The 461373-nt window shown below is 51.5% G+C and carries 467 protein-coding genes, 3 tRNA genes and 5 pseudogenes (2 of these 475 running past the window's edge); 181 read left to right on the top strand and 294 right to left on the bottom strand.

Features of this window, described 5'->3' with window-relative positions:
* The 11 genes from METH11B_RS0109665 to METH11B_RS0109605 all read right to left on the bottom strand — a co-directional run.
* Positions 1-379, bottom strand: partial view of an efflux RND transporter permease subunit gene (locus METH11B_RS0109665; protein WP_026601873.1) — the start only. The gene continues 2690 nt to the left of window position 1, outside the view; only the first 379 of its 3069 coding nucleotides appear in the window; its start codon is at positions 377-379; the stop codon falls past the left edge of the window.
* A 21-nt stretch (positions 380-400) separates the two neighbouring features.
* Positions 401-1576, bottom strand: coding sequence for an efflux RND transporter periplasmic adaptor subunit (locus METH11B_RS0109660; RefSeq protein ID WP_026601872.1), 1176 nt, complete (start codon positions 1574-1576; stop codon positions 401-403).
* A 16-nt stretch (positions 1577-1592) separates the two neighbouring features.
* The gene (locus METH11B_RS0109655) at positions 1593-2948 is read right to left on the bottom strand and encodes a TolC family protein (RefSeq protein WP_026601871.1); all 1356 of its coding nucleotides are present in this window, start codon (positions 2946-2948) and stop codon (positions 1593-1595) included.
* A 440-nt stretch (positions 2949-3388) separates the two neighbouring features.
* Complete coding sequence (locus tag METH11B_RS0109645; RefSeq protein WP_231499607.1) at positions 3389-4090, bottom strand: hypothetical protein; 702 nt, start codon at positions 4088-4090, stop codon at positions 3389-3391.
* 138 nt (positions 4091-4228) lie between these two features.
* Positions 4229-4459 (bottom strand): hypothetical protein, encoded by a 231-nt coding sequence (locus tag METH11B_RS26620; protein WP_026601869.1) that lies wholly within the window; start codon positions 4457-4459, stop codon positions 4229-4231.
* Positions 4460-4631: 172 nt separating this feature from the next.
* Positions 4632-5417, bottom strand: coding sequence for a carbonic anhydrase (locus tag METH11B_RS0109630; protein WP_197026944.1), 786 nt, complete (start codon positions 5415-5417; stop codon positions 4632-4634).
* A 61-nt stretch (positions 5418-5478) separates the two neighbouring features.
* Positions 5479-6042 carry a hypothetical protein gene (locus METH11B_RS0109625; protein ID WP_026601867.1) on the bottom strand — a complete coding sequence of 188 codons (564 nt, stop codon included), beginning with the start codon at positions 6040-6042 and terminating at the stop codon, positions 5479-5481.
* Between the two features lie 138 nt (positions 6043-6180).
* Positions 6181-6909 (bottom strand): hypothetical protein, encoded by a 729-nt coding sequence (locus METH11B_RS0109620; protein ID WP_026601866.1) that lies wholly within the window; start codon positions 6907-6909, stop codon positions 6181-6183.
* Positions 6910-7007: 98 nt separating this feature from the next.
* Positions 7008-8372, bottom strand: coding sequence for a hypothetical protein (locus tag METH11B_RS0109615; RefSeq protein ID WP_036275760.1), 1365 nt, complete (start codon positions 8370-8372; stop codon positions 7008-7010).
* Between the two features lie 56 nt (positions 8373-8428).
* Complete coding sequence (locus tag METH11B_RS0109610) at positions 8429-9142, bottom strand: DUF2490 domain-containing protein (RefSeq protein WP_026601864.1); 714 nt, start codon at positions 9140-9142, stop codon at positions 8429-8431.
* 150 nt (positions 9143-9292) lie between these two features.
* Entirely contained in the window at positions 9293-10939 is a 1647-nt protein-coding gene (locus METH11B_RS0109605) for a SulP family inorganic anion transporter (RefSeq protein ID WP_026601863.1), read from the bottom strand.
* Between the two features lie 326 nt (positions 10940-11265).
* On the opposite strand from METH11B_RS0109605, the gene METH11B_RS0109600 reads away from it, so the two are divergent.
* Both METH11B_RS0109600 and METH11B_RS0109595 read left to right on the top strand, forming a co-directional pair.
* A complete protein-coding gene (locus METH11B_RS0109600) occupies positions 11266-13839 on the top strand; it encodes a YbcC family protein (RefSeq protein ID WP_026601862.1) in 2574 nt (857 codons plus the stop codon).
* Positions 13836-15716 (top strand): proton-conducting transporter transmembrane domain-containing protein, encoded by a 1881-nt coding sequence (locus METH11B_RS0109595; protein ID WP_026601861.1) that lies wholly within the window; start codon positions 13836-13838, stop codon positions 15714-15716. The genes METH11B_RS0109600 and METH11B_RS0109595 overlap by 4 nt, the downstream gene beginning before the upstream one ends.
* Positions 15717-15892: 176 nt before the next feature.
* On the opposite strand, the gene METH11B_RS0109590 is transcribed toward METH11B_RS0109595, so the two are convergent.
* From METH11B_RS0109590 to METH11B_RS0109570, 5 genes are all read right to left on the bottom strand, one after another.
* A complete protein-coding gene (locus METH11B_RS0109590) occupies positions 15893-17620 on the bottom strand; it encodes a bifunctional protein-serine/threonine kinase/phosphatase (RefSeq protein ID WP_026601860.1) in 1728 nt (575 codons plus the stop codon).
* Between the two features lie 30 nt (positions 17621-17650).
* Positions 17651-17950 carry a hypothetical protein gene (locus METH11B_RS0109585; protein ID WP_026601859.1) on the bottom strand — a complete coding sequence of 100 codons (300 nt, stop codon included), beginning with the start codon at positions 17948-17950 and terminating at the stop codon, positions 17651-17653.
* 77 nt (positions 17951-18027) lie between these two features.
* On the bottom strand, positions 18028-19503 hold the full coding sequence (locus tag METH11B_RS0109580; RefSeq protein WP_026601858.1) for a NarK family nitrate/nitrite MFS transporter: 1476 nt from the start codon (positions 19501-19503) through the stop codon (positions 18028-18030).
* 501 nt (positions 19504-20004) lie between these two features.
* Positions 20005-20358, bottom strand: coding sequence for an IS110 family transposase (locus tag METH11B_RS0109575; RefSeq protein ID WP_026601857.1), 354 nt, complete (start codon positions 20356-20358; stop codon positions 20005-20007).
* Positions 20359-20673: 315 nt separating this feature from the next.
* On the bottom strand, positions 20674-21015 hold the full coding sequence (locus METH11B_RS0109570) for a zinc ribbon domain-containing protein YjdM (RefSeq protein ID WP_026601856.1): 342 nt from the start codon (positions 21013-21015) through the stop codon (positions 20674-20676).
* A 901-nt stretch (positions 21016-21916) separates the two neighbouring features.
* Here METH11B_RS0109570 and METH11B_RS0109560 point away from each other — a divergent pair.
* The 5 genes from METH11B_RS0109560 (at position 21917) to METH11B_RS0109540 (ending at position 22794) form a co-directional block, all read left to right on the top strand.
* Positions 21917-22108, top strand: a complete 192-nt coding sequence (locus METH11B_RS0109560) for a hypothetical protein (protein WP_020482892.1) — start codon at positions 21917-21919, stop codon at positions 22106-22108.
* 161 nt (positions 22109-22269) lie between these two features.
* A complete protein-coding gene (csrA, locus tag METH11B_RS0109555) occupies positions 22270-22461 on the top strand; it encodes a carbon storage regulator CsrA (protein WP_020482891.1) in 192 nt (63 codons plus the stop codon).
* Positions 22462-22471: 10 nt separating this feature from the next.
* A tRNA-Ser gene (locus METH11B_RS0109550) sits at positions 22472-22562 on the top strand.
* 56 nt (positions 22563-22618) lie between these two features.
* Positions 22619-22695: transfer RNA gene (locus tag METH11B_RS0109545), tRNA-Arg, on the top strand.
* Positions 22696-22718: 23 nt separating this feature from the next.
* Positions 22719-22794, top strand: a tRNA-Asn gene (locus METH11B_RS0109540).
* Positions 22795-22990: 196 nt separating this feature from the next.
* Here METH11B_RS0109540 and METH11B_RS0109535 read toward each other — a convergent pair.
* Genes METH11B_RS0109535 through METH11B_RS29765 form a run of 5 tightly spaced genes read right to left on the bottom strand, consistent with a single transcriptional unit; the run spans position 22991 to position 25583 of the window.
* Positions 22991-23221 carry a helix-turn-helix transcriptional regulator gene (locus METH11B_RS0109535; RefSeq protein ID WP_026601855.1) on the bottom strand — a complete coding sequence of 77 codons (231 nt, stop codon included), beginning with the start codon at positions 23219-23221 and terminating at the stop codon, positions 22991-22993.
* 13 nt (positions 23222-23234) lie between these two features.
* Entirely contained in the window at positions 23235-23702 is a 468-nt protein-coding gene (locus METH11B_RS0109530; RefSeq protein ID WP_026601854.1) for a FlhC family transcriptional regulator, read from the bottom strand.
* A 12-nt stretch (positions 23703-23714) separates the two neighbouring features.
* Positions 23715-24308: an STAS-like domain-containing protein gene (locus METH11B_RS0109525; RefSeq protein ID WP_026601853.1), complete on the bottom strand. Its 594-nt coding sequence runs from the start codon at positions 24306-24308 to the stop codon at positions 23715-23717.
* A 32-nt stretch (positions 24309-24340) separates the two neighbouring features.
* A complete protein-coding gene (locus tag METH11B_RS27800; protein WP_026601852.1) occupies positions 24341-24949 on the bottom strand; it encodes a FlhC family transcriptional regulator in 609 nt (202 codons plus the stop codon).
* Complete coding sequence (locus METH11B_RS29765; RefSeq protein WP_231499606.1) at positions 24939-25583, bottom strand: flagellar transcriptional regulator FlhD; 645 nt, start codon at positions 25581-25583, stop codon at positions 24939-24941. Before METH11B_RS29765 ends, METH11B_RS27800 begins: the two co-directional genes overlap by 11 nt.
* Before the next feature lie 86 nt (positions 25584-25669).
* Here METH11B_RS29765 and METH11B_RS0109510 point away from each other — a divergent pair, with 86 nt between their 5' ends.
* Positions 25670-26653, top strand: coding sequence for a hypothetical protein (locus METH11B_RS0109510; RefSeq protein WP_026601850.1), 984 nt, complete (start codon positions 25670-25672; stop codon positions 26651-26653).
* Positions 26654-26775: 122 nt separating this feature from the next.
* On the opposite strand, the gene METH11B_RS0109505 is transcribed toward METH11B_RS0109510, so the two are convergent.
* The 4 genes from METH11B_RS0109505 to METH11B_RS0109490 all read right to left on the bottom strand — a co-directional run bounded on the left by METH11B_RS0109505 (position 26776) and on the right by METH11B_RS0109490 (position 31754).
* On the bottom strand, positions 26776-28431 hold the full coding sequence (locus METH11B_RS0109505) for an ATP-binding protein (RefSeq protein WP_026601849.1): 1656 nt from the start codon (positions 28429-28431) through the stop codon (positions 26776-26778).
* A 134-nt stretch (positions 28432-28565) separates the two neighbouring features.
* Positions 28566-30329 carry a DUF4942 domain-containing protein gene (locus tag METH11B_RS0109500; RefSeq protein WP_026601848.1) on the bottom strand — a complete coding sequence of 588 codons (1764 nt, stop codon included), beginning with the start codon at positions 30327-30329 and terminating at the stop codon, positions 28566-28568.
* Between the two features lie 114 nt (positions 30330-30443).
* On the bottom strand, positions 30444-30944 hold the full coding sequence (locus METH11B_RS0109495) for a hypothetical protein (RefSeq protein ID WP_026601847.1): 501 nt from the start codon (positions 30942-30944) through the stop codon (positions 30444-30446).
* Positions 30945-31091: 147 nt separating this feature from the next.
* Entirely contained in the window at positions 31092-31754 is a 663-nt protein-coding gene (locus tag METH11B_RS0109490; protein ID WP_026601846.1) for a hypothetical protein, read from the bottom strand.
* Between the two features lie 164 nt (positions 31755-31918).
* Here METH11B_RS0109490 and METH11B_RS0109485 point away from each other — a divergent pair, with 164 nt between their 5' ends.
* Entirely contained in the window at positions 31919-32296 is a 378-nt protein-coding gene (locus METH11B_RS0109485; RefSeq protein ID WP_026601845.1) for a hypothetical protein, read from the top strand.
* Here METH11B_RS0109485 and METH11B_RS0109480 read toward each other — a convergent pair.
* The 10 genes from METH11B_RS0109480 to ssb form a co-directional block, all read right to left on the bottom strand.
* On the bottom strand, positions 32274-32810 hold the full coding sequence (locus METH11B_RS0109480; RefSeq protein ID WP_026601844.1) for a hypothetical protein: 537 nt from the start codon (positions 32808-32810) through the stop codon (positions 32274-32276). The genes METH11B_RS0109485 and METH11B_RS0109480 overlap by 23 nt on opposite strands.
* 350 nt (positions 32811-33160) lie before the next feature.
* On the bottom strand, positions 33161-34975 hold the full coding sequence (locus tag METH11B_RS0109475; RefSeq protein WP_026601843.1) for a VWA domain-containing protein: 1815 nt from the start codon (positions 34973-34975) through the stop codon (positions 33161-33163).
* Positions 34976-35059: 84 nt separating this feature from the next.
* Positions 35060-36250 (bottom strand): DUF3150 domain-containing protein, encoded by a 1191-nt coding sequence (locus METH11B_RS0109470; RefSeq protein WP_026601842.1) that lies wholly within the window; start codon positions 36248-36250, stop codon positions 35060-35062.
* Positions 36251-36333: 83 nt separating this feature from the next.
* On the bottom strand, positions 36334-37101 hold the full coding sequence (locus tag METH11B_RS0109465; RefSeq protein ID WP_026601841.1) for a hypothetical protein: 768 nt from the start codon (positions 37099-37101) through the stop codon (positions 36334-36336).
* Between the two features lie 2 nt (positions 37102-37103).
* Positions 37104-38045 (bottom strand): AAA family ATPase, encoded by a 942-nt coding sequence (locus METH11B_RS0109460; RefSeq protein ID WP_026601840.1) that lies wholly within the window; start codon positions 38043-38045, stop codon positions 37104-37106.
* 153 nt (positions 38046-38198) lie between these two features.
* On the bottom strand, positions 38199-38420 hold the full coding sequence (locus tag METH11B_RS0109455; protein ID WP_026601839.1) for a hypothetical protein: 222 nt from the start codon (positions 38418-38420) through the stop codon (positions 38199-38201).
* 222 nt (positions 38421-38642) lie between these two features.
* Positions 38643-39644 (bottom strand): YqaJ viral recombinase family nuclease, encoded by a 1002-nt coding sequence (locus tag METH11B_RS0109450; RefSeq protein WP_026601838.1) that lies wholly within the window; start codon positions 39642-39644, stop codon positions 38643-38645.
* Positions 39644-39976 carry a hypothetical protein gene (locus METH11B_RS0109445; protein WP_026601837.1) on the bottom strand — a complete coding sequence of 111 codons (333 nt, stop codon included), beginning with the start codon at positions 39974-39976 and terminating at the stop codon, positions 39644-39646. Before METH11B_RS0109445 ends, METH11B_RS0109450 begins: the two co-directional genes overlap by 1 nt.
* A gap of 118 nt (positions 39977-40094) precedes the next feature.
* Positions 40095-41159 (bottom strand): phage recombination protein Bet, encoded by a 1065-nt coding sequence (gene bet, locus METH11B_RS0109440; RefSeq protein WP_026601836.1) that lies wholly within the window; start codon positions 41157-41159, stop codon positions 40095-40097.
* Between the two features lie 146 nt (positions 41160-41305).
* Positions 41306-41746 carry a single-stranded DNA-binding protein gene (gene ssb, locus METH11B_RS0109435; RefSeq protein ID WP_026601835.1) on the bottom strand — a complete coding sequence of 147 codons (441 nt, stop codon included), beginning with the start codon at positions 41744-41746 and terminating at the stop codon, positions 41306-41308.
* Positions 41747-42200: 454 nt separating this feature from the next.
* Between ssb and METH11B_RS26605 the strand changes: the two genes are divergently transcribed.
* From METH11B_RS26605 to METH11B_RS0109410, 5 genes are all read left to right on the top strand, one after another.
* Positions 42201-42857, top strand: coding sequence for a hypothetical protein (locus METH11B_RS26605; RefSeq protein ID WP_033158005.1), 657 nt, complete (start codon positions 42201-42203; stop codon positions 42855-42857).
* A 100-nt stretch (positions 42858-42957) separates the two neighbouring features.
* The gene (locus METH11B_RS0109425) at positions 42958-43977 is read left to right on the top strand and encodes a CBASS cGAMP-activated phospholipase (RefSeq protein WP_026601833.1); all 1020 of its coding nucleotides are present in this window, start codon (positions 42958-42960) and stop codon (positions 43975-43977) included.
* Positions 43978-43980: 3 nt separating this feature from the next.
* Positions 43981-45171 carry a CBASS cGAMP synthase gene (locus tag METH11B_RS27795; protein WP_026601832.1) on the top strand — a complete coding sequence of 397 codons (1191 nt, stop codon included), beginning with the start codon at positions 43981-43983 and terminating at the stop codon, positions 45169-45171.
* 3 nt (positions 45172-45174) lie between these two features.
* A complete protein-coding gene (locus METH11B_RS0109415) occupies positions 45175-46875 on the top strand; it encodes a ThiF family adenylyltransferase (RefSeq protein ID WP_064035916.1) in 1701 nt (566 codons plus the stop codon).
* The gene (locus METH11B_RS0109410; protein WP_026601830.1) at positions 46875-47339 is read left to right on the top strand and encodes a Mov34/MPN/PAD-1 family protein; all 465 of its coding nucleotides are present in this window, start codon (positions 46875-46877) and stop codon (positions 47337-47339) included. The genes METH11B_RS0109415 and METH11B_RS0109410 overlap by 1 nt, the downstream gene beginning before the upstream one ends.
* On the opposite strand, the gene METH11B_RS0109405 is transcribed toward METH11B_RS0109410, so the two are convergent.
* From METH11B_RS0109405 to hsdR, 4 genes are read right to left on the bottom strand one after another with little or no spacing between them, the layout of a single operon-like run.
* Positions 47328-48476, bottom strand: coding sequence for a restriction endonuclease subunit S (locus METH11B_RS0109405; protein WP_033157946.1), 1149 nt, complete (start codon positions 48474-48476; stop codon positions 47328-47330). The two genes, METH11B_RS0109410 and METH11B_RS0109405, sit on opposite strands and share 12 nt — an antisense overlap.
* A complete protein-coding gene (locus METH11B_RS0109400) occupies positions 48473-49645 on the bottom strand; it encodes a PDDEXK nuclease domain-containing protein (RefSeq protein WP_026601828.1) in 1173 nt (390 codons plus the stop codon). Before METH11B_RS0109400 ends, METH11B_RS0109405 begins: the two co-directional genes overlap by 4 nt.
* Positions 49642-51420, bottom strand: coding sequence for a class I SAM-dependent DNA methyltransferase (locus METH11B_RS0109395; RefSeq protein ID WP_026601827.1), 1779 nt, complete (start codon positions 51418-51420; stop codon positions 49642-49644). Before METH11B_RS0109395 ends, METH11B_RS0109400 begins: the two co-directional genes overlap by 4 nt.
* Before the next feature lie 15 nt (positions 51421-51435).
* Complete coding sequence (gene hsdR, locus METH11B_RS0109390; RefSeq protein WP_026601826.1) at positions 51436-53850, bottom strand: EcoAI/FtnUII family type I restriction enzme subunit R; 2415 nt, start codon at positions 53848-53850, stop codon at positions 51436-51438.
* Positions 53851-54064: 214 nt separating this feature from the next.
* Between hsdR and METH11B_RS0109385 the strand changes: the two genes are divergently transcribed.
* On the top strand, positions 54065-54337 hold the full coding sequence (locus METH11B_RS0109385) for an HU family DNA-binding protein (protein WP_026601825.1): 273 nt from the start codon (positions 54065-54067) through the stop codon (positions 54335-54337).
* A 16-nt stretch (positions 54338-54353) separates the two neighbouring features.
* On the opposite strand, the gene traN is transcribed toward METH11B_RS0109385, so the two are convergent.
* The 20 genes and pseudogenes from traN to METH11B_RS0109280 form a co-directional block, all read right to left on the bottom strand.
* A complete protein-coding gene (gene traN, locus METH11B_RS0109380; protein WP_026601824.1) occupies positions 54354-57137 on the bottom strand; it encodes a conjugal transfer mating pair stabilization protein TraN in 2784 nt (927 codons plus the stop codon).
* Entirely contained in the window at positions 57137-58168 is a 1032-nt protein-coding gene (locus tag METH11B_RS0109375) for a TraU family protein (RefSeq protein ID WP_026601823.1), read from the bottom strand. Before METH11B_RS0109375 ends, traN begins: the two co-directional genes overlap by 1 nt.
* Positions 58165-59367: a TrbC family F-type conjugative pilus assembly protein gene (locus tag METH11B_RS0109370; protein ID WP_026601822.1), complete on the bottom strand. Its 1203-nt coding sequence runs from the start codon at positions 59365-59367 to the stop codon at positions 58165-58167. Before METH11B_RS0109370 ends, METH11B_RS0109375 begins: the two co-directional genes overlap by 4 nt.
* On the bottom strand, positions 59354-59884 hold the full coding sequence (gene lepB / locus METH11B_RS0109365) for a signal peptidase I (RefSeq protein ID WP_033158002.1): 531 nt from the start codon (positions 59882-59884) through the stop codon (positions 59354-59356). Before lepB ends, METH11B_RS0109370 begins: the two co-directional genes overlap by 14 nt.
* A gap of 4 nt (positions 59885-59888) precedes the next feature.
* Positions 59889-60206 (bottom strand): hypothetical protein, encoded by a 318-nt coding sequence (locus METH11B_RS0109360; protein WP_026601820.1) that lies wholly within the window; start codon positions 60204-60206, stop codon positions 59889-59891.
* A complete protein-coding gene (gene traC / locus METH11B_RS0109355; protein WP_026601819.1) occupies positions 60196-62610 on the bottom strand; it encodes a type IV secretion system protein TraC in 2415 nt (804 codons plus the stop codon). Before traC ends, METH11B_RS0109360 begins: the two co-directional genes overlap by 11 nt.
* Complete coding sequence (locus METH11B_RS0109350) at positions 62607-62870, bottom strand: RRXRR domain-containing protein (protein WP_225893047.1); 264 nt, start codon at positions 62868-62870, stop codon at positions 62607-62609. The genes traC and METH11B_RS0109350 overlap by 4 nt, the downstream gene beginning before the upstream one ends.
* Before the next feature lie 7 nt (positions 62871-62877).
* A complete protein-coding gene (traA, locus tag METH11B_RS0109345) occupies positions 62878-63177 on the bottom strand; it encodes a TraA family conjugative transfer protein (RefSeq protein WP_026601817.1) in 300 nt (99 codons plus the stop codon).
* A 123-nt stretch (positions 63178-63300) separates the two neighbouring features.
* Positions 63301-63825 (bottom strand): TraV family lipoprotein, encoded by a 525-nt coding sequence (locus tag METH11B_RS0109340; protein WP_026601816.1) that lies wholly within the window; start codon positions 63823-63825, stop codon positions 63301-63303.
* On the bottom strand, positions 63822-64628 hold the full coding sequence (locus METH11B_RS0109335) for a DsbC family protein (RefSeq protein ID WP_026601815.1): 807 nt from the start codon (positions 64626-64628) through the stop codon (positions 63822-63824). The genes METH11B_RS0109340 and METH11B_RS0109335 overlap by 4 nt, the downstream gene beginning before the upstream one ends.
* Before the next feature lie 29 nt (positions 64629-64657).
* Positions 64658-66037 carry a TraB/VirB10 family protein gene (locus METH11B_RS0109330; RefSeq protein ID WP_026601814.1) on the bottom strand — a complete coding sequence of 460 codons (1380 nt, stop codon included), beginning with the start codon at positions 66035-66037 and terminating at the stop codon, positions 64658-64660.
* Positions 66037-66999, bottom strand: coding sequence for a TraK domain-containing protein (locus METH11B_RS0109325; RefSeq protein ID WP_026601813.1), 963 nt, complete (start codon positions 66997-66999; stop codon positions 66037-66039). The genes METH11B_RS0109330 and METH11B_RS0109325 overlap by 1 nt, the downstream gene beginning before the upstream one ends.
* Entirely contained in the window at positions 66996-67607 is a 612-nt protein-coding gene (locus METH11B_RS0109320) for a TraE/TraK family type IV conjugative transfer system protein (RefSeq protein WP_026601812.1), read from the bottom strand. Before METH11B_RS0109320 ends, METH11B_RS0109325 begins: the two co-directional genes overlap by 4 nt.
* The gene (gene traL, locus METH11B_RS0109315; RefSeq protein ID WP_033157999.1) at positions 67604-67885 is read right to left on the bottom strand and encodes a type IV conjugative transfer system protein TraL; all 282 of its coding nucleotides are present in this window, start codon (positions 67883-67885) and stop codon (positions 67604-67606) included. The genes METH11B_RS0109320 and traL overlap by 4 nt, the downstream gene beginning before the upstream one ends.
* Before the next feature lie 216 nt (positions 67886-68101).
* A pseudogene (locus tag METH11B_RS26595) lies at positions 68102-68299 on the bottom strand (DUF1348 family protein); the annotation flags it as partial.
* 32 nt (positions 68300-68331) lie between these two features.
* Positions 68332-69488, bottom strand: a protein-coding gene (locus METH11B_RS0109305) for an IS3 family transposase (protein ID WP_373276517.1) whose coding sequence is annotated in 2 segments (ribosomal slippage) — positions 68332-69218 and positions 69218-69488 — 1158 coding nt in all. Because the reading frame shifts where the segments join, the coding sequence is not laid out codon by codon here.
* 151 nt (positions 69489-69639) lie between these two features.
* A complete protein-coding gene (locus tag METH11B_RS0109295) occupies positions 69640-69993 on the bottom strand; it encodes a hypothetical protein (protein ID WP_026601808.1) in 354 nt (117 codons plus the stop codon).
* Positions 69994-70151: 158 nt separating this feature from the next.
* Positions 70152-73268, bottom strand: a complete 3117-nt coding sequence (locus METH11B_RS0109290; protein WP_026601807.1) for an efflux RND transporter permease subunit — start codon at positions 73266-73268, stop codon at positions 70152-70154.
* A gap of 2 nt (positions 73269-73270) precedes the next feature.
* Positions 73271-74728, bottom strand: coding sequence for an efflux RND transporter periplasmic adaptor subunit (locus METH11B_RS0109285; protein ID WP_026601806.1), 1458 nt, complete (start codon positions 74726-74728; stop codon positions 73271-73273).
* Positions 74721-76028: a TolC family protein gene (locus METH11B_RS0109280; protein ID WP_026601805.1), complete on the bottom strand. Its 1308-nt coding sequence runs from the start codon at positions 76026-76028 to the stop codon at positions 74721-74723. The genes METH11B_RS0109285 and METH11B_RS0109280 overlap by 8 nt, the downstream gene beginning before the upstream one ends.
* A gap of 956 nt (positions 76029-76984) precedes the next feature.
* Between METH11B_RS0109280 and METH11B_RS0109265 the strand changes: the two genes are divergently transcribed.
* The 19 genes and pseudogenes from METH11B_RS0109265 to METH11B_RS0109180 all read left to right on the top strand — a co-directional run bounded on the left by METH11B_RS0109265 (position 76985) and on the right by METH11B_RS0109180 (position 95764).
* A complete protein-coding gene (locus tag METH11B_RS0109265) occupies positions 76985-77440 on the top strand; it encodes a hypothetical protein (RefSeq protein ID WP_026601803.1) in 456 nt (151 codons plus the stop codon).
* Positions 77441-77530: 90 nt separating this feature from the next.
* Positions 77531-78892: a TolC family protein gene (locus tag METH11B_RS0109260; protein ID WP_026601802.1), complete on the top strand. Its 1362-nt coding sequence runs from the start codon at positions 77531-77533 to the stop codon at positions 78890-78892.
* Entirely contained in the window at positions 78889-80418 is a 1530-nt protein-coding gene (locus METH11B_RS0109255; protein ID WP_026601801.1) for an efflux RND transporter periplasmic adaptor subunit, read from the top strand. The genes METH11B_RS0109260 and METH11B_RS0109255 overlap by 4 nt, the downstream gene beginning before the upstream one ends.
* Before the next feature lie 18 nt (positions 80419-80436).
* A complete protein-coding gene (locus METH11B_RS0109250) occupies positions 80437-83619 on the top strand; it encodes a CusA/CzcA family heavy metal efflux RND transporter (RefSeq protein WP_026601800.1) in 3183 nt (1060 codons plus the stop codon).
* Positions 83620-83622: 3 nt separating this feature from the next.
* The gene (locus METH11B_RS0109245) at positions 83623-85944 is read left to right on the top strand and encodes a heavy metal translocating P-type ATPase (RefSeq protein ID WP_026601799.1); all 2322 of its coding nucleotides are present in this window, start codon (positions 83623-83625) and stop codon (positions 85942-85944) included.
* 82 nt (positions 85945-86026) lie between these two features.
* The gene (locus METH11B_RS0109240) at positions 86027-86350 is read left to right on the top strand and encodes a hypothetical protein (RefSeq protein ID WP_026601798.1); all 324 of its coding nucleotides are present in this window, start codon (positions 86027-86029) and stop codon (positions 86348-86350) included.
* Positions 86351-86546: 196 nt separating this feature from the next.
* Positions 86547-86951, top strand: coding sequence for a MerR family transcriptional regulator (locus tag METH11B_RS0109235; protein WP_026601797.1), 405 nt, complete (start codon positions 86547-86549; stop codon positions 86949-86951).
* 156 nt (positions 86952-87107) lie between these two features.
* Positions 87108-87820: pseudogene (locus METH11B_RS30160) on the top strand (mercuric transporter MerT family protein).
* A 14-nt stretch (positions 87821-87834) separates the two neighbouring features.
* Complete coding sequence (merA, locus tag METH11B_RS0109220) at positions 87835-89505, top strand: mercury(II) reductase (RefSeq protein ID WP_026601794.1); 1671 nt, start codon at positions 87835-87837, stop codon at positions 89503-89505.
* Positions 89506-89507: 2 nt separating this feature from the next.
* Positions 89508-89873: a MerR family transcriptional regulator gene (locus METH11B_RS27790; RefSeq protein WP_026601793.1), complete on the top strand. Its 366-nt coding sequence runs from the start codon at positions 89508-89510 to the stop codon at positions 89871-89873.
* A 23-nt stretch (positions 89874-89896) separates the two neighbouring features.
* On the top strand, positions 89897-90322 hold the full coding sequence (locus METH11B_RS0109210) for a MerC domain-containing protein (RefSeq protein WP_026601792.1): 426 nt from the start codon (positions 89897-89899) through the stop codon (positions 90320-90322).
* A gap of 6 nt (positions 90323-90328) precedes the next feature.
* A complete protein-coding gene (locus METH11B_RS29135; protein WP_155931106.1) occupies positions 90329-90706 on the top strand; it encodes a hypothetical protein in 378 nt (125 codons plus the stop codon).
* 24 nt (positions 90707-90730) lie between these two features.
* Positions 90731-91039, top strand: a complete 309-nt coding sequence (locus METH11B_RS28485; protein WP_081733778.1) for a hypothetical protein — start codon at positions 90731-90733, stop codon at positions 91037-91039.
* 41 nt (positions 91040-91080) lie between these two features.
* Entirely contained in the window at positions 91081-92088 is a 1008-nt protein-coding gene (locus METH11B_RS0109205) for a CobW family GTP-binding protein (RefSeq protein WP_036277233.1), read from the top strand.
* A 157-nt stretch (positions 92089-92245) separates the two neighbouring features.
* Positions 92246-93370 (top strand): sulfite exporter TauE/SafE family protein, encoded by a 1125-nt coding sequence (locus METH11B_RS26580; protein ID WP_026601790.1) that lies wholly within the window; start codon positions 92246-92248, stop codon positions 93368-93370.
* Between the two features lie 110 nt (positions 93371-93480).
* Positions 93481-93837, top strand: coding sequence for a nitrate/nitrite transporter NrtS (nrtS, locus tag METH11B_RS27785; protein ID WP_026601789.1), 357 nt, complete (start codon positions 93481-93483; stop codon positions 93835-93837).
* Positions 93838-93849: 12 nt separating this feature from the next.
* On the top strand, positions 93850-94785 hold the full coding sequence (locus METH11B_RS0109190) for a sulfite exporter TauE/SafE family protein (protein ID WP_081733777.1): 936 nt from the start codon (positions 93850-93852) through the stop codon (positions 94783-94785).
* Positions 94786-95120: 335 nt separating this feature from the next.
* Positions 95121-95465: a type II toxin-antitoxin system RelE/ParE family toxin gene (locus METH11B_RS0109185; RefSeq protein ID WP_026601787.1), complete on the top strand. Its 345-nt coding sequence runs from the start codon at positions 95121-95123 to the stop codon at positions 95463-95465.
* Positions 95462-95764, top strand: a complete 303-nt coding sequence (locus METH11B_RS0109180; protein WP_026601786.1) for an XRE family transcriptional regulator — start codon at positions 95462-95464, stop codon at positions 95762-95764. The genes METH11B_RS0109185 and METH11B_RS0109180 overlap by 4 nt, the downstream gene beginning before the upstream one ends.
* Before the next feature lie 92 nt (positions 95765-95856).
* Here the strand turns inward: METH11B_RS0109180 and METH11B_RS0109175 are convergent, their stop codons facing one another.
* The 4 genes from METH11B_RS0109175 to METH11B_RS0109160 all read right to left on the bottom strand — a co-directional run bounded on the left by METH11B_RS0109175 (position 95857) and on the right by METH11B_RS0109160 (position 101161).
* Positions 95857-96195: a hypothetical protein gene (locus tag METH11B_RS0109175; protein WP_026601785.1), complete on the bottom strand. Its 339-nt coding sequence runs from the start codon at positions 96193-96195 to the stop codon at positions 95857-95859.
* Positions 96196-96430: 235 nt separating this feature from the next.
* Entirely contained in the window at positions 96431-97804 is a 1374-nt protein-coding gene (locus METH11B_RS0109170; RefSeq protein WP_051426998.1) for an HD-GYP domain-containing protein, read from the bottom strand.
* A gap of 4 nt (positions 97805-97808) precedes the next feature.
* Entirely contained in the window at positions 97809-100514 is a 2706-nt protein-coding gene (locus tag METH11B_RS0109165; RefSeq protein WP_026601783.1) for a cation-translocating P-type ATPase, read from the bottom strand.
* Positions 100515-100591: 77 nt separating this feature from the next.
* Complete coding sequence (locus METH11B_RS0109160) at positions 100592-101161, bottom strand: hypothetical protein (RefSeq protein ID WP_026601782.1); 570 nt, start codon at positions 101159-101161, stop codon at positions 100592-100594.
* A 167-nt stretch (positions 101162-101328) separates the two neighbouring features.
* Between METH11B_RS0109160 and METH11B_RS26570 the strand changes: the two genes are divergently transcribed.
* Together METH11B_RS26570 and flgB are read left to right on the top strand one after the other, a co-directional pair.
* On the top strand, positions 101329-101697 hold the full coding sequence (locus METH11B_RS26570; protein WP_155931105.1) for a DDE-type integrase/transposase/recombinase: 369 nt from the start codon (positions 101329-101331) through the stop codon (positions 101695-101697).
* 191 nt (positions 101698-101888) lie between these two features.
* On the top strand, positions 101889-102284 hold the full coding sequence (flgB, locus tag METH11B_RS0109150; protein ID WP_026601780.1) for a flagellar basal body rod protein FlgB: 396 nt from the start codon (positions 101889-101891) through the stop codon (positions 102282-102284).
* Positions 102285-102607: 323 nt separating this feature from the next.
* On the opposite strand, the gene METH11B_RS0109145 is transcribed toward flgB, so the two are convergent.
* The 8 genes from METH11B_RS0109145 to METH11B_RS0109115 all read right to left on the bottom strand — a co-directional run bounded on the left by METH11B_RS0109145 (position 102608) and on the right by METH11B_RS0109115 (position 111498).
* A complete protein-coding gene (locus METH11B_RS0109145; RefSeq protein WP_026601779.1) occupies positions 102608-102928 on the bottom strand; it encodes a hypothetical protein in 321 nt (106 codons plus the stop codon).
* A gap of 115 nt (positions 102929-103043) precedes the next feature.
* Positions 103044-103361 (bottom strand): hypothetical protein, encoded by a 318-nt coding sequence (locus METH11B_RS0109140; protein WP_026601778.1) that lies wholly within the window; start codon positions 103359-103361, stop codon positions 103044-103046.
* Positions 103362-103385: 24 nt separating this feature from the next.
* The gene (locus tag METH11B_RS0109135) at positions 103386-103742 is read right to left on the bottom strand and encodes a hypothetical protein (RefSeq protein ID WP_026601777.1); all 357 of its coding nucleotides are present in this window, start codon (positions 103740-103742) and stop codon (positions 103386-103388) included.
* 172 nt (positions 103743-103914) lie between these two features.
* Complete coding sequence (locus tag METH11B_RS28480; RefSeq protein ID WP_231886515.1) at positions 103915-104367, bottom strand: cation transporter; 453 nt, start codon at positions 104365-104367, stop codon at positions 103915-103917.
* On the bottom strand, positions 104309-105259 hold the full coding sequence (locus METH11B_RS0109130) for an IS1595-like element ISMmet2 family transposase (protein WP_036277216.1): 951 nt from the start codon (positions 105257-105259) through the stop codon (positions 104309-104311). Before METH11B_RS0109130 ends, METH11B_RS28480 begins: the two co-directional genes overlap by 59 nt.
* Positions 105260-105639: 380 nt before the next feature.
* A complete protein-coding gene (locus METH11B_RS0109125; protein WP_026601775.1) occupies positions 105640-108783 on the bottom strand; it encodes an efflux RND transporter permease subunit in 3144 nt (1047 codons plus the stop codon).
* Positions 108784-108800: 17 nt separating this feature from the next.
* Positions 108801-110219, bottom strand: coding sequence for an efflux RND transporter periplasmic adaptor subunit (locus METH11B_RS0109120; protein WP_026601774.1), 1419 nt, complete (start codon positions 110217-110219; stop codon positions 108801-108803).
* A complete protein-coding gene (locus tag METH11B_RS0109115; RefSeq protein WP_026601773.1) occupies positions 110212-111498 on the bottom strand; it encodes a TolC family protein in 1287 nt (428 codons plus the stop codon). The genes METH11B_RS0109120 and METH11B_RS0109115 overlap by 8 nt, the downstream gene beginning before the upstream one ends.
* Before the next feature lie 1061 nt (positions 111499-112559).
* Between METH11B_RS0109115 and METH11B_RS0109105 the strand changes: the two genes are divergently transcribed.
* From METH11B_RS0109105 to METH11B_RS0109040, 14 genes are all read left to right on the top strand, one after another.
* A complete protein-coding gene (locus METH11B_RS0109105; protein WP_026601771.1) occupies positions 112560-113009 on the top strand; it encodes a DUF411 domain-containing protein in 450 nt (149 codons plus the stop codon).
* A gap of 276 nt (positions 113010-113285) precedes the next feature.
* Positions 113286-113519 (top strand): DUF2933 domain-containing protein, encoded by a 234-nt coding sequence (locus METH11B_RS26565; RefSeq protein ID WP_036277214.1) that lies wholly within the window; start codon positions 113286-113288, stop codon positions 113517-113519.
* Positions 113516-114151, top strand: a complete 636-nt coding sequence (locus METH11B_RS0109095; protein ID WP_026601769.1) for a methyltransferase family protein — start codon at positions 113516-113518, stop codon at positions 114149-114151. Before METH11B_RS26565 ends, METH11B_RS0109095 begins: the two co-directional genes overlap by 4 nt.
* Positions 114152-114207: 56 nt before the next feature.
* Positions 114208-114546 carry a hypothetical protein gene (locus tag METH11B_RS0109090; RefSeq protein ID WP_026601768.1) on the top strand — a complete coding sequence of 113 codons (339 nt, stop codon included), beginning with the start codon at positions 114208-114210 and terminating at the stop codon, positions 114544-114546.
* Positions 114547-114591: 45 nt separating this feature from the next.
* Positions 114592-115197: a carboxymuconolactone decarboxylase family protein gene (locus tag METH11B_RS0109085; protein ID WP_026601767.1), complete on the top strand. Its 606-nt coding sequence runs from the start codon at positions 114592-114594 to the stop codon at positions 115195-115197.
* Between the two features lie 173 nt (positions 115198-115370).
* A complete protein-coding gene (locus METH11B_RS0109080; RefSeq protein WP_026601766.1) occupies positions 115371-115559 on the top strand; it encodes a hypothetical protein in 189 nt (62 codons plus the stop codon).
* Positions 115556-116776 (top strand): TolC family protein, encoded by a 1221-nt coding sequence (locus METH11B_RS0109075; protein ID WP_026601765.1) that lies wholly within the window; start codon positions 115556-115558, stop codon positions 116774-116776. Before METH11B_RS0109080 ends, METH11B_RS0109075 begins: the two co-directional genes overlap by 4 nt.
* Positions 116773-117951 (top strand): efflux RND transporter periplasmic adaptor subunit, encoded by a 1179-nt coding sequence (locus METH11B_RS0109070; RefSeq protein ID WP_026601764.1) that lies wholly within the window; start codon positions 116773-116775, stop codon positions 117949-117951. The genes METH11B_RS0109075 and METH11B_RS0109070 overlap by 4 nt, the downstream gene beginning before the upstream one ends.
* A gap of 47 nt (positions 117952-117998) precedes the next feature.
* Complete coding sequence (locus METH11B_RS0109065; protein ID WP_026601763.1) at positions 117999-121133, top strand: efflux RND transporter permease subunit; 3135 nt, start codon at positions 117999-118001, stop codon at positions 121131-121133.
* A gap of 25 nt (positions 121134-121158) precedes the next feature.
* Complete coding sequence (locus METH11B_RS29130) at positions 121159-121302, top strand: hypothetical protein (protein ID WP_331280408.1); 144 nt, start codon at positions 121159-121161, stop codon at positions 121300-121302.
* A gap of 116 nt (positions 121303-121418) precedes the next feature.
* Positions 121419-122732, top strand: a complete 1314-nt coding sequence (locus METH11B_RS0109060) for a hypothetical protein (protein WP_231499603.1) — start codon at positions 121419-121421, stop codon at positions 122730-122732.
* Positions 122733-122788: 56 nt separating this feature from the next.
* Complete coding sequence (locus METH11B_RS0109055) at positions 122789-123556, top strand: hypothetical protein (RefSeq protein ID WP_026601761.1); 768 nt, start codon at positions 122789-122791, stop codon at positions 123554-123556.
* Between the two features lie 124 nt (positions 123557-123680).
* Positions 123681-123977: a c-type cytochrome gene (locus tag METH11B_RS0109050; RefSeq protein WP_026601760.1), complete on the top strand. Its 297-nt coding sequence runs from the start codon at positions 123681-123683 to the stop codon at positions 123975-123977.
* A gap of 613 nt (positions 123978-124590) precedes the next feature.
* On the top strand, positions 124591-125835 hold the full coding sequence (locus tag METH11B_RS0109040; protein ID WP_026601758.1) for a hypothetical protein: 1245 nt from the start codon (positions 124591-124593) through the stop codon (positions 125833-125835).
* Between the two features lie 44 nt (positions 125836-125879).
* Here METH11B_RS0109040 and METH11B_RS0109035 read toward each other — a convergent pair whose 3' ends face one another.
* Both METH11B_RS0109035 and METH11B_RS0109030 read right to left on the bottom strand, forming a co-directional pair.
* Entirely contained in the window at positions 125880-127271 is a 1392-nt protein-coding gene (locus tag METH11B_RS0109035) for a heavy metal sensor histidine kinase (protein ID WP_026601757.1), read from the bottom strand.
* Complete coding sequence (locus METH11B_RS0109030) at positions 127268-127945, bottom strand: heavy metal response regulator transcription factor (protein WP_026601756.1); 678 nt, start codon at positions 127943-127945, stop codon at positions 127268-127270. The genes METH11B_RS0109035 and METH11B_RS0109030 overlap by 4 nt, the downstream gene beginning before the upstream one ends.
* A 155-nt stretch (positions 127946-128100) precedes the next feature.
* On the opposite strand from METH11B_RS0109030, the gene METH11B_RS0109025 reads away from it, so the two are divergent.
* The 6 genes from METH11B_RS0109025 (at position 128101) to METH11B_RS30045 (ending at position 138284) form a co-directional block, all read left to right on the top strand.
* Positions 128101-128745: a c-type cytochrome gene (locus METH11B_RS0109025; RefSeq protein ID WP_026601755.1), complete on the top strand. Its 645-nt coding sequence runs from the start codon at positions 128101-128103 to the stop codon at positions 128743-128745.
* A 331-nt stretch (positions 128746-129076) separates the two neighbouring features.
* Positions 129077-129361, top strand: coding sequence for a hypothetical protein (locus METH11B_RS0109015; protein WP_026601754.1), 285 nt, complete (start codon positions 129077-129079; stop codon positions 129359-129361).
* Positions 129362-129608: 247 nt separating this feature from the next.
* Entirely contained in the window at positions 129609-131354 is a 1746-nt protein-coding gene (locus METH11B_RS0109010; RefSeq protein ID WP_026601753.1) for a copper resistance system multicopper oxidase, read from the top strand.
* Positions 131335-131784 (top strand): DUF2934 domain-containing protein, encoded by a 450-nt coding sequence (locus tag METH11B_RS0109005; protein ID WP_026601752.1) that lies wholly within the window; start codon positions 131335-131337, stop codon positions 131782-131784. The genes METH11B_RS0109010 and METH11B_RS0109005 overlap by 20 nt, the downstream gene beginning before the upstream one ends.
* 160 nt (positions 131785-131944) lie before the next feature.
* Positions 131945-133078, top strand: coding sequence for a copper resistance protein B (locus tag METH11B_RS29760; protein WP_231499602.1), 1134 nt, complete (start codon positions 131945-131947; stop codon positions 133076-133078).
* 244 nt (positions 133079-133322) lie between these two features.
* Positions 133323-138284 carry a heavy metal translocating P-type ATPase gene (locus METH11B_RS30045; RefSeq protein ID WP_026601750.1) on the top strand — a complete coding sequence of 1654 codons (4962 nt, stop codon included), beginning with the start codon at positions 133323-133325 and terminating at the stop codon, positions 138282-138284.
* Between the two features lie 357 nt (positions 138285-138641).
* Here METH11B_RS30045 and METH11B_RS26550 read toward each other — a convergent pair whose 3' ends face one another.
* The 5 genes from METH11B_RS26550 to METH11B_RS29445 all read right to left on the bottom strand — a co-directional run bounded on the left by METH11B_RS26550 (position 138642) and on the right by METH11B_RS29445 (position 142734).
* Positions 138642-139823 (bottom strand): sigma-54 interaction domain-containing protein, encoded by a 1182-nt coding sequence (locus tag METH11B_RS26550; protein WP_051427048.1) that lies wholly within the window; start codon positions 139821-139823, stop codon positions 138642-138644.
* Positions 139824-140026: 203 nt separating this feature from the next.
* Positions 140027-141298 carry an O-acetylhomoserine aminocarboxypropyltransferase/cysteine synthase family protein gene (locus METH11B_RS0108985; protein WP_026601748.1) on the bottom strand — a complete coding sequence of 424 codons (1272 nt, stop codon included), beginning with the start codon at positions 141296-141298 and terminating at the stop codon, positions 140027-140029.
* Positions 141299-141429: 131 nt separating this feature from the next.
* Positions 141430-141687, bottom strand: a complete 258-nt coding sequence (locus tag METH11B_RS29755; protein WP_026601747.1) for a hypothetical protein — start codon at positions 141685-141687, stop codon at positions 141430-141432.
* Positions 141688-141697: 10 nt separating this feature from the next.
* Positions 141698-142240 carry an OsmC family protein gene (locus METH11B_RS0108975; protein WP_026601746.1) on the bottom strand — a complete coding sequence of 181 codons (543 nt, stop codon included), beginning with the start codon at positions 142238-142240 and terminating at the stop codon, positions 141698-141700.
* Between the two features lie 272 nt (positions 142241-142512).
* The gene (locus METH11B_RS29445) at positions 142513-142734 is read right to left on the bottom strand and encodes a hypothetical protein (protein ID WP_197026942.1); all 222 of its coding nucleotides are present in this window, start codon (positions 142732-142734) and stop codon (positions 142513-142515) included.
* 82 nt (positions 142735-142816) lie between these two features.
* Here METH11B_RS29445 and METH11B_RS29440 point away from each other — a divergent pair, with 82 nt between their 5' ends.
* On the top strand, positions 142817-143032 hold the full coding sequence (locus METH11B_RS29440; RefSeq protein ID WP_026601744.1) for a hypothetical protein: 216 nt from the start codon (positions 142817-142819) through the stop codon (positions 143030-143032).
* A gap of 298 nt (positions 143033-143330) precedes the next feature.
* On the opposite strand, the gene METH11B_RS29750 is transcribed toward METH11B_RS29440, so the two are convergent.
* From METH11B_RS29750 to METH11B_RS30155, 4 genes and pseudogenes are all read right to left on the bottom strand, one after another.
* Positions 143331-144182 (bottom strand): OmpP1/FadL family transporter, encoded by an 852-nt coding sequence (locus METH11B_RS29750; protein ID WP_231499601.1) that lies wholly within the window; start codon positions 144180-144182, stop codon positions 143331-143333.
* Complete coding sequence (locus METH11B_RS29745) at positions 144128-144697, bottom strand: outer membrane protein transport protein (protein WP_231499600.1); 570 nt, start codon at positions 144695-144697, stop codon at positions 144128-144130. The genes METH11B_RS29750 and METH11B_RS29745 overlap by 55 nt, the downstream gene beginning before the upstream one ends.
* Positions 144698-144973: 276 nt before the next feature.
* Positions 144974-145408 (bottom strand): annotated as a pseudogene (locus METH11B_RS0108950) (IS1595 family transposase); the annotation flags it as partial.
* Positions 145409-146013: 605 nt separating this feature from the next.
* The gene (locus METH11B_RS30155) at positions 146014-146148 is read right to left on the bottom strand and encodes a transposase (RefSeq protein WP_081733775.1); all 135 of its coding nucleotides are present in this window, start codon (positions 146146-146148) and stop codon (positions 146014-146016) included.
* 237 nt (positions 146149-146385) lie between these two features.
* Here METH11B_RS30155 and ltrA point away from each other — a divergent pair.
* Both ltrA and METH11B_RS30150 read left to right on the top strand, forming a co-directional pair.
* Positions 146386-147264, top strand: a pseudogene (gene ltrA, locus METH11B_RS26535) (group II intron reverse transcriptase/maturase); the annotation flags it as partial.
* A gap of 5 nt (positions 147265-147269) precedes the next feature.
* Positions 147270-147572: a group II intron maturase-specific domain-containing protein gene (locus METH11B_RS30150; protein WP_197492418.1), complete on the top strand. Its 303-nt coding sequence runs from the start codon at positions 147270-147272 to the stop codon at positions 147570-147572.
* 786 nt (positions 147573-148358) lie between these two features.
* Here METH11B_RS30150 and METH11B_RS0108930 read toward each other — a convergent pair.
* The 6 genes from METH11B_RS0108930 to mobH form a co-directional block, all read right to left on the bottom strand.
* Complete coding sequence (locus tag METH11B_RS0108930) at positions 148359-150551, bottom strand: TonB-dependent receptor (RefSeq protein ID WP_026601739.1); 2193 nt, start codon at positions 150549-150551, stop codon at positions 148359-148361.
* 38 nt (positions 150552-150589) lie between these two features.
* Complete coding sequence (locus tag METH11B_RS27770) at positions 150590-151948, bottom strand: HupE/UreJ family protein (protein ID WP_231499599.1); 1359 nt, start codon at positions 151946-151948, stop codon at positions 150590-150592.
* Between the two features lie 344 nt (positions 151949-152292).
* Positions 152293-153123 (bottom strand): sulfite exporter TauE/SafE family protein, encoded by an 831-nt coding sequence (locus METH11B_RS26525; RefSeq protein ID WP_036277183.1) that lies wholly within the window; start codon positions 153121-153123, stop codon positions 152293-152295.
* Between the two features lie 213 nt (positions 153124-153336).
* Positions 153337-153969 carry a DUF4400 domain-containing protein gene (locus tag METH11B_RS0108910; protein WP_026601735.1) on the bottom strand — a complete coding sequence of 211 codons (633 nt, stop codon included), beginning with the start codon at positions 153967-153969 and terminating at the stop codon, positions 153337-153339.
* A 2-nt stretch (positions 153970-153971) separates the two neighbouring features.
* Positions 153972-155798 (bottom strand): conjugative transfer system coupling protein TraD, encoded by a 1827-nt coding sequence (gene traD, locus METH11B_RS0108905; protein WP_026601734.1) that lies wholly within the window; start codon positions 155796-155798, stop codon positions 153972-153974.
* Positions 155795-158218, bottom strand: a complete 2424-nt coding sequence (gene mobH, locus METH11B_RS27765) for a MobH family relaxase (RefSeq protein WP_026601733.1) — start codon at positions 158216-158218, stop codon at positions 155795-155797. Before mobH ends, traD begins: the two co-directional genes overlap by 4 nt.
* A 132-nt stretch (positions 158219-158350) precedes the next feature.
* Here mobH and METH11B_RS0108895 point away from each other — a divergent pair, with 132 nt between their 5' ends.
* From METH11B_RS0108895 to METH11B_RS0108870, 5 genes are all read left to right on the top strand, one after another.
* Positions 158351-158815, top strand: coding sequence for a hypothetical protein (locus METH11B_RS0108895; RefSeq protein WP_026601732.1), 465 nt, complete (start codon positions 158351-158353; stop codon positions 158813-158815).
* Positions 158816-158825: 10 nt separating this feature from the next.
* Complete coding sequence (gene trfA, locus METH11B_RS0108890) at positions 158826-159695, top strand: plasmid replication initiator TrfA (protein ID WP_026601731.1); 870 nt, start codon at positions 158826-158828, stop codon at positions 159693-159695.
* A 530-nt stretch (positions 159696-160225) separates the two neighbouring features.
* Complete coding sequence (locus tag METH11B_RS0108885) at positions 160226-160645, top strand: MerR family transcriptional regulator (protein ID WP_026601730.1); 420 nt, start codon at positions 160226-160228, stop codon at positions 160643-160645.
* An 87-nt stretch (positions 160646-160732) separates the two neighbouring features.
* On the top strand, positions 160733-161440 hold the full coding sequence (locus METH11B_RS30145) for a MerT/CopZ fusion-like heavy metal transport selenoprotein (protein ID WP_331725249.1): 708 nt from the start codon (positions 160733-160735) through the stop codon (positions 161438-161440).
* A 17-nt stretch (positions 161441-161457) separates the two neighbouring features.
* The gene (locus tag METH11B_RS0108870) at positions 161458-161889 is read left to right on the top strand and encodes a putative iron-sulfur cluster-binding metallochaperone (RefSeq protein WP_165385928.1); all 432 of its coding nucleotides are present in this window, start codon (positions 161458-161460) and stop codon (positions 161887-161889) included.
* A 112-nt stretch (positions 161890-162001) separates the two neighbouring features.
* Here the strand turns inward: METH11B_RS0108870 and mobI are convergent, their stop codons facing one another.
* A complete protein-coding gene (gene mobI, locus METH11B_RS0108865; protein WP_026601726.1) occupies positions 162002-162484 on the bottom strand; it encodes a conjugative transfer protein MobI(A/C) in 483 nt (160 codons plus the stop codon).
* A gap of 489 nt (positions 162485-162973) precedes the next feature.
* On the opposite strand from mobI, the gene METH11B_RS0108860 reads away from it, so the two are divergent.
* The 3 genes from METH11B_RS0108860 to METH11B_RS0108850 all read left to right on the top strand — a co-directional run bounded on the left by METH11B_RS0108860 (position 162974) and on the right by METH11B_RS0108850 (position 168692).
* Positions 162974-163984 (top strand): conjugal transfer protein TraF, encoded by a 1011-nt coding sequence (locus METH11B_RS0108860; RefSeq protein WP_033157929.1) that lies wholly within the window; start codon positions 162974-162976, stop codon positions 163982-163984.
* Positions 163981-165432, top strand: coding sequence for a conjugal transfer protein TraH (locus tag METH11B_RS0108855; RefSeq protein WP_026601724.1), 1452 nt, complete (start codon positions 163981-163983; stop codon positions 165430-165432). The genes METH11B_RS0108860 and METH11B_RS0108855 overlap by 4 nt, the downstream gene beginning before the upstream one ends.
* A 62-nt stretch (positions 165433-165494) precedes the next feature.
* Entirely contained in the window at positions 165495-168692 is a 3198-nt protein-coding gene (locus tag METH11B_RS0108850; protein ID WP_026601723.1) for a conjugal transfer protein TraG N-terminal domain-containing protein, read from the top strand.
* A gap of 10 nt (positions 168693-168702) precedes the next feature.
* Here METH11B_RS0108850 and METH11B_RS26515 read toward each other — a convergent pair whose 3' ends face one another.
* The 6 genes from METH11B_RS26515 to METH11B_RS0108820 form a co-directional block, all read right to left on the bottom strand.
* On the bottom strand, positions 168703-169302 hold the full coding sequence (locus tag METH11B_RS26515) for a hypothetical protein (RefSeq protein ID WP_033157928.1): 600 nt from the start codon (positions 169300-169302) through the stop codon (positions 168703-168705).
* 120 nt (positions 169303-169422) lie between these two features.
* Positions 169423-169911 carry a DUF3368 domain-containing protein gene (locus METH11B_RS0108840; protein ID WP_026601721.1) on the bottom strand — a complete coding sequence of 163 codons (489 nt, stop codon included), beginning with the start codon at positions 169909-169911 and terminating at the stop codon, positions 169423-169425.
* A gap of 6 nt (positions 169912-169917) precedes the next feature.
* On the bottom strand, positions 169918-170262 hold the full coding sequence (locus tag METH11B_RS0108835) for a UPF0175 family protein (RefSeq protein ID WP_026601720.1): 345 nt from the start codon (positions 170260-170262) through the stop codon (positions 169918-169920).
* A gap of 132 nt (positions 170263-170394) precedes the next feature.
* Complete coding sequence (locus METH11B_RS0108830) at positions 170395-170943, bottom strand: FlhC family transcriptional regulator (protein ID WP_026601719.1); 549 nt, start codon at positions 170941-170943, stop codon at positions 170395-170397.
* Positions 170940-171251, bottom strand: coding sequence for a flagellar transcriptional regulator FlhD (locus METH11B_RS0108825; RefSeq protein WP_026601718.1), 312 nt, complete (start codon positions 171249-171251; stop codon positions 170940-170942). Before METH11B_RS0108825 ends, METH11B_RS0108830 begins: the two co-directional genes overlap by 4 nt.
* An 18-nt stretch (positions 171252-171269) precedes the next feature.
* Entirely contained in the window at positions 171270-171926 is a 657-nt protein-coding gene (locus METH11B_RS0108820; RefSeq protein WP_026601717.1) for a transglycosylase SLT domain-containing protein, read from the bottom strand.
* A gap of 269 nt (positions 171927-172195) precedes the next feature.
* Here METH11B_RS0108820 and METH11B_RS0108815 point away from each other — a divergent pair, with 269 nt between their 5' ends.
* Positions 172196-173611 (top strand): Fic family protein, encoded by a 1416-nt coding sequence (locus METH11B_RS0108815; protein WP_026601716.1) that lies wholly within the window; start codon positions 172196-172198, stop codon positions 173609-173611.
* Positions 173612-173654: 43 nt separating this feature from the next.
* Here the strand turns inward: METH11B_RS0108815 and METH11B_RS0108810 are convergent, their stop codons facing one another.
* The 3 genes from METH11B_RS0108810 to METH11B_RS0108800 all read right to left on the bottom strand — a co-directional run bounded on the left by METH11B_RS0108810 (position 173655) and on the right by METH11B_RS0108800 (position 176444).
* Entirely contained in the window at positions 173655-174848 is a 1194-nt protein-coding gene (locus METH11B_RS0108810; RefSeq protein ID WP_026601715.1) for a tyrosine-type recombinase/integrase, read from the bottom strand.
* A gap of 380 nt (positions 174849-175228) precedes the next feature.
* Positions 175229-175360, bottom strand: coding sequence for a hypothetical protein (locus METH11B_RS29965; RefSeq protein WP_269319471.1), 132 nt, complete (start codon positions 175358-175360; stop codon positions 175229-175231).
* 874 nt (positions 175361-176234) lie between these two features.
* A complete protein-coding gene (locus METH11B_RS0108800) occupies positions 176235-176444 on the bottom strand; it encodes a hypothetical protein (RefSeq protein ID WP_026601714.1) in 210 nt (69 codons plus the stop codon).
* A 357-nt stretch (positions 176445-176801) separates the two neighbouring features.
* Here METH11B_RS0108800 and METH11B_RS0108795 point away from each other — a divergent pair, with 357 nt between their 5' ends.
* Positions 176802-177188, top strand: a complete 387-nt coding sequence (locus tag METH11B_RS0108795; RefSeq protein ID WP_026601713.1) for a response regulator — start codon at positions 176802-176804, stop codon at positions 177186-177188.
* Positions 177189-177296: 108 nt separating this feature from the next.
* Here the strand turns inward: METH11B_RS0108795 and METH11B_RS0108790 are convergent, their stop codons facing one another.
* Positions 177297-177593 (bottom strand): hypothetical protein, encoded by a 297-nt coding sequence (locus tag METH11B_RS0108790; RefSeq protein WP_026601712.1) that lies wholly within the window; start codon positions 177591-177593, stop codon positions 177297-177299.
* 604 nt (positions 177594-178197) lie between these two features.
* Here METH11B_RS0108790 and METH11B_RS0108785 point away from each other — a divergent pair.
* The 5 genes from METH11B_RS0108785 (at position 178198) to METH11B_RS0108760 (ending at position 186868) form a co-directional block, all read left to right on the top strand.
* Positions 178198-180828: a chemotaxis protein CheB gene (locus METH11B_RS0108785; RefSeq protein WP_026601711.1), complete on the top strand. Its 2631-nt coding sequence runs from the start codon at positions 178198-178200 to the stop codon at positions 180826-180828.
* Entirely contained in the window at positions 180812-183043 is a 2232-nt protein-coding gene (locus METH11B_RS0108780; RefSeq protein ID WP_026601710.1) for a sensor domain-containing protein, read from the top strand. Before METH11B_RS0108785 ends, METH11B_RS0108780 begins: the two co-directional genes overlap by 17 nt.
* A 310-nt stretch (positions 183044-183353) precedes the next feature.
* Positions 183354-183974 carry a BON domain-containing protein gene (locus METH11B_RS0108770; RefSeq protein ID WP_026601708.1) on the top strand — a complete coding sequence of 207 codons (621 nt, stop codon included), beginning with the start codon at positions 183354-183356 and terminating at the stop codon, positions 183972-183974.
* A complete protein-coding gene (locus METH11B_RS0108765) occupies positions 183971-185095 on the top strand; it encodes a DUF1207 domain-containing protein (RefSeq protein WP_026601707.1) in 1125 nt (374 codons plus the stop codon). The genes METH11B_RS0108770 and METH11B_RS0108765 overlap by 4 nt, the downstream gene beginning before the upstream one ends.
* A gap of 216 nt (positions 185096-185311) precedes the next feature.
* Entirely contained in the window at positions 185312-186868 is a 1557-nt protein-coding gene (locus METH11B_RS0108760) for an HD domain-containing phosphohydrolase (RefSeq protein ID WP_026601706.1), read from the top strand.
* A gap of 26 nt (positions 186869-186894) precedes the next feature.
* Here the strand turns inward: METH11B_RS0108760 and METH11B_RS0108755 are convergent, their stop codons facing one another.
* From METH11B_RS0108755 to METH11B_RS0108745, 3 genes are all read right to left on the bottom strand, one after another.
* The gene (locus METH11B_RS0108755; protein WP_026601705.1) at positions 186895-187338 is read right to left on the bottom strand and encodes a DUF2383 domain-containing protein; all 444 of its coding nucleotides are present in this window, start codon (positions 187336-187338) and stop codon (positions 186895-186897) included.
* A 138-nt stretch (positions 187339-187476) separates the two neighbouring features.
* Positions 187477-188304: a Crp/Fnr family transcriptional regulator gene (locus tag METH11B_RS0108750; RefSeq protein WP_026601704.1), complete on the bottom strand. Its 828-nt coding sequence runs from the start codon at positions 188302-188304 to the stop codon at positions 187477-187479.
* A gap of 167 nt (positions 188305-188471) precedes the next feature.
* Positions 188472-188660, bottom strand: a complete 189-nt coding sequence (locus tag METH11B_RS0108745; protein ID WP_155931104.1) for a hypothetical protein — start codon at positions 188658-188660, stop codon at positions 188472-188474.
* A gap of 498 nt (positions 188661-189158) precedes the next feature.
* Between METH11B_RS0108745 and METH11B_RS29735 the strand changes: the two genes are divergently transcribed.
* A complete protein-coding gene (locus METH11B_RS29735) occupies positions 189159-189362 on the top strand; it encodes a hypothetical protein (protein ID WP_026601702.1) in 204 nt (67 codons plus the stop codon).
* Positions 189363-189718: 356 nt separating this feature from the next.
* Here METH11B_RS29735 and METH11B_RS0108730 read toward each other — a convergent pair whose 3' ends face one another.
* The 40 genes from METH11B_RS0108730 to METH11B_RS0108530 form a co-directional block, all read right to left on the bottom strand.
* Complete coding sequence (locus tag METH11B_RS0108730; RefSeq protein WP_026601701.1) at positions 189719-190801, bottom strand: protoglobin domain-containing protein; 1083 nt, start codon at positions 190799-190801, stop codon at positions 189719-189721.
* Positions 190802-190905: 104 nt separating this feature from the next.
* Entirely contained in the window at positions 190906-192258 is a 1353-nt protein-coding gene (gene gorA, locus METH11B_RS0108725) for a glutathione-disulfide reductase (RefSeq protein WP_026601700.1), read from the bottom strand.
* A 116-nt stretch (positions 192259-192374) separates the two neighbouring features.
* The gene (locus METH11B_RS0108720) at positions 192375-192884 is read right to left on the bottom strand and encodes a hypothetical protein (protein ID WP_026601699.1); all 510 of its coding nucleotides are present in this window, start codon (positions 192882-192884) and stop codon (positions 192375-192377) included.
* Positions 192884-193723 carry a glycine-rich domain-containing protein gene (locus tag METH11B_RS0108715; RefSeq protein WP_026601698.1) on the bottom strand — a complete coding sequence of 280 codons (840 nt, stop codon included), beginning with the start codon at positions 193721-193723 and terminating at the stop codon, positions 192884-192886. The genes METH11B_RS0108720 and METH11B_RS0108715 overlap by 1 nt, the downstream gene beginning before the upstream one ends.
* A 9-nt stretch (positions 193724-193732) precedes the next feature.
* The gene (locus tag METH11B_RS0108710) at positions 193733-194347 is read right to left on the bottom strand and encodes a YmfQ family protein (RefSeq protein ID WP_026601697.1); all 615 of its coding nucleotides are present in this window, start codon (positions 194345-194347) and stop codon (positions 193733-193735) included.
* Positions 194344-195423, bottom strand: a complete 1080-nt coding sequence (locus METH11B_RS0108705; protein ID WP_026601696.1) for a baseplate J/gp47 family protein — start codon at positions 195421-195423, stop codon at positions 194344-194346. The genes METH11B_RS0108710 and METH11B_RS0108705 overlap by 4 nt, the downstream gene beginning before the upstream one ends.
* The gene (locus METH11B_RS27760) at positions 195420-195899 is read right to left on the bottom strand and encodes a phage GP46 family protein (protein WP_026601695.1); all 480 of its coding nucleotides are present in this window, start codon (positions 195897-195899) and stop codon (positions 195420-195422) included. Before METH11B_RS27760 ends, METH11B_RS0108705 begins: the two co-directional genes overlap by 4 nt.
* Positions 195892-196221, bottom strand: a complete 330-nt coding sequence (locus tag METH11B_RS0108695; RefSeq protein ID WP_026601694.1) for a hypothetical protein — start codon at positions 196219-196221, stop codon at positions 195892-195894. Before METH11B_RS0108695 ends, METH11B_RS27760 begins: the two co-directional genes overlap by 8 nt.
* Complete coding sequence (locus METH11B_RS27755; protein WP_026601693.1) at positions 196218-196709, bottom strand: phage baseplate assembly protein domain-containing protein; 492 nt, start codon at positions 196707-196709, stop codon at positions 196218-196220. The genes METH11B_RS0108695 and METH11B_RS27755 overlap by 4 nt, the downstream gene beginning before the upstream one ends.
* Positions 196709-197749 carry a phage baseplate assembly protein gene (locus METH11B_RS0108685; RefSeq protein WP_026601692.1) on the bottom strand — a complete coding sequence of 347 codons (1041 nt, stop codon included), beginning with the start codon at positions 197747-197749 and terminating at the stop codon, positions 196709-196711. Before METH11B_RS0108685 ends, METH11B_RS27755 begins: the two co-directional genes overlap by 1 nt.
* On the bottom strand, positions 197742-199103 hold the full coding sequence (locus tag METH11B_RS0108680) for a DNA circularization protein (protein WP_026601691.1): 1362 nt from the start codon (positions 199101-199103) through the stop codon (positions 197742-197744). Before METH11B_RS0108680 ends, METH11B_RS0108685 begins: the two co-directional genes overlap by 8 nt.
* Positions 199100-200668 carry a phage tail tape measure protein gene (locus METH11B_RS26495; RefSeq protein WP_026601690.1) on the bottom strand — a complete coding sequence of 523 codons (1569 nt, stop codon included), beginning with the start codon at positions 200666-200668 and terminating at the stop codon, positions 199100-199102. Before METH11B_RS26495 ends, METH11B_RS0108680 begins: the two co-directional genes overlap by 4 nt.
* A gap of 121 nt (positions 200669-200789) precedes the next feature.
* Entirely contained in the window at positions 200790-201179 is a 390-nt protein-coding gene (locus METH11B_RS0108665; protein WP_026601689.1) for a hypothetical protein, read from the bottom strand.
* The gene (locus METH11B_RS0108660) at positions 201179-201544 is read right to left on the bottom strand and encodes a phage tail tube protein (protein ID WP_026601688.1); all 366 of its coding nucleotides are present in this window, start codon (positions 201542-201544) and stop codon (positions 201179-201181) included. Before METH11B_RS0108660 ends, METH11B_RS0108665 begins: the two co-directional genes overlap by 1 nt.
* Positions 201544-203016, bottom strand: a complete 1473-nt coding sequence (locus tag METH11B_RS0108655; RefSeq protein WP_026601687.1) for a phage tail sheath subtilisin-like domain-containing protein — start codon at positions 203014-203016, stop codon at positions 201544-201546. The genes METH11B_RS0108660 and METH11B_RS0108655 overlap by 1 nt, the downstream gene beginning before the upstream one ends.
* Positions 203016-203219, bottom strand: a complete 204-nt coding sequence (locus tag METH11B_RS0108650) for a DUF2635 domain-containing protein (protein WP_026601686.1) — start codon at positions 203217-203219, stop codon at positions 203016-203018. Before METH11B_RS0108650 ends, METH11B_RS0108655 begins: the two co-directional genes overlap by 1 nt.
* Positions 203220-203221: 2 nt before the next feature.
* Complete coding sequence (locus METH11B_RS0108645) at positions 203222-203779, bottom strand: phage protein Gp37 (RefSeq protein WP_026601685.1); 558 nt, start codon at positions 203777-203779, stop codon at positions 203222-203224.
* Positions 203780-203972: 193 nt separating this feature from the next.
* Positions 203973-204383, bottom strand: a complete 411-nt coding sequence (locus METH11B_RS0108640; RefSeq protein WP_026601684.1) for a gp436 family protein — start codon at positions 204381-204383, stop codon at positions 203973-203975.
* A gap of 2 nt (positions 204384-204385) precedes the next feature.
* Positions 204386-205972 (bottom strand): hypothetical protein, encoded by a 1587-nt coding sequence (locus METH11B_RS0108635; protein ID WP_026601683.1) that lies wholly within the window; start codon positions 205970-205972, stop codon positions 204386-204388.
* Position 205973: 1 nt separating this feature from the next.
* Positions 205974-206402, bottom strand: a complete 429-nt coding sequence (locus METH11B_RS0108630) for a hypothetical protein (protein WP_026601682.1) — start codon at positions 206400-206402, stop codon at positions 205974-205976.
* Positions 206403-206448: 46 nt separating this feature from the next.
* Positions 206449-207348, bottom strand: a complete 900-nt coding sequence (locus METH11B_RS0108625) for a Mu-like prophage major head subunit gpT family protein (protein ID WP_026601681.1) — start codon at positions 207346-207348, stop codon at positions 206449-206451.
* Between the two features lie 10 nt (positions 207349-207358).
* Complete coding sequence (locus METH11B_RS0108620; protein ID WP_026601680.1) at positions 207359-207754, bottom strand: hypothetical protein; 396 nt, start codon at positions 207752-207754, stop codon at positions 207359-207361.
* A complete protein-coding gene (locus METH11B_RS0108615; protein ID WP_026601679.1) occupies positions 207754-208872 on the bottom strand; it encodes a phage protease in 1119 nt (372 codons plus the stop codon). Before METH11B_RS0108615 ends, METH11B_RS0108620 begins: the two co-directional genes overlap by 1 nt.
* 64 nt (positions 208873-208936) lie before the next feature.
* Entirely contained in the window at positions 208937-209314 is a 378-nt protein-coding gene (locus METH11B_RS0108610; RefSeq protein WP_026601678.1) for a hypothetical protein, read from the bottom strand.
* Positions 209315-209419: 105 nt separating this feature from the next.
* Positions 209420-209992 (bottom strand): Mor transcription activator family protein, encoded by a 573-nt coding sequence (locus tag METH11B_RS0108605; RefSeq protein ID WP_026601677.1) that lies wholly within the window; start codon positions 209990-209992, stop codon positions 209420-209422.
* Positions 209989-210459, bottom strand: coding sequence for a regulatory protein GemA (locus tag METH11B_RS0108600; RefSeq protein ID WP_026601676.1), 471 nt, complete (start codon positions 210457-210459; stop codon positions 209989-209991). The genes METH11B_RS0108605 and METH11B_RS0108600 overlap by 4 nt, the downstream gene beginning before the upstream one ends.
* Complete coding sequence (locus METH11B_RS29960) at positions 210459-210593, bottom strand: hypothetical protein (RefSeq protein ID WP_269319470.1); 135 nt, start codon at positions 210591-210593, stop codon at positions 210459-210461. The genes METH11B_RS0108600 and METH11B_RS29960 overlap by 1 nt, the downstream gene beginning before the upstream one ends.
* A 2-nt stretch (positions 210594-210595) precedes the next feature.
* Positions 210596-211204, bottom strand: a complete 609-nt coding sequence (locus METH11B_RS0108590) for a DUF3164 family protein (protein WP_026601675.1) — start codon at positions 211202-211204, stop codon at positions 210596-210598.
* Positions 211201-211497, bottom strand: a complete 297-nt coding sequence (locus METH11B_RS0108585; RefSeq protein WP_026601674.1) for a hypothetical protein — start codon at positions 211495-211497, stop codon at positions 211201-211203. Before METH11B_RS0108585 ends, METH11B_RS0108590 begins: the two co-directional genes overlap by 4 nt.
* Positions 211498-211647 (bottom strand): hypothetical protein, encoded by a 150-nt coding sequence (locus tag METH11B_RS29115; RefSeq protein WP_155931103.1) that lies wholly within the window; start codon positions 211645-211647, stop codon positions 211498-211500.
* A complete protein-coding gene (locus tag METH11B_RS0108575; protein ID WP_026601673.1) occupies positions 211644-211889 on the bottom strand; it encodes a hypothetical protein in 246 nt (81 codons plus the stop codon). Before METH11B_RS0108575 ends, METH11B_RS29115 begins: the two co-directional genes overlap by 4 nt.
* Positions 211889-212101: a hypothetical protein gene (locus METH11B_RS0108570; RefSeq protein ID WP_026601672.1), complete on the bottom strand. Its 213-nt coding sequence runs from the start codon at positions 212099-212101 to the stop codon at positions 211889-211891. Before METH11B_RS0108570 ends, METH11B_RS0108575 begins: the two co-directional genes overlap by 1 nt.
* A 13-nt stretch (positions 212102-212114) precedes the next feature.
* Positions 212115-213305 carry an AAA family ATPase gene (locus tag METH11B_RS0108565; RefSeq protein WP_026601671.1) on the bottom strand — a complete coding sequence of 397 codons (1191 nt, stop codon included), beginning with the start codon at positions 213303-213305 and terminating at the stop codon, positions 212115-212117.
* Positions 213293-213541, bottom strand: coding sequence for a hypothetical protein (locus METH11B_RS0108560; RefSeq protein ID WP_026601670.1), 249 nt, complete (start codon positions 213539-213541; stop codon positions 213293-213295). Before METH11B_RS0108560 ends, METH11B_RS0108565 begins: the two co-directional genes overlap by 13 nt.
* A complete protein-coding gene (locus METH11B_RS0108555; RefSeq protein ID WP_026601669.1) occupies positions 213538-213747 on the bottom strand; it encodes a hypothetical protein in 210 nt (69 codons plus the stop codon). Before METH11B_RS0108555 ends, METH11B_RS0108560 begins: the two co-directional genes overlap by 4 nt.
* Positions 213748-213760: 13 nt before the next feature.
* Positions 213761-214066: a hypothetical protein gene (locus METH11B_RS0108550; RefSeq protein ID WP_026601668.1), complete on the bottom strand. Its 306-nt coding sequence runs from the start codon at positions 214064-214066 to the stop codon at positions 213761-213763.
* Position 214067: 1 nt separating this feature from the next.
* Positions 214068-215831: a DDE-type integrase/transposase/recombinase gene (locus METH11B_RS0108545; RefSeq protein ID WP_026601667.1), complete on the bottom strand. Its 1764-nt coding sequence runs from the start codon at positions 215829-215831 to the stop codon at positions 214068-214070.
* A gap of 3 nt (positions 215832-215834) precedes the next feature.
* The gene (locus METH11B_RS29110) at positions 215835-216758 is read right to left on the bottom strand and encodes a hypothetical protein (RefSeq protein WP_155931102.1); all 924 of its coding nucleotides are present in this window, start codon (positions 216756-216758) and stop codon (positions 215835-215837) included.
* A 2-nt stretch (positions 216759-216760) separates the two neighbouring features.
* Positions 216761-217069 (bottom strand): hypothetical protein, encoded by a 309-nt coding sequence (locus tag METH11B_RS0108535; protein ID WP_026601665.1) that lies wholly within the window; start codon positions 217067-217069, stop codon positions 216761-216763.
* The gene (locus METH11B_RS0108530; RefSeq protein WP_026601664.1) at positions 217069-217545 is read right to left on the bottom strand and encodes a hypothetical protein; all 477 of its coding nucleotides are present in this window, start codon (positions 217543-217545) and stop codon (positions 217069-217071) included. Before METH11B_RS0108530 ends, METH11B_RS0108535 begins: the two co-directional genes overlap by 1 nt.
* Before the next feature lie 111 nt (positions 217546-217656).
* On the opposite strand from METH11B_RS0108530, the gene METH11B_RS0108525 reads away from it, so the two are divergent.
* Positions 217657-217917, top strand: coding sequence for a hypothetical protein (locus METH11B_RS0108525; protein ID WP_026601663.1), 261 nt, complete (start codon positions 217657-217659; stop codon positions 217915-217917).
* A gap of 87 nt (positions 217918-218004) precedes the next feature.
* Here the strand turns inward: METH11B_RS0108525 and METH11B_RS0108520 are convergent, their stop codons facing one another.
* Entirely contained in the window at positions 218005-218211 is a 207-nt protein-coding gene (locus METH11B_RS0108520; RefSeq protein ID WP_026601662.1) for a hypothetical protein, read from the bottom strand.
* A gap of 57 nt (positions 218212-218268) precedes the next feature.
* On the opposite strand from METH11B_RS0108520, the gene METH11B_RS27745 reads away from it, so the two are divergent.
* The 4 genes from METH11B_RS27745 to METH11B_RS0108505 all read left to right on the top strand — a co-directional run bounded on the left by METH11B_RS27745 (position 218269) and on the right by METH11B_RS0108505 (position 220219).
* The gene (locus METH11B_RS27745; protein WP_081733773.1) at positions 218269-218973 is read left to right on the top strand and encodes a LexA family transcriptional regulator; all 705 of its coding nucleotides are present in this window, start codon (positions 218269-218271) and stop codon (positions 218971-218973) included.
* A gap of 6 nt (positions 218974-218979) precedes the next feature.
* Complete coding sequence (locus METH11B_RS28460; protein WP_081733772.1) at positions 218980-219231, top strand: phage head morphogenesis protein; 252 nt, start codon at positions 218980-218982, stop codon at positions 219229-219231.
* 134 nt (positions 219232-219365) lie between these two features.
* Complete coding sequence (locus METH11B_RS29430) at positions 219366-219857, top strand: hypothetical protein (protein WP_026601660.1); 492 nt, start codon at positions 219366-219368, stop codon at positions 219855-219857.
* 41 nt (positions 219858-219898) lie between these two features.
* Positions 219899-220219, top strand: coding sequence for a hypothetical protein (locus METH11B_RS0108505; protein ID WP_026601659.1), 321 nt, complete (start codon positions 219899-219901; stop codon positions 220217-220219).
* A gap of 113 nt (positions 220220-220332) precedes the next feature.
* Here the strand turns inward: METH11B_RS0108505 and METH11B_RS0108500 are convergent, their stop codons facing one another.
* From METH11B_RS0108500 to METH11B_RS0108475, 6 genes are read right to left on the bottom strand one after another with little or no spacing between them, the layout of a single operon-like run.
* Positions 220333-220545, bottom strand: a complete 213-nt coding sequence (locus METH11B_RS0108500; protein ID WP_026601658.1) for a hypothetical protein — start codon at positions 220543-220545, stop codon at positions 220333-220335.
* A gap of 2 nt (positions 220546-220547) precedes the next feature.
* Positions 220548-221168 carry a DUF7338 family protein gene (locus tag METH11B_RS27740; RefSeq protein ID WP_155931101.1) on the bottom strand — a complete coding sequence of 207 codons (621 nt, stop codon included), beginning with the start codon at positions 221166-221168 and terminating at the stop codon, positions 220548-220550.
* Complete coding sequence (locus METH11B_RS0108490) at positions 221128-221328, bottom strand: hypothetical protein (RefSeq protein WP_026601656.1); 201 nt, start codon at positions 221326-221328, stop codon at positions 221128-221130. Before METH11B_RS0108490 ends, METH11B_RS27740 begins: the two co-directional genes overlap by 41 nt.
* Entirely contained in the window at positions 221325-221507 is a 183-nt protein-coding gene (locus METH11B_RS0108485; protein WP_026601655.1) for a hypothetical protein, read from the bottom strand. The genes METH11B_RS0108490 and METH11B_RS0108485 overlap by 4 nt, the downstream gene beginning before the upstream one ends.
* Positions 221500-221841, bottom strand: a complete 342-nt coding sequence (locus METH11B_RS0108480) for a hypothetical protein (protein WP_026601654.1) — start codon at positions 221839-221841, stop codon at positions 221500-221502. Before METH11B_RS0108480 ends, METH11B_RS0108485 begins: the two co-directional genes overlap by 8 nt.
* Positions 221834-222442, bottom strand: a complete 609-nt coding sequence (locus METH11B_RS0108475) for a hypothetical protein (RefSeq protein ID WP_026601653.1) — start codon at positions 222440-222442, stop codon at positions 221834-221836. Before METH11B_RS0108475 ends, METH11B_RS0108480 begins: the two co-directional genes overlap by 8 nt.
* Positions 222443-222595: 153 nt before the next feature.
* Here METH11B_RS0108475 and METH11B_RS0108470 point away from each other — a divergent pair, with 153 nt between their 5' ends.
* From METH11B_RS0108470 to METH11B_RS0108405, 12 genes are all read left to right on the top strand, one after another.
* Entirely contained in the window at positions 222596-222844 is a 249-nt protein-coding gene (locus METH11B_RS0108470) for a hypothetical protein (RefSeq protein ID WP_026601652.1), read from the top strand.
* Positions 222845-223010: 166 nt separating this feature from the next.
* Positions 223011-223619: a hypothetical protein gene (locus tag METH11B_RS0108460; RefSeq protein ID WP_026601651.1), complete on the top strand. Its 609-nt coding sequence runs from the start codon at positions 223011-223013 to the stop codon at positions 223617-223619.
* A gap of 65 nt (positions 223620-223684) precedes the next feature.
* Complete coding sequence (locus METH11B_RS0108455; RefSeq protein ID WP_026601650.1) at positions 223685-223948, top strand: TraR/DksA C4-type zinc finger protein; 264 nt, start codon at positions 223685-223687, stop codon at positions 223946-223948.
* A complete protein-coding gene (locus METH11B_RS0108450) occupies positions 223945-224349 on the top strand; it encodes a hypothetical protein (protein WP_026601649.1) in 405 nt (134 codons plus the stop codon). Before METH11B_RS0108455 ends, METH11B_RS0108450 begins: the two co-directional genes overlap by 4 nt.
* Positions 224342-224629 carry a VpaChn25_0724 family phage protein gene (locus tag METH11B_RS0108445; RefSeq protein ID WP_026601648.1) on the top strand — a complete coding sequence of 96 codons (288 nt, stop codon included), beginning with the start codon at positions 224342-224344 and terminating at the stop codon, positions 224627-224629. Before METH11B_RS0108450 ends, METH11B_RS0108445 begins: the two co-directional genes overlap by 8 nt.
* Positions 224630-224850: 221 nt before the next feature.
* A complete protein-coding gene (locus METH11B_RS29105) occupies positions 224851-225393 on the top strand; it encodes a DUF3486 family protein (protein ID WP_026601647.1) in 543 nt (180 codons plus the stop codon).
* On the top strand, positions 225394-226941 hold the full coding sequence (locus tag METH11B_RS0108430; RefSeq protein WP_026601646.1) for a terminase large subunit domain-containing protein: 1548 nt from the start codon (positions 225394-225396) through the stop codon (positions 226939-226941). It begins immediately after the preceding gene.
* Positions 226941-228599, top strand: a complete 1659-nt coding sequence (locus tag METH11B_RS0108425) for a DUF935 domain-containing protein (protein ID WP_026601645.1) — start codon at positions 226941-226943, stop codon at positions 228597-228599. The genes METH11B_RS0108430 and METH11B_RS0108425 overlap by 1 nt, the downstream gene beginning before the upstream one ends.
* Positions 228596-228889: a hypothetical protein gene (locus METH11B_RS0108420; RefSeq protein ID WP_026601644.1), complete on the top strand. Its 294-nt coding sequence runs from the start codon at positions 228596-228598 to the stop codon at positions 228887-228889. Before METH11B_RS0108425 ends, METH11B_RS0108420 begins: the two co-directional genes overlap by 4 nt.
* Position 228890: 1 nt before the next feature.
* Positions 228891-230330: a phage head morphogenesis protein gene (locus METH11B_RS27735; protein WP_026601643.1), complete on the top strand. Its 1440-nt coding sequence runs from the start codon at positions 228891-228893 to the stop codon at positions 230328-230330.
* Positions 230327-230491, top strand: a complete 165-nt coding sequence (locus METH11B_RS29100; RefSeq protein WP_155931100.1) for a hypothetical protein — start codon at positions 230327-230329, stop codon at positions 230489-230491. Before METH11B_RS27735 ends, METH11B_RS29100 begins: the two co-directional genes overlap by 4 nt.
* 5 nt (positions 230492-230496) lie before the next feature.
* Positions 230497-230943: a phage virion morphogenesis protein gene (locus tag METH11B_RS0108405; RefSeq protein ID WP_026601642.1), complete on the top strand. Its 447-nt coding sequence runs from the start codon at positions 230497-230499 to the stop codon at positions 230941-230943.
* A 106-nt stretch (positions 230944-231049) separates the two neighbouring features.
* Here the strand turns inward: METH11B_RS0108405 and METH11B_RS0108400 are convergent, their stop codons facing one another.
* The 8 genes from METH11B_RS0108400 to METH11B_RS0108370 all read right to left on the bottom strand — a co-directional run bounded on the left by METH11B_RS0108400 (position 231050) and on the right by METH11B_RS0108370 (position 235102).
* A complete protein-coding gene (locus METH11B_RS0108400; protein ID WP_026601641.1) occupies positions 231050-231586 on the bottom strand; it encodes a peroxiredoxin in 537 nt (178 codons plus the stop codon).
* 92 nt (positions 231587-231678) lie between these two features.
* Entirely contained in the window at positions 231679-232122 is a 444-nt protein-coding gene (locus tag METH11B_RS0108395; protein WP_026601640.1) for a DUF2383 domain-containing protein, read from the bottom strand.
* A 45-nt stretch (positions 232123-232167) separates the two neighbouring features.
* Positions 232168-232665: a hypothetical protein gene (locus tag METH11B_RS0108390; protein WP_026601639.1), complete on the bottom strand. Its 498-nt coding sequence runs from the start codon at positions 232663-232665 to the stop codon at positions 232168-232170.
* A gap of 302 nt (positions 232666-232967) precedes the next feature.
* Positions 232968-233789 carry an alpha/beta fold hydrolase gene (locus METH11B_RS0108385; RefSeq protein WP_020485168.1) on the bottom strand — a complete coding sequence of 274 codons (822 nt, stop codon included), beginning with the start codon at positions 233787-233789 and terminating at the stop codon, positions 232968-232970.
* 50 nt (positions 233790-233839) lie between these two features.
* Positions 233840-234016, bottom strand: coding sequence for a hypothetical protein (locus METH11B_RS29095; RefSeq protein ID WP_155931099.1), 177 nt, complete (start codon positions 234014-234016; stop codon positions 233840-233842).
* 19 nt (positions 234017-234035) lie between these two features.
* Entirely contained in the window at positions 234036-234386 is a 351-nt protein-coding gene (locus METH11B_RS0108380; protein WP_026601638.1) for a four-helix bundle copper-binding protein, read from the bottom strand.
* A gap of 208 nt (positions 234387-234594) precedes the next feature.
* Positions 234595-234867, bottom strand: coding sequence for a CsbD family protein (locus METH11B_RS30040; protein ID WP_026601637.1), 273 nt, complete (start codon positions 234865-234867; stop codon positions 234595-234597).
* Positions 234868-234916: 49 nt separating this feature from the next.
* Positions 234917-235102, bottom strand: coding sequence for a CsbD family protein (locus METH11B_RS0108370; protein ID WP_026601636.1), 186 nt, complete (start codon positions 235100-235102; stop codon positions 234917-234919).
* Positions 235103-235472: 370 nt separating this feature from the next.
* Between METH11B_RS0108370 and METH11B_RS0108365 the strand changes: the two genes are divergently transcribed.
* Positions 235473-236498 (top strand): SbmA/BacA-like family transporter, encoded by a 1026-nt coding sequence (locus METH11B_RS0108365; RefSeq protein WP_231499597.1) that lies wholly within the window; start codon positions 235473-235475, stop codon positions 236496-236498.
* Positions 236499-236681: 183 nt separating this feature from the next.
* Here the strand turns inward: METH11B_RS0108365 and METH11B_RS0108360 are convergent, their stop codons facing one another.
* Together METH11B_RS0108360 and METH11B_RS0108355 are read right to left on the bottom strand one after the other, a co-directional pair.
* Positions 236682-237203, bottom strand: coding sequence for a hypothetical protein (locus tag METH11B_RS0108360; RefSeq protein ID WP_026601634.1), 522 nt, complete (start codon positions 237201-237203; stop codon positions 236682-236684).
* 17 nt (positions 237204-237220) lie between these two features.
* The gene (locus tag METH11B_RS0108355; protein ID WP_026601633.1) at positions 237221-237628 is read right to left on the bottom strand and encodes a BON domain-containing protein; all 408 of its coding nucleotides are present in this window, start codon (positions 237626-237628) and stop codon (positions 237221-237223) included.
* Positions 237629-238027: 399 nt separating this feature from the next.
* Between METH11B_RS0108355 and METH11B_RS0108350 the strand changes: the two genes are divergently transcribed.
* Complete coding sequence (locus tag METH11B_RS0108350) at positions 238028-240142, top strand: catalase (protein WP_026601632.1); 2115 nt, start codon at positions 238028-238030, stop codon at positions 240140-240142.
* Here METH11B_RS0108350 and METH11B_RS29090 read toward each other — a convergent pair.
* The gene (locus METH11B_RS29090; protein WP_026601631.1) at positions 240126-240335 is read right to left on the bottom strand and encodes a hypothetical protein; all 210 of its coding nucleotides are present in this window, start codon (positions 240333-240335) and stop codon (positions 240126-240128) included. The two genes, METH11B_RS0108350 and METH11B_RS29090, sit on opposite strands and share 17 nt — an antisense overlap.
* Between METH11B_RS29090 and METH11B_RS0108340 the strand changes: the two genes are divergently transcribed.
* Positions 240334-242154: an AsmA family protein gene (locus METH11B_RS0108340; protein WP_026601630.1), complete on the top strand. Its 1821-nt coding sequence runs from the start codon at positions 240334-240336 to the stop codon at positions 242152-242154. The genes METH11B_RS29090 and METH11B_RS0108340 overlap by 2 nt on opposite strands.
* A 195-nt stretch (positions 242155-242349) precedes the next feature.
* Here the strand turns inward: METH11B_RS0108340 and METH11B_RS0108335 are convergent, their stop codons facing one another.
* The 3 genes from METH11B_RS0108335 to METH11B_RS0108325 all read right to left on the bottom strand — a co-directional run bounded on the left by METH11B_RS0108335 (position 242350) and on the right by METH11B_RS0108325 (position 244092).
* Entirely contained in the window at positions 242350-242946 is a 597-nt protein-coding gene (locus METH11B_RS0108335) for a DUF502 domain-containing protein (RefSeq protein WP_026601629.1), read from the bottom strand.
* A gap of 317 nt (positions 242947-243263) precedes the next feature.
* A complete protein-coding gene (locus tag METH11B_RS0108330; RefSeq protein ID WP_026601628.1) occupies positions 243264-243680 on the bottom strand; it encodes a DUF2892 domain-containing protein in 417 nt (138 codons plus the stop codon).
* 37 nt (positions 243681-243717) lie between these two features.
* On the bottom strand, positions 243718-244092 hold the full coding sequence (locus tag METH11B_RS0108325) for a hypothetical protein (protein WP_026601627.1): 375 nt from the start codon (positions 244090-244092) through the stop codon (positions 243718-243720).
* A 554-nt stretch (positions 244093-244646) separates the two neighbouring features.
* Between METH11B_RS0108325 and METH11B_RS0108320 the strand changes: the two genes are divergently transcribed.
* On the top strand, positions 244647-245696 hold the full coding sequence (locus METH11B_RS0108320; protein WP_026601626.1) for an AI-2E family transporter: 1050 nt from the start codon (positions 244647-244649) through the stop codon (positions 245694-245696).
* Positions 245697-245918: 222 nt separating this feature from the next.
* Here METH11B_RS0108320 and METH11B_RS0108315 read toward each other — a convergent pair whose 3' ends face one another.
* The 4 genes from METH11B_RS0108315 to METH11B_RS0108300 all read right to left on the bottom strand — a co-directional run bounded on the left by METH11B_RS0108315 (position 245919) and on the right by METH11B_RS0108300 (position 247682).
* Positions 245919-246362 (bottom strand): DUF2383 domain-containing protein, encoded by a 444-nt coding sequence (locus tag METH11B_RS0108315; protein ID WP_026601625.1) that lies wholly within the window; start codon positions 246360-246362, stop codon positions 245919-245921.
* Between the two features lie 54 nt (positions 246363-246416).
* Positions 246417-246932: a hypothetical protein gene (locus tag METH11B_RS0108310; protein WP_026601624.1), complete on the bottom strand. Its 516-nt coding sequence runs from the start codon at positions 246930-246932 to the stop codon at positions 246417-246419.
* A gap of 16 nt (positions 246933-246948) precedes the next feature.
* Positions 246949-247356: a BON domain-containing protein gene (locus METH11B_RS0108305; protein ID WP_036275720.1), complete on the bottom strand. Its 408-nt coding sequence runs from the start codon at positions 247354-247356 to the stop codon at positions 246949-246951.
* Positions 247357-247421: 65 nt separating this feature from the next.
* Entirely contained in the window at positions 247422-247682 is a 261-nt protein-coding gene (locus METH11B_RS0108300) for a hypothetical protein (RefSeq protein WP_026601622.1), read from the bottom strand.
* 1231 nt (positions 247683-248913) lie between these two features.
* Here METH11B_RS0108300 and METH11B_RS0108290 point away from each other — a divergent pair.
* On the top strand, positions 248914-249243 hold the full coding sequence (locus METH11B_RS0108290) for a DUF2383 domain-containing protein (RefSeq protein WP_026601621.1): 330 nt from the start codon (positions 248914-248916) through the stop codon (positions 249241-249243).
* 6 nt (positions 249244-249249) lie between these two features.
* Here the strand turns inward: METH11B_RS0108290 and METH11B_RS0108285 are convergent, their stop codons facing one another.
* Complete coding sequence (locus METH11B_RS0108285; RefSeq protein WP_026600850.1) at positions 249250-250479, bottom strand: IS256 family transposase; 1230 nt, start codon at positions 250477-250479, stop codon at positions 249250-249252.
* 713 nt (positions 250480-251192) lie between these two features.
* On the opposite strand from METH11B_RS0108285, the gene METH11B_RS0108280 reads away from it, so the two are divergent.
* Positions 251193-251432: a DUF2171 domain-containing protein gene (locus METH11B_RS0108280; protein WP_026601620.1), complete on the top strand. Its 240-nt coding sequence runs from the start codon at positions 251193-251195 to the stop codon at positions 251430-251432.
* A 418-nt stretch (positions 251433-251850) separates the two neighbouring features.
* Here METH11B_RS0108280 and METH11B_RS0108275 read toward each other — a convergent pair whose 3' ends face one another.
* The 3 genes from METH11B_RS0108275 to METH11B_RS0108265 form a co-directional block, all read right to left on the bottom strand.
* Positions 251851-252150, bottom strand: a complete 300-nt coding sequence (locus tag METH11B_RS0108275; protein WP_026601619.1) for a ferritin family protein — start codon at positions 252148-252150, stop codon at positions 251851-251853.
* A gap of 81 nt (positions 252151-252231) precedes the next feature.
* Positions 252232-253566: a PQQ-dependent sugar dehydrogenase gene (locus METH11B_RS0108270; protein ID WP_026601618.1), complete on the bottom strand. Its 1335-nt coding sequence runs from the start codon at positions 253564-253566 to the stop codon at positions 252232-252234.
* 2 nt (positions 253567-253568) lie between these two features.
* Positions 253569-254129 (bottom strand): PRC-barrel domain-containing protein, encoded by a 561-nt coding sequence (locus tag METH11B_RS0108265; RefSeq protein WP_026601617.1) that lies wholly within the window; start codon positions 254127-254129, stop codon positions 253569-253571.
* A 505-nt stretch (positions 254130-254634) separates the two neighbouring features.
* Between METH11B_RS0108265 and METH11B_RS0108260 the strand changes: the two genes are divergently transcribed.
* Positions 254635-255582: a hypothetical protein gene (locus METH11B_RS0108260; RefSeq protein ID WP_026601616.1), complete on the top strand. Its 948-nt coding sequence runs from the start codon at positions 254635-254637 to the stop codon at positions 255580-255582.
* Between the two features lie 223 nt (positions 255583-255805).
* Here METH11B_RS0108260 and METH11B_RS0108255 read toward each other — a convergent pair whose 3' ends face one another.
* Entirely contained in the window at positions 255806-256036 is a 231-nt protein-coding gene (locus METH11B_RS0108255; RefSeq protein ID WP_026601615.1) for a DUF883 family protein, read from the bottom strand.
* A gap of 147 nt (positions 256037-256183) precedes the next feature.
* Here METH11B_RS0108255 and METH11B_RS26465 point away from each other — a divergent pair, with 147 nt between their 5' ends.
* On the top strand, positions 256184-256639 hold the full coding sequence (locus tag METH11B_RS26465; protein WP_026601614.1) for a chemotaxis protein CheB: 456 nt from the start codon (positions 256184-256186) through the stop codon (positions 256637-256639).
* Between the two features lie 294 nt (positions 256640-256933).
* Here the strand turns inward: METH11B_RS26465 and mgtA are convergent, their stop codons facing one another.
* The 7 genes from mgtA to METH11B_RS0108200 form a co-directional block, all read right to left on the bottom strand.
* Entirely contained in the window at positions 256934-259525 is a 2592-nt protein-coding gene (gene mgtA / locus METH11B_RS0108240) for a magnesium-translocating P-type ATPase (RefSeq protein WP_026601613.1), read from the bottom strand.
* A 267-nt stretch (positions 259526-259792) separates the two neighbouring features.
* Positions 259793-260431: a histidine phosphatase family protein gene (locus METH11B_RS0108235; protein WP_026601612.1), complete on the bottom strand. Its 639-nt coding sequence runs from the start codon at positions 260429-260431 to the stop codon at positions 259793-259795.
* A gap of 7 nt (positions 260432-260438) precedes the next feature.
* Positions 260439-262832, bottom strand: a complete 2394-nt coding sequence (locus METH11B_RS0108230) for a phosphoketolase family protein (protein ID WP_036275715.1) — start codon at positions 262830-262832, stop codon at positions 260439-260441.
* 321 nt (positions 262833-263153) lie between these two features.
* Positions 263154-264278, bottom strand: coding sequence for an ABC transporter permease (locus tag METH11B_RS0108220; RefSeq protein ID WP_026601609.1), 1125 nt, complete (start codon positions 264276-264278; stop codon positions 263154-263156).
* A gap of 333 nt (positions 264279-264611) precedes the next feature.
* Complete coding sequence (gene rbbA / locus METH11B_RS0108210) at positions 264612-267359, bottom strand: ribosome-associated ATPase/putative transporter RbbA (protein WP_026601608.1); 2748 nt, start codon at positions 267357-267359, stop codon at positions 264612-264614.
* Complete coding sequence (locus METH11B_RS0108205; protein WP_026601607.1) at positions 267356-268477, bottom strand: HlyD family secretion protein; 1122 nt, start codon at positions 268475-268477, stop codon at positions 267356-267358. The genes rbbA and METH11B_RS0108205 overlap by 4 nt, the downstream gene beginning before the upstream one ends.
* The gene (locus tag METH11B_RS0108200; RefSeq protein WP_026601606.1) at positions 268477-269907 is read right to left on the bottom strand and encodes an efflux transporter outer membrane subunit; all 1431 of its coding nucleotides are present in this window, start codon (positions 269905-269907) and stop codon (positions 268477-268479) included. Before METH11B_RS0108200 ends, METH11B_RS0108205 begins: the two co-directional genes overlap by 1 nt.
* Before the next feature lie 311 nt (positions 269908-270218).
* On the opposite strand from METH11B_RS0108200, the gene METH11B_RS0108195 reads away from it, so the two are divergent.
* On the top strand, positions 270219-270587 hold the full coding sequence (locus tag METH11B_RS0108195) for a DUF4870 family protein (protein ID WP_020485193.1): 369 nt from the start codon (positions 270219-270221) through the stop codon (positions 270585-270587).
* Positions 270588-270647: 60 nt separating this feature from the next.
* Here the strand turns inward: METH11B_RS0108195 and METH11B_RS0108190 are convergent, their stop codons facing one another.
* A complete protein-coding gene (locus METH11B_RS0108190) occupies positions 270648-271358 on the bottom strand; it encodes a Crp/Fnr family transcriptional regulator (RefSeq protein ID WP_026601605.1) in 711 nt (236 codons plus the stop codon).
* A gap of 425 nt (positions 271359-271783) precedes the next feature.
* Between METH11B_RS0108190 and METH11B_RS0108185 the strand changes: the two genes are divergently transcribed.
* Together METH11B_RS0108185 and METH11B_RS0108180 are read left to right on the top strand one after the other, a co-directional pair.
* Positions 271784-272134, top strand: coding sequence for a hypothetical protein (locus METH11B_RS0108185; RefSeq protein WP_020485195.1), 351 nt, complete (start codon positions 271784-271786; stop codon positions 272132-272134).
* A 248-nt stretch (positions 272135-272382) separates the two neighbouring features.
* Positions 272383-274587 (top strand): putative bifunctional diguanylate cyclase/phosphodiesterase, encoded by a 2205-nt coding sequence (locus tag METH11B_RS0108180; RefSeq protein ID WP_026601604.1) that lies wholly within the window; start codon positions 272383-272385, stop codon positions 274585-274587.
* A gap of 90 nt (positions 274588-274677) precedes the next feature.
* Here METH11B_RS0108180 and METH11B_RS0108175 read toward each other — a convergent pair whose 3' ends face one another.
* On the bottom strand, positions 274678-275406 hold the full coding sequence (locus METH11B_RS0108175; RefSeq protein ID WP_026601603.1) for a Crp/Fnr family transcriptional regulator: 729 nt from the start codon (positions 275404-275406) through the stop codon (positions 274678-274680).
* Between the two features lie 390 nt (positions 275407-275796).
* Between METH11B_RS0108175 and shc the strand changes: the two genes are divergently transcribed.
* Positions 275797-277758, top strand: coding sequence for a squalene--hopene cyclase (gene shc, locus METH11B_RS0108170; RefSeq protein WP_026601602.1), 1962 nt, complete (start codon positions 275797-275799; stop codon positions 277756-277758).
* A gap of 7 nt (positions 277759-277765) precedes the next feature.
* On the top strand, positions 277766-278128 hold the full coding sequence (locus tag METH11B_RS0108165; RefSeq protein ID WP_026601601.1) for a hypothetical protein: 363 nt from the start codon (positions 277766-277768) through the stop codon (positions 278126-278128).
* A 173-nt stretch (positions 278129-278301) separates the two neighbouring features.
* On the opposite strand, the gene METH11B_RS0108160 is transcribed toward METH11B_RS0108165, so the two are convergent.
* Entirely contained in the window at positions 278302-278790 is a 489-nt protein-coding gene (locus METH11B_RS0108160; protein ID WP_026601600.1) for a septal ring lytic transglycosylase RlpA family protein, read from the bottom strand.
* A 239-nt stretch (positions 278791-279029) separates the two neighbouring features.
* Here METH11B_RS0108160 and METH11B_RS0108155 point away from each other — a divergent pair, with 239 nt between their 5' ends.
* Entirely contained in the window at positions 279030-279341 is a 312-nt protein-coding gene (locus tag METH11B_RS0108155) for a hypothetical protein (RefSeq protein WP_026601599.1), read from the top strand.
* A gap of 32 nt (positions 279342-279373) precedes the next feature.
* On the opposite strand, the gene METH11B_RS0108150 is transcribed toward METH11B_RS0108155, so the two are convergent.
* Complete coding sequence (locus tag METH11B_RS0108150; RefSeq protein ID WP_026601598.1) at positions 279374-279922, bottom strand: PAS domain-containing protein; 549 nt, start codon at positions 279920-279922, stop codon at positions 279374-279376.
* Between the two features lie 382 nt (positions 279923-280304).
* Between METH11B_RS0108150 and METH11B_RS0108145 the strand changes: the two genes are divergently transcribed.
* The 5 genes from METH11B_RS0108145 (at position 280305) to METH11B_RS0108120 (ending at position 284728) form a co-directional block, all read left to right on the top strand.
* Complete coding sequence (locus METH11B_RS0108145) at positions 280305-280691, top strand: DUF4398 domain-containing protein (protein WP_020485203.1); 387 nt, start codon at positions 280305-280307, stop codon at positions 280689-280691.
* 18 nt (positions 280692-280709) lie between these two features.
* Positions 280710-281594, top strand: a complete 885-nt coding sequence (locus METH11B_RS0108140; RefSeq protein ID WP_026601597.1) for an OmpA family protein — start codon at positions 280710-280712, stop codon at positions 281592-281594.
* Positions 281595-281781: 187 nt separating this feature from the next.
* Entirely contained in the window at positions 281782-282195 is a 414-nt protein-coding gene (locus METH11B_RS0108130; RefSeq protein ID WP_026601595.1) for a hypothetical protein, read from the top strand.
* 336 nt (positions 282196-282531) lie between these two features.
* Positions 282532-283104 carry a cytochrome b gene (locus tag METH11B_RS0108125; protein WP_020485206.1) on the top strand — a complete coding sequence of 191 codons (573 nt, stop codon included), beginning with the start codon at positions 282532-282534 and terminating at the stop codon, positions 283102-283104.
* A gap of 277 nt (positions 283105-283381) precedes the next feature.
* Positions 283382-284728 (top strand): diguanylate cyclase domain-containing protein, encoded by a 1347-nt coding sequence (locus METH11B_RS0108120; RefSeq protein ID WP_026601594.1) that lies wholly within the window; start codon positions 283382-283384, stop codon positions 284726-284728.
* A gap of 107 nt (positions 284729-284835) precedes the next feature.
* Here the strand turns inward: METH11B_RS0108120 and METH11B_RS0108115 are convergent, their stop codons facing one another.
* Positions 284836-285606, bottom strand: coding sequence for a Crp/Fnr family transcriptional regulator (locus METH11B_RS0108115; RefSeq protein WP_020485208.1), 771 nt, complete (start codon positions 285604-285606; stop codon positions 284836-284838).
* Positions 285607-286074: 468 nt separating this feature from the next.
* Here METH11B_RS0108115 and METH11B_RS28445 point away from each other — a divergent pair, with 468 nt between their 5' ends.
* The 5 genes from METH11B_RS28445 to smbP all read left to right on the top strand — a co-directional run bounded on the left by METH11B_RS28445 (position 286075) and on the right by smbP (position 295948).
* On the top strand, positions 286075-286206 hold the full coding sequence (locus METH11B_RS28445; protein WP_020482748.1) for a DUF3096 domain-containing protein: 132 nt from the start codon (positions 286075-286077) through the stop codon (positions 286204-286206).
* A 69-nt stretch (positions 286207-286275) separates the two neighbouring features.
* The gene (locus METH11B_RS28440; protein WP_020482747.1) at positions 286276-286434 is read left to right on the top strand and encodes a DUF3309 family protein; all 159 of its coding nucleotides are present in this window, start codon (positions 286276-286278) and stop codon (positions 286432-286434) included.
* A 138-nt stretch (positions 286435-286572) separates the two neighbouring features.
* Positions 286573-295275, top strand: coding sequence for a GH36-type glycosyl hydrolase domain-containing protein (locus tag METH11B_RS0108095; protein WP_026601593.1), 8703 nt, complete (start codon positions 286573-286575; stop codon positions 295273-295275).
* Positions 295276-295415: 140 nt separating this feature from the next.
* Positions 295416-295607, top strand: coding sequence for a hypothetical protein (locus METH11B_RS0108090; protein ID WP_026601592.1), 192 nt, complete (start codon positions 295416-295418; stop codon positions 295605-295607).
* Between the two features lie 35 nt (positions 295608-295642).
* Entirely contained in the window at positions 295643-295948 is a 306-nt protein-coding gene (smbP, locus tag METH11B_RS0108085) for a small metal-binding protein SmbP (RefSeq protein WP_036277120.1), read from the top strand.
* 140 nt (positions 295949-296088) lie between these two features.
* On the opposite strand, the gene METH11B_RS0108080 is transcribed toward smbP, so the two are convergent.
* A complete protein-coding gene (locus METH11B_RS0108080; RefSeq protein ID WP_026601590.1) occupies positions 296089-296658 on the bottom strand; it encodes a hypothetical protein in 570 nt (189 codons plus the stop codon).
* A 769-nt stretch (positions 296659-297427) separates the two neighbouring features.
* Here METH11B_RS0108080 and METH11B_RS0108075 point away from each other — a divergent pair.
* The 3 genes from METH11B_RS0108075 to METH11B_RS0108065 all read left to right on the top strand — a co-directional run bounded on the left by METH11B_RS0108075 (position 297428) and on the right by METH11B_RS0108065 (position 298171).
* Positions 297428-297604: a CsbD family protein gene (locus METH11B_RS0108075; RefSeq protein WP_026146928.1), complete on the top strand. Its 177-nt coding sequence runs from the start codon at positions 297428-297430 to the stop codon at positions 297602-297604.
* A gap of 56 nt (positions 297605-297660) precedes the next feature.
* On the top strand, positions 297661-297810 hold the full coding sequence (locus METH11B_RS29085; RefSeq protein ID WP_020482741.1) for a lmo0937 family membrane protein: 150 nt from the start codon (positions 297661-297663) through the stop codon (positions 297808-297810).
* 139 nt (positions 297811-297949) lie between these two features.
* The gene (locus tag METH11B_RS0108065; protein WP_020482740.1) at positions 297950-298171 is read left to right on the top strand and encodes a hypothetical protein; all 222 of its coding nucleotides are present in this window, start codon (positions 297950-297952) and stop codon (positions 298169-298171) included.
* A gap of 35 nt (positions 298172-298206) precedes the next feature.
* Here the strand turns inward: METH11B_RS0108065 and METH11B_RS26455 are convergent, their stop codons facing one another.
* The 4 genes from METH11B_RS26455 to METH11B_RS0108045 are packed head-to-tail and all read right to left on the bottom strand — an operon-like array spanning position 298207 to position 299669.
* A complete protein-coding gene (locus METH11B_RS26455) occupies positions 298207-298650 on the bottom strand; it encodes a hypothetical protein (RefSeq protein WP_026601589.1) in 444 nt (147 codons plus the stop codon).
* A complete protein-coding gene (locus METH11B_RS0108055) occupies positions 298650-299096 on the bottom strand; it encodes a phage holin family protein (RefSeq protein ID WP_026601588.1) in 447 nt (148 codons plus the stop codon). The genes METH11B_RS26455 and METH11B_RS0108055 overlap by 1 nt, the downstream gene beginning before the upstream one ends.
* Before the next feature lie 13 nt (positions 299097-299109).
* Positions 299110-299340: a DUF883 family protein gene (locus tag METH11B_RS0108050; RefSeq protein WP_026601587.1), complete on the bottom strand. Its 231-nt coding sequence runs from the start codon at positions 299338-299340 to the stop codon at positions 299110-299112.
* A 14-nt stretch (positions 299341-299354) separates the two neighbouring features.
* Entirely contained in the window at positions 299355-299669 is a 315-nt protein-coding gene (locus METH11B_RS0108045; protein WP_026601586.1) for a BON domain-containing protein, read from the bottom strand.
* Between the two features lie 452 nt (positions 299670-300121).
* Between METH11B_RS0108045 and METH11B_RS0108040 the strand changes: the two genes are divergently transcribed.
* Both METH11B_RS0108040 and METH11B_RS27730 read left to right on the top strand, forming a co-directional pair.
* The gene (locus METH11B_RS0108040; protein ID WP_026601585.1) at positions 300122-301177 is read left to right on the top strand and encodes an OmpA family protein; all 1056 of its coding nucleotides are present in this window, start codon (positions 300122-300124) and stop codon (positions 301175-301177) included.
* A gap of 992 nt (positions 301178-302169) precedes the next feature.
* Positions 302170-302727: a DUF2799 domain-containing protein gene (locus METH11B_RS27730; RefSeq protein WP_197026938.1), complete on the top strand. Its 558-nt coding sequence runs from the start codon at positions 302170-302172 to the stop codon at positions 302725-302727.
* A gap of 316 nt (positions 302728-303043) precedes the next feature.
* Here the strand turns inward: METH11B_RS27730 and METH11B_RS29955 are convergent, their stop codons facing one another.
* The 4 genes from METH11B_RS29955 to METH11B_RS0108005 all read right to left on the bottom strand — a co-directional run bounded on the left by METH11B_RS29955 (position 303044) and on the right by METH11B_RS0108005 (position 306707).
* Positions 303044-303172: a hypothetical protein gene (locus METH11B_RS29955; RefSeq protein ID WP_269319469.1), complete on the bottom strand. Its 129-nt coding sequence runs from the start codon at positions 303170-303172 to the stop codon at positions 303044-303046.
* A gap of 204 nt (positions 303173-303376) precedes the next feature.
* Entirely contained in the window at positions 303377-304492 is a 1116-nt protein-coding gene (locus METH11B_RS0108015; RefSeq protein ID WP_020482730.1) for an inorganic phosphate transporter, read from the bottom strand.
* A gap of 10 nt (positions 304493-304502) precedes the next feature.
* The gene (locus tag METH11B_RS0108010) at positions 304503-305132 is read right to left on the bottom strand and encodes a DUF47 domain-containing protein (protein WP_026601582.1); all 630 of its coding nucleotides are present in this window, start codon (positions 305130-305132) and stop codon (positions 304503-304505) included.
* Between the two features lie 129 nt (positions 305133-305261).
* Positions 305262-306707: a flavin monoamine oxidase family protein gene (locus tag METH11B_RS0108005; RefSeq protein ID WP_231499596.1), complete on the bottom strand. Its 1446-nt coding sequence runs from the start codon at positions 306705-306707 to the stop codon at positions 305262-305264.
* Positions 306708-306904: 197 nt separating this feature from the next.
* Between METH11B_RS0108005 and METH11B_RS0108000 the strand changes: the two genes are divergently transcribed.
* Both METH11B_RS0108000 and eutC read left to right on the top strand, forming a co-directional pair.
* Entirely contained in the window at positions 306905-308287 is a 1383-nt protein-coding gene (locus METH11B_RS0108000) for an ethanolamine ammonia-lyase subunit EutB (protein ID WP_026601580.1), read from the top strand.
* 2 nt (positions 308288-308289) lie between these two features.
* Positions 308290-309063, top strand: a complete 774-nt coding sequence (gene eutC / locus METH11B_RS0107995) for an ethanolamine ammonia-lyase subunit EutC (protein WP_026601579.1) — start codon at positions 308290-308292, stop codon at positions 309061-309063.
* Positions 309064-309089: 26 nt separating this feature from the next.
* Here eutC and METH11B_RS0107990 read toward each other — a convergent pair whose 3' ends face one another.
* Positions 309090-309857: a phosphate signaling complex PhoU family protein gene (locus METH11B_RS0107990; RefSeq protein WP_026601578.1), complete on the bottom strand. Its 768-nt coding sequence runs from the start codon at positions 309855-309857 to the stop codon at positions 309090-309092.
* A gap of 242 nt (positions 309858-310099) precedes the next feature.
* Here METH11B_RS0107990 and METH11B_RS0107985 point away from each other — a divergent pair, with 242 nt between their 5' ends.
* From METH11B_RS0107985 to METH11B_RS0107965, 4 genes are all read left to right on the top strand, one after another.
* Entirely contained in the window at positions 310100-311905 is a 1806-nt protein-coding gene (locus METH11B_RS0107985; RefSeq protein WP_026601577.1) for a putative bifunctional diguanylate cyclase/phosphodiesterase, read from the top strand.
* Between the two features lie 268 nt (positions 311906-312173).
* Entirely contained in the window at positions 312174-312380 is a 207-nt protein-coding gene (locus METH11B_RS0107980; protein ID WP_020482723.1) for a hypothetical protein, read from the top strand.
* A 557-nt stretch (positions 312381-312937) separates the two neighbouring features.
* Complete coding sequence (locus METH11B_RS0107970; protein ID WP_026601576.1) at positions 312938-313780, top strand: endonuclease/exonuclease/phosphatase family protein; 843 nt, start codon at positions 312938-312940, stop codon at positions 313778-313780.
* 186 nt (positions 313781-313966) lie between these two features.
* Positions 313967-314506, top strand: coding sequence for a hypothetical protein (locus METH11B_RS0107965; RefSeq protein WP_026601575.1), 540 nt, complete (start codon positions 313967-313969; stop codon positions 314504-314506).
* Positions 314507-314579: 73 nt separating this feature from the next.
* On the opposite strand, the gene METH11B_RS0107960 is transcribed toward METH11B_RS0107965, so the two are convergent.
* Entirely contained in the window at positions 314580-315182 is a 603-nt protein-coding gene (locus tag METH11B_RS0107960; protein WP_026601574.1) for an HAD family hydrolase, read from the bottom strand.
* A gap of 500 nt (positions 315183-315682) precedes the next feature.
* Here METH11B_RS0107960 and METH11B_RS0107955 point away from each other — a divergent pair, with 500 nt between their 5' ends.
* Both METH11B_RS0107955 and METH11B_RS0107950 read left to right on the top strand, forming a co-directional pair.
* Positions 315683-315895 (top strand): DUF6447 family protein, encoded by a 213-nt coding sequence (locus METH11B_RS0107955; protein ID WP_026601573.1) that lies wholly within the window; start codon positions 315683-315685, stop codon positions 315893-315895.
* Between the two features lie 164 nt (positions 315896-316059).
* Entirely contained in the window at positions 316060-317100 is a 1041-nt protein-coding gene (locus METH11B_RS0107950) for a hypothetical protein (RefSeq protein ID WP_026601572.1), read from the top strand.
* Positions 317101-317196: 96 nt separating this feature from the next.
* Here METH11B_RS0107950 and METH11B_RS0107945 read toward each other — a convergent pair whose 3' ends face one another.
* Positions 317197-317577, bottom strand: coding sequence for a hypothetical protein (locus METH11B_RS0107945; protein ID WP_026601571.1), 381 nt, complete (start codon positions 317575-317577; stop codon positions 317197-317199).
* 237 nt (positions 317578-317814) lie between these two features.
* Between METH11B_RS0107945 and METH11B_RS0107940 the strand changes: the two genes are divergently transcribed.
* The 9 genes from METH11B_RS0107940 (at position 317815) to METH11B_RS0107900 (ending at position 330155) form a co-directional block, all read left to right on the top strand.
* Positions 317815-319602 carry an alkaline phosphatase D family protein gene (locus METH11B_RS0107940; protein WP_026601570.1) on the top strand — a complete coding sequence of 596 codons (1788 nt, stop codon included), beginning with the start codon at positions 317815-317817 and terminating at the stop codon, positions 319600-319602.
* Between the two features lie 215 nt (positions 319603-319817).
* A complete protein-coding gene (locus METH11B_RS0107935) occupies positions 319818-321059 on the top strand; it encodes an esterase-like activity of phytase family protein (protein ID WP_026601569.1) in 1242 nt (413 codons plus the stop codon).
* 781 nt (positions 321060-321840) lie between these two features.
* Positions 321841-324054 (top strand): hypothetical protein, encoded by a 2214-nt coding sequence (locus tag METH11B_RS27725; protein WP_026601568.1) that lies wholly within the window; start codon positions 321841-321843, stop codon positions 324052-324054.
* Between the two features lie 88 nt (positions 324055-324142).
* Positions 324143-324778 (top strand): hypothetical protein, encoded by a 636-nt coding sequence (locus tag METH11B_RS0107925; protein WP_026601567.1) that lies wholly within the window; start codon positions 324143-324145, stop codon positions 324776-324778.
* Positions 324779-324955: 177 nt separating this feature from the next.
* Positions 324956-325729: a serine/threonine-protein kinase gene (locus METH11B_RS0107920; RefSeq protein ID WP_197026937.1), complete on the top strand. Its 774-nt coding sequence runs from the start codon at positions 324956-324958 to the stop codon at positions 325727-325729.
* Between the two features lie 216 nt (positions 325730-325945).
* Positions 325946-326959, top strand: coding sequence for a hypothetical protein (locus METH11B_RS0107915; RefSeq protein ID WP_026601565.1), 1014 nt, complete (start codon positions 325946-325948; stop codon positions 326957-326959).
* 56 nt (positions 326960-327015) lie between these two features.
* On the top strand, positions 327016-327930 hold the full coding sequence (locus METH11B_RS0107910; RefSeq protein WP_155931097.1) for a hypothetical protein: 915 nt from the start codon (positions 327016-327018) through the stop codon (positions 327928-327930).
* Positions 327931-328076: 146 nt separating this feature from the next.
* On the top strand, positions 328077-329306 hold the full coding sequence (locus tag METH11B_RS0107905; RefSeq protein WP_026600850.1) for an IS256 family transposase: 1230 nt from the start codon (positions 328077-328079) through the stop codon (positions 329304-329306).
* Between the two features lie 198 nt (positions 329307-329504).
* Positions 329505-330155, top strand: a complete 651-nt coding sequence (locus tag METH11B_RS0107900; protein WP_026601563.1) for a hypothetical protein — start codon at positions 329505-329507, stop codon at positions 330153-330155.
* 68 nt (positions 330156-330223) lie between these two features.
* Here the strand turns inward: METH11B_RS0107900 and METH11B_RS0107895 are convergent, their stop codons facing one another.
* From METH11B_RS0107895 to METH11B_RS0107830, 14 genes and pseudogenes are all read right to left on the bottom strand, one after another.
* Positions 330224-330685, bottom strand: a complete 462-nt coding sequence (locus METH11B_RS0107895; protein ID WP_026601562.1) for a hydrogenase maturation protease — start codon at positions 330683-330685, stop codon at positions 330224-330226.
* Positions 330682-332193: a Ni/Fe hydrogenase subunit alpha gene (locus tag METH11B_RS0107890; RefSeq protein ID WP_026601561.1), complete on the bottom strand. Its 1512-nt coding sequence runs from the start codon at positions 332191-332193 to the stop codon at positions 330682-330684. The genes METH11B_RS0107895 and METH11B_RS0107890 overlap by 4 nt, the downstream gene beginning before the upstream one ends.
* Positions 332194-332205: 12 nt before the next feature.
* Entirely contained in the window at positions 332206-332745 is a 540-nt protein-coding gene (locus METH11B_RS0107885) for an NADP oxidoreductase (RefSeq protein ID WP_026601560.1), read from the bottom strand.
* A 142-nt stretch (positions 332746-332887) separates the two neighbouring features.
* Positions 332888-333574: pseudogene (locus tag METH11B_RS0107880) on the bottom strand (2Fe-2S iron-sulfur cluster-binding protein); the annotation flags it as partial.
* A 1-nt stretch (position 333575) separates the two neighbouring features.
* The gene (locus METH11B_RS0107875) at positions 333576-335357 is read right to left on the bottom strand and encodes an NAD(P)H-dependent oxidoreductase subunit E (RefSeq protein WP_036275700.1); all 1782 of its coding nucleotides are present in this window, start codon (positions 335355-335357) and stop codon (positions 333576-333578) included.
* Between the two features lie 333 nt (positions 335358-335690).
* The gene (locus tag METH11B_RS0107870; protein WP_026601557.1) at positions 335691-335954 is read right to left on the bottom strand and encodes a hypothetical protein; all 264 of its coding nucleotides are present in this window, start codon (positions 335952-335954) and stop codon (positions 335691-335693) included.
* 154 nt (positions 335955-336108) lie between these two features.
* Positions 336109-336315: a hypothetical protein gene (locus METH11B_RS0107865; protein WP_026601556.1), complete on the bottom strand. Its 207-nt coding sequence runs from the start codon at positions 336313-336315 to the stop codon at positions 336109-336111.
* A gap of 53 nt (positions 336316-336368) precedes the next feature.
* A complete protein-coding gene (gene arsB / locus METH11B_RS0107860; protein WP_026601555.1) occupies positions 336369-337427 on the bottom strand; it encodes an ACR3 family arsenite efflux transporter in 1059 nt (352 codons plus the stop codon).
* 26 nt (positions 337428-337453) lie between these two features.
* A complete protein-coding gene (locus tag METH11B_RS0107855; protein ID WP_026601554.1) occupies positions 337454-337900 on the bottom strand; it encodes an ArsI/CadI family heavy metal resistance metalloenzyme in 447 nt (148 codons plus the stop codon).
* A gap of 63 nt (positions 337901-337963) precedes the next feature.
* Positions 337964-339127, bottom strand: coding sequence for an ArsA-related P-loop ATPase (locus METH11B_RS29950; RefSeq protein WP_026601553.1), 1164 nt, complete (start codon positions 339125-339127; stop codon positions 337964-337966).
* 40 nt (positions 339128-339167) lie between these two features.
* The gene (locus METH11B_RS30140) at positions 339168-339728 is read right to left on the bottom strand and encodes a TRC40/GET3/ArsA family transport-energizing ATPase (protein ID WP_442919024.1); all 561 of its coding nucleotides are present in this window, start codon (positions 339726-339728) and stop codon (positions 339168-339170) included.
* Between the two features lie 17 nt (positions 339729-339745).
* Complete coding sequence (arsD, locus tag METH11B_RS0107840) at positions 339746-340108, bottom strand: arsenite efflux transporter metallochaperone ArsD (RefSeq protein ID WP_026601551.1); 363 nt, start codon at positions 340106-340108, stop codon at positions 339746-339748.
* 18 nt (positions 340109-340126) lie between these two features.
* Positions 340127-340606, bottom strand: a complete 480-nt coding sequence (locus METH11B_RS0107835) for an arsenate reductase ArsC (protein ID WP_026601550.1) — start codon at positions 340604-340606, stop codon at positions 340127-340129.
* A complete protein-coding gene (locus METH11B_RS0107830) occupies positions 340603-340962 on the bottom strand; it encodes an ArsR/SmtB family transcription factor (RefSeq protein WP_026601549.1) in 360 nt (119 codons plus the stop codon). Before METH11B_RS0107830 ends, METH11B_RS0107835 begins: the two co-directional genes overlap by 4 nt.
* Positions 340963-341156: 194 nt before the next feature.
* On the opposite strand from METH11B_RS0107830, the gene METH11B_RS0107825 reads away from it, so the two are divergent.
* Complete coding sequence (locus tag METH11B_RS0107825) at positions 341157-342770, top strand: alkaline phosphatase (RefSeq protein ID WP_026601548.1); 1614 nt, start codon at positions 341157-341159, stop codon at positions 342768-342770.
* An 80-nt stretch (positions 342771-342850) separates the two neighbouring features.
* Entirely contained in the window at positions 342851-343600 is a 750-nt protein-coding gene (locus METH11B_RS0107820; protein WP_026601547.1) for a hypothetical protein, read from the top strand.
* Positions 343601-343883: 283 nt separating this feature from the next.
* Here the strand turns inward: METH11B_RS0107820 and METH11B_RS0107815 are convergent, their stop codons facing one another.
* From METH11B_RS0107815 to METH11B_RS0107785, 6 genes are all read right to left on the bottom strand, one after another.
* Positions 343884-345659, bottom strand: a complete 1776-nt coding sequence (locus METH11B_RS0107815) for a bifunctional metallophosphatase/5'-nucleotidase (RefSeq protein WP_026601546.1) — start codon at positions 345657-345659, stop codon at positions 343884-343886.
* Positions 345660-345670: 11 nt separating this feature from the next.
* Complete coding sequence (locus METH11B_RS0107810) at positions 345671-346225, bottom strand: hypothetical protein (protein ID WP_026601545.1); 555 nt, start codon at positions 346223-346225, stop codon at positions 345671-345673.
* A gap of 753 nt (positions 346226-346978) precedes the next feature.
* A complete protein-coding gene (locus tag METH11B_RS0107800) occupies positions 346979-347518 on the bottom strand; it encodes a hypothetical protein (protein ID WP_026601543.1) in 540 nt (179 codons plus the stop codon).
* 590 nt (positions 347519-348108) lie between these two features.
* Positions 348109-348690 carry a hypothetical protein gene (locus METH11B_RS0107795; RefSeq protein ID WP_026601542.1) on the bottom strand — a complete coding sequence of 194 codons (582 nt, stop codon included), beginning with the start codon at positions 348688-348690 and terminating at the stop codon, positions 348109-348111.
* 63 nt (positions 348691-348753) lie between these two features.
* Positions 348754-351282, bottom strand: a complete 2529-nt coding sequence (locus METH11B_RS0107790) for an ExeM/NucH family extracellular endonuclease (RefSeq protein WP_026601541.1) — start codon at positions 351280-351282, stop codon at positions 348754-348756.
* A gap of 271 nt (positions 351283-351553) precedes the next feature.
* Complete coding sequence (locus METH11B_RS0107785) at positions 351554-352348, bottom strand: UDP-2,3-diacylglucosamine diphosphatase (protein WP_020482678.1); 795 nt, start codon at positions 352346-352348, stop codon at positions 351554-351556.
* Positions 352349-352639: 291 nt separating this feature from the next.
* Between METH11B_RS0107785 and phoU the strand changes: the two genes are divergently transcribed.
* Genes phoU through METH11B_RS0107770 form a run of 3 tightly spaced genes read left to right on the top strand, consistent with a single transcriptional unit; the run spans position 352640 to position 355729 of the window.
* Positions 352640-353377 carry a phosphate signaling complex protein PhoU gene (gene phoU, locus METH11B_RS0107780; RefSeq protein ID WP_020482677.1) on the top strand — a complete coding sequence of 246 codons (738 nt, stop codon included), beginning with the start codon at positions 352640-352642 and terminating at the stop codon, positions 353375-353377.
* A gap of 40 nt (positions 353378-353417) precedes the next feature.
* Positions 353418-355352, top strand: a complete 1935-nt coding sequence (locus METH11B_RS0107775; protein ID WP_026601540.1) for a pyruvate kinase — start codon at positions 353418-353420, stop codon at positions 355350-355352.
* Between the two features lie 20 nt (positions 355353-355372).
* Positions 355373-355729 carry a hypothetical protein gene (locus tag METH11B_RS0107770; protein WP_020482675.1) on the top strand — a complete coding sequence of 119 codons (357 nt, stop codon included), beginning with the start codon at positions 355373-355375 and terminating at the stop codon, positions 355727-355729.
* Positions 355730-355818: 89 nt separating this feature from the next.
* On the opposite strand, the gene METH11B_RS0107765 is transcribed toward METH11B_RS0107770, so the two are convergent.
* Complete coding sequence (locus METH11B_RS0107765) at positions 355819-356592, bottom strand: ParA family protein (protein WP_020482674.1); 774 nt, start codon at positions 356590-356592, stop codon at positions 355819-355821.
* A gap of 58 nt (positions 356593-356650) precedes the next feature.
* Positions 356651-357139 (bottom strand): zinc ribbon-containing protein, encoded by a 489-nt coding sequence (locus METH11B_RS0107760; RefSeq protein ID WP_020482673.1) that lies wholly within the window; start codon positions 357137-357139, stop codon positions 356651-356653.
* A gap of 91 nt (positions 357140-357230) precedes the next feature.
* Here METH11B_RS0107760 and leuS point away from each other — a divergent pair, with 91 nt between their 5' ends.
* The 3 genes from leuS to holA are packed head-to-tail and all read left to right on the top strand — an operon-like array spanning position 357231 to position 361361.
* Positions 357231-359819 (top strand): leucine--tRNA ligase, encoded by a 2589-nt coding sequence (gene leuS, locus METH11B_RS0107755; protein ID WP_026601539.1) that lies wholly within the window; start codon positions 357231-357233, stop codon positions 359817-359819.
* A 22-nt stretch (positions 359820-359841) separates the two neighbouring features.
* The gene (locus METH11B_RS0107750) at positions 359842-360345 is read left to right on the top strand and encodes an LPS-assembly lipoprotein LptE (protein WP_231499595.1); all 504 of its coding nucleotides are present in this window, start codon (positions 359842-359844) and stop codon (positions 360343-360345) included.
* A 2-nt stretch (positions 360346-360347) separates the two neighbouring features.
* The gene (gene holA, locus METH11B_RS0107745; protein ID WP_026601537.1) at positions 360348-361361 is read left to right on the top strand and encodes a DNA polymerase III subunit delta; all 1014 of its coding nucleotides are present in this window, start codon (positions 360348-360350) and stop codon (positions 361359-361361) included.
* Positions 361362-361433: 72 nt separating this feature from the next.
* On the opposite strand, the gene pepA is transcribed toward holA, so the two are convergent.
* On the bottom strand, positions 361434-362246 hold the full coding sequence (gene pepA, locus METH11B_RS0107740; protein WP_026601536.1) for a flocculation-associated PEP-CTERM protein PepA: 813 nt from the start codon (positions 362244-362246) through the stop codon (positions 361434-361436).
* Positions 362247-362547: 301 nt separating this feature from the next.
* Here pepA and cysK point away from each other — a divergent pair, with 301 nt between their 5' ends.
* From cysK to METH11B_RS0107715, 5 genes are all read left to right on the top strand, one after another.
* Positions 362548-363498 (top strand): cysteine synthase A, encoded by a 951-nt coding sequence (cysK, locus tag METH11B_RS0107735; protein WP_036275696.1) that lies wholly within the window; start codon positions 362548-362550, stop codon positions 363496-363498.
* Positions 363499-363648: 150 nt separating this feature from the next.
* Positions 363649-364065, top strand: coding sequence for a YeeE/YedE family protein (locus tag METH11B_RS0107730; RefSeq protein WP_026601534.1), 417 nt, complete (start codon positions 363649-363651; stop codon positions 364063-364065).
* 14 nt (positions 364066-364079) lie between these two features.
* Positions 364080-364496, top strand: a complete 417-nt coding sequence (locus tag METH11B_RS0107725; RefSeq protein WP_026601533.1) for a DUF6691 family protein — start codon at positions 364080-364082, stop codon at positions 364494-364496.
* A 188-nt stretch (positions 364497-364684) separates the two neighbouring features.
* Positions 364685-365305 (top strand): peptidoglycan recognition protein family protein, encoded by a 621-nt coding sequence (locus METH11B_RS0107720; RefSeq protein WP_026601532.1) that lies wholly within the window; start codon positions 364685-364687, stop codon positions 365303-365305.
* 59 nt (positions 365306-365364) lie between these two features.
* On the top strand, positions 365365-365700 hold the full coding sequence (locus tag METH11B_RS0107715) for a hypothetical protein (protein ID WP_155931096.1): 336 nt from the start codon (positions 365365-365367) through the stop codon (positions 365698-365700).
* Between the two features lie 33 nt (positions 365701-365733).
* Here the strand turns inward: METH11B_RS0107715 and METH11B_RS0107710 are convergent, their stop codons facing one another.
* From METH11B_RS0107710 to METH11B_RS0107670, 8 genes are all read right to left on the bottom strand, one after another.
* Positions 365734-367092: a DASH family cryptochrome gene (locus tag METH11B_RS0107710; protein ID WP_026601530.1), complete on the bottom strand. Its 1359-nt coding sequence runs from the start codon at positions 367090-367092 to the stop codon at positions 365734-365736.
* A gap of 61 nt (positions 367093-367153) precedes the next feature.
* Positions 367154-367699, bottom strand: a complete 546-nt coding sequence (locus METH11B_RS0107705; RefSeq protein ID WP_231499594.1) for a glutathione peroxidase — start codon at positions 367697-367699, stop codon at positions 367154-367156.
* Between the two features lie 71 nt (positions 367700-367770).
* Positions 367771-368388 carry an urease accessory protein UreG gene (ureG, locus tag METH11B_RS0107700; protein ID WP_020482661.1) on the bottom strand — a complete coding sequence of 206 codons (618 nt, stop codon included), beginning with the start codon at positions 368386-368388 and terminating at the stop codon, positions 367771-367773.
* A 65-nt stretch (positions 368389-368453) separates the two neighbouring features.
* Positions 368454-369128, bottom strand: a complete 675-nt coding sequence (locus METH11B_RS0107695; RefSeq protein ID WP_026601528.1) for an urease accessory protein UreF — start codon at positions 369126-369128, stop codon at positions 368454-368456.
* On the bottom strand, positions 369118-369549 hold the full coding sequence (gene ureE / locus METH11B_RS0107690; protein WP_026601527.1) for an urease accessory protein UreE: 432 nt from the start codon (positions 369547-369549) through the stop codon (positions 369118-369120). Before ureE ends, METH11B_RS0107695 begins: the two co-directional genes overlap by 11 nt.
* Before the next feature lie 499 nt (positions 369550-370048).
* Entirely contained in the window at positions 370049-370579 is a 531-nt protein-coding gene (locus METH11B_RS0107680; RefSeq protein ID WP_026601525.1) for an REP-associated tyrosine transposase, read from the bottom strand.
* A gap of 75 nt (positions 370580-370654) precedes the next feature.
* On the bottom strand, positions 370655-371314 hold the full coding sequence (locus METH11B_RS27720) for a lysozyme inhibitor LprI family protein (protein ID WP_026601524.1): 660 nt from the start codon (positions 371312-371314) through the stop codon (positions 370655-370657).
* Positions 371315-371384: 70 nt separating this feature from the next.
* Positions 371385-372344 (bottom strand): IS110 family transposase, encoded by a 960-nt coding sequence (locus tag METH11B_RS0107670; RefSeq protein ID WP_026601506.1) that lies wholly within the window; start codon positions 372342-372344, stop codon positions 371385-371387.
* Between the two features lie 1054 nt (positions 372345-373398).
* Between METH11B_RS0107670 and METH11B_RS0107665 the strand changes: the two genes are divergently transcribed.
* Together METH11B_RS0107665 and METH11B_RS0107660 are read left to right on the top strand one after the other, a co-directional pair.
* On the top strand, positions 373399-373755 hold the full coding sequence (locus METH11B_RS0107665) for a hypothetical protein (protein WP_020482657.1): 357 nt from the start codon (positions 373399-373401) through the stop codon (positions 373753-373755).
* An 85-nt stretch (positions 373756-373840) separates the two neighbouring features.
* Positions 373841-374410, top strand: coding sequence for a hypothetical protein (locus tag METH11B_RS0107660; RefSeq protein ID WP_026601522.1), 570 nt, complete (start codon positions 373841-373843; stop codon positions 374408-374410).
* A 93-nt stretch (positions 374411-374503) separates the two neighbouring features.
* On the opposite strand, the gene ureC is transcribed toward METH11B_RS0107660, so the two are convergent.
* From ureC to METH11B_RS0107590, 13 genes are all read right to left on the bottom strand, one after another.
* On the bottom strand, positions 374504-376237 hold the full coding sequence (gene ureC / locus METH11B_RS0107655; protein WP_026601521.1) for an urease subunit alpha: 1734 nt from the start codon (positions 376235-376237) through the stop codon (positions 374504-374506).
* Entirely contained in the window at positions 376234-376551 is a 318-nt protein-coding gene (locus METH11B_RS0107650; protein WP_026601520.1) for an urease subunit beta, read from the bottom strand. The genes ureC and METH11B_RS0107650 overlap by 4 nt, the downstream gene beginning before the upstream one ends.
* A 9-nt stretch (positions 376552-376560) precedes the next feature.
* The gene (ureA, locus tag METH11B_RS0107645; RefSeq protein ID WP_026601519.1) at positions 376561-376863 is read right to left on the bottom strand and encodes an urease subunit gamma; all 303 of its coding nucleotides are present in this window, start codon (positions 376861-376863) and stop codon (positions 376561-376563) included.
* 402 nt (positions 376864-377265) lie between these two features.
* Complete coding sequence (locus METH11B_RS0107635; protein WP_026601517.1) at positions 377266-378675, bottom strand: P-loop NTPase fold protein; 1410 nt, start codon at positions 378673-378675, stop codon at positions 377266-377268.
* A 417-nt stretch (positions 378676-379092) separates the two neighbouring features.
* Positions 379093-379944, bottom strand: a complete 852-nt coding sequence (locus METH11B_RS0107625) for an urease accessory protein UreD (RefSeq protein WP_026601516.1) — start codon at positions 379942-379944, stop codon at positions 379093-379095.
* 12 nt (positions 379945-379956) lie between these two features.
* The gene (locus METH11B_RS0107620; protein WP_026601515.1) at positions 379957-380265 is read right to left on the bottom strand and encodes a hypothetical protein; all 309 of its coding nucleotides are present in this window, start codon (positions 380263-380265) and stop codon (positions 379957-379959) included.
* Between the two features lie 113 nt (positions 380266-380378).
* Positions 380379-381152, bottom strand: a complete 774-nt coding sequence (locus tag METH11B_RS0107615; protein WP_036277085.1) for an ABC transporter ATP-binding protein — start codon at positions 381150-381152, stop codon at positions 380379-380381.
* Positions 381152-381961 carry an urea ABC transporter ATP-binding protein UrtD gene (urtD, locus tag METH11B_RS0107610; RefSeq protein WP_026601513.1) on the bottom strand — a complete coding sequence of 270 codons (810 nt, stop codon included), beginning with the start codon at positions 381959-381961 and terminating at the stop codon, positions 381152-381154. The genes METH11B_RS0107615 and urtD overlap by 1 nt, the downstream gene beginning before the upstream one ends.
* The gene (urtC, locus tag METH11B_RS0107605; RefSeq protein ID WP_051426995.1) at positions 381958-383070 is read right to left on the bottom strand and encodes an urea ABC transporter permease subunit UrtC; all 1113 of its coding nucleotides are present in this window, start codon (positions 383068-383070) and stop codon (positions 381958-381960) included. The genes urtD and urtC overlap by 4 nt, the downstream gene beginning before the upstream one ends.
* A gap of 376 nt (positions 383071-383446) precedes the next feature.
* Entirely contained in the window at positions 383447-383833 is a 387-nt protein-coding gene (locus tag METH11B_RS28425; protein ID WP_081733769.1) for a lysozyme inhibitor LprI family protein, read from the bottom strand.
* A gap of 412 nt (positions 383834-384245) precedes the next feature.
* Positions 384246-385997: an urea ABC transporter permease subunit UrtB gene (gene urtB, locus METH11B_RS0107600; RefSeq protein WP_026601511.1), complete on the bottom strand. Its 1752-nt coding sequence runs from the start codon at positions 385995-385997 to the stop codon at positions 384246-384248.
* 67 nt (positions 385998-386064) lie between these two features.
* Positions 386065-387363: an urea ABC transporter substrate-binding protein gene (gene urtA / locus METH11B_RS0107595; RefSeq protein WP_026601510.1), complete on the bottom strand. Its 1299-nt coding sequence runs from the start codon at positions 387361-387363 to the stop codon at positions 386065-386067.
* 26 nt (positions 387364-387389) lie between these two features.
* The gene (locus tag METH11B_RS0107590; RefSeq protein ID WP_026601509.1) at positions 387390-388646 is read right to left on the bottom strand and encodes a hypothetical protein; all 1257 of its coding nucleotides are present in this window, start codon (positions 388644-388646) and stop codon (positions 387390-387392) included.
* A gap of 177 nt (positions 388647-388823) precedes the next feature.
* Here METH11B_RS0107590 and METH11B_RS0107585 point away from each other — a divergent pair, with 177 nt between their 5' ends.
* Positions 388824-389567 (top strand): hypothetical protein, encoded by a 744-nt coding sequence (locus METH11B_RS0107585; RefSeq protein ID WP_026601508.1) that lies wholly within the window; start codon positions 388824-388826, stop codon positions 389565-389567.
* A 690-nt stretch (positions 389568-390257) separates the two neighbouring features.
* A complete protein-coding gene (locus METH11B_RS0107575) occupies positions 390258-390755 on the top strand; it encodes a hypothetical protein (RefSeq protein ID WP_026601507.1) in 498 nt (165 codons plus the stop codon).
* A gap of 18 nt (positions 390756-390773) precedes the next feature.
* Here METH11B_RS0107575 and METH11B_RS0107570 read toward each other — a convergent pair whose 3' ends face one another.
* The gene (locus METH11B_RS0107570) at positions 390774-391733 is read right to left on the bottom strand and encodes an IS110 family transposase (protein WP_026601506.1); all 960 of its coding nucleotides are present in this window, start codon (positions 391731-391733) and stop codon (positions 390774-390776) included.
* A 335-nt stretch (positions 391734-392068) separates the two neighbouring features.
* Between METH11B_RS0107570 and METH11B_RS0107565 the strand changes: the two genes are divergently transcribed.
* The 3 genes from METH11B_RS0107565 (at position 392069) to METH11B_RS0107550 (ending at position 397232) form a co-directional block, all read left to right on the top strand.
* A complete protein-coding gene (locus tag METH11B_RS0107565) occupies positions 392069-392611 on the top strand; it encodes an REP-associated tyrosine transposase (protein WP_026601505.1) in 543 nt (180 codons plus the stop codon).
* A 317-nt stretch (positions 392612-392928) separates the two neighbouring features.
* On the top strand, positions 392929-396306 hold the full coding sequence (locus METH11B_RS0107555; RefSeq protein ID WP_026601504.1) for a hybrid sensor histidine kinase/response regulator: 3378 nt from the start codon (positions 392929-392931) through the stop codon (positions 396304-396306).
* Positions 396303-397232 (top strand): response regulator transcription factor, encoded by a 930-nt coding sequence (locus tag METH11B_RS0107550; RefSeq protein WP_020482636.1) that lies wholly within the window; start codon positions 396303-396305, stop codon positions 397230-397232. The genes METH11B_RS0107555 and METH11B_RS0107550 overlap by 4 nt, the downstream gene beginning before the upstream one ends.
* 74 nt (positions 397233-397306) lie before the next feature.
* Here the strand turns inward: METH11B_RS0107550 and fabG are convergent, their stop codons facing one another.
* From fabG to METH11B_RS0107520, 6 genes are all read right to left on the bottom strand, one after another.
* Positions 397307-398035, bottom strand: coding sequence for a 3-oxoacyl-ACP reductase FabG (fabG, locus tag METH11B_RS0107545; RefSeq protein ID WP_020482635.1), 729 nt, complete (start codon positions 398033-398035; stop codon positions 397307-397309).
* Complete coding sequence (gene fabD, locus METH11B_RS0107540; protein ID WP_020482634.1) at positions 398028-398984, bottom strand: ACP S-malonyltransferase; 957 nt, start codon at positions 398982-398984, stop codon at positions 398028-398030. The genes fabG and fabD overlap by 8 nt, the downstream gene beginning before the upstream one ends.
* A gap of 2 nt (positions 398985-398986) precedes the next feature.
* On the bottom strand, positions 398987-399955 hold the full coding sequence (locus METH11B_RS0107535; protein WP_026601503.1) for a beta-ketoacyl-ACP synthase III: 969 nt from the start codon (positions 399953-399955) through the stop codon (positions 398987-398989).
* Positions 399952-400980, bottom strand: coding sequence for a phosphate acyltransferase PlsX (plsX, locus tag METH11B_RS0107530; RefSeq protein WP_081733767.1), 1029 nt, complete (start codon positions 400978-400980; stop codon positions 399952-399954). Before plsX ends, METH11B_RS0107535 begins: the two co-directional genes overlap by 4 nt.
* Positions 400981-401190: 210 nt before the next feature.
* Positions 401191-401373, bottom strand: a complete 183-nt coding sequence (rpmF, locus tag METH11B_RS0107525) for a 50S ribosomal protein L32 (RefSeq protein WP_020482631.1) — start codon at positions 401371-401373, stop codon at positions 401191-401193.
* 1 nt (position 401374) lies between these two features.
* A complete protein-coding gene (locus METH11B_RS0107520) occupies positions 401375-401893 on the bottom strand; it encodes a YceD family protein (RefSeq protein ID WP_020482630.1) in 519 nt (172 codons plus the stop codon).
* Positions 401894-401961: 68 nt separating this feature from the next.
* Between METH11B_RS0107520 and METH11B_RS0107515 the strand changes: the two genes are divergently transcribed.
* Positions 401962-402540 carry a Maf family protein gene (locus tag METH11B_RS0107515; RefSeq protein WP_026601501.1) on the top strand — a complete coding sequence of 193 codons (579 nt, stop codon included), beginning with the start codon at positions 401962-401964 and terminating at the stop codon, positions 402538-402540.
* Positions 402541-402599: 59 nt separating this feature from the next.
* Here METH11B_RS0107515 and METH11B_RS0107510 read toward each other — a convergent pair whose 3' ends face one another.
* Genes METH11B_RS0107510 through dusA form a run of 7 tightly spaced genes read right to left on the bottom strand, consistent with a single transcriptional unit; the run spans position 402600 to position 409433 of the window.
* On the bottom strand, positions 402600-403463 hold the full coding sequence (locus tag METH11B_RS0107510; protein WP_026601500.1) for an HDOD domain-containing protein: 864 nt from the start codon (positions 403461-403463) through the stop codon (positions 402600-402602).
* Positions 403464-404039, bottom strand: a complete 576-nt coding sequence (locus METH11B_RS0107505) for a lytic transglycosylase domain-containing protein (protein ID WP_026601499.1) — start codon at positions 404037-404039, stop codon at positions 403464-403466.
* A gap of 24 nt (positions 404040-404063) precedes the next feature.
* Complete coding sequence (gene purT / locus METH11B_RS0107500) at positions 404064-405260, bottom strand: formate-dependent phosphoribosylglycinamide formyltransferase (protein WP_026601498.1); 1197 nt, start codon at positions 405258-405260, stop codon at positions 404064-404066.
* Positions 405257-406849 carry a MutS-related protein gene (locus tag METH11B_RS0107495; protein ID WP_026601497.1) on the bottom strand — a complete coding sequence of 531 codons (1593 nt, stop codon included), beginning with the start codon at positions 406847-406849 and terminating at the stop codon, positions 405257-405259. The genes purT and METH11B_RS0107495 overlap by 4 nt, the downstream gene beginning before the upstream one ends.
* A gap of 32 nt (positions 406850-406881) precedes the next feature.
* Positions 406882-407865, bottom strand: coding sequence for a ferrochelatase (gene hemH, locus METH11B_RS0107490; RefSeq protein WP_026601496.1), 984 nt, complete (start codon positions 407863-407865; stop codon positions 406882-406884).
* Between the two features lie 5 nt (positions 407866-407870).
* Positions 407871-408413 (bottom strand): GTP cyclohydrolase I FolE, encoded by a 543-nt coding sequence (folE, locus tag METH11B_RS0107485; RefSeq protein ID WP_026601495.1) that lies wholly within the window; start codon positions 408411-408413, stop codon positions 407871-407873.
* 39 nt (positions 408414-408452) lie between these two features.
* Positions 408453-409433, bottom strand: a complete 981-nt coding sequence (gene dusA, locus METH11B_RS0107480; protein ID WP_026601494.1) for a tRNA dihydrouridine(20/20a) synthase DusA — start codon at positions 409431-409433, stop codon at positions 408453-408455.
* A gap of 85 nt (positions 409434-409518) precedes the next feature.
* Here dusA and METH11B_RS0107475 point away from each other — a divergent pair, with 85 nt between their 5' ends.
* Positions 409519-410523, top strand: a complete 1005-nt coding sequence (locus METH11B_RS0107475; RefSeq protein WP_026601493.1) for a site-specific integrase — start codon at positions 409519-409521, stop codon at positions 410521-410523.
* On the opposite strand, the gene METH11B_RS0107470 is transcribed toward METH11B_RS0107475, so the two are convergent.
* From METH11B_RS0107470 to METH11B_RS0107300, 34 genes are all read right to left on the bottom strand, one after another.
* Positions 410492-410836: a hypothetical protein gene (locus tag METH11B_RS0107470; RefSeq protein ID WP_026601492.1), complete on the bottom strand. Its 345-nt coding sequence runs from the start codon at positions 410834-410836 to the stop codon at positions 410492-410494. The two genes, METH11B_RS0107475 and METH11B_RS0107470, sit on opposite strands and share 32 nt — an antisense overlap.
* Positions 410836-411027 carry a hypothetical protein gene (locus METH11B_RS0107465; protein WP_026601491.1) on the bottom strand — a complete coding sequence of 64 codons (192 nt, stop codon included), beginning with the start codon at positions 411025-411027 and terminating at the stop codon, positions 410836-410838. Before METH11B_RS0107465 ends, METH11B_RS0107470 begins: the two co-directional genes overlap by 1 nt.
* 9 nt (positions 411028-411036) lie before the next feature.
* Complete coding sequence (locus tag METH11B_RS0107460) at positions 411037-411414, bottom strand: hypothetical protein (RefSeq protein WP_026601490.1); 378 nt, start codon at positions 411412-411414, stop codon at positions 411037-411039.
* Positions 411415-411416: 2 nt separating this feature from the next.
* On the bottom strand, positions 411417-412952 hold the full coding sequence (locus tag METH11B_RS27715; protein ID WP_026601489.1) for a hypothetical protein: 1536 nt from the start codon (positions 412950-412952) through the stop codon (positions 411417-411419).
* A gap of 9 nt (positions 412953-412961) precedes the next feature.
* Positions 412962-419339: a hypothetical protein gene (locus METH11B_RS27710; protein WP_026601488.1), complete on the bottom strand. Its 6378-nt coding sequence runs from the start codon at positions 419337-419339 to the stop codon at positions 412962-412964.
* Positions 419340-419426: 87 nt separating this feature from the next.
* Positions 419427-419654 (bottom strand): hypothetical protein, encoded by a 228-nt coding sequence (locus METH11B_RS0107445; RefSeq protein ID WP_026601487.1) that lies wholly within the window; start codon positions 419652-419654, stop codon positions 419427-419429.
* Between the two features lie 2 nt (positions 419655-419656).
* Positions 419657-420133, bottom strand: a complete 477-nt coding sequence (locus tag METH11B_RS0107440; RefSeq protein ID WP_026601486.1) for a Gp49 family protein — start codon at positions 420131-420133, stop codon at positions 419657-419659.
* 178 nt (positions 420134-420311) lie between these two features.
* Complete coding sequence (locus METH11B_RS27705; RefSeq protein WP_026601484.1) at positions 420312-422441, bottom strand: transglycosylase SLT domain-containing protein; 2130 nt, start codon at positions 422439-422441, stop codon at positions 420312-420314.
* Between the two features lie 3 nt (positions 422442-422444).
* Positions 422445-422957, bottom strand: a complete 513-nt coding sequence (locus METH11B_RS26405) for a virion core protein, T7 gp14 family (protein WP_026601483.1) — start codon at positions 422955-422957, stop codon at positions 422445-422447.
* Positions 422954-423406, bottom strand: coding sequence for a hypothetical protein (locus tag METH11B_RS26400; protein ID WP_026601482.1), 453 nt, complete (start codon positions 423404-423406; stop codon positions 422954-422956). The genes METH11B_RS26405 and METH11B_RS26400 overlap by 4 nt, the downstream gene beginning before the upstream one ends.
* Positions 423403-423873, bottom strand: coding sequence for a hypothetical protein (locus METH11B_RS0107415; RefSeq protein WP_155931095.1), 471 nt, complete (start codon positions 423871-423873; stop codon positions 423403-423405). The genes METH11B_RS26400 and METH11B_RS0107415 overlap by 4 nt, the downstream gene beginning before the upstream one ends.
* Positions 423874-423879: 6 nt before the next feature.
* Positions 423880-424371, bottom strand: a complete 492-nt coding sequence (locus tag METH11B_RS0107410; protein WP_026601480.1) for a DUF7338 family protein — start codon at positions 424369-424371, stop codon at positions 423880-423882.
* Positions 424368-424613, bottom strand: coding sequence for a hypothetical protein (locus METH11B_RS0107405; RefSeq protein ID WP_026601479.1), 246 nt, complete (start codon positions 424611-424613; stop codon positions 424368-424370). Before METH11B_RS0107405 ends, METH11B_RS0107410 begins: the two co-directional genes overlap by 4 nt.
* A gap of 151 nt (positions 424614-424764) precedes the next feature.
* A complete protein-coding gene (locus METH11B_RS0107400; protein WP_026601478.1) occupies positions 424765-426816 on the bottom strand; it encodes a hypothetical protein in 2052 nt (683 codons plus the stop codon).
* Positions 426817-427416: a hypothetical protein gene (locus METH11B_RS0107395; protein ID WP_026601477.1), complete on the bottom strand. Its 600-nt coding sequence runs from the start codon at positions 427414-427416 to the stop codon at positions 426817-426819.
* 45 nt (positions 427417-427461) lie between these two features.
* Positions 427462-429090: a hypothetical protein gene (locus tag METH11B_RS0107390; RefSeq protein WP_026601476.1), complete on the bottom strand. Its 1629-nt coding sequence runs from the start codon at positions 429088-429090 to the stop codon at positions 427462-427464.
* A complete protein-coding gene (locus METH11B_RS0107385) occupies positions 429074-429460 on the bottom strand; it encodes a hypothetical protein (protein WP_026601475.1) in 387 nt (128 codons plus the stop codon). Before METH11B_RS0107385 ends, METH11B_RS0107390 begins: the two co-directional genes overlap by 17 nt.
* The gene (locus tag METH11B_RS0107380) at positions 429444-429695 is read right to left on the bottom strand and encodes a hypothetical protein (protein WP_026601474.1); all 252 of its coding nucleotides are present in this window, start codon (positions 429693-429695) and stop codon (positions 429444-429446) included. Before METH11B_RS0107380 ends, METH11B_RS0107385 begins: the two co-directional genes overlap by 17 nt.
* A 3-nt stretch (positions 429696-429698) precedes the next feature.
* Positions 429699-430151: a Bbp16 family capsid cement protein gene (locus METH11B_RS0107375; protein ID WP_026601473.1), complete on the bottom strand. Its 453-nt coding sequence runs from the start codon at positions 430149-430151 to the stop codon at positions 429699-429701.
* Between the two features lie 9 nt (positions 430152-430160).
* Positions 430161-431180: a major capsid protein gene (locus tag METH11B_RS0107370; protein WP_026601472.1), complete on the bottom strand. Its 1020-nt coding sequence runs from the start codon at positions 431178-431180 to the stop codon at positions 430161-430163.
* A gap of 9 nt (positions 431181-431189) precedes the next feature.
* A complete protein-coding gene (locus METH11B_RS26395; RefSeq protein ID WP_026601471.1) occupies positions 431190-431843 on the bottom strand; it encodes a hypothetical protein in 654 nt (217 codons plus the stop codon).
* On the bottom strand, positions 431809-432138 hold the full coding sequence (locus tag METH11B_RS0107360) for a Bbp19 family protein (protein WP_026601470.1): 330 nt from the start codon (positions 432136-432138) through the stop codon (positions 431809-431811). Before METH11B_RS0107360 ends, METH11B_RS26395 begins: the two co-directional genes overlap by 35 nt.
* A complete protein-coding gene (locus tag METH11B_RS0107355; protein ID WP_026601469.1) occupies positions 432135-433787 on the bottom strand; it encodes a portal protein in 1653 nt (550 codons plus the stop codon). Before METH11B_RS0107355 ends, METH11B_RS0107360 begins: the two co-directional genes overlap by 4 nt.
* Positions 433787-434059, bottom strand: a complete 273-nt coding sequence (locus METH11B_RS0107350; RefSeq protein ID WP_026601468.1) for a hypothetical protein — start codon at positions 434057-434059, stop codon at positions 433787-433789. Before METH11B_RS0107350 ends, METH11B_RS0107355 begins: the two co-directional genes overlap by 1 nt.
* An 8-nt stretch (positions 434060-434067) precedes the next feature.
* On the bottom strand, positions 434068-435531 hold the full coding sequence (locus METH11B_RS0107345) for a hypothetical protein (RefSeq protein WP_026601467.1): 1464 nt from the start codon (positions 435529-435531) through the stop codon (positions 434068-434070).
* The gene (locus METH11B_RS0107340; protein WP_081733766.1) at positions 435515-436072 is read right to left on the bottom strand and encodes a terminase small subunit; all 558 of its coding nucleotides are present in this window, start codon (positions 436070-436072) and stop codon (positions 435515-435517) included. The genes METH11B_RS0107345 and METH11B_RS0107340 overlap by 17 nt, the downstream gene beginning before the upstream one ends.
* A 250-nt stretch (positions 436073-436322) precedes the next feature.
* A complete protein-coding gene (locus METH11B_RS0107335; RefSeq protein ID WP_026601465.1) occupies positions 436323-436523 on the bottom strand; it encodes a hypothetical protein in 201 nt (66 codons plus the stop codon).
* Entirely contained in the window at positions 436520-437053 is a 534-nt protein-coding gene (locus METH11B_RS0107330) for a hypothetical protein (RefSeq protein ID WP_026601464.1), read from the bottom strand. Before METH11B_RS0107330 ends, METH11B_RS0107335 begins: the two co-directional genes overlap by 4 nt.
* Positions 437040-437225: a hypothetical protein gene (locus METH11B_RS0107325; protein ID WP_155931094.1), complete on the bottom strand. Its 186-nt coding sequence runs from the start codon at positions 437223-437225 to the stop codon at positions 437040-437042. The genes METH11B_RS0107330 and METH11B_RS0107325 overlap by 14 nt, the downstream gene beginning before the upstream one ends.
* The gene (locus METH11B_RS0107320) at positions 437218-437649 is read right to left on the bottom strand and encodes a hypothetical protein (RefSeq protein ID WP_026601462.1); all 432 of its coding nucleotides are present in this window, start codon (positions 437647-437649) and stop codon (positions 437218-437220) included. The genes METH11B_RS0107325 and METH11B_RS0107320 overlap by 8 nt, the downstream gene beginning before the upstream one ends.
* A 417-nt stretch (positions 437650-438066) precedes the next feature.
* Complete coding sequence (locus METH11B_RS27700) at positions 438067-440496, bottom strand: VapE domain-containing protein (protein WP_026601461.1); 2430 nt, start codon at positions 440494-440496, stop codon at positions 438067-438069.
* 2 nt (positions 440497-440498) lie between these two features.
* Entirely contained in the window at positions 440499-441038 is a 540-nt protein-coding gene (locus METH11B_RS0107310) for a deoxynucleotide monophosphate kinase family protein (protein ID WP_026601460.1), read from the bottom strand.
* A complete protein-coding gene (locus METH11B_RS29080; RefSeq protein ID WP_155931093.1) occupies positions 441035-441202 on the bottom strand; it encodes a hypothetical protein in 168 nt (55 codons plus the stop codon). The genes METH11B_RS0107310 and METH11B_RS29080 overlap by 4 nt, the downstream gene beginning before the upstream one ends.
* 160 nt (positions 441203-441362) lie before the next feature.
* Positions 441363-441593 (bottom strand): helix-turn-helix domain-containing protein, encoded by a 231-nt coding sequence (locus METH11B_RS0107300; RefSeq protein WP_026601459.1) that lies wholly within the window; start codon positions 441591-441593, stop codon positions 441363-441365.
* Here METH11B_RS0107300 and METH11B_RS27695 point away from each other — a divergent pair.
* A complete protein-coding gene (locus tag METH11B_RS27695) occupies positions 441592-442374 on the top strand; it encodes an XRE family transcriptional regulator (protein ID WP_026601458.1) in 783 nt (260 codons plus the stop codon). The two genes, METH11B_RS0107300 and METH11B_RS27695, sit on opposite strands and share 2 nt — an antisense overlap.
* A 2-nt stretch (positions 442375-442376) precedes the next feature.
* The gene (locus tag METH11B_RS0107290) at positions 442377-442757 is read left to right on the top strand and encodes a hypothetical protein (protein WP_026601457.1); all 381 of its coding nucleotides are present in this window, start codon (positions 442377-442379) and stop codon (positions 442755-442757) included.
* A gap of 159 nt (positions 442758-442916) precedes the next feature.
* Here METH11B_RS0107290 and METH11B_RS0107285 read toward each other — a convergent pair whose 3' ends face one another.
* A complete protein-coding gene (locus METH11B_RS0107285; RefSeq protein ID WP_026601456.1) occupies positions 442917-443165 on the bottom strand; it encodes a hypothetical protein in 249 nt (82 codons plus the stop codon).
* A gap of 837 nt (positions 443166-444002) precedes the next feature.
* Here METH11B_RS0107285 and METH11B_RS0107275 point away from each other — a divergent pair.
* The 15 genes from METH11B_RS0107275 to METH11B_RS29070 all read left to right on the top strand — a co-directional run bounded on the left by METH11B_RS0107275 (position 444003) and on the right by METH11B_RS29070 (position 450908).
* On the top strand, positions 444003-444188 hold the full coding sequence (locus METH11B_RS0107275; RefSeq protein WP_026601454.1) for a DUF7706 family protein: 186 nt from the start codon (positions 444003-444005) through the stop codon (positions 444186-444188).
* Positions 444189-444199: 11 nt separating this feature from the next.
* A complete protein-coding gene (locus METH11B_RS0107270) occupies positions 444200-444646 on the top strand; it encodes a hypothetical protein (protein WP_026601453.1) in 447 nt (148 codons plus the stop codon).
* Between the two features lie 169 nt (positions 444647-444815).
* Positions 444816-444959 carry a hypothetical protein gene (locus METH11B_RS29415; protein WP_197026936.1) on the top strand — a complete coding sequence of 48 codons (144 nt, stop codon included), beginning with the start codon at positions 444816-444818 and terminating at the stop codon, positions 444957-444959.
* A gap of 33 nt (positions 444960-444992) precedes the next feature.
* On the top strand, positions 444993-445172 hold the full coding sequence (locus METH11B_RS29410; RefSeq protein ID WP_197026935.1) for a hypothetical protein: 180 nt from the start codon (positions 444993-444995) through the stop codon (positions 445170-445172).
* Positions 445172-445990, top strand: a complete 819-nt coding sequence (locus METH11B_RS0107255; protein WP_026601451.1) for a DUF2303 family protein — start codon at positions 445172-445174, stop codon at positions 445988-445990. Before METH11B_RS29410 ends, METH11B_RS0107255 begins: the two co-directional genes overlap by 1 nt.
* A gap of 48 nt (positions 445991-446038) precedes the next feature.
* Entirely contained in the window at positions 446039-446611 is a 573-nt protein-coding gene (locus METH11B_RS0107250; protein ID WP_026601450.1) for a hypothetical protein, read from the top strand.
* 3 nt (positions 446612-446614) lie between these two features.
* Positions 446615-447205 (top strand): helix-turn-helix domain-containing protein, encoded by a 591-nt coding sequence (locus tag METH11B_RS0107245; protein WP_026601449.1) that lies wholly within the window; start codon positions 446615-446617, stop codon positions 447203-447205.
* 8 nt (positions 447206-447213) lie between these two features.
* Entirely contained in the window at positions 447214-447771 is a 558-nt protein-coding gene (locus METH11B_RS0107240) for a 3'-5' exonuclease (RefSeq protein WP_026601448.1), read from the top strand.
* Between the two features lie 141 nt (positions 447772-447912).
* Complete coding sequence (locus tag METH11B_RS29075; protein WP_155931092.1) at positions 447913-448098, top strand: hypothetical protein; 186 nt, start codon at positions 447913-447915, stop codon at positions 448096-448098.
* Positions 448085-448324, top strand: coding sequence for a pyocin activator PrtN family protein (locus METH11B_RS0107230; RefSeq protein ID WP_026601447.1), 240 nt, complete (start codon positions 448085-448087; stop codon positions 448322-448324). The genes METH11B_RS29075 and METH11B_RS0107230 overlap by 14 nt, the downstream gene beginning before the upstream one ends.
* On the top strand, positions 448321-448872 hold the full coding sequence (locus METH11B_RS27690; RefSeq protein WP_026601446.1) for a DUF4406 domain-containing protein: 552 nt from the start codon (positions 448321-448323) through the stop codon (positions 448870-448872). Before METH11B_RS0107230 ends, METH11B_RS27690 begins: the two co-directional genes overlap by 4 nt.
* 242 nt (positions 448873-449114) lie before the next feature.
* A complete protein-coding gene (locus tag METH11B_RS0107220; RefSeq protein ID WP_026601445.1) occupies positions 449115-449837 on the top strand; it encodes a hypothetical protein in 723 nt (240 codons plus the stop codon).
* Between the two features lie 14 nt (positions 449838-449851).
* A complete protein-coding gene (locus METH11B_RS0107215; protein ID WP_155931091.1) occupies positions 449852-450064 on the top strand; it encodes a hypothetical protein in 213 nt (70 codons plus the stop codon).
* A complete protein-coding gene (locus METH11B_RS0107210; protein WP_026601443.1) occupies positions 450061-450471 on the top strand; it encodes a hypothetical protein in 411 nt (136 codons plus the stop codon). The genes METH11B_RS0107215 and METH11B_RS0107210 overlap by 4 nt, the downstream gene beginning before the upstream one ends.
* An 86-nt stretch (positions 450472-450557) precedes the next feature.
* Entirely contained in the window at positions 450558-450908 is a 351-nt protein-coding gene (locus tag METH11B_RS29070) for a hypothetical protein (RefSeq protein ID WP_155931090.1), read from the top strand.
* A 554-nt stretch (positions 450909-451462) separates the two neighbouring features.
* Here the strand turns inward: METH11B_RS29070 and METH11B_RS29405 are convergent.
* The 3 genes from METH11B_RS29405 to METH11B_RS29065 form a co-directional block, all read right to left on the bottom strand.
* Entirely contained in the window at positions 451463-451636 is a 174-nt protein-coding gene (locus METH11B_RS29405; protein WP_020482620.1) for a hypothetical protein, read from the bottom strand.
* A gap of 137 nt (positions 451637-451773) precedes the next feature.
* Entirely contained in the window at positions 451774-452082 is a 309-nt protein-coding gene (locus METH11B_RS0107195) for a hypothetical protein (RefSeq protein WP_026601442.1), read from the bottom strand.
* A gap of 225 nt (positions 452083-452307) precedes the next feature.
* Positions 452308-452496, bottom strand: a complete 189-nt coding sequence (locus METH11B_RS29065) for a hypothetical protein (protein WP_155931089.1) — start codon at positions 452494-452496, stop codon at positions 452308-452310.
* Positions 452497-453212: 716 nt separating this feature from the next.
* Between METH11B_RS29065 and METH11B_RS0107190 the strand changes: the two genes are divergently transcribed.
* Genes METH11B_RS0107190 through METH11B_RS0107175 form a run of 4 tightly spaced genes read left to right on the top strand, consistent with a single transcriptional unit; the run spans position 453213 to position 459293 of the window.
* Positions 453213-454364 carry a hypothetical protein gene (locus METH11B_RS0107190; protein ID WP_155931088.1) on the top strand — a complete coding sequence of 384 codons (1152 nt, stop codon included), beginning with the start codon at positions 453213-453215 and terminating at the stop codon, positions 454362-454364.
* Positions 454361-454819 (top strand): hypothetical protein, encoded by a 459-nt coding sequence (locus METH11B_RS0107185; protein ID WP_026601440.1) that lies wholly within the window; start codon positions 454361-454363, stop codon positions 454817-454819. Before METH11B_RS0107190 ends, METH11B_RS0107185 begins: the two co-directional genes overlap by 4 nt.
* Positions 454816-457464, top strand: coding sequence for a hybrid sensor histidine kinase/response regulator (locus METH11B_RS26360; protein WP_026601439.1), 2649 nt, complete (start codon positions 454816-454818; stop codon positions 457462-457464). Before METH11B_RS0107185 ends, METH11B_RS26360 begins: the two co-directional genes overlap by 4 nt.
* A gap of 44 nt (positions 457465-457508) precedes the next feature.
* On the top strand, positions 457509-459293 hold the full coding sequence (locus METH11B_RS0107175; RefSeq protein ID WP_020482614.1) for a sigma-54-dependent Fis family transcriptional regulator: 1785 nt from the start codon (positions 457509-457511) through the stop codon (positions 459291-459293).
* Between the two features lie 6 nt (positions 459294-459299).
* Here the strand turns inward: METH11B_RS0107175 and lolA are convergent, their stop codons facing one another.
* Positions 459300-459926, bottom strand: a complete 627-nt coding sequence (lolA, locus tag METH11B_RS0107170; RefSeq protein ID WP_026601438.1) for an outer membrane lipoprotein chaperone LolA — start codon at positions 459924-459926, stop codon at positions 459300-459302.
* Between the two features lie 2 nt (positions 459927-459928).
* Positions 459929-461373, bottom strand: the 3' portion of a protein-coding gene (mrcB, locus tag METH11B_RS0107165; protein ID WP_026601437.1) for a penicillin-binding protein 1B. Its footprint extends 883 nt past the window's final position; 1445 of the gene's 2328 nt are visible here — the last part of the coding sequence; the start codon falls outside the window, past its right edge — the gene reads right to left on this strand; its stop codon occupies positions 459929-459931.

Genomic DNA, 461373 nt, shown 5'->3' with positions numbered 1-461373 from the left:
ATTGTGGTTTGGTATCGTCGGGAAGGTCGGCATATTGCAGACGTTCCAGCACTTGTTGCCGGGAGAAATAATCCTCGGCTGTGTCATCGAAGGTCAGCGTTACCACCGATAAGCCGAAAATGGATACCGAACGCATATTCAATAGATGCGGCAGGCCGTTCATTTCCCGCTCGATGGGCAGGGAGATTTGCTTTTCCACTTCTTCCGGTGCCTGGCCGGGAAATTGGGTGACTACCTGTACAAAAACGTTTTGTACATCGGGGAAGGCCTGCACCGGTAGATTTTCAAAGGCGATGATGCCGGATACGGCGATGGACAGTGTGGCACCGATGACCATCAGCCGTTGTTGTAAACAAAACGCGATAAGACGCTCGATCATGTCAGTGTCCTGGGTAAGGCGCTAGGGCTGGTGGGTGCTTTCGGTTTCGACTTCTTCTTCGGCGCGCAACATCAACGCCCCTGCGGTCACCAGCATTTCGTTGGCGTCCAGTCCTTGGGTGACCACCGCCTGGTCTTTCAAACGCAAACCTATATCGACGCGGCGTTGTCGGTAACGATTGTCGTCTAACGCAATAAACACATAATCGGCGTCGCCTTCGGTAAACACGGCGGTTAGTGGAATCACGAAAGCCAAATCATCGGCTGCGCTTTCTACCGTGATGGTGGCGTACATACCCGGCATCAGCCGACCCTCCGGATTATCGAGTTTGCAGCGCACTTGCACTGTGCGCGTGGTTTCATCGAGTACTTGGCCGATGTATTCCACTGTCGCTGGAAATATTTCGCCGGGGTAGGCGGGTACGGTTACGGCTACCTTCTGGCCCAATTTGATTTTGCCGATATTGATTTCAAATACCTCCATTAACACCGTAAGATGTTGCAGATCGGTGACTACGTACAAGGGCTTGTCAAAATCCGACCTGACTTCCAAGCCCGGATTGACATTGCGTTCCACCACCACCCCGGCGAGCGGCGCGCGCAGTGCAAAGCGGCCATCGGCTTGCCGGGCCGACAAGTGCAGATTTTTTAGGCGGTCTGACGCGCGTTGCAGGTCGCTGCGGGCGCTGCTTAAGTCGCTTTGCGCTTGTTCCAATTCTTTGCGGGAAATCGCTTTGCCGGCGAATAACTCTTGCTGGCGCGTCAAGCTGTGCTCGGCCAAGGTGGCAGCGGCTTGGGCCTTGGCAAAGTCGGCTTCGGCGTCGGCAACATCGGGGCTGTCCAGTTCCAACAAGGTTGATCCGGCTTGAACCGCTGTGCCCAGTGCGATGGGCTTGCTAATCACTCGCCCGGCCACTGGCGAACTAATGCGCGAGGTCAAACTCTCGTCGTATACGATTTTACCGGCCAGGGGTTCCAGTAAAGGATGTTGAGCCAGGCTTAGTTTGGCGGTTTTGACGTAGGCTTTTTTCGGTGAGTCCGGTGCCAGGACGACTTCACCGACCGGAATGGCCGGCTTTGGCGGTTTAGGCGCATGGTCGGCGCCATCGGAACAAGCCGTCAGTATGCCGACGGCCAGCAATACGCAATAAACCGGTGGTATTTTGATGAGCGATTGCATGGGGTTTTTGATGTCCATTATGCGTTCAAACCTGCTATTGAATTTGCATTTGAGTGCGTTCGGAGGCCTGGTCGCTGGCGGCGCTGTCATTTCCCAGGTCCTCGCCCACGGCTTTGGCCAAATCGTAATATGCATTGGCGCGGTTGATCAGGGCCTGGCTGTAATCGCGCATCACATTTTTGTAGCTGCGTTGTGCTTCGATAAAGTCCAGCACGCTGGTGGCTCCCTTGCTGTAGGCGAGTTCAGCGCTGTTGCGCACCGCCCGCGCATCGTCCAGCAAGCCGCTTTGAAAACGTTGTACGATTTTGTCCGCGCTTTGCCAGGTCGCTAAGGCAGTGGTGATCTCGTTACGAATGCGCAACTCGGTTTGTTCCACCGCCAGTTGGTTCTGGTTTAAAGACACCGCCGCTTTGTCAGATTGGCCTTGATATTGATCGAACAGCGGTACCGGCACGCTCACGCCGACAAAAAACGAATTCAGCGCATTGTTGCTGGGATCACGCGCATAGCCGGCATTGACCGTTACATCCGGGTATTTCAGGCGTCGGGCCAATTCCAGTTCTTTTTCGGCTTGGGCGGCTCTTTGTTTATCGGCCAGTAAATCCGGGCGTTGCTTTAAAGCAGTCTGCATTAAGGCATCAATCGAGCCGTTTTGCCCAAGGTCTTTGACCTCAGGCCATTGCTCTTTGGCCTCAAATGCCAGGCCGTCTTTCGGCCAGCGTAAGATCACCGCCAAACCGGCTCGCGCCTGTTCCACCGCGGTTTGCGCTGTATCCAGATCGGATTGGGCGCGCATGGCTTCCATTTTTACCCGCAGAAAATCGGATTCGGCGATATCGCCGCTGTTCATTCTGAGTTGATTGGCCTTGGTGATGGTTTGGTAATGATCGACAATTTCCTGTGCCAACCAGCGATTCTTTTGCGCTAACAGCAAGTCGTAATAGGCGTCTCTGACCATATTGGAAAAGATGCGCACCGCATCCCGAAAATCGCTTTCCGCCGCCTGGGTGGCAAAACCGCTGCTTTCGATGCGCAGGCCGCGCTTTCCCGCCACCTCGATTAACTGACTGAAGGAGAAATATTCGGCCGGACCGCACGAAACGCTGGGATCGTGATTGCAGCCGCTGGCGTTCGAGCCCATGTTGGGCCGGTTGCTGATTTCCGAAATTTGTACCCCCAAGGTCGGATTGGGTATCGCTGCGGCAATCACCGCATCGGCGCGGGATTGGTCGATATTGTATTGGGCGGCGATCAGATCGAGATTGCGTTGGTAAAACAGAACCAGGGCTTCGTCTATCGATAAAGGTATGCTCTGAGCGTTACTCTGCATCGCCGTCAAACAGCCTAGCAAGCCTAATGCCGCTTTTTGGATTAAACGCTGGTATTTCATGGTTAGTCACCGTGGTCGAACCATTGAACGTGGTTGGTAACCAATGTCAGCAATTAGTTTGCCAAGGTGTCTGCATACCAAGTAAACGTCGGAAATTTGGCTGATTTCAACCTTGTTTCTAGTTAGGGATGGTCAAGCCAGTGGTTATTTACAACAAATACGGTTTATTTAAACCAGTGGTTTTCGGGGATTGGCCGGAAAAACCCAGCCGTTGAGGCAAGCATTCCGGGTGGCGGGAGCAAGTCGTGTTGAACGTTTGCTGGATTTTATGGCGGAACCGTTGCAGTGTCGCCAGGCGCACTCGGCAGCGGGCATTTGGGGTAGGCTAAGCGGATTAAGCGCTCGCCGGGTAGTCGGAATTTTTAGCTTTAAAAAATGCCGCCAATCCTTGGCAGCGAATCGAGAGATAATTAACTCTTGCCGTAAATTCGAATTCCGATTTAAGGTAAGGTGCAAATGCCGTTTCCGCCGTCTCTAACGTAGTAGTCGGTGGACAGTGTGCCATTGGCGGCCGAAATTACGTTTAAACCCGCACCCAGAAAGATAGGCACTGATCTTCGGGTGGTTCCGTTCAATTGGGTTAAAGGCGTGCCGTTGATTGATACATTCAGCAAATAGCTACCGTTATCGAACAGGTTGACAAAAAACTGAGTATTGCCGGTGGCGGGATTCAAGGCGCAGCCAGGGGTCGTAAGAGTATAGGATTTACCGCTGGCGGCGTATTCTAGGGTGCTGTCGGCGCTGAACGTGTTACCTGACGTATCCGGTAAATTGCAGAAGCCCGGTTGTACGGTAAAAGTGTAAGTGTCGGCTGTTCTGGCGGACAGCGCGACCACTACAGTGTTATTGCCGTCGTAAAGCCAGACGTTGGCGGAGGATTGCGCGGCACTAACCTTAGCTATAGCTCCTCCATTGAGAGTGATCGTGGCCTTATCTTTCGGTTTTGGGTTGAATAAGCCGGTTTGCACGGTTGCGGCCTGCAAACCGGTTGCTGGGTTTACGGCGCACTGAACCATGGATGATGCAAAGGTTTTTCCGCTTGGGCCGATTTGGACGTTTGTTGCCGCTTCAACCGATGGTAATGAAGACAACACCGAGATAATAGCCAATAGATTTATTGACAAGCTTTTTATCGTTTTCATATTCCATACGCCTATAGATTAATTAGAGAGGTCTAATTTATCGGTCGGTCATGAACTCAATGTTAATTCCACATTAAAATCACGTTAAATCTCTCTTTCAAAAGGGGCCAATGTTCGCGGATTGGTAGTCAAAATAGATCAAACAATTTCAAAGGAAAAAATGACGGCAATGACTGTCATCGACACCAGCCCAATTATAAAAAGCACTTCCGCCCAGCGTTCCAAGCCTATTGTTGACCGCTCCAGTCGAATCGATAAAAACGATAGTAGTGCGCTGATGGTGAATAGCAAACTGTCTATCGCCAGCGCCTTGTCGATAACATAGCCAACCATATCTGAAGGCTGACCTTTCACGATGCTGATGACCATAATACAAACACCTACCATCGTGGCCGAATTCGGCAAAATGTGTAGGGATAGGTCGTTGTTGTTAGTTCTCATGGGGTATTTATACGGTATTAAAGCCGTGTGCGTGGTTTTTGCAGCAATGAATATGGCTAGATCACGCACTACGATCTGTTGGAGTTGGGGCATGCCAGTTTTAATGAACGTCCAATACCCGACCGTTTAGTTTTTGTTCGGCGCGAGCATTGTCGTGATAGAACTTGCTGCTGAAATCTCTTATCTGTTGTTCCGATACTTCCAAGATGTCCTGGAGGACAAACCATTGCACGCCTTCGCTGCAGGGCGGGGTGGTTAACGAGCCGGCATAGGTATAGAAATGTTGAGTATGTTCCGGCAGTAAGCGCGCGGGGCGGATCATCAGCGGCGGATTGGCAGTATTCCCGATCTGCTTGGGCGATTGTTCAAGAATTTCCTGGAATGCCGGGTTGTGTGCGCCGGCTTTGACCAGTACGCCCAGCACTGCCATCCTGCCGTCGGCAGTACCGTTGACAAAATGAATCTCCAGAGGGTAGGTCATACCATTCAGCAAGTGCTCGCTGGGTGCATGAAAATGAAATTGCAGCAAATCGTATTCGTTATTGCCGAAGTTTAACTTGCCTTTGCTGGTGTTGGCTCTGATGGTATGACCGTTGTTGGTCAGGCTAAGGGGTATTTCCGCATAATCGGGCCGCAGTTCGTCGATTTTTTCGATTTTCAGGGTGTTGGCTGCTTCTATATTCACCGGCGATTGCTTTTGGCCGATGCCGCATTCCGCGTAAGGATAGGGTGGTTTGTACAGTTGGTCTTTTAATTCGCCCCAACTTTCTTGTTCTTCGTATGTCCAGTGTGGGTCGGCATGGCCGTCAGCTGCGCATGCTTCCAGGGGTTTTAATACCTGACTGAGAACGGTCAAACAGGCGAGCAATTTGAAGTGGTGGTTCATGGTGCGATTAGAAACCATCGATTGTCAGATGAATAAAGGCCGGTGGAGCATCAAAAGCTTCTTAGCAAGTGTATCGGGGGTCTTTGCATTTTTCTAATAAACTCCGGCTCTTTCTGAATAATACATGACAGGAGATACAGGTATTGGTGATGGTATCCAATGTTGCCGGAATCGCTTGCAGTTGATAGTTGTCAGCATGCTCTCGCATTTGCGCCGCGCTCATGCGCAATTTATCGGCCAATGCGAGAAAAGTGGTTTGTTCGTCCGGCTTTAAGTTTAGCGTGGGCAGCGTTTCCACAATGGATGTTTTGCTAGCAGCCAGCTCGTTGGCGATTCTGGCGATTTCCGCGGTTTTTAACTCGCGTTGTTCTTTAAGGTTAATTTCGCCACTGAGTTGACTGTAGACCAGTTCGTTGATTTGCTGCATCACGCGTTGCAGGCGATTGTTTTGGATGGCATGCATGGCGGGTTCGCCGGTTTCCGGCGGTTCGGGGAGCTTGTCACTTTTTGCCAATGCCGGGCGGGTGTCTGATGATTGTTGCGCCGCAGCAGGGTCTAGTCTAGGCTCAGTGGAACAGGCTATGGCATTAAAAAATATGATGAAAACAATAATGAAGCGGTTCATGTCGGCTCCGTGTTTGGCGTTTTGATTATAGCAATTGCCTGAGGAGGATCAGGAAAAGGCATCTGCTTGTTCGAATTTAACCGCTTCGGTTTGTCGGTAATAAAATATGTATGCGCGTCTGTTGCTCAGATTCGCAGGCTAATTTTTTCGATAAAACCACATTTGTTGGATACTCAATAATATCTGTACGCCCATCGACAAGCCCATCAGCGCGCCGCTTAGCACGACGACGTAAGCAAACTGGGCAATGTTTTTCGTGACAAACCAAGACAGCACATCCAACAACATCGCCACGAACGGTATCACGACCGCCACCCGTTTAACGTATATATTCATATCGCAAAGCAAAAATATTTTGCCGATAAAAAATAGGATAAAGGCGATGCCGAAAAGATGGATGTGCGAGACTCGGACTAAAGCGGGTAGTGTCGCTCCGCCGGCATGCGCGACGCCTGCGACGCCAGCATAATTGCTTAAGTCCGGTAACGACGGATTGATGCTGGGCGTATGGCAATGCACACAGTCCCGATTCAGAATGGGGACAATGTCTTGTTCATAAGCGGGTTTTTCGGCGCCATCGTGTATCCATTTCAGAATGACGTCCTTGTCGTTTTTGTATTTCAGATTCGGCTCCATAATGCCGGAAATTGCCGAACCCAAACGCGTTTGGTTGCTGGAACCGTGGTACATGATGACGATGTCTTCTATCGAGAGGCCCGGTTTGCCGTCTCGGCCTTGATGGGTATAGTACATATTGATCAAAGCCATGATGTAGGCTAGACCTATGGTCAACAAAAATACGGTATTAAGAATGCGTTCACTGGTGGAAATATCCGCAAAACGTCGGTAACGGTTGGGTGATTGCATAGTATTCGGGTATTGAGTCGAGGAAAAAAGACCGGCACCGAAGTGCCGGTCAGGCAGGAGCCGACTATGCCTGTGAGGCTCATAGTCAAGGTAGATCGTTAAAACGCTAGCCAGGTGTTGAAATATAGCGTGTTGTTATCGCTGGCGTTGCGGCCGGTATTGTCGTAATTTTTATCGGCGCCGTTCAGTCGCGTATAGGCGATATATTGGGCGGCGAACTTCAAATTCAAGTAGGAATCATCCGTCGCGGCTTTTTTACCAAACGGTACGTAATCCAATTCAAATGTGAAATATTCGGAATTAGGTTTGTTGGTTGGCGACGCACTGTAAACGACGCTATCCCGATTACCGTAGATATGATTAAAACCGGCGGTTATGCCATAGGTCTGGTCATAGGTGTAGGTACCGTTCAACCCAAAAAAGCCTAACTGCTGATTGATGCGCTCAGAACCGTCGCCACCATTGTACGTCGCGAATAATTGTTGTTGTTCGCGCGTATAGTTGGCTTTGACTTCGTATATGTGCAGCGGGTTGGCAAGGTATTGATAATTGAAATCAACGCCGAGATCGGTGTAACGGTCGGTGACCGGCGCATTGGGATCGGGTTGAATATCGGTGCGGAAACCAAAATGGCCCAGCGAGACATAATGTCCTTTCGCTTCGTGTTGTAGACCGATTCGCCAATAAGGAGCTCCACCGTTAATTTTAACCGTGCCGTCGGGACTCCATTGCCCCATGCCTTTTTGTACATATTTGGCAAAGCTACTGTAAGCGCCGGCCTCCAAGAAGAACGTGTTGTTAATCATGGTATATAGCGTTGCGCCGCCCACTTGGCCGGCCACCCCGTCAATAATCGGGCCGGCATAGCTAGGGCCAAACGGCGATGACGCGTACGGGAAGCCCCAGGCGGGTGTGCTATTCCAAAGGTCTTGAACGGTTGGGCCGTTATTGAATGAAACGCCGTAAACGAAATTTTGATCCAGCCAATCCACGTCGTTAGCTATGCGAATATCTGTGTTGTCCAGCGCAAAGCGGCTGGCCACGCCGTCGTAGGTGAATTGAACGAAAGCCCCCATTTTGCCGAATACTTTACCGCCATAGAATAACGAGGCTTGATCAAAGGCGACGTTGTTATTGCTGTTGAACCCGCGATTGGCTAGCACGTGATCATTCGGGATGTCGTCGTTATTTTTCTTGGTATTGCTGATTGAGGCCATAGCCATGCCGCCAAATCGGCTCAAAGCCGATTCGTTACCGCCCCAGGTATAACCGTTCAGTTTGAACGATCGGCCATACGCGTTCAGATTGGGACCAAACGCTTGGGTGTGGCAGGATGTGCATGGCATGCCGGTTTGCCGGGCGAAACTTGGTAAGGCCTGTGCCGTTTGGGAAGCGAACAGGTTTGTGAGTAGTACTAGTGCCGTGGCCCATAGGCTAGGCGAAATTGTGTTGTTAATTTTCATATGCCCCTATCAGGTTGATTTTTTTATTCGTGCATACAATTTTGGCGAGGCGTCGATTAGAAATTTACAAACACCGACGCCATGCCCAAATGCCGCATCGTCGCCGCACTGTGATTGGCGTTATCGAGATATTGGTTCATGTAACCCAATTCGGTTCTAACATTTTTGTTGAAGCTCCAACCGAAGCCGGCAAACGCGCGGTTTTGATCGAACCCTGATTTGCCGCCAAAAGTGGTGGAATTGACCCGGTAAAAGGCTTCATCCCAGGCAATCAAACTCAAGCGCGGTTCGAAGTCGAATGGGTGCATGAATTTGATCATTTGCCGGGGCCGTTCGCGTAATTGGCTGCCGTTTAGAAAGTTGGTTTCCCACATTGTGCGGAAGGTAAAAGTGCCTATCTCCGTGGGCAACACATAACGGAATGCCGGCCAAATATCCTGTTGCGAGACATAAGCTTTACCGATGTTTTGGGTGGGCAGCCAAGTGTAACCTGCCCAGAGGGTGGCTCGGTCGCTCAAGGAATAACCGGCAGCTGTGCGAACCATGCCTTGATACCAATGGCCCCAATCACCATCGAAGCGTGATTGGCCTTCTAGCCAGATGCGCCCGTTTTTCAGACTAGGATCGATAAAGCCCATACTGCCTTCGGCCACGGCTTGTAACCAGGCGCCGGAGTCCTCAAGCAATTCAGCGGCGTTTACAGTGTTCGATATAGCCAGTAGCGAGCATACGTAGCAGGAATAAAAGAATGTTCGCGATAGCGTGTGCATGACGATTCTCCAAAATTTAAGCAAAAGCGGCCGCATCTCCCGGTGTCGTCGGGAGAGGAATGGGCTTTTGGCGATATTGTTAAAGTGTAGCGCTGAAGACGGCTAAGGCGTCACGCGACCGTTGTTGCAGCCGCGTGACGCTAAACCGGGTCAGAGCGCAATTTTGCGACGTGCCGAGAGATGATGGTCGGAATAACTTTCGTGATCGTCCAGGCCGACAATTTGGCAGCGGCCTCCGGCTTGGTTGTAATCTTCAGCAAAGTGGTGGATGAATTCCATTACCGTATGGTCGATCAAATTGGCTTCGGTCAAATCAAAAAATACGGTTTTGCGTTGTGGAAAATCGGCCAGCAAGCTTTTCAGCGTAATAAAGTTGGAAAACACGGCCGCGCCGGATACCTCGATGTGGTGGGTATCAACATCGGTTTGACGCACATGAAAAGCCATCGAAAAAGCGTTACGCAGCTTTAAACCTCGGCTGACGTGAATCGCCAGTTCAACCGCGATACCTATCGCCACGCCGACCAGCAAATCGGTTGCCAATACACCCAGGATGGTGATGACGAATACTGCGAAATGGTCCAGACCTACCGCCAGCGTCTTTGCAAATTCTTTTGGCGAGGCCAGGCGAAACCCGGTAAATACCAAGAGTGCCGCCAGCGCAGCTAAGGGAATTTCATGTATCAACTTAGGAAACAGCGCCACGAAGATTAATAAAAACAAGCCGTGAAAGAAGTTGGACCAGCCGGTTTTGGCGCCGTTGTTGATATTCGCCGAGCTACGAACAATTTCTGCGATCATCGGCAAGCCACCAATCAAGCCAGCGACTAAGTTACCAATTCCAACGGCAGTCAAGTCGCGGTTGAGGTTGGAGTTGCGCTTGTAGGGATCGAGCTTATCGACAGCTGAGGCGCTCAACAGACTTTCTAAGCTGCCGACCAGCCAGATGGTAATCACCGATGTCCAGAATTCTGGCGTGGCGATTTTGGAAAAATCCGGAAAATAAAATCCGGAGAGGAAGTTTTCCGGGACCGCAACCAAAAAGGCGGGGCCTATTGTAAATACGTGATGTGCAAGAATCGGTTCATCCTGCAAAAACATGTATTCGTGGATATGGTCCAGATCGAAATACTGACCCAAGCCAAGACCTACCAATACCACTAATAAGGGGGCCGGAATCATCTTCAGTGTAGGATTTTTGATCATCGTCCAACTGATCAGCAACGCTAAACCCAATAGGCCAATCAAGGTCACTTCGGGATTGAATTCCATGATGGAGTGCGGAATCTCGGCGATGGTGCCCAATAGTGATTTGGCGGCAGGTTTCACACCAAGCAACGTGTGAATTTGCTTGGCCATGATAATGATGCCGATGGCTGCCAGCATGCCGTGGACGACCGATGAGGGAAAAAAGGCGCTGAGTTTGCCTGCTTTGAAAACCCCGAGAAGGATTTGCAGTACGCTGGCTATCACAATGGCCGCGAGTGTGTAACGGTAACCCGCCATTGCATCACCTTCGCCTAAAGCCTGCACCGCGTCGACGATTACCACGATCAATCCAGCGGCTGGGCCGTTAATCGTCACATAAGAGCCGTTGATTCTGGATACCAGTACGCCGCCAATAATAGCGGTGATGATGCCGGACATGGGTGGAAAGCCCGACGCCATGGCGATACCCAGACACAAAGGCAGGGCAATCAAAAACACTAAGAACCCGGATAGCAGATCGCTACGCCAGTTTTCGATTAAACCGGGAAGCCCGGTTTTTGGCAAGGTGGCCGAAGAAGATGTGTTCATGGTTTTTCTCAAGAAGCCAAGGAAAACCAAAGTACAGCGAGAAACATGCCAATTTTGCACGAACTGCGTCAGTACAGATATATCAAGGGTTGTGGCCGTGGTCGCCCGGAAAATTGTTGTCGATTTGATTTGCTGGTCTGGTTGATTCGTCGGCTTCAACCAGTTGGATGGTTTATTTGCACCGATGGTGCTTGACTTGGGATTTAAATAATAAGCTGGAAACGGCGGTATGTAAGGGTTTAGGGATTTGGCACGCACTATGCAAAGTGAAGCATAAGAGGCTGTTTGCCTCAACTTCTGTTTGACTAGCGAGGTTTAAGTTACAGATGTCTGCTTCTGACCATCAAAATGTTCACAACGCTGCTTTCGATCTGGATGCGGCAATCGAGCACATCGCTCATTGGCTGCCCAGCCAGGGACCAATCAAGGATTTTATTCACCACAACACCTTGCATGCCGTGCAGGACTATCCGTTTCACGAAGGGGTCGCGGTGGCGGCTCAGGTGTATGGTGCGAAAAGCTATTTGCCCTTGGCCGATTACCTGAAACGCTATAACGAAGGCCGCATCAGCGATCAAGCGCTGGACTGGGCGATCGCGCAGGCCAATTGCAGTGTTTATCAAGAAGAGTCTTTGCGGGCTTCTTTATTTCAGCCCGACGGTCACAGTCATTATCCACCGCAGTCCTTGGCTAACCACGGCATTCGCAGCGCCTGGTTGAATCGATTGGAAATCGATTTAAACGGTATGGTGCATCCGGTGATGTTCAGATTGCTAAGTAATTTTCTCGATCAAGGCATTAGTCGTTGGGCGATGCCGAAACCGGACGAGCGCTTTTGGGATTGCGTCTTGCGCTTGGTGCAAAACAGCCTGTTACCTCTTTATCCGTTTCATCAGCCTGTGGTGCGGCAAATGCTGGATGCCGGCCCTGATCAGGTGATTTTGAACTGTCTGGCTAAAATCGTCGGCGATGAATCATTGTACGGGCAATATCTCCTGGAAGTATTGCTGGCGCATCCCGGTTGGTCCGGGATGGTGCGAATTATCGAAACCCAACCCAATGTGCTTTTGGCGCCTCGAGCTATTTCGCTAAAAGAATTGTTGGCGGTGGAACTGGCTTGCGAGTTGGCGTTTATCGATAAAAAACATGGGCACCGTTTTTTACAGATCGCACAACTGCCTAATTTACATGAAATTCCCTTATTGGAACGTGATGCAACCAAGCCGCAAGTGCCTTTGAAAATGCGCGTGTGGCACGAGGCGATGGAGTGGTCGCTGCATTCCGAGTTGTTGCTTGCTCTGCGTGAACAAGCCCCTATTGACCCGGCAGCGGAGCATCAGCCTAAAGTGCAGGCATTGTTTTGCATCGACGATAGAGAATGTTCATTGAGGCGTTACTTGGAAGAAATGGATCCGGGAATCGAAACCTTCGGTGCGCCGGGATTTTTCGGTATCGATTTTCTGTATCAAGGTCTGGACGATGTGTATCCGGTGGCGCAATGTCCGGTGGTGATCAAGCCCAAACATTTGATTCTGGAATCCACGGATAAGCCAAACCTGAACAAATCGGAGAAGGGCGAATCCTTGTCGACCATGCATTTTGGTGCGCATTCCATGGTGCGCGGGTGGTTGTACACGCAAACCCTGGGTTTGGCTTACGCCTTACGATTGGGCTGGAGTGTGTTGCGCCCCGGCGGACAGTTGCCGGGTATCCAAAGCTTAAGTGAAGTGGAAGCCCATGGTCATTTGCATTTGCTGCGCGAGAGCGATGAACTCAATGAAGACGGCTACCTGCTGGGTTTTTCGTTGACGGAAATGGCCGATCGGGTGGGTGGCTTGCTGCGCAACATTGGGCTGACAAAGCAGTTTGCGCCGTTGGTCGTAGTAGTGGCGCATGGCTCCAGCAGCGTCAACAACCCGCATTTCGCCGCCTATGATTGCGGTGCTTGCTCCGGCAAGCCCGGCGCACCCAATGCGCGGGCCTTTGCCTGGATGGCCAACTATCCGCAGGTGCGCGACATCCTGCGTGAACGAGGTATAGACATTCCAGACAGTACACATTTTGTCCCTGCTTTGCACAATACCAGCCGCGACGAGATCACTTACTTCGACCAACAGCAACTGGATAAGGCCGCGCGTCATGAGCTTCACAGTTTCCAACACAGCATGCAGCATGCTTTGCAGCGTAATGCGCGAGAACGCTGCCGTTGGTTCGAGTTGGGGCCAAAATCTCATAAAAACGAAGAAGCGCATCGCCATGTGGTGGCGCGAGCTTCGTCGATTTTCGAGCCGCGCCCTGAACTCAATCATTCCAATAATTTGTATTGTGTAGTAGGGCGGCGCGATTTGACCCGGCATCTATTCATGGATAGACGGGCGTTTTTGCAATCATACGACCCCAATAGCGATAGTGACGGCTCGATATTGGTCAAGGTGTTGTCGGCGGTGATTCCGGTTTGTGGCGGAATCAATCTGGAGTACCTATTTTCTCGCATCGATAATTCGGTCTACGGCGCCGGCACCAAGCTGCCGCATAACGTGATCGGTCTGTTGGGCGTAGCCAACGGGGTGGAAGGCGATTTGCGCACCGGCTTGCCGTCGCAAATGATCGAGGTGCACGAGCCGGCCCGCTTGCTGATGGTGGTGGAACAGACTACCGAGATAGCGGATCAGGCGATCGCCATGCTGGGGGGCTTGCGGGAATGGCTGGATAACGAGTGGATACGCCTGGTGGCTTGCGATCCGGTTAGCCGCGTCTTGTATTTGTACAGTAACGATGGCTGGAAGGTGGCCGAACCAGCGGCGGGCAGACCGTTGCCGGTTGCTAGTCGCTCAGAAAAAATCATTGTGGGACAAACCCGGACCATTCCGGTCCACGAATTGGAAAGGAGGCATGGATGAGTATTTTATTATTGGCATGCGTGTTATTGCCGTTAATCGGTTTTTTGCTGATTTTTTTCAGCCCGGACAACGAGCATAGAATCGCCGCGATCAGCCTATGGATGACCCGGCTCAAAGGTATCGCGGTATTGGGCCTGCTGGCTGCGTGGGCGGGCCATGGCTTCGCTAACTTTGAATATCAATGGCTGGTGTTGTATCAACACGACGATTACCAGTTCCCCTTGCTGTTTTTTCTGGATAGGGTCGGTGCGGCGTATCTATTTGTGGTGTGGGCGGTGTTTTCGGCTATTGTGAAATATTGCCGGGTTTATTTGCACCGGGAAGCGGGCTACAAACGCTTCTTTCAGGCCATTTTTGGGTTTGCTTTCGGCTTGAATCTGATCGTACTGTCCGGCAGTATCGATATGCTGTTTGCCGGCTGGGAAATCGTCGGCATATCCTCATTCCTGCTGATCGCCTTTTATCGGCATCGGCCGCAACCGGTACGTAACGCCTTGCGCGCTTACACGATTTATCGCTTTTGCGATGTAGGACTACTGGTCGGTACCTGGATGAGCCATTTGCTGTTTCACGAGAGCCAACATTTTAGCCAGTTGTTGACCATGTTCGATCCCAACAATATTCCGCCGGCCGGGTATGCCTCCTTGTCGATTTTATCCTGGCTGATTATTTTGGCTGCCTCCGGCAAATCGGCGCAGTTTCCGTTCAGTTTTTGGTTGCCGCGTGCGATGGAAGGGCCAACACCGTCCAGTGCGATTTTCTATGGAGCCTTGTCGATTCATTTAGGGGTGTTTCTGTTATTGCGGACCATGCCGATCTGGAGTTATCACTATCTACCGCGTTTGATTGTTCTGAGTATCGGCGTGTTGACGGTGTTTGTCGCGACGCTGGCGGAAAAGACCCAATCCAATATCAAAGGTCAAGTGGCTTACGCCTCCATCGCACAAGTAGGGATTATGTTCGTCGAGCTGGCATTAGGCCTGGAAGACTTGGTGTTGCTGCACTTTATGGGCAACGCGTTTTTGCGCTGCTATCAATTGCTGGTGTCGCCATCCATCGTCGCTCATTTACTGCGGGTTGAAGGGAATGTCGATAGCGATTTTTATATTAAAAACAATGATCAACTGACTTTTTTGCCGGCGTCGATTCGCGATTCCTTGCCTGACGTTTTGCAAAACACCTTGTATGTATTTGCCCTGCAGGAAGGGCATTTGGAACTATTGGTGAAGAAGATTTTATGGGAGCCGCTCAAAAACCTGGGTCGGCAACTGAACGCGGTGAGCCTGTGGATCAAGATTTTGGCGGGCCTTGCCCTGTTGGCGATCATCGCTATCGCCGCATCCGGCGTCAGCAGCGTCGCCAGAATTTACCTGTCTATGCCGATTTCGCTGGCGATGGCCGTGGTATCGTTGAGCGCGTTCAGCAACAAACACAGCCCCTTCCAGGTTTGGCATAGCGTGGCCTTGAGCAGCATTTTGGCCGGTGTGGCGGTGTGGTTGATGGTGCCTTCGGCTTGGGCCGATGTGGCTTTGTTCTTCAGCGGCATTATTCCATCCTGGATCTTGGGCATCTGGGCGCTGAGCGTGTTGCTGAGGCATTATCATTTTGCCGATGAGCCTTTCGTATTCCGGGCCTTCGCAGAAACCCGCCCTGGTTGGTCGCTGATGCTATTTTTGAGCTTCCTGGGCTTGGTTGGCTTTCCGATTACGCCGGCATTCTTGGGCGAGGATTTGCTGTTGTCACATGCCAGTAGCCAACACCCCTGGTTTGCCGCGCCGATTACCGTGTCCTTTGTGATTAATGGCATTGCCATCGCCAGAGTCTATTTAAGGCTTTGCATGGGGCGGCCCGTTGAGCTGAGAGAGGCGGTTTTTTAAAACAAACGAACACAAATAAGCCGTACAAGACGGTTTGCCAAAGTAAAACTAGGTGGTCAAGCGGTAGAGGCCAAATATCGAAAGTGGCTCTATGAACATCGCTAAAATGGGTTATGCAATCGGTTGGCCGGTGTAAACCCCTGGCTACAGATTCAGCGATGGCTGCGTTTATGAGCTTATTGCCTGCTCAGTAAGAACAGTAAAACGACGCTGCTCAGAAAGAACAGCGCTGTCGTACTTTTCCAGAACAACAGCGGATTGCGCTCTATAAGTGGGATTTTATCTTCCGCTTTCAGAAATTGCGGGTTGGGAGTGGATAGGTCGTGCAGGAATTCGGACAATTCGTCATACCGAAACCGTGGCGAAATCGTCGTGGCCTTTTTCAAGGCACCGTCTATCCAGATCGGCACCATCTCGTTGCGGCGGATGCTGGGAATGTAAACCAGGCGCTCGAGATTGTTGCGGTTGGGTTTTTCCGGCATGTTGGCGAATGGCAAATTGCCGTTGAGCATTTCGTAACAGATGACGCCTAAGGAGAATAAATCCGACTTCACCGTGCCGGATTGACCTAAGTGATACTCCGGTGCGGTGTAGTTCAGCGTACCGAGAATATTCTCGGCTTGATTCCGGTCGAGTGGGGTGATCTCGGCGATGCCGGCGATCTTGACCGAACCGAAGTCTATGATCTTAACGCTGCCTTGCTCGGTGATCATGATGTTTTCCGGTTTCAAATCCTGATGCAGCATTTCCATACGATGAAAAGCGCGCAGCCCTTTGGCGATTTGTTCGATTAGGGTGCGAACCCGCTTGATCTCCGGCTTGGGGTTCTGACTGATCCATTGTCTTAGGGTTTGCCCTTCGATAAATTCGGTTACATAGTAAAGACAGCTTTTAGTGCGGTCGGATTCGAGTACCGTTAAGACGTTGGGATGGTTGATTCGTTTGCCAGCCCATTCTTCGTGCAAAAAATGCTCGATATAATGGGTGTCGTCGTTATACAGCACCGACGGCGTCTTCAAAATGACCCACCGGTTATGCAGCGTATCGAAGGCTTGGTAAATTTGGGTGCGCTTGCTGGCATGCAATTCCGCTTCGATCCGGTAGCCATCCAGCAGCATGCCGGGTGCCAGTGGCGGTGGGAAAGGCAAGTGCCCATGATGTCGCAATATTTCGTCTTCGCGTAGTTGCGGCAAGTCGTCGATTCGAACCAGTTGGCAGGTCACATTGTCGTTGCTCCCGTTAGCCAGGGCGGTTTTGACCAAGACTTCGGCAAGGGTTTGCAGATCGGAATCCTGCGAGAGCAGCGTTTTTAGGTGGTGCTCGCTTATAAAATCGTGGAGCCCGTCCGAAGTCATCAAGAATAAGTCGTTTTTTTCGACGGTCAGCGATTTGTAATCCACTTCCAAATGCGGTTCGATACCCATCGCTCGATTCAGATAGCTTTTGTCGTTGGACACCCAAAGCCTGTGGTCGCGCGTCAGTTGCTCCAGCCCATGTTGCCGCCATAAATAAATTCGAGAATCGCCGACGTGCAGAATATGGGCGGTGTTGGATTTAAGCACCAACACACTGAGCGTGCTGACCATGCCTTTTACCGAGGCATAGCGTATTTGTCCCTGACTGTGCAGCCAGGAGTTGGTAGCTGACAGGATTTTTTGTCCGGCTTTGGCTACTGACCAGGAATCCGGCGTGCTGTAGTAATCCTCCAGAAACGCGGTGATACAGCAATGGCTGGCTTCCTTGCCGGCTTCACTGCCGCTCATGCCGTCCGCAATACCCGCTACGATGCCTTTTAGGGTCAGTTGCGGTTCCGCAGGGACGACAGCGCCCCAACAATCTTCATTTTCGGGTTTCACACCTTTGTCGCTGTGCGAACCGAGTTTGACTGATAAGGTTTTGGCCATAGGCTGCGGATAATTGAAGTTGTGCGTGGCTTAGCAGGCGCGGTAATGGCGCAATTCCGTCAGGCGCTGTTCCAGTTTAGTCATCAGCAAAGCTTGGTGATGACGCAGTAACACCGAGTCGCTGGGGCGCGGGGGCAGGGTGGCTTCGATTTCGTGGTGGACCAGGGAAATGACATGCCGTCTCAGAACGGCATCTTCCGGCAAAAAAGGGCTGTTTTGGGACTGGGCGGGTTGTTGAGCAGCGTAGTGTTCTCCGCTGGATGTTTGGCAGGCGCAACGCCAGCAAACGATTAAAGTCAGGGTTAAGACGGCCAATAATGCTTCGATCATGGGTATTTCTCCAAATCACTAAATGTTAAAAATTGCTATAACAATCTTCGGCAGATGACGAAGGGATGCTTTGCTGGTTAGACTAATTCGATCATGGCCACGCTGCCGTCTTCCATGATTTCTGCCATGTGGCCGGCGGGTTCTTCGATAAATTGCACTGCCAATGCGACCACGACGGCGGTGCCGGCGATGGTGAGAAAAAAGGCTTCCGGTGTGACGAAAGACAATACCGTCAGAAAGGTGACTCCGCCCACATTGCCGTAAGCACCGACCATGCCGGCGATTTGCCCGGTCATGCGGCGTTTGATCAAAGGCACCATTGCGTAGACCGCGCCGCATCCCGCCTGGACGAAAAATGAACACAAAAAGGTCACGGTAAACGCCATGGCAATCGGCCATTCCGAATTGATTTGCGACATGGCGGCATAGCCCAGTGCGCAACCGATTACACAAACGCTCAACGACAATTTGCGACCGTACTTATCGCTCAGCCAGCCGCCGCCAGGCCGGGCGACTAGGTTCATGAACGCGAAGCTCGATGCCAATAAGCCCGCTTGCACTGGGGTGATGCCCGTCTGTTTGAATGTCTCGTGGAAAAACAGCGGCAGCATGGAGACGACAGCGAGTTCGGAGCCGAAGGTCACCAGGTATGCCAGATCCAGAATGGCAACCTGTTTAAACTTGTATTGGTGTATCGCTTCAATGGGTTGGGTGAGGTGTTCCTGATTAACATGCACGATTTTGTACAAGTTGTAGAGAAACAATAGCCAAATCCCGATGTAAAGACCGATTGTGGCGTCACCGGATAACAGCTTCATGCCCGTTGGCGACAGTTTCCAGGTCAGCAAACTTAGCGCTGCATACAAAGGAATGGTCATCAGAATGTAGAAGAACAGATCCCAGATGCTGGTCACTTCCATCGCGCCGGCTTTCTTGGGTTTGAAATACGTCGAACCTTGGGGCGTATCGCTGACGCTGAAAAAATAAATCACCGAATAGAGCAAAGCCATGATGCCGGTGCAGGCAATTGCATAACGCCAACCGTTTTCGCCGCCGAATGCCAAGGCTAATGACGGTAAGGCGATGGCCGCAGCGGCTGAGCCGAAATTGCCCCAGCCGCCGTAGATGCCTTCGGCAACACCGAGTTGTCTGGCCGGGAACCATTCGCCGACCATACGGATTCCGATGACAAAGCCGGCGCCGACGAAACCCATCAAAAATCTCGCCAGGGCTAATTGCTGAAAGTCGTCGGCAGCTGCAAACATGAAGCAGGGAATACTGCTGATCGCCAACAAGCTTGAGTAGGTGCGTTTGGGGCCAAATTTATCCACCAAAATACCAATCGCAATCCGTGACGGGATCGTCAACGCCACGTTCAGTATCAAGATGGTTTTAATTTCCGGTTGACTGAGTTTAAGGCTCTCGGCAATCGCCAACATTAGCGGCGCATGGTTGAACCACACCACAAAGCTAATGAAAAACGCCAGCCAGCTCATGTGCAAAATCTGCATTTTGCCGGTAAAGCTAAAAAGATTGAGTTTGCTCGAGGACATAACTTACCTTTGAAAAGTAGGGAACAAAATGAATTCCGCTGGCCGGGTCTGGCGTTGGAAATTCGTATCAATCAGCTCGCATGCACAAGCTATTGCTCCCCTTGAAATGGGCTTATTTACTCATGAAGTGTGGGTGTCCTGAAACGAGCGAAGGCAGGCACAACAGACGAGTAAATCGCTTAGCTGAACGTGAGTCAGCCTATTTCCAACGTCGTTGTTGAAGGGAGCAGAAGGTGCAGCGTTGCACGAGCTACATGATAGCACCGATTATGCCGAAGTATTCAATCCTGCTGTTTGGCGGGCATGCAGAATGAGCCGGCGAAGCGGTTTCGGAGCCTCCTAATATTTGATGGGTTTGGCTCCGAATATCAAATTGTCGAAGCGGGTTCAGGCCGCTTCGCCGGGTGTCTGTGAGTCGCGGGCGGCTAGGGTTAAATCATCTAGTAACCCGGCCCTATTTACCACTGGTATTCCGTTCGGGCTGAGATTCTATGGTTTTCGTCAAGCTGCATTGTTGAGGCAAGCAATTTTCTGAGCGTCAGCGGTGATAAATCGCCGGATCATTTGGGCGTCCACTCGATCCGTCTTGCCCCGTCTGCCCAAACCCAGGGCATAATGGCGCATATCCCGTGGGTTCAGCACATAGACGACCATGCCCATCAATACCGCTTGCTCTGCCATGAGTTGATGATAATCGCTGGTGGCTTCCAGGCCAATATAACTCCCGGTCGGTAACGTCTTCAGCCAGGCATCGATGGCCTCTGCCGTATTGGCAAGCGTCAACAAACCCTGCTCTGAATCTATCACCAGTTCATCTTTTGCTACATCGATACCGATCAACATTTCGCTTGTCATACGTCCTCCACCTGTTGAAAAATAAGAGAGTCGGGGTGGTGCGTCTGCCGAGTAAGCTTGTGCACAAATCGGCGGTCTAACCGCTAGATTCTTCATCGACTCTGGAAGACGCGATGGGATGATTTCTCAGTGAGGTCTGTCTTAGCAGATGCTTGTCGATGTCCCTCCATCCCGACAACCAAAGTCTCCCCGATTCTCTTAACCTTTACCATACAAGCTCGTCGAAGCCCAGGCTGGTGTGCCCTTCGATAAACTCAACGGTATTTAAGAGCCGGGTTATTAGAACCACATGCACCTTGCGATTAGTGGGTGGGATCAGACTTTTTTTACAAATTCCGATTTCAATTTCATCGCGCCGATGCCGTCGATTTTGCAGTCGATATCGTGGTCGCCGTCCACTAGGCGGATGTTTTTAACTCGGGTGCCGACTTTGACAACGAGTGAAGAGCCTTTCACTTTCAGGTCTTTAATCACGGTGACGGTATCGCCGTCTTGCAGCTGGTTGCCGTTGGCGTCCTTGACTACTTTCGCCTCATCGTCGCTGTCACCGGCGGCATCGTTCGACCATTCGTGGGCGCAGTCCGGACAAATATTCATGGTGCCGTCGTGATAGGTGTATTCAGAGCCGCATTTTGGGCAGTTAGGTAAATCGTTCATGGTTGTTCCGTTGTATTGATAAGCTGCATGACAGCAGGTTTAATGAAAAAATCCAGATTAGCCGCATCCCCTAAAATCACAAACTCCATCATACTGGCCGGGATAAGAGCATCGACAGGCACTGAGTACTGTTTTCGAGCTATTCCGATAGTCTGGAGATCGGTAATCCAACGATCACCGTTTTACAGTTAGGTTTGGCTATCAACCTTTTCCGGCACCTAGCTGAAAGGTTGATTTAGAAAGTAAGCGGCTATAACGAATTCGCTGCTCGGTCTAGCGGCTGCCATTTTCTGGAATGACGAATCCGGGGAATTTAAGCTGAAGCGACGAGTATATGGACGTTCAGTCCGGTATTTGAACCCGCTTGCTTTGTGTAATCGAATATGTGCTTTGCTTAATACCGGGATTCGACGACAAATCATAACCCGGCTTTATGAATTATTGGTATCTCGCGCGGATTTAGTGTTTGGAAGCCAGATGCAGTCTACGTTGCTTTCTTGCCGGAACAATAACTCATCAAAACGCGAGCGGCCGACCGGCCAGGAGATGACGGCGCGAGAATGATAACGGTAAAAACTCATCTGCTTGACCGATTGCCGAAAGCCTTGACATGTCAGTGTTTTAAGGTTGCGACAAATCGTCGCACTTTTTCTGGACAAAGCGATTTAAGTACACTAGAATGCGCCCACCTTGACTTAGGTCAATACGAGCCGAAAAGCTTCGTATCTATTGGGGGAGGGAATGCGACCGTGTAACGGTACAACAATAATAAAAGCGCAAGCTATTAACCTGTTATCGCAGATATCAGGCGTCCAAAAAACATAAAAATAACACCGGACGAAGCCCACTTAATAGTGGGCTTTTTTATGCGCAAATTACCATAAACCTGTTTGTTATTCAGATGGCCGAAAAATCAGATTCGCTTCCACAAGATATTATGGAGGCAGAGCGTTTCATTGATGAACTAATGAACGACACCAAGCACCCGGTTCACAATCATGCTCATCCTTTGCACAAAGAATCGGTTAAAGCATTAGATGAGCTGATGCAGAGTCTGGATACAATGCGCCATGAGTGGTTGTCTAAGGGATAGTTAAGAAAAACGCACGAATTTGTCTATTCAGATGTGGTAGCTGTACGTGTGGTTTTCTTTAAGGCTAGTAAATATATCTTTATTTTTTCTCAAAAACGGATATAATCGTCGGTTCGAGTATGTTGCAGTAACAAAGCGCATTAATAGTGTAGGGAGATAGTATGCTTATCTTGACTCGTAGAGTAGGAGAGACCTTGATGATTGGTGACGATGTGACTGTTACAGTTCTCGGGGTAAAAGGAAATCAAGTTAGAATTGGCGTAAATGCACCAAAAGATATATCTGTTCATAGGGAAGAAATCTACGAGAGAATTAAGAAAGAGCAGTCCGAAGCAGGGAGTACGGAGGGCTGAGTAAGTTATAGGAGAGATGGCCGAGAGGCCGAAGGCGCTCCCCTGCTAAGGGAGTATGTGCCAAAAGCGCATCGAGGGTTCGAATCCCTCTCTCTCCGCCACTAAATAAAGCCTTGACATAGGTTTCTAAAAGAAAGATAATAAGCGGCTCAGATAAGCGCCCGTAGCTCAGCTGGATAGAGTACTCGGCTACGAACCGAGCGGTCGGGAGTTCGAATCTCTCCGGGCGCGCCATATCGAGAACAGCAAAATATTAATCCCCTGTAGCTCAGTCGGTAGAGCGGGTGACTGTTAATCACTAGGTCGGCGGTTCGAGCCCGTCCGGGGGAGCCAAATAAATCAAGGGCTTAGGTAGAAATACCTAAGCCCTTTTTTTATGCGTGGTCACTTTTATGGTCACTTTGTTTTTCTCTTAAAACCGAAAATTTTTCGGTTCACCATCTGAAAAACGTACGTTACATAAGCAAATATTTTCGCCAAAGTCATAGTAACGCTTGGAATTAAGATCTGGAAGCTTTGCAATCGTTAACTAAAGCGAACTGTCACTCTCTTTGTTTGCCCTACTTTCATAGAAAGCGTTTACTTTGCTTGCTAGCCACATTTGAGGATTCTTAATTACCGGTGGAGGTACTTCGCCTGCCTTCCTCATTCGCCAAAATTGAGTGCGAGTCACACCTAATTTCTCCAACATATCACTGATCTTTAAGAACTCTTTTTCTTTGGCAATTTCTGTCGTCTTTTGTTCGCTTTCAGTATTCACAGGATCAACCTAATTACAAAGAGTTGTTACACACACCGCAACGTTCAGATAGATCTTCCCTCGCATTCAATAAAACCCAGGCTCGACAATTCGTGCATGTCGAAATCTGAACTTTTTTATCTTTGATGTCCTGGGCTACCACCCAAGCAGCCGAAAAGTCGAGTTGTCCGGAAGGATAGGAACGCTTGTAGGCGTCAAAAGCGGTTATCAGTGTTTGGATTTGACTGTCGGCCGATTTGTTTGAAGCAGCCCGATAGCACACGGCAAACAGCGTTACGTCCTTGTATTTCCGCCGGCTTCCAGTCAAGCCACGGGTGGAAAATTTGATGGATCCACGGCTGGGCGAACGGCCATGTAATTGACGGTATGTCTGTCTCAATAGCTTGATCGGAATTCCAGTTGCTTGATGAACGATTTTGACCTTTGCGTGACGATTGAGCAGTTCAATTGCCAGGGATTGCTGTTGAAATTTCTTGAGCATTAGCTGTCCCCCTTAGCCAATATTGCCACTTAATCCGAGCATGGCTTCCAACATCGGTGGCGATTCTCTGTTGATGTTTTGAATAAACTGACGCGAAAATCGGGGGGTAAAACATAACCAGTTAGAGCGGGCAATGAAATCAATGTCTTCTAAAGATAAACGTCCAACTGCCAAGCGCATGGTTTCATCCGTAATGCCAAGTACCAGCTCGGTCAGTACCGGGTTCTCCCGTGCAATTTCTCTGGCTTTGATGAGCCAGGCCTGATTCATGGCATAAATCTCTTCATCGCAACCCAGTTGATCGATCGCCGTTAGTTTGTCAAAGTAGACCTCCAGATTTTTGAATGCTGACTGCATCATGTTATCGATGTGCCCCGCCATATTGACTATTTTCAGTTTCGATTTCAGATAATCGGATCCGAATTCAGCGACCAGTGGCAAAAACAATTCCTGAATGAACCCCTGCGTGATGGTTTTGACGTCCTTAAAATCAATTGTCAGCAATTGCTGATTGGCAAAGCACTCGCGAGCCAGTCTTGCGAGATTTTTGCCATGGATTGGCTGAGGTATTTGGGAATTGGTGGCTGTGACGACAACGATATGCATGCGACTTCTCCTTAGTAGCTGATGGATCGTCTCTAACGAGCGCTTAGTTTGTTCAATGTGAGCATTTTTGATTTTGCGGAAACCCAGCGTCGCCGACCTGAGCGATCGGTCCACACCTCGCAGATAGGGCATTGGCTAAATGCGGCATCCGGGTGAATCATGCCCAGGTAACGGGCGTGGCAACGCCCGCAAAGAATGAATACCAAATCACCTGTTGAGCGCATGGTAATTAAATACCAAGCCCGGTTTATATCTAACGGATAATGTTCGCTGGAGCGTGGTTGGATAAATTGCCGATCGGCTAAAATTTTGGAAGCGACGTTGCTGTAGATCTCATAGGCTGCAACCAGTAAGGTCGCACTCAGGTTCGGGGTAGAAAGCCGGTGCCGAATGTCTTCAATCATGCTTAAAAATAGCGAGGCATGAATGTTGTTGAACGCCGAGCGGATGGCCCATTGATGATCGTGTGGCAGCATGCCTTGTTTGGGCGATTGTCCTTGTACCGCCTTAAAAAAAACTATGCTTTGTTTTCGGGTTAAATGGCAGAGCTGGCTGACAATTGGCGGACGGGCGCCGAGTTGGATCAGTCTTTCCGCCAAGAGTAAGTCTGCGCCAATGTTTGGCCTGTTTTTAAAGGGCATTGGTTTTATCCGCGGTTCCAGTGATATTGGGTTGGAGCAGATCCACATAGGCAACCATGGGTAAGTTGCTTGGGGCATAGACAGGCAATAACTGAATTACTGCACGACTGCTTTCGGCGTGTTCACGAAGTTTTTCCTGTGTCATGCTGGCGAGAATGTCTATGCCAGCCCGGTCTAATCCAAAGCGCCAGGCCGTTTCCGCCGGATTACTGCGTGCGCATTCCCTGGCTAACATGAGATATTCGAAATTTAACCGGGCAAGATCTTCATCCAGTGTTGACATAAACGCCTCTGTGTTGATTAACGACTGTTGTCGATATGCTAGGAGGGCAACGCGCAAATGTCCCGGTCGCAAAGTGACCTGTTTTGGGTCACTTTGCTCTGGAAGCCTTGTTAGATAGCGGTTTGCGTCGTTGAATATCATTGGTCTATTGAGCTGTCGATGCCTTTTTCGGCATGTGATGAACGGCCAATTTGATATCGTTAGGCTATTTGTGCGGCTTGAAGAATTGAATGATCCTGAAATTCTTCTAACCTCGTTCTGTTTACCAAAGGCTTTGTCCCTGACAAGCGGCATCTTACTTGGCGTTTGATCTGAATAACTACATTCCAAAATCATTTTTACTTCACTCATATCGCATTGGCTATGGAGGACATTGTTATGAATCGGCTATTCGCTAACCAGTCCGTTACTGTCGGTTACCTGGTTTGGGGTGGTTTATGCGTGAGGTAATTCAATGCTTGATCGATTGGTTGGATAGCGAGCCAAGCGATGAAAAAGGCCACCGCATATTGCGCGCGTTAGCCCAGGAATCGTTAATGAAAGCGGATTTCGAAGAGTCGAAGCGACGTTTCACGGCCGATGCAATCGTCGCTGCTGTTGGTGAGTCCTTAGAAAGTGCCGAACCTAAAAAATGGATCGACTGGCCGGGTTCGTTAAAAAAATATTGCGAAATCCGCGAACCGCAAATCATGGAATTTGCCCGTAAGCGTGGGCTTCCTCATTATCCAAAGCCGGAGCGTAAAAGCACAAAGGGAGGGCCGGGACGACACACGACGTTCTATATCAAAGCTGAACCGGTTCCGGAGATATTGGAAGAAGACCAAGCAATCGAGGACGTTCGGGCTGGGAGCAACGCAGCCGATTTGCAAGCCAGCTATCAAATGACTGAATTGGGTGAAGTCAAACCCAGTTGGGTCGCGCGTTGGTTATTCCGGCATGGACAGATCGAATTAAGACAATGGCATGTCTGGGTTATATTGGGATGGCTAGCAATCATAGCTGGGTTCGCGGTGTTAATTGCCTATGCCGGATGGCTATCGTTATCCGTGCCCAGGCCGGTGACAACGCAAGATTTGACATTACTGGTAAGTATTTTCGCGATTCCCTATGGTTCCTGGGTCACGATCATCAAGCCTTGGATATTATTGTTGGATGATCGAATCGTAGTAGCCCATGAACTGTTCACAAATTTTCATGAACAGTCTGCGCAGTTCGAACTGCTACGAGATGGGGATTTAAGAGTGGTGCGGTTAGTTCGGTATTCGGCGGCATGTCCCATTTGTGGGGCCACGATTTATCTCGAAAAAGGCGAACCGGATTACCGGCGCAGATTGGTGGGGCGATGTTATGAAAGCCCAAGAGAGCATGTCTTTAGTTTTGATCGAATCACGCGTTGCGGGCGGTTACTGGTAGATAGATAGCATTTCGAAGGTGCATCTCAGCCCTTTTAGGGTGGACATAGAACTGTAGCTTGTTCTCATTTTCGGTAATGAAAATGAGCGCATTATCCGACTGGATAATGCGTTCATGTATTGAAAGAGACTTAACTACCCATGCCTGCTTCGAGTGTTTGCGTTTGACCGGATTGAACTGGATACGCCATCACCGATGCCGGTTTGCCTTGCTGATCCAACTCAACCACGAAGGCTTTGCCGTACAGCGCAGGACAGCCGCAAAAATCTGGTAACAAGCGTTGCATGGCATTGGCCGGATCGCTGGCGGTATTGGCAACCACAAAGGCGATGAAGGCATCCGAATCGCTTTCGAAGGTCGATTCCTGAAATTCATCGTATTCGCTTCTGAAGCTGGCCATTTGTTGCAACACCTGAGCCGAGCAATCGCCTTTGGGTACGATGATGTCATCGGCGTTTTCCTGGCCTTGGTAGCAGGCCTGATCCCTGATTTCAACAACATCCCGCCCAAGCCAGATTCGGTAACCCTCGCAAAAACGCACAACTACCCAACACCAATCACCTTGGAATTGAGCCTGATGGCTTTCATTGACCGTTTCAATTACCAGTTCTTCATCATTGAGATGCCGAACCAGTGTATGAATCCAATGCCCGTTATCCAGTGTGCCGTGGTACAGCAAATAATCTCGACTCCAGGCAAACAAATAACGCCCTGCGCCGTCCTGTTTGATGTCATCATCAATCGAGACAACGCCTCGATCCATAATTTCTTCAAGGGTCATGGCTTTTTCCGGTCGCTGTTCGAAGTTTCCAAAAACTTCGGTATCGCAAACCGGATAAGCAATGATTTCGCGTAAAGCCTCAGGCGGCACTACTGGCACATCATTGAGTAACTTCAACAGCTCCCAATGCCGCAGCATTTCATAAAAACCAACGAACGCTTCGGCAGAGAGAGTGGCTTTCATCTGGATAAACCGCTGTTCGATGGTTTGCGCCAAAACGGCTTTAACCCGTTTGATGACATCAGCTTCATCCACCAATTTGTCACGATCCGGCAAGCGGGCGTGAAAACGGCAAGAGTCCAGATGAATGATATGACGATGCGATGTGTAGCTGTGCGAGGTATAAATGGGCAAACCTTGCAGATAGACATCGAACTCATATTGCGCTCCATTGGGTTGGTCCATGCCATGCAGATAAATCGTGCCAATCTCGGTGTTAACAAAGCTCAATCCGCCATCCAGGGCGCATGAACGCTCAAGCAATTGTTCGTTGAACAGCACTGGAATGGGGAAACCGAGCACCAAGCGTTTTAGCGTGCTGGCAATTTGACCCATTTCCATATCCACATCCTGCAAGGTAATGCTAGTGATGCCGTTCCAGTCCTGGACTGGTGTGATCGGCACCGGTTTAAATGCCAAAATGTGGTCGGTTTCGATGTCGATCGAACCACTTTTGCTGATGACGCTGATGTGCCGACAGGCAAACAGTGCCGATAAGAAGCCGATTCCAAACGGGTGTTCGTGGGCAACCACGTCTGCATCCCAACCGGATTCGGCGACTGTCAGTAGTATTGCAATCGAGTCGATGCCGCAGCCATCATCCAAAACCTGTAGCGTTTTGGTTTCAGGACAGAAGTTAATCACCACCATGGCCGCATTGGCCCGGCGCGCATTTTGAATTAACTCGCCCAGCACAGTAGTTTTGTTGGTGAAGCTGAAGCGCAGACTTTTGACCAAATTGGCTTGATTAACTTTCATCGCGACTTCGCTGGTTTGTGTGTTCATGTGTTATCTCCAGGTATAAAAAAGCCCCGAGGACACGACACAGTCCAACCCCGACGGGGAGAACGGATCATCTCCCCGAGGCGGGTGATACTGGCTAGGCCAGTGGTTAAGTTAAAGGCCGGTCTAACGCCGAATTACGATGCCAAAGCCAGGTCTGTAGTCGATGGTAGGGAGCCCGTCCATTCCAACAAGCTGGATTGTTCGTTTTCCAATACCGCATCGGGATCGATGCCTCGGCTGGTCAATACGCTGCTCATCGCCTGGGTTAACAGACAATGACCTTTTTCCCGTTCCGACTCGCCGCCGTGCTTGATCGCCCAAAAGGGATCGAAATGGACATGCCGGCTACTGCGTGGACACTGCTTGTTCACTTCGGTGTGAAACGCCCGATCTAAGTTCTCTGCCTGGTCGAACTGCTGCCAGAAACCATGACCGGCTTGCGTATCCACGGGCGGTAACCAGCGGCGCTGGCGGCCAACCCAACGGTTCATCCGGTCGATCAGGGTTTTACTTTTCGGAAAAAAGTGAATGGTGCCGACGCCCGGATAATAGCGAACGTCAAAATAACTGCCGCCTATCCGTTCTCCAACCCGAAGCGCGTGAAAATGCTGTCGAAACACCGACACCAAACTCACTTCCGCTTCGGTCTTACCATCGAGCAAGGCAAACACCTTGTCGAAATCCGCTAACAGCCGTTCTGACTCCCAGTTCAGACTACTATGGTACGACTCAACTTTGTGCCCTGGTAGAACGAACCGAGTGGTTTTGATCCGCATGCCCAGCGTGCGGTGTTTGTCATTGGATTTCCAGCCCATGTAAAACACCGCGTTATCGCTGTAATAGCGGGTGATCAGATCGAACACATCGCACACCATGCTCAGTTGAATTTCACCTTGCTGATCGATGATGCCTTGCAGAAATCCATAGATATTCGGCACGGTAAATTCCAAGGACTTCACCGTTTCGAAATCTGACTCCAAGCGTTTCTGCGCTGCCGATGACAAGCGTGATGTGACCTGTGTCGAGCGTAAGATGCTGGCCCAGGCCCGATTCTTCAGATCGTGATAGCGTTTAAACAGTGTCAGTTTCACCGCATCCGAAGACGACTCGTCTTCACTGCTGATACCGCCACCGCTCAGTTCGCCGAGCGTTTTGCCCAGCATGGTTCGATAACGGCTGGCTCGGGCTTCACTGACCACGGCCTGTCGCGCTGCTTCGACCGCGGCATTGAACATCAACACCGCGTTATCGATGAAGGCATTCGGCAAGGCCAGCTCATGGGGCAGTTGAAATTCGCCCGCTAAATCGTCGGCCTCCCGCCTATCCTGGCGCAAATCGTCCAGAATACTGCCGAGGATGTCCTGTTCGAACGTCGAAGTTTTTTTCAACCAGATCAGGGCCACGTCGACCGGCGTTTTGCGTTCGGCATCCTCGCCGGCGAACATTTCTTGCAGAAACTCGACCTCGCCGTGCTGCTCGATCAACCGTAATAACAGCTGGCGTTCTTTCGAAAACGGATTGCGCACGGTTTCGGCATTGAGAATGGCGACGATTTCACCGTCAAACAATATCTCCCAAGCCTTCAACACGTGTTTGGCGCCTTCGGCAAACGGCGGATTCATGATGATGTGAGAATAGACACTGCCGCTTTGAAACTGCAGAAAATCCATCCCTACCACCGCATAACCTTCATCGCGCAGAACCGCGTGTTTGCGGATATCGATTTCAATGCAATCGATCGGCAAACGTTTACCGTACTGGTATGGCCCTGGACGAAGCAAATGTCCTTCGCCTGCTGAAGGCTCTAATACCCGAGCGAATTGCTGGTTCTTGAACATCTCCCAAGCTTTACGACTCAGTGCTTCTGGCGTGGGGTAATATTGATAAGGGTCTGTCATGGTGTACTCCAAAGAATCCCCTGACGACCGATTTATCCCTGGCGGGATAGAATCATCCCGCAGGGGTAAAATAAAAAATCTCGGTTTAACCGAGTGTCGAAATCAAACGGCGCGTCAGATCAACGCAAACCGCTTACCTTGAATGAAGTCCTGATACTGCCGGGCTTCATTTTTTGCCTTGAACCGGGCATGCACGCTGCCGTCGATCCAGATTTCCCAGGGCAAGCGTTTAAGCTCACCTCTAACCAGTTCCACCTCGCCAACCCGAAAATCATCATGTTGGTAAAGCACCTGGCGTGGGCTGTCGATTCGAACGATGCACTGATCCAGCAAGGCCGGACCACCAATGTCGCCGGGTTCGATCAATAGCAGCACTTTGATCGTACCGGTCGAGCGGCCAATCCAGCCGATGACATCGTGTTCATCGAGCCAGGACTGACCGGTAGCTGGATCGCCGTAATACAGCCGGATTTTGCGCCGGCTATGGCGAAGCTGTTCCAACAACTCGACCACCGGTTCCGGTGTGTCGGCGTGATAACAGGTGCCGGATGGCAAACGCTGATACTGGATGCAATGACCTGTGCTGAAGGTGTGTTCAAAGATGTGTGAGTTCATGATGTTGTCCTCAAAAAAACGGAAACATCACGATTCCCCTGCGGGAATAGGACATTCCCGTGTGGGTGGATAAAAATAAGCACCGAATCGAATGACTTGGCTAACTCAGGCATTTACGAATTACGCGTCTGAACGACGCACTATTTTTTAGGATTTGTTTTCCAGTGCAGGTTTTCCCAAGGCTTGCAATGCCACAGGAATCAACTGATCCAAATCGTCCCAATCGATACTGCCGCCGTTGGCTTCGCCTTGTTGATAGGCTTCAACCAAACCTCGGCAAACCCTCATGGCCGCTTGCTCTTTCTTCAATTGCCGTACCGAATAATCCGGTTCCGGAAACTGTGCAACGGCAACGCATTCCCAGACCAAGCTTTCACCCTCCACTTCATGGTATTCATCGGACAATAACGGCATAGCAGCGGTGTCGTCCCAAATGCTGGCATCATTGAATGCCTGCTCGGCAATCTGTTGTGCCGCTTCGGGACTATCCGCGGTAATACCCACCGACACCCGGTGCACATAGTCGATTTCGTAGGAAACTACGAAGAACCGATTAACCCCAGCCGCCGTGACATTGGCTGAGGCGGGTTCTTCGACTGGCAATTCGGTTTCCGCCGACTCACCCTCGATCAATGCGCTTTCATAAGGCTCGATCTCCTTGTTGCAGTCCGGGCAGCGATCGTTACAGCCGCAATCCCATACATCCTCCCATTCGGTTTGGCAGTAAGGGCAGCGGTATTGATTCAGATAGCGAACCGCGCTGTTTTCGGCAGGGGTTGTGCCACTGCTGGATTGGTTGATTTTTTTCATGGTCATGTCCTCCAAAAAATGCAGGAACGACCACCCGGCAGGATGAGGTTCCCGCAGGTAAAAATCGCTGAATAAAGCCGAAAATCGGCTCGCACAGCGGGGTTGAATTCGCGCAAAAAACGGTATATGGTGGCTAAAACTCTTTAAAAAGCAGAGAACGAGCCATGTTTGACGATATTTTGTGCATTTTTGATTTCCTCAGTCCTAAGCAGACCAAGGAGCCGTATCCAAGTCGAAAACCGATGGCGATTCCGTTGGACTCCAACGATCAATCCACATCAATCTGCAAAAAATTATTTGCTGATTTGGATGCCGCCGAAGCAGAAGTCTTGAACGATATTGACGATCCAGAAATCGCTTGGACGCTATTAAGTCGTATTCGTCAACTCAGGCGAGATAGCCAACAAGATCTTTCGGCTTTGTTGCCATCAGACTTATTGCCGACTCAATTTGATCACCCCATCAACAGAAACCCCGTTCGTATCGTCAAAACACAAACGGGTGCTCAGTGGTCGGTTTTCAATGGTGGGCAAGCTCATTAGCCTGAATCACCAGGCCATTGCCAGACTTGAGAGCAGTCCGTAATTGGCGTACAGGATGGGATGATTTTGATAAATCATGATCCATCACCGAAGTAGCTTTTTTCGAGCGTTTTGTCGGTTTACCGGCTTTCGACTCATCTAAAGCTGCCATTGGCCTGACTTTTTCCAATTCCAGCTGCAACTTGGCAAGTTGAATATCGGCCTTGATCAGTTCCATGGTTTTGGTTTTTACCTGCAACTCCTCATCCAATCGATCAACTTGCCGATTGGAGCCTGCGTTGCGACTATGAATTTCCTGTCGCACCGAATCCGATAGGGCCAACCAATCCACCTCATGACGGATGCTGGACATGATCACCGGTAATCGGTTTCGCGATTGGCGCTTGCTTTGATAGCTGCGAAATGTTTGAGACGCATGTTTCAAAGCATTAAACATTTGCAACGCCGTTGCCCAAAGGACTCGCAAGGCGAGAATAAACATCGCCAAAATAATGATGCCGAAGATAAAGTTCATTGAAGTTCTCCTTTATAAAATTTAAGAAAGCACTTCGAATGAACAGCACCCGGCCGGGCGATGGTCGCCCGAAGCGGGTTTTAGATTTGCAGGGGTGAATACCTCTGCGATTTACATCGGGCTTAACGCACCCGACACGATCACGGTTTAACGTGCTCGCCGCTTAAAGACGGAACGCCGACCAAAGTCGGATTCAGCATTCTGGAAAGAACGCATGAAATGTCTGTTTGTTGAATGAGCTCTAGGAAGTGAGTGCATTCGACAAACCTGGAGACAATCAGCTACCCATAGCCACAATCGCTTAGGTTATGACCTAAGGATTGGGCTACGGATAATTGACTGGCGGTGATTTAGGCCGCCAACAACACCGCTTTCGAGAGATCGAACAATTGCGCTCTCAACTCCTGAAGCTCGTTGATGGTAATGGCAATCGGGAATAGATGACTGACATCCAGCCCCAAACCAATGCCGACCGTTTCAATACCGCTATCCCGGCAACGCTGCAAAATATCCAGCGTGCTCAAGGTATCGTTGGGTTGACCATCGGTCATTACCATCAATACCTTGCGCGGTTCCCGGCAACGCAGCAGCGACGCCGCACCAAACCAAATCGCTTCGGTCATCGGCGTACTACCCGTAGCGGCTAGCGAAAAGGCGCCGGTTCGGGCGTTCACGCGTTGGCCATGCTCCAGTAATCGGAATACCGAATCGTTTTGATGGCCTGGAAACGCAGTCACGCCAGGGTTAACCCCCGGAATGCCTTCAAAGGCCAACGCCAGTGCCAAGGTCGCTTCCAACGCAATTGGCATTCGTGATCCAACGGACTGACCTTGGCTATCGGTGACCTGATAACCCATGCTTTCGGATTTATCGAGTAACAGATGAATGGCCGTATTGGGTGACGCTTTGATCTCTTTGCGCTGAAACAGTTTGGTTTCACCCAGTGGCAAGCGGTGTAAACGCTTGCCATCCATCCGACGTCCACGACATGCGTGTTGCGAGCGGTTGATGGTTTGCGATTGCACCAAGCCTTGTAGAGCAGCACGGATTTTCCCCGATTCGCTTTGCACCTTACGCAGCAAAAACGCACCCGCCCGATCGTCCATAGGCGGCTCGATGCCACTGGGCATCAGCAGTTCCGATGCGTTTTCCGCTGCCAACGACAACGCGGATTTCAGCGATTCGAAAAGGTCTTGCTCGATGTCACTGTCACCAGCGGACAACAGGGTTTGTAAGATGCCCATCGGGTCGGCAATTTCCGTGACCTCTTCAGCATCCCCTTGTGGGTTGGATGAATTGTTATCGGAGTGCGTTGTCGGCTCATCGTCAGGATTTTCCGGATTTGAATCATCGCTACCCGCCGATGCTGATGACGGATCGTCGTCAGTGTCGGCGGGCAATCGTTCATTGGGCTCCATTTCATCCTGGGAATCCGAGCCATTCGAATCGTCCGAATCGGCTGATTCAGTATCCTGATCCGTATCATCCGGTTCAGGGGTGTTTCCATCATCTGCCGATTGCTGATTGCGCTGCCGTTGTTGCTCGAATTCCTGCTCAATCATGGTCAGGATGCGATCAGTCAATTGCAGGCAATCGGATTCAGACTGCAAACCCATCGGCACTTCGGACAACAAGCCTTTCAGCCGGGTCACCGCACCTTTCGGAAACTTTGCCTTCAGCGCCATTTCGGTTTGCTCGACCAAAGGCAGTAAGGCCGTTTGACCCAACACCCTGGCACGCAAACTTTTCAAGACAAAACTATAGAGGATATTGGCCGGATGATCATCAATGCTGTTGGCCACAAAGTCGCCTTTGGCAATCATCTTTTCAATCACCGTGCGTATCGTCAGCCTGGTACCCGGAAAGTCCTTGGCCAGTTCGTGCTCGATACGGACATCTTCAATCGCATTGCATAAGCGCCGCCGTAATACCGAACTGCCATAGCGCAGCGTAAAATCCGAATAACGAATATGCGCGGCTTCATGAGCCAATAGCCCCCAGGCGTAATCCTGATAATCCGCATCGTCGCCCTCATAGGCCGGCAGCCAAATGGTTTGGCCATCGGTTTCGGCTTGATCTCCGCCGACACAGACTTTAATGCCAAAGCGATTGCCAATGGCCGCCGCGACGATGGGAAATGCGTGGTGTAAGGTTCTATTTTTCATGGTTTGCTCCAAAAGTTGGAGCAAACCACGACCCCAGAGGGACATGAATTTGCCCCAGTGGGTGAATAGTTAAATGGCGTCAGATCAGAACCAGTAGTCCTGGTCAGAATCGTCCGCCTCCTCATCGTCTCCCGCAGTCACCGTTTCAGGTTCTGCTGAATGCTCAGAAGGGTTGGATTCATCGGTATCGTTACCGGTTTTTAGAGCGGTCTGACTTTTATCCAGCAAGACCTCAAGCGCCCAGTTATCCGCTGTCGATTCCGCTTCGAGTTCATCATCAAAGATGCCATCAAACAGATCGGTAAAATCGGGAGTGTCTGAAACGCTTTCAGCGATGACTGGTGTTGGTGCTGTTGGCGCGACGAGTACTGCTGGTGGCTCGGGCTCCGCGTATTCGATGACTTCTTCAGTCTCTTCAACAACGGGCGGTTGAGTCGTCAAAAGTCCTTCGCCGTGCCGCCGGGTTTTATCCGGATCGGACAACAGCATCGCCGTGGCTAGAATCTCCTGCAAAATGCTGCCTTCAATAGCGCCTTTGTTGGGAATTCTCGCCAATAAATCGTCAATGGTGCTGACGACCGGCGCGACCCGATGATCCAGAAAACCTAGCCCATCGAGCTTGTCGCGCATGCGGCGAATCGGCCGTAACGCATTACGCGTCACTTGCTCCTTACCTAGCAACGACTGCTCGATGAGTTGATTGGCTTCCACGGAGATTTCGTAGAACATCTGCTCACTGAGTGAACCGATTTTGCTTTCCAGACGTGCAACATCCGCCGGCGGCAAGCTATCGGGTAAACCGACACTCACCACCAGAAAATCAAACGATAGTCGCGTCGAGACAAACTCCACTGAATCCACCGCTTGTTCGATGATGCCGGCAAATTCCGGATGGCGAACCACCCAGTCAGTGACCGCCGCATCGTAACCGGCAATAAACTCGGTTTTAGCTGCTGCAAAATCCAGCGCAATGCGCTCGAGTTCAGCAGTAATGCTGGCTGCGGACTCAACCGGCACGGCAAAACCACCCAGAAAGCGGGTGCCGACGCGCAAACATATGCGTTCAGCTTCTTTCTTCAGGCGGTTGAATACCGTCAGCTTATCGGGATCGAGCAAACGTTTGGAGCCTAGGCTGGCTAAATCCTCCGGCGGCAATTTGCTACCATCGGCCAGCACCAGGTCTTCTTTTTTCAGTTTCTTGCGTGCGCCGTAGATATTGGCTTCGACTTTCACCAATACCACGCGATCTAATATCACTTGCGTTTCATGAGACATGGGAACCTCCTAAAAAATTAGAGGCACACCCATCCCGTTGGGGCCGATGCGCCCCTTTCGGGTTAAATAAAAAACAATATGGGTTAAAACCAGCAGTCGTCCGTGTCGGACATGGCCGCTGCCAGATTTAATCGGGGTTTGAGTAGACCTAAGATTTCAGCAGTTTCACGAATACTGTCGAGGTCGGTGCCGAAAAATGCCAGCACGTCCTGTTCAGCTTTCAGATCGGCCGAGAGATCTCGGGCGGTTTCGGTGGCAATATCAATGTCCGCGCCTTTAAAGCCTTTTGCTTTCAGTGCCAGTAAAAACAGCCAGGGCAAAACACCATGCACTGATTTGATCTGACCACTTAGTTCAAAGGTTTCAGCATTGAGGGTGGTATCAATCAATTGTTGCCAACCATCCCAGTCTTGTTCAGGCTTAGATTGCTGATCCGATACCGATTGAATAACGCCGATCAGTCGCTCGATCTCGATACCCAATTCCACACGGATAGACTGCTTTGCATGGCAATCAATGGTCCAATAAAGTGCCTCGACTGGCGGTGCTGGCACAGACTCGGGATTTGCATCAGGTTCAGGCAATTGTGATGACGTTGCCGGAGTCTTACCCGGAACCACCACATTGCCGTTAACATCAATATCCACCTCGGCGACCAACACATAGCCTTTGGCCTGTTTTTGTCGTTCGATGTCGGGTTGCTTCAGGCCGTAACGGTTACTTACGCCCGGCAATCGATCTGCCGTTTTGCCCCAACGAGTAGTTATACTGCCATCCGAGTTACTCCTGACCGCCCAGTCTTTAGAACTGCCGTCACTGTTATGATGACGATAGAGATTCCAGGCGGCCATGACTAGACCTGCCAGTCATCGCCAAACACATCCTTGGCGATGCGATGAATCGCTTCGCGTTCGGCGGGCTCGGCTCGGAAGGTCAAGGCCCGATCCAGCGAATAGGCCAAGGCATTGGGCGCACTTTTGAAGGTGGCCACCAATGACGCCCAACGCACTAAACCGCGGGTCGACAGGGTCACGGATAACATACCGCTACCATCGACACCACCGATAAACACCTTGCGAATCTGATTGGCGACCTTGATCATGCTTTCGCGCACCGTTTCCGGCATGCTCGGCACCACATCGGCCAACAGTTTCATTTCGTCTTCAGGCTCCGGGTAACCGACTTCCATTAAACGAAAGCGATCCAGAAACGCCAGGTTTTGACGTAACACGCCCTGATACAAGCCCGACTGATCGCCGCTACCTGCACTATTGCCGGTGGCGACCAAACGGAATTTGGGATGTGGGGCAATCACATCGCCGGTCTGCGGAATCGTCAACGGCTTGCCTTCGACGATTTCATTCAGGCCGATCAACTCTGCGGGATCAATGGCATCGATTTCGTTGATCAACAACACATGGCCCAAGCGTACCGCCAAGGTCAAGGGGCCATCGATCCACTTCATCGCACCGCCGTCGACCAGCATGTATTGGCCGAGCAGATCGTTGAGTTCCAGTCGACCATGGCCGGTGACCGAATGCACACCCCAATTGAGACGCGCAGCGACTTGTTCCAACAACGAGGTTTTACCGGAACCGGTAGGACCAGTCAGATATAAGCCGTCACCATTAGCAGAACCTAAAAACGCCAATACGTCGCGCAAATGATCCTTGCGAAACACATAGGGTTTTTGCGCCGGGACATAAGCGTTTTGTCCTGGGATAAAGCCTTCCACTTTCATGGAGACCGGTGCAGGTATGCCGAAGGTGTCGGCAATCGAATAGGATTGATACATGGTGAACTCCTTATGTTTGGGTTAAACCCGCAACACGAGGCGCACCATTCCCCTGACGGGTAGTGTGTCCCCGTCGGGTTGAGATAAATTCCTGGCTAGCCAGGGGGTTAGTACGTTGAACGATAAAAGGTTAAAGTGGTGTCAAAACTACCTTTAGCGAGGCATCGATACTGACATTCGCATCAGGTTCGCCAATTCCGCGCGGGCGAGGATTTCCTCGTCCATAAAGCGCAAAATACGACGAATGTCGGCTTTGAAATCCGGATCTCGGGTTTGACCGAGCATCTGCCGAACCACACGCTGTTTATCTCTAATCTCGTCCACACTGGCCGTTTCCAACCAGCAAAATAGGCATTTCCAAAAGTCTTTATTCATAGCGAACCTCCTTTGTTGATAAAAGGGGCCACCATGACCCGCTAGGGTGATGAACCCCGACGGGACTGCAAACCAGGCTTGACGCACCTGATACATAAACGTTATTCACCTTCATGCCGCCTGATAGCGGAACGCCGGTTCACACCGGATTCAGCGTGTTTCGAATGAAACAGCCAAACTGTTTTCCAGCTAAATTTTCTTCACTGACGTCAAAACCCGAGATCAGAACCAGAAATCAGCACCGACCATCTCTTTCAACGCGTCAGCATCAAAAGGCACTTCCGCCAGCCTGCCGGAGTCATCCCGACAGGTTATGCGGATGCGGCTGGACGGTTGTTTTCGATAAGTGTCAAGCATTGCTTCGGTGACATCCGGCAGTAAGGCCTTCATCACCGCTTTGTAATCCACACTGCCTTGGATCTGAAAGCGACTGACACGTAAGCCAGAATGCTCGGCTGCCATGAAATCCCCCATCAACAACACCAAGGTTTGCTCGATGTCGAATTGAGTGGCTTCCAACGCTTTGAGCTGAGCTTTCAGGTCATCGATCTTTACCGCATGGTCGCGATAATTCGCCGCCAATTGCTGCCATTGCAGTTCGGCATGGCCTTTGGGTAGATAAAGATCGCGGTCAGGATTTTTTTCGGGTTCCTGTCGCTGTTTGACGTTCGACCAGAATTCCATGGCGGTATCGACGAGCCGGTTTAAAAAGACTTCATCCCGCTCGATCTCAAACTCCACATCCTGACCTTGGTGATAGAAGAACAAAAAGCCGCGCTGTGCATCCGCCACCAGCATTTGCTGTTGCACTTGGCACCAGTAAAGTTGATAGGCTTCAGATTGCTCACGGTTTAGCACCACATCCAGAAAAGTCGTTTCATGCGGGCATTTGATTTCAACCGGTTCGTTGTTTTCCGACAAACCATCGAAGGACGCCCGCATTAGCGAATACCAATCTGATTCGCCGCAGAGGGGCAGCAGCATGACATCGTGTTTATCTTCAAAGCGCTGTAAGGCTTCTGGTTCTTGCTCGATACCTACTCGGATCAACGGATTGTTGTCCAGGCTTTGTTCCAGCACGAGACCAGTCTTTTCGGCCCACAATCGCCAAGGCGTCTTGTGCGGCGAACGATTCATAATGATCGCCGCCTCACTGGCACTAAGCCCTTGTGAACGCCATAACCGCCATTCCGGCGATCGCTGAGAGACATTGATGACTTTCATCACCGATACTCCTGCAATTGGATATGGCAGCCTAGGCGCAGTGTCGACACGCCGCGTTTGATGAGTTGGTTCTCACAACGCCGGGCCCAGTGATAGTCTGCAAACAGCAGCAACACGAGATCGGGGGTCGGCATGACCAAACCGCCATAGCTTTCGACCAGACTTTGCAGTTCTGGCTTGGTAGGCGCTTGGATTTCATGGACAGGATTGCCCGGACTCCAGTTACGCTCCAAGTAACCACGGCCATGCCGGCGAATCACCGTGGGTGAATCGTAGCGATGCCAGTCGGTATGACACGGTATGCGGTTGGATGATTGATCAATGGCATTCATGACATCTCCTCATAAACAAAAAGGGCGTCATGAATTTCACCCCAAGGGCGATTCAGGACGCCCAGGTAGGGTTGAAAATAGTCACCGGCAATTTACCGGCGGTTGATAGCTAAAACGGCTATGACTGACGCGTCGATCCCAAGGTCTCGCGAGCCTTGTTCAACGCCTCCGAAGCCGGATCATGAGCGGGTGGCATACCAGAAGCGTCTTGGGGCTGATGATTAACATCACCCTGAGCCGATGTGGTCTTGGCAACCGCTGATGCTTTATCCAGTTCAGCAATGGCATAGGTCAGATCCAGTCCCACAAACTTGTTATTGGCATAGTCGTAGGCAGCTTTCCAGGCGCCGGCAAGTGCTGTGCGCCTAACCAGTTCACTGACGGCTTTTTGCACCTTGGGCGGTATCATGGATAAATCAATCACCCGCGGTGGTTCGACGCTGCCGACAATCGCATCATCGATAACGTCCGCTTCGTCGATACGACTGGCAGTGCCGTTAATCACGCTGCTGTCATTCATGTCGTCGATGCTTTTGCCATCCATTTCCTCGGCGGCGTATCCGCACTCCTCCGGAAAGGCTGCACGTAGCGAAGCGGCTTTACCGCACTTGGCCAACTGACCTTTCGGCCGTTTGATCCACATAGCCGTAGGCACTTGTGAGTTTTTACCGCCGGCGGTGCTATAGGCTTCTTGCCAATACACTTCCTCGGTGAATGCACAGCGCTTGCCGCCAACAATCCGGTACACCGTGACCGCGACCCATTCCGGGAAGGTTACGGTGACACTGGATTCTTGCCATTGCTCGTTGTCGTCTTTGTAGCGGCCGGTGAAGGTCTTGGTGATGTCAGGTCCCCAAACCGGTCTATCCATGCCGGCCCAAACACCGGTACGCGACGCAGTAGTCTGGATTTCCATGATGGACGGCCAGACAGTTTCGACATTACGACCCAAGGCGGCACTCCACATCGGCACCACATGAACTGGTTTTTTGAATATATCCAGTTTGCGGGCCTTGCAGTAATCCAGCGCCATCATGATGGCTTCCGGGGTTTTAGCGGTTGGGAACGTCACGTCGGTGAGGACTTTCCAGGACTGCTCCGAAATGCCATAGACCTGATTGACATCGATGGGCATTGGCAAATTGCGGGTTTTTACAGGATTATTGCGAGGTTGATTGCTCATGGCGTGTCTCCTTAAAAAAATAGAGGACGCAATGCCCCATCTGGGGAGTGACGTCCCCATGGGGTGAAACACCTAAACAGCGGATGCTGCCAGGCGGGTTAATTAAAGATCAATCTGAATAGCGAATAACAAGGGCAAAAAGCTACTCAGAAAAACGGAATGTCATCGAAATCCTCATCCAAACCTGCGTCATTAGCCGCAGTAGGCGGTGTAGAGGGTTGACTGGAGTGACGAGGAGCCCCGTTTTCATCAGCACGGTCCAGCATCTGTAACTCACGGACAACCACTTCCGTGCGGTAGCGTTTTTCGCCATTTTTATCCCATTGCTGGGTGCGAAGACTACCTTCCACATAGATCTTGCTGCCTTTGCGCAGATACTGCTCGGCCGTATCGGCCAGTTTTTTGAAAAACACCAACCGGTGCCACTCGGTGTGTTCTTGTTTGGCTTTAGCTTGGTCTTTCCAGACTTCGCTAGTCGCCAAACGTATTGCCACCACCTTGCCGCCGTTATTGGGTAAATACCGAATATCCGGATCGGCGCCGAGTCGGCCCAGCAATATGACTTTGTTTACACCACGACTTGCCATGATGAAATCCTCCAATTGGCCGCGCCCGACAAGTGAGAAATAAACCCACCTGCGCGGTGATGGGTTGGATCCCGGAGGCATACTCCCCAGCAGGGGAATAGGCGTTCCCAAGACAGGGTAGGGTCGAAAACTGATCAAACAACAGAAATCACATCAGGCTTGACGCACCTGACTCGCCGATGAAAACCACCTACGCCGCCTGAAGACGGAACGCCGGTCGAAACCGGATCAAGTTGTCTGGAAAGACAACATGAACTGTCGGATAGCGTTGATGGGCAGGATCGATTTGCGCGAAATTCCGGTCAAACTCCGGCCAACAACGGTTGCCAACATTGAAGCAGAAATTTTTTGGAGTGATCTTGCAGCTAATGTCGAATTCACCATTAGCTGCAAAAGGGATGAAAAAATCTTCGATTACTATCGGAGTCCATCCCACACTCATCAAGGAATGCAAATGGCTGAAACCTCCGCACCAGTAAAACCAGCTCGACTTGAAATAAGCCGCCCGGTATTCGAACGCACCTTCAAGATCAACAGCGAACAGGCGATTCGGGTCATACGCAAGAGTTATGACCGTCTGATCAAGTCGCTGTACGCGATCGATGTGATTTTGCGCATCGTCGGACAGGAACAAGCCATTGATGAAATCGAGGCTATCGTCAGCACGATGATTGCCGATTGCGCCACGCAACTTCAGCAGGAAAAAACTCGCCTGGAAAAACTCAAAGCCGACAACGGCATAACCGAAACGCCGACCTACACTCATCCAACCGAATTCGTAGCCAAGATCGCATCGCCGCAAATTGCTCAGTTCGTTGAACTGATTCGCTTACTGGATCAACTGATGATCGTCATGGATACCTTGTGGCTTTGCCAGGTCATCGACAATAAGCACTGCGTGGAAGCCCGCTACCATTGGCAGCAACGCTTGCAGCGTTTGGCCAACCGCATCGTCACGATAGAACGGCAGGCGCATCGGGCGGCATATGCGCAAGGGCATGGTGAAGAGGTGCGGTTGGCACGGGAAGAGTCCGGATTACAAGCAGAACCCGAAGACATGGCTGATCTTGAAAATGGTGGCGACGTTATAACTATGGAGAAAACTCAATAGTTAGAGAATATCTGGGCAAAAAAAACGCCAGGACCAAACTTGAAAACTTAGTCGCCTATCCCCATCTTTGCCAATTGAATTATTTTCATTGGAGGATGATGTGGGCGAGTCAACAGTAGATCGGTTTCAGATACTTGCGTTATCCGGTGGAGGGTACCGGGGTCTCTATACTGCAAAGGTAATAGCAAATATTGAGGAAGATATAAAAGCGCCAATAGCGACAAAGTTTGACTTAATTGCTGGTACTTCTGTAGGCGGAATTCTGGCACTCGCACTCGCACTGGAAATACCTGCTAAAGACATTGTGGATTTATTCGTCAAGCACGGAGATAAAATTTTTAAGCCACAACGCTGGTCGTTTTTTGGTATGTTTAAAGCACTGTATTCTAATAATTCTTTAAAAAACCTGCTTTCCGATGAAAAATTATTTGGTGAGCGCATGTTAGGCTCATTAAAACATCCTGTAATAATTCCTGCAATCAACTACACGACCGGTAAGCCAGTTATATTTAAAACTCCGCATCATAAAAACTTCAAAACTGACCACCAACATAAGATCACTGATATTGCATTAGCTACTAGTGCTGCTCCCGCGTATTTCCCACGACATGTATTTGATAATAACCAATATGTGGACGGTGGGTTATTTGCAAACGCACCCGGAATATTAGCGTTGCATGAGGCGGAGAATTTTTTTGAATACAATTTAGACAATATACACCTTTTATCCGTAGGGACAATGTCGTCCAAGTTCACTGTTGATCCACGAAAAAATCGTGATGGCGGCACAATTGATTGGGGTGGGTTGAATCCAGCCAACACTCCGAAAAAATTGTTTGGGTTGTCAATATCAGTTCAAGAGTCTTTAACCGACTACATGTTGAAGCATCGCCTTAAACCCGAACATTACATGCATATTGATGAAGATTTAACAGATCAACGTGCGAATGCTGTTTCCTTAGACAAGGTTGATATTGCTGCTCAAGAAGTATTACAAGGTTCGGCAGTCGAAAGTGCAAAGATCTGTCTTGGCAACTCTAAATTTAATAGCTTTATGGAGCATACGCCCAAGACACCCGTATTTTATTACGGTGAACATTCCAATTCTGAAAAAGGATAATTCATGCTGAAATTAAATAAGCTGTTTTTCTATGCCGATGAGAAAGATGTATTCAATGAGGTTATTCGACCATCTCAAGAACAACGTGATTACTTGGTTTCTTGTAAAAATGATATTCGTGACCATCTCCGCCCCAGAATTAAAGAGGCAACCAGAAAGATATTGAATATGGATAAGTCTGTAGAACCTCGCTTTCGTACGCAAGGTTCATGGTCTTATAAAACATGTATCCAGCCCGCATATTCTCCTCACCAGGAAATGGATTGGGATTATGGTGTTTATCTTCCTGTGGCGGTGTGGGAGCAAAATGGACCTCCGCATGCCATGGCAAAGCTTTATTTCGATCTTGTAGAGCGATTGCTTTACGATCTCTGTAAGTCTAAAGGTTGGGAGTTACAGACAGGGAAATCGACTTGTATTCGTATCCAAGTAGCAAACTGGGCCCATATTGATATTCCGCTATACGCGGCTCCCGAACACAAATTTAATGAAATTGTGGAGAAATCTTTAGCACTACTGTCTATAGATAACAGAGGGCGAAGCATGGTTCATGACTCAGCTTTTCTATCCGAAAGTGCAGAATTTGGAGAAATTCCGGAGCAAGTTTGGGAGGACTTGGATGACATCATGATGGCGACGCGTTCTGGGGAATGGAAAGCCTCGGACCCAGAAGCTGTTTCAAGGTGGTTCAATGACAGGGTAGAAGAGCATGGAGAACAATTACGAAGGGTTTGCTGCTATCTTAAAGCTTGGAGGGATTATCATTGGAAGGATGGAGGTGGACCTACATCAGTTTCAATTATGATTGCAATAGCTCAAGCCTTTAAACCTAATAGAGGTCGCGACGACCTTGTTTTAGAATCTTCCGCAGAACATCTTTCGAATGTGATTCTTGGCGAAATTCGTGAGTTTGGTATTGATGAAGGTGCAGAAGACTTTAATAATCGATTATCAAATGTTGAAAAAACACTAGCAGCACAGCGAGCAAAACAATTTGTTCAAGCTATTCGAATGGCTCGTTCCTATGAATGGCACATGAAACATCAAGCTATTACTGAACTCCAAAATAAATTAGGTGAACGTATTCCTTATAAGCATGATTGGGTCGAAGTCGATAATGGTGCCGACGAAGTCAGAACAACTCCCCCGCAACGAGTATCTCAGCCTGTTGTTCGCAGAACAAAAGCTGGTTAAGAGATGGCGAATGACCAGCTTGGTGCTGCATTTAGACTACTAACTTCTAAGGGATTTGTTTCCACTGGACATCGACATGGACGTCGAACTTTTAGAGGTATTCTTAATTGTTCATCGCTGCCAATATCTATAAGTTTAGAAATAAGTGATTGGGATTTTTTGGTTTATCCAGTAATTAAGATTCTTGAGTATCCAAGTCACTTGCCGGCTCTTTTGCCGCATTTGAGTTCAGAGGGAAATTTATGCTATTTCGCGCCGGGTTCTATCGTTTTAGATCGCTATAACCCAGCAACTGCAATTGATCAATGTTTGGTCCAAGCCACAGATGTATTAAATAAAATACTAGAAGATTCTGATTACCGTATCCATGATATTCAGAACGAATTTTTGTCTCATTGGCTTTTAGATCAGGGCCGTATTCCTTGGTTGGTCTTAAAAGGTACAATCGATACAACGAAAGTATCCACTAATTACTTCATTCTTGGGGATGATGATAATCGCAAGGCGATCATATCTGATGATGCCAATGAAGTTGAAATTATTGCGGGCTCACTTGGGTTTTCTAAGCCTAAAATTAGCAAATGCAAATGTTGGATATTGCACACTGAGAAATTTCCAACTATTCCTGACAATACACTGCCAAAGACAGTCAAAGAACTTTTTGAATGGTTAAAAAGTTGGGACAACATTTTATACGTTAGATTTCAAAATATCCTAGAAAAAGAACAAGAATATTTACAATATAGTTTTGTTACTTTTGCAATAAGCAGTCCAGTTGGATGGGTTGGTTTTGGATTTGATTTAGACACAATAACTCTTCTTGCTGCAAAAAAAACCGCTGGAAAACGTGGTCCTAAATTATACAAACAGTTTCTGCACGGAAGAGGTAGCGGTGGAAATATCTTTAGAGTTCATATTACCGACATAAGCGCTGATTTTGTTCACAATAGGAATCTATCATTTTCTGATTTGAAAGATAAACGTATTGTATTAATTGGTTGTGGTGCGATAGGTGGTTTTCTTGCTCAATCCCTAGTTCGCTTAGGCGCAGGAACTGGTTGTCGTGGAGAGTTGATACTGATCGATCCCGATACGCTCGCGCCAGATAATTTAGGACGTCATGTTTTGGGTTATTCGTCTTTGTTTAAGTTAAAAGCTGTAGCACTTCGTGATGAACTATTGAAGCAGTTTCCGCTATCTCGAATTTTTGCAGAACCTATAAATATAACGAAGTATTCTAAACTTTTTGCCTCGGATTTATTGATAGATGCTACAGGCGAGGAAGCCATTAGTGAAATGTTAAATGCCAGTCAGATAGCTAAGCGACCTAAAGCTCCTCCAATCCTGCATATCTGGATCGTTGGAAATGGTGAAGCAACACAGTCACTTTGGGTTGATTCAGAAAAGTATGGATGTTTCCATTGTTTGAGATTACCCAATACTCAGAACTATAGAGAAGAGCGCTATAAAATACTGAAAGCAGAACCTGAGCGCGGCTTTATCGGGTGCCAAGCTTTTACGCCTTATGCGGTATCTGCCTCAATAAGTGCAGCCGCATTAGCTACAGATAGTATTATTGATTGGATTAAAGGTGATCCGAGTCCACGGTTTAGGACTAGAGCCGTTGAAAATGCAAATATCCGCCAAGTGAAAAATCAAAATATCTCTCCACTGGATGGTTGTGTCGCATGTCGAAATGTTTAATGTGGAAACATCCTTTTAATCCAGATTCCAAAATTCTGATTGAGGAAAATGTTCTTAATATTTTTGACCGTTATCGACAGAATTCACCGGAAAAGCCGGAGTCTGGTGGTATCCTTTTAGGGTACAGACGAAATTATCATATACATATTGTCGATGCGACAGCGCCCCAATTACATGATAGAAGGTCATTGTTTCAATTTTTTCGTAAAGATCAATTGCATCAGGAATATGCCACTAAGCGCTGGTTAAATAGTGGGGAAACAGTGGATTATTTGGGTGAATGGCACACTCATCCGGAACAATATCCCTCACCCTCGATATTAGATAAAACTGAATGGCGAAAAATAATACAGTCGCAAGTAAACCCGATGATCTTTCTAATAGTGGGCACTCATCGAGATATTTGGCTTGGGGTTGGCAAAGGAGATAATTTGCTCCAAGCCTCTAATATTTTAGATTTTTAAAAATTCATTAGAAAACAGCCTCTCCAGCGTGGCCGGGATTAGCGCCTGATTGGCTTCGCGGATTTTGGTGTGTCGTTGTTTCAGCTCGTTTTGACGGGACAGGATTTCAACGATCTGTAGCTGTTCGTGTAATTCCGGCATGGGCAATTCGATGTTTAATAACTGCTCTGGGCGGGTACGTTCTCGGCGGGCGCCAACGCCTCGGGTTGCGGCTTGTAGCAATGACCAGAACCACGGCGTTCTGATCAGTTCTCCCAGATAGGCAGGGCTTGCCAGATCGGGTTTGCAACGGAAAGTTCTGTACTCCGGCGAGACAAACATGTCGGCCAATCCGGATGGACAGACTGCCAACGCGCCTTCCCAACCTTTGACCTGGCTTAGCACGATGGCATCGGCATACAAGCGATTGAAGGCTCGATAAGACGTTTCCGTTCCCGTCAATGCTGGCTTGGCGAACAGTCCGCCGCCGAATCCGCGCACACCGACTTGAGGATATTGGCCCTCGGGTTTGACGAGTTCGGAGTCTTCGAATAATTCGATGATGTCGCCCAGGCGAACCACGCGATCTGCCGCGAATTTATGATGCAGGCTGATTAATAGCGCCTCGGCAACCGCGTCGATGGCATCCAGATGTTGATCGATTCGCCTCACTTTGTCCGCCAATTGATCCAGGCGGGCAACGATGGTTTGCTGCTTTTCTAACGAGGGTAAGTGGATTTGCTGAGTTAAAAATCGATCTTCTTTAATTCGAACCCGGTTGGTTGTACCTTCGCTAGCAGCTTTGCATAGCTCAACAAAGGGTGTTGACCGAACTAGCCAACCCATGAATGAAGAGTCGAGCTTTTCGGCAAATTCGAATGATGGAAAATCGTTACTAACGATTGCGCCATCCAATTCCGGGGGAACAATGCCGATCGCACCATTTCGGGCATCAATCTTCGAGAGAATAAGTTGATTGGCTCGAACCACTTGGCGAGATGTTCCTACATCACCGCCTCTTACTCTACCTCTGCTGATAACGCCTTTACCCCAAAGCCTAATCGTTACTTCATGATATTCAGTATCGAAATCAAGTATTGCGGTCTCATTGCTTCGCCTAAGCAACTCACCTAAAGAAACCATGGGCCATCGACTCATGCGTCACCTTCATTTTTGGAGCCGACTAACCGCCGCGCCTCCAATTCAATCCGTGATCGCTCCAATTCCTCCGCCAACAGCTTTTCATCCGGCAGCACGGTTTGATACTCGGCGGCCAGGACCTTGTTCGGCAGGTTATCCAAGGCGTAATGGGCTTCCGCGGCGCCTTTGGCGGCGCAGAGTATCAGGCCCACCGGCGGGTTTTCGCCGGGCTTCATCCAGTGTTCGCGGGCGTAATTCAGGTACAGGTGCATCTGGCCGGCGTCGGCATAGCTGAATTTGCCGACCTTGAGATCGATCACCACCAGACATTTCAAGCGGCGATGGAAAAACAGCAAGTCGATGCGAAACCAGGTATCGTCAAGCCGCAAGCGGCGCTGACGACCGACAAAGGCAAAGTCGTCGCCCAGTTCCAGCAGAAAGTCGGCTAAATGCTGGATCAGCGCGTATTCGAGATCGGATTCCGAGTATTGGTCTTTCAGGTTAAGAAATTCCAGCACAAACGGATCCTTGATGGCTTGTTCCGGCGTGATGGCGTCATCCGGTTCGGCGTGTTCCGCTCGTTCCAACATCGCCACTTTGTTTGTGGATAATGCGGTTCGCTCGTAAAACTGGCTGTTGATCTGCCGATCCAGTTGCCGTACCGTCCAGCCGCAACGCAGAGCTTCGGTTTCATAGAAGCCGCGTGCTTCCGGTTTTTTGACCGAAAGCAAGCGCACGTAAGCCGACCAGGGCAGCGGGAAGGCTTCGGCCAAGGTTGCGAGAGTTGGTGATTGTCCAGACGCTGTCTGGATAATTGGCGTTGAGGAAGATTCTGCAGACAGTGTCTGCGGATTTCGGGAAGAAATGCCAGACACTGTCTGGCATATTAGCTCCAATGGCCAGGCCAGATAGAACGCTCGCATTTGCTGGAGGTTTTGGCGGCTAAATCCCCGGCCAAAACGATTGCTTAAATCCAATGCCAACCGCTGAATCAACGCCTCGCCATACGCGGCGCGATCTTCGCCGCCTTGTTCGAATTCAACGATGCGGCGGCCAATTTCCCAGTAACTGGCGGTCATTAAGGCATTGACGCTACGGGCGGCGGCGCGGCGGGCGTTTTCCAGTAGTTGGACAATATCGGTATGAATGTCGCCGTAAGCGCTGGGCAAATGACTGGATTCGCTCATTGTTCCACCTCATGTACCAATGTCTCGATCTCGCCCAATAAACGCATCACTTCGGTTTCGTGACTACGCATGCTGGCAATCAGGTCTTTGGGATCGGCATGTTCCAGGCCGGCCTTGGCGTGGGGATTCTTTTGATCGAGGTTATAAATCGGCCAGTACAGCGCATCGCTTTCGCTTTGCGCGGCTTTGGCGGCGGCTTCGTGGGCTTGTTGTTTGGCTTTCAGGTCGCGCAGCTGGGTTTGCAACGCGGCTTTGTCACCGTTGTCGGCGGCGGATACAGCTTGTTCCAGTTCGCGAATCTGTTTGCCCAAGGCCAGTGCGGCGGCGCGTTCGCTTTCCGCACGTTGCCAATGCGGCTCGGCTGCGGCCAGCGCTTGGGCGAGTTTGCCGGCAAAGTCGACTTTCCAGGCTTGCGGAGTTTCCTCGCGGCTGTGCCACCAGTTTAAGGCCGGTTCCAATTCCTCGAATTGCAACGGTGCGGTTTTGCTGTATTTCTTGCGGCCCTCTGGTAGCGGTTGTTCGTAATACCAGATGGTTTCGGTGGGGCCGCCACGCTCGAAAAACAGCAGATTGGCCGGAATATCGGTATAGGGCGCGAATACGCCTTGCGGCAGGCGCACGATGGTATGCAGGTTGAATTCTTTCAGCAGCTCTTCCTTGATGGTGGCGCAAACGCCGTCGCCAAACAAGGTGCCGTTGGGCACGACTACGGCGGCGCGACCGCCACGTTCCGCGCCGAAGCCCGCATAACGCAATTTGCGCATGATGAACTGCAAGAACAGCAAAGCGGTTTCGGCGGTCTGCATGTTGGCCGGGAAATTGGCTTTGATACCGGCTTCTTCCTCGCCGCCGAACGGTGGATTGGTCAGAATCACATCGACGCGTTCGCTGTGGCCGATTTCGGTGACGCGGCGTTCCAAGGTGTTACCGTAAGCAATCTGTGGGGCTTCCAAACCATGCAATAGCAAGTTCATCTGCACCAGCATATACGGCAGCGGTTTGGCTTCCTGGCCGAACAGGCTTTCGCGCTGGAGTTTTCGGCGATCTTCGGGGGTGACGACTTGTTTCAGTAAATGGTCATACGATTCCACCAGAAATCCGCCGGTACCGCTCGCCGGGTCGAGTACAGTTTCGCCGAGCTTGGGGTCGGTGACTTGCACCATGAAACGAACTACCGGGCGCGGGGTATAGAATTCGCCGGAATCGCCAGCCGCATCGCGCATTTCCCGCAGCATGGATTCGTACAGATGCGACAGGGTGTGAATCTCTTCGCTGCTGTTGAAATGAATGCCGTTGATCTTGTTGATGATGTCACGCAACAAAAAGCCGCTGACCATGCGGTTTTGCACGCCTTTGAACACGTTGGCGATGACTTCGCGCTGACTGCCTTTTTCACCTTCGCCAGCCAAGCCGCGCAGATAGGCAAACAAGCCTTTGCCGCGTTGACCGTCAGGACGGATGGTTTCGTCCTGGTTGATGAAAGATAATAACTCTTCGCCGGTGACGCCGTCTTCCCGTGCCGCCCAATCCCGCCAGCGATAAGGCGATTCGACGATGCCTTGATAACGTTTGCCGTCCAGCTCGGCTTCCTGTTCATGGAGGATTTCCAGGTCGTCGAGGAATTTCAGAAACATCACCCAGGTGAGCAGCGGCAAGCGGTCGACGTCGCCGTTCAAGCCTTTGTCTTTGCGCAGGATGTCGCGCGCCGATTTGATCAATGCGGACAGTTGTTGTGCGGTGGTTAATACGGGTTTGGTTTTTTTAGGTTTGGCCATGCAAAGGTTTAACAATTATTGGTAGAGGGCGGACTGTAATTGCGATACAGCTGCTTTCAGGCCCTGAATGCCGCCGAAATGGCGGTTGGCGATTTCCGTGGGGGTGCCGTATTGTTCGAACGGCTGGACTTTCATCAATTCGGATAAGGCATTGAATTGGCTAATGCCGCGCTCGATGTATTTATCCAGCATCAGCGCGAGGATTTCGCGGGCCGTTTCGCTGTGCTGGCTGAACAGATTCTGAGCCGATTTGCGGGCTTGCTCGGCACGTTGCCGGCGGGTCAACAACGGCGCATTCCAAGCCAGATTGCAAAGCAGATCGAAGGGATCGGCATCCGGCAAGTCGGACGATGCGGCGAGTTCTTCGAAACTGATGCCGCGTTCGGTGAGTTCGCGTAGCAAGTCGCTACGGGTATCCGGGTTGGCCCAGTCGCGCTGGAATTCCTGGCTGCCGGGATACATCGAACGCACCGCGCGACCGGAATATTCGGTGTAGCGCACGACCTGCAATTTTTTGCCGTCGGTATCCAGATCGTAGACCAGGTGGCCGATGACTTCGACCGTGCCGCCATCGACATAGAATTTACGCGGCTCCTGCGGCGGATCGGTGGTGATTTCGCCGTCGCCGTCGGGAGGATTGTCATCGTCCGGCTGGTATTCGCCGGGAATTTCCTGGACTTCGTTATCAATGATCTCGACCGTGGTATCGACAATTTCGCCTTCTTCATCGATGGTGACTTCTTCGATACGTGCCGGATCGCCGTCAAAGTCGGGATCAGCGAAATGTCGTGTCGCCGTGCCGGTGAAATCGATGATGTTGAAATATTCCTTGCCGTAATCGACCTTCAGACGCGTGCCACGGCCGACGATTTGCTTGAATTCCGAGCGCGAACCGACGACACGAGCTAAAACCACGTTTTTCACCATTTCGGCATCGACGCCGGTGGTGAGGAGTTGCGAGGTGGTCAGGATGGCAGGTGTCGGTTTATCGACATCCTGAAAATGGGCCAGATGGGTCAGGCCGATAGCGCCTTCATCGGCGGTAACTCGGCAGACGTAATCGGGATATTGCTTGACCAGGTCGCTATTCAGATTGAGCAGTTCCTGGCGCATTTCCGAGGCGTGTTCCTGATCAACGCAAAACACCAAGGTTTTGGCGAAGCGATCAGTACCTTTCAAAAAATCGCTGAGATGCTTGGCCATGGCGCGAGTTCTTGCGCGTAAGGCAATCACGCGTTCGAAATCCTTGGTCTGATATTCATCATCCGGTACCGGGCGGCCGTAACGATCCAGTTCGTCTTTCGAGGGGCGCCAGCCAGCGGCGTCGACGGTGGTAATCACGCGATGCACACGATATGGCGCCAGAAAGCCGTCTTCAATGCCTTGACGCAGACTGTAGGTGTAGACCGGATTGCCAAAATATTCGTAGCTATCGCGCGAGTCTTCTCTCAATGGGGTAGCAGTCATGCCGACTTGTACCGCCGGTTGGAAATAATCTAGCACCGCCCGCCAACTGCTGTCGTTGCGACTGGAGCCGCGATGGCACTCGTCGATGATGATCAAATCGAAAAAGTCCGGACGGTACTGACGAAACACATCGCTGGCGGGATTGGTCAATGCCTGGTAGATGCCGAAATACATTTCCCGGCCCTGACTGACATCGTTACCGGAAATTTTGAAACGGGCATCGCCAAACGGGGCAAACATCTTGGCCATAGGGTCGTCGACCAGGATGTTGCGGTCGGCGAGAAACAGAATTTTGGGTCGTCGATATTCGCCGGTTCTGTTCCAGCGGCTATTCCACAACTTCCAACACAGTTGAAACGCCACGCAGGTTTTACCGGTGCCGGTGGCCATGGTAGTCAGGATGCGTTTTTGTCCGAGTAAAATCGCTTCGATGATGCGGTTGATGGCAATGACCTGGTAGTAACGAGGCGTTTTGCCGGATACCAGGTTAAAGGGTTCCAATAAATGGTTGCTGGCCGATTCGGATAATGACGCTGAAGCGCTCAAGCGTTGCCAGAGCTCAGCGGGACTTGGATATTGATCGATAAGCTTCTCGGTACCTGTCGTGTAATCGATTTCAATAATTTGCCGACCATTGGTGGCATAAGCGAATTTAAGCCCAAGAATTTCTGCATATTCGCGCGCTTGTTGTACGCCGGTTTCGGTGGGAAAGGCGATGCTTTTGACTTCGACGACGGCGAGCGGAAAATCGCGGCGGTAATACAACAGATAATCGGCACGTTTCTGTTGGCCGCGACGAACTTTGCCACCGGTGACAAAAATCCGGCCATTGGTGAAGGTACGTTGTTCGCCGATTGAATGGGGTGAGATTGACCAGCCAGCTTGAACCAGTTTTGGGGTAACGAATTCGCGACTGGTATCGGCCTCGGTCATGATCGTATCGCGTTTGTTGTCCCTGTCCATCCAGTTCTTTCCTGATCAAATGCCTAACGGTTATTATGCAGTATCAATAAATGATGGAATGTTAGCAGCTAAGGGGCTTAACGCATAAGTATTAACTATTTTGGTGCATAGCTATTCAGCAATTTTTGGCCACAATCATTTTAAGTAATATCATTCAATCTCGTAGATCAAACGTCCATACAAGCAGTTTTTATCAACAAGGGAAATAACATATATGAACAAATCCGACCTCATTGACGCCATCGCCAGCCACGCCAACCTGACCAAAGCAGATGCCGGCCGAGCACTGGATGGACTTACTCAATCTATCCAGTCCACACTCAAATCGGGTGATTCTGTGGCGCTGGTCGGCTTCGGTACCTTTGAAGTGAAAGAGCGCGCCGAACGCACTGGTCGGAATCCACAAACCGGCGAAGCAATTACCATTGCCGCTGCTAAATTACCATCTTTCAAAGCCGGCAAAGGCTTGAAAGACGCCGTCCAGTAGTTACTGGCCGCAGAGTTTATTGCGGCCCCATGCCCCAGCCTTCCAGCTCAGACTGCCGTTTGACCGTAGGGACATCTAGATCGGTCATCCGGCCTTGGGTGCGGGTCAACGTGTCCTGGCGAGTGGTCGTGGTGGCGCCGTATTTTTGTGGATTGAGTCTGCTGCCGGTGCCGGTGAGTTGATCGAGATTGAGCATGTCGGCGGCATTGGCGGCTGTCGGCAAATGCCCCGTCTGAGCAAGTATGCCCAGCCATTCGTCCAGATTGACTTGAGTCCAATCGACTCTATCCAGATCGGACACTTTAATCCCCGTACAGACAGGGCTTTCCGGTGTGCCAAAATCCATCCCCAATTGCGGTTTGATTTGTTCGTTGAGGATGCGGGCTAGGGGCGAGTTGTAGCAGCAATAACTTTCCTTTCTTACCAGACAAAGCCCTGCCACCTTGCTTTCGCAAACAGTACCCAAGTCGGTGCAGACTTTAAGCTGCTTTTTCGCCGCCAGTTCGTACTCGGACTGTTCGCACGAGTAAACAATCTGGATGATCATGATAATGATCATCACCACGGTGTAGGCTGTCATCAGGGTGCTGAGCATTTCGCCTGCCACTGCCGCGCCGCCGCCCAGTTCGACACCGCCGGATTCTGCGGCCGGCGTTAAATTGCCCGCCGAATCGAAAGCCGCTTGCCCGCCGGCACTGAACAAGGCATTACCCGCGGCTTCACCAAAGGTATTACCTATCCATTCCGCCACCGATTTCATCAGTTCACCTTTCAGCGAGTCCAGCAAACCTTGTGAGGCAACGTCTGAGGTACTGAGCATATCGGTACCGACCAAATCATTTACACCTGAGGCAAAGTCCGCCTGAAAGCTATTCCAGGCATCGCCGGCCAAGGTAAACGGTGTACGCATGGTTTCCCAGGCGCCACGGACGATGGAAGTGCTGTCCATGGTCATGACGGCATTATCCAATTGACTGGTGGCCAACAGTAAATCGATATAGCGTCCCAATCCCATGGTCCCCTCAGGCGTTTCGCAGCAATCCACCAAGCTGAGCGCGCCGCCGACCATCTTGCAACTGGCAGGTTTGCCCTGGAACACCTGGCAAGTGGTGGGATCTTTCTGTTGAAGATCGGTGTTGGCGTAGTTGCAATGTAAATCCATCGCCATTTGCTGCGCGCTATTCAGCAAGGCCACCGCCTTGGTGAAATCCTGACTCTGAGTGCGATTCACCGTGATGCAGTCTTCACCCATACAGCGCACCGGCCCCGCGCATTGCTGCTGGGTGTTGCTTTGGATGCCGGGAATGCCGACCGTCTGGCCGCAGTCGTAGGTATCAATGCTGTCCCAGCAGGTGCCGGATGCCAGAACATCCAGACATTGGCTTTTGATGAATGAGCAGCCTTGCGTTTCTAAAGTCGAACAACTCTTCGTAGGCGTATCATTGGCCGGTGGCTCCAAGCAATGCGTTCCGGCCGTATCGGTCCAGCATTGACCGTATTGATTGAGATCGCATTGCCCGGCGGCGTCGATGCGCATGCAGGTATTGCGAATCCCTGTAGAATTCGCCACAGGGGCCTGGGCTAAATCGGAACCACAGACCATGACTTGCGAAGTCGGATCCACATAACAACCCGAGGCATTGGCGGGATCATTGCTGCAACTCAACTGGCTGCCCGCCTGGCAAATGCCGTCAGTGATCGCATTGGCCAGGTTTTGGCAATTCGGCCCGCTCCAGCTCCATTGATCCTGGGTGATCAGTTTCGACAAATCATATCGGAGCCGAATCCTGGAATAACCTTCACCATTACCACCGACCATGGTTTCCTGTTTAAAGACTTTGTTACCCGTGCTGTTGAAGGCATAGGTGACATCACGATTGGGATGATCGACCCAGCTATTACTCAGTTCGCAAGAACCGCCCCAGCCGGTCGAACCGGTATAAATCAGATTGCCGCCATAGTACACGCGGGCATGGTCATCGAACTCGACGTCCTCCAGCGTGGCACTGATGATGGCTTCCGGATGAAGGACGTTGTAAGTCACTTCCCAGTTGAACACACCGCAACCAGCCGACCAGTAGTTATCGCCGACACGGCCGACATATAAATCCATGCAGCCAGATCCACAACTGGACATGCCTCCGTTCCCGGATACAAAACTGAGTAGGGTCTCTACGTTGACTTGATGCGTCGCCGTACAACTTTGCGGCACCGTCGGTTGGCGCAGACACAGTTGGTAATCAGGAATCCGAACCGAATGACTGGTCTCGGTTTGCGTGGTCACAGTGGTACAGTCCGAAAACGACTGCGCCCAGGGCGTGAAATTGGCAAACACCTGATCGCCGGCATTCCAGACTGCATCATTGTGTAAATCCGGATGCGACTGGTGAGCGTTGTCGATCAGGGTGCGATAGGCTTCGCCGGTGAAGCTGGCTTCCCCATTTAACGTGGTTTGCGCATTCAAGCCTGCGGCGATGGTACCGGGATTGTTGCCATAGAGATTGGCAAAGTCGCTGGCCGATGTACTGGTGCTGTTTGTGTCTGGAAACAGCGTGCCGATCGAAATCGCACTTTCCTGGGAAGTGCCGGGATTTAGCGTTAAGGAGCCGCTGCCGGTATCGAGCGGAAATTGAAAGTCGCCAACAATCTGTTGCCCTGTCTGCTGACCCTCGCTGGCCGAGGCTTGCATGGCATCGGCCCACGACACCCCAAATGGTGTCCAGGCCATCGTCACGCATAAAACTGCGGACAGTACTTGCGTAAATCGGCGCTGCGGTTCAAATAATGCCCAGATATGCATCACAACCCCACGCAACAGTCCTGCCAGCGCCACAGCAGGTAGAGGTGATCCTCGCCTGGCCCTGGATAAGTGCGTCCCGCACCCCATTTGAAGGTGGTCTCGCCGATGACATGATTGGACTCGGTTTCCGCCACCGGATAAAACATGCTCAGCCGGTATTGCGACTTAGGGATGAAGGGATAAATCGTCCCGCCGCACAGGGCATCGTTTCCGGAGGTTTTCCAGGCCAGGCCTCGGCGATGCAAAGCTGCTGTCGCCCGCGTGACCAACAGGCTGGTGATACGCGGATCGGTGCCGTAACTGGTGGGTGAGATACCAGAGAGAGGATACATATGCCCCCAAGCCCCGGCGCACCAGAACAAGGCATCCAGGGGATTACCTGTCGCAGCCGCCGCGGCATCGGCGACACAGGCCGATATCGCCACCGGATTTGCGAACAACGCTGTTTCCGGACTGGTGAAGAACGCCAGCAAATCGCTGTTCCAGGTTGGGTCGAGCTCCGAGACATAGAGCAAATCAAAGTCGCGATAGCCGTCGCTATTGCATCGTCCATCCCAGAACAGATCCAGCATGATCGTCAGCGGAAAGGCGAAGTAGTGGTAATTGAAAAACGACATCTCGCTGGCGTCGAAATCTGCCTTGCCGGTGGTGGAGATCAGTCGCACATTCGATGCGCTGATTTTATGTCCGCCCAGTGCCGGCGAACACCAAGGATTGCGGACGATCTCAATCAGCCGCGCCGGATTCCATAAACCCACCGTCATGCCCAATTGCGGTATGCCCATGGGGTCGGTGCAGAAGCAAAACTTTTCATCGGTAGCGATGCTGGGGACATTGCCGCCACCCAGCGACGCCCCGGCCGCCCGAATCGGAAACAAACAACTCCAGCAAATATCGGTGACCAGCTTGCCAGACCAAAGCTCGGCATCGGCACACAGCGGATCGGTAGCGTTGGTTGTGGTGTCGGCATGAAGATTCGTCGCCAAGGTCATCAACAGCCACAAAGCCCAAGGGAAAATCAGGCAATTCATGACCGTTCTCCCGCCGAAGCCGGCAGTTTGCGTTCGCGAACCACTAGCCGATTGCCTGTCTGCTCGACCAGACTCGGTACGTGTTGTAATTGAAATCGGCTACGTACGTCTGGCGTCAACAAGTACACCGATGAATTCAGCGATGTTTCCAATGCTTTCAAGCCGTCCCAGCCATCCTGACGCGACACCGACGTGGCCAGATACATCACGCGGGCTTTTTTGTCCTGGCATGACAACTGGCGAATCCAATGGACTTGGGCGGTTTCAGTAGCGTCAAACACAATCAGGCATAAGCCGAACGGCATTTTGTCCAATGGATTTACAGTTTGTCCGGCCCGGACAATGAGTTGACCGTTCGGCGCCGTCAGATTGCGCGGAGCGGTGATCGTCATATCGATTACTCGCTCACGATCTTCCAACGCGACTGGCAACACTTCGAATTTTTGTTGTCCCCAGAAACGAGCAATGGCCTGTTGCTGCTTCTGCCGCCAGTCGATCGCAGCCATCCGTCGTTTGATTTCTTCGAGCAGATCGATTTCGGCAATGTCGTAGACTTCGCCCAATCGGCCTAAATCACCGGCAGCACCGGCTTTGAATTTATCATTCAGCCAGGTCAAACTGCTGACGCCTCTGACTTGTAGTAAAGCCTTGTCATCCGCTTCGACGACGATGGCCGGCACCGACGACACCGCCCATTTCTGAAAGCGAGTCGGATCGATGACGATGTTGGGCACGGGATCGATGTCTTTTAGCAGTCGTTTCAGATCGGCAAACAGAGCAGGTAGTTTTTGACCGGGTTTGGGGCCTCGAAACATCAACAACGCATCGTCCTGTCCCGATGCCTCTTCGAATATGCCTTTCAATGCGGTATCGCCGAGCGAAAACGAAACGAACACCACTTTGAGCGGTTTGCCTGGATGAGGTGTTACCGTTTTGTCGAGTCGGTTTGAGGATGCTGAAATTGATTGCATAGCATTCGAGTTTCGCATCATCTCCAGGGCTTGCCGGTTTGCTTCCGACTGATAAGGATTGCCTTCCAGCCAAGCAGGCTTAGCTTGTCCATCCAAGGCATTAAGAATCCGCTGCGATTGGGATAACCATTCCTCTTCGGCTTTCACCGAGGCCACCAGTAATGCATTTGCCAAGCAAAAGAGCACGACCTGACGCAGGCGATTGGACAGTAATTCAAAATAGCGCATAAGCCCGCCCAATCACTTGGTGGTCATAGACATAGCCCCAATACCGCGAGTCAAAGCTCTTATCCGTTTTGCCGGTCAACCAATAAGCTGCGGGTGGGATGGTTTCGTCACGTTTGAAGCTGGACGCGGGTTTCTTGAGTTTTTCCGCTAACGGCAAACCTTCGATGATCAAGGAACCGTTGACCGTGGTCTGCCGACTGTCGACCTGAATATGATCGCCGGTAACACCGGCGGCAATTTTGACGATGATTTGACCGTCCTTGAAATACGGCGACATGCGCTCGGCACGAAACGCCATCAAATCGCCGCGCCAAATATCTTTGTTGTAGGTGTCGATCAGATAAATCCATTTGTCGGGTAAACACCGATCAACCTGATCATCGCCGCCAATCAGGAAGCGATGGCCAACGTAACGTTCGACGGCCAAGACGAAGAGCAATATCGGCAAGGCCTTGAGCAGGAATTTGCGCAACGGTGGTTTACTGTAGGAGTCTGTGGTGGTGATGTACTTGCTCATGACATCACTTACCGTCATGACGGACATAGACATCGTCCGGTGCGGCAACCACGGCCGTCGAATCGATCACCAGGTAACCCGCATCACTGAGTTTCTTGGCTTGGGCTTGCCAGTCATCGACGATCTTGGCCATTTGTTCTTGCGTGGCATTCGGCGGAATTGATTGAATCAATTTGGCCCGATCCAGTACGAACACTGGTGTGACCAGATTCAACCGAGCAATCGGTTGCTGTAATTGCTGATAAGCTGCCAACCAACCGCCCACACTGCCTAAACTGGCCGTGATCAAGACAACACTCAGCCATTGCGATTTAGCGTCCATGGCTTACCTCCCGAGGTTTAGATTTACGATTGTCGAGCAGTTGCTGAATGGCATCGCCGAGAGATAGTCCTTGTCTACGCAGCTGCTTGAGTGCCTGCACATCTTCCGGTTTGGTCGAGAAAAGAATGCGTTTGAATGGATCGACAATAAGTCGGCCGATACCGGAGCCCATCTCGGTGATAAAGAAAATCTCGGAATAGGCACCGGGTAAGGTATGCACGGTTTTCAGGAGTTCATAGCCGCCGTCCGACAACGGCAAACGACGATCCTGTTTCATGCCTTCGATGACTTCGGCTTTTTGTCCGAGCAAATACATATTGGCCGAGTTCTCGACGATGGCTCGGCCGGCTGCATTACGGTATAAGTCATTGACCGATTGAGTGATCGTGACTGCCGCGCCGCCATACTTTCGAAAGCGCCGGTAGCCATGTTCCATGAACTTGGCGACATCGCCTTCGGTGAGCAAATCCCAGGCTTCGTCGATGATCACGATCTTGGGTCGATTGCGTTCACCGAGATACATCTCCTGCTGGATTTGGTAGATCAGTTGCAACAGAACCACTTGTTGCAGATGCTTGCGGCCTTTCAGTTCTTCCAGTTCCAGCACGGTAAAGTCGCTGGCGAATTTGGCGTTGTTGCGGCCGTTGAAGTAGCGGCCGTATTCGCCTTTGGTGGTGAACGGAAACAACTGTTCGCCGACATCCTTCAAACGCTGGTCGATTTCGGCACACAACTGTTTGGCAATGTCGTCGACCGACATGGTTTGGGCTTTCTCAGTCCAGAGTTGTTTCAATATCCGCTTGAGGCCAGCAGTTTGAAAATCGGTCAATTTCTCGGTCGGTGCCGCCATCTGACTGACCAATCCGGCTAACATATCAGCTTCTTCCTCGAAGTTCTGCACGATCTCGAACGGATTCATGCAGATCCCGGAACCGTGGGTGAATTTGACGAAATCGCCTTCCAGCACCTCGCACAGATTTTCATACGAGCGGCCAACGTCGATCGCCCAGATTTGCGCGCCTTCGGTCAGATAGCTGACGATGATTTCGTTGGTCAGGAAGGATTTGCCTTTACCCGATTCGGCGGCGATACACAGGTTGTAGTTACCGGTGGTATCGAACAGCGACACCGCCATGTGTTCGCCGTTACGGGAGACGAAATTCAATGTGGGAGTGCCTGTCCCAGCCCAATCGCCGAATAAGGGCAATAAGGGAATGGCATGGCGGGTGGCGAGGGTGCGATAGCGTTTCAAATCGGCAATCGCCGTGCGCTCAGGACCGAACGGCAAACAGTTGAGGAAAAACGGCAGGCAGAAATATTTGTCTTCCAGCAGCTGAAATCCTAGTTCCCGAAAATACACCCGAGCATTCGAGACAGCTGCCGTCTCATCAGATTCATCGCAGAACAGCAGCACGCCGAAATAACTGCGAATCGGCCGGTCGCCGTCGCCATAGGCTTCGAACAGCACATCGAAATTGTGTTTGCGTTGCACCAACACCGGTAAAAATCGGGCAATCGGCGTGTTGACCTGATTGGTGATGAATTGCCTAACACCTTCTTGTTTTGATCGGGTGGATTCGGCATCGGGGTAATGTAGGGTCAGGCTGATCAGGGCATTCTGGCGAATGCCGCGGGTACCGGACAGAATGTCACCGAGATAACTTTTGGCGCTACCAAAGTAAAAGTGATCCGGGGTACGTTTGGCCGATAGGGTTTTTACGCGTTTGTTGCCCAGCCAAATACCTTTTTCGTCGGTTTGTAAGGCATTGTCGTAATCCAGCAATTGGTCGCGGATCAGTTGCGTCGGATCGCATTCCGGTACTACGCGATCTTTCCAGCCGGCATCCGAGTGCCAGTTGAGGATGGTATTCAGCACTCGCACATATTGATCAGCGTCCAGGACAGCAGGATAAAGACCGATGGTCGACAAAGATTGCTGAGTGGCGAGTTGTAATTCCGTTGCCCGGCGAATTTCCGCTTCACTGGGTCTGGGATTAGCGATGGGTAATTTCACCGTGACGATGACATGACTGCGTCGCAGCCGAGCGCCCGAAATGGATTCCGGAGGTTTCGTGGTGCCTTGACGTAGGAAGTCGATGCTGGCCCCGGTCATCGTTTTATAGGTCTGTTTTTGCTGCTTTAGGCGCCGGGTTTGCATCACCGCCAGCGATTCTTCAATATCCGGTGAAGTCCAAAGGCTGACTTGCAATAAGGTATCGGTCGGCCAGTCTTGATTGAGAAGAACGTTGACCCTAGCCGAAACACTGGGATCGGCCCCGGTCAATGGCCGGCAGATAAAGCCAAAACCGATGCTGGAATCGGCCAGCAAAAACAGATGGTGGTCGTGGTCATAAGCGAGGGTTGAAAAAAGCGTATCGGCGGTATGGATTCTGGACTGTTTCATGCCGATTCCTCCTCGGCGTATAACAAACGCATGGTTTCGGCCTGGTTTTGTAGCAGCAATCTAATGGTGTAGGGATGCCGACTGACGCGGACCGCGCGTTTCTTGCGCAGCAGTTCCCGCGCTCGCGCCGGATGGCACGGATTGATTGGTTTACCATCGGCGGCCTGAACGCGAACCGTGCGATCAGTCTTGTGTTCTGGGTTACGGCGGTTGCCCGCCGTCATCTCGGTAACGGGGTGTGGTCCGGTAATGTTGCTCATGACAACCTTATAGTGTCGCGGTGACAATATTGGTGATGATGGTCGGTGCCGCAAATAGACCCACGCCGCTGGCAATACCCAGCACGAAGCCCATGATGCTTCCGCGTACCACCCCTGCGACTAAACCGACAATCACGAAGACGATGGCGATAATCCGACCCAGCAAACCTTCGACCCAGCCAGTCAGCAAGGTCCAGACGTTGTTGAACTCGGTACCGCCGGCACCGGCCATGGCGTCGGGCGCCAACAACACAAAAAACAAGGAAGCCAGGGCAACTAGAACCCCGGTTCGATAGGATACTTTCATACAAGACGACCTCATAGTTGAATGACGACGGTTGCCCGTCCGATCTCGGAAGCTTGCTCCGGCTCAACATCAGCGGTCGCCCGCTAAGACTCGCCGATCCCGAAGGTCACGGCGGTGAAGAATTTAGTTTTTGGCGGCTGGGCTGTTCAGCGTGGATGGCAAACCACGCGATTCCAAATCATCGTTATCCAATGCCTGATGTTTTTCAGGAGGCCTTTGCTCGACTTGCAGAGGAATGAGCGATGGACTCAAGGTCGGCGCCGACTTGCCGATCATCCATCGTCTTGGTTCCAGTTCGGTGTAGACATAGTTCGATACCATCAGATCGCCTTCGGCATCTTCCCAAGGAGCGATCCAGATGCGCATGACTTGCGAAGGGGTACGAATCGGCGTGGGGTCTTCGATTTTGGGCACCGGTTGTTGCATGGGAACGCTGGGCGCTGGTGGGGTTTGTGACTCCGAATGACCAGCCTGCTGGCCGGCGTCCTCTTGCAATCCGGGATTGGTCACTTGATAGGCCTGTGTGGTCGATAAACACTGCGGTTCATCCGGCATACCTTTACAGCCGTACTGGGTTGCGCAGCCAGTGACAAGTACCCACATCAAACTGGAGATGATGAATAATGAAATTTGGCGATAACGTGTCATGGCTTTTTCTCCATTTTCGTAGGTTCAGGAGCGGTTGCGGCCGATACGGCATTTGGTTTGTTGGCCAACCAATCGGCCAAGATATCGGGTGCGCCACTATGCGTGCGACCATCTGGAGCAATCAGGAATGGCACCCCTTGCAAGCCAAATAGCTTGGCGGTAACGATGGCTTTCTGTAACGGCTCTTTGTTGCATTGCTTGGGCTGCTCGGTCGGTAACCCGGCGTAATCCTGTTTCAACAGCCGTTCGCGCACCGCGTCTTTGGCTTTGGCATCTGGTGAACCCAACTGACACGCCAGTTGCACGACGATGTTTTGCGATTCGGCACCCAGGATCGGCACCATCACCAGCTTGAAGGTGTATTTGTCTTTAAGGGCTTGCAGATCTTTCATGACTTTGCCGCAATACGGACAACGTGGATCGATGAACACCAAGACCGATTCCTTGCCATGTCCGACCGTGACCGGGCCCAGATCGTCGACATTCAGCTTCATCCGCGACAGATCGATGCGATTGGCGATTTTGTCGATGTCAGGCAAATCCTTGATTTCCTGCTGGGTCCAGACATCCATCAGCTTGCCGCCGTAAAGCGCAAAGCGACCGTTACTGGAAATGAACACGGTTTGTGCGCCGGTCTTGACCATTTTCAATCCGCTGATTGGCAAATCCTGCATGCCGTCGATTTTGATCGACAGTAAGCTGGCGGCAATGCCGGAGGCTGCTACCTTTGGCGGATTGTCGGCAAAGGTGGCTGAAGCAAATATCAGCAATGATAGGAGTAAGCTGGTATGGCGTAGATTCATATTATTGTTCCGGATCATGGGTTGAATAATCAGCTTGGAGTTTTGAGTTTCAATGCCGTGCCTTTCTGCACGATGAAATTGACTTGGCGGGTGGCGTCGACTTCGATGACCGGGTAAATCTCTTCCGCCATGTCCATGTAAAAATGCGACAGTCGTTCCATCGCGTAACCAGCGCCTTTCAAGGCACCGCCTTCCATTGATTGCGAGGAAAAGGCACTTTGGAACGGTGTGCTTCCTGCCAGGCTGCCCAGTCCTCCGGTCATCAGCACCGGAATCTGGTTACGGCCGAAGGCATCGGAAAAGCCTCTTAAAAATCCGGCCATCATTGATTGCGCGAGTAGGGCGCCTTGTTTGGAAACGACGCGACCGCGCACACCGTTCTTCCCGTCTTCGCCGGTCGCATAGGCGTTCATGGGTACCTCGATCACGCCACCGTCCTGGCGCACGCAGGAAAAGGTCTCGCCACGAAAATAGGCGCGTTCGGCACTCAAGTCGCCAAAGCCGGCGGCGAGCAGAAAACATTCGCGGACATCGGCGTGGAAGCGGTTGGGCAGAATGGCTTCCTTCTTGATGCGGAACAGCACCGGCATCGGTTCTTTCTTGGCTTTTTTGCCGGTCGGTGCATCCAGGCCGTTTAATAAAACGCCAGTCAGGACGCTGCCGGCAGGGATAAAGACATCACTGCGTGCTGTGGCATTTGCCGAACCGTTTTCGCCAGCGGCTTTAGCATCCGTTGTAGGTGTGGACGCTTTTTCTTCCTTGATGACCCGAATCTGCATCGCTACAGGCGTTTGTGCATTGGCACCGGTTCGTCCGCCCGAGATACCGGCATTGCCAGTCGTCGGTGACGGAATCGCAGCCTGTTCAAAGACGCTGTTCAGATCTTCTTGAGCGGTATTGGGTCTAGTCGAGTTGTAACGGCGGCCAGCATAATTAGGTGACGGCGTATTGTTGCCAGTTGCGGCGTTGTTGGTATCAGCATCATCAGTAGGTGGTATCGTTGTTGTGGATTTGTTTTTCAACGACTCGACTTCACCGCTGACGGCTTTGAGTTTGGCTTCATAGGCTTCCCGTTCGGCGCTAGTCCATTGCTTGAAACGCAGTTCATCGGATTGCTGCTCGCGCTTTTGTTGTTCTTCAATCGCAGCTAACCGCCGCCCTTGCTCTTCGTTCTTTTGCAGCAGATCGCGAAGCTGGGAGGAAATGCCGTCGATGCCTAGTGAACGAGGATCGCTGTCGGTCAGGATGTGCTGAATCGTCGCTTGTTTACTGGTCGGCTTGGCGATTTCCGGTGAAACAGAGGCCAAAGCAATGATGGTTGCCAATAGCACGGTGCCGATACTGCCTACCGCGACATTGCGCTTGGCGGTAGGACTCAAACGTGACCACCAGTTGTCCATGCTGGCCATCAGGGTTGACTCCCATTGAGCAATGACGGTCTGAGCGTCGATGATGTTTCCGGTGTATGTCTGACCGCAACATAGAGCTCGGTGGATTCGTTCTGTCCCAGTACGACTTTGGGCCAGCTGGCAACAGCTAACACCTCGTCTTTGGTGGTTGCACAAGATCGCTCGTCAAACTCCAGGGGCTCCATGCCGGTATTACGCGCCAGACCGACCAGAATCAGCATGTCGTGTCCTTCCAGTACCTGGCCAGTTTTAATCTGAACGAGGTCTTGCAAGCACTGAATATGTTCGCCCTTGCTTGGATCGCGCAGGGAAAAGCCTGGCGGTGTCTTTTGCAGGCCCAGGTCGCGGAATAGCTTTTTAATTTGGGCGATGTAGGCTTGTTCCTGATCGCTGGTTTTGCCTGAAGAGGTACTGGGCGATTGCAGTTTGCTCAACAGCTTGTAACTGTCTTTATCCAGGCTGAGATGGATTTCCCGTGCCGGAATACGTTTGGGGATCAAGGTCAGCGACAAGGCGATGTCCTGGTTGTCGCCAGGAGTGATGTATAAGGTCACCGGCGTTTCGTCGGCCGTGGCGACGTAGACGATTTTGCCTTTGGTGCTAGTGGTCGCTTGGCTGGTCGTTGTGACTACGGGATGTTCGAAGGGGGTGACCAGGCGATTCAAATGGCCGACGGCAATCGGCATCAGTTCGTTGATGCCGGGTTTGACTTGAATGTGTTGCGGACCAACGGAGGTTGTCGATGCAATTGCTGCCTGTTGCTTGGCCGTTTGCAATACGCTGGCATCGACCGGCGGAAGCTCGATGCCCAAATCCGTTTGCTGTCCAGCTGACTCGCCTGCTGGCGGCAAAGGATCTGCTACCGTGGTAACCAGCGGTAAAACGGTCACGGGTAATTCATCCGCAGATAAGGCAGTGCTAACGGTCAGCAGTAACAAAAATGACGGTAATGATCGTTTCATGGTTGAGCCTCGCGGGTTTGGCCTTGCATTGCTTTCAGTCGATCTAAGGTTCTGGGCGAATCAGGGTAGACATCGATGAACTCCAGTCGAGGCCGGTAGTTCTTGACGGCGATGATGAATTCGTAGGTACGGGGTTTGATGTCGGGTTTGGAACTGGGGCCTTGGCTTTTGAGCTCGCCGCTGACGAAGACTTTGTTGGTCTCGGCTTCATAATCGACATGACGTGGCGTGAAGCTGATTGCCACCCGATCCATCTTGATGGCCTTGATTTGATCGGTCATCGCATCCAGGACGCTACGATAAATATCCGGTGCCAGCAAAGGCTCGATGGCCACTTTTAGAAAATCGGCGTTGGCTGGTGTGGTGTTGCCGAGCAATTCCGCCATGTACAAGCCCCAGGACTCTTTGAACTCACTAGAGGCGCTACTACGCGTTACTTCAACTTCCTGGGTCAACGTAGGGGGCACCAAAATGATGCTGCGCTCGGTACGCCAGGCGGCAAGTGAGGTAATCACACAAACGACGAGCAATCCAATGACGACGACTCGGCTAAACCGGTTCTCGGTCTCGTGTCCATCCCAGGTTTGCAGAAAATCCGACCATCTCATGGCAGGAACCGGCGAATGTAGGGATTGGGGATGGTTCGGGAGCGATTGGGCAACAGACCCAGCCAATACAGCGCATGCAAGGTATAACCATCAGGCCGGTTGTCCCGAAAGCGCCGGTAAAGTTTGACTGCGATGAAGCCAAGCGCCATGCCCGGAATGAACTGATCAATCAACATGCCAGTGAGCATGCTGACCATGAAGGGTACGATCTCGTCCGCGCTCCACAGCAAAATGTGGATCGGATCGTCGATCGATTGGGGGATGGCAACGGGTTCCATAATGACCTCCGGTTGGATGGTCATTATTGTGAAGCGGATTTTAAGGAGGTCGTTTGCAGCTGATGACGAATTTGCGATCAGCTGTAAAAATTGACGGCAGGTTGAGAGTTCTATACTTTAAAGACCTTTAGCTTGATATTGGATGTAATCCTCTCCGGGGCTAATATTGTCAAGACGTTTCCCGAAGATGGCTCAACCGCACCGTCAATCGACCATCTACAACCCCAAATCGCTCAAACTGGCATGATCGTCGGGACGGCGGCCCAACGGCCAGTGAAACAAACGCGGCTCTTCCTTGATCGGCAAATCGTTGATGCTGGCAAAGCGCCGTTGCATGAAACCCTGAGCGTTGAACTCCCAGTTTTCGTTGCCGTATCTGTGGAACCACTGGCCGGAATCGTCGCGCCATTCGTAAGTGATGTGTCAACACTAAACCGGACACATAGTTAAGCGGCTTGATGCCGCAATTCGTAATTAATCGGTGACAGGTAGCCGTTAGCGGAATGTAACCGCTCCCGGTTGTAAAACACTTCGATATATTCGAACACCGCTTGTTTAGCCTGATCGTGGGTCTGGAAAGTCTGTTGGTGAATCAGTTCAGTTTTTAGGGTGTGAAAGAAACTCTCCGAAACCGCGTTATCCCAGCAATTCCCTTTTCGGCTCATGCTTTGTCGAATGCCGTGTTGTTTCAGCAAAGCCCGATGGCTTTCTGAGGCATATTGGCTACCCCGGTCGGTATGCCATAGCAAGCCTTTGTCGGGCTTACGTTTCCAAATGGCCATCAAGCGCGCATCGTTGACCAACTGGGTTTTCATATGTTCGGCCATTGACCAATCCACGATCTGGCGGGAAAACAAGTCGATCACCACCGCCAAATACAACCAGCCTTCCTGAGTATGGATATAGGTAATATCACCCGTATAGACTCTGTTTGCTCGATCAACGGCGAACTGACGAATCAAATGATTAGGTGCAATCAGCAGGTCGTGCTCGGAATCGGTGGTGACTTTAAATCGGCGCTTGGTTTTACACGTTAATCCGGCTTCTCTCATTAAGTGACCAATTCGCCGTCGCCCCACGGATTGACCTTGATGGGACAGGGCAATTTTGATCCGTCGGGTGCCATAACTGCGTCGGCTTTTTTCGAAGGCTTGCTGCACCAGGTTACTCAGTTGTTCATCTTCTCGCTGCCGTGGCGAGGGGCGGCGATGCTGCCAGGCGTAATAGGCGCTGGGCGACACTTGCAAAAACCGACACATTGCCGCGACGCTGAATTCCGCCGTATGCTTTTGAATCCAAGCGTGCTTTACCGTTGCTCTTTGGCAAAGTACGCGGCGGCCTTTTTTAACAAATCGCGCTCCTCGGTCAGTCGGGCCACCTCTTTCTTGAGACGCTTGAGTTCGTCATAAAGATGATCATCGGTTCTGACCGGGTTATCGGGGGATTGGCGGCGACTGTATTTGCCAATCCACGTATGCAGGGTATTCACGTTAATCCCTAGATCAAGGGCAACCTGGGCAACGGATTTGTCTGATTCATTCGCCAGCTTAACGGCTGAGGCTCGGAATTCAGCAGTATAGGTATTGGGTTTTTCTCGGCTCATTTGGACCACACTCAGTTTTAGGCATTGTAAAAGTGTGTCCAGCAAAGTGTAACCACATCAAAAAGCAAATGATTTGGTCCCGAAATATGCATCGATTTGAAGGCAAGAAATAAAATTTTCATGCCTCAAATCCTTTAATTTTCAAGACTGTTTATTTGTCTCCTGCCATTTGATGATGCATTTTAGCCATCGCTGTATTGGCATCAACTGCTTTTTGGTAGGAATTGATTAGCGATTGGCAATGTTCGAAAAACATCTCGGATTGCTTGCCGTACAGGTAGCTGTGCTGCTTGTACTGTTGCAGAAGCTTTTTGTGTTCTTCCACTTTGACTTCGGCATCCTTTGCATTTTGCTCAAAATGAGTCGCCAAAGACTCATGGTCATCCTTAGTTTTCGCACTTTGGATAGCTGCACTCATATCCATGGGATGGGGATTTTGTTGGCAACCTGATAAAACTCCCAACGTTAAAGAAGTGACGACCAACAATTTAGTTATGGTTTTCATGGGATTTCTCCAGTTCGGTGAAATTCTTCAGACAGCACTAAAAATACCGTCATGTTTGGTTAAAAGGTTGTTATTTAATGCATTATTTTGACTGTACTTATTGTCATAAAACTCCTGGTTAAGTGAATGTGACATGAGAAAATTTACTGTGCTGAACTTCATCGCGATTTCAATGAATGGCCTTTCAACAGCGCATAAATCGCTGGAATTACAATCAACGTCAGCAGCATCGAAGAGATCATGCCCCCCACCATCGGGGCAGCAATGCGGCGCATGACTTCTGATCCGGTACCGTTGCTCCACATGATGGGTAACAGACCGGCCATGATGGCGGCTACAGTCATCATCTTTGGTCGTAGCCGTTCTGCCGCACCGCTGACCACACTGGTGTAGAGTTCATTCCGGGTAAAATCCTGACCGTGTTGCCGGCATTCTTCGATTTTGGCCTGGTAGGCGTGATCCAGGTAGATCAGCATGATGACGCCGGTTTCCGCAGCCACTCCAGCCAGTGCGATAAAGCCCACACCAACCGCCACACTAACGTTATAGTTCAACGCCCACAGCAACCAGACGCCGCCCACCAGCGCAAACGGCACCGACAACATAACGATCAGGGTTTCCGTCATTCGCCCAAAATTCAGATACAGCAGTATAAAAATGATCAGCATGGTCAACGGTACGACAATCTTCAACCGCTCAATCGCCCGCTCCATATACTCGAATTGCCCGCTCCAGGTAATGTAGTAACCGGTAGGGAGTGCTACCGCTTTCTCAACAGCCAGTTTGGCATCATGAACATAACCGGCAATATCGCGATCCCGCAAATCGACGAAGATATAAGCCGAGAGCAGCGAGTTTTCGGTACGAATACCCGGCGGCCCTTTGGATAAGCTCAGATGTGCCACCGACGATAAAGGAATCATGGCACCGTCAGCAGTCGTTACCAGTAAGTGATTGCCTATGGCACTAGGACTGTTCCTGAGTTCGCGCGGATAACGCACGATCACGCCGAAGCGCTCGCGGCCTTCGACCATAGTCGTCACCATCTCGCCGCCGATGGCGGTTGAAATTAGATTTTGAATATCGCCAACCATCAACCCATAGCGAGCCAAGGCTTCATAGTCGGGATCGATATTCAAGTAATAACCACCGGTAATGCGCTCGGCATACGCGCTGGTCGTGCCAGGTACGTTCTTGATAACTTGTTCGATTTGCTGGGCCAACCGTTCCATTTCAGCCAGGTCGTTACCGAATAACTTGACGCCAACTGGAGTGCGAATACCGGTGGCCAGCATGTCGATGCGATTTTTGATCGGCATGGTCCAGGCATTGCTAACACCGGGAATTTGCAGGGCCTGATCCATTTCCGCAATCAATTTGTCGATGGTCATACTGGGACGCCATTGTGATTCCGGCTTGAGATTGACCACAGTCTCGGACATTTCCAAAGGAGCCGGGTCGGTTGCCGTGGCGGCACGCCCGGCTTTGCCGAATACCGATTCGACTTCAGGGAAGGTTTTGATGATGCGGTCCTGAGTTTGCAGTAATTCGGCCGTTTTGGTCACCGACAAGCCAGGCAAGGTCTGCGGCATAAATAACAACGTGCCTTCGTTTAAGGTCGGCATGAATTCGCCACCCAATTGCATGGCAGGGTAAATACTCGCAGCCATGACCAGCAACGCCAGCAATACCGTGGTTTTCTTAAAACGCATCACCCAGGTAATCACCGGGCGATACAGCCACAGCAATACCCGGTTGACAGGGTTATCTTGCTCGGGTCGGATATGACCACGCACAAACAACAATATCAGCACCGGCACCAGCGTCACCGACAGCAAGGCCGCGCCGGCCATGGCAAAGGTTTTGGTGTATGCCAATGGCTGAAATAGTCGTCCCTCTTGGGCTTCCAGCGTGAACACCGGTAAGAAGGATACGGTGATGATCAGCAAACTGAAAAATAATGGCGGCCCGACTTCTCGGCAGGCATTCAACACAATCGTGTGCCTGGGCAATTTTCCGGCATCGTGCTCCAGGTGCTTATGCACGTTTTCAATCATCACGATGGCGGCATCGACCATTGCGCCAATCGCAATGGCGATGCCCCCCAAGCTCATAATATTGGAGTTCATCTTCAATAAATACATGACGATAAAAGCGATCAGGACACCAACTGGCAGCATGACGATGGCCACCAGCGCACTACGCAGATGCAACAGAAATGCCGCACAAATAACGGCGACCACCACACTCTCTTCCAATAGCGTATGGCGTAAATTCTCGATCGCTCGTTGGATCAAATCAGCACGGTCATACACCGCTTTTATGCTGACACCCGCTGGCAGACCTGCGGTAATTTCCTTTAACCGCAGTTTCAAGTTATCAATCACTTCCAGCGCATTTTGACCGTAGCGAGCGATGGCGATGCCGGACACCACTTCGCCCTCGCCATTCAGTTCGGTAATACCGCGACGTTCATCGGGTACCAATTCAACTCTGGCCACGTCGCGCACTAAAACGGGCGTACCATTGGCGACTTTTAATACCAAGCGTTCCAGATCGTGGATGCCATGCAAATAACCACGACCGCGCACCATATATTCAGTTTCGGTCATTTCAATCGCCCGCCCACCCACGTCGCGGTTGCCATTGGCAATTGCTTCAGTCACTGTTTTAAGCGGGATACCATAAGCCTGGAGTTTATGCGGATCGACCGTCACTTGATATTGCTGGACGAACCCACCGACGCTGGCGACTTCGGCAATTCCCTGTGCCTTGGTCAACTGATAGCGCACAAACCAGTCTTGCAGGGTACGCAGTTCTGCCAGGGAGTAATCCTTGCCCAACAACGCATATTGATACACCCAGCCCACGCCGGTGGCATCTGGCCCTAACTGCGGCGTAACACCACGTGGCAACCGTCCGGCCGCAAAATTTAAATATTCGAGCACCCTGGAGCGGGCCCAATAAATATCAGTACCATCCTCAAAGATCACGTACACAAAGGATGCACCGAAAAATGAGAAACCACGAACCACCTTGGATCGCGGCACACTCAGCATCGCGGTGGTCAGTGGATAAGTGACTTGATCCTCGACCACCTGAGGTGCTTGGCCAGGGAATTCCGTGTAGACAATGACTTGGGCATCGGACAGATCAGGTAGGGCATCAAGCGGAATCTTGATCAGAGCATAAATGCCGCCACAGATTAAAAATAACGTCGTGATCAGAACCAGAAACACGTTCTTCAACGACCATGCAATCATACGTTCCAACATGGCTAGTTCTCCACTGCATGTTGATTGTGATCATGTCTCGGCATAGCCTGAGTGTCCGGCTGAGTAGCTTCGGATTCTGGCATCTGATCCACGCTGCGCATACTATCCAGCGCCGCTTTCAAATTGCTTTCGGCATCGATCAAGAAATTAGCGCGGGTGACTACGTTGTCGCCATCCTGCAAACCCTCAAGTACTTCGCTGAATCCCCCCGTCTGATGGCCAATTTTCACCGGACGCGGTTCAAACCGGCCTTCATCCTCTTGCACCAGAACCACTTGCCGTGTACCGCTATCGAGGATGGCCGAATCGGGTACACTTAACTCGCGGTGCTGTTGCTGGGAAGTCAATAATTCAACGCTACCATATAGACCAGGCCTCAGAAAACCTTGCGCGTTGTCCATGTCCACTCTAACTTTGACGGTGCGCGTGTCGGTATTCAGCGTGGGATAGACAAAACCCACTTGCCCTTGAAAAGATTTATCGGGGTAAGCTTTGAAAGCGACGACGACCGCTTGACCCATTTTGACCCACTCTAAATCGGGCTCGAACACATCGACAATCAGCCACACCCGACTCAAGTCGGCAATCTGGAACAATATTTCGCCCGGCATAAAACGCATCCCGTCTACTGCTGGCTTCTCCATCACGACGCCATTGACAGGCGATTGCAACGACAGGGTTTCGATCACGCGATCCTGCTCTTGCAAACGTTGCAATTGTGCCTGGCCTATATCCCAATAATTCAGCCGCTTTAAGGCATTACGGGTGAGTTGCTGCGCGGTGGCTAGCGCCTGTGGACTGGCCTGTTGCAATGACGCCTCGCCTTGTTTGGCGATCAGATATTCCTGTTGAGCCGTGAGTAGATCAGGACTGTAGACTTCCAATAATGGCTGACCGCGTTTGACAGCTTGTCCCGTGCTATTAACTAGCAACCGTTGTATCCAGCCCTCGAATTTGGCATTGATGACATGTAACCGACGCTCATCAACTTGAATACTGCCCGGCGCACGGATAGAACGCACTAAATCCCGATATTGAACTTTCTCGGTTTTGACGCCGAGCTTTTGGATTTTTTCGGGGCTGATCGTCAAGAGTTTAGAACTCGTTACCTTGCCTTCGTAAACCGGCAGATAATCCATGCCCATTTCGTCCTTTTTCGGTACCGGCGATGTGTCTGCGGTCCCCATGGGGTGGCGGTAATACAGAATGCGCCCTTTGTTCGGTTGGGATGTCGGCGAAAGTTCATCGGCATACACGGGTAGATAATCCATGCCCATTTCATCCTTTGCTGGTGTCGAAGACGTCACTTTTGGATTCATCGGATGCCGATAAAACCGTGGTTTATGCTCTGCGACCGACACAGTCTTTTCCATGGATTGCGGCTTATTCGCCAGCCAAAAGCCGCCGGCGATTCCGATGATCATGGTCAATATACTGACCAGAATGGCTTGCTTAGTCATGAGTCAGTTCCTCGCCAATTAAATTCGATAATTCCGCCAGCAATTGCTGGGTTTCGACCAATGATTTCCAATATTGGCTTTGATACTGAAACAAGCTCAGCTGGGTGCGGAGCAAGTTACTGAAGTCAGCTTTGCCGACGGGATACCCGGCCATCAAAGAGCTGACAGTCTGCTGCGCTTGAGGAATGATTTCATGCTCGAATAACGCTAACCGCTGTTTTGCATGCAGGTATTGGGCGGTATTGGCAGCAATTTCACCATGGACTTTGTTGTGCTCGTCCTGCAAGGCGTACTGCTCCTGCAATAATTCACTATTGCGTTGATCGACCGCCTTGGCCTGTTTTTGCTCGGCATAGATTGGCAAATTGATACTGAGTTTGACACTGGCAAAATCGCTACGCGATTCGCTGGACGGCGTGTTTTGCCTGACTGCATAACCCGCACCCAGTGTCAGATCGGGATAGAAATCCTTTTCGGCGATTTCAATGCGGGTCTTGGCGGCACCGAGCATTTTGCGATGCTGCTCAAACAGCGGGCTATGTTCCATGGCTTGTGTTTGCAAATCCGCAACCACCAAGACCGGGGTTTTGATCTCGGCTTGGTCAGGCAGTTTTATCAAGGTATCGGAGTTGCGGCTAAGCAATGTGTTGAGCTGAATACCGGTACTGTGGCGCATGCTGATCAGCTCGATTTTTTCATCCTTGAGTTTCGAGAGTTCCAATTGGGCCAGCAGCACATCCTGCTGTTGCCCCTGACCCGCTTTGTAGCGGGATTGGGCGGTATCGATCAGTTGCTGAAAAAATTGTTCGCTTTCGGCAATGACATTGATTGCTCGATCGTAATAGAACAAGCGCCACCAGGCCTGTTTGACATCACGAACCAGACGCAAACGGGCGACATCTACCGAATCGGCAGCGGCCAGGGCTTCCTGTTCCGCCGCTTGTTCCTTCAAGGCCAACTTACCCGGAAAGGGAATTGTCTGACTGACGCCGACATCCATCATGGTCATGTCTTCCTTGTGAAGACTGAAGCTACTGGTTGGGACATTCAGTGTATCGAAATTAAGCGTTGGGTCTGGAAGCGCACCTTCCTGCGAAGGAATAGCCGCCAGTGCCTCAGCGCGCGCTTTAATTTCAGCAAGACCGGGATTGCCCGCCTGAGCTAGTTGAACGGCCTGTTCAATGGATAAAATCGTTTCATCGGCATGGACTATGCTGATGAAAATCATCAGATAGCAACCGAGCGCCCAATAGGGCCAAGACACCCGATCAAGGGGCGAGGGGTATAACAAGGGGTACATCATTTTCTCCAAACAAGGAAACACAGGCTCACGCCAAAGCATGAAGCTCTATCACGCCAACAAGGCGAGGGTTACCTGGGAGAAATGACTAATTCAGGAGTGTGCAAAAACGATAAAACAACGGAATCGGCTTGCCAATAGGCGGCCTTATCCGATTGAATATCAGTTGAGGTGGGCGGTAGCTAAACAAACAGCCGATTAACCATACCAGACATGCAATAAACAACGGGATTTCCGGTTTATCGATTTTGATATTGAAAGTCGGATTGGGTTGAGAGTCTGGGCAGGATTTAAGAACGCAGTCCTGAGCTTGCGAGGAAAAGTGTTTTGTTTGCTCAGAGTGATGCATGGACTCTGAACAGCCGACCGGCATCGCATCAACAGCAGGAAGCTGAACCGGCATAGGCATGGCGCACGTCGACGCCACCAGCATGAATAGCCAGCTGACCATCATTACCAAAATCAAAATAGACCGATAATGACTATGGCGATGAGCACGAAGCGTTGACAACAAAAACTTTATCCAAAAAAACTAAGGTCATTACGCTAGCATGCCTATTGGCTTTTTTCAATATCTGATTGGTCACCATCTGATAGGGTTTCTAACGTTCTTCCAACGCATCGCCAAATTCTCAGGCACCCGCCAAAACATACTGGGCAAACAAGACAGTGCCGCCGATTGTCACACTAAGAAAAAGTCATCCAAGACATAAACGAGTCAGAATTTTTCGATGAATGAAACGGCTTGTAGCCAATGCCGCTTGCGAGTCTGCCATTGTATTGACTGTAATTTTCAACGAATTCGAATTCATCATTGTTTACATCGCCTCTGAAAATTCTGCCTCAGCGTGAAATATACATACGTTCTTCAACAGCCTGTTAGGTCTCAAAACCACGAAATACTAAAAAACAGTTAAGTCATTGTCATTTAGATTCATTTGGTGTAGCTTTAAAAAATGAATGCTTTGCGACACTCTAAAATTTGGCTCTCTATTGTGCTGATACTCGCGGTGCTTGGTCATTTTGGCCTGGGCCATCGAGATGTGTCGGCCTTTGTGCTATGTTTTGGTGCTGATGGTCATGTCGCTGTAGAGAAGAATGGAAAAGACCAATCCGTAAGTTTAACTGTTGTCACTCGTTTCAACGACGAGACCAATGCTCTTACGAGCAATGACGATGATCCCTGCTCGTCACCTTGCACTGACATTCCTATCGATGGTGATGATCACATCCCCCTACAATTGACGAATTTATTAAAAATAGCGATTGATATTGGACTTTTACCGGTATTTTTCCTGATCTCACTGCTAGTCCTTTATGCCAAAGTCGTTATTCGGCAGCCGGCATTTTTCGACCCGCCGTTTACCGATTCCCGACTACTCGCCCTTCGCAGTACCGTTTTACTGATTTAGCCACTTCTCCTAGCTGCAACTCACCAGCCGAAGGCGCAGGTTCACCTGTGTCCGTGTTGACGTTCCCTCTATGCTACGGAGAAATTTTCCATGTTCTCAAATTATGTGCGGCCACTTGGCGTTGCACTGTGTTTATTGATTACTGCCGGCTCGGTCGATGCGAGTCCGGCAGACGACACGCTATTGCCGGCACAATCAGGCGATCTGGGTGCAAACGGTTCCAGTCGGCAAGCCATTGAGGAACCGACCGGTTCCCTGGTTTTGTCTCAAGCGCTTGCCCTAGCGCTAACCCAGAACCCCGAGCTATCCGCTTTTTCCTGGGAGAGCCGAGCACAGGAAGCCGCCACCCTCCAAGCGGGTTTGTTTCCCAATCCCACCTTCAATGCCAATGCGGCAAACTTTGGAAATCAGGTCATCAAGGGTTTCGACGGCGATGTCGTCACCTTGGAGCTGAGTCAATTGATCGAATTGGGCGGTAAGCGCGCCGCTCGCATGGAAGCCGCCTCGCTAACCAAGCAATTAGCCGATTGGGATTACGAAACCAAACGAGCCGATGTACTCACTCAAGTTACGCAGGCATTTATTGACGTGTTGGCCGCCCAACAGCGCTTGACGCTAACACAGCAAATTCATGAATTGGCTAATCAGACAACGGTCACGACCTCTGCGCGAGTGCAGGCAGGCAAGGTATCGCCCGTTGAAGAAACCAAGGCTAAAGTTGCTCGCGCTTCTGTGCAAATTGAGCTGATGCGAGCTCAGAAAGAACTGGAAGCCGCCCGCAAGCGTTTAGCCGCCGGCTGGGGCAGCACGACACCGCGCTTTGAGATGGTGAGCGGTAATTTGGAAAGCATACAAGCGCCGGCTTCCCTAGACTCATTGGCGCAACGCCTCTCTAAAAATCCGGATTTAGCCCGTTGGGCCACCGAAATCACCCAACGTCAGGCATTGATTACGATGGAAAAGTCCAAAGCCATCCCAGATGTCACCGCGACCGTGGGTGCCAGTAAATATCTGATGCCCAATGATTACGCCTTAGTCGTTGGTTTTTCGGTGCCATTGCCGGTTTTCGACCGCAATCAAGGCCGTGTTCAAGAAGCCGAGCATCGATTGACCAAAGCGGAAGACGAATTGCGTAGCACTGAGGTCCGCATCGCCACGGCATTGAACACCGCCTATCAAGCCCTGGATACCGCTCATTCCGAAATCATCACCTTGCAGCAAGATATTTTACCGGGCGCCCAAAGTGCTTATGACGCCGCTCGCGAAGGCTACCGCTTGGGTAAATTCAGTTTTATGGACGTACTGGATGCACAGCGCACCCTGTTCGGCGCTAAAAATCAGTATTTACTGGCTTTGGCCGAATATCACAAGTCCGTGGCCAACGTGGAACGTTTGGTCGGCAGCAATATGAACGAGACAGTGGCGGACAGCCAACCCGAGGTATCACCATGAACACGATTAACAAAAAACAATGGACCGCTATCGTCGCGATTATTGTGGTCGGCCTCTTGCTTGGCTTATTTATTCTGAGCATCGACAAATCGATGCCCGAAGGCGAGGAACACGGCGAAGAAAACCATGCAGCGGCTAAAGTCGATAGCGCCGAACATGCCGATGACGCCAAACAAGCCCAAGGCCCGCACGGCGGCGCTGTTTACAGCGACGGTGACTTTAAGCTGGAAATCCTGCTCAGCGAGGAAGGTGGTGAACCGCACTTTCGCGTTTATCCGTTCAATCAGGATAAACCGCTTCAGCCCGTTGCCGATCAACTCTCCGTGCAACTAAAGCGCCCGAGCGGCGAGCAACAGCGCATCGAGTTTGCGCCTGAAAAAGCGTATTGGCAGAGTATCCAGGCTATCGATGAGCCCCATGTCTTTGAAGCGAACGTGACGGCAAGGCATGATGGTCAGACGTTTCAGTTTGCTTTCAGTAAAGAAGAAGGCAAAGTAACCTTGAGCGATCAGCAAATCGCCGAAACCGGTATCTCGATTCAGACCGCAGGTGCAGCGCACATCACAAGCTCTGTCACCCTACCGGGTGAAATTCGCTTCAATGAAGATAAGACGTCTCATGTGGTGCCGCGTTTGGCCGGTGTGGTGGAGAGCATTTCCGCCAACCTGGGCCAGCAAGTCAAACAAGGTCAGGTCATCGCCGTGATTGCCAGTACGGTGTTGTCCGAGCAGCGTAGTGAATTGTTGTCGGCACAAAGGCGATTGGAGTTAGCCCGCTCTACCTTTGCGAGGGAAAAGCACTTATGGGAGGACAAAATCTCGGCGGAGCAAGACTACCAACAAGCCCGGCAAGCAATGCAGGAAATGGAAATCGCCGTTCATAATGCCCAACAGAAATTGATAGCACTCGGCGCAAGTCCTGCCGTGTCGGCCAGCGGCGGCTCACTCAATCGTTACGAAATTCGCGCCCCGTTCGACGGCATGGTGGTCGAGAAACACATCGCCATGGGAGAAGCGGTCAAGGAAGATGCCAGCATTTTCACCATCACTGACTTATCCTCCGTCTGGGCCGAAATTATCGTCTCGGCGAAGGATCTCAATGTCGTGCAAGTCGGCAAACAGGTCAACATCAAGGCCACGGCGTTCGATTCTTCGGCAACCGGTACGTTGTCTTATGTGGGCGCATTGATGGGCAAACAAACCCGTACCGCTACGGCTCGCGTGACGCTGGACAATCCGCAGATGGCCTGGCGACCTGGATTGTTTATCACGGTCGAACTGCCTACCAAGGAAAGTGAAGTGCCGGTCGCGGTCGCCGCCGATGCCATCCAGATGATCAAAAACAAGCCGACGATTTTTATTCGCGTACCCGGCGGCTTTATTGCTCAACCCATCACCACCGGCCTATCAGATGGCAAAGTCACCGAGATCGTGACAGGACTCATGCCTGGTACCGAATACGCTGCCAATGGCAGCTTCGTCCTTAAATCCGAGCAAGGCAAAAGCAGTGCCGAGCATTCGCATTGATCTCCAGGAGTTCGCATCATGTTTGAACGACTCATTCGTTTAGCGATCGAGCATCGCTGGCTGGTTATCCTGGCCGTACTGGGTATGGCAGGACTCGGTGTTTTCAATTACTCGATTCTGCCCATCGACGCCGTGCCGGACATCACCAATGTTCAGGTACAAATTAATACGACGGCACCGGGTTATTCGCCTTTGGAAACCGAACAGCGGATCACTTACCCCATCGAAACCGTCATGGCGGGTTTGCCGCATCTGGAACAAACCCGGTCGCTTTCGCGTTACGGCTTATCGCAGGTCACGGTGATTTTCCAGGACGGCACCGATGTCTATTTCGCCCGGCAATTGGTGAACCAACGTATTCAGGAAGCCAAGGATAAACTGCCCGCCGGTATCACGCCGGCGATGGGTCCCATTTCCACCGGTCTTGGCGAAATCTATTTATGGATAGTCGAAGCCCAAGAAGGGGCCAAAAAACCTGACGGTTCGCCTTACACCGCGACCGATCTGCGTGAAATCCAGGACTGGATTATCAAACCGCAGTTGCGCAACGTGCCGGGGGTCACCGAAATCAATTCCATTGGCGGCTACGCCAAACAATATCAGGTGGCACCGATTCCGGAAAAACTGGCGTCCTATGGTCTGACCTTGCAAGACATCGTTACCGCGCTGGATCGTAACAACAATAATGTCGGTGCCGGTTACATCGAAAAGCGTGGCGAACAATATCTGATTCGTGCGCCGGGCCAAGTGCATTCGATGGAAGATATTCGCAACATTATTCTCGGTAATGTCCAGGGTGTGCCCATTCGCATTCGCGATGTCGGCGAAGTCGAAATCGGCCGAGAACTGCGCACCGGCGCTGCAACCGAAAATGGCCGAGAGATGGTATTGGGTACGGTCTTTATGCTGATCGGTCAGAATAGCCGTGCCGTCTCGCAAGCGGTCGACAAAAAGATGACGGAAATCAACCGCACGCTGCCCGAAGGGGTGCAGGCCGTGACGGTCTATGACCGAACGGTATTGGTCGATAAAGCCATCAATACGGTCAAGAAGAACTTAACCGAAGGGGCAATTCTGGTCATCGTGATTCTGTTTCTGTTCCTCGGTAATATTCGTGCGGCCATCATTACGGCAATGGTCATACCGTTATCAATGTTGTTCACCTTCACCGGCATGGTGACGTATCAAGTCAGTGCCAACTTGATGAGTCTGGGGGCGCTCGATTTTGGTGTGATCATCGACGGTGCGGTGGTGATTGTGGAGAACTGTGTACGAAGGCTGGCCCATGCTCAGGAACAGCAGGGGCGTTCGCTAACACGTAGTGAACGTTTTCATGAAGTGTTCACGGCGTCGAAAGAAGCGCGGCGAGCGCTGTTATTTGGCCAGTTGATCATCATGGTCGTGTACTTGCCCATCTTTGCGCTGACGGGGGTGGAAGGCAAAATGTTTCATCCGATGGCGTTCACGGTGGTCATTGCCTTGGTGGGAGCCATGATACTGTCCGTGACCTTTATTCCGGCGGCTGTGGCGCTGTTTATCGGCGATAAAGTCGCCGAAAAGGAAAATGTGGTGATGCTGAGTGCCAAGCGTATCTATGCGCCGGTACTGGATAGCGTCATGAGCAACAAGCCGGTGATACTCACGCTGGCGGTGGTCGCGGTGATTCTGTCGGGCTTGTTGGCGACTCGGATGGGCAGCGAGTTTGTGCCGAGCTTGAATGAAGGCGATTTCGCCATTCAGGCGATGCGTATTCCGGGTACCAGTTTGTCGCAATCGGTCGCCATGCAGCAGCAGATTGAGCAGGCTCTGAAGCAGCAGTTTCCCGAAATCGAGCGAATATTTGCACGAACCGGTACCGCCGAAATCGCATCTGACCCGATGCCGCCGAATATCTCGGATGGTTACATCATGCTCAAACCTCGCGAGCAATGGCCTGAACCCGGTAAATCACGCGATGACTTGCTGGCGGCGATACAAGCGGCGGCCAACAAACTACCCGGCAACCTCTACGAGTTTTCCCAGCCTATCCAGTTGCGCTTCAATGAACTGATTTCAGGGGTGCGTAGCGACGTTGCCGTTAAAGTGTTTGGCGATGATATGGATGTATTGAATGACACGGCGACTGAAATTTCGGCGGTCATGGAGGCAATTCCCGGTGCATCCGAAGTGAAAGTCGAGCAAACTACCGGCTTGCCGATGCTGACGCTCAATATCGACCGGGATAAAACTTCGCGCTACGGCTTAAACGTGGGCGATGTGCAGGATGCGGTGGCTACCGCGATTGGTGGCACCGAAGCCGGCACCTTGTTTGAGGGTGACCGGCGTTTCGACATCATCGTGCGACTGCCGGAGAACCTGCGCAGTAATCTGGATGCCATCAACCGCTTGCCAATCTCATTGCCGCACGGGCAAAACCGAGATGGACGAACCAGTTATATCCCACTGGCCGAAGTAGCCAGCCTGGAAATGGCTCCCGGCCCTAATCAAATCAGCCGCGAGAACGGCAAACGCCGAATCGTCATCAGTGCCAACGTGCGAGGCCGCGACATCGGCTCTTTTGTTGCCGAGGCCGAACAAAAGCTGCAACAGAAAGTCAAAATTCCATCCGGTTATTGGACAAGTTGGGGCGGACAGTTCGAACAGTTGCAATCGGCGGCCCATCGCTTGCAAATTGTGGTGCCTGTGGCGTTAATCCTGGTTTTCACACTCCTGTTCATGATGTTTGGCAATGCCAAGGACGGTTTGCTGGTGTTCAGCGGCATCCCCTTTGCGTTGACCGGCGGCTTGGTCGCACTTTGGTTGCGCGATATTCCGATGTCGATTTCGGCGGCAGTCGGATTCATCGCCTTGTCGGGTGTGGCGGTACTGAACGGGCTGGTAATGATTGCCTTTATCCGTGGTTTGCGCGACGAAGGCATGTCGCTGGATAAGGCGATTGTGGAGGGTGCTCTGACACGTCTTAGGCCAGTGTTGATGACCGCATTGGTGGCCTCGTTCGGTTTCGTGCCAATGGCCATTGCCACCGGTACCGGCGCAGAGGTACAGCGCCCGCTGGCGACTGTAGTGATTGGCGGCATTCTCTCGTCAACGATGCTGACATTGTTGGTATTACCGATTCTTTACTGGTTCGCGCATCGCCAAGACCAACCAGTAAGTCCCATGATACCGGGAATACCGCAGATTGATTCTAACGAGGGTTGAACGATGAGTACCTGCAAGCCATCAGAAAAAACCTGTTGTTGTCCTGGCGAGAAACCGGATAACCACCAGCCAACGCCATCAAACTTATCGAGTGGCATCACGTTCAAAATCGAGGGACTGGATTGCGCCGAAGAGGTCTCTACCTTGAAAAGCGCGATAGGCCCGCTCGTGGGCGGCAGTGACAAACTGGCCTTTGATGTTTTAAACGGGCGCATGACGCTGTTGTCTGATGCCGAGCCCGTGACTGAAAAGACCATCATCAAAGCAGTAGCGGCAACGGGCATGCAGGCGGCTCGTTGGCAGTCCGGTCAGACCGATGCCGATGCCAAACAACTGCACCGTTCGAAGACCGTTTTTACCGTGCTTAGCGGTGTATTTATCGTGGCCGGCATGCTAATTCATATCGCCATAGCCGGCGGCTTTGTGGATATTCAAACCATTTTCAGCTCGGCCAAAAACGGCACCCTGCAATGGGACGTGGTCACTGACTATCTACAAAGCTTACTGAATGCCCATGCTCAGCAGGCTATGCCTTTGCCTGAAAAAATCGCCTTTGGTTTAGCGGTGGCTTGCGGTGCGCGGCATGTGATTGTTAAGGCGTTTTATGCCTTGAAACGCTTCCGAGCGGATATGAATTTGCTGATGACGATTGCGGTTATCGGTGCGATGTTCATTGATGAATGGTTTGAGGCGGCAACGGTCAGTTTTCTGTTTGCGCTGTCTCTGGCGATTGAGAGTTGGAGTATTGGCCGTGCCCGGCATGCCGTTGAAGCCTTGCTGGATTTAGCGCCCTCGACGGTGACGATCAAGGATGAAACCGGCCAGGAATGCGTGGTACCAGCGGCAGAAGTCAGTATAGGAACCCGTTTCATATTAGCACCTGGCGCTAAAATCCCCCTGGATGGCAACGTAATTGCCGGTTTCAGTTCAGTCAATCAGGCGCCGATTACCGGTGAAAGCATGCCGGTTGCCAAGCAAGTGGGTGACGAGGTGTTTGCCGGCAGTATTAATGTTGAAGGGACATTGGAAATCCGATCCACCAAGTTGGTTTCGGATACCACCTTGGCACAGATTACCCGGTTGGTCGGCGAAGCTCATGGTAAGCGAGCCGAGGTCGAACAATGGGTGGAGAAATTTGCGCGTATTTATACCCCGACTGTGATGCTGGTGGCGTTGGCCATGTGTATCATTCCACCGGTATTTTTCGAAGGGGGCTGGAACGAATGGTTTTACCACGCCTTGGTGTTGCTGGTCATTGCCTGCCCCTGTGCATTGGTCATTTCGACACCGGTCAGTATTGTCGCCGCGTTGGCCTGTGCAGCCCGACAAGGCATTCTGATCAAAGGGGGCATTTATATTGAAACACCCGCACATCTTAATGCGATTGCCTTTGATAAAACCGGCACGCTGACCTCGGGCGACCCAATCGTCACGGGGGTTTATCCTTTTAATGGTCATAGCCAAGAAGAACTTCTAAGCCGCGCTGCCGCACTGGAAGCACGAAGCAATCATCCGTTGGCCAAAGCCATTTTACGCTATACGGAACAACGCGGTATCAACGTGGCCAGCGCAGACAATGTGACGGTTCTACCGGGTAAAGGTGTCACCGGACTATTTAATGGCACGGATTTCTGGTTGGGATCGCGTCGCTATTTATTGGAACGTAGTCAGGAAATCCCGGAAATCAGTGAAAAAGCAATTGCCCTTGAACAAACAGGGCAAACCGTGATTGCCATCGGCAATGATCGGCATATTTGCGGTCTCATTGCCGTTGCCGACCAGCCTCGCGCCGACATCAGATCGATTTTGCAAGCGCTGAGACAAAATGGAATCCAACACCTGGCAATGTTGACCGGTGACAATCGGGTGACGGCCAATAACATCGCGGCCCAAATTGGCATCGATGAGGTACACGCCGTATTATTGCCGGCCGATAAAGTGGAGATCGTCAGTCAAATGGTCGAGAAATACGGACAGGTAGCGATGATCGGTGATGGTGTCAACGACGCACCGGCACTGGGACGGGCCAACCTGGGAATTGCCATGGGGGTGTTAGGGTCAGATGCGGCTATCGAAATAGCCGATATTGCCCTGATGGGCGATGATCTTTCCAAGCTACCTTGGCTGATCGGGCATTCCAAAAGAACACTGGCGATTATTCGACAGAATATTGCTTTTGCGCTGACGATCAAAGCAGCATTCGCCGTTTTAGCCTTTGCAGGTGTGGCGACCTTATGGGAAGCCATAGCAGCCGACATGGGCGCTTCCCTATTGGTTGTAGCCAACGGATTGAGATTACTTCATCCCAAAAATACGGCCTTTTAAGTGGCCTGAACTTATTAAAGGTCGCTTTAACATTGTCAAAGCGCCTAGACATTACCATTTCAAGATACCTTTGGAGATAACCATGACATTAAAATCACTGATTCTTTTAGTTTTAGCTGAATCCTTATTATCTGCTTGTAGCTTCATGGAGCCTCATGCCATGGATACTGACCTGACTATACAGCATGAGGCATTAGCCAAACATTTCCAAGACGAGGCCAATGAATTACAGACCAAGATTGAGGAACATAAAGAATATCTCAGCCAATTTGAGTCGCAACGTTACGTTTATGGTAGACATGCGAACGATCTTAAAGCGCATAGCCAAGAAGTGATTGATCTTTACCAGCAGGCCGTCACTGCAAACCGGGATATGGCAGAGATGGTTCGAGGAACGGAGCATTAATCTGGCGATCCGCTTTTGTGGAACTTATAAATCTGAGAAACTTGTAACGGCGTGAACCTAACTATTGGCAAACTTGCCAAACAAACCGAAGTCAGCCGCTTGCTGGATGCAGATCAGGTAGGTGCGTTTTGTCTTGCGCCATCAATCGCGTCACATCAATTGGTCGTTTTCTGAAACAACACATACAGGCGCAAAGATGAAACTGACGATCGGCAATCTGGCCAAACAAACCGAAGTCACTGTTGAAACTATCCGTTATTACCAGCGTATAGGTTTGCTGGATGAACCTGGTAAACCCCTTAGCGGCTACCGGCATTATCCACCCCATACCATCGCCAGAATCCGGTTCATCAAACGCGCGCAACAAGCGGGTTTTACCTTAAAAGAAATTGCCCAACTGTTATCGCTTGATGATGATCATTGCGCCGATGTGCGAAAAATTGCCGAACAGAAATGCCAGCAAATCGATGCGCAAATAAAGGATTTAACGGCCCTTCATAATGTATTGGATAGCCTGGTTAAAGGTTGTCAGAACGATTCCTCCGCAGAACATTGTTCCCTCATCAATGCCCTTTCAAATAACTCGGACTCAAAATCCTGAGTATTCAAAAATAATGCAACAACTGCTTGACTCTGTTCTATAGAACGGGATTTAAATTTTTATCCGAAGTTTATTAAAACATCACATTCTCTGCATTCATCATGCTCTTGTTGAATGCAGAGGATCAGGCGCTTAGTTTTTATTTCGGAAAATCTTATGACGACAGAACATGAAATACCACCCACAGAAAACCCATCCTGGCTAGGAATCGGTGCCGTACTAGCCGCTATCGGCGCATCGGTCTGCTGTGTCGGCCCCTTGCTGCTTATATCCTTAGGGATTGGCGGCGCGTGGATGAGCGCCTTCACTTCAATGGAAACGGTTAGACCTTATTTTATTATTCTAACCCTGATTTTTATTGGCCTGGGGTATCGCAAACTCTATTTGATACCGGATAGCTGTGAAGAAGGCGAGGCCTGTGCATTACCCGAAGTTAAACACAAACAGCGGATGATCTTCTGGATTGGCTCGGCGTTGATCTTACTGCTGTTGACCTTTCCCTGGTATGCCCCGATTTTTATGAATTAAGGAAAATGATGATGACTATTAAAACCGTATGTTTAATATTGAGCTTGTTAGCCACACCTTTATTAATGCAGACAGCCTCTGCTGAAGCAACTGCTGTTTCTGTGCAAAATAAAAACAGCAGTCAATCGGTCACCTTGGATATGCAGAACATGACCTGCGCGATGTGCAAAGTCACCATTAAAAAGGCTTTGCAGGGTGTCGAGGGTGTACAAAAGGTCAGTGTCGATGGGGATTCTAAAATAGCCGATGTCACGTTTGATCCGCAAAAAACCAGCATAGAAGCCTTGATTAAAGCGACTACAAATGCCGGTTACCCCGCGACTGTTCACCAGCCAAAGTAATTCAAGGAATCGTTATGTGGACTACAAAACTAAAAATTGACGGCATGACCTGCCCAAGCTGTGCTGATGGTATCGAGAAAAAACTGAATGCGCTTGAGGGTGTTGAAATCAAAGTTTCTTACCCGGAAGGCAGTGCCATACTGACGGTTACGGGTGAAACTCCTCTTGAATCACTCATTGAGCAAATTGCGCAAAAAGGTTATCAGGTTAAAGAAATTGACGACAAGACGGCCGAGGCCGATAAACAAACAGCGGCTGCACACCATGGCAAGCCGCTGCATGTGGCGATCATCGGCAGTGGCTCGGGCGCTTTCGCCTGCGCCCTGAAAGCAGTGGAAAAGGGCGCCAAAGTGACGATGATTGAACGCAACCCGATCATTGGCGGCACCTGCGTCAATATCGGCTGTGTGCCTTCCAAAATCATGATCCGCGCAGCGCATATTACCCACTTACAAAAAAATCATGCGTTTCCCGGCATTAAAAAACAACAACCGGTGATAAACCGCAAGCAACTGGTTGCCCAGCAGCAAGCTAGAGTCGATGAACTCAGAGCAGCCAAATATGAAAATATTTTGGCAACTCATCCGGAGATTAATCTGATCAAAGGACAGGCGCGGTTTAAAAACGCCAACATACTCATTGTCGACCAGGAACACGGCGAATTCACCGAAATTACCGCAGACCGCTTTCTGATCGCCACCGGGTCGTCTCCGGGCATACCACCCATTCCTGGTTTGGCAGGCACACCTTACTGGACATCGACCGAAGCATTGATTGCAGAACAACTACCGGAACATTTAATCGTCATTGGTTCAGGGATAGTCGCTCTGGAACTGGCGCAAGCCTTTTTACGGCTGGGGTCGAAAGTAACGGTGCTGGCCCGCCATACGCTCATGTATCGGGAAGACCCCGCCATAGGATCGGTATTGCAAGCCGTCATGGAAGACGAAGGCATGACCATCCTGACCCATACCCAGGCAGAAGCCGTGAGCTATAAAAAGAGTCTGTTCGGTTCAGGAGAATTTACCCTGAAAACCCGGTCAGGCCAAATTATTATCGGAGACCAATTACTGATTGCCACCGGTAGGCCGCCTAATACCGAAGGCTTAAGTCTGGAAAAAGCGGGGGTTAAGGTCAATAAGGATGGCACTATCAGTATTGACGATCACATGCGCACTAATGTCGAACATATCTATGCCGCCGGCGACTGCGCCGACCAGCCGCAGTTCGTTTATGTCGCAGCAGCCGCTGGAACCCGCGCCGCCATCAATATGACCGGCGGCGATGCTGCTATCAATCTATCGGCGATGCCGGCGGTGATGTTTACCGAACCGCAAATGGCCACCGTCGGTTTGACTGAACGCGACGCACAGCTGAACAATATCGAAACCGACAGCCGCCTGTTGCCGCTGGAGAATGTGCCGCGTGCCCTGGCTAACTTTGAAACCCGAGGTTTTGTCAAACTGGTTATCGAAGCCGACAGCCACCGCCTGATCGGCGCGCAAATCCTGGCGCCGGAAGCGGGCGAGATGATCCAGGCGGCGGTGCTGGCCATCCATAACCGGATGACGATAGAAGACCTGGCCGGACAGTTGTTTCCGTATTTGACGATGGTCGAAGGCATCAAACTGTGCGCGCAAACTTTTAGCAAAGACGTGAAAGAGCTCTCTTGCTGTGCGGGCTAAAAATGAATGTCTGTCTTAAGGATGACAAACTGATCAGACTCTCAACTCTGGCTGAACAAACCGGTATCAGTACCCATTGCATTAGAACCTATATAGATCGAGGTTTGATTCAGGTAAACGACAGAACAGCGGGCGGAATGTTCTTGTTTTACGAGCCCGTGATTGAACGGTTACTGTTTATTCGAACGGCTCGTGATGTGGGTGTTCCGTTAGAGCAGATTGACCGTTTATTGTCAGGCCGTGATAACAGGGATGTTGACGCTACGGAAACAAGTCTGGCTGAGTTAACTCAATATATTGAAACATGTCGGGATCGATTAAATTGTTTTGAACAAAGCCTGAAGCAGCATTTAGGTATCGTGCTTTAAGTGAATTACTGAGGAGCATTAAAATGCGAGAAAAATTAAGTCAATTTGGCGGTTTATTCGGTGCCGCGATTGCTGCGGCGTGTTGTCTCGGCATCTCTGTTGTGCTCAGCACAGTAGGTGCTGTTGGGCTTGGTTTTCTGATAAACGATGCCTATTTGTTACCGATATTTGTAGGGTTCACCGGTTTAAATTTATGGGCGCTTTATCGTTCCGCCAGGAAACATGAAGCGCTATCGGAGGAAGCGATGCTCGCGTTCTGGACCGGTGGTATCGGCGCATTGCTCAGTATCATCGGCTTGGGGTTTACCGTTACTGGGATATTGCCGGTCGCCGTGATACTGGTCTATAGTGGGCTTACTCTTTTTGTCGTCGCCAATATCTGGGATTTTATGATCGGACGCAACAGTCCTGCCTGCGTGGATGACGAATGCAAGACAGAAGACCGGTAACAAACGATGGAGACGCCCATTTGCCCGGCTTGTGGATGCTCGTTAGTTAGATTAGGCATCACTAAGAAAAATGCTGTTCACCATAACTATGCAGGGAAGCAATACTGGTTCTGTTGCAAAGGTTGTTTGGAGTTATTCATAACCCACCCTGAATCATGTCTGGCCGAAACAGCCGGTTTGACGGTATGTCCTGTTTGTTTAGCTGAGAAACCGTTTAATGCCACAGTGACAGTGGATTTTAATGGCAACTCGGTTGGGTTTTGTCGCTGCCCTCATTGCTTGAATGAATTCAATAAAAATCCACACTATTTCATTGCGCGTTTAGCCTGGCAAACAAACTATGCCGGTGTTTTCGGTGAAACCATTGGCTGTTGTGGTAAATAAATCGAAACGAAGCAAGGTGGAACAATGAAAACAAGTTTAAATAACACGGCTCACTTATCCAAGTGTGATAACAAGTCTTGTGATACCTCTTTAACGCAGCCATATTCCGACCAATCCCTGTCGCCGAGAAGGCGTTTAACCGGTTGGTTTTTTGCGTCTTTAGCATTGCTCGCCTGTCCTTGTCATATTGCTTTTTGGATCATGCTGTTTTCCGGGACAGCCTTAGGCAGTTTCTTGTCAGCAGATACGGTAACCGCCGTCATGGGATTTTCGGTGATATGCCTAATTTCGTTAACCGCAGCACTGTTGGCATTTAATAAAATTAAACTGTAGAGACGCGCACATCGTGTCTCTACAGTTTGATGCCTAGATGGATGAAGCCTAAAGTGCCCAGAAAACTGACCAATATCCCAACCAATATCGTGATGGGTTTCCTCGGTGCCGGTAAAACCACGGCCATTCTTAACTTGCTTAATCAAAAACCGGCTGACGAAAAATGGGCGGTATTGGTCAATGAGTTTGGACAAGTTGGAATCGACGGCTCTATCTTCGCAGCTCACGGAGCAATAATCAGGGAAGTGCCGGGGGGCTGTCTGTGTTGTGCGGTGGGACTGCCTTTTCAGGTTGCCGTTAATCGCTTGTTAACGGAAGTCAAGCCGGACCGTTTGCTTATTGAACCAACGGGGTTAGGCCACCCAAAGCGGGTCTTGGATAGGCTCGTCGGCGGGCATTTTCAAACCGTGCTGGATGTGCGGGCCAGTATCTGCCTGGTTGATCCGAGAAAGTTAGGCGATAGTCGCTACACATCGCATGAAAACTTTGTTGATCAAATCGCCTTAGCTGATGTGCTAGTCGCTAATAAAATGGATTTAGCCGACAAGGCAGTGACTCAGCTGTTCGAGCGTTGGGCCGATGGCAGCCGACCACGTAAAGCGGTTGTTGCTCAAACTGTTCAAGGTCAACTGGATGTTGCCTGGCTGGATTTGACCAGAAACCCGGAAAGGCAAGCCTCTTTTCCTAATGCCCATCAAGATCAATTCACTCAAACAGCTGAAGTCACGCTAACGAATAAGTATCAACTTAAGTCTAATTCAACGGATGGTTACCAGAGTTTTGGCGCTGTATTCCCGGAACACAGTTGCTTTGATTATATACGCACATCACGGTTACTAAGCAACCTTGAGGCAGAAAGAATAAAAGCGGTTTTTGCGACCGATAAAGGCTGGTTTATTTTTAATGCGGTTGATGGGGTAATGACTATCGTGCCGTGTAAACCTTCAGCGAATAGCCGAATAGAGATTATCACCACACAAAACAACCGGCAGGATATTTTCTTAGCGTTAAGCCACTGTATTGTAAATAGCTGTTCTGACTTGGATTAACAACCTCTTTTTCCAATCAGGAAGCCAGACAGGAGCAGATTCCTGCTGACTGGTTTGAAATCATTATCGAAAACTTCATGTCTGTTAACTTTCTGATTGACTCTGTTCCTAAGTACGGCATTTATTATTTCAATCGTACTTTGAGAAGGAAAATACCATGATACAAGTGAAATTCGGAGTCGAACTCGTTGATCTTTGGCGAGACCACGGTCGCGATTGGGCTTCCCTCTATGGCAAAACACCATTGGCGTTGATGGCGGCCGGTTTTGGCAATGCAGCCATCAGCCACCTGTCGGTGTTGCACTTCCTGAGCCCGATCTTTAATTTCACAGCGGTTAATTGTCTCGTATTTGCCCATAGCAAGCTTTATCAGTCATCCGTTCAGACCGATGAATCCGGCGAGACTGGCCCAGAGCCTAAAAGCGAGCGTCTGTATAAGACACTGTTCTGTGTTACCGCGACGCTCACGCTGGCGATGGTCGGCTTGCCGAGTATTTACTATCTGCTTTTGGGAAGCGTTGCGGGCCTGCTTTCCGGACTGTTCGGCATCGGCGGCGGCATTATTATCGTCCCTTTCCTGGTCTGGCTTTTTTCGGCTCAGGGGATTGCGCCGGACCTGGTCATGCTGATGGCCGTGGCGACTTCGCTAGCCACCATCATCGTCACTTCAGCCGCCTCCCTTCAGTCTCACCACCTTCTCGGTGCGGTCGACTGGCCGGTCGTGAAGCAACTGGTGCCAGGTGTCTTGGTCGGTTCTCTGTTGGGGTCAGTTGTCGCGGACAGCCTGCCGACCGATCTTTTTAAAACGCTGTTCGCCTTTTTTCCGCTATGGGTAGCTTTTCAGATAATCAAACCCTACTCGCCAGCGCTCGTTCCTGATAAGTCGCCTGGCGAACGAAACCTTGTCGGTGCAGGCGGCATCATCGGTGTACTTTGCACTCTCCTGGGCGCCGACATCGGGGTCATCATCGTCCCTTTCCTGGTCAAGCGCCAGTTTTCCTTGCGCCAAGCCGGGATTATTTCCAGCGCCTGTGGATTATCCATCGCTATCGTCGGTTCTTTCGGCTACATCGCCCTGGGCTGGAGCAACGCCAGTCTTCCTAGCTGGAGCCTGGGTTATCTTTATGTACCGGCGTTTCTTTGCATCGTGACCAGTAGCCGGGTATTCGCCCCAATGGGGGCGCAACTCGCACATAAGCTGCCGACCGAGAACCTGAAAAAGATATTTGCGCTGTTCTTGTTCACAGTCGGGATACGGCTGCTTTGGCAGACAGTCGTTTAATCATCCGCAATTACTCTATAAACACACAAATCTTAACAATCAGATTTTAATTATTAAACACCCAATCTTTATGTGTTTATTACACATTACCTGGGTAAGGATGACACCGTATGATAAGTGGTTGGTTTAAAATTGCCTTGCAAAAAAATATTTTGACGCGCGCGATTAAGATTGCGCTAGTCGTGGGTTCAATTCTGATGTTGATCAATCACGGCGATGTGATGTTGAGCGATGGATTATCGATAAAGGAATACATCAAAATCACCTTGACCTACTTAGTGCCCTATTGTGTTTCGACCTATTCAAGTACTGAAGCGATTTGTGCTGCTGAGAATATGCCCAGTATTAATCAATTAATCTGGGAACTTCTTAAAAAGAAAGGATGCGAACTGGTTCATTGTTCAAAAACTGTTTTTAATTCGCTCATTATCCGACTGCAACAAATTAAAAATAATCAAAACATTTAATGAGTTGCATTGATGAGAAGCAATCAAAAACAGCAGTTCTCTCGTTATTCCGCCCCTGTGATGGAGCTGGACAACCCTTCATCGGCAAAAAGCTTTGCGTATTTCACGCCTTGGCTTTTTGTATTTACCCTGATCTGGATTGCCGGTTACGCGACTATATTCCCAGACCCAATCGGGCTTGCAGCCAGCAATTGGCCGCTGATCATCGTCGGTGTGTTTGGTGCATTCATCGGTAATGCTACCGCGATTGGGGGCGGCATTGTTTTTATTCCCGTGCTGATGTTCGCTTACCAAGTCGATCCGGTCAGCGCCTTAAAACTCGCGTTCGTCACCCAGGCCGTCGGCATGACCAGCGGCGCATCCGGTTGGCTGCGGCGCGGCGAAGTACCGTTGCGGCTTTTGAAATGGACCGTGCCTGCGCTTATTATTGGGACAATGATATCCACATTCTTGATTCACCCGCAGCCGATGCTGGTCAAAGGGCTGTTTGGCCCCATTGCGTTCATAGCGGGCTTGCTGACGCTGATCACGTTGGATCGAAAAGGCGGACTAACAGAACTTCCCGCGCATGCCCGTATCCCAATCGTCCTGGTTTCTTTTATCGGCGGCATGATTACCGGCTGGGTTGCGATTGGCGAGGGCGAAATCATTGCCGCCTTTTGTATGCTCGCCTATGGCCTTAACGCTAACCGGGCAATTGGGCTGGGCGTAGTATTGTTGTCGTTAAATTCCCTGCTACTGGCTTTTATTCATGCCTTCTATTATGGTGGCGTACCCTGGGAGTTGGCGGCATTCACGATGCTCGGCGTACTCTGGGGTGGACGGCTGGGGCCCTTTCTTGCGCAATGGATTTCCCCGCGTGACACAAAAAAGGGTTTCGCCTTTATCGCGTTGCTCGATGGTTTGGTGATTACTCTTCAGGCGAGCTATGTGATGTTTTTTCGCTAAACTGTGCAGACTCTCTATCGGACTGTTTACCCTGAGATAACACGATTCTTTTACGCTGTTGTTGAACGACCGAGCTAAGTTTCAATAAATAATCTAATCTTAGTAAGTTTGGCTTCTTTTTGTGACCTCTTTTCTAATGCCTTTAGCCGAGAAATATTTCATTATTGCCGTCATAAAATCTGAGATTTTTCATTTATTGCGTCAATAATTGGCCTGCCGTGTGACACAAATATTGAAAAATCCGACAACTATCAATCAGTCGTGATTTACAAACAGTTGTCCTATCGGATAAAGAGAGACTTGTTTATGCGTACCAATATTGATACGCTACGCGAATGAATCCAATCCTTTCTGTTAGATTTTTTGCCACTGAAGCCGGTAGCGAACCGGTTAGAGAATGGTTGAAAGCGTTATCGGCTCAGGATAGAAAAACGATTGGCGAAGATATTAAAACGGTGCAGTTCGGTTGGCCTCTTGGCATGCCTTTAGTCGATTACCTTGAAGGCGATATTTGGGACGTCAGAATTAAGCTGGATAATCGGATTGCCCGCGTTCTGTTTGTCATCGTCAACCAAACGATGATTTTGCTGCATGGTTTTATCAAGAAAAATCAAAAAACACCGAAGCCAGAGCTTGATCTGGCAAAACAACGATTGAAAGCATTACGGGGGAAAAAATGACCAGTCAACACGAAGAGAATCCTCATATCGGCAGCAGCTTTGACGATTTTCTCAGCGATGAAGCAATTCTCGAAGACGTAACCGCCGTGGCAACCAAACGGATTATTGCCTGGCAAATTTCAGAAGGCATGTCTTCGCTTAAGCTGAGTAAAACGGCAATGGCCAAAAAAATGCATACCAGCAGAGCATCGCTGAATAGGTTGCTGGATGAAGAGGATACCAGTTTAACCCTTACAACCTTAGTGAGCGCCGCCGCCGCTCTCGGGAAAAAGGTAAAAATAGAGCTGGAACCCTCTTGAGTTGGGAGGTTTACCGAATAAGATGGGCCGCGTTACCTTAGCCCATCTTGCCTAGATTAATGTGCGTCGATTTTGACGAAAAGACTTACTGTTTACATCTGACGATGCATTGCCGCCATACTTAAATTGGCTTCAGCCGCCTTTTCATAGGCATTAATCAACACTCGACAATGGCTTACCAAGGTGTCGAGTTGCTTGCCGTAAACATAGCTTTTTGACTGGTATTGGCTAAGCAGTTTTTTGTGCTCTTCAACTTTAAGTTGCAGTTCTTTCGCGGCTTCTTCGTAATGTTTAGCCAATGCCTCATGATCTGCCTTTGTCGTTGCGCTTTGTACGGCTTGAGTCATATCCATCGGATGAGGGTTCATCTCGCTGCATGCCACTAAGATGCCAGCACCTAACAATAGGGTAATCAATAGTTTTGTTTTCATAGATTTTCTCCAGATTTAGTTGTTATTAATCGTTAATTTCGTCCTGTTTTTATAGTTCATGGAGTGATGAAAAATTAGAAATAACATCAATCCGCTCTATAAATCTTTATTTTTCAAGCACAAATAGTGCCATTATTAAAATCAATAAGTTAAATTCGTTTTTAAGTACTCCCGTGTCTGATTGCGCAACACTGGTGCAAATAGGCGTGTTGACGCACCGCATTGGGTCAACCTCCTAAGCTGATGTGCGAGAAAATTCATCTCTTGCCTTTCGAACCTTAAAAGCTGTATTCAAGAAGTGTTCGCCAACGAGGCGTTGTAGCATTGCCTCCAGTTGAGATTCGTCTAAATCATTCACCTCTTGATGAAGACGCGGAGCAATCTTGGCAAAAATCGTTACCAGCCGAGGGTCAAAGTGGCTACCGCCTTCTTTTACGAGCTTGGAAATAGCATCGACTACGGGCCACGCTTCCTTGTACGGACGTTGCGAGGTCAGCGCATCAAACACGTCCCCTATAGCAAATATTCGCGCGTTTAGTGGAATGGTGTTCCCTGTAAGGCCTTGCAAATACCCGCTGCCGTCATATTTTTCATGATGAAACTCCACGACATCCCGCGCACCGGTTAACCAGTGCGATTTGTTTAGAATTTCCACGCCTAATACCACATGCGTTTTCATGACCTCGAATTCATCCGCTGTTAGTTTTCCCGGTTTCAGTAAAATCGGATCGCGGATGCCGATCTTGCCAACATCGTGCAAAAAAGCCCCTGCAATTAGATCGCGCATATTTTCTTCAGGCAATCCAATCGCTTCGCCAAGCCGTAGCGCGTAATAAGTCACTCGATAGTTATGATGGTTGGTTTCCGAATCGCGTTCTGCGATGGCACAGCCCAGTACATTCATCAGTTCAAGATTGCCTTGTAAGAGTTCGCCGGAAAGCCTGATGACGCCTCGATTGAGTGTCAGGACAATCGGATACATCAAGAGGCTGGTAAAGAAAATGCCTAGCGTCACGAAGGCCAGCATACGGATTAGGTTTTGCTTCAACATGGCAAACGTTTCCGGATCAACCTGATAAACACCCTCGAAATAACCCATGGGCGAATCCTGTTCGCCACGTAGTGGAACCAGTGTCACCAGCCACAACTGCCCATGAATAAAATGCAGGTCATGAGTAAACTCGTCGGCCTGTGGAAATTGATGGCGATATTGATCGATGAATTGCTCGACCAATTCCTGTCCTTGGCGAACGGCTTCGAGTTTTAATTGTTTGTTGCGGTCGTACAATTCGACAATCAGAAAATGCTGGCTAACCAGCTGTTCGGCTAGCTGCGTCAGGTGTTCGGTCGATTGGGCATCGAGTTGTTCCAGATTATGGGCCGATGCTCCGCTGAATATCGCTGATTCCTTCAGCGCAAGGGCATGAACCAATTGCTCGGCCCTCTTGATCTCCAGCCATAAAGTGGAACCGCCTACCGTTACACTCAGGAACAACCAGCCTAAAAACAATCGGGTCAGAATTTTTCGGTGGATAAACCGATTGGTGGACATCGCTTGTGGCGATTTCATCTTTTTAGGCTGATGGCAACGTGATTGCTTGGTTTTCATTGTTCTAAGCAAACTTTTTAGCACGATTAAGCAGGATTTTTCTGAACTCTAAGATTGCCAAGGGTATAAATCCAACCCCGATCCAGACGACACACTGATGCAACGACACCGATTTGATCTGAAACAGGGTTTGCAGCATCGAAATATGGTGTATCGCCAACTGTAAGCTGAAACACACGGCGACAATCAGAAACAAGCGCAGATTGGAAAACAAGCCGATTTGCCAGATGACACGTTGCTCGCTTCGCGCACCGAAGGCACGCAGCAAACCGGTAATCACCAGAGCGGTAAAGGCGGCATCGCGAGCTTGATCTAGCGTATTGCCAACCACATGCAGTTCATAGGCAAACACGCCGAGCGTGACGCTCGCGGCTAACAAACCGGTGAATAAAGTCAGATAAAACAAATGCCGGTTGAGTAACTGGGACTGAGCCTGTCGAGGCGGGCGATTCAATACCCCTGGATCAATCGGATCGGTGGAAAGGGCCAAGGCCGCAAAACCATCGGTGACCAGGTTGATCCACAAAAGATGTAACGGTAAAAGCGGTAATGGCCAACCCAGCAGCACCGCACCCAACATCACCAACAACTCGCCGGTGCTACTGCCCAACAGGTAAGCCAAGGTTTTGGCGATGTTGTCATAAATGCCGCGTCCTTCTTCAACGGCGGCGACAATGGAAGCAAAATTATCATCGGCGACAATCATGTCGGCGGCTTCTTTGGTCACTTCAGTACCGGTAATGCCCATGGCGATTCCGATGGATGCTTCTTTGATAGCCGGCGCATCGTTCACGCCGTCTCCCGTCATCGCGACAACCGCCCCAGTCGCTTTCCATGCCCGAACGATACGCAGTTTATGCTCGGCGGTTACCCGTGCATACACCGAAACATGCGGCACGCGTTCCTTTAACTCAGCATCGTCCAAGTGGTCTATCTCGGCACCAATCAGAACTTCATCGCCCTTATCCATAATCCCTAATTCGCAGCCAATGGCCCGCGCGGTATCCGGATGATCGCCAGTGATCATCACCGTTTTGATCCCTGCCCGTTTGCATTTGCTGACGGCCTCTCTGGCTTCACCACGCGGTGGGTCCTGTAAGCCAACGAGTCCTAGCAAAATAAGCTGCTGTTCGATCTCGACATCACTACCGAATACGCCCGCACCGAAATGGATGCCTTCTAGTGGACGCTCTGCCACGGCCAGCACTCGCAACGCATCGTTGGCCAGTAAGCGATTGGCCTGAAAAAAATGAGTGCGGTCGATTTCAGTCAATGCCCTGACACCTTGGTCGGTGCGAATCAACGTGCAACGGCTAAGAACGACTTCGGGAGCACCTTTGACAAAGGCCCAGGGGAAATTGGTCTGACGACGGATAACGCTCATGCGCTTGCGGTCAGAATCAAAAGGGATCACCGCCAAACGCGGCATGTCCGTTTCAATGGCAGACCTCGTAATATTCGCTTTCTCGGCGGCCACCAATAACGCCCCCTCGGTAGGATCGCCTACTACAGTAGATCGGCCATCGATTAGCGTGAGTTCGGCATCGTTGCATGCCGCCGATGCTCGCAGCAAGGCGAATAATTCGGGGCTTTCCGAAGGGAAACTTTCCATGTTGCCAGAGAAAAATGTGCCTTCCGTGGCGTAACCTTCACCGGTAACACGATAGAGGTTTTGCGAGGTCACCAACTTGCGGGCCGTCATTTCACCCATCGTCAGCGTGCCGGTCTTGTCGGTACAAATCACCTGCGCACGGCCCAATGTTTCGACCGAAGCCAAGCGTCGCACCAAGGCATGCCGTTGAACCATTCGCTGTACGCCTAATGCCAGCGCAATCGTTACCACCGCTGGCAGCCCTTCGGGAATCGCCGCGACCGCAAGACTCACCGAACTTAGGAAAAGCTCAAAGGGGGCGATGCCTCGCCATACTCCCAGACCGAAAATCAAGCCGACAATGCCGAAACACGCTATCAATAACAGGCGCCCAACCCGCTCCAGTTGGCGTTGTAAAGGGGTTTCTCCGCTTTCGGCCGATTCGAGCAGTTTCGCGATGCGACCCAGTTCGGTTTCCATGCCGGTGTTGACCACCACTGCGCGAGCGGAACCACCAGTCACACTGGTCCCGAGAAAAACCATATTGCTCCGCTCAGCCAGCGGTGTGTCCAATACCAGACTAACGGTAAACTTAGCCACGGCTTGCGATTCCCCCGTGAGCGGGGCTTCATTGACACGAAACACGGAAGCTTGAATAAGGCGGGCATCCGCCGCAACCAAATCGCCCGCTTCGAGTAACAGTAGATCGCCAGGAACGACCTCAGATGTGGTGACCACCAGGCTATGGCCATCCCGAATCACTCGGCAATGCGGCGCTGTTAAACGAGCGAGTGCGGCTGCCGCTTTCTCGGCTCGATACTCCTGGAGAAAGCCAATGACCGCATTCAAGATCACGATAGCGATGATGGCAATACCGTCGATGACTTCACCGAGTGCAACGGAAACGGCCGCTGCGCCAATCAGCACCCAAATAACGAGACTTTTAAACTGGCTGATAAAAATCAACAAAGCCGAAAATCGCTTGCCCTTATGCAGTTTATTTTGCCCATATCGAGCAAGTCGCTTTTTCGCCTCTTCGGTGGAAAGTCCCTGTTCCATATCGGTCGCAAGCAGGCCTGCGGTTTCGATTGCAGATAGCTTGTGCCATGTATGCATCATGACCCACCTCCCTTTAAACATATCGGTGATGGCAGAGATAACGACCGGTGGCAGCGTGGGATTATCAAAACGAGTCCCTATTCCGGAATACTGCCCAATAACGAATCCACTGCGGTAGAAACCGCTAGATCGACCCTTTTATCGTTTATTAGCCCGCCCAAAATGCCACCATCCCCGACCAAACAAATAACGCTGTCCCGCCATAGCAGCAAGCCCTTCTCCTTGTCGTATAGAAAGCCTGCCACTTCCACCTTATCGTTGCTGCCAACCACATTGAGATCGATAAGGGCCAAGACCATGATCCAGCGTGCATCCGGCGGACCAAGGCGTTTTATCAAGGCAGGATCGGCGGCCCGTAGACTATCGCCCGTCAGGGCAGCACTCTCGCCCGAATTACTCAAGACCACGGGGTATCCTTTCCGCTTCAGGATCGTTGCCGCCTTTTGGCGCAAAGGTTCTTCGAGAGGAACCGCGACCTGCTGATCGATTCGCGCATCAACAGCTGGCAATAACGTAATTTGACCTATGGATTCAGGCTTAACGTCCGAAGTCCGGTAAAATGCGGGCTGGGTAACGGCACATCCTTCCAACAAGAAAAACACACCAACCAAGGTGATTGTGATCGATTTATGCCAATGGATCATCATGATTCTCTCCCCTCTTTGCTTGTGTCATACGGATGTTGCAATTTTATTCATTATTTTGTGGCTCTTACCAAACTTACAAAGGACATCACAGTGCTGTCGAAGTTTATACTTTATCGTAGTTTTTATTTGTTTGATTGAATGGCGACCCTACCGATAAGATCAAGCGTTTGAATGAACTGAACCTGCAGGGTATCCCCATTGGCCGTAAGCGTGTCAAAACCTTGATGATGAAAATGGGCATTGAAGCGGTGTACTGCGAGCCTAAAACCAGCCAGAAATCGCCGGGACACGAGGTTTATCCTTACCTGCTACGAAGCATAAAGATCAATCGCGCCAATCAGGTTTGGGCTTTGGATACGACCTACATTCTTATGGCGAAAGGCTTCGCCTATCTGACTGCCGTGCTCGATTGGGCCAGCCGTAAGGTCTTGGCCGCTAAAGTCGCCATCACCCTGGAAGCTCGTCATGCGGTGGATGTCTTGGGGCAGGCGTTCCAGCTTCTCTCGGTTACACCTAATGTGAGGCATCGACTTTGAACTTCGATTACCTTTTTCCATGAGGCAATGCACCGCCTGCCATTTTATTGACTTAATTTTCGATCTTTGGTCTTTTCTTATACAGAGGATGACATTGCCGTTATCTATATACATGAATATTAAATGAAAAATTTGTATGGCATAATTAGTGCTTAATTAATTTTACATTATGTGTTTTGTAGGAGAAATTTATGGCAATTAGTTTTGATGCAGCCTTGATGGAAAATCCGCAAATCTTGAGACTGCGAGAAAAACGTAGCGAAATCTTGGCATCCAATCTGGCTAACGCCGATACTCCAGATTACAAAGCTCGAGATTTGGACTTTAAATCAGTGTTTCAACAAACACTTGCAGCTAAAGGTTCTGATTTGCAGCGCACCCAACAGGGACATTTAACAGCCCCAAATAATATGCTTGGTGCACAGCTGCTGTATAGAAATCCCCAGCAAGCTTCATTAGATGGTAACACTGTAGAAGAGCATATTGAGCAAGCAAAATATGCAGAGAACGCACTGCAATATCAGTTCACGCTGATGTCTATCTCCGATGATTTTAAAGGCCTAATGACGGCCATTAAAGGACAGTAGGTTCAATTTCCAGCAAGAAGAAGCTTGCACATTTAGTTGAGCGATGAAATTGCTTAATGATTGTTTATTAGTGTAGTTACAAATTTGATCTTTCCCTAATTTCACGGACACATTACTACGAGACCATTTTGGCTTCAAAAGCATCGGTTCGAATTTTCCGGTTCTGTCACATTAACCATCGAGTAGCGGATTCGGTTATTTACTATTGCACTGGTAGGATTTGCACGGAAAAGGCGATGCTTTCCGGCCGGTGTAATGGGGTGCGGCGCAGGCGTTTAATGCGGGGATGATCACCAGCAGAAGGGTAACGGCAGAAACGAGCTTTACGATGCCAATGGAGCGGATGCAGTTAAGGATGACTTTAAACATGGTTCTAAACACTGATTAATGATGGCACCCCCCCGGCGTAGCCGGGGGGGGTGGGTGAACAAACCTTTGAGAAACGGCCAGCCACCATACCAAAATACCGCGGAAGAAAGGCCGAATAGAACATAGATGTCGCCCGGAAAACGAATGGCTTCTCGCAGCCCCACCAGGGTTTGGAGCATCTTCCGGAAATCCGCCGCCATGTGGGCATGATGGGCGTGGCCGGCGTGCGCTGGCTTCGATTCGGGAGCCTTGGGTAGGTCGGTATTGGATTTCATAATGGGAATTCTCCCATTCTTTACTATGCCACGGGTTTCGTGAGCCAGGGCGAGCAAGGTACCAGTACGTACAATTGCATAGGGGATGGAAACATTCCCTGACTTGTGTGAAGCGTTACATCTGACGATGCAGATTTGCCATATTCAAATTTTCTTCCGCCGCTTTTTCGTAGGCATTGATCAATGATTGGCAATGCTCTTTAAACCCTTCGGCTTGCCGGCCGTAAAGATAGCTTTTGGCCTGGTATTGGCTCAAAAGCAGCTTGTGTTCCTGGACCTTGGCCTGCATCTCCTTAGCGGTTTCTTCATAGTGTTTTACCAACGCCTCATGCTGTACGGCCAAGTCCAAATCCATCGAATGAGGATTGATTTCGCTACAGGCGGCTAATAAGCCGATCGTTAAAAGCAAAGTGATTAGTAATTTTGTTTTCATAGGTGATTTCCAGAGAAACGGATTTTAGTTTAGTAATCCAGAAGCAATTTGACGGTGCAGTCGAGCCATTCCCAAGTTTTCTTGCTCGGCTTGGGCATATATTTTGATCAATTGTAAACAATGCGCTTCGAATTGGGCATATTGCTCATCTGCTTTTGAAAGAATTGCTCGATATTCCCCTAATTGTTTTTTGTGATCATCGGACTTCGCTTTCATTTCATGGGCTATTTGTTCGTAATGAACTGCCAGTGCTTCGTGGTCTGTCTTTGTTTTCGCGTTATGAATGGCTACGATCATGTCCATGGGATGAGAAGCCAGTTGGACGCAGCCGCTCAACAATCCCAGCATTGCTGAAATCAGTAAAGTTTTCGTCATGTTCATAGTAAATTTCCTTAAATAAAGTTCTGTTTTCGGGGATGGAGGCACATTAAAATTGGTCGGTAGTTAGGTTTTTCGTTTTACTGCGCCTCATACACTTAATTTAAAGCTCTGACATCGACATCGCGCGATGTTTCGCCATCTATAGAAATAATCGATATACGTTTTCCCTTGGTTATAGAGAAAATGATTCATGTAATTCTCTAAGCGCGGAGCGAATAACGCGGAAAGAAGAATTTAGCAAAAGAAAAACAAGACAGGATGCGACGAAAATATCCGCCCATCCCGATTCAAAGTACCAAACTGCTCCCGCTGTGATAAATACCGATAGATTTGACGCAATGTCGTTTCTTGAACATTCCCATACCGAGCTCATGTTGATGTCTTCATTTCTGTGCTTCCACAGCAGAAATAGACATAGCGAATTTGCCGCCAGGCCCGCCAAACTGAAAATACCCATGATTTCGTAAGATGGCAGTACCGGTTCAATCAACCGCTGAATGATTTGCGCCAAGACCACACATGCCCCGATCAATATCAAACTCCCTTTAAATAAGGCTCTGTTAGCGTTAACAGTTGATTTGCCCAACGGCGGCGAGCATCCAGGTTTGAGGTGTAGCGAGCTCACCCCATTGCTCCAATCCTCGACGCCAGCCGAGATAATTTTCCAGATATTTGGTGGCGACCCCATGAAATTGCCGCATCCAATTTTTCAGCCGACTGTCGTAGGCGTTGACGTTTTGAATGTGGTAAACCCCAGCCAACACCCGTACCCCCGCCGACAGATTCAAAGCGCGATGAGCGATACCGGCTTGGCGTGCAGCCCCTTTGAGACTGGCGCCACCATCGGTACAGAGTATGGAATCTGGGCGGATGACTTGGCTCAGAATCGGCGCTTCTTCGCGTTGACAAGCCAGGGTCAGTTTGAAATCGGTCGTGGCCCCATGACGATCGCGTAACACCAATACCGGTACTTGATCCTCGCCGGTGCCGCGCTGGTGAATGTCATGACCTCGGTGATGCGCTGGCCTGGGCAAGTGACGTGAGCCTTTGAATGACAGAGGGAAATAGGTTTCGTCCGCTTCCACAATACCTGTCAAGCCGGTCGCCTTCAACTCAACGACATCGGTGAGAAAACGGTGTCGCCAGCGAAAGCTCGTGGTTTTGTCGATCCCGCAACGATAGGCTGCATTTCGCACCGTCAGCCCTTCAATCATGGCTTGGCTATAAGTCAACCAACAGTCCTTATGTCGAAGTCGAGCCAAGGGTGTTCCCGTTAAGGCATTGCAACACTTGCCGCAGTCGCGACAACGGTAGCGTTGCAAACCGGCTTGCCGGCCCCAGCGAGCCAGTCGGTGACTTTGGCATTGCGGACAGCCTTGAGGCGCCGCTTGTTCTAGTCTGGCGGCAACCGTGTCTCCCGAGACCATCTTGTTCAGCCGGCTCAATACTCTTTGTTGCTGATGACTCGTCAGTTCATCGAGTCCTTTTAGCCAGTCCCGATAGCTTTTTGTGTTCATACCGCTACCTCCTTGTCGGCTGAGACCAAGCCAAAAAAGCGATCGTTCAATTTCAACTATTAACGCTAACAGAGCTTTAAATAAGGCCACTTTCGCCTTAGTAGCCGCTTCTTTAGAAACGGCGTACAGGCTTAAGCCATACGTCAGCGCATCGCCGAGATTGTCCAGGCTGTCCGATAGCAGCGCCGTTGATTTTCCGTAAACCGCCCCGCCGACAATGACGACAAACATAACAGCATTAATAACGAGAACAGCTTTAAGCGTGCCACGTTGTCGTTCGTGTAATTTCTCAATTGCGCAGTTATTTTCACAACATGAAGCCATATCAAAATTCTCCGTGAGCCTAACCAATTGATGAAAGCATCAGTAACCTCTCAAGACTATGAGGTTCGAAACCGTTCTTGAAACTGCAACACCAGGCTGTAAATCACCGGGAACACCAAAAGGCTTAATATCAACACGGTGAGCATGCCGCCCAGCGCGGGGGCGGCAATGCGTTGGGTCACGTCCGCGCCGGTGCCGGTCGCCGTCATGATGGGTATCAAGCCGATGATGTTGGCCAGCGAGGTAATCGCGACCGGCCGAACGCGCAATGCCGTCGCGGCTTCGCAAGCCACTCTGATTTCCTCGCCGGTCAATGGCGCCTGCTTTTGCGCCCGCAGTTTTTCGATTTCAATATCGATAAAACTTAGCACCATCACCCCGGTTTCCGCCGCCGTGCCGGCCAGCGCAATAAAACCGACATAGACGGTAATCGACAGGTTGTACCCCAACCAGTATATGAACCAAATTCCACCAATCAGGCTAAATGGAATCGCCAACATCACGATAGTCGGCTCGGTGATATTGCGAAAGGCGGTATACAACAGGATAAAAATCAGCAGTAGTGTGATGGGCACTACGATGCGCAAGCGTTCCGCCGCTCGCTCCATGTATTCGAATTGACCGGACCAAGTGACGGTATAACCAGCAGGTATCGTGACAGTCTCGGCTAAGGTCTTTTTTGCCTGCTCCACATAACCGCCAATGTCGGAGATTTTAAGGTCCACATAAATCCAGGCATTGGGCCGTGCATCCTCGGTTTTGATGACATCCGTACCGCGTTTAAAATTGATGTCTGCCACCGATGTCAAAGGAATCTGGCTTCCGGTCGGGGTGGAAATCAACACTCGTCGCAAGGCTTCCGGGTTATCCCGCAGATCGCGCGGGTAACGCAGATTGACCGGATAGCGCTCCAGCCCTTCCACGGTTTCGGTGATGTTCATGCCGCCGATCGCGCTTTGAATCACATCCTGCACATCGCCGACCGTTAAGCCGTAACGCGCGGCGGCTTCGCGGTTGATGTCGAAGTCCAGGAAATAGCCGCCGACCGCCCGATCACCGTAGGCCGACAGCGTGTCCGGCAAGGTTTTCATGGCCTGTTCGATTTGCAGCGACAGGGATTGCAGCACGTTCAGATCGGGACCGGATACCTTGATGCCCACCGGGGTCTTGATGCCGGTGGAGAGCATGTCTATCCGGGTTTTGATGGGCATGGTCCAGGCGTTGGCCAAACCAGGGAAATGGATGGCCCTGTCCATTTCATCCATCAGTTGCCGGGTGGTTTTGGTCGGATCAGGCCACTGTTCTCTTGGCTTTAACTTAATGGTAGTTTCCACCATCATCAACGGTGCGGCATCGGTGGCGGTTTCGGCCCGGCCGATCTTGCCGAACACATGATGCACCTCGGGAAAGGTCTTGATGATCTTGTCGGTCTGTTGTAACACCTCCTTGGCCTTGGTGACGGATATGCCCGGAAAGGTGGTGGGCATGTATAAAATGTCGCCTTCATCCAGGGGCGGCATAAACTCGCTACCCAGTTTGGATAAGGGATAAAGCGTAGAGGCCATCAACAGCAACGCCACTATGAGCGTGGCACCTCGCCAGCGCATCGCTACTTTTAAAACCGGCGAATGCATGGCATGCAAAATCCGATTAATCGGGTTTTTTTGCTCGGGAATGATCTTGCCGCGCACAAAATAGCCCATCAGCACCGGCACCAAAGTGATGGTCAATATCGCGGCGGCGGCCATTGCATAGGTTTTGGTGTACGCCAATGGGCTGAACAGGCGGCCTTCCTGTGCTTCCATGGTGATGATGGGCAGGAAGGAAACCGTAATCACCAACAGCGAGGAAAACAGCCCCGAACCGACTTCGCGGGAGGCATTGCCGATGGCTTCCCAGCGTTCCTGTGAAGTCAACTTGGCTTGTTTTTTCTCGGCCGCTTCGGCCAGGTGTTTATGGGCGTTTTCCACCATCACCACGCCACCATCGACCATATCGCCGATGGCCAGCGCGATACCGCCCAACGACATGATGTTGGCATTCATGCCTTGCCATTTCATCGCAATGAAGGCCATCAGGATACCCAAGGGCAAGGTAATCACGATAACCAAGGACGAACGCAGGTGCAGTAAAAACAAGGCGACCAAGGCGCAAACGATGATCAGCTCTTGGGTCAACGCCTCTTTCAAGGTGTCCACCGCCCGTTCGATCAGGCTGCCTCGGTCATAGACCGGGACGATTTCAACCCCTTCCGGCAGGCCTTTTTTCAGTTCTTCCAGTTTCGCCCGTACATCTTCAATGGTTGCCAGGGCGTTTTCACCGAAACGCATGATCACCACGCCGCCGGCTACTTCGCCTTCGCCGTTGAGTTCGGTGACGCCTCGGCGCAGCTCGGGGCCAATTTGAATATGAGCCACATCCTGTAACCGTATCGGCGTACCGTTGGCATCGACGCCCACCGGTATGGTATTCAGATCGGCGATGGATTTGATGTAACCCAGCCCCCTGACCATGTATTCGGTTTCACCCACTTCCAGCAGACGCCCACCAACATCGTTGTTGGAGCGCTTGATGGCCATCATCACCGTGGATAAGGCAATGTCATAGGCTTGCAGCGCGTTGGGGTCGACTTCCACCTGGTATTGTTTAACGTAGCCACCAACCGAAGCGACCTCAGACACACCAGGCACGGTCTGCAAGGGATAACGCAGATACCAGTCTTGAATCGAACGCAGTTGCGCCAGGTCGTGCTTGCCGGTCTTGTCCACCAAGGCATATTCGTAAATCCAGCCGACACCGGTGGCATCGGGACCGAGCGCCGGCGTGACGCCTTGCGGCAAACGATTTTTCACATAGTTGAGATATTCCAGCACCCGCGACCGCGCCCAATAGATGTCGGTGCCGTCTTCGAAAATCACATAAACAAACGACAAGCCGAAGAAGGAATAACCGCGCACCACCTTGGCATGCGGCACGGCCAGCATGGCGGTGGTCAAGGGATAGGTGACCTGATTTTCGACCACCTGCGGCGATTGGTCGGCATAGTCGGTGAAGATAATCACCTGCACGTCGGACAGGTCCGGTATCGCGTCCAATGGCATATTCTTAAACGACCAAATCCCGCCGATGGCCAGGATAATTGCCCCCAGCAATACCATGAAGCGATCTTTTAAAACGCTATTGATGATGAAATCAGTCATGTCGGTGCGCTCCCTGCTCAACGGACAACGGACAACGACTTGGTTGCCGGCTGTTGCGGTGCCGAAGGTTCCGTCATCTTAGAGGTGGCTTCGTTCAGCTTGGATTCGGAGTCGATCAGGAATTGCGCCAAGGTGACCACTTCCTCACCCGCAGCTAAGCCATCAATAATGGCAATGTCGTCATTGGACGACAAACCCGTCGTCACCTGACGCGGCTCGAATTTACCGGGACCGCGCACCACCAACACCTGGGTTTGCGCGCCGGAACGGATAACGGCTTCGGAAGGTATCACCACCGCATCCAGTTGTTTGCCGGCATGGATAGTGACTTCGGCAAACATATCGGGTTTTAACAATAAGTCGGCATTATCAAATACCAGACGCACTTTAATGGTCCGGGTCTTGGCTTCGGCATAGGGATAGATAAACGCCAGGCGGCCTCTGAACGTCCGGCCCGGCACACCGGCCAAGCGCATGTGAACCGGGTCGCCTTCCTTCACCCAGGGCAGTTCGTACTCATAAATTTCGGCATAGACCCAGACCGTGGATAGATCGGCGATCATGTACAGCTCTGTTTCCGGCGTCACGTATTGGCCTTCGCGAGCACCGATATTGATGACGATGCCGTCCGCCGGGGTATGAATATGCAGGCTCTTTTTGATGGATTGGCTATCCGTCAGGTCGTGTAGTTGATGGGCCGGCACATCCAACAGATTCAAGCGTTCGCGGGAGCTTTTGACCAGTTCTTCCGCGCCACGGCGAATGTCTTCGATCGGGCTTTTTTCCAACACTTTAAGATTGTTTAACGCCAGCACATATTCCTGTTGGCTGGCCACCAGTTGTGGGGAGTAAATACTCAGCAGCTCTTCATTCTTCCTGACCCTTTGCCCAGTCTTATCGGCACGCAAGGTTTCGATCCAGCCTTCGGTTTTGGGATGCAGGCGGACAATATGCTCTTCATCATAGGCTACCCGGCCAACGGCTCGGACCACATGCGATAGCAAGGTTTGTTTGGCAAACGAGGTTCGCACGCCGATGTTTTGGACCGTGGCGGCATCGATTCTAACGGTACCGGCCGAGTCGTCGGCTTTATGCTCATCTTCCGCATACATGGGCAGATAATCCATGCCCATATTGTCTTTGGCCGGCACCGGCGAGGTGACCGAGGGATTCATGGGATTACGGTAAAACAGGATTTTGGGTTGCTTAGGCACATTATCGTCGGCATAAACCGGCTCATAAGCCATGCCCATTTCATCCTTGGTTGGCACAGGGGAAGTCGCCGATGGATTCATGGGGCTTCGATAAAACAAAGGCTTCCTGCCCTCTGCCGGTTGAACAACCGATTCCTGTTTAGGTTGCTGAGCCAGCCAATAACCGCCCGCCAAGCCTATCCCCAAGGTCACTGTGGCGGTTAATAACAATTGCTTATTCATAAATGTCGTCCTCGCCCACATTCGCGCAGAGTTGCGCCAGTGCTTGTTGGGCTTCCGTAAAGGCTTTCCAGTATTGGGTTTCGTATTCGAACAAGGTGATCTGGCTACGCACCAGATTCAGAAAATCGACCTTGTTGACCTGATAGCCGGCCAGCATGGAGGCCACGGTTTGCCGGGCCTGCGGGATGATGCCGGTATCGAACAATACGAATTGCTGTTTGGCCCGCTGGTAATCGCTGTGGCTTTGGGTAATTTCAGCACGAACCGTGTTCCATCGATCTTGCAGCGCATAGCGTTGTTGCATCAGCTCGCTGGTGCGCTGGTCTATCATCTTGTTCTGCTTGCTGCCGGCAAAAATCGGTACGTTCATGCCGACGCCCAGACTCAGCAGATCGGAACGCCGGGTACCGTCCGGCATGTTATCGCGAGCGCCATACGCCGCTTCGACATTGAAATCGGGCAATACGTCTTTTTGAGCCAGTTCCAGCTTGGATTGCGCGGCGTTAATGCCACGCCGCTCGCTTTCCAGCAGTGGCCTAGAGCTTTCCGCTTGCTGATACAGGCGGTCATCCTGCCTGATTTCCGGCAGCTGTATTGAAATTGTGGCAGGTAATTGCACGGAGTTGTTGGCGGGTTGATCCAGCAAGGCGTTGAGCTTGGCAACGGTGCCGCGCCGCATCCCGGTCAGCGTGATTTTTTGATCGAGCAATTTGGATAACTCCAGCTGGGCCAGCAATACGTCCTGCTGCAAGCCTTCGCCGACTTCGTATTTGCTTCTGGCGATGTCGACGAACTGCTGCAATAAGGTGTGATTGTTGTTCACAATCTCCAGGGTTCGATCCAGATAAAAAACCTGCCACCACAGGGTTTTGACATCGCTCAACAGGCGCAGGCGCAGTTCATCGGCAGTCAGTGTGGCGGCTTCCGCTTCATACATCGCCGCCTGCTCGCGTAGCGCCAGTTTGCCGGGAAAGGGAATGGCCTGGGAAAGCCCGAAACCAATCTGTGTCATGTCTTCCGGCCGGGTGCTGAAACTATTGGTCGGCAGGCTCATGGCATTGAAACTGATTTGCGGATCGGGCAGGCTGCCCTCTTGTGATGGAATGGCGGCCATCGCCTTGGCGCGAGCCAGCATTTGCGCCAGGTCGGGATTGTCCTGAGCGACTTTTTGAGTGGCCGCCTCAACCGTTAATAGCGACTGCTCCGCAGCGGCGGCAATGCTACAGACGAAAAACAGCGTCGCCATCAGCAGACGCTTTAAACAAAAAAAGGATGTCATGATCGTCCTCATAAGGTCGTAACAATGACGACCAACCAACGGCCTAAAGCCAGCCAATGTTGGTCGTCTTAATGGCGGTGGTTGTTATTTACAGTAAAACACCGCCGTTGAACGGCTTAGAGGGTAATAATCGGCGGTTTTATATCGGGGGGAACCAGCAACGAAACAGAGGTAGGTATTTCCTCAGAGCTATAGTGACTAGCGCCCCATGAATAGGAAAAAATCCAAAAGACGTGGTGATTGCACAATCAACGCAAACATGAAAGCTACAACTAGCCAAGTGAGGTTTGGCCGTGGCGGATTGGCAATGATCGGCATGTTTGGATGCCAAGCCCCCTCCATCGTCCATATCATCGGCGGCGACAACCATTTGCGCAACCGATAACTGGCTGGCAAGTACAGAATAATGAGCAAACGCCACCACTACAGGCATGATAGCCATGAGCACTAATAGAATGGTGGCGAAGCGGTGTTGCATCATATTGCCCGAATCTAACTAATCTTCATTATTGTAGATGAAATTTTGTAGAGTGCGCCAGTGTAACGACTCTACTGCTGGATAGTCCAGCAATTTCATTTAACCGAACCGTCTCGATTTATTCAGGAATTTTACGACTGACCGACCTTTCTTATTCCATTGCTACCGGAAATGAAACTTTATATTTGGTGGTGCCCGATAGTTGGTAAAAGGATGTAGTTTTACAGCTCTCACTGCCTTCCAGCAAGCAAATCACCCCCAATCGAATATATCTTATTTTCAGAATTTCGCGAGCATTGCGATGCTATTTGTAAGTTTGGCGACAACCACTAAATAATGAAAAAATTGCAAAAACCGTATAGGGATAAGATAGAAGTCAAGGTGGGCATACCCACAGTGGTCAGGAGGAGCACGGATCCGAAAAGGTAAGCAATTCCGACCCGAACAGCCTCACGGCACGACACCGCATTCCCACATGCACTGAGCATATCACCGAAGATTACGGAAATGTAATGTCTAGGCCATCCTCTCGTAAGGAACAACCGTTTAGATTGCCCACATTTAAATTGCCCTGGAAACAGTCATGAAATCAGATCTGAAACCACATCTTCACTCCTTACTGTTAGTCTTCCTCGTCAGCACCGGCACCGCTTGGGCGCAAGCTGCGACGCAGGTAGAAGTGTTCAAGAGCCCCTCTTGCGGTTGCTGCGGAAAATGGATTGAGCACCTACAACAGAACGGTTTTCTGGTAAGCACCCGCGAGATTAACGACATCCCCGCAGCGCGGAAAAAACTGGGCATGCCCGATCGCCTGGGTTCCTGCCACACCGCCCGGGTCGGCGACTACGTCATCGAAGGCCATGTTCCCGCCGCCGACATCCAGCGCCTGCTCAAGGAAAAACCCCAAGCTCTCGGCTTGGCCGTTCCCTCCATGCCGCCCGGTTCTCCGGGCATGGAAACCGCCAAGCCCGTTCCGTATGAAACCTTGCTTGTCCAGGCGGACGGCAGCACCCGCGTTTTTGCCAGACACTAAACCTAAGAGAAAATTCATGAAAAGTGTGATTGCTCATCCTTGTCCCTCGCCGTCGCGGGCTTTTCCGCGTACAGCGTCGCCACTACAGACCTTACGCTCCCATTTTGTATGATATAAAACTTTGGTGAATTCATCGTGAATTTCCTCATCTATTGAACTTTTGGCGGTTCTCATTTTGGGAGACCCACGATGATTCCCGGAATTGTCAAACTCTTGGAGCCCCCCAGAAAAGCCGAGTGTTTGCCTTTGATTAATCAGATAAAAAAGGAGAGCATCATGACCGATGAGCACGAGACGCACCACATCGCTAAGGGCAGGTGGGTGTTTTACGGGTTTCTTTTAATTGCCGTATTCCTGCTGTTCACAGAGCATCGCGCCCATGTGCTGGGCATCCTGCCTTACCTGTTCCTGCTGGCCTGTCCACTGATGCATCTGTTCATGCATCACGGCCACGGCGACCATGGCCATCATGTCCACAACCAAGACACAATCGAAGGAGACAGGAAATGATCGCCCCATCTCCGGCTTATGGACTCTGGTCGCTGGTCATCATCAATTCGCTGGTATTCATCATTTTCGCCTTCAGCTTCGCCAAGCCGCAAAGCAAGCGCGACTGGCGCTCTTTCGGTGCCTTCTCCGCCTTCATCGTGGCACTGTTCACCGAGATGTACGGCTTTCCACTTACCATTTACCTGCTTTCCGGCTGGCTCACCAAACGCATTCCCGGCATCGATCCGCTTTCGCATGATGCCGGCCATCTGCTGGAAGACCTGTTCGGCTGGCGCGGCAACCCGCACTTCGGACCCTTTCACTTGATCAGCAGCGTTCTGATCGTTGCCGGGTTCTTTCTGTTATCCAGCGCATGGCGGGTGCTGTACCGAGCGCAACGCCAGCATACATTGGCCACCACCGGACCCTACGCAAAAATCCGGCATCCGCAGTACGCCGGGTTCGTGATGATCATGTTCGGATTCCTGCTGCAATGGCCGACCATCGTGACAGTGGCGATGTTTCCGATTTTGCTCTACATGTACGTCCGACTGGCCCGAACCGAAGAGAGAGAAGCCTATGCTGAATTTGGGGAGAAATATTCAAAATATGCAGATCGTGTACCGGCATTCTTTCCACGATTCACAATCTAAATGGCGGATGATGAGCGATGTCATTTTAACTATTTGAATTATTTTGGAGAAAACTCATGAAAACTAAATTACTGATTATCCTGCTTTTGGCTATTGGTTTGTTGTCCGCATGTGCAAATTTTAGCCCGCATCCGATGGATATGAATCAAGCCGTGCACAACGCAAAAACCAAAGCCGATCATGAGGCACTGGCGCAACACTATGAGGAAGCGGCGAAAGTCATGCAGCTTAAAGTTGAGCAGCACAAGAAACTGCTTAGCCAGTATCAGTCAAAAAGCTATCTCTACGGTAAACAGGCGCAAAGTTTTAAAGACCATTGCCAGTGGCTGATTAACGTCTATGAAAAAGCCGTTGAAGAAAACTTGAGTATGGCAAAGCTGCATCGTCAGATGTAACGCTTTATACAAGCCACTGCCCGTACCGTCTTAGGATGAGTCCGGATGTTAACTATCTGCTTGGATTATGATATGAGAGTCACAGAAAAGCCCATTGTTAGTTATCCCTGCTACCTTCGTCCATTCTTTTGGAATCAAAAAAGGAAATATGGACAAGTCCTTAAGCCTGCTTTGATTTGGGCCAGAGTCCCCCGGTTATTTGCAGCAATAGCTATACTCTATGGGGTGCTGGATAGAAAAAGCAGCCCTATAGATCCAGTTCTGCGATCATTGATTACGGTAAGGGTATCGCAAATAAACGGCTGCCGTTTTTGTATTGATATTAACTCCGCCGTGTTGGCAAAAAGAACGGGCTCCATGAACAAGGTGGAGGCTCTTGCTCGATGGCAAGAAAGCGGGTTGTTCGATAACAAGGAAAGGCTTGTTCTGGACTATGTCGAGGCTGTGACGTATACCGATCGGCGGGTTGATGACGATTTGTCTCGGCGCCTGTATGAATACTTTAACGAGGGTGAAATAGTCGAACTCACCGGGCTCATTGCCTTCCAGAATTTATCCAGCAAATTTAACAGCGCCCTGGATTTTCCTGCACAAGGATTTTGCCGTCTGCCGGAAACTGCAGGCCACAATAATGAAAAATCAAACGTTTAATACAAGTTGGCATTGCCGATTTTCTGTTAATGGGACTGCATGGGCAGATATTTTGCTCCATGCAAAGTCTGCATCCCCAAATCCCTGTGGGTTATGGTGGAAGGTAGAGCACTAACAGTAAGCGGCTCTAGCCAACGCAGGGAGCCGTTGCCGAGGAGCACCTCTATGAACGCATGGTACAACTATCGATTATCGAAGCCGCAAGCCGTATTGAAAACGATTTGGAGCAGGGCTTTCTGCCAAATGAAGCAAAAAATCGGCTCGCCCGGTATGAGCAAAATAAACGACGCAAGGGCAAGTACTTCGACCTTGGTCATTTTTGTAAACCAGTTCAAATGAACGGCTCAGGAGAAATATCATGAAATCCGCCTTGCTATGGGCTAGCCTGTTGTGGCCTGCTTCGATGCTCGCCGCTGACAATAACGTTGAGCCCGTTTTGCCATTGGCGCAACTGATCCAGGAGGCGTTGGATCAAAACCCTGAAATCAAGGCGGCTGAACAACGCTGGGTATCTGCTCAGGCCAGAATTCCCCAGGTCCAGACCCTCCCCGATCCTAAACTTCTCTGGAGTCACAGGGAATTGGAAAAACGGGAAACGATGGCTGGAGTCAGTCAGGCGATTCCGTTTCCTGGCAAACTCGGGCTCAAAGGTGAAATCGCGTCCAGTGAAGCCGAAATGCTGGAACAAAGCTATCTGGCGACCCGGCTTGGACTGGTCGCCGCCCTCAAAGAGGCCTATTACGATCTCCATTTTATTGTCAAATCGATAGCTATTGTAGAGAAAAACAAGCGCCTGCTGGTTCAGTTCGAGGAAACCGCCAAGGCATACTATGAGGTAGGAAAGGGCGCGCAACAGGATGTCTATCGGGCACAGACGGAAATTTCGCGGCTGATCGCGCGGCTGGCCAGTTTAGAACAACGCAAGCAATCGCTGTCGGCAGACATTAACCGGCTCTTGAATCGCCATCCCTATAGTCCGTTGGGAATCCCGGAAGAAATCGCGATAATGCCGTTGCAACACAGCCAGGAACAGTTGGAAGTATTGGTCGGCACCACGGCGCCGCTACTTACCACCCAAATAAAGGGCGTGGAACGCGGCGATAAAACAATCGATCTGGCAAAGCGGGAATATTTACCCAATTTTGAACTCAGCGCCAGCGGCATCCGTGAAGAACCGACTGGGCTCAACGGTTATCAGGTCATGCTAAATGTGGAAGTGCCGCTCTATTTTGCCACCAAACAACGGCAAGGGGTGAAAGAGGCTGTGGCCGGACGGGAGGCCAGCAAGGACGATTTGCAGAAGATCAGGCAGGAACTGTTGTTCCGGGTCAAGGACAATATCGCACAGGCACAACGCGCCGAGGAACTTATTCGCATTCTTCAAGGCGCCATTATTCCCCAGGCACATTTCACGCTTGCCGCGGCTCAGGCCAGTTATGGTGTCGGCAAAGTGGATTTCCTCAGTTTGCTGTCCAGTTTACTGACGCTGCTGGACAATGAAATCGAACTACATGGCGAAATTGTCGAACATGAAAAAGCCCTCGCCCGGCTTGAAGGCATCATTGGAGAACGGCCATGATTCATAAACACAGCAGCCTCATCAAGCAACTGTTCAACAAAAGCGGTGCAATAGCTATTTATCTCTTGCTGCTGGCTGCTGCGCCGCCGGCATACGCAGGAGATCCTCCGAATCATGCCGGTGCGAATCATTTGGCCGAGGCCAAAGAGCCTGATAGCCAAAATATCATGAACATCGACGTCGAACGCCTGCAATCGATTGGCGTCAAGTTCGAGGAAGCAAAATACCGGCCCATGGAACAAAACATCCGTACCGTGGGCCGCGTGGAAATCAACGAGCGTTTTATCGCCCAGGTGAATATCAAAATAGCAGGCTGGATCGAGCAACTCTATGTGAACACCACGGGTGAACATGTCAAAAAAGGCCAGATACTATTTACCCTGTATAGCCCGGAACTGGTGGCAACTCAGCAGGAATATTTGCTTGCCTTGCAAAGTGCAAAAGCTTTAGGAAACAGCGAGTTTTCCGAAATTGCCAGAGGCGCGAATTCGTTGCTTGATGTGGCGCGCCGGCGTTTACGCTTGTGGGATATTGAAGACTATCACCTCCGTGATCTGGAACGCACCGGTGAAGTGCTGAAAGCCCTGCCGATCCATGCGCCGCTCACCGGCACGGTTATTACTAAGACGGCTTTAGCCGGCATGCGCGTTAATCCCGGCGATCAGCTTTATACCATTGCCGATCTGACCAAGGTGTGGGTACTGGCCGATATCTACGAATATGAACTGCCGCTGATAAAACCGGGCCAAACTGCATCGGTCAGTCTATCCTATGCACCAAAAAATCAGTATCAAAGCCGGATCGATTTCATTTATCCGACGGTAGACCCGCAAACCCGTACCGCCAAGGTTCGCTTCGTACTGGATAACCCAGCAGAAATTTTCAAACCGGGAATGTATGCCAATGTGGAGCTTGCCGTGCCGCTGGGAACACGGTTGGTAGTGTCCAAAAATGCGGTGCTGGAATCCGGGGAGCGGCAGATCATCTTTATTCATCTGGGCGGCGGCAAACTTGAATGGCGCAATGTAAAAATAGGCCAGCGCAGCGGTGACTGGATCGAAATTCTAGAGGGACTGCACGAGGGCGAACATATCGTCACCTCGGCGAACTTCCTGCTCGATTCCGAAAGTCAGCTCAAGAATGCAGTAGGCGGCATGAAAGGGATGAAGCATTGAGATCGTCTTGTCTCAACAGATATTTCAAATAGTATACGGGATCGGTCATGGTCGAAAATCTAATCGAATTTTGCGCGAAGAACCGCTTCATCGTCTTTCTTCTGGTCTTCGGTCTGGCCGCTGGCGGCTTGTGGGCTATGAAGAACACCCCCATCGATGCCCTGCCGGATTTGTCAGACACCCAAGTCATCATCTATACCCAGTGGCCTGGCCGCTCGCCGGACCTGATGGAGGACCAGATCACCTATCCCATCATCACCGCCCTGCTGTCCGCACCCAATGTGACGGTGGTGCGGGGGTTCTCGGACTTCGGTTATTCCTACGTCTATGTGCTATTCAAGGACGGCACCGACATCTATTGGGCGCGGTCCCGCGTTTTGGAATATATGAACCAGTTGTCCGGCAAGCTGCCGGAAGGTGTGACGCCGCAGCTCGGGCCGGACGCCACGGCGGTCGGTTGGGTGTTTCAGTATGCGCTGGTGGATACGACCGGACAGCAGGATTTGGCTTCGCTCCGCTCGTTCCAGGACTGGTATCTGCGCTACTGGCTCCGCGCCGTGGACGGCGTTGCCGAAGTCGCCAGTGTCGGCGGCTTCGTGCGCCAGTATCAGATCAATCTCGATCCCACTAAAGTGCTGGCCTACCGGCTTAATCTGAACGAGATCATCGACAAGGTGCGCATGAGCAACCTCGATGTGGGGGGGCGAGTCGTCGAATTCTCCGGCCTAGAATATATGATCCGGGGGCGCGGCTATATCAAGTCCACCGCCGATATTGATCAAATCGCGGTGGGCGCCAGCCCGAGTGGCACGCCGATTCTGCTGCGCGATGTCTCGACGGTTAGTTTGGGGCCGGACATGCGGCGCGGTATCGCGGAACTGGACGGCCAAGGCGAGGCGGTGGGAGGCGTCGTCATCATGCGCTACGGCCAGGATACCCTGGAGGTGATTGATCGCGTCAAGGCCAAACTCAAGGAGATCGAGCCGTCCCTGCCCGCCGGCGTCAAGATCGTGACCGCCTACGACCGCAGCGACCTGATCAAGGAGGCTGTTGCCACCGCCAACGAAAACCTGATCGAGGAGTTGATCACGGTCAGTGTCTTGATCATCGTCTTCCTGCTGCATTTCCGCTCCGCCCTGATACCCATCATCACTCTGCCCATCGCCATCCTCATCGCCTTCATCCCGATGTATTTCCTTGGGGTCGGCATGAACATCATGTCCATCGGCGGCATCATCGTCGCCGTCGGCGACATGGTGGACGCCTCCATCGTCATGGTCGACAATGCTCACCGTCGGTTGGAGGATTGGGAACGCGGTGGCCGCGTGGGCGACCGCAACCGGATCCTCATCGATTCCGCCAAGGAAGTAGGGCCGCCGATCTTCGCCTCGCTGCTGGTGATTGCCGTCGCCTTTATGCCGGTCTTCACCCTGGAGGGGCAGGAAGGGCGCTTGTTCAAGCCGCTGGCATTGACCAAGAACCTGTCTATCGCCATGAGCGCAGTCATCGCGGTGACGCTGATCCCGGCCTTGTTGTCCCTCTTCATCCGGGGCCGAATCATTCCGGAACGGCGCAACCCGGTCAGTCGCCTGTTGCAGTGGGCTTACGCGCCCATTCTGAGGCTAGCGCTGCGGTACCGGACACTGCTGGTAGCACTGGCCATCTTGCTCATCGCCAGCATCGCTCTGCCGTATCAGCGCATGGGCTCGGAATTCATGCCGCCGCTGTATGAAGGCACCATTTTGTACATGCCGACCACGCTGCCGGGCATCTCGGTCACGGAAGCCGGGAAACTCCTGCAACAGATGGACCAAAAGCTTAAGGCGTTTCCTGAAGTCGGGCATGTGTTCGGTAAATCCGGCCGCGCCGAAACCTCCACCGATCCGGCGCCATTCAGCATGATGGAAGTGGTGGTGGAGTTGAAGCCTAAGGAGCAGTGGCGGGAGGGCCTGAGTTATGAAGACCTGATCGCGGAGATGGACCGTGCCTTGCAGTTTCCAGGCGTGACCAATACCTGGTCCATGCCGATCAAGGCGCGCATCGACATGCTCACCACCGGTGTGCGTACTCCCGTGGGCATCAAGATATTCGGGCCGGACCTCAAAAAAATCGAGGAGATCGGTAAAGCCATCGAGATGATCGCCAAAGAAGTTCCCGGTACCCGCAGCGTTTACGCGGAACGGGTTTCGGGCGGCTATTTTCTGGACTTCGTCATCAAGCGCGACGAAATCGCCCGCTATGGCTTCACCGTCATGGACGTCAGCAAGATGATCGAATCCGCTATTGGCGGGGAAAGCATCACCACCACCATCGAAGGGCGCGAGCGCTACCCGGTCAATGTGCGTTACCTGCGCGAACTGCGCGACGACCTGGATAAATTGGGACGGGTGTTGGTGAGCGCCCCCAATGGTGCACAGGTGCCCATCGCCCAGCTCGCGGAGCTGCGCATGGTCAGCGGCCCGGCGATGATCCGGGACGAGGACGGCATGCTGGCCGGTTACGTCTATGTGGACATGGCCGGACGAGATGTGGGCGGTTATGTGGAGGATTTGAAGCGCATCGTGAAGGAAAAAATCGAGTTGCCGACAGGTTACACCTTGACCTGGTCGGGACAATACGAATTCATGGAGCGGGTGCAGCAGCGTCTCAAGATTTTCGTGCCGCTGACGCTTGCGATCATTTTCATCCTGTATTACTTTACTTTCCGTTCCGTTGCCGAAACACTGATGGTGATGCTGGGCGTGCCGCTGGCCCTGGTCGGCGGCGTGTGGGCACTTTACGGCCTGGGATACAATATGAGCATCGCCGTTTGGGTAGGTTTAATCGCGCTCGCGGGCGTCGCCGCCGAAACCAGCGCGGTGATGCTGTCCTATCTGGATGAGGCCGTCCGTAGACGCCAGGAAGCCGGACAGTTGCGTTCGCTCGCGGATTTGCTGGAGGCCGTTCAAACCGGCGCCATGGAGCGTATCCGGCCAGTCATGATGACGGGCCTGGCCAATATCGTCGGGTTGTTTCCGGTCATGATCGCCACAGGCACCGGCGCCGACGTGATGAAGCGTATAGCCGCCCCCATGATCGGCGGGATCGGTTCGGCCATGTTGTTGACGCTGCTGGTCATTCCGGCGCTCTATGTTATTTGGCGTTGGCACAAAGACATCAAGCGTCTTTCGAAAAGCGAGTAGGAATTCATAATGATGGCTATTGTTAGTGGCGATGTTGAGCGTTATTCTCATTGCCACCGAGATTTTTACCAATGCGCTCGAACATCTTGGCGCTCGGCTTCATATCTCCGAAGGCGCTACTGGATCATTATTGGCGACAGTGGGAACAGCTCTGCCCGAACCATGCTAGTGCGTTAATCTCATTGTAGCGGCTATTCAATTATGGATACGAAAGTCTACTCAGTGAAACAAACGTGTGGGAAAAAGTTGCATCTAACTTGCTCAGTCAAATAGAGGTGAATGAATATGGCAACATTTCGCATAGGTATGACGGTTTTCCTCGGATTATTGGTTTCAGCTAACGCACATGCAGTGCCCAGCATGGGGCGGCAGACGGGTATGCAGTGCGCCTCCTGCCATACGGTCTTCCCGGAACTGACGCCGTTCGGGCGTCAGTTCAAGTTGCGCGGCTTCAGCCAAAAAGCGCCCAATGTCAAGTTCCCGGCCTCGCTTCCTATTTCAGCCCTATTGCAGGTTTCCTGGAATTCAACCCGGAAAACCAAGGGGACGGATCCGGAGAATTTTCCGCGTAATAATGAGGTCATCCCGCAGGCGGTAGGTTTGTATTATGGAGGGAAAATAACCGAGAAATCGGGGGCATTGATCCAAGGCTTTTATGACGGCATAGAGGACAAAGTCATGATGGAGATGTTCGACGTCCGCTATGCCGACAGTTTTTCAATCGCCGATAACCAGGAACTGGTTTACGGCCTTACGTTAAACAATAATCCGACGGTGTCCGATATCTATAACAGCACGCCGCAATGGAGTTTTCCCCATACCGAAACTGCGGCCCTGTCGCCGGCCGCGCGAACTCAGATTGATACCACTCTGGCCAGTCAGGTAGGAGGCTTGGGTGTCTATACCTTGTGGAATAACCTGGTGTACGGGGAAGCTGCCTTTTATCGTAGCGCCAGACGAGGCTTGCTGCGTCCGCTGGGTGCGGGTGTCCCAACTGAGAACGTAGTAAATGACTTTGTACCCTATTGGCGTGTCGCCTTACAGCACGAATGGGGATCTCACAGCCTGGCGGCGGGGACTTACGGCATGGTGGCTGATGTTTTTCCGGACCCCAATAATACGGGAGGGTCTACAGACCGTTTTACGGACGTTGCCCTTGATGCCCAATATCAATACATCGGCGGCGCGCATATTGTTAGCACTGCGGCGACCTGGATCCGGGAAGCGCAAGACTGGAATGCAAGTTTTGACCAAGGCTTCACGTCTAATAAATCGGATGTTCTGCAAACTTTCAGGATGGATGCCCATTATTACTATCAACGCCGTTTTGGCGGCGGCATCCAGTTTTTTTCCACCTGGGGCAATAGCAATGAACTCAAATACAACACCGGGGAGCCGGTTACAGGCAGCACTAACGGCAAGCCAAACAGCGATGGGTTGATTGCGGAACTGAATTACCTGCCGTGGTCCAATGTGAAACTGGCTGCACGGTATACAGCCTATGGAAAATTCAATGGCGCCAGACACAACTATGATGGTTTCGGCAGAAATGCCTCCGACAACGACAGCATCTTTTTGCTGGCCTGGCTGTTGTTCTGAAGCGGAAGCTTCTCTCTGAAACGGATGGAGGTGCTTTGCACGCGCTTGTGAAACCAATGTCTTCCTGCACCTTGAAGACATTGCCGGCGTCCTTGCGCCTATTGTTCAGTGTTTTTTTACTGACGATTGGGGCAGGATATTTGGCGGCGTTGTTCTACTTGTATCTCGAGGACGTGGACCCGCATAAAAAGATGGGAATGGGGTTGGTTGAAGGGATTACTATGAAATATCACGGTGTGCGTGGTAACACCCGTCTTGAGTCTGCCCTGCGGGGGATAATGGCGAATAAGATCACGTCTTCCGAAACGGAGGAGGTGTTGCGCTGGGTAAGCGCGGGGGCGTCAGAGGCAGGATACCGGGAAAAGGTGAAACCGCTGCTGGATAAAAACTGCGTTATCTGCCACAACGCTAAGTCAAGTCCTGCCGTTCCGCCGTTAACCACCTTCGAAGAAGTCCGCGAAGTGACACGCGTTGACATGGGGCCGGGCCTGGACCAGCTTGCACGCGTGTCTCATGTTCATCTGTTCGGCATCAGCATCATATTCCTTCTGACCGGAATGATTTTCTCACTGAGCGAAATCACCTCAGCCTTGAAACTGCCCATCATTGTCGTGCCTTACGTCGCGATTTGGATGGATATCGGCTCCTGGTGGATCACAAAGTACCAGCCCTTTTTTGCCTATACCGTCATTATCGGTGGATGTTTTATGGGGATGGCGCTGGCCGCGCAGATTCTTATTCCGCTCTGGGAAATGTGGTTTAAAAAACCTGGCGCCACTCCTATCGATACACCAACTAAGCACGCAAGTGATCGAGAGTCGTGAAATGAGATCAACGAGTATAGGAGATTATTATGTTCTGTTTTCGACAGCAATACCGGGAAACGCATTACCGAATTGAAATAAAAGTTCCAACCAAACCCCAATCTTTGAATGTTAGGAGAAAGCCATGAAATTCATCTTCATCAGCAGCGCCGCCTTGGCGCTTTTATTATTCGCGGGCCAGGCTCCCGCAGTCGATGGACAGGAAGTCTATAGCAACAACTGTGCTGTCTGTCATGCCGCCATGCCTCCGAAGCTTGGCGACAAGGCGGCATGGGGGCCATTGATTAAGAAGGGGGGCGATGCACTGGCCGCTTCCGTTATCAATGGCAAGGGAGCAATGCCCCCGCGGGCCGGGCAACCCGAATTGAGCGATGCGGATATCGGCGCTGCCGTGGACTATATGATGACGCAAGCTAAGTGATGTTTAATAAACCAAGTCAATGGCATTGGCGCAGGGACATCAAGTTTCTTGCAGTAAAGTTGGCTGTATGAGCGGTTCGGAAGCTAGGACGCGGAAAGCCGATGACGGTAGGGCCGATTATTCGAAGCGGCGCTTGCTACGGCCGGTTTATTCACCGGAAAATCCTGATCCGGCTGTGTCTGGGGTGGCGGTTCCTCAGCGTGACGGGCTGCGGCGGAGTCTTGTGGCTGGAGGTCAATCGCATCAAGCAGTTCGTCCACGACACCGCACCCAGGGAATCCGCTGCCTTCGGTGGGGAGTCCGCCCACCACCTGAAACGGCTGGACTCCGCGGCTCGCCAACTTCTGACGGAGTTGGCCCAGCGACTGTTTCCGCAGCATTGGGGGAACCGTAGACGGCATCACTATCATTGCCATCGTAATTTTGAACGCAGTCAAGCGGGCAACGTTTTTCTGCCCACCACATTGAGAATCCCTTTTGTTGTTGCGAACGGTGTCCCAAAGGGCATAAGGCAAAGAAGCTTGCCCACCTGGCTCCCTTTATGGCGAGCATGGCGCACTTAGACTTATAATTTCAGCCAGTCGTCAATGCGTAACTTCTATAAAAATAAAAGATGAACAACCTCTTACAAATAATTACACAATACAAAGCCGATACGCAAAGTGTCTACAATACTTGGTTTATTGACAATGACCAACGGCTCAAAGCCTTTCGCACCATTCGCAGAGGGGTTTTACAAGTGGTGGAAGATATTAAAAATAAAAATTTTCCAAACGATTTTAAGAGTAGCTCCCTGGAATTTGTTTTGAATTGTATTGCCGAACAAAAGCAAGTATTTATAGGAGTATCGCACCCTTTTTATTGGAAACCCAAATTACGGATACCCGACATTTACGAAAATCAAAGTAATAAAATTGCCTTTGGTCAATTCCTGGAAAACTGTATCAATGCTAAATCAGAAGAACAAATCGTTAAAGAAATAGTACGATTGGATGCTCTAAAAATAAAAGGTTTGGGTCCAGCCGTAGCAAGTATTTTATACTTTTTGCACCCCACTTTGTTTCCGCCTTTCAATACTGCCATCATCAATGGGTTTAACGCTTTATTTAACGACAAAAAGAAATTAGGTTCTTGGACAGAATACCTAAAAATCAGAGAAGTATTGATTGAAACCAACAACAAACATAAAGCTCAACTTTCCAACGATTTGGGAGCGATAGCGGGTTTGTGTTTTGAAATTGGTACACAAAAAATGCTTATCGGCAATGATGAATATTTAAGTGAAGACGAACGAAATAAGTTAGAGAAAAACATTGAAAAACGCCAAAAAGAAATTCAATACGAAAAAGACGAGGAAAACCTGCATTCCGAAATGCAGTTTCATCTGTTGAAAATCGGTCAAAGTTTGGGTTACGATGCTTTTGTTGCTTCAAATGACCGTTCAAGGTCTTATGCAGGTAGTAGTTTTTCGTTTATGAGTCCAGATAAATTTCCAGCTATCAATTGTGATAAAGAAACCGCCGGTACTATCAAATTGATAGATGTATTATGGTTTGAGAAAGGGACAAATAATGTGATTTGTGCCTTTGAAGTTGAAAAAAGCACCAGTATTTATTCGGGAATTTTACGATTGACCGACCTTTCATATTCCATCGCTATCGGCAATGAAACTTTTTATTTGGTTGTCCCTGATTGTAGAGAAAAGGATGTAATTTTGCAACTCTCACGTCCTTCAATCAAGCAAATAAAAATCCCAATCAAATACATATTATTTTCAGAACTTCGGCAGAACTGCAATGCTCTTTGTAAGTTTGGTGACAGCCACCAAATAATGAAAAAAATTGCAAAAACTGTATGAGTTCTGGATAAAAAAGTAGCCCTATAGATCCGTATTATTATCGTTCAAACCGGAAGCCGAATCTCAAACGTCGTGATGCCGCCCTCCGAATGCGCCAAAGCCTCGCCGCCATGGGCGTGCGCGATAGAACGCGTGATCGCCAAACCGAGTCCCGCGCCCTCACCAAAACGCTGTCGTGATGCATGTACCCGGTAGAAGCGATCGAAAAGCCGCGGCAAATGCGCAGGTGTGATGGTTTCTCCGGTGTTTTGCACCGACAAAACGACGATCGAGACGTCGGAATCGTCAACGCGAATTTTTATCCTTTCCCCTTTTGGCGTATGGCGTAGCGCATTCGAGAGGAGATTGTTGACCGCTCTGCGCAGCATCAACCTGTCGCCGAAAATAGCTCCCTTTCCGGAATAGGTCAGACTGACGCCCTTTTCCTCAGCCAACGCCTCGTAAAATTCGACTAGGCTGCTCACCTCCACCACTAAATCGAACTTTTCGCGATGCGGGACAATGAGGTTGTTGTCCGATTTGGCCAGGAACAGCATGTCGGCAATCATCCGCGACAGACGCTCGAACTCTTCCGCGTTGGAAGCCAGCACGTCCCGGTATTCGTCGAGTGTCCGGGTCTTAGACAGAGTGACCTGGGTTTGTGTCAGCATATTGCTGACCGGCGTGCGCAACTCGTGGGCGATATCCGAGGAAAAGTCGGATAGCCGGCGGAAGGATCCTTCGAGCCGTGCCAGCATCTCGTTCAGGGTTTTCGCGACCTCGGCCAGTTCGACGGGAATGGAGGCTAAAGGCAGCCTCTGGTCGAGGTGGTTCGCGGTGATGCCCGCAGCACTACGGCTGATGTCCCTAAGGGGTGCCAATCCCTGGCGTGCTGCTACCCAGCCGAGAAAGCCGGTCAGTAACGCCGCCAGGCCCATGACCGTCCACAACGCCGTCCGAAACGATTGCATGAAATGCTCGTGGTGTAACAGGTCGGTGGACACGGCCACGACCACCGGAGCCGCGCCTTCGATACGGGTCGGCACTTCGGCTGAAATCCCGCGATAGCGATGGTTCTCGGGGTCGGTCCAAAACATCGGGTGAAGGTGTTTATCTCCGGCTCCGGCAAGCAGTTCTTCCGGTAACTTCGCACCTTCAGTCGAATACAGGGTCTCACCATTCGGCTTCAAAACGACTACGGCCAAACCGGGGTGTCCCACCATGGAATCTTGAAGTTGTCCTGGTAGCGCCTCCAGTTCCGAGTCGGAGCGAACTTTCTTCAAGGTGTGCTGGAGAAGTTCCAGTTTGCCGTCGAGCAATTCCATGTCCAATTCTTCGAAATGCCGCTCAACGAGCGAGCCGATCAGCAGCCCCAACAGCAGCAGCACCGTCGTCGAGACTGACGCGAACAGCAAGGTTAACCGGAAGGTGATGGATTTGCGTCCGATCAGCCTCATTCGGTCGCCTCCAGCACGTAACCCATGCCTCGGACGGTGTGGATCAGCGTCGGCTCGAAACCGTCATCGATTTTTGCCCTCAGACGCCTGATAGCGACCTCGATCACGTTGGTATCGCTATCGAAGTTCATATCCCAGACTTGGGAGGCGATCAGGGACCGGGGAAGCACCTCGCCCTGGCGCCGCAAAAGGAGTTCCAACAGGGCGAATTCCTTGGATGCTAAATTGATCTTTTTGCCCGATCGGGCCACCCGGCGTCGTATCAGGTCGAGTTCGAGGTCGGCAGCTCGCAGAATCTCGGACTCCTTGGTCTTCACTCCGCGCCGGAGCAGGGTTCGAACACGGGCCAACAGTTCGGAAAAGGCGAAAGGTTTCACTAAGTAGTCATCGGCCCCGAGTTCCAGTCCATTGACCCGATCGTCGACATCGTCGCGGGCCGTGAGAAAGAGCACCGGCATATCCTTGCCCGAGCGACGGATGCCTTGCAGCACCTGCCAACCGTCAATGCCGGGCAGCATCACATCCAAAATTGCCAGGTCGTAGGCTTCTGTCAGCGCCAAATGCAGACCGTCCAGCCCATCTCGCGCTAAATCGACGACGAAGCCGGCCTCGCTCAGGCCCTGTCTCAGGTAATCCCCGGTTTTGGACTCGTCTTCCACGATCAGGATCTTCATGCGTACTCCACAGCGTGATTTGTTTCGTATTGATGCCATTCTACACTGGCAGCGAGACCTGCTCTCGAAGATTACGCAAATGTAATCAGCGGGTCAGGTTCCCGTTAACTGGGGTATCGTAGAATACAACTACAGACAATCTGCGAGAACTTTCCATGAAAAAAATTCTGCTGGGCGCATTGGGCGTCCTTGGCCTCGGCGCCGTAACAGTGCTTGGCCTGCTTCAGGCCGGAGCAATCGATATGGCGGCCGATAAGCCTCACCGCCCCGCCGTCCACCGCCTCATTGAGTGGGCGCGGGAACAGTCCATCGCACGCAGGGCCGCCGACATCATTCCGCCGGTCGACTTGTCCGACGCTGGCCGGATTCGCCGGGGCGCCGGCAACTACGACGCCATGTGCGCGAACTGCCACCTCTCACCCGGCAGCGAAGATTCCGAAATACGAAAAGGTCTCTATCCGACCCCGCCGAATCTCTCCAAACCTGCAAATGCCGACGATTCCGACCGGACGGATGCCCGCCGGTTCTGGATCATCAAGCACGGTGTCAAGGCCTCCGGCATGCCGGCCTGGTCGAAAGGCGGCATGGAGGATGAGGCGATATGGGATCTGACAGCTTTCCTCAAGAACATGCCGAGCCTTTCCCAGGAAGAGTATCGCCGGCAAGTCGAGTCCAGCGATGGGCATACCCATGGCGGTATTGAGGAGCAAGAAGCCGAAATGGAAAACAAGTCCGGTGCCGCACACCCTCACGCCACGAAACCGCATGCCCACGAGCACGCTCACAAGCACGGTACATAAGCACTAACCAGCCCCGGAAGATGACGGAAATGTAATGCCTCGGTCAGCCTCCCGTAAGGAACAACCGTTTAAACTGGCCACATTCAAATCAACCAGGAAACAGTCATGAAATCAGATCTGAAACCCTATCTCCGTTCTTTCGCTAGTTCCCAAGCTCAAGCTTGGGAATTCGGTTTGGAAGCTCCAGCTTCCCGTTTCGCGAAACTAGAGTTTCGCCTTCGAGGTTCCTAATCTGGAGATTGGGAACCAGCGTACACCCTGCTCGTCCAGGCGGACGGTAGTACCCGCGTTTTGCCAAACCACTAAATCTACTAAATCCAGGAGAAAATCCATGAAAAGTTTGATTACACCCGCCCTTGTCGCCCTCGCCGCCACGGTCTTTTCCGCGCAAAACATCGCCGCCACAGACCATGATGCTCATGGCGGCCATGACGCGATGCCCGCGCCGACTGCTGCCGAAGCCCCGATGGTCAAGGAACCCGTGAAGACAATCGACAAGCCGGCCGGAAATGTCACGGCGCCCCAAGGGGTGCCGCCCAACTCGAAAATTAACACGAATCGTTCCGGGCCATCCTCATCTGCCGGTCATGCACACGAACATACTGACGCTAAATAAGAAATCCACGTCAAGAAAATATTCCTGAGAAACCTATGAAATATATGAAATTTGCATTAATCACACTTTTGTTAGTCGCTGTTTCTGCCTGCGCAACAGATTCCAATAGATATAAAGATGACAGTCATTCGCATCCTAGCAGTAGCGGCGGACATAGTCATTAAAGTAATAACAGCCTGAGATCCCTATGACTTCAACTTCATGTAATCTGGGGCGAAAACAATTTCTTGTCTGAGTAAGCATCATAATGAAATTTATTTCCAAACCTTCACTACTATTGCCTGATCTTTCCCGTCGGCGCTTCATTGAAGGGCTGGCCGCTGGCGGTATTCTATTAGGGCTATCGCCGTGGACCAAAATGGCTCAGGCCAAGGAGACAACGCCGCTCACCGAGATACTGACCGGCACGGAATTTAACCTTACGATAGCGGAAACACCGGTTAACTTTACCGGTGCGCAACGTGTGGCAACCACCGTTAATGGTTCGATTCCTGCACCGACATTGCGTTGGCGAGAGGGGGACACGGTGACGCTGCGTGTCACCAACCGCCTCGCCGAGGAAACGTCGATTCATTGGCACGGCATCCTCCCGCCTTATCAAATGGATGGGGTACCGGGTATGAGCTTTAAAGGCATAGCACCTGGGGAAACCTTCATCTATCGCTTCAAGGTACAACAATCCGGCACCTACTGGTACCACTCCCACTCCGGTATGCAGGAGCAGACCGGCTTATACGGCGCCATCATCGTTGACCCGGCCGGCGCCGACCCGATTCGCGCCGATCGCGACTACGTGGTACAGCTGTCCGACTGGACCGACGAAGACCCAATGCGGGTCTTCGATAAGCTTAAGAACCAAGGCGACTACTACAACTTCAACCAGCCGACGGTCGTCGATTTTTCTCGCGATGTCGCTAATGAAGGGATGGTATCGGCTATCCAGAAGCGGCACATGTGGAACATGATGCGCATGAATTACACCGATCTGTCGGATATTTCCGCCTATACCTACACCTACCTGATGAACGGCACGACGCCGGCCGGCAACTGGACCGGACTGTTCCGTCCTGGCGAGAAGGTGCGGCTGCGCTTCATCAATTCCGGCTCTATGACGTTTTTCGATGTGCGTATACCGGGCCTCAAAATGACGGTGGTTCAGGCCGACGCACAGAACGTCGAACCTGTCACGGTGGATGAATTCCGCATCGGACCTGCGGAAACCTATGATGTCATTGTGACACCCGAAGAAGAAGCCTATACCCTCTTTGCCCAGTCGATGGACCGTACCGGCTATGCCCGCGGCACGCTGGCAACGCGTGCCGGCATGACAGCGGCGGTGCCTTCTCCGGATAAACCCCAACCACTTACCATGGAGGACATGATGGGCGACATGGGCGGTGGCGACATGGCGGGAATGAATCACGGCGGTATGGCGATGGATCACAGCGCTCACGCCATGGGCGGCGGACAGGTGCGCGTACGCCACGCCCGTACCGAATATGGTCCCAGCGTGGACATGCGGGTGGATACCCCGCGCACCAATCTGGATGATCCCGGTATCGGCCTGCGCGACAATGGCCGCCGGGTGCTGACTTATGCCGATCTGCACACCATCGGTGGGCCGCTGGATACAAGAAAACCGGTTCGGGAAATCGAGCTCCATATCACCGGCAACATGGAGCGTTATAGTTGGTCGCTTGATGGCCTCGAGTTCGGCGAATCCACCCCGATTCATTTCCGTTACGGAGAACGGCTGCGCGTGATTTTTGTCAATGATACGATGATGACCCATCCCATGCATTTGCATGGCATGTGGAGCGAACTGGAAAGCCCGGACGGACGCTTCCAGGTGCGCAAGCACACCATCATTGTGCAGCCCGCGCAGCGCGTGACTTTCCTCGCCACCCCCGATGGCTTGGGCCGTTGGGCGTGGCATTGCCACCTGTTCTTGCACATGCATGCGGGCATGATGCGTGAAGTGGTTGTGGCCTGAGCAGGGTGCAATCAAAAATGAAATCTTACACCTTTACAATTCAAATCAGATTGTGGAAAAGGTTACTCGCCACCAATGGATTTCAGAAGCCGCTTATTACAAAGCTGAAGCCAGATATTTCGCGCCCGGTAGAGCGCTGGATGATTGGCTGGCAGCCGAAAATGACTATGTGAAGATGCAAGTTGCACTTTATCTTTCGATGGCTGAAGAAGATGGTGGTTTGACTATCTCGGGTCTACAACAGCTGGCAAAATCGGTTGGTGTTGAAAACCCTGAAAGTATCAATCTGAAAATCGAGCTTGTTCAGGCCATCCAGAATGCCACTCATCATCGCCCATGCTTTCGCACGGACCACGACAGGACTTGTCATGAAGTAGACTGTAAATGGAGAGCTGAATGCCACAGATTGATTGCGGTGTGGCACCGCTAACCGGAAAATATTGCTATGTTTCAGGATTTTATTTTTAGGTCTATTCATAGCGCATTATGTAAGCATTTATTGCCAAAGGCTGAGAGCTAGCCATGGGTTGATGTTTTGAAGTAGTTATGCAGAACAAGCGTTCAAATTCAAAAACAGGAATAATCGAATAATGAAGCAGGAAACGATGGTGAACCGTCGAGTAAATTTGATCGCCGCCTTGATGGTTCTCAACCTATCCTCTGTTTGGGCACAAGGCACAACGACAGAGGAAAACGCGCAAACGAACCAAGTTCACGCCGACCACGCCTATCATTCCGCACAGACGGAGCAGAAGCGTCGTGAAGTAAAGCCCGGGACAAAGTCAATGCCGGCTCCGGCAAATGTATCCGATGAGATGAGGGCTATGCCGGGCATGGATCACAGCAAGATGAATCACAATGCCATACCGGGCATGGAACAAGGTGATAAGTCCGATACGGTGAAAGGTTCAGGACATGACATGAACCACGGAGGCGCAACTTCCGGAAAGGCCAACGACATGAGCAACATGATTCATGGCAGCGACGAATCCATGTCCATGCAGGGTGACTCGGCCCCACCCGATGCTCGCGATCCGCACGCCTATTCAGATGGTTACAACTTCGGCCCGATTCCACGACCCAAAATGGGGGACGAAGATAATTTTGGCTCATTGCTGGTCGATCGGCTCGAAAGTGTGACTACACGCAACAACACTTCTGTGGCTTACGACTGGCAGGCCTGGTATGGTCAGACTTATGATCGTGCACTCATCCGAGCTGAAGGCGAGATTGAGAGTGGTACATTTAAAAACGCGCGCAACGAGTTGCTTTGGGCGCACGCCATTACCGCTTATTTGGACACGCAGCTGGGTGTCCGTTACGACAGCGGCAAGGGCACGGATAGCGGCTGGCTCGCCTTCGGTATCCAGGGGCTACTGCCTTACTGGCTGTATGTGGAAGCGACGGGTTATGTTAACGAGCAAGGGCGTACCGCATTCCGTCTCGAAACAGAATACGATTTATTGCTGACACAAAAGCTCATCCTGCAGCCACGCATCGAGATGAATATTTATAGCCGGAGAGACGACACCCGCGACGTGAGTAGCGGCTTGTCCAACATTGAAGCAGGCCTGCGCCTGCGTTACGAGATTCGACGAGAATTTGCTCCCTACGTGGGCGTTGACTGGGCTAGTCAATTTGGCTCTGCGGCAGATAATATACGTGCTGCAGGTGATGCTGCGGAGGATGTACGGTTCGTTGCCGGGGCGCGTATCTGGTTCTAAGCCTTCGGGCGCTTCTTTGTACATTTCGGGAGTCCCGTCGGGCATGCTGTTTATGCCCTATAGGCATCAACTTAAGGATGGAGTGCGGGCTTTCCCTGCAAAAGTTATGCGATGCATTGTTAACGGGCAAGCAAAGCTTGCACTCCTGCTTATACGACAAACTGTAATGTTAAGTCGTATAGGGTGAGCAATGCTTTTTTGCCCACCCTACACGGCTGTTAATGTTAATGTGAGAAACACCATTATGAACGCATGGCATAACCAATCGATTACCGAAGCCGCAAGCCTTCTCGAGACCGATATAGAGCAGGGTCTTTCTGGCAATGAAGCGAAAAAACGGCTCACCCGGTATGGGCAAAATAAACTACGCAAGGGCAAGCGCGTCTCGGCCTTGGTCATTTTTGTAAGTCAGTTTAAAAGTCTGGTTATCTGGGTGTTGATCGGTGCGGCGGCGGTTTCCGCTGCATTAGGCGAAACTATAGACGGCATCGCCATTATTGCCATCGTTATTTTGAATGCGATAATCGGTTTCCTTCAGGAATATCGCGCTGAGAAGGCGGCGGCCGCATTAAGTCGTCTGACAGCGCCCCATTGCCGCGTGGTGCGCGGCGGTCATAGCCTGGTGGTTACTGCTATAGAAATTGTTCCTGGCGATATCCTGTTGCTGGAAGGCGGGGATCTGGTCGCTGCGGACGCTCGCCTGATCCAAGCATCGGTTCTTCAAATCAACGAAGCGCCGCTGACCGGCGAATCGCAAGCGGTAGGAAAATCCACAGACAAACTGCCTCAGGAAACGTCTCTGGCGGAGCGGAACAATATGGTCTTCCTCGGCACCAGCGTAACGGGGGGAACCGGTCGCGCTCTGGTGGTTAATACCGGCATGGAGACGGAACTCGGCCATATCGCCAAGCTTCTGGAGGCAGCCGAAAGCGGAGAAACTCCGTTGCAACGCCAACTTGAACGGGCAGGACGCCTGCTGTTGATGGCCTGTTTCGGTATTGTCACGCTGATTTTTGGCTTGGGATTATTACGCGGGATTGCCCCGTTTGAGCTTTTCTTGAGCTCGGTGAGTCTCGCGGTAGCCGCCATTCCGGAGGGGCTGCCGGCGGTGGTGACTATTGCGCTCGCGTTGGGTGTGCAGCGCATGGTACAGCGTCACGCCCTGGTGCGGCGTTTGGCCTCGGTTGAAACGCTAGGCCGTGCCCAGGTTATCTGCACGGACAAGACCGGCACGCTAACGATGGGTGAAATGACCGCCCGCAAGTTGATCACCTCAACAAGCTTGTATCGCGTCACCGGCGAAGGCTACGCCACTGAAGGCGCATTCTTTTCCGGAAACGTGGAAAGCCTGCCGTCTGAAAGTCATGAACTCCTGGCTTTGCTGCGTACCTCGGTCGCCTGTAACGATGCCGAACTGGCCCTAGTCGATAACCGGCCTGTAGTCATCGGCGATCCTACTGAAGGGGCGCTACTGGTGGTCGCCGCAAAAGGCGGTATTACCCGCGAGGTCTTCGAGACTGAAATGCCGCGCCTGGCTACGGTGCCTTTCGATTCCGACCGCAAACGGATGACGGTCATCCGTCGTCGGGAAAACTATACCTGGGCATTCGTCAAAGGTGCGCCCGAAGTTATTCTTAGTCGTTGCACCCTGATCCGAACCGATCAGGGAGTCAGAGAATTGACCGAGAATGACCGTAGTCGAATGATACAGGCTAATGCCTTACTGGCGCAGGATGCACTGCGTGTGCTTGCCGTGGCCGAGCGCCCGCTGGACGGCTTCAGTTTCGAAGCAGGCAGGGGTGTAAACGACGCCGAGATCGAGCAAAAGCTTACTTTTTTGGGACTCGTAGGCTTACAGGACCCACCCCGAGGCGAAGCAAAGGAAGCGGTGGCCAAATGCAAGCGGGCAGGCATCAAATCCGTGATGATTACAGGCGATCATCCGGACACTGCACGGGCAATAGGTCTTGAATTGGGCATTCTGGCCAAGGGCGACCAAGTTCTCGTAGGCGCTGAACTTGACCGCCTGGATGACGAAGCGCTGAAGGAGCGTGTCTCGCAAGTTTCCGTTTATGCGAGGGTTACCGCCGAACACAAACTCCGCATTGTCCGCGCATGGAAAGCGCTGGGCGCAGTTGTAGCGATGACCGGGGACGGGGTTAATGATGCGCCTGCGATCAAAGAGGCGTCCATCGGTATCGCTATGGGGCTAACCGGTACCGAAGTGACCAAAGAGGCCGCGGATATGATTGTGACGGATGACAACTTTGCTTCCATTGTTGCTGCCGTGGAGGAAGGGCGGGGTATCTATGACAATATCGCTAAAACCTTGGCTTATCTGTTGGGCAGCAGTACCGGCGAATTGATCGTAATGCTGATAGCCGTCCTATTGGGTTGGCCGCTGCCGTTATTGCCGCTGCATCTTTTATGGATCAACCTGGTAACAGACGGCTTTGCAGCGCTGGCCCTCTCGACCGATCCGATTGATCCCGACGTGTTGAGCCGTTCGCCGCGACATTCCCAGTCAGCGCTGCTCAATCGGGATTTACTCAAACTAACCCTATTCACCGGCTTACTGGCCGCCAGTGTCACGCTCGGCGTGTTTGCTTATGAACTCTATATCATCGGCAGCGGTCTTGATCATGCCCGCGACGCCGCCTTTACCGCTTTGGTGATCACCGGATTGCTGCGCTCTTTCGGCGCACGGAGTGAACAGCGTACCCTTTGGCAGATAGGCTTGTTTTCCAATATCCGCTTATTTTTGGTTGTCGCAGTGAGTTTTTCTTTGCAGTTGGCGATACATCATGTCCCCATGCTGCAAACGCTATTCCGGATAGAACCGGTTTCTCTACATCAGTGCGTGTCGTGGATCGGGGTTGGATTCATACCGTTGATTGTCCTTGAATTGAGAAAAGTCATCCGTGGCCGCCTAGCAACAAAGGATAAGATAATGGAAAAATACGCTAATGAAAAAACTTATACCTGCTCCATGCACCCCGAAATTCGCCTGGTAAATCCCGGTAACTGTCCTAAATGCGGAATGGCCCTGGAGCTGATGAATCCTATAGAAAATAAGATTTCCGAAATTCATGGTGAATATGTGTGTCCGATGCATCCGGAAATCATCCGCAGTGAGCCCGGTTTCTGTCCTAAGTGCGGTATGGCTCTGGAAGCCCGCGACGTTTCAGGGGAGGAAGAGGAAAACCAAGAACTCACCGTTATGAGTCGAAGGTTTTGGGTATCGACAGCGCTATCGATACCTGTGTTCATTTTGGCAATGGTTCACGACCTGATACCGGGCTTGATTGCTGGCGACTTTTTCACCCACTGGCTGCAATGGCTTGAATTTGCTTTAGCCACGCCGGTGGTTTTGTGGGGCGGCTGGCCGTTTTTCCAGCGCGGCTGGAAATCTGTCATTAATCGCAATTTAAACATGTTTACGCTGATCGCATTGGGTATCGGCGTTGCTTGGGGGTACAGCGTGGCAGCAACGGTTGCGCCGGGGATTTTCCCGTCAACCCTACGCAACTCAAATGGCATGGTAGCCGTCTATTTCGAGGCCGCGGCCGTTATTACTACCTTGGTGTTGCTTGGACAAGTATTGGAGTTGCGGGCTCGAAGCCGCACCAATCAGGCTATCAAAATGTTGCTGGAGCTGGTACCGAAAACTGCTCGCCGGGTTTATAACAACGGCAAGGAAGAAGATATTCCTCTTGAACAGGTAAAACCGGGCGATGTGTTACGTGTCCGACCCGGCGAAAAAATCCCTGTTGACGGTGTCGTACAGCAAGGTGTCAGCAGTGTCGATGAATCGATGGTGACCGGAGAGCCTATTCCGGTGGAAAAAAATGCCGGCGATCGACTGATAGGTGCCACCATCAACAGCACCGGTAGTCTGCTGATGCTTGCTGAGAAGGTCGGCGGCGAAACGCTGCTGGCCCGGATTGTGAAGATGGTCAGTGAAGCTCAGCGCAGCCGGGCGCCGATCCAGAAACTGGCGGATGTGGTTGCCGCCTGGTTTGTCCCGGCCGTTGTCATCATAGCCATTATTACAATGCTGGTCTGGTGGCAGTGCGGGCCGGAACCGCGTTTGGCTCATGCCATTGTTAATGCGGTAGCCGTACTTATTATCGCCTGCCCCTGCGCTCTCGGTCTTGCCACGCCTATGTCGATTATGGTCGGTACCGGCAAGGGCGCTCAGCTCGGGGTATTGATTAAAAATGCCGAAGCGCTGGAAATCATGGAAAAAATAAATACCTTGGTGATCGACAAAACAGGCACTCTGACCGAGGGTAAGCCCCGTCTCTTGTCCGTAGTCGCCGGCAAGAATTTTTCCGAAGAGGAAGTGTTATATTTCGGTGCAAGCCTGGAAAAAGCCAGCGAACATCCGCTTGCTGCCGCCATTGTTAAAGGTGCTGAAGAAAAGGGCGTCAAGCTGACTGCTGGAGAACAATTTGAATCTGTCACCGGTCAAGGTGTTCGTGGCAGGATTTCAGACTGCCAAGTTGCACTCGGTAATGCCCAATTAATGGAAGCCCAGAATATCGATACAACGCCTTTACAAAAACAGGCTGACGAGCTCCGTCTGGAAGGGCAGACCGTAATGTTTGTCGCCGTGGACGGGAAACTTGCTGGGTTTATCAGTGTTGCCGACCCCATCAAATCGTCAACACCGGAAGCATTGAAAGCTCTGCACGAAGCAGGGATAAAAGTCGTGATGCTGACCGGCGATAATAAAACCACAGCCAATGCCGTGGCAAAAAAACTCGGCATAGATCGGGTTGAAGCGGAAATATTGCCTGAACAGAAAGCCGTTTTCGTTAAACAATTGCAGGCTGAAGGCCATATCGTGGCAATGGCGGGCGACGGTATCAACGATGCGCCGGCACTGGCGCAGGCGGATGTAGGCATTGCGATGGGTACGGGCGCCGATGTCGCGATGGAAAGTGCGGGGGTCACACTGGTCAAAGGCGATCTTCGTGGAATCGCCAGGGCACGGCTGTTAAGTCAAGCTACCATGAGTAATATACGTCAGAACCTGTTTTTTGCCTTCATCTACAACGCCCTCGGTGTTCCCGTTGCAGCTGGTGTGCTTTATCCGTTATTTGATATTTTGCTTTCACCGATGATTGCGGCGGCAGCGATGAGTGTTAGTTCTGTTTCAGTCATCATGAACGCTCTGCGACTGCGAAGATTGTCGTTTTAATACATCAGGTAGACTAATCGCACAACATTTTAAACTCCATTATTCATCACGTTATCGATCACACAATAATTCGGTAAATTCTTCTGCTAAGTAGTGGGACTTTAAGAACGCCCTGATACATATCCAAACTCGTCATGAGGACGAATTTTTCGGTTACCAACCTCTTAATGACTGACTGCTCTTGGTCAATGGACTAAACCGCTTCACTCTATGGAGTCTGTGTAGTAAAGCACTAGTTGATTGACAGCATGCCCTGTCCAAGAAACGAGATAATCCGCCTTGTTTCAAGATAGGAGCAGTGTCATGACTTCTTCCATACATACAATCACCCCGTTACGTTATCAATATCCCAGCAAATCAAAAGGCCCAGCATTCTTGCGATGATTCGGCTAAAAAAATCTCTTTGTATTCTTCATCCTTTGGAAAAAAATCACGCACAATAATGGGAGATCCACCCACACTCTGCGGCAATACAGGATGAGATTTTTCAGTTCCCGGCTCCCCTGCTGTCAGGATATGGTGCTGAATCAATCTAGCCCGAACCACATGTCGGCTCAGCCCAAGCAATCTTGCTGTTGCCAATTGGTTTCGGTCGGTATGCATATAAGCTACTTGTAACAAAGCTTGTTCGGCACGAGCATACAAATCAGGATATCCTTGCTCACATAAAACTTGAAATGCACTGACTAATCTCTCAAAATCTCCAGTATCAGAGCCTGCCGATTTAGGAAACCTTCGCAATTGAGAGAGATTTAAATCCGCTGGCTTAATGGTAAGGTCACGGGTTACCAATAAGGCATGATGGATAACATTTTCCAATTCACGAATGTTACCGGGCCAAGTATGCGTTAACAAAATTTGTTTTGCAGTTGGGGCAATAGTAGCTTTCGGACAACCCAGCCGCTGACCATAAACTTTTAAAAAATGCTCGGCTAGGGGCAAGATATCCCCGATACGTTGCCGCAATGGCAATAAATTCAATGCAGCCACATTCAGACGATAGTACAAATCCTCGCGAAACCGACCGGCCATGACAGCTTCCTCTAACTTGACGTTGGTTGCTGCAATCAATCGCACGTCTATGGGTATTGCCTTGCGAGAGCCAACCCGGACCACCTCTCGTTCCTGCAAAACCCGCAATAATTTTACCTGCATCGACTGCGGCAGATCACCAATCTCATCCAGAAAAAGCGTGCCACCCGAAGCAGCCTCAAACCAGCCCTGTTTGGTCGTCATCGCACCGGTAAAAGCCCCTTTTTCATGACCGAACAGCTCACTCTCAATCAATGTTTCCGATAAGGCACAGCAATTAACCGCTAGAAAGGGCCCGTTGCACTTTGTGCTCAGTTCATGTATGTGACGAGCGACCAGTTCTTTCCCAGTACCAGTTTCGCCAATGATAAGAGCATTCAACTCACTTGGCGCAATACGTTTGATTCTGTCAAGTAACTCTTTGGATTTTGGATCTTCGAAAACGAGAGCTGATGCTCGAATTGAGAGAGCCATCTCGGAGGGATTAGGAAAAGCAAGTAAATGCATAAGTAAAAACATATCCTTTGAAGTTACGTTAACCGACAAGATAACATGCTTTAAAAAACTTATAAAACGATTAGTATCAATATGATTATGCTTAAATGTAATAATCTGGGTTGTCGGGTTTCGCAAAAATTAACGGCTCTCAGGACAGGTATATCCTGGCTTGTTACGCCGGGATCTGCCAAGCACAGGACAATCCTCCAGCGTCAAACCGCTTCGAGCGCCTGTTCCAAATCCGCGACAATGTCGTCGCCGTGTTCTATCCCGATCGATAAACGCACCATGTCCTCGGTGACGCCCGCTTTGAGCAGCTCTTGAGGTGACAATTGCCGATGCGTGGTCGATGCCGGGTGGCAAGCCAGCGATTTGGCATCGCCGATATTCACGAGGCGGGTGAACAGTTTTAGCGCATCCTGAAAATGCTCGCCCGCCTTGCGGCCGCCTTTCAAGCCAAAAGTCAGAATACCGGAGGCGCGTCCACCCATGTATTTATCGACCAGCGGTTTATCCGGATGATCTTCGAGCCCAGCGTAGTTGACCCATTCCACTTTGTAGTGATTTTGTAGGTATCGCGCCACCTTGACGGCGTTTTCAGAGATCCTGTCCATGCGCAGCGCCAAGGTTTCTATGCCTTGCAGGATCAAAAACGCATTGAAGGGCGAAAGGGCCGCGCCGGTATTGCGTAACGGCACAACACGGGCTCGGCCAATGTAAGCGGCAGGTCCCAGGGCTTCGGTGTAAACGACGCCATGATAGGACACGTCGGGCTCGTTCAGGCGAGGGAAACGCGCTTTATGCTCGGCCCAAGGAAATTTGCCGCTATCGACGATCACGCCGCCGATGCTGTTGCCATGACCGCCCAGATATTTGGTCAGCGAGTGCACGACAATATCGGCGCCGTGCTCGATCGGACGGCAAAGATAAGGCGATGGCACCGTGTTGTCGACAATCAGCGGCACGCCGTGGCGGTGGGCAATGTCGGCCAGCCGTTCAAAATCGGTCACGTTACCGAGCGGGTTGCCGACCGATTCGCAGAAAATCGCCTTGGTTTTGCCGTCAATCAGAGCATCGAAAGCTTCGGGATCGCGATAATCGGCAAAACGCACGTTGATGCCGTATTGCGGCAGGGTGTGGGCAAAGAGATTGTAAGTGCCGCCGTACAGAGTGGCGGCGGAGACGATGTTGTCGCCGGCTTCGGCGATGGTCATGATCGCGTAGGTAATCGCCGCCATGCCGGAGGCCAGCGCCAGCCCAGCGATCCCGCCTTCCAAGGCGGCCACGCGCTTTTCGAGCACGTCCGAAGTCGGATTCATGATGCGGGTATAGATATTTCCGGCCACTTTCAAATCGAAGAGATCGGCGCCATGCTGGGTATCGTCAAATGCGTAAGAAGTGGTCTGATAAATGGGCACGGCCACGGCTTTGGTGGTCGGATCGGGGCTGTAGCCACCGTGTACGGCGATCGTTTCTAGTTTCATGGGCTTTAGGGTGGTTGACGAGGTTGATAGAGTCTGTAAAGGGTCTGGTTTTAGGTTTATATTACGGGCTTGGGGGGGGCAAACGATGTCATCGTCAGTCTCGGCGAGGCCTCTGCTCATCCGGCCTTGGCTTACAACTCGACTTTTCCGGCATCACCCACGGGGCTGAAATGGAACGCCGGTTTGGCGTGTGTTTTTTCAGGCGCTTTTGCAACCGGCAACAACGGGAATAGCAATTCGGCGACACAATAGGCTTCTTCTAGGTGTGGGGTATAGTCGATATCCCAACTGGTGCGCTGCTCGATTATACTGTCCAGCAGATCGCCGCTGACATTGGGTACCCAGTAGGCGAATTTGATGGGGCTATTGCTATGATGTGATTGGCTCATGTGGATTTCCTCACGCGGCGTCGCTTGCCAGGACGCTCAGCGGCGCGCCATTGAGTATGACCGTGCCGGCCACCTCGACCGGCCGGGTCAAGGTATCGAGCACGGGACAGTGCGCTTCCACGGACGCAACCAGCTGGCTGATCGTTTCCGGGTCCGCAGGGCTCTTCAATATGGTTTCAAAACTGATTTTCTGGAAACCGGAGTGCACCTCTTTCAAGCCGAACAAGCCATGCAGATCCAGATAGCCCTTGGCGGTCACCTCGACGGCCGTCAAAGGGATGCCCAACACGGCGGCGTAAGCCGCATAGACGATTTCCTGACAGGTGCCGAGCGCGGCTAGTATCAGCTCGACGGGGTTTGCACCCGCGTCTCCACCACCCAGTTCAGGGGGCTCGTCAATGATCAGCGGCGGAAAATCTCGCACTTCGGCGGCGCAGCGCACGCCATCGAGCAGGCGGGTCTGCGCCTTGAAAACCAGGCGGGCGCCCGCCGGATTTTTTTGCAAGGCGGCAATGGTGTTCTCTAATGTTGCTTTCAAATCATTCTGTGACATGTGAATCTCCGAAATATTGAGCCGGGATTGTCGATCGAGAAGGCTGGCTTCGCGCCTAGCCCTAGATTGCCCGAAACAACCACGACTTTTAATGTACTCATGCTGATTGCCTTTGTACGGTTGAAAAATCCCAATGCCTACAAAGCATGGGTACTGCACTTAGGTTTGAGCACATATTATGCCAACTTGTATCCTATTGTTTTTTAAGTGACTAATGAGAGCATTATCGATTTGAATGCCGATTTTGCAGCAGCGAATCGCAACGACTGCCGCTACAGCGGCAATCGTTGCGGGACTAACAACCGGCAAAACCCGAATATGAAACCGCCAAATGGCTTAATCGCCGCTTGGGTTCTAAACAGGACGATCACTTTGTCCGCTCGCATACCCTGGATGGGTTTATCGAGGAAATTCGCTAGGTGGTAATCCATCATGCGCTCGTCGCCCCGCGACACGCCCGACATCACAATCTCCAACGAGACCATTCGTGACATTACCGGGCCGCACCCGGAACTGATCGGCATCGCCTAGCAAATTGAAAAGACCATGAACACACGAGGGTTGAGAGGAATTAACATGGACCCCGAATTCGGCGCGCCGCCCATTCAGGCCAATGAGCCTTTGCTCTACCCGATTTATGGCGTCTGCAAACAACTGGATGTGCCGGTATTTTTAATGTCCGGCCCGACCACACCGAACCTGGAATTTGATAATCCGGTCGCCGCCGGTAAGGTTGCCTGGACTTTTTCAGGTTTGCCATCGTCTGCTACCACGGTTTTTATCCGTATGTGAACGAAATGATCGGCGTCGCGTTTCGCTAAGAAAACGTTTACGTCGTCCCGGACATGTATATTTTTCTACTGGGCGGAAACTTGTATGTGGAAGCGACCAACAGTGTTATGAAGGAGCAATTGTTGTTTGGCAGCTCGTACTCGTTCCCGCAATGGGGTGATCGATTGGGGATTTTCTAAAACTAGGTTTACATGAAGACGTACTGGACCAGGTGCTATATCAAAACGGTTGCTACGGATTTGACCTGAAGATTAGTTTTGCCGAATAATCCCGGAATGAATTATTCGGCGCCAATCACTTAAAATTTGAAATTGGCTCCCGCACCCAGCGCCCATTCGCTAACGTTAACCGCATACTCCCCCAAAGCCAGCGTACTGCGGCTTGCCGAACCTTCAAAAGCATAGGCCGCAAACGCATCCAGTCTAAACTTGGGTGAAAAAGCGTATCCCAAGCCTGCCGTCGCTGTATGTTGCCAAACAACCGGGGCTAAGGTAGTTTGTACGACTTTAACCAAATCGTTGTTATTAAGAACACCGGGGACACGGGTATCAAGAGGAAGCGACCCCACCCCTTTAAAGCCTCCTACCGTACCGTTTGGCTCGTCACGGAGCACCTCCGTAGCATAACTGTAGCCTGTCCTAAATTGCCAATTCCCCAAATTATATTGGCCCCCAAACATGGCCAGGAATTGATCGTCATAGACATCCTTATATAACGAAGATTGTGACCAGTTTTTCCATGCTACGTCCGCCTCTAACAACAAATTAGGGGTCGGATTGGCTGCTATACCCCAAGTTGCTTCCAATGGTTGTTCTACCTTTACGCTTTGGTATTCCTGAGCGCCGCCCACTGTGGTCGACAATACGTTACGATAGTTATATTCCAAAGGAGTCTTTACTGAGGCGCCTATCTTTACATCCTGAGTGAGTTGATAAGTTGCCCCGAAAGCGCCACGAACTGAAATATTATGTACGCTGGACGTTGTCCCCCCAAAATCACCTGATAAACCGCCAAGTCCCGTAGTATTTCCCACAGTCCCGAACTGGCCCAAACCGAATCCTACCGTTAATGCAGCGCCTAATGACAATTTGGGTGTCAACTCATAAGCAGTCCCCACATTGGCGCTAAATGAAAGCAATTCCACATCCAAAGGCAATGTAGCCGCGCCACCAGCTCCCCCCCCCCCAGCCCGAGTCCGGCCCCTCCATTGATTGGCTGCGTACGATAATCGGCGCCCAGACCGGAATCAACCGCAACACCGGCACCAATCACAAAACCAGGCGACACTTCCCCACTGAGAGCAATATCAGGCGCAATGTAATTCTGGGCCAGACTACGGGAATGGTTGGTAAATCCGTTGTTACTTTGATAATTGTCCACTTCAGGTTCGAGAATGGCCGCTCCTAAACCAAAATTGAAACCTTTAAATTGTGTCAAGGTGGCAGGATTACCAAACAACGCGGCGGAAACTTCTTGAGGTTTAGTATAAGCGGCACCAGCCATGCCACCGGCAATTGGTTTTAAAGACAGATTCAGATCAGTTCCGGTATTCAGAGCCAATACGCTAGGCGACACCGTACTCGCTAGCGCCAATAACGACATCTTCCGTAATCTCCATGAATTTATACGCCGGTAATTTTTGAGAGAAAACAATTCTCTATTCATTTGAAACTCCAATTAAAATATTTTCAGATATTGGCTACGTCCGTTAAGTTTGCCCTAATAGGTTTCGGAGAAAGACAAATACGTTGCGCCTGAACTCTTACAAGGCAAAGTTCATGCCACTCGTAAGTAATTGTTTATTCAGTATAAATTCTTTGTATTTTTATTGTTGATGCCGCGCTAGCGGCAATGTATTGGAAAAATCGCCGCTATTGAAGCAAGGAAGCAGAAGAATTGTTGCTCTTGGAGCAATGTGATGTATGGCTTACAAAATAATGGCTATGAACAAGCTGCAGGTTGAAGAAAGACCGGCTCATGTGCGACGCATAGCGTGAGTAATCGATTAGGGATTTGGTTTTCCCAAAATCGCCGATTCAACCTATAGCAAAATTCGTCGAGATATTCCTGTACATAGTTGCCTGACACACCATGGTAAGTACCCAGTAGATAGCTTTTAAGATTGCTGATGACCACATGAACCCAAGGTAACCATTCACTCGCCATTTCAGGTGGGGTTACTTTGGCAATATGGTGATGTTCCTCGGCCAGCACATTGAGTGCAGCCAGCGCATCGGTATGCAAGGTTTGGCCTGGGGCAAGCGTTTGTTGGGCGAATGCTCTCACACTATCGTGCGTCACCTGCTCAACCACCTTCATGGCCACAAAACCGGGCTTGCCGTCATTGTGTTCGCAAGCCACTAAAATAGCGGTTTTACCCGCGCTGCGAAACCTTGGAAACGAAGCGGTAGCGAGTGAAGGTTGAGTAGTCCCTGGAAGCCGTAGCGCCGGGCGGTTTTTCGACTAGAAAAAACTGCAAGGCATCGCGAAACGGCGACGAGTCATGCGAGAGCCAAGGCTTTGACCCCTTGCTGGGTCAAAGCCGAGGTGACGCGGACGGCCAGGGCCGCCGCAGGCAATCACGTGGCGGGTGCAGGCGCGATTGCTAGCCAAGGATGGCTAGCAATCTTTCCCGCCGGAAGCCGACACTCACCGACGGCGCCTCGCCCGCGTTTACCGGCACGCTTACCACCGATAAAGGCATCATCGAATTCGATAATGCCGCTTAGTTTGTACAGATTATTCTGATCACCCATGGCCGTGCGTAACTTCCTCGACATGCGTTGAGCCGTCAACCAGGAAACACCAATGAGTTTGGTCAGCCGCAAAGCGGAGATACTACCCCTTGTCCGACGATACCCAATAAAGACTCCAAAACCACTTCACAAGCGGCAGTTTGGTGTTATGAAACAGGTGCCGGCTGTCACCGAAGTGTGATGATGACAAACTGCACATTCGTAGACATGCCGTGTCTGAAGCAATCAACCTTTCTGATGGCCACAGCGTGGACAGCAAAATCCTTCAGGCCACCTGAGTTTGATGATGGCTTGAAGACAACTTTTTTCATCGGCAAAGTGCTGTTGCCAGTCCCAAAAACTCGTGATCGTTGCTTGCATGACCGCTCTTCAGGTTATCCCCCTATAATTCGGATTTGTTAACCTGTGGTAAGTTCATAGCCATTTACAAAATTGATGATAATGATTGCCAACTTTTGACTATCAGCGGCGTTGTTGCACAAATCAACCACATCGCCCTTTGGCTAGAATTGCCGCTGCTTAGCCGTGTGTCCGAAAAAATGTTGACTACCAGTTGGAAAAGGCAACGATTAATGTGTCAGGTATGAAGTAAGCAGATGTAAGGGTGCTGCCGGCATTGATGGGCAATCCATTAAGGATTTTGAGGCTGATTTAAAGAACAATCTGTACAAAATATGGAATTGGTTGTCGTCAGGCAGCTACTTTCCGCCACCGGTACGTCGTGTCGAAATACCCAAGTCAAACGGTAAGCTGATGCCATTGGGTATACCGACTATCTCGGATCGAATTGCACAAATGGTTATCAAGAATCGGCTGGAACTCCTTGTGGAACCACACTTTCATGATGATTTCTATGGCTATCGCCACGGAAAGTCGGCGCTCGATGCTATTGCGCAAACACGGCAACGCTGTTGGCGGGATGATTGGGTGCTGGATATGGACATCAAGGGATTCTTCGACGCCTTGGATCATGGCTTAGTCATGAAAGCTGTAGCCAAGTACACCGACTGCCAATGGACGTTGCTGTACATCGAACGCTGGTTAAAGGCCGACGTGATACTGCCCAATGGAGAGAGGATCAGCCGTGCGAAAGGTACGCCCCAAGGTGGCGTCATCAGTCCGTCGCTGGCTAATATCTTTTTGCATCTGGTCTTTGACCAATGGATGAAGAAGCACTTTCCTTGTATCCATTTTGAACGCTATGCCGATGACATTGTGGTGCACTGTCGAAGTGAAACCCAGTTGAAAATGGTAGAGCGGCAAATCAGGCAAAGGTTTATCCGGTGTGGTCTGGAACTTTGCCAGGAGAAAACCAAGATTGTGTATTGCAAGGACTCAAGCCGAGACGGGCAAGATCCGAATCAGAGCTTTGACTTTCTGGGATATACATTCAGACCCAGAAGGGCTCGCGATAGAAGCGGCTGGTTCTTTGACACTTTGTCAGCTTCTCAACGGCCGTCAGCCGTAAAGCGTTGAAAGCCATGAGAGCAAAGCTCAAAGGACACCCGTTGATCAAAGCGGGCTACAGTCAAAGGATTGCTGATTTGGCAAAAGCGATTAATCCGATCGTTCAGGGATGGATCCCCTATTACGGAAAGTTCAGAAAATCAGCGATGTCGGCCATCTATAGCTATATCAACGATAAACTGTTGAGCTGGGCAAGGCGGAAATTCAAATCGCTACAGCGCCGGAAATGGCGTGCCAGCCGATGGCTGCGGGAGCTATATCGACAATGTCCGACATTATTTGCTCACTGGCGAGTTTGGTGTTGGGTGGCTGGATAACAAGAGCCGTATGAATCGAGAGGTTCACGTACGGTTCCGTGAGCAACTGAAGGGGCGGTTCCCTTCGGTTGACTCGACCGCCGACCGAAGGATTTTTTCGCAGTTAGAAGCATGAGCAACTCAACTACGAAAAATTCAAAACCCAAGAAGCAGCGAAACTGAGCGTGGTCGATTATTTGGTTTTTTACAATGGCCGCCGATCTCACTTAACTTAACATTGGGCTACCAATCCCCGACGCTACGAGGCTCGGAAAGCAAAGCGGTAGCGAGCGAAGGCCGAGTAGCCCCTGGAATTCGTAGCGCCGGGCGGTTTTTCGAACAGAAAAACTGCAAGGCCTCGCGAAACGGTGTCGAGTCATCCGAGAGCGAGAAGCGAAGACTTCGAGCGACGGGGACGGCCAGGGCCGCCGTAGGCAATACACGTGACGGTGGAGGCGCGATTGCTCACCAGCCTTAAACTGAAGCAAAAAACACCGTGATGCCACCAAAATCGTCAAAAAATACCCTGTACCACAAACGCCTTACCAAAGGGTTCTCGATCATCTTGATATCCCCAAATCCACCAACAGGCTCTTCGGGAACACCATGCCAAGCTCAATCCATTTGCTCTTAAGGGCGCCATTGAGCAACAATTGAAACTCATCTTTTCACAAGTCCAGGTTACCTCTAATGTGAGGCAACGACTTTGCCCCTTCGGTTATCTTTTCCTATGAGGCAATACGTCTACTGCTGGATAGTTCAGCTATTTCATTTAACCGGACCGTCGAGATTGTTTCTATAAAGACTTCAAAATTTTGCCGACAATGTCATACGGAAATTGACCGGCTCAACCGGGTGAAAGTGGATGTCATTCACACCTGCCAGGTCTTCACCAGGCAGGCGTGAAGTGTAGTAATAGTCAATCGCACTGTCTGTACGATTGAGCAAATTGAACATTTCCGCTTGTAAAGTCCAGGTTTTATTGAATTCGTAGCCCAGCATAGCCGAGAGCATGATGGTCGGTTTTGACCGCACACTATTATCCTCAATCAGGGAGCGAGGCCCGAAGTAACGCAGTCTTGGTCCGCCAAAGAAACCGTAGAAATCATGGACCGTAGCACCGGTCGCGATGACGGTTTCAATGGAACCCGGAATGTAGTTGCCTGCTGGATCATTACCCCTAAAGCGCGATTTTGAATAACTAAAATCGGCATCAAGTGTTAACCAATCGGTCGGTGAATAGTAGTTGGCAAATTCCAAACCGTAACGGCGACTGGGCCGACTAGGTTCAGTGGTTCCTGCGTCACCCGAGAACAGCAATTCAGAATCAATATCCAGCCACCAGATGGCTAATGTACTCTGCAAGCCTTTTATCCAAGTAGTTCGAGTACCGATTTCTGAGCCGTAGGTTCGTGCAAGCGGTACGGCGGATTTCACATTTTCGCGTGTACTGGGATCGATGCGGGTATTAACACCGCGTCCATCATTACTGTGGTAACCCAAGCCACCGTTCAAGTAAAACTCGGTATCAGCCCATGGTCCAAAAACCATGCCCAATTTAGGACTCACTAACCCATCGTAACGTTCGCCTTGATTGGCGGCGATATTACTGTTGGTAACATCGAAGCGGAAGCCATCGAAGCGCACCCCAAGCGTAGTCCGAAACCAATCATTCCAACGTGTTTTATTTTCGGCATAGGGACTGGCACTGGTAACCCATACGGAATCTTGACGTACCGTCGATAGGCGTTGCCGCGCTTTGGTCAAATACAAGCCATTATCGATGTTATCGTTGCGCACTTGTAAACCAAAAGTGCTTTCCGACTCGGCACCTGCAAGCTTGTGATAAATGGTATGACTGGCCTTGAACCCAGTCTGCCAGCGTTGATCCGGCTGGTTGAATTGATCGCCATTAACCGGATCATTCAGGAAATACGTGAAGTTCGAGAATAAATTAAGCGTCGAATAAAGCCCGTAAGCCATGAACTTTGTTGCACTGGTATTGGTATTGCGGTGCCATTCGGCTGTCAGGCTGTAACGTTCACTCGCTCCACCATCGGTGGGATCGAGAGCATCAAAACGGCCGATAAGCCCTGAAGTGACAGCACGCTTTGCGATTTGGTCAGTGGCATTCCAATCTGCTTTATAGGCCATGGCGGTGACATTCCAGCCGGTTTCGCCATGCTCTTCGCTATAACGAAGTACACCATTATATTTCTGATAATCGTTACTGACTGTCCACGGTCCACCGTTGTTGACGATTTCACCCGCGTACAGCAGATTTCCATCACCCAATTTATGGGAACCGGTAGCCAATCCACGATAGTAGTCAAACATGCCGCCGGTAAATTTCACCAACGTATCGGGCATATCATCGAAGTATTGAATATTCGCGGCACCTGCACTAGAAAAGTCCCCATTTTCTGCATAGTAGTTCCCTTTCTGATAATTAACCGTTTTGATTAATTCGGGGATCAGAAAGTTGGTATCCGTCCAACCTTGACCGTGTCCATGCGTGGTTAAATTAACCGGAACGCCATCGATTTGGGTTAAGAAGTCGGTACCGTGATCAAGGTTGAAACCGCGTAAGTAATACTGATTGGCTTTACCTTCGCCACTGTGTTGCGACGCAATCAGGCCAGGTACGGTTTCTAATATCTCGCCAGGACGACTGATTGGGCGGTATTTAAGCTGTTCTTGTCCGACATGACCTTGCGAGGCACTTTCGGCGATACCGACTAAGTCTCTTGATCGCCCAAAATCCTCAACCTCGACAGTTTCCAATTCTTCCACTTTTTCTTGCTTGGCAGCGGATTTAGCTTTTTTTGATGTGTTGCTCTTGGCCGCTTTGTCTTCGGTTTCAATTTGATCGGCTTGCTCCAGCACTTCGGTTACATCCGTATTCGGTGCCGCTTGAAGTCCGGTGCAACTTAAGCCCAAGACGATTTCAAGGCCGATGATCAAAGGTTTCTTTTTTATTATTGTGCTGTAAAGGCTCATAGGTTTTCTCTTAAACGATGTCGGATTGATTTTTATTGTTATGTCAGAATGGGATAGGCCTTAACGGGCCATGTTTTTCTCATTGCCAATGGCAAGCTTTTTTGACTTGCAAAAAGCAAATGAAATCGGGAGATAACACCAATAGCGGCGCCGCTTGAACGACGTGATTTGTCGATAAGCGTTAAATTAGAAAAGAAATTGTTCTGAAAACAAACGGTCGTGACCGTGCTTTGCATGGTCTCGCGCAGATTACGAAAGGCGCAATCGTGCCTAGTGTGTTTGATCGTTTGGGTAGTGAAATTGCCGGTATCAGATTTGGCAAAGATCGATTGAAGATAAGAGTCTTCAACGGATGAAATCGGGGTCTTGCGAAGATTGGAAGAAGCTTGATGTGCTAAAACATTGGGGAGCGCAACCGGTGGCGAGGTAAGACCAACGCCGTTGCTTAGCAACCGTTTACCAGGTGTATGGTTAATATCGGGGTAATAGTGTTTGAAATCCAAAGCACTATGATTTATGTAATCGGGATTAAATAGCCACTTGTCCAACCAGTTATCTAGCCTTTGCAAAGCGGGTTGTTTGAAAATCAAACCATCGCAATTGCTGTCTACCGTAACACTTCGACTATCATTTTTAACGGGTGTTCTCACGAAATCAACGAAGCCAAGGCTAACAAGCTTGCTACTTGAGGGATCGTTAACCCCAGCACCATACCTAGAAAAATCTTCAGAACACCGTTTATCCTCAGCGAAAACAAAGCAATACTGCGCATACCCAGCTTGATCCGCTTCTATCCAAAAAGGTGTTATTTTGGTGAATTCCGCATCCTGAGCAAACACTGTGTCTATAGCGTTGTTGCCAACAATCGATTCAGTCGTTTTGGCCAGAGCTGCATTGGAAAATATAATCGTCAGCAAACAGCTAATGCAAAATACAACTAACTTTGCAACTAAGATACCGGCACCGTGCAGCAGCAGCGTTGCCAGCATAAAACCCAAGGTATAAGAAATCAGACTGGCAGATGTGGAAATTTCCTGACCATGGGCAAAGCCATGGAAGAAAGCAAAAAACGCCACAATCATGACATTGATCTTGGCGCTAAAACGGATTTTACGGGTAATTAATACACCGAAAACCGCGCAAGATAACAGGATGATGCCTTCCACGCTGGGAATGGCCAAGCCTGCTGCGCCGGCAAGCCCCCCTAAACTCATGACCCCAACAAATGCAAGCGGCAACATCCAAACAGCCTGTCCACGCAATTGGGCCGCCCAGATGCCGACGGCCAACATAGTGACAAGATGATCCCAGCCAGATAGCGGATGACTAAAGCCGTGACTCCAACCGATGCTGTCTAAATCGATAAATTGGAAGCCTGCAAAAATGACTACCAACAAAAACGGCAATCCAAAAGAGAGCAATAGACGCCGATTGTGTCTTGAATCTGATTGCTGATTGGATCGGTTAGGCTGCATCAAAGGGTTACAATAAAAATAATAAGGTATAGAACTTGTTTAAAAAGATTGAACGCTTGGCTGTTATTCCATCGTTGGAAGTTCGGTAAACCTGACTAGGCAACTTATCCGAAGGTTATGAGGCGATTATAAAGCCAATGTCAGTTGAGAGCACACTAAAAACACGGCAGTTAACATAGTTTAATTATAGAGGCCCGGCAAAATCACGCCATTTTCAACCAGAAAGAACCTCGGTCGTCAATAAAACAACCGTATCAAAACCTGATTTAGAGAATTGAACCAAGTACATATTCAACCGCATATCCGCCGGCTACCAGTACCAACACAATCGAAATTCCCAGTTCAAGCGAACGGTGCGAGAAATGTTTCTGTGCTTGCGCGCCCATATACATACCCACTACACCGCCCAGCCCGAACAGAATACCCAACGTCCAGTCAGGTCTTGTATTGATACCAGGCGGTGCAGGCAGAAATTGATAGAGCGCCACACCTACAACGGATGTCACAAACGTACCCAAGAGTGCTGCCCCCGCAACTTCATATACCGGAAGGCTAAACACTGCTATGAGCACTGGCGCCATGATGGAGCCGCCACCAATACCATAGGCTCCACCAATGACACCGATAATCAGTGCAACTAAGAAAATAGGTATCGTATTCCCGCTATTGCCAGAAATAGATACCCCTATTTCGCCCCTGGCAAAGGCGCTTTTATTCCCGAGCAAACGGATTGCCAACCCAAGCAGAATGACGCCGACAAACAGTTTAAAAGTGCGTGCGTCCAGTAGCCAATGCACACGTAACCACCAACCCACCAACAGGCCTGGCAAAGTGCCTGTGGCAATAGTCCAGGCGAGCGGCCAGTCCATACGTTTAATACGGGCGTAATGCCATATGCCGCCAGGAATGGCCACTAAATTGAATACAAGATTGGTCGCCGATACCGAAGGACTAACATACCCAAGCACACTCATCTGGAATGGGAGCAACAAGAATGAGCCAGATACCCCGACCATCGAGGTGAAGAATGATATGCCGAAGGCTACCAATGGCGGTAACCAAAACGGAACAGTGATGTCTGCAACTTCTAAGAACATGGATTCTATCATGCCATTTACTTAGCCAAATGTCTGTAAATGGCCAATGTGTAGCAAGATTGGCTTCTTTATGTGACATCCTCCATTAGCCGAGAAATTTTTCATTATTGCCATCATAAAATCTAAGATTTTTTCACTTTTGGTGCCACCCGACATTAGTAATTATCGGAGCGGGCCGATGATGAGGACTCAGGTAAATCACAAAATCGAGCATCAAACCCGTTTCTGAGTATTGGCCAATAAGATGTTCATCGCCCAGGCCACGATAATAATGCCAACCGGCAACGATTGCGGTGGCACGGGAAATGGCAGCGTCAGTCCCATCAGTAAAAGGTATAACGCCCCCAACATCACATAGATACTATAACGATGCGCCATCGGACTGGGGTAATCAAAATTGGTTTGGCTAACCTTGCGCCGAATCAAGCCATCAATGGCAAACGGCAGAATTGCCACTGCCAAAAAGGGTATCCAGGCGCAAGCCATAACAAATCGCTTGATCATCTGATACACCGTATCCCAGAGCACATCGAGTCTGCTTTGAATGAACGGAAACAAATCATTGCGGCCGACGTCTTCAAAGCCTTTGGACATTTGTCGTTCGCGCTCGGTCGGAATGAAGTAACGGTATACACTTTCCCTCATGCCGGTTTGGACAAACATTTGGTCAAACCAGACCTGTGCGGTGTGCCGGATCTCCGCTTCCTTTTCAATGCCGAAATAAGCAATCAACATCTGATCTTCAGTTGCCTGGATTTCCCGTGTCCAGCGATCCGAGACAAAGCTCGCGACTAAAATTACTTCCAACAACCAGATCATCAGACTGAATAGCAAATTGCGTTGCATGGTCAGGTCAGTTGGGTATCAAGTGCTGATTGCAGCACAGGCAAACGGCCTTTTACGATGCGACCGCCGGATAACTTGGCGATGTAATGCAAATCAGGCAGTTGACCGAGGAGCTGTGGCGCAAACAAATCGCCTTCCTCCTCCATTAGTCGCTCGCCGACATTCCCTGAAAACACGGTGGGATTGGTTGCGCTGGTTGCGACACCCTGGGTGCGCATAATGTATTTGAGTCGGGTTTTGGGCAGATTGTCGGTGATGTATTGTTGAGTCTCGCTGTCCATGATGCGCAGTGCGATCAGGTTGTTGACGTTGCCTAATACCTGGCGGGCTTTGTCCTGAGATCCGGTGCGGGCTGCAAAGTCGGCAAAGGTCTGGGTGGCGATGAATAAGCGAATTTTGGCGCCACGGCCTTTGTTTAATACTTGAATGAATGGGTCGTTGATAACTTCAGCGGCCTCGTCGACAAAGACATTCACGGGTCTGTCTGAGACACCGTAGTTGTAACGATCACCGGCAACGGCTGCCAGATCGGCCAATAGAATGGAGCCAATGGCGCTGCCAACCATGCCATCCGATAGTGAGTCCAAGCCGATATAGGCAACCTGGGCTTTTTGAATAATATGGCCTGTATTGGTGATGGGCCGCACGTCATCAATGTCCTGCGGGTTAGGCGACAATAACGGACCCAACGATCCCGATGTCAGCATGTTCATGATCGGAATCAGCGAAGCGACCATTTTGCTGAAATGCGCTCGGTCGTGTTCGAACAAGGACAACAATCCCTCCAAATCCAAATTCGGCACCTGATACTGTACGACTTCTCGGTAAAACCGTACCAAACCAGCCGCTTTGGAGTCGATATCCTTGGCATTTTTCAGGTAAGGTCGCGCCTCTTGCCGCCAATGCTCCAAACTATTGTCGAAATAACGTTCCAAGGCTTGAATTACCAAGGTCGAAGGACCGCCTTCCAGGTAGCGGCGTAGTTTTACCAACGTTGGCCGTTCTTCGATCACCATCAAGCCTTGAATGACGTTATCCAGGGATTTCTGACCAAATGCCTTGAAGGGATCGTTACTGCTTTCGCTGGGCGAAATAGCACTGATACGACTTGCTATTTCGGATGGCCGATTGAAATTATGCAACGGGTCCAGCCGCACGCTGTCTTCCGGAAAAGCTGGGTGGAAATACACGAAGCGATCGGGGCGATTGGCTATTTCGCAAGCCCGTTTGGCACACGCCATCAGATCCTTATCGCCTTTCGGATCGATGATGATCACCGCTTCGCCGCGCAACACGGCTTGCGTAACCAACACGTCAAACGCTCGGGTTTTACCGGCGCCGGTGGTGCCAACTAGTAGCGTATGGCCGGCGGTATGCTGAAGCGGCTGCCGGATATCGTTTTCAGAAATTTCCAAGCCATGAATCCAGGCAGAGCCCATACGTTTATGATCGTTCGGAATCAGTGTCGAGACATCCCGTTTCAAAATCTCATAAGCCAATTGTGCATGCTTTTGCACCCAATCGAATCCCCAGCCAAACCATAACTCGTCCGGATGGTGTTTGATTAAGTGCTTGAGTTTCTCGGCATCCAGGTATTGAAAGCGGAATTGTCCTAGGCGGCGCTTGCGATACCAAAGGCTCACCGCCGTAGGCAGTCGATAACAGGCTATTACGCTACAGGCGATCATTAACCAATCAAACGGTTCTCGGGGCAACCCCGACCAACGACTGGTCCAATACGCTAATCCCGCCCCTCCGATCCAGCCGGAGATGGCATACACCTCAAAAATCGGTCGCCAGGGAAATTGATGGTCGTAATCGGATTTCATGGGCGTAGCCGCACCTGAATGCCTTCAGTCGCACTGACCGAGCGACAATCCGGGTGATTGGCAATGTCTAGCATGAATCGGGTCCGTTTGATGGTTGGATGTTGCGCCAGAAACCGTTCCAGTTCGGTATTGGAAATCTTATGCCAGTTGCCTTCCGTGGATGATTCTTCGGGCGGAATGTTTTGCTGCTGCACATGCGTTATCAGCAAATCGATCGTTCCGGGTTTCTCCGGTGTCGTTGTTTTTGGCGCGGCTGACTTGTCGGCATTTGGTTTAACCATAATATCTGAAGCGTTATCGTTTCTCGATTGTTGGTTGCCGGAAACTTTTGGGGTGAGCTGAGCGACTTTAGGTTCCGGTTTCGTGCGTTTTTGGCGCTTGAGCAGCCCCTGATTACTGACGGAGTTAGCACTGTCGTTTGGGGGTGATGCTGACGGCTCTAGCGGTCTGACTTCACCTTGGGCGGTCAATAACGTCTTCATAGCCAAACTGGGTTCCAATGCCAGTAGGATGCCGCGAACCGATTGGATGGTTTGTACCTTGCGCATGGGCGACAGCACATCGGTGACCAGCCAGCCGGTTTCTTCCATCGTTTTGATGAATTGACTCGGATCAAGCCCTAGTTTTTCAGCTGCGCCCGGAAACGGAAGCAAGTATTTCTCCTGAACTTCCAGAATATCGATTCCCCATTGCCATTGGTCCTGATTGAGGTGAAAGGCGATGTTTAATAACCATTGTCCCGCGGGGCCATGATCGTCCAGCCATGATTTGGTTTTGTCAACGGGACTATCAAGCGTTGGGATTTCAACCGTGGGTGGATCGGTTTCGGAGGCTGGATGATTAAATTCATTTACAGTTGGAATGGGTGTAGTTGGGTTTGGCGACACCTTGGCTTGAATCGGACGGGTAAGGTTGTTGTCCAGATCAGACTGATTCGAGTCTTCATCCAGGGCAGATGGCGCACAATTACTTTCATGCGGGAATTCCGGAGAAGGGATTGCGGAAATGGATTCGGTTTGGCCCCAGTGCGTGGGGACATTTATGTTATCCGCCTCAGTTGTCTGAATTGACGCCTCGATTGCCGCCAAAGGATTCTCTGCACGATGGGGCGGCTTCAGAACCGCGACATTCTTGCTTTTTGCCGGCTTGCTGGTTTTCGGTATCGGATTGGCAACGGGCTCAGTTGTTACAGCAGTCGCATCCTGTTCTCTGATTTCGTGAGCGTCTACCACGGTTGGTGGTTCGCCGCTAAAAACGAGTTCCGCGGATTTCAGGCGTAACAGATATAGCGGATTGTCCAAACCTTCAGGCTGCATCTGCCAATAGCGGTATTGCCGACCATCTGGCCAGGACTTAGGGATTGCCAAGCCGCGTTCGATCAGGATGTCCGCCAAGGTGTCTTCGTCACGCGGAATGCCGGGAACTTTGTCTTTGGCCAGCAATGTGACGATGTCTTGCGCACCGGCCCGCCAGACGATATGCAGACCTTGCTCGAAACGCCATAGCCGAGCGCCTTTTTCGTTGACGGACCACTGTCCGGACTTGACCAAGCGGCGCATGGCGTCGAACAAGTACTTTTCCACCGGCATGCCCAAGGCAGAGTCGATGTTTTGGTAGTGCGCTTTTAAATCCCGTTCCACACTTCTGCAGTCGGCGGTTATCACCAGTGCGTAAACTTTGGAGCCGCGGTCTAAACCGTTAATGGTTTCCAGCATGGCCTGCATGATGTCGGGGCCGGACTCCAGAATGAATGTGCGCGCTTCTCGGGTGAGGACGCGCTCGATTACCAAGGCCGAAAACTGTTCATGGCGTTTATGGCGGTTATCCCTCCAACGTAGAAAGTATCGGTCGATCTGATGTCGCACAGCCCAGTCGGTGATGTTTTCATCGCAAGGGTTCCAGGTATGTTGCCCCTGTGCGTCGACTACGGCGATATCGGCGACCGGTTTGCCGATGTCATGCAACAGCCCCGCAAAACAGACCGCCAGACGCCAGCGTAATTCTTGTGCTTTTCGTTCCTTGGGTGATGCTGACGTGGCAAACAAACTGCCTTGGGAAGCCAAGGTCGCCCAATGGGCGACTTCCAATCCGTGCCGAAACAAGCCACCGGCGCCGCGATGGTGATGAGATTCCGAAGCCGGCAATAAATGGCTGTAGGCGGCATAACGGCGTAAGACCGGCGCGGCTATGGTTTGATAAAGACTTTCCGGCATGGCCAGCGCCTGTTCGATGGCCCCAATCAACTCCGTTTGACTAGACAGGATGCGTTCCACAGGCGCAGCCGGCAAACCCTTCATGAACGGCGGATAACGCGGCACGTCCTCATCAGTCGTTGTCACAACCGGACCTATAGGCGCGGACTCGACTCCAAACAGACGTTGGCGGATGCGGGTAATGAGCGTTAAGGGCGTATTTTCCATATCGCCGCATCTTGCCGGGAATTTTTCAGTCGTCGCTTGCAGCTGGCGACGAATTCGACGTCAGCTGCAAGCAGGCCTGGCAAAAGAGTGTTTAGTGTAACGAGCTCCCTTTAATTACCCCCTGGAGCTCTCATGAAATCCAAATCGCTCGCAATCCATTGTCTTGTGTCCTTAGTGTGCGGCACGGCATGTACTTCGCTGAATCGTCCCGATGCTGCCGTAAGCGAGACCGTCATCGAATCGATTGTGCCGATTCAACCTGAACAACCCTGGCGCCTAGATAATGCTTGGCAGACAGGTGGATTGGGCGGTTCAGTGCTACGAGCTGCAGCAATGGAACACGTCGTCAGGCAAGTTGATCAGCCGTTTGGCGTTTACGTGGCAAATGACGACGTAGCGGGTCATGTCCTTAATATCAGCACGTTCCACTTCCCAGATAGCCCGGATGACGATGCACGGGTCATCGAACGCGCCTGGCGAAAATATTGCCATCATCAACTCGATATGACGCCGGAGGAGCAGGCGCTAGTCAAAACCATGCCAATTCCACACAACGTGCTGAGCCATGGCTGCAATCCCGGCAGCCTGAAGAAGTGAGGCGGCCGTCATGGACAGAAACAGCACCAACCATTCGCTCGAGAATCTCACCGAACGCTTTCAGTCTCTGACGGAGCGGAAAAAAGCCAAATTGCGGGTGGTCGAACCCATGACGTCTTTGCCCAACTGGCCGGCGGCAATTCGCGGTACGCCGAATGCCTGTTTGCGGAGCGCATTGTTCGCCGGCATCCAGGGTAAGGAACGTATTGCTTACAAAAAACGCACCCTGCTGGCTGCGGTTGATGGCATTGAGGTTCGCTACCTCGGCATACAGCTCAATCAATCGGACCTCGATGTCTGGATGCAGATCGTGCACTTGTCCAGGCAACAATTGCCGGGATTTAGCGTGACCTTCAGCGCACATGCCCTATTGACGGCATTGGGTCGCGGTAGCGGCAAAAGCCAACATGAATGGCTGAAAGAATCGATGGCCCGCTTGGGAGGCGCCTTTGTCGAAATCACCTTTCACGGCCGGGATGCCTTTGGTGAAAAAGGTTTCTTGCGCTATTACCGTGATGAACTGACACAGCGCTATGTGGTGGAATTGACCGAATCCATGCTGCGCCTGTTCGAGGAGGGGTACACCTACATTGAGTTCGAACAGCGGCAAAAATTGCGCAAACAACCTTTGGCATTATGGTTACACGGTTTCCTGTCGTCCCATGCCGCTCCGTTTCCGATGAAAATTGCCACCATTCACCGGCTGAGCGGCAGTGGCGCGAAAACCCTGCGAGATTTCAAATATCGGTTGGGTAAAGCGTTGGAGGCCTTGGTGCGCATTGGCACTTTGGCAAACTTTGAATTCGCTGATGACATGGTGAAGATCAAACGCCAACCTACGCCCAGTCAACAGCGCTTTCTGGACGACCAACAGCACTAAAAAGCACGGCATTAGACCGACGCTATTTTCGGTCGGTCGAAGCCTCTCGATACGGCATTAGGCCGACGCGGATACGGCATTAGACCGACGGAGGCACGGCATTCGGCCGACAAGGTAACGGCATTAGACCGACGGGCACGGCATTAGACCGACAAAAAGCACGGCATTAGGCCGACGTTTGACACGGCATTAGACCGACGCTTCGAGCAAGTTATGAAACCGCTGCAGACCTTGCTATTCGATGGCTGTAGCGATTCTTTTGCAATGAAAATCTAGGGTGCTAATCTATTTATAATCTTTATTTAATCTAAATAAGGGGATGTTACGTTGTGGATAATTTCGCCTCCGAAAATAACACTTGTTCATCGTGTCGGGGTTCTGTGAACATGTCGCCATCTCTTCCGGCTTTCGTACATTGGCCCCAATAGCCATATAAAATTCAATGTGCGGCAGTCAGGTTTCTGATTATGATTCCAGCCATTTGAGGAACGTTGCCGTTTTGCATTGAAAAGAAAACTTTAAGGCTCAAAATGCCCAATTTAACGATCGGCAAACTTGCTAAACAAACCGAAGTCACTATCGAGACCATCCGTCACTATCAACGCATTGGTTTACTGACAGAGCCAGCGAAACCCGAAGGCGGTTATCGCGTATATTCAACAGATGCGATTGCCCGAATACGTTTTATCAAACGCGCTCAACAGGCTGGATTTACCTTGAAGGAAATTGCCACCTTGTTATCCCTTGATGGAGCGCACTGTGCCGATGTAAGACAACTGGCCGAGCAGAAATGCCAGCAGATCGATCAACAAATCCGGGATTTAACCGCTCTCCGTCAGGTATTGGAAAGCCTGGTCAACGACTGTCAGCAAACCGCGCCAGCCGCTCATTGCGCTATTCTCGATGCGTTTAGCGATGATGATGCATCACCAACCTCTAATTTTAAGTAAGACACCACCGTCCACTTGACTCTGTTCTAAACAACAGGGTTTAGACTCCTTGCCAACATTTAGCATGGTTTGGCTTAGGAGATTGGCATGAATACAGACCCTGAAACGCCCTTAAAAACTCCGTCATGGTTAGGTATCGGCGCCTTGTTGGCCGCTGTAGGGGCTTCGGCCTGTTGTGTCGGGCCATTTTTGCTGTTGTCGTTAGGTATTGGCGGCGCATGGATTAGCACGCTAACGGCTATGGAACCGGTCCGGCCATTTTTTATCATCCTGACCCTGGCCTTTATGGCTTTAGGGTATCGAAAACTCTATCTAACGCCTCACCACTGTGAAGAAGGTGAAAACTGTGCCACATCCGACATTCAACGCCGACAACGCCTACTGTTTTGGTTGAGTTCCGCATTCATTTTGATATTGCTGGCCTTTCCCTGGTTAGCGCCTTTTTTCATGGCTTGAGAGGATTCATATATGACCATTAAATCCAGTTTGTTTATTTTAAGCTTGTCATCAAGTGTGTTGTGGATGCCGGCAGCTCATGCTGAAACGACTGTTGCACTGCCAAACCAGCAGCAAACGGTGACGCTGAACACAGAAAATATGACCTGTGCCATGTGTACAGTCACCATCAAGAAGGCCTTGCAGAAAGTCGAAGGCGTACAAGAAGTGACTGTCGATTATGATGCCAAAACGGCCGTGGTTACTTTCGACAGTCGCAAAACCAATAGCGCCGCCTTGATCAAAGCCACGACGGATGCCGGTTATCCGGGTTCCCTGGTTACACCTATTACCCGATAAGGCCGAGGATAGCGTTTATGTCTGATTGCTGCTGCCCAAGTACATCCACCAAAACCAAACAGATTTGTCCTGAATGCGGTTCCTCGTGCAAAAGCGTCGGCATGCCGACGCTGTACCATCAGGTACGGTTTCCCGAGAATCAGTCAATCGTCATTGACAGCTATTATTTTTGTCCGGCAAAAACCTGTCCGATTGCTTACTTTGCCAACGCAGGAAACATCATTCCCAAACAACACTTACGAAGCTATCAAGCGATTCAGAACGACGCGCTGTGTTACTGCTTTGACATAGACACTGAGCAGTATTTATCAGCGTTAAAAGATCGACGGGCAGAAGCGATCAAAGCTTTCGTCATGCAACGTACCAAAGCCGGCGAATGCGCCTGCGAAATCAGAAATCCATCAGGTCAGTGCTGTTTGGCCAACTTGAAGCGTTTGGTAAATCAATGACAGGAACCAGACATATTGAAACTGGATTTTAGACTCGGCGATTAAGCGCTTTTATCTGAACAGAAACCTTAAATTCGTTTAAAGCGCGCAATAAACATGGCATTTAACGGCCTCAATTGGCGGTCGGGTTTGTATTGGATTCGAGACTTTTTCGATAACGCTGCATCGCATCGCGGATCTTTCCTAGTTGATCGAGCTGTTGCCGAATATGGGCAAACTCGGTTTCCAGTTCTTCGACTAATTCGGCCTCCCAGGCGGGTTCGCCTTTTAGCATGTTACCAAGCGGATAACGATAGCCACGGCCTTTCTTAACGTACTGCGCAATGGGCCTGGTCTGACCGTTTTGCCGCAACGTGGCCATGCGATACCACTCAATGCTGAAAGCTCGTTGGTTTTCCCGGCAGCGAATGCGGACGCCGATTCGGCCCGATTCGCTTTTGCTGTGTTTCTGGCGCTGGCTTTTCATTTGGCGCCAATAATCATCGACCAATACTTTGGCTTGCGCCTGGAGATGATCGCACCGGGTTTCGATCCAATGCAGCAGGTCTTGTTCTGTGAGATTGAATTGAGTGTTGACAGGTTGTTCGCTTGACATGAATTTTCCTATTACTTAACTGTAGGGATAGGCATGGACAATGCCTAACGGGATTTTCTATTCATTGCGAGCCTTGGAAAGCGCCTTACTGCATAGCCATTTGCAAATTGAATCCCTACCACAGTAGGCATATCACTGTCATTTTATCGAGGGTTCATTTAGGCATTGCCTTCGCAAAACGGCGTGACTCATGCCTACCTAGGAAATAACATCGGATTACAGGCCGGTTAACGACCGTTACGTTTCCCTACTACAGTAGGGAAATCGAAAGTCGAATTCCTGTTGGGATTTGCGGGCTATCATCCGTTCGCAATAACGTCGGCATTTTATGCAACCGATATGGGACGCCGATTGCAGTTGACGACGAATTCGCGATCTCCTGCTGTTACGGTCGCGTTCTGCGATAGCTTTTCGAGCCATCTTGCAGCTGATGGCGTTTTCGACGTCAGCTGCAAAAGTCGCTGGGAAGATCTGACGGACAATGGCGCGATGAACCGAAATGTCATTTCTTTGCCGATCATCATGAGCTTGTGTCTCAGTTCCTCACTGGCGATGGGTAAAGACAACGCGCCCGAGGTTTCCTATTTCGCCGACAAACAGCGCGGCTGGTTTTGGTATGAGGTGTTGCCGGAGCCGGTTAAAAAACCTCAACCCGAAACTCAAGCTGATCAGGAAGAACCCAGGCATGACAGCAAACCACCCAGCGTCGTTCAGACTCCAATTGAACCCAAAACACAAACCAATCCCTCTGCTGAACCCCAACCACTGTCCTCGGCATGGTTGAAGCAAAACTTGGAGCATTACCTGAACCAGGCCATTGATGATCCCACCCAAGAGAATGTTGCGGCGTTTTATTACCTGCAGCGGGTGATGATGGATAAAGCCGAGCGCTTTACCAACGCCGCGCGTTATGTGGTGATGTCTGATCCGCAACTCGATGAAACCGTGCGTCGTCCGGTGGCAACTTATGCGGCCAATGAAGCCAATCATCAGGCCGGCGTGGTGGCCGAACGCGCCTTGAAGTCGATTGCCGCCCAAGCAGGCATTTTGTTTTTCTTCCGGTCCGATTGTCCTTATTGCCATGTGCAGGCGCCGATTTTAGCGATGCTGGAAAACGCTTATGGATTCAAAATTTATCCCGTGTCGCTGGATGGTTTACCGATGCCGAATGGCATTTTCAGTCAGTTCAAACGCGATCAAGGTCAGGCTGCAATGTTGGGCGTTGAACAGACACCAGCGCTGTTTCTGATGAAACCGCCCAAGCAGATTGTGCCGTTGGCGCAAGGCGCCTTGTCGCTGGAAGAAATCACCGGTCGTATTCTGTTGGCGGCCAAGGAAGCGGGATGGATCGATGCTTCGCAATACCAAACCACCCAGGGCATTCGTAATACGCCGATGTTGTTACCGGCCGCCGGTAGCATCAGCCCTGCGGCCACTCAAGATCCACTGTCATTGATCCAGGCACTGCAACGCAGTGCGCAAATGGGGAGCACGCCATGACGTCGTTTACGTTTCGATTACGCTATCGTCAGATCTTAGTGTTGATTTTGTTGGTTGAGAGTGCCGTTCCAGCCTATGCCGACCTGCAACAGGAAATGGACAGCATGTTTGGCACCATGACCAATTTCACGGCACCGACCGCCCATTTGGGACAGCGCCGTGGCGTGATTACCGGCGGTAGCTTGGTGGCGCGCAATGGTATCACCAACACCAACCTGGTGTCGTTCGTGCCACCGTCGTTCAGTGCCGGTTGTGGCGGCATCGATTTGTTCGCCGGCAGTTTCAGTTTCATCAACTTCAACCAGTTCGTGCAATTGATGCGCAACGTGGCCGGTAATGCGGCGGGTTATGCGTTTCAGTTGGCCGTGGGTGCCATGTGTCCCTGGTGTGCGTCGGTGATGACTGACCTGCAAAAGAAAATCCAGGAAATGAACCAGATGTTCAGCAACTCCTGCCGGTTGGCACAAGGCTTAGTCAACGATACGGTCAAAGCCTTCGATCTGCAGAGTAAAACCAATCTGTCCAATGCCTCGTTTACCCAGGGTATTTCGGATGTGTTTTCCAGCTGGACCAATACCAGTACTCTGGGTGATCCGGTTCAGCAGATCAAGCAGAACGACCCGACGGATATGACCAAGATCATTCAGGGCAATCTGGTCTGGCGGGCGTTGGTCAATCAAAATGCCGGCGGTTGGTTCCGCTTCGGCGGCAACAATTTGCTGGAAGCGGCGATGAGTATTTCCGGTACCGTGATCGTCGATGCGCCTCAAGCCGCGCCCGACGGCAAAGGCGAAAACAATGCAGTCAGCGCGCCGCCGCCGGTGCTGCGGATCAAGGATCTGATGTACGGCAATGACGCCGGCAATAGTTATCAAACCGTCAGGATGTACACCTGTTCGGATGGACACGATGCCGATCAGTGTCTGAAACCCATCGTCCAAAACGTCAATCTGGTCGGCTTGAAGCAGCGGGTGATGGACATCCTGCTGGGTTCAGCCAATAGCGGTAACGGCCTCATCTACAAATTCTCGACCAACTCCGGTCAAATCACTGACAGCGAAAAAGCCTTCATGCAAACCGTGCCGGATGCCATCGGCGGCATGATCCATAACCTGGCTAGGGAGGACGCCGGCATTGCCAAACTGTGGGCCGAAGAAGCGGCACCGGTGATTGCCTTGGAATTGGCGCAACTGATCGTTAACGATCTACTGAATGCCGTGCAAACCGCTGCGCACATGAATGACCATGCCTACGCCAAATTGCTGATGGATGCTCTGAAAGATGCACGCGAGCAAATCCAGGCTGAATACGTCACCATCGCCGGCCGCTACGGCAATCCACAAACCCTGATGGCGTTCTACCAGCAATTGATGACCACCGTGAAGCCCAAACACTACGGCACCGTGGCGCAATTGCCGGCTTCCGGGATGGCTTGGCCAAGTCCTTAGTATCTCGTTTTCCCGTCTCCCATGATGGTTTTCTCCGTCGTTGATTAAAAGGTAGGTTGCCCATGTTTGAAATCTTCTCCGTGGGCGATTCCGCCTATTTGCAAGCCGTCCTGAATGCGATCGCTATGATTTCCGGTACCGGCGATTACCGCACCGCCGCAGCCGTGGGTGGTTTGATCGGCATCATCATCGTCATGCTCCGGGCTTTGTTGCAATGGGATGGCCGCGGCATTCGTTATCAGGATTTATTGTTGGCCTATGTGTTGTGGTTGATGTTGTATGCGCCGTCGGTGCGGGTGTCGATCGAGGATGCCTATACCGGCAGCGTGGTAGTGGTCGACAACGTACCGTTGGGACCAGCGGTGGTGGGTAGTGTGATGTCGAACATGGGTTATCGGACCACACGTTTGTTCGAACAGGGCTTTGGCACGCCGTCGATGACCGGCAATGGTTTTGCCGACAGTTTGCAGACTTTGACGGCGGTACGGAAGAATCTATTATCACGGGTGAATCTAGGCGCCGCCAATGTGCCCAATGCCGGCAGCGACATGGAAACCTCGTTTGCCAATTACGTGCGGGAATGTACCTTGACCGGTGTCGATCTAAACCTGAAATCGGTGGACGCCATCTTACGCGATGCGGATCCCCTGAATGCCATTCGCTTCGATTCCGACATCTACATGACCCAAATCTATGTCGGCGGCCAACCGCAAACCAAAACCTGTACCGATGCCTGGACGGATTTGAGCGTGGTGGCCACCGGTAATTTCACGACGGCGCTGGAAGGGTTGTTGCAACCGACCTTAGGCCTACCAGCGGCAACAGACACGGTACCAAAAATCCAGGAGGCCTTCGATGCGCTGGCCGGTGCCGGTGTGGTCGATGCCGCCGATTACATGCTGATGTCGGCGATCATGCCGATGTTCGAAAAAGGCGTCATCGGTCGGCATGAAGACGGCTTGCACTGGAACAAGGCGGCGATGGTCGAGCAAGCCATTCAGCAACGCAATACTCAATGGGCAGCGGAGCAAACCTTGTTTGCCAAGATCGTCCGGCCCATGATGGCCTTCATCGAGGGATTGAGCTATGCCATCGCGCCGATCATGGCCTTCGTGGTGATGCTGGGCAATGTCGGGATTCGGATGAATATCGGTTATTTCTCGATGCTGCTGTGGATCCAGTTGTGGATGCCAATACTAGCGGTGATCAATCTGTTCATCCAGATGTCGGCCGCCGGCAAAATGGCGGCACTTACTACGGCCACCTACAATCTACCGTCGATGATGGGGATTTACCAACTGGACATGGAGTTACAGCAATGGTTGTCGATTGGCGGTATGTTGGCGGCGTCGACGCCGGCGATCACCTTGATGCTGATCTATCGTGGAGCGGTAACCGCCACGCATTTTCTGGGACGGATGGATGGCGGCGACACCATTAACGAAAGAATTGCCACGCCCGATGTGATCAGTCCGGCGCCGGTCTTGAATGCCCAGGCGCAACATCAATACAGTCCGTTGTCTGCGGTTACCCAAACCGGTGTCGACAAAGTGCTGCCGACCTTCACGGCCGGAAAAGACATGAGTGCGGCGGTTTCATCAGCTTACAGCGCTTCGGAACAGGCGAGCAGTAGCTTCATGCACAGTGTGTCGTCAACGGCGATGAAATCGGCCAGCATCAGCAGCGATGCCTTTGACAGCCGTTCGTTGGGCAATCAGATTGCCAGCAGTTCCAGTTATACCGATGCTTATAACCGTCAGTTCGGTGAAGCCTTCGCCAAGAAACACGCCGATACCGGAATTTCCGCTGATCAGTTCTCAGCGTTGGTGGCCGGCAGTGCCAATGCCGGGGCCAAGCTGGGAAGCGACCAACTCAGCGGCGCAATATCTGGCCGCTTGCAGAACGATTTCAAAGTCAGTCAGGACAAGTCCGATGCGATTGCCGCGGACATCAGCCAAACGGTCAACGACAGCCAAGGCTACCAAGCCGGCTTAGCCAAAAGCCTGGCGATGGATGCACAAACCGGCACCCGAAACGTCGCCTCAATGGGACTGCAAAGTCAATCGTTGTCCTCATTGCAACACAGCGCAACCGATGCCGTATCGGCCAGCGAATCCTATCAACAAACGCTATCAGCCCAACAACGCTTCGGAACGCAAGCCAGCTTCGGCGCGGCGGAAACGGGTTACAAAATTGCGCATGATCCCGGCTTGATGGAACGCCTGGATCGTACACTAGACCAATATGGCTTGCGCGGCGATACGCAGCGGCTAGCCTCGCAGTGGAAAGCCGCCGGTTGGATCAGCGATGCCGATCAAGCCTATGCCGCTGCTGGCATGTCGTTATTGACCGGTTTTTCGTCACCCAGTTACCGCACTCTGGATAATCAACAATCGCACCAGGCGCAAATCTCGGGTTATCAACTCTTGGGCGACACTTTTAATGCGCCGCAGCCCGATCAAAGCTGGAATGCCAGCCAGAACGAATCGCTGAAGGCCAATGCTCCGGAAACTGGCAAGGTTCAGACTATTGTCGAACAGGCTCAGATTAAAGACCCACGCGCTGAAACCGAATCGCTAAATCAGCATGCTCAGGCACAGATTCGTTCAGCGACGGGGAAAATTGCCGGCGGCGAAGCCCGTATCGAAGCGCAGCATGATCGTAATTTGGCTGAGCGTGAACAATATTCAAGCGAAGGCTTTGGGCAATTGGCAAACGTCAAAGCGGAGCATTTCAGGCAATCCATTGCGGCTGCGGCTAATGACACGCCTTCGGCCGCAGAGGCAACATACGATTACCTGGGAGGGAGTATTTATAATACCGCCAAGAATATCGAAGCCGTGGGTTCTTCTGGTGCTGAAAGCATTAAAGAATTTACTTCAAATACTACGGAAGCTTACTCGAACGGAGCAAGCTTTTGGGATTCGGTAAAATACGGAGCCTCTAAATCTTACTCCGGTTTTATTCAAACTACCCAGGCTTGGGCAGACCAAAGAATTAATGAAATCGGTGACAAATTAACGCCAAGTCAAAAATCATATTACCGAGCAGCAATGTTTGAAGCATTCGCTGGAATATCAGTTGGTGGAGGATATAGCGGAAATTTGGCCGCAGCAAAACAACAATTGATCAAAGAGGAAGGAGACATTGATGGCAACAATATTTCAAAGTTATTGATGAGTGCAGCCGGCCAAAATCGCATGGATCTCATAGATCAGATTAGTAGCTTTAATCGAGCTAGAGGACTAATTAATTATTAAGAACCATGAATTATTTGTTGCGAAGAATTTGTCCAAAACCAACAATAAGCCCTCGCAGAATCATGGCAAATGAGAGCATGATAATTGGTACGGTAAGTTCATTGTTAATGCTCCCCAGTACCCAGGCTACAAGCACTAAGGTAGCCCAATAGTAATTACTTTCATGGGAAAGACGATTTGCCAATTGTTCAATACACTGAAAAACTAATTCTGCTAATGCTAGAACAGTAAAAGTAACAAAACCAAAAAGGGCAAATGTAGAAAGTGTTTCAGGCAGCATGTCTTTTGAACTGCCCATGAATGTTAATCCAAATAATCCAGCTGCCAAGCTAAAAAAATTAAAGTGCTTTGTAGTTAATGTGCGGGTATGAAAACGCTGCAAAAACTTCTGTAATTCACTCGGAAACCGCGCAAACATTGCACCACAAAATGGACAAATCGATTTTGTTGGTTGCCCGTAATAGGTAATGACGCGCGGCACCATGATTCGATGGCATTCGGGACAATCGACAGTTGCATGATGGCCCTTAAACATTGAGTGATTTGATCGAGTTTGAACCGATTGGCTGGGCCGTTTGAACCGATCTGAGAGTGATGACTGTGAAGACATTGTATTCTCCATGCTTAAGCGGTTGGGCAATCCTACCGCGAATGAACTAACGTTCCAAGTCGGTTTTTAAATCAAAGCCATTTTTTAGGGCAAAGAAAAATGGCCTGCATAACGACTGGATCACTCGCCGACACTCGCCAAAATTTTGTTGATCACAGTAGCCGAAATCCGAAAATCCGATCGGTGCAAAATTTCAAAAGCGGCTCGAGCAGACGAAATCAAACCTTGTTTTTTGGCCTGTCCGATGACGGCGGCAGTACCGACGACCTGGAGTTGATATTCTTTGGCCACAGCCCGGCCGGCACGTTCGTCCATGATCAGCAAATAATTTTGGGGTGACGATAGCGCGATGTTGATGCAATCCGTTTCACCAGCGTCCAGATCAATGTCTAAACAAGGTGTGATGGATTCATGCCATACCGTTAGCCAACCCGAATCGAATGCGTGAGCTAGGGCTTGTTCACCCGGTGCCGATTTGCCTGGTAACACTTCTTGTTTAACCGATTCGGGCACGAAAACCTGGCCAAATAACTGGGGCAGCCAGATTAAACCCTCCACCAACGCCAGTCCGATCAATGGACTGGCATCGACAATGACTTTTTTGGTCATCCGCGATCAGGCTTGGTTGAGCCACTGGTCCAGAGTGTCCAAATCATCCTTGACTTCATCAGTCGTTTGATCGATGACGGAAATACCCAGGCGCGAGACGTGCGCAATAAAGTTTGCCAACGGCATATCGGCCAGTTTAGCGGAGCGGGCAAGGGACAGGTTACCGTCCTTGAAAAGTGCCGTTGCCAAGGCTTTACGCACGCCCGGCATTCCAATGATTTTGGCGGCTTTGAGGCCGACCATCACCGCGTCCGGTTCGTTTCGATTCATAACCAGGACCATATCCTCGTGAGCCATGCGCAACGCTTCGCTGGGGTTGTTCTTTAGACCGCTGACATTGACCGTTTTCATAGTCTGATTACATAGGAAGATTGGGTAGGTGGATTATAATCCTCTAAATGAAAATTGCTGCATAAAATTGTCTCCCTGGACAATGAATCGACACCCATACGGCCACAACAACTTTACTCCGAGGATCAACTACTAGGTGTTGATTATGGTTTTAGAGATTTGGTTTAACACGCACATCTGACAGACCTGCTGGTATTTGCAACCATGAATGATCAGATAGGGCGTATGGCAGGTCGTACAGTAAGGTAATTCAGCGAGTCCGTCTCTCAGGGCTTCGACGATAATCCAGGCTTCATCGAAATTTGCTGGCCGTATGCGGCCAAACGGTCGGCGTTCTTGGATATGGCTTGGATATAATGCGCAAAAAGTATCCCAGGCAAATACCATGGCATTCAGGTCGATTTCCGCCCTGATAGCGCCTGAGCAAGCGCTTCGATAGATTGAAGCAAATAGGGCCATGTAAAGAAACGACTCGCGTGACTGCGGCATTGCCGTAATACTGGGGACCAGTCCCGCCACTGGGCTTTCGCGGTGCAGCGAAAAGTAAAGGTTACACAAGTCTTTAGGACGCAGGGTTTTGATGGCCCGGCTGGCCAATTTTGTACGCAACTTTCGTTTCAGTAATTGATAGGCCCAATACTGATCTTTGAGTCGAGCAGCAAAAGCGCAATGGTTGCTCATGACTCTGGTGAATGGGAGGATAATAGCGTCAGGAGCTCGACAGCCCTTGCGGCGAGTGCATCGGGGGCTACGGTTTTTTGGACGTCTAGGAATTTGCTCCATTTGTGGGGATTGAAACGAGGAACAAAGGTTAGGCAATCACTTCGAGCCAGAATCTTTAATTGTTCGAGCGGCATCTTTCTGAGCAACGACACCGCTTCGGTCGTGAGACCTAAGCAGAACATGGCTTTCTGTTCACTTTCGGAAAAAATTAAGGATTGAGCGACGATGAGGTAGTCGAGATTGAGTTTGTATAGATTCTCATCCATTCTGGAATCCTCTATTGGCTAAAGAATCGCTCTGATTTGATTCGCCAAGGCGATCACTTTTTGTCCGTACTGAATGGCTGCAGGCTCGTTTTTCCAGCTGTAATATCGGCCGATACCATGAGCGAGATTGTCTGGCACCGATTGGATGGCCTCTGAGAGTAGGCTAGCGCCGATTTCGAGATTGGTGCTCGGGATCAAGAGTTGTTCGGGTTTCGCAACTCGGTGGCCATGCCATCGCAGATTCACTTGCATGATGCCGACGTCGATATTACGCTTGCCCTGATCCAACATTTCATTAAGTAAAGTTTCAGCCTCCTGCTGACTGTTAGGAATAAAGGCGTTGCCCGCGTTATTGATGGCCCAAGGCCAGGGCATGACACGATTCTGTTCACCGTTTTTTCGCGATTCCGTGAGCGCAACGGCATACAGAATATAGGGGTCAATACGATGCCTTCGGGCTATTTGCCACCATAGCGTGTGTTGTAATTTGGTGTTAGATGTTGCGGTGTGTTGGCTGTTGCCATTCGTTTGAATAGAATCAGCAGCCAATGATTCCATTGGTTGGCTGATGATGCAAAGGCCACCGATCATGCCAATCCAAAGATGCTTAATAGCGGGTTGGGTTGAAACGCCAGAGGATTTAAACTCTTGATTTTTTATGTGAATAATGAACATTATCAGCTCGCCGTTTTGGTCTTGAGGCGAGTTTACGATGTTGCCAAAAATTCTATAAGTTCGAAAAACCTCTCTTTTAGCTGTTTTTCGCCGACCCTCTGAGTTTGGCCTTGCTTGATCTTATGATCGGAAGGAATGTGATGACTTGGGTGAGCAGATGGTGGCTGAGGTTTATGTGTACCACCAAGAATATTTTTATGGCGCGATTTTTGGTTTAGTGACATATTAAGTGGCGCAATAAAGTAAATCGCGACACCAAAAAACAAATCATGCCAAAAACAGTCCCAACAGAAGAGCTGGATCGAGTCGAGAAGTTGATTGCCCAATATCCTGAAGGTATAGGTGTGAAAGACATTGCGCAACAGCTAGACTTTGAAATCAAGGGGCGTACTTTGCAACGCCGTTTGGCCACATTGGTAGCAGAGCGCCGCATTTTTAGTAAAGGCGAAGGGCGTGCTCTGAAATATAAGATTGCAAAGCCTGGTCAGGGTGTCGACTCGGTTAGTGTCGTTGATGGTTCGATCCGGCAATTCGTTGACGAAGTCTATATTCCCATTTCGCCGGAAGGCGAAGAGATTAAGTCCTTTATTCGTCAACCTAGGACTCAACGATCTCCCGTCAGCTATCAACCCGATTTCCTTGGGCAGTACTATCCAAACAACACCTATTATTTACCGGCCGGGTTGCGTGAACAATTGCATGCCTTGGGTCGGTCGCCGGCTGAACAAACCCCGGCAGGCACATTTGCTCGTGACATTCTGAATCGCTTGCTTATTGATTTATCATGGGCTTCATCCCGATTAGAAGGCAATACCTATAGCCGTCTGGATACCGAACGTCTGATCGAATTCGGACAGGCCGCTGAAGGTAAGGATGTCATGGAAACCCAGATGATCCTCAATCACAAGTCGGCCATTGAATATTTGGTACGCGATACTGAGCATGCCGGCGTTACAGCAGAAACCATTGTTGCCTTACATGCTTTTTTATCGGATGGTTTGTTGGCGGACCCGATGAGTTGTGGGCGTCTACGCAATCGGGCGGTCGATATCGGGGGCAGCGTTTATTTGCCGATTGCGATGCCGCAACGGATTGAGGAGTTGTTCGGGATTGTCATGACTATGGCGGCTGAAATCAACGATCCGTTTGAACAATCATTTTTCCTAATGGTGCATTTGCCCTACTTGCAACCCTTCGAAGACGTCAATAAACGGGTTTCGCGGTTGGCGGCCAATATCCCGCTGATTCAGCACAACCTCTGTCCACTGTCCTTTATCGATGTGCCTCAACAGGCTTACGTGGACGCGGCCCTCGGAGTCTATGAGCTGAATCGAATTGAATTGTTGAGAGATGTCTACATCTGGGCTTACGAGCGATCTTGCCAGCAATACGTTGCCGTGCAGCAGCAGCTCGTACCGCCGGATATCGTTCGATTACGTTATAGAAACGAACTGGCTGAAGTGATACGAGCCATTGTCCGGGAGGGGCTGGCGACCGATGAAGCATCGATCATGTCAGGTATTCCGGATTCAGTGTCTTCAGAAGACAAGCAGCGCTTCATTGTTTTAATACAAAACGAACTTAAAACTCTGCATGCGGGAAATGCAATTCGTTTTGGATTGCGTCCTCTGGAGTTTTCAGTATGGCGGGAAAAAGGAATAAAGGTCAGTGATCGAACTGAATAAAAAAATAATTATGGTTAAATTGTATTAGATCCAATAAAAATCATCAGAAGGTATTTTTATCTGCAGTCAACTCGATTAGGTGGGTTTCCCATTTTAATAAGGCGTTTCGTTTTTCCTGTAAGTAATCATATCTATCATAATGTTTTGAACTTACATCATTTAAAGCATGATTTTGTATCCTATCCCTGATGCTTTTCTCTATGCCAATTTCTCCCATACGAGTTTTTACTGTTCTCCTTAAATCTCTCGGTGTAAAAGTATCTATACTGCTTATTCGAGTTATGGCGTGAGCCAAAGATGTTTTATGAATCGTTTTTTCTTCATTATATCTACTTGGAAATAGATATTCAGAATTTCCAGAATACGGCCATAGTTCATTAAGTAATTTTTTTGCTAATGGAGTGATTGGCAATACCAGCCAGCGTTCGTTTTTTACGCGCTCTGGCGGGGCACTCCAAATCATGGAATCAAAATCAAACTCATGTTTCATTGCACCACAGAGCTCCCAAGAACGGCAGCCATATAGGAGTAATAATTTTGTAGCTAGATGGAATTGCTCATGAACGCATGTTTCGTTCCAAAGCACTTTGATTTCGGCAAATGATAACGCTCTTTCTCCAGCTACTTCGGCACTTGTGTCTTTTGGAATTGCATCGACAGGGTTGGTTTGTATTTGAAAGGTAAAATCATTTGATAGGTTTTTGGGATCGTTATCGTGATAAACCCCTAATTCAAATGCCCTTCTTAAGTAAGATCGAATTCGATTAGCCTGAACATTCGAACCTCGCGAAATAATTGTGTAAAGTATTTTCCTTATATGGGCTGGTGTTACGTCTTTGGCTTGTAAGTCTAAAATATCTTTACAGTTGTAATGGAGATCGGCCTCGACCTTTTCGAAGGTTCGTTTACCAGAATCAACCATGTGCTTGATGTAGTAGTCAAACAAATCAGCTACGCTGCCATGCCTTAGCTCGATGCGGGCTTGAGGGTCAATTCCTCGATCAATATCCCGCCTCAGTTCACGACATCTATCCCTAGCCTCAGATAAGGTAACCGATGGATATCGTCCTAGACTCGTAAACTTTTGTTTACCATCTGAACCTGCATACTGAATAAAAAAGGTCACACTTCCCGCTGGAGTGACTTTGACACCAAAGCCTTTATCAGGCCCTTTTTCATAGAGTCTATATGCCGATGGTTTTGCCTTAAGCCCTTTGATTGATTTGTCAGTAAACATGATTTCGTGGTCACTTTATGGTCACTTGAATTCCGCAACATAAGGTTGCAGGTTGAAACAACCATGAACGGATGATGGTATAAAGTTCAATATAATCGGGCATTTAGGACTATTCTGCAACATACAGAAATACGTGGTAACATACTTTTTAGCGACTGTTAATCACTAGGTCGGCGGTTCGAGCCCGTCCGGGGGAGCCAAATAAATTAAGGCCTCACATGAAAATGTGGGGCTTTTTTTTTGTCCGAACGGGTGGACTATGGGAGTCTCCAGGTCGGTATTGGGTTTCGTAAGGTTTCAATGGGTTGGCTAATGCGGTCGCCACTGACGATAATTTCAGAAGTCACCGGTTCGGCATAAATGACAATTCGGAACCGTTATTATTTTCCCGTCAATAACCCGCCGCTGCTGTTATGTGTATCTTGTTTAGATTTCTTAATAGCCTTCTTTTCTTTCTGAGTGTGCGCTGGTTTTTTCTTGTCTTCTTTATTGCTTTTTGGGGACTTACTCATGGCAATTTTTCCGAGTGATGACTGATACGGATTCAGCCTAGAGATTTTTTGTGTCAAAGTCGGTGCGCTGGCACGCTTAGGGTGTAAATCGCGAAGGCTTTTCTGCTGTTATTTATGGTCGGGCATCCAACAAACAAATCAGTGAAAGCTTTTTGTCACATTGATGTCATAGGGCATTTGTAAGCTAACGCTTTAAACAAATGAAAATATGAGTCAGCAAAAATGAACGAATTTTTCTACAAGAAGCCGACAGAGCTTTTGGAGATTGAGCGGGTGATAAACGATTTGACGGAAGACCGAACCCATCCGCTAAATAACAGCAGACATCCCTATCACCGAGATTGTGTTCAGGCATTTAATGATTTAATGGCATATGCTGACAGTATTCGCCAACACACCGGATTTCTTACCAGGACATTCTGAGAATACCCGCCGAACATTGACTATGTCATCGCGTTGAAGCCGGCGTCGACTGATTGCGATTGTCCATTTACGGACGAACATTCTGGCCCCCCTGTGATCGCAAAAAACTTCGATATTAGGCGGCTCTGCTGGCAAACAAGACGACGTTGCGGGTGTCCGACTGAGGCCATTCTTTAAAGTCGATGGGCAACTCTAACAAGGGCCCCGTCACGCAAGACTTTATCGATCCATCTATCGCAACGTACAGCCGTTTATTGTGCTTAGATGATTTGAATCGGTGATCTAAGTATGCGGGAGTGGTGTCCATTACTGCCGTGTAGGGGAATTGAGAGAGCTTAACTTTATAGGACGTTTCTTAAAATTGTCTTAAGAAAGATTCTAGTTATTAGACGGTTATGTCATCTATCAAGAAATAGCTTTTATAAAATGCGGTAGCCGGGGATGGAGCCACTCAAATGGCTCTGTCGAATTTGCTGACAAAACTGACTTGGAAGTTTTGCTGGGTGATGCCGGATGCAATGTGTTTGCTATGGCGAATGTATGAATCGTAAATCCCTTGACCATCATGGGATTGCATATTGAGGTAGCCGTCGTAACCCTTCGGCGCCAAGAAGGTGTGATTAATCTGTTGTGTTAGGGTCATATGTTTTTTTAGGGGCATGGTCGTTTCCTGATGATTTTAAACGCTGACATTACATCTTTATAGTCCGGTAATCTGTGATCTAGTGTCCGTAATGGTGATTGTCGGGTTCTATTCGTATTCACAAATCGTTAATGGTTGGGGGTTTCAGCTGTTTGCCAATGCACGCCAGAATTGTCACATTACCGTCACATATTAGACGTATGCTTGACATGATCGCAGCGGCGTTGGTTCAGACATACGTCCCTCTGCGACTATTAGTGGCAAAACATAGTTTTGTAAACACCTATCAATTCGCCCCTCCTTATCCAATAACTTGTTTGTATTGTTCTAGCCAGAAACTCTGGGCTACCTGCAATAACTTCACGATGAAAGATCATGCCAACTTTAAATATTCTTGTCGTTGACGACGAGGAATCCATCAGGGACATGCTACTGATGGTGCTGGAAAATGCCGGAATGAATGTAACCACTGTTGCAACGGCCGAAGAGGCGCAGCAATCATTAGCACAGATGTCTGTAGATTTGCTGGTTCTGGATTGGATGTTGCCAGGAATAAGTGGTATTGAAATGACGCGGCGCTTAAAAAACGATCCGAAATTCACTGCGCTACCCGTTATTCTTCTGACGGCACGGGCGGAAAGAAATGATCGGATTCGCGCGTTTGAAGTCGGCGTCAATGATAATATTACGAAACCGTTTTCGCCCCGAGATTTGATCGTCCGAATTAACTCGGCCATTAATATCAGTAAGAACCTAAACTGATAGCCGCCGGCTTCAATCAATGGTTTTTGAATTTTGGCCCCTTACACCAATTGCGTGCCTCACTTACTGACTTAAACACTCTGGATCTATACGGCCCAAACGCATCAGTTACAGCAGATGTGTCATTACCCAATAAAATACAGTTAATTCCAGTGCAATTGGCAACACGAAGAACAAAGGATGATGTTTGATTGTGTAAAGCGACTCGATAACCTTGCTACGCTCATACTCTAGCGGATGCTCTACTTTCGATTCGGGGTAACAAATCGCTGATTGAGCTGGCGCGGGAGCACTACTGATAAAAAAATTGTCATCGTCAAAGATAGAATCAAACAAATCGTCCAGCTTTTTTTGGTTTTCAAAAAGGCCGTTTAAGGCATTTCTATCAAGAGTAATAGCGTTCATAACTCTTCCTCCACACGTATTCTTTGGAAAACAGAGTACTGAATTGCCTGTCGATAATCTGTGAAAAATCTCATGTTACCGGCAGATCGTTGGCGGGCAAACCGCAATAAAAAACTCATCAATCCGCCCCGGATAAGATCATGTAATCACCGAGTCGACATAAAGCTTGGTGGCAGGGGGGCTACGGGGCAGTTGTAATTCGGTTGCCTATCAATTGACCACGTCCAACTTCTGCTGATCATCTTATGTCAAACAATGCCTTATGACACTGCATAGTTGCGCGGAGTCGAAATCGACATAAGCACCGGATCCGACATCAAATGCTCTCAAATCACGGATAGATCAAGTCATGAGAAATTTTCCATGTGTATCGTTAATGCTCCAGACTAAGAACCGATGTGCGACAGCGCACCGACTTAGACTTATGGAAGCGCTATTTTCAAACCTTTAGAAGATCACTTAGCGGCCAGCACGTATAAGTAATCAATTTATTTTGGATTAAACGCTTGTGAATGTACTCTCTGCAAACCTTAAGAATTATGCACGTTAAGGAATGGCAAAATGTAATTCTCTGCCGTTAATCTAACTCAAAGTGAGCTGAAAAATGGTTAAAACCAACCCGGCCAGTTTAGGCTCCAATGCGTTGACGGTTGTTAGTGCCGCCAAGCAAGCACCTAAAATTCAGAATACCGGCAAGTCAGATATTGATTCGGATAGTACGCCACCGATTATTGCCATAGGCACGTCCGCGGGCGGCTTGGAGGCCTTGGAACAGTTCTTTACCCATGTTCCGCGTGCTTGCGGCGTGGCGTTTGTGGTGATTCAACATCTCGACCCTAATCATCAGGGCATGTTGCCGGAATTGCTGCAGCGCGTAACCCCGTTGACTGTGACGCAAGCCGGCGAGCGCATGAAGATTGCGCCGAACTGGGTGTATGTGATTCCCCCCAACAAAGATTTGTCCATTCTGCACGGCAAGCTGCATTTGCTGGAACCTCTGGCACCAAGAGGCTTGCGATTGCCGATAGATTCGTTTTTCCGGGCCTTGGCCGACGATCAACACGAACGGGCCATCGGCGTGGTTTTGTCCGGCATGGGTTCGGATGGCACCTTGGGTTTGCGCGCCATCAAGGAAAACGCCGGTTTGGCGGTGGTGCAAACGCCGGAATCTGCGCAATTCGATTCGATGCCGCGCAGTGCGATTAAGGCCGGCGTGGCGGACATCGTCGCCACACCGCCGGAGCTGTGGAGAAAAATACTGGCCTATATGCAGCATAGCCCGCGGGGTCTGCATGCCGTGCCGGACGTTGTCCTGGATTTAAAAAACCAAAGTGCGCTGGAGCAAATCGTGATCCTGTTGCGCGAGCGCACCGGCAACGATTTTTTGCTGTATAAAAAAAACACCATTTATCGGCGTATCGAGCGGCGCATGGGGCTGCACCAAATCGACTCGATAGCTAAATATGTGCGCTATTTACGCGAAAACCCGCAAGAACTGGATTTGCTGTTCAAAGAGTTGCTGATCGGCGTGACCAGTTTTTTTCGCGATCCGGCGGTATGGGAGTCTTTGAAGACCGATGCCATTCCCACCCTGCTCGCGCAGTATCCGGCCGGTAAAGCCTTGCGGGCATGGGTGGCGGCCTGCTCAACCGGCGAGGAAGCCTATTCCCTGGCCATTATATTTAAGGAAGCATTGGCGGCACGCCAAGCGCCGCAGCCGTTTAAACTGCAAATATTCGCCACCGATCTGGATCAGGACGCAATAGATAAAGCCCGGCAGGGACTTTATCCGGCCAACATAGCCGAAGATATTTCCGCGGAACGGCTGAGCAAATTCTTTAGCGTCGAAGGTGGCGGTTATCGAATCAACAAGGAAATTCGCGAGATGGTGATCTTTGCGCCGCACAACGTGATCATGGACCCGCCGTTTACCAAGCTGGATCTGCTGTGCTGTCGTAATTTATTGATTTACTTAAGCCAGGAATTGCAGAAAAAACTGATTTTGCTGTTCCATTACACGCTGGCCAATCAGGGGGTTCTGTTGCTCGGCAACGCCGAAACCACGGGCAACACCGGGCATTTATTCAGTGTCATCGACAACAAATCTCGACTTTATCGGCGGATCGGCACGCCTTTTCCTTTGGATGTGGATTTTCCCACCAAGTTTTTTCCTATAGCACCCATGACCAACGACACCGACAAAACCCCATCCATCGCCAATCTGCAAACCTTGGCGGATCAGTTGTTGCTTCAACATTTTTCGCCGGCGGCGGTATTGGTTAATGCCGGCGGCGATATTCTTTATATCAGCGGTCGCACCGGTAAATACCTGGAACCGGCAGCCGGCAAGGCCAATTGGAACATCCATGCGATGGCCCGCGAAGGCTTAAGACACGAACTGATTAACGCGTTAAAAAAAGCCCGTAACCAAGTGGAAGCAGTGCATGTTGCCGGGCTCAGTGTCGGTACTAACGGCGGCAGCCAAATAGTGAATCTAACGGTGCAGGCCATCACTAAACCCGAGGCCTTAAACGGCATGTTGATTGTGGTGTTTACCGATGTCGCGGCGCCGGCGGCCGGCAGCGCCATCCGTAAATCGCCCAGCGCCACCCAGAAAGCGTTGCAAAATGAACTGCAACAAGCCCGCGAGGATTTACAAAGTTTGCGCGAAGAAATGCAGACTTCGCAAGAAGAACTGAAGTCTGCTAACGAAGAGCTGCAATCGACCAATGAGGAATTGCAATCCACCAACGAGGAGTTGACCACTTCCAAGGAAGAAATGCAGTCGTTAAACGAGGAACTGCAAACCGTGAATGCCGAGTTGCAGGTCAAAGTCGACGACCTGTCTCGGGCCAGCAACGATATGAACAATCTGCTGAATAGCATGGAAATTGCGACGGTGTTCTTGGATAACACCCTGAATATCCGCCGTTTTACCAGCCACATCAGCCATTTATTTAAGGTGATCGCTGCCGATGTCGGCCGGCCGCTGTCCGACATTGTCACCGATCTGGACTATCCGGAACTGCAACAAGATGCCCAAGAGGTGCTGCGTAGCCTGGTGTTTGTGGAAAAACAAGTCAGAGCCCGCGACGATAGGTGGTTTAAGGTGCGCATCATGCCTTACCGCACTCAAGATAATTTAATCGACGGTGTGGTGATTACTTTCATCGACATCTCCGAAACCAAAAAGCTGGAAGCCGAATTAAGGAACAGCGATGAAAAAACGCCATGACGGCAGTAACAGTAACGGAGAATTACGCCAGCGAGCGGAGCGGCAATTGGTGGAGACCGCGCCGGTAAATGTCAATGAACCGCAGCTTAAGCTGGTGCATGAGCTGCAAGTACATCAGATCGAGCTACAGATGCAAAACGAGGCTTTACAAGAAGCCCGTACCCGCACGGAACAAGCCTTGCTACGTTATGCCGAACTGTTCGATTTCGCCCCGCTGGCTTATTTTACGCTGAGTAAGGAGGGCAGCGTCCAGCAGACCAATTTCAACGGCGAGCGGCTGCTGGGTGTCGAGCGCTATAAAATAACCGGGCGACACTTTGCCAATATTGTGGCTAGCGAATATCGAGCCGTTTTCAATGGATTTCTGGAAAAGGTGTTTGCCAATCCCGGTGCGCAGCATTGCGAAATCGTTTTGGAACCTGGCGGGCATACGACTTGGGTAACTATAGAAGCCATTGCCGACAGCGACCGACAAACTTGTCTGGCGGCTATCGTTGATATCAGCGAGCGCAAAAATAACGAGCAAGAATTACAACTGGCGGCCACCGTCTATCTGGCTATCGAAGAGGCGATTATGGTGGCCGATACCAATCATAAAATTATTGCCGTCAATCCGGCATTTACCAAGCTTACCGGGTACTCCCCCGCCGAGGCCATCGGCCAAACCACCTCTCTGCTGAAATCCAGCCGCCAGGATGACGCCTTTTTTATCGAGATGTGGAAACAGCTGAATAGCACCGGCCAATGGCACGGCGAGATTTGGAACCAGCGTAAAAATGGCGAGGAATATCTGGGGCGTTTGTCCATTAGCACCGTGTATGCCGACAATGGCCAGGAAATTCGCCGCGTGGCGATGGCGTCGGACATCACCGAACAGCGCCGCGCCGAAGAGCTGATTCATCAACAAGCTAACATCGATCCGCTGACCGGTTTGGCGAATCGACGCATGTTTCTGGACCGTTTGCGGCGGGCGATTAACAAATCGCACCGCGAGCATCAAAAGCTGGCCTTGATGTTCATGGATCTGGATCATTTCAAAGACATCAACGATACCTTGGGCCACGATGTCGGGGATAGATTGCTGAAGGAAACCACGCAACGCCTGATGAGTTGTATTCGCGACACCGACACCTTGGCGCGACCCGGCGGCGATGAATTTACGCTGATCATGAGCGAACTGCATGAGATGAACAGCATCGACCGGGTTGCGCAGGCCATGTTGCGCACCATGACGGCACCGTTTCAACTCAATAACGAACGTTGCTATGTGTCGGTCAGTATCGGCATTGCCTTATACCCGGATGATGCGGAGACGATGGAAGAGTTGCTGAAGAAGGCCGATCAGGCCATGTATGCCGCCAAAGACTTGGGCCGCAGCCGTTTTTGCTATTTCACGCCGGCCATGCAGGAGGCTGCCGAGATTAGATTACGGCTAACCAACGACCTTAGACATGCCTTGACCGATAGTCAAATCTGGGTAGCCTATCAACCGATTGTGGATTTGGCGACGGGCGAAATCAAAAAAGCCGAGGCGCTGGTGCGTTGGCAACATCCCACGCGGGGGCTGGTTAGTCCCGCCGAGTTTATTCCGATAGCGGAAGACAGCGGTCTGATCACCGAAATAGGTTCCTGGGTGTTCCATCAAGTAGCCAACCAAGTGGCCAAGTGGCGCGTTAATTACCACTCCATGTTTCAGATCAGTATCAATAAATCTCCGGCACAGTTTCACAATAATAGCGACAAAATGGCCGATTGGTTTGAACACTTAAACCGATTGGGTTTGCCTGGCGGCTGTATTGCCGTGGAAATTACCGAAGGACTATTGTTGGATAATTCCAGTATCGTCGCCGATAAATTGACAGCGTTTAAAGATGCCGGCGTGCAGACGTCTTTGGACGATTTCGGCACCGGCTATTCCTCGTTGTCGTATTTAAAAAAATATCACATTGATTTTTTGAAGATAGACCAAGCGTTTGTCTCAAATTTGCTAGCCGACTCCACCGATATGGCGCTCTGTGAAGCGATTATCGCGATGGCGCACGTACTGGGTATGAAAGTGATTGCGGAAGGAGTGGAAACGGCAGAGCAACGCGATTTACTGATTAAGGCCGGTTGCGATTACGGGCAAGGCTATTTATTCTCGAAAGCGGTGACCGCCGAGGAGTTTGAGAAGTTATTTCCGGTTGAAAAGACTGAATCTGCTGCACGTGATTAGTTGGCGGCTTATTGTGTAGGCTAGTCGTTAACCCGGCGCGCAGCTGCTTTTTGCCGTCAATCCCGCAAAACCGTTAAGACCTCGCCCGGCAGCCAATCCGGGCGGGCACGACCTATAAATATCCGCAATTAAGGCCACTTCAGCGCCCATATCCAGCCAATGTTCGCCAGCGTACAGACTGTTCCCGGCTTTGCCCCTAGAATCGAAATTCGCTTTCAAACCGCCGGATCAGCTAACTACTTACGAATGTTCCTTATCGCATGCTGAGTCGGCACGTTTTCCGTAAACACCCATCCCCAAGGAATAAGCCATGAACCCTCACTCCGAATACCTCTATAAACTCTTCACCAGCAAACTATTTGCCCTGGCTTGCTTGTCAGTCGCTTTAGGGCTGGCTGCTTGCCAGCCGGAAGGTCAGGCGGAAAAAGCCGGACAAAAAGTGGATAAAGCCGTGGAAAATGCTGGACAAAAAATCGAACAAAGCTCCGAAAAGGCCGGGCAAAAAATCGACGCCGCGAAAGAATCGGTAGTACAGAAAGCAGAACAAGCCGGCGCATCGATCGATAAAGCTGCCGAATCCTCCAACGATGCTCTGGAAAAAGCCGGTAAACAAATCGATCAAGCCATCAATAACTCCGAAAAACGCATTGATGCGGCCAAGGAAGCGGTAGTGGATAGTACTAAAGCAACCGGCGAATATTTTGACGACTCGGTGATTACCGCCAAAGTTAAGACAGCCTTGCTAAACGACGACTTTTTGAAACTGGTACCAATTGACGTGACGACAGTAAACGGCGTAGTCACCTTGCGCGGCACGGTGGATTCCGAACAACTGGTCGGTAAAGCGATTGGCTTGGTCAGCAGCCAGGAACATGTGAAGTCGGTACAAAACGAATTGTTGGTTAAAACCAGCGTGCCGAGTAAACAATGAGGCATTATTCACTAAGCAGCTTAGCGGGCCTTTTGTTGCTGTCCGCACCCATGGCGCAGGCTACGCCGGCCGATGATGCTTATATCGCCGGCTATGCCGCTGCCGCGATGAAACATAATTTAAAGCTCGATATGCCGGCGTTGACGGTAAAAGATGGTGTCATTACCTTGCCCGCTGCCGGGATGTCAGGCGCGGAGCGCGCCCAGGCCAGTAAAGTCTTGGCGGAGATTCCCGGCGTTAATGCCGTGAAAATAGCCGAAACCACTGAGGTAAATGCCAAAGAGGCCGCCGCGCTTGATGCAAATCCAACAACGCTGACTACAGCCGAGACCTTGGTGTTACCGACCGGACTGCTGCCGACCGGGCATTTGTTCAAAGCCTTATTGGCCGATCCGCGCTGGGCGCATTTTTCCGCGGCTTATCGTAATTACCAAAGTAATAACTTTGACGGTCGAAATATCGCGTCGGTCAGCTTTGGCGAAACCATTCCGTTTTATCGGGCCAATATCGGCAATTCCACGGCGCAATGGGAAGCCGGTTTGCAGGCCGGCGTGTTCAGCGACTTCAACCTGGATGCCTCGTCAGCCGACCTGGTGAATACCGATTTTATTGCCTCGATTTACTCCAGTGTGCGCACCGGGCAGTTTTCCGCATTCGGCCGTTTGTATCATCAGAGTTCGCATTTGGGAGACGAGTTTTTGCTGCGCAAGGTCAACACCACATTCGAGCGGGTTAATTTAAGTTACGAAGGTGTGGACTTAAAGCTGTCGTATGAGCTGCCCTATGGCGTGCGCATCTACGGCGGCGGTGGCGGTTTGTTTCATAGAGAACCTTCCGCATTACGAAAATGGTCCGCGCAATACGGTATCGAGTTCAGAAGCCCATGGCGTCTGGATTTTGCATCGATGCGCCCGATCATTGCCGCCGACATCAAGAATTACGACCAAAACAACTGGAGCACCGATATTTCGGCGAGAGCCGGTGTGGAATTCGACAATTCCAAAGTCCTGGGACGCAAGCTACAGCTGATGGTCGAATACTTCAACGGCTATTCGCCCAGCGGCCAGTTTTATAAAGACAAAGTGGAATACGTCGGTTTGGGTGCGCATTACCATTTTTAGTTTGTCAGTCCGGGCAGGCGCATCGCGATGCGCGGTGTTAGACGGAATAGAAGGGACAGAAAGGATAGAAGGGGTCGGCAGCGCTAAAGCCCTTTTTCCGTCATCCCCGCCTGTACGGGGATGACGGTTTTTCGAAGTGCGCAAAAATATGTAGCTGACACGATTACCCCATAATCCATAACCGGATCAATCCTGCAAACAACCTTGGCGTCACCGATGCAAACAGCTGAAGACTATGCCGCGACACTGCTGGCAGCCGATAAAGCCTTACGATTTTCGGAAGCGCGCTTTCGCCGGCTGTTCGAAACCGCGCAGGACGGCATCTTGCTGCTGAACGCGGAAACCGGCACTATCGAAGAAGTGAATCCTTTCCTGATGCAATTGCTCGGCTACTCGCACGAGGAGTTTCTGGGGAAAAAGCTGTGGGACATTGGCGTGTTCAGGGATAGCGCACTGAACCGGGCCGAGTTTAGCGAATTGCAGACCAAAGGTCATATTCGCTACGACAACCTGCCATTGCAGACGAAAGATGGCCGCAGTATTCCGGTCGAGTTTGTCAGCAATATTTACGAATGCGATGGGATTGACGTGATCCAGTGCAATATTCGCGACAATACCAAACGCCATCTGGCCGAGATTGAGTTACGGGCGACGTCGCGAGCCCTGAAAATGCTTAGCGAAAGCAACGTAGCCTTAATCAGAGCCACCACCGAAACCGACCTGCTAAACGAATATTGCCGGATTGCGGTGGAAACCGGCGGCTATCGGATGGCCTGGGTGGGGTTTGCCGATGGCGGACCGGACAAACGCGTGGATGCCATAGTTTGTCACGGCCACGATGACGGCTATTTGACCCTCGCTAATATTAGCTGGTCGGACAGCACGGCCCACGGTAACGGCCCAACCGGTCGGGCGATTCGCTCGGAAAAAGTGCAGTTCGTCGAAAACATCGCTACCGATCCCAGCTATACGCCCTGGCGCGAACAGGCTTTGCAGCGCGGTTATCACTCGACGATTTGTCTACCGTTCAGACTATCCAGCCAGGCGGTTGCCTGTTTGAATCTGTATGGCGACAAGGTTGATGAATGGTCGCCTGCCGAACGGCAGTTATTGCAGGAAATCTCGGGCGATGTCGGCTTCGGTATCGCCGCACTACGCACTGCGATTGCCAAATTTGATTATCAAGAGCAGCTACGGGAAAGCCTGGAGAAAACCATACAGGTGATTGCCGATACCGGCGAAGAGCGCGATTCCTACACCGGCGGTCATCAACGGCGCGTCGCCAATATTTGCACAAAAATCGCCACCGAATTTGGCCTGGACGCCGAGAGGATACACGGCCTGCATCTGGCGGCGACGATACACGATCTGGGTAAAATCGGCGTGCCGGCGGAAATCCTGGCTAAGCCCCGGCGCTTGACCGCCATGGAATTTGGCTTGATTAAAGAGCATCCGGTTATCGGTTTCAATATTCTGAAAGATGTGAGCTTTCCTTGGCCCATTGCCGAAATTATCCGTCAACACCACGAACGGATCGATGGCTCCGGCTATCCGCTTGGACTGCATGGCGACGATTTGCTACTGGAATCCAAGATACTGGCGGTCGCGGATATAGTCGAAGCGATGGCCTCGCATCGGCCTTATCGCCCAGCATTGGGCATTGAAGCGGCGCTAACGGAAATTATCAGCCAACGCGGGATTAGTTTGGACGCGCAAGTAGTTGATGTTTGTCTGCGGATTTTTCAGGTGCATGGATACATAATCGAAGACTAGGCATTCATGCATCTGAAACGGTTTATCTAGGCCATTACTGCAACCAACAGGCTGTCCAAGGTGCGCATATGTCTTTGCTGAGCAGGCAGAAGTTTTGTTTCGATCAAAGCGCGAATGTCCGATGGCAGTTCATGATCCTGCAATACTTTTTCATATTCCTCGAAGCCGGTTAATTCGCCCTCGCGCAAGGCCTTTAGCGCAGCTTGTTTACCTAACAATATCGCGCCGGCCATGAATATTTTTGCCCAAGCCCCCCATGCTCCGGAATCTTGAACGGCTACACCGCCCAATTGTTGAATTTTGCCCTGCAAACTGAAAATGGCTGCCTTATGTTCCTCAAAAGAAGACATTAAAACGTCCATTTCTCCCAGCGCAGTCTGTTTCCGAAACTTATTCAGTGCCTGTTGATACGCGGCTACGGCGGATAATTCATTTTGTAGCAAGCTATTGATTAATGGTATGTGAGACATAATGAAACTCCCAGATAAGTGGTTTCGGGGGATTGACAAAGAGTCGATCAGTTGATTGCGCCGCTTAATATTTAATAACAAGGCTCCATGAAAGTCGGTACGCTGCCGCACATCGTTGATCGGAATGCGTGAAAATATCTAGCTAATGGACTTATTCAGATTGAGAGTATCCAAAGTACTTTTGGACGATTTGTCCGAAACGCTGAGTACCGATTCGCTAAGATTGTCGGGGGCCTCCGCAGAAATAGGTATCAGCCTGTCAAATTCGGTTTTTATCACTTGGTAGCATTCGCAAACTTGTGCTTCCAAACCAGCGCGATTCAACACGTTGAGATGGCCTCTGCTGTAACTGATCAGGCCTTTTTGTTGTAGTTTGCCGGCGGCATCGGTGATGCTTTCCCGGCGCACGCCAAGCATATTGGCGATGTGATCATGGGTTACCAGCATCTCGTTCGAGGAATATCGGTCAAGATTCAGAAGCAACCAGCGGCACAGTTGTTGGTAAATGGAATGGTGGCGATTGCAAGCCGCGGTTTGGGCTATTTGAGTCATCAATGCCTGTATGTAACGCAGCAGCATCTGGAATAACGATCTGTCCGTGCTGCTCCCGTTCCCGGATTCGAATTCTTTTATAAACAATTGTCGCCGTAGCCTATATCCGTAGCCGGTCCTGCTGACCAAGGCTTGATGCGGCATGGTGCGCCCGTCCGTAAACAGGCCGAGGCCGATAAAGCCTTCGTTGCCGACGATGGCAAGTTCGCTTGAAGTGCCGTCTTCAACAATGTAAACGTTGGACACCACGCTCGTCGTTGGGAAATAGGCGTAACGCAATTCGCTGCCCGGCTCGTATATGACTTCGCCGCAAGACATTTGAATAAGTTCCAGATCAGGCTGCAGGCGTTCGTAAGTCTCCGCCGGCAATGCACCCAATAGTAAGTTCTGGCTAGGGCTATTTAGTTTGGTCATAAGCAGTCTCCATCTGTGTTGTTGACTTAATGGCCTTGATCTTCTAGGTCAAAATCCTACTGTTAAAGATTTTCTAATTTTTCCTGAGACGGTATCTCAGGTTTAATAGATCAGAAAACGGGTAACACTGACCGAGTGGGCGAGCTTACCCAGTTTGTCTAAATCCATTAAAAGTATTGCGGCTTGTGGCCTTTTTTAATTTTTTCTCGGAAATTACCGAGTTTGCTTTCCAGTTTGCCCGGCCTCTTGCGTGAGCATCTTTCCAGTTCCATATCACCCAACCCTACCACATAGTCGGTGGCATTGATGTCAGATCCAGCTGTTTGAGTTAGGTATTCCTGATGTTCTTTATTCATAACGGCTCCCTGATAATTTGTAATAGTCATCAAAGCTCAGAGCGGCCAATGTCGGCGCTCGATAAAACTTTATAAATAAAATGGAAATTGTTCTGTTCGTTAGCACACACAGCGCTAACACTAGTCGCTGTGAGGGCTTATTGCGTTTTAGCGGTGTTAACGGGATAGCCGGGTTTCTCTGAGGCCTATTGCTATCGCAAAAAAACCGCAGCATGAGTATGTGTGCCAGCGAACCGACTTAGTCACTGTGTAGAGCGTAGACTCAAGCTGTATCGAAGAATAAATTACCTAGGTCGGCAAGCCGGCGTTGTGCTTTGCGCAGCCTAATTGGTATTCCGAAACAATTCTATCCATGAATCAAATGGAATCGTAATTATTCAGTCAAAACAGCCTAAATCAATCGTAGGCTGGATAAGCCGTGCGCATCCGGCAATCTTGGTGGATGCGCACGGCTTATCCACCCTACAGATCACTATCCATTAACCAGAGTGAATCATCATGAAAACCAATAAAACGACAAGCAATACGTCTGACAATATCAGTCAATTTTCTAACGTTATCCGGATAGCCGGCGTGCTGGCTATCGGCCTGGGCGCGATCATGCAGCCGGCGAACGCGGAAAATTCACAAGTCAATCCGGCTAAAAAATCGCCGGACGGGAAGGGAAATCTGCCCACGTTTGCCCAAGCCGATGTGAATTAAAAGCGAATTACAGAATTTTCCTTACTTATTGCAAACCTTCGACAAAGTGGATGCCGGTAATGACGGCAAGTTGGAACAACACGAATACCAAAACCTGAAAATGGAAACTAAACGGGAAGGCGAGGTTAAATAAGTCGATAGACCACGGGTTACGCGCACATTAGTGTCTCTGTGGTTCGGGGCAGATAAGTTCCCGGCGTTCCTTCGAAAAACCCGCATACTGGCGGGTGAGGGTCCATGATTTTGATTGTTGTCCTGGGTTCCCGCATTCGCGGGAGCGACGAGCTAAGGTTTTTCGACCCCTACCAGGTAAAGAGCTGTTTTAAACTCGCGTAATGCCTGCTTACAAAACCCGCTTAGGTAAGTTGAGTGCCTTCTGCGGCTTTGAATTTTTTCTTGGCTTCGTACATTCTAGAATCAGCCTGATTAACCAATAAATTGGGTTCCGCAAACTCGTGCGGACCGGTCTGAACAATACCCACACTCAAACTCACATCCTCCAACTCTTGTTTAATAACGGTGTTGAGTCGCGTGATATAAATGTCTTGGGCATGGGTTTCTTGGCAGTTTGGCAGAATCAAACAAAACTCATCTCCCCCGTAACGAAAGCAGCGATCTTCCATCCGCGATACTTTTTTTATAGCCGCGGCAACGATACGCAGGATTTCATCGCCGCGGCCGTGACCTAGAGTGTCGTTAATCGCTTTGAAGTCGTTAATGTCTATGTAGGCAATCGATACTGGTTCGGAACGACGCTGAGCCGCACGCAGGGTTTGCGTCAGCGTTTCCGTTAAGTAGCGCACACTCAGCAAGCCCGTCAGCGAATCGATGCGCGTCATCTGCTCTAGTTGTTGTGTACGCTCCCGAACTTTCTCCTCCAGCGCGCAGGCGTAACGTTCGGACTTTTGCTTAGAAATTTCGATTTCGGAAACCAGGCTGCGGATATATGTTTCAAACACCAGCGTGATGTCAAACAAAAACAATTTATCCAGGGCCGCCGCCATAGTCTGGCGCTCGGTGTCGTCGGTTAATGCCTCAAAAATTATTTCGATTAATAAGCTTTTTAGTGTGTTGATTGCCGAAAGATACAGCTTAGGTTCTACTCCGATCCGCTTATGCACTAAACCGATGCGCAGGCGATTATTGACATAGTCGAGATCGTAAACACCGCTGAATAGATCGAGCACATAGCGACGTTGGGCATTTTCCAGACGGTGCAGGGTGTCGGCATCGCCGATCAACAGCGCGATTTCCGGAACGCTGGTTTGCATTTCGTAGAAGCGGGCAACCAGAGAATCGATGCGCGGTGTAATGACATCACTAAAGCTGCTTAAAAGTTTAAAGTCTGCATCGGTCAGAGACAGCAAGGTTTTGCGATTGGCAATATCAAATTCGGTAATTTGCAATTGTTCCAGCAGGGTCTGTTCTGTTTGCTTCACTTACCCTCCAGTTCATTCAACTAGTTAATCTAAAGGCTTTACATTATAGCCTGTCGAATAACGGACCGCGCTGTATCGCATCTGGTCTTCACTAACTGTATTACTTAGGGGGCTTTGTGAGTCATGGTAACAAACTCTTCGGCAGCTGTCGGATGGATGCCGAGAGTCGAATCAAAGATGGCTTTGGTCGCTCCGGCACGCATCGCCACAGCCATGCCCTGAATAATTTCCGGTGCATCAGCGCCTATCATATGCAGACCGATCACTCGGTCCGTCTCGCGCTCCACGATCATTTTCATCAAGGTGTTTTCGTCCTTACCCGATAGCGTGTTTTTGATGGGTTTGAATTCGGTTTTATAAATATCGATATCCGGAAATTTTTGCCGCGCCTGCGCTTCGGTTAAACCGACGCTGGCGATATTGGGTTGGCAAAATACGGCGGTGGGGATGTTGTCGTAATTTACCGGTCGCGGTTGCTTGGTAAATAAATTACTTACCAATGCCTCGCCTTCGGCTATCGCTACCGGCGTCAGGTTCACTCGGTCGGTGACATCGCCTAGCGCATAGATGGACGGCAGATTGGTTTGATAGTGGCTATCGACGATGATCGCGCCTTTGTCGTCCAGGGCCACGCCAAGCTGCTCTAGTCCAAAACCTTGCGAGTTGGGTGTTCTGCCGGTGGCGTACATCACCAAGTCGGTCGTCATGGTATTGCCGTCCAGCAAGCTGACGCTAAAGGCATTACCTTCCGGCGCAATGGCTTGGACATCGCAATTAAATAGAATCTTAATGCCTTGCTTGCGCATCGCGACGGCCAGAAAGTCACGAATATCCTCGTCAAAGCCTTCCAGCAGTTTTTCGCTGCGTTGACAAATAGTCGTATCGACACCCAGGCCGTTAAGAATGCTGGCAAATTCCACCGCGATGTAGCCGCCACCGACAATGACGATGCGCTCCGGCAATTTATCTAGTGAGAATAGTTCGTTAGAGGTAACGATGTACTGCTTACCGGCTATATCAGGCACAAACGGCCAGCCGCCGGTGGCCAGCAGAATGCGTTTTGCCGTGCATTGGCTGCCGGCGACCGCGACAGTGTGGGCATCGAGCAATTGCGCTTTGCCGGTAAAGATGGTCACGCGGTTTTGTTGCAAGTGCTGTTGATAGACCGCTTGCAAGCGTTCGATTTCCCGATTTTTGTTGGCGATTAGGCTGGGCCAATCGAAGGAGGCGTTGTCCAGCGTCCAGCCGAACCCGACCGCAGCGGCAAAGTCGTCTTTAAATTGCGCGGCGTAGACCAACAGTTTTTTCGGTACGCAGCCTAAGTTGACGCAGGTGCCGCCAAAATGGCGAACTTCCGCTATTGCAACCCGTGCGCCCTGATTGGCTGCGGCATTGGCGGCGCGCACGCCGCCGGAGCCGGCACCTATCACGAATAGATCATAGTCATACGCAGTCATAGGAATCGGCTCATTTTTGTTTCTGCAGATGAAGCCGCGCGCGATATTTGGAAGGCGTTTTGCGCGATATTTAGACAACAGCGGCGCTTGCTAATATAACAACTTAATTGCGCATGTTAAAAGACGACAGCCAAAATAGCTTCCAACGTCGCCGCTGAATTTAGCTCCGAAACTCGTTGGTCAAATCGATTTAGCGTCTCAGTGATAAACGACTCAACCGCCAATGCAACCTGAATGATTTGATCGGCAGAATGATCTCGACGCGCCCAAACGCCATTACTATCGGCGCACATAAATTTATAGGGTCCGCCTGCGACTCCGAGAGCCACGGCCTTTGAATAACGAGCTGTCAAAAACGCCTGATCATCTTTAGTGGTTGGGTAGGTATGCATAGCGCCAAGAGCGTCACATTGCTTACCACCAGTAATAGTGGACTGAGCTGAAAATCGTAACTCTCTTGTTTTCTCTAAACGCGCCTGAGATAACCCGGGCGATTGCTGCATAAACAGTCCACCCACAAACTGATCGCCAATATTTGCCGTATTAGACTCGACAAATCCTTCAATAACGTCGTCCGATACCACGACGTTAACTACCAACCCATTATTAATTTCAGCAAGCCTCATTACGCCACCCACTCAGCCATAAATAATCCTGGCGAACCATTGCCGCCGCTACTGCCTGCGCCAATCCCCGCCCCACCGCCTGCGCCATAGCCACTAGCGGCTCCGCCCGAACCCGATCCGGATTGACCACCGATACCGGCAATCCCGAACAGAGTAGCGCCGCCATTAGGCGCAACGCCAATTGATACCGATGACACGGCAAAGCCTAGTCCCGGAGTAACTTGGCAAATGCTTTTATTCGGCAACGCAAGTGCAGCAGCATTTGCAACGCCTTGAATTTGCCCGCCATTGATAGTGGCGCTTGTTGTTCCTAGCCCGCCGAGCCCTCCTCCGGCTGAATACGTGACGGCATTGATTGTTATCTGAGTGGCAAGCCCCGAGCCTCCATCGCTGCCGGGGCCGCCACCCGCGCCAGCAGCGCCAATCACCACCGCGTAATTGGTGCTAGGCGCCAATCCAGAGATTAAAAACTCAATAGCCGCTCCCGCCCCACCAGACATAGCCAGCGTATAGGCAGCGTTTGAACCGCCACCGCCACCGCCGCCGCCAACCAAAGTGATTTTAAGAACAGAGTCGGTGGTAATGTCGGCTGGGGTTGGAAAATCTCCGCTACTAGTCAGTTTGAATAATCGTGGTTGTTTAAGTTTTCTTATCGCTTGCAGCAATTGCGTCATATCACCGCCGCTCGGTGTCAATCCGGCCGCAGTTATCACATTAATAATCTCACGCTGAGGCTGTTCAATAGCGGGGCCAGGCGGAATGGAACCGGGAGTCACGCCGGGTACTCCCGTCACGTACGGGGCGCCACCCGTCGCGCCCACTGGTTGGTTATAAATCATAAAATGTCCTCACGGAGTGTAAATAAAATGCAAATTGCGATGCGCTTCGTTCAGGCGCTTAAACCGGCATTCCAGGTCGGTTGCCTCCACCCACTTGGTGATGGGGTCGATGCCGCACTCGGATTCGCCGCAGCGGAAATAGGTCACGCGCGGGCCTAAAACCGTCACGCTCCAATGGTGGCGGATAGCGTGGCCATAGCTCCACAGCTGATCAATGCCGCACTGGCTAATACCGCACACAAACGGCTGATACTCAGTAATCGTGATGCTATAGCCCATGGCCGTCGCCAGTGCCAAATAAAACGCGCGGGATTGCCCGCCTGTGAACGTGAGCTTGGATACCAATGCTAAACGCCGTTCTTGTAACGTGGTATTGATGCCGGCCGCGCACGGATCGGGCAGATCCGCATAGGCCTCCCAATCGGCCAATAGCTCGTTGGTATAACGCGGGTCCAGCTCATTGCGTAATTGATCCGCCCGGGCATCTAAACGGGCATACTCTTCGGCCACCGCCGCCAAAATCTCATAGACACCGCTACCAGGGAGGCGTAAGTCGTCCCACAGCTTGCCGTGCGGCAAATGCGCCAGGATAGACTCCAGATAATCGGCAGCTAATGCGGTCATAGCGTCGTAAACGTGACAGTGCCCAGCGTGACGATGTGGCCTGTCGCTGGGGTTACGTTAGCAGTTGGGCTAGTAAGGCTATGATCCGTCTCGCCCACCGCGACGGATATGGCCTCGCGAATATGGCTCAACTTCAGCACGCCGGTACCGGTACCGTCTTCGGGTGCCGCCTCATCTAATATGAGCGCCGCCAGCTGCGCTTCGACCGCCGCCCGCACTGCCGCGTTATTGGGGCGCAATGCGATAGTCGGGTTCAACGGCGTCGCAATCGGCGGCACCACATATAAACCGGACATGCCAGCGGGGCGCAATGGATCGATATAGTTAAACAATGCCGTTGCATCGGCGGTCAGCGGGATACCGTTGCTGTAGGTATCGTCCATCATAAAATACACCACCACCGTGCCGTCGCCCATGCCCAACGGCACCGGCCAGGCGCGAGTCACGCCAGGAAATTCCAAGGCCCAGGTTTCATAATCCGATTTACTGCCGCCTTGCACCGGGTTGCGTACGCGGCGAAAGTACCTGGCCTGCAAATCGCCTTCCTCCTCAATGTCGGCGCCGCCAGTCAGACCGTCTCCCGTCAATGTCGGCGAGGCGTTAACCCCAGCAATCGGGCTAATCAGCGATAGCACTTCACTCGCCGCCAAATTACCCGCCGCGCCTGTGATAACTGCTTGCACAGCTGCCAACGCTGAGCCGCCGACAATAGTCACCTCGGCCAGCGTAGCGTATTCAACGCCATACCGGCTTTGCAACAACGTGCCAGCCGCTATAACAGCCCCGTTGCTGCCGCCGAATGTCACCTGTCCGCCGGCGGCCGTCGCGGCAATATTAGTAATGTCGTAAACAGCGGCATACTGTTTTAACGACAGCCCAGCCGCAGTATAGGGATGATATTGGGTAGCTAAATAATCCAAATGCCCATGCAACCCATGGGACACGCCGGATAACGCTTGCTTCAGACCTTCGATAATCGCGTTGTACTGGGTGGGATCGACGCCGCCGACGATGTCCATGTCCACCGAAACGCGCGTCAAAATCTCGGGCAATGTAGGGCGGGTAAAATTGCTCATCCGGTCACCGAATCAAATTGAGTTTGCCAGACGCTGCCATCCGGCTGGGTAATGTCGATAGAACAGCCCAACGCGGCCGGCGCCAACCACCAGGCATCGACTGTTATCGCAATGGCGCGGCCGGTAGCGATCAGCCATTGCAAAGCTTGCTCTATATAGAGGATAGCGAGGCGGCGGGTTTCCTCTGTCTCCTTCGCCCGGGCGAGCACCCAAAGCAGCGAACCATGCGGCCTGGCTTGGCTCCCGGGCGCGGACCCATCTGAGGGGTAATCGTCGCCCCAGTAGCCGCCTTGATATTCGGCGGCCTCAGCATCGACGTGGACCGGACGCGGATCGGCATCAGTCAGACGCCGGTCGGTAAACAGACTGGCAATCACCGCCGCGCGCAGTGTGTTGTCGATCGCAGGATTGCCGCCGGTCATATCCAGATAAAACCGGCCGATACTGTCTTGGGTGGCGTAAAAATCATTACTCACGATCAGTACCTATAGCCGCATAGGCTTCATCCAACTTTTGATCAGTTTTGAGGCGATTTGCGCGGATATTATTGATTAACGCCTTTGCTGCTTGCACGGCATCGGCTTTGGAGCCAAACAGATCCTGCTCGTCAACCTCGCGCTCAAACCATAACGTATCGACCAGATACTTGATCGTCTCCTTCGTTCCTTCTCGATTTGTAAATGCAAAACGCCGAATGCCTTCCAGCTTGCCTTTTATAACCGGATCATTTTCGACAGTTTCCATATGCAATGGATTAACAACTATCCAAACAATTTGATCTATTTCAAACTTATTCATAGCGCCTTGACCTTATCCGACCCTTCCACAATCGGCCACAGGCCGGCGCTGGATCCGGAGCCAACGTTAACTTTATCGCCAACGCGCGCCACCTTGGCGCCGCCTTCACCACCCAAATGAATATCATCAGATTCCACGACTACTTTGGGCGATTTGACGTGGATATGATCGCGCTTCAGCGTGATGGTCTGCCCCAAATCGTCATAGATCGCCACTTCACCCGCCGCCAAACCCACCAGCCGATACTGCCTATCGGCCACGCAGATCGCCACTTCATGACCGGCCCGGCCGCCGGCGCTGAGGGTGATGGCTTCCGCGCCTGGGTGAGCGTGTGACGTCCAGCCATAGGGCTCAAAATGCTCCACGCTGTCCAACGCCACCGCGCCGATGGTTTTGATTTGCAACAGCTGCAACAGACTTGCACTATCCACCAGCGATACCACGCCGCGCGTGATCATCAATTGCAGCCTACGCATAGCGCCGTCCATCACCAGCCTCCATTATTGCTTTCCGGAGCCGGTTCCGGCTGCGGCGATAAATCGAAAGCCGACGGCGGTGCGACTTCCAGCGTAGTGATGCTGCCGCCTTTTTCGTCGATGCTGAACGTGACCTGGCTGATCAACAACCGGTCATTAATATTGAGTTTGGGGTCTTGTACATCGACCAATACATTCGGCTCCCATAGGCCTTCGGCATGCCGCCAGCCTTGCACGGTGTAGCCGATGCTGCGGCCTTCGCCGGCCCGGCGATTCATCTCGGCCGCGCTGCGGGTTTTACAATCGGCGGTATGTGCCGGACCGTCGGCAACGATGCAGATCGGCCGGTACCGCAAATTTAAATCTTTAATCAGCGCCTCGGCATGTGCCGCGCGGTCGCCATGGAATAGGTCGGTACCGGCGGTTTGTCCCAGCACCCGATAATCGGAAAAGCGCTCGGAGCTGCTGAACCGGCCGGAAGCGGCCTTGATATTGTCGCCGTAAATCAGCGCAGTCGGCGCTACGGTAGTACCGGTGCGGATAAACGCAATGGAACCATCGGCTTTGCTGACCAGGCGTACGCCCCTGATTCGGCTCAGCTCGTTTAAAAAATCGAAAATCGATTGACCGGCTTCCAGCGCCACCTTGGCAAACGGCCCGCCGATATCGGTTTCGGCGCTCACGGCAATACCGAACGGTTGCGCCAGATCAGCAGCGATTTGCAATAGCGTGCGGCCGCTGAATTGTTGGCCTTTGGTGCTGCAATCGACCAGATCGGCGGCAGCACTTAATCCGGAGACGATTAAATCATGGCTTTCGGCGTCGTACGACGGCATCACCTCGAACACAAATCCACTGATCACCAATTCGCCATCGATCAACAGCTGGCACGGCGAGTCATCGCGAATCGGCCGAATGCTATCCTGGCCTTCCCAGCGGTCGGTCAGCTCCAAATCAAACGTGTTAGCGGCTTGCTTGATACTGCGCACCACGCGAATGCTTTCCCAGCCGGACCAGGCTTGGCCTTCGACGACCAGTTCCAGATTAAGCACTGAGCACCTCCAATACGCTACCGCCGGCAATCATGGCCGGATGCGCAATATTGGGGTTCCGCGCCAATATCTCGGTCTCGCGGGTGGCTGTACCGAAATGCTGGTAGCTGATCGTCAGCGCCGACAGCGTGGCGTTGTAACTGACGGTGGTCAAACCGGCGTTGGCATTGCCGCGCGCCGTTAAATCTTTATGCACTGCCGCCCGCAATTTTTGCAGCTCACTATATACAGGATAATCGGCGGACTTGGCTTGCGCCGCCAGGCGGTTGGCGATGTAATCGCGCACCGCGTAGGCGTCGTTTTTGGTCGGATAGGCCAGCGCCGCGCTCAGCCTGGCTTGCTCGATGACGCTAATTTGATTAATCGCGGCCAGCGTGGCGGCTTGATTGATCGCTGCCTGTTGCTTGCCGGCGGTACCGGCGGGCACGGCCGGCCAGGCGACAGTCGGCTCCAGCGATTTGACCAGGCGCAAGGCCGTCATCGGCCGGGCCGAATAGGCCGGTACCGGCGTGGCGGAAGATTGCGCGGCAACGGCACGGCTTGGCGCCGGTACCGGCGAGCCGCCGTAGAAATTGCTTGTTGTGCCCAGATCGTTCAGCGCGCCGGCGCGCAACAATCGCGAATAACCCACTCTGATGGCTCGCGACAGTAAGCCGGTCGAACCGCTGGCCACACTCACCATAGCCGAGACCAAACCGGCCGGCGACGACAATTGCCCCATCACCGCCGACAAAGGATTGCGGTTTAACAACATCGCTTCGCCGGATGACAAGGCAGAATCCAACAGCCCGCCCGGCATGGGCAAGCCGCCTATCATGCCGGCCAGGCCGTTATCCAGCACACCGACCAGGCTTTGCATATGCCCTTGCAAATAAGACGACGGGGCAAAATTGACCAGACTGCTAAAGCTGTCCATCACAGACAACTCCGCGACTTGGGCTTGTTTGATCGTAGCGACCGGCGCGCTGGCCACCGCCGCCGGCAATACATCGGCGCCGGCCTCGACGAATGAAAACGTGATGACGGCCATGCCGCCTTCGCGGGTGGATTCCTCCAGATCGCAATCCAACAGCGTTACATCCAGCCGACCCAGCCACGGATGTACCAGGCGCTTGGCGCCGGGTTTCTCCGCTTCCTCAATCAGATCATCGCGCAGGTCCATGTAATCGTTGCCGATCACAAACGCTTGCACGTTGATCATCCTCGCCTTGCGGCCCATGTCTTCCGGAAAGGGCTTATCCCGGCCGGGATATTCGTGCAGCACATAGCGACGGCCGAATTTGCCGCCGGCGGAATCCACGAAAAACGGGATGCCGTTGAGCGATGCCGGTTGCATGTTATCGCGCCAGGTCATTGGAAATGCGCTCCAGCGCGAGTGTTTTTGACGTCAATCTGGCCGCTGTTGGCTTGTAGCGACTTGACCTTGACGGGTGCGCCTTGGATTTCCACGACCAATTTGCCGTCGGCTGGCTTGCCGGCAGGCGTGGCGGCTTGCGGATCGCGGCCCAGATTTTGGATACCGATGGGGGCGGCAGGCTTAGAACCCCTGGACGGATATTGCACTGCGGGGGCCGAATTGACCGAATAACCGCCACGGCCGCGCGGCAATGGCGCTGCCGGCTTAGTGTCGCCGCCCGCCATATCTACAGCAACATCCGCTACCAAAGGCCCCGGCTTAACCGAAGTTCCGCGGTTACTGCGCGGCGCCATGACGGCATCAATTGTTTGTCCTGCTAGGGTTTTAAATTCTCGGTAATCATTCATCAACGACTTGAGCTCATCTGCAATGAAATGAATCGGCGCAGTCAGCGAGTCATCAGCAAACTTTTGCAATACTGAATACAGCTCGGTCATAGCGGCCGCGCTATCGTTTGCTGCGCGCTGCGAGTCTTTCAGCGCCGTCGTGCCGTCGTCGGTCAATTGGATGAAATGCTCCAGGCTTTTGGTATCGCCCGTTAGATTGTATTCCTTGATTAAATTACCGAATGCCCGGGTGGATTCCGAATCGCCCAGCAGATCTTGAATAATCGTTGCCCGCCCTTTGGTTTTTTTAACAATATCGGCCATCAGCTGATTTAGCGGCCGCAGCACCTGATGGCCTTTTTTCAACTCGGCCACATCGAATACCTTAATGCCGGCCTTGTTTAGTTTTTCGATTTTTTTGGTGTCTGAAAACACCCGCAACAGGGCTTCGATTGACGTGGTTGCCTGCTCGCTAGAGCCGGTCGCGCCGCGAACCACCTGAGCCACCGCGCCAATTTCCCGCGATGCGATTTGTCCGGAGCGGCCCACGGCGGCATAGGCGGAATATAAACGCGGCCCCATCCGGGCAAACTCTGCCAATGTAAACGCGCCTTCTTTACCTTGCTTCGCCAGCGTACCTATGGCTTCCGCGACAGCCGCCGGCGATTTAATCCCGGCTTTTTCAAATTCCGCAAACATGCCGCCCACCGCCGACGCATCAGCACCGGTCGCTTGCAGGGCAATACCGATATTGCGGATCTGCGCTTTGGAAAACTCGAAATCACCGGTCATCTCCAGCACTTGCTCAATCGCGGTGATGATTTGCGAGGGATCGATACGAATATCCGGCGCTGTGGCGGCGGCATAGATGTCGTCTTTGAGGGCTTTGATAGTCGCGTCGGATTGGTCAGCGGCAATCCCCAGCCGGGTCATGCGCCGTTCCATTTCGCCAACCTGTTTTACCAAGCCGACTGCTACCGCACCCGTAGCCAGGCCGGCCATGCGGCTGCCCATCCGGTCGAAATTACCCCCTACGCGATTGGCGCTATCACCCAGCGCTTTCATGTCGCGCCGGCCTTTCTGGCTGAATTTGTTAATGGCATCGGCATAACGCTGCGACTGGGCAAGAATATTGCCGTGCATGTCGATGCGTAAACCGGTTTTGATTTCTTTCATGCCGTTAACCGTGTGCTAGTTTTCAAATGCCAAAAACGCTTGCACGATTTGCAACTCGGTCAGTTGCAATACCTCGCTACGCGTCCAGTGTGTTTGCCGACTCAAGCGAGCCAACAGCGGGTTAAATGCCTGCTGCCGGCTCTTCAGATCGCCCCCGCAACATCGCCGCCTCCACGGCTTTCCGCGCTGCGGCGTCTAGTGTTTCCGCCTGGGCTTGCAATAGCTCCAGGTCAACCGCCGACAAGGTGCGCAACAGCGGCGCGGGCAATGGCCCCATCATGCCGCCGATTTTCTGAATCTGCCGGCGCAAAATACCGTTGGACATCAGTACCGGCGAGGTGGCGATGGTCGCCCCGCCGTCCGCGTCGCGAATTACCCGCTCAGCTTCCAGCGCTGCATCCTCCAAATCGCCGGCAGTCAAGGTGCGTAAGATTACAGCGGTATGCACCACGCGCTTATCGCCTTCGCCCATTGCCAGGCCGTCCACCAGCTCGAATTGCACCGTGGCCATCAGATCTCCTCAACCGATTCGGCGGACATCTTTAAATCGTAGGTGCCGGCGCCGGCATCCAATGGCGCCGGGTCCAGAGTAAACGCGTTGACCATCATGTATTTTTGCCCGATATCGGTCTCAAATAGCACCGTAGCGCCCTCGATATTCAGCGCCGGGCCGGATATGGCCGGCGTCGCCATCACTTTGCAATTCATCTCCGGCACGGCGGTTTCTGAATTGAAATACACCCGGCCATTGTCAGCCGGTTTAGGATTGCGCTTGATGCCGCCAGGGTCCAAGGTCGCCCCCTTTTCCGTCGCGATTTCGCCTAAGGCGCCCAGGCTGATTTTGGCGCGGCCTACTACTTCGTTACTTGCTGCCATTATCTAGACTCCGTATGCATCGCCACGATGCGCATGTTGCGGATTAATACCGGGCTGTCGTAAATATCCAGCCGGTCTTTGTTGTCGGCGTTGACCTCGGCCAGGATGGTGTCTTTGTACGACTCGTAATCCTGCACCCAGCCCTTATCCATAAAGCCCTTATACAAACCCAGCATTTCCATAATCGCTTTTTTGGGTTGCATGATCGGTTGACCGGGCGGCACGTCGTAGTTATCGCCGGCCAGTTTCCAGTTGGGATAACGCTGGGTAAAAAAGTGGCGTTGCTCCAGGCGGATGCGCTCCAGGGTTTCCGGGGTATTGATGTATAACCATGCATCGTCGCCAACGCCGCCGCTGTTGAGCTGGTACATGCTAATTTCGGATTCCAGCAGCACTTCGCCGGCGGAGCTAACCGTCGTAGTCGCGATGCCGTCGAACAACAGCGTATTACGCTGGGTATCATCCCACCGGTCGGCCTTGGCCGGCGGCAATACGCCGGGTAACACCTTGCCGCGCAACTGCCGGCTGGGATCGATAGACAGCCCCATGCCGGCCACCGCCATATACACGGATGACCAGATCCACGGAGCAGTTGGGCTAAGGCCCGCGCCCTGGCAAGTGACGTGGGGATTATTGCGACCGTTGCCGAATGAGCTGCTGGCCGCGTGACTGCCGGCATAGGCTGTAAACGCCCGACCACCAATCGCGCGCATCGGTCCAAACCGAGAACCCAGCTCTGTTTCCAGTAATGTCATGTTGGCGGCGTCGGTGTAGGGCACTGACAGCCAGTTAAACCATTCCTCGCCCAATGCGTCCAGCGCCGGCGTGATGACCGGGTTACCGCTGCCGGCAGTGGTTTGGGTAATCGTAAACGCCAGGCCGGCCGGCTTTTTGTCGCCGTCGTAAAAATTGACCCTCACATCAATCGCGCTACCGGTCTCGCCTTTCCAGCGGCAGGTTAAATCCACCTCGTAGGCGTTCACGCCATTGACCGATGCCACCATGGGCTGATCGGTGCGGGCATTGATCGCGGCAATCAAGGCCGTGGCAATCGCCGTAGCCGTGTCGCCGCTAGCGATGGCGATTTGTACCCGATAGCCACCGATGTACACATTCAACGTACCCGCTTCGGTGGCCGGGCCGGTGATGCTGATTTTCTTGATGCACTTGACGCCGGCGGCGTTGTCGTCCAGCGCTACGGCCCACATCTCCAGCCAGGGCGCAGCCTTTTTCGCCGCCTTGATCATTTCGGCAATCATTGAACCACGGCCAAACTGTTGCTCCACCGCCGCGACGTTGCCGGATATAGGCGTTAATACACCCGCCGCCACAGTTCCGGCAGTCAGTCTCTGACCGACGATCACCGCTTTGGCGTCGAATACAGCGCGGCCCGCCAGACGGCCATCAAATTCGATATAGACGCCCGGTACGCGCAAATTGGCGCCGGGTACTTCGTTAAATGCTATTGCCATTAGTCGGCTCCTTTATCCGCTTTCTTAGCCGCCGGCTTGGCGGGTTCCGCCAGCTCAATCGAGCCGTCTTTTAAATGCCCGCGCCAGTAGCGGTTGTCCGGCACCTCGTCGCCGTCGTCCGGCAAGTGGGTGAAATTGCGTTCCGGGCGGCGGATTTTGAAGGTTTCGCCGGTTTCCGGGTTGAGAGTGGGTTTTACAAACATAGCTACCCCTGCGGCAGGTTAAATTGATTGGTAAAGTCGAACGTGCCGTCGCCGTTAATATCGCTTTCGGCATGGAAGGTAATGAAGTCGCCCAATGTTGCATCGCTAAATTCACCGAGCAGCGGCATTTTCGGCAGTGTGAACGTGGCGGCGTAGACTGTGCCGCCCAGTTGGGTCAACACGTTGCTGAATAGATTGGCAATGTCTTTGCCTTGCAGCGTGCCGATGCCGGGCACGCGATGCAGATGCAGCTTGGGGACCAGCGCGTGAATGATGTCGTACGCGCCGATGATGGCCGGCGTACCACGGCGACGGGTGATTTCTTGCGGCTCTTTGGTGACCGCATACACGTCAAACCGCGCATCGATCGTACACAGACTGTTATCGTTGATCGGGCCGCCATTGAAAGCTACATATACCGCCGGGGCTTTTTGCAGCAGCTGCTTTAGCAGATCGACAGACCACGCACCCGGCAACGATCCGCTATCGCGCAACTTGCCCGGCAGCGTGGTCGCCACTACGGAAAGGATGTTATCTTCAACGTCAGAAATAATGCTCATGGCCGCAGTGTAGCGACACGAGCTAGGGCGGGGGATTAAAGGGGTTTAATGCTGGAAAGTGCTGACAAAGGGGCGGCGTCCTTGCCTCCGGGCTGATAGCTTATGCCCAGTAAAACATCCTCAGCGGCTCACGGGTTGTAGGGTGGCCATCCTGGCCGCGCTGTCTGTCCAACAGACGCGCATCATTTCTAGCTTAATAACTGTCGCGGGCGAACACCGAGCTGGCCGACTGAATGTTAATGGTGGATTGGTTAGTCTCTTCGGTATTGCCGCCCGTATCCGGACCAATACTGATCTTACCTTCAGCCACTTTCATTAAGTAAGCGATACCGTCTTTATAGCGTGTTCGGACTTGCTCGGTGACGAGATCATCGTATAAATAATACCGGGCTATATCGCAGGCAATGCGGACCAGATTGGCGGGAATAATCGTCAGCGGCACATAGGCGGCCAAATAACCATCGATCTCTGCGTCGGCGTCGGCGATCGCAGCGTTGAGTACAGTCGTGTTGATAGTTGTTGCTGCGGCATCGGCTTTATTGGTCAGCTGGATCAACTCCGGCTGACCAAAACGGTCGATTAGGTTTTGTTGGGTGCAGTACATGACTAGCCAACGATTTGTAAGCCAGCATAGTGCACCGTTTGCTCAGAGCCCGAGTTGCCAGGGGCTCCAATCGAGGTAAATGGTGCGGACGACTGCAACAGCGACCCGCCGATATTACGGATAGTATTATTTGGGGTTGGGTCACAGTAAAAAGGAAAACTAGACCATACCAACTCTTGCCCTTCCAGCAAGCCTGGCGCGTTTCGCCAACCCAGCTGATTATCCGGAGGAAGATCTGACGGGGCGGACCCGCCACCAGTCCCTGCACCGACACCGGCAAAACTGCCACCGGTGACGCGGATTTGCCTTTCCATTGATGAAATATTAAGAGCCTTGTGGACAGTGACATGCTCAAAATACCTCAACACCGACACGCCGGGGACCAAAAGAGTTGATGCTTGCAACGTGGATGTCAAACCGGCATGGTCGCTCACTGCGGCAGATGATGTCGGGTATATCGACACTAATGGCTCGATCTTGCCCAGCGTATCGACTACATCCGTGACATTGATTTGGCTATTAGCCCCGAACGCATTGCGCTGCCAACCCCGGTGCGTAGTCGATGCACCGGCGGCCACATTAGTACCGCCCGCAACAGCGGTGCCAGTCGTTGCCTCGAACGTGGAATTTTCAGCTAGATTCATCAGCGACAAGTGCGACACGTTGGTGGGAGGTGCGAATATCAGCTTGCCGCTAGCCTTTACCGCATCTCGAGTCGCTATCGCGCACAGCGCCTGCCCCCTTGCATTGCGATGTAATCCATTCCCGCCAGCGGCATCGGCATGTCGGTTAAACAGTGAGTATACTTTGCCATTTGCGTGACCGGTTAGCGCCACCGCCTCTGCATCTGATGCATAGCCCAACGGCCACGGGTACCCAGATGCTTGAGCAGTATTGCGGTACAGGTCTGAGGTATTCACGGCAATAATGTCCGTATTTTTTATGCCTTCTGATAGCACTAGGTCACGCACTTTGTACCAGTTTGCGCTTTTGTTAGGCGTGTTGATATATGTAGATGGAGACGGCGAATGCAGGATCGGCGTGATACCCGCATCAATCGCTTTGGACTGTATGCGCAACCAGGTGCGCCAAATTGCTTGCCAATATCCTGCAACATCATTGGCATTGAGATCGTTTATCCATGGATCAAATAGGCAAAATACCGGCGCACCATCCGCTAACACTAACGTGCGACGGAATAACACATCGCATGCTGTATCAATGACGTTGATCAGCGTTTGCCCACTAGCGCCATAGATGCCGTTCGTAAATTTGCTGGTAGACAACGGCGTGATTTGAGCCGCCGGAATGTCACAGAGCAAGTAATCAAATGTACATAATGTCAGCGCGTTGAAATACAACAGATGACTAACCGCAGTGACGCCTGCATTAGTAGAGCCACCGACTGTCACATTGCCGGATGTCGCGCTGTAAAATGCATCAATGGTCGGCGAATCCTGCGCTACAAAGCTGTGGCCTATTGCAATCAGTATCGGGCGGCGTGATGGCGATACTTCAGCGGCACGATCGCTGGACGCACTACCAAGCGACCACTTGCCATTACTTATCACTGGATTGAGAGGCAACATATTATTCACCTATGGGGCTAGTTTTTGGCTTTTTTTTTGCCTGAGCCTTTAGCCTCTGCACTGGCTCGTCAGAACCAGCTTGATCGCTACCAGCCTCTGCAACGGGCTCGTCAGAACCAGCTTGATCGCTATCAGCCTCTGCAACGGGCTCGTCAGAACCAGCTTGATCGCTATCAGCCTCTGCAACGGGCTCGTCAGAACCAGCTTGATCGCTACCAGCCTCAGCATCTGGCTCGTCAGAACCAGCTTGATCGCTCACTGTCTCCGCAACGGGCTCGTCAGAGTCAAACTGCACTGTCAAAAACCCGGCAGCCTCAAACGCCTCCAGCTGGGCACTGGTAAACGTGTCGTCTTGATAATGCACTGTAATATTCGGGTGCCTGACGCCAGCAACCTCAACCCCATGTATGCTCGATGTAATATGAATCATGTTTTGTCTCTCAAAAGGCGGGCGTCCTTGCCCAGTGGGCTATTTATTATGGCAACCAAGGCACAACCAATACGTCGACCGCATCTTTGTTGATGTTGGTTTGACTGGCGGTACCGGCTGTTGACGGGATCGTGTCGGCTTTGACGACTGTCAATGCGGCCGCGCGGTTGCTGGGACCACAGACCAACAGATTGGGACGGATGCCCAGCGGCCGGCCTTCATCGGATTGCACGCTCATCATTGCAGCCATGGCGGTGTTAAATGCTGCGGCGTCCAAGGTTGCTTTTGAACCATACGCTTGCTGCCAAAAGCCAAAGCCGGCATTTACACGGGCATCGACGCCGAAGCGGATTTCCTTACGCATAAACATGACTTCGTCCAGCTGGCCATCCATGCTGATCAGGTTATAGTCCTGGCGTTTCTGATAGATAAACGGCTTTAGGGCCCGGCGCGTATCCAGCAAGCACCACATATTGCCGGCGCCACCGCCGTAGTTGGAGACAGTACCTGAGCCGACCGGATGCGTGGTATCAAAAAAGTTTTTGCCGTCATAGCAGACCGTCGTATTGCCGGCGGCGATCAAACTAAAAATCAATTCGTCCGGGTGGACACGGGCCGCGTAACCCATTTCCTGAAACATTGGTGCGTAAATACCGTACTGATCGTCTTTGATGGCGTTGGCCGGCACGACCACCGTCCCCTCAAAGTCTTTGTTTTCGATCACATAGCCGCTGGCGGACATGTTTTTCAATTGGCGATCGCCGATCCACTCGCGCAATTTTGGAAACTGGCCTAGCCAGGGGTAAATTTCCTGGCTGGTCGTGCTAGGCACTTCCGTAGCCAGCTGCGGGTAATAGACCTCAGTTTGTGGATCGCGCAGACCACCTTTAAAGGCGGCGTTATAACCGGAAAACAGCGCGTTGATATTGGCTTGGTTGATTAACATCTAGGTCTCCTTAAATTTCCACCCAGACGCCGTTGCTGTCGACATCACGAATGATGCCCACCTGGCTGCGACCGGTCGCGGTTTTGAAAATGGTTTGGTCATCGTTGGCATAGGCCGCCGCGCCGATATCGGAGAGGACGATGGACTCCCCATTGACGAACTGAAACAAGCCGCGCCTTACTGGCACACGGACAGCACCGGCCGCCCCGGCAGAGTTGTCGATTCCCTCCTCGGCAATTCCCACCACTTTTAGACCTATGGCAGCAGTGACTTTGACAAGTACATTGCTGGCGTTGATCGCCACAATGCCGCCTTTATAGAATTTAGTTGCCGCCGCAGCCGGGAACGAATAACGCTCGTTTTCCCGCTGTATCGTTGCAGCGCGATCAGTAGTTAATGCAGCCATTATTGGATCTCCTGTAATGATTCAAGATAAGCGGCTTCGCTTAGGCCCATGTTTTTACAGACCTGCTTTTGCTCAGCGCTCAGCACGGCCACCTCGGTTTTAGGCACATCTGTTTTTTCGGTTTGCATGCCCGACAGAGCCGCAATACCGGTCGCGCTGTCCAGATAAGCCGATAGCGCCGCCAAATCTTTTTTACCCAGTGACGTTGCCCAGGCCTTTTCGGCATCGCCGAGGATCTTGCCTGCCAACTCACCTTGTTCGATCAACTTAGCCACTTGCAACTCAACAGAGTCGCTGGACAACGCCGCCAACTTGCCGCGTAACTCGGTCACTACGGCAATCGGAACGTATAAAGTCGGATCTGGCTCGGCTGAGGCATCCGCCAACTGGGCAGATAGCGCGGCCACTTCCGCTTTGGTGGAATCCAACAGATCGAGCAGACTGGTAGCGGCTGGCTGCGCGGCCAGTAGTGATTTGGCTTTGTCCAGCTCCGCGATAATGTCATTGGTCGCTGCAAGCGTGGGCAAGTTGAACAGGTAGCGCAGGCGCTCCAATAGTTCGTCTAGTTCCATGGGGTTCTCCGTGGGAGTGTTTGATAAATCGGCAGCCAGCATGGATGCAGCGGCAACAGTCACAGCTTGCATGCCATCGATAGCGGGGTTGTTGGTCAAGGCGACATTAATGATGTCCAGCACTTCCCCGGTTTTGGGGTCGTAAGTAAATACCGGCGACACATAGCGAATCTCGTCACGGGCAATATGCGCAGAAGCGACAGCGGTTAATTTGGGGCTAACGGCAAACAAGCCCGGATACGCTGCCGGCGGCTCGCGCCATTCCAATGACTGCGGACTAATCCAGCCAGCCGCGATGACTGGCTGACCGTTTTTCGCGGTCAAAATGGATTGATGCTCGTAATCGATGCAGATGTCGCTTTTACGCTTGGACACGGCAGCAATGACTCGCCCGGCAATGTCGGCGTCAATCTTCCAAGGTCCTTTGCCGCGCAAAGCCCCGCGCGAGGCGTCGAACGTGCCCGCCGGAAATAACTGCATAGCGCCATCATCGGATGGCGACAGCGAAAACAAACAGGCGGCGATATGGGGGAGTAATTTGCTCATGGGCCGCAGTGTAGCGACCCAGGTTACGGCGGGGGATTAAAGGGGTTTAATACAAGCGAATTTACTAACTGGTTGCGATGCGCTTTTGATAGCGCATTTCTTTAATTACGAACGCGACGAATCTTCTCCAATCTTGATACTGCTGGCAATCAATATTCCGAATTAAACAAAATCTCTGGCCGTTGATTTTCCATTCTATCCAGATTTCCAAATCCATAGCCACGTCGTTCGACATGCTGTAGCTAATAATTTTAGAAGGCGGGCGGGCGGCTAACCAAGCAGCAAATGATTTTCTATCGCGAGATCTGTTAAATCGATAATGACGCTCAATGTATTTTTTCCGATAGGCCGCTTGATATAGTTCTAATTCTTCTGGGCTCATTTTAGACACTGGATAAATACCGTTGCCATCGGGCTTAATCGAAAAGTCGTAATCTTGCATTCTAATTCCTATTCTGAAAACGTTTATAAACGATTTATGGCCTTTATAGCGCGATTTTAAAGCCCATGCGCCGACAACGACAGCGCCTAAAGCGCTTTTCGGGCCTTAAATCGCTTCAGCTTCGTCCGAGCCAAACAAATCATCATTGCCCGGTTGCTGGCGTTTTTGCCACAGCGATTCGGTCATGCGTACCGAAATGCCCGGATAAGTGGCGCATAGGTGGATGGCCACTTCACTTGCAACCTGGATGGCAAGCTCCAGCGGCAGGCCGGCGCGTTCCAGATCGGCGGGCAGGTAGTCCTCAAGTACCACCAGCGTTAACGGCTTGTCGGCCTCTTCGTCCGGCAGCGGGAACAGGTCGTGCTGGCGTTGACGGATGTTATTGGCCCGCATCAATTTCGTAATGCTGTAGATCTGTGGCACGCTGAGCCGGTACCGCATACTCAGCTCGGCGTGGTTGTGCCCAGTGAACGCGTTCCAGATCTCTTCGTAGCGGGTTTTCTGCGCGGCTTTGTCTGTCGTGGGCACGTACATGTACTGCTTGCGGAAGTTAAGAAACAAGCAGTCGAACAAGGCCCGCGAACAGGCCAAAGCGGTTTTCTCCGGATGACCGGCGGCCAACACCCGGCGAAAGGTGTAGGCCTCCAGATCACTTAGAATGTCCGCCGCAGTAATCATTTTGCCGGCCTGGATAGCCACTTTTTCAACGACTCGATCAGCTTGCTGGCCTGATCGCTAGACAACCATTGCAACGCCTCTACGCCGGTTTGGCGTTTGACATAAGCACACAGCGCCGATTCATCCGGATTGCGCACCTTGCCAGCCGTATGCAGCTCCAGCCACAAGGCGCGGATCTTCCGGCTTTGGCCGTCGTCTGCTAGGGCGCGGCTTTGCTTGCCATTACCGTTACCGCTTTTATGCTTAGGTTTAAAGCCCTTGGTGCGCATGTCCTCGAGGGCGGTAAACAACTGTGTATTGCTCATGGTGGTCGCTGAATAGCGGCCATCCTTCAGCGTGGCGCCATGGGTGGGCAGGAAAATGCCGTAATAAAACTCGTCATCAAAGCCCAGCTCGGCCTTGCCGACGGCCAGCAAGGTGTAAAAGTGTTTGCGGTCAAATTGTTGGGTACGGTTGCTGTGTTGCATCATTCCTCCGTCAACTTTTTGATTATCGCTTCGGCTTCATCTTCATCCAGATCGCGCTCGGCGCAGAACCTTAAGAACAAGAGCCATTGCTCGTTGATGAAATCCGCTATCAGGCTTTTTTCAAATTCGTCCATGGCTATAACCCCGCAATGTCCATCGAGATCTGTTTATACTTGTCACCCTCGCCAACCCGCTCGTACAAGCGCAAATACTGGCTGGTCGACGTGGCTTGGATGCTGTCGCGTAATGCGTCCATGGCTTTTAGCCACTTGGGGTGCTCAATCTTCACCCGCATCAAGCTAAAGATTCTGCCGGTATTGATCTTGCCCTCGCGGTCGGTCTGGAAAGCATGTTCAACCAACACCTTGATCTCACTATTGCTGTCCTGCGTCCATTCGTGGATGCATTCATCGACCAGCGTTTTAGCCACTTGCAAGCGCTCGTCAAATGCCAGGTTGTCGCTGACGGCCAGCACCACTTTGTACTTGCCGTCGTAGCTGACCAGGCTGATGTTGCCCTTTTTGCCGCCCCATTTAACGCCGTATTGCTCGGCGGAGATTTGGCAAAACGCGGTGATGTCGGCCAGCACTTGATGCTTCCAGGCCTGCATTTCTTTTTGCAAAGCCGTGGCGTTGGTGACGATGGCTTTTACCGTATCGTCGCGCAACAAATCGATTGGCGGAATGCGGTCCTGCGGCACCTGGCGGCCGTAGCTGTCCTGACGGTAAACGGTGGTGGTGGTCATATATGCCTCTCAATGATTTTGGTTTTTGGGGTTTCGAATCCGCGTTGGTCTTGCATCCAATCGGGGACGATAGTGACGATTAAGCGTTTGCCCGGCTTATGACATTGCCGCGCCACCAGCTTTTTTAACTCGGTGCGGCTGCGCTGGTCAGCCGGGGCGAACGCGCCGGTAATTAATGCCCGGCAGCGGGCGTTAAACTGGGTTGATTCGTCATCCAGCCCGCCAGCACGGGCCTGCGAGCCGCCGGCACTGACCAGGGCTTTAACATCTCGGCCTTGTGCCCAGGCCAGCACCTAAGCACGTTGATAACGCCGGCGCCGGCCGCCAACCTGCCGGGCGATGGGGAAGTCGGGCAGATACGGCGCAGCCTTGCTAAGCATGTGGCGATTAACATCTAACAGCTCTGCCACTTGAGCCTGGCTTAATTGGTCGCTGTCAGTCATGACCAGTTACTCCCAATCGCCAGCAACAGCGCAATAAACATCAGCACAAACACCCACACCACGGCCAACCGGTAGCGGCGCACCTGCTTGCTAAGCGCCTCAATCACAGCGCAGGCCGGCACATGCCGCGCGGCCTCGCCTTCCAATTCATAGCCCATTGACAGCAGGGCACAACTAAAAAAGCCGATGCCGTAACCGATGCCAGCCATCACCAGGCCGATGATCAACAATGCCGCATCCATTACAGGCCTCCGGTTTTCATAATGCCGCACACGGCTGCACCGAGTATCAGCAGGGTGATGCCAAACGAAAAATACGATGCGCCCAACTCCGCCGATACATCGTGCTTTTTGCTGCGCTGTTCGTCGGCCCAGCGCTGGAACGCTTCAATCCTGGCGTTTTTTTCCGCCTGGATTTGCAGCAACTTAGGGACCGGGTCATAAATCCTAGGCATTACACGTCTCATCTCACACCTCCCGAATCAAATCGGCTGTCAATTTATCGAAGCCCAGCAACGCCGCTTGATTGATCGCAGCGGTGACCAGGTTGTTAACCATCAGCGGATACATCAGGCTGACGGTTTCGCGGGTTTTGGTCGTGGACTTGCTGAAGATCAGCCGGCCCCGGATCGCATCCAGTGCGGTCGGATCGGCGATCGCAGCCAGATCCGCGCCGACCCGTTCGAATTTAAAGCGCAAGTAGCCCTCCAAATGCGCATCTAGCGGCGGCAACTCCACCAGCTCGCAGCGCTGCACTACTTCCCGCACGTCGGGCGATGACTCGCTGAGTTTGGTTTTCAGCTCGGTCTGGCCGATCAGGATGATCGAGACCAAGGGCTTCATGCCGTCCTTCAGCTCCAGGAAGCGCTTCAGGTGCTTGAGGGTTTGTTTGTGCAAGCCGTGGGCCTCTTCGATAATCAGCACATGGCTGTTACCACCCCGGCGGCTGTCTTTCAGCAGCTTATGCAGCTGGGCGGCTTTGGACTCCAGCGTGCGCTTGGGGTTTTCCAGCGGTGCCAGGGCGCGGATCATCGCGTCGGCAATGCTGGCGGATTTAAGCGGTTTGCCTTTCTGGTCGCTGTCTTCCATGCCCAGCACGTAAGGCGCCATCACCACAATCGGCGCGTTCTCGCGGTGGATACGTTCTTCCAGATCCTCGCGCAACGTAGACTTACCGGCGCCGGACTCGCCGACGATAGCCAGGAAGCCGCCGAACTTGGCCGTGCTCCACAAATGCTCACGCACGGCGCGGGCGTCGGGCGTCATGAATAAATCCGTCGGCTCCAGCACGTCGTCGGTGAAGGGATCGCGAAACAGGCCGAAAGCTTTTTTGGCCTGTGGCGATAGGGTTTGTTTTCGTAGTAACATGTCAGCGACCTCCTCGGTCAGTGTGGGCGCGGCGTTATCCGCGTTTTCATTTGCTGTCTCGGCTGTTGGCGCAGTCGGGACGGCTTCAAATAGCATCAAGTCCACAGACTCAACACCCAACTTAATCAGCACGCTGGCAATCTCGGCTTGCAACTGATGACGCGCAGGCGTTGTCGGCCAGATCTCCTTATTCAGCAATTGCGCCATCGTCGCAGGACTAATGCCGGCCTTACGGGCGACATAGGCTTGCTTGATGCCGTGCTGTTGCAGAAAGCGTTTTAGTGCAAGCATTGGTTTTGCTCCGGTTTCCGCTGCTCCACCCGTTTCCGCACATTCGCAGCCAGCTGGTTGGCGGTATCGACGATTTCGTGGATATGGTCGTAAGCCTCTTTCGCCATCATGCCGGCGACGGTGCTGCGAGTATTCACACCGGCATCGATCTCGGCTTGCGTGGGTTGATGCATCACGTTGACCTGGATACCGCCGGGCACATCAGGGTTGTCTTCGATGATCAGAAAGGCTTTCATATCGACATCCCCATCGGCATATCAGACCAGCCCTTGACCAGGCCAGCAGGCAGCGGATTGCCATCGACGGTAAACCACATGCCATCGCAGTGATAACCCAACCAGACCGGTTCATCAAAAGCCGGGTGGTCAACCAGCACCGTTGTTTCATCATCCGGCAAGCGTTCGCCGACCGGTATCCAGATTATTGTTTCTGTTCTTTGCATACTTCCTCCTCGATTAGTCATCGTCGGTAAGTTCGCTCTTACCGCATTTCATGCAATAACGACCATCACCGGCGATTGGATTCCATTGCCAAACGTGTTCGCAGTTGCGTTGTTTCACTTCGATTTTTTGTTGCTCGTTCAAAACCTTTTCCCATTGCGGAAACCTGCTGTTATCAGCGGGACAATGCCGCTTATAAAATCTCGATCTTTTTTTAAAATCTTCCGTTGGCTCACTACCTCCAGAATGAATTTCGATAAAGCAAGGGTAATCAGGGCCTGCGCACTCTGTGCATTTCCACTTCTCGATAAATTTATCCATCTCACACCGCCTGCAATCTAGCCTTGCCGCCTGCGGAACGGCCCGCAGCCAGATCGGCCAATACTTGTTCCAATTCCGGCTCGGTCGCGCCGTCCGGAAACCTTTTCGTTAAGTCGGCCAACATGCTCGGCTGATACTCGCTACCCAAGTGGCCGGCCAGCCATTTCGCCATTTGCACGGTGTTCATGCGCAGTAGCTCGCGGGTGGGCGTTGCCAGTTCGGCATCGGTGCCGCGTTGCGGGAAATAGGCCGGGTGTTGGTAATCCTTGGCTTGCTTGTAAGGATCGATACGACCGGCAAACGGCACAGCCTTGGCTTTGCGCTTGGTCTCTGCTTCGGTATCCGTCTCGGCATCCATCGCCAGACGCTCCAGGGCTTTAAGGTCGGTTTGGGCCGGGGTATCGACAAAGCGCTTGTGCTCCTCGCCAAATACCGCGCCATCGGTTCGCCAGCCCCATGTCGCATCTTTCTCGACCTTGGGCAGCTGGTGGAATACCTCGCGACCATGTTCGTCGTGCAATACCGCATGCGCAGCATCGGCCTCGAACGCGCAGCGGGTAATCAGTAGTTGCTCACCCACCATCACGCCGGGGATGTCTTTCACGCTCCACTCGTAGCTATCGAAGTTAACGGTTAGGCCCGGTGTGACTTTGCGCTCGACAGGGCTTTCTTTCGCCAGTAGCAATAGCTCGTCAGTGCTCAGGCTGGTGGTCAACAACTGGTGAGGCTTGATCAACTGCCAAGCGGCATAACGGGTCATGCCATGGCGGCTGTGCTTTTGGGTGCCGTTAAACCAATGCATCCATTGGTGCGACATACGGTTTAGCGCGTCCACGTCTCTCACGTCGGCGGCCATCTTCAGGCCGGATTCAAAACCCAGCTCGACTACGTCGTGCATTTTCTCGACCTGGCCTTTGGCGCGGGCGCGTTGGGCGAACTCCAGACGTATGCCCAGGGCCTGGCACAAGTTGCGGAAGATCGCCGAGCGGTTAGCGCTGCCCCGGTCCACGTACAGCATGTGCGGAATGCCATAAAACGGAAACTGGCCGCGCTGTTGAATGGCCTCGACCAGCAACCGGCACAGGCTATCCGTGCTCTCGCCGCCCATGGCGTACCAGATGAAGACACAGCACGTGGCGTGATCGGTAATCAGATAGCGCTGTACCAGCTTGTGTTCGATACGGGCGAAATTCCCCAGCTTGTTTTTATAGCGGTCCACACTGTCCACTTCGGTGATGCCGTAGCCAGGGTGTTCCGGCAGCTTGTAAAGCACACACAGCGAGGCGTCTAATTGCCAGACGTGGTTTGGGTGTTTGCTGATCATGGTCGTTACCGGGGCAGTGGCTAATAGTTGCTCCGGATGCAAGCCGTAGCTGCGCAGCGCGCGGTGAATCGCACCGTCGGACAGCTGGGCAATTTCACCGGTCTCAGTATCGATACGGCCGGCAACGATTTCGCCGTTAACCCGCAACTCGCTGACTGCCTGCTGTATCGACTTGGTTTTTTTGTTGTTCTTACGGATGTGCTCCATCACGTAGCCGCTGATGATTTTGGCTTCGTCACGGCTCAGGGCCATATCGCCCCGGTCGGCGCGCCGCTTGCGTGGCTGCCGCACGGCGACTTGACCCAGCTTGCGGTGCAAGGTTTGCGTGCTTATCCCCAATTCCTCGGCGGCGTCTTTGATAATCTTCCCGCGCTGACCGTGGCCCGCCAGGCTTGCGGTATGCGCAATCATTACCAGTCGTTCAGTCAGCGCGGCGCTCATGGGTTATGCCTCGGCCTTATTGGGATCAAACTCGGTGCCGCGCATCCATTCCGGCACGGGGTTTTCATCAATCGCGCTAGGCAGGCCAAAATCGCCGATCAGAATATCCAGCTCGGTTTTTACCTCGATAATCAACGCCGCCGCGTATTGGCGCTGGGAAGCATCCAAGGCCATCAAGGTTTTGATTTGCTGCATCATCCTGGAGGCCACTTCCATTTTCAGGTTGACGGCAGTGATTTGCAGATTGCTGCGGGCGTCGATCAAGGCTTGGTCGGCGCTGATGGGCTTTTGTTTACGATTATCCAGGCCGGCGATCTGTTCGGCTTGCTGATCAATCTTGCTGCTTTTGTCTTTGATGACCTGGTCTTTGGCTTCGATACGTTCGTTGGCATCGCGCAGCGCTTTTTTCAGCTCGGATACCGACATGGTTTCGATTTTATCCAGGGTGACGCCGCGAACAGATTCGCCGGATTCCAGGGCCTCGATTTCGCCGTCATCTAGGACTAAAAGCTCTAACAGCTTAGATTGACTGCCAATCTTGAAAGTTGGAAACGTTTCCAACTTTGCAAACTTCCAAGTGGCCTTCATGAATTTTTTAGCCAGGCTATGATCAATTCCAAGCAACGAGACACGGTTCATAAATTCGCCATGAGGCGTTAGTTCTTGCAGAACTAGCAGACGTTTTCCTAATTCCAATACACCTTCAACTGTACGGCGCTGATAAAACCTAATTTCATCTTCCAATGCCCCAACGCTAAGCGTGCCGTCATAACCAAGTTGACGTGCTACGGCGATGGCGTTTTGATTGGTTTCCTGCTCGATCACGGCTAGCTCGTTCCATGCATCCGCCATTGTCGGCAAGCCTGGTGTGTCTGCATCGTTAGTGATGTGTTGTGTAACCTCAGTCTGATTGGTTGTGCGTGCCATGATTAGCCTCGTGTAATGCGGGTACGTGATTCGGTTAATTTGCGCTCGGCCTCATCTAGCGAGTGCAAGATCTGTACGGCTTTTTGTGCTGCCTTGTGGCTAACCCGAACCCGGCCTGTTTCCTGGATACGCTCGGCCCTGCCAGCTTCAATAAGCGTGTTGACGTAGCCATTGATCGCCGACAGGGTAAAGCCGGTTTCAGTAGCAATATCGGTAGGCGCAAAACCGTGTACGAAATTCCGTTCCAGCACATCAAGCACCTTAAACACCTTCATAGCACTGCCGCTCATACGTTGTTTAGCGGGTTCCATTAATCCTCCTCATCAAACGGCAGCTCCGGCTGCCGGTATTTTTCGACATTGCCGCGATGCCAGCTGGTTTGCTCCAAAGCGGTTTGCATCGCGGCAAGGGTTTCATCCACATCGCCCAGCTCTTCGTAAAACTTCAGCAGCTCGCCGACGGCGGCGTTGTAAGCGGTTTGCAAGGCGTGAACATCGCCGGCCCCGCATTTCTTGCCGCGCGGGATATCGACAACCATTTGGCCGCGACTCTCGACCAGATACCGCGAGACGTAATTAATGCCGCAGGCATGTTCGAAACTGTGGATCAATCGCAGCGGCATATCCGCCTCGGCAACCCATTTGTAGAGCGTCCATTTATTGACGCCCATCAGGTCCGCAATGGTGTCCATGCTGCGGTTGTGTTTAGCCTTGGCGAACTTCACGCACCACTCCATGGCGCTCTGTAAATCCAGTGGCCGCACGGCCTTCCAATTTTGTCTACTCATTGGCGCAAGCCCTCCAGACCGGCATCCAAACAAAAACCCGTCTTGCATATTGCGCAAGCGTCTTGCACAATCGCAAAATGAACCCGACTTAAATCAACTCGGGGAAACCACATGAACAACGAACAATACGAAGCACTCGCCGGCCGGATCGATGCACTGGCGCACTTCACGCTGGCCTTGGCCGCCAGGCTGGAAATGAGCGATCTAATGGACGGCGCAGTGTTCACCGATCAACTCCGGAACACGGCGCAGAGTCGGAACATTCCTGATCGGCCGATTTGCACTCAGGCGAGCCGGGCCATGCTGACTGAATTACTGGATCGGCTGGACGACATGCGCACGTTTCGCCAATCGGCGGAGCAGACGGATTAAAGCCCCAAACATCCGGCGCGGTTTTAGACTGTGCCAGTTGGCGCTGACGGTTACGGTGAAAGCCTGGGTGTTTGAGCATGGTGGTTCCTAGGCGGCTTGTTGGTTAGGGTCGGCTTTAATGCCCATGGCGACAGCGATTCGATGCGCTTGGCCGCGCTTGCCTTTGTTTAGGCCCGCTGTTAATCGATAAACGGCCCATGCTGGAAACTCATGCTTTTCCGCCCACTCGACGACGGTTTCGCCCCGCGCTTCTAGTTCGGCCATAAACTGCTCAATGGTTTTAGTGCTTGCCATGGGGAGTCCTGGTTTTGTTGTTGGGTTATGTTTTAGTAAATGTTGTGTTAATTATTAATGTATCGTGAACTTATGTCAAGCAACAAATTAACAAATCATGAACTTTCTTTTGCGAGCGTGATAAGCCGCGCAAAGGAAAGCTTTAGTTGCAAGACTGATAAAGCCTTGGCCGATGCAATAGGGATAAGCCCGCAAGTGCTTGTAAACCGCAAAAATACTGATTCGATTCCCTATGAAGAATTAATCGATGCGGCAATTGAAGCCGGCCTTGATGTGGGATATATCCTGACAAATAAACGAAGCGTTAAGCCTGTCAGGGAAAAGACCGCTGAGTACACTAATGGTGAATACGCGGAAATCCCCCATTTCAACGTCCAAGCCGCAGCCGGACCCGGAAAGGTTGCGCCAATCGACGAGGAATCCCGCCCGCTCTCGTTTCGCCGAGACTGGCTAAAAGCGCGTGGCTTATCGCCGGCTAATTTAGCAATCGTCGATGTATCGGGCGATTCGATGGAGCCGTATTTAAAAGACGAAGACTTGGTCTTGGTGGATCGCGCCCAAACGGAAATCAGCAGCGGTAAAACTTACGTCCTGCGCCTGGATGGTCATTTGCTGGTCAAGAATTTGCAGCTGTTGCCGCATGGTCTGGTGCAGGTCGCCAGCTTTAATGCCGGCTTTCCGCCGTACCAGGTAGATCTATCTGACGAGTCGCTGGATATGGCGGTGATTGGGCGGGTAGTGGCGTCCATGCATGAGTGGTGATTTGCGATGGACGATTACAAAAATAACCGCCTTAAACAACTAAAAGACCCGGATTTGCTGAAGTCGCGCCCGTATTGGAAATTTATCAGCAACGCAACAATGGTTGTGCCATGCCATACCCAGTGGGACGGCTTGGTATTGCCTCATGATGATCCGTGGTGGGATACGCACTTTCCGCCGCTTGACCGGGAATGTCGGTGTCGAGTGACGGCAGTGAGGGCGAGCGAATACACCGGGCAGATCGCGCCTGACACGTAATGCCGCAATAAGTCCTATAGGGTGGACACGGTTTATGTGCCCACGCGGATTGGCGGTGATTGGGCGGGGAATGACGTCCATGCATGAGTGGTGATGACATAGCCGTTTTATTTTTTTATTACCTAGGAGGTTAAATGACGCTGCGTTTTGTGATGACCGTGTTGCTACTGGCAACTACGGTCGGATCGTCCCAAGCGGGACAAGAGAGAAGCTATGCTGCTAAAGCCGCGTTTAAATACGCCAATCCATGCCCTGCCAACGGCAGCACGAAAGGCCCGTGCCCTGGCTATGTTATCGACCATGTCGAGCCCTTAGCTTGTGGCGGCCCCGATACCCCGGCCAATATGCAATGGCAAACCACGGCAGACAGCAAGGCCAAGGATAAATGGGAGCGCGCCGATTGCGGCGGGTTTATGGATGTTAGAGGCCATCGTTCATCATCTGGCATCACCAAACGGCGCAATTCTACAGGCCGTCGGCATTCGTCCGGCAGTGCCGGATCTGGCGCGGGAACCGCCAGCACGCCCAGCGGTAGCGGCAATTACCATCTAGGCCCGCGCGGCGGCTGCTACACCCTGAGCGGGAGTGGCAAAAAACAATATGTGGATCATTCGTACTGTAGTTGATTTGCTAAGATAAATCTTTGTCAGTCAAATAAGGGTTGATTATGGATACTGCTATCGTCGGTTCATTTGGTATTTTTGGATTTTTGTTTTTAGTGTTCTTGGTGATTCTCTGGACATTGCTGCCGTTTGCGGTATTTGGAATTAAACAGCGGCAGGATGCGCAAACTAAGGTTTTACAAGACATCCTTAAAACCTTAAACGCTAGTAATGTGGTAGCACATAAAGAAGCGGCTAATCCCTTGCCTGTTGTGCCAAAAACGCCGACAGTCGAAAAACCATCAGTCCCGGATGCGCCAGAAGCTGAAGTGTCTATCGGCGATTTGTATGCCGATCCTGCCAAGAGTTGGTTTAAAAAAAATTAGTTCGCGACCGATGCGCCTCCTGACGTCGGCACATCCTATGCATTTTAGTTGATGGGTGATTAAACACCGGGGACTCATTGCCGATCCAATCACCGGCCAGGTCTATTTCCCCGCTAGGGGTCTTGTATTACCCTATCCCCGGCGGGTTGAGTGTAGATCAAGCCGCCGGAATCTGCCCAGCCAGCATCATAAATCCAGCCCTTGGGCGGCGGCACTGGATGCACGGGATCTTTATGCGGGGTGACCTGCCACACGGTGGTTTTGGTGCACTCCGGATGGGCGCATCCCGCCAGCAACAGCAATGCCGTTACCCATAACCTAGCCATACCTACGCCGGCCGCTGGCTTTTAATGCGGGTGGTGAAGGTGAATTTGTGCCGCCCCTCAACCGCACCAAACAGCGACCAGCCCCAATACACGTTCAAATAACGCTCGGTTGGGGTCCAGCATAGCCGGCCATCTTTGAATATCACCACATCCGGAAACGGAATAAACGTGCGCAACATCCAATAGCCGTCGGGGCGCACCCAAAACCACCGGTTATTCTGCTCATCATAATGCCAAATTATCCATACCACGTTAGCGGCACAGCCGAGAATAAAATAGTTAACCCACGCAAAGCCGTTCCTTTCCAGCCATCCCGTGCGGTTTTCATCGCTGAGCGGGTCGCTGCCTGGCTTGATGTGCTCGGTTTGCCAGCCCGGATCGCCAGTCAATGGGTTATCGGGCGTCTCCATCCAGCGTAACCACCAGACCAGATTCAATTTATTTGGCGTACTGAAATATTTAACCGCAATCGGTGCCAGCGGATAGCGCAGGCCCACCAACAGGATATGCAGGGGCAGGTATAGCAACCATTGCCCGATGCGCACGGTGAGCAGGGCATAGCGTTTGACTGGCTCGCGCCGGTTAAAACACCAGCCCGCCCATTTCAAAAATTGATGTATCAATAAAAAATAGCCAGCTGCCATGTGGCCCAGTAGTAATGCGATGAAATGCATAATCAATCCCCAAAAAAGCGGCCTGTGTCAGCGCCCAAAAATACGCCGCAAAGCCGGCGACCGCGCAGAGCAACAGCAGCAGTTCTGCCAATGGCCCGCGTTTGTTCATTGCCTGTACGCCGCCGGCGGCGGCATGTCGTCTTTAGGCAGGCGCAGCATGTTGCGCCATACCCGGTTGAATAGGCGCGGATCGGCAGTGACTTCGTGCCATTTGGTGCCGCCACGCTGTTCGTAATAGGCTTTGATGGCCTGATAGGTGCGCTCGGCGCGGGCTTGCCAATCAGGCATTTATCAGCCCCCTGTGGCGCATTTCCAGCAGGTTGACCAGGTAGACATCTTCTTGGTCATTGCTTTCAATGATTTCGCCCCATGACATGCGGCGACCTTTGGCGCGGACGATCTGCACTCGCTCTATGCCTTTGTCGTAAAGTTTTTGGGAGATTTTCAGCAGCGCACGTTTGCTTAGCTCGCCCTTGGCGTCTTGCAGCAGCACCATGGTGCTGCTAATCCATAGTACTTGCATCACTGCCTGATATTCTTTGCGCTTTTCGTAGCCGTCCGGGGTGTCGTACAGCTTAAGCCGCCCGGTGGTCTCGGCATATTCCACGTAAATCTCAGTCATTTCGTAAGGTCCGTAGCTGCTCGGTTAATTTGTGCGCTTCGTTGTGCCAATAGTCGTCGCCGGTGTCGTCGGCCATGCGTTTGGCGTGGGCGAGATCCTGATTGATCTGGCGTAATTGCTGTTCGCGTTGGTTTTGTTGCTTGGCGGCGGTGTCGGTGCTGGTGGCGACGCTGTCTAGCCAACGCCTTTCCGTCAACCATCCCTCGGCCATTTTTGCCACACGGCCTTCCGGCAGGTTTTTGCGGGCAGCGGCTTCGCGCTTGGCCGCCTGGATGATCTGATCGACTTCGGCTTTTTCGATAAACCCCATCTGTAGCCAACGGGCCGCGGCCCGATCCCGGCCTTGCTTGTAATCAAACGCGGCCCAGAACAAGTCGAACGCGGCTTTCATGGTCGGCGTCTTCGCCAGCTGGTCATAGGCCTTGAGAATTTCACGCTGGCCGCTGGGCTTGCTCTCCCCGTAACCGCGCGACGTCAACTTGTCCCATAGCTTTTCAGACATGGCAATCGCCAGGTCTACATCGCACTTGCCGGTCTCGGCGTGGCGGGTTTGCGGCAGGAAGGTCAACACGGCTTGCTGAATGAAATCACGTTTTTGCATGGGCGCATTGTCAGTTGATTAGGCGCTCAGTCGAATTAAAGCGGTTTAAGTCTGGGCGGGTTTGGCGTTAGGCATACTGTCCCCGCACTGGCCGAAAGCGGTGTGTTGTTACTTCCTATCCTGCCCCGGCGACGGGGCTTTTTTGGAGCTGCTATGCAGGCATTGATAAACCAATTGGCACAAGCGGGCATTAAGGCGACTTTTGCCCGGTCGCAATTTAACGGCGTCATGCATCGGCTAAAAGTCGCCAAGAATGATGTGTGTTATTACCAAAAACAGCTTGATGCTGCGTTGGACGACGTGGCGAATGCCGACGAGGCGTATAGCGACGCATGGCTGTCCGTCATCAATAGCGGCTTGTCTCACCGCCGCGTATTGCAGTTAGCGAGGTTGGCACGATGAAAAGCTGGGTAACCAAAACCGCCGGCTGGGGCGCAATCATCGTCGGTGTGGCGGGGCCTGGCATTGGGCATGTTCGACGTAGACAGCGCCGTGATGATTGTCACCAACGGCATGGGCTATGTGGGCATAGACCGCAAATTTAAGCGCTTGGCGGCTGGGTAGGCCGATGCAAACGCTGATCTCTATTTTTAATGCCACGGTGATTGCCGTGGTGTGTCTGTTTTTTCTGGATGTGCAGTTACAACGGCGCGCCCGGAGAAATCACCCCGTACAGGTGTTGGCAAAACTCCAGCACCCAGCGGGTTACATCATCCCTTTGGACCCAAACACAATGAAGAAATTTAGTTTATTGACGGCTTATATCGTTATTTCGCTGGTGGGCTTGACGCCATCCGGCGTACAGGCGGCGGTGGACGGCGCTATTTCCGTGATCTCTACCGATGATAACGTGCTGAAAGTCACCCCGACTGAAGACGGCTTATTCAAAGTCGAGTTTGTCGGCGCAGGCCAGGCCAAGCTGGTGGTCTCTGCCGATGCGGATTTATCCGACGCTGAGCGGCAGATCTACCAGGAATACGAATTCCTGATCTATGACCAGGCGAACGAAGCCGATCATTTTGACCTAATGATTTTGGACGTGCAGCCGCGCACTGCTGCGGTAACCGGTGAGGGTGGCGGCGCTACTGAGGAGGTGGTAGCGGTCAATGCCGCGTCTGAGACTGGCAGCGCGGAGGCAACGTTTGACGGCGATGGCGCAACCGGAGCGGCAGATTAGCCGGCTATAACGCTACGCAATCTACATTAGGGCCGTTGCGGCGGCCCTTTTCGAAAAGGAACCTCATGAAAGGCCTGGAAACATTATTAAACCCAGACGAACACATGTCGGAAGACGACAAGGGATTGCACGCCGAGCAGTTTACGACTGACCTGGCATTGTTGCAGCACCGACAAGCACATGCGATTGATCCGGATGCGGTGTCGGCGGAGTGGTGCGACGAATGCGGCGCCGAGATCCCGGAGTTACGCCGACAGGCTTTGCCGGGCGTTAGAACATGCGTCGATTGCGCAAGGGAAGCGGAATTGAAAGACAGGAGCCACCGATGATCGAATGGATCAAGCTGGGACTCAGCATTTTGAGCTTTCTGGGCAGCATTGCCGTGTTTGTGTATGTGCGGGCGGATCGTAACCAGCGGGCCACGGTTAAATCGATTACTGATCTGCAAACCCACGTCAATAGCCGATTTAGCGATGTAAACAACCGCTTTAGCGACGTAGACAAGGAAATCAGCGCTAAATCCGAGCGCATGGCGCGGCTGGAAGGCGAAGTAAAAGCCATCCCCACCCGCGAACAATTTGACCGGGAGCGCGAGATAGCCCGGAACGAGATCGTCCGCATCCACGAGCGGATAGACGATATTGCAACATCATCCCAGCAGAGCCAATTGCTATTGGGGCAAGTGCTGGGCGAGTTAAAACAACTGAATAAGGGGCAGTCTCATGGCTGACGCAACCACCGAAGCTCGCCGCCTGGCGATTTTACAGATATTAGAGAAAGATCCAGATTACAGCATCAACGACGACATACTGCATAAATTGCTGATCGGGCAAAATCATGGCGTTAGCTTGGCAGTTGTTCGCAACGATTTAGCCTGGCTAGAGCGGCTCGACTTGGTTGCCACTACTCCATTGCCGGGTTGTACGGTCGCGTTGCTGCGGAGCGAAGGAGTAGATGTTGCTCTCGGATTATCAGTTGTTCCTGGCATTGCGCGGTCGAGGCCGGCGTGATTCAGCTGTTAATTCTGTCCATTGGCTCCGGTGCCATATGCGCAGTCTTGGATTTTGTCGTCGATGAATATTTTGACGGCTATCCAAACATCATGAAAACCAACCGTGAATTTTTGATTAGGTTGTTTATCCGAGGCCGGCGCAATGTTTGATTTTATTGCGGTCACCATTCTTTGTGCGTGGCCGGTGATGTTTCTTGTTTGTCTATTTACATTTAAATAATGGCTAAAGCATCCACCATCGAAACCCTGCCCGCCGACATCCTTGAGAAGCTGCAAGCCTTGCTGCGCGATCCACGCATCACGCAAATGGACGCAACCCAGCGCATCAACGCTATTTTGTCCGAGCAAGGCGCGGAACCGGTCAGCAAAAGCGCGGTGAATCGCTATGCGGTGAAGATGGACAAGATCGGCGCCAAGCTGACGCAATCCCGCGCCATTGCTGACATGTGGATAGGCAAACTAGGCAACGAGCCGCAAGGCCAAACCGGCAAACTGTTGAACGAGGTCGTACGCAACCTGGCTTTCGATACCGCCATGCACATGGCCGAAGACGAAGAACCGGCCCACCCGGGCGCGATCAAGGAATTAGCGATCGCAATCGAGAAGCTGGAAAGCGCGGCGAGCAAGAACGAAGCGCGCGATGCGTTGATTCGCAAGCAGGCCCGCGAGGAAGCCGCCAAGGATCTGACCGAACAATTGAAAAACGATGGTATCAGCGAAGAGCTGGAAGCCTCGATTAAGCGCATCCTGATCGGTAAATAAATGGCCGATATCGAGCAATTACAAACCGCCGATTATTTCCCAGAAAACGAACCCGTTTTGCTGGGCTATCAAGCGCGCTGGTTTGAAGACGAAAGCGAGGTGAAGATTGCTGAAAAGTCCCGTCGTACTGGTCTTACCTGGGCCGAGGCAGCAAGCAACGTTATTACTGCTTCTAAGCCTAAACGTCGCGGCGGTCGCAACGTGTTCTATGTCGGATCTCGGCAGGAAATGGCCCTGGAATATATCGCAGCCGCGTCTTTGTTTGCCAAAGCCTTCAATCAGCTGGCCGGCGCCGTGTCGGAAGCCATTTTTAAAGACGAAGACGGCAACAAGGATATTTTGTCGTACACCATCCGCTTTCCTAATTCCGGCTTCAAAATTACCGCCCTCAGCTCGCGGCCCTCCAACTTACGGGGTATGCAGGGCGATGTCGTGATCGATGAGGCCGCATTTCATGATTCGCTGCACGAATTGTTAAAAGCCGCCATGGCGTTAACAATGTGGGGTGCTCGGGTGCGCATCATCAGCACGCATAACGGCGTCGATAATGAGTACAACCAATATGTGCAAGATGCCCGCGCAGGCCGAAAGCCCTACAGCGTGCACCGCATCACCCTGGACGATGCGCTGGCCGACGGCGTATTCAAGCGCATTTGCTATGTGACCGGCCAAAAATGGAGCCCGGAAGCCGAAGCCGCCTGGCGGCAAAAGACCATAGACAATGCCCCCAGCAAGGAAGCGGCGGACGAAGAGTATTTTTGTGTGCCTAGCCAGTCCGGCGGCTCGGCGCTTAGCCGGGTGTTGATCGAGGCGCGGATGGATAAGGCGTATCCGGTGATTCGCCTGGCGAAGGATGCCAGCTTTAATGAATGGCCTGAGCATCTACGCATTGCCGAGATTAAGGATTGGTGTGATGAAAACTTGTTGCCGTTGCTCCTCAAATTAGACCCCAAAAATCAACATGCTTTTGGTGAGGACTTTGGCCGCTTGGGCGATTTAACCGTCATCGATCCAATGGCAATCGAGCAGAACCTGAACCGGACCATCCCTTTTAGCGTGGAACTGCGCAATATTCCGTTCAAACAGCAAGAACAGATTTTGTTTTACATCGTGGACCGCTTGCCGCGCCTGATCGGCGGCGCGTTGGATGCTGGCGGCAACGGCATGTATTTGGCGGAAGTGGCGCGCCATCGCTATGGATCGGGACGGATTTCCGAGATAAAGCTATCAGATGCCTGGTATCTGGAGAATATGCCGAAATTTAAGGCGGCTTTGGAAGATGGCAAGCTAACCCTGCCCGCCGATGCCGACCAGCTTAACGACTTGCGAGCCTTGCAAGTCATCAACGGCATTATCAAGCTGCCTAAGGCTAAAACTGAGACCGGTAGCAACCAACGCCACGGCGACAGTGCTATTTCTAAAGCTCTGGCGTATTTCGCCAGCCTGCAAAATGCGCAAGTGATTGAGTACATCCCTGTCCCCACCAAAAACGAACGCTATTCCCGCGACAACGACGATTTCAAAATTGACCGCAAAGGTGCGTACTAATGCAATTTCTCGATTGGTTTAAAAGCAAATTAACCACAGCGGCAGTGAAAGAACGGCAGACCGATGCGCCGGAAATGGCGCAATTGCACCGCGAATTTGCCAATCATCCCTCTAAAGGCCTGACTCCGGCCAGCTTGGCAACGATTCTGCGTGATGCGGAGCAAGGCAATATGATTGCCCAAGCCGAGCTATTTATGGATATGCGCGAGAAAGATACGCATATCGACGCGGAAATGCATAAGCGCGAAATGGCGGTAAAAAAACTGGATTGGAGCCTGGAACCGCCGCGCAATGCCTCCTCTCAGGAAGAAAAAAACACCAAGATCCTGGAAGACTTGATCCGCGATGAAGTCGATATCGGCAGCATTAGAATGGATGCGTTGGATGCGATAGGACACAGTTATTCGTGTATCGAACTAGGCTGGGGCCGCAACGCGCAAGGCAAGTGGTATCCCAATCAGGTGGAACACCGCCCCCCGAGCTGGTTTACCTGCCCGCCAGAACAGCGCAACACCCTGCAATTGCGCGACAACTCGCATGCGTATGGTGTGCCGTTGCAGCCATTTGGCTGGATTGTGCATTTGCATAAATCCCGCGCCGGTTACATTTCCCGCACCGGGCTTTACCGTTCGCTAGCGTGGCCGTATCTGTATAAAAACTATAGCGTGCGCGACCTGGCTGAGTTTTTGGAGATTTACGGGCTGCCGATCCGCATTGGTAAATACCCGCCTGGCGCCAGTGATGAAGAAAAGCGCGATTTAATGCGCGCCGTGCTAAGCATAGGCCACAACGCGGCTGGGATTATCCCGGATAGCATGCTGGTCGAGTTGCAATCTGTCATGTCCAGCGGCAATGCCGAAGGCTTTAAAACCATGATGGATTGGGCGGAAGGCTCTATATCCAAGGCGATTTTAGGCGGCACGTTGACCAGTTCCACCGCAGCCAACGGCAATCGGGCCTTGGGCGACGTACATAATGAAGTGCGGCTGGATATACGCGATGACGATGCCACGCAGCTGGATCAAACCCTGTCTAGTCATTTGGTCTATCCAATGGCGATGTTTAACGGCTTATTTGAGAGCAATCGCTGCCCATCATTTGTATCCGACACGCAGGAGCCGGACGATTTAGCGCTGTATGCCGATGCCTTGCCGAAATTGGTCGGCGCCGGCGTCAGAATACCTGTTAATTATGCCAACCGTAAGCTGAAAATACCGGAGCCCGAGGGCGATGAGCCCATTTTGCAGTTGAATGCTGCAAATTCAGTACCGGATACCGGGCAGACTGCACCCGCAGCAACGGCATTAGCTGCATTAGCGGCTAAATTTGCGAATACTACCCGCGAAAAAGGGGCCAGTAAGCCCCTTACGACAAGCCAGCCTGGGCAGCCGGATAACGCTGCCCAGTTGGGCGATATCGACCCTACGCCTGTTTCCGCCATGACTGATCAGCTGGCGATCGATGCTGGTGAATCGATAAAAACGATGGTGGAACAAGTGGCGGCATTGGCCGTTGAGTCGGAATCGCTGGAGGCCTTGCGGGATAAGCTGTTGGCGAGTTATGGCGACTTGGATGAGAGCAGTTTGACCAATGTGATGACTTTGGCGTTTGCAGCGGCGGAGTTGTCGGGTAGGTTTGATGTGGAGGGTGAGGTATGAGCGAACTAAAAAGGCACCCAGACTGCGGTGCAGGTTGTGACATATGCCAAGATGATTGGCCCTGCGCATTATTAGGTCGCGAACGAGTTCAATCGCGTCAACGTGACAACTCAATCTTGAAATATTTTGCATTTGAACATCTTCCTGATCATTTGCAGGTAGTTTCTAAGCCGATTGGTGAACTTGCGTTGGCTATGGATCAATCGCTGCCGGATGGACCGGAAAAATCCGCCGGATTGCGGAAGCTATTGGAAGCGAAGGACTGTTTTGTCAGGGCTAAGGTAGGCTAAGTTGCCGCTAAAACTCTCACCAACCCAAGTCGCTTTCAACGCCCGTGGCGATGGCAAATTCAACAAGCCGTTCCAGGAACAAGTCGATTTTTTCCGGCAAAAGCTGAATCTGCCAACCGAGCGTTGGGACGATATTCTGAATGAAGCCCATGATCGGGCGTTTGTCGTCGCCGGTGCGGCTAAAGCGGATTTACTCAACGATCTGCGCGGCGCGGTGGACAGCGCGATCGCCGAGGGCAAGTCAATCCAGTGGTTTCGCAAAGAGTTTGACAACATTGTTGCAAAAAACGGTTGGCAAGGCTGGACAGGGAAAGGCACAAAAGCCGGCCGGGATTGGCGCACGCGGGTGATCTATAACGCCAATTTATCAGCAAGCTATTCTGCCGGGCGTTGGCAACAGCTAAACGATCCGGATTTGTTAAAAAGCCGACCTTTTTGGGAGTATGTGCATAACGATACGGTTCAACATCCGCGCCTGATACATCAAAGTTGGTCTGGCACCGTGTTGCCGGCTGGGCACGTTTGGTTTGTTACGCATTTTTGCCCGAATGGATTCGGCTGTCGTTGCCGAATAAGGGCGGTGCGTGCTGAGAAATATAAAGGCTATCCACCACCGGATGACGGCACCTATATATATAAGGATAGGCGCGGCATTGAACACGTGTTGCCGATGGGTGTTGATTACGGCTGGGGCTATGCGCCCGGCGCCAGTGTCGGCAAGTCCATGCAGCCGTTTATCGATAATAAAGTGGCGGCATTGCCCAAGCCGTTGGCGGACGCCTTTAAAGCCGATATCGCCAAGATAGCAGCGCCGAAATTACCGCATGTCAGCGATGCGTTGACGCTGCCAAGCAGTGGTTTTGCGCGCAGTGCTGCCAGCCGCACGCTGATCGAGATCGATGCTATTCATACGGTGGAAAATCTGCCGACGATCCCGGTAAAAGCCAGTGCCAACGTTAGGTTTCAAGGGCAGTATACTTACGAGCGCTATAGCAAAAAACCTATTTCCATTGCGTTGTCTAAGGTATCGGTAAACCCTGAATTAACCATCGCTCACGAGATTGGCCATTACATCGATCACCATGCGATTGGGCGTTCCGGGGTGTATGCATCAATAGACGATGCGTTGCTGGATAAGTGGCGCGAGGCCATCGCATCTAGCCAGGCAACAGCTAAGATGGATGATGTTTTGCGCAACCATGCAGATCGCTTTACCCGCAAAAAAGCGGCGTATTATTTAGAGCCGTGGGAGCAATGGGCCAGGGCATATGCGCAGTGGATAGCCCTGCGCAGTAACAATGCGACGATGCTGGCGCAGGTGAAAAAAATCACCGCGCATAATCACCCGGCTTACGCTTCTTCGCAATGGGACGATGACGATTTCGCACCTATAGCGGCTGCGATGGATGATATTTTTCGAACGTTAGGGTGGCTAAAATGATGGATAAAACCGACAGTGTGATCCACGAAATTATGCAGACATTTCCCGAAGAGGAATGGCTTGATCGTTGTCGAGCAGCGTTACCGGATGCCGATGACGCAGTGATTTTAACGGCTATCGAAATCCTGAGCGGTGGCGATGTTGATGAGGTGGACGGCTAGATGTTATGGGCGCATTTATCGAATGGGATGATCGCGAGGTACTGAAGGCATTTCAAAAGCTAGAGGCAAAAACTGGAAATCTGCGTCCGGCTTTTTTGGAGATAGGCGAAGAACTAACTGAATCCACTAAGGATAGATTCGTAAAAGGTGTAGGACCTGACGGGCAACGTTGGCAGGATAATTCGGCGGTTACAATCGAACAGAAAGGCCGTAATAAGCCTTTAGTTGGGGAATCAGGAAAGCTGATGGACGAAACTAATTATCAGCTTTTTGGCAATGACGCCGTTTTTATTGGTAGCCCAATGGAGTATGCGGCCATGCAACATTTTGGGGGCACTAAATCTGAGTTTCCATGGCTCTGGGGGGACATTGTTGCCAGACCTATTTATGGCATTTCAGATTCGGACGAAGCGATGATTTTAGCGATCCTGGACAATCATTTTACGTTGTAAAAACCTCTGTTGTTTCTGTTGCAATATTTGCAAGTTGTTTGCATTTCGATAAACGAAAAAACGAATTTTGTCCCACTAAAAACCGATTTATCCCATTAAATCCCGTTCATTTATCCCATCTCTGTTCATGCAGATAAGCCAACATGGTATCCACATCACTGACGGTAAACGGATCGTCCGGGCAGTTATCGATTTGGCCGGGTTCGCTAAACAGTTGCAGAATTTTTTTGTCTTCAACCAACATCGAATAGCGCCAAGACCGGCTGCCGAACCCCACATTGTGTTTTTTCACCAGCATGCCCATGGCTTCGGTGAATTCGCCATTACCGTCAGGCAGCATTTTGACGTCGGCTATTTTGAGATGCTGACTCCATTGATACATCACAAAGGCATCGTTGACACTCAGGCAATAGACCTCATCGATGCCATGAGCCTTAAGCTCTTGGTATTTGGCATCATAGCCCGGTAGATGTTTGTTCGAACAAGTGGGCGTGTAGGCGCCGGGTAAGGCAAAAATCACGATGGATTTCCCTTTGAAAATCTCATCGCTGTTGACATCCTGCCAACGAAATGGATTTTCGCCGGGGATACTTTCATCGCGAACCCGGGTTTTAAAGATTACGTCGGGAATAGTGGTAAGCATGGTGTGGAACTCCTTGAAACTATGACAAGGGCAGCGAGATAAACGCTGCCCTTGTTTGCTGGATTAAACGTAATGGAATGTTAGAGATTTCGCTAAGCGGCCAGCGAACTCATCATTTGATCCAAGGTATCAATATGCGCATGTTGCGCGGGGAGCAGCTTGAGTAGGATTAAGGTACGGATATTGGAACCGAGTTTCTGGTCCAACAGCGCTTTTTCATAGTCGCCCAGACCGCTCTTTTCGCCTTCCTGCAATACTTTTAGCGCGGCCTGCTTGCCGAAGGCATTGGCGCCGCCTTGAATCAAGCTGGCCCAAGAACCCCATACCCCGGAATCCTTGGCCGGCGTACCGCCCAGTTCGCGAATTTGAGTTTGCAAACTGGAAACGGCTGCTTTATGCGCTTCGTAAATCGGCAGCAGTAACTCCGATTCACCGAGTGAAACCTCTTCCTTAAGTTTTTTTAATACCTGACTGTAGGTCTCAGTGGCGGCAAGTTCGTCAATCAGTAAACTGTCTATCATGTCGATGCTGTGCATAGTAAAAGTCCTGTGTGGTGGTTTTTGTAGTGTGGCAAAGGCGCATCAAACGGTGAGCGTTACTTCTTCCGATGAGGAAATATCTTCGGCTTCAGCCTGCTGGAAAATCGTGTTTGCGGTATCCCGGGTCTCAGCCGTTGCCGTATTAACAGCAATCAGCGTACGTCCGGCTTTGATTTTTTCTTGGTAGTGCGTGGCTTCATGCGCCGGAATGCCGACGCCAATTAAGGCGGCAATTAAATCGGCAACCTGGTCTTTTTCAGGTGTGCGACATAATTCAACCATAATCGGCCCGGCGGCAATGAAGCGGCCGACGCCCGGAATATCCAGGCTATCGATTTTGCTGGTCCATTCCAGGCCGTAGCTGTCGTTTTCGGCAGCATCCACTTTTTCGTCGGCGTTTTGTTGGCGGGAGGGGAGGGTGGCGTTATCCGGAAATAACAGGGATATTTCAGTGTTAGAAAACCCCGCCATTTTAAGATTATTAACAATAGCGGCTGTCTGACCGATGTCTTGGCAGATGCAAAAAACAGGTTTATACATAATAGTCTCTTCGATCTGAATAACAGCTAATTTTTAGCGGCTATCTGGATGAATATTTACGGCGATTTCATTAATAACGACGGACTTTTCTAAAAAGTCTGATAGCTATTAATGATTTATTTATCGATCACTAAAATATCGAATATTTACTAGTCAATATTTTGTATTGGAATTTGAATATACAGTTAAATCAGGTTTGAGTCGGTACGCTGTCACACATTCGCGGTAAACAAGCATGGCGAAGTAGTAAAACGCCAAAGCTAATTATCGAGATATTTTTCCCGGCAGCAATTACCGACCGTTCAGGTTTTTAAAAACGCAAGCAGGTCGCTATTTAGCTGGTCTTTATGTGTGTCGGCTAGGCCATGCGGTCCGCCGGGATAGATCTTCAGCGTTGCGTTATTAATGAGTGTAGCCGCAGTAAGGGCGGAGGCGGCAATCGGCACAATTTGATCGTCATCGCCGTGGATAATCAGGGTCGGTATCTCAAATTTTTTCAGATCATTGGAAAAGTCGGTTTCTGAAAAGGCCTTGATGCATTCGAGCTGGTTTAGTAATCCACCTTGCATACCTTGCCGCCAGAATGCGTCGCGCACGCCTTGGCTGACCGTCGCGTCCGGCCGGTTGGCGCCGTAGAACGGGGCTGTCAAATTCATGAAAAATTGCGAGCGATCAGCTGCGACGCCGCTGCGAATGTCGTCAAATACCGTAATAGGTAGGCCAATAGGATTATTATCGGTTTTCAGCATCAACGGTGTTACCGAACCCACCAACACCGCACCTTTGACGCGTTGGCAGCCATGCCGCCCGATATAACGCGCCACCTCGCCGCCACCGGTCGAGTGGCCGACTAAGGTTATGCCGTTTAGGTCGAGCTTTTCTATGAGTTCCGCTAAGTCGTCGGCATAGGTTTCCATATCATTACCGATCCATGGCTGATCGGAACGGCCATGACCGCGTCTATCGTGGGCAATACAGCGATAGCCGTTTGCCGCCAGATAAACCATTTGATTCTCCCAGGCATCGGCGTTTAGCGGCCAGCCGTGGCAGAACACCACGGCCGGTCCCAATCCCCAGTCTTTGTAGTAAATTTTTGTGCTGTCTTTGGTGATTATCGTGCTCATGATAGGTTCTCCTTCGCTTGCGTGAGTCAAGCTTAAATATTTTTGTTAGCTCAGCAGATAACTGGATGCAGGTTGGCGCGGCAATTGATTTTGCCGAGTAAAGATCTGTTGGCGGCGTGGCTGTCCTGCCAGGCAGCGGGAACTTGCTGGGTGCTCTGCAAAGCTGTCGCACAGGCAGACAAGACTATCGCAGTAATCGCCGCCAATAATAGGGATCTAGGACGCATGACGCTGGCGGCTCCGTGCTTAATGTTGTGTGCTGAGCATTTGCCGGCAACTGTCGGCGCATTGTTGGCAGGCCACAACGCAATCTTTCATATCGCCGATCTCATCGCATTCGGCTGCACAGGCTTCGCAAATCTCCGCACAAAGCTCGTGCAGGCTATGCAGAAAATGCGAGCCGGTCAGTTGAAAATTGGCCGAAGTCTGACAGATCTCGGCACAGTTCAACATTAGGCGTAAATGTTTGGCTTTGACATGCTTACCGCCGGTTTCCAGACAATGGTTCATCGCGGTTTGCAGACAAAGCTGGTGGCAAAGGCTGCACGCGGCAATACAAGCTTGCCTGGCATGTTCTGATTGGGATGTTTGATGCATGGAATTCTCCGTTAAGTGGGGGAGTCAGTTCGCCCCTGAATCAAATGCAGACGCAGAAAGCGCTAGCTTTTGCCACTAACAGATGGACTGTTCCGTGGCGGTGGCAGAAACGCAAAATATTGCGTCTCTGCCGTTATATCCACAGCTAGCCGGCAAACGTTAACACCAAAGGGGGGAGGCGATAGGTCGACGAGCTAGCTGCTTTTTCTTACTTGCCTTCCTTAATATCCTGCTTAATATCGCCATAGCCTTTTTGGGCTTTGCCGAGATTTTTTTGGACATTACCTTCCACTTCCATGCCTTTGTCGTCGATGATCTTGCCAGTCACTTCCTTGACCTTGCCTTTGGTTTCTTCGACCCGGCCTTCGACCTGATCTTTATTCATCGGGGCTTCATGGTCTGCGGCGAGGGCGCCGAATGAGCAAAGCGCTGTCAGTACGCCGGCAGATAAAATATAGCGTTCGGTTTGGGTAAATTTCATGATGTGGCCTTTGGGAAGTTAGATGCGGTGGATGAACTGGCGAACATTGTTATTCGTCGTCAACAGCCTTTTTAATATCGTCTTTTACATCGCCAAAGCCCGCCTGAACTTTACCGACGTGTTTTTGCACCTTACCTTCCAACTCCATATCGTCGTCGTTCATTAGTTTGCCGGCGACTTCTTTGATTTTGCCTTTGGTCTCTTCGACGCGGCCTTTTACTTGATCTTTGTTCATGATGATTCCTGGTGGTGTTTTAATTTTATTGAAGCGAACGAGCGTTTTTTAGCGCTCGGAACCCACCATACTCGCGACCTTGGCCGTAGTCGGTGCGTCAACGCACATTGAGTCGGCAGCCAATATCCAGACCGCGCTGACAGCAAGTTTTTATGGGATGTGGGTGCTGTAGCGTACAGACTTGCAGCGCAATGCGGTGCATCCTGTCACTAGCGGTTGCCAGCTCTATCATCACGATGTTAGATGCTATGAAACTTCAAAATCGCCTAAGCAAATTACTTCACTGTGGAGCACTACCGTGTCAGGCCAATCCGGATTTTTCTTTAAGTTTCTGAAACTGGCGGGGCCTTTTTGGCGGTCTGAGCACCAGATGCGTATCTGTAGACGGACCTTAAATTTACTGATTTTGACTGTGCTGCAAATCGTCATTGCCGTGATGATTACGCAATGGAGCGCCGCGCTATTCGACGCCTTGGAACAGCGCAATATGCCAGGGCTGATGACCCAAGTGCGCGATCTGGGATTAATTTTTGTAGCCAGCATGCTGGTGACCGTTTTACATTTAAAAATCAAGCGGGATTTGCAAATCAGTTGGCGGGCCTGGTTGACGGCGCACGTTATCGGTCGCTGGATGAATAAAGGCCATCATTACCAAATCGCTCAGATACTGACGGTGGGCCACGACAATCCCGATGGCCGCATCGCGGAGGATATTCGCATCGCCACCGACGAAGCCGTTAATCTGTGTTACACGCTGTTTTACAGTTTGTTATTGCTGGCGAGCTTTACCCAGATTCTCTGGACGCTGTCCGGTACCGTCATGCTGGATTTTGGCGGTATGCGATTGCCTATTTACGGACACTTGGTTTGGTTGGCCCTGTTGTACGCGGCGCTAGCCTCGATGTTGGGTTGGTGGGCCGGCCGGCCGCTGACCTTAACCACCAATGCGATGCAAACGGTTGAAGCTAATTTTCGCTTCGGTTTGGTCAAGGCCCGGGAAAATGCCCAAGCTATTTCCGTGCATAACCGCGAAGCGCACGAAAAAAAGCGCTTTCTCAGCCTGTTTCAAGACATTAACGGTATTTATGATCTGCAAACGCGGGCCTGGGAGCACATTATTCTGTTCAGCTCCGGCTACGCGGTGCTATCGATGGCGCTGCCCATTCTGATCACAGCGCCGCGCTTTATTCTGGGGAGTATTACGCTGGGGGCGTTGATGCAGTCGGTACAGGCCTTTCAACAAATGGCTGCGGCTTTGTCCTGGCCCGTGAATAACATGCCGGTGATTGCGCAATGGCATGCCTCGGTGGATAGGGTTTTGGGCTTGGTCGAGGCCTTGAATGATTTAGAACAGCAGCAGAGTGCTTGCACCGAGCCGCCAATCGAACTTGAGTGAGCTTAGCAATAGGGTTCAGAGCGCATCACCCGAAATCAAAAATTGCGGAAAAAAAGAATGCCCGGTCCGACTTGGCGGGGGGCATTTTGGAGGCGCTATACACGGAAGAAATGCGGTATCAGTAAACCTGCAAAAATCCCTTCTTGTTCCATGAACCGGGACTTTTTAGGCCGGGTTTCAACATCAAGCAGGTACGGCCGCTTCGTCGGTGTAAGAAATATCTTCGGCGTGCGCGTGTCCAAATATTTCTTTTATCTGATCAATGGCTTCACTGCTGCCGGCATGCACCGAGATCAAAATCCCTCCACCCTTGATTTTGCCTTCGTAGCGCACGGCTTCGTATTCCGGAATGCCCACGCCAATCAGCGCACCTGACAATCCCCCTGCTGCTGCACCCAATGCCGCACCACTCAACGCGGCCATAATCGGACCGGCGGCGATAAACGGCCCCAAGCCCGGAATAGCCAGGCTGCCGATGCCGGCCAGCCAACCCAATACCGCACCGGTGCCCATACCCACCGTTCCGCCAAGTGCCGCGCCTTCCGGGGCTTTGGTGTGTTTTTCATGGGCAAAATCCTTCGTGGTATTTTTATCGGGCAGCAACACGGAAATATCGTTGCTGGAAAAACTGGCAGCCTTCAGCTGGTTCACAATGCTTTCAGTTTGCTCGATAGTTTGAGCGATACAAAAAACGGATTTAGTCATTACATACTCCCACGCTGTTAAGGCGCTTTAGTTTCAAGTTGATTGTCCACCTGCACGACACCGGCCGTTTCTCGGCAGATTTTTTGCAGTTTTATGCTTTCGTCCGTCGTTGCGACGGGGCCGCGCAAAGTCACAACGCCATTGCGGGCAATGATTTTGGTGTTATGCGCATCCATGGATAAGGATTTGTCTTTGAGCAAAGCTTTACGAATGTGCGCGGTGATTTTTAAGTCGGCTTGGGACTCGTTTTGATCCTCGGCCGTTAAGGTGGTGTTGTCTTTATCGCGAAGGTTTTTTTGAGTATTTTCCAACTCAGTGTTTTCAGCTAATTGGCTTGCGGAAGACTGATCGGCTTTAGCTTGGTTGGCGACAAACAGCAAACAGCTGCTTAGAGCGAAGGCAACTAACGACAATGGTTTAGGCATATCCCCTCCTTGAAAAGTACTTTATTGTTGGCGCATCGGCATCGAATAGGTGGCCGGTGGCAGTCATCCGATCGGCAGTCTTTGTCTGGCGAGAACCGACGGTTGCGCTGAAATTTACCCTAGCAGTCGCACAATGTCGGTGCGCTGCCAAACATTGCGGTTAAAAGCATGTTCGAATTGAACTCGTCGTTAGCCCAAACGCCTCTACGATGATGAGTGGTGGTGACTAATTTTTTGAGTTTGAAAAACGTCAGATTTCAACACTGACTATTGACGATTTTTCTATAAAAAGCCGAATAAATAAGGCTTTACAGTGTGACAGCGTACAGACCCCAAGCCCCATGTGTCGGATGATCCTTCGATCATAAGCCGACACGCTAAATCCATTGGGGATGCATCATGAATAAAGCAAAAACACCTGTTCTAACCGTAGCGAACGAACCAGCCCAATTTGGGGAGGAAGTATCGACAATTTCAGTCGGCAACGGCGGCGAGTGGCACCAGTCAGCCATCGACGACCAGCCCACTTTGACGACCAATCAGGGTTTACCGATTGCCGATAATCAAAATTCCCTGAAAGCCCATCCGAGCGGCCCGACACTGCTGGAAGACTTTATTCTGCGTGAAAAAATCACCCATTTCGACCACGAGCGCATCCCGGAACGCATCGTCCACGCCCGTGGAACCGGCGCACATGGCTTTTTCGAGCTCACCGAATCCCTGGAGCAATACACCACGGCCAAAGTGCTGACCGAAGTAGGTGAGCAAACGCCGCTGTTTACGCGCATATCCACTGTCGCCGGCGGCTCCGGCTCCGCCGATACGCCGCGCGATGTCCGCGGCTTTGCCGTCAAGTTTTATACCAAGGAAGGCAATTGGGATCTGGTCGGCAATAACATCCCGGTGTTCTTCATCCAGGATGCTATTAAATTTCCCGATCTGATTCATGCCGTAAAAATGGAACCCGACCGCGGCTTTCCGCAAGCGGCGTCGGCGCATGACACCTTCTGGGACTTCATTTCACTCACACCGGAAGCCATGCATATGGTGATGTGGGTGATGTCCGACCGCACCTTGCCGCGTTCGTTGCGGATGATCGAAGGCTTCGGTATTCATTCCTTTCGCTTAATCAATGCCGCGGGCGAATCGACCTTCGTGAAATTTCACTGGCGGCCGAAACTCGGTTTGCAATCTACCCTCTGGGATGAGGCGGTAAAAATAGCCGGTGCCGATTCCGACTTTCATCGGCGCGACATGTTCGAGGCCATCAGCACCGGCGATTTTCCGGAATGGGATTTGGCGGTGCAATTGTTCTCGCAAGAAGAAGCCGATGCCTTCCCATTCGATCATCTCGACCCAACCAAATTGATCCCGGAAGAATTGGTGCCGCTGCAAGTTATCGGTCGCATGGTATTGAATCGCTGGCCGGACAATTTTTTCGCGGAAACCGAACAAGTAGCGTTCTGTCCCTCCCATGTCGTGCCCGGCATCGATTTCTCGAACGATCCGTTGTTGCAGGGGCGGCTCTTCTCCTATCAGGACACGCAACTGTCCCGGTTGGGCTCAGCGAATTTCCATCAAATACCCATCAATGCGCCGCAGTGCCCGTTTGCCAATCAGCAGCGCGATGGGCATATGCAAATGACGCAACCGCAAGGTCGGGTGGCCTACGAACCCAATACGCTGGCAATGGATTCGCCACGCGAACAAGCGGAAACCGGCTTTCGCAGTGCGGCAATTGAAGAAAGTGGTGCCAAGGGGCGGATTCGACCCGAGAGCTTTGCTGACCATTACAGCCAGGCGAGGCAGTTTTATCGCAGTCAGTCTGCCTACGAACAGGCGCATATTGCTTCGGCGTTAGTGTTTGAACTATCTAAGGTAGAACATCCGCATATCCGTGTCGCGATGGTCGGTCATCTACGTCATATCGAACAAGACCTTGCGCAGCGGGTAGCCTCTGGCCTAGGTCTGATTGAATTGCCGCCAGCGCCAACTGCGGCGATGGCGCCCCAGGAACTGGAGCCATCGCCGGCGGTACAGTTGATCGGGAACATGAAGAATACACTTCAGGGCCGGAGTGTTGGGATATTGATCGCGGAGGGTTCGGATGCGGCAAGTATTGCGGCTGTGCAACAAGCTGTGACCAGTGCCGGCGCAACAAGCAAAATTATCGCCACGGTAATAGGTGAAACCACACTCGCTGACGGCTGGCTGATGAAAGTCGATGGCCAATTGGCGGGTACGCCGTCAGTAATGTTCGACGCGGTCGCCATCCTCCTGACCGAACATGCCGCCATGTCATTGGGGAAGGAAGCCGCCGCCATCGATTTCGTGCGCGATGCGTTTGGTCACTTGAAAGCGCTAATTGTTGACGAGGGCGGCGCAGTCTTACTGACCACGGCGAATATTAAACCCGATGGCGGCGTGTTTAACATCGATTGCGTGGATGATTTCATCGCGGCAGCCAAGACCCGGCAGTGGGAGCGCGAAGCCAGTATCAGAACACTGGCTTGATAATTTCGCTATCCAAAGCATGTGCCTCACCTTTGACTTCCGGGCGTAAAGCTTTTAATTCGTTTTGGTTGTTAAAGGAGGCATTGTTGAGTTTTTTATTGGTGCCAATCCCGTCGCCAAACTCTACCGCCAGCGTTCTTAAATAACCAATGAACTGCAAACTGATAAGCCTTACCCGAATATTTTTAGTCATGTTACTAATAGGGTTATGTGCTTTTGGCAGTATGCTATTAATTTTTGCCTATTCCGATAATGCTAGGATCTGGTTTATTGAGAATAGCGTTAATACCCAAAAGCTAAAACTTGACATAAAAGGCGAAACTATTTTTGAATATGGCAGGCAACCTGAACTCACTCTTAATAATATTTCAATCAAAAATACGGTTTGGCCTAGTCCTGAAAACCTTGCACAAATAAATAAATTATCATTGCAATTTTCTATTTCAAGACTGTTCCATGGCGAAATATTCATTAACGATTTAAGCATTAGCAAGCCAGAATTATTTCTTTTAAAAAATAAGAAAGGTGATGCAAATTGGAGTTTTTCTGACCCGAAAGCTGATGCATATGCTCTTGAGTTGCCGGTTATTTTCGAGAATCTGCATATTGTTTCCGGAATATTTCATTATTATGATGAAATCCGTGATATGAATTTTGAAGGAGATATAGATTCCTTGAAAGGCTCTGGCGGCTGGCAACTGCCGATTACCATTGAAAGTAAGGGTAGCTACCAACACAAAACGCTAAATATCCAGGCTGCTGCCGGTTCCTATGCAGAATTACGCTCAGAAAATAATCCCTATCCTGTCAAGTTGAATATGGTGTTCGGCCAAACGGAAATAGCTATTCGCGGCACAGTGACTCATCCTCTACAAGCGCCCGATCCAAAGCTTAAGCTTTCTTTTGCAGGAGATGATATTGCCGAATTATTTCCTTTAATCGGCATTCCTTTACCACCCAGCCCTGCCTATAAAATAACGGGGGATTTAAGCCGTCAGGATCGCACTTGGCGCTTTGACAAGTTTAATGGTGAAATTGGGCATAGCGATTTGCAAGGAACAGTTCTCATCAATCCAACACTTGAGCTTTTGTATTTCGATATGGATTTGTTCGCCAAAACGCTTGATCTTGCCGATTTAAGCGGATTTATTGGCGGCGAACCCAACCTGACAGATCAGAGTGTTACCGAAGACAATGCTTTGATCCCCGAGCGTCATTTCAACTTTAAACAAATTCGTGCAGCCAATGGCAAGGCTAGGCTTCGCGCCACAAATATCCTTAACAAGGAAATCCCCCTAAGCAACTTTGACGGTCAAATATCGCTCAACAATGGAGTGTTGACTTTCGAACCCGTCACCTTCGGAATTGACGATGGACGGATAAACCTTTGGATGTCAGCCTATGGATCGCAAAATCCGCCAGACGTTGATATCCAAATTAATGTGATTGATATGCCTTTAAGTAAGCTAATTGGGGAAGTTAAAGATATTCAGAACACGTTGGGGAAAATTAACGGTAAGTTGAAAATAAAAGGGTCGGGCAATTCGCTTAAAGAGATACTTTCAAGCGCCAACGGAGAAGCTTATTTAGTGCAATACGATGGCAAAATTAGCGCTTTGATAGTAGAGTTGATAGGCTTAGACATTTTCCACGCTCTTGGCTACTATATCTCGGGAGATATTCAAATTCCTATTCTCTGTGCCATTGTTGATGTGGATATTAATAATGGGATTGGCAAGTCAAAAACTTTATTGCTCAATACCAAGGATAGTGTTGTTCATGGTAATGGTTATTTGTCATTTAAAAACGAAACCTTTGAAGTAGCGATGACTCCTTATCCTCGTGATTTTAGTCCGCTTACCCTTCGTTCCACCTTAAATGTTTCCGGCACTATATTAAAACCAAAATTTTCAATTGATCCTTTGTCTACTCTCATGCTGCTACCGCCGATTGATATAGGCGAGGTTGAAAATATTGATTGTCAAAAAATGATACGGAGGGCAAAGGACTAAATTCTGGTGCGTTTAAACAAACAACGCTACCCGTCCATAGGATGATAATTGATCGCTATTGTGAGTCACGCAGACTAACTAATGACACCCTTAAGTAAAGCAGAATGCTTGACTGCTTACTCATTACGCGACCGTCGGATTTGACCTTGGGTGTTCTTTCAATCGGTCAATTTCAACTCTAGTTAACTTATAGTTTCATGCATTGTTAGTACTGCCAGCAATACCTGCTGTAGCGATAAAACGTAGTGCATCCTCAACAGACATATCAATTCCTATTACATGTTCGCGTGAGATAATAACCGTTTGTCCACCCACTTGATAACTAAATGGTATATATACAGCAATCTGGTCATCGGTTATAAAAGTATGTGAAGTATCTTCAAAATCAGAAACTGTAATAAAACCGATCTGTTGGCTATTGCCAGGCGGTGCATTTACTAAAACGACTTGCTTAAATTTACCTTTATTCTCATGGGAAAATAAAGAGGTAAAGTCACGCATGGTGGTATAGATGCTTTTGATAAAGGGAATCTGGATCACCTGTGTTTCAAAGGTGTTAAACACTTTTCGGAAAGATCGAGACTCCAAAAAACACCCGAAGAAAAATACCAGAGGAATAGCTAACGCAACGCCAAAACCTCTTATGTACCAACTGTCTGGAAAGATAAACTTGAAAATATATCCCAGCGCCATCTCCAGCGTGCCAGCGAACCAGAAGAGCAGATAAAGGGTAAATATTAGAGGGATAATGGCAATTAAACCTTTGATGAAAGTTCTTCTGATTGACTTCATTTTTTATGTCCAATGAGTTTTATTTATAAGCAATTTGATTTAAGCGACGTATTGCTTGTATACCCTAGTTGATCAGCAATTTAAGCCGTTCGTGGTGAGCCCTCCGACAAGCTCAGTGCAAACGGTTTAGCCTTAAGACAGGTATAGCACTGAAAGCTGATATGAAATGCCCGTCGAAGATGCATTGCTATTGTTGGCATTAGCATCCAGGCGTCATGAGTTATTGCGTCCGGGTTGTTGCGGGTTTAGTTGAGTTTATCGTTTGAATTACGCTAATTTGTTCAGCATAAAACACAGCCAAGCTACCTGATACCCAGTCAGTTTTTCTCCAACCGGGCTTTTAGTGCATATTTTTCACGATCAATTTCTCCTCGGGTACGCACACCCAAGCGACGTAATAAAGGTAAAGGGGGACACCAGCCTTGCAATCCATGCTGCAACAGAAACGGCAAAACAATCCCAGGCAAAAACAACCATTTTCGATTGGCAGTTAGCCCCAGAATCAGGCCGGTTAAGGCTAAAGTTGATGCATTGACCTCAAGCAACCTCTCGATGTCCCATTCCTTATCCAACGCTTGAATACGCTCTAGGGTTTCCGCCTGACTTTTGTCTTTGTATAGATGAATACTGAGATCCGTTTGGTGGTCTATTGCAGCGTTTACATGGACCGCAGTCGATTTACGGACGCGATCCGGGCTTGATTTTGTTGAATCTTCCGCTTTGAATACTGACATGATGTCTCTCCGATTAGCGTTTGAATCCGTAATTAATTTAATGGTTAAGCTTTTTTGCGCAGCGCCAATGGGCGGCATTAAAGTCGACTTCCGCTATAGCTTCCTTTTCCATGCAAACCCAATATTTGGCGGGCTTCAATTCCGTTTTACATGAAGCGGAGAGCGACGCGATTGCAGCTTTTCCGGTTCCTTTATCTTTTTCCTGTTGTTCGAACCGCTGAGTTGCTCGCAGGCAGATATCGTAAGCCCCGCCTTGCGTGCCAGTAGAATCATCATTGGCTTTATCCGATGCTGTTCGTGATTCGCTAGCAGAAGGCTGGACTGGCGAGCTTTGAGCGTCGTCAGGCGCATCAGCCTGACCAAGCATAGGCAAGGTGATGAGCAGAACAAATCCGGTAATTAATTTATACATGTTGGAACTCCCTCTAAGAACGGTTTTCAAGGAAAAGCGATTACACCGTAGGTATATGCCTGCTGCTGTAAGTAGTCTGTACGATTAATCACATAGCATTTTTCGGTGTGCAGTTGCGGGTGTTCGCTTGGGGATGATTGGTAAGAATTTAGCCATCGCAACAAAGATATGGCCCGGCAGAGGTCGAGAAAAGTTAGCGTTTTAAAGCCCTAAAACGGCTTCGATGATGTCCGGGAAAAATCAAGGAATCCCAAAAAACGCTTGGCATTCAGCGGCTCGAACCGCCTCAGAAGGTAGATCCGGATTGTTTCAAGAGGCGTTGCTGCCAGAGAAACCTTAAGTCGCAAGCATGGTTTGTTGTCTACGGTAATTCTGTATATTTCCGCTACCAATGTTGGATGCCGAACTGATCAGAACCACCAATCTCTAATACGCTATGCTGTTGAACAGTAATCTTCGTAACGCCAGACTTCACCCCTATTTCAACAGTTTCGGGAACTTATTAATGCAAAGATAAGACGCCGAAACTATTCATTTGCTTCAAGTTGGTTTTCATGCAAAAAAATACTCCTTATATTCTCTTTCTAACCTTCGTTTTGTTAGTGACGGTATCTTTTTTCCTATTGATTAAAGATTTTTTATTAGCCTGTTTTTGGGCTATTATTCTGGCGGTAGTTTTTTATCCTGTTTATCAGTGGATTAACCGTTATTTTAAAAACTCGGAAATACTGCCGTTGTTTTTGACCATGTTAACGATTATTCTGGTGTTCGTTATTCCACTATTGATGATAACCTTGATGATAACGGAAGAAAGCACAGCCTATTATCAAAAAATCCAAAGCGGGGAAATTAATCCTCAAATATATTTTCAAGATACTCTCGCGCTTCTTTTGCCAAAATTTAATAAACTGTCTCATATACAGGAAATAAGCGTTGAGCAGATAAGCGCCTCGGCAGGGAATGCCTTTACTCAAGCAGTACAATATATAGCGCAACAACTCCCCGCATTGACTCAGAATATTTTAAATCTAATCGTGCAAGTTGCCTTGTCTTTCTACATTCTGTTCTTTCTATTGCGGGACGGACAGCAACTGATAAGAAAATTCATATCGTTAATTCCGATAGGTGACCAAATTGAAATAGAACTATTTGAGCGTTTCACCAGCGTAGCGCGAGCGACTGTCAAAGGCGGGTTACTAGTCGCCGTTATTCAGGGTAGCATAGGGGGGTTATTATTTTGGTTTGTAGGCATTCCAGCGGCTTTTCTATGGGGTATGTTAATGATAGTTTTATCGTTATTGCCTATAGGCAGTGCGCTAATTTGGGGTCCTGCTGCGGTCATTTTATTTTTACAGGGACACACATTAAAAGCAGTCATTTTGCTATCCGTCGGTATTTTTGTAATTGCTATGATAGATAATTTTTTGCGGCCGCGGCTGATAGGTAAAGATAGTAAAATGTCAGATTATCTAGTGCTGGTATCAACTCTAGGAGGGATAAGCTGGTTTTCATTAACCGGATTTATATTAGGCCCCATTATTGCCGCATTATTTATAACCTTTTGGGACATACTAGGAAAATATAATCAGGCAAGTAATTCGTAGGGAGACTATGTTAAACCTGGGGAGGCATCAAATCTTAGCGTTAATGCCGCCGCTAGTCCTCATTGCTTGCAGTAGAGATAATTACTTGTCCGGATCAGCCGCGCTGAAAATTCTTGTTAATCAGGTTTATTTATAGGCCGGAACAGAAACAATTAAGCCAGCGCGAATCAATTTGAGCTCGCGCTGACTTCATTTAAAAACTACGTGCTAAGGGACGAAAAACTATTCAGTTTCGGCGGCCAACAGCCTATCCAACGTGCGAATATGCGCTTGTTGTGCCGGTAATAGCTTGGTTTCAATCAACGAGCGAATCTCTGCAGGCAGTTCAGTCTTCTGCAACGCTTCCGCATACGCGTCTGCGCCACTTTTCTCGCCGCTCTGTAACGACTGTAGTGCCGCTTCTTTACCCAGTAGATTAGCGCCGCCTTGGACTATTTGCGCCCAAGTGCCCCACGCTCCTGAATCGGCGCTGGGAGTTCCTCCCAGTTGACTGATGAGCGTCTGTAAACTGGAAACGGCCTCTTTATGATCCTCAAAAATAGGCGTAAGGTCCTTCGATTCGCCCAGTCCGGCATCTTCAGACAGTTTGTCTTGCACCTGTTGATAGGTTTCCGTTGCCGATAATTCGTCTTTTAGAAATTTGTTGAGTGTGTCTATGTTATGCATATTAAAACTCCTGGTTGATTATTTTTTTGATGACATGCAAGCGCAGCCTCAAACTTAAACTGACGATTCGCCCGTCGAGGAAATATCCTCGGCGTGAGCCTCCTCAAAGACTTTTTTTGCCAGATCGACCGCTTCGCTGTTTGTGGTGTGGACAGAAATCAAAGCGTTGCCGCCGGTGATTTTTCCTTCGTAGCGTTTGGCTTCATATTCGGGGATGCCCAGCCCGATTAAAACGCCAGCCAAGCCGCCGGTGGCGGCACCTACAGCCGCTCCGCTCAACGCGCCCATAATAGGTCCGGCGGCGATGAACGGACCGACGCCTGGAATAGCCAGAGCGCCAATCCCGGCTAACAAGCCAACTACAGCGCCAGTACCTAAACCCACTGACCCGCCGATGGCGGCCCCTTCCGGCGCTTTGGTATGCTTTTCATGTGCAAAATCCTGGGAGTTGGATTTGTCGGAAAACAGCACCGATATATCATTATTTGAAAAGCCGGCGGTAACCAGGTCATTAACAATACTCTCTGCCTGATAGGTATTTTGAGCGATACAAAAAACTGCTTTAGTCATGTGATTCTCCTACGCTTTATGGCGCTTTAAATTCAAGGTTATTATTTACCTGAAGAACACCAGGCGTTTGCTTGGCGATATCTTGCAGTTTAATTTTCTCGGCTTCATTTTTAACCGGCCCGCGTAAAGTCACTGCGCCATTACGGGTGATGATTTTTACATTCTGCGCATTGACTGATAAGGACTCATTTTTAACGACAGCTTGGCGGATGGCCGCTGTAATTTTAATATCGCCTTCGGTTTCCTTTTGATCTTCCGGGGTTAACGTCGAGTTATCCTTATCGCGAGCATTGATCTCGGTATTTTCCAAGGTTGAGTCGGCCGCTAGATAAACGGCGCTATTCTGTTCGGCGCGAACAGTACCCGTCATTATTATTAAACTGCTCGTCAAAGTGAATATAACTGACAATAATTTTGTAGACATAATAATCTCCTAAATAGTGGTTGTTTTTTCGAAATAATTGCGCGGCATTGGTTTTTTCTGCTGATTTAACGACCACTCATCAGCCGACTTAATAGAAAGCCTGCCCCGACAGCGATACCCAATGAAGTTGCAGGATTTTTATCAATGTAGCTGCGGAAATCTTCAAAAAACTGCTGCTCTACATTTTTCAATTGTTCGCCTTTTTGACCCAACGCTTCAGCCGCCTGAGTGGTTGCGTTGGCTACTTTGTCAACGGTTGAGTGAACGCCCGATCTAAGCCGGTCAACGGTGGCATCGACAGTATTGGTATTGTCTGTTGCTTGCATAGTTAATTCCTTATACAAATGGAAATAATCAGTCGCTGAAAATCTTGGAAACGGAGCGCCAGCGAAGTGAAGATTTTTAGTCCCCGATAGCCGTAGCGCCGGGCGGGTTTTCGCAGCGAAGCGGAGAAAACCTGCAAGGCATCGCGACACGGCGTTAAGTCATGCGAGAGCCGATGTTTCGACCCCTTGTTGGGTCGGAACGAGGTGACGCGGACGAATCGGGGCGCCGAAGGCATAAGCGGTCGCGTCATTTTTGCCGATTTTTTCCAGCAGGATGCCCGAAAAAATCTTTCGGCAAAAATAGCGACTCCCCGGTAATTTTTAAACTCTGGTGATCTAAAACTTCTACTGATTCAATTTGGCACACCGACTTTAATAGTGTTGCCGGTGGAGAGAATGGCTAATGATTGAATACTAAATAAATAATGATCAAAACAATCGTCGGCACGCCCAGTACCCAGCCTATAAAATATTTACCCATGACTCATCTCCTAAAATATTTGTGTATATAAGTCTACTTATTGGTTTTGGCTTACATTCAAACAGGCTGTTTAATGACACGAAGAAGCAAGCTAGGTAAATTTTCTATTAAAATCGTCTTAAAGTCGGTGTGCTGTCGCACATTGAAGAGGAATTGTTTTATCTGCCATGACTAGGGTTTTTTGAAAATTAATTTGATTGCCTAAATTTCCTTTTTAGGTCAATTTTATCCGCTAAACCCCCAATATTTGCATAGAGAACGACTGTATTTGTCTTGGAATCCTTTGGTATAACTCGACTTAAAATACTCGCCGTTCTCATCTTCGTCTTGCCAAAATAATACTGAAACAGGGCTATTCAGACGATCTGCGTGATGATCAATGCATAAGCTACCTTTCACCGATCTGCAGGTGTTATGAGCGCGCAGAAAATCCGACGCTGTATGTTTGATAGCGCACTGACTGAGTGGATAAACGATCCTACTATAGCCATGAGCGCACAGATTTATTGTCAGTGGACATGGCATTTTTCCTGCCAATAAGATTGGGTATTTAAAAAAGAAAATATCAAATAACGCAGGCTAAGCCGATAAGACAGAATCGAAATAAAATTAAAGGAAATAGTTCTTTGAAGAGTCAGTCCAATCATCAGCTATGTACGACGTTAATTATTTAATCTGAAAGTGCTATTCAATATTATTGATAGTAGTATTTCTGTGCAGGCAACATAATTGAGTTACCTGGGAGTTTTTATGTATAACATTGAAAAAATAGATAGTTTGCTAAAAAATGAAATATCCGCCACGGAAACTTACCGACAGGCTTTGGAATCGTTTTGGAAAGATACCAGACGTTGTGAAGTCGATTCTCTGTTGCAAATTTGTCAAGATCATAATGAAGCCGCTGCACTACTAAAAGCGCAAATTCGTCAGTTGGGAGGAGCGCCTTCAGATAAGTCAAGCAATTGGGGCACTTGGGAGAAAATCTTTCAGATAGGCGTAAATATGTTGGGCAAATACTCAGCAATAGAAGCCTTACGAGACGTGAATTCGGGAGTGTCCCAAATTTTGTGTAAACGGTAGTTTGGTTTAATGGCTAGGGAAGCGATCTTCGAACTGAATACTAAACCGATTCAAAGCGGCTTTCCAATCGTAGACGGGCATGGTCCAATTTTGGCTGATATTGCGCAACGCCAAATAGAGCAGTTTGGACAAGGCGTCATCACTGGGGAAGACCGCGCGGTTTTTCATGATTTTTCTCAGACTTCGATTCACCGATTCGATGGTATTGGTGGTGTAGATCACCTTGCGAATCTCGGGCGGATAGTCAAAAAAAGGGATGATGTGCCCCCAGTTTCGTCGCCAGATGGGGGCGATCGTGGGATAGGTCTCCAGCCAGTTGGCCTCGAATTCGGTCAGCTTTTGCTCGGCTTCCCTCGCCGTTGCGGCTCGATAAATCTGCTTGAGGTCGTCGGCAACCGACTGGCGCCTTTTGTAGCTGACATAGTTGAGGCTATGACGGACCAAGTGGACAATACACAGTTGAACGGCCGCTTTGGGAAACACGGTTTCGATAGCCTCCGGAAATCCCTTCAGACCATCGACACAGGCGATAAAGATGTCGTTGACGCCACGGTTCTTGAGCTCGGTGACCACTTGCAACCAAAATTTGGCGCCTTCGCTTTGGGCAATCCACAGCCCCAGCACTTCTTTGTGGCCGTCCAGATTGACACCGATGGCCAGATAGACGGCCTTGACCCGCACGCTGCCACTATCGCGCACTTTGGTATGCAGACAGTCGAGGTACACAATCGGGTAAATCGGATCCAGCGGGCGGCTTTGCCAGACGCCCACCTCTTCGAGTACCGCGTCGGTCACCGAGGAAATCAAGGTGGGGGATACCTCGGTGCCGTAAAGCTCGAATAAATGGGCTTGGATTTCCCGTACCGTCAGTCCTCGGGCATATAACGAAATGATCTTATCGTCGAAACCGGTCCAGCGCCGTTGATGCTTAGGAATGATCTGCGGTTCGAATTCGCCATGACGGTCGCGGGGAATCTCGATAGGCAAGTCGCCGAAGTCACCTTTCAGCGTTTTCCGGCTTTTGCCGTTTCGGGCATTGCTGCTGGCGTTGGTCACCGCCTCATGCTTACCGTGGCCCAAGTGCGCGGTCATTTCCGCTTCCAGGGCCCGTTCGACTATCGCTTTGGTCAACTGCTTCAGCAGACCATTGGCACCGATCAGGTCCTCGGGTTTTTGATAGTGCGACATCAAGGCGTCGAGTAGGTCATCCGGTATGGCTTTTGATGATACGGTCATGGTTTCCTCCTTGTCAGGATCGGTAGTTTCCTACCTCAGGGCCGTTTACACAAAAATTCTTACACCCTCTTGAATTCTCCTGCTCGAAAGCGTATGGGCAAGCTCTGCTCGATTACCAACTACCTCTAGCTCTTCGTTCATTGATCGAAACAAAGTTGTTGCCTAACCTGCAATCTAATATGCGTACCTTGGATCAGTTATTAGACGCGGTAATGGCATGAACTTGAATATTCTTAAGGCGTGCAGCGCTAAATACTAAATCGCTGCGGTTTTTTCGGACACCTCGAACATGTGAGACGTTTTATACCTATAGCTCAGCTGGACGAAGAGGGTATTAAGACAGATAGATATCCATGGCTCACCGTCGGCAAGATACAAACAGGGTTTCGATTTCACAAAAACATCAAGAAAAGCCATAAATATGCTTGGCATTGATCCACTCAAGCCACCGCTAAAGATTGGCCCGGTTTGTTTCAAGAAAAACGCTAGGCCGCGAGCATGCCTCTAGGTTTTTGCCAGTTCTGAATAATTCAGCTACCAATGTGGTATGCCGAACGGATTAGAACCGCTAATTTCTCTATAGTCGATAACTGTCAACGGGATCTAACAAAACTTTGAATTTGTTTAATGAGTGCCCGGCGACATGCAACTCAAAATATCGAGCCAGACATTTCAACATGACTGGCTCAAATCAAGCCAAAAGGAGAACCACAATGATTCATCCCGACCAGATCAAACCCGATATGCCCGTTGTCTGCTCAGAAGACGGCCAATTTGCCATTGTCGATCATATGGAAGGCACTAACTCAATCAAACTGAAAAAAGATGAAACCGGTCAGCATCATTTCTTTCCACTATCCTGGGTAACCTCAACCGAGCATGGCCAGGTTAAGGTGGACCGTCCAGGTGATAAGGCCATGAAGGAATGGTCGACTGTTTCACCAATCCTTTAATAAAACGCTGAACAGGTTGATTCCTCTCATGCCCTCAAAGGCCCAAGTGCTTCGACAAGCCGGTCCTGAGAGCAGCCCAAGGATTTAATCGGAGCCTCCTTAAGCGCATAAATTCAGGCCAAAGCCTAAGCGTTTGTTGCTCAGTGGAAAAATGCCGCAAGCAGCTTTGGCTATAGCGACGTGGTCCGATCAATTGAAGTTCTTCGATGTTCACACTGCGCGACCAGACTGCCCAGCGGCGCTGCTTTGCGCTGGGCAGTCTATGGCAATCACTAATCAGTTAACCTCGTCACCAACTTGCCTTAGTTCCGGACCCGCGTTGGCACGTCACTTGTTGCTTAGGATCCGAGCCGGAGAGAAAATCTCTGTGCCGCTTTGGGGCTGACGATGGCGCTCATACCGCACCTCCCGTTGGGGTTTAATCCGCTTCACCCGAATGTGCGATTGGGTGTTCGGAGAACAAATAGACCTGGAGCTTGTTGGAGAAGCGAGAGTCCTGGCGTTGAATCCACTCCAGCAGCATCGCAGCGTGCTCCTTTTCTTCGTCCCGATTGTGTTCAAAAATAGCCTTGAGTGCTTTATCTGCACAAACATCGGCACGCTGGTTGTAATTATCAATGGCGTCCAATTCCTCCATCAGCGATACCAGGGCTCGGTGCATGTCACGTGTTTCGATGGATAGTTCTTCTATAGGTTCCTGATAAGCGGCACTAGACATTGTTGTCTCCTGTTTGCGGTGAACTTGATAGCTAAATGGCTTGATTAGTCGGTTTCCTAATCTAGTCAATGTATAGTGGGTTTACTCTTTAGGGGCCAAGGCTGTGACCCGCCAAATAGTATTCCCCACATCATCAGCCACTAATAATGAGGCCCGTTTATCGAGCGCGACACCCACCGGCCTACCGTAGGCTTCATCGTCTTGGCTAATAAAACCGCTCAAAATATCAATGGGTGCTCCACTGGGTTTGCCGGCCTGGAAGGGCACGAATATCACCCGATAACCGCTGCGCGGCTCGCGGTTCCATGAGCCGTGTTGACCGATAAATACGCCATTATTAAATGGCGCCGGCCAACTGGCGCTGTGAGAATACACCAGGCCGAGTGAGGCGGTATGCGGCCCAAGCGCGTAATCCGGCGCTTTGGCTGTAGCTACCAGCTCCGGACGTTGCGGCTGTACGCGTTGATCCAAATGTTGACCGTAATAACTGTAGGGCCAGCCGAAGAAACTGCCTGCGGGGACTGAAGTTAGATAATCCGGTACCAAATCGCTGCCGATTTCATCGCGCTCGTTAACTACCGTCCAAAGTGTTCCACCGTCCGGCTCCCAGGCCAGTCCGTTGGGATTACGTAGACCGGACGCGTACACCAGGTAACTGCCGTGTTGCGGATCGACTTCCCAAATAGCGGCGCGTTCGGACTCTTGATCCATCCCATTCTCGCCGACATTGCTGTTGGAACCCACTGTCACATACAGCCGTGTGCCATCGCGACTGGCCAGCAGATTTTTCGTCCAGTGATGATTGATAGGGCCGGCCGGTAGATCCAGTACTTTGATGCCCGGTTCGGCAATATGAGTTTCGCCGTCCTTATAGTGAAACTTCATCAGCGCATCGGTGTTGGCTACATAAAAATCGTTGCCGATCAGGGTCATGCCGAATGGCGAGTTTAGCGCTTCCAGAAATACTGATCGCGTCTCGGCTACGCTGTCACCATCGACATCGCGCAACAAGGTGATGCGATTGGCGCTGGGCGTTCCGGCGCCTGCCTTGCGCAAAACCTGCTTGATCAACCAGCTTTTGATGCCCCAGCCATCGTCTGGCCGTTGCGGGGCATTGCTCTCGGCTACCAGCACATCGCCATTCGGTAGCACATAAAGCCAACGCGGATGATCGAGATTACCGGCAAAGGCGTTAACTGTCAGGCCGGATGCCGGTATGGGTTTAGTATTGGCCGGCCAGCCCACCGCCTGCGCAATGTTGACTGTGGGAATCCAGGTCGGATGCGGTGGTGGCAGTTGCGGATTTAGACCTGTGCCCGCCGAAATCGGCAATTGTGCCGATTCACCGCACGCCGACAGCACAATCACCAAGGTCGTGAATGATAAGGCCTGTCTGGCGCGAGGCAGGTGATACATGTTTAAGGCGTTACGCGGTAAAACTGGCCGAGTGCCTCACGTTGTTCTTCCCATTTTTCAGAGTTTGCCGGCCAATGCTTTTTGTCAAAACCCGGTGCCTTTTTTAAAGTGTCTTTATCCAGATCAAGCACGTAATAGTCTTTGGGGCTGGTCCAATGCAGCGCTCTCCAGGGGATGGCAAACAGCTTGTCGCCCATACCCATGACACCGCCGAAGGAAACGACTGCATAGACCACTTGTCCCGTCGCCGGATCGATAACCAAGTCCTTGATGTCGCCGAGACCGTCACCCGTGGTGTTTTTCACTTTGGCACCGGTGATCTTGCTGGCTCGGCTGACCTGCTGCATCGACTTATTGGCTTCCTGTGCGCGCTCTACCGCGACTTCCTGGTTGGCTTGATTAAGTTCGGCTTGTTTTTCCTTGACCTCTTCTTGTTTCTTGCCGAGCTCCTGTTGCTTTTCATGAAGGTCTTTTTGTTTGTCTTTTACGTCATCGGCATAAAGCGGACCTGCCATTGCCGCACTCAGAACAGACACGGCTACTATAGGAATTAATTTTTTCATCTTGTTCTCCGGCGTTTTATAAGAATAGTGCTTCGCTAGTTTGAATCGGCACCTTCGCAGGTGCTGCAAACTCACCTCAACTTTATCGAACAGGGAAAACATTGTCGGTGCGCTGTCGAACAGACTGGTTTTAGACTGTGTACGCTGGCGTACCGACCCTATTCCAGTAACTTTGCCCGGATATACGTGCGCTAGCGTACTGAGTTTGCATGTTCTAAAGGCTAATCTGAGCTCGGTAATTTATTGCCGAGCTTTAAAACGAGGTATTCCAAACGCTGAATACAACGAAGCCTGAATTACTGTGCACTTCCATTCACAACCGGAGAACTGAAATGAGCCAACTGCCTAAATTTTCAAATTCACCCGAGAAGGCTTCGAATATCGTTGGCACTCAAATCCCCATCGCCACAAGCGATCGCCGGGGAAAAGCCGCGGTGTCTATGATTACTTCGGCCGTTCATCTTGCCGGGAATAGCCGTCACTAGGGTTCCAATTAGGAGTGATCATGACAACATTAGAGCAAACTGTTTTGGATACAACACCGGATACCACAGCTGCCGGGGTGTCCTGGGGATCGATTTTTGCCGGTGCAACCGCTGCGGCTGCGCTGTCCTTAATCCTGCTTATTTTAGGTGTGGGCTTGGGTTTTCCGGCGCTTTCGCCTTGGTCCCATCAGGGAATCAGCGCGTCAGCACTGGGTATATCGTCCATCCTCTGGCTTAGTTTCGCGCAGATCGCTGCATCGGGTGTGGGCGGCTATCTGGCCGGCCGCTTGCGTGTAAGGTGGGCCAGCGTGCACAGCGACGAAGTGTACTTCCGGGATACCGCTCACGGCCTATTGGCTTGGGCGATTGCTTCGTTGGTAACGGCGGTGCTATTGGGTACCGTGGCCGGCAATCTGCTGGCAATCGGCGCTTCGGCCAATGCTACAGCGATATTGACCGGCGCCGAACTAGCCGGGGTTCATGCGCCTCTCGGTCATCCTAATCCGCCGTCAAAAGGAGTAGACGAGCGTAAGCATAATGGCGATAGCGACTTAAGTTATTGGGTCGATAGTTTATTCCGGTCGGTGCAATCACCAACCGACATGCTGGAAAAAGACTATGGTTTGGTATGGCGGGAGGCGTCGCGAATTTTTGTTAACGGTCTGCGCTTGAATGGTTTGCCGGCGGAGGATCAAAAATATCTGGGCCAAGTCGTCGCCAAACAAACCGGATTGTCCGGAGCGGATGCCGAAAAGCGTGTGTTCAATGTCTTTGCCAAGGCACAGGCCGAGCTGGCCAAAACCGAGCAAAGCCTTAAACAGACTGCTGACGACGCACGAAAAGTGGCGGCTTACACTTCATTGTGGATGGTGGTGGCGCTGTTGTCGGGTGCGTTTGTGGCAAGTTTGGCTGCGACGTTCGGCGGCAGGCAACGTGATAGCGAGACCTATGTAGATAGAGGCCTTTAGCTGATGCTTGGCAAGCTAATCATAATATCGTTTAACTCAAAATCAGGAGACTAACCATGCGCTCGCTTTTACTGTTATTGCTGGGTGTACCCATTCCAATCATTATTTTGATTGCCTTACTGACCCATTTTTGACCGAAAAGAAACCGCGTTGTTTGGCAACGCGGCCGTCTTGGTGCCAATTTGCGCTAAGCGACGATGCAGCGATAGTGCTGCGTAGTCAATTAACGACCGCGCAACAAGCTGCCCAGCAGAAAACCCACTGATGCCGCAATGCCCATCGCTGTCATCGGGTTATCCCGGACATAGCGGCGGCTGTTTTTCATCAGTTTTTTTTCGGCATCCATCAACTCGTCCCGCGTCTCCGCAAGTGTCTCCGCAGTATTGGCGGCAACATCGGCGAGCTTATCGTAAGTTTCATGTGCGTAATTTGAGGCTTTGTCTAGGGTGTCCATCAGCGTTTCCTATTGCAGAGAGCCTTATGTCAATCAGGCTTGAGCTTCGAATATACCGCTTCGCACCACAGCGGTCTGTTCGACCGCGTACATATTGCCGGTTTATAGCAACGCTAAACGTGAGTAACAGAAATGGCGATATCAACTATGACTAATACCTTAAAAAACTTCCCCATCGTTTGCGTTGGTGGCTCGGCGGGCGGGTTGGATGCCTATAGTCGGCTATTGCAAAATCTCCCGTCCGACATGGGTGCTGCCATTGTCATCGTCAATCACATCACCATTATGCCGACCCAGCTCCATGAAGTTCTGCCGCGCTACACCAAGATGCCGGTCGAATTAATCACGGAAAGATTGCAAATCACCGCTAACCGCGTGTTCATCATTCCGGCAAACCGGGATTTACATGTCGTTGCCGGCGAGTTCCGTTTATTGCCAATCTCAAAGCCGCGCGGCTGGTCTGATGTGATTACGGTTTTTCTGCGGTCTTTGACACTACATTGGGACGGCAAACTGATTGCGGTGATTGTCTCCGGTTTCGACGGCGATGGCGCCGCCGCGCTATGCGGCATCAAAGAAGTAGGCGGTATCACTATTGCGTAGAAGCTTGATACGGCGATTCAGCCGGATATGCCGGAGAGTGCCATCGCCAGCGGCTGTATCGATTTTGTGTTGTCGCCGGAAAATATTGCTAAAGAAATTGTCCGAATCGCCGGCGCTGTCGTAAGTGATTGCGTAGTTTAGGATTCAAAAGATAAGTTGTTTAGCGCTACCTAATTTATACCTTTCGCACTTCAAATTTCAGCACATCTGCCCCCTCGCCGGAGAGGGTGAGGGGGAAAGCGTAATTTGAAGTGCGATGCCTATATCCGTGTCGCCGACGCTAGTCGGTTTGGTTCATATCGAGCGATGACCTACGCGTTGTGGTTTGCGGTGTTTGTTATGCCAGCTGTAAAACCCTCTTTTGGCCAGTTCCACCACGAACAGATACGAAACTGCCATCGCTGCCAGAATGAGATAAAACTGAGCCGGCGGCGGCACGAAGCCGAAATAGTGGCCTAGCGGGGTAAACGGTAGGATGGCGCCTATCAGCGCAATCGAGAGGGAAGTGGCGACCAATACCGGGTGGGCCCGGCTTTTAAAAGGGTTGCCGCGGGTGCGGATGATGAAAATCACCAGCACCTGGGTGCATAGCGACTCCACAAACCAACCGGTTTGGAATAGTGCTTCGTCGGCTTTCAATACCGTTAACAAGATGTAAAAGGTCAAAAAATCGAACGCCGAACTGATCGGGCCGATGACCAGCATGAAATTGCGGATAAAATTCATATCCAATATACGCGGTTTGCGCAGCTCTTCCGGATCGACCTGGTCTAGCGGAATCGGCACTTCGGACACGTCGTACAGAATGTTGTTCAGCAAAATCTGCGTCGGCAGCATGGGCAAGAAGGGTAGGAATAATGCCGCGCCGGCCATACTGAACATATTGCCGAAGTTGGAACTGGTGCCCATCATGATGTATTTTAAAATATTGCCGAAAGTGCGCCGGCCTTCCAGCACGCCGTCGTGTAGCACTTGTAAATCCTGATCCAGCAAAATCATATCGGCCGCTTCCTTGGCCACGTCTACCGCCGAATCCACCGATAAGCCGACATCCGCCGAATGCAACGACGGCGCATCGTTGATACCGTCGCCTAAGTAACCGACTACATGGCCGCGGGCTTTTAGCGCCAGGATGACACGGTCTTTTTGAGCCGGATTGACCCGACAAAACAGATTGGCTTTTTCGACGCGGATGCGTAAAGCGTGATCGTCCATGGCGGCTATGTCTTTGCCCATCAGTACGCCAAGCACCGGAATATTCAATTGCGCGCAGACGTGCTGGGTCACCAAATCGCTGTCGCCGGTAACGATCTTGACGGTCACACCACTGTCTTTTAATGCCGCCAATGCCGCGCCGGCGCTTTGTTTGGGGGGATCGAGAAAGCCGGCAAACCCGGCAAAGATCAGCTCGCTTTCATCGCCGACCACCGCGTGCGGATGATCCAGCGGCACTTCTCGCCAGGCGATGCCCAACACGCGAAAGCCTTCCCGTTCCAACGCATTATGTTGTTCGTGGATTCTGGCGCGACTGGCCGGATCGAGCGGTAGTTGCGCGTCGCTGCCTTGCTGTTCGTAGCGGGTGCAGAGGGTGATGATTTCTTCGGACGCACCTTTCACGACCAGCAAGCGGCCGTTGCCTTTGTCCAGCAGCACCGATACCCGCCGCCTTTCAAAATCAAACGGCACTTCGTCGATCTTTTGCCAGGCACTGACGTCGATGTTTTCGTGCGCCAGAATCGCTTCATCCAGTGGGCTTTTCAGGCCAGTTTCAAAGAAGCTATTCAGAAAAGCCAGCTCCAGCACCCGTTCACTGGCTTGGCCTTGCGGATCGACGTGCTGTTCCAGTTTGATCTTGGCCTCGGTTAAGGTGCCGGTTTTATCGGTACATAACACATCCATCGAACCCAGGTTCTGAATCGCCGCCAGGCGTTTGACGATTACTCGTTTTTCGGCCATGTGCATTGCCCCACGTGAAAGCGTGACCGAAACCACCATTGGTAACAGTTCGGGCGTCAAACCGACGGCCAGCGCCACGGCAAATAAAAACGACTCCAACCAGGGTTTGCCCAAATAGGCGTTGACCAATAACACGAACAAGACCAGTAACACGGTTAGGCGCATGATCAACAAGCCAAAGCGGTGTGTACCGACCTCAAACGCGGTTGCCGGCGGTTTGCTGGTCAGACTATCGGCGATGGCGCCGATAGCGGTGGCTCTGCCGGTTTTAATCACACGCATTTTGCCGCTGCCGCTGATCACGGTGGTGCCCATGAACACGGCGTTGCTGGCATCCTGCAAGTCTGAGGCATCGGGTGGCAGCTCGCCCGGATGTTTCTCGATAGGGTAGGCTTCGCCTGTCAGCAATGCCTGTTTCACGAACAGGTCGCAGGCTTCGATCAACAAGCCATCTGCCGGTACCATATCGCCAGCCGAGAGCAGAGCGACATCGCCCGGCACTACTTCGGTCACAGGCACATCGATAGGCTTGCCGTCGCGCATCACTCTAGCTTTCACCGAAACGGAATGCCGCAAACTTTCCGCGGCCTTGCCAGCCCGGTGTTCCTGGACAAAATCCAGTGTGACACTGAACAGCACCATGATGCTAATGATTACAAAATTGGTCAGTTCGCCGGTGAACGCGGAAATCGCGCTGGCGACCAATAATAAAATCACCAGCGGATTCTTGAAGCGCGCCAGAAATTGCAGTAGCAAGGCCTGTTGCTGATGATCGCGGAATAGATTGGGACCGCACTCGGCCAATTTTGCACTGGCTTCGGCACTCGATAAACCACCCATGTCGTTAGCGCGCGCGGTGCGCATTTGCGAAGGTGATTGCAGCCACCAACTTTCGGTATCGGCTTTAACTTTGTCGTTAGATTTTTTCATAGGCTGCTCGATAGTTGGCTCGGTTAAAAGGATCGATAAATATCAAAGACAATTCTTTCTGCCCCTGCGGGGCAAAGCTTTAAGTTAGGCTTTGGTATTGTGAATTCCCCTCTTTGAAAAAGAGGGGTTAGGGGAGATTTTTCTGAATAAATCCCCCACCTTCCCCATTTTTCAAAGGGGGAAGGTGCCTTAATTTAAAGCCATTGATCGTCCGGGAATCTTTACTGGTTCTTTCGGTGTAAATAAGCAATTGGCGGTGACGGCAAATCAAGTCCCGGCCCGCTGCCGCAAATGCTCAGGCAAATGATTGCGGTCGCCCAGCACTTCCAGCATCGGCCCGTATTCAGTGAACTTGATAATGCTGACTGAAGCGGCCAGTGCATTGATGCGGTCGCGATAACGGCCCAAGTCAATGCCTAGCAAACTGCACAACAAGATACGGATCGTGGCTTTGTGCGATACCAGCAATACATTGCCGGTTTTGTATTTCGATTCGATTTCCGTGATGACCGGCAAGGCCCGCGCAGCGATTTGTATTGCCGTTTCACCGCCAGTGGGTGGATTCCAGGCCGGATCAGTTTGCCAACGGATATAGTCCTGCCCATAGTGCTGATTCACGTAGTCCTGCTCCTGGTTCTCCCAGGCACCGTAGCTAATTTCCTTCAAGCCATCACGAAATTGCATAGTCAGACTCAATGCATCGCACAAGGGCTGCGCGGTTGCAATGGCGCGTTGCATCGGGCTGACGAAGACAGCGCTCCAGGTAAGCGAGCGGTAGGCGGCGGCAAATGCTTGCGCCATCGCCTTGCCCTCAGGAGTCAAATCCGGGTCCAGCGATCCGCAAAACGCGCCGCGTTGGCTGTATGCGGTTTCGCCGTGGCGCAGCAAATAGATCTTCAAGCTCATAGTCGCCTCAATACGGCCAATGCCACTGATCGTCTTCCGGCCGGTCTATGCCGTGCTCGTAGGCGTGGTTGCGGCAGTCGATTTGCCGGTCGCGCAGCTTTTCTTTGACGTGCGCGCCGGACACTTGCAAAGCCGGGATGCGATCTATCGCATCGATTGCCAGACTGAAACGGTCGGTCTCATTTTGAATCGCCAGTTCCAGCGGGGTGTTGATGCTGCCTTTTTCCTTATAGCCGCGCACATGCATATTGGCGTGATTGTGACGCCGATAGGCCAGACGATGAATCAGCCACGGATAACCGTGGAAATTAAATATCACCGGTTTATTAACGGTAAACAGGCTATCGAAATCCCGATCCGACAGACCGTGCGGATGCTCGCCGGCAGGTACCAGTTTGTAGAGATCAACCACATTGATGAAACGAATCTTCAGTTGCGGAAAGTGCTCGCGTAGCAACACCACCGCCGCCAAGGCTTCTTTGGTGGGAATGTCGCCGGCGCTGACCATCACCAGATCCGGTTCGGCGCCATCGTCGTTGCTGGCCCATTCCCAGATACCGATGCCCTTGGTGCAATGTTTGATTGCTGCGTCCATGTCCAGATACTGCAAATGCTTTTGTTTGTCGCACACAATCACATTGATGTAGTCGGTGCTTTCCAGGCAATGGTTGGCCACAGACAACAGACAGTTCACATCGGGCGGCAAATAGATGCGCGTCACAGAGGGGCTTTTGTTGACCACCAAATCCAGAAATCCGGGATCTTGATGGGTAAAGCCGTTGTGATCTTGCCGCCAGACCGTCGAGGTAATCAACAAATTCAACGAGGACACCGGCGCGCGCCAGGACACGGCTTTGGACATGGCTAGCCATTTGGCGTGTTGATTGAACATCGAATCGATGACATGCACAAAGGCTTCATAGGACGAGAAAAAGCCATGCCGGCCGGTCAATAAATAGCCTTCCAGCCAGCCTTCCAGGGTATGTTCCGAGAGCATTTCCATCACCCGGCCATCCGTCGCCAGTTCACCGCCGTCGGCATCTTCCGGCAGGTAATCAGCCAGCCAGGTTTTTTTGCTGGCTTTGTAAACATCATCCAACTTGTTAGAGCTATTTTCGTCGGGGCCAAAGACGCGGAAGTTATGCATATTGGCGCTCATGATGTCGCGCAGAAACTTACCCAGCGGTCGGGTGTTTTCCGCCGACACTTTGCCGGGGCCATCCAAGGCCAAGGCATAATCTTGAAAATCCGGCATCCGTAGAGCTTTGCGCAACAGGCCGCCGTTGGCGTGCGGATTGGCGCTCATCCTGCGGTTACCGGTTGGCGCTAGGGCTTTAAGCTCTGGAATCAGTTTGCCGTTACTATCGAACAGTTCTTCCGGTTTGTAACTGTGCAGCCAGTCCGACAATAGTTGCATATGCGCCGGATTGTCTTTTACCCCGGCCAGTGGCACTTGATGGGAACGCCAGAACGCCTCGACTTTATGCCCATCCACTTCTTTCGGTCCGGTCCAGCCTTTCGGGCTGCGAAAGATGATCACCGGCCAGAGCGGGCGGGTAGGGACGCAGCTAATGCGAGCTTCCTGTTGGATCCGTCGAATCTCCAGCACACACGTTTCCATCACCCCGGCCATCAATTGATGCATGGTGTCCGGATCGCTGCCTTCCACGAAATACGGCGTGTGGCCGTAGCCGCGAAATAATTGCTCCAGTTCTTCATGGGAAATTCGCGACAGCAAAGTCGGGTTGTTGATCTTATAACCGTTCAGATGCAGGATGGGCAGCACCGCGCCATCGCGGATCGGATTCAGGAATTTGTTGGAATGCCAGGAGGTAGCCAGTGGCCCGGTCTCGGCTTCGCCGTCGCCAACCGCCACTGCTACCAACAAATCCGGATTGTCGTAAGCGGCGCCGTAAGCGTGGGAAATACTGTAGCCCAGCTCGCCACCTTCGTGTATCGACCCCGGTGTCTCCGGGGTGCAATGGCTGCCGATGCCGCCTGGAAAGGAAAATTCTTTAAAAAACTGCAACAAACCTTCTTCGTCCTCGCCTTTGTTGGGGTAAATCTCCGCATAAGTCCCTTCCAGATACACCGGTGCCAATACGCCGGGTGCGCCGTGGCCGGGGCCCGCCAGGAAAATCGCATTCAGATCATATTTTTTGATCAGCCGGTTCAGATGGATGTATATAAAACTCAAGCCGGGACTGGAACCCCAGTGGCCGAGCAGCCGGTTTTTAATATGTTCCGGTTTCAGTGGTTCTTTTAACAAGGGGTTATCGCGCAAGTAAATCATCCCGGCAGCCAAATAATTACAGGCTCGCCAGTAAGCGTTAATGTTCTTAAGTTCTTCGTTGTTTAGTGGAGATGTTGTCTGCGGTGTTGATGTTTCGGGTGATGTCATTAGTAAACTCCAATAAAAATTTAAATAAAATAGCTACCTGTTAAGCCCCGAGGGTTTTATTCCCGTTATTCCGCCCCGAGCATCGCAGCTTTTGGCGAGAATGGCCCGCAGGGGAGCGGCAGGGATGCCGCTCGTTTTCGGAGGGGCTGGGAAGCCCCTTCCGAAAACCCTCGCCAAAAGCGAGAAGCGCAGGATTAAGGTGGAATGTCGGGTGGCCTTTTCTTTGGATACTTTCTTTTGGCCAATCAAAAGAAAGTATCTCGGCTGTCGGGCCGAGACCCGACTTTAAAACTAGCCGTCGCGCTAGCGACACCAAATCCCTCAAACCATCGAACTAATAGTGTTACGAAACCGATTCAAAGCCAGCGCAAAGAACACTCCACCAATCCCAATCAAAGCCAAAAAATCAGCCCAAACAATACTTAACCCGGCCCCTCGATACAAAATAGCCTGCGCCAATGACACGAAATGGGTGGTCGGGGCTGCGAGCATGATGTTTTGCACCAGCACCGGCATACTTTCGCGGGGTGTCATGCCACCGGACAGCATTTGCAAAGGTAGCAAGATGATCAGCATCAATAATCCTAATTGAGGCATTGAACGCGCCAAGGTTCCCAAATAGATGCCTAAGGAAGTGGTGGCAAATAGATGCAGCAACATGCCCAAAATAAATAAGCTCAGCGAGCCTTGAATCGGTACCTCCAGTAAGCCATGCACCACAAAAATGATAGAGGTGGTCGCTACCACTACCACGACTAAACCCATCGACCAAACCTTGGCGGACATGATTTCAAATGGTGTCAGCGGCATCACCAGCAAATGCTCGATCGTGCCATGCTCGCGCTCGCGGATCAGTGCCGCGCCGGTCAAAATTATGGACAGAGTGGTGATGCTGTTGACCACTTCCATTAGTGAGCCGAACCACACCGAGCTTAAATTGGGATTGAAGCGGGTTCTGATCTCCAACTCTACGGGTAAGGTCACGATGGCCCGATGACCTTGGGCAAAGGCGTTGACTTCACCGTTTAAAATGGTCTGGATATAGGTATTGCCGATGAAGGCCTGCGAGATGCGTGTCGCGTCGATATTCAATTGCAGCGCCGGCTGCCGGCCGGCCAACATGTCGCGTTGGAAATGCGAGGGAATATCCAGAACAAAACTATATAAACCAACGTCCATGCCATGATCGGTTTGGTATTGATCGATAATCACCGGCGTTAAAAAGTAGGGTTCGTAAAAGGCGTTGATGATGCGGGTGGATAGTGGCGAACGATCTTCGTCGACGATGGCGATTGGCGCTTTGTGCAAGGATTGGGGCACGCCGGTGGCGATCAGATAAACTTGGCCGGTGAAGGAGAATAGGATCATTACCAGCATCATGGTGTCGCGGCTGAGGCTGCGGAGTTCTTTGATGCCTAGGTAGTAGATGTTGAGTAGGGTTTCCATTTGTTACTCAATATTCCAAGGCGGCTTGGTATAGGTGTCGCTGTCGCGACGGCTGTTTATATGTCGGTGCTCGGACCGACAGCCGAGTGACTTTTCTTTGTTTGGCCAAAGAAAAGTCACCAAAAGAAAGGCCACCCGGATTCCGCCTTAATCCTGCGCTTCTCGCTTTTGGCGAGGGTTTTCGGAAGGGGCTTCCCAGCCCCTCCGAAAACGAGCGGCATCCCTGCCGCTCCCCTGCGGGCCTTGTTCGCCAAAAGCTGCGATGCTCGGGGCGGAATAACGGGAGACAAACCACATCCCTTGATATCAGTCGTGAATATTTATTAAAAGTCATCAACGTTCCTGTTTTTTCAACAGCAGCACGCTCAGTCCGACGATAATCGGGATTGCCAGCGCCAGTGGCCATAGCGATGGGCCGAGTTCGGCGAAACCCAGGGCTTTGGAAAATGTGCCGCGGCATATGGTCAGGAAGTAGGCGCCGGGGAAGGTTTCGCCCATCAGCCGGGCGCCGCCTTCCAGCGAAGACACCGGATCTATCATCCCGGAAAAGCGGGTGGAGGGGATAAAGGTGGTCAGAAAGGTGGCGAAGATGGCCGCGATTTGGCTGTTGGTGAAGGTGGAAATCAGCAGGCCTATGCCGGTCGAGGCCGTGACATAAAGCAGGGCGGCGACTGTCAAAGTCAGAAAATTGCCTTTGAAAGGCACGCCAAATACAAAGATTGCCAGGATAGACAGCAGTAAAAAATTCAGCATACCGACTGCGATGTAGGGCAACTGCTTGCCGACCAGAAACTCAAATTTGGTCACTGGGGTGACATATAAATTTAATATTGATCCCAGTTCTTTTTCGCGGACCACACTAAGAGCGCTAAGCATGGCCGGGATCAGCATCAACAAAATGGGTATCACCGCCGGCACCATGGCCGGCAAGCTTTTGACGTCGGCGTTGTATCGAAAGCGGGTTTCTATTTTCATCAAGCCGGCGGGCTGCCGGGTGGTGCTGCGGCTGCGGGCCATTTCCATTAGCCAGCCCTGGTGCATGGCTTGCACATAGCCGATGACGTTTTCGGCACGGGTCGGCATGGCGCCGTCTATCCAGGCGCCGATCTTGACTTGATCGCCACGCTCCAAATCTCTGGCAAAGTTGGGCGGTATTTCCAATGCCAAACTCAGTTCGCCGCTGCGCATGCGTTGATCGAGTTCGGCGTAATCGGCCAGTGGCGGCCTGGGCAGAAAATAACGTGAGCCACCCAAATCCAGCGCGTAATTGTTACTCAGCGTGGTTTGGTCGCGGTCCAGTACCGCAAAGCGCAAGTCCTCCACATCCATGGTAATGCCGTAACCGAAGGTAAACATCAGAAACAAGGTACCGACCAAAGCAATCGAAGCGCGGATCGGGTCGCGGCGTAGCTCCAAAGCTTCGCGCAGCGTGTAACTGTAAAGACGGGTCAAACTAAAGCCGGCGCCGGCTTGCTCGGCTTGGGTTTGCGGGGACACCACCACCGCTGCTTCGGTAGATGCTTCGGCGTCTGCCTCGCTACCGCTAGCTTTTTGCAAATAGCCGATAAAGGCTTCCTCAAGCGTTGCGTGACCGCTATCTTTCACCAAGGCCGCAGGCGTATCGCTGGCCAGCACCTTGCCAGCGTGCATCAGCGAGATGCGGTCGCAACGCTCGGCTTCGTTCATGAAGTGGGTGGAAATAAAAATAGTGACCTGGTCGTGGCGCGACAGTTCTATCATCATTTCCCAGAAGCGGTCGCGCTCGATAGGATCGACACCGGAAGTCGGCTCATCGAGAATTAACAGATCCGGTCGGTGGATCATCGCTACCGCCAACGACAGGCGTTGCCTAATGCCGAGCGGCAGTGCATCGGGCAAGGTATCCAAAACCGCATCGAGCTGGAAGCGCTGAGCCATTTCGGCAACCCGGCCAGGGATTTCCGTGGCCGGCAGATGAAAAAGCTTGGCGTGCAGTTCCAGGTTTTGCCTGACCGTCAGTTCGGAATACAGTGAGAAGGCTTGCGACATATAACCCACCCGTTTGCGAGTGGCCAGATTGCCGGCGTCGACCACCTGTCCGAACAATAAAGCCGTTCCTGAGCTTGGTTGCAACAAGCCGGTGAGCATTTTCATAGTGGTGGATTTGCCGCAGCCGTTGGAGCCCAGAAATCCAAAAATCTCGCCGCGGGCGATGCGCAGGCTGACATTGTCCACCGCCAGAAATTCGCCAAAGCGCATGCTTAAATCATGTGCTTCGATAGCGATATCCTCGCCACTGCTTTGCCTTGGCGGAATCACGATGGCATGGTGGCCGCGGCGTTTGGCTTCCGGTAGCAATAAGATAAAGGCTTCTTCCAAACTATCGGCTTTTGCTTGCGCACGCAGTTCGGCGGCGGTGCCGGTTGCCAGTATCTTGCCGGCATCCATCGCCACCAGCCAATCAAAGCGCTCGGCTTCGTCCATGTACGCCGTAGAAACCAGCACGCTCATCCCAGCGCGGCGCTGACGCAGGCGGGCGATCAGCTCCCAAAATTGGGCGCGCGACAGCGGATCGACGCCGGTGGTAGGTTCGTCCAGCACCAACAGGTCAGGGTCGTGGATCAAGGCGCAGCACAAACCCAGTTTTTGTTTCATGCCGCCGGACAATTGCCCGGCAGGGCGGTCGCGGAAGGTTTCCAGGTTGGTGCTCTTCAGTAATTCGGCGATGCGTTGCTCGCGCTCGGCTTGCTGTTGACCAAACAGCCGGCCAAAGAAATCGACGTTTTCGAACACCGATAACGTTAGGTAAAGATTTTTGCCCAGCCCTTGCGGCATATAAGCAATGCGCGGACACACGGCGCGGCGATGGCTGGCATCGGCCATGTCACCGCCCAACACCTCGATCTTGCCTTGTTGTATTCTCCGTGCGCCGGTCAGCAAGGACATCAGGCTGGACTTGCCGACGCCGTCTGGGCCGATCAAGCCCAGCATTTGATTGGCCGGCAAATCCAGATTCAGATTATCCAATGCCAACTGTTCGCCGTAGCGCAAACTTAGGTTGTGTATGCTCACCACTGGTTTGGCTGCGACTGAGGTATTCATTGCGGTAGTTTGATAGCCAGATTGGCCGGCCACTCTGCTTTCGAGTCTATCTTCACATAGGCCACGCCGGGCACACCGGTTTTGACTTGATTGAGATGGCGTTTCAGCAATTCCGTATCGAGTCTGGCGCGCACCCGAAACATCAACTTCAGGCGTTCGGTTTCGGTTTCCACCGTTTTGGGGGTGAACTGGGCGACACTAGCGACAAAACTGGCTGTGGCCGGAATCACCAAGTCCGGCACTGCATCCAGCACCAGTCGGATCTCACTCCCTAAGGCGACCTTGCCGGCCGCTTCGGTAGGCAGGAAAAAAGTCATATATACGTCGGCGAGATCGACCATGTTCAACACCCGGCCACCGGCCGCCAACACTTCGCCGGGCTCGGCGACCCGGTATTGGATGCGACCGTCACGCGGCGCTTTCAATACGCTGTCTTCAATATCGGCTTGTAAACGACTAACGGTCGCCTGGGCGGCTTCGATTAGGGTTTGTGAAGCTACCGCCTGCGATTTCGCCGCTTCGATACCGGCACCCGCCGCGGCGACCTGAGCTTGCGCGGCATTGATCGCCGCCTGCATACCCAGCACTCTAGCCTGATCGTCATCGACTTCCTGTTGCGGCGTTGCACCTTCGCCGACCAGGCGTTGCGAACGTTTTAAGCGTTTGTTGGCGGCATCGAATTCGGCTTGGCGTTGCGCCACCACCGCAAGCGCGGCGTTGCGTTCGCTTTGGCGCTGCACGATGACTGCCTTGGCGGTGATTCGGGCGCTTTCAGCGTGGCGAACTTGGGCTTGTGCTTCAGTTTGCTGCGCTTGTAATACTTGGGTGTCCATCCGCGCCAGCACCATGCCGGATGCTACAAAATCGCCTTCATGCGGCAAAATCTCGATAATCCTGCCAGCGGTTTTGGTGGCAATGTCAATCTCGGTGGCTTCGATGCGGCCATTGCCGGTGACAATGGCTTCCGGCAGCGGGGCAGGGCGCAACCACCACCAAACCAGAATCGCTACGGCTAGCAATGCCAGGCCCGGCAAGATGAACTTGCGTATTGAGCGAGCCGGTTTCGTCGGCGGTGCAGTTGCGGTTTCCGGTTTGGCCGGTTCCTTTACGCTAGCCATTATTGATCCTCGGAAAGCTGCGATTGCACGGTGCTAATATCCGGGCCGCCGCCCAGGGCTTTATACACCGCAATCAGATGGGTGGAAGTGTCTGCTTCGGAGCGGGCCAGTTCGATTTCGGCGGCATACAGGCTGCGTTGCGAGTCCAGCACATCCAAGAACGAGATGACGCCTTCCTGATAGCGTAGTTGCGACAGCCTCAGCGATTCGCGCAAGTCCAGCGTGGAGCTGGCTAGTAACTGTCGGCGCTGCTCTTCATTTAAATATCTACTCAACACGGTTTCGGTTTCGCGCAGCGCTTCAAGCACGGTTTTTTCGTAGGTCAGAAAAGCTTCCTGTTGCCGCGCGTCGGCCAGATCGATGCCGGCGCGGACCCTGCCAAAATTGAGTAAAGGTTGCAGTAGATTGGCGGCGGTGCCATAGGAGAAAGCCGCCGATTTGAATAAGGATTCCAAGTCCGTGCTGCGCAGGCCAAGAAAGGCGGACAAGGAAATTTTCGGAAACAGTTCAGCGACAGCCGCGCCTTGCAGTGCAGTGGCGGCGGCCAGCTTGCGCTCGGCGATTTGCAAATCCGGCCGGTTGCGTAGCGTTGCTGCCGGTGAGGTCAACAGGTCTATGCCCGCTGCCTGCGGTACCGCGCCCAACTCGCTTAACTCAAGCGCCAGAGTGCCGGGATGCGCGCCAATCAGCAGTTCCAGTTGCCGCAGCAAGCCGGTCAGTTTGGCTTGCAAGGCCGGAATTTGCGCCATCGTGGTTTCGGTCAGCGCGCGGGCGCGTACCACTTCATGGCGAGCAACCACGCCTTCGTTGAACAGTTTTTCGGTGAGTGACAGCGTGGCTTGCTGGGTTTGTAGATTAGAAGTGGTGATGCGTAGTTGGTTCTGGGTGCTGCGGTATTCGACGTAACCGCGGGCCAGCTCCGCGCTCAGTGTGACCAGCGTTTGCCGGTAGCCGGCGTTTGCACCATCAAGCTCGGCCAAAGCCGCTTCCAGACGCCGTTGTTGGCGGCCGAATAAGTCGATTTCCCATAGCGCGTCGAAACCCAGTTCGAACATGTTGTAACGAAGTCCTGGCGCCAAGGCCGGTAATGGGTTGTCCTGGCGTTGCGCACCGGCCTTAATATTTACGGTGGGGAATAACTCTGCTTGCGTGCCGCGTCGTTCGGCTCGGGCCTGATCGATTCGGGTCAGGGCGATTTTTAGATCCAGATTGCCGGCCAAGGCTTTGGCCATCAATGCATTCAAGGACACATCGTTAAAGCGCAGCCACCAGTTTTGCAAGGGCTTGGGGTCTGATGTTGTTATGGCCGGCTTGCTGCTTTCAGCCTGCCAACTAACCGGAACATCCGTTGTCGGTTCACGGTAATCCGGGCCAACGGTACAACCGCCAGCAGCGATCAAGATGATTATCCATGCCGGCTTATGCGGCATTGGGCTCTTGAAACCGATGAGCTAGACGCTGCCTGAATAACTCAGATTTAGTACGTTCCATGGCACGGTCCTGTATGAATCTTACCCAAGCAGCGTAATGGTTGAGGTAAGTCAGGTCTGTGCGTTAGCGTACTTAACTTGACCCATTTTTTGTTGAACCAATGTGTGGCAGATATGTTCGATAGCGTACAGACGATGGATTTTTTTAAGCCTAGAGTCTGGCATAGAGTTTGCCGCCGCCTTACAACGCTCTGCGGGGGTAATCGATTCCCCAGAGCGCGGATATATTTTTCACTAAGAGGTAAGTAGTCATGAACACGACAATTACAAACGAAAAACCCACCGAAGATTTCGCAGCGTTGAAAAAACTGACTGCAACAGTCTATCTATGCCAAGTATTAACCTTTGCCTTTGCCGGCTTACCGCTATTAGTCGGCGTAGCGATTAATTTTTTCTACCGCAACAATGTCAAAGGCACTTGGCTGGAATCGCATTTTAATTGGCAGATCAAAACCGTCTGGGTGACGTTGGCAGGCTTTGCCTTGTCCGGTCTAGTGTTGATGCTGGACATACAACTTAGCTTGATTGTGTTGCTTCCGACCTTACTGTTGCTGATCTACAGAATCGTCATTGGCTGGACAAATTTGACTGCCGAGAAGTCTTTGCAAGATCTGAGTTAAACCATCGCAGACTCGCTTGGCCAACGTCGTCAACATCGGCGCTGGCTAAGCCCCGCTTCATCAAGTCCCTAAAATACGCTCGTAAGTGTCCCGCTCGGTTCGATAGCATTCGCAAGCAGCGCCTTCCAGGCCGCCACGATCCAGAACCGTAATATCCCCGCGCCGATAGCTGATCAACTTTTGTTCCTGCAAGGACAGCGCGGCTTTGGTGATGCCGACTCGCCGTACACCCAAGATATAGGCCAGGAAAATATGCGTGACATGGAATGTGTCGGCGTGCGCGCGGTCATGCGTCATCAGCAACCAACGCGCCAGACGCGCTTCCACCAGATGAAAGCGGTTGCAGGCCGCGGTTTGCGCCAATTGACTCATGGATACATATAAGTAGCGTTTTAACTCCAGCTGTAAGGGCCTGCTACGTTCCAGTTCCTGTAAAAACAAAGGTACGCTTATACGCAATGCCGAACCTGCGCCTTGCACCAGCGCTTGAAATGGCGCGATATCGACACCCAATGTCAGGGTGATGCCCAAAATACCTTCGTCCCCGATTAAGCCCACTTCCAGACCGGTATCGCCATCGACCGGCGTTACCAGGGAAATAAAACTATCGATTGGAAAATACACATGCGGAATCTTGGTGCCAGCTAGATAGAGCACTTCCGCAAAGCTTAGATCGACCGGTTCGCAGTGGGCAAGCAAGTGCTGGCGGTCACTATCCGGTAGGGCATTCAAGAGGCGATTGGCCGCGGGAACAGCGGGTATGGACGACACTAGCGTTCTCCGGCGGTGTGTTGAGGTAGCCCGACAGAAGATAACAGATGCGAACAGATGTAAATCGCTATGCCGGTGCTGGTCAGCGGCTTTACGCCAGCTGTTTGGGGGGCAGGTTAGCGGTTCGGGAATTGCTTGTCTGTATGTTAGCGCACTTACTTACAACTAACTAAGCAGGTTCCGGTTCATAAGATTAGTTTTGATTTGTTCCGGCGTATGTGCCCCAGCGTACAGACTTCAGCAAGGCGCTGCCGTAATCTAGTGCCAGCTTAGGTGGAATCACCCAGCAGCCGGGATGTAGACATTCAGTAATAGTTCGGTCGTCGCGGTTTTAGAGCAGGATGCCAGCTCTTGAGCAGCTTTTATTTAAGCGAGCGATAGTGGTTATTTTGCACCTTTATAGAATATATACACCGGGTAAATTTATGAAAATTAGACACTTTTTAATGGCATTGCTGTTATCTTTCGGATCATTGGCCGCGCATGCCGCCGGTAGTCCGTTGAACGAAAGCTTTACCAATCTGCTCGCTCTATCCAACAACGCCTTGGAAGTAGGCAAGACCGGCGATACCAAAGCCTTTATAGAGAGCGCTACGGTCGCTTGGGAGGCAATGAAAGTTCAAAATGAAAAGGGTAGCTCCATTCGTCTGCAACGGGCTAACGCCAAATTAAAAGCGGCGATAAAAGCCGCTAAAGCCGGCAACTTGCAAGAAGGTATTGCCGAGGTTGAACAAGGCATTGAAGAAATGAAATTGGCAAAGGTTAACGGGCAGTAATAAGTACGCTATCCGTTAAAGAACAGTTTAATGTTTTAGTACATCTACAAAGCCGGTCATCACCGGCTTTTTTTGTGGCTGGTGCTCAACGATATGGATTCACCGTTTTGGCTTGGGGAGGCTTTGTCATGCCGATGAAGGGGAAGAAACTAAGCGGGGGAAGATGCGGATTGGTGCTACTATTCAACTGTTGGTCACAAACACGAAGACCCGCAACTTAAAGCAATATATGTAATGCCCATCTCGTTATGAATCCCGCCGACTTACGCCGCTATGCCGAGCAAAAGCTCGCCGCTCGTCCGCTGAAAAGCAAAAAATCGCCAATCGACGAACAGCGCTTGCTGCATGAGTTGCTGGTGCATCAGATTGAACTGGAAACAGTCATCGAAAATTTACGCCACACGCAAGACGAGTTGGCGGTATCACAGGCGCGTTATTTCGATTTATACGATTTGGCGCCGGTAGGCTATTTGACCGTCAGTGCGCAAGACATCATCCTGGAAGCCAATCTTACCGCCACTCAATTACTGGGCGTGCCGCGCCATGCTTTGCATTCCCAAGTCCTAAGCCGCTACATCGCCTTTGCCGACCAGGACATTTATTATCTGCACCGCAAAGCGCTAATCGAAAGCAAGCAAGCGCAGACCTGTGAGCTTAATTTTGTGAAGGCGGACGGCGACGATTTCTGCGTCAGACTGGAAATGAATCTGGCGATTGCCGCAGATGGCGAGCAGATTCTGCGGATTGTAATCAGCGACGTTAGTCGGGAAAAAACCAAAGACCAATTTTTACGCCAGGCGGCGGCCATGTTCGAAACCGCCCGTGAAGGCGTGATGGTTACCGATGCCGATATGCGGATTTTGGTGGTTAATCGGGCTTTTAGCGAATTAACCGGCTATTCGGCGGATGAAGTGTTAGGAAAAACGCCGAAAACCCTGAAGTCCGGCCGGCAGGACCAAGCCTTTTACGTGGATATGTGGGGGCAGATTAACGACAGCGGTTATTGGCAAGGCGAAATTTGGAATCGGCGCAAGGATGGCGAGATTTATCCGCAAATGCTCAGCATCAGCGCGGTACGCGACGAAAATAATCGGGTGACGCATTACGTTGGGGTGTTTTCCGATATTTCCCAGCTCAAGGATGCAGTCGCCCGCCTGGAGTTTTTGGCTCACCACGATCCTCTAACCAGTTTGCCTAATCGTTTGTTATTGTTTGCGCGCCTGGAACATTGCATAGGCTTGTCGCGCCGCGAACGGAAAGCGGCGGCCTTGTTGATGCTCGATCTGGATCGATTTAAAGACGTTAACGACAGCTTCGGCCATTTGGCCGGCGACGAATTGCTGCAACAAGTGGCGGCAAAATTAAGCAGCCGGCTGCGCGGCATCGACACCGTGACCCGTCTGGGCGGCGACGAATTTGCCATATTGCTGGAAGATTTGGCGCATCCGCAGGATGCGGCGCTGGTAGCCGCCGAGATTATCGAATCGCTCAACGAACCGTGGCGTTTGTCCAACGGTTCCGAAGTGCGGGTTGGTGTCAGCATAGGCATCAGTTTACTGCCGGAACATGGCAACAGCTCCGAAGAGCTTTTGCAACACGCGGACGCGGCTTTATATCGCGCCAAAGCGGAAGGGCGCGGTAATTTTAAATATTTCTCGGAAGACCTGACCCAAGCGGCCTTGCGCCGTATCAATTTGGAGTCGTTATTGCGGCGGGCGCTGCGTCGTCAAGAATTACTGGTTTATTATCAACCGCAAGTAGACATCAGCACGGGCCGCATTATCGGCGCGGAAGCCTTGTTGCGCTGGCATCATGCGGAGGAGGGCGTGATACCGCCCAGCCAGTTCATCCCGGTGGCCGAGGAAATCGGCCTGATAGCCGAGATCGGTGAATGGGTGTTAAAGGAAGTATGTAGGCAAGGTAGGCGTTGGCTGGATGCTGGGTTAGCGCCGATCAAACTGGCGGTCAATCTGTCGCCGCATCAGCTACGGCATGGCGACATAGCCGCCAGTATTGCTGCGATACTCAGCCAAACCGGCTTTCCGCCCGAGCTGTTAGAGTTGGAATTAACCGAAAGCGCGTTGATGGAGAGGGAAACGGAGGTGGTGTTGGTCCTCTGTAAGCTACAGGCCTTGGGTGTGCGGCTGGCCATCGACGATTTCGGCACCGGTTATTCTTCGCTGGCTTATCTCAAGCATTTTCCGTTAGACATTCTGAAAATCGATAAAACTTTTATCGACGACATTCCGCAGTTGGAAGACGACAAAGAAATCGCCTCGGCGATTATCGGTATGGGCCATACCTTGCGTTTGCAAGTGTTGGCGGAAGGCGTGGAAACCCAAGAACAACTGGATTTTCTGCAAGAACATGGCTGCGATTTTTATCAGGGCTATTTGAAAAGCCCGGCGCTGGCGGCTGCGGAGTTTTCTGCGTTGTTGCAGAGCCAACTTTGAGGTGTCCGTGGTAGGGCCGATTCATTCGGCCTATAAAGGCGGTTAGTGCGAATATCTTCGCACCTGCAAGCTCGCCTTGTCACAAGGCCATTAATTCATCATCGGGGGGGGGGGGGGGGGGAGAAGCCTATCCGACTCGGCTCTCACCACCTGGTAGCATTCGCAAACCCGCGCTTCCAAACCCGGCCTATCCAGCACCGTTATTTTCCCTCTGCTGTAATGGATCAATCCCGCATGTTGCAGTTTCCCGGCGGCCTCGGTAACGCCTTCGCGCCGTACGCCCAGCATGTTGGCGATCAATTCCTGGGTCATGGTCAATTCGTTCGACGGCAGCCGGTCCATGCTTAACAACAACCAACGACAGAGCTGTTGATCCACCGAATGGTGCCGATTGCACACCGCGGTTTGCGCCATCTGCGTGATCAGCGCCTGGGTATAACGCAGCAGCAAATGCAACATGCCTTCGTAGCGGTTGAATTCCTGCATCATTAGTTGCCCGCGCAAGCGATAGGCGTGGCCGGCGCTCTGCACCACGGCGCGGTTCGGCATGCTGCCGCCGCCCATGAACAAGGCTACGCCGATGATGCCGTCGTTGCCGACCACGGCGATTTCCGCCGATGCGCCGTTCTCCATCACATACAGCAAGGAGACGATACAGGTAGTGGGGAAGTAGACGTAACGCAGCTCGCCGCCGGATTCGTAAATTACTTCTCCCAACGGCATCTCCACGTGTTCCAGGTGCGGTAACAGTCGTTCGTATTCCGCTTCCGGTAACACTTTTAGCAAATGGTTGTATTGCGGGCTATCGAGATCGGTCATCTGCTGCCTAGGTAGTTATCGGACAAAATAGATTGGCTCCTGCAATCGGTGCTAGTGTAAACCTTAATTGTATTTAGAAATGAAATTCCTCTCTGTGCGCTAAGGAACAGAGCAATTGGGCTTTTTGTGCGCAGAGCGCAAACAGGCTTATGTGCGGTAACGTACAGACCGGAATTAACCAGGCTATTACCCTGTCTATCTACGAATCAGGCTAACGCGATATTTAACCTAAGCCTGCATCGCTCTTCACTTTACAGGGCCTCCATGACCATGTGTGCGACTCGCCGCAGCAACGTTCTTCAGTTGCGGCGGTTTTTTTTGAGCGGCTTTTTGCCAGATTGGATGCCGCGTGAAATGCCTACCTGCTCAGTGAAATCAGAGAACTAAATCATGCTAATAGAAAACTCGTCACTATCCGGTGCGGATGTCAGCCACGCGAATATGCCTGGCGGTGCTGAACCGGTAAATCCGGATGCCGGTATTGCATTAGCCAAGGCCGGCTTGCTGAGCTTACAAAACCCGGCCGGTTATTGGGTGTTCGAGCTGGAAGCCGATTGCACCATCCCCGCCGAATACATTCTGATGATGCATTACATGGCCGAGATCGACACGGCCTTGCAAGCTAAAATCGCCAACTTCCTGCGCAGCCAGGCCGGCGCGGACGGTAGTTATCCGCTGTACAAAGACGGCCCTGGCGACCTTAGTTGCACTATCAAAGCCTATTACGCGTTAAAAATGGCGGGCGATGGCATGGACGCGGCGCATATGATCAAAGCCCGCGAGTGGATATTGATGCACGGCGGCGCGGCGAAGGCCAATGTGTTTACCCGCATCATGCTGGCAATGTTTCAACAAATCCCCTGGCGCGGCGTGCCGTTTATTCCGGTGGAAATCATGCTGTTACCCAAATGGTTTCCGTTTCATATCGACAAAGTGTCGTATTGGTCGCGGACCGTGATGGTGCCGTTGTCCATTCTCTGTACCTATCAGGTCAAAGCGCGCAATCCGCACAAGATTGATATTGCCGAGTTGTTTCTAACGCCGGCAAACTTGGAAAACCATTATTTTTCCCATGTCAAAACGCCGCTAGGCAAAGCCATCTTAGTGCTGGATCGAATTGGCCGACTGTTGGAGCCATTGCTACCCGGCTTTATCCGCCGCAAGGCCACCGCCAAAGCTACGGATTGGTTCATGGCGCGGCTAAACGGCTACGATGGGCTGGGGGCGATATTTACCGCGATGGTCAATGCTTACGAGGCGATGGATTATCTGGGGATTCCGCCGGACAACGCCCAGCGGCAAATCGCCAGGGCGGCTATCGATAAATTGTTGGTGGTGAAAGATGATACGGCCTATTGCCAGCCCTGCGTGTCGCCGATCTGGGATACCGGTTTGGCGGTGCTGGCCTTGCAGGAGGCCGACAGTCACGAGCGCGATCCGCAGAGTCTAAAAGCCACGCAAGCGGCCTTGCGCTGGCTGGCGAGCAAGCAATTGAGCGATGAGCCGGGCGACTGGCGTGTACAACGCCCGAACTTGGCCGGCGGCGGTTGGGCTTTTCAATTCGGCAATAGTTATTATCCGGATGTGGACGATACCGCCGTGGTGGCGTATGCGATGCAGCAAGCCGAGATGCCGGAATTTACCGAGAATATCCGGCGCGCCGCACACTGGATTAGCGGCATGCAATCGCGCAATGGCGGCTATGGGGCTTTCGATGCCGACAATGATCATTATTATTTAAACCAAATTCCGTTTGCCGACCATGGTGCGCTGTTAGACCCGCCAACTGCCGATGTTAGTGCCCGTTGCATCATGCTGTTGGGTAAACTGGACATGCCGCAGTATCGCCCTGTTATCGACCGCTGCGTCGCTTATTTACGTGCCGAGCAGGAGGTCGAGGGTTCTTGGTTCGGGCGCTGGGGCACCAATTATATTTACGGCACCTGGTCGGTGTTGCTGGGATTTGCCGCAGCCGGCATTCCTGCGAGCGACGCCAGCGTGCGTCGGGCCGTGACTTGGTTGAAATCCAAGCAACGCGCCGATGGCGGCTGGGGCGAGGGCAATATCGGCTATCACGACCCCAGGATTCGCGGTGAATTCGAATGCAGTACCGCATTTCATACGGCATTAGCCGTCATGGCTTTGCTGGCCGCTGAGGAAACAGACTGCCTGGAAGTCAGCGACGGCGTGAATTATCTGCTGAGAAATCAACAGGCCGACGGCTTCTGGCACGACGACTGTTTTAACGCGCCGGGTTTTCCGAAGTTTTTTTATCTGAAATATCACGGTTACGACAAATTCTTTCCGTTGTGGGCTCTGGCTCGTTATCGCAACGCGCGGGCAAGCGGATAAAACCATTATGGCCTTTCCTCATGCAACCCGAACCAGCGCATTTGTCGCCGGCTTGTCGCTATCGGCACCGCTGACCTTGCTTGCCATCCTTAACACCAGCGGTTTACTGGGTGTTGGCATTGCCGACCCGCAAGTTGTGGCATTTTTTGTGATCTACGCGCTGCTGACTGGGTCGGTATTCGTGCTCGATGTGCGAAGCTTTGCGCCAAAACAACTGAAAACCCGGATTCCCTTGGTCTATTTTCCAACCGATCAGGCAGGTATGGACTTTCTAATATCGGTATTCGGAAGAATACTGATTTGGGTAGCGGGTGTGGTGGCTGGCGTGGGTATGCTGGTGCCGCTCTGGTACTTCCTGCAGAAGCAATAAAATAAAGTTTCAAAGGTTTCGATTACTCTCGGCGACTCGAAATCCTCGCAAGTTGCCAAAAGTCTGTTCCCTCTCCTGATGGAGAGGAGATTTAAATCAATAAAAGTAATCTTGTTTTGATTCCCCTCGCCCCAGCCGGAGCTTGGTGTTGATACTGCACGCTGAATAGCTTATTAAGGCTTTGCCGCGAGTTTGGCTTTGTCGATTTTCGTGCGGGATTTCTTGGTGGATTTAGTCTCGATCTTGACCTGTGCAGTGCCGTCTTTTTTCATATCCAGCTTGTTCGCCGCACTGCTGGAAAGGTCTATTGCTCTATCTTCCTTGGCCGCCGGGCCTCTATCGTTGATGGTCACTTCTACTTTTTTACCGTTATCCAGATTGGTCACGGTGGCTTTGGTTCCCATGGGCAAACTCGGGTGCGCGGCGGTGAGTTTTTTCTGATCGAAAGTCTCGCCGCTGGCCGTCTCCTGGCCGTGGAAGCCGGGTCCATACCACGATGCTTCGCCGACTTCCTTATGCTTAGTTTCCTTGGGAACGCCTGCTTGATCCGGCGACTGCTGTGGAGCTTGCTCGTTGGAGCGATCCGAGCGACAACCGGAGCTAGCCCATAATCCAATCAGTAATGCGCCTATAAATCCCGAAATTCTACGATGCGTTGCCATGCCCATTCTCCTGCTGTTTTATAGGCAAAACATGCGCCGAATCGACCGGCAAGTCTGTGCGCTAACGTACCTAGTTTTGCGCCCAACGTGCAGGATCGATAGTGCACAAATCGATTTGCTGACACGGCCAAGCAAATTCCGCCTATGTGTCTTTCCGTACATATTCGTGTATCAGGTAAGCGCATAATTTGAAGCTAATGAAACAGCCTGTTTTTAGACACCGGAGGAGGAAGCGGGATATGAGCGCCCATGAATTGCGAGCACAAGCGCGCCGGTCGGTGCAAACACGCCGATTACGCGACAGACGGCAGACTGACTATCCGTTTGGTTCACCGGAGTGGCTGGAGAATATCAAAAACGCTTATGTAGCTTGGCCGAAAGCCGACCGTCGCGACCATATGCGGCGCGCGGAGGACAGGCGTATGGCGGATAGACGACACACACAGGCGTCCGAACAGCAGCGCGCTGCCCAAAAATATTCCCGAGTGGTGTTAACCAGCGAAGAAAGAAGGCTAATTCAAAGCTTGTATTTGCCTGATACCCATCAGTAGGATGGTGTGCGGTTTGGCGGACCGAAGTCGATTCAGGATTTGCCTATCTCCGTTATAGAGACCAGCAACACCGATGCATCGCCAAGTTCTCGGTGTTGGCAATCAAGATGGGCGGTAAACCGCGTTCCATCGTGGCGCATCATCTCTAAATCCAGAGCCAGTCTCTCGGTCGTAACCAAATCCATCATGTTTCGGAACTGCAGAGACCAACGCTGATGATCTTCTACAGCCACAAATTTCGAGAACCGCAGCTTGAGTGATGATCCATGCGGGATACCCAGTAATGCGGCGCCCGTCAGGTTAATTTCATCGATTTGTTCTGCGGAATCGATAACGATATAGCCAATCGGGGCGAAGTCGTACAGATCTCGGTAGCGGTCTCGCGCTGAGGTCAAAGCAACATCTATTCTTTGCAACTCGTCGAATTGCATTTCCAGTTCGATCTTGTGCACCAACAATTCGTGCAGCAGCATTTCGGCCGGTTTAGCCCGAAGCTGCTCGGGCGATAAGTTTGCCACCATGGCTTCGGCTGCCTTTCTCAGCGACTTACGCCGCTCGATTCCATCCCATTTTTGGTCCATGCCTTGGTTCTCCAGGTCGAGGGGCCGACCAATTGTGTAGGTAGTCACCAAAAAAGGATGGCTGCGGTTTGCGCCGAGCTTAGTCGATTGGTATGAATGACGGCAGTGCATGACCGCTATCTGTTGCTTGGCAAAACTGTCGGGTCGAACCTGTCGATGAACCGGTCGGTTTGGCTTATGTACGCTAACGAACTGTGTTTCATCGCACAAAGGCGTCTAATTCCTTACAACGCTTTCCCAGCCCGCGACTCCGCTAATCCTACCACCCGATCCGGCCCGGGGCGCAAAAATTTCACAGGGCGAATCGCTAGCCAGCCGCAACGGCCTAGCCTGGAAAGCCGGTTAGCGATGCTATTCGATGTTTAACTCACAGGAAAAAATCATGAAAACAATTACATACCCCGGATCGTTAACGACGATCTATGGCGTAAGCCTGATCGCGGCGCTGTTTGCCGTCGGTTGCGCGAGCATTCCGGCACCGACCGAACAAATGGCGGTGTCCAAGGCGGCAGTGAACAGCGCCAATAGCGCCGGCGGCAACGAATTTGCACCGGTAGCTTTGCGAGCGGCCATGGAAAAAATGGACGCCGCCGAACGGGCGATGGCGCGCGAAGATTATCTAATGGCCAGACAGCAAGCCGAACAAGCCCAGGTTGATGCTCAACTTGCGGCCTCTACCGCTCGTGCTGCCAAGGCGCAAAAGGCTGCTAGCGAGCTGCAGGAAGGCAATCGCGTGTTACGCGAAGAACTCAATCGCGTAACCCAATAATTCACAATGGAGACCATTATGCATACCTATCGATATTTATCCCTAACCCTGCTTGCCGCTGCGGTTGCTGCCGGCTGTAGCTCGGTGCCCAATGCATCCTTAATCGATGCTCACAACAGTTATAACAACGCCCGTATCAATTCCGACGTCAGCACGCTGGCAGAGCTGGAAATGAAGCAGGCGTCGGATACCCTGAAAAAGGCCGACGACGCTTACGCAAAGGACGACGATGATGAAAGCGTCACCCATCTGGCCTATATCGCTAACCAACAAGTGGCCATCGCGCAGGTAACCGCCAAGCGTAAAACCGCGGAAAAGGCGGTCAACAGTGCCGAAGCCAAGCGCAACGAGGTGCGTCTCGATGCCCGAACCGCGGAAGCGGATGCCGCCAAACGCCAAGCGGCGGCCAGTCAACTGACCGTAGACCGGCAAGCAACGGAATTGGTCATCGCCGGTATCAATAGCGAGCGCGACGAGGCCTTGATTGCGCAACAGGAAATCTTGATTAACGAACTGAATGCGAAGAAAACCGCACGCGGTTTGGTGATTACCTTGGGCGACGTGTTGTTTCGAACCAATAAAGCGCAGCTGCAATCCGGCGGAATGCGCAATGTCGACAAAATAGGCGACTTCCTAAAGGAATATCCCGACTATAAGGTATTGGTCGAAGGCTATACCGACAGCCGGGGTAGCGACGAACATAATCTGGAACTCTCCGACCGTCGCGCTTATGCAGTGCGCACCGCTTTGGTGGACGCCGGTGTGAACAGTGACCGAGTCAGAACGCGCGGTTACGGCGAGGAATATCCGGTTGCCGGTAACGATACCGCATCCAGCCGGCAGTTGAATCGCCGAGTGGAAATTATCATGTCGGACGAAAAGGGTAATATTGCCGCGCGTTAGTGCTATTTAGACAATTCGCCATTACCGGGTACAGCTTGATGTCACTGGGCTCCCGCTTTCGCGGGAGCGACGACATGCTTAGCTCGGCCCAATTTAACGCAGGCATTCCGTTCGGGCTGAGCGCTCAGTTCGCGCTCGGGACAAGCTTGTACGGCACCCAGCATTCCCAGACCACGGAGCAAAGACCATGAAACTAATCCACTATGCACTGATTTTGCCTTGGCTTGTCTACAGCTTTTCCGCTAGTGCGGATTCATCGCCACTGCGCACCCAAACCCAAGGCGACGTGGTTTTTGTCAGCGGCGGGATAGGCGGCGATGAACGGGATGCGCTGCAAGCGGTGCGCTCAGATTACAATCTGAGCCTGCAATTTTCCATGCAAGGCTCCGGCGAGTATCTCAGCGACGTGGCCGTCAGGATTAGCGGCGCAAATAATCAGACCGTACTGGAAACGGTCGCCGATGGCCCGATATTGTTTGCTAAACTCAAACCCGGACGGTATCGAATTAGCGCCGAACATGAAGGACAAGAGATCCGCAAAAGTGTAACGATAGACAACAAACACCGGTCGCCACTGTTGTTTACTTGGCCCAATAACTAGAATCGTCAGCTAAGCGTGATTCCTACAAGAGCCCGCAATACATTCAATCGCAGAGTGTGCGGCCAAGTATTAACCCGGCCTTTAATATCGTCGCTCCCGCGCAGGCGGGAGTCCATTTGCACGCTGGATTCGCTTCGCGGTCGCTTTCGCGGGAATGACGGCCACAGGGAGCAAAAGCGCACAGCTACTAAGCCAGCTCTAGCGTAATATTTGAACCACACGATCATCGTGGACTTTACCCGTTCCTGCTAAGATTAATTCAGTTTCGCAGCACTGCGAAGTAATCGAATCTACCAGCTGCGACATTGAAATGTCCCAAATACACGGAGGAAATCCATGAAATGGCTAAATAACACCGAACGTTACGGCACGCTCTCAATGGCGCTGCACTGGATAATCGTATTGTTGTTTGTCGCGATTTACGCCAGCATCGAACTACGCGAACTGTTTCCCAAGGGCAGCGATCCGCGCGAGGCCATGAAAGCCTGGCATTTTATGCTGGGTCTAAGCCTATTGGTGTTGATTGGACCGCGCTTGCTGTTTATGTTTCAAGGGCGGTATCCGGCTATCCAACCCGAACCGCCGCGCTGGCAAAATCTGCTGGGTCGCAGCATGCATCTGACTCTATACGCGCTGATGATAGTCATGCCCTTGTCGGGATGGTTGCTACTCAGCGCCGAAGCCAAACCAATTCCATTTTTTGGCTTACAACTGCCGGCGCTGATCGGCGAAAGTAAGAGCTTTGCCGAATTGATAGAGGGTTTTCACGAAACCGTCGGTACATTGGGTTATTTTCTGATCGGTTTGCATAGCGCCGCCGCGCTGTATCATCACTATATGCTGCGCGACAATACCCTGCGGCGAATGTTGCCGAAGTGCGGCGATTCCACCAAGGATTTGCCGGAATAACCGAGCCCGTCAAATCGAATAACGTTGTTGCCTAAACTCCGGCGTTCGAGTTATTTGCTTCATCCCTCAAGCTTTGAGCTTGGCTGTCTGAGTTATCTGCTCGATGGTTCGCGCGCCGAAGCTGGCCGTCGCCGCTATTTTCGGCATCGTTAGTGCTCAGAACCCGGATGGTCGAGAAAAATGCCCGACGGTCCGGGCGCCGAACTAAACGCTTGGGGTTTAGAGCCTGACGATCCGACCTCCTGGCCCGGCAACACTTATAGAAAACGAGACCACTATGCGCCTTGATAAATTTATCCTTGAAAATCTTGAAGGTATCCTGCATGAGTGGGAAGAATTCGCCGCAAACTACCTGCCGGACGCGGACGGCATGAATAAGCGCGAATTGGGCGATCACCTCAGACAGATGCTGCTCACGATTGCCGCTGATCTGGCTCGTCCCCAGTCCGCGAAGGATCAAAGCCAAAAGGCAAAGGGTCAACAAATCTCCGATGGTTCCGTAACCGCGGCAACCACGCATGGATCGGAACGTTTAGCGGCAGGTTTCAGCCTCAATTCCACGGTCTCCGAATTTCGTGCCCTGCGTGCCAGTGTGACCAGACTCTGGATAAAGCAGGATTTCAAGCAGATTAATGCAGAAACCGACTTGGGCGATCTGATCCGCTTCAACGAAGCCATCGATCAAGCTATCACCGAGTCGGTGGTCGGTTACTCGACCGAAAAAGAATATGACTCACGCATGTTCGAGACCATACTGGCGTGTGGTTCCGATCTAATCTTTAGCTTCGATCTTGACGGCAGGTTTGTGTATGCGAATAAACAACTGAAGGATTTATTCGGTCTGACGATGGAGGAAATGATAGGAAAAAATTGCTACGATCTGCACGTGCCGATTGCGGCAGAGCTACAGGGACAAGTTGAACAGGTGATTCGTTCCAAAGGGTCCGTTAGCCGGGAAGCGCCCTATACAGCCAGCTCCGGAAAACCGGTCTGGCATGACTATGTATTTACACCGGTGTTCAACAAAGACGGTGAGGTAGAGTCAGTCGTCTGTATAGGACACGACGTCACCGAACGTAGAGCCTCGGAACATAATAACTGGACTAAGGCCAACTATGATGATTTGACCGGATTGCCCAATCGCAGCTTTTTCACCCATCGGCTGGAAGAATCCGTCAAACACTCCCACCGTTTTGGTTCGCCCATTGCACTGCTGTTTATTGATTTGGATTATTTCAAGGAAATCAACGATCAATTCGGCCATGAGGCTGGCGACAGTTTGTTAAAGCAAACAGCAGAACGCATTCACGCCTGTGTTCGGGAAAGCGATACCGCTGCGCGTATCGGGGGCGATGAATTTATCGTTATCTTGAAGAACTTACAAAATCCGGAGCACGTTGAAATCGTCGCCGAAAAAATTCGGCAACGGCTGGCCGAACCCTTCGATCTTGGCAACCATACCATTCAAATCTCGGCCAGTATCGGCGTGTCGCTCTCTCCGCAGGATACGACTTATGCCACCGAGTTGGTGAATCATGCGGATTCGGCAATGTATGCCTCGAAAAACAAGGGACGGAATCAGGTCAACTTTTTCTCGCCGGATCAGACCCACCAAATGGGCTAATGGCGGACGCAGGGTTGCTGTCGTGTAACAGCAATTGTTAGCTAAACGTGCTGCTGCAAGACCTGTCCATCTTTGTTCAGGCGCTCTTTTTAGTGAAGGCTCATGGCCTACAGCGTAGGAAGCGTCGCAGTGGGGATAGTATCGGGATTCGTGATCACGCGGCGCTGCGGCAGGTAATCGAGCAGCAGATCCGTTTCCTTCTTGACCACGCTGTAGCACTCGCAACTCAGCGTTTCAAGTTTCGGCCGGTCGAGCACCTTGATTAACCCGCGCGAATAGGAAATCACCCCCCGCTGCTGCAAATTTAGCGCGGCCTGGGTGACGCTTTCGCGGCGCACACCGAGCATGTTGCTGATGAAATCCTGTGTCATGGTTAAGTGGTTGTGAGACAGGCGATCCATGGAAAGCAGGAGCCAGCGGCAGAGCTGCTGGTCGATCGAGTGCTGCCGGTTGCACACCGCGGTTTGCGAGATTTGCGTGATCAAGGCTTGCGTGTAGCGCAGCATCAGCATCAACAATTGGCCGTGGCGGTTGAATTCCTGTTTCACCTGTAGCCTGGGGAGCCGATAAGCAAAACCGGCACTCTGTACCATCGACCGGCTCGGTGTGCTCTCGCCGCCCAAAAACAAGGTGATGCCCAGCAAGCCCTCATTGCCCACCACGGAGATCGCGGTCGATGCGCCGTTTTCCATCATATATTGCAGCGACACTATAGAGTCTGTGGGAAAGTAAACGTGGCGCATGGGCCGCCTGGATTCATACAGCAGCGCGCGCAATGGCAACGGTACCAGTTCCAGGTAAGGAAACAAACGGCTTTGCACGTCCGGCGACAAGGCCGCGAGAAGATGATTGTGTTGCGGCTCAGGTTTGGCGGGCATTTAGACTCTTTTGGAACTGAAAGGTTAACAGGCTGTTGAAATTCTATACAGAACCTTAATCAGTATACCGAATGCTACCTCCGCCAACTACAACTCATTGAAATACAAATATTAGCATTCGGCATAGTCAGCTTTTTGTACCGCTTTGCGTATCGCCATCGAGAATTTCAACAACCTGCCAGAGATCGCCCGATCACAGCCGCATCTGTGCCCAGTACCTTGCCCGCCTCGCGCTTGGACTTGGATTTTGTGAAGGCGACCACATGCCTGCCCCTCGCGTCCGCCAACTTGATACCCATATGGCCCAGGCCGCCAATCCCGAACACCCCTCTTTGGTGCGAATAAATTTTCACCTATGAGTGCTTAATTTAACGGCATTGGCTTAAAGGCGAGGTGTGTGCGATAGCGTACAGACCCTGCCAGATCATCGGGTTAAGCTCTGATCTCCACTATTCGCGGAGGTTTATCATGAATCTGGCAATCGAACCCTTACTGGCGCTGGTGATCGGCATTTTGATTTTAGTCGTGCCCCGGTTTCTGAATTATTTCGTGGCGGTCTATTTGATTGTCGTGGGAGTGTTGGGGTTGATACACCGCTAGGTGCATGCTTAGTTCGAGCTGTTCTGCACAGTTTCACGTTAACGTCCTCACTCCTTAAGGAGCACTACCATGTCACTTAGCACACTGATACTCATCATACTGATCCTGATGTTGCTGGGCGTAATCCCGGTTTGGCCGCACAGCCGTTCTTGGGGCTATGGACCCAGCGGCGGCTTAGGCTTGGTGTTGATCATCATATTGATTCTACTGGTACTCGGCAGAATCTAGTTACACCTCTCCAAAGAAACGTTGGGCTCGATTCCCTTCGGCCCAACCAGTCTTTTTGCCAACCGCCTCCCAGCGAGGCCCAATCAACCTCGCCGACAGGCGATTGTCACCACATTCATCAGAACGGAGCACTAATCCATGGCCAAGCGGCGAGAACAACGGCGGCATGTTAGAAGCGAGCATCCGGGCGGCGAGGAAGCACCGATTCGTTTTGAATTATTCAATACCGAGCGCTTGGAGCAGCATGCGGTCAGTCTGGCAAAAGCCCAAAAAATCACCACGCTGAAGAAGGGCCATAAGTTAATTCCTCGGGTACGCGAGAATGCCTTGGTCTTGCTGGAAGCGTATAAATCCGTGGCCAAGGCAGTGCGCGAGCAGCATGCCATCACGCCCGCTGCGGAATGGCTGTTGGATAATTTTCATGTCATCGAAGAGCAGGTCAGCGATATTCATGTCGATCTGCCGGAAAGCTATTCGCGCGAACTACCCAAACTGGCCGAAGGCGTATTAGCCGGCTATCCGCGCGTTTACGGCATCGCCTGGGCTTTGGTGGCGCATACCGACAGCCGCTTCGCGCCGGACTTGCTGAATCTGTTCGTCAAGGCCTATCAAAGCGTCGAGCCGCTAACCTTGGGCGAACTATGGGCCATCCCGATTACGTTGCGGGTGTTGCTGGTCGAAAATCTCCGGCGCTTGGCGGTCAGCATCATGCGTTCGCAAAACGGCCGGCGCTTGGCGGACCAGTTTGTCGATCACGTCGAACAAGTGGTCGCCCGCAGCGATAGTCCGGATCCGGTCATTCCGGCTGGCGTGTTGCCGGCCGAACAGTTGCGCCAAGCCTATGCCGTGCAGATTTTGCAGCGCTCGCACGATCCGCATCCGGCGATTGCCTTGTCTTTGAAATTCCTCAGCGATTGGCTCGGCGAGCAAGGCCTGAGCCTGGACGACATCGTGCATCGGGAACACGCCGCGCAAATCGCCGACAACATGACGGTACGCAATATCATTACCAGCATGCGCGCCATCTCCGCGTTCGATTGGCCGCAGTTTGTCGAAGACGTCAGCCTGGTGGATGCCTGTTTACGCGCGCATGACGGCTATGCGGCCATGGACTTTCTGACGCGCGACCGTTACCGGCATGCCATAGAAGAACTTGCCAAGCGCTCGCCAGTATCGGAAGTTGAAATTGCACAATTGGCCATCGCTGAAGTGCAAATCGCCATAGATCAAGACAGTGGCGACGAACGGCAAATGGAGCCGGGATATTATCTGATCGGTGCCGGCCGTTATGCTTTCGAAGCAAAAGTGCATTACCGTTCGCCCTTTAAACAACGGCTGTTGCGTACCTATGTCAGTCATGCCGGGCTGGCCTATGTCGGCAGCCTGGGATTAATGACGCTGTGTTTATTGGCCTTGCCGTTGAGCCTATCCAGCGCCGCCGGATTGAACGGCTTTCAATTAGCCTTACTGGTTTTGGTCTTGGTATTTCCGGCATCGGATATCGCCGTTGGCCTGCTGAATCATTTTATTGTGGCCGGCCTGCCGCCCAATCATTTACCGCGTCTGGAACTAAAAGAGGGTGTGCCGGAAGCCTTGAGCACCTTCGTGGTCGTGCCGACTATGTTTGTCAGCGAAGCAGGGGTTAGACAACAAGTCGAACAAATGGAAATCCGCTATCTGGCCAACCCGGACGGTGCGGTGCGGTTCGCGCTGTTGTCCGATTGGACCGATGCCGAGCAGGAAACTCAAGCCAACGACGATAAGCTGTTGAGCGTGGCGATTGGGGCGGTCAATGCCTTGAACGCCAAGTACGCTCAGCAGCGCTTTTTTGTGTTTCACCGTAAACGTTTGTGGAACGCCAGTGAAGGCAAGTGGATGGGCTGGGAGCGTAAACGCGGCAAGTTACAGGAATTTAATCGTCTGCTGCGCGGCGCTACCGATACCTCGTTTCTGCCGATCGCTGGTCAACCTGCCGCCGCGCCGCCCGGCGTGTGCTACGTCATCACTCTGGATGCCGATACCAAGCTGCCGATGGGTGTGGTCGCGCAATTGGTTGGGGTGGCGGCACATCCGCTGAATAAGCCGGTGTTCGATGCCGACAGCCAGGCCATCGTGGATGGTTACGGTATCTTGCAGCCCAGAGTCACGCCTACCTTGCCGCAACGCCAGGAACGCTCGATGTTTCATCAAATTTTCGCCGGGGCCTCCGGCACCGATGCCTATTCCAGTTCGGTATCGGAGTTGTATCAGGATCTGTTTGGGCTGGGTACCTATAGTGGCAAGGGCTTGTATCATGTCGACAGTTTCGAGGCTGCGCTGGCCGGGCGGGTGCCGGATAACACTCAGCTCAGTCACGACTTATTCGAGAGCGTTTATGTACGTTGCGGCCTGGTCAGCGACATAGAGTTTTTCGAAGAATTCCCATCGCACACCGAAGTCGCAGACTCGCGCGGCCATCGATGGGCGCGTGGCGATTGGCAATTGATACCGTGGATTTTCGGCGCGCGCGGTAAAGGCATGCCACTGATAGGCCGCTGGAAAATGCTGGATAATCTGCGCCGCTCCTTGTCGGCGCCGGCGGCGTTTTCTGCGCTGGTTGTCAGTTGGGCCATACCGCAGGCGCCGCTAGCGATCCTGGTCGGTTTTGTGCTGACCGCGCTGGCTTTTCCGGCGGTTTTGGCATTTACTGCCGGTTTCACAGCGCCACGGCGCGGGGTTTCCTTCGCGACCCATCTGCGCGGCGCCTTAGAAGACGTAGCTTGGGCCTTGTGCAATAGTCTGGTGGCGTTGACCATGCTGGCACAACAAGCCTGGTTGATGACCGACGCTATCGTTACCACACTGGTGCGCTTGTTCATCACCCGCCGCAAACTGCTGAAGTGGGTGACTGCGTTGCAGGCCAAGTCAGGGGCAGGGTATGCGTTGAAGAATTTGATCCGCCCACTCAGTCATTCGTCCTCGGTGGTGTTTGGTGCCGGCGCGTTGGTGGTGCTGTGCAACCCGGACGCGATAGTCGCGGCCGCGCCGTTTTTACTGCTGTGGTGGCTGGCGCCGGTGGTGGCGCGGGCCTTGAGCCTGCCGCCCAAAATCGATATTGCCGAAGCATTGTTGCCGGCCGATAGCGCACAATTGCGTTTGTATGGCAGACGCATCTGGCGGTTTTTTACCACCTTTGTCACCGCCGAAGAACACTATCTGCCCCCGGATAATTTTCAGGAAGATCCGCAAGCGGTGATTGCCCACCGCAGTTCACCGACCAATTTCGGCCTGTATTTGTTGTCGGTGGTATCCGCGCGGGATTTCGGTTGGTTGGGCTTGACCGATACCGTCGAGCGTCTGGAAGCGACGCTGGCCACCCTGACCGACTTACCTAAACTGCACGGGCATTTTTACAATTGGTACGACACCCGCAACTTGCAGATGCTGGAACCGCGCTACGTGTCCACCGTCGATAGCGGCAATCTGGCCGGCCATTTACTGACGTTGGCGCAAGCCTGCCGGGAAATAGCCAGCAAGCCGCTGGATTTAACCAACGCTTTGCTTGGACTGGCCGATACGCATCGCTTATTGCTCAACGCGTTGGCCAACATCAACGATGACCGCCGCATCGTGACTGTTACGTTGCGAGAACTACGACAAAAAATCACCATCCTTGGCGAACTGCTGGCAAGTCGGCCCGTCGACACGGCCGGCTGGAGTGTGCTGTGGCAGCAATTGACCGTTTGCGCTAATGCTTTACTTGATTTGGCCAATGCGCATGCCGTCGAACGCGGCGATAGCCTGGACAACGAAGTGTTGGCCTGGGCAGCCTTTTTATGCGACGACATTCGTTCGCATGCCCGCGATGTGGCTACGTTGATCCCGTGGATTCATTTTCCCGAGCAATACCCGTCACTATGTTCGCAAAGTGCCGAACTCAGTCAACAATTCGGTTTGGAAACGCCGCTATGCAATCTGCCCGGCAGTTACACGATTTGGGCAAATCACGAAGAATATTCACAACCGGAAGCAGCGACAGCCGATAAAAAAGCCTTGATTGTGTTGTTACGTCGGGCCGGCGATCAAGCCAAGGCATTGCACAAACGTGTTGAGTTTATGGTTGAGCAGCTGGAAGGCATGTTTCGGGACATGGATTTTCGGTTTTTGTACGATACCAATCGACACATGTTTGCCATCGGTTATCGAGTGGCAGAAGGCGCTATCGATCCGAGTTATTACGATTTGCTGGCTTCCGAAGCCAGGCTGTCCAGCATTATCGCCATCGCCAAACGCGACGTGCCTAGTACGCACTGGTTCCACCTGGGGCGGCGGGTGACGCGGGTGGCCCATGGCACGGTATTGCTGTCGTGGTCGGGATCGATGTTCGAATATCTGATGCCGTCGCTGGTGACTTTTACCCCGCGCTACAGTCTGCTCGATCAGACTTGCCGCTTGGTGGTAAAGCGGCAGATCGCTTATGGCAAGGAGCGCGGTGTGCCCTGGGGCGTGTCCGAATCGGCATTCAATGGCCGCGATCTATACTTTACCTATCAATATTCCGCGTTCGGCGTGCCCGGTCTGGGTATGAAACGCGGCCTGGGCGAAGAATTGGTGATAGCGCCTTATGCCACGGCGTTGGCGGCAATGTATTTGCCGCATGCCGCCGTGGAAAATTTCGCCCGTCTGGAACGGGATGGTGCGCTTGGGCGATACGGTTTCTACGAAGCGCTGGATTTCACGCCGGTCCGCCTGGCGGAAGGTCAGCGTGTAGCCATGGTGCGTTGCTATATGGCGCATCACCAGGGCATGTCGCTGGTGGCATTTGCGAATGTGGTACACGACGGGGCGATGCGGCATCGCTTCCATCGCACCGCGCTGATTCAGGCGGCGGATTTATTATTACAAGAACGTATCCCGCATGGCGCCGACACTAGCGTGCTGCCGTTGTTACAAGAACTGTCCGATGTAAAAGAAACCGTGCAACCGCCGGTCCGCCGCGTGCCGTCGCCGATGTCGTCTGTGCCGTCCACGCTGCTGTTGTCCAACGGCCGTTACTCGCTGATGATCACCGCTGCCGGCTCGGGTTACAGCCAATGGCGGAACTTGGCGGTGACCCGTTGGCGCGAAGACAGCACCCGAGATGCCTGGGGCAGTTATTTGTATCTGCGCGATGTCGATAGCGGCCAAGTCTGGTCTGCCGGTTATCAGCCGACCACTGCTACCCCAGAGCATTATGAAGTGGTATTTGTCGAAGATCGGGCCCGCATCACGCGCACGGACGGTGCGATAGTTACTACTCTCGAAATCGTCGTATCGCCGGAGGACGATGCGGAAATCCGCCGCTTGAGCTTAACCAATAACAGCATGCACGAGCGGGAAATCGAAGTGACGTCTTATGCCGAAATCGTGCTAACGACCATGCAGGCCGATATAGCCCATCCGGCGTTTTCCAACCTATTCGTGCAGACTGAATACCTTCCACAAACCCGCGCCTTGCTCGCGCACCGCCGGCAACGTTCTGCGGAAGACCCGCAACTGTGGGCCGCGCATGTGCTGGCCGACCGGCAAACCGGTGACGGTTTGCAATACGAAACCGACCGTGCCCGTTTTATCGGCCGCGGCCAAACCTTGCGCGCGCCGTTGGCGGTGATGGACGGTCGGCCTTTGAGTAATACGGTCGGCTCGGTGCTGGATCCGATATTCAGTTTGCGCACCCGCATTAAAATCGCAGCGGGGGCGACTGAGCACTTGACCTTCACCACGCTGGTGGCTGCGTCAAGACAGGCGGCGGCAGATTTGTCTGACAAATATCACAATCTAATGGCCTGGGAACGGGCGTCGGCCTTGGCCTGGACCCATGCTCACGTACAACTGCATCATTTACATACCAAACCCGACGAGGCGCAGTTGTTTCAAATGCTGGCCAATCGTTTGCTCTATGCCGATCCGTCGTTACGGCCAGCCGGTAAGTTCCTCCAATTGAATGCGCTGAATGTCACCAGTTTGTGGCGCTACGGTATTTCCGGCGACAGACCCATCCTATTGCTGCGGGTCGGTGAGCCGGAAGATCGCGGTATTGTCGAGCAATTGCTGCGCGCGCACGAATATTGGCGGATTAAAGGCCTTGCCGTGGATCTGCTGATTCTGAATGAAAAGGAAGTGTCTTACGTCGAGGATTTACAGAATTTGCTGGAAACGCTGGTGCGGGAAAACCAGGCGCGTTCGGCCTCCGCGGAGCACGAGCAGCAGGGTGCTATTTTTGTGTTGCAGGCCAGGTTGTTATGTCTGGAAGATCGGCGCTTATTGCAAACATCGGCAAGAGCTATGTTGGTCGGAAATCGCGGCACCTTGGCCGAACAATTGTTACGGCATCCACGACCAGCCATGCCCTTCATTAGCAAGCAGCCATTATTGCTGCCGGCTGTCGAAGCACCGGCCTTGGCCGTGCCGCCGTTGGAGTTTTTCAACGGTCTGGGCGGTTTTGCTAACGATGGCCGCGAATATGTCATCGTGCTGGATAAAGGCCAGAGCACACCCGCGCCTTGGATTAACGTCATCGCCAATCCCGAGTTCGGTTTCACGGTCTCCGAGTTGGGTAGCGGCTGTACCTGGTGCGGCAATAGCCGGGAAAACCAGTTAACGCCTTGGTCGAACGATCCGGTCGGCGATGCGCCGGGCGAAGTATTTTATATACGCGACGAGGACAGCAACGAATTGTGGACACCGACCGCGCTGCCGATCCGCGTCGACAATGCCGGCTATTTGATTCGGCACGGCCAGGGCTATAGTCGCTTCGAGCATCATTCGCATGGCATTCATAGCGAATTGTTGCAGTTCGTCAGCCCGGACGATCCGGTCAAAATTTCTGCATTGACCTTGACCAATGTCTCGGGGCGCCGCCGCCGCTTGAGCGTGACCGCCTATCTGGAATGGGTGCTCGGCGCCTCGCGTAGCGTCACCGCGCCGCATATCGTCACGGAACTGGATGCGGAAACCGGCGCCATGCTGGCTTATAACCCTTGGGATCAAGAGTTTGGCGAGCGGATTGCCTTTGCCGACTTGGCCGGACGGCAGACTGCCTGGACGGCCAATCGCAGCGAGTTTCTCGGCCGCAACGGCAGTCTGGACGCGCCGGCCGGATTGTTGAACCGCAAACCGCTGAAAAACCGGGTCGGTGCCGGCATGGACCCTTGCGCGGCATTGCAAACCAGCATCGAGTTGGCCGCGGATGAAAAGATTGAGATCGTATTTTTTCTGGGGCAGGGCAAGGACAAAGCACATGCTGTGGAATTGATTCGTCGGCATCGTGCGGTTGACCTTGCCACGGCATTTGCCGAGGTCACGCAGTCGTGGCAGACCATACTGGGTAAGGTACAAGTCAAAACCCCGGATCGCGAGTTGGACGTGCTGTTGAACAGTTGGCTGCTATATCAAACCCTGAGTTGCCGGATGTGGGCCAGGGCTGCCTTCTATCAGGTGGGCGGTGCGTTTGGTTTTCGCGATCAATTGCAGGACAGCATGGCCTTGGCGGTGACCAGGCCGGATTTAACCCGCGCGCATATTCTACGAGCAGCCGCGCGCCAGTTTGAACCGGGCGATGTGCAGCATTGGTGGCATCCGCCTACCGGTCGTGGCGTACGTACCCGTTTTTCTGACGACCGGGTTTGGCTGCCGTTTGTGTTGGCGCATTATCTCAAGGTCAGCGGCGATACCCTGATACTGGAGGAATCATTACCGTTTCTGGAAGGGCCGGAGTTGGTGGCGGAACAGGATGATGCCTATTTTCATCCTACCGAAACCTTGCGAGCAGCCAGTCTGTTTGAACATTGCGCGCGCACGTTGGATTTAAGTCTGGCCACCGGCGCGCACGGTTTGCCCTTGATCGGTAGCGGCGACTGGAACGACGGCATGAATCGGGTCGGCAATCGCGGGCAGGGCGAGAGCATTTGGCTGGCCTGGTTTCTGATCAAAACTCTGTCAGAGTTTGCCGTGATAGCCGAAACACGTGGCGACAACGAACGCGCTGTACGTTGGCTTGAGCATGCCGGACAACTGCGGAGCGCCGTCGAAACGGAAGGCTGGGACGGCGCCTGGTACCGGCGCGCCTATTTCGACGACGGCTCGCCGTTGGGTTCGGCGACTAACTCCGAATGTCGCATCGATTCTATTGCACAGAGTTGGGGCATCATCTCCGGCGCCGCCGACCCGGAACGGGCGCGGCGGGCGATGGAGTCGGTACGCGAATATCTAGTGCGCTACGGCGACGATCTGCTGTTGTTATTCACGCCGCCGTTCGACAAGACCGAGCGCGATCCCGGCTATATCAAAAGCTATCCGCCCGGCATCCGCGAGAACGGCGGGCAATACACGCATGCGGCCATCTGGTCGGTGATTGCCTATGCCATGCTCGGTGAAGGCGATCAAGCTGGCGAATTGCTGCGCATGCTCAATCCAATCAAGCGCACCACCAGCCGCACCGGGGTCTATGCCTATAAGGTAGAGCCCTATGTGCTGGCGGCGGACATTTATTCCGAAGCCCCGCACGCCCGCCGAGGCGGCTGGACTTGGTACACCGGCGCGTCCGGTTGGTTTTATCGGGCCGGCTTGGAATCCATTTTGGGCTTACAAGTATGCGGCGACCGTTTGCTGTTCGAACCGTGCATACCCCGTGCCTGGCAGAGTTACAGCGTGACTTATCGGCATGGCGCCAGTGTGTACCAGATCAGCATTGATAACCCGAATGGTGTGAGCCGAGGCATTGCCAGCATGACACTAGATGGTGGGGCACAAATGCCTGGCGAGGGTATCAGGTTGTTGGATGACGGAAAATCACATCAGGTGTCGGTGGTGCTTGGCAGCTAGCGCTTTTGCCGGCAACTCTGTTCGTTGCCGTACCGACTGCGCTTGGCTTTGCAGCTATGGTAAGGACTGAGCGTTGTAAAACATAGTCCGCGCTTAGGTCATGGCTAATTCAGTTGTGGTCCACCATTTTGGAGATCAACATGAATAAAGCCCCTAAGAAAGACTCGGTCGAAACCGGGAAAAGCCAAGCTGGAGAAATTACCGGAAATACTCGCGATGACAAGACGATGGAAGTCGAAGACGACCTGAAGATGAGTGCCGGCAAAGATCGGGTCGGTTTTGTCGCTCTCCGGCGCAAAGCGAAGAAAGGCGATAAAAACGACCGTTATTGAACGCGCAATCTAAATACTACGCCAAGGACACAACCATGAAGTTTATCACCGTAATATGCGCCGGCATGCTGTTGGGCGTTAGTGCTATCCATGTTTATGCAGCGGAAAGTCATATCGCGCTGGCGCTGGAGCATGCACAAACAGCCGCTAAGTCCGGTGACGCAAAAACCATCGTGAATCATGCGGATGCAGCGAAGAGTCATATCAAAGTGCTCGACGAGCATTTAAAAGCCGGTGTCACGAGTCTGGATGCGGCGATCGCGCATGCTAAACAAGGTCACAGCGAATTAGCGAAAAAATCGGCAGAAGAAGCTGTTCTAAATTTGAACGCCGCTCAATAGGGCCAATCAGTTCTGCGATTTCAAGAAAAACGGCAGGTGAATTTCCCTGCCGTTTTTTTGTGCCTGTATTGACGCTAAGAATAGGCAAAAAAATAGCCGGTCGCATGCATGTCGCACGGCGCCGGCTACTTATCTAGGGTTTAGGCGTAAACCGTGGATTTACGACGTCCAGCATATAAGACGCCCAGCAAGGCGCTGGTCATCATCCATATTGAAGCCGGTAACGGCACTGCTGCCGGTCCGTCGCCGCTCGCTTGTGACGGGCTAATATCGAACGCGTACAAAAAGTGCAGATTGTTAAACTCCGAGGCATCCGCAAATGCCAGTAAGTTAGCGTCCGAGCCTAAATCAACGTTGCCGAATGCAGCACTCCAAACTCCGTCGGACAGCATTCCAATTTGGAAATTACTGGAACCCAGCAAAGTCCCGGATGAAGTGCCGGTGCCAATAGTGTAGTTAGCGCCGTTAGCCGTAAATGACACTGCGCCTACGCCGGTAAACGCGACGACAGGTGCTGCGGCACCGATAACGGCCGTATCTTCGAAAATCCCGAAGGTATCGGAGAGAGAAGGAAAGGGGAAGGAGGACTGGCTAAACGACAGAAAATTAACGTCGCCGTCGTTTGGCGCCCAAACGCTAGCAGAACTAGCACTGGAAGCCGCCAATAGGCAAATGGCGAGCGAGGTCTTTAAATAAGGGATCGTTTTCATAGGTATTTCTCAATAGGTTTAAGTTAACAAAGCGCCATCCAATGGCTCTTACCCTCAGCCGGCTTTACCAGGAAACGCCGGCTTTCACAGAGTTCATTCGACCGTTTGTTTGGGAGAGGTCGACATCCGCACAGTCTGTATTCCTCACTTATCCAGCGGATAGGCAAGGGAAGAGCTACCTGCCGGATAGTCTCGCGGCGGTTAAAAATCGTGGTGCTAGTGTCTGATAAGGATCGTGTAACCAGAGCGGTCAACACGATTGCGGCGGCTGGAGCGTTAAGAGGGTTGTTTCCGTTCTTAGGGTTGCGATTTGTCGGAAGAACGGGCGCGGTGCGGGGCACATTGAAAGTGTTAAATCCAATGGCCGTGGTTAACGGTAAGTATTTGAATAATCTGTCTAGGATTTGATTTGCTAAACCTATGGCAGGAGTTTAAGCAATAACGTCGCCGGCGTCGGTACGTTAGCCAACATTAGAAAGATGAATTGCATCCAGTGTCGGGCTGTCATTGACCGCAGGCGGCATGCGCTGTTAATTCGAGGGTTTCTTGAGTTAAGCGGCTATGCGTTCGGTTTGGGCCTGGAGGGTGTCGGACAAATTTTCTGCTTTGTCTTGAGGCCGTAAAAAGCGGTATATCTAGCTTCCAATCTATGTTCGTTGCCGCACCGACTTTGCTTGGGTTTGTTGATATTGTTCTTACTAAGCAGCGGGAGAATCTTCCGCGCTTGGTCATGGCGTTTTGCTCATGGCTAATCCAGTTGGAGATCATCATGAATAAAGATCAAGTAAAAGGCCGCGTTGAAGAAGTTAAAGGCAAAGTCAAAGAAGCTGCCGGCGTGATATTGGACGACAAAGAGTTGGAGTTAAAAGGCAATGTCCAGAAAAATTTGGGTAAGGCCCAGTCCGGCTTCGGCGATCTGAAGCAAGATATTAAAGACGAGCTATAAGCCGCTGCATTTGCGCGCCATCCTGAGTTTATTTTGGCAGTTAGGGGAGAACGATCATGCTTGAAACTGTAGCCGTACTATTTATCATCCTTTGGGCGCTAGGCTTGGTGTCTGCGTACACGCTTGGCGGATTCATTCATCTATTGCTAGTAATCGCGCTTATAGCGATTGTGCTTCGCATAATTCAAGGTCGAAGGGCTTTATAAGTATTGCGAAGCAAGTGTTTGCTTTTATCGATTGTTTGGTCTGGCTCTGTGCCAGAGCTAATTTTGGAATGGCTAGCCGTAGAGTTTTGATGCGGCTGGTCAAGCCGGGCTTATCCAAAATCATTTACGAGGGAACAACATGAGTGCAGTCAAAATCATGGCCACGCTGTTGATTATTGCCGGGGTATTGGGCCTGATCTACGGTGGTTTCAGCTATACCAAGGAAACGCAGCAGGCCACGTTAGGTCCGTTCGAACTGTCGGTGAAAGATACTCAGACTGTCAATGTGCCGGTTTGGGCAGGCATAGCGACCATAGCGGTGGGTAGTGCGTTATTGTTTGCGGCAAGTAGGAAAAATTAGGCAAGCGTGGCGGGCTTGCCAAAAGCCGCTAAACGTTAGCCCGGGTCTTCCGCTTTATTGGTAGTCCTAGTCTCGCGATTATGTCGCCGTGCAACAGCAGGTTTGCTTCGCGATTGCTGAAAGCGTTTCGTCAGCCAGGTTATTGGCAAGGCGTTGTATAACGAATGTGCCGAAAGCAGCAGGCTCAGAACAGTGCGTAAATGTGTGCTTGCCGGGACGTTGCGATTTTCAATAGGCTCCGGCAGTGGGGCTGTGCGGGGCGGCGTCGGGCATTTACTGAGTTCGCCGGCTATAAATCCTATGCCGCTTGCCAACACCAGGGTGGCGGGCGCGGTCATTTGTTTGTAGATGTTTTCCAGCAGGGACGTGGTGCGATGTCCGAGCGACTGGCGACGCTTCAACACTTGCCGTTCCGCAATTTTGATTTGCGCATTCAAGGAGCCGACAGGCTTTATTCGTTGCTTCCAGGCCGGCATCATCAGACGAGGTCCTTAACGGCATAGTCTTTAGACACGGGTTTAAGGCTGTGCTGTGTGGCCGGGAATTGTAGATAGCGGCTGCGGCGGCGGATCACGCCAAACAGGATTAATGCCAGCAGTAAATTACCTGCTACTGCCAGTAATATGGCGCTACTGGCCTGTAGATCATGCTCAATAAGCCACTGTACTCCGGCTGCCATTAAACCTAACCAGGCGGCACTCAGCAGCAAACCAAGCATTACAGCGGCCGCGAGCATCGTAGTCAGGCTTTGGCCTGCCCGCCGCGTTTCCAACGCGGCAAGCCGGAAGCGATCATGGCTTAAACCCTGTAAGTCTTCCCACAGCAGTTGAATGTCCGCCAATATGCCGATGTCGTCGGACGGCTCGGCATGCGTGGCGGACTGCCCCGCGCTTTCCTCGGTCCTTGTGGACGCATTTGGGTCCATGGACAACGGGCAGTTAGCGGCTGCTCAACAGGCGGCTCAGCAGAAAGCCGCTGGCTACCGCAATCCCCAATGTCGTTACCGGATTGTCGCGGATATAGACCTGGCAGTTTTTCACGATGCGCTGCTCGGCGGTTTTTAGCTGTTCGCTTTTTTGGTCAAGCGATTCAGCGGCTTGGTGAGAGGCACTGGCGATTTTATCGACCGCTTCGTGGGCGAAGTTGGAGGCTTTATCAATGGTTTCCATAATGTTTTCCTAGGTTATTTAAGACGCATATCGTTTTTGACCGACTCTACGCCTTTGACACCGCGAGCAATTTCCACGGCTTTATTGATGTCGGCCTGGCTGCCGACGAAGCCGCTCAATTGCACGACACCTTTAAAAGTTTCCACGTTGATCTGGCCGGATCTCAGGTTGGGTTCGTCGAATAACATTGCTTTCACCTTAGTAGTGATGACGCTGTCGTCGACATATTCGCCGGTGCCTTCGTGTTTATGCGTCGATGCGCAACCGGAGGCAGCGAGTAAAGTGAGGGCCACAATAAATGCGACAAACAATCGGCTGAGGTTTTTCATAGGTAATTCTCCCGGACTAAAAATAAGATGAGGCTGTGCGGCTAATGCTTAGCCGTAATCTGGCGAATACTTGCAAGCGTAAATCGGACGAGTCCGGCGTGGCGGTTTAGGCGACTAACGGATACTCGCGCATGTGCGGCAAGTAAAGGCGGGGCTGAGGTGGTGAAACCTTGAATGAACTATAAGCACAAAGCCAGCCTTAGTCGGTGCGTTAGCGTACATACACCGCTAACGCCGGCCTTTGCAGAAGATGGGATTGGCAGCCGAATAACGCATACCGGGAAATTTATCTGTTTGCCGCTTATGTGTGCTACCGCACCGACGGAGGGTTGCTGTTGCGAATAAGCTACTTATGAGCTTATTTACAACAATGCCATCCGTTTCGCGCTAGTTCTCCTTGCGGCAACCTGGTGTTAGTTACCCATTTCGATCTTTACCATAAAGGAATAATTATGCTTAACAGACATGTATTGCCGATAGCCGCCTTAGCTGGTCTGGCTATGGTGCCGCAAACCCAAGCCGCTGATCAATCGCAAGATAATCGCTGGTATGTCGCGCCGTTCGCGACGTTTATCAATAGCGGCGGCGACAGACGGGCGAGCGACGGTTGGGGCGGCGGTGTTGGCGTGGGCAAAATCATCGATCAACATTTTAACGTTGAGTTAAAAGGCTTTTATCAAGGTTTTGGCGGCGATAACGGCCCTTGGGATTTGGCCGGTGGTAGTGCCGATGTGCAGTATTATTTATTCCGCGACAAATTCTCGCCATATGCAGTACTAGGCTTGGGCGGTATGAACACCTGTGCATCCGCCAACTGCGGCATCGGTTTCATCGGCGAAGCCGGCGTCGGTGCCACTTACGAGGTGAACGACAATTTATTGATACGTAGCGATGTACGTTACCGCTACAACAATAATTTCAATGCTCATGTACAGCCGGGCACCGACGAATTCCACGATATGACGGTCAATCTGGGTGTGGTGATTCCGTTTGGCGACAAACCTAAATATGCGGCAAAGTCCGACGCTCGCATGGCACCGCCGCCGATCGTGGCGGCATCTAAACCCGATTGCAGCGTACTGGATGCGGATGCCGACGGCGTCAACGATTGCTTGGATAAATGCCCTGGTACCATCAAAGGCGCCATGGTTGATCCGAAAGGTTGTGCGGTTCGATTGATACTGAAAGGTCAGCATTTTAAATACGATTCCGCTGAATTGAGTTTAAACGCCAAAGAACTTTTGGATGGCGTCGCCAAAGACTTGATCGCATTCCCGCAGAAAAATGAAATTCAGGTGCAAGGCCACGCCAGCAGCGAAGGCAGCGATTCCTATAATATGACGCTCTCGCAACGCCGGGCACATTCAGTCGTTGAATATCTGAAATTGAAAGGCGTCTCCAACAAATTGTCCGCAAAAGGCTATGGCGAAACCCAACCCATCGCCGATAACGAGACGGAAGTTGGTAAATCAGAAAATCGCCGGGTCGAGTTGATCTGGATTGAATAAGGATTGCCAATTGCCTAAATTGGGCTTTGGTGCATAACTTAAGTACCCGACAAAAGTAGCAAAGCCCAAATCAAAGGAAGTCTTCAACTTTCAGGGAAGAATTTAAAGGGCAACGGTTGAGAAAATCGAGTCCGTAAAGGAATAGACTTGAGATACTGGCGGATAGTTTTATAGCAAGATAAATTCAGGCAAAAGGAGGGTGTCCTGAATTTTTTTTTGTAAACGGGATTTAATTATCGGTAGGGCATCTTGTCGTCAAACCGAATCAAAGCCGCTTTCCAGTCATGCAATGGCATCGTCCAATTTTGACTGATAGTCATTAGGGCCACATAGAACAATTTCGATAAGGCCTCTGTAGTGGTCAACTCAAAATGGGGGGATTGCCGGCAGAGCTCTAACTTGTACTAACTTAGACGTTACCATGTCTTTTTTGAGGACCTTACGCATCCTCGATTCGGCTACCATCGCGATGAATCCGACGTCGTAACTATCAAGCTCCGTCGATTACACTTATCCATTTACGGTCGGACATTCAACCGTCGTTGGCAATAAGCTCTTATAGCGCACTGAAAAGGCTGCTCCCGCATTACGATAAAGGCCATGGCGTGTTGCAGTTTCCTTAAATCAGGAATATTTTTTAGTATCGTCTTTATGGGTTTCAGTTGATCGTTTTGATTGGCTTGCCCCTCCCAACTTTCCCGAGTAGTCATTTCAATTTTTCCGGAAATCTAATTTCCATGGGCTGATTAAAGTTATCCCAAGCATTTTTGCATAAATCGATTTTGTCGTCGGCCAACATGTCAACTAATCGGTCCGGTATGACCAGAGTCAGCTTGGTTGATGATTATCTGCATTGACTCGTTTAATTTCCAACGTTGACTATAATTTCCAGCGATTCCGGTTCTAATTGAAATAGTTTTAGGGTGTGTGGAGCTTCAAGCAATTGCGGCTTTTCTTGCTGTATGGTGAATCTTTATTGGGAAGGCAAAATCATGGTAAAGCGCTTAACGGGTTGTCTATTTGCTGTTTTTTTTACCGGCTGTGCAACGCTTAGCCAACAAGACTGCAAGCGGGGTGATTGGTTTGGTTTGGGGGTTCAAGACGGCCGTTCCGGTGCGACCAGTGATAGGCTAAATGATCACCAGAAAGCATGTTCGGAATACGGCGTCGCGGTGAATGATTCGCAGTATTTTGCTGGCCGCGAACAGGGCATAAGAGAATACTGTCGGATCGAGAACGCTTTTGAAGAGGGTTTGCAAGGGCACGATTATCGCCATGTTTGCCCGCCATCTATTGACGGTGTATTTAGCCGGTACCACGCAGCGGCTTACGCTGTGCATAAAGAACGCGCCGAACTGGATAGGATAGATAATGAACTTTCCAGCAAAGAAATCAGCTTGGGGGATAACAAGTTAAACGACAAAGACCGGGCCAAAATTCGTAACGATATAAGTCACTTGAGGCGTAACCGAGATCGCGCTCGGGATGATCTTTACTACCACGAACGGCAACTCAACGAGTTTCGCCATGAATCTCAGTCTTATCGCTGAGCCGCTTCTTGGGATTCGGGGGGATTCGTTGCAAGTATCCGGATGAAGCTTCCCCGAATCAAGCACAGATAACTCATGATCAAAACACGGTGTCTGTTACGCAAGACGGTCATTGATGATTTTTGACGTAACTCTCCTTTAAGTTTCCTGGGAGCGTCTTTTCCGCGAAGGTATTTGCTAGCCGGCCGCTAAATTACTATCAACTAAGATCTACGGCTGACAAAATATAAACTTATGACAGTCATACGTGTTGCTTTGCGAGTATGTTGACGGAATCAAACTTAGTTGCTGTTAATAGAACAGGCCCTAAATTAACTCATTCCCTCGGTTCGGGTTTGCCGTCGCTCAGCCTTTCCTGCTTGTCTTTCTCGAACTCGTGTTTCACGAAAAACAGGCCCCCCATTAAACCCAACAACATCAGGATTTCCAGTATTTCTCTCATCATTTCAGCCACGTTTAATTTAGGAAAAAGCCTTGTTACTTCAATGAGGTGACTAATGATTATTTGGATGTGCTAAAGGGATATGGGTTCTTGCAACATTAGTGTCCCTCATATAACAGATTACCTTGGGAATGCCCATAGTCAATTACTAACCTGATCGTCAAATTCACTATAGCCGTCATTCAAATCAGCGATTTGAGTTCGGACTTAATACTGCAACAGCGGCAACAAACTCACCATGCCCCAGGCAATACCGCCGGCGGCGGGAATCGTCAAAATCCAGGCCCAAACAATCCGTTCGATCACGGAAAGTTTCAGGGTATAGGGATTTTTGGCAAAACCTACACCCATGATCGCAGTGGAGATGCTATGCGTCGTGGAAACCGGCATGCCGAAATGGGCGGCGGCCAACAGAATGGTTGCCGAGCTGGTTTCTGCCGCGAAGCCGTTTATCGGGTGTAGCTTGACCATTTTGTGGCCAAGGGTCTTGATAATTCGCCAGCCGCCCACCGAGGTGCCGAGCGCCATGATCAAGGCACAACTGAAAACGATCCAGGTGTCTATATCTTTTTCTCCGCCGTCCGGGCGCAGGAATTCCGCCCAACCCGGTAACTGATCCAGCGTACCGGCGTTGTTTGCCGTAAATATGGCTAGCGCGATGATGCCCATGGTTTTTTGCGCATCGTTGCTGCCGTGGGCAAATCCCATATAACCGGCCGATACCAATTGCGCCTTACCGAACAAAGCGTTGATCCATTTCGGCCGCGAAATTTGCCCCAACAGGCCGCCGGCCGCATTCATGCCGCTGATGATCGCCATCAACAAACCCATGATCAAAATGCCCAAGGTAAACCCGGCAATCGGGGAACTGATCATCGGAATCACCACTTTCCAGAGCAGGCCTTTGTTTTCGGTCCACACTAAAGCGGTTTTCGACCATATCAACACATCGGGATTATTGTGTCCCGCTGCCAGAGCCGCGCCGCATAAGCCGCCGATCAAGGCGTGACTGGAAGAAGAGGGCAGGCCCAAGGCCCAGGTGATCAGGTTCCAGATAATTGCCCCGGTCAGCGCGCAGATCAGTACTTCTGAGGTAATCGTCACCATGCCGGTATCGACCAGCCCTGAGGAAATGGTTTTGGCCACGGCGGTACCGGACAAGGCGCCGACCAAATTGGTTACCGCAGCCAGTATCACCGCCTGAGTCGGCGTTAGTACTTTGGTGGCAACTACCGTAGCAATAGAGTTGGCGGTGTCGTGGAAACCGTTGACGAACTCGAATATCAGTGCCGCCAGAATGACCAGCAAAAGCAATGTCAGCATGACGGAGCCACTAAGAATTTTTTAATACGATGTGGTAAACCACATTGCCGGCGTCGCGACAGCGGTCAATGGCTTTTTCCAGGATTTCGAACAAATTGGTTTTCACCAGATAACGGATAGGATCGGTTTCGTTGGCATAGACGTCGCGATACAACTCAAGGATTTGATCGTCGGCTTCCGCTTCAATAGTTTGCAGTTGATCGTTAAGTCTTTTGACTTCGTCCAAATCCATACCTTTACGCAACTGGGCAACCATTTGTTCCAAAACTTGGCAGGCTTGTTCCAGCATGGCAGCGCGGCTGTTGAAATCGACATCGCCGATGCGCTCCGATGCCAGGGTATAACGCTCGGCAAATTTTTCGACGATTTTAGGAATCTTATACAGCGCGCCGTTTAGGGCTTCAATATCTTCGCGGTCCAATACAGTCACGAAGGTATTGACTAACTCCTCGCTGATTTGGCCGAATAAATTCTTTTCCCGGCGCCGCGCCTGTTTAAATTTTTCTAATGACTGCTGGGTGGTGGGCGTGCTTAGCAGTTCTATCAAGGCCTTGGCCGAAGCGTGTGCCGATTCCGCACTAGCTTCAAGCAAGCCATAAAATTTATCGCCTTTGCCAAAGATGGTTTGTAGAGAGAACATGGTGTTCCTTAATTGTGACGGTTTTGTTACATATTGTATAACAGCGTGGCGGCATGTGTAGAAGCCGTCAGCAATTTGCTAACCGCATGCGTAGCTGATGTTATCTGGCGCCACACTGCCGGGTGCGGGTTAATCGTGTTTTTGCAAAATGTCCTTAACCGCGCGAATTGCCGATCGGCTCGCGCCGTTGGAGTGGGTATCTTCGGTAAAATCTCCGGCAAAATAGACGCGGCCTTGCGGTTTTCTCAACGACTCGGAAAGGCTATCGAAGCGCGACCGGCCGACGGGCCATGACGCTATTGCGCGCGGATGGTAACGGTAAAAGCTCATCCGTTTGACCGATTGCCGGAAACCCGGCCACTGTTTGTCAAACGCCGCCAGCAAAGCTTCCCGAATCTGGTCCGGATCGCTCATCCGCGAGTTAAACCGCTCCGCGTCCGCACCGCTGACCAATAAATTCAACAGCGCGTCTCCGCCGGATTTTGATCCACCCTCATAAATCACCCCTAAAGGACTGTCGGTCATAATCGGCAATATGCTGTCGCAGTCGCGGGTCCAGAAGCTGCTGGCGGCCTTATCCACCGTGACGTGCGCGGTAAAGTAGGCGCCGGCCGATTGAGTTTGTATCGCCTGTTTTCGCTCGGCGCTCAACGGCGGAGCGAACTGAATGTCGTTGAGCCGGAATAATGGAATCGCAGTGATCAAGTACTTGGCGCGGAATATCTTTTGCCGCAAGCTACCTTGGTCGGACGTAAGCACTTCCACATTATTGTCGGTGGCTGTGATGTGGGTGACCTGCTGGTTCAGCAGGATGCGGTCCCGGCCGATAAAATTGGCCAGCGCTTGCGCGGCTCGTTGATTGCCGCCGACTACATGGCGGGGTGCCAGACCATTGCCGGAAAAATAATGCCATTCGGCAATGCCGTCCAGCGCGCTGATTTTTCGCCAGGAGGTAGCGTATTCCGGTTCGGTTTCAATGCGCACCAACTCTTGGGCTTTGGGCGACAGGCCACTGGTGTTTTCGATCCAGTCGGCGAAGGAAATTTCTTGCAGCGCCAGCATATCCTCGGACAAGGGCCGCAAAGCCAATTGCCGATAAAGCTCGGCCATTTTTGCGTCCCAGCGTTCATAGGCTTGCAATTCGTCGGTATCCAGCACCGATGCCAGAAACTCCAGATTGGTATTTTGCGTAAACGGATACAGCTTGCCCTGGTAATAAAAACTGGAAAAACTGCTGTAAGCCGTTTCCATTGGCACATGCAAATCCCGGAAAATCTCGATAGCCGGGTTATTTTCCCAAAATTCTTCCAGACCCACTTCGGCATGTGTGCCGTCCGGATAAGCAGCGGTACGGATGCGGCCGCCGATATGCGGACTCATTTCCAGAATCGCGGTTGATTTACCGGCTTTTTTTAAATGATACGCGGCACTTAAACCCGATAGGCCGGCGCCGACGATCAACACATCGGCAGTGAGCGGTTCGGCGGGTAAGGCGACGGAGGGCAGGCTCAGCGACAGGGCCAAAGCAATGAAACAGATGGAACGGTTGAGTTGCTTGAGGGATAGGGTAGTCATCTGCGTCGCCTCGGCGTGTTTATGGGTTGCAAGCCGCTTAGCCATTGGAATCGGCAGCGAATTTTCGCTACGGTACGAGCTAAATATTGCAGGCAAGTGACTCGAACCTAACTGACCGTCTGCTGCCTGCCGCGTCACATAATAGTCACAAACTTGTCGTATTCTCTGATTTTCTCCCATCGTAATCTGCCTGACTGATGAATTATTCCGCAACCGCACAAGGCAAAAGCTTTCATTTTCGCGATTTGCGTATCTTGTTGGCTAAGGCTACGCCGCGCCGGGCAGCGGATGAATTGGCCGGTTTGGCGGCGGATTCCGAAGTCGAGCGTGCGGTCGCGCAGCAGGTTTTGGCCGAGGTACCCTTGCGGCGATTTATCGAAGAGCCATTGCTGGCCCCGGAGCGAGACGAAGTTTCCCGCTTGATTCTGGAGCGCCATGATCCGCAGGGGTTTGCGCCGATTGCGAATTTAAGCGTGGGTGAATTTCGCGATTGGCTGTTAACCGAGGATAACGATTTGGCGGCAATCTCTGCCGGGCTGACGCCGGAAATGGTGGCCGCGGTCAGCAAAATCATGCGCAACCAGGATTTGATTGCCGTAGCGCGCCGTTGCCGGATCGTTACCCGCTTTCGCAGTACCATTGGCTTGCCGGGCCGCTTGTCCACTCGTTTGCAACCTAACCATCCGACCGACGATCCGCGCGGTATCGCCGCCAGTATTCTGGATGGTTTGCTGTACGGCAGCGGCGATGCGGTGATCGGCATCAATCCCGCCACCGACAATCTACACAATGTCCACACCTTGTTGAGTTTGTTGGACGAGATCATTGCGCAATACCAAATTCCCACCCAGTCTTGCGTACTGGCCCACGTCACCACCAGCATGGAACTGATGCAGCGCGGTGCGCCGGTGGATTTGGTGTTTCAATCCATCGCCGGCACCGAAGCGGCTAATCGCAGTTTCGGTATCGACCTGGCAATGCTGCGCGAAGCGAAAGCCATGGCTGAAGCTTTGGGGCGCGGGAATGCCGGCCACCAGTTGATGTATTTCGAAACCGGGCAGGGCAGTGCCTTATCCGCCAACGCCCATCACGGCATCGATGCGCAAACCTGTGAGGCACGGGCTTATGCGGTAGCCAGGGAGTTTGATCCGTTGCTGGTGAACACCGTGGTCGGCTTCATCGGCCCGGAGTATTTATACGATGGTAAGCAAATCATCCGCGCCGGTTTGGAAGACCACTTTTGCGGCAAGCTGCTGGGTCTTCCGATGGGCTGCGATATTTGTTACACCAACCATGCCGAGGCCGATCAGAACGATATGGACACCCTGCTGACGCTGCTGGGTGTGGCCGGCTGCAACTTCGTTATGGGCATACCCGGTGCCGACGACGTGATGCTGGCGTACCAAAGTACCTCGTTTCACGATGCCTTGTATCTGCGGCAAGTATTGGGCTTGCGGCCGGCGCCGGAGTTCGAGGCCTGGTTGCAGCGAATGGGCATATTCGATGGTCAAAACCGCTTGGCCGCTGCGCGTAACGCTACGCCATTGCTGAGCAACTTTCATGGCTTGCCGAGGGCTTAACGATGAACGATCCGTGGATTACCTTACGGCAATTTACTCAAGCTAGAATTGCGCAAGGTAGGGTAGGATGCAGTTTGCCGACCAAGGCACTACTGGATTTTCAACTCGCGCATGCCAGCGCTCGCGATGCGGTACAACAAGTCTGGGATGTGACGGCTTTTGCCGGGGAAGTGGAAAAGCTGGGGGTGGAATCGCTGATTCTGACGACACCGGTAAGCAGTCGGCCCCAGTATTTGCAGCGTCCCGATCTTGGTCGTTGTTTGACAAAATCCGGCCATGAAATACTTGAAGCGCGGGCAACCCAGGCTATCGACGTGGCTTTGATTGTCAGCAACGGCTTATCCTCGACTGCTGTGGACGAGCATGGCTTGGCCTTGCTTCAAGCCGTGGTGACGGCATATGTCGAACGCGGATTGCGGCTAGGGCCGATCTGTCTGGTGTCTAATGGCCGGGTGGCCTTGGCGGATGAAATTGGGGCGTTGCTGAACGCACGGCTGGCGGTGATTATCGTTGGCGAGCGGCCAGGACTCAGCGCCGCCGATAGTTTGGGGATGTATTTAACCTACGCACCCAAGCCAGGCAATACCGATGCCGAACGCAACTGCATCTCCAACATTCGTCCGCCGGCGGGTCTATCTTATAACGCGGCCGCAGCCAAGCTGGCTTACTTGAGCGAACAGGCCTTGCAACGCGGCTTGTCAGGCGTGGTTCTTAAAGATGATATGCCGGAACAATCGCTTACCGAAACTGGTGACGCAATTTTGTTGAAGGAATGAGTGGGTAAAGCATCAGTCATGATGCATCAGTTCGATAAGGGCGAACCCATATAGGCCTTGTCGGAAATCCCGCCCCATGACCTGCTTTTTAAACGGTTTGTATGGCGGACATCTTGGCCATCAATCATGAAAATGCAGTACTCGGCCAGGTTTTTACAATGGTCCCGGCATGATTCAAGAGCGTTCAGTATTTGTAGGACGGTTAATCCCGGTCCGACTTGACGTGGATCCTGATTGATAAAACCTAGTTGGTGCCGGACAGCTTCCCATGTGGCATTCTCGCCGTCGATATTGCTTTTCAGTAGCCTGTGAGCGTTGTTGGCGTCCAGGTTGTTCAGCACATACACCAGATGCTCCAGTGCTATGCGGATGTCATCGCTTATTTTTACAATATCTCTGACCAGTTGCGCATTGGGTACGCCGCTACGGGGTTCATACAGAGCCAGAATCAATTTGCCGATTTTTCGCGTTTCATTCGTTAAATAGAGCAGGGTTCCGGAAATTTTAGAGATAGACAAGACCACTCTCAAGTCCCGAGCCACCGGGTTTTCCTGGGCAAGTAAGTGCATAATGGCTTGATGGATTTGATTCTCGCGTGCGCGAATTTCTTTGTTGAGGGCGATGACCTCAAGCGCTGATTCCAAATTTGCCTCATCCATGGCTTCCATGACCAACTCCCATTGCACCAAAATCAAGCTGAGCATATCCACGCTTGAGTGATGTAGCCGGTCAAACTCGACATCGACGTGTTTCAGGATATGGGGCATGGCTAAGACATTACTTTCAGGTGTCATCGTAGGTACCTTATTCGCCGGGCGCGTTTCCGAATATTTCCCTCTCAAGCCTTACCAGCTGAGTCGCCGGCGTATTGCTTAAACTACAGAGTGATCTTTTTCAGGGGCGCTAAACCAGGTCATCTTACTGTAACTTTAGAAATATATCTTTAGATAAGCTATGCAAGGACTTTCCGACGCGTTTTGCCATATTCGCCTACATTGCATTAATTCAGTTCATTACGATGTTTTTGCCAGACAAGATGCTAGAAGCAAACGCTAAAGTTGCCAGCCCCCAGTTACAGGCAATCAAAGAGCTGTCCGATGCCGAAACACCATCGGTTCGGCGCTTATTGCATTATGTTGCGCCCGTTGTTACCCAAGAACGCTGTATCGATGTGCTGGACCGTTTTGTTCAGGATAAAGAATTACTGGCCGTTGCGGTTGTCGATCATCAGCGGACCCCGGTTGGCATCGTGGATCGCGGGCTGATCAGTGAAATTTTCCTCAGACCATTTTCCCGCGATTTGTTGCACAACAAACGTGTCGTCGAGATTATGGATGCCAAGCCGATTATCGTGGATATTAACGCGGGCATCGACGATGTCGCGCAGATCATTATCGACGCCGGCATGCGGCATATGGTCAACGGCTTCATCATACTGGAGAACGACGTCTATGTCGGCATGGCAACCGGTCACGCGCTACTGGAAGATATTACGCATCGCCGCCAGCGTGATCTCTACGTACTGGCACATTATGACCAACTGACCGGTTTGCCGAATCGCTTGTTATTTAATGATCGTTTGGAGCAGGGCTGCCGCAATGCGCAGCGTAACCACAAAATGTTGGGCCTGGTTTTTTTTGATCTTGATCGATTTAAATATATCAACGATACGATGGGGCACAGCTTTGGCGATAGGCTATTGCTGGAAGTTGCCGCGCGATTATCGGCAAGCATCCGCCGCAGCGATACCGTCGCCAGATTGGGAGGCGACGAATTTGTGCTTATTTTGCAGAATCTCGAAAGCGAAGCTGATGCCATTGTCGTGTTGACCGGGATTGTCGACAAGCTTCGGGAGCCGATGCCCATTTTCGAGCGCGAAATACAAATCACCGCCAGTTTAGGCATGGCTTTTTTTCCGGACCACGATCAAACCATTGATGGCTTGATTCGTAAAGCCGATGCGGCGATGTACGAAGTGAAAGAGCGCGGGCGTAACGCATTCCTGATTTACAACGCCAAAATGGATCATGGCAAAGTCGAACGCATGAGTTTGGAGACTCAACTGCGCATGGCGCTAAACAATGGCGAATTGTCCTTGTCTTATCAACCGCAGATCAAACTGCCCTCGCTGGCGGTGGTGGGTGTGGAAGCCTTGCTACGCTGGCATCATCCGCAATTAGGCGCGGTCCCGCCGAGCACTTTTATTCCGATTGCCGAAGAAACCGGCTTGATTATTTCCATTGGCGAATGGGTGCTCAGGGAAGCTTGCCGTCAGCATTCCAGTTGGATGGAAGAGGGTTTGCCGGCGCTGCGCATGGCTGTGAATATTTCCGGTGTGCAATTCATGCAGCGGGATTTTTGCACACTGGTAAAGCGCTTGGTTGAAGAGGGCTGCATAGACCCGCAGTATCTGGAATTAGAGTTAACCGAAAGCGTGGTGATGACGCAGGCAGAGCACGCAGTGCAAACTTTAATGGATTTGCGGGCCTTGGGCGTCAAACTGGCGATTGACGATTTCGGTACGGGGTATTCAAGCCTAAGCTATTTACGCAAATTTCCTTTGGATCGAATCAAAATAGATCAGTCCTTTATTCGACATATCAAAAATACACCGGCCAACGAAGCAATTGTGCGCGCCATTATTGCCTTGGGGGAAAGCCTGGGTCTGGAAACTGTCGCGGAGGGCGTGGAAAATAGCGATGAACTGGAATGTGTTACCAGTCATCACTGTCATGAGGTGCAAGGCTATCATTTTGCCAAGCCTTTGCCGGGGAATGATTTTAGTGTGTGGCACCGGCAATTTATTAGTTCTAACCGGTGTTCAGCCGGGAGTAATCTTTAAGTATCGCACGCGTGCGGAAAATCAGGTTGATGGTTTTGCGTTAAGACCATAGTTTTTGCAGCCGACGTTTGTAGCGAGTGTGGGCTTTTTCAAATAGCCGATTAAGCCGGTCTTTTAGTATTGGAGGGGTGCAGAATCCATTTTGGTTGCAACGATTGCAATTTTGCTCAATTAATCGCCGGATGCTTTCTTGCAAACACCAGGCTTGTTCTACTAATTTTTTTACTGATACTTTCACGTAATATTCTTCTTTGATCAGGAGCTTGGTATGTCGGCGGAAAAAACAAAAGATGATAGAAAAAAAGTTTCTTTGAATAAAGAAACGTGTAAAACATTGAATGCGTTTTCCAGATTAAACGCAGTAAAGCTGCGCTTGGTTATTGATTCCATGGTTGATATTGTCTTAAGTGATGAATATCTCAGCAGTCGGGTAATAGCACTTGCCTCGGAAAAAGAGAATATGGAAAAAGAATAGCAGAGTCAGAAAATTTAGCCCGAAGTATCGGTAAGCGTTGCGCAAATATACCTGATTCTGCCCCTAAACGTCCGCTAAATACTTGAGAAAATTTACCCGTCATCATCGCGTCATAATCTACCCAAATAATCGGTGGATATTTTTGTTGAATCAATAGCGAGAAAAGTCGTAGATGTTTAGTCGCAGCCGACGACGGTGTTGATATGTGTTGTATTTATTAGCCGGCAATTTGGCCGGTAAAGTCATTTTAAGCGGAACATATGCAAGCTATAGAGATAAGAGCGGAATGGAATAGCGATAAAGCTGCTTGGATAGCCACCAGCAGTCTATTCGACCAGTTTGAAATCGAAGCGGCTACCATCGACGAATTGATCGACTGCCTCAGAGTTCGTATCACGAAGGTTATAGGGCTAGAGCAGATTAGCCGGGCTCCGGCGAGTCAACGAACCTTTATCCTTACCAAAATCTGGCCGGTCAGTAGTCAGGTTTCTCTTATTTAGGATAAGGCTTTAGGTTCAATCCCGGCGGATCAACAAATCAAGAATGATAGATCGGCCATGCAACTCTCGCTGCTAACTCTCAACCTGCACACCTATCAACAGCATCCCCGACATTGCTGTTTCGACACCATGCATCAGCATGAGCGAGAAGTGCATATCATCGCTGAAGCGATAGCTCACTTGGGAATGGATGTCGTATGTTTTCAGGAGGTGGGCGAGTATTTGCACGATCCCATCACTCAGCCCTATGGCGAATCGCCTTCCAATATGGCTTTCCGGATTTGTCAGAAATTACGTGGGTGGGGGCATTGGTACAATATTCATCAAGACTGGAGTCATATCGGTTTTCATCGCTGGCGGGAGGGCACCGCCATCATGAGCCGATACCCGATGCGACATAACTATTCGGCCTATGTCTCGGATGATTGGCGTAAAGACAATTACATGTCGCGCAATGTCACCGTTTCTTGCATCGATGTGCCTTGGTTCGGCTTGTTGCATGTCGCCAACGCCCATTTGAGTTGGGCGCATCACGGGTTTTTCCAGGAATATTCCCGACTCAAACAACTAGTCGATTCTCGCCGCTATTTCGGTGTTAGAGCCGATTTAATGGTGGGTGATTTCAATGTGCCGGCGGGAGAGCATGCCTATAACCACATTGTGGGTACTGGCGAATATATCGATCAATTTTATGAATTACACCCTCAGCGATTTTACCAGCCTAGCTATCACGGCCGGATAGACGGCTGGAAACATAGCCCTCCCAAGCGAATCGACTATATCTTTAAAAGAAATGGGCATCCGCTACGAATCAAATCCATGGATATTATTTTTAATGATGAATTTTATCCTGTCGTTTCCGACCATTTTGGTTATTTTGCCAAATTCGATTTATTTTAAGTGTTGGGTTGCATAAAATTCTTCGGTTAGCCGTGGGGTGTGATTTATTTAATATAGATGAAATATTTTTCATGTTAAATAAAATCACGCTGGCAAAGCCATCTCAAAGCGCGGTTGTTCTATCGAGATGGCGTCTAATAGAGCTGGTGTTTACCAAGTTTTTGACGCAGGCACTGAGTAATTCATATGAAAATACGGTTTTTGGCTATTTTAATGATTATGGTCTTGCCGGCTTGCGGAACCTTAACGGCAAAAGACCCGATTTGGCCGGATGATTTGCCCAGGTATGCTTATTTTTTTAATGAATACCAGCGGGACGTAGTAAATACTAATAGTCAAACACTGGATCAATACTTAACCTGGGTGAAACGCTTTTATCAGGGGTGGGAGCTTTACCCCAGTGGCTGGAATAATATTAAGCAAGATTTATTGCTGAGAATTAAAGACCCGGTTTTGGCGGGAGAAGTGAAAGAAAAAATGGATGATTTGGGATTATCTATTTCTCGCGAATGGGCAAAAAATAACGATACCCGCGTTATAAATACCCGGCATGTATCAATCTGGGGTAATGCCTTGCTTAAGTCTTTACAGCAAGGTGAAACCTTGGAAATTATCGAGCGGATTACTGCGGATGTACACGATTTAATTGCTAAGAAGATTTCTGCCGATGTGATCACTGAAAATCGTTTCTATGCAGAGGAAGACATTTTTAAAGATGTCAATTAACAGGCCTGATGCCGCGAGATGGTTTGCTTATGCTGGTATGGAAGGCGTCAATTCAAGGCGTACCCAACAGACTCTAAGGCATTAAACCCTGAACATTTAACACGTCTTGAAGCGACTCGAAACCGTCTACATGAAAGGCCGTGATGCCAAGGTTTTGCGCGCTTTGGACATTGGCGGAACAATCATCGAAAAAATAGACTTCGGAAGGCTCAACCTCACACCGGCTTAAGGCCAATGCAAAGATCTCGGGATCGGGCTTGATAGCGCCGAGCAAATGCGAAAACAAGGTGATGTCAAAATCGTCCTCAAACTCGTCGAAGCGTTGCCAATGCAGAGGATTCGAATTGCTTAGGCAGCCCACCCTGTAGTTTGTACGTAAATCGCTAATGGTTTTTCGCGCGCCTGGAAAAAACTGCCGGGGCCAGGATGCAAACTTTTTCAGAAATATCCGTGGCGTAATCCGTAGTCCCCATTCGGCGATGAATCTCTCCGCAAACTCCTCGGGTATGCTTTCGCCGCGCTCAAATTGCTGGACCGCTGGCGAATGTAACCAGCGCGTCTTAAGTGCTGAATTTTCAAGAGGCTTGGGTAGCAATAGATTCAAATGCTCGAACACGGAGCTTTCTATCAATACTCCGCCCAAGTCGTCGAATAACAATAGTGAAGGAAAACGCATCTAAATCTCCTAGTATCAAACTCAACTTGATTACGGCTAATTCGTCACCATGCCGCGCGTACATAGTAGGGGAAGAATGTGTCTTGATTATTTCAACGAAGGCCTTTGAAAAAATATTGGAAACGACGGGTGTTGATGAGTCTGTTTGCTAAGCGAACGCTTGGTCTGATTTATTCGAGTTCGGTACTGTATTTTGGTCCCTATAAGCTTGCGGATCAGGATCTAATTCGGCGTGGAAAATATCGCATTTTCTGATCTGAAGTCAGGTAGTGAGGCCGGTTGCTGTTGTTAAAAAACTGTAACAATTGCCGGGTAAAATTGGCTCCTTGATTAAGCATCACCGCTTCTTTTGGAAGACAAAACCTTAAGTTAAAGCTTTATTGATATTGGGACCCCTAAAAGTTTAGAGATCCCAAGAGATAAATCGCTGGTTGTGCGAACTTATTGGTATTGCGGCCTAAAAAAGAAGCGCTTTTAAGCGTAATTAACACAAACTTGATATGACCACCGAAACCCCAACCGTCCCCACTTTAACGATAGGCGATAAAACTCACCCTATCGACAGCCTTAGCGAGATCGCTAAAGCGCAAATCACCAATTTGCAAATCGTGGATGCCGAAATTCAACGGCTTCAGCATCAAATCGGCATTGCCCAAGTCGCCCGTGAGAGCTTTCTGGCCACGTTACAAGCCGAATTTGCCAAAATGGGTTAACCCAAGCTTTTGGCGTTACCTGCTGTCACGATACTTACATACGCTCTTTATAAACTTGGCTGGGGTAGCGCGAGTCATGTTGCTCCGATGCCACCCGATAAGCCGTCGCAGTCACCTGGCTAAGGTGGCGATGGTCAATAACAAACAAGTTTCTGGAGTAAGTGATGAAGACTATTAAAGCACTCGGCTGCTGTGTGCTGATTTTCGGTACTACGAATTGTGTTATGGCGGATGCGGATAATCGCCATGAGCGCCGGGAAGCGCCGCATGCCGATAAATTTTCCATCGCCTTGATCGGCGATTTGCCGTATTCCCCGGCCCAAGAACCCGAGTTTGTTAATTTGATGGCCGATCTGGATCAAGCCAAGATCGCCTTCACGGTACACGACGGCGATTTTAAAGGCGGTAGCGTACCTTGTAAGGACGAGCTGTACCAATTGCGCTTGAAGCAATTTAACGATTCGAAACACCCATTTTTCTACGTGTTCGGTGATAACGAATGGACGGATTGCCATAGAGCCGCCGCCGGCGCTTACAACCCATTCGAGCGCTTAAGCTATTTGCGCAGCCTGTTTTCCCCCAACGACCAGCGCAGCATGGGGCAAAAACAATTGCCGCTGGAGCGCCAAAGCGCCGAATTTCCGGAAAATATCCGCTGGAATTATGGCGGCGTTTTGTTTGTGGGTTTGCATGTGCCAGGCAGCAATAACGGTCTGACGACACGCGCCGACTTCAAAGCAGACGCGGAGAAAGAATATGCAGTACGTAATGCCGTCAATCTGCAATGGTTGCAAGACTCTTTCGCCTTGGCCGCCGAACAGCATGCCGCTGGCGTGATGTTGTTTGTCCAGGCCAATATGTGGGACTTTATTCCCGCCGCCAATCTGACCGGCTATGAAGATTTCATCGTGGCCTTGGCAGCCGAAACCAAAGCTTTCGGTAAGCCGGTGGTGCTGGTCAATGGCGACAGTCACTATTTCCGCATCGACAAACCGTTGCCGTCGAAATTGCCGTCTGAAGTTAAAGACAGTGAATTCCCGTTCATCATGCCCTGGGAATCCAGCGCGCCAAGACTGCAAAACTTTACCCGTGTCGAAACCTTCGGCAACCCTAATTCGCATTGGGTGAAAGCTAATATCGATAGACACGATCCCAATGTGTTTTCTTTTGAAGAGCACATTGTTAAGAAAAACATCGCTCCTTAAATGTTAGCTTGGGTCAAAAAGTGCTTGGTATATATGCATCGGCACTTTCTGCGCTGCTATCGACAAGGTGGGCGGTAAGTTCCTAAAATCCGGTTGTTAATCGGTCGAGGAACTTGGCCGTCCAGTAGGTACTTTCTCGACGTTCTCTATGGCTTTTTTGAGTTCGTCGGGATTGGCCTGCGTCAATAAATACAAGCCAGCCCGGAGAATTTCACTTTTCTTCACATGAATTCCAGCCGCTAGGCAGGTTTTTTTCAGTTCCGAAATTTTCCGATAATCGTGTTCCGGGAAGGAAAAACTATCCCGAATGACTTTGGTTTTTTGAGGTTTGCTTTTTTTAGTCAAAGGCTTTTCTTCGCTACCGATGGTTTCGGCGATCAGTTCGGGTTCGGGATTTATTGTTGATCCTTCAATAATGGCTGCGGTCGGCGTAGATTGACCGGCTTCATTTTTCGACTTCGATTTCTTGGTGTTCATCACGGTTTCCTATCGGGTGAGGGCGATTAACAGTATAAACAGTATATACTGTTTTTACAGAAATCTATTCAACTGAAAGATAAGCACAATTGCGTCCTCATACTATTTTGGGTCTTTATCGAAGCACACGCGTAATTTTGAGGGGTTGCGCCATTCATCAAATTGTCACCAAGCGGTTTTAGACTCCGGAGTTGCCAACTCTGTCACGTTTTTTGTCTTAAATCCTTGGAGACCCTCATGAAATTTAAAGTAGTTCGATTAACCGCCGTCGCGACGCTGGTCGCTTTGGGCGGTAAAGCTCAAGCGGCATTGCCCAACGGCGTGGCCGCCGGCGATGTCAGCCAAAGCTCTGCGGTACTGTGGGGCCGGTCCGATACCATCGGCGATTTAAATTTTCAGTACGCGACCGATAGTGCTTTCACCCAGGTCATCGGTTCCAGTTTTAGAACGGTGAGCGACCCGTTGGCGCCTGTCAAATGGGATGTCTCGGGATTATCCGCCGATACCACGTATTATTATCGCGCGACCGATAGCGTTGGCAGCCAAGCAACGGGCCAATTTAAAACCGCCGCCGCGCTGGGTAATACCACCGGCTTACGCTTTGGCGTATCCGGCGATTGGCGCGGCGAATTGCTGCCTTATCCGGCCGTGAAAAACGCCAGCCAGCGCAATCTGGATTTCTTCGTGGCAATGGGCGATACCATTTATGGCGATTTGGTCTCCAACGCCAACGGCGGTCAGCAACAAGCCCAATCCCTGGCCGACTACCGCAACAAACATGCTGAAGTGTATAGCGCCAAGGGTGGCATGAACGGCCTGGCCGATCTGCGCCAATCCACCGCCGTGTTCGCGACGATAGACGACCACGAAGTGACTAACGACTTCGCCGGCGGCGCCGACGTCTCGACCGACGCGCGTTTCAATGCCGATCCGGCCGGCACCTTGATCAATGACAGTACCTTGTACAACAACGGTATCCAGGCTTTTCAGGAATACAATCCGCTTCGCAACGAGACTTACGGTGCCACCGGCGACGCTCGCACTGCCGGCGAAGTAAAGTTGTACCGCAACCAAACTTTCGGCAATGATGCGGCCTTGATGGTGTTGGATGCGCGCTCGTTCCGCGACAAAGAATTGGCTGATGCGAACCCGTTAAGTCAAGCTTCGGTTGGCGGCTTCTTGGCAAATGCGTTTGACCCGAGCCGGACTATGCTGGGCAAGCAGCAAGTCGCCGATTTGAAAGCCGACCTGTTGTCAGCCGAGCAAAATGACGTCACCTGGAAATTCATCGCCGTACCGGAACCGATGCAAAACTTGGGGGTGGTTGGCGCCGGCGACCGCTTTGAAGGGTATGCCGCCGAACGTACCGAGATATTGAAATTTATCGACGACAACAAAATCGATAACGTCGTGTTCCTGTCCGCCGACATCCACGGCACCTTGGTGAATAACCTGACCTACCAAGTCACGCCTTTTAGCGAGCAAAAAGCCACCAACGCCTTCGAAATCACCACCGGCTCTGTAGCCTACGATGCGCCATTTGGTCCAACGGTTGCGCAACTGGCGGCGGTGGTAGGTTTACTGACTCCGCAACAAAAAGCCTTCTACGACGCGTTGCCCAGCATCGCCGCCAAAGACAGTTTCATCAAGTCGGTGACCAATGGTGCCTTGACGCCGCTGGGTTACGACCCGCTGGGCTTGGACGCCAATCTGGCTAGTGCCGACGGCAAAATTCAAGCCGAATTGCTGCAAGGAGATTACGTCGCGACGCACACCTTCGGCTGGACCGAGTTTGAAATCGATCAGGTCACTCAGCAGTTGCTGGTCACCACCTACGGCATTCCAGCCTATAACGTGGGCGATATTGCCAACGATTTGAGCGGCATCGTTAGCCGCACGCCGCAAGTCGTCAGCCAATTCAGAATTACACCGACCTCCGTGCAGCCGGTACCGGTTCCAGGCGCGGCCGGGTTGTTTGGTAGTGCGTTGCTGGGCTTGGTGTTCGGCAAGCGCAAAAAAGCCTAGTTAGACGGTTGGCTGGGTATGTCTATTCGTTAAACGTTTGCGCAGTTCTTTCCCCTCTTTGAAAAAGAGGGGCCAGGGGAGATTTTATAAATAAATCCCCCGGTCCCATTAAAAAGGGCAAGCGCCTTAACTAAACGGAATCGGAGTCCTCCTCAGCCAGCCGATTGAGAAATTTTTAGATCAATAGCCAACTTAATTTAATCCGGAGAAACAATATGAAACTTCGCTATACCCTATCCGCCGTTCTGGCAGCGCTGCTCGGCAACACTGCTCAAGCCGCACCTTTTTCCTTGGACTATATTGGTCAAAACATCGTCGCCAGCGGCACCGTGTTCAACGGCACCACAGTGGGCGGTTTGTCGGGGATCGATTACGACAGTGCCAACGGCAGATATTTGGCGATCAGCGATGATCGCTCGGCATTAAATCCCGCTAGATACTATGATTTGAGCCTGAACCTTGCTCAGTTCAACAAGAATTCGGCGCCGGGCGCGGCCGGCGTGACATTTAATGGTGTCACAAATATTTTGACGCCGAGCGGTAGCACATTTGCGACAAACACCGTCGATCCTGAATCCATGCGTTTGCATAACGGTAGCTTGTTCTGGACCAACGAGGGTCAGCGGGCGACAGCAGGTTTTCAAAACCCCACCGTCCGGGAAATGAATCTGAACGGCAGTTATGTGCGGGATTTCGCCGTGCCAACTTACTACAATCCCAGTGGCAGTGTCAGCGCGCTGAACGCAGGCGATACCGGTATCCGCAACAATCTGGCGTTTGAAAGTCTGACTTTTTCCAACGATGGTAAAACGTTGTACACCGCGACCGAAAACTCGTTGGCTCAAGACGATGCCTTGCCGGCCTCCGTTCTGAACGGCTCCGAGAGCAGAGTATTGGCGTTTGACAGCGTTACCGGCAACGCGGTTGGCGAATACGTTTACACGACCGACGCAGTGGTAGATGTACCAAACCCAATCACCAATTTTGCCACCAACGGTTTAGTCGAGTTACTGAACATACCGGGCTTGAGCGATAGTTTTATTGCCGTCGAACGCTCGTTTTCGGCGGGAATTCCCGGCACCGGCAACAACATCCGTCTGTACCTGACCAGTTTAAGCAACGCCAGCAATCTGATAGGAGTTGACGATCTGGACAACGCGCCGGCCTACACCAGCATGACCAAGGAGTTGTTACTGGATTTGAGCACCCTCACCAACAGCGACGGCTCGGCCTTGGCTTTGGACAACATCGAAGCCATTACCTGGGGTGAAACCTTCAACGGCAATCCAACCTTGATCCTGGCCTCGGACAATAACTTTTCCGCTACTCAATTCACCCAGTTCCTGGGCTTCGAAGTAAAGGCCGTGCCGCTGCCAGCGGCTTTTCCGTTGTTCGGCACTGTGTTGTTGGGCTTGGGCGCCAATGGCTTGCGGAGAAAACGCCGGAAAATGGCGTAAGTTTTTTACCGTAGTCGATCGTTTTAAGGTGTGGAGGATGGATTCGGCTCCACACCTTCCCAAGTTCAGGCTACTTTCAAAAGTTTAGATTTTGAGGAGCCAGTTTTACGAAATTTGCACTCTTCAGGACGAGGCATTCAGGGGTCCTGCTAATAAGCCTAAGACAAACAAAAAATGTGCAAATTCTTCCTCAAGTTTTTCTAAAACTATTTCCGTAACTCAGGCGCCGCTTAAAAGCGGTTTTTGGGTCGACGCCTAACCACTCGCAAGCTTATTGCATCCGAGCATCGCTAGAGTATGTGATTTTATGCAGCAAGTAAGAGTAACAGGATCAGTTCTTAACTTCAGATTTTCGGTTATTGGCGCAATACCGCGATTTTGATAGAACTTGTTATTCTGCTTTTATACATTGGTGAACTAGTACATTTGTACTGGTACAGATGTGGCTTTGAATTTTAGCGAGTATCTGACTTATGATTAGGAAAATACACGTAACTAAAAAAATGCGGTAACCATAATGAACCCCGTTTTTTATCAGGTCTCAAAGATAACCTGGAGTTTGATACGAGGTTTAAAATATTTTTATCAATCTCTGATTAATGAGGTTTTTCAAGAAAAATTTATGCAAAAGTTATTTAATAGGGATTTAAGTTAATGGCTTGTTCATAGATTTGTCTTGAAAAACCGCATTAATCAGCGGTTCTCTAAGGTTCCTTAGAGTGGTTAAGCCTTAAGTTATTTTAATAACACCCAATACCGAAAAACTGATAAGGATAGGAACATGACTAGTCAATATAAAACGCTTGCTGAATATTTGTCAGTAATTTCGCTAATTACGTTACTGTTTGTAAGCTGGAACGTGTCGGCTGAGATGATCATTTCTGACATGAACCCGGAAAAGGCATCGCCTGGGCAGACAGTAAACATAACAGGACAAGGTTTTCCTGAAAAAGACAAACTCGAAATACATTTAAAAAAATCTTCAGGTCCAGACAAAAAACTTACTTTTGACATCAATCCAACGAAGGATATTATCACTGTCAATATACCTAGTGACAATGAAATTGTAGCTGGCACATATAGTCTAGAGCTTAAAGATACAACGAACAATGTTACAACGAAAACCCCAAAGAATTTACTGATTGAGCGCTATGAAGAAATTACAATTTCTGATCTGAAACCAGATAGGGCGCCGCGAGGGGGGGCTATAAAGATAATAGGGAAAGGCTTTCCAACTGATAAAAGTAAAATCAAAGTAAGCTTAAAACTCAGCAGCGGGGACAAAGAGCTTAATGTTGACAGGGTTGATACTTCTTCAAACTCAACGGAACAGATTATTGCTGTCAATATACCAAGCGATAATACGATTATAGCTGGGAAATATTCGCTTTCACTTACTTTCAATGGAGCTGGTGGCGAGTATTCTGTCCCGAAGGATTTAACGGTTTACCCACCAGTAACAGGAGATCGCACGCCGACCATAACCGGAGTGTATCCGACCGTGGTTTATCCAGAGGAAAACACAGGTACGTACTCAATAACTATATCAGGCGAAAATTTCAGCTCATATGGCTTCGATAACAAAATACACCGTTATGACTCATCAGGAAAATCGCTCGGCGAAATACAAGTGGCCTGTTGGAATAATAAAACGAAAGATGGCAAAGTATGCATTGAAGAACAAATAAAGGGAGAAATCGATGGCGACTCGCTCAAAATTTCTAACCTCCCTAAACAAGACAATAATGTGGGCAATCAAATTCAACTAAAGATCGCCGACAAAGAATCGTCACGCTCCACTCAAAAAATTACGTTCGCGTCCCGCAGTAAAGATTTTCCAAAACAAGTTGCAGTTACGGCAGCCATAGTTTTTTTTGCCATTTTACTGTTTGTTTATTTTGTTACCAAAGCAAAAAAAGGCACCCAGATTGCCGGCGAGGATAATAAATCCTCTTTTTTTGGTCGTTTATTTATAGAACCTGAGACCAACACCTATAGCCTATCGCGCATGCAGTTTTATATATGGACTGGGGTTGGAGTCTTTGGCTATGCGTATCTTGCCGGATCGAAGTGGCTGGTACAGGGCTTATGGACGACCCTCGTCGAAGTTCCGCAGAACTTGCCTGGGGTAATTTTAATTAGCACCCTCACTGGGATTGGCGGTTTACATCTGCAGGAGTCGCAAGCCAAGGGCGCCGGCCCTGAAAAACCAAGTCTAGGCGATTTTTTTATGACGGGCGGAGTGATAGCGCCGGAACGAGTGCAGTTCGTTGTCTGGACCGTGGTGGCTGTTATAGGATTTATAACCCAGTTGTTGGCTACCGACCCCGGAATTATTACCGATCTGCCTAAAATCCCCGATGGTTTTTTGGAACTGATGGGAATCAGCTCTTTCGGCTATTTAGGCGGTAGATTCATCCGCAAACCCGGACCGATACTAGAGAAAATAACTTCTTCGTCTAGCGGAAGCGATTTTAAAGTGGTGTTGGAGGGTAAAAATCTTCCGATTCCAGAAAATGCCACCTTCAAATTAGGCAATAAGACTTTGACGATAAAGCCTGATCAGTTCAGCGACCTGAAACCACAAGATCAAGGTTCGAAACTATTGAAGGCGCTGACTATAACAATCAAAAAAGGCGATAAAGACTGGGTTTCAGGAGGCGATTTTACTATCATCAACTCAGATGGTGCGCAAGAATCAACATTAAAACTAAATGTTATCGACATAACAGACATAACGCCGAACTCCGTGTCACAAAATTCGACAACGACTTTAGCCGTCGCAGGGGAGAACTTCTTGGAAGGTATTAAGGCGAGTTTTGAAATGCCTGTGGGCAATGTTGCAAAGGATTTCAAATCAGAAGTTACGTTTACAGATAGCAAGAGTCTAAAGATAAGTCTGACGACTCCGAGCGTTACTAACACAGCAAAAGCGACTTTAATCCTTACCAATCCTGGAGGTTCGGTAGCTAGAAAAGAATTTGAAGTCAAGTAAATCGGTAAGACGGTTTAAGGATGTAAGGATGTAAGGCGGATTCGCCGATAGGCAATCCGCCAGGATTTTAAAACCATATAATCGTTTTATGAATATTAAAATAAGATTTTTTCTATTGATTGGTGTTTTCTATTTTTTCGAAACCCCGAGTTTTGCTCAGGAAAAGCAATATCCAAAAGAAGCGTTGAGCATGATCGTTAGCAACTTTCCGGAACAATTCTGCGAAACTCCACTTGCTAAAAACTGTTTCAAGTTTTCGGGAAGTACTTGTCAGATTGAGGTCAAAACATCGACTGATAACTGTAATTCCAAATTAACGAAACCGTCCCAACTGACCCGCTCGGCGATAATAGCTTTTGGAGAAAACTTGGGTGGCTGTGTTGTACCGGATTTAGCTGAAAAGGGTTGGGCTATTGAAGGATCCTCCTGCAATACGGAGGTAGATAACCTGACTGATTCCAACCATGTTTCGGAATGGGATATTGCGATGATTAAAAAATCGTTGGCCGATGTATGCAAGCAGGGAAGCTCCAAAGGCAGAGATGATCCCAGCGCAGAACAATGTGAGTGCATTTCTCTTGACCTCGATAAATCCATACCCGGAGAAACTTGGGAAAAAATTGCCAAGGCAGTGCGGAAAGGCGCGCCAATAAATACTTTACCTGACTTTATGAGTGCTTTTAAAGAGTCGGTATTGAAATGCCGTCAAACTAATGCTCAATGATTTTTAGGACGACATTTCCGTGTACAAAAATATTTTTACTGAAACTGTTGCTCGCACGCTAGGCATTCCTGGGTCCAATGTTTTACATCTACACAGAGCCTAATATCAATGTCTGAAACTTACGCAGGCATCGTCCTAAACCCTGGCAGCAAATTGAGCCATGAGCGTTACGAAATTTTGGAGTTTTTAGGTGCAGGTTCGATAGGAAATGTTTACAAGGCTTTTGATAAGCAACGCAACCAACGAATTGCAATCAAAATCTTAAAATCTCATTTCACCGGCGATGGGCCGATTCGGCAGAATTTCTTGGATAAAGCGAAACTTAACCAGACTTTAGCGCACCCCTGCATTGTCAAAGTATTCGACGTTGGCGAGGACGGCCCCCTCGCTTTTTACACCATGGAGTTTCTCGAAGGAAAACCCTTGGGGCAATTTTTTCGAAACCTTCGGTCAGAAGGCAAGACTTTGGGGGTTAAAAGCGCGATAGCGCTAATAGAGCAAGCCTGTCAGGCGCTTGAATACGCTCATGGAAAAGGCATCGTACATGGCAGTGCATACATCGAGAATTTATGGCTCGGCAATACCGGCAAAATCAAAATAATGGAATTCGGCTTTGGCGCGCATGCAAGTTTTCTGACCCCGGAACAAAGCTATTGCTTCGATGGCAGTCAAACCAGTGATCAGCGAAATGACCAATTTTTATTGGCATTTGTACTGTGCTTGTTATTGACGGGCAATAAGCCGGCCGCATTGCCTTACTCAGGCTGGCCCAAGAATGTACCTAACAAATTGGGAAGCGTGGTGGAAAAGGCGTTGGCAATGCCTGACGAACGCTTCCAGACTATCCGACAGTTCCGTCTGGCATTGCGTGGTCAGCATGACTTCCAGAGTAGTCGGCTTGGGCGAATGTTCGCCTCGTTCACAAATTCCTGTTTGGGAACCCGGCCTTAAAAGCTCAAGCATTCAGTCGTTTGTTTGAGAAGCAAGAGCTTCCGAGCCGCTAGCGCCTGAGCTGGAGCTTGGGCTTGGGCGCCAGAGAAATGACATTACGGTCTAACAAGGCAGTAAGGCAATGGACTCGCCGATAGGTAATTCGCCAAGGCTAAAAAAAAGCCACACCAATGTATAAATTAATTTAAGAGCCGACTTTTCATGGAGAACAAAACAATGAGCTTTATAAAATACGACAAACATTTGCTTGTGGCCGTTTTGTTGTTTGGGCTAAACAACGCCTTTGCTGCATCATCGGCAACAGCAACTGCCGGTACCGATTCTTCGGGGAACATCAGTTGTTTCGCTGGGGAAGAATGTACCGAAGCGCATGCGATTAGCGGGGCGACGGCTTGGGCCGATGCCTTGGCGATAGCCGGACCCGGTTCGGCAAAAGCCATGGCGAGTGCAACGGCGATCAATACCGGACTTCAAGCAGCCGATGCCAGCGCGATGGTGGAAATTGTCGGAGGCGGAGTGTTGATCAGAGGGGGTGGGGGCATTGGCGATAGAGTAACTGTTAGAGGCAAGGTGGTTGTGGAATCGGCTCTGGACTATGGTTTGTCCGGTATCGCCGGCTCCAATGGCAGTTGTTGTTCAATCAACTCGTTTTTGTCCTTAAGGGTGGCTTTGGAACGAAAAGATCCGGATGTGGGCTATACGGGCGCTGCGGATTTTGAATTCGAGATCGCCGATACTTATGAATCAGTGGCGCCCGCTATCAATGTACCGTTTACCGGTACCCAAGCTGTTTCGATAGTTGAAAACGGCGATGGTGTTTTAAGTCCGAACGCAAAAGGCGCTTACATAAACGCTGACCCAATAACGTTTGCCTTCACGATGGGGTACGACGAAGAATTTCGGATTCGCGTCGGTTTGGAAGTGTCTGCCAAAGCCGACGCCAGCAAAAATCCCGGTTGTGTCATGTACGATCCGGCGTGCGTAATCGACTCCACTCTGGAAGACAATATTGCCTGGATCACGTTGGATGCCGGCCACTCGCTGTATTGGGTTGGTATGGATGCAACGGATGAACAAGGCAATCAGGTCGGTTTTGTTTCAAAAGCCGGTTTCGATTTGTCTCGAAGTTACATTCAACCCGTACCGTTGCCAAGCACTGCAATGTTTTTTATTTCCGGTGTTAGTTTGGTTTTCGGTCGCCGTAGAAAAATAGTAGCGTTATCGCCTTAACTTTTTCTAAGTATTTTGCGGGCTATCAGCCTTTCATCTTGGACTCACGATTTACTATGGATCAATTAACCCGAAATGACTCATATGCGCCGCTTCTGATGAAGTTGTGCTTTCTTTTGTTGTTAGTCACCAGTGCTCCGGCTGAAGCCAGAAGAGGAAGTGTTAGCGTTTGTTTTGGTACGACTGATCATTTTTACGATTTGGGTGAATTAAAAGTCTCGGATCAGCAAGTCAAACAAACGGGTATGCCGGTCGAATGGACTTCAAGTGAGCATCAATTTGGTATTCATTTACAGGATCACTGTCTGGTTGTTCGGACCAGCACAGAAGTAATCGGCTATGCAATCTATAAAAAAAATTCTAGCCAATATTGGGCTTTAGACGACACTACCATTCAAACATTGCAGAAGTTTGGCGTGCTTCCAAACCCCATGCCGCCACTGGAGGTGCCAGTGGATGAAACTGTCGGCGGCGAGTGGCTTTGGGCTCTGGCTATCTTGGCTGGTTTGGTTCTAATTGGCGCCTTGGTGACTTTTGTGTCCGATAAGCAGCAACGTCGTGTCGTCGCTAAAGTTGATAAAGTGTTGGCTGGTAGTTTTGTGCTGCTATTGCGCGAGGTGTTAGTTGATGTTGCGCGGATGGATAGGAGTTTTGATGCCAGTAAACTTCCGGCGATACTTGCTGTTATGCGAAGGCTGGGGGTTGCTGATAATTTGCTCTCTGCGGCTAATTCAGATGCGATTCCTTCAGGAAAATTATCAAGAAAGCTATTGCTCGCTTATATCAAGGCGGTTGCCGGTAATATCAACGATCAGCAAAGGAATATTGTACTAACCGGGATTGCGTCCGTGATTTCGGCGGAAGGTAAATTAGGCAGAAGTAAAAAAGCTGTGTTTCGGCAATATATTATCGCGTTGGGTTTTCCAGAAAATCAGGCGGAAAAGATCATGAAGATGGTACTCAGTGCTTAATTGGATGGCTTGGCCGCGTTCCCAGGCAGATTTAAAGTGGCTAAGGGTAAATTGCCAATCCATGCGGTTTTGAAACTGAGGGTGTAAGAATTTTTGTGTAAACGGCCCTGAGGTAGGAAACTACCGATCCTGACAAGGAGGAAACCATGACCGTATCATCAAAAGCCATACCGGATGACCTACTCGACGCCTTGATGTCGCACTATCAAAAACCCGAGGACCTGATCGGTGCCAATGGTCTGCTGAAGCAGTTGACCAAAGCGATAGTCGAACGGGCCCTGGAAGCGGAAATGACCGCGCACTTGGGCCACGGTAAGCATGAGGCGGTGACCAACGCCAGCAGCAATGCCCGAAACGGCAAAAGCCGGAAAACGCTGAAAGGTGACTTCGGCGACTTGCCTATCGAGATTCCCCGCGACCGTCATGGCGAATTCGAACCGCAGATCATTCCTAAGCATCAACGGCGCTGGACCGGTTTCGACGATAAGATCATTTCGTTATATGCCCGAGGACTGACGGTACGGGAAATCCAAGCCCATTTATTCGAGCTTTACGGCACCGAGGTATCCCCCACCTTGATTTCCTCGGTGACCGACGCGGTACTCGAAGAGGTGGGCGTCTGGCAAAGCCGCCCGCTGGATCCGATTTACCCGATTGTGTACCTCGACTGTCTGCATACCAAAGTGCGCGATAGTGGCAGCGTGCGGGTCAAGGCCGTCTATCTGGCCATCGGTGTCAATCTGGACGGCCACAAAGAAGTGCTGGGGCTGTGGATTGCCCAAAGCGAAGGCGCCAAATTTTGGTTGCAAGTGGTCACCGAGCTCAAGAACCGTGGCGTCAACGACATCTTTATCGCCTGTGTCGATGGTCTGAAGGGATTTCCGGAGGCTATCGAAACCGTGTTTCCCAAAGCGGCCGTTCAACTGTGTATTGTCCACTTGGTCCGTCATAGCCTCAACTATGTCAGCTACAAAAGGCGCCAGTCGGTTGCCGACGACCTCAAGCAGATTTATCGAGCCGCAACGGCGAGGGAAGCCGAGCAAAAGCTGACCGAATTCGAGGCCAACTGGCTGGAGACCTATCCCACGATCGCCCCCATCTGGCGACGAAACTGGGGGCACATCATCCCTTTTTTTGACTATCCGCCCGAGATTCGCAAGGTGATCTACACCACCAATACCATCGAATCGGTGAATCGAAGTCTGAGAAAAATCATGAAAAACCGCGCGGTCTTCCCCAGTGATGACGCCTTGTCCAAACTGCTCTATTTGGCGTTGCGCAATATCAGCCAAAATTGGACCATGCCCGTCTACGATTGGAAAGCCGCTTTGAATCGGTTTAGTATTCAGTTCGAAGATCGCTTCCCTAGCCATTAAACCAAACTACCGTTTACACAAAATTTGGGACACTCCCTTGAAACTCAATTTACCTAGCGGTTTAGGCAGTGGATTTTATTCTCTTGGGTACAAAAAGCGTGTCCCTTATTCGACGCATGCGCTATTCGGTTAAATTGAATCTACCCAAGCGGCTTTATTTTCGGTGTATCCATAAAAATCGTGAATCGGAGAAATCAAGTGATACCTAAATCCCCCATAACGCATTGTTTGGCTTTGGCTGGCTTGATGTTGGTCGGTTGTCAAAACACGCCCAAACCGTCGGCCGCCGTAACGGAAAAACCGGATGCCGATCTGGTGATGATGTCCGGTGTTGGAGGCCGGCAAGCAGCGGGTTCCGCGTTTGGATTAAAGCCGATGACCTTGGAGGAATTGACAGCGTGCGGCAAGCGCTTGGTCGCGATGAACCAGGAGTCGGCGCAATTGAAAGTACTTATTAAAAAATTGACCGCCAAAAAAGCTGACATTGCACGGCAAGTCGAAGAGCTGGAAGTGGAACGTTCGAAAGTCGATGTGGGTAGCCGGCAAAAAGTCGCCGATTTCAACCGTCGCCTAGAACAAAATCGAGACGTGATTTCCCAATACAATTCACAATCGGAAGATTATAACGGTAAGGTGAACGCGTTGAGCCTTGAAAGCAACCAGTTCAACGCCAATTGTGCCAGCCGAGCCTACCGTGCGTCCGATGCCGAAAAACTGCCCGCAGATTTATTAGCGGCGATGCGGGGTAACTCGCAAGTAACGGATATTCCTTTAATCGATGATGGGTTAAAGTCTGAGAGCCATCCAACTGAGGGAACTCATCTGCCTGGCACTTCATCCAGGCGTTAAAACACTGTGTACCTTTGGTTAAAAAGAAATTTTAGTTTTTACATCTTGGGGCTATTTTACTTTTCGGTTTAATTGCCACGGAAATGCGTTGGTTTCAGAATCTCTTCCAAAAATCGACAAGCTTTTGCTAAATTGGCAGCACAGCGTTCGCTTAATCCGGCGCCCAGTTCAAAAGCTTCGGCATGGATGCTTAATAAGAAGCAAGGGGGCAGGGGCTGTATGCTGACGGCTTGATAAACCGATAACAGCGCGTTAGGACTGAGCGCATGGCTGCTATAGCTGTGGTCTTGCGCGGGGCTGAGCGGGGTATAGGTGAAGCTATCAGGACAGTTTACCGAGGCATCGATAAACACCACTAACTCGCGATCTTGCAAATCCAGCGCGTGTTCGATTTGTAACTGAAAGTCGTTAAGCAGCTCGATAGCGCTCAAGTCGAGATGGTCGGCTAAATAGTCCAATAGCAAGGGGCCAACGGCATCGTCGCCACGGCTGGGGTTGCCGTAGCCGAACACCAGGATGGGTTTGCTCATTCGCTACCGTGAATAAATTCGCCGCTGCTATGCCGAATCAGTTTATCCACCAACTTGCCGTCGGCATCGACCAATTCCAACTGCAATGGCATCTTGCCGACCGCGTGCGTAGCGCAAGACAAACACGGATCGTAGGCGCGGATCGCCACTTCCAGGTTATTCAGCAGGGGCTCGGTCAACTCTCGGCCCGACAGATATTCCGCTGCGACTTGCCGCACAGATTCGTTCATCGCCGTGTTGTTGCTGGTGGTGGAGACGATCAGATTGGCTTTGGTGACGATGTCGTTTTCGTCGATTTGATAATGATGAAACAGCGTACCGCGCGGTGCTTCGATCACGCCTATGCCTTCGTAGCGTTTTTCGCCCTTGGCGACCAGATCGCTGCTCATCAGGTCCGGATCGTCCAGCAAGGTTTGTATGCTCTCCGCGCAATGCAGCAATTCGATCATGCGGGTCCAGTGGAAGGCCAGGGTGCTGTGCACCATGGTTTCTCCGCCATGCTGCTTGAACGCGACGCGGGCGGCTTCCGCCAGCGGTGTGTCAATAAAGTCGCAGTTGTTGACCCGTGCCAACGGTCCCACCCGGTACCAGCCGTCGGCTTTACCCAGCGAAGTCAGGTAAGGAAACTTCATATAAGTCCAGGAGCGGACTTCTTCGCGGATTAGTTCCGGGTAATCGCAGTAATCGTATTGGTCGACCAGCGTTCCACCTTGTTCGTCTTTCACCCGAATCCCACCGTGATAAAGCTCCAGCGCGCCGTTAGGCTTGGTTAGGCTCAGATATTTGCTGCGGATGGTGGCGAAGTCGTCGTAGTAGGGAAGGTGGGATGTGTGGACTTTTGTGACCAGTTGCAAAGCCGCTTGCGCCCAAATCACGATTTGCGCGATGTCTTGTTTTAAATAGTCGCGCTCTTCTTTGCTTAAGGCTTTGTTCATGCCGCCGGGAATGGCGCCGGTGCCGTGGATACGCTTGCCGGAGACCATGCGTATCACTTCCTGGCCGTATTTACGTAGTTTCACCCCTTGCAGGCCAATATCCGGATAATCGGCCAGCACTGCCATTACGTTGCGCTTGCCGATCTCACTTTCAAAACCGAACAACAAATCCGGGCTGGAGAGGTGGAAGAAATGCAAGGCATGGGATTGCAAGACCTGACCGAAATGCAGCAAGCGGCGTAATTTATCCGCTGCTGGCGGCAGATTAGCAGGATCGACGCCGACCAACTGATCGATGGCCTTGGCAGCCGCCAGATGGTGGCTGACCGGGCAGATGCCGCACAAGCGTTGCACCATCACCGGCAGTTCCCAGTAAGGGCGACCCTGGATGAATTTTTCGAAGCCGCGAAATTCGACAATGTGCAGCCGGGCTTGCTGGACTTTATTGTCTTCATCCAACAGTAGGGTCACTTTGCCGTGGCCTTCGACGCGGGAAACCGGGTCGACAGCGACCCGTTTTAACTTGCCGGCTGCCACTAAGGCCGGGTCGGCGGTTTCAAGGTATTCGTACACAGCGGTTCCCTATTAGTCGTAATGGACTAATGCATAAGGTAGAGTCGGGTCGCGGCCTTCGATCAATGCGCTGAGGTAGGTCCAAAACACATCGGCGGACGGCGGACAGCCGGGCATAAAATAATCGATCTTGACGATCTCGTGGACCGGCCGCACCTTATCCAGCAATAAAGGCAATTCCGGATCGTTGGGTATCTGCGGATTGTCCACGCCGATGCCGTCTTGGTAGGCTTCCAGCAGGCAGTCCTCAAGTTTGAAAAAGTTGCGTAGCGCCGGCAGGCCGCCGTTGATGGCACAAGCGCCGACTGCGACCAGAATTTTGCAGTTAGCGCGAAACTCGCGCAGCACGTGCACGTTTTCGGAGTTGCAAACCCCGCCTTCGATCAGACCGATGTCACACGGACCGCAGTGCTCGATGTCGGTCAGCGGAGAGCGGTCGAATTCGACGACGTCTGCCAAGCTCAACAAGCGCTCGTCAATATCCAGGAACGACATATGGCAACCGAAACAACCGGCCAGCGAGGTGGTGGCGATTTTAATCTTAGCGGCCATGTTTGATCTCCGGCGTGGGAGGCATGGTTGCCGCGTAGTGGGAATCGGGCCCTTCATTCTGCCGGGTCGGATCAGTTAGCTTAGCCTGATCGCAACTTGGGTAGCCAGTTGCCGCGCCGGTTTTGTGAACCGCCTTTTCGCAGGCCACTTCGCTGATGGGATGCCGGTCGTAAATGCGTTCGCCGATCGGCGCCAGGTACGCGCTGCGTTTGACCAGGATCGCGCCGGTCGGGCAGACATGGGCGGCCTCGTCGTTGACGCTAATATCGCTGTCTTTCAGCTTGCCGCTGGGGGAGTTGACGATTAGGCGTTTGTGGATGCCGCGCCCGGCGATGCCGAATACCTCTTTGCCGTCTTTTTCCTTGCTGGCGCGCACGCATAGATTGCAGAAAATGCAGCGGTCGTGGTCGATCAAGATATCCGGGTGTGAGGCGTCCAGTTCCCGCTGCGCATAAAAATGCGGGTAGTGGTTATCCAGCATGTTCTGATGGTAGGCCACGGCCTGCAACTGGCAATTGCCGGATTTTTCGCAGGATGGACAGAAATGGTTGCCTTCCACAAACAGCATCTGGGTAATGCGCTGGCGATCGTGTTGCAGGTCAGGGCTGTTGCTGATGACGGTTTGGCCGTCGGCGGCCGGCAGGGTGCAGGCGGTATTGGTGCGGCCATTGACTTTCACCGTACACAGTTTGCAACTGCCGTAAGGGGCGTAACCCGGCCGGTGGCACAGATAAGGAATGTAAACGCCGGCTGTGCGGGCTGCTTCGATAATAGTTTGGCCGTCGCTGAACGGGACGGCGATGCCGTCGATGCATAGAGTGCCGCTCATCTCAATTCTCCACTTGCGATAAATGCGCGTCGTCGTCGTCGCGCTGCGCCATACGGCGGGCCACGGCCAGGGTCGCGTCCAAATCAAAACCCGGTGTGAAACTGCTCTGTTTTAATTGATTCAGATACAGCTCCGGGTGGCTGGCCAGGGTGCTTAAAATCGGATTGGCGGCGGAGTCGCCTAGACCGCAATGACTGTTGTTTTTGACGATCAGGCATAACTCGCTGAGTTCTTCCAGATCGACCGCGGCGCCATTGCCTTCGACAATTTTCTGCAGCTGATTTTTCAAAAGCGTGGTGCCGACCCGGCACGGCGTGCAAAAGCCGCAGCTTTCATGGGCAAAGAAATCGGTAAAGTTCTGGACGATGTCGAAAATACTGCGGCTACTGTTGAACACGATGAACGAACCGGCGGTGGACAGGTCCTCGAAGGCCACACGCCGTTGCAGCTCCCGGTTGGAAATAAAGGTGCCGGACGGTCCGCCCACTTGCACGCCCATAACGTCGTCCGCGCCGCAGTCCCGCAAAATATTCTCGATTGTCGTGCCGAAAGGGTATTCGTAAATGCCGGGCCGTGCACAGTCGCCGCTGATGCTGAGCAGCTTAGTGCCGGTCGATTGCGGGGTGCCGCCCTCGGCAAACCATAGCCCGCCTTGAATAGCGATATGCGTGGCGGCGAAAAAAGTCTCGACGTTATCCACTACAGTTGGTTTGCGTTGATAGCCGCAGATCACCGAGTTGGGCGGTTTAACCCTGGGTATGCCGGGTTTACCTTCCAATGACTCGATTTGCGCGGACGCTTCGCCGCAGATGTAAGCCCCGGCGCCCATGCGAATTTCGATGTCGAAATCAAAACCAGGCCTGCCAAGGATGTTGCGACCCAGCAAACCGCTATCGCGGCGGCGCTTTAAGACACGCTGCAATTGTTCGTAGAGAAATAAATACTCAGCGCGCAGATACAGCAAACCCTGATCGGAGCCGATGATGGCCGCACATAGGGTCATGCCTTCAAACACTTGGTCTGCGTAAAGATCGAGCAGCATCCGGTCTTTAAAGGTACCGGGTTCGCCCTCGTCGGCGTTACAAATCACGTAATGGGGTTTGGCGTTCTGTTGGGCACAGGTGCGCCATTTCAATGCCGTTTTAAAGCCAGCTCCGCCGCGGCCGCGCAGATTGGAACAGTCCACTTCCGCCAGGGTTTCCGCCAAGCCACGGGCAAAAGTGGCCGCTATTGCCGCGCCATTATTGAACGGCTGGTTCAGCAGCAAGCCGGGTTTGCGGATCGGCTCGTCAACCGCAAAAAACTCTACGGGCCAATCGGTCAAAGGGGCTTGTTGTTCGATCAGTTCGGCGATGACATCAATTCTGGCAAAATCCAGACGCGTCAACGCATAGCCGTTAACCAAGCCGGCCGGGCCTTGGTCGCACATGCCGGTGCAAGAAGTGTTATTCAGACTGACCAGACCGTCCGCCCTGACTTGGCCGACTTTGACCTTCAGTTTTTCCGCCAGGTAATTCAACAATTTTTCCTTACCCAGCATTCTATCGGTAATCGAATCGCTGATATGAATGTCGTAACGGCCCTGCGGCGTTAAGTGCAGGAAACTGTAGAATTCCGCGACGGCAATAATCTGGGTGCGGGGGATATGCAGGGCTGCGGCCAATTGTTCGATGGCCGCCTTGGGAATATGCAGGTACTGCGCCTGCACGGCCCTTAGCATCTGCAAGAGCCTTTCGGGTTTATAGTCCGCCTGTGCCAGTACGGACTCAATAAAAGTATTCATCGTCGAGTTACTGGGCAGTTATGTTGAATCGTCGTGTCCCATTGCAATTGAAAAATCATGAGCCACCCCACGCACCATTCTTAAATCGGCGCTAGATTTTTCAAATCGTTCACTGGCAGTCTACCTGGAAGAGCGCCCCACAAGATTAGTTGTGGGAGTCGATACATTCCGCTTGCCAAGCGAAAGTGCCTGCCTTGTCTCTCTATGCGTCAATACACACAACTCAGCAGCGCAATGCCTATCGTTCTCGCTGCGGAAGATGCGCAAATTCGCCGTCATCCATGGCGCAATACTAAACAAATTAGCCGGGTGTGGACAGCAAAATATTGTCCATCAAAACGCGGCAATCGGGACGAAGGGCTTGCGGCGTTGGCAGGGAATACGTTTTTTACCAGACTCCCGGACGCATTCGTGCTTGCGGGTTTGATAACAGAGCACGCAACGGTTTAAGCGGCGCTGGTAACGCCCATAAGCATTGGAGACCAAGCGTTCCAGGCGTTCCAATGCACTGTGGTTGGGAGGGAGCAGGCTGGTTTGTCTGGCGTGTAATGCGGCATAAAGCTGCCGGGCTTGATCGATTAAAATGTCATTGTCCATTGTAATCACCTGACTTAATCGCTGATGAGTCGAAAACCGGCGTTGGCATGTGCGATTGAACATGCCGGGTTGAATTATTGCGTGTGCTTATGTTGATAGCTTTGATTTCAATCAACGCAGCTTAAAATTGTTGGTGACTTTGATATGGCGTACGCTAATTAGCTTCCTCGGCATCGGCGGTAAGACACTGCTCGACGACGCGGCGGCTCAGAACCTCGTCTTGCAGCATGATATCCACCATAGACGCCACCACCGTGCGGGTCTTTAACCCGTTAAAGCGGGAAAAGTTTTTCAGTTGGTCGTAAGTCGGTTCTTCCACCGCAATTTTCTTTCTGTCGTTTTTCGATTTATCGGCAGCCATGAGAGAGTGTTCCTTTGTAAGGTTAGGTAAAAGAGTCGTTGGGTAAACGCATGTCAATTTTGAATCAAACCGTGCTTGCGGAAATAGAGGGCCACATTGACCAAGGCGATCATCACCGGCACTTCAATCAATGGTCCTATTACAGCGGCAAACGCCGCACCGCTATTAATGCCAAACACCGCCACCGCCACCGCGATAGCCAATTCAAAGTTATTACTGGCGGCGGTAAATGCCAGTGTGGTGGTTTTGCCGTAACCGGCGCCGATGGCTCTACCCATCAAAAAGCTGAGCAAAAACATCACCACAAAATAAATCAGCAGCGGTATGGCAATGCGCACCACGTCCAGCGGCAATTGCACGATCAAATCGCCTTTTAAGGAGAACATCATCACGATGGTAAACAGCAGTGCGATCAAAGTCAGCGGGCTGATTTTGGGTACGAAAGTTTGCTGATACCAATCTTTGCCCTTGGCTTTGACCAAAAGAAAGCGCGTACTAAACCCGGCTAGAAATGGAATGCCCAGGTAGATGAATACGCTTTTGGCGATTTCGACTATGGTGATTTCGACCAGGCTGCCTTGCATGCCAAACAAGGGTGGCAACACGGTGATGAACAGCCAGGCGTACAAGCTGTAAAACAGCACTTGAAATACGCTGTTAAACGCCACTAGCCCCGCCGCATAGTCGTTATCGCCGTTTGCCAGTTCGTTCCAGACGATGACCATCGCGATGCAACGCGCCAGGCCTATCAAGATCAGGCCGACCATGTAGTCGGGATAATCGCGCAGAAACACGATAGCCAATAAAAACATCAAGACCGGGCCGAGCAGCCAGTTTTGTACCAAGGACACGGCCAATATACGCCAGTTGCGAAATACGTCGCCGAGTTCTTCATAGCGGACTTTGGCCAGCGGCGGATACATCATCACGATCAAGCCGATGGCAATCGGGATGTTGGTGGTGCCGACCGAAACCGCCGCGTTGAAATCGGTCACTTCCGTGGGAAACAGAAAACCGATGCCAACCCCAAGCGCCATGGCGATGAAAATCCATAGGGTTAGGAAGCGGTCCAGAAAGGATAAGCGGGCATTGGGGCAATGCGGGGTGTTCATTGAAATCTCCAAGACAGGTATGCAGGCTATTGCGCGGCGCTATCGGCTGCCGATGGTTTGCAGCAGCTGTTGGCGGGTTCAAGTTGCACGACTTGATCGTCGCCGAATAAGGGAATGGTCTGCAAGGAATGGAAAGCCTCCCAGGCGATGCCTTGCGGATCGACGGTCCAGTATTTGTCGGACTGGGCATAGCAGCAGTTGGCTTGTTTTTGCGCCGCGACCGGTAACTCGGCGGCAGCCAGGTTTTGCTGGACTGCTTCCAGTTCCGCACCGGACTCGACCTGTATCCCCAAATGATCCAGGCCGGGCTGACGACCGCGACTGGAAATCGCAAAATTGACGCGCGGATCGTCCAGCATCCACTTCGCGTAATCGGCTTCGCGGACTGTCGGCGCGCTTTGAAACAATGCGTTATAAAAGTCGATGTTTTTCGCCAGATCATCGACGGCGAGATGGATATGCAGGCGCTTCATCGCGTTTACTCCGGGTGAAAGTGGGTAAAGGTGTTCTGTTTTGTTAGCGTTGTTTACTAGTGTTTATTTGCTATGGCCACCGGCTAATGCCAGCAAGCGTTCGACGCCGGTCGGCTCGTCCTGCAACAATGGCACCAGCGCATAGCGGCTGGCATGCCGGTTGGCGACGGCAGCGATTTCCGGTAGTTCATTGGCGGCGCGTTGCCGCAATAGCGCTGAATGCACGGTGCTTGCGGCAACGCTATTGTTAATCACCCAGGCCCATGGCTCGATGCCGGCCCGGCGTAAATCGGCTTGCAAATGGGCCGCTTCCAACACCGGCGTGGTTTCCGCCAGCGTCACTATCAGTACCTTGGTTTGACGCGGGTCCTGCAATTGCATCATCGGCGTGGTGAAATGCGTTTTGGAATCGCCCATTTGCCGCGACACTTCACGATGGTAAGCGCCGGTGGCGTCCAAGAGCAACAAGGTATGGCCGGTCGGCGCGGTATCCATCACCACGAATTTCTTCCCGGCTTCGCGGATGATTCTGGAAAATGCCTGAAACACCGCAATTTCTTCGGTACACGGCGAGCGCAAGTCTTCTTCCAGTAAGGCGCGGCCTTGTGTGTCCAGTTTGGCGCCTTTCGTTGCCAGCACGTGCTCTCGATAGCGTTCGGTTTCCGCATGCGGATCGATTTTGCTGACTGTCAGGTCCGGCAAAGCGCCGTTAAGTGTGTCCGTTAAATTGGCGGCGGGATCGGAGGTGGTGAGATGCACCGGCAAACCGCGTCGCGCCAGTTCCACCGCCAAGGCCGCGGCCAGGGTAGTTTTGCCGACGCCACCTTTACCCATTAGCATCACCAAGCCATGGCCGTCGGCGGCAATCTCGTCCACCAATGTGGATAGATTAGGCGCGGGTATGGCCGGCATAAGGTCAATGTCAGGCATTGATAGCGGTGCGGCATTGCTAAGCAATTGTCTGAGAGCTGGCAGTCCAACCAGATTGAAGGGCTTTAGTTCAATGCGGTCCAGCGGTAGGCTTCTTAACGCTGCTGGCATATCGGCCAAAGCATGTTGCTCGCGTTGGTAGATGGCGTTGGCCAGAGGGTCTTGTGCGGTGGCGCTCTCCGGCAAAATGCCATTGATGGCCAAAAATTGTTGCGACAAACCGATGGCGTTTAATTCTTCATGGGTGCGCGCCACTTCGCGCAAGGTCGATTGTTGGGCGCGGGCGACCAGGATCAAACGACTGCGCTGCGGATCAGCCAGCGCCTCGACAGCAGCTTTATATTGGCTCCAGACCGGCCAAGGGGCCCAGGCAAGAGGCGTCGCCTTTGCCTTGCTCTAAAAAGCCGCTCCAGGCGCCGGGCAGTTGCAACAGGCGGATGGTGTGCCCAGTCGGGGCGGTGTCGAACACAATGTGATCGTAGCCGGCGGTCAAAGCCGAGTCGGTTAACAACGCGGTAAACTCGTCGAACGCGGCAATTTCCGTGGTACAGGCTCCGGACAATTGTTCTTCTATGCCCTTGACGATGCTGTCTGGCAACACGTCGCGCACCGGGCCGACGATGCGGTCGCGATAGGCTTGCGCCGCTGCTTGCGGATCGATTTCCAATGCCGCCAGACCGGATACCGTTACAATTGAAGTGATCTGATTGCCAATGTTGATGCCAAATACCTGGCCGACATTCGAGGCCGGGTCGGTGCTAACCAACAACACTTGTCTACCGGCATCCGCCAATTGCATCGCTGACGCGCAAGCGATGGAGGTCTTGCCCACACCGCCTTTGCCGGTAAAAAATAGAAAACGCGGCGCTTGGTCGAGAAATCTGCGGTCGCTGTTCACGGCATCACCCGTAAAGCTTAACAACAGCTGCTGCCGCTGCCGCTACAACAGCCGGATGGGACTTGCTCTTCTGCTAAGTCAATTGCCGCCCAACGGGCCAATTCGGCTCGGTTAGGATAGCGACCGGCCAAGGCTACTTCGCCATCCACCAAGATCAAGGGCAGGGCGTCGGCGCCGGAGCGTTCCAGAAAGGCTTTAACCACTGTGTTTTCGGCAAACGCCAACGGGGTTTGCGCCAGATTAAAGCGCTCAATGTCGGCGCCGTTCTGCTTGGCCCAATCTACATCGGCGGCAAAACCCACCAACTGCTGATCGACTTCCACGCCGCAAACGCCAGTGCTGCAACACAGGGCCGGGTCAAACACATGAATACTGGTCATGAGGACACTCCTTAACAATTAGGGCAACAAAGTGCCGATGCGATCCAGTTCGGCTTTTAGACGCTCGGGATCGTTTTTTAACTCTTCCAGCGGTAAGGCAAAAAACTGTTCGATGCGGTGGCGCAGAATGCGATAAGCGACCATGAAGGCCGCGTCGATTTCCTCGTCGCTACCCTCAACGTGGGCGGGGTCTTCGACTCCCCAATGGCTGCGCATGACCGGGCCCAGGTAGGCGGGGCAGGTTTCGTTGGCGGCATTGCCGCACACGCTTAATACGATGTCCGGCGTTACCGGCAGATCGTTCCAGGACTTGCTGTAATAACCTTCTGTGGAAATGCCTTCTCTGGCCAATAAGGCCAGCGAGCGGGGGTGGATCTTGCCGGTCGGTTTGCTGCCGGCGCTCAGGCCATGCCAGCCTGCCGGTGCCAAATGATTGAAAGTGGCCTCGCCAAGTACGGAACGGCAGGAATTGCCGGTACATAGAAATAATACGTTCATGATGGAGTGTCGGTCGGGTTTGAGGGTAAAGAGTCGGTACTGCCGGAACAGGCGGAAAGCGACAAGCAGGCGTTGCCGTTGCAACAATTCTCGGTCAGGAACGCCAGCAGTTCATTCATCGCCGCAAAGTGGGCGGTATAGATCACGAAACGGCTTTCGTTGCGCGAGCTCACCAAGTTAGCGTAAGTCAATTCCTTCAAATGAAACGATAAGGAAGACGGTGCAATACCGGTGGCTTCGCTGATTTTTCCGGCGGCCAAACCGTCCGGGCCAGCCTGGACCAAGGCGCGGTAAATAGCCAAACGGGATTCTTGGGCCAGTGCGGCCAGGGCGATCACAGCAGTTTTATTTTCCATATTTCAACAATAATTGAAATATGGAATCAAGTCAATCCCTAAGCTATTTTTTACTCAAAAATACGCAGTTTCGATGAGACTTCGTTTCGGACTTAGCGTTGCTTAAACAACGCTTTTGGATGGTGGAATGGTCACGCAACTGTCATATTCGCGCGCTAATGTTGCGGCTCCGAACATCGCTCTAGGGGCAACACATGAAAAAAACACATCCACAAAAACTGGCGGCGGTAGCTGTCGGCGCCTTCGGTTTTACCTTATCGGTAGCCGCAGTAGCCCACGATCATGCCGACCGCGATCATCATGGCTATCATAGACCTGCGCAATCCAGCCAAGTACCGACATCCGGCGTTGAATGGTTCAAAGCCGGCGAAGCTGCGGTATTGGTCAATAAACGAGACGTAGAGCAACTGCGCAAAGCCAAAAATGTCATCTTGTTCGTCGGTGACGGTATGGGTATATCCACCGTCACCGCTGCTAGAATTTTGGAAGGCCAAATGGCCGGGCGCGATGGCGAGTTCAATCGTCTGGCGTTTGAGAAATTTAACAATATGGCCCATTCCGTTACGGCCAGCGCGAATCAACAAACCTCGGATTCCGCGCCTACCGCTACCGCCATGGTCGCCGGTATCAAAACCAATGACGGCGCTATTTCCGTTGATCAAACTATCAACCGCACCGAGCCTAGCGCGGAAGTCACTGCTGCGAAAAGTGTGAAAACCATCCTGGAACGTGCCGAAGAACGCGGCATGTCCACCGGCGTAGTCACAACCGCCCGCTTTACCCACGCCACGCCAGCCGTGAATTACGCACATATTTCCAACCGCGATTGGGAAGCCGACAGCAACTTGCCAGCCGGCGCTACCGTAAAAGACATCGCCCGCCAGTTGCTGGAATTCCCTTACGGCGATGGCCTGGAAGTGGCTTTGGGTGGCGGTCGTAGCTACTTTATGCCCAATACTGTTGCCGACCCCGAATACCCAACCCAAAAAGGCCGCCGCGCCGATGGCCGCGATCTAACCTTAGAATGGACCGCGCAATACAATAATTCCGACTACGTCTGGAACAAAGCCCAGTTCGATGCGGTAAATCCAGCGTCTACCGATCATTTGTTGGGTTTATTCGAACGTTCGCACATGCGCTATGAAGCTGACCGCGCGCAAGACGCCGCCGGCGAACCGTCCTTGAATGAGATGACCGAAAAAGCCATCAAAATTCTGGAAAAAAACCGCAAAGGTTATTACTTGATGGTGGAAGCCGGCCGGATCGACCATGCTCACCACGCAGGTAACGCTTACCGGGCCTTGACCGATACTGTTGCGCTGTCGGATGCAGTGAAAAAAGCCAAACAACTGACCCGCGACGAAGATACTTTGATCCTGGTGACTGCCGATCATAGCCATGTGTTCACCATCGCCGGCTATCCGTCGCGCGGTAACCCTATCCTGGGTCAAACCGCGGTTGACGGCGTTACCCTGAAGGATTCTTTGGGTTTGCCTTACACCACCTTGTCGTATGCTAACGGTCCGGGTTGGACCGGCGGCTTGCAACGCAAGGAATTTAATCCAGCCAACGAAGGCACCGTGGCCGCTGCTTATGCAGGTAGCAAACTGCGTCCTGATTTGACAGCGGTTGATACAGCCAACCCTAACTACATGCAGGAAGCTACAGTACCGATGAGCGCGGAAACCCACGCCGGCGAAGACGTGGCTATCTATGCGGACGGCCCTGGCGCCTATCTGGTGCGTGGTACGCTGGAACAAAACGTGATTTATCATGTGATGGCTGATGCGCTAGGCATGCGCAAATAGTCCGGGAACCTTTCCCGAAACCGAATCAGGGACGCTAGCCGTCCCTGATTTTTTTTGAATACCGCTAAAGTGCAGGATCCATGTTCAACACTATTTTCAAGTTTTTACCCAAACTGTTTGCTCTGGGCTTATTGATCGTTTTGGCAGCGTGCAGTCATGTGCCGGCCAAGCATGCCGCCAACACGCAGATTATCGAGCTATCTTCGGCAAACTTGCCGGCGGTAGCCGCCGAGTTTGTCACCACCCGCACGGGCGAAGAGCACGAACACGAAGAACACGAAGCACTGCCCGCAGAAGTCAGCTGGCGCTTCTGGCGCGATAGCCAGCAGATTACGATAGAAAGGCCGCAACGGGGCTTGGGCGAACTGTGGCAGCGCGACGGCCAGGAGCTGATTCACCGTAAGCTCTATCACCAAGACCAACGGGCAATCGAGTTTCAAGCTGGCGACTTACGGATGCTGGACATCACCCCGTCCTGGCAAAAATTGGCGCTGTTGCTGGATAGCCAACTGCTGGACAAACTCACAGCCGAAGAAATCGAATGGACCGACGGCATCCCGACTCGCGAATACCAAGGCAAAGTCGCGGACACCCAATGGCATGTGGTGATGCGGTTGGATGTGGCCTTGCCGGCGTTGATTGAACGTGAACATGGCGAGTTTTCCGAGCGTACCGAATTGCTAAACGCTTATCCGTTGAACGCCGCGCCCTGGCAACCTACACCAGTCAATGGCTACGATGTAATCGATTTTGCCGATTTGGGCGACAAGGAGTCCGATCCGTTCGTGATTAAAGTGCAAGCCCAAATGGGACATGAACATCATCATTAATTACGTCCTTAAAATCCCTGGATTCGTCATTCCCGCGGAGGCGGGAATCCAGTATAGGTGCTAGGCTCCCGCCTGCGCGGGAGCGACGTAAGGTATAGATTCAGCCTTAATTGCAAGGAAGCTAGGCTCCCGCCTGCGCGGGAGCGACGATATTTGGGGGCCGAATTAATAATCGAGTATCGATGCTGTTTGCTGCTTGACTGAACAGGCAAAAAAAAGCCCGCTGTATCGCGTACCAGCGGGCCCGAGTACCACTACAGAGCTTACAACTAATCCATAAAACTTACGGAGCCGGCAAAATCCGATTCTGCGGGCCGGGGGCTACAGTACCGTTAGCGGTAAAGTAGTTTTCCAACGCATCCAGATCCAGCGCGCCGCCCAAGCGGTTAGTGCCTTGCGTCAACACATAGTATTGGTCGCCACCGTCCGCCATGAAATTATTCACAGTAACTCGATAGCTGGCGGCTGGGTCTACCACGACACCGTTGATCTTGATACTGGCTGGATCGACGTTATCGCAAGCTGTGCCTTTTTCTTTCCATTCGTAACTAAAGCCATTAGACACTTGCATGATACGGTTGAACGCTTGGCCCGCAACTGGTGCACCGGCCGGATAGCCGACGGTACAACCGGTGAATTGTTGCTCCAGCAAAGTGTGGATTTGCGTGCCGGTCAAGGTCAGTGTCACTAAGGTGTTGCCGAAGGGTTGTACGGTAAAGGCTTCGGCGTAAGTGACCTTGCCGTCGCCTTCCGCAGCAGTGCTGGACGGAAAGGTCAAATCGGCGCGGATGCCGCCGGGGTTCATGAATGACACCACCGCTTCGCCGAAGCCGACGTTTTGGGTTGCTAACAATTGCGCATCGGCAATCACATCGCCCAAAGCCGATTCGCCGGCAGCGCTAGCGGTTCTGGTAATCGCTGCGCTGATGTTGCCGATCACTCGGTTAGCAATAGGTGTGGACAGGGCTTTGTAATTGTCGACGATGGTTTTAATCGCCGCATTCGGTGTGATGGCCGTGTTGCTGCGATCAACGACAATGTTTTCGGCGCTGACGCTGCTGACTTCGCCGTTGACGGTGCTGATAGCGACATCAATGTCGGTCAATACCCGGCCTTGCGAATTGGCGCTGGTTACTGAAATCAAGCGGCCGGCTTTGTTGGCGATTTGGCAGTTATAAGCTTGATGAGTGTGACCGGAAATCACCAAATCCACTTCGTCGTCCAATTGATTGACGATGGATTTGATCGGCGAGCCATTCAAGCCGCCATCGCAATTGTTGATTGTAGAGGCACTTTGGGTGACCGGTATCGTGCCGCCTTGGTGAATCATCACCACCACCGCTTCGACGCCGCGTGCGCGCAATTTTGGAATCAGGGCATTCACAGTCGCCGCTTCGTCTTTGAACTCCAGGCCGGCCACGCCGGTGGGGGTGACGATGGTAGGGGTTTCTTTCAAGGTCATGCCGATAAAGCCGACCCGCACGCCGCCGATGACTTTGATCGCGTATTGCGGGAACAGGGTTTTGCCGGAGGCGGTGTCGACCACGTTGGCAGCCAGGAATTTGAAATCCGCGCCTTCAAAAGGCACCGGCGTGCCGACTGAAGCGCCTTGGCAGGAGTTAGGATCGGTCGGATGACAGCCGCCGTTTTGCATGCGTTTTAATTCAGTCTTGCCTTCGTCGAATTCATGGTTACCGACCGCGTTGAATTCCAGGCCCAGACGGTTCATGGTTTCGATGGTCGGTTCGTCATGAAACAACGCGGAAACCAGCGGCGTCGCGCCGATGATGTCGCCTGCCGATACCACGACAGTGCTCGGGTTTTGGTTTTTTAATTCGTTGATATAGCCGGCCATCCAATCCACGCCGCCGACCGGAATATTGGTGGATGCCGCGCTGGTGGGTGTTTGCCGGAAGGTGCCCGGCGATTCCAATTGGCCGTGGAAATCGTTGAAGGCGACGATTTTTATCGTGGTGGTGGGGATGGTGGTCACAGCATTGGCCGCGCCCAGTGTGCCCAAGCCCAATGCGATGCCTATGGCTAGTTTGTTTAATTTCATTGGTTTAACCCTTATTTAGTGGATTTGCGGCGACGAGAGACCAAGCCCAGCAGGCCGGCGCCGGCGGCATATAAACCGGCAGCGGCAGGCAGTGGCACGGCGGTCAGGCTGACAGCGCCGACGGTGGCGTTAATCTCGGCGGAGGTATTGTCCAGAGCGGATTGGATCAGCAGGCCGCTGATTTGGTAACTGCCGGCACCCAGCAGAAATTCGCCGCGGCTGTAGTCTGAGCTGGCGTAAGCCAAGTCAAAATCGCTGTAAACAGAAGTTGGATAATTGTTAACGGCGGCCGAGGTTTCACCGATTACGCTGGCCGTGTTAAAAATCTTGAATCTATCACCAGCGAAGCCGGCGTCCACTACGCGCAAAATCGCCGAGCCGGTTAAGGTGAATTCAAAGCTTAAAGCATTGTTATCCAGGTCTATCCATTCCAGACCGCCGGAATTAGACACCGAATTGTCTACGTCGAACGCATGCCAAGCGCCGTCGGCATTAAGGGTAATCGCCTCGGCTTGCGTGCAGATTGCCGACAGCAATGCTGCGGCAATAACAGATATTTTGATCATTTAGAGTGCTCCGATAAAGACAGCGCGTGCGTTTTTGTTATAAGTCACAGGCTGCTCGTTCATTTGGGGTTGAGAAATTTCTATCGCTATGGGTAAAGCAAGTACAGCCTAAGGAAATTTTGTGATGAACTTGTGATTGCTAAATGAAGATTTCGTGAAATGTAATACAAATGTGTTGCCGGCTTTCTAGCGGCGGTGGTTTCAGACTGTTAGGCCTGAATGTGAGCAATAAAATTTGGGGAATGAAGATATTTAAGGGCTGGGTGAATAGGATAAGTGTCGCTATCGCGACGGGTGTTTTGAAGTCGGGTCTCGGCCCGACAGCCGAGATACTTTCTTTTGCTCCGCCAAAAGAAAGTATCCAAAGAAAAGGCGGCCCGGATGCCGCTTTGATCCTGCGCGCCGAAGGGTTTGAACGGGGTTGCCTGAAGGGGCTTCCCAGCCCCTGCATGCAACGCGCCGCATCCCTGCGGCGCCCCTGACGGGCGAATCCGTTCAAACCCTCCGGTGCTCGGCGCGGCATATGGGAGAAAACCCCGCCGTGAAGTTTAAACCCAGCTAATATTTGCGCAGTTTTGTAGGGCTCATTAGCGTTAGGGTAATACGCCGAATGCTTTAAGGCCAAATGCGGCAAAATACGGCTGCGCCTATTGACGCCCTACGAATTGCGCCTTGGGGCCTTAAATATAACTTGGCCCGAAATGCAGAACGGCGATAGCCGTGGAACTTTTTGGGCTCAAATTGATACGCTCGTTATGTGTTTTCATCTTCAATTTCATCAATGAACACATCTTTTCGAAAATCCTTGAAGCAAAGCCAAAACCAACCATGCGACGTTGAAAACAACTCGAAGATCTCTTCATATAGAGTGCTGATTTGACTCAGTTTACCTTTCAACTCTACAAGTGAAGTTTGCTTCGTGAGATTGTGAAAAACATTGTTTCTGAGCGAGTTCATTATCCTACACTTTTCAATGAACTCTGTTTTCCCTTCAAATTCGACGGCAAACTCTAACTGAGAAAGAACTTGACCTGCCATCTGTTGCTTTGGTTTTGGGAAATCGATGCCTGTTGGATAACATGAAAGTTGAATGAAAAACTCGGAATCTTTAACGAGCAGCTTGGCCATCTCATCGCATAACTGGTGATAGATTGTTAACGCGGCCAGGTAACCTTCTAAAGTATCAAGCGCATTCGCGTCATCAGCTAATGTATCGAGATCAGAAAGATGACTTGAGTTCTCAAAGCTAGGCCATTGGGAAGAATTTCTGATCCTGTTTACGATGTTGGTCATTTCCCTTTCACTCATAACGTAATGTATACGACATTAGATGTCCAAAAATCCTATGCAGTTGTCGTATAACTCCATTTATTTATGCTTAAGTAATTGATTCAATGTGTGGTTGTGACTTTAACAACCCAAGTGGGGTTGAAAAATACGACACTTCAAAAGTACAGGAATATATCATCCTTGGCACCTTGCTTCTAGTGAATAGAGTATGGATATATCTTTGGTTTCGATCAGTCTGTTTTATATCTGTCTGCAATGCGAAACTAAGCTGCCAATTCAATAACTGTCCTATCAGGCCGCTTGGATCGGTTTTTTCTCGTTATTCCGCCCCGAGCATCGGAGCTTTTGGCGAGAATAGCCCGCAGGGGAGCGGCAAGGATGCCGCTCGTTTTCGGAGGGGCAGGAAGCCCCTTCCGAAAACCCTCGGCAAAAGCGAGAAGCGGAGGATTAAGGCGGAATGTCGGGTGGCTTTTTCTTTGAATACTTTCTTTTGGCCACGCAAAAGAAAGTATTTCGGTTGTCGGTCCGAGAACCGACATTAGATAAAACCGTCGCGTTAGCGACACAAAATCCTCAACGGATTAAATCAAGTTTTAGCCTCGCTTCCGCCGAAACCCACCCAAACTCACCACCACCCCACTAACAAACATCAACAAAGACGGCGGCAATGGCACGGCCGCGATGTCGAAGCTGCGGCTGGCATTAATCGCCATCGGACCTTGGTTCAAAAAGATCAGGCCTTGATTGAAGTCGGACAAATCGGAAGCGATAGCCAACGAAACTTGGCCGGTTGCCAAGGCTTTAAAATGCAAAGTCGCCAGATTGAATAACAGTGTGTTGGATGGATCGCTGCTTATGCCGGGAAACGCCGAGCCGGCCGCATGTAGATTGACCAGCAAGCTATCGTCGGAAAACAGCGGATTGACGGTGCTGCCTTGAAACTCCAACAGACCGGAGATCGAGCTGGCGGCGTTTAAGCCAAAAGCCAATAACTCATCGCTGTTGTCGCCGGCGAAGAGGTCGTGCGCGACCACTTCAATAGCGAACACGTCGCCGACGTGAATCGGGTTACTGGCGCTTTCCAGACTGAAGGAGATGTTTGCAGCCTGGCAATTGGCTGTCGTCAGCAGCAAGCTGGCGCCGCATAACGCCAGCATATGAATCAAGTTTTTCATATCGTTATCCTAAAATTGTGTATCCAAGACCACCGGCAAAGGGTTTGCCGGTGGTGATCCGGGTTATTGAGCGCTAGCGGACGCGGTATAGCTGTTGTAATAGCCGTACCAGATTCGATAATCGGCGTAAGTCACGCAACCGGTTTTGTCATAGTCAGCCTCACGGTTAAAACCAACCTTACCGCTGCATTTACCGACTTGGGCTTTGATCAGGCCAGCGTCGTTGTTATCGACATCGCCGTCGTTATCCAGGTCACCGGGCACGAACAGTTTGATCAACAGCGGGTCGTGATCGGATGAACGATAGGCATCGGCCGCATAGAAGCTGGTTACCTGATTTGCCGATTTGAACTCCGTGTTGTAATCCAGGGATCTCGGTTCGTCGGCATTGATATGCCATTCGGCGACACTTTTGACTTGCGACGCTAGCGCGGTGTTTGCCAGGGCGTGGTCCAGATAACCGGCCGCGCCGTCGAACACATAGCTGTATGCGGCTTGATTGCCGACGAAGGTCTCCAGCAGATTTTGATAACCAGCGTTTTTCAAGGCGCTGATCGGGTCTTCCTGTGCATAGCTGTTTAAGTCGCCGATGATCAAGGCGTTGCTGACACCGCTGTGGGTAGGATCGCTAGCCAACCAGCTTGCTAGGGCTTGCGCGGCATCGGTGCGGGTTTGGTTGCAATTGCCCTGGCCGTCGCCGGTATCCGGATCGTTAACATCGTCGCAAGCCGAACCTTTGGATTTAAGGTGGTTCACGGCCACTGTCAGCAGTTTGTTGGAGGCTTTGTCCAAGAAGGTTTGGGCAAGGGCCGGACGGTTTTTGGTGTCGATAAATAAGGGGTTGACCGAGGAATCCAAAATAGCTACCGAGCCGGACGGCGAAACCTTTGCAGGTTTATAGATAATACCCACGGCGATTTCGTCGGTACCGACTTTGCTCAAGCCTGGATTGATGAAGGCGTAAGTGCCGGCGCCGGCCAGTTGATTCAAACCGTTCACCAGATCGGCAATAGCGCTGCTGCTGCCGTAACCGTCGTTTTCGATTTCCATCAAGCCGATGACGTCAGCGTTCAAGGCATGAATGGCCGGAATGATTTTGGCGCGCTGACGATTAAACTCCGCTAGCGTATCCGCGCCGCGAGAAGTTGGGAAGCCTGCGCCCAGGCCGTTGCCGTTAAAGTAATTCAACACGTTAAAGCTAGCGACTTTCAGAGAACCCAAGCTTGATAAGGTCGGAGCCGGGCTGCGGCTGTTGTCGGCGACAAAGGTCAATGGCTGAGTCGGTTGCAGGCGGTACACGCCAAAGTCGTAAGCCAATACACCGGTAGCTCCAACTACTGAGTCGCCGCTGCGCAACGGAGTAGCGGCGCTCAAACCAGTTGGTTGCGGGTAAATCACCGGATCCGGATTTTGCACATTGATGCCGTCGTCAACCAGTAATTGGTTGGCTAAATTTTGCGCGGCGACATCGATAGCCGCCTGGCCGGGCGTGGCTACTTGCGTGGGCGTCAACAAGCGACCGCCGGATGACAGCAAGAATTCGCCGAAGCGGCCCAGGTTGAAGTTTTCGGTGACGGTCAGGGTTTGCGGCAATTGAATCAGCATGCCTTCCCAGCGCTCGGGATCATTGCCGGCGCTGTCGAAAGGCAGGTTGACTTCAACCGCGGCTGGCAAGGTATTGCCGGAAGAACAGACATCGACCGAGCTGACGGCTTCTAGGCGGGTCATAGAGAATGTTTCGGTCACGGTGCCGACGATGTGTACTTTGTCGCCGACATTAACCGGCAGGCTGGACGAGACGAACAAGCCTTCGGAGGTCGCGTCGTTAGCATCCGCACCGCTAACTTGTTGTACGAAAAAACCGTTTAAATTCGTGCTGCCTTGGAAATCGGCGCTAACAACGGCTTCCACATGTTGCACGCTGCCGCTCAAGGGACTAACGCTGCTTGTGCCTTGGATTGCGCTAATTAGCGTTGCGGCTTGGCCGCATTGGGAGACGGGTGGCGGTGGTGGGGTGACGCCGCCGAAGTTCTGGCCGTTGTTGATTGCTGCAAAGGAACTTGTCGATTCCGCGTTCCAGGTAAAGTCTTCGTAACTAGTGCCGCTGCCTTGTAATTGTAGCGATTGGCCGCTGGCTGTATTGCCGGGTTCCGAAACGCCAATGTCGATGCTGTTCATGCCGGTAGCCGGACCGTCAGCAGCAATGAAAGAACCTTCATAGCTTAAAAATTGTACGACTGTGCTGCCATTGACCAATGCAATTCCGTCTGGTGCGCCATTTTCTATCCCGCTGATAGAAAAGCTTAGAGTGCCAACGCCGTTACCGGATTGGTCGCCGATGGTTCCGCTGAGTGCAGTGGTTTTGTAAACTTTGCGAATGGTGCTGTTCCCGTTGTAAAACACCAACGACCAACCGCTTAAATTAGTACCTGCGGGTCCGACAATCTCCACCGCTTCGCCGGTATCAGCGCCGCCGTTGTCGTAATGTATTTCGTTGATAAACACCGGCGTGGCAGCCTGGGCGTTGCCGAAAAAACTGAGGGCACTCACTGCCGCCAGCAGCGGATAGCTGCGGATATGCTTTGCGATCATGGTCGGATGGTCTCTGTGCTTAAAAATCAGTAAACAGGCCTTGGGCCTGAGCTGACTCGCAGAGAAACGCACTCGTCGGTCTAAGGGGGAAGGCGACGAGCGCGTCATTGGGTAATTTCCCAAAATTCTGCAAGCCCGGTCACATTTTCCGGGATAACAGAGGCGGGAGGGTTAAGATACCGTGACGGTTTAGCGAAGTTTTTGTGACATGTAATACAAACGCCAATCAGGCCAGTCGTGCTAAGGGTTTAGCAATTAGCCGGATGACGGTTTAGCCAAGGTGCGGCAATTCTCCGTCATGCTGCTGCGTTAATTGCGGCGTTTCTTGCGCCAGCCAGCGGATCAATTCCAGTCTGCCGTCCTGATGTTCGACAATCGCCGTGCAGCTTTCCACGAAGTCGCCGGTATTGACGTACAAAAAGCCTTCTATTTCCTTGATTTCGGCATGATGGATATGCCCACAGATTACGCCGTCCAGGCCTTCGTTTTTTAGAGTGCGAACAATACTTTCCTCGTAATCGGAAATAAATTGCACCACATTCTTGACTTTGAACTTCACAAAGGCGGCCAATGAGAAGTGCGATTGCCTACCGAACAGGCGTCTAAACAGGCGCAGGAAGCGGTTGATTTCTATCAGCCAGTCGTAACCCAAACTGCCGATCTTTGCCAGCCACTGGTGATGTTTGGCGATAGTGTCGTATTCGTCGCCATGCACGATCAGGAAGCGTTTGCCCTTTGCGGTGGTGTGAATGTCCGAGTTTTTCACGACGATGTCGCCGAACACGTAATCGTCGTAATCGCGGACGTTTTCGTCGTGGTTACCGGGTACGTAGATAATTTGCGTGCCGTGTCTGGCTTTACGCAGGATTTTTTGAATGATGGTGTTGTGATCGCGCGGCCAGTACATTTTTTTGGACAAGGCCCAAAAATCGATGATGTCGCCGACCAGGTACAGTTTTTCGCTGTCGTTATGTTTTAAAAAATCCAGCAGGGCATCGGCTTGGCATTGGGTCGAGCCAATGTGCAGGTCGGAAATCCATATGGTGCGATAAAAAGAGGTATTCATAAGCAAACGCCAAATATTGGTATCGGACGTAGGCTATTCTTGTCTGCGTTTATGACAACAGCATGACAGAGTCTGCTTGTCGCTTTTTTGCCGGTGAATGTGGGCCACGGATTTTTTTGGGGGCTTTTTGCAGGCTTTAGACTATGGCTGTTAGAAATATGTTTTTTAAAAACAATAGCTAACGAGCCACGTTTCGCGTGTCTGACAGGGTTATGTCACATTCCTGTAATGTACTTGTTCTAAGGTTTGTTTATTACCGAGACCCTGGCTAAACAAGCAAGAGAACTGACGATGACGAAGCAAACAGACACACCCAATAATGTGCATACCTTACATGCGTATGACACCGATTTGGGGCATATGCACAGTTTGATGCTGGATATGACGGACCTTTTGGTTTATCAGCTGGAGCAGGCGATGCAGGCCCTGGATTACGGCGACGGCGAACTGGCGCAAAAAGTCGTTTCGCGGCATAAAAAGGTCAAACATTTCGAAAGCAAGATTGATGGCGAAGTATTGAACATCATTGCCCGGCATTGTCCGGTGGCAAATGATCTGCGCTATGTGTTGTCAACATCGAAAATCGCGGTGGAGCTGGAGAAAATCGGTGTCGAGATTGTCGAGTTCGCCAAGCTGATTACGGTGTTGTTCGACCCGAACACTAGCGACCCCAATCAAAAGCTGCTGACGGACATAGTAAAAATGGGTGGTTTAATCAAGCTGATTTTGGATAAACTGATGGTGGTTTTCGAAAGTCGGGATTCCAAGCAGGCTTACGCCCTGTTGCAATGCGACAGGGATTGCGAGTCGGAATTGCAGGAGGGTATCAAGCATCAACTAACCTTAGTATTGCACGATGCCCGCATGATCCGCCGAGCTCTGGATGTGATGCAAATGATGAAAGCCATGGAGCGTTGCGGCGAGCATTGCCGGAACATCGCCGAGCACGCGATTTTCATGTTGGACGGTATTGATGTGCGGCATGGCGGTCTAGCGATTAAGGAAAGTTGCATTAACAATCCCAGCTGATTAAGCGGCCAAGCCGACCGCATGGCTTTAGAGGCGATCTTTGACAACGAATCCCGTTACCAAAAACACTTATTTGCAAGACGCCGTGGTCGATGAGGTCCTGAGAGAATTGATGGACATTCGCGCGGAAATGATTGCCGAAACCGCGGGGTGTCAACAGCGTATCGATCAAGTGGAGGGCAATAACCGGGATAGCGCCCGTAATATGCTGCATTATCTAGCGCTGCGCCGCCGCGACCTCAGGCCCTTGCAACTAAAACTGGCTGCCCTGGGGCTGTCGTCGTTGGGGCGAGCGGAATCGCATGTATTGGCAACCATCGATGCGGTTTTGGAGGTTTTGCATCGCTTAACCGGACAGGAGTGGGTGCCGCCTAATCAAGAGACGGTAGTGGTGGATTTTGCCGCCGGCGAGCGATTGCTGGTCGACCATACTCATTGCTTGTTGGGGGAGGCTGCAAATGGCCGCGGCGTGCGGATCATGGTGACCATGCCCAGCGAAGCGGCGGAAGACTATTCGCTAATTCATCATCTGCTTGAGCAAGGCATGGATTGTATGCGGATCAATTGCGCCCATGATGACACGGTGGCATGGATGCAAATGATAGCTCATCTGCGACAAGCCGAGCGTGCGCTGGGCAAAACTTGTCGTGTCGTGATGGATCTGGCCGGTCCCAAGTTGCGGACCGGCCCGCTCGATCCCCGATTAGCGGTATTGCGAATTCGTCCGACGCACGACGACCACGGCCGACTCATCGCGCCGGCGCGCGTCTGGTTAACGGACGTGTCGCAACCCGCTGCTCCGCCTTCACCCGCTAATGCCTGTTTGCTATTGCCAGGCGAATGGCTACGCCGTTTATACCTGGGTGAGCAACTGAAATTCACCGATGCCCGCGGCGCGAAACGAAACCTGACAGTGGTTGACATTACTGAGCAGGGTTATTGGGCGGAGGCGACGCAAAGCGCTTATATCGTTCCCGGCACGGTTTTGAATCACGAGCGTAAGGTGGCTCATGCCGATGATCGCCAAGTGACTATCAATCTGTTACCGCAAGCTGAAAATGCCATTTTGCTAAAACAGGACGATTTGTTGATCTTAACGCGTGACCTGGCGCCCGGTCGGCCGGCAACTTATGACAGTAGCGGCCAGGTGCTGACGCCGGCCATGATCGGTTGCTCCATTCCGGAGATTTTTGACGATGTTCGAGCGGGAGAGCCGATCTGGTTCGATGATGGCAAAATTGGTGGCGTGATCGATAGAGTTGAGTTTGCCCAAGTTCTGGTCAGAATCACCCATGTGCGTGCGCGCGGTGAAAAACTGAGAGGCGATAAGGGGATCAATCTGCCCGAGAGCAGACTAGGGATCAGTGCGTTGACGGCCAAGGATATCGAAGATCTGGGTTTCGTGGTCGAAAACGCTGATGTCGTGGAATTGTCTTTTGCCAATAGCGCGCATGATGTCGAGTTGCTGCATGAGCATATGGCGCGTCTGGGGGATAGACGGCCGGCGATCGTGCTAAAAATTGAAACCAGGCGGGCGTTCGAAAACTTGCCGGCCATGTTGCTGGCTGCTATGCGAGCGCCTTGTTGCGGGGTGATGATTGCTCGTGGCGATTTGGCTGTGGAGTGTGGGTTTGAACGGCTGGCCGAAGTGCAGGAAGAAATATTATGGATCTGCGAAGCTGCCCATGTGCCGGTGATCTGGGCGACGCAGGTTCTGGAAACTCTGGCCAAGGAGGGGATGCCCTCGCGGGCGGAAATTACCGATGCCGCCATGGGCGACCGGGCGGAGTGTGTGATGATCAACAAGGGGCCGCATGTGCTTAGCGCGGTGCGCGTTTTGGACGATATTCTCAGGCGTATGCAGCAGCATCAAGCCAAGAAACGCGCGATGCTTCGCGAACTGCGGCTGGCGCATACGTTGAAGCCCCAACAAGCGTCTATCAACGAGTGTAGCTTGACCGAAATCATTATTTAGCGCAGCTAGGGAGTATGGAAATGAGTCAGATGTTGCAGTTCCCGCTTCAAAATTTTGATGCTTACTGTCAAGATTTACATAAATTGCAGCTTAATCCAGGGTATATCATGTATGCAAACCGGCATGCGGGTAATGATCAACCGGCAGCCCGTTTGATCCCGCCAAATCAACTCGAAGCAGCCTTGGCGCATATCGATGCACCTTCCGACGACACCTTTAAGCAGCTGGTGCGGTTGGGTGTGTTATTGGACACGGAATGGGATCGCAGCACCGAGAATTGGGTGATCGTTTCTTTCGAAGGCTGGGAGGTGTTGCACAAGGCCTTTTGTCGGTTGAACATGAGGGTTGAGAAATCGATGATGGAGTTAATCGGGTAAACCCTACGTTCACGCACCGGTTTGTAGTGTCCTTTAAAACAAAAAAGCCAGCATTGCTGGCTTTTTTAATGTTGGTGTTTGCTAAACGGCTATTTGTGAATTTCCAAATGCAAGGCCCGGTATTCTTCGGTCAACTTATGGGTTGGCGCGTAGTGAATCAAAGGCTGAGCATCGCTATGCGACTCGCGGACTTTCACCGAGGTGGAGATTTTGGTTTCCAGTACCGGCAAACCTTCGGCGATCAGTTCATCAACCAACTGGCGGGGCAGGTTGGCTTGTTTCTGATATTGATTAACGATGACGCCTTCTACTTCCAGTCTGTCGTTATGATCGGCTTTGACTTCAGCGATGGCGCGCATCAGCGTGTATAGCGCTTCGCGGGCGAAGGTGTCGCAGTCGAAGGGAATCAGACATTTTTCGGCGGCGATTAACGCGGACAGGCTGTAAAAATTCAGGATAGGCGGGGTGTCGATATAGATTTGATCGAAGCCTTCCAACTTTTCCAGCGCCTCTTTTAACTTGTAGATCTTATGCCGAGATTCTAAACGGCTTTGTAAGCCTTCCAAATCCGAATGGGACGGCAATACGTAGAGATTAGGGAAAGGGGTTTCATGAATCAAACCGTCCAAGCCTTCCTTGCCGCCGCCGAACAGGCCGAGGCCCAGGCTATCCTTAAAAAAGTGGGCGATGGTCTTGTCGGAATCGGCGACCTTGTTGCCCAACAAGTATTGGGTGGAGTTGCCTTGCACATCGAGATCGATCACCAGGGTTTTTTTACCCTCGACGGCGCTGATGGCTGCCAGGTTACAGGTAATGGTAGATTTACCCACGCCGCCTTTCTGATTGAAAATCACCCTGCGCATAATCGCCCTCGATTGTTAAAAAATAAAAGCCCGCATTATAAGGTTAAAGCCTGCAATATCAAACGCGTGAGAAACTGTCGCCTTTACACTCGGGGCAGGCCGGTATAACGCTGGTGGACTTGAAGGCAATTTGTTTGCCGCAGGCATCGCAGACGAAAGTGCCGGGGCCGGCTACTTCACCGCTTTTATAGGGGTGGTACAGCTTGGCTTCCATCTCCAGTGCGGCCAGCTTGACCTTGGTTTTGTCGGCGATATCCATGAAGGCGTCCAAGGCGAAATTTTCGATCAAATCGATGTCAAACTTCAACCACTCGGACAGAGAATTACTGTCGTTTTGTTGCGACGGTGCGGTGGCGACATGCTCGACGTCGCGCATTACATAGTCGGCGATTTTGTTGATTTCTTCTTGCGTATGCCCGCCCAGTGCGCTGGTTTTTTCCTTGGCTATTTCCAAGGCGTCGGCGACGGTGTGCAGCGTATCGTCCAAGGCCTCGTAAAGATGGCCCATCAGATCGTCGTACGCTTTGATCAGTTTGTTTTCGCCCATGGCTGCTCCCGGTGTTGTTTTAATTTTCACGCTTTAGATTTAAGCGTCTCTAAGGTATTCTAGCGCCTTTTTACAGCAAAAGACGAATAGGATGGAAGAGCATTACAAGCCTTCGGCAATAGAGCAAAAAGTACAGGCCGACTGGGAAAAATCCGGGGTGTTTACTGCCTCTGAAGATACCGGCAAGGAAAAATACTATTGCCTATCGATGTTTCCTTATCCCAGCGGCAAGCTGCACATGGGCCACGTCCGTAACTACACCATCGGCGACGTGATCAGCCGTTTCCAACGGATGCAGGGCAAACATGTGTTGCAACCGATGGGTTGGGACGCCTTTGGTTTGCCTGCAGAAAACGCCGCCATGCAAAACAAGGTGCATCCGGCCGACTGGACCTATTCGAATATCGATTATATGCGTGACCAGCTGAAACGGCTGGGTTTTGGTTACGACTGGAGCCGCGAACTGGCGACTTGCGATCCCAGCTATTACCGTTGGGAGCAATGGTTCTTCCTGCGCTTGCTGGAAAAAGGTCTGGTTTATAAGAAAACCGCCCCGGTCAACTGGTGTCCGCACGACCAAACCGTACTGGCCAACGAACAAGTCATCGACGGCTGCTGCTGGCGCTGCGATACCCAAGTCGAGAAAAAGGAAATTTCCCAGTGGTTTTTGAAAATTACGGCTTATGCCGACGAATTGCTGACCTCGCTGGATAAACTGCCGGGGTGGCCCGAGCAGGTCAGAACCATGCAGGCCAACTGGATCGGCCGTTCCGAAGGCGTGGAAATGGATTTTGCTGTCGACGGCTTTGATGCGCCGATTCGCATCTATACCACCCGCCCCGATACCGTGATGGGGGTGACTTACGTTGCGGTGGCCGCCGAACACCCGTTGGCATTGAAAGCGGCGGAGAACAATGCCGACATCGCGGCCTTCATAGAATCCTGCAAGCAGATGGAAACCTCCGAAGCGGCGATGGAAACCATGGAAAAACGCGGCATCGCTTCCGGTTACCAGGCTGTTCATCCATTGACCGGCGCATCCGTGCCGGTATGGATTGCCAACTTCGTGTTGATGAGTTATGGCACCGGTGCGGTGATGTCTGTACCTGCGCACGATCAGCGCGATTATGAATTTGCGAAGAGATATGGCATTGCCATCAAGGAAGTTATTGCCGCAGCCGATGGTGCGGACGACAGTGTCAGCGAAAAAGCGTTTACCGAAAAAGGTGTGTTGAAAAATTCCGGCGAATTCGACTGCTTGAATTTCAAGCAAGCCTTCGATGCCATCGCCGCCAAACTGGCCGGCTTGGGCAAGGGCGAACGCAAAACTAATTTCCGATTGCGCGACTGGGGCGTTTCTCGGCAACGCTATTGGGGCGCGCCGATTCCGGTGATTTATTGTGACGACTGCGGCACGGTGCCGGTGCCGGACGATCAGTTGCCGGTGACCTTGCCGCGCGACGTCGTGCTGGACGGCTCGCAATCGCCGCTGGCTGCGCATCCGACTTTCCCGCATACCTCTTGTCCCAAATGCGGCAAACCTGCCCGGCGCGAGACCGATACCTTCGATACCTTTATGGAATCGTCCTGGTATTTCGCCCGTTACGCCAGCCAGGATTGCGACAGCGCGATGCTGGACCAGCGCGCTAATTACTGGCTGCCGGTCGATCATTATATCGGCGGCATCGAACATGCGATTTTGCATTTGCTGTACGCGCGTTTTTTCACCAAGCTGATGCGCGACGAAGGCTTGGTGGCCTGCGACGAGCCGTTCAAGAACTTGCTGACGCAAGGCATGGTGATTGCTGAAACCTTCTATCAAATTGACGATCACGGTCATAAACGCTATTTCAACCTGACCCAAATCGATGTCGAACGCGACGCCAAAGGCAAGATTATTGGCGCCAAGTTGCTGGAAGATGGTTCGCCAGTCACGGTCGGTGCAGTGGAGAAGATGTCCAAGTCGAAAAACAACGGCGTTGATCCACAGGTGTTGATCAACAAATACGGCGCCGATACGGTGCGCTTGTACACCATGTTTACTTCGCCGCCGGACCAATCGCTGGAATGGAACGATGCCGGTGTGGAAGGCGCCTTTCGTTTTCTGAAACGTTTGTGGCGGCAAGTCTATCTGCACGTCGAAGCCGGTTTACCGAATCAGTCATTGGATAAGGCAGCATTGAGCGACGATCAAAAAGTGTTGCGTCGGCAGTTGCATCAGGCTTTGCAAAAGGTCAGCGACGATATGGCGCGTCGCCACACCTTTAACACCGCGATTGCCGCCAACATGGAGTTGGTTAACGCGTTGAATAAATTTGATGACGATAGTGCCAATGGCAGGGCAACTCGCCAGGAAGTGCTGGAAGCCATCGTCTTGATGCTGGCCCCGATTATTCCGCATGCGTCACAAGAGCTGTGGAACGAGTTGGGCCACAACGATGACATCGTGGTGGCGGCATGGCCGGTTATTGATGAATCGGCGTTACAGCAGGATGCTATCGAAATGGTGGTGCAGGTCAATGGCAAGTTGCGCGGGAAATTATCGGTAGCGGCGACGGCTTCCAAAGAGCAAGTCGAAGCGCTGGCTCTGGCTGACGAGAACGTGCAGCGTTATCTGGAAGGTAAGCCGGTGAAAAAGCTGATTGTAGTGCCGCAAAAACTGGTGAATATCGTTGTTTAAACGCTGGATTTTCGAGAATCAGATGATGAATCACTTGAGCCGAATGGTCTTGGCCGGGGTATTGGTGCTGCTGGTTGGCTGCGGATACCATCTACGTGGCTCGATAGAGATGCCGGAAGTGCTGAAAAACATGTATGTGTTTGGCGCCTCCGTGCCCTTACAGGGCGAACTGCAAGCCATCATGAAGGCTTCGAAAGGCAAAATCGTCGGCTCCCCCAACGATGCCGGCGTGGTGGTCAAGGTGCTACGGGAAGACATGCGTAACCGGGTACTGACCATCGGCTCAACTGGTAAATCCAGCGAATCCGAACTGGAATATTATCTGCGCTTTCAATTTTTCGACAGTAAGGAAAATGCGCTGATGGACGAGCAAGTGATCGAAATTTCCAGGGAGTTTTTCAACGACCAAACCGCGGTGCTGGCGAAAGGCAACGAAGAACAATTGATTCGCAACGAAATCTATAAACAAGTGGCGCGGATGATATTAGCCAGAGCCAGGATAGCCGTCGATACGCAGAAAAAATAAGTATGCGCCTAAAGCTTGACCAGTTAACTGCCGCCTTACACAAAGAGCTGGTACCGGTTTATCTGGTTAGTGGTGATGAGCCTTTACAACTTGGCGAAGCAGCGGACGACATTCGGCGCGCGGCGCGCGAGGCTGGTTTTTCCACTCGCGAGGTCATTGCTATCGATACCGGCAACGAGTGGCCGCAATTGACCCTAGAAGCCGAATCACTTTCCATCTTTTCTGACAAAAAGCTCATCGATTTGCGCTTGCCTTCCGGCAAGCCGGGTTTGGAAGGCAGTAAAGCCCTAAGCGCGTATTGTCAGCGTCCGCCCAACGATACAATATTGCTAATCACGGCCGGTAAGCTGGATAGTGCGGCGCAGAAGTCGCAATGGTTTCAGGCCTTGGATAAAGTTGCGTGCATCGTGCAGGTCTGGCCGTTACAAGGACCGGAGTTGTTGCAGTGGTTGCAGCGCAGGGCGGAGCGGAAGGGCATGCATTTGGAAGCGGATGCGCTAAAAAGTCTGGCAGTGCGAGTCGAGGGCAACTTGCTGGCCGCGGCCCAGGAGCTTGAAAAACTGTATATCTTGCATGGGGCTAATCGTATCAACAAATCCATGGTTGAGGACGATGTGGCTGACAGCGCTCGCTTCGACGTGTTTAAATTGATGGATGCTTTGTTGTCGGGCAAGGTGAATCGAGCGGTTAAAATTCTCGCCGGGCTCAAAGCGGAAGGCGTCGCGGCGCCGGTGGTACTGTGGGCTATTAGCCGCGAAGCGCGAACGCTGGTTAATATCAAGACGGAATTGAAACGCGGCGGCAACCCAGAAGTTCTCTATAAAAAATATCAGATATGGGACAAGCGCAAGCAGTTGGTGCATGAGGCCTTGCAGAGGTTGAAGAGCAAGGAATTGCAGGATATTTTGCAAGCCAGCGCCAACGTAGATTGCCAAATCAAAGGCCAGATTACCGGCGACGAATGGGAGGGCTTGTTTAGGATTTGTTTGTTGTTTTCGAAGAGGTTACTGCTTTAGGTGCCGATCCAGAATCAATTCGTCGCCCCAGCGCTACTATTGCTTGGGCGACGAATTCGATGTACTTAGAGCTTAAGTAGCGAAAGTTTTACGTTTGCCCGCAGTCATCAAGCCGATCAGGCCCGTGCCAAACAGCCACACAGCAGCAGGTACAGGTACTGCTGTCAATTGGATCGAGCCATCTACGGCAGCAAGTACGCCGGTGCTTTTGTTTTGGCCCAAAACGCTATTAATTCCCGACAGCAAAGATGAATTGTTCAAATTGATCGAAAAAATTGAGTGGCCGCCGGTTATGCCTGGGGTGTAGACGTTGGAATCGTAGCTACCAAAAATACCGGAAAAATTTAAATCCAGTTGCTCGGCGCCTACGCCTGCTGGCGATATGACCCCGGAACCGCCGGTTACGGTGCCGGATAAAATTGCAGCTCCGTTGTTGAAGCCGCTATCGCCCGTAAAACTGTAATCGGGTGTCGTGTCAAAATACAGGTTAACTGCTCCGCCCGAGAAGCTGAAGGATTGGAAACCTGAGAAATTACTGTAGGTCCCGTTCAGGGTCGCAGCCACAGTCAATTCAAAACCCGAACCCGCGCCGGAGATATTCAATTCTGGTACATTGATGCCGGCATTGTTCAGGAAATGACCATCCACCATAGTTTGGAAATAAGCAGTAAAGGTGTTTGCACTGGTAAATTGCACTAAGGTAATGCCTGAACCAAAATCGTAAGTATCAAATGGGCCTACTATCGCTTCGTCGCCAGTAGCGTCAGGCGCGGCTGTATAATTCGCCGTTCCGGCCCATGTACTCGCCATTGAAACAGGAGCCACCAAGCTTAATCCCGCAGCCAGAAGCATGGTTTGCTTTAAACGATTTGTGAAAATATTCATATTTAAACAACCTCAAAAAATAAAAAATTACTCCCCCTCATTAGAGGCTTATACCTGTTTTTGTTATTCAATTCAAATAACCATTCTATTACACCGTTTGATCGTTGGAAGAATACGGATTACAAGCGGTGCGCCGCAGGTTTTATGCAATAAAACTAGTTGAGAGGTGAATAAAAATCGGCCTGCTGCTGGGACAGCCTTTCAAGGAAAGGCCGTCAGCGAGTGGTTTTAGAATCCGGCACAATAGGTCGGGTCATTTTTCTTACACAGAGTAAATCCGGTATTCCACAGGAAACCCGCCATGCCCGCTTGGTACTCAGATAATTCACAGTCGATAGGCCGAACGCCTTTGGTGCGGATCAACCATATCAGCCAAGGATTGAACGCGACGCTGCTGGTGAAAATTGAAGGCCGCAATCCGTCCTATTCGGTGAAATGTCGGGTCGGTGCGTCTATGGTCTGGGCCGCTGAGCGTCAAGGCTTATTAACGGCAGGTACAACTTTACTGGAAGCCACCAGCGGTAATTCCGGTATTGCGTTGGCTGCGGTGGCTGCCGCGCGTGGCATACCCATCACGTTAACGATGCCGGACAACATGAGCCAGGAGCGCCGCACATTATTATTGGCGTATGGCGCGAACCTGCTGCTGACCGATGGCGCGCTGGGTATGCGCGCGGCAGTGGAAAAGGCTGAGGCCATCGCCGCGGCCGACCCTGAGCATTATCTATTGCTGGAACAATTTAAAAACCCGGCTAATCCGGCGATACACGAACAAACTACCGGCCCGGAAATTTGGCGGGACTGCGGTGGTAAGATCGATATATTTGTAGCAGGCGTCGGCACCGGCGGTACGATTACCGGTGTGTCGCGTTATCTGAAAAAACATTGCGGTAGGCCGGTACTCAGTGTCGCTGTCGAGCCGGCCGGTAGTCCGGTATTAAGCCAGACCCGCGCCGGGTTGCCTTTGCAAGCCGTGCCGCATGGCATCCAAGGCATAGGTGCCGGCTTTGTGCCGCAGAATTTGGATTTGTCGTTGATTGACTTGATCGAGCCGGTGGAAGACGCTGAAGCCATCGCCTATACACGACGCCTTGCTAAGGAAGAGGGCATTATGGCCGGTATTTCCAGCGGCGCGGCGCTTGCTGTTGCAGTGCGTCTGGCCAAGCGTCCGGAACATGCCGGCAAGATTATCGTCGCGGTGTTGCCGGATTCCGGTGAACGTTATTTGAGCTCGTCGCTGTTCGGCGAGTAAAGAGAATGTCAGGGATAGTCGCTGTTAGCGTGCGCGAGCAATTTTAAAATGAGTGTAAGCAGAGCGATTTTTATCGGCGTTAAAGTGCGGTAACCCTGGTTTGGTATTGCGGTTTCTGATTCAATACCGGATTTTTGGCAAGACTCACGCATGAATTATTCGACCATTTTATCCGCGCTGGCCGGGGGCGCGATGATCGGGCTAGCCGCTGCCTTATTATTGTTTACCCATAAACATACCGCCGGCATCTCCGGTATCGCGGCAGGCATCTTGCCGCCCTGGCGCGAGGGCAGTGTCTGGCGCGGCTGGTTTCTGGCCGGTCTGCTGGCCAGTGCGCCCTTGTATCGCTTGAGCGGCGCAGACATCGCGCTGGATCTGGATGCCTCGCCCGGTTTGCTGGCGATTGCTGGCCTACTGGTGGGTTACGGCACCCGGCTTGGCGGCGGTTGCACCAGCGGACATGGTGTTTGCGGTATCGCCCGCTTGTCCGTGCGTTCCATCGTGGCGACGCTGACCTTCATGCTGACTGCCGGTATCACAGTATTTATTGTTCGTCACTTGCTCTAAACCGGACTTTCTCGATGAAAAATACAGTTTATTTATTCGCTTATGGCCTGCTGTTTGGTTTGGGTTTGATTCTGGCCGGCATGAGCAATCCGGCCAAAGTCTTGGCGTTTCTGGATGTGGCGGGGGCATGGGATCCTAGTTTGGCGTTGGTGATGGCTAGTGCTTTGTTGACGCTGGGGCTGGCGCGCTACTTCATGCATCGCAATAATGACACCGCTGATAGCGAGCAAGAGCCTTCCGCGCGCGTGTCGGCTGGTGTCGATGCCAAACTGCTTGTCGGTGCGGCGATATTCGGCGTCGGTTGGGGGCTGTCCGGTTTCTGTCCAGGACCGGCTCTGCTGGGATTAAGCGCCGGGGTGTTGGGTAATTATGTGTTTGTTGCGGCGATGTTTGCCGGGTTTTGGTTGTTTCGCTTGTTGCATCAACGCTAGGTAAGCTGCGGTCTGATAGAGGTATAAAACGCTAGCGGCTGGTTTTGCCGGAGATGCAAAATTGCTCGAATATGCCGGTTTTGGCAAATTATCGGCTTGGCTGGAAAGGCGTTACTACTGGATGGTCACCCGGCCATTCGAACGATCAGGGATGGGGTAGCGTTAAGTAATAATTTTTGGAGATAACGGTGGCGGATAGTGTAAAACCGACATTGAAGGACGGTAAAGTCTTAGCCGCTCAGGTAACCGACAAGATTTCCACGAAGATCGAGAAAGGTAATTTGGTAAACGTGCATGCAATTGTCGTTCACCAAACCGGCAGCAAAACATCGGCTTCGTCCTTCAGCAGCTACGAAAATGGGAAAAACGGCGCGCATTTTCTAATCGAGGTTGATGGCAGCATTTATTACACCGCGCGGGTAAATCAAAAATGTTGGCATGTCGGCGAAATTCGCAGCCGTTGTTACCAGTTTGGAAATTGCAGTACGGACGAGCTGAAAAATCTAAAAGCTATTCTTTTCGAGCAAAAGAAGTCTTACGTGGCGCGGGTAAATAAACTCTATCAGCACGAAAAAGCTAAAACGTATCCGGATCGCTATCCAACGAATGAAGATTCCATAGGCATAGAAATCGTCTCCGGTTTTTCCGCCGATAAAGGTTATGATTCGGTAAGCGACAAGCAAAATGCATCGCTCAAATGGTTGATAGGTAGCTTGGAGGAATTGTTGGGGCTGACCGCCAACGACATCTATAAACACTCCGAAGTCGGTTATAAACAACCTAGCGAAGCAAGCTCCGCAAAGTGGTAAATGTGATGCGTTCGGTTCCGACACACACAGTACGCACCGCTTTTTGGGTTTTCGCGGCCATGTTCTCGTTAAATGCCTTTGCGATTGATGGGTTTACTCAGGTGCGGGTAGTAATGGCCGGTGCCGACCAGCCTGGGGCGTTCTGCGAGGACTTTAAACTTTCCACGCCGAAAGCAAAAAGCGTTTTGCGCAAAGCCAGACCGATAACATCGGCGGAGTATCTGGAAGGCTATCTCTATTTACCCTGTTTTGTGAAAGGAACTGCGAATTTTCACGGGCGTCCCAGCAAATGGACGATACGCGCCGGTGGTAATATTTCCGTAACGCAAGACGATGGGCTGGAATTTTATTTGGGGTGCGAATCCTGCGCTAAAAGTTTTGGAATAAGCCGTTAGCGTCTCAGCAAACAGTGGAGTTGGATCGTTAGCCTAAGCCGACAATATGGATGCCAGTTTCGCGGCGGCCGGGTCCACGGGCCAATCGGCCGCATCCACCGAATCCAAGGGTAAATTGCGGATTTCAGCCTGCCACTTACGTATAAATTGCCCGTCAGGATCGTATAAGCGGGTTTGCTTTTCCAAATCAAAATGCCGCTGACCGCGCGGGTCGGCGCCCACCCCGGCCAGATATTGCCAATTACCCCAATTACTGGCCACATCGTAATCCAGCAAATGTTGCTCGAAATAAGCCGCGCCAAAGCGCCAATCCACTGCCAATTCGTTGACTAGGCAGCTGGCGACGATTTGCCGGCCGCGATTGGACATATAGCCGGTGGCGTTGAGTTGCTTCATGCAGGCGTTTACCAGCGGATAAGGCGTGTAACCGTGACACCATTTTTGAAAGCGTTCCGGATAGAAGCAGGTCAATGGCCGGCGTTGTTTGATGCCGCGAAACGCAAATAGCTGCTTGCCGTACTGATGGGCGTACCATTGAAAATACTCGCGCCAGAGCAATTCAAAATACAGCCAATAGGTTGATTCATTGGCGCCATTGTCTTGTTCGTAGCGGCGTAAACTGGAATAGATCTTTCGTACCGACAGATTGCCGTGGGCCAGCCAGGGCGAAAACTTAGTGGAATTTTCCCAACCGTCCAGTTCGTTGCGCTGGTCTTTGTAACGGCTGGGGTAGCTGCTGTGGAAATACGCTTTAAGATGTTTTTTGCCCGCCGTCTCGCCGCCATGAAACGCCAACTCGGGATCCAGCGCAGAACTGGCCGGTAAATACACCGGAAAATTCAATAGCCAATCCGATTTGGGCTCGGGACTGGGCGGCAGAGCATCGGGCGGCGGTAAGGGATGGTCGATGGGCAACTGCTCCACGCTGTCTTTGAATGGGGTGAAGGACTGCGGCAATTGGGCAAAGGGCAGGTCTTTCAGGTTGAACAGGGTTTGCGTGTCGGATTCTACAAAACGTAAACCCGGCAAATGCTTTTGCAGGGCCGGCCATTGTTGCCGTTCTTGAAAACCGCCGTGGCGGCTGCGATAAATTACCGACACGCCGTGTTTTTTGACTAGGTTGCTGATAGCCGTTGCGGGTGCTTCGTAACAAACCAGTAATTGCTGACCGACTTGCTGGAGATTTCTATCCAGGTCCTGCAGGGCTTCTTTTAAAAACCGCCAACGCTGGGTCGACAGGTTGGCCATGCCGTACTGGTTGGGTGCCAGCCAGGCCGGGTCCAGACAATAGACGCAAAGCAACTGATCGACGACCGCGCTGGCTTGTTGCAGGTTGGGATTGTCATGCACCCGCAAATCATTACCAAACCAGTAAAGCCCTATTCTGCGCATTGTCGTCTCGTCCGAATAAAAAATGCCGGCATGCCGCCGGCGAGAGGTGAGGTTTGCAACACTATTTAGCGGATAGCAGGGCGCTGATCTTCGAATCCAGCTGTTCCGGCGTCACATCGCTGGGAAAAGCCGCCACGCTGTTGCCGCTGCGATCTATCAAGTATTTATGAAAATTCCAGGCCGGTGCCTGCCCAGTGGCTTTAATTAACTTTTGGAAAAAACCGTTCGCCCCTGTCCCCTTCACCTGGCTTTTTTCCAGCATGGGGAAGGTCACGCCGTAATTGATATAGCAGACGTTAGCGGTTTTCTCCGCTTCGGCGAACTCCTGATTAAAATCGTTGGATGGGAAGCCGACTACAACCAAACCTTGATCCTTATACTTTTGATATAAGGCTTCCAGGCCTTTGAATTGCGGCGTGTAGCCGCAATTGCTGGCGGTATTGACGGCTAGGATCACTTTGCCATGAAACGCCTGGCAAAAATCGATTTGCTCACTGGAGCGAAGCTTGGTCATTTTGTAATTCAACAATTCCGGGCAAGTCTCGGCTCCGGCTACCGACACGGAGCAAGCCCATAAGCTGGCGATTAAAAACGCGGTTTTCATCATTGTTCCTCCTGATCCATTATCCTTGAGCATACCAGTACTGGCTAAAAGTCAACCTTGGCTGACTATCGCCATTAATGCGTTTGCAGCATGCCTTGCTTGACAATAAAGTCAGCGACCGCTTCCAAGCCATTGCCGGTTTTGATATTGGTAAACACGAACGGCCGCTCGCCGCGCATCTTTTTCGCATCCCGGTCCATCACTTCCAGCGAGGCGCCGACGTAAGGCGCCAGATCGATTTTATTGATCACCAATAAATCCGAGCGGGTGATGCCGGGGCCGCCCTTGCGCGGAATCTTGTCGCCGGCGGAGACGTCGATTACGTAAATCGTCAGGTCAGCCAGTTCCGGACTGAAGGTGGCGCTGAGATTGTCGCCGCCGCTTTCCACCATTACAAAATCCAGCTCTGGCCAGCGCTCGCACAACTCATCCACCGCCGCCAGATTCATCGACGCGTCTTCACGGATGGCGGTATGCGGACAGCCGCCGGTTTCCACGCCCAAAATCCGCTCTTCCGGCAAGGCCTGGCTACGAATCAAGAACTGCTGATCCTCGCGGGTGTAAATATCGTTGGTGACCACGCCGATCTCGTAATCGTCGCGCATCTTCTTGCACAAGGCATCCACCAGCGCAGTCTTGCCGGAGCCGACCGGGCCGCCGATGCCTACTCGTAATATTTGTTTATCAGTCATGTTTTCATCCAAGGTATTGAAGGTTGCTCAAACCTCGATTGCATCGAGGCTACATTATTGTTATTTCACGATCTGAAGAGCCGCGAATACTGCATTTCATGGCGGCTGCTGGCTAACGCCAAACCAAAACAACTGCCGCCGATCTCGGCGTCGTTTAGGTTTAAAGCACGTTCCACTAAAGCCGGCAACTCGCCGGCTAGATTTTTTAATAGCCGTTGTCCGGCCACCTGGCCCAATGGGACTAGCTTGACCGCACACAACACCTGATTCTCCAGCCAGCCCCACAAATAACCGGTGACGGCGTCCTTTTTGCTGATTTGCCAGCGGGCCGCTGCTAGGGCAAACAAGGTCGCCAAAGTAGCATCCGGGCGTTTTAGCCAGGCATCGGCCTCGGGCAATTCCAGATTGACCAGCAAGCGGGCCAGGGCCTGGCCGGTTTGTTTGTCCTCCGCACGCAACTCGGCGGTTTCCCGGCAGGCGGTCAGGGTTTGGCTCCAATGATCTATGGCGGCCATATCGTTCTCATGCCAGGCATCATAAAGCCGCGCTAAAATCGGCGCATCGACCAAGCCCAAACCGTTTTGCAGCAAGCCGTGCAGCCAGTCGGCCACTTGCTCGGCGCTGGTAAGCCAGCCATCGTCTACCGCCCGCTCCAGCCCTTGCGAATAGCTGTACATGCCAATCGGCAAGCCGGGGCTGACCAGTTGCAACAGCCTTAACAGCGACAAATCAGTGACCATGGCTATGATACGCGCCGCTTTCTGGTTCGAAGGGCAGGGTGTGATGCTCGACCGTCAACCCCAAACCCACCAGCATCTGATCAAGCACATGATCGGCCAGGTAACGCAGTTCATCCGGCAGAATTTGCAGGGCGATATGGCGGTTGCCCAGGTGGTAACAGGCCTTGGCGAACAATAATTGGTCGCTGCATTTGACCACCGATAATTGCTCAGGCGCTGCGTCGATGCGTACTTTAAAGCCTTGGCCGTTGGTGAGGATTGCGCCGTGCTTTAGGGTTTGGCCCCTGGGCAGGAACACGCCGACTTGGATACCGCCTTTGGTGGTCGCCGGTTGCCGGGTTTTTTGGCGGGCCTCGAAGGGGAGGGTTAGGGTGTCGTCAGGGGTTTCTTCGGTATTGGTGGTTTCGGTGAGTTTTAGCATTGTTTTATTTGGTTTTGTAGGTTGGGTTAGGCGTTAGCCGTAACCCAACACGACGGCTATTCCGGTTTTTAATGTCTTTTGTTTATTTGGTGTCGCTGTCGCAACGGATGTTTTATAAGTCGGTTCGCGGACCGCGACAACCGCGATACTTTCTTTTGCTTGGCCAAAAGAAAGTATCCAAAGAAAAGGCCACCCGGAATTCCGCCTTAATCATGCGCTTTACGAAAACCATCCATGGTTTTCGCCCTCCGGGCCAGCCTATCGGCTGTTCAAATTTGCTCCAGGCAAATTTGTCGCTTTTGGCGAGGGTTTTCGGAAGGGGCTTCCCAGCCCCTCCGAAAACGAGCGGCATCCCTGCCGCTCCCCTTCGGGCTGATCTCGCCAAAAGCTGCGATGCTCGGGGCGGAATAACGGGAGAAAAACCATCCCAAATTCATAAGTAGACCGTAAAAACGTAGAGGCCGGTAGGTCCGATTAGCGAAGCGTAATCGGACGTATGTTAATCATCTCCATCCACGGCTATATCCAAATCCCCAGCCCAATTTGCCGAATAAACCCCTTTTTCAATATAGCGATGAAAACTGGAATACGGCCAATCCTTAACTCGGGTAACTAACCCATGTTTAAGCGGATTAACGTGCACATAATCGACATGGCGTTCGAAATCTTGCTCGTCACGAATGCAATGCTCCCAAAAATGCCGCTGCCAGATTCCACGCTCACCCGCCATTTTACGCACATTCGACCGATACTCCGTTTTCGGCAATGCCCTCGAAAATCTGCTTTTGATCAATCGCCAACGCTTGCTGAAATCCGCATCACCCGGTGGCAGCGTCCAGACTGCATGCATGTGTTCCGGCAACACTACCCACGCGTCGATTTGGAATGGGTAGCGATTGCGTACCGTCCGCACCGTTGCCCGCAACAAATCGATTTCGCGAACTAATAAATCGTTGTTTTTACGCTCCAGCAAATTCACCGTAAAAAACCATGTGCCACCGGGAATAAATGCGCGTCGGTAATTGGGCATGGTTTATTGCGTTTTTAAATATCGTTTGGTTTAACATTCGTCCGATTACGCTGCGCTAATCGGACCTACGCGGGCTTATCCACCAAAGCAATTTTCATAGGTAAACTCGGCCAATTTTTTAATATCATCCGTAATAGAAACATTTTGCATATGAAAGTGACCTATCATATTGTCGTCACAAACCATTAACGGCTTATTTTCTCCGTCTTTTTCTAAAATACAATAAGCTCCATAACCTCGTGATGCGTTAGGTCTAGCGGTGCGTACCACTATGAGAGTGTTGCAATCTGTTATCTTTCCTTCGTCGCGATAAACTAAAGCTTTATTAAAGGACTCCAATCTAAAATCTGCGTATGGGACTTTTAATACTTCCATTTTATTAAATTCGTCTTGGTTACCGATTGTGATATTCAGTAACTCCTCTTTGTTATAGAATGAAATTAACTTTTCTATTTGCTTTTTGTAAGCAAGCTCCAAACATTCGACATCAGAGCACAAATCCCTTTCCTTAATCCAGATCTTTTGAACATTGGATATTATTGTTTTATCGGTATATACATCCACATTTCTTATCAAATTGCTATATATATTTCCCATTCGCTCATCTAATTCGGAAATGGCTGAATTATCGCAAATATAGTTTTCGATTTTAGTTGTCGACTTTTGACAGTCAAAGCTTGCTGCATTAGCATTGAAAAAAAACAAATTAATGAATAAAAAAAACAGTTTCTTCATGTTGAAGTATCCAAAAAATGTAGCCGAGTGTTGGCACAATTTAGCCCAGTAGATACCGTCTTAAACCCGCTCATGCAAGGGAAAAATTAGGATCAAAAGGTTTACCGGATTTCAAGATAGCGAAAGCCAGATGAATGAGCTTACGCATGGCGGCGCAGACAATGAGCTTGCCGTTTTTGCCATTAGCTTTGAGTCGTTGGCATTGGACGCGAATGGCTGGATTATGTTGCCAGGCGACCAAAGCGGGTAGATAAAGCGCTTTGCGCAACCGAGCGTCACCGGTCTTGGCAATACGCGTTTTGCCCTGCCATTGTCCTGACTGTCGGATGGCGGGTGCGAGGCCGGCTTGGGCCACGACTTGTTTGGCGTTGGCGTAGCCATGGTGAGGACTTAAGGCCACGAGCAAATAGGCGGTCGTGGCGGGGCCGATACCCGGAATGGAGGTCAGCAGATCGCTTTGCTGCTTGAGATCGGGATCCTTATCGACATGGTCTTGGATGGCTTGACGGGTAGCCTTCAGTTCGGCCGCCAATGTTGCCAGTACAGTGTTGATGGAAGGGACAATAGCGGTATCAGCTGTCTCCAGTCGGTTTTGCTCCATGCGCTGCATCTCCAGCAAGTGCTCCAAGCGACGCGTGAGGGCTTGCAACTGGCGCAGATTCGCGGGTAGCGGCTTCCAGGCAACCAAGTCGGCTTGCAGGGCATAGCGGGCAATCAGCTTGGCGTCGGCCTTATCGGTTTTGGCGCGGCTCAGCTCGCTTTTTCCGAAGGCATGAATTTGAGCGGGGTTCACCACGCTGACGAAGTAGCCACCGTCGGCGAGAAACTCTGCCAGGGGCAGGCCGTAAGCGCCAGTGGCTTCCAGGCAAAGGCGCCGGTCGGTGTCGCCAAAACCGTCTAGCCAAGCGGCGAACGCGGCAAAGCCCTCGAGGTTGTTGGCGAACTTGGCATGTTTATATTTGCCTTCGGCGAGCCGGGCTACGTCGAATTTGAGCTTGGCAATATCGATGCCGATGATAGTAGAAGTCATGAGCGCTATCTCTGGGTAAAAATGACAAACTTAGACTGCTTGATCAGAATGGACACTCGCAAAGTTCAGCCTTATGAATACAGGGTCAAGGCGAACCAAGCCCTTAGAATACCGTTCGAACTTTAAAGTGAGTGCGGGCGATGGAGAGAACTATCTACAAGGCAGGCTTTCAAGCCTCAGGGTGGGCACGTCTTCCCCATCGCCCCCCGATGATCAGTCGGGGATTCTGCCGCTTTTTTCGGTCAGAATCGAGATATAAGGGTGGGCACGATTTAGTGCCCACGCGGAATTAAAGCCCAATGGTGGGCAAAATTGCCCACCCTACGCCTCAAATTTAACCGTCCAATCCATACGTTTCCTTATCTACCACAACGGGGTTTATCCCCTGATTTCGCGCCGAGGAGGTATGCTGGTAGAGCAACGCGAAACCCAGCAATATAGGCCAAAGCTGGGTTTACACGATGGTTTCAACCCAGCCTACCAAAACACAGCTGCTATACACAATAACCGTTGGAGTGGACTATTCCCGTTATTCCGCCCCGAGCATCGCAGCTTTTGGCGAGATTAGGCCGTAGGGGAGCGGCAGGGATGCCGCTCGTTTTCGGAGGGGCAGGAAGCCCCTTCCGAAAACCCTCGCCAAAAGCGAGAAGCGCAGGATTAAGGCGGAATTCCGGGTGGTCTTTCTTTTGGTGACTTTTCTTTGGCCAAACAAAGAAAAGTCACTCGGCTGTCGGGCCGAGACCCGACATATAAAACACCCGTCGCGCCAGCGACACAAAAACCCAAAACCCAAAACCCAGCAAAGCTACGTCCACATAAAAGTGTGAAAAACCTCACACTTCTCCAGTCAACAAGTTAACAGAGAACACCCCCCGATTTCCCTAAATTAACACCGTCCCCGCTAATTACGCCGCCAGCAAAACAGCAGCGTAAATGCCGCCGGACATGCTGCCCTTGAATTTCAAAGTAAGCCAATTTCTACCCGAGAAGCAAGTACAGCATTGATTCATCCACTCGCGTGTTTAATTTGTTTAATTTACAAAAGGTGAAGGTCATGAAAACAATCAAAAATCTATTCTTAATGCTATCTGTCGTTGCCGCTTCCATGTTCGGTGCCAGTGCTGCCAATGCGGCGAGTTGCAGCGGAGGTTGGACCTATGTATCCGGCGTCTACGAATATAATGTAAACGGTACGACATACGGTTATATCTACACCGTGCCGGAACACAACGTACTGCCAGCCTATACCAACTATTTCGTAACCTATAACAAAGAGGCTTTGATTCAGGCCAAAATGGCGCTGCAAAACCATCAAAGTCTGTATTTGTATGGCGACTCAGGTACTGCTGCCTGCCCAACCACCGGATCTTACCGCTACCTGGGCACTTTAACTTATCTGTACGAATATTAATCGCGGAATCCGATCATGCGGAATCTTTGGTCTGATTTATCCGGCCGAGATTCCGCTCCGAACAAACTCAACCTAGGTCACGATCATGAATAAACTTGTCTCAATACTCGGTGTGGCTAGCGTTTTTGCGAGCGGATATTTTGCCGGTCAGCAATTCCCCGGTCGCGGCGAGAGCCAGCGGGCGGCGCTGCCGGAGAATACTGCTTCAGTTTCCGCGCCTGTTATCGCAGTGGGCGCGAACAGAAAGCTCGATATTCCGCCGGCAAACGCCGCAATGTCTCCGGACACTCGATTACCCCCGCACGAGCGGCAGCGGCTGGCGCTCGCCAATAGCTTGTCGCCCGAGGATGAGGCGGCGCGTAGCGAAGCCAATACCGATATGATTGCGTCGATGCGAGCCAATCACTTACCGGAAGAGCAGGTTGCACAGATGGAGCAGACTCTGAAAGAACAAGAGTCAGCCGCAGCCGTTCAGCCTGAAGAACCGGTAGTGGAACGAACCAGCGCGGAATTGAGTGCTGAGTTGCGCGAAAGCCTAAAGCAATCCGGTGCTCCGCCGGAAATCATCAACGCCATGGCTCAGCAAATCGAAGCCGGCGCTACCACCACGGATGAACCGGTTCTACCGCACAAAAACCATACCCCAGGTTCCTAGTTTCAACTGATGGCGAATGCCGCCTCGCTGCCGCTTCATACAGTTTGTTTTCGGCAGGGCCACGGATGGCTCTACCGAAAACCCTGGCCCTTCTCAAAACAAAAAATACCTCTGCGCCATCGGCAACACCACTGCCGGTTCGCAAACCAGCAACTCTCCATCCGCGCGTACCTGATAAGTCTGAGGACAAACTTCCATCACCGGCTGGTAGTCGTTTAATTTCAAATCCGCCTTGCCAATGGTTCGGGTGTTTTTCACGGTACCTACCCGTTTTTGTAGCCCCAATTGCTCCGCCAAGCCGGAAGTCACCGCCGCTTGCGGCAAAAAGATCATTGAAGTATTCGCGGCGGTGCGGCCAAAACTGCCGAACATCGGCCGATAATGCACCGGCTGCGGGGTGGGGATGGAGGCGTTGGCATCGCCCATCGGCGCGGCGGCGATTAGGCCGCCTTTGATGATCAGGCTGGGTTTGACGCCGAAAAAGGCCGGTTGCCACAGTACCAAATCGGCCAGTTTGCCGGATTCGATGGAACCTACTTCATGGGCGATGCCGTGGCTGATAGCCGGGTTCATGGTGTATTTGGCGATGTAGCGCTTGATGCGGAAGTTGTCGTTATGTGCGCCCTCACCCCCAGCCCCTCTCCCGGAGGGCGCGGGAGAAGAAAGGTGGCCGCGCTGCGCCTTCATCTTGTGCGCGGTTTGCCAAGTGCGGATCACCACTTCGCCGACCCGACCCATCGCTTGCGAGTCCGAGGAAATCATCGAAAACGCGCCGAGGTCGTGCAGGATGTCCTCGGCGGCGATGGTTTCGCGGCGGATGCGCGATTCGGCAAAAGCCACGTCTTCCGGAATGCTCGGATCAAGATGATGGCAAACCATCAGCATGTCCAGATGCTCATCGACGGTGTTGACCGTGTAAGGTCGGGTTGGGTTGGTCGACGAGGGCAACACATTGCCCAGGCCGCAAGCCTTGATGATGTCCGGGGCGTGGCCGCCACCGGCGCCTTCGGTGTGGTAAGTGTGGATGGTGCGGCCCTTGAAGGCGGCGAAGGTGTCTTCGACAAAGCCTGACTCGTTTAAAGTGTCGGTGTGGATCGCCACCTGCACGTCGTAGTCCTCTGCCACGCTCAAGCAGCAGTCGATCGCTGCCGGCGTGGTGCCCCAGTCTTCGTGCAGTTTCAGGCCCATTGCCCCGGCCTGGATTTGTTCTTCCAACGCACCCGGCAGGCTGGCGTTGCCCTTGCCGAGCAAGCCAAAGTTCATCGGTAACCCGTCCAGCGCCGTCAGCATTTGTTGCAGATGCCAGGGCCCCGGTGTGCAAGTGGTGGCGTTGGTGCCGGTGGCCGGACCGGTGCCGCCGCCGATCATCGTCGTCACGCCGGAGCACAGTGCTTCCTCGATTTGCTGCGGGCAGATGAAATGGATGTGCGCGTCGATGCCGCCGGCGGTAAGAATCTGGCCTTCGCCGGCGATGACTTCGGTGCCGGGACCGACGATGATGTCCACGCCGGGTTGAATGTCCGGATTACCGGCCTTGCCGATCTTGAAAATGCGTCCGTCCTTAACGCCGACATCGGCTTTGACGATGCCCCAGTAATCGATGATCAGCGCATTGGTGATCACCAAATCCACGGCCTGATCGTTGCCCAACTGGCTTTGGCCCATGCCGTCGCGGATCACCTTGCCGCCGCCGAACTTCACTTCGTCGCCGTAAACGGTGTAATCGGCTTCCACTTCCAGAATCAAATCAGTGTCGGCCAGCCGCAAGCGGTCGCCGGTGGTGGGGCCGAACATGTCGGCATACGCCGCTCTCGAAATCTTGCTCATGCGGTTTTCTCCAATGCGCCCATTACCTCACCTCTAAAACCATAGACTTTGCGTTCACCGGCAAAAGCCACCAACTGTACCTCGCGCTGCTGGCCCGGTTCGAAACGCACCGCCGTGCCGGCCGGAATATCCAACCTAAAACCCAAAGCCACGCTGCGCTCGAAATGCAGAGCCGGGTTGGTTTCGTAAAAATGATAGTGCGAGCCAACTTGTATTGGCCGGTCGCCGCTGTTGGCAACCAGGACTTTAACGGTGGCGCGACCGGCATTCAGTTCGATATCGCCGGCGGCAGGGAAGATTTCTCCAGGAATCATGCTTTGCTCCTATACGATGGGGTCGTGTACGGTGACTAATTTGGTGCCGTCCGGGAAGGTCGCCTCCACCTGCACCTCGGTCAACATCTCGGCGATGCCGTCCATCACATCGTCGATGCTTAATAGCGTGCGTCCATAAGCCATCAATTCGGCCACGGTCTGACCGTCGCGAGCGCCTTCCATGATCGCGGCAGAGATATAAGCCACGGCTTCCGGGTAGTTAAGTTTCAAGCCTCTGGCTTTGCGGCGCTCGGCGAGGAGGGCGGCAGTGAAGAGGAGGAGTTTGTCTTTTTCTCTTGGGGTTAATTGCATGGCGGTGCTTCTTAATTTGTGTCGCTAACGCGACGGTTGTTTTTAATGTCGGGTCTCGGCCCGACAGCCGAGATACTTTCTTTTGTTTGGCCAAAAGAAAGTATCCAAAGAAAAAGCCACCCCATGCCGCTTGTATCCTGCGCTCCGAAGGGTTTGAACGGGGTTTTCGGAAGGGCTATCCCTAGCCCTCCGAAAACGAGCGGCATCCCTGCCGCTCCCCTGCGGGCTGATCCGTCCAAACCCTTCGGTGCTCGGCGCGGCATCAGGGGAGCAAAACCATCCCGGAATTACAATTTGTAAAGTCTGAAGCAGTCGGACTGAAGAGAGAGTTTCGTTAGCCATTTCAAAAATCTTAGCGGCTATCATACAAAATGCCGCATACCGATTTCCGTCTCACCCGTGTTAACCATCAGATTGTTCAAACTGGAACCGGCTAATCATCTCAATTCGTTCAACCAAAGCTCCAAGATCAAGGCCATAGCCCCTGTTACTTGGGTTATTTGCAATGTTCACAACTTTTCTCGAATATTCACGCGTTTCCGGCGTGGCCGTTTCATCTGCCAAATTTCTTTGGTGGGTAACATAGGTTTCAGAGGACTCACTCCTCCCATATCGATCTACCTTCGCCGCAACTAAAAATCCTTCAATAAGCGCGCACTCGAAACTTTTGTAACGTAATGGCTCCGGCATCAATTCATAGAAGTAATCAATAATCGTTGTCTCCTTTTCCAATGGCGAAACATAATTTCTATATACCGCAGGGCGTTTGTTTTTAGTAATTACTAAAAAAGTCAATAACGCTGGATAAACAAATTCATTCTCCTTGGCAGTGCGTAACGCAAGATTAATGTTTGCCAATAGCTGTTCAATTTCACGCGGAGGGAGATTTAGACGTTCAGCCAACATCAAAAAGACATTTTCTAGGTGCTCTAAATCATACCGAAGCTGATCGTATTTCTTTCTTGGTTCATGGAGTTTATCCAATTCCAACGCTGAAAATAAAGCTTTTACATATCCTTTAATTTCAGGTCTTTTAAGCTGGTATTCAAAGTCAAAGAAGCGACGTAAATACGACTCTGAGTCGAAGTTATAGCCGTAGACGGCGCTAATCGAATGGCATAATTGAGATTTATCTAGTGAAAGTATAAATACTAAACCCTCTATGTTGAAAAGGTGCTTAATTCTTTCTAATAAAGATATTGCGTAAGTAGGTCGACAACGGTCAAGTTCATCGACAAAGATAACAATAGGTTTTATCTTCGATTCGGCGATTAATTTCGTTAATGCCTCATGAAATTCCGCGATGGCACTCTTTTGCCTGAAGTAGTCATTTAATATGTCGCCTGTTAAAGATTCCATTACTTTTGAGGCTTCATCTTCAATAATTTTTTCTGCGTCGATAACCCCAGCCGTTGCGATTTTGATCAATGCTGGAATGCCTTTTTTTGCCAATGTTGCACCAATATTTTTTGCACGTTCCCAAGCTTCGGTGGATTCCGCCGAAGAGCTGATCAATTTAGAAAGCCCATCGTTCATTTCTCCTAGAAATGAAATTAAAGGATCCTCCGAAAAATCGGTTGCCCAAGCGTTAAAATATAACGATTCAATTCCATTATTTTGCAAGAAAGCTTCCCACATTTTGATGAATGTGGTTTTTCCCGTGCCCCACGGCGAATCTATTGCCAATACGGCAGGTGAGTTAAGATTGGAAATCAGAGTAGACAGGTTTTCAATTTCTGGTTTACGGTTTAACAGATCTTTACTGAAAGGGTCGGTGGGATCAATTTGAAGATTCTGAAACTTTAAATTCATAGCTGTTTATTTATCACTGTTTAAGCTTATGGATGCTGAATAAAGTGAAGTGCATCGCTCGCGACAGATGCGACTCCTAACGTCGGCAGCATCCTACAATAAAACTTGAAACCCAAAATATAAACTTAGCCAATAATTTTTCTTCGCGCCACGGGGTTACCCCCCTTATGCCGCGCCGAGCACCGGAGGGTTTGGACGGATCAGCCCGCAGGGGAGCGGCATGGATGCCGCTCGTTTTCGGAGGGCTAGGGATAGCCCTTCCGAAAACCCCGTTCAAACCCTTCGGAGCGCAGGATCAAAGCGGCATGGGGTGGCTTTTTCTTTGGATACTTTCTTTTGGCCAAGCAAAAGAAAGTATCTCGGCTGTCGGGCCGAGACCCGACTTCTAAACGAGCCGTCGCGTTGGCGACACAAAAATCATGTCGCCCAAATCCTCGGCGCACAAACCGCCTTCCCAACAACATCCCCCCTAACCAACCCCCAAACCCTCTCAAAAAACCCCTTCAACAAATCCGCCCTAAGATCTAACCCCCGACAAATCAACAAACCCTCAATCAAAGTCACCCCGCGATTAGCCTCTTCGCCAATCAACTCCTGCACCGCCGCCAACTGCGAAGACGACGCAGGATAAACAAATAGCGTCCCGCACGCCGAATGCCCAAACAAACCCCAACGGGCTTGGAAGGCTTCGGCATCCAGGCGCAAGCGTTCCAAGTAAACCAATCGCCCGGTATGGCTAATGCGCCAGTTTAAGGTCGCTGCGCCGTTCTCGAAGCCTTCGCCGGCGGCTGGGCGGCCTAAAGCCAATATTTCCCAGCCGATGAAGTGGGCGCGTTCGGCCAAATCGATATTCATGCTGGAATTTAAGCGCGCACCTTCGTAAACGATGGTTTCCTGCGGCAGCCATTCCAAACTGGCGTTTTCAGCAACCTTGAGGTTGACGGATTGCTGCGCTTCGCCGCCACCGCTGCGATAAAACTTGCCGGCGGCAGGGGTGGTGATGAGTGCTTGGGCATCGTTTTCGACCATCGCTGAGATAGTCAAATGATCGCCTGCCACGACGCCGCCGGGTGGGTGCAGCAAATACACGTGGCAGACGCCGCCTTCCGGATAGAAGGGGCGTTGCACGGTCAACGGGCCGCGGTGGCTGCGGTTGACTAAGGCGGTTTTGGCGCCGCGTTGGCTAAAGCCCAGTATTAATTCGGCTTCCCACGCCGTGGTATCAGTTGAGGCCGCGGGATTGGCTGAAGCGACGCAGTTGGCTGGCATGGTGCGATTGGGTTACAAGTTTTTGGTCTTGGGCGCGATGGCCGAGTTTTCCGACAAAGGCGAATGCTGTGGTTTGTTTACGGCACGCTGTCGCATGATGTGCAATATAACCGGGCCGAACACGAATCCCAAAATTAAGATGCTGATCAGCAGGGTCGGTAGGTCCGGGATTTCAAACAAAGGATGCAGTGCGGCGCGGGTCAATTGCAATAGGTTGCCACCACCTTCCATCACAGCTTCGTAACTGGTATGTGCCTCGCTGCGCACTGACCACACCAATAACAAAGCACCCGCCGCCAGCAAAAGTTGTTCGGATTTCATCTTCCTTTCTCCCTGATCCTGCGTTGAATTAACACGATGGGCTATGCCCGTTTTGCAAATCTTCCTTTATGACCTTTAGGTTACTAGCCCCTCTTTTGCAAAGGGGGGAATATTCAGACTGTGAGGTAACGCTTGACCATATCATCGGCCAACTCGTCCATTGCACCGACCGCCACATGTCGGCCACGGTCCATGATGCAAAACTGATTAGCCACCTTACGGGCGAACGGCAGTTTTTGTTCCACCAACAACACCGTTACCCCCAGTTCTTTACGGATGCGGTCGATGGCTTGATGGATTTCGCCGGTTTCCGGTTTGGGAATCGGTGTCGCCACGCCACGCGATTTGTTCAGACGAATAATCACGTCGCCGATTTCGCTGACGATGTTGGGCTGGATGCCTTCGGTCGGTTCGTCCAGAATCAACAATCTGGGATTTAAGACCAAGGCCCGACCAATCGCCAATTGCTGCTGCTGGCCGCCGGACAGGTCGCCGCCACGGCGTTTCAGCATTTGTTTCAGTACCGGGAAAATTTCGAAGATGCTGTCCGGGATTTTTTTGATGCCGTGTTTATTCGCGGCGCGCAGGCCGGTTTTCAGGTTTTCTTCCACGGTCAGTAATGGAAAAATTTCCCGGCCCTGCGGCACGTAGCCTATGCCCAGTTCGGCGCGGGACTCGGCCTTGGCTTTGGCCAGTTCCACGCCGTCGAATTGGATGCTGCCGTCCGCTACCGGCAATAGGCCCATGATGGCTTTGAGTAGCGTGGTTTTGCCGACGCCGTTGCGGCCCATCAGGCAGACGCAGGCGCCGGCCGGTACGCGCAAATCCAGATCCCACAGAGTGTGGCTGGCACCGTAGTATTGTTGCAATGCGCTGATATTTAACATCATCCCCCCAGGTAAACTTGTATGACGCGCGGGTCGTTTTGCACTTCATCCATCGTGCCTTCGGTCAGTACCGAGCCTTCGTGTAGTACGGTGACTTTGCGGGCGATGCTGCGGACAAATTCCATGTCGTGCTCGACCACGACGATGGAGTGTTTGCCTTGCAAGGACAACAACAGTTCGGCGGTACGTTCGACTTCCTGATGGGTCATGCCGGCGATGGGTTCGTCGACCAGCATCACTTTCGGGTCTTGCATCAGCAACATGCCGATTTCCAGCCACTGCTTTTGACCGTGCGACAGCGCGCCGGCCAGTTGCCGTTGTTGGGCGGGCAGGGCGATGGTTTGCAATACATCCTGGATGCGGTCGCGTTGCTCGCCGTTGAGTTTATGAAACAAGGTCGGCCAGGTGCGTTTGTCGGTTTTTAAGGCCAGTTCCAGGTTTTCGAATACGGTCAACGCGTCGAACACGCTGGGCTTTTGAAACTTGCGGCAAATGCCGGCCTGGGCGATGGCCGGTTCGTCCAGTTCCAGCAAATCGATGGTCTGGCCGAAAAACACCGAGCCGCTGTCGGGCTTGGTTTTGCCAGTAATCACGTCCATCAGCGTGGTCTTGCCAGCGCCGTTGGGGCCGATCAGGCAGCGCAGTTCGCCGTCGTCGATGTATAGCGAGAGATGGTTCAGCGCCCGGAAGCCGTCGAAGCTTACGCTGACGTCTTCCATGTACAGAATCGGGCCGTGGCGGGCGTCGACCTCGCCGTCCAGCGGTAGGCTGGCGCCGCCTTCAGTGGTAGTTGCAGCCGAGATCATCATGCCGGTTGTCCTCCGGTAGCGTTAAGAGTAGGTTTGGGTTTGCTGCGACGGCGCAGCAGGCCGACGATGCCGTCGGGCATTAATAAGGTGACCAGGATGAAGGCACCGCCCAGGCAAAACAACCAGGCGTCCGGCATCAAACCGGTCAACACGGTTTTGGCGTAGTTCACCAGCACTGCGCCGATGATCGCACCGTACAAAGTGCCGCGGCCACCGACCGCCACCCAGATGACGATTTCCAGGGAGTTGAGCGGCGAGAATTCGCTGGGATTGATGATGCCGACTTGCGGCACATACAACGCTCCGGCCAAGCCGGCCAGCATCGCCGCAAATACGAACACCCAGAGTTTGAACAATTCCACCCGGTAACCCAGGAAGCGTACCCGCGACTCCTGATCGCGAACCGCCGTGACCACCCGGCCCAGTTTGCTGTTGACGATCCAGCGGCACAGTAACAGAGCGCCGATCAGGCTCAGGCCGGTCATCAATAACAACACCGAGCGCACAGCTTCGGATTGAATGTTGAAACCGAGGATGTCTTTGAAATCGGTGAGGCCATTGTTGCCGCCGAAGCCCATTTCGTTACGAAAGAAAGCCAGCAAAAGGGCGTAAGTCAGGGCTTGGGTAATGATGGACAAATACACGCCAGTGACACGTGAACGAAACGCCAGCCAGCCGAATACGAACGCCAGCAGGCCAGGGGCGAGGAATACCATCAGCATCGCGAAACCAAAGTTCTCGAAGCCGTACCAGTACCAGGGCAGTTCGGTCCAGTTCAGGAACACCATGAAGTCGGGCAATTCGGCGTTGCCGTATACACCGCGGGTGCCGATCTGCCGCATCAGATACATGCCCATCGCATAGCCGCCCAAGGCGAAGAATGCGCCTTGGCCCAACACCAGAATGCCGGCGTAGCCCCAGACCATATCTAGCGACAGGCCGAGTAGGGCGAAGGTGAGGTATTTGCCGATTAGGGATACGCTGTAAGCCGAGAAATGTAGGGCCGAGTCTTCGGGGAAGATTAGGTTACAGAGGGGGATTAATAGGGTGACGCTTGCTAGGGTGATTAGCACTGAAGCGTAGGTTTTGTCTTGGTTGAATATGTTCATTTCTATTCCGTTAAACCAAATTTGGTGTCGCTGTCGCGACGGTTTTTTGTAAGTCGGGTCTCGGCCCGACAGCCGAGGTACTTTCTTTTGCTCCGCCAAAAGAAAGTACCCAAAGAAAAGGCGGCCCGGATGCCGCTTTGATCCTGCGCGCCAAAGTTTTTGAATGGGGTTGACGGAAGGGGCTTCCTGCCCCTCCGTCAACGCGATGCATCCCTGCATCGCCCCTGCGGGCTGATCCATTCAAAAACTTCGGTGCTCGGCGCGGCATAAGGGGTTAAAACCATCAGCCGCCCGAATTTGCGTAATGTGGACAACTTTGCCCACCGTTGGCTGTGGGCTCGGCTTGGGCACTTATATAGTGTCCACCCTACGACTCTTATTCGAAATTACTTAAAATATTATTCAATTCTCTAATTTGTTGTTCAGCCATACCTGACTTGCAATATGTGTAGGATGATGCAACCCATGATGATGAACCTCCATTAATATCTGCCTTTACAGAGCAAAACTGTTCTCGATATTTCATCCAAGTCATTTGAGATACGACTAAATCATCAGCTTGTTTTTTATATGAATCGGACTTAGAAAGAATTTCTAATAACTTTTTATATGCAACATCTAGCTCTTTTTCTGCGGTTTCTAAAGATGATTTAGCATCACAGTCGGACCTTATTCCGCTACCTGTTGGAAGTTCGTCGCATTCATTTGAAAATGCGTTTGACGAAAATAACACTAGAGTAAATTGCAATACGATTAATCTCATTGGAAACCCCGTAACTTGAAATATGTTTCAACAGAGTTTAGGAGTTGTTTCCATGTTTTGTAAATCTTATAAACTTTCGCTTGTTCCAATTCGACGCATACAGGGATTCGCAGTTAGTTAAGCTATCGATCCACTTTAAATCTCGCTACGGGTTAATCCCCTCTGCCGCGCCGAGCACCGGAGGGTTTGAACGGAATAGCCCGTTAGGGGCGTCGCATGGATGCGGCGCGTTGCATGCAGGGGCTGGGAAGCCCCTTCAGGCAACCCCGTTCAAAACCGAGGAGCGCAGGGAATAAGCGGCAGCGGGGTGGCCTTTTCTTTGGATACTTTCTTTTGGCCAAGCAAAAGAAAGTATCGCGGTCGCCGGTCCGCGAACCGGCATTCAAACACCGTCGCGGCAGCGACACAAAAATTAAGATTCCGCCGCCCTCCCTTTCTGTGGAAACAATCCCCTCGGCTTCTTCTGAATAAACAAAATAATAAACACCAACACTAAAATCTTCGCCAACACCGCCCCCGCATAAGGCTCCAATACCTTATTGGCAATACCCAACGTAAATCCCGCTACCAAAGTACCGAATAAATTTCCCACGCCACCAAACACCACCACCATGAACGAATCCACGATGTAAGCCTGTCCCAAATTAGGTCCAACGTTGGTGATCTGACTCAAGGCCACGCCAGCCACGCCAGCTATACCGGAACCCAAGCCAAACGTCATCGCATCGACTCTAGCAGTAGGAATACCCATTGCCCTGGCCATGCCACGATTCTGAGCGACAGCGCGGACCTCCAGGCCTAGTTTGGTACGCTTCAGGATTTGCAGCAGCGCGGTAAACACCAGTAGGCAAAAGATCAGGATGTAAAAGCGGTTCCATGTTAGTGATAAAAAGTCGTTGATTTGCCAGGAGCCGCTCATCCACTCGGGCGTTGAGACGCTGCGGTTCAATGGTGAAAAGATCGAACGCACGGCTTGTTGCAAAAACAAACTCACGCCAAAGGTAGCCAGTAAAGTTTCCAGCGGTCTGCCATATAAAAAGCGGATGATGCCTCGTTCGATGGCTATACCGACCAAGGCGGCAACTAAAAACGCCATCGGGATCGACAGGATCAAGGCTGTGCCCAAATAATTCGGCATGATTTGTTGCATCACATAAGTGGTGTAAGCGCCCAGCATCATCAGCTCGCCGTGGGCCATGTTGATCACGCCCATTACCCCGAAGGTGATGGCTAAGCCAATCGCGGACAACACCAGCACCGCGCCCAAACTCAAGCCAAAGAACACGGTTTCGGCGACGGCGTAAGCTTGCATGCGTTCGCGGATTTTAATCAAAGCCGCTTCGGCCAGATTGCGCACGTCGCTGTCGGCTTCGACAAAATTACCGTCGGCATCTTTCTCGATAACCGCTTGCAGTTTGTTGACCACGTCCTGGCTGTCCAGGACTTTTAAGGCGGCGATAGCGGCTATGCGTTGGTCTTTTTCCGGGCTGTTGATGTCTTGCAATAACAGCATTTTGTTGATCGCAGCTTTGATGTTGGCATCGGTTTCGTTGGCCAGATGATCGCGTAATAAAATCACGGCTTTGTCGTCTATCTCATTGGCCAATGTTTGTACGGCGATCAGGCGCAACACCGGATCTGCGTCGTTCAATTGCAGCAACGCGATGGTTTTGCGCAGCACGCCGCGTAGCTTGTTGTTTAAATTGATTTTACCTACCGCGCCGCGCTCTACTTCCGCCAATGCCGCGCCGCTGAGCGGATCGCTCAGTTGGTAACCGGCGGCGCTTTCCTGCGCAAGGACCAGCTTGCCTTCCGCTTTGAAGTCGAACAGTTTGCCGTCCTGCAGGGCTTGCAATAGTTTCAGGTTATTGCTGTCGCCGCCCAGGGTTTCGATGGCTTGCTCGCGCTCCGTCATACTGCCTGTTCTGAGTTGCTCCAACGCGCTACCTGCCTCTTGGGCAAGGGCTGCGTGGGTATTGAGCAGCAGCATCGCCAGCAAGTAGCCGGTAAGTTTGAGAAGCTGTTTAAAAACGCCGCCGACTTTTAATCCGGTCTGAGTAGAAGCTGTAGTCATCATGCTCAAGAAGCTGTCCTTGGGGGAACGATAAGCCGGGTGTGAGCCGGGCGGCGTTTTTAAACGGGTTCTGAAATGGGGTGTGTGCATCGTCTGTCCTCTTTGGGGGGCGAGGCCCGCGGCATCCTGCCGTGAACCTCGCGGGTAACATCCGCTGTTAATAGTTCTGTCCTGAACACTTTTTGGTTTTGGTGTTGTAGTTGCCGCAGCTGATCGGCGCGGTCCAGTCGGCGATGATCGGTTTGCTGTCCGGCAGGAAGTCCGACCAGGCGTCGCCATCGACCAGTTTGTTGGTTTGCCAGACGGTGACGAATTGCCCGTCGTCTTGAATCTCGCCAATCAACACCGGTTTGCTGATGTGATGGTTAGGCAGCATTTTCGACATACCGCCAGTCAGGTTGGGATACTCGACGCCGATCAGAGCTTTTTGTACCGCGTCTGAATCCGTGGTGCCGGCTTTCTCGACCGCTTTCACCCACATGTTAAAGCCGATGTAATGCGCTTCCATCGGGTCGTTGGTCACGCGTTTCGGATTCTTGATGTAGTCCTTCCATTGCTGAATAAAGGCCGCGTTTTTGGTGGTATCCACGCTCATGAAGTAGTTCCATGCCGCCAAGTGGCCGACCAGCGGTTTGGTGTCCATGCCGGATAATTCTTCCTCACCCACTGAGAAAGCAATAACTGGGATTTTTTCGGCGGAGATGCCTTGGTTACCCAGCTCTTTATAGAACGGGATATTGGCGTCGCCGTTGATGGTGGAAACCACAGCGGTTTTCTTGCCGGTAGAGCCGAATTTTTTGATGTCGGCGACGATGCTTTGCCAGTCGGAATGACCGAATGGGGTGTAGTTGATCATGATGTCCGCCGGTTTAACGCCTTTGGATTTTAAGTACGCTTCCAGGATTTTGTTGGTGGTACGCGGATACACATAGTCGGTGCCAGCCAGTACCCAGCGTTGCACTTTCAAGTCGTTCATCAGGTAATCGACCGCCGGAATCGCTTGCTGGTTAGGCGCGGCGCCAGTATAGAACACGTTTTTAGACGATTCTTCGCCCTCATATTGCACCGGGTAGAACAGGATACTGTTCAACTCTTCGATCACCGGCAATACCGATTTCCGGGAAACGGAAGTCCAGCAGCCGAAGATGGATGCGACTTTGTCCTTGGTGATCAACTCGCGGGCTTTTTCCGCGAACAACGGCCAGTTGGAGGCCGGATCGACGACCACCGCTTCCAGCTTCTTGCCCAGCAAGCCGCCTTTTTTGTTTTGCTCGTCGATCAGCATCAACATGGTGTCTTTTAGCGTGGTTTCGCTGATCGCCATCGTGCCGGACAGGGAGTGCAAAACGCCGACTTTGATGGTGTCTTCGGCGCGGGCGGTCGATGCGCCTAGCAGCAGCGACGATAGCGCGGCGCCCAGTGCCAGTTTACGTAAGGGATTGCTCAGTAAATTCATCGTGATAGTCCTCTGTTATTAGAAAATTAAATTTGCCACTGGAAGCCGACCATGACTTGGCTGGCGTTCTCGCCGCTGGCGGTGGATTTGTAGTTCAAGCCTTTGGTCAACAAATCGCCGTATTGGTAGCTGGCGAAAATTTTGGCGTTGTGGCCGTCGATAATGTAGTTGACGCCGCCTTCGTAAACTTCGCGGTTGGGGCTGTTATCCGGCGACACATTCACGTAGCGCAAAAACGGTTGGAATTGGCCGATGCCGATTTTTTGCGGGAATAGATACATACCACTGACGTCGTAAGCGTTGCCTTCGAACATCGAGAACTGGGCCGGCGCGCCGACAGCGCCCTCTGCATCGCGGATGGCTTGGCTATACGGACCGGTAATGCCGTAGTTTTTGTACTCGCCGTTAAAAGTCACAACGCCGCCGCCCGGCAACACTTTTTCCATCAACACGTCCGCAGTAGTGCCACGGAAGCTGCCGGGAGAACCCAGCGCACCAGCGCCGTCTTCTTGATATTGGTTGGCGACGCCGACAGTCAGAATGTCGCCGCCTTTGCCGTAGTAAGTGCCGGAAGTGTAATAGCCGGGATTTTTCTCGACGTCCCAGAAGTTGTAGGCAAAGCGTTGTGCGTACATGATATTGTCATCGACGTTGGCACCGCCGCGCAGACCGCGGAAGAAACCGGCCGCATATTGGAAACGGCCGTCGAACACCGCGCCCCAGAAGGTGGCACCGTCGTCACGGCCGAATGAGCCGGCCGAGGTGCCGTCGGATTTGATGGTCAGGTTGTAGTCGGAAGGCTCGAACGGCGTGCCGGCGGAGAAGATGTTGTACACCGCGCTGTAGAAAGGGCCGTTCATCTCGCGGCGTTCGGCCGGGACCAGCATCCGGCCTACCCACAAGTTGGCGTAGGGTGTGACTTCGAATTTGCCGATCGCGTCCAGCACCCGCACTTCGCCGCCGTTGCCGCAGGTTTGGCAGTCGGTGTTGAATTCGACTTTCAGATATTTATGAATCTGGCCGTTGATGTATAAACGGATATTGTCCAGGTTGAAATCGTTGCTCCATTTGTCGGCGTTCGCGCCGACCGAGCCTTCCTGGGCGCGGAAGCTGGTCCGTAAACCGGCGCCGACGCTGACCCATTTGGTATCGTCGATTTTAAACGTTGCGCCAGCCTGCGCTTCGGGCGCCTGTCCCAGGCCGATGGCGCCCAAGGCCACCCCGCTCAGCAAGCCGATAGTCCGGCTGCTTAATTTTTGTGGGTTAAAACCAGTCATTTGCATTCCCCTTTATCTGGATTAAACAAACCATTGCCGGCGGCGATGGCGATTGAAAACGTCGGGGAGATTGTTGAATTTTGCCGGCAGCGCCACAATCGGGTAAATGACTCATCAGTCATTTGACGTATGGCCGGGAAATTGGGGTTTACGTAGAGTGCGGCTTAACTTGGGAGATTTACGATGACGAACAAAACATCCAATTTTTATGGTATTGCAGGCTGGTGTGGATTGGCATTGCTGCTGATGCGCCCGGTCTCGGCCGAGCCGGTGGCAGACGCCGTTAAACCGTTGCAGGCGATAGAATTTGTGTTGGCGGAAGACAATTTACGGCAATTTGCAACGCCGATTGACACCGCGCCGATAGCCGAACGAGTACGCGCGAATCTGACGGAATGGGAATTTCCGCTAGCAGACAAAGGCCCTTACAGCCACCGTTTGCAAGCCAAGCTGGGCAAAGTCTCCCACCGCGAAACCCCGGTGGGTTTTTCCTTTTCCAGCGGCAATTCCGATCCGCGCGCGACGGATTTTCAAAAAGCCGATGTGTTGCCGATTACTTGTACTTTGCGAGATGCCGGCAATCAGGCCGTTTTATTAGAGCGCGAATCGACGTTTAGCGCCCATGCCTTGGATAAAGATATATTGCCGGCGCGGATTGTCGATAAATTGGTCGATCAGATTGGTACCGCCTGTCTGGATGTGTTGGAACATGCGCCGCTACCGAAACAGGCCGGTCGCGTGAAAACCGAGCTGTTTAAACCCAAGTGGATGCCGGATGTGCGGGTGGAAGTGAGGGAAGTGTCCAGTGCGGTTGATGCGAATGGCGTAGCGCAGCCAGCTACTGTCGGCGACGAGCCGAAGAAGGAGATTATTATTCATAATCAGGGGACGCCGGTGATATTTCAGTTTGGGCATGAGAGGAAGTGATTGGTTGTCGTGCTCGCGGGGATGCGGGCATCTAGGGCCAGGGATGGTGGCTTTGATTGACGTGTTCCAGGGTTTGATGTCCATAAGCTGATCTTCGGTGCGGTCTGTTCCTTCTCCCTCAGGGAGAAGGCTAGGATGAGGGGGTAAGAAGGTGTCGCTATCGCGACGGCTGGTTTTAATGTCGGGTTCACGAAACACATCCATGTGTTCCGCCCTCCGGGTGCTTCGCATGCAAATCGGCTATCCTGCCGATTTGTCGGCCCGACAGCCGAGATACTTTCTTTTGCGTGGCCAAAGGAAAGTATTCAAAGAAAAAGCCACCCGACATTCCGCCTTGATCCTGCGCTTTACGAAAACCGTCCATGGTTTTCGCCCTGCGGGCCAGCCTATCGGCTGTTCAAATTTGCTCCAGGCAAATTTGTCGCTTTTGGCAAGGGTTTTCGGAAGGGGCTTCCCAGCCCCTCCGAAAACGAGCGGCATCCCTGCCGCTCCCCTGCGGGCTGATCTCGCCAAAAGCTGCGATGTTCGGGGCGGAATAACGGGAATAGTCCACTCCAACGGTTATTGTGTGTAGCTAAGGTTTTTTGGTAGGCTGGGTTGGAACAATAGTGTTAACCCAGCTTCGGCCTATATTGCTGGATTTCGCGAAGCTCCCTGTCTACGGTCTTAATCTAAATACCCGAAAAATTCATGACTAAATTCTATTCCTTCATCGGAAAATACCTCCCTGAAATTATTGCTTTGAGTTCCTCCGCTCTAGCGTTTGTTTCTGGTATTTATCTTGGTAATAATTTCGATATTATGTGGTTGAATAGAGCGGGAGCTCTAATAACCATCGTTGCCATTATGCTGGCTGCATCAAGGTTTCATGACGAAGTTGCAAATGAGTCATTAGAATACTTAAAAAGAAATCATAGCGCTTATAGCCTGCCTGCTTTGGATGAATTCGAAAAAGAAAACGGTGTGGCACTTTCAGACGACGAACATCACATATATGCTCTCAGAATCAAAAATATTATTCTTGAAAATTTGAATAACAAACAATGGTGCGTGGATTATGTCAGTTCAATTATCGAACCAGGTAAGCGCCGCATTAAAGTTTTGGAGTTTTATCTGGCTTGCTTCGGTACTTTTTTAAACGGGTTTGGCGATTATTTCCTTAATTTGCTGAAGGAACTAGCATCGTAGATACCGTCTTAAACCCGCTCATGCAAGGGAAAAATTAGGATCAAAAGGTTTACCGGATTTCAAGATAGCGAAAGCCAGATGAATGAGCTTACGCATGGCGGCGCAGACAATGAGCTTGCCGTTTTTGCCATTAGCTTTGAGTCGTTGGCATTGGACGCGAATGGCTGGATTATGTTGCCAGGCGACCAAAGCGGGTAGATAAAGCGCTTTGCGCAACCGAGCGTCACCGGTCTTGGCAATACGCGTTTTGCCCTGCCATTGTCCTGACTGTCGGATGGCGGGTGCGAGGCCGGCTTGGGCCACGACTTGTTTGGCGTTGGCGTAGCCATGGTGAGGACTTAAGGCCACGAGCAAATAGGCGGTCGTGGCGGGGCCGATACCCGGAATGGAGGTCAGCAGATCGCTTTGCTGCTTGAGATCGGGATCCTTGTCGACATGGTCTTGGATGGCTTGACGGGTAGCCTTCAGTTCGGCCGCCAATGTTGCCAGTACCGTGTTGATGGAAGGGACAATAGCGGTATCAGCTGTCTCCAGTCGGTTTTGCTCCATGCGCTGCATCTCCAGCAAGTGCTCCAAGCGACGCGTGAGGGCTTGCAACTGGCGCAGATTCGCGGGTAGCGGCTTCCAGGCAACCAAGTCGGCTTGCAGGGCATAGCGGGCAATCAGCTTGGCGTCGGCCTTATCGGTTTTGGCGCGGCTCAGCTCGCTTTTTCCGAAGGCATGAATTTGAGCGGGGTTCACCACGCTGACGAAGTAGCCACCGTCGGCGAGAAACTCTGCCAGGGGCAGGCCGTAAGCGCCAGTGGCTTCCAGGCAAAGGCGCCGGTCGGTGTCGCCAAAACCGTCTAGCCAAGCGGCGAACGCGGCAAAGCCCTCGAGGTTGTTGGCGAACTTGGCATGTTTATATTTGCCTTCGGCGAGCCGGGCTACGTCGAATTTGAGCTTGGCAATATCGATGCCGATGATAGTAGAAGTCATGAGCGCTATCTCTGGGTAAAAATGACAAACTTAGACTGCTTGATCAGAATGGACACTCGCAAAGTTCAGCCTTATGAATACAGGGTCAAGGCGAACCAAGCCCTTAGAATACCGTTCGAACTTTAAAGTGAGTGCGGGCGATGGAGAGAACTATCTACAAGGCAGGCTTTCAAGCCTCAGGGTGGGCACGTCTTCCCCATCGCCCCCCGATGATCAGTCGGGGATTCTGCCGCTTTTTTCGGTCAGAATCGAGATATAAGGGTGGGCACACGCTTTTTGTGCCCACGCGGGAAAACCACAACCCCCAATTTAATCGTCGAAAATTAACGATCAAAATGTCCCGTTACCGCCGTTCGCAAAATCCCGGTGCAACGTATTTTTTCACGGTGGTGACGTATCGGCGGCAGGCGATTTTATGCGATGAACCGATACGGGAGGCTTTGCGCAAGGCGATTGCAAGCGCTCGCGCGAAACGACCGTTTAACATCGACGCCTGGGTTTTGCTGCCGGATCATTTGCATTGTATTTGGACGTTACCGGTTGACGATGGAGATTTTGCAACCCGATGGAGCGTGATCAAACGGCAGGTGAGCGTGGTTTGTGGCGATGCATACTGGCGGGCCGAATGGATCAATGCATCGAAACAAAAACATAGGGAATCGACATTATGGCAACGCCGGTATTGGGAACATCAAATTCGCGATGAAACCGATTTTACCCGGCATATGGATTACATTCATTACAATCCGGTGAAGCATGGTTATTGCCACCAAGTCAGAGAATGGCCTTATTCAACGTTTCATCGATATGTTAAGGAAGGCGTTTATTCGATGGATTGGGGCGGTGATGGTGTTGATGATTTGGTTGCGGGGGAATGAGCGGTTTGTCCGCGTGGGCACAAAAAGCCGTGCCCACCCTACGCATCGGGATGGTTTTTGTCCCGTATGCCGCGCCGAGCACCGGAGCTTTTGAACGGATCAGCCCATAGGGGCGATGCATGGATGCATCGCGTTGCCGAAGGGGCAGGAAGCCCCTTTCGGCAACCCCGTTCAAAAGCGAGGAGCGCAGGAAACAAGCGGCATTCGGGTGGCTTTTTCTTTGGATACTTTCTTTTGGCCAAGCAAAAGAAAGTATCTCGGCCGTCGGGCCGAGACCCGACTTCAAAAACACCCGTCGCGTTAGCGACACAACATAAATGAAAGCCATCCACCAAAACATCACTAAAATCCGCCGCGACTACAACGCCCTGGTCGCCAACGAAACCCTGGAAGACTACGCGCTACGGTACGCGCCGCGCAGCTTCCGGAAATGGAGCGAGTTCCAGGTGGCTAACACCGCGTTCGGCTCGACTTCATTTCTGGTGCTGGAAGCTATCGGCGGCTTTTTGTCGATCAATTACGGCTTTACCAATGCCTGCTGGGCGATTCTGATCGTCGGCATCGTGATTTTCATCACCAGCTTGCCGATCAGTTATTACGCGGCCCGCTACCATATCGACATCGACCTACTTACTCGTGCGGCCGGTTTTGGCTATATAGGCTCCACCGTTACTTCGCTGATTTACGCCTCATTTACCTTCACGCTGTTCGCGCTGGAGGCTTCTATCATGTCGCTGGCGATTGAATTGTATTTCCAGATTCCGCTGGCCGTTGCGCATGTGGTCAGTGCGGTGATTGTGGTGCCCTTGGTGACTTTTGGTATTACTACCATCAGCCGGATGCAACTGTGGACCCAGCCGATTTGGCTCGCGCTGCTGATTGCACCTTACATAGCCGTGGCGCACGCCGAGCCCGAAGCGCTGATGACCTTAAAGACTTACTTCTGGATCGCCGGCAGCGGCGAAGGATTTGATTGGCTATTGTTCGGAACCGCCACCACCGTGGCATTTTCGATGGTGGCGCAAATCGGTGAGCAGGTGGATTTTCTGCGCTTCATGCCGGATAAAACCAAGGCCAATAAATTCAAGTGGTGGGCGGCGATGCTGGCGGCCGGTCCGGGCTGGATCGTGTTTGGGGTGGTCCGGCAAATCGCCGGCGCCTTGTTGGCGCATCTGGCGATTCGGTACGGCATCAGTCCGCAGCATGCCCACGAGCCGACGCAAATGTATCTGGTGGCGTATAACGAGCTGTTCGAGAATCCGCAATGGGCCTTGGCAACCACGACCTTATTCGTGGTTCTCAGCCAGATCAAGATCAACGTCACCAACGCTTATGCCGGTTCGCTGGCCTGGTCGAATTTTTTCTCAAGGTTGACGCATAGCCATCCGGGGCGGGTGGTGTGGTTGCTGTTTAACGTGCTGATCGCCTTGTTGTTGATGGAATTTGGCGTGTTCGGCGCGCTGGAAAAGGTATTGGGTTTGTTTTCGAATATGTCGATTGCCTGGATCAGCGCGGTGGCGGCTGAGTTGATGATCAATAAGCCTTTGGGACTCAGCCCGAAGGAAATCGAATTCAAGCGCGCGTATTTGTCCGACCTCAATCCGGTAGGGATGGTCGCGACGTTTGTGGCATCGGTGGTGTCGATTCTGGCTTACGTGGGGCTGTTCGGCGAATGGCCCAAGGCTTTTTCGGCGTTTATTGCGCTCGGATTTTCTTTCGTGCTGGTGCCGGTGATCGCAATGTGTTGTGCCGGCAAACATTATCTGGCTCGCGACCGGAAAAAGCATAATCGCAAATCGCATGATAAATGCTCGATTTGCGAGAACGAATTCGAGCACGACGACATGGCCTACTGCCCGGCTTACGCCGGCAGTATTTGTTCGCTGTGTTGCACGCTGGACGCGCGTTGTCTGGATGCCTGCAAGCCGGGTTTTCGCTTTGATGACTATTTGGAGAGTCTCGCCAGGACTTTGATGCCGGATTTTATCGGCATCACTGCGCGTTTGCGCTTGTTGCGCTTTGGCTTGCTGTTTGGTTTTCTGACGATCCTGACCGGGATATTTATCAGCATCATTTATTACCAGGATTTACTGAGCGTCCGACAGAATCAACCGGCCTTTGGCTTGTTGATCAACAACTTCCTGAAAATTTATGCATCCTTGCTGGTGTTTATCGGCCTTTGTACCTGGTGGCTGATTTTGAACGCGGAGAGCCGGCGGGTGGCGCATGAGGAAACCGCCAAGCAAACCCAATTGCTGCTGCAGGAAATCGAACAACACAAGCAAACCGATCTGAAGTTGCAGCAGGCCCGGCGGATGGCCGACGCCGCCAATCAGGCCAAGAGCCGCTTCCTGAGCAATATGAGCCACGAGATCCGCTCGCCGTTGAACAGCATCGTCGGCTACGCTCACATTTTAAATCAGGACCCGAATATCCCGGAAAACCGTCGGCAAGCCGTCGATACCTTAAAGCGCAGTGGTGAGCACTTGAGTGCGCTGATCGAGGATATTCTGGATATTGCCCGCATCGAGGCGCGCAAATTCGATTTCAAATACCAGCCTATCGATTTCCCCGGTTTTATCGAACATCTGGTGCATGTCTTCAAAGCGCAAGCCGAAGATAAGGGCTTGAGTTTTAATTGCCAATTGACCACAGTGCTGCCGCAACGCATCCGCGGCGATGAAAAGCGAGTAGGGCAGATCTTGATGAATTTGCTCGGCAATGCCATCAAATTCACCGGTCAGGGCGGCATTGTATTTCGGATCGGGTACAGCAGCGGCGTAGCCAGCTTTCAGGTGTCCGACACCGGTAGCGGCATTGACGAGCAGCAATTGCAAAATATTTTTCAGCCCTTCACGCGGCTGGATACACCGACCGGCAATGCGGTGTCAGGTAGCGGTTTGGGGCTGACCATCAGCAAAATTCTAACTGAGGTGATGGGCGGCGAGTTGGCGGTGCAAAGCCGAGTGGGCGAGGGTTCTACGTTCAGCGTAAGGCTGTTGTTGCCGAGTTTGGGTGTAGAAAATGAAACCGAATCGCACGGGCCTGTCATTGGCTATCAAGGCGCGCGCCGGCGGATCATGGTGGTGGACGACCAGCGAGAACATCGGGAGTTATTGTTGTCCTTGCTCGAGCCATTGGGGTTTTATCTGGAAGAGGCCGATTCCGGCGAGGCTTGCTTGGAGAAAGTGGTGGAACAGCAACCCGATTTGATCTTGCTGGATATTTCCATGAGCGGTATAGACGGTATAGAAACCGCGATGCGTCTGCGCGAGCGCGGTTTACAGATGCCGATTGTGGTGCTGAGCGCCAATGCCTATCCCGGTGATCGGCTGGCGGTGTTAAATGCCGGCTGCAACGATTTTCTGTCCAAGCCTATTCAGGTGCCGCAGCTGATGAGCAAGCTGAAGCTATATTTGTCACTGGCCTGGATCTATCAAGACGACGCCGCGCCGGCGGTTTCCGAAAAACTACCCGAACCGATGCTGGTGCCGCCGCCGGAATTGTTGCAAGCCTGCGTGGAATATGTACGAATCGGCGACTTGTTGGGCCTGAAGAAAGTACTGGCACAACTCGGTCAAACCGAGCCGCGCTACAGCGCCTTCTTTGCGAAGCTGATGGTTTTAGCCAACCAGTTTCGGGTGGGCGAAATCAGGAAGCTTTTGAATATGCACAAACAGGAGGTGTCCCGATGATGGACGTATCCGCCAGCAATGGCACGGTGTTGATAGTCGACGACACACCCGGCAATTTGGCCCTGTTGTCCGATACGCTGTCCGAAGCCAATTATCGGGTATTGGTGGCTACTGACGGTTGTTCGGCCATCGAACAGATTCAATACGTCAAACCCGACATCATTTTGTTGGATGTGATGATGCCGGGCATAGACGGCTTCGAGACCTGCAGCCGGCTGAAAGCCGATCCGACGACCGCGCCGATTCCGGTGTTGTTCATGACCGGTTTGAGCGAGCTGGACGATTTGCTGCGCGGCTTTGGCGAAGGGGCGTTGGACTACATCGTTAAGCCAATTCGGCCGGCGGAAGTGCTGGCGCGCATTGAAGTACATTTGACGCAAACCCGTAATTTACGGCGGGCCGAGAGCTTGCTGGACCATCACGATTTTGCCGCTATAGCCGCAGACGCACTCGGCCGTATCGTATGGTTGACGCCGGCAGCTAAAGAATGGCTGGATGATTTTTGCGAATTGCAGGGATTGGCTCGGGCTGCGAATGACATGCTCCCGGAGTCGCTGCGGGGCTGGTTTCAACGCTGGTTGCGGCAAAGCGGGCGAAATGATGCGGAAGCCGAATCCGAGGCACATCGTTTGGCGCCGGGTTTTACGCTTAGAGTCAGCGCCTGTCAGAATCCGGATGAATATCTGCTGCTATTGCAACGGGAAGACGCGCAATGGACGCCGGAAACCCTGCGCGACAAACTGAAGCTGACGTTTCGCGAGGCCGAGATTTTGATGTGGATTGCCCGCGGCAAAACCAATAAGGAGATCGGTATCATCCTCACCACCAGTCCCAGAACGGTGAATAAACATCTGGAACATATATTCGAAAAATTGGGTGTTTCCACGCGGGCGGCGGCGGTGGCGATGGTGTTGCAGCGCGGTTAGTTCAAAGCTAACAAAAAGGCCGGCAATCTTATGGATTGCCGGCCTTTTTTGGGTCTGGAGAAACGTTGCCGCCTTTAAGGCATGTACATGCCGCCATTCACATGCAAAGTTTCGCCGGTGATGTAGGAGGCTTGCTCGGAGGCCAGGAAAGACACCGCATGGGCAATTTCTTCCGGCTGACCCAAACGGCCCAGCGCAATCGAACCCAGCAGCGCATTCTTAATGTCTTCCGACAGTTCCTTAGTCATATCGGTATCGATAAATCCGGGTGATACGGTATTTACGGTGATGCCGCGCGAACCGACTTCTTTAGCCATGGATTTAGCAAAGCCGATCATTCCAGCCTTGGCCGCCGCGTAGTTGGCTTGACCGGCATTGCCGGTGGAGCCCACGACAGATGAAATGTTGATGATGCGGCCGTAACGGACTTTCATCATAGCGCGCAACACGGCTTTGCTCATCCGGAAGATCGAGGTCAGGTTGGTGTTGATAATGTCGTCCCATTCCTCGTCTTTCATCCGCATCAACAAGTTGTCGCGGGTGATGCCGGCGTTGTTGACCAATACTGCTGGGGTGCCGTAGGCGTCGCCGGTGGTTTTTATAAAGCTTTCGATGTCGGCGGCGTCGGCGACATTGAGTTTGTAGCCTTTGCCGTTCTCGCCCAGATAAGCGGAAATAGCCTCCGCGCCGCTGTCTGAGGTGGCGGTACCGACGACAAAAAAACCGTCGGCTACTAACTTTTCGGCAATGGCCCGGCCTATGCCGCGGCTGGCGCCGGTAACAATGGCGAGTTTTTTATCCACGGAGTTGCTCCACAACGTTGTTGATGGTTTCGGGGTCGTATAGTGTGTAATGCGCGGCATCCGGCGCTATGCGTTTGTTTAAGCCGACTAATACTTTGCCGGGTCCGCATTCGACAAAGGCGGTAACGCCTTGTTCGTGCATGAATTTGACGCTTTCCACCCAACGTACCGGTTTGAATAATTGTTCTTTCAACGCGTAGCGAATCACTTCCGGCGAACCGTGCGATTTGACGTCGGCGTTGTGGATCAGCGTGCTATTCGGCATCTCGACGTTAAGGCCTTGCAGTATTTCGTTTAGCTTGTCGGACGCGGCTTCCATCAGAGCGCAGTGGGACGGCACACTAACCGGCAACTTTAATGCGCGTTTGGCGCCGAGTGCCTTCAAGGCTTCCATCGCGCGTTCCACCGCAGCGGTTTCGCCGGCGATGACGACTTGGCCAGGCGCGTTGAAATTGGCGGCGGCGACGATGTCGCCATTGGCGACTTCGGCGCAGGTATTGACGACTTGATGATCTTCCAGGCCCAGAATAGCCGCCATCGCGCCTTTTCCTGTCGGTACCGCTTCCTGCATCAGTCGACCGCGCTCGGCCACCAGACGAATGGCGTCTTCATAGCCCAACGCGCCCGAGCAGACCAGGGCGGTGTATTCACCCAAGCTGTGGCCGGCCATCCAGGCGGGTTTGATGTCGGATTTTTCGCACCAGGCCCGCCATACCGCAACGCCGGCCGCCAGCATAGCCGGCTGGGTGTTATGTGTTTGGTTCAAGTCGGTGTCCGGGCCGTTCGCGACCATATTCCACAGATCGAAACCCAGCACGTCGGAAGCTTGTTCGAAAGTTTGCTTGACCAATGGGTTGGCGGCGGCCAGCGTGCCCAGCATGCCGACAGCTTGCGAGCCTTGTCCGGGAAATACGAATGCCAGATTGTAACTTTGTTCTATCGTCGTCATGTTTAGTACCTAATTAATGCGGAACCCCAGGTAAAGCCGGCTCCAAAAGCTTCCATTAATACGGTTTGTCCGCGTTGAATGCGGCCGTCGCGCACACCTTCGTTAAACGCCAATAACACGGAGGCGGAGGAGGTGTTGCCTTGGTTTTCCAGGGTCAGAATCACTTGATCCATGGACATGCCCAGTTTTTTGGCAGTGGCGGCGATAATGCGCGTGTTGGCTTGATGCGGCACCAGCCAATCGATATCGCTTTGCTGCAAGCCGTTGGCTTCCAGGGTTTCATCGACAATCCGGCCCAGCGTGTTGACCGCGACCTTAAATACTTCGTTGCCGCGCATGCTGATGTAAGCCATTTCGTTTTGTTTGGCGACTGCCGCTACCTGCGGATTGGGACAATACAATAAATCTTCGTAGCCGCCGTCGGAATGAATATGCGTGGACAAGATGCCCGGTTTGTCGCCTGAGGTCAGCAAAATTGCGCCAGCGCCGTCGCCGAACAGAATGCAGGTGCCGCGGTCGGTCCAATCGACAATGCGCGAGCAAATTTCCGTGCCCACCACCAGTACGTTTTTGGCAAAACCGGTTTTCAGGTATTGATCGGCGATGCTTAGCCCGTAGACAGAACCGGAGCAAGCGGCTTGAATATCGAAGCCGACACATTGCTTGATGCCCAGGCGTTCCTGCAACAGGCAGGCCGTACTGGGATAGACGCGATCCGGCGTGCCGGTGGCAACGATGATCATATCGATGTCTGTCGCAGCAATGCCGGCCGCCTCAATAGCTTGTCTGGCGGCGATTTCCGCCATGCTGGAAGCGGTTTCGTCGGGGCCGGCTATGCGGCGGCTTTTGATGCCGGTTCTTTCATAGATCCAGCTGTCGGACGTGTCCACCGTGGCGGAAATATCGTCATTGGTGCGTATGGTTTCGGGCAGATAGCCGCCCGTACCGATAACATGAGTCCAGCGTGTCATTCATCAACCTTTTGGGTCAGCGCGAGTTCTAGTTTTTCGCTGATTTTACGAATAACGCCCTGCGCAACTTCCACTTCCGCCAAATGGATGGCGGTTTCGAAAGCCAGTGCGTCGGCGCCGCCGTGGCTTTTGATTACCAGGCCGCGCAGGCCGATGAAACTTGCGCCATTATAGAGACGCGGGTCTATGCTGTCTTTAAAGCGCTTTAAAACCGGATAAGCAATCAGGCCTGCTAATTTGGTCAGCCAGTTTTGCGAAAAACTGTCCTTCAGTTTGCCGCCTATCATTTTTGCCGCGCCTTCTATCGATTTCAGGGCCACGTTACCCACGAAACCGTCGGCGACGATCAAATCGACTTTGACGCTGCCGGCGTTGATCGAGTTGCCTTCGACGTAGCCGATATAATTCAGCCCGGAATTTTCCAGTAATTTCGCGGCGGCTTTGACTTGTTCGTTGCCTTTCATGTCTTCTTCGCCGATGTTTAGCAAGCCGATGCGCGGGCGATCGATGTTTTCCACGGCCTTGACCACTTCTTCGCCCATGACGGCAAACTGGTACAGATGTTCGGCGCTGGAATCGACATTGGCGCCTAAATCCAGCATGTGGGTGTGGCCAAAAGTAGACGGCAGTGTGGAAATAATCGCCGGGCGTTCGATGCCGGGTATCATTTTCAGCACAAAACGGGCTGTTGCCATCAGTGCTCCAGTGTTACCGGCGCTGACGCAGGCATCGGCCTTGCCTTCCTGAACCAGATTAATCGCCACGCGCATGGAAGAATCTTTTTTATTCTTCAAGGCTTTTTGCGGCGCTTCATCCATTTCGACCACTTGCGAGGCGTGTTGAATACTGATCCGACCTTTAAACTCGACCAGCGCTTGGGATAGCAGGTTACCAAGAACCGATTCATCGCCAACCATGATCAGATTTAAGTCCGGATTTTTTCTTAAACAGGCCAGTGAGGCGGGAACGGTAACTTGAGGACCGAAATCCCCACCCATGGCGTCAATTGAGAGAGTTGAGCTCACGCTTAGGACTAACTCCAGTAGTTGAAAGGAGCCAACAGCTGTCCAGCGACGCGTTGGCTTACCCAGAGACTATCAATAAATCAAATATTACTGCCCGTCGTGCTGACGATTGCGCTGGAAAACGCGATACTTGCGGCCGGTCTTGGACTGAGGGCTGCTCGACTCGCCTTGCGAATGGGCAGCGAGTCGGCCTATGGCAGTTTAAAACGATTAATCTTCGTCGTTGCCGGCAATGATTTGACGGCCTTTGAAGAAACCGTCCGGCGTCATGTGGTGACGCAGATGAGTTTCGCCGGTCAATGGATCCTGAGCCAGGGTTTTGCCGACTAATGCGTCGTGTGAACGACGTTGACCGCGTCTGGAACGCGATACTTTGCTCTTTTGTACTGCCATTTCAATCTCCAGTTTTTTTAAGTTTTGCTAAAACAGAAAAAGGGTTGTTAGCCTTAGTCTGACTATCTATTGCGCTGTAATCGGCATCTTCCGAACGGTTGTGCGCGAGACAATCGTGTTCATGCCGAGGGTAGTCGGGCAATGCCAGCAGGATTTCGTCTTCGATCACGGCGTTTAACGATAGAGTGTCGCCGTCCAGTAATAGCGGTTCGCAATCGTCCAGTTGCTTTGCTTCCTGTAGCGAAGAGACAACAGCCAATTTAAAATCGATATCCAGCGGCCAAGTCAGTGCTTGCAAACAAGACTGACACGCCAATTCCACAACACCCTCGATATGGCCGGCAACCACGATGCGTTTGCCTTCCTTACCAAATTCGATCTTGGCGCTAACGCTGCCGCCATGATCGATCACGCTATCAGACAAGCGCTCGAGCGCAGCGATTTTTATATCCCCGGATAGCGCGCCTCGTCTTTCGGCGAACAATAAGGGATCGATATGGTCGGGAAACTTGTCTGACATAACTGTACAATCATACAGATAACTAACTGTTGCGTCAAACGCACACCTACTCAAACCACTAACTACCGATGACCGCCATAGTCCTTGCCTCGAGTTCGAAATACCGCCGCCAATTGTTGGAAAAACTGGGTCTGGATTTCCTTAGTTGCAGCAGCGACATTGACGAGAGCCCGCAATCGGGCGAATCGCCGGACGCTTTGGTACACAGATTATCGCAGGCTAAGGCTGAAGAAGTCGGCAAAACATACCCTAATCATTTAATCATCGGTTCCGATCAGGTTGCCGTGCTAGGCCAAGAGATATTGGGAAAACCCGGCGGGCGCGACGCGGCAATTCAACAACTTGCCAAGCAATCCGGCCGGACGGTGCAATTTTATACTGGTGTCTGTGTTTTGAATAGCGCAACGGGCCGAAGCTTAAGCGATATGGATGTTTGTAGCGTGCATTTCAAAACGCTGACATCGCCGCAGATTGAAAAGTACATCGATATGGATCGGCCCTTCGATTGTGCCGGCAGCTTCAAATCCGAGGGCTTGGGTATCGCGCTATTCAGTAAAATTGTCGGCGAGGACCCCAATGCGCTGGTCGGTTTGCCGTTGATAAAACTGGTGGTGTTATTGGAAGAATTTGATGTCTCTGTTCTTTAGTGGGCGGCGACACGCCGGGCTTGCTTATGCCTTTGTTTAAAGATTTATAGCCAATACCGCTAATGAAACTTCTTAGTCGGGCCAAGTAATTCAAACATCTGCAAAAATTCCTCCTCGACTTGTTCCATCATCGAGATGATTTGCTCTCGGGTTAAACGCACCAGCGTTAACGATTGATTGGAGAATTCCGCAACGGCTAATTCCAGGCCATCGGCTTGTTGGCCGCTATCGACCAAGCGCGCCGCCATATGCAGCAAATGAGCGTCCAATTTGTGCACTTGGGCATCGGCGGGTTCCAGATAGCAGCTTGTGGTTTCGTACAGGGATTCCGGTAAGCCCCAGGTTTTCAGCAATTCCCCGCCGACCTCTGCATGAGTAAAGCCGATCAGTTCTTGTTCGAAGCCGGCCAACAAGGCGCGGTTATGGTTGGCGGCAAGTAATGCTCTAAGATATTGCTCGGGCATTTTTTGACTGAGTAGCAGTGAGCCAATGTCATGCAGTAGACCGGCCAGGAACAGTCTTTCGGTATGCAGCACGGCGCTGGCTTTTGCCAGCAGACGGGCAATGACCGCGCAATGTATGCTGCGCATCCAGAACGAGGTCATGTCGATCAGTTCGTCGGGAATTTTTCCGAAGCGATCAACAACCGTGGTAGCCAATACCAGATTACTCAGGTCGTCGATGCCTATTACGGTAACGGCGCGGGAAATGGTGTCGATTTTGGCTTGAAAACCGTAGAAAGGACTATTCACTACCCGCAACAACCGTGCGCTCAGAGCCGGATCCTTGGCGATAACCTTGCCGATGTCAGCCAGTGAATAACGCGAATCGCGGATCATCTCGCTAAGTTGGAAATAAATGTCGGGTAGGGAAAATAGCTCGGTCGAGCCGGCAATCAATTGCTTGATGGCAGCAGCTTTCAATTAACTCTTCCGATACAGCGCCATGACGTGCTGCACGTAATTGCGGGTTTCGGGATAGGGCGGTACGCTATTATTGTATTTCATCACCGCGCCTTCGCCGGCATTATAACCGGCTACCGCCAAGGTCAGATTGGAGTTGAACATCGCCAGTAAATCTTTCAAGTAACGGGTACCACCGTCGACATTTTGCTCGGCATCGCGCCGGTCGGTGACACCGTAGCGGCGCGCGGTATCCGGCATTAACTGCATCAAACCCACCGCGCCGGCCGACGATACGGCATTGGGGTTATAAGCCGATTCGGCTTGGATCACCGCGTGCAGCAGTTTGGGGTCCATTTGATGTTTGGCCGCAGCCTTGGCAACCAAATCGTTAAATTTGAGTTTATTACCCGACATGAACTTTAGGTCGCGGCTGTATGTGCGCGGCCGGGTGCGGATGATCAAGCGGTAATCGAAGCCTTTTTTCGGCTCATCGGTGTAATACACTCGACCGCTAGGATCGGTGTATTTGAAAATGTCCGCCCCCGCATCGGTGATTAGCGTTATCGATAGTGTGACAATCAGCAGGGGTCTCATCGCGTCACCTTTTACCGATTGAACTCATTCAGTCACGCTAATCAGGCTGGCCGCCCGGACTGCTTTGGCTCGAGCCTCGCTGACGTTGTCGGCCGTGGCGAGTGCTACGCCCATGCGCCTTGACACGAAAGCTTCCGGTTTGCCGAACAGGCGAATGTCGGTATCGGCTATAGCCAATGCTTTTTCCAAGCCCTGATAGGTCACGGCTTTGGCGTCTATGCCGCCCAGAATCACCGCGCTGGCGGCGGTTTTATCCAAAGTGGTGCTGACCGGCAAGCCAAGAATGGCGCGGGCATGTAAATCAAATTCACTTTGCCGTTGGCTGGCCATCGTCACCATGCCGGTGTCGTGCGGTCGGGGACTGACTTCGCTAAACCAGACTTGATCGCCGTCGATGAACAATTCCACGCCGAATAAACCCAAGCCGCCCAAGGCAGTAGTCACTTTGTCGGCGATTTGCTGGGATAAGGTAATAGCCTTTGCGCTCATCGCCTGCGGTTGCCAGCTTTCCCGATAATCGCCGTTTTCTTGGCGGTGGCCTATCGGTTCGCAGAAATAGGTATGTACCTGGCCGTCTCCGTCCAGCGCGCGCACCGTGAGCAAAGTAATTTCAAAATCAAAATCGATCTTGGCTTCGACGATCACTTTACCGGTGTCGGCGCGACCGCCAGCCTTGGCGTAATCCCAGGCGGCTTGCAATTGATCGGCGCTTTTCACCATGGACTGACCCTTACCGGACGACGACATGGTGGGTTTGATAAAGCAGGGGTAGCCAATGCCACTATCGACTGCGGATTTCAGTTGTTCAAAGGTTTCGGCAAACGCGTATTTCGAGGTGGGTAGTCCGAGTTCAGCCGCAGCTAGCTCGCGTATGCCCTCGCGATTCATCGTCAATTGAATCGCTCTGGCGTTGGGTACGACGGTAGTTTGGCCTTGGACTTCAATTTCCGCCAGTGCATCGGTGGCAATTGCTTCGATTTCGGGGATGATGTAATGCGGCTGTTCGCTGGCAATCAGCGTTTTCACTGCATTTGCATCGGTCATGTCTATCACATGGCTGCGATGCGCGACTTGCATGGCCGGCGCACCGGCATAGCGATCAACTGCAATCACTTCCACGCCGTAGCGTTGCAGCGAGATGGCGATTTCTTTGCCCAATTCGCCGCTGCCCAGTAATAAAGCTTTGGTGGCGCTGACGCTGTCAGGGGTGCCTATTTTCATGATTTCGCTAAATAGTTATCGATGTCTTGCTTGGAAAAACCAATTTTTTTCGCCACACGGTCGGCGTGACTGACCCGGGAAATGCCGGCGATCAATTTAAAAGTCGGCAAGTCGTCGGCAAATTCCACTTGTTTGGGGACTGCGATTTTTCTTTTCACAAACTCGTCCACCAGTTGATGGTTATGGGTAATTAAAATGGTGCTGTTGCCTTTGCGGTAAAAACCGTCCAGCACGTCGATAGACGACTGCATCTTCTCTTCAAAGGTAGTGCCTTCCGCCATTTCGTCAAGCACCACCAAGCTTTTTGCGGTGCTGGCCAGGAAAATATCGCGAGTGCGTTTCAATTCTGTGCCGAAACGGCCTTCGCCGTCGTCGAGGTGACTAATCTCTGGGCATTGATAGAAAATCCGGTCGGCGACGCTCAAGCTGGCAGCTTGGGCCGGCACGAAACAGCCGATTTGCGTCAGCAATTGAATTTGGGTGACGGTTTTGCAAAATGCGGTTTTACCGCCGCTATTGGGACCCGTCACGCAAACCAGGCGCTCGTCGTCCATGCTGAAATCGTTGCCGACATAATCTGGGTTTTTTTGGCCCAGTACCGGGTTTTTCGCCGCGACTAATTTGATATTGTGATGTTCGTTGGCGTTCAGTTCCGGCAGCACCATCTCGCTACCGTAATCTTCGGCATACTTAATAAAGGCTAGCAATTCGTCGAGTTGGCCCAGGCCATCCAGCATATCGCCGAGCGCCTGTGAATTACGATAGATGTTGCGTAACGGAATGATGCAGTTGTCTCGATCATAACCGCCGATTACCGGAATATAAGCCAAGGCCAAGGGCAGAAAAAACACCGAAGCGACCGACAAGCCGTCACGGGTGACCTGAAACATATCGGTCGGGAAAATTTGCATCAAGCCCCAGATCGCGGCGATCAGCAAGCCGATCAACATCGGTTTGAACAAGGTGGGCCGGAAGATAGTCGCCGGCGAGAACGAGTTTTTGCGTTCCTCCTTGCTTTGCAGGCCTTTCTCACTGTTGTAGACCGGGCCGACCATCAGCGAGTATTCGTTGCTGTGCGAAAAATTGCCGATCTTCTCGAAGACGCTTTGCAGATAAGGACTTTGCGGCTTGCCGGAGTTGTAGATAGCACCGACCAGACTCAAGACCACGCGCACGCCGCGCACATATTGTTTGTAGCCGTAACCTTCGATTTGATGGTCTTCGCGCGCCGTGCCGAAACCACCGAGAAATTCGCCGAATAACAATAAATAAAGCCGGTTTTCCGCTGAGGCAGCGTTGGCGATAATATTTTCGACGTTGGCGCGCACATCCGGATTGTCTTGAATTTCCCGCACCGCTGCTTGTTTGGCGGCTATCGCATCCAGATCGTTCAAGGGTTGGCTTAGCGAGCGATACAGCACGGTTTTACCGGCTGTAGTGCTGGCGTAGTTGACGTAATCGAACAGTTCGTCCACTTCAATGGTGTTAAACGCGCCTTGATCAATGACGCCTTCACCGGTGGGCAAGGGTTGGCTCGACCGCACTGCCGGCCATTCGTCGTTCCAGCTTTGTAAGATGTTTTGTTGCATATTACCCCCGGTTTTTATGTGCCGCGCTTTATTTAGTGCACGGTTTTGATTAAATCAAGCATCACCTCGACATGTGCATCGCTGTCGTTTAAACACGGAATATAACGATATGTCTCGCCGCCGGCTTCCAGAAAAATCTCCTGGTTGGCGATGGCTATTTCTTCCAGTGTTTCCAGACAGTCTACCGAGAATCCCGGACAAATCACGTCCACGTTTTTGATGCCTAGTTGCGGCAATTCCTGCAACACTTCCACGCAATAAGGTTTCAGCCATTCCGCTTTGCCGAAACGCGATTGAAATACCAATTTCCATTGTTGGTCATTCAGTCCCAATTGCTCGGCGAGCAGGCGACCGGTGGTTTGGCATTGATAGAAATAGGGGTCGCCCCATTCGGTCAGCTTAGCCGGCAAGCCGTGAAATGACAGCAACAGCAATTCAGCTTGGCCATTGGCTTGCCAATGCTGGCGCACCGATTGCGCCAAGGCTTCGATGTAACTGGGGTGTTCATGAAAATCGCTGATGAAATGCAGGCCAGGCATGTGCCGCCAACTGACAAATTCCTCGGCCACCACGTCGAAAATCGAGGCGGTGGTGGTGGAGGAATACTGCGGATACAAGGGCAGAATGACGATCTCGTGGACACCTTGTTTCTGAAAGTTTTGCAGCTTTTCCCGCAAGGCTGGTTTGCCGTAGCGCATCGCGCAATCGATGACTAGATTGGAGCCGTCTACGCCCGCAAAACCTTGCAACTTGGCGGTCAGCTTTTCGGTGAATACGATCAACGGCGAGCCTTGTTCGGTCCAGATTGATTGATAGGCATGCGCCGATTTTTTGGGGCGAAATGGCAGCACGAACAGATTCAAAATCAGCCACCATAAGGGTCTGGGCAGATTGACCACGCGTGGGTCGCCGAGAAATTCGCGCAGGAAGCGGCGCACATCGCCGGTTTTAGGGGAGGCGGGCGATCCTAGATTGACCAGTAAGACCCCAACTTTTTTCGCGCTTGTGTCGGTCATGTTTTTCAGCGGTTAATGAGGTTGAGGAATTCGGAACGGGTACTGATTTCTTCTCGAAAAATACCCAGCATCACCGAGGTAGTCATCACCGAGTTTTGTTTTTCCACGCCGCGCATCATCATGCACAAATGCTTCGCTTCGATGACCACCGCTACGCCGCGGGCGTCGATGGCTGTTTCTACCGCCTTGGCGATTTGCCGAGTCAATTGTTCCTGGATTTGCAGGCGGCGACCGTACATATCAACGATCCGTGCCAGTTTGGACAGGCCTAAGACTTTGCCTTTTGGTAGGTATCCGATGTGGCATTTGCCGATGAAAGGCAATAGATGATGCTCGCATAGCGAGTAAAGCTCGATGTCTTTTACGATCACCATATCCTCGGTGTCCGCTTGAAATATCGCGCCGTTCAGTACCTCTTCCAGGGTTTTATCGTAACCGTTATTCAGAAATTTAAAGGCTTTCGCGGCCCGTTTCGGCGTGTCCCGCAAACCTTCCCGATTCACGTCTTCGCCTATTGCCTGAATGATTTTGGAGAAATATTCTTCCATTGCCGCCCCCGAGTAAAAAAATGTCGTGAGTATACAGCATCAAACTGTAAATTCTAAGGCGTCCAAAATCACCTGACTGCCGGCTCCAAAACGAGTAGCGTTTTCGCTGAGATGGCGGCGCCAGGCCCGCGCGCCATCGACACCATGAAATAGTCCTAGCATATGCCGGCTAATGCAATGCACTCTCACGCCTTGTTGTAATTGCTGCTCTATATAAGGTAGCAGGGCTAATACCGTTTCTTGCCGCGATGGGATTGGATGCTCGTCGTTAAACAAGCGTTGGTCTACTTCCGCTAGTAAATACGGATTGTGATAAACCTCCCGGCCCAGCATTACCCCGTCAACTTGCGTCAATAGTTCCAGCGAGCTATCCAAGGATTCGATGCCGCCGTTGATAACTATATTAAGCGCCGGAAAATCTTGCTTCAATTGCAACACCACGTCATAACGCAGTGGCGGTACGTCACGATTTTGCTTGGGTGACAGGCCGGATAGCCAGGCTTTGCGGGCATGCACGATAAACGTCTGGCAACCCGCCGCCGCTACAGTATTTATAAAGTGTGTTAGTTCTGCGTAAGAATCGCGATCATCGATACCGATGCGCGATTTCACCGTTACCGGTATAGACACGGCTTGCCGCATCGCTGCCACGCATTGGGCCACCAAATCGGGTTCGGCCATCAAACAGGCGCCGAAGCGGCCATTTTGCACCCGGTCGCTAGGGCAGCCGACATTTAAATTGATCTCGTCGTAGCCATAGTCGGCGGCAATTTTTGCGCACTCTGCTAAATCCGCTGGATTGCTGCCGCCTAGTTGTAAAGCCAGCGGGTGTTCTGCTGAGCTGAACTGTAAATGCCGATCGCGGTTGCCAAATAATATGGCGCCGGTGGTGACCATTTCGCTGTACAGCAAGGCATGTCGGGATAAGGTTCGATGGAAATACCGACAATGTCGGTCAGTCCAATCCAGCATAGGCGCCACAGAAAACAAGTTAAACTGTTCATGTTGTTTTAATTGCATTTTATTTGCTTCAAATACGTTTGAATTGTTGCTAATTTTATAAATTGGTACGACTATAGTACGCCTTAACTTTTAGGCGTACCACATGGCGACGATAACCAAGCGACTCAAGAAAGACGGCACGCCGGTTTACCGGGCGGAGATCGTTATCAAAAAACGCGGCACTATTGTGCATCGAGAAAGCAAATCGTTTTTGAAAAAAAAACTGGCTGCCGACTGGGCCAAACAGCGCGAAGTCGAATTGCAGGAAAATGATGTTTACGGCCGCAAAGACCGGCTGCCGCTAGGGCAGGTGATTGAGCAGTATATTGAAGAGTTTCGGCCCACTGGCCGCAGCAAGTTAGCGGACTTAACCAAACTGATCAAGCACGACATTGCTAAGCTGGATGTGCACGACTTAAAAGCCGGCGATTTGATAAAGCATGTCAAGCAGCGCAACACGGAATGCTTGCCGCAAACTGCCGGTAATGATTTGGTATGGATAGGAACGGTACTAAAGACCATGAGCGGCGCCCATGAACTGGGCCTGGATCTATCGATATTCGACGCCGCGCGGGAAGTGTTACGAAAGGAAGGATTGATTGCTAAATCGACCCGTCGGGAAAGACGACCAACCAAGCAGGAATTGTATGCGCTATCTCGGCACTTTGCCGGATCGTGGATGCTGCATATTATGTGGTTTGCTATCTACAGCGCCCGCCGGCAAAATGAAATAACCCAATTACGTTGGGAAGACATCAACCACGACAAGCGCACGATTCTAGTTCGCGGCCTTAAAGATCCCCGCAAAAAAGATCTATCAAAATGGGCCAAACTGCCGCGCAGCGCGTACAAGATCATTATGAAGCACGGCCAGCGCAAAGGACGTATTTTCCCCTACAACAGCAAAACCATCGGCGGCTACTTTACCCGTGCCTGCCATTTGCTGGATATACAAGGCTTGCACTTCCACGATTTACGCCACGAAGCAGCCAGCCGCTTGTCAGAACAAGGTTTGTCGATTGTCGACATGCAGCAAGTCACCCTGCATAGCCAATGGTCAACCTTGCAACGGTACGTTAACCTGGAACCGGGTGATGTACAGATCTAAAGCGCGTGCCGATCAATTCATCCAGCACGATGTACCACCAGCCGGCAAATGGCCCACTTTCAACAACGTGACCCACGGGCAAGCAACTGTGCTCACTACGTTTGGACACGATAAACCGACATTTCCGCCGTAAGCAAATGGCCACTAATTCACGCATGTGCTCAATCGGCAGATTGCCCAGCACGGCTTCAACAATTGCCACGTCATCCGTGTACTTTATCTGCCCGACCAGCTGATAAGCGTCCATGTTGTCCGGACTTTTGTCGCCATCAAAACCTAAGATGGTGGAGTTTGTAATGCGCTCGACCAGCATCAGTCTTTTACCAGTAGCCCAAGCGCCCCAGACAAGCCGGAACCGATTGACATAACCACGCCTGGAACCGCGGCATTTAATGTCACCAAATAACTGATCAAAGCCACGGCCGCAAAAAGCGACATAATCGCCCCGCGAATAGTGGCCTTTTGTCGCCAGTCAATTTCAATTGGAAAGCCAAATAATTTCATATATTCCCCCTATAAAGACGCCGCCAATGTAAATAACTCCGTTAAAAATGCATCGCTCCAATTCAAGGCCAAAGCGGCTTGTTTTACTATGCTGTTATCCTTAAAAATCCAATCGCTATCTTCATACAGCACTTTAACCTGTTGCGGTTGTGTAGCAATCCAGCTTTCCAGCTGATCTAAAACACCTTTATCAGCCATTGCTAAACGCGCTTTTAAACGGGTGATTTTTGTTGCCCCACTTAATTGGGTTGGCACATGTATTGATGGCTCGTTTCCTAACGATTTCCAATCAAGATACTTTTTATAGTCGTTGTTGGAGATGTCGTTTGGAATAATAACGCCATCAGATAAGCGAACAATAAAGCCATTCGGCATAATACTAAACATACTTATATTCTCGCGCTGGCTACCCAATGAGTAGCGTAAAGTTGATCGACTGTCATGGTGTTTGAAGAACTGCCAATGCCAAATTCCTTGGTTGACGCAAAACTTAAAGCTACACCATTATCGACGGCGTTGATTGAATAATTATAATAAGAACCATGGTTGACACCATCGGCGTTATAAAAACCAAAACTAGGAACGGCGCGCATTTCTTCGGATAACTTAAAGCCTGGGAAACTGGTATAAAATGAATTGGTATTAAGCGCGATTTGCGTTAATTGCCCTGAGTAAATAGGCGTAGACTGACCGACTTTTATATCTTGAAAATACGATTTTTGCAGGTATCTTCGACACTGCTTTAATTTTTCGTCATACGGAATCCATTCAAAATCGCTTCTATTTGTACCAATTTCTAATTGTGCATTAGTTAAATATCTTGAATCATCGGCTCCAGCAATGCCGCTAACAACAAATCCAACGGCTACCATTAACTGCGTAGAATTTGCTGGGATGGAAAATTGGAAATCGTAATAATTACCCGGGTTATTATTTGTAACAGAAAAGTTTTGTGAATCTAATAAAGTCCATGTATCTGTAGGGCTTTTTTCTGTAGCTGTTGTTTGATAATAAATCTGGGCAACATTACCAGTTAATGCACTGGTGTCTGCGCCAGTACCGGCCAAAAATGAAAACGTTACCGTTTCTCCTTGAAATATGGCGCAATTAACCAACTCTAAAGGCTGATAGTTCATAAGCATGGCATTGCTATTATTTCCAGCCGTCCTGCTAATTTTCATTGCATAGTTATCAATACCCAAAGAGTAACTAACCCTAGCAATATTGCACCCTGCCACCGCGCCTACCCTAGTGCTAAACCATTGATCTAATGTATAGCCGCTAACATCAGGATATGTGTCGCCTGCATAAATGGTGTCGATTGCCATCGAACCATTTACTAAGTGGTTTTTAGTCTTTACCCCCAGTAACGCTCGGGCTTGATGTTTGTCGCTGGATACTAAAATATTCGACATAAACGCCGAAATAGCCGACTGTGTAATATCTGCCAGCTTAACCAAAGTAGCTACGCCGGAGGCATTTATACCAAACACCCATTCCGAAGGCGTCAATGAGCCAATGCCGGACAATGGCGCGCGTGCCGTGCGACTCAACAGTTCAACGATTTGTTGAACCTGCATCACTACCCTGTCCAGCGCATCACTAATCGACGTCGGATAAAAACCGCCGGCGCCGGTCAGTTGCAAATTTTGGCTATAGGCGATATCGGACGTCATCGTAATGCGATCACCGAGCGGATACGCACCAATCGTCGTAATCGTCCCGCCCGGGTTATTGTCCTGATCACTATTCAAACTGACTGTGTAGTTGGCAGCTAAGGCCAAATCGGTTTCGACATCATTGGCATCAGTGTGTACAACCAACAAATCCGCAGCCGCAAACACTTTAAAACTAAACGGAAAGACGGTTACCACTCCATCACAGTTATACGGCCCCGCTTTGCGCGGTTCATCGGCTACGGTCATAAAGTCCCCTTATTTTTTAAAGCCCAGCAGCAAGGCCGCGGTGTTATCGGTGTTGTCATCGGCCAGCGCTTCGGCGCCGGTCCAGGTTTTGTTGATTTGTGCAGAGGGTAGGCCGGTCACGTCGCCCATTACGTTGATAAAGGCCTTGCGGAAAGCGGCGTCAAAGTCGCCTTGCTGGGCTTGTACGGCCAAGTCGCCGGAATCACCCACCAGGCGCAAACCAGTCGGGCCTTCGTAATTGCGTACTTGGTCACTCAGGCCGATTGCATATTTGATAGGCTCTTTAAATTCCCGCACCAACACCAGCAAGCCAATCACCTTATCGGCCAGCTCGCCCAGCATTTCCCTCAGATGTTTTTCATAATCCACTTCGTCCCAGTCGTCGCCGTCTGGCGTTAACGCCGCGCGCAAGGCATGTTCCAGCACCACCGGCACGGTAAACAACAGCAGCATTTTGGCGGCCAGCTTGCCTTTGTCTTTTTCGGTTTGGGTTTCGACAAAGCCTAAATTCAGCAAGGTGCCCATAAAGTTGTAATACAGGGTAAACAACCGGCTCAGCGGGTTTTTGTCGTTTTCGATGGCAGATAAGTCTTTGGTTTCACCGCCGCCTTGGGCATCGATTACCGCCTGGTCCGCTAACGCGGCGGCTTTATCTTCACCGTGGTTTTCGGCCAGGGCTTTATAAAATCCACCTAACCAAGTCGGATAATCCACCAAGCCTTGGGCCCGCATAATCAACCAGAACTTAGCCGAATCAAACCCGGCCTTGGCTTCGCTTTGATACTGTATCCGGTTGCGCAACTCGGACAACTCGCGGAACCTGGTACGGCTGCGGTTGCTCATAAACACAGAACGTTCGTTCACGAACGCCATGGTTTCTTTAGGCTGCCCCATCATTTGCAACATGCCGCGCGATACCCACGGCGCACCCACCCGCACAAATGATTGCGTCACGCCGGTAAACTGCATGGCCGCCGACATCAAGTTAAACGACAGGCCCGCCGCACTGACATTCTGCCGCATCCAAGCCCCGGCCTTTTCCCAACCGCGCATGGTGGCAGTGTCGCCGCCGGCAATATCTTTTTCCCATTGCTTCAACACCCGCACGTAATCAGGCCCGTAATGGTGCCGAATCGCGCCATCGATACGCCGGGAACCAAGCACCTTATTCATATCGATCAGCCATTCATGCCAGGCCAAATCATGGATCACTTCATTTAAGCCGTTAAACACCCCATCTAGCGACAAAAGCAAAGGCCGGCCCAATACCGCATCCACCCGATTTTTGGTAAAGCTGCGACGTGTGGTAGCAGCAGAATAGGCCGCCTTAAGTTGCGCACGTGCTTCTTCAGCGTCGGCATGTTGTTCGGCGCCAATGCTGGCCCTTGGATCGTACTTAACCGGGTAATAACCGCCGGCCATCTCTATCGGCCCATCCACGGACATGGCCACAAAAGGCTTTGGCGGTATCCAGTTGGGCTCTTTGCCATACAATCGCCGCTCTTTGTCGGCAATCAATGTCCTAAACTCTTCAAACAGTTCCCACACCTTTTGCACGGTGCGCCAATCGTCGGCGGTCAAGGTCGCCACTACCGGCCTTATCTGGCTTTCCGTCCAACCCTCGCCGCCCAGCAACCGCTGCATATTGCTATCGTTGCCCATGTTTAACGCTATGGCCAGCACTTGGGTTTTGTTTAAGCTGCGATGGATAGTGGGGAAATACTTACCTTTGCCCCCTAACTTGCCGCCTTTAAACACCGGCTCCATAATGTTGCTCAGCTTTTGCGTGTACTCGGCGCGCTTGCTGGTTTCCCATTCGCCGCGCACGTTGGCCGGCCGCACAAAGTAATCCCACATCGGCCCGCCATCTTTTCCGCCATCCAACACCCTGGCAATCGCCCCGGCCCGAATGTGGCTAAAGAAAAACCCGCCCAAGCCTTCTTTAAACTTTCCAAACGCATCTTGTGCGGATCGATCACTTGCCACCCGGTCACCCGCATTTAGCATAATGCTGTCCATCACCTCTGTTTCCATTTCCATGAAATTGCGCTTCTGGCTTAACACCAACAGCTTTTTCTGCTCCCGGCCCATGTGCGCAATCTGCTTAACCGTATCGATCAACCCGCGCAGTTCTTCCACGGTCAAATCTTTGTAGGGTATGCGCTGATGCTCTCGCAATAACTCCGGCGGCACATTGGGCGTTAAGCCCTGGTTTTCCTGCTCGGCCAACCATTCAGACAAGGACAACTCGCGGCGGTTGCGCTCGGCATCGCTCAGCTTTCTAAAATCGTACCGGTCCAGAATCGCCAATATCTGATCATTGTAATCGGCCGCAATCGTCGGCAAGCCGCCGCCGTCAAACTTCTTCAAATACTTCAAGCCGCTTTCGATATCGTCGCGGGCATCGTAGGCCGCCTTGGCTGCCTGGGCGTTTAACACTTGGTTGCGCTTTTCCGCCGCTGCGGTTTCGATATCGCCCTTTTTCTCGGCTTGCAATGCTGCCTTGCTGGCCCGTGCTTCCGCGCGGTTGTACAAGCTGGGCGATAAGTCTCTCACCTTTACTCGACCGACCATATTGCCGGCCATTTCCTTCGCGGCACCGGTCACCAACTTAACGCCGCCGGTGGCTTGGGCCAGGGCATTGGCTTCCGTGGTCACGAACTTGGCGCGGGCTTCGTTGTATAAGGCCCGGTTGGCGGCTTCGTCAATCGCTTTGGGGCTGGATAGCTCGGCATGCTCTTGGATCATGCGCTGATCAGTCAATTGCTCGATCAGCTCTTTGGGTGGCGTAGCAGCGGCCAAGGCGCGCACCAATTCATCACCCGAGCTAAACCCGTGCAGCTCGGCCACAATATCCGGATGCAAACCTGTGCTGGCTGTCATCTTGCGATCTTGCAAGGCTTTCAACACATCGTCATGCATGTCATCCATCGCCGCCGTTTCAAAGTAATCCAGCCTAGCCGCCTGCAAGCCCAACAGATTAACCACTTGCGAACCGGCGGGCATATCACCCAACAAATCCCCGGCGGCAAACTGGTTACTGTATTGCGCCTGGCCGCGTGATTCTGCATCGAATTTCTGCTCAAACTCGCGGATGTCAAACTTGCCGTTGCTGTCGGCGTTTAAATAGCCTTCATCTAACAGCTTTTCCGCCATGGCTTCAATCGACAAACCGCCGGTTTTACGCACCACCGGCTTACCAAACACCGGCATCGGCGCGCGGTCCACTTGGTCCCAGTTCCAGCGCTCGACCGCTTCTTGTTTGTCCAGGCCACCCAGCTTGGCGATGGCAATAAATAACGAGTCACGCGCCGGATCGACCATATTAGGATCAGTCGCCGCTGGCTTTTTCGCGGGTAACTTGTCGTCGGCGGTTAACTTACGGGTTAAAAACTGCCAGGCTTGATATACCGGCATGGCATACACGTCCATCCGCACTTCGGCGCGCACTTGTCGCCGCAAATCCTCATGCTGTTGTTGCAAGTTTTTCAGGGTGCGATTGCGGGCATTTTGCAACCATTGCATATCGCGCACGCCCTTCAAGGCCAGCTGCTCTTTGGCGTCGTTGGTGGCGTTTTTCCAAGCGGCTTGATACTCGGCAAACTCCTGATCAGATAGGCCGCTTTTCTCGGCGGTACTAAACAGCGGCATCAAGCTGCGGCCTTGTTGGGCTAAATCGATTTGTTCATCCGTGGCCAACATCCGATCAAACACGCCGCGCACGTCATCGCTTAACTGCACATCGTCAAAGTAGTTTTTCAGGTATTGATACACCTGTTGCAGCCACGCCCGGAAGCTGGCAAACACGCGCGATAGTTCCAAGCTTGGCGCATTGCCTTCAAACAGGTATTGCTCAAAGCCTTTAGCAAACTGCTCGTGAAAGCCGCGCTTGGCTTCAAAGTCCATGTTGTACCAAGTGTCCAGGCTGTCCACACCAAACCACTGCAACAGCTTGTTGGTATCATCCAGCAGTTTGCGCTGGGTATCGGTCAAACCTACCAAGTCGTTTTCTTTAGCCAGATTCGCCGCCAGATCGAACTGCAGCTCTAAAAACAAATGGCCGGATTCGTGCAAGAAGGTGGATAAATCGGCATTGTCTAGCAGGGTGATGGTGCGGGTGTCGGGGTTGAAGGCCCCGCGCTGGGTTTGGTTTAGTTTATTGTCAATCGATTGATAGTATTGGTTTAAATCCTGATCTATACTATCTTCAGCGATGGTGGAGCGAGCTGTGTCATCTCCACTAGCAATGCCGTCAGTGTCTGTCCTCGTGGCGGCGTCGCTGCTACTCTTCTCAAATGCCGTTAACAGCCAATGCTTGGCTTGGTTATCCCACTTAAGCCTTACTCCCGCTTTATGGTCGACAGACTCTAAATTAACGCGGTTTTCACTTCTCGATACCACCTGCATGGCCGATAAAATCTCTTGTAGATTATCGACGACTTCAGGATGGTATTTGATCAGTTTTGCCAGGCCATAACCATCGCTGGCCCCGGAACCTTCCTTGCCCCACACCAAATCGATATCGCCGATTTCAGGATGATGTAAAGCACCGATAGCTTCACCGGTTTGCAAGGTTTTAAGCTGGGCGATAGCGCTGGCGGCATTGTGCTGGTGTTCGGTTAATATGGGGCCAAACGGGCCTTCGTTCGCATTGTCTTGGGTTGGCGTAGTGCTTTGGCTCAACAACCGATTCCCCGCCATCACTCGCTCAACATTCACCGGCATCCGTTCCCACAGGCTTTCAGCAGACATGCCCAGGCGCTCGGCTTGCGTGGCGTAATAACTGGCGATCAGATTGGCGTTGTGGTCGGCGACGGTTTTGGACGGAAACGCGCTGATAGCGTTCAGCTTCTCGGCCACAATATCCTTAACCGCTTGTTGCGAGTTCTGCGCGGCCAAGGCCTTGGCTTGGGAGGCTAAGCCCTGTTCCAGTGTGGTATTCAACTCGTCTTGATGATTGGCTTGGTAGGTTTTGGCTTCGGCCCGAGTAAATTCGTCGCCTTCCAGCCGCAAGTGGTCAGTCAAGCTTTGCGCGTAACTGCCGCCGGCGATTTTGCTTAAATAGTCGCTGGTGGCTATTTTGATTTCGCCATTGCTGGCCAAGGCATCGGGCAACTGCCGCGCCACATCCGGAATAGCCGCAGCCACTTGTTCCAATACGCCAGATTGCGCCAAGGTGTTGGCGTTGATGTACACGTTTTGCGCGTCACTATCGGCCAAAGCCATATCGGCTAGGTTTTTGATCAGATCCGGGGCGCGTTTTAAAACTTTGCTGGCACCGGCTAATTCGTTTAACTGATCAATAAAGCCGCCGGCTTGTTCAGCATACTGGGCTTTATTGCGTTGGCCGTTAACCAAAGCATCCGCCGCCTTAATCGTGCCGACCATGCCGCCGGTACCCACCACTGTGGCAATCAAGGTTTGAATCGCGGCATCCGGACGCTCGGCCAGGTAATCGCCAAAGCTGCGATCAGGGTTGAGCATGGACCATTCGTTTAGATCTTGCAGCGCAGTGGCCACTTGTTCCCCGGGTATCTCGGCGGCCAGCTGGGTGCCCAAGGTTTTAAACACCGAGGAACCGGCTTTTAAATCGCCAAACAATCGACCGACCGGAATCATTTCCGTGCCGTATTCCACCGCCGCATCCGCCGCCCCGTACAATGCGGACTGCTCAGGGCGCAAGCCTTTGTCGCGGGCTTTTCCGTAAGACTGCCCGCCGGTTACCCCGGCCAAAGTGTTTAACATTAAACCGGGATTATTGGTGGCAATGGCCAGCGGCGCGGTCAATAGGTTTTGCGTCAGCGATTGAATACCGGAGTACACCCCAGCTTCCACGTTTCCGCTGCTTTTTGGTGTTGAATATTCCCGCCAATCGCGTTGATTAGTACGCAGCGCTTTAATGTCGCGCGCCAAAGGCCGGCCCAGTACATCGGGCGTACCCAGAAAATCCGCAACCGGACCCGTTACGCCGGCCAAGGCATCCGCGCCACTCTCTAACAAACCGGCTGCGCCTTCGCCAAAGCCAAAGTATCCGGCTGCCGCCGATTTGCCGATGTTCTTACCGTACTTTAGCGCGGTTTCCATGGCGCCCAGGTTGTCTAGGTCGTCATACACCACCGCCGCATTGTTCGGATCTTTAAACAAACTGGCCGTGGCCGGCATTTGTTTGGCTAGGGTAGGGTAGTCGATGGCGTCCAGCTTGGCTTTGCGCTCAACCGTAGGCCTATCCAGCCGCACGGCTTCAACCGGTAAATCATAATCCTTGGCCAGCTTGCGAATAGCGGCTTCATCGTCGGGCTGTTTATCCACCGCACCCATCATCGATAGGCGTAGTTCTCCCTCGCTGTCTTGTTGCAGCTGGTCAAGGTAGGGGTTTTGTTCGGGCATTGTTTACCGTAAGGAAATAAAAAACCGATATTGGCAAAAAGTTTGTGGTGATGGGTGGCGAATAAAAGACCGGGAAGCGTGCTTAGCTTAATCGTCGTCAGCCGAATAATCGCCGGCTAAAAGTTTGTGCATAAATACCGACACCATCCAATGGATTTCAGCTTGGCTTAAATTGAGAGACGCCCGGCAATCTAGCGCTTCATGCTTGTCAAACCCTATGACGATAACGCTTTCATAATTGCCTTGCGCTTCTTGCAGCACCACATCAGGATCAATCGCGGCGTTTTTATGCTTGAATTGTAAAATTTCACTCATTTTCAAGAAGCTTCAAAAATCCTTTGTTTTAATTCATACCCCATCAGCGGCCAGATTTTGTTGATTGCATTTTGCCGCGCAATTTTGCGGCCCACTTCTGCGTCAAAGTTTTCAGGGCTAGCGCATGCGCTTTCGCCTGTAACAGTGAAACCGTTTTGCAAGACCAAGGTGCAGTACGTCAAAAGGCCTAATGAATCAAAACTCCATTTGTTCCCGTCCCGCCCCATTGCAATATCAATGTCAGTCCGAATTGCAGATAAACTCATCACACTCGCTCGCTCCTGCAATTCCCTTGCGGCTGCAAGCTCTAACGGGTCTTCATGGTCTGCAAAAAGCCACGAAAACCTAACAGCATCATGTCCTGCATCACCTGTGAAATAATGTTCCTCGCTGATATTCGCCTCGATGTCTCCAGGCGTCACGCGCGGAGCCGTCAGGCCTTTATCAACAATCATTTTTTCAATTTCACTATCACTCATGGGCTATCTTCCTCTTTATTAAAAATTCGCTATGCGTCAAATTCCGCGCCTGCATAGAATTAAACCCGCTATCACAGCGGATACCGACGCGTTCCAAAAACCATTCAATATCGTTTTCACTGGCATCCGGAAAGAACTGCAAAAACCACAGCCTATCCGCTTCGCCTTGGGTCATGCGTTACATCAAGCCCTTATTCCGGGCATACATGGTAAAAATATCCTGCTCGGTAATTTGCCGATCAGGGCGAGCTTGGCGCCAGGCGTCGATAATCGCTTTACGTTCGGCGTCCGGTACTTTCACTTCTTTTAAATCAACCAAGGCCGCCGGCTTTTCGCTGCTGAACAACAAGCCTTTCACTTTAACGCTGGTAAACAATTGAGCCGCCACCTTGCGCATTTCTTCACTATCCAGCTTTTTGCCTTTGTCCTGCTCGGCGGCTTTCACTCGGTTTTCAAACGTGCTCCAAATCTTGCCCACTTTGGCCGCGCCGTCCTTGTCGCCTTCCTTGGGTGTGGGATCAATGCCGGCCTCGACCATGAATTGATCGATGATTTGTTTGGGTGTGCGCAGTTGCGTTAAGGTGGTTTCGCTGCGGTTGCCTAGCTTTTGCTGTTCTTCGGTCAACTGCTTAAATTCAGAATCGCCCAGCTTGTCGCGGAAGGCCATCAAGTTACTGCCCATCAATAAGCGCTCGTCGGTTTTAAACCGGTAATACAAGCCCCAGTCGGTTTCGATAGGTTCGCCGGCGTTCACGCGCTTGGCAAAGTTCATCACTTTTTCAACGTCATTCACCGGCACCTGGCCGCGCACTTGCGCCGGTAAGTCTGACCACTTGCCACCGTTGGCTAATATCTGCCGCATGGCATTGCCCGTGGCTTCTTCTTCGCGCTGTTTGATGGCTTTGGTTTGCTCGTTGTAGTGCTTTTCGACCACGGCCAAGGTTTCTTTTTCCAAAGACGCGCTGCGGTTTGGGCCTAGCTTGTCCAGGGCGGCTTGTTGGGCATCTTGCAAGGTAGGGCGCTCATATTGGCCTTGGCCAGCGGCGAAGGCGTTCATGTTCTTGCTGACGTACTGTTGGGTTTCGGTAGGTAGTTGGGCCAGCCAATTGGCGCCGCCTTTCATAATGGCCGCTTGTGTGGCCGCTGGGCCGGAATTGTAAGCCGCGTAAGCCTTGGCCAAGTCGCCTTTAAAATCGGTCAGCTGCTTGCCAAAATAAGCTTTGCCTAAAGCCATGTTGTAATCGGCATCGGTTCTAAAGCGGTTTTCATCCCAAGGCACCCCGGCCAACTTGGCCGCTTCCGGACCGGTGTCGGGCATGACTTGGGCAATGCCTGTTGCGCCTTTCGGACTGGTAATAGGCGCGCCGGTTTTATCAAACTGCCGGCCGCCGGATTCCGCCCCCAATAAGATATTAAACGCCCGGTCACCGTCGCCGGTTTGCATGCGTGGATACAGTTCACCAATCACGACTTGGCCAACGTCCAAGGCGGTCCGCCGCTCTTGTTCGTCGGTGATCAGCTTGTACGCTTTCAACATGGAATTGCTGTCCATGTCTTTGCTGAAGTCGTGCAGAATGCGCGTGGCGCTGGCGTGGTCGCTTTGGGCCAAGCTGGCTTCGATAGCGGCGCTTATCGCACTGGATATTTGCCGTTTACCGTTCTCAATGCCTATCTCTTCGCTACCGTGTTCCAGGTGGCCCAAATCTTTGCTGTATTGGGCAATGCTGTCGATAGAGGTGCGCAATTGCTCAGGATCGTTGTAGTACAACGCCATATTGCGAGAGGCGCTATCAATGCCGGCTGACAGAACACCGCGCTTGTAAACACGATGCTGCTCGGCCTCATGGCCCATTAAATGCCCGCGCAATTGCAGCCCGGTACTGTCCGCATGTTCTTTAAACGCCAAGCGCTGGGTATCGTTGCCCAAGCTTTGCATCAAGGTATTGATGCGCTCCTGGCGGCTTTCCAGCACGTTATCAGTCAGCGGTTTGCTGTTCTCCTGGCTAAACACCGCCGCGCCGGTCTGGTTGCGCCAACCGTTTTCCGAAAAGGCAGAATCTTGATCAAACTGGGTTAACTGGTTTGCAGCGTCTCTAACTCGCAAGCGATTAGCATCATCGATCTCTTTAGCCATTAACGACATCGACACGCGCTGCACGTTTTGCAGGGCATTGCTCGCCGCCTCTAAGCCCATCATTTCGGTTTGATTGGTAAAGTCGGCTGCGGTAAAACTGCCTTGCTGCCTTACCCCAGGCAAACCGGCTTGTTTAGTGCCGCCAACATCGGCAACAGGTACTTTTAATGCCATAACTTACGCGGCCTTTTTTGCAGAGGCATACATCGACGCGGAACTGATCAGCGAAGACGCGCCGGCCATAGCCGCCGCTTTGCCAGGGTTGGCGTTTTTCGCTTTCCAACGCTCAAACCCGGCACTGCTTTGGTAATTGCTGCCTTGCACGTCATAACCCCAAGCCTCCCGCGCGGCATTGCTTTGGATGGTGTTGACTTCCTGCTGGCCTAAAAACTGCGTGCTGGCTAATAGATCCAGTGCCGAGCCTTGCGTCACATCCACCCCATTCGCCGCCAATGCTGCCCGCTGTCTACCTACCAGCTGCGATTGCTCACGCATGGCGTTCTGGGCATCAATCTCGCCACGTTGCAAAGCATCGCTGCGGTTCCAGGCGGCTATCTTGGCGTTATTGGCATCGACTTGGGCTTGGTAATTGGCGGCTTTCTTTTGAGCTGAGGCTTGTTCTGATGCACTATAGGCACTTAGACCGGCACCAATGGCGGCAATCGCGACGGCGGTGATAGCAAAACTCATTGAATGCCCTCAATAATCTTGTTTTGTTCAATGAAAAATCGTTCATATTCTTCATGAGAAGCGCATACCAAATCAGATTCCAGCTCTTCTATATTGGTTTTATCAGTTGCGTGAATGGTTGTAAAAACGGTATCGGCCAAAGTTACCCCCAATCTTTTATCGCCAGGCTTTGAAATAAAGGTATAAGGCGCACAAATCAGCTTCACACCGTTATCATCGGCAATCTCAATCAATCCGGCCGATATAATGCATAAATGTTCTGTTTTATGAATGTGCCCAGTTAACGCTACGCCGGCGGGTATCCGGATCTCGCGCGCATAAATACCCGGCGAAAAATGATGTACCACTTCTAATGTGACTTGCGGCAAAGTCTTCATAACATCTTCGGCGGTTTGAATAGCCTGTCGATAATCGATGCTGGTATTGGTATTTTGTTGTAAAGCGTTCATATTGCCCTATGCATCGTAAACCGCCGCAACGGATAACCCGGTACCAGCGGCGTGGTGTCGGTAAATTCAAAACCCAGCAACGCCAGCCAGCGCATGGTGTCTCGATTGCGAACATCAATTACGTTGGTCAACATCGGCCAACGGTTCAACATGATAGCCAGCCAAGGTTTGGCGTGAATCGTCAGCCGCTTGATATGTTTGCTCATGGCATCGGTACACAGCAGCCAGGGATAACCCACAGGCGACACCAGCGACATCGACGCACAACCGCACATGCACAGCATTTGCCCGTCATATTCTGCGGTTAGCTGGTAATAAGGCTCGGTGCGCTTTAATGATGCTCTTATCGCTTCTTCCGGCTCCTGGCCGTAGGTCACCAGAAGCTCGGCTTTGTCGACGTCGCGCATGTGTTCGGCCAGATAGATAATGTCAGATTCAATAGGTTGTCGAAGTATTAATCCTGGCATCCGGTATCAATCGATTTTTTCAAGCCGCAGAAAAGTCGCTTTAAAACTGCATATGCCATTTTTGGCGCCAAATAGCGCCCAACCAATATAAGGCGTCCACATCCGACCAAATACTTTTTTTGTTGCTCGCCATTGCCAAACCCCGTCCGAGCGTTGCCAAAACGATTGATTAGCTTGTTGCTGTGAATGCATCCAGACAAATAAGCTATCAACTGGCATGCCTAGTCTTTCGTGGTTAAACCGATTTCCGCCGTTTTTCCATAACCAACGCATTCGATTCCAAAAGCTATAAGGATTACTGCCCGGTTTAATATGCTTGTTACGCCAATCATCATCACCACCTAAATCATTGTCGATGGTCACTAACCAGCGCCAACCGGTTAGGGTTCGCTTATCATCAGAACTGAAAAACAAGATTGCCAACGGTGCGGCAGGGTAGCGCGCTAGAAATACGGCAAAATGCGGAATAAAATATAAAAACCAGCGTAAAAACATCATTTTTTAACTCCTACAGCAATTATATTGCCAAATATTCCGCCAAATACAGCAAAGCCGATTGATAAATAACTGCCATCTATTACCATTTTTGTTACGCTGGCTGTTACTGAGTAAAACAATAAGTCGCTGATTGCTGTAACGGTCAAAAATTTAACTCGATTATTTTTTACAACCGCGATAATTGATGATGTTCGCAAAAGCGAAGAAGCCATCTGCGCGATAAATATAAATACGTACATCATCGTTTAGCCTCATAAATCCAGCCTTTTGGTGGGGGAATAGGGTGTTTTGGGTCTTTGTGCGGGGTGATATTAATAATGTGCTGAGTAGCCGGCGGCTGATAGCATCCCGATGCAAAAAGCATGCAGGCAAGCCATAACAATCGCCACATGCTTAACCGCCCACCGCTACTTCAGCCGCGATATACAGCACTTCAATCGGCAAGGGGTCCGTTTGCCTGATCATCACTTGGCCGGTTTGATTCCAGTCACCAGCCACCACCAAATCTACCTCTCCAGAACGTAAAGCCGGCGGCGTGCCTGGTGGCTCAAACGAGCGTTGCTTAATAGGTGTCAATTTGTCTTCGCTCGGGCCCGCCCAAAACGGCCCGGAATCCAACACATTCACCCAGACTTTATTCACATTCTTAACCCGGCTTTGGCCCATCGTAGGATCCTGAAACCATGTTGGCAGGGTTTTTAAATCAGCCGTGATAGGCAAGCCCACTTGCGCTTTTGCCACGGGATGCTCTAACGCGATTTGTCCACTGCTCACAGTTTTAGGCACCATAACGGCCCCATCACCCAGGATCGAAACGGTTTTGCCCTCCAGGTGCGATAAACCGCTGATCACGGTAGCCGCCGCGCCGCTGTAAGTCAGGCCGCAATCGACAAAGAAAGCATCTGATTGGCTGGCTGGATTGCGTAAATCCAGCATTTCCACGTAGCGTTTGGTGCTGCCGTTAATCGTGCGTTTAACGACGACATACAGCACATCCGCGCCGTTTTCGGTAATCGTGCAACAGCTTTCGTACTCGCCGTCTGTTGCGTGTTGATGCCAGCCCATCACGTCCTGCTCGGGCACATACGTCATGCCCAGCAACTTACCGTTGGAACTGATACACCACAACACTTGCCACGGCGCGCGGCTATAGGCCATGTCGCGGATAGTCAGCCGATCAAACAAGTGCGTAGCCAACAAGCTTAAATCGCCGGTTTGATAGCTTTGGCTTTGCCAGTCATAAAACAGCTCTCGAATGTGCCCGCCTTGCGCACTCTCGTAAATCAAACGTGTGCCGATTACTTCCGGTTGCACGTTGGATGCGCCGTTTTGCGACTGCGCTTTAATCACCAATGTGGCGGGCGTTAACACGCCGGTATTCCCCGATGACACCCGCCATTCGTTAGCGGCGGTCAAAATCACCAAATCTTGCAGCGGCACGATATGCCGAATAATGTCTGATCGATTAGCCATCATCCGGAACCGCAATGCGTCACTGTCCTGGCTAGGGATCGTGTAATTCATGTTGTAGTCAGAACCGCTTTGCGTGGTCCAAACATTCATCGGTTCGCTATACGTGCCGCCAAATACTCGACGCTGTTCAAAATAACCCACCGCAGTCGGGTAATTGTTCGCCGAGGACAAAGGATTCTCGTTAATCGGCAAGGTGCGCGTCATGTCGGCAATGATGTTGTCGTCAACCATCGACGTGGCCGCCGTTTGCCCAATGTAACCCCATGCCCCATTCGCCGATTTGTACACGTTGTACATGGTCGCGCCACTCACGCCCACCCAGCTGATCGTGTTGTAATTGCCTTGAATGGTTAGATCGTTGGCCACGGTATTGGACACCGCAGAGCCTAAAGACTCTTCAAAACCACGACTGTTCAGCGCTGTGATTTTATAGTTGTAATCTTTATTCGTGCCAGGAGTGGCCGTGGTAGCTATCGCCGTTGCCCCGGTTGGCGCTGGGGTTTGTGAAGCAAAGGCGATAGCGGTTAGCGTCCAGTTTAAATTGCTTATCCGCTTGAGTTCCCTTGGCGCATATGTCGGGTGTGTCAGTGTGATAACGTCGCCAGACTGCGTAAACCGCACATCAAACAAATCCCCGGCGGCATACGGGTTGCTAATTTCATAAGGCGATGCGCCACTCATTAAAGTGCCGCCATTAGTATGAAAGCGAAAATACCCGGCGCCCATTTCAATGGCAAAGGCTTGCGTGGTACTAAACACAAAGGGGATCAAGCGACTCGCCGCCGCTGACGTCTTAGTCTCTCGCACAAACCGCGTGCCCGGCCGGTTCATCGCCGAACCATGCGGCAAAGGAATAAAGTTCTTACACATCGCCAATCCCGTTTGAAACTTAGCAACATCCATCCGGCCGGCCAGGCGCGGGGAAATTTCCCCACCGCTCAAGGCATTGCGCAAAACCCGTGTCGTTGCCATTTATTGTCTGGCAGCGATATGTTTAGGCGTATAACCGGACTTTTTCCGGTAATTTTGCCCATCACGCTCGATAGCCGGGCCCAGCAAAGCGCGCGATAACTCCAGAAACTTGCCAGATGCAGACGCGCCCACGTCACCCTTCAACAATGGCCCAGCCAAATGACTGGCCAGCAATGCCGAAAAATACTCAGTAAACGCCGGCGAGAAACGCGCGGGCGATACGTCAGACGAACAATAAACCAAGGTTACCGCTTCGACATTGGCGTACAGTACTTGGGTATCATCAGAGGCAATTTCAATGCTGTACTCGTCAACTTCATCAATGCCATCAGTCGTTAACTTAATCAGGCTCACATAATCGGATGGTATGCCATAACAATACTGCCACTCGTCGGCCTCATTACTGCGCGTCGGCAATAAAAACCGCCGCGTAGCAAAACGCCAATTGTGTTGGTCCAACGCGGCTAACAAAACAATGGGGTATAAACGGCTGCAATGGTTGGCCTGGACGGAGTTGTCCGGCGGATCAATGCTGGATACGGTTGCTTCGTCGCCTAAGCGGCCCAGAGCGAGATTGCAGATGTCGATTTGGGTTGTCATTGGTTTATCTTTTTAAGCTTGTACTAATCAAATCAGCCGCAGCTATCATGCAATCGCTTGAACAGCGCCAATTTTGTTAATACCAAGACGCCCAAATGACACCGTGCCAACTGAAGTGCCGCGAAACTCAGCATATAGATAATGCGAGATTGTCGTGGTGCCAGCCGGAATCTTGCGTGGCAAATCTTTAAGCGTAAAAACCTGATCTACCGTTATCATCTGACCCAAATCTTGATCGGTTGAGGCTAGTTTTGTTGAGTTGCTAAAGCCAGGAGTGCCGCCCGAGCAGCGCGATGCCACATAAACATTTTTTAGCAATGTCGGGTTAGCATTAACTTTAATCTCTCCGAAGGCTTGAATTTTATCGCCCACGTTAAAATTTCCTCCAACATTTACTCCAGTTGTGTTGCTATATTGAACTGTGTTACCCGCACTTGCATCGTAAACGACCTGCACCCAGTTACCAGATATGTCTGTTCTTGCCACTTGAGAACACACCGAGCTGTTTACAGTGCCATTAGATGCCAATGACATATTAGCCGCCGTTGTTCCTGTGCCAGGCGCGGAAGGCGTGCCAGTGCCGCCGTTTAGCGGGTTGATACTAATCGCCCAATCGTCTTTAGACATACTGAATCGATTAACCTTTGGAAAATTGTCTGAAATAACTTGAGCCAATGAAGCGCCCAGTAAGTACATGCCTGAAATATAGCCATGTACGCCATCTGTTTTTTTATTGTTGGAACCAGATGCAACCAAATAGGTGACAGTGTTTTCAGGCCAAGGACCAATAGTTGACGCATTGTTTGGATCAAGATAAACGCCAGCAGCATCCCACAAAATCACATCAGTGCGTAGCCTTGCCAGCTCTTTCAGCTTTGCATTTAGCCAGTTCCAGGCTTTTGTGCCGTTTCCTTTCGTATACCCAGTAAAAGGCACTAATGGGTTAGATACATCTATAGCACCGTTAGGCAAAGTAGTATCTGTCATAACTTTAATCCCAGCCGCTCGGCACTTATCAACGGCCGCCTCGAAAGCATCCCAATCTGATTGAATGTCTGCAAGAGACGAAACCCCGCCCGCATCGTTTACAAACATATGTGACAGATAAATTACATCAGGGTTTTTGCTTATAGCTCTATCAAGATATTTAAGGATGTCTTGACATTTTTTCCCTGATTGTCCGTTGATGTAAATCTCATCCAATCGCTGCCCACTTAGTTGCTGCGCTATATTCCAGTGATTAACCCCCCACGCTGGCGTGTCATTTACATCAAAATTAGTCCGCACATCGGTACATTGCCAAATAACATTGCCATCCTTGACGGTCTCTCCGATAGTTGTCGGCCAAACAGGTTCCAGCTCACCAACAACACCGCCTTGCATACAGGTGTAATACAGGTGAGGCCAAAATCCTGCGCTCAAATCAACTTGCCTAGGAATAACCGTATTACCAGCGACTTTTGTGTCACCAATGGACCATGTAGCAAAGCCTACTGGATTCTTTGGCGCTCCGTAATGAACAGTAGAGCAGCCAAGAATGGCAATGGTCAGCCCTTTTTTGTAATCAATTAATGACTTATATTCGCGTCCATCTAAGCCAATCAGGCCAATAGGCGCGCCCGTTTTCTCATCATACAAATTCGCCGTATTCCCCGTCTTATACCCGCTCATCATCCACCTCTGCCGTTTCATCATCATAGGCCCGATGGCGGCGGGCGATTTTTTCAAGTGCCACAGCCATGGCGTTGATTGCCATGTTCATCGCGTTAATGGCTGCGTTAGTTTCTTGTTGTCGTATATTGCTTTCCTGTTGCCTGGAGTCGGTTATCCGACCCCATTCAAACCGTTCTTTGGCGTGCATATCCATAATCTTTTCCAGGTCGCACCGATGGTTATCCAACACCTTCGGCAGCATCCTGGCGTAAAAAAACAACACGCCAAACAAAAACAACAGCACAACAAAAAGGGCGAAGATGACTAAGCCATAAAGCCCGCCCTCATTCGCCCACATTTCTGGCTTGCCCAGCTCAGTTACTACCGTCATCGTCGCCGCCGGTTTCCTCGCCGCCAGTATCATCAGCGCCCGTGTCGTCGTTGCCGGTAATAATTTCCGGCGCGGATTCCCTAGGTCTGCGTGGCTTACGCTGACCGCCTACCAACTCAATATTCCCCGACAACTTCATGCCTTCCGGAAACGTGGTGGTAAATTTCTCGCCGGCTTCGGCCATGCGGTTTTCGTGACTTAGCCAAGTCTTGGTATGTGCAATGTATTCAAGCATGATCTACACCACACTAAAGCCAGATGCATAGTTTTTGCCAACCGATACTTCGCTATCCGTGATAGCGCAAGAAAACTTACCGGCAGTCAAAGGGCCAGTGGCGACAGTGTATTGCACGCCAAGATAGCGTTGGCCGATAGGCTGAGCAGCCAAAAAGCTTTCCGGGATGCAAATAGCAATCGGGTCACGGCCCAGCGTCAATTCAGTCTTGGCAATAGGGGCAGTTTCGATCAACACCGTGGGCGAAGATAAATTAGCCGCCGCCGAACTGATAATTTGAAACGTCACAGTGGCGGATCCTGATGCCGTCGCTGCTTCGTCAACGGTAAACACGGCATACAAATCACCGCCCTGGCCAATATCACGCGCCTGGCTTAAATCGATGGTGTTAGTAGATACCGCAGTGGAGGTAACCGCTTGCGCGAATGATAATTGTAATAATGCGTCGGTAATCATGTGGACTCCTTAAGATACCAAAGTTTCGGCGATGCCCAATTGATCAACACCACGCACTGGAACACCCATAAACTCAAGTTGTTTCATGGTTTGCCCAAACTGAGTTAAGGCGTCTTTAATTCCCAATGCGCTGCTGGATTTTTCCAGCGCTTGGATCATTAAGCCTTCTTGAATTGAGCGGTTGGCGTAAAACGCCGCGCGGCCCATTTGGAAGTTAGGGATACGGGCAATCGCGCGCATCATCAACTTGATCAAGTTGGTCGATGCAGTAGCCGCTTGGGTGCCGGTCACACCTACCCAATCCGATACGTCGATATTGGCAATTCGCACCACATAGCGCCAATCTTTCACCACCAAGCCGGCATCCCATTGGAACAAGGAACGTGCGGCCTGATAGTAGTTACCAGACGCGTCTTGCACAGACTCTTCACCCAGATCGCGATTTTGCAAACCCGCTTTTGAGCCTTTTGGAAACGGACAAAATACCGTTTGCTCACCCCAAACCACCAAATACATGGAGGCATTATCGGAGCCAGAACCACCGGCGAGAATGACGTTTTGACCATTGCCGGCAGACGTAGAGCTGAAACGCGTAGCAAAACCAGAAAACGTTTTAAGATCGACGCCTACATTGCCGTTAAACAGCTTGCCAACCATCTCTTGTGACATAGCTTCGATAAATGGCGATTCTTCAGATAAACGAAACGCGGCGCTATTGCCATTAAGATTCAGCAGCTTCGCGTCGATGTGGGAGCGGGCTTCCAGCATCGCGCAAGGTTCTGTAACCTGCGCAGTGGTCGACTTGCTGGATGGCACGCCTTGGTTATACGCACGCCAGTAAACGCCGGGCAATCCAGTACGGACGCTGACAACGTGACTGGTAGGTTGATTAGCTTCCTTGTAAACAATATCTTCCAAAATATCGTATTGTTGTGATAACAGCTCGGCAATAGGGTCGACTTTGCCATCCGGAGACAGCCGTTTCGACATATCGGCCAGCGTTAACTGTCCAGCGCTTAAAAGTGCCATGAAAACCTCCTAAGGGTTCATATTGGGATAAAGAGTTTGCGCCAGGGTTTTCTGGCCGCCTGGTGTGGTACTGCCGCCCGGCAGCAATGTATCTTCAGACATGGCCTTACCGACCTTGACGAAAAATTTAACAAACTCCGGATGATTACCAATGCCGGTTTCATTCATGAAATTGACCAGGTTTTCAGAGCCGAAAGCTTTTAAAACGGGTGGGATAACGGATAGATTAGCCTGCAACTGTTCGCCGCCTATTTCCGGATCAGCTTTGGTTTCCGCTTCCCAGTTGGCGACGCGTTGTTCATGAGCGGCCATGGCTTGGGCGGTAATCTTTTCCGCCATTTTGGCGCCCATCTGCGCTAGGTTTTGCGCTTGTTCCTGAGTTAAGCCAATTTCTTTCGCGGCTTTTTTGTACTCGGTCATTAATTCCGGGTCAGGTAAGGCGCCCTCCGGCAATTCAAAATCAGCATAATCTTCGGGCGCACCGGTCTTAGTGCCATCGGCCTCAGCAGCGGTTTGATTTGATTCGGTATTGGTGCCGGTATCAGTTACGGCAGCATCAGTGCCCGTGGTTGTTTGACTGGTTGCGGTTGTCGCTGCACTATCTACCGTGGAGGTAGCAGTAGTGGCGTCAGTCGTTTGTGTTTGTTGCGTTTGCTCGGTCATGGTAAATCTCGGTTAATAATTGCAGGTATAAAACAGGCTGGGCTTGCAATTGCGCTTCCAGCCACAACCCAATATTGCGTTGGCCTTCTTTAAACGCGGTGGCGTGCGTATCGCCTGGGACATAACTAATCGCACCCAAGCCGCACAAAGCCAACACCCGGCGCAAAAACCGCCGGCCTTCTGGCATAGTCAGCAATGTTTCCAGGTCTTTGGCATCGTTTAAGCTTTGCAACAGGCGCGACTGTTCAGCCTGTGCGCGTTGTTGCGCCAGGGTAGGACGATCTTCTATGTTCATGCGCGGCGGAATTGCCCTTCAATAAAGTCACCGGCCATCGTGCCCGGTTGCGTCGGCAAACTGCCTACTTTGGCGGCCATCTCAGCACTTTGCTGGATAGCCGCTTGCTGTTGGGCGATTTGCATTTGTTTGGCGCGTTGTTGTCTCACCAGGGCGGCATTTTCGGCGGATACGATCAGTTTAGGATCCACGGCCAGCTTGTCGGCCATCATCTCCACATAATAATCTGCGTCGAATCTGTCCAAAGCTTCCGGTTTAATCGCGGATATTTGTCCGATACTGCCGACTAACCTATCCACGCTATTCACCACCGCAATTTTTTGCGCTTGGGCCAGGATAGACACGTACTCAATGTTTAAATCACTGCCTTGCAATTCTTCGGGCGGTGGTGGCAATGCGCCGGCAGACAATAGCCTTTCAAACACGGTTTCTACTAACGGATCGAGCAATTCATTATTCAATCGCTCAACCACCGGGCCCAGCATCAACATCTTTTCCTCGTGCCGTTCCATCACTTCGGTGGCGGTCATCCGGCCGTCTTGTTGGCTGATCATGGTAAACACGTCAGAGAAAAACGCGCCGTGTATCCGGCCGCGAATGTCTTGAATATCTACACCTAAGCTTTGAATATCCAACCGTACATCAAATGCCGTTTTAATGCCTTGCGGGCCGGATATAGGATCGTAAAACGTCACGCCACCGGGTAAAAAATCTACTTCGCGGTTTTGCATGCTCGATGGCACTTGAATCGGTGGGTCTGCTTGGTATTCAATCGCTTTGCCTTTCGAGCGCTGCTCAGATTGCAATTGCATAATATCGCCCAGCGCATCCATAGCCGGCGAACTGCCGTAAATATCACCGCCTGATGTCAGCCAGCGTGGCGACACGCACGGGTAAGATTTAAACCCACTGTCCCGCAACACAGACTTGGTTTTTCCAGATTCCCAGTAGCAAGACTTCCACGGCATATTTATGGCATCGCGCTTGCTGGTATCGCGCTGGGTACGTGGCTCGATGGCATGGCAAACAGTCACCCACTTGTCATAGTCGCCCCGCTGATAACAGCTTTGCACATCAACAGAGCAAGCTTCTAAGCCAAACTCTTTTACCAGCGCCCCAACCGTTACTTCAAATTCCCGATACAACGTATCAACTTCGCCTTTAAAGTTGGTCGCTATGGCATATTCACCCACAGTAAACGTGTGCAAGTGGATAATGTTTTCAAAATCATTGGCCACAAACGCCGACGCCGTACCAAACGCGCCCAGCTCTTCGTACAAAGAGTGCAAGGCCCGATACACATTAGAGCGTGCCATCGTATCCTGCACGCGGGTGGTTACTTCGCCAAGCCAGATTTTCACCGGCTGATACTTGGCAAGATCAGGATCAACTACCGACAGCTTAAACCAAGGCCGAGATGGGCTAGTCATACCGGACATCATGCCCGCCGCCAGAATACGCAAGGCTTTGGTGCCGGTATTGTCTAAAATCAGGTTGTGCTTTTTCTCGCCCCGGTTGCGATCAGTCAGCAGATACCGCCCGGAACGCGGCAATAAATGCCGGGAAATATCCTCCCAATGCGCAAGCCAGGACGAACGTTCTTGTTTAAGCGCAGACCAGCGATTATTGTGCTGTTGTGCTTTGTCCATTAGCCAGCTGTCGCCGCTTGGCCTAACAACGTTTTCTTGCCGAGTTTATCCAGTCCCGTGGTATCGCCCATGCCGCCGGTAATCAGTGTCGATTTAACCTCACCGCCGCCTTGTCCAATGTTCTGCGTGGCGGTGTTAGCCCTAACCGTAGGGGCGTCAGGTGTTTTTGCCAATTGTGCGGGAGGAGGTGGCGGCAAGGGCGCGGCGGGTGTACCGCCGCCACCGCCGCAAAGCAACTTAACCGGCATCACGCCAAATACGTAAACTTTCATGGATATTCTCATCGTGATTTATAAGGATCGTAATCGCGCCGTTGTTCGCCGGCGGACTTTGTTCGACCGTGTGGATTTTTAAACCGTTTTTGTACCGGATGCGCAAAACTCAAGGCTAAGGCGTCGGCCTTGTTAGGCGATGGTAAGCCGCGCTGCTTCATGTCTTGCTTGCTTTCCAGCTGGATCTTGCCATCTGCCCTGGGTACCGTTTCCGGTCCCATCAGCTCGTCATACAATTCTTTATCGTCGGGTAAGGCGCCACCGGCCTTTAGCCAGTCTCGCATCGCTTTCCACATCTCCGCGCGCTTGTTCAGGCAGCCAGGGTCTAACGACTTAGCCCCAAACCACACCAACAACCAATCCCGGCCCATGGTTTGCCCGGCGGAATAAATGCCAGTGCCATAGCCGCCGTCAATAAACACCGCATCAGCGCCGTGCTCGTCTTCCAGATTTGCCAAGATATTGGCAATCTGCACGTCGTTGTCGTTTTTTGGGATAACGCGCAGGATGTTCGAGTACAGACCTTGCCGAAGCGCAATGACTAGAACGTCATCGCCTTCCCATGCTGGATCGCAAGTAAGGATAATCGGCGCAAAACTGTACTGCTCAGGCCGCACGTACCGCTTAAACGCCACGTCGACGTCTTCGGTACTGATAAACTGCTTGGCCGACATATTCGGAAACATGCCGCGCACCCGTATCTTGAACGGGTCAGAGTCTTCGCCCCAGTCTTCCAGCCATTTCTGGATCTGAGTCTTATTGGTGCCCTCTACATCGCGGCTATCAATCTGCTTATGCACCCAACGATGCCGCATCTTGCGGTGAGTCTCGCGGAAAGCCCCGCTATTCAGCGTCGGGTTACCGAAGGCAATCCAGATAATCTCCGTGTTTTCGTCGGTCAGCGCCCCTTCGGTCACTTCCCACACCTTGTCGGCAATCTTCGACGCTTCGTCAAAAATCACCACAATCCGCTTGCCTAAGTTATGTAAACCGGCAAAGGCTTCGGTGTTGTGCTCACTCCAAGTCACAAAATCGCAGCGCCAATCTAGTTCATGCGCTTTCGAGTGAATATCGAAAGCATTGGTATCAAACAAATCGGCAGTGATCGATAACGCATTCCACCGCTTAATCTCGGGAATAGTTTTAGTCTTCAACTGGGGCAGGGTGTTGGCAGTAACCACCACCTTGGTGTCCATACAAGTGGACAGCGCCCAATTCACCAACATCCCCAGCTCGGCAGACTTGCCAATACCGTGGCCAGACGCCACCGATATCTTCAGCGGCTCAAATCGCGTCTCCGGATTGCTCAGGTGGTCGCGGATGGTGCAGTTAATCTCAGATTGCCAAGCCCGTGGCCCCTTAAAGTTCTTTAAGTCGCCAAACTCCCAATCCCAAGCGACTAAACTCCATTTGTGTGGATCGTGCCGACACTCAACAATCAGATCCAGCAGTTGATCAACTGGATCGATCATTCAACCTGGCTAAACGCTCGACCAGCTTATCCGCCATAGACACTTCAACTTTATCGTTTAACATGCCCAGATGACGCGCGGCCAATAACTGCGCGTCGGATTTGCTCCAAAACTTAATCTCGTTGGTATGCCCGATCAAATTGCCTTCAGCATCCCGCAGCTCAGTCGTTTTAATCGCGGAAATAGAAAAGGCGATTTCATCCGGCCATTCGGATGGCGGCAGCAGTCGGTTATTTTCGTCGTAGGCTTTGCGTGGGTCAGCAAAGGCGATGTACCCCACATGCCTTAGCACGTTGTCTTGCCTAATTTGCAGACGATCTTCCCGTTCAGCGCGCAATAACGCCAATATTCGCCGGATTTCAGGACGAGTAGTCACTAAGCGAGTAGCTTGTTGCCTAGCTGTTTTTTCAGAAAAACCCGCATCAATCGCCGCTTTAGTCTGGTTAACCGTCAGCAACATGTTCAAACAAAATTGATACTCGCGGTCGCTGACCATCTCGCGCAATTCATCGAGAGTCATATCAGGCGTGACGATTTTCATAGAGCACTAAAAATGTAAACAAAAAGACACAGTAAACGACTGATTTACAACTGGAACAGGCAGGATTTAGCTATTTTCGCGCATCATGTAAACATAGAGTCATGCTCAAACATCGACACAGACTCACGACAATCGCGCTGGTAAAGCGAGTGAAAAAAATCCGAAAAAAAAGCCCGCTCCGTCTCCGGGCAGGCTTTTGCTATTTTGGGAATTTATAGCTGTTTTTTGTCGCAGTGTCAATTTTTTAAAACTAAAACATTTCAGCCCGCAGGCGCGCTAACTGACTTTGTAAATCTTTCTCTGCCGCCGCATCCGCAATAGGCGTTTCGTAATCACAGCAATTGAGGTGCTGCCTGCCAGATGTATCTGATTTTTTCCAGTACTTATGGCCGGCCGGAATATCTTTGTCGCACAAAACACAGCGGCATTTTTTGTCGGCAGTATAAATCATAGCGCTTCTCTTCTACCGCTATCCGCCCGCGCCAAAACCCCCTGCACCTCCGCATCCAACTCACAAACAATCTTCAAAATCTGCCGATAGCGATCTTGCCAGTTCCGATGAAAGTCATCCTTACTCAACCCAGCCGCCGCCGCAATCGTCCGCACCGATAGCAGTTTGGTGCCAGTCATCCCACACAACCGACAGCCCACGCCGCCGCACTCTTTATGCACCAACGGCCGCACCACCTCAAACACCGCAATTGCCGACAGGTTAGACACAGTAGGCCGCCCCTTCACAATCTCCCACTTCTGCGCATTAGCCAGGTTGGCCGCAGCCACCCGCACCCTGGCGATTAACATCCGCTCAGCATCCAAATCCAAGGCATACGCCGCATAAGCAAAATCCATGGCCGCTTCACTGGCCCCAGACAACAACCCCGCCAGCTCAGACCGCGACAACACCGCCCGATTCGTCCCGCCGCCCGTGCTGCCCATCTGCGAGCCGGCGCATAACAATGCAATCAGTTTAGGACTGGCCATTTTCAACCTCCGCATAAGACTTACACTTGCGGCCATACGCATTACCCAGCTCGCAAAACTCCACATCCCACTGCTCGGCCTCATGTCGACAACCGGCACACGTCCCGCTTTCAATCGCAATCAAAACATCCAGCGGATCTCGATACCCGCGCTTTTCTAAAATCTCAGTCATGGCCATCATCCTCAGCTGGCACATAAAACCAAGCACGCCAAGCCCCTCTTGTTCCCCTAACTCGCTTGTAACCCAGATTCGCCATCGCTCGCCAGATAGACGCGTTAGCTTTGGCTTCGTCGCATCCAACAGGTAAATGACCAAGCGCTATTAAATCAAACAAGATGTCATCAGACGTGAAAGCGTCATGACGTTGTGACTTCAGCCAATCAGCTATAACCTTTTGCAATTCATCGGCACCAATTACTGCATCACGCGGCTTATACTCGCCACACCAAGATTCAGCAAAAACAGGCGGGAAAACAGGTCTAAGAGATGATGCAAAAAAAACCGGTGGGAATCTCCTGCATTGCCCATGCATTCCCATCAACATGGGTTCTTCAAATTCCCGATCCAAAAAAAACCTACAGCTTTCGCAATTCATAAAATCCTCTCTTCGGTAAATTGGCGGCAACTGGACCAGTAGAAAAGTGGTCCAAATCCACCCGGACGTCTACAGCCCTTATATTCTCTGGCTTGTCCTAGTGGACCAGTAAAATTAATAAAAAAAACGTAGAAACTAATTCGGTATAGGTAGCTAATTAATGCCGCGCGCGCGTGCACATGTGCGCGCGCGCGAGTTTTACTGGTCCACCCGGACAAGCCACGCCAGCCGTGGCCTGTAGACGTCCGGGTGGATTTGGACCAGTTTAAAGTATGACGTCTACAACCCGCGTGTTTCCTAGCTTTGGTTGATTTCACCCTAACAAAACGTATCTGCGGCCATTTTACAAACAGGTACGTCGACAAGCCTGTTTTGCACCGCGCGAACGGCGTGGGCGTGGGGCGCGGGGAGAGGGCGCTAATCGGCAGAAGGATCACTAAAAATCTCCTTCCTGACGCGTTCTGCCGCGGGCCTGACATAACCCCAGCGCCTAAACCGTCCTTCCGTCTCTCGCACCCGTTCCCATCCCAATTTCGCCATAATCCGTCCCACCCTCGAGGTCATCCGGTTGGCCTCGTCAATCTTGCTCTTTTCCACTTTGCAGGCATTAATCAGCAAATCCATCGGCGTGTAAAAATTACACAAGCGCTCGGAGGGGTCGCTGATAAACAGGGCAATCAATTCTTCCCAACCGTCCACAGCCAACCGACTGTTTTGCTCAGGCACAAAATAAAGTTCTTCTTCTTCCCGGGTAGGGTAAAACCGTTCGCCGGCCTTAAACGCTACAATCGCTTCGGCGAAAAGCTGCTCTCGATGTTCTTTTAACCACTCGGTATCAACCTCTGCACATCTAACAGGCCAAATACGCCGGTTGCCGGTTTGGTCTTTCAAATACTGATCGAGGTTAGTGGTGCCCCCAAACATACAAATCCGTGGCGCTTCCACCGGCCGGCGATCATAAGGCCGCCTAAACTTGTCTTTAGCAATGGCCAGGAACGACTTAAACGCCGTGTCCTCAGACCGGCTAAACATGCCCATCTCGGCCATTTCTTGCAGCCACACACCTTGTATGGCCATGTTGCCTTCGTTGGTGCCAATCTCGAACGGCGTTTCTGAAAACCACGGATCCGCTAATATCCGGAAAAAGCTGGATTTACCCTGGCCCTGCTTACCTTCCAGAACCAGCATGTAGTCAAACTTGCAACCCGGCTTAAAAATCCGGGCAACCATCGCAATCAAAAAATACCGCCCAGCCAGGCGCAAAAAATCCGTGCGCTCGTTATCGGTTATCCATGCCAGATACACGTCAAGGCGTGGCGTACCGTCCCAAATAGGCAAGTTTTCCAAGTACTGGCGAACCGGATGATAGCGGTTGGCGTTCGCCGCATGGGAAACCCCCTCCGCAATCGTCGCCATGCTCTTAATCAACAGATCCACTTGATCAGCAAACCACGTATCCAACGCTAAATCGTCACGGTCTTCCCAGGCGCCCTGGTCACCGCCGTAGGGTGTCACCAATAGCTTTTCAATTTGGTGGGCAAACTCGTTGTAGCCGATCACCCCGCGCCACTTGGGATGCATCGTCAAAATCTTCGCCACGTTACTGCGGCAGGGCTCAATACCCCCGCGCGCCTTTTTCGCCAGAGCGTGATACCACGCACTATCCGGCCCATCGCCCGGTGGTTCGCCACCGCTGCGACCGGAATCATCGCCATAACCCCTGCCGCCAGCGCAAGCGGCACTAGGGGTATGTGGCAGTTCGGCAGCTGCCGGCGCAAATGACACGCGCAGATTGATGTACTCGGCCAAAGCTGTAGTCATGCCTTCGGCAATCGCGTCGGCTACATCCCAACCACCAGGCTTTTCGCCTGGCTTAGGAATCGCCATAATCGCCACCGGGCAACCATGCGCGCGCAAAAGTTCCGCTACTTTCAAAGCGGCCATCATCCCCGGCTGTTTGTCTTCCGGTAACAGTTCTTCGGTGTGCTTGTCGCGCTGGGCGTCGCAATCCGGCCAAATAATGACCCGACGGCCGGCCAATACCGACCAATCCGCCTTATCCACCGCCTTACTGCCACCGGACCAGGTTAAAACCGAATACCCCGGCAAATGGGCGGCCGCCGCGTCCGCGCACTTTTCGCCTTCCACAATCAGCACCGGCATTTCCCGTTTCGGGTCATCGATGTCGGCAATCGTCAACCGCTCAAGGCCATACAAGGGCCGCGGCAAAGCCCACTGCATCCAGCGCCACTCTTCGCGACCCGTAGTTTTATGTTTGCACCAAGTCAACGGCAAAATTTCCTTGCCGCCGTCGCTGGTCGTAAACCGAAACACATACCCCAGCACCGCGCCATCCAAGCCGCGATAAGTCCACACCGCATCCGGAAAACCCCGCACCGGGTGCGCCTGATGCCGTTCCGGCGCATGGGCCGGCGGTAAAATAGACTGCCAAGGGGAATCATTGCTGGGTTTAGCCTGCGCCGAATGCGCGCCCGCCTTTTGCGCTTGATGCTGCGCCCGAACTACCGGGCCCCGCGTGTTGGCTTTGCCGTCAATGCCCAAACGCTCGGCCAGCTCCTTCGCCGCAGCTCCTTGGTCATTGTTATGAAATAGATACGCACACAAAGAAACAGGATCAGATCCAGCGTCACCGCTGGCAAAATCCATCCAAACCCCTTTGCTGGTCGAAATAGAAAACGAACCCTTCTTGTTGTCGGCACGGGTAGGATTCAACACCCGATACTCAGAACCTGAGAACTCGCCGCCCGGTAGCCACTCGCTTAACAGTGTCCTAAAACTGGCCAGCGCGGCATGATTAATCGCCGCAAAGTCGATCTTTTTAGCCATGGCTACTTCGTCAACCGATGCCCAACAGACGCCACCTTGTCAAACCAGCTGTCCAAGTCCCCATCGTTCACCAGCTCAATATCGCCCGGCACAAACGCAATGCCCGCCTCGCTGGCGTGGTCATCTTGCAACACCAACCCAGGCCGCGACACATGGATAATCTGCCCGCCCAGGCTTCTAATCATCGTCGCTTCATTTTCAAAGCGCACGTCTTCAAAAACCTGATGATCCTCCATCGACATCAAAACACGATGCCGAGCGGCAATTACCCACAAATCACCATGAACACATTGCCTGCCCCATTCCGTGCCCAGCGTTTGACACAAAGACCGATACGAAACCCCCAGCACAGCGATAACCGCTTCCTTGTCTTGCTGAGCCGCTTTAATCTGTTCTTCATTCATGCCGCAGTCGCGCATCAAAATGCGCGCCATGAGTTTCAAGGTGTACGCAAAACTCAGCACATCAAAACCAATATGTTCCAGCGTCTCCGCCGCGCTGCTTTTACCGCTGCGTTTTTTACCCGCTAACCCGATAATCATGACGGCTTCTTCATGCTGTCCAACAACGCATCCAATAACTGTTTCCCCACAAACTTAATTCCCATGCCCGACGCCACGCACAGCAATCCCAGTGCCCCGCCTATCAACAACAACGCCGCAACCAACACGGTTAACACATCAACCCAATCAAAACGCCTTCTCATCGTCTCGCTCCTGTTCTGTCATTTTTGTCATTGCCCTTCAGCGCAATAGCCAGGCTAAGCGCTCGGGAATATGCTTTTTTCTAACGCCTGCACCGGGAAAAAAAGCCCGCCGAAGCGGGCCAGAGCACAGGAGGGCAGGCTACCGGCCTGCTAGCGGTGGTTAATCGTCGAAAATATGAGGCGCGAAATCTTTCTTTTTAAGAGCGCCATCAACAGCGGACACTAATCGCTTCGCTGTTGGTCCTGTCGGTAAAGCGTCACCGCGTAAATATTTGCCGATTGCCCCTTGGGTAAGATCGGCTTTTTCGGCCAACTTGGTTTGAGAGCCGAGCAAAACAACGGCGCGGGCGACGCTGATTTTCACAATTTCTTTAGCTTGGGAAGTATTCATGATGCACAATAATACTCAGGTAGTAAGAGAAGTCAATACTAAGGTAGTTTGGCAACCCAATACTTTTGTATTAGATTTGCCAAACATGAATCCGCAATATGGGCAAAGACTTAAGGCCGCGCGCACTTATAAAAAATGGTCACAGGAAGAATTAGCCGAAAAATCAGGCGTTAAGCAGGGCACCATTTCAAAAATAGAGCGCGGCGACCAGGCTGCATCAACATACGACATAGAACTGTCATATGCGCTTGATGTGCATCCGCTTTGGCTAAAAAATGGCGATGAACGATTTTTGCCGATTTTTTTAGGCGGTGATTACATTGAAAGCTATGTAATACGAAAACAGCTTTTGGATTTAAGCGAGCCTGAAAAAATGGCTGCATATAAAACAGAAAAAAACTATCCCCGAGTAGTAGGAACCGCTCGATGTGGGGATCATGGTTATTATTTAGATCTTGACGGTGGCGATGGCTATATAGAATTTGAAGCTGAAATAGGTTCTGTCGCCATCCGCATTAAAGGCCATAGCATGCATCCAGCCATAAGAGAAGGTTGGTATGTCGTGATTGAACCCAACAAACGCCCGGACATTGGCGAATATGTATTGGTCAAGTTCAAAGACGGCAAGAAAATGGTCAAGGAATTGCTGCAAATTAAACATGATGGCTATTTGCTGCTGTCGGTCAACGGTGATGAACGCATTACCGCGCAATTCGACGAACTGGAGGGCATTCAGGCAATCAGCGCCATCGTGCCGCCTAGTAAGCATAAAGAGTGGTAAATATGGCAACAGATCAAGCAGAAGAATCGCTGCAAAAATTAGCAAAAGAATACAACCTGCCAATAGATGCTATACGACTAAAAAGGCCAGATGTTGCCATCAATCAAGCGCCTAAAACTTATGAACAATTGGCACAAGAAATGCCACTTAATGACACGTTTACCTACTATCCAGAATCACAAACGGAAAAAACTTTAACGGCTCTGGTGTGGATTATTATTATTTTATTATGTATAACAATAGTTTACTTTGCATTTAAACTAATTCGGCGACCAAAAAAACAAACTAAGCCTAAAGAAAAATCATTAATTGCCCTAATGCTTGAAAGAAAGCGCCTAGAAGAAATAGAAAGGATTAAAGAGCTATCCGCTAAAAAAGATTAAGCCATGCCAACTAACCCGCCCATTGCCGTCTGCACTGTTTGCGGAAAATACAGCTACCGAGCTATTTCTAATCAGCAATGCTCTGAGATAAATGGAAATAATCGTTGTAAAGGTGTTTGGCAAAATGCCATTCAAGTGAATGATTGGAAGGTATGTCATTTATGTCAAGGATCTGGGCTTGGGTGTGAGGCTTGCCAAAGTACCGGGTGGTATTTCTGCCGCCAAAGATAACAAAGCCTGTTGCAAATGCCTTGGCTTGCCAATTAATTTACAACGTCGCGGGCCTACCATCAGTGTCACTTCATCCCCAATCAACAACACTTTATTTTGAGTGATAGCCAACTGCACGCGTCCACGCTGCCAAGCTTTAACCAACTTATCGTCTCTAATCTTTTGCCATTCGCTCACAAAACCACCTCATAACGCCATAATTTTAAAAAACAAAGCCCTTTACCTAGTTGTATTACCTGCCAGGGATTCGGTTTTGTACTCATCCGTTAAGTTCAACAAGGCTTCCCGTAGGTCATCAGGCGAGCCGGCCAAAAACCTCACTAAGCCGTCTCCCACGACGATATTAAGCCGGGTAGGGATCTCTTTCTCTCGGTCCATGTAGTGAAAACACAGTTCCCCTTCAGTCAAATACATAAAAGCCTTGCCGTTATCATGCTCCCAACGGGTCTGACCGCCCAAGTTTAACGTCATTCGAAAGCCCATCATTCCACTCCACTAAAAAACAAAGCCGCATTTTAGCGGCTTTTTTTATGCCTGACGAAAAAAATACTACTATAGTATTGACAGCAAAAAAATACCAAAGTATTATTTAAACCGTCCAAGCAATTCACCCGGTTTCAACCAACTGCTTCGGATGGGTCATGAATAAAGCCCTGTTGGTCGGAGACAAAACGGCCTCGCTCCCCAGCGACAGATCGACAGGGCTTTATTGATGACTTGGGCGGGTGTCCTCCCGCACCAGAACAAGCCGGGAGCAGTGATGCGGTTGCTTTTGAACTAATTGAATCCGCATCGTGGCCCGTTCAATTGCTTTCGCCGGCAACCGGGCGCCCGAGTCATCACATCAGCTAAACCTTGTGTACAGGGCTTAGCTGATGGCTCACCCCGGATTTCCCCGCCGGGCAAACAAGACGGGGAAGTACAGGGCTGAAAATGTGCTGCGGACAGCCCGCCGCAATTGTTAAGGCTATGTATACGCGGTTTGCGGGCCATCTTTAATTCATAGGAGCGGACATGATCGAAATAAAACTTGAACTGTTAAACGAAGACGAAGCGGAAGCACTGGCTCAGTTTTTAAAGCGCACCACGCTCACAGACGTCAGCGAAAAAGCTAAAAACGAGTCAGAAAAATACACCATGTTCGACGCCATTTTTGGCGCGCAAAGATCACTAGCCAATGCCGGCTATAACCCAAGATAAGGAGCAGGCACATGTTAAACCAAGCCACCATCAACAACATCCGCAACCTCAACACCCGTGTCACTAAACAGCCTAAAAGCCTGTTTGAACATAACGCCTTGCTCGATGTGGAAATGTTACCAAACGACACCACCGGCCGCCACACAATCAAAATCGGCAAACAACCGCTAAACGACCACGAATCGCAAGTATTTATCGCTATGCAAGCCAAACTGATGTGCGATGCCATGGCCCAGCGCATGGGGATCGATAGCCAGTCTTATATCGTCACCAGTGTAGCCGCTGCCGGGCAAGCCGTGTATTTGTCCGGTGGTGATGGCCGTGCCATTTACGAAGCCATCCGCCATGATGCCGAGATTTTACTTAAACGCCACCAGGTTAAAGCCATCGCCAGCCGCTTGATTGACAAAGCCGCGCAATGCCAAGACAGCCTGCTTTTCAGCCCGCAAGCCATTTAACGACAGTAAGGCCGCCGGCCTGCCGGCGGACGATTCCAGCGGGCGGTGAGTCGGTGAGGAAAAACACCCGCAGCGTCCTCGGTGGCTCCATACCTTGGCCGAGTGAAGCGCCGTCAGCCGCACGATACGCGGCAACCACACAATCATATTAACCAAAGAGGCAATACCCATGGCAAACCCCAGCATTCAAGACATCCTCGGCGAACTAGACGCCGGTATATTCCTGCAACAAGCCGAAGCCGCGTTAAAAGAAGTAGCGTTGGGTGTTATTCGCAACGACAAAAAGAAAGGCAGCGTAACCATTGTGTTATAGCTTGACCGCATCGGCGAAAGCGATAGCGTGCAGGTGAATCACACGCTTAAGTTCAGCAAGCCCACCCGCCGCGGCAAAGCCACCGAAGAAATGACCACATCCACACCGATGTATGTCAACAACCTGGGCTGTCTCACCATCAGCCCACAAACCCAAGACGATCTATTCGCCAATACTGGCGATAACGTCACCTTACTGAAAGGAGTTAAATAATGGATGCATCCGCCATCAAAACCATATCGGCGCTATCAGTTGTCGAAAGCCAGATAAATACACTCAGCGCGCTTGACTACAATGTTGCGTTACTGCCGGAAAACTACAAGCTGGAAGGCCTAGAAAAGTTTGGAAATGCGCCAATTCGATTCCGGGGAAACTACAAAACCACCCTGATAGACGAATACATTAAATACGTCAACGATCACGGCACGCCGGACAGTACCGTCTTTGTCGATGAAACCACGATGACATCTAAAGCCATTATGGATCTTGGCAGACCTGATCAGCCCTTGTGGGGCTCGCACAAAGCAGAATTGTCATTAATCAAAACGCCGGAATACCAAGCAATTCTGCAATATGACAACACCAAACTGGAACAACAAGCCCTAATCGACTTTGCCGAAGACTGGGCAGACAACATAAGCTTTTTTGATAACCAAGAACAACGTCTTGATTTTAGAAAAACCATCAACACCTTGCGCAAACTTAAAATCAATGCCAATGCCGAGAGTGAGCAAACCGTAGGTAATTACGCCGCCGCCCGTAGCACCCTGGAACAAGTGGAAATCAAAGCCGGCCAAGAGGAATTACCTGCTTATTTCACTTTTCATTGCATCCCCTATGAAGGTTTCCCCCTGGTTTTATTTACGTGCCAACTGCGCGCGATAAACGATCAAAAACAGGTTGTCATCAAATATCGGATCATGCAATTGCCGGTTAAACAAACTGAAATCGCTAATTGCTTTAAAGACCTATTGCAAGGCGATATCGATGCCGAAGGCGTAGAAACCTACCTGGGCACCATGAATTATTAATCCTAATTCTAACCGCGCCTGTTAAGCAGGCGCTATCAAGGACTTATCATGCTTTACAGACATCAAGAAATATTACAAACGCTTGCCGATCATCCCAAAGGGTTGACCACCGGCGACATTTACAACATCGCCAAAAAACAACCAGGCTCAGAACTGCCAGATTCATCAACCGTCGGCAAGTTGATTTATGCCATGCGCAACGGTAGCCCTAAGCTAATCAGTACCCATGATGCCGTGGGCGGCAACATCCACACGCTAACCCCAGCTGGCAAGGAAGCCTTGCACCAAGCCTTAAAAGAACAGGGTGAAGACGTGACCGAAACACCTCCCTCCGTATCAGACGACCAAATGGAAGCAGCCCTTCAGCTGGTCGAGCAAGAAGAAGATACCCACTACCCGCAAATCCAATTCGATTTAAACGACGACCTGGACCACGCCTTATTCCGCATCGTTAACATCATCCGCGAAGCATCGGCTAAACCCTCGGTCACGATCCAAGAAAAATCAGCAAAGCTTGCTTTGCTGGAAAGCTACGAAAGCGACAACCGCATCAGCGGCCCAACGCGCGCTTTGTTCGCAGCCATCCGCGCCGACGTCAACGAACTGGAAGAAGCGGAGTAATCCATGGCCGGTTATAAGCGCATTCAGTTTGATGACCGCATGGATAAGATTATTCGCACAGCTTACCTCAACGGCCATAAAAAAACCGGCGATGTAGGCAAAGCGGCTCTCAGGTTGGGTATATCGCAATCCAGCATTACCCGGCGAGCGGCGGAAATAGGCTGCTTGCGGGCCGGCTACAAAACTTGGAAACAATGGACCCCGGCAGAAATAGAGCTACTGGAAAACAACGCCCATAAGTCACTTAATGCCATCAACCAAATATTGGTCAGGGCAGGGCATCCCAGCCGCAGCCTAGATGCCGTAAAAAGCAAACTCAACGACATCCAGATCAATCGCCGCCAAGCCAGAGCAGATGCCGGCCTTTACACGATAAAAGAATTACAGCGCCTAATGGGATGCAGCGAAGGCACCATTCAACGCGCCATTAAATCAGGCCATTTAAAAGCCAGTCAGCGCAAAGACGTTAACCAACCCGAATACAACATCACGGCCGCCGACGTGCGCGCATACATCAAAAACTGCCTACCCAGCGTCGACATAGCCACCTGTGACAAATACTGGCTTATTGACCTGCTGACCGGCGTCATTTAAGGATCAACATGAAAGATTTAATGATAGACCTGGAAACCCTCAGCACCCAGCCCAACGCCGCCATCGTCAGCATCGGCGCGTGCATGTTCGATCTAGCTACTGGCGAAATCGGCGCGGAATATTACCAAGCCATCCAGCTTAAAGACAACGCCAAAAACGGCCACATTAGCCCCGAGACTGTCGCTTGGTGGATGAAACAACCCTACGACGCTAAAACTGTATTTTGGGACAAAAACGCCAAAACCATCAACGAAGCGCTAATGGACTTTACGGTATTTCGCCAAAAGCACCAAGCCAAAACCATCTGGGGCAACGGTGCGAGTTTCGATTGCGTCATATTGCGTAGCGCTCACCAAGCCCATGGGTTTGTGACCTGGCAATACTGGCAAGAACGCGACACCCGCACCTTGGTAGACGTGGCAGAACGACTATGCAACGAAAACGTCACCAAAACCACCGCGTTCGATGGCGAAAAACACAACGCCTTAGCCGACGCCAAACACCAAGCCCGCTACATCAGCAGGGCATACCAGTTGTTATTGCACAGTGCCCATGTCCCATTCTAGCCATAACCCCTTAAAAACCATCGTGTGCAAAGACTGCGGCGCCAAAGTGGCAACAACCAGCCGCAGCCGCATCTACTGCATACGGTGAGCTAAAGACAGACAAGCCGAACGGTTCAGAAACAGCAGAGCCAAAGCAAAATCATGATCCCACTACCCGACGACATAACCCGTTGCTACGGCACCCAATGCCACAAAAAACACCAATGCGCCCGGTTCACCACCATGCGCCACGATCAACCCAAACCCTACATCTACGTCACCAGCCTGATCGACACAGACGGCGCGTGCGATAGCTTTATACAGGACAAAACCCATGAACACCGCTGACTTTCTATTGCAAAAATACGGGGAAAAAATCGTCAAACTGGCCGTGGTAGCCGCCGACTTCTACGGCATATCCGACATATACACCGCCAACCGCATGGCAGAGCGCAAACAATTCCCGCACTTAAAACCCTATCGGGCCAGAGACAGCAAACGTTCCCCCTGGCTGGTCAACATAGACAATCTGGCCGAAGCCTTAGACACCATGGCCAGAGGGGCAAACAAATGATCAAACTTTTTCTGGCTGGCCCCATGAGTGGAATTGCCAATTACAACTACCCAGCCTTTCATTCCTATGCCCAAAAATTACGCAACAAAGGCTATCATGTCGAAAACCCCGCCGATAGCCCACCTCCCAAGTGCGTCACCTGGCTAGGCTATCAGCGCAACGCCATCCGGCAAATGCTCACCTGTCAAACCGTCGCCTTCCTGCCCAACTGGCAACGCTCAAAAGGCGCATCCGAACAATACGTGCTGGCTAGCAAGCTGGAAATCCCATGCTTCTACGCCGCCGACCTGATCGAACACGGCAGCGCAGCCTTGCAGATCAAACGACAAACCCGCTGCGCGACAGCTGGCGGCATAACGCTAAATGGTAAAGAGTTTTCGGCAGCGGATCTATTAAACCGCATCATGATGAACATGAAACACCCGCCCAAAGGCCGCGCCTCAATCACCCGCTGGGCCATGGTCAGCCACCTAACCGGCCTGGGCTCAAACACTGCCAGCGAACTGTGCTTGCACTTTGGTAAGAATCCGGATGATGTGTTGAGGTAGTTATGCGCGAATTTCTCGTAACAAAGTTTGTTTGCTCAATCTGCGGCGATAACCTGCAACTTACCCCTACAGTACCTAAAAACGCGGGGAAACACGCTGTCGGAGAACCAACGGGCGCCGAAATGATAAGCCAAGTCATCGCATTAGAACCTTGCCGCTGCCTTACAGAAAGGATTGATCGAATGCGCCAAGCGGCAAAAGTGTTGTTTGAAGACCCTGCTATATGATGTGTTGAGGTAGTTATGAAAGAGCGACCAATATTATTTTCAGCGCCTATGGTTAAAGCGATATTAGAAAATCGCAAAACTCAGACTCGCAGAGCTTTGAATATCCAGCCGACAATAATAAGAGATCCATTCCCGACAACAGATGACGTTAAGCAAGTATTTCGGTTTAAACAATCAACCGGCATTTATCAATGCCTAGGGATGACAAATTTGATTGCGCTATGCCCATATGGCGTACCTGGCGACAGACTGTATGTCTGCGAAGAGCACTATCGATTCGGACACTGGGAACAGGTTGTCGGCGTTAAAACAAAAAAAGGCGGCGCGAAGTGGCAGTTTATTGCAGATACCGCCGAAACCATTTTTGATCCGCCTGCCGAGTTTAGAAAATCCCGTCACCGGAATGACCCGTCAACACCAGCATGGCACAAGCGCCTAGCCCGCTTTATGCCAAAAGCCATATCTCGGACGATGCTGGAAATTACAGGCGTTAGAGTCGAGCGATTAAAAGATATTAGTGAGGCTGATGCTATTGCCGAGGGCATCGTATCGTCTTACGTTAGAAATAGTGATTCACGCTCGGAAGGCTCAATAAAATTATTCGGCATAGACGCTGAAAACATATTCGCGCTAGATGCAAAATCGGCTTATGAATTGTTATGGGAAAAAATAAACGGAATTGGCTCATGGGACTTAAACCCCTGGGTGTGGGTTATTTCGTTTACGAGAGTTGAATAATTATGAATGACATAATGGATAATACTAGCTTTGGCAAAGCGGCTCTACATAAATTCGGAACAGTACCGGAAGGATTCCATATTTTTTACGGAGAATGGCTAGGAAACACGCCAGACAAATGGAAGTCAATGCGTGTCAAAGGTGCTGTATTTATAGGTAAGCTCCGCGCGCCTAATACAACAATGGAAACAATCGTAACAAAAAAAGAAATGGCTAGGTATTTATGAGTACCCTCGAACATAGACAAGAACAGCTTGAAAAAGAAACCGCCGAGCTTAGAAAGGATCTACAAAAACAAATCGATAACGTTAAAAATGTCGCTTATGCCTTAGAAGATGCAATAAAAGAGCGGGACGAATTGTTATCAGTTTTCAACACAAAATTTGAAGGCGATGAAAACTTATCTATCGAAGTTATTTTTGACAAGCTTGGTGAAATGCTACCAGATTGTGCACTTGCTGATTATTTAGAAAAGGCTATTGATGAGCTATCGGTAGCTGAACAAGAGCGCGACGAACTAAAAGCGCGGATTGATAGTGGAATTAGGGTTTATGTATATGGACATGATAAAGATCAAATTAGTTTTGAGTGGTCACATAAGCAAGAGTTTAACGCCACGCTAATTCTGGACTAGGATATAAAACTATAAAGGCTTGGAAAATTTTATCTGAAGAATAAAAAACAGATTATGCTTCTGTTGGACTTAAAACAAGGCATCTCATGAAACCACTATTTACAATCCTTTTGCTCATAATAGCATCAGGCTGCGCGAAAACATCAACCATTCAACCTATCAGCGCCTCAGAATCAGAATTTGACGGCGCTGTCTTCGGTGGCGACTATGCACAGATCAGCCAGCCAACACCAGGCGCGGAACAATACCGAATATTTCACCGCGCAGCCACCGGATTTATATCCGTGCAAACCGTCCGCGAGTCAGCAGAAAAACGCGCAACAGAATTTTGCGTAAGGAAGCAGCGCCGTCTAAACACTCTCAACGAAACCACATCAACCCCGCCGCACATCCTCGGCAACTTTCCACGGATAGAATTGGTTTTTGAATGCTTATAAAAATAAAAAATTATGAAAAAACATCTAATGTTTACCGAAAACGATACATGCCGCCACACCATAACGCAGGGACGTCAAGACGAAAAAGGCTCTTGGTGCATATCGTGCGGGGTGAAAGTTTGGGAGGTTGATGCCAGAGAATGTAAAGACTGCATTCACCATCGCTTCCTAATTGATGGAAGTATTTGTAAAAAACACTTAATGGGTGTGCTACCTAGCATGAACGTCACATTCAAAATCGTTACTGGATCGTGCTGGGAAGAAAAGACTAACAATGATAAATCAGTCCGCCAATAGTACGCCAGAAAGCCGAAAACCCATATAAATAAACATTATTGGCAATGTCCAGCATGGGGGCTACAGAGAATCGGCAGTCTAGGTTTTTGTCAGCTTTGGGCCGGATATGGTCGCGGTCAGCGGTCATCGATGGTTAAAGTGGTTGGGAAGTTCAATGTCATTCTGCGGCCCTATTATACTGCGCCGGGCTGATTAACAATCGCTGTATAAAAGACGGCTGTGATGGAGTAAGAATGAAGCGAAAGGATAGGAGAATATCAGCTGGCTTTATCGTTATAGATTTTGTCCACTAGCTCTTTAAACCAACGCGGCCTGAAAATCACTACGTATAAACCGATGCTGCTGGTAATCGGGATGGGGCCGATGCTAAACAGCATAAACACGATAAAGACAATCGCACATTTGATTCTGGTCAGGCTGGTCGGATGCATATTGGCCCGCTGCTATTCAGAGCAAAAAAATCCTCGGTGGCGTTTTGACACAGCCTTGTCGAGTTGCTTGGGTTCGGGATGACTATTTGGGTTGTCCGCGCGGACATTTCAATACTATACAGATAGCCGATAAACGCTCATTTGTATTGTTTGCTCGCTTTGTTTTCTGTCAGGCTACCGGCGCATTGGCTGTAAGCTTGTTTGGTATGAAAATGATGGAGCGAATTACTGACCGGCTGGACCAAAGGGCGAGTGCCGGGTTTAAGCGGGCGTGAGGCAAGCGCGTTAATTGTATCCATACTGCCCATGCATTGCTTGTGCTTCGGGATGGTGGCGGCGGGGGCGTTTTGGGTGGCCAGAAATACGCCGATAATGATTAGCACGAAGCTTATGCCGCAACGCTTCAGTTCGCGTACGCAGGTTTTCAGTATTTCTTCTGAATTCATAGTGTGTCTCCTTATGTTGGGGTTATAAAAACTTAGCGAGCTGACCTTTTTGATGCGCAAACAGCTGCGCATTTTGTGGGATTCGCGCCAATCGGTTCGCTGCGACCGGCAAAGACGTTGAATAACGACGCTATTTCGCGACCCGGTTGAATGTGGTCCCAAGCCTAACGATAGTTATCGGCAGTCTTTTATTGTGGTGCGGCCAGCCTTATAGCAAGGCAATGCTTAAACCAATCTGAAGTGAATTTTTGCCACGCGATTTTTTGCATGTATTTCTTGGTGCATTTCTAATGCTTCGCTACGCATGTGGTCGCAAAATGCACAGAGGCCTTCGTGGGCGGTATGTGATTTTTCATGGGCTGACAATAAGTCGCCGCACCGTTTGCAACGAGTAATCTGCTGGAGTGTTTTCATGGTGATCGCCTCGTAATCGGAATGTGTGAAAATAATGCGCTATGAGTTTGTTCGGTATCCGGCTCTTTGTAATTGCAGAGCTACGCTACACATCGCAAAACCAATGCCACTAGAAAATCGGGTGCGCCGTAATTATTCTAAGTAATTGTTTATGCATTATTTTATGGGCTGATCATTCTGAAAAATAGTGAAAAAATGCACAAGAAATTGTTGATTTCAGCACTAAATATCGTATCGCTTACGAAATGTCGTACAAGGTATGCGGAAGAGTCAATGATCCAGGGGCGGTAGAGGCTTTTGCAGGTTGTTGCTCAATTAAAAGTCGGTATAAAGCTTTGGGTGTATGGGGATCTCGCCAGCGCCGAAGCGAGGATTTTTAGGCGGCGAGGGTGTAAATGGTGGATGGCTAAATCGCCATCGAACTGGTTTTATTGACTCCGCCCCTAAATATCGCCGCTTCGGCGCTGGCGAGAGCCCCGCGCCTATATGGGATTCTCTGCGTGGTCTAACGGCGTCGCGGGAATGACGATTCCAAGGAATTTACAGGCCGGGTTAATAGAAAATCCAACCGGTCTTTAGTCATGCTGCTCAGGCGTTTTACCGGAGGTTAAGTTTTGACGAAATATCGTCAACCATTCAAAAATATGTGATACATTTCGCTTTAAACGTATCGGGAGGATATTCCCATTTAACTAGGTAGTGTAGGTGTCCTACCGATGAAATGCTTGAGAGTCAGCATGCGGCAACGATACTATCCGTCCATACTCAAAACGCTAAACGGCGCTATCGTTTCTTGTGTCTGCGCACTCGCCAACCTAGTGCCTGTCACAGCTGTTGCCGCGGGCCATATGGGACATATGTCCAGCCATGGCGCCACCGGGCTACCGGGTGACTTATTATTGTTTCCGGCCTTGACCGGTATCGTGCGTTTCGATCAAGAGCCTCAAAAAAAGCTCAGTAATAGCGACGTTATCCCCGAAATTAACGTGTTTTACACCACCGACTATCAGCGCTTTCGGTTTCTCGGCGAATGGCTGGTCAGCACCAAAACCCATAATCTGGAAAGATTCCAATTAGGCATGCACGTCGGGGACGAAGCCACTCTCTGGCTTGGCCGCTTTCACAACCCGATCGGTTACTGGAACATGCAGTTCCACCACGGCGCGTTTCTGCAAACCACTATCAGTAGACCCGGTATTATGGCGTTCGAAACGGCCGGCGGCGTGATACCCAATCATTTGACCGGATTTTTATGGGAAGGCGTTCATGATTTGGGTGAGGGCGGCCTGTATTACACGGTTGGAGCGGGTGCGGGCCCGCAAATTAATAAAGGTTTGGAAGCGTTCAATCTGGTGGAGCCGGGAGGTTCCCGTCGACCCGGTGTGTCGTTTCGGCTGGGCTATCAACCCATCAGCTTCGGTGTCGACGAATTTGGTATTTCCGGAGCGTATAACCAAATTCGCTCCGATGAGCCCGCCGTTAGAAACGTCAGTCAATTCGTCGCCAGTGCCTACGCCAATAAACAAATCCAAGCAGTGCGGCTACTAAGCGAAATTGTCTATGTGAACAATACCTTGGAAAGTCCGTTGGGCGGCAAAACCCACGACGATTTTCTCAGTACTTACGGGCAAGTCGAATGGGACCTCAATCCGGCCTGGACTTTGGTCGGGCGCGTCGAAGGCACTTTTGGCGGCAAGGACGATCCCTACCTGGCGATGTTTCCCAAATATGTCGAGGACAGGTTTCTCGGTGGCATACGCTACAAACTCAACCACACGAATGCCTTAAAGCTTGAAGCCTCGCGCGATCATTTGCGCGACGATCATTTCGGGCAAGTGATGTTTCAATGGAGCGCGGTGTTTCCATGAACTTGCTTCGCGGGCTTTGCATCGTTGGTTTGCTATTGCTGCTTGGAGCGCAGAGCCTATGGGCTATCACTCGCCATTCTCTGGTATTGGCCACCAGCGCCAACTCGTCGATACCGGCTTTAACCGTGCAAGAGGCCAGAAAATTGTTTCTTGGCGTACCGCTGGAAAAGGGCGGTGAACATCCCGTGCCCTTATTGAACATCAGCGATCCGTTAATTTTCGAAGTATTTCTGCAAAAAGTGGCCTTCATGTCGGCGAATGCCTATGAAAGCCAAACCATATCGGTGGTTTTCCGCCTCGGCGGTAAACGTCCGGAGAGTTTTAACGATCTGAAGAGCTTGGTCGATACGCTGCAACAGAATCCGGGCACGGTGACCTATTTGTGGGAAGATCAAGTTCGGTCCAATCAAGGCCTTAAAGCGGTGAATGTGTTATGGCAGGGAGCCCTGGAATGAGTCGATTTTTTCATAGTTTTAACGGCCGAATGATTCTGGCTGTTGTCGGCATTCATTTACTGCTGGTGCCGGTGTTGTTGTTCGGCATTTATCGGGTGATTAAACCCAGTTTGGAAGCGCAGTTTGTCAATTACGTCCGCTCCGATGCCTTGCTGTTCAGTAATCTGGTTACGCCGAGGCTGGAGCATAGCAAGGCCGGCGAATTGCAAGGCTTGTTAGGCGAATTTCTGTTAAATGGCCGTTTGGCGTTTGCGGAAATCGCCACCGAGCGCGGCAATATTCGCGCCGACATCGAACTCAACGCTCAGCAGCAATTTCAGGAAGATTTTTTCTTCGGCGAGCACGACGACGATATTTATTTTCTGGCCGTACCGATTCTGAATCCGGAAGACGGCTCGCTGGCGATGTTAAGGCTGGGCTACGACGAACGGCAGATTCAACGCGACATCGCCACCATCTACCAGCGTAGCGCCTATTTTGTCGCGGTTTACATGGGCTTGACGCTGTTGGTGGTTGGGCTGTTCGGGCGCAAATTGGTTATGCCGCTGGAACGCTTGCGCGACGAAGCCGAACAAATCGCTGCCGGCAATCACACCGGGCAATTTAATTCCGGCACCAAGATTACCGAAGTGGCGGCGTTGGCCGAGCATTTGGAAAAAATGCGCCAAGCCTTGCTTTCCGCCCGCGACGCGGCGTTGCAGGCAGCCGGTGCGAAGAGCGAGTTTCTGGCGAATATGAGCCACGAAATCCGCACGCCGATGAACGGCATCATCGGCATGATAGGCTTGGCCTTGCGCACCGAACTCACCCCGCAGCAGCGCGAGTTTCTGGGGATGGCGAACAGCTCGGCGGATGCTTTGCTGCGCATAGTCAACGATATTTTGGATTTCTCCAAAATCGAGGCGCGTAAGCTCGAACTCGATCATGCACCGTTTAAAGTCCGTGAAAGCCTTGGTGACACCTTAAAACTACTGGCCGGCCACGCCCACGAAAAAGACCTGGAACTGATGCTGCGTATCGATCCGGAAACCCCGGACGATTTGCTTGGCGATGTCGGTCGCTTGAACCAGGTAATTATCAATTTGGTCGGTAATGCCATCAAATTTACCCAGCACGGCGAAATCGTGGTGCAGGTCAAGCCTGAATCGGTCGATGAAAACAAAGTCTGTCTGCAGATTGCAGTCAGCGATACTGGTATTGGCATTTCCCCCGATAAACAGCAGTTAATTTTCGAAGCTTTTGCGCAAATAGACGCGTCTTCCACCCGTAAATTCGGCGGTACCGGCTTGGGATTGTCGATTTCTTCGCGCCTGGTCGAGTTGATGGGTGGGCATTTATCGTTGGAAAGCGAGGAACATAAAGGCAGCACTTTTTTCTTTACCGCCGTGTTTGACCGGCACACTAAAAGTGAGCTGGATGCGCCTTTTCAACCCCTGATAGACGTCAAAAACCTGCCGGTGTTGATCGTGGACGACAATGCCATCAATTTACGCGTATTCTCGGAAATCTTGAATCATTGGGGGATGCGGCCGACTACCGTCGATAGTGGCGAGGCCGCCATCGCCGCATTGCGGAATATGGCGGAAACCGGGGAAGCCTATGCCTTGATTTTGCTCGATGCGATGATGCCGATCATGGACGGTTTTATGGTGGCGCAAGCCATCAGAGAGGATCAACGCTTCGAGCCGGTGACCATCATGATGTTGTCGTCTGCCGACCGTCCGGACGATTGCGAACGTTGCCACGATTTGGGCATTAATCTGTACGTGCGTAAACCGGTCAAACATTCGGAATTGTGGAATGCCATTCAATCGGCGTTGGGTAAATCCGCCAAAGCCTCTGAAGCCTCGCTCACAGTATTGGCCGAGCCGCCTCGTAAATTAAGAATTTTGTTGGCGGAAGATAATCCGGTTAACCAATACATGGCGGTGGTGTTGCTGGAAGAGCGCGGCCATACCGTCAAGGTGGCCAACAACGGCCGGGAAGTGCTGGATATATTGGCTACCGATACTTTGTTCGATCTGATCTTAATGGACGTCCAAATGCCGGTAATGGATGGTTTTCAGGCTACCGAAGCGATTCGGGCCGGCGAGCGCGAGACTGGTAAACATATGCGGATTATCGCGATGACCGCACACGCCCTGAAAGGTGATAAGGAACGCTGTTTAGCCGGTGGCATGGACGATTACATCGCCAAACCGGTGCAGGAGCAGGATTTGTTGGCAATGGTGGAGTGCTGGAATATGGCGGGAGCAGAACAAACGGATAACAACAGCGTGGCGTCGGCGCTCTTGGCCGAGCCGGCACTGGATTGGCAACAAGCCTTAAACCGGGTGCGCGGCAGACAGCAGATGTTGTGCAAAATGATGACTTTATTCCAGGAACAGTCGGCGCCGCTTCTGAATGACATGGCCGATGCGATACAGCGCCAGGATGCTGATTTATTGAGGCTATCCGCGCATACGCTAAAAAGCTCGGCCAACAGCATCGGCGCCTTCCCGTTCGGCAAGATCGCCCAGCAACTGGAGACGATGGGCCACGAGGCTGCCTTTGCTGATGCGGCCGCCAGTTACGAGTTACTGCAACAAGCCGGCATCCGGCTGGAGCCGGCAATTCAGGACTATTTGCACGAGTTTCAGGAATAATGCTGCCGCCGATGTTTTGGATAGCTTAAGTTAAGGAGATAGGCATGACTCATAAGCGCCAGCGCGATAAACCGTTAATCTTGATGTTGGACGATAATCCGGTCAACTTGGAAGAGTTGGCAGGCTTGGTCGATGAAGCCGGGTTTGACGTGTTGCGCGCGGAAACGGGAGAAATTGCCCTGGTCCAAGCCGTGGCCCAATTGCCCGACCTGATTTTGCTGGATGTGCTGATGCCGGGCATGGACGGCTTTACCGTTTGCCAGACCCTGAAAACCATTCCGACGACGCGCGATATTCCGGTGTTATTCATGACCGCCTTGGCGGATACCGCCGATAAATTAAAAGGTTTTCAAGTCGGGGCGGTCGATTACATCACCAAGCCGTTTCAGTACGAAGAAGTGCTTGCGCGTGTGCAAACCCACCTGACGCTGCAAAAGTTAAAGTTGGAGTTGCAAGAAAAAGAGCAACGCCTGTCGCGGATTTTCGAGAATGCGATGGATGCGATTCTGACGCTGGACGAAGCCGGGCGGATTACCTTGTTCAATGCGGCGGCGGAGCAGATGTTTCGTTGTAAAGCCGCCGACAATATAGGCCGGGCGGTGGATCGCTTTTTGTCGCCCGAGCTATACAAAACCCTGACGAATTTTCGTAACGGTGTGCCGGCGGAGCAGGCGATTTGGGTCTCGGAAGGCATGAGCGCGGTGCGCGCTGACGAGAGTACTTTTCCTATCGAAGCGACCATTTCCCGCGTGGAAGCCATCGGCCAGAAACTGTATATCCTAATCCTGCGCGACATCAACGAACGTAAAGCCCGGCAGCAGGCGGAAGCCGAATGCAATACCTTGCGCGGCATCAATCTATATCTACAAGAAGAGGTCTTGGCCAGCCGGGACGGCGAGGAATTGATCGGTAACTCCCCTGCATTGCATCAAGCCATGGATCTGGTCAGGCAGGTAGCTAATACCGACGCAACAGTGTTGATTACCGGAGAGACCGGTACCGGCAAGGAATTGATCGCCCGGGCGATTCACAATCTCAGTGCCCGCAAAGACAAAACCTTGGTGAAATTGAATTGCGCGACGATCCCGGAAAATCTGGCGGAAAGCGAGTTGTTCGGTCACGAGAAAGGTTCGTTTACCGGGGCGATTGCCCGGAAGTTAGGACGGTTTGAACTCGCAAACGGTGGTACCTTGTTTCTCGATGAAATCGGCGAACTGCCGTTGGAGATGCAGGCCAAATTGTTGCGGGTGCTACAGGAAGGCGAATTCGAACGGGTGGGCGGCACCCAAACCCTGACTTGTGATGTGCGGGTCATCGCCGCCACTCACCGGGATTTGGCGCAGTTTTCGCAGCAGGGTAAATTCCGTGCCGACTTGTATTACCGTCTGAATGTTTTCCCCATCAATTTGCCGCCGCTACGCGAGCGCAAGGAAGACGTGCCGTTTCTGGTGAAACATTTCATCGATAAGTACGCGGCAAAATTCGGCAAGAAAATCCAATCGATTCCGGAACGGATGATGGCCGATCTGCAAAGCTATTTCTGGCCCGGCAACATTCGCGAGCTGCAACATATCATTGAGCGGGCGGTGATTTTAACCAAGGGCAGTCAACTGGCCGCTGTCGATTGCGTGAATGTGATGGGTGCCGGCGCACCGACCGCTGCACCTATCGTCACGCTGGACGAAGCCGAGCGCGCGCATATTCTGAAAGCGTTGGAAGCGACCTCCTGGCGAATTGCCGGAAATCAGGGGGCGGCGAAGATTTTGGGGGTGCCATCCACGACTTTGCGGTCGCGGATGGAGAAGCTGGGGATTAGTAAACCAGCCTGATACTGGTTAGTTTTCAAAGACATCCACGCCTTTCGGCGCTTTGAAATTAAACAAGGCGTCGTCCAGCTTGGGATTAAGCTGGATGTTGGAAAAATAAATTCGGGTTAATTGTCCGAAATTGTCGCTCAGTTCCATACCGCCCAATTGGTTGCCGTTCAGGCCGATCAAAATGTACTTGAACCCGCTTTCTTCATTCTTGGGCGATAGTTTCACCCAGTTCATCCCGTCGTCTTCTTTGCCTTGTTCCTGTAGGATAAACTTTTCCTCAATATCCACTTCGCCGGTCAACAACAGGGCGGGAGTGGAGCCTAGCGAATCGTCCAACTGTTTGACCGTCACCTGTTCCAGATCGGCATCGTAAAACCAGACTTTGCCGGCATTCGACACAATCTCTTGCACAAAGGGCTTTTGGTAGTTCCAACGAAATTTACCGGGTCGGCTTAGATAAAATTTGCCGAGGCTGTTTTGCGCCGGACGGCCGCTTTTATCGAAGCTGATTTGTTTAAAATCAGCCGATAAGGCAGAGCTACTGGCTAAAAAATTTTTCAGCCGAGTAATCGGCGCATCGTCGGCCCAGGCTGACTGGGCGGTGGCGATCAGGAAAATCAGAGCAAAAATGTGTTTAAGCAACATAGTTAAAAAGGGTTCAGGTTATTAAGCCAGCTTTCGCCGGATTCCGGACTTGCTCCGCAGTCGGCAAATTGGCTGGGTCCGGAGCCATCCACGAACGGCATCAATTTAGCGCCGGGGCAGCCTTCATTGCTGAGCAAGCCGCTGGCAGTATCTATCCAGGTCATCTGTACATTATCGGGCGGTACCAGGCTGACCGGCTTCTTCGACACTTGCCGCATCAGCTCGGACCAGATTTGCAAGGCGCCGGTTCCGCCGGTCAAGCCGGTCGGTTTGTTGTCGTCGCGGCCAACCCATACCACCGATAGAAAATCGCCGCTAAAACCGGCAAACCAGCTGTCGCGTAATTGATTGGTGGTGCCGGTTTTGCCGACTAAGGCCATGTTCTGCGGCAAATAGTTATACGCGGAATGGCCGGTGCCGGCATACATCACTTCTTGCAAAATGGTGTTGGTAATAAAGGTGGCGGCAGGGTCGACCGCTTGACGCACGGTAAAAGGATAACTTTGCAGGGCTTTGCCGTCGGCGGCGTTTACCGCGCGGATCGAACGCAGAGGCGTGGCAAAACCGTCGCCGGCCAGGGTTTGGTAAAGCTGCGTGACTTCCAGCGGCGTCAAAGGTTGCGCGCCCAACAGGAAGGACGGAAACAAATCCACCGGCCGGCTGACCCCCATGCTTTTTAAGGTGTTGGCGACTTTGGCCAAACCAATGTCCATGCCAATCCGCACCGTCGCCATATTGTAGGAGTGGGTCAGGGCGCTATGCAGCGGCACGACGCCGTGTTCCTGATTATCATAGTTGTCCGGCGACCAGGTTTTGCCTCTTTCCGCTGGAATTTCCAGGCGGGTATCGCTGATAGGCGTGGCGATGGTGTAGCGGTCCGGGTATTCCAGTGCGGTCAAATAGACCACCGGTTTGATCAGCGAACCTATCGGCCTTACAGCGTCCAAAGCGCGATTGAATCCGGTGTCCTCGGCGTCGCGGCCACCGGCCAGTGCGACAATTTCGCCGCTATCGCGACGGGTTACAATGGCGGCGGTTTCCAGATCGTTACTTTTCGGGCTTCTCTCTAAATGCTTCAGTTTGCTGGCGATGGATTTTTCCAATGTGTCTTGGATGCGGGTATCCAAGGTGGTGACGATGCGCAGACCTTCCGAGGTCAGATCGTCTTCTTTATATTCCTGTTTCAGTTGGCGTTTCACCAGATCGATAAAACCCGGATAGCGATTGGCGGAGCGATGAATCACTGTCGCGACGCCAATGGGTTGTTTTTTGGCTTCGCTCAGTTGCTGCTCGTCGATAAAACCTTCAGTGTGCATCGCATCCAGCACGATGTTGCGGCGTTCCAGCGTGTGTTCAGGATTGCGGCGTGGATCGTACTCGGACGGTCCGCGTACCAAAGCCACCAAAGTGGCGACTTGATGCAGATTCAGGGTTTTTAAAGATTGAC

The sequence above is a fragment of the Methylomonas sp. 11b genome, from assembly GCF_000515215.1.
GTDB lineage: Bacteria > Pseudomonadota > Gammaproteobacteria > Methylococcales > Methylomonadaceae > Methylomonas.
The sequence above is the reverse complement of the archived record's forward strand: the minus strand, read 5'-3'. Positions and strand labels throughout refer to the sequence as shown.

Coding starts and splice junctions, on each gene's coding strand:
- METH11B_RS0109660 (WP_026601872.1), bottom strand. CDS start 1,576: ATGGACATCAAAAACCCCATGCAATCGCTCATCAAAATACCACCGGTT.
- METH11B_RS0109655 (WP_026601871.1), bottom strand. CDS start 2,948: ATGAAATACCAGCGTTTAATCCAAAAAGCGGCATTAGGCTTGCTAGGC.
- METH11B_RS0109645 (WP_231499607.1), bottom strand. CDS start 4,090: ATGAAAACGATAAAAAGCTTGTCAATAAATCTATTGGCTATTATCTCG.
- METH11B_RS26620 (WP_026601869.1), bottom strand. CDS start 4,459: ATGGTCATCAGCATCGTGAAAGGTCAGCCTTCAGATATGGTTGGCTAT.
- METH11B_RS0109630 (WP_197026944.1), bottom strand. CDS start 5,417: ATGAACCACCACTTCAAATTGCTCGCCTGTTTGACCGTTCTCAGTCAG.
- METH11B_RS0109625 (WP_026601867.1), bottom strand. CDS start 6,042: ATGAACCGCTTCATTATTGTTTTCATCATATTTTTTAATGCCATAGCC.
- METH11B_RS0109620 (WP_026601866.1), bottom strand. CDS start 6,909: ATGCAATCACCCAACCGTTACCGACGTTTTGCGGATATTTCCACCAGT.
- METH11B_RS0109615 (WP_036275760.1), bottom strand. CDS start 8,372: ATGAAAATTAACAACACAATTTCGCCTAGCCTATGGGCCACGGCACTA.
- METH11B_RS0109610 (WP_026601864.1), bottom strand. CDS start 9,142: ATGCACACGCTATCGCGAACATTCTTTTATTCCTGCTACGTATGCTCG.
- METH11B_RS0109605 (WP_026601863.1), bottom strand. CDS start 10,939: ATGAACACATCTTCTTCGGCCACCTTGCCAAAAACCGGGCTTCCCGGT.
- METH11B_RS0109600 (WP_026601862.1), top strand. CDS start 11,266: ATGTCTGCTTCTGACCATCAAAATGTTCACAACGCTGCTTTCGATCTG.
- METH11B_RS0109595 (WP_026601861.1), top strand. CDS start 13,836: ATGAGTATTTTATTATTGGCATGCGTGTTATTGCCGTTAATCGGTTTT.
- METH11B_RS0109590 (WP_026601860.1), bottom strand. CDS start 17,620: ATGGCCAAAACCTTATCAGTCAAACTCGGTTCGCACAGCGACAAAGGT.
- METH11B_RS0109585 (WP_026601859.1), bottom strand. CDS start 17,950: ATGATCGAAGCATTATTGGCCGTCTTAACCCTGACTTTAATCGTTTGC.
- METH11B_RS0109580 (WP_026601858.1), bottom strand. CDS start 19,503: ATGTCCTCGAGCAAACTCAATCTTTTTAGCTTTACCGGCAAAATGCAG.
- METH11B_RS0109575 (WP_026601857.1), bottom strand. CDS start 20,358: ATGACAAGCGAAATGTTGATCGGTATCGATGTAGCAAAAGATGAACTG.
- METH11B_RS0109570 (WP_026601856.1), bottom strand. CDS start 21,015: ATGAACGATTTACCTAACTGCCCAAAATGCGGCTCTGAATACACCTAT.
- METH11B_RS0109560 (WP_020482892.1), top strand. CDS start 21,917: ATGGCCGAAAAATCAGATTCGCTTCCACAAGATATTATGGAGGCAGAG.
- csrA (WP_020482891.1), top strand. CDS start 22,270: ATGCTTATCTTGACTCGTAGAGTAGGAGAGACCTTGATGATTGGTGAC.
- METH11B_RS0109530 (WP_026601854.1), bottom strand. CDS start 23,702: ATGCTCAAGAAATTTCAACAGCAATCCCTGGCAATTGAACTGCTCAAT.
- METH11B_RS0109525 (WP_026601853.1), bottom strand. CDS start 24,308: ATGCATATCGTTGTCGTCACAGCCACCAATTCCCAAATACCTCAGCCA.
- METH11B_RS27800 (WP_026601852.1), bottom strand. CDS start 24,949: ATGCCCTTTAAAAACAGGCCAAACATTGGCGCAGACTTACTCTTGGCG.
- METH11B_RS29765 (WP_231499606.1), bottom strand. CDS start 25,583: ATGAGTGAAGTAAAAATGATTTTGGAATGTAGTTATTCAGATCAAACG.
- METH11B_RS0109510 (WP_026601850.1), top strand. CDS start 25,670: ATGCGTGAGGTAATTCAATGCTTGATCGATTGGTTGGATAGCGAGCCA.
- METH11B_RS0109505 (WP_026601849.1), bottom strand. CDS start 28,431: ATGAACACACAAACCAGCGAAGTCGCGATGAAAGTTAATCAAGCCAAT.
- METH11B_RS0109500 (WP_026601848.1), bottom strand. CDS start 30,329: ATGACAGACCCTTATCAATATTACCCCACGCCAGAAGCACTGAGTCGT.
- METH11B_RS0109495 (WP_026601847.1), bottom strand. CDS start 30,944: ATGAACTCACACATCTTTGAACACACCTTCAGCACAGGTCATTGCATC.
- METH11B_RS0109490 (WP_026601846.1), bottom strand. CDS start 31,754: ATGAAAAAAATCAACCAATCCAGCAGTGGCACAACCCCTGCCGAAAAC.
- METH11B_RS0109485 (WP_026601845.1), top strand. CDS start 31,919: ATGTTTGACGATATTTTGTGCATTTTTGATTTCCTCAGTCCTAAGCAG.
- METH11B_RS0109480 (WP_026601844.1), bottom strand. CDS start 32,810: ATGAACTTTATCTTCGGCATCATTATTTTGGCGATGTTTATTCTCGCC.
- METH11B_RS0109475 (WP_026601843.1), bottom strand. CDS start 34,975: ATGAAAAATAGAACCTTACACCACGCATTTCCCATCGTCGCGGCGGCC.
- METH11B_RS0109470 (WP_026601842.1), bottom strand. CDS start 36,250: ATGTCTCATGAAACGCAAGTGATATTAGATCGCGTGGTATTGGTGAAA.
- METH11B_RS0109465 (WP_026601841.1), bottom strand. CDS start 37,101: ATGGCCGCCTGGAATCTCTATCGTCATCATAACAGTGACGGCAGTTCT.
- METH11B_RS0109460 (WP_026601840.1), bottom strand. CDS start 38,045: ATGTATCAATCCTATTCGATTGCCGACACCTTCGGCATACCTGCACCG.
- METH11B_RS0109455 (WP_026601839.1), bottom strand. CDS start 38,420: ATGAATAAAGACTTTTGGAAATGCCTATTTTGCTGGTTGGAAACGGCC.
- METH11B_RS0109450 (WP_026601838.1), bottom strand. CDS start 39,644: ATGAAAGTCATCAATGTCTCTCAGCGATCGCCGGAATGGCGGTTATGG.
- METH11B_RS0109445 (WP_026601837.1), bottom strand. CDS start 39,976: ATGAATGCCATTGATCAATCATCCAACCGCATACCGTGTCATACCGAC.
- bet (WP_026601836.1), bottom strand. CDS start 41,159: ATGAGCAATCAACCTCGCAATAATCCTGTAAAAACCCGCAATTTGCCA.
- ssb (WP_026601835.1), bottom strand. CDS start 41,746: ATGGCAAGTCGTGGTGTAAACAAAGTCATATTGCTGGGCCGACTCGGC.
- METH11B_RS26605 (WP_033158005.1), top strand. CDS start 42,201: ATGGCTGAAACCTCCGCACCAGTAAAACCAGCTCGACTTGAAATAAGC.
- METH11B_RS27795 (WP_026601832.1), top strand. CDS start 43,981: ATGCTGAAATTAAATAAGCTGTTTTTCTATGCCGATGAGAAAGATGTA.
- METH11B_RS0109415 (WP_064035916.1), top strand. CDS start 45,175: ATGGCGAATGACCAGCTTGGTGCTGCATTTAGACTACTAACTTCTAAG.
- METH11B_RS0109410 (WP_026601830.1), top strand. CDS start 46,875: ATGTGGAAACATCCTTTTAATCCAGATTCCAAAATTCTGATTGAGGAA.
- METH11B_RS0109405 (WP_033157946.1), bottom strand. CDS start 48,476: ATGAGTCGATGGCCCATGGTTTCTTTAGGTGAGTTGCTTAGGCGAAGC.
- METH11B_RS0109400 (WP_026601828.1), bottom strand. CDS start 49,645: ATGAGCGAATCCAGTCATTTGCCCAGCGCTTACGGCGACATTCATACC.
- METH11B_RS0109395 (WP_026601827.1), bottom strand. CDS start 51,420: ATGGCCAAACCTAAAAAAACCAAACCCGTATTAACCACCGCACAACAA.
- hsdR (WP_026601826.1), bottom strand. CDS start 53,850: ATGGACAGGGACAACAAACGCGATACGATCATGACCGAGGCCGATACC.
- METH11B_RS0109385 (WP_026601825.1), top strand. CDS start 54,065: ATGAACAAATCCGACCTCATTGACGCCATCGCCAGCCACGCCAACCTG.
- traN (WP_026601824.1), bottom strand. CDS start 57,137: ATGCATATCTGGGCATTATTTGAACCGCAGCGCCGATTTACGCAAGTA.
- METH11B_RS0109375 (WP_026601823.1), bottom strand. CDS start 58,168: ATGAATTGCCTGATTTTCCCTTGGGCTTTGTGGCTGTTGATGACCTTG.
- METH11B_RS0109370 (WP_026601822.1), bottom strand. CDS start 59,367: ATGCGCTATTTTGAATTACTGTCCAATCGCCTGCGTCAGGTCGTGCTC.
- lepB (WP_033158002.1), bottom strand. CDS start 59,884: ATGAGCAAGTACATCACCACCACAGACTCCTACAGTAAACCACCGTTG.
- METH11B_RS0109360 (WP_026601820.1), bottom strand. CDS start 60,206: ATGGACGCTAAATCGCAATGGCTGAGTGTTGTCTTGATCACGGCCAGT.
- traC (WP_026601819.1), bottom strand. CDS start 62,610: ATGAAACAGTCCAGAATCCATACCGCCGATACGCTTTTTTCAACCCTC.
- METH11B_RS0109350 (WP_225893047.1), bottom strand. CDS start 62,870: ATGAGCAACATTACCGGACCACACCCCGTTACCGAGATGACGGCGGGC.
- traA (WP_026601817.1), bottom strand. CDS start 63,177: ATGAAAGTATCCTATCGAACCGGGGTTCTAGTTGCCCTGGCTTCCTTG.
- METH11B_RS0109340 (WP_026601816.1), bottom strand. CDS start 63,825: ATGACACGTTATCGCCAAATTTCATTATTCATCATCTCCAGTTTGATG.
- METH11B_RS0109335 (WP_026601815.1), bottom strand. CDS start 64,628: ATGAATCTACGCCATACCAGCTTACTCCTATCATTGCTGATATTTGCT.
- METH11B_RS0109330 (WP_026601814.1), bottom strand. CDS start 66,037: ATGGCCAGCATGGACAACTGGTGGTCACGTTTGAGTCCTACCGCCAAG.
- METH11B_RS0109325 (WP_026601813.1), bottom strand. CDS start 66,999: ATGAAACGATCATTACCGTCATTTTTGTTACTGCTGACCGTTAGCACT.
- METH11B_RS0109320 (WP_026601812.1), bottom strand. CDS start 67,607: ATGAGATGGTCGGATTTTCTGCAAACCTGGGATGGACACGAGACCGAG.
- traL (WP_033157999.1), bottom strand. CDS start 67,885: ATGGAACCCGTTGCCATCCCCCAATCGATCGACGATCCGATCCACATT.
- METH11B_RS0109295 (WP_026601808.1), bottom strand. CDS start 69,993: ATGAAAACCATAACTAAATTGTTGGTCGTCACTTCTTTAACGTTGGGA.
- METH11B_RS0109290 (WP_026601807.1), bottom strand. CDS start 73,268: ATGTTGGAACGTATGATTGCATGGTCGTTGAAGAACGTGTTTCTGGTT.
- METH11B_RS0109285 (WP_026601806.1), bottom strand. CDS start 74,728: ATGACTAAGCAAGCCATTCTGGTCAGTATATTGACCATGATCATCGGA.
- METH11B_RS0109280 (WP_026601805.1), bottom strand. CDS start 76,028: ATGTACCCCTTGTTATACCCCTCGCCCCTTGATCGGGTGTCTTGGCCC.
- METH11B_RS0109265 (WP_026601803.1), top strand. CDS start 76,985: ATGAATGCTTTGCGACACTCTAAAATTTGGCTCTCTATTGTGCTGATA.
- METH11B_RS0109260 (WP_026601802.1), top strand. CDS start 77,531: ATGTTCTCAAATTATGTGCGGCCACTTGGCGTTGCACTGTGTTTATTG.
- METH11B_RS0109255 (WP_026601801.1), top strand. CDS start 78,889: ATGAACACGATTAACAAAAAACAATGGACCGCTATCGTCGCGATTATT.
- METH11B_RS0109250 (WP_026601800.1), top strand. CDS start 80,437: ATGTTTGAACGACTCATTCGTTTAGCGATCGAGCATCGCTGGCTGGTT.
- METH11B_RS0109245 (WP_026601799.1), top strand. CDS start 83,623: ATGAGTACCTGCAAGCCATCAGAAAAAACCTGTTGTTGTCCTGGCGAG.
- METH11B_RS0109240 (WP_026601798.1), top strand. CDS start 86,027: ATGACATTAAAATCACTGATTCTTTTAGTTTTAGCTGAATCCTTATTA.
- METH11B_RS0109235 (WP_026601797.1), top strand. CDS start 86,547: ATGAAACTGACGATCGGCAATCTGGCCAAACAAACCGAAGTCACTGTT.
- merA (WP_026601794.1), top strand. CDS start 87,835: ATGTGGACTACAAAACTAAAAATTGACGGCATGACCTGCCCAAGCTGT.
- METH11B_RS27790 (WP_026601793.1), top strand. CDS start 89,508: ATGAATGTCTGTCTTAAGGATGACAAACTGATCAGACTCTCAACTCTG.
- METH11B_RS0109210 (WP_026601792.1), top strand. CDS start 89,897: ATGCGAGAAAAATTAAGTCAATTTGGCGGTTTATTCGGTGCCGCGATT.
- METH11B_RS29135 (WP_155931106.1), top strand. CDS start 90,329: ATGGAGACGCCCATTTGCCCGGCTTGTGGATGCTCGTTAGTTAGATTA.
- METH11B_RS28485 (WP_081733778.1), top strand. CDS start 90,731: ATGAAAACAAGTTTAAATAACACGGCTCACTTATCCAAGTGTGATAAC.
- METH11B_RS0109205 (WP_036277233.1), top strand. CDS start 91,081: ATGAAGCCTAAAGTGCCCAGAAAACTGACCAATATCCCAACCAATATC.
- METH11B_RS26580 (WP_026601790.1), top strand. CDS start 92,246: ATGATACAAGTGAAATTCGGAGTCGAACTCGTTGATCTTTGGCGAGAC.
- nrtS (WP_026601789.1), top strand. CDS start 93,481: ATGATAAGTGGTTGGTTTAAAATTGCCTTGCAAAAAAATATTTTGACG.
- METH11B_RS0109190 (WP_081733777.1), top strand. CDS start 93,850: ATGAGAAGCAATCAAAAACAGCAGTTCTCTCGTTATTCCGCCCCTGTG.
- METH11B_RS0109185 (WP_026601787.1), top strand. CDS start 95,121: ATGAATCCAATCCTTTCTGTTAGATTTTTTGCCACTGAAGCCGGTAGC.
- METH11B_RS0109180 (WP_026601786.1), top strand. CDS start 95,462: ATGACCAGTCAACACGAAGAGAATCCTCATATCGGCAGCAGCTTTGAC.
- METH11B_RS0109175 (WP_026601785.1), bottom strand. CDS start 96,195: ATGAAAACAAAACTATTGATTACCCTATTGTTAGGTGCTGGCATCTTA.
- METH11B_RS0109170 (WP_051426998.1), bottom strand. CDS start 97,804: ATGAAAACCAAGCAATCACGTTGCCATCAGCCTAAAAAGATGAAATCG.
- METH11B_RS0109165 (WP_026601783.1), bottom strand. CDS start 100,514: ATGATGCATACATGGCACAAGCTATCTGCAATCGAAACCGCAGGCCTG.
- METH11B_RS0109160 (WP_026601782.1), bottom strand. CDS start 101,161: ATGATGATCCATTGGCATAAATCGATCACAATCACCTTGGTTGGTGTG.
- flgB (WP_026601780.1), top strand. CDS start 101,889: ATGGCAATTAGTTTTGATGCAGCCTTGATGGAAAATCCGCAAATCTTG.
- METH11B_RS0109145 (WP_026601779.1), bottom strand. CDS start 102,928: ATGAAATCCAATACCGACCTACCCAAGGCTCCCGAATCGAAGCCAGCG.
- METH11B_RS0109140 (WP_026601778.1), bottom strand. CDS start 103,361: ATGAAAACAAAATTACTAATCACTTTGCTTTTAACGATCGGCTTATTA.
- METH11B_RS0109135 (WP_026601777.1), bottom strand. CDS start 103,742: ATGAACATGACGAAAACTTTACTGATTTCAGCAATGCTGGGATTGTTG.
- METH11B_RS0109130 (WP_036277216.1), bottom strand. CDS start 105,259: ATGAACACAAAAAGCTATCGGGACTGGCTAAAAGGACTCGATGAACTG.
- METH11B_RS0109125 (WP_026601775.1), bottom strand. CDS start 108,783: ATGACTGATTTCATCATCAATAGCGTTTTAAAAGATCGCTTCATGGTA.
- METH11B_RS0109120 (WP_026601774.1), bottom strand. CDS start 110,219: ATGAATAAGCAATTGTTATTAACCGCCACAGTGACCTTGGGGATAGGC.
- METH11B_RS0109115 (WP_026601773.1), bottom strand. CDS start 111,498: ATGACATCCTTTTTTTGTTTAAAGCGTCTGCTGATGGCGACGCTGTTT.
- METH11B_RS0109105 (WP_026601771.1), top strand. CDS start 112,560: ATGAAATCAGATCTGAAACCACATCTTCACTCCTTACTGTTAGTCTTC.
- METH11B_RS26565 (WP_036277214.1), top strand. CDS start 113,286: ATGACCGATGAGCACGAGACGCACCACATCGCTAAGGGCAGGTGGGTG.
- METH11B_RS0109095 (WP_026601769.1), top strand. CDS start 113,516: ATGATCGCCCCATCTCCGGCTTATGGACTCTGGTCGCTGGTCATCATC.
- METH11B_RS0109090 (WP_026601768.1), top strand. CDS start 114,208: ATGAAAACTAAATTACTGATTATCCTGCTTTTGGCTATTGGTTTGTTG.
- METH11B_RS0109085 (WP_026601767.1), top strand. CDS start 114,592: ATGTTAACTATCTGCTTGGATTATGATATGAGAGTCACAGAAAAGCCC.
- METH11B_RS0109080 (WP_026601766.1), top strand. CDS start 115,371: ATGGTACAACTATCGATTATCGAAGCCGCAAGCCGTATTGAAAACGAT.
- METH11B_RS0109075 (WP_026601765.1), top strand. CDS start 115,556: ATGAAATCCGCCTTGCTATGGGCTAGCCTGTTGTGGCCTGCTTCGATG.
- METH11B_RS0109070 (WP_026601764.1), top strand. CDS start 116,773: ATGATTCATAAACACAGCAGCCTCATCAAGCAACTGTTCAACAAAAGC.
- METH11B_RS0109065 (WP_026601763.1), top strand. CDS start 117,999: ATGGTCGAAAATCTAATCGAATTTTGCGCGAAGAACCGCTTCATCGTC.
- METH11B_RS0109060 (WP_231499603.1), top strand. CDS start 121,419: ATGGCAACATTTCGCATAGGTATGACGGTTTTCCTCGGATTATTGGTT.
- METH11B_RS0109055 (WP_026601761.1), top strand. CDS start 122,789: ATGTCTTCCTGCACCTTGAAGACATTGCCGGCGTCCTTGCGCCTATTG.
- METH11B_RS0109050 (WP_026601760.1), top strand. CDS start 123,681: ATGAAATTCATCTTCATCAGCAGCGCCGCCTTGGCGCTTTTATTATTC.
- METH11B_RS0109040 (WP_026601758.1), top strand. CDS start 124,591: ATGAACAACCTCTTACAAATAATTACACAATACAAAGCCGATACGCAA.
- METH11B_RS0109035 (WP_026601757.1), bottom strand. CDS start 127,271: ATGAGGCTGATCGGACGCAAATCCATCACCTTCCGGTTAACCTTGCTG.
- METH11B_RS0109030 (WP_026601756.1), bottom strand. CDS start 127,945: ATGAAGATCCTGATCGTGGAAGACGAGTCCAAAACCGGGGATTACCTG.
- METH11B_RS0109025 (WP_026601755.1), top strand. CDS start 128,101: ATGAAAAAAATTCTGCTGGGCGCATTGGGCGTCCTTGGCCTCGGCGCC.
- METH11B_RS0109015 (WP_026601754.1), top strand. CDS start 129,077: ATGAAAAGTTTGATTACACCCGCCCTTGTCGCCCTCGCCGCCACGGTC.
- METH11B_RS0109010 (WP_026601753.1), top strand. CDS start 129,609: ATGAAATTTATTTCCAAACCTTCACTACTATTGCCTGATCTTTCCCGT.
- METH11B_RS29760 (WP_231499602.1), top strand. CDS start 131,945: ATGAAGCAGGAAACGATGGTGAACCGTCGAGTAAATTTGATCGCCGCC.
- METH11B_RS30045 (WP_026601750.1), top strand. CDS start 133,323: ATGAACGCATGGCATAACCAATCGATTACCGAAGCCGCAAGCCTTCTC.
- METH11B_RS26550 (WP_051427048.1), bottom strand. CDS start 139,823: ATGCATTTACTTGCTTTTCCTAATCCCTCCGAGATGGCTCTCTCAATT.
- METH11B_RS0108985 (WP_026601748.1), bottom strand. CDS start 141,298: ATGAAACTAGAAACGATCGCCGTACACGGTGGCTACAGCCCCGATCCG.
- METH11B_RS29755 (WP_026601747.1), bottom strand. CDS start 141,687: ATGAGCCAATCACATCATAGCAATAGCCCCATCAAATTCGCCTACTGG.
- METH11B_RS0108975 (WP_026601746.1), bottom strand. CDS start 142,240: ATGTCACAGAATGATTTGAAAGCAACATTAGAGAACACCATTGCCGCC.
- METH11B_RS29445 (WP_197026942.1), bottom strand. CDS start 142,734: ATGTCACGAATGGTCTCGTTGGAGATTGTGATGTCGGGCGTGTCGCGG.
- METH11B_RS29440 (WP_026601744.1), top strand. CDS start 142,817: ATGGACCCCGAATTCGGCGCGCCGCCCATTCAGGCCAATGAGCCTTTG.
- METH11B_RS29745 (WP_231499600.1), bottom strand. CDS start 144,697: ATGAATAGAGAATTGTTTTCTCTCAAAAATTACCGGCGTATAAATTCA.
- METH11B_RS30155 (WP_081733775.1), bottom strand. CDS start 146,148: ATGCAAGCAACGATCACGAGTTTTTGGGACTGGCAACAGCACTTTGCC.
- METH11B_RS30150 (WP_197492418.1), top strand. CDS start 147,270: ATGAGAGCAAAGCTCAAAGGACACCCGTTGATCAAAGCGGGCTACAGT.
- METH11B_RS0108930 (WP_026601739.1), bottom strand. CDS start 150,551: ATGAGCCTTTACAGCACAATAATAAAAAAGAAACCTTTGATCATCGGC.
- METH11B_RS26525 (WP_036277183.1), bottom strand. CDS start 153,123: ATGTTCTTAGAAGTTGCAGACATCACTGTTCCGTTTTGGTTACCGCCA.
- METH11B_RS0108910 (WP_026601735.1), bottom strand. CDS start 153,969: ATGCAACGCAATTTGCTATTCAGTCTGATGATCTGGTTGTTGGAAGTA.
- traD (WP_026601734.1), bottom strand. CDS start 155,798: ATGAAATCCGATTACGACCATCAATTTCCCTGGCGACCGATTTTTGAG.
- mobH (WP_026601733.1), bottom strand. CDS start 158,218: ATGGAAAATACGCCCTTAACGCTCATTACCCGCATCCGCCAACGTCTG.
- METH11B_RS0108895 (WP_026601732.1), top strand. CDS start 158,351: ATGAAATCCAAATCGCTCGCAATCCATTGTCTTGTGTCCTTAGTGTGC.
- trfA (WP_026601731.1), top strand. CDS start 158,826: ATGGACAGAAACAGCACCAACCATTCGCTCGAGAATCTCACCGAACGC.
- METH11B_RS0108885 (WP_026601730.1), top strand. CDS start 160,226: ATGCCCAATTTAACGATCGGCAAACTTGCTAAACAAACCGAAGTCACT.
- METH11B_RS0108870 (WP_165385928.1), top strand. CDS start 161,458: ATGTCTGATTGCTGCTGCCCAAGTACATCCACCAAAACCAAACAGATT.
- mobI (WP_026601726.1), bottom strand. CDS start 162,484: ATGTCAAGCGAACAACCTGTCAACACTCAATTCAATCTCACAGAACAA.
- METH11B_RS0108860 (WP_033157929.1), top strand. CDS start 162,974: ATGAACCGAAATGTCATTTCTTTGCCGATCATCATGAGCTTGTGTCTC.
- METH11B_RS0108855 (WP_026601724.1), top strand. CDS start 163,981: ATGACGTCGTTTACGTTTCGATTACGCTATCGTCAGATCTTAGTGTTG.
- METH11B_RS0108850 (WP_026601723.1), top strand. CDS start 165,495: ATGTTTGAAATCTTCTCCGTGGGCGATTCCGCCTATTTGCAAGCCGTC.
- METH11B_RS26515 (WP_033157928.1), bottom strand. CDS start 169,302: ATGTCTTCACAGTCATCACTCTCAGATCGGTTCAAACGGCCCAGCCAA.
- METH11B_RS0108840 (WP_026601721.1), bottom strand. CDS start 169,911: ATGACCAAAAAAGTCATTGTCGATGCCAGTCCATTGATCGGACTGGCG.
- METH11B_RS0108835 (WP_026601720.1), bottom strand. CDS start 170,262: ATGAAAACGGTCAATGTCAGCGGTCTAAAGAACAACCCCAGCGAAGCG.
- METH11B_RS0108830 (WP_026601719.1), bottom strand. CDS start 170,943: ATGAGCAACCATTGCGCTTTTGCTGCTCGACTCAAAGATCAGTATTGG.
- METH11B_RS0108825 (WP_026601718.1), bottom strand. CDS start 171,251: ATGGATGAGAATCTATACAAACTCAATCTCGACTACCTCATCGTCGCT.
- METH11B_RS0108820 (WP_026601717.1), bottom strand. CDS start 171,926: ATGTTCATTATTCACATAAAAAATCAAGAGTTTAAATCCTCTGGCGTT.
- METH11B_RS0108815 (WP_026601716.1), top strand. CDS start 172,196: ATGCCAAAAACAGTCCCAACAGAAGAGCTGGATCGAGTCGAGAAGTTG.
- METH11B_RS0108810 (WP_026601715.1), bottom strand. CDS start 174,848: ATGTTTACTGACAAATCAATCAAAGGGCTTAAGGCAAAACCATCGGCA.
- METH11B_RS29965 (WP_269319471.1), bottom strand. CDS start 175,360: ATGAGTAAGTCCCCAAAAAGCAATAAAGAAGACAAGAAAAAACCAGCG.
- METH11B_RS0108800 (WP_026601714.1), bottom strand. CDS start 176,444: ATGCCCCTAAAAAAACATATGACCCTAACACAACAGATTAATCACACC.
- METH11B_RS0108795 (WP_026601713.1), top strand. CDS start 176,802: ATGCCAACTTTAAATATTCTTGTCGTTGACGACGAGGAATCCATCAGG.
- METH11B_RS0108790 (WP_026601712.1), bottom strand. CDS start 177,593: ATGAACGCTATTACTCTTGATAGAAATGCCTTAAACGGCCTTTTTGAA.
- METH11B_RS0108785 (WP_026601711.1), top strand. CDS start 178,198: ATGGTTAAAACCAACCCGGCCAGTTTAGGCTCCAATGCGTTGACGGTT.
- METH11B_RS0108780 (WP_026601710.1), top strand. CDS start 180,812: ATGAAAAAACGCCATGACGGCAGTAACAGTAACGGAGAATTACGCCAG.
- METH11B_RS0108770 (WP_026601708.1), top strand. CDS start 183,354: ATGAACCCTCACTCCGAATACCTCTATAAACTCTTCACCAGCAAACTA.
- METH11B_RS0108765 (WP_026601707.1), top strand. CDS start 183,971: ATGAGGCATTATTCACTAAGCAGCTTAGCGGGCCTTTTGTTGCTGTCC.
- METH11B_RS0108760 (WP_026601706.1), top strand. CDS start 185,312: ATGCAAACAGCTGAAGACTATGCCGCGACACTGCTGGCAGCCGATAAA.
- METH11B_RS0108755 (WP_026601705.1), bottom strand. CDS start 187,338: ATGTCTCACATACCATTAATCAATAGCTTGCTACAAAATGAATTATCC.
- METH11B_RS0108750 (WP_026601704.1), bottom strand. CDS start 188,304: ATGACCAAACTAAATAGCCCTAGCCAGAACTTACTATTGGGTGCATTG.
- METH11B_RS0108745 (WP_155931104.1), bottom strand. CDS start 188,660: ATGAATAAAGAACATCAGGAATACCTAACTCAAACAGCTGGATCTGAC.
- METH11B_RS29735 (WP_026601702.1), top strand. CDS start 189,159: ATGAAAACCAATAAAACGACAAGCAATACGTCTGACAATATCAGTCAA.
- gorA (WP_026601700.1), bottom strand. CDS start 192,258: ATGACTGCGTATGACTATGATCTATTCGTGATAGGTGCCGGCTCCGGC.
- METH11B_RS0108720 (WP_026601699.1), bottom strand. CDS start 192,884: ATGAGGCTTGCTGAAATTAATAATGGGTTGGTAGTTAACGTCGTGGTA.
- METH11B_RS0108715 (WP_026601698.1), bottom strand. CDS start 193,723: ATGATTTATAACCAACCAGTGGGCGCGACGGGTGGCGCCCCGTACGTG.
- METH11B_RS0108710 (WP_026601697.1), bottom strand. CDS start 194,347: ATGACCGCATTAGCTGCCGATTATCTGGAGTCTATCCTGGCGCATTTG.
- METH11B_RS0108705 (WP_026601696.1), bottom strand. CDS start 195,423: ATGAGCAATTTTACCCGCCCTACATTGCCCGAGATTTTGACGCGCGTT.
- METH11B_RS0108695 (WP_026601694.1), bottom strand. CDS start 196,221: ATGAATAAGTTTGAAATAGATCAAATTGTTTGGATAGTTGTTAATCCA.
- METH11B_RS27755 (WP_026601693.1), bottom strand. CDS start 196,709: ATGGACGGCGCTATGCGTAGGCTGCAATTGATGATCACGCGCGGCGTG.
- METH11B_RS0108680 (WP_026601691.1), bottom strand. CDS start 199,103: ATGACCTGGCGCGATAACATGCAACCGGCATCGCTCAACGGCATCCCG.
- METH11B_RS26495 (WP_026601690.1), bottom strand. CDS start 200,668: ATGAAAGAAATCAAAACCGGTTTACGCATCGACATGCACGGCAATATT.
- METH11B_RS0108665 (WP_026601689.1), bottom strand. CDS start 201,179: ATGGCCACGGTGCAATTCGAGCTGGTGGACGGCCTGGCAATGGGCGAA.
- METH11B_RS0108660 (WP_026601688.1), bottom strand. CDS start 201,544: ATGGCAGCAAGTAACGAAGTAGTAGGCCGCGCCAAAATCAGCCTGGGC.
- METH11B_RS0108655 (WP_026601687.1), bottom strand. CDS start 203,016: ATGGCAATAGCATTTAACGAAGTACCCGGCGCCAATTTGCGCGTACCG.
- METH11B_RS0108650 (WP_026601686.1), bottom strand. CDS start 203,219: ATGTTTGTAAAACCCACTCTCAACCCGGAAACCGGCGAAACCTTCAAA.
- METH11B_RS0108645 (WP_026601685.1), bottom strand. CDS start 203,779: ATGAGCATTATTTCTGACGTTGAAGATAACATCCTTTCCGTAGTGGCG.
- METH11B_RS0108640 (WP_026601684.1), bottom strand. CDS start 204,383: ATGTACTGCACCCAACAAAACCTAATCGACCGTTTTGGTCAGCCGGAG.
- METH11B_RS0108635 (WP_026601683.1), bottom strand. CDS start 205,972: ATGTTGCCTCTCAATCCAGTGATAAGTAATGGCAAGTGGTCGCTTGGT.
- METH11B_RS0108630 (WP_026601682.1), bottom strand. CDS start 206,402: ATGATTCATATTACATCGAGCATACATGGGGTTGAGGTTGCTGGCGTC.
- METH11B_RS0108625 (WP_026601681.1), bottom strand. CDS start 207,348: ATGTTAATCAACCAAGCCAATATCAACGCGCTGTTTTCCGGTTATAAC.
- METH11B_RS0108620 (WP_026601680.1), bottom strand. CDS start 207,754: ATGGCTGCATTAACTACTGATCGCGCTGCAACGATACAGCGGGAAAAC.
- METH11B_RS0108615 (WP_026601679.1), bottom strand. CDS start 208,872: ATGAGCAAATTACTCCCCCATATCGCCGCCTGTTTGTTTTCGCTGTCG.
- METH11B_RS0108610 (WP_026601678.1), bottom strand. CDS start 209,314: ATGCAAGATTACGACTTTTCGATTAAGCCCGATGGCAACGGTATTTAT.
- METH11B_RS0108605 (WP_026601677.1), bottom strand. CDS start 209,992: ATGATTACTGCGGCGGACATTCTAAGTGATCTGGAGGCCTACACCTTT.
- METH11B_RS0108600 (WP_026601676.1), bottom strand. CDS start 210,459: ATGCAACACAGCAACCGTACCCAACAATTTGACCGCAAACACTTTTAC.
- METH11B_RS29960 (WP_269319470.1), bottom strand. CDS start 210,593: ATGGACGAATTTGAAAAAAGCCTGATAGCGGATTTCATCAACGAGCAA.
- METH11B_RS0108590 (WP_026601675.1), bottom strand. CDS start 211,204: ATGACCACCACCACCGTTTACCGTCAGGACAGCTACGGCCGCCAGGTG.
- METH11B_RS29115 (WP_155931103.1), bottom strand. CDS start 211,647: ATGACTGACAGCGACCAATTAAGCCAGGCTCAAGTGGCAGAGCTGTTA.
- METH11B_RS0108575 (WP_026601673.1), bottom strand. CDS start 211,889: ATGGATGCGGCATTGTTGATCATCGGCCTGGTGATGGCTGGCATCGGT.
- METH11B_RS0108570 (WP_026601672.1), bottom strand. CDS start 212,101: ATGCCTAGGATTTATGACCCGGTCCCTAAGTTGCTGCAAATCCAGGCG.
- METH11B_RS0108565 (WP_026601671.1), bottom strand. CDS start 213,305: ATGCTTGCACTAAAACGCTTTCTGCAACAGCACGGCATCAAGCAAGCC.
- METH11B_RS0108560 (WP_026601670.1), bottom strand. CDS start 213,541: ATGAAAGCCTTTCTGATCATCGAAGACAACCCTGATGTGCCCGGCGGT.
- METH11B_RS0108555 (WP_026601669.1), bottom strand. CDS start 213,747: ATGCAAAGAACAGAAACAATAATCTGGATACCGGTCGGCGAACGCTTG.
- METH11B_RS0108550 (WP_026601668.1), bottom strand. CDS start 214,066: ATGGATAAATTTATCGAGAAGTGGAAATGCACAGAGTGCGCAGGCCCT.
- METH11B_RS0108545 (WP_026601667.1), bottom strand. CDS start 215,831: ATGAGCGCCGCGCTGACTGAACGACTGGTAATGATTGCGCATACCGCA.
- METH11B_RS29110 (WP_155931102.1), bottom strand. CDS start 216,758: ATGGCACGCACAACCAATCAGACTGAGGTTACACAACACATCACTAAC.
- METH11B_RS0108535 (WP_026601665.1), bottom strand. CDS start 217,069: ATGGAACCCGCTAAACAACGTATGAGCGGCAGTGCTATGAAGGTGTTT.
- METH11B_RS0108530 (WP_026601664.1), bottom strand. CDS start 217,545: ATGAGTAGACAAAATTGGAAGGCCGTGCGGCCACTGGATTTACAGAGC.
- METH11B_RS0108525 (WP_026601663.1), top strand. CDS start 217,657: ATGAACAACGAACAATACGAAGCACTCGCCGGCCGGATCGATGCACTG.
- METH11B_RS0108520 (WP_026601662.1), bottom strand. CDS start 218,211: ATGGCAAGCACTAAAACCATTGAGCAGTTTATGGCCGAACTAGAAGCG.
- METH11B_RS27745 (WP_081733773.1), top strand. CDS start 218,269: ATGTATCGTGAACTTATGTCAAGCAACAAATTAACAAATCATGAACTT.
- METH11B_RS28460 (WP_081733772.1), top strand. CDS start 218,980: ATGGACGATTACAAAAATAACCGCCTTAAACAACTAAAAGACCCGGAT.
- METH11B_RS29430 (WP_026601660.1), top strand. CDS start 219,366: ATGACGCTGCGTTTTGTGATGACCGTGTTGCTACTGGCAACTACGGTC.
- METH11B_RS0108505 (WP_026601659.1), top strand. CDS start 219,899: ATGGATACTGCTATCGTCGGTTCATTTGGTATTTTTGGATTTTTGTTT.
- METH11B_RS0108500 (WP_026601658.1), bottom strand. CDS start 220,545: ATGGCTAGGTTATGGGTAACGGCATTGCTGTTGCTGGCGGGATGCGCC.
- METH11B_RS0108490 (WP_026601656.1), bottom strand. CDS start 221,328: ATGAACAAACGCGGGCCATTGGCAGAACTGCTGCTGTTGCTCTGCGCG.
- METH11B_RS0108485 (WP_026601655.1), bottom strand. CDS start 221,507: ATGCCTGATTGGCAAGCCCGCGCCGAGCGCACCTATCAGGCCATCAAA.
- METH11B_RS0108480 (WP_026601654.1), bottom strand. CDS start 221,841: ATGACTGAGATTTACGTGGAATATGCCGAGACCACCGGGCGGCTTAAG.
- METH11B_RS0108475 (WP_026601653.1), bottom strand. CDS start 222,442: ATGCAAAAACGTGATTTCATTCAGCAAGCCGTGTTGACCTTCCTGCCG.
- METH11B_RS0108470 (WP_026601652.1), top strand. CDS start 222,596: ATGCAGGCATTGATAAACCAATTGGCACAAGCGGGCATTAAGGCGACT.
- METH11B_RS0108460 (WP_026601651.1), top strand. CDS start 223,011: ATGCAAACGCTGATCTCTATTTTTAATGCCACGGTGATTGCCGTGGTG.
- METH11B_RS0108455 (WP_026601650.1), top strand. CDS start 223,685: ATGAAAGGCCTGGAAACATTATTAAACCCAGACGAACACATGTCGGAA.
- METH11B_RS0108450 (WP_026601649.1), top strand. CDS start 223,945: ATGATCGAATGGATCAAGCTGGGACTCAGCATTTTGAGCTTTCTGGGC.
- METH11B_RS0108445 (WP_026601648.1), top strand. CDS start 224,342: ATGGCTGACGCAACCACCGAAGCTCGCCGCCTGGCGATTTTACAGATA.
- METH11B_RS29105 (WP_026601647.1), top strand. CDS start 224,851: ATGGCTAAAGCATCCACCATCGAAACCCTGCCCGCCGACATCCTTGAG.
- METH11B_RS0108430 (WP_026601646.1), top strand. CDS start 225,394: ATGGCCGATATCGAGCAATTACAAACCGCCGATTATTTCCCAGAAAAC.
- METH11B_RS0108425 (WP_026601645.1), top strand. CDS start 226,941: ATGCAATTTCTCGATTGGTTTAAAAGCAAATTAACCACAGCGGCAGTG.
- METH11B_RS0108420 (WP_026601644.1), top strand. CDS start 228,596: ATGAGCGAACTAAAAAGGCACCCAGACTGCGGTGCAGGTTGTGACATA.
- METH11B_RS29100 (WP_155931100.1), top strand. CDS start 230,327: ATGATGGATAAAACCGACAGTGTGATCCACGAAATTATGCAGACATTT.
- METH11B_RS0108405 (WP_026601642.1), top strand. CDS start 230,497: ATGGGCGCATTTATCGAATGGGATGATCGCGAGGTACTGAAGGCATTT.
- METH11B_RS0108400 (WP_026601641.1), bottom strand. CDS start 231,586: ATGCTTACCACTATTCCCGACGTAATCTTTAAAACCCGGGTTCGCGAT.
- METH11B_RS0108395 (WP_026601640.1), bottom strand. CDS start 232,122: ATGCACAGCATCGACATGATAGACAGTTTACTGATTGACGAACTTGCC.
- METH11B_RS0108390 (WP_026601639.1), bottom strand. CDS start 232,665: ATGTATAAACCTGTTTTTTGCATCTGCCAAGACATCGGTCAGACAGCC.
- METH11B_RS0108385 (WP_020485168.1), bottom strand. CDS start 233,789: ATGAGCACGATAATCACCAAAGACAGCACAAAAATTTACTACAAAGAC.
- METH11B_RS29095 (WP_155931099.1), bottom strand. CDS start 234,016: ATGCGTCCTAGATCCCTATTATTGGCGGCGATTACTGCGATAGTCTTG.
- METH11B_RS0108380 (WP_026601638.1), bottom strand. CDS start 234,386: ATGCATCAAACATCCCAATCAGAACATGCCAGGCAAGCTTGTATTGCC.
- METH11B_RS30040 (WP_026601637.1), bottom strand. CDS start 234,867: ATGAAATTTACCCAAACCGAACGCTATATTTTATCTGCCGGCGTACTG.
- METH11B_RS0108370 (WP_026601636.1), bottom strand. CDS start 235,102: ATGAACAAAGATCAAGTAAAAGGCCGCGTCGAAGAGACCAAAGGCAAA.
- METH11B_RS0108365 (WP_231499597.1), top strand. CDS start 235,473: ATGCGTATCTGTAGACGGACCTTAAATTTACTGATTTTGACTGTGCTG.
- METH11B_RS0108360 (WP_026601634.1), bottom strand. CDS start 237,203: ATGACTAAATCCGTTTTTTGTATCGCTCAAACTATCGAGCAAACTGAA.
- METH11B_RS0108355 (WP_026601633.1), bottom strand. CDS start 237,628: ATGCCTAAACCATTGTCGTTAGTTGCCTTCGCTCTAAGCAGCTGTTTG.
- METH11B_RS0108350 (WP_026601632.1), top strand. CDS start 238,028: ATGAATAAAGCAAAAACACCTGTTCTAACCGTAGCGAACGAACCAGCC.
- METH11B_RS0108340 (WP_026601630.1), top strand. CDS start 240,334: ATGTTACTAATAGGGTTATGTGCTTTTGGCAGTATGCTATTAATTTTT.
- METH11B_RS29090 (WP_026601631.1), bottom strand. CDS start 240,335: ATGACTAAAAATATTCGGGTAAGGCTTATCAGTTTGCAGTTCATTGGT.
- METH11B_RS0108335 (WP_026601629.1), bottom strand. CDS start 242,946: ATGAAGTCAATCAGAAGAACTTTCATCAAAGGTTTAATTGCCATTATC.
- METH11B_RS0108330 (WP_026601628.1), bottom strand. CDS start 243,680: ATGTCAGTATTCAAAGCGGAAGATTCAACAAAATCAAGCCCGGATCGC.
- METH11B_RS0108325 (WP_026601627.1), bottom strand. CDS start 244,092: ATGTATAAATTAATTACCGGATTTGTTCTGCTCATCACCTTGCCTATG.
- METH11B_RS0108320 (WP_026601626.1), top strand. CDS start 244,647: ATGCAAAAAAATACTCCTTATATTCTCTTTCTAACCTTCGTTTTGTTA.
- METH11B_RS0108315 (WP_026601625.1), bottom strand. CDS start 246,362: ATGCATAACATAGACACACTCAACAAATTTCTAAAAGACGAATTATCG.
- METH11B_RS0108310 (WP_026601624.1), bottom strand. CDS start 246,932: ATGACTAAAGCAGTTTTTTGTATCGCTCAAAATACCTATCAGGCAGAG.
- METH11B_RS0108305 (WP_036275720.1), bottom strand. CDS start 247,356: ATGTCTACAAAATTATTGTCAGTTATATTCACTTTGACGAGCAGTTTA.
- METH11B_RS0108300 (WP_026601622.1), bottom strand. CDS start 247,682: ATGCAAGCAACAGACAATACCAATACTGTCGATGCCACCGTTGACCGG.
- METH11B_RS0108290 (WP_026601621.1), top strand. CDS start 248,914: ATGTATAACATTGAAAAAATAGATAGTTTGCTAAAAAATGAAATATCC.
- METH11B_RS0108285 (WP_026600850.1), bottom strand. CDS start 250,479: ATGACCGTATCATCAAAAGCCATACCGGATGACCTACTCGACGCCTTG.
- METH11B_RS0108280 (WP_026601620.1), top strand. CDS start 251,193: ATGATTCATCCCGACCAGATCAAACCCGATATGCCCGTTGTCTGCTCA.
- METH11B_RS0108275 (WP_026601619.1), bottom strand. CDS start 252,150: ATGTCTAGTGCCGCTTATCAGGAACCTATAGAAGAACTATCCATCGAA.
- METH11B_RS0108270 (WP_026601618.1), bottom strand. CDS start 253,566: ATGTATCACCTGCCTCGCGCCAGACAGGCCTTATCATTCACGACCTTG.
- METH11B_RS0108265 (WP_026601617.1), bottom strand. CDS start 254,129: ATGAAAAAATTAATTCCTATAGTAGCCGTGTCTGTTCTGAGTGCGGCA.
- METH11B_RS0108260 (WP_026601616.1), top strand. CDS start 254,635: ATGACAACATTAGAGCAAACTGTTTTGGATACAACACCGGATACCACA.
- METH11B_RS0108255 (WP_026601615.1), bottom strand. CDS start 256,036: ATGGACACCCTAGACAAAGCCTCAAATTACGCACATGAAACTTACGAT.
- METH11B_RS26465 (WP_026601614.1), top strand. CDS start 256,184: ATGACTAATACCTTAAAAAACTTCCCCATCGTTTGCGTTGGTGGCTCG.
- mgtA (WP_026601613.1), bottom strand. CDS start 259,525: ATGAAAAAATCTAACGACAAAGTTAAAGCCGATACCGAAAGTTGGTGG.
- METH11B_RS0108235 (WP_026601612.1), bottom strand. CDS start 260,431: ATGAGCTTGAAGATCTATTTGCTGCGCCACGGCGAAACCGCATACAGC.
- METH11B_RS0108230 (WP_036275715.1), bottom strand. CDS start 262,832: ATGACATCACCCGAAACATCAACACCGCAGACAACATCTCCACTAAAC.
- METH11B_RS0108220 (WP_026601609.1), bottom strand. CDS start 264,278: ATGGAAACCCTACTCAACATCTACTACCTAGGCATCAAAGAACTCCGC.
- rbbA (WP_026601608.1), bottom strand. CDS start 267,359: ATGAATACCTCAGTCGCAGCCAAACCAGTGGTGAGCATACACAACCTA.
- METH11B_RS0108205 (WP_026601607.1), bottom strand. CDS start 268,477: ATGGCTAGCGTAAAGGAACCGGCCAAACCGGAAACCGCAACTGCACCG.
- METH11B_RS0108200 (WP_026601606.1), bottom strand. CDS start 269,907: ATGCCGCATAAGCCGGCATGGATAATCATCTTGATCGCTGCTGGCGGT.
- METH11B_RS0108195 (WP_020485193.1), top strand. CDS start 270,219: ATGAACACGACAATTACAAACGAAAAACCCACCGAAGATTTCGCAGCG.
- METH11B_RS0108185 (WP_020485195.1), top strand. CDS start 271,784: ATGAAAATTAGACACTTTTTAATGGCATTGCTGTTATCTTTCGGATCA.
- METH11B_RS0108180 (WP_026601604.1), top strand. CDS start 272,383: ATGAATCCCGCCGACTTACGCCGCTATGCCGAGCAAAAGCTCGCCGCT.
- METH11B_RS0108175 (WP_026601603.1), bottom strand. CDS start 275,406: ATGACCGATCTCGATAGCCCGCAATACAACCATTTGCTAAAAGTGTTA.
- shc (WP_026601602.1), top strand. CDS start 275,797: ATGCTAATAGAAAACTCGTCACTATCCGGTGCGGATGTCAGCCACGCG.
- METH11B_RS0108165 (WP_026601601.1), top strand. CDS start 277,766: ATGGCCTTTCCTCATGCAACCCGAACCAGCGCATTTGTCGCCGGCTTG.
- METH11B_RS0108160 (WP_026601600.1), bottom strand. CDS start 278,790: ATGGCAACGCATCGTAGAATTTCGGGATTTATAGGCGCATTACTGATT.
- METH11B_RS0108155 (WP_026601599.1), top strand. CDS start 279,030: ATGAGCGCCCATGAATTGCGAGCACAAGCGCGCCGGTCGGTGCAAACA.
- METH11B_RS0108150 (WP_026601598.1), bottom strand. CDS start 279,922: ATGGACCAAAAATGGGATGGAATCGAGCGGCGTAAGTCGCTGAGAAAG.
- METH11B_RS0108145 (WP_020485203.1), top strand. CDS start 280,305: ATGAAAACAATTACATACCCCGGATCGTTAACGACGATCTATGGCGTA.
- METH11B_RS0108140 (WP_026601597.1), top strand. CDS start 280,710: ATGCATACCTATCGATATTTATCCCTAACCCTGCTTGCCGCTGCGGTT.
- METH11B_RS0108130 (WP_026601595.1), top strand. CDS start 281,782: ATGAAACTAATCCACTATGCACTGATTTTGCCTTGGCTTGTCTACAGC.
- METH11B_RS0108125 (WP_020485206.1), top strand. CDS start 282,532: ATGAAATGGCTAAATAACACCGAACGTTACGGCACGCTCTCAATGGCG.
- METH11B_RS0108120 (WP_026601594.1), top strand. CDS start 283,382: ATGCGCCTTGATAAATTTATCCTTGAAAATCTTGAAGGTATCCTGCAT.
- METH11B_RS0108115 (WP_020485208.1), bottom strand. CDS start 285,606: ATGCCCGCCAAACCTGAGCCGCAACACAATCATCTTCTCGCGGCCTTG.
- METH11B_RS28445 (WP_020482748.1), top strand. CDS start 286,075: ATGAATCTGGCAATCGAACCCTTACTGGCGCTGGTGATCGGCATTTTG.
- METH11B_RS28440 (WP_020482747.1), top strand. CDS start 286,276: ATGTCACTTAGCACACTGATACTCATCATACTGATCCTGATGTTGCTG.
- METH11B_RS0108095 (WP_026601593.1), top strand. CDS start 286,573: ATGGCCAAGCGGCGAGAACAACGGCGGCATGTTAGAAGCGAGCATCCG.
- METH11B_RS0108090 (WP_026601592.1), top strand. CDS start 295,416: ATGAATAAAGCCCCTAAGAAAGACTCGGTCGAAACCGGGAAAAGCCAA.
- smbP (WP_036277120.1), top strand. CDS start 295,643: ATGAAGTTTATCACCGTAATATGCGCCGGCATGCTGTTGGGCGTTAGT.
- METH11B_RS0108080 (WP_026601590.1), bottom strand. CDS start 296,658: ATGAAAACGATCCCTTATTTAAAGACCTCGCTCGCCATTTGCCTATTG.
- METH11B_RS0108075 (WP_026146928.1), top strand. CDS start 297,428: ATGAATAAAGATCAAGTAAAAGGCCGCGTTGAAGAAGTTAAAGGCAAA.
- METH11B_RS29085 (WP_020482741.1), top strand. CDS start 297,661: ATGCTTGAAACTGTAGCCGTACTATTTATCATCCTTTGGGCGCTAGGC.
- METH11B_RS0108065 (WP_020482740.1), top strand. CDS start 297,950: ATGAGTGCAGTCAAAATCATGGCCACGCTGTTGATTATTGCCGGGGTA.
- METH11B_RS26455 (WP_026601589.1), bottom strand. CDS start 298,650: ATGATGCCGGCCTGGAAGCAACGAATAAAGCCTGTCGGCTCCTTGAAT.
- METH11B_RS0108055 (WP_026601588.1), bottom strand. CDS start 299,096: ATGGACCCAAATGCGTCCACAAGGACCGAGGAAAGCGCGGGGCAGTCC.
- METH11B_RS0108050 (WP_026601587.1), bottom strand. CDS start 299,340: ATGGAAACCATTGATAAAGCCTCCAACTTCGCCCACGAAGCGGTCGAT.
- METH11B_RS0108045 (WP_026601586.1), bottom strand. CDS start 299,669: ATGAAAAACCTCAGCCGATTGTTTGTCGCATTTATTGTGGCCCTCACT.
- METH11B_RS0108040 (WP_026601585.1), top strand. CDS start 300,122: ATGCTTAACAGACATGTATTGCCGATAGCCGCCTTAGCTGGTCTGGCT.
- METH11B_RS27730 (WP_197026938.1), top strand. CDS start 302,170: ATGGTAAAGCGCTTAACGGGTTGTCTATTTGCTGTTTTTTTTACCGGC.
- METH11B_RS29955 (WP_269319469.1), bottom strand. CDS start 303,172: ATGATGAGAGAAATACTGGAAATCCTGATGTTGTTGGGTTTAATGGGG.
- METH11B_RS0108015 (WP_020482730.1), bottom strand. CDS start 304,492: ATGCTGACATTGCTTTTGCTGGTCATTCTGGCGGCACTGATATTCGAG.
- METH11B_RS0108010 (WP_026601582.1), bottom strand. CDS start 305,132: ATGTTCTCTCTACAAACCATCTTTGGCAAAGGCGATAAATTTTATGGC.
- METH11B_RS0108005 (WP_231499596.1), bottom strand. CDS start 306,707: ATGACTACCCTATCCCTCAAGCAACTCAACCGTTCCATCTGTTTCATT.
- METH11B_RS0108000 (WP_026601580.1), top strand. CDS start 306,905: ATGAATTATTCCGCAACCGCACAAGGCAAAAGCTTTCATTTTCGCGAT.
- eutC (WP_026601579.1), top strand. CDS start 308,290: ATGAACGATCCGTGGATTACCTTACGGCAATTTACTCAAGCTAGAATT.
- METH11B_RS0107990 (WP_026601578.1), bottom strand. CDS start 309,857: ATGACACCTGAAAGTAATGTCTTAGCCATGCCCCATATCCTGAAACAC.
- METH11B_RS0107985 (WP_026601577.1), top strand. CDS start 310,100: ATGCTAGAAGCAAACGCTAAAGTTGCCAGCCCCCAGTTACAGGCAATC.
- METH11B_RS0107980 (WP_020482723.1), top strand. CDS start 312,174: ATGTCGGCGGAAAAAACAAAAGATGATAGAAAAAAAGTTTCTTTGAAT.
- METH11B_RS0107970 (WP_026601576.1), top strand. CDS start 312,938: ATGCAACTCTCGCTGCTAACTCTCAACCTGCACACCTATCAACAGCAT.
- METH11B_RS0107965 (WP_026601575.1), top strand. CDS start 313,967: ATGAAAATACGGTTTTTGGCTATTTTAATGATTATGGTCTTGCCGGCT.
- METH11B_RS0107960 (WP_026601574.1), bottom strand. CDS start 315,182: ATGCGTTTTCCTTCACTATTGTTATTCGACGACTTGGGCGGAGTATTG.
- METH11B_RS0107955 (WP_026601573.1), top strand. CDS start 315,683: ATGACCACCGAAACCCCAACCGTCCCCACTTTAACGATAGGCGATAAA.
- METH11B_RS0107950 (WP_026601572.1), top strand. CDS start 316,060: ATGAAGACTATTAAAGCACTCGGCTGCTGTGTGCTGATTTTCGGTACT.
- METH11B_RS0107945 (WP_026601571.1), bottom strand. CDS start 317,577: ATGAACACCAAGAAATCGAAGTCGAAAAATGAAGCCGGTCAATCTACG.
- METH11B_RS0107940 (WP_026601570.1), top strand. CDS start 317,815: ATGAAATTTAAAGTAGTTCGATTAACCGCCGTCGCGACGCTGGTCGCT.
- METH11B_RS0107935 (WP_026601569.1), top strand. CDS start 319,818: ATGAAACTTCGCTATACCCTATCCGCCGTTCTGGCAGCGCTGCTCGGC.
- METH11B_RS27725 (WP_026601568.1), top strand. CDS start 321,841: ATGACTAGTCAATATAAAACGCTTGCTGAATATTTGTCAGTAATTTCG.
- METH11B_RS0107925 (WP_026601567.1), top strand. CDS start 324,143: ATGAATATTAAAATAAGATTTTTTCTATTGATTGGTGTTTTCTATTTT.
- METH11B_RS0107915 (WP_026601565.1), top strand. CDS start 325,946: ATGAGCTTTATAAAATACGACAAACATTTGCTTGTGGCCGTTTTGTTG.
- METH11B_RS0107910 (WP_155931097.1), top strand. CDS start 327,016: ATGGATCAATTAACCCGAAATGACTCATATGCGCCGCTTCTGATGAAG.
- METH11B_RS0107905 (WP_026600850.1), top strand. CDS start 328,077: ATGACCGTATCATCAAAAGCCATACCGGATGACCTACTCGACGCCTTG.
- METH11B_RS0107895 (WP_026601562.1), bottom strand. CDS start 330,685: ATGAGCAAACCCATCCTGGTGTTCGGCTACGGCAACCCCAGCCGTGGC.
- METH11B_RS0107885 (WP_026601560.1), bottom strand. CDS start 332,745: ATGGCCGCTAAGATTAAAATCGCCACCACCTCGCTGGCCGGTTGTTTC.
- METH11B_RS0107875 (WP_036275700.1), bottom strand. CDS start 335,357: ATGAATACTTTTATTGAGTCCGTACTGGCACAGGCGGACTATAAACCC.
- METH11B_RS0107870 (WP_026601557.1), bottom strand. CDS start 335,954: ATGGACAATGACATTTTAATCGATCAAGCCCGGCAGCTTTATGCCGCA.
- METH11B_RS0107865 (WP_026601556.1), bottom strand. CDS start 336,315: ATGGCTGCCGATAAATCGAAAAACGACAGAAAGAAAATTGCGGTGGAA.
- arsB (WP_026601555.1), bottom strand. CDS start 337,427: ATGAACACCCCGCATTGCCCCAATGCCCGCTTATCCTTTCTGGACCGC.
- METH11B_RS0107855 (WP_026601554.1), bottom strand. CDS start 337,900: ATGAAGCGCCTGCATATCCATCTCGCCGTCGATGATCTGGCGAAAAAC.
- arsD (WP_026601551.1), bottom strand. CDS start 340,108: ATGACCAGTATTCATGTGTTTGACCCGGCCCTGTGTTGCAGCACTGGC.
- METH11B_RS0107835 (WP_026601550.1), bottom strand. CDS start 340,606: ATGAACGTATTATTTCTATGTACCGGCAATTCCTGCCGTTCCGTACTT.
- METH11B_RS0107830 (WP_026601549.1), bottom strand. CDS start 340,962: ATGGAAAATAAAACTGCTGTGATCGCCCTGGCCGCACTGGCCCAAGAA.
- METH11B_RS0107825 (WP_026601548.1), top strand. CDS start 341,157: ATGAAAAAAACACATCCACAAAAACTGGCGGCGGTAGCTGTCGGCGCC.
- METH11B_RS0107820 (WP_026601547.1), top strand. CDS start 342,851: ATGTTCAACACTATTTTCAAGTTTTTACCCAAACTGTTTGCTCTGGGC.
- METH11B_RS0107815 (WP_026601546.1), bottom strand. CDS start 345,659: ATGAAATTAAACAAACTAGCCATAGGCATCGCATTGGGCTTGGGCACA.
- METH11B_RS0107810 (WP_026601545.1), bottom strand. CDS start 346,225: ATGATCAAAATATCTGTTATTGCCGCAGCATTGCTGTCGGCAATCTGC.
- METH11B_RS0107800 (WP_026601543.1), bottom strand. CDS start 347,518: ATGACCAACATCGTAAACAGGATCAGAAATTCTTCCCAATGGCCTAGC.
- METH11B_RS0107795 (WP_026601542.1), bottom strand. CDS start 348,690: ATGAAAAACTTGATTCATATGCTGGCGTTATGCGGCGCCAGCTTGCTG.
- METH11B_RS0107790 (WP_026601541.1), bottom strand. CDS start 351,282: ATGATCGCAAAGCATATCCGCAGCTATCCGCTGCTGGCGGCAGTGAGT.
- METH11B_RS0107785 (WP_020482678.1), bottom strand. CDS start 352,348: ATGAATACCTCTTTTTATCGCACCATATGGATTTCCGACCTGCACATT.
- phoU (WP_020482677.1), top strand. CDS start 352,640: ATGACGAAGCAAACAGACACACCCAATAATGTGCATACCTTACATGCG.
- METH11B_RS0107770 (WP_020482675.1), top strand. CDS start 355,373: ATGAGTCAGATGTTGCAGTTCCCGCTTCAAAATTTTGATGCTTACTGT.
- METH11B_RS0107765 (WP_020482674.1), bottom strand. CDS start 356,592: ATGCGCAGGGTGATTTTCAATCAGAAAGGCGGCGTGGGTAAATCTACC.
- METH11B_RS0107760 (WP_020482673.1), bottom strand. CDS start 357,139: ATGGGCGAAAACAAACTGATCAAAGCGTACGACGATCTGATGGGCCAT.
- leuS (WP_026601539.1), top strand. CDS start 357,231: ATGGAAGAGCATTACAAGCCTTCGGCAATAGAGCAAAAAGTACAGGCC.
- METH11B_RS0107750 (WP_231499595.1), top strand. CDS start 359,842: ATGATGAATCACTTGAGCCGAATGGTCTTGGCCGGGGTATTGGTGCTG.
- holA (WP_026601537.1), top strand. CDS start 360,348: ATGCGCCTAAAGCTTGACCAGTTAACTGCCGCCTTACACAAAGAGCTG.
- pepA (WP_026601536.1), bottom strand. CDS start 362,246: ATGAATATTTTCACAAATCGTTTAAAGCAAACCATGCTTCTGGCTGCG.
- cysK (WP_036275696.1), top strand. CDS start 362,548: ATGCCCGCTTGGTACTCAGATAATTCACAGTCGATAGGCCGAACGCCT.
- METH11B_RS0107730 (WP_026601534.1), top strand. CDS start 363,649: ATGAATTATTCGACCATTTTATCCGCGCTGGCCGGGGGCGCGATGATC.
- METH11B_RS0107725 (WP_026601533.1), top strand. CDS start 364,080: ATGAAAAATACAGTTTATTTATTCGCTTATGGCCTGCTGTTTGGTTTG.
- METH11B_RS0107715 (WP_155931096.1), top strand. CDS start 365,365: ATGTTCTCGTTAAATGCCTTTGCGATTGATGGGTTTACTCAGGTGCGG.
- METH11B_RS0107710 (WP_026601530.1), bottom strand. CDS start 367,092: ATGCGCAGAATAGGGCTTTACTGGTTTGGTAATGATTTGCGGGTGCAT.
- METH11B_RS0107705 (WP_231499594.1), bottom strand. CDS start 367,699: ATGATGAAAACCGCGTTTTTAATCGCCAGCTTATGGGCTTGCTCCGTG.
- ureG (WP_020482661.1), bottom strand. CDS start 368,388: ATGACTGATAAACAAATATTACGAGTAGGCATCGGCGGCCCGGTCGGC.
- METH11B_RS0107695 (WP_026601528.1), bottom strand. CDS start 369,128: ATGGTCACTGATTTGTCGCTGTTAAGGCTGTTGCAACTGGTCAGCCCC.
- ureE (WP_026601527.1), bottom strand. CDS start 369,549: ATGCTAAAACTCACCGAAACCACCAATACCGAAGAAACCCCTGACGAC.
- METH11B_RS0107680 (WP_026601525.1), bottom strand. CDS start 370,579: ATGCCCAATTACCGACGCGCATTTATTCCCGGTGGCACATGGTTTTTT.
- METH11B_RS27720 (WP_026601524.1), bottom strand. CDS start 371,314: ATGAAGAAACTGTTTTTTTTATTCATTAATTTGTTTTTTTTCAATGCT.
- METH11B_RS0107670 (WP_026601506.1), bottom strand. CDS start 372,344: ATGACTTCTACTATCATCGGCATCGATATTGCCAAGCTCAAATTCGAC.
- METH11B_RS0107665 (WP_020482657.1), top strand. CDS start 373,399: ATGAAAACAATCAAAAATCTATTCTTAATGCTATCTGTCGTTGCCGCT.
- METH11B_RS0107660 (WP_026601522.1), top strand. CDS start 373,841: ATGAATAAACTTGTCTCAATACTCGGTGTGGCTAGCGTTTTTGCGAGC.
- ureC (WP_026601521.1), bottom strand. CDS start 376,237: ATGAGCAAGATTTCGAGAGCGGCGTATGCCGACATGTTCGGCCCCACC.
- METH11B_RS0107650 (WP_026601520.1), bottom strand. CDS start 376,551: ATGATTCCTGGAGAAATCTTCCCTGCCGCCGGCGATATCGAACTGAAT.
- ureA (WP_026601519.1), bottom strand. CDS start 376,863: ATGCAATTAACCCCAAGAGAAAAAGACAAACTCCTCCTCTTCACTGCC.
- METH11B_RS0107635 (WP_026601517.1), bottom strand. CDS start 378,675: ATGAATTTAAAGTTTCAGAATCTTCAAATTGATCCCACCGACCCTTTC.
- METH11B_RS0107625 (WP_026601516.1), bottom strand. CDS start 379,944: ATGCCAGCCAACTGCGTCGCTTCAGCCAATCCCGCGGCCTCAACTGAT.
- METH11B_RS0107620 (WP_026601515.1), bottom strand. CDS start 380,265: ATGAAATCCGAACAACTTTTGCTGGCGGCGGGTGCTTTGTTATTGGTG.
- METH11B_RS0107615 (WP_036277085.1), bottom strand. CDS start 381,152: ATGTTAAATATCAGCGCATTGCAACAATACTACGGTGCCAGCCACACT.
- urtD (WP_026601513.1), bottom strand. CDS start 381,961: ATGATGATCTCGGCTGCAACTACCACTGAAGGCGGCGCCAGCCTACCG.
- urtC (WP_051426995.1), bottom strand. CDS start 383,070: ATGAACATATTCAACCAAGACAAAACCTACGCTTCAGTGCTAATCACC.
- METH11B_RS28425 (WP_081733769.1), bottom strand. CDS start 383,833: ATGAGATTAATCGTATTGCAATTTACTCTAGTGTTATTTTCGTCAAAC.
- urtB (WP_026601511.1), bottom strand. CDS start 385,997: ATGCACACACCCCATTTCAGAACCCGTTTAAAAACGCCGCCCGGCTCA.
- urtA (WP_026601510.1), bottom strand. CDS start 387,363: ATGAATTTACTGAGCAATCCCTTACGTAAACTGGCACTGGGCGCCGCG.
- METH11B_RS0107590 (WP_026601509.1), bottom strand. CDS start 388,646: ATGCAAATGACTGGTTTTAACCCACAAAAATTAAGCAGCCGGACTATC.
- METH11B_RS0107585 (WP_026601508.1), top strand. CDS start 388,824: ATGACGAACAAAACATCCAATTTTTATGGTATTGCAGGCTGGTGTGGA.
- METH11B_RS0107575 (WP_026601507.1), top strand. CDS start 390,258: ATGACTAAATTCTATTCCTTCATCGGAAAATACCTCCCTGAAATTATT.
- METH11B_RS0107570 (WP_026601506.1), bottom strand. CDS start 391,733: ATGACTTCTACTATCATCGGCATCGATATTGCCAAGCTCAAATTCGAC.
- METH11B_RS0107565 (WP_026601505.1), top strand. CDS start 392,069: ATGTCCCGTTACCGCCGTTCGCAAAATCCCGGTGCAACGTATTTTTTC.
- METH11B_RS0107555 (WP_026601504.1), top strand. CDS start 392,929: ATGAAAGCCATCCACCAAAACATCACTAAAATCCGCCGCGACTACAAC.
- METH11B_RS0107550 (WP_020482636.1), top strand. CDS start 396,303: ATGATGGACGTATCCGCCAGCAATGGCACGGTGTTGATAGTCGACGAC.
- fabD (WP_020482634.1), bottom strand. CDS start 398,984: ATGACGACGATAGAACAAAGTTACAATCTGGCATTCGTATTTCCCGGA.
- METH11B_RS0107535 (WP_026601503.1), bottom strand. CDS start 399,955: ATGACACGCTGGACTCATGTTATCGGTACGGGCGGCTATCTGCCCGAA.
- rpmF (WP_020482631.1), bottom strand. CDS start 401,373: ATGGCAGTACAAAAGAGCAAAGTATCGCGTTCCAGACGCGGTCAACGT.
- METH11B_RS0107520 (WP_020482630.1), bottom strand. CDS start 401,893: ATGTCAGACAAGTTTCCCGACCATATCGATCCCTTATTGTTCGCCGAA.
- METH11B_RS0107515 (WP_026601501.1), top strand. CDS start 401,962: ATGACCGCCATAGTCCTTGCCTCGAGTTCGAAATACCGCCGCCAATTG.
- METH11B_RS0107505 (WP_026601499.1), bottom strand. CDS start 404,039: ATGAGACCCCTGCTGATTGTCACACTATCGATAACGCTAATCACCGAT.
- purT (WP_026601498.1), bottom strand. CDS start 405,260: ATGAAAATAGGCACCCCTGACAGCGTCAGCGCCACCAAAGCTTTATTA.
- METH11B_RS0107495 (WP_026601497.1), bottom strand. CDS start 406,849: ATGCAACAAAACATCTTACAAAGCTGGAACGACGAATGGCCGGCAGTG.
- hemH (WP_026601496.1), bottom strand. CDS start 407,865: ATGACCGACACAAGCGCGAAAAAAGTTGGGGTCTTACTGGTCAATCTA.
- folE (WP_026601495.1), bottom strand. CDS start 408,413: ATGGAAGAATATTTCTCCAAAATCATTCAGGCAATAGGCGAAGACGTG.
- dusA (WP_026601494.1), bottom strand. CDS start 409,433: ATGCAATTAAAACAACATGAACAGTTTAACTTGTTTTCTGTGGCGCCT.
- METH11B_RS0107475 (WP_026601493.1), top strand. CDS start 409,519: ATGGCGACGATAACCAAGCGACTCAAGAAAGACGGCACGCCGGTTTAC.
- METH11B_RS0107470 (WP_026601492.1), bottom strand. CDS start 410,836: ATGCTGGTCGAGCGCATTACAAACTCCACCATCTTAGGTTTTGATGGC.
- METH11B_RS0107465 (WP_026601491.1), bottom strand. CDS start 411,027: ATGAAATTATTTGGCTTTCCAATTGAAATTGACTGGCGACAAAAGGCC.
- METH11B_RS0107460 (WP_026601490.1), bottom strand. CDS start 411,414: ATGTTTAGTATTATGCCGAATGGCTTTATTGTTCGCTTATCTGATGGC.
- METH11B_RS27715 (WP_026601489.1), bottom strand. CDS start 412,952: ATGACCGTAGCCGATGAACCGCGCAAAGCGGGGCCGTATAACTGTGAT.
- METH11B_RS27710 (WP_026601488.1), bottom strand. CDS start 419,339: ATGCCCGAACAAAACCCCTACCTTGACCAGCTGCAACAAGACAGCGAG.
- METH11B_RS0107445 (WP_026601487.1), bottom strand. CDS start 419,654: ATGAGTGAAATTTTACAATTCAAGCATAAAAACGCCGCGATTGATCCT.
- METH11B_RS0107440 (WP_026601486.1), bottom strand. CDS start 420,133: ATGAGTGATAGTGAAATTGAAAAAATGATTGTTGATAAAGGCCTGACG.
- METH11B_RS27705 (WP_026601484.1), bottom strand. CDS start 422,441: ATGGCATTAAAAGTACCTGTTGCCGATGTTGGCGGCACTAAACAAGCC.
- METH11B_RS26405 (WP_026601483.1), bottom strand. CDS start 422,957: ATGAGTTTTGCTATCACCGCCGTCGCGATTGCCGCCATTGGTGCCGGT.
- METH11B_RS26400 (WP_026601482.1), bottom strand. CDS start 423,406: ATGAACGCTTTACAACAAAATACCAATACCAGCATCGATTATCGACAG.
- METH11B_RS0107415 (WP_155931095.1), bottom strand. CDS start 423,873: ATGCCAGGATTAATACTTCGACAACCTATTGAATCTGACATTATCTAT.
- METH11B_RS0107410 (WP_026601480.1), bottom strand. CDS start 424,371: ATGATGTTTTTACGCTGGTTTTTATATTTTATTCCGCATTTTGCCGTA.
- METH11B_RS0107405 (WP_026601479.1), bottom strand. CDS start 424,613: ATGATGTACGTATTTATATTTATCGCGCAGATGGCTTCTTCGCTTTTG.
- METH11B_RS0107400 (WP_026601478.1), bottom strand. CDS start 426,816: ATGGCAACGACACGGGTTTTGCGCAATGCCTTGAGCGGTGGGGAAATT.
- METH11B_RS0107395 (WP_026601477.1), bottom strand. CDS start 427,416: ATGACAACCCAAATCGACATCTGCAATCTCGCTCTGGGCCGCTTAGGC.
- METH11B_RS0107390 (WP_026601476.1), bottom strand. CDS start 429,090: ATGATGAGCGGGTATAAGACGGGGAATACGGCGAATTTGTATGATGAG.
- METH11B_RS0107385 (WP_026601475.1), bottom strand. CDS start 429,460: ATGACGGTAGTAACTGAGCTGGGCAAGCCAGAAATGTGGGCGAATGAG.
- METH11B_RS0107380 (WP_026601474.1), bottom strand. CDS start 429,695: ATGCTTGAATACATTGCACATACCAAGACTTGGCTAAGTCACGAAAAC.
- METH11B_RS0107375 (WP_026601473.1), bottom strand. CDS start 430,151: ATGATTACCGACGCATTATTACAATTATCATTCGCGCAAGCGGTTACC.
- METH11B_RS0107370 (WP_026601472.1), bottom strand. CDS start 431,180: ATGGCACTTTTAAGCGCTGGACAGTTAACGCTGGCCGATATGTCGAAA.
- METH11B_RS26395 (WP_026601471.1), bottom strand. CDS start 431,843: ATGACCGAGCAAACGCAACAAACACAAACGACTGACGCCACTACTGCT.
- METH11B_RS0107360 (WP_026601470.1), bottom strand. CDS start 432,138: ATGAACATAGAAGATCGTCCTACCCTGGCGCAACAACGCGCACAGGCT.
- METH11B_RS0107355 (WP_026601469.1), bottom strand. CDS start 433,787: ATGGACAAAGCACAACAGCACAATAATCGCTGGTCTGCGCTTAAACAA.
- METH11B_RS0107350 (WP_026601468.1), bottom strand. CDS start 434,059: ATGAAAGTTTACGTATTTGGCGTGATGCCGGTTAAGTTGCTTTGCGGC.
- METH11B_RS0107345 (WP_026601467.1), bottom strand. CDS start 435,531: ATGATCGATCCAGTTGATCAACTGCTGGATCTGATTGTTGAGTGTCGG.
- METH11B_RS0107340 (WP_081733766.1), bottom strand. CDS start 436,072: ATGAAAATCGTCACGCCTGATATGACTCTCGATGAATTGCGCGAGATG.
- METH11B_RS0107335 (WP_026601465.1), bottom strand. CDS start 436,523: ATGATTTATACTGCCGACAAAAAATGCCGCTGTGTTTTGTGCGACAAA.
- METH11B_RS0107330 (WP_026601464.1), bottom strand. CDS start 437,053: ATGGCCAGTCCTAAACTGATTGCATTGTTATGCGCCGGCTCGCAGATG.
- METH11B_RS0107325 (WP_155931094.1), bottom strand. CDS start 437,225: ATGACTGAGATTTTAGAAAAGCGCGGGTATCGAGATCCGCTGGATGTT.
- METH11B_RS0107320 (WP_026601462.1), bottom strand. CDS start 437,649: ATGAATTGCGAAAGCTGTAGGTTTTTTTTGGATCGGGAATTTGAAGAA.
- METH11B_RS27700 (WP_026601461.1), bottom strand. CDS start 440,496: ATGGCTAAAAAGATCGACTTTGCGGCGATTAATCATGCCGCGCTGGCC.
- METH11B_RS0107310 (WP_026601460.1), bottom strand. CDS start 441,038: ATGATTATCGGGTTAGCGGGTAAAAAACGCAGCGGTAAAAGCAGCGCG.
- METH11B_RS29080 (WP_155931093.1), bottom strand. CDS start 441,202: ATGAGAAGGCGTTTTGATTGGGTTGATGTGTTAACCGTGTTGGTTGCG.
- METH11B_RS27695 (WP_026601458.1), top strand. CDS start 441,592: ATGATGCACAATAATACTCAGGTAGTAAGAGAAGTCAATACTAAGGTA.
- METH11B_RS0107300 (WP_026601459.1), bottom strand. CDS start 441,593: ATGAATACTTCCCAAGCTAAAGAAATTGTGAAAATCAGCGTCGCCCGC.
- METH11B_RS0107290 (WP_026601457.1), top strand. CDS start 442,377: ATGGCAACAGATCAAGCAGAAGAATCGCTGCAAAAATTAGCAAAAGAA.
- METH11B_RS0107275 (WP_026601454.1), top strand. CDS start 444,003: ATGATCGAAATAAAACTTGAACTGTTAAACGAAGACGAAGCGGAAGCA.
- METH11B_RS0107270 (WP_026601453.1), top strand. CDS start 444,200: ATGTTAAACCAAGCCACCATCAACAACATCCGCAACCTCAACACCCGT.
- METH11B_RS29415 (WP_197026936.1), top strand. CDS start 444,816: ATGGCAAACCCCAGCATTCAAGACATCCTCGGCGAACTAGACGCCGGT.
- METH11B_RS0107255 (WP_026601451.1), top strand. CDS start 445,172: ATGGATGCATCCGCCATCAAAACCATATCGGCGCTATCAGTTGTCGAA.
- METH11B_RS0107250 (WP_026601450.1), top strand. CDS start 446,039: ATGCTTTACAGACATCAAGAAATATTACAAACGCTTGCCGATCATCCC.
- METH11B_RS0107245 (WP_026601449.1), top strand. CDS start 446,615: ATGGCCGGTTATAAGCGCATTCAGTTTGATGACCGCATGGATAAGATT.
- METH11B_RS0107240 (WP_026601448.1), top strand. CDS start 447,214: ATGAAAGATTTAATGATAGACCTGGAAACCCTCAGCACCCAGCCCAAC.
- METH11B_RS29075 (WP_155931092.1), top strand. CDS start 447,913: ATGATCCCACTACCCGACGACATAACCCGTTGCTACGGCACCCAATGC.
- METH11B_RS0107230 (WP_026601447.1), top strand. CDS start 448,085: ATGAACACCGCTGACTTTCTATTGCAAAAATACGGGGAAAAAATCGTC.
- METH11B_RS27690 (WP_026601446.1), top strand. CDS start 448,321: ATGATCAAACTTTTTCTGGCTGGCCCCATGAGTGGAATTGCCAATTAC.
- METH11B_RS0107220 (WP_026601445.1), top strand. CDS start 449,115: ATGAAAGAGCGACCAATATTATTTTCAGCGCCTATGGTTAAAGCGATA.
- METH11B_RS0107215 (WP_155931091.1), top strand. CDS start 449,852: ATGGATAATACTAGCTTTGGCAAAGCGGCTCTACATAAATTCGGAACA.
- METH11B_RS0107210 (WP_026601443.1), top strand. CDS start 450,061: ATGAGTACCCTCGAACATAGACAAGAACAGCTTGAAAAAGAAACCGCC.
- METH11B_RS29070 (WP_155931090.1), top strand. CDS start 450,558: ATGAAACCACTATTTACAATCCTTTTGCTCATAATAGCATCAGGCTGC.
- METH11B_RS29405 (WP_020482620.1), bottom strand. CDS start 451,636: ATGCATCCGACCAGCCTGACCAGAATCAAATGTGCGATTGTCTTTATC.
- METH11B_RS0107195 (WP_026601442.1), bottom strand. CDS start 452,082: ATGAATTCAGAAGAAATACTGAAAACCTGCGTACGCGAACTGAAGCGT.
- METH11B_RS29065 (WP_155931089.1), bottom strand. CDS start 452,496: ATGAAAACACTCCAGCAGATTACTCGTTGCAAACGGTGCGGCGACTTA.
- METH11B_RS0107190 (WP_155931088.1), top strand. CDS start 453,213: ATGAAATGCTTGAGAGTCAGCATGCGGCAACGATACTATCCGTCCATA.
- METH11B_RS0107185 (WP_026601440.1), top strand. CDS start 454,361: ATGAACTTGCTTCGCGGGCTTTGCATCGTTGGTTTGCTATTGCTGCTT.
- METH11B_RS26360 (WP_026601439.1), top strand. CDS start 454,816: ATGAGTCGATTTTTTCATAGTTTTAACGGCCGAATGATTCTGGCTGTT.
- METH11B_RS0107175 (WP_020482614.1), top strand. CDS start 457,509: ATGACTCATAAGCGCCAGCGCGATAAACCGTTAATCTTGATGTTGGAC.
- lolA (WP_026601438.1), bottom strand. CDS start 459,926: ATGTTGCTTAAACACATTTTTGCTCTGATTTTCCTGATCGCCACCGCC.